Here is a 461,373-nt window from a genome sequence, read left to right on the forward strand (position 1 = left end):
CTAAACCGTAAGAAGGCTTCACTTGAATGGAAGCTTCAACTCCAGTGGACTTTTCCATTGCTGTGACACTTAACAAACCATCAGCATCAATTTTAAACGTAACTCTAATTACCGCGATTCCCGCAGTTAATGGCGGAATACCTTTCAAAACAAAGCGCGCCAGACTACGACAGTCATCAACCATTTCGCGCTCACCCTGAAGAACATGGATCGCCATCATAGTTTGACCATCTTTATAAGTGGTAAACTCTTGCGCTCTAGCAACCGGAATTGTGGTATTTCGAGGTATTACTTTTTCAACCAATCCGCCCATAGTTTCTAAGCCTAGAGACAATGGTGTTACGTCTAGTAATAGCATATCGGAGTCGGGTTTATTACCAACAAGCAAGTCAGCTTGTATTGCAGCACCAATAGCAACCACTTCGTCTGGATTAATCGATGTCAGTGGTGGCTTGTTAAAAAACGTTTCAACTTGTTCTCTAACTAGGGGAACGCGCGTTGAACCACCAACCATTACAACTTCTAAAATATCTTCAACATCAACTTCAGCGTCTTTTATAGCACGACGGCAGCTTCTCAAGGTTGATTTGACTAAGGTTGCAATTTCCGCTTCAAATTCAGACTTAGATATTTGCCCTTTAATTTCGCCTTCTGCTAGAGAAAGGTCAAACGATACTGAGTCTTCAGTGGTCAGTGACTCTTTTAACTCTCTACCAAGATCATACATCTTGCGAAGGCTTGTTGGACTCAATTTAACGTCTACGCTAGCGTTTTTAAGTAACAGCTTCACTATTGCGCGATCAAAATCATCGCCGCCTAGTGCTGAATCACCGCCAGTGGATAAGACTTCAAAAACACCTTTGTTTAAACGCAGAATGGAAATATCAAAAGTACCACCACCTAGGTCGTAAACTGCAATAACGCCTTCTTTTCCTGAGTCTAAACCGTAGGCGATTGCTGCTGCTGTTGGTTCGTTAATTAGACGCAGGACCTTAATACCAGCTATCTCAGCAGCATCTTTGGTACCATGTCGCTGTGCATCATCAAAATAAGCAGGAACAGTAATTACTGCACCTTGTAAAGCATCGCCCAATGTGGCTACAGCTTGTGTGTGAAGCTTGTTCAAAATCTCGGCTGAAACTTCAATGGGATTTTTTTCGCCCTGACGAGTTTGGATATTTACCGTATGCTCTTTTTCTACAAACTGATAGGGTAAGTCACCGTACAAACGGTTAATATCAGCTAATCCACGCCCTAAAAAGCGCTTTACCGATACCAGTGTATTCTCAGGATCACTGGCTGCATTCTTTTTAGCTTGGTGACCGACGATAATTGAGTCTTGTAAATACTGTACTGCTGACGGTAACGACTTGTTACCATCCTCATCAGCTAATACTTCTGGTAGACCGCTACGAACAGACGCAACAAGAGAGTTGGTTGTGCCTAAGTCTATGCCTACTGCTAGTTTATGCTCATGTGGGTTGGTGCTTTGACCAGGTTCTGCTATTTGAAGTAATGCCATAATTAAACGTTAACTTTCCTAAATTAGTAGTCTAGTAACTTGTCTTCTAACGATTGCGCTTCGTCTTTCAACTTATAAATAAATCTTAGCTTTTTAACGGACAGTGCAGCGGCTTTAAAGTCTGTTTTATCAAAATTTTTATTAAATTCTTCAGTGTACTGCGTGATCAGCTGTTTTACATCGTTGTAAAAAACATCAATAACGGCTTCTGGATCTGATGAAGATTCGATTTCTTCTAATTCCTCACGAAGCTCCATTTGCTGCATTAAAAACAAGCCATCACGAATTGTTTCCTGCTCATGTCGAACATCATGACCGTGCTGAGCAACCATATATTCTGCGCGGGATAGTGGGTGCTTCAACGTTTCGTAAGCATCATTAACTTCTGAAGCTTGTTGAACCGCCATTAGCTTTTGTTGGTCACTACCATTAGCAAATTTATCTGGGTGCACTTGTTTTTGAATCGCACGAAAACGATCTTGAAGTAACACAAGATCCACGTCAAATTGGACAGGCAAGTCAAACAATTCAAAATACCGCATGGTATACCTTTTATCGTCGTATTTAGAAACAAAGAAGGCCATACTTTACGATATGGCCTTAATAATTCAGAGCGGTTGGGGATCAGACAGTGAAGCTCTCACCACAACCACATTCATCTTTTTGGTTAGGATTAGTAAATTCAAAACCTTCGTTTAGGCCATTTTTTACGAAATCTAATTGTGTTCCGTCTAAATAAACTAAACTTTTTGCATCAACAATCACTTTAACGTCATTGTGTTCAAAGACTTCATCGCCTTCTTGCAACTCATCTACAAACTCAAGCACATAAGCTAAACCAGAGCAGCCTGTTGTTTTAACGCCTAAGCGCAAGCCTAAGCCTTTACCACGATTCGCTAAAAAGGTTCTTACTCGGTCTGCTGCTGCATCCGTTAAACTGATTGCCATTACTACTATCCCAACTCTTTTAAATCAAAAAATACAAACTACTACAATTATTGTGATGAAATTATTCGCCACGCTTTGACTTGTAGTCTTCGATTGCTGCTTTGATTGCATCTTCCGCTAAAATAGAACAGTGAATTTTCACTGGCGGTAATGCTAACTCTTCTGCAATCTCTGTATTGCTAAGTGCTTGAGCTTGTTCAATTGACTTACCTTTAACCCACTCAGTAACAAGTGAAGATGAAGCAATTGCAGAGCCACAGCCGTATGTTTTGAACTTAGCGTCTTCGATAATACCGTTGCTGTCGATTTTAAGTTGTAACTTCATTACGTCACCACATGCTGGTGCGCCAACCATACCTGTTGCTACGCTTGGATCATTCTTATCAAAAGAACCTACGTTACGTGGGTTTTCATAATGGTCGATTACTTTTTCGCTATAAGCCATTTTTAGCTCCTACACTGCAAGATGCAGTTTAATTTTGTTCAAGTTGGCGCTGAATTTAAAACCAACGCCATGTTGGTATTCTTAGTTCAATGAGCGACTAGTGCGCTGCCCATTCAATTTTTGATAAATCAACACCGTCTTTAAACATTTCCCAAAGCGGTGACATTTCGCGTAACTTATCAATTGAGTTATTTACCTGACCAATAACGTGGTCAATATCTTCTTCTGTTGTGAAACGTCCGATACTAAAACGAATTGAGCTATGCGCTAATTCATCAGATAAACCTAATGCTCTTAATACGTATGAAGGTTCTAAACTTGCCGATGTACATGCTGAACCTGAAGAAACGGCCATATCTTTAAGGGCCATGATCAAGCTTTCACCCTCAACAAAGTTAAAGCTCACGTTAAAGATACCTGGGTAACGCTGTTCCATGTCGCCGTTAATATAAGTCTCTTCAATATGCTTGATACCATTCCAAAGACGATCACGTAATTCGATAATGTGTTTCGTGTCTTTTTCCATGTCTTCTTTTGCAACACGAGCGGCTTCGCCCATGCCAACAATTTGGTGAACGGCTAGCGTACCTGAACGGAAACCACGTTCATGACCACCACCGTGCATTTGCGCCTCTAAACGAATACGAGGTTTACGACGCACATATAAGGCACCAATACCCTTAGGACCGTACATTTTGTGTGCTGAAAATGACATCAAGTCTACTTTCAATTCTGCTAAATCAATTGCAACTTTGCCTGCGCTCTGTGCTGCATCAACATGAAAGATGATTTTACGTTCGCGACACATTTCACCAATTTTTGCGATATCTTGCTTAACACCAATTTCATTATTGATGTGCATGATGCTAACTAATACTGTGTCATCACGCATTGTTTTTTCAAGAAGGTCTAAGTCGATAAGACCGTTTGGCAAAACGTCTAAGTAGGTAACTTCAAAACCTTGACGCTCTAGCTCACGACAGGTGTCTAATACGGCTTTATGCTCTGTCTTAGCAGTAATTACGTGCTTGCCTTTTTTAGAATAAAAGTTTGCGGCGCCTTTTATTGCTAGGTTATTTGATTCTGTTGCACCCGAAGTAAAAACGATTTCTCTTGGGTCTGCATTAACTAATTCAGCCACGTTGTTACGTGCGATATCAACCAATTCTTCTGCTTGCCAACCATAGCGGTGAGAACGAGATGCTGGATTTCCAAACGTACCATCCATTGTAAGACAGTTCATCATTTGCTCTGCAACACGCGGGTCTACTGGCGTTGTTGCTGCATAATCTAGATAAATAGGTAACTTCATTAATTTCTCCGCACTCTATTGTTTGCTTACAATAGTTAAAAAATTTATAGACTATCCGCGACAAAGCGAATTGAGGTGTTTTTCGAATCCTGACGCTCGGCAATGCGCTTAACATCTTTTTGATCAACTAACTCACCAAGGGTGATGTTACTTAAAAAACTTTCGATTCGATCACTTAGGTTTTCCCACAGCTTGTGAGTTAAGCAGCGAGAGCCACCTTGGCAATTTGCTTGGCCTGCACATTTAGTTGCATCCACGCTTTCATCAACAGCTGCTATTACTTCGTTAATAGAGATATCCGCGGCTTCTCTGCCTAAGAAATATCCACCACCTGGACCTCTAACACTATTTACAAGTTGGCTTTTACGAAGCTTGGCAAATAATTGTTCTAAGTACGACAGGGAAATCCCTTGGCGCTCAGAAATATCCATTAAAGGCACGGGACCATTAGACGCATGCAAAGCAACATCTAACATCGCGGTAACCGCATATCGACCTTTCGAAGATAGTTTCATTTAGAATCCTTAATTAGCCTGCTTAAAAACGCGCTACAGCCTGATTTACTTGGCTGCGCATTTTACAAACCTGAGTAAATTAGTCAAGTATTAATACCTGACTATTTTAGTAGGTTATTCACTAATTTCAATTTTAATATTGGAATAAAAGGCCTAAGTGTGTCCCGATATATTTCCAATAATATTTATCGTATTTAGTTCAGTGGTAGATTGTGTTGATATTAAATTGCTGGATCAAATCCTGCCATGCCAGCTTCGCGCTGTTTAGCTGCGGTTTGTTCCGCCTCTTTAAAATCGTCTTCAAGGTCAATTTCAGGCAAGGCTTTATCACACACATCGCCACCCATTTTGCATACTTCAGTACACAACGAAGCAATTTTTTCATCCATTATTGAAATATGATCGACCATCCGGCCAATGGCACTTGCAACAGGATCTGGATTGTCTGGAGAAACGGCATAGGCGTCAAATCCGTATTTTTCGGCTATTTTACTGCGCTTATCATGTTTCTCAGGCGCGGCTTTTGTAACAAGCCTGCCTGGAATGCCAACAACTGTTGCACCTTCTGGTACTTCTTTGACTACAACTGAATTTGAGCCAACTCGCGCATTTTTATTGATAACGATTGGACCTAATATTTTTGCGCCAGCACCAACAACAACACCGTCTTTTAAAGTAGGATGGCGTTTGCCACCATTCCAACTTGTCCCGCCTAAAGTGACACCATGATAAACCGTAACATCATCGCCAATTTCAGCGGTTTCTCCAATAACTACACCCATACCATGATCGATAAAAAAGCGTCGACCAATTGTAGCGCCCGGATGTATCTCAACACCGGTAATCCAACGAGCAATTGTGGAGATAAACCTTGCTAACCATTTCCAATCGGCGAGCCATAAGCGATGGCTAACTCTTTGCATCCAAATAGCGTGTAAGCCAGGATAATTGAAAAGAATCTCCATATTGCTACGCGCCGCTGGATCTCGGCTATACACACTTTTGATATCTTCTTTTATTCGCTCAAACATGGCTTTCTCTGTATGTTAGATTTTAGTCTTTGTTTTTTGTAATAGACGTCATGATGCCTCGAAGAATATTTAGCTCATGAGATTCAGGTCTTGCACGATTGAATAATCGACGCAGCTTTGTCATTACTTGGCCAGGATGCTGTTTCACTATAAACCCAGTTTTTGTTAACGCTTCCTCTAAATGAGAATAAAAGCCTTCTAACTGTTCACTGTTAGGATATTCAACATCGAGTGGTTCAAATTGACTTTGTTGTTCTTCAAGAAAGTTCATGCGAACTTCATAACTAATGGTCTGTACAGCCATGGCTAAGTTTAGTGAGCTGTAATCTGGATTAGCTGGAATATGCACATGGAACTGACATTGTTGAAGCTCTTCATTGGTTAAACCAGAGTTTTCGCGACCAAATACCAGTGCAACTTTATGTTGTTTTCCTTCGACTACGACTTTTTTGCCACACTCTCTTGGTTCAAGCATAGGCCAAGATAGTGTTCTTGAACGAGCGCTAGTCGCGATGGCTAAACCACAATCAGAAATAGCGTCTTTAAGTTCAGAAACAATTCTAGCGTTACCCAAAACATCGGTAGCACCGGCAGCAAGCGCCGAGGCATGACTGTCTGGCTCTTTTACAGGATCAACTAAGACTAAATCAGATAGCCCCATCGTTTTCATGGCTCGAGCCACAGAACCGATGTTGCCGGTGTGAGAGGTGTTTACTAGTACTATTCTAACGTTATCTAACATGATCTTTGATTCTACTTACAATTAGTCTCAGGGCTTGAATACGCGCGAGTTTAACACAAAGCATAGGAGAGATTAAAACACTGTCATTATATTTAAATGATAAAAGCCTGAAATTGAGTTATTTCAGGCTTGGATTGCGACTGTTGTACGGATTCAATACAACTAAAAACTATATTTGTTGTCGTTATTACACTATTTAATTGGTACTAGGATTTCATTTTTACGGTACATAGGTAGCGTCATTGGCCCATTGTAAGCTGCCGTGTAAGGCTTTCCTACAACGGTGTAGTCAGTTTTCTTCAACCAATCCAGTAATATTTTAGTATGTTTCTCTACGTTACTATCACTTAACGTCCAACTAAAAGTAATTGCGGCTACTTTATAGTTCTTAACTTCAGATACAATCACCTTGCTATTGTTAGGTGTAGGAGTAGTGGCATAAGTAAAGTCGGCTGGCATTACAAATGACATTGCGTTGCCTTGTAAGTTTTTAACCGCATCGTTGTTCATAAATACAGGGGCGGTCATCGCAATTTTTGTCCCCTGCTCTTTAATACCGGAAGCATTTTCTGATGCTTCATTACCCATGTAAACAGGTGCGGTCATCGCAATTTCTTTTTGTCCTTTATTGTCGCCAGCGATATAGTTAAATAAGCGTCGAAAGGCGCTATTTCTTCCACCATCATCCATACTTGTTGAGACCAAAACCATTGATTTATATTCACGGATTTCAAGCTGAGTTTCACTTTTGGAATCAATATCTGTTTTTATTAAATCATATGGCGCTGATTCAACTCCGGCTTCACCCACAATGGAACATCCTGCTAAAAATGCCATCGTTATTGCGGTAAGTAGTTTTTTCACTATATTTTCTGCCTCGATTATTCATTTATTTATAGACGGCTGTCGCTCATCGCGTTTGTAACAGGCGTTAGTACGAGGCAAGCTACTAAAAGTATCAACTTTTTATGATAAATCTGTTCTCATTTTTTGAAATCCAACCCATCCGGCCATCGCGCTAACACTAGTCAGAAATATTCCCCAAGCCCAATCAATCATCATGATAAATAAAGAAAAGCCTTCAATAATGCTATAGTTTGTTAAATTATATGCGCCGTAACTGGCCAAGCCTAATAGTGCGCCATCAATTCCTGCGTAATAAAAAGGCTTATCTCTATTGGCGACAACAGCTAATACGAAGGTCACACCGCCATATAAAAAATAAAACACTAACCATGGCCATACAATAAAGTCTGTTCTCATTAATTTCTGCATTTCTTGCTGATACCAATCCCCCGATATCGCACTAAACCAAATTAAGTCTAAAAGACCAAAACAAAGCAATATCGCAATCATAGATACAACAATACTTGATAAAAATCCGACGATATTGTCTCGCATTTACTTTTACTCCATGTTTAAAAGTGACACGTTTTCAATTACTGACTTCCCGTAAGGAGTAAGTCAGTTTATAGGATCAAAAAAGGCACAATATATGTGCCTTTTTATTCTTACTTAAATAAGTTAGCGAGCGCAATGCCTGAAGCTTCACTCGCTATTATATTCAAATATTAAACCGCTTTTTGAATAATAACTTTTTCAGCTTTATCCGTATATTGCGTCATCTTATGGAAGTTCAGGTAACGGTATGTATCCGCAGCCGTCGTATCGATATGCTTCGCGTATTCCATGTACTCTGCAACTGTTGGGATTTTACCCATGATTGCACCAGCCGCTGCTAGCTCAGCAGACGTTAGGTATACATTTGCACCTGTACCTAGACGGTTCGGGAAGTTACGAGTAGAAGTAGAAAGTACCGTAGCACCATCTGCAACACGCGCTTGGTTACCCATACATAGTGAACAACCAGGAGTTTCAATACGAACCCCAGCTTTACCATATGTGAAGTAGTAACCTTCTTCTGTTAACTGGTCACGGTCCATCTTAGTTGGTGGAGCAACCCAAGTACGAGTTGGCAATACACCGCCAAAGTTAGCCATTAATTTACCAGCAGCACGGAAGTGGCCAATGTTGGTCATACAAGAACCAATGAACACTTCATCAATGCTAGTACCAGCAACATCAGACAACAGTTTCGCATCATCTGGGTCATTTGGACAACAAACAATAGGCTCTTTAATATCGTTAAGATCGATTTCTAGCACGTGTGCGTATTCTGCATCAGCGTCCGCTTCCATCAATGACGGGTTGTCTAACCACTCTTGCATTGCGTTGATACGACGTTCGATAGTACGTACATCACCGTAACCTTCAGAGATCATCCACTTAAGCATAACAATGTTAGAGTTTAAGTACTCAGCAACCGCTTCTTCGTCCATCTTGATTGAACAACCAGCAGCAGAACGTTCAGCAGATGCGTCAGATAATTCAAATGCTTGCTCAACTGTTAAGCCTTTAAGGCCTTCAATTTCAAGTACACGGCCAGAGAATTCGTTTACTTTACCTGCTTTAGCAACAGTAAGTAGACCTTCTTTAATTCCGTAGTAAGGGATTGCATGAACTAGGTCACGTAACGTGATACCAGGTTGCATTTCACCTTTAAAACGAACCAATACTGACTCAGGCATATCAAGAGGCATAACACCTGTTGCTGCAGCAAATGCCACTAGACCAGAACCGGCAGGGAAAGAAATACCAAGAGGGAAACGAGTATGTGAATCACCACCAGTACCAACTGTATCTGGCAACAACATACGGTTTAACCATGAGTGAATAACACCGTCACCTGGACGAAGTGATACACCGCCACGGTTCATGATGAAGTCTGGTAATGTATGATGCGTGTTAACATCAACTGGCTTAGGATAAGCAGATGTGTGACAGAAAGACTGCATTGTTAAATCAGCTTGGAAACCAAGACATGCAAGATCTTTAAGTTCGTCACGAGTCATAGGACCTGTTGTGTCCTGTGAACCAACCGTAGTCATCTTAGGCTCACAGTATTGACCAGCGCGAACGCCTTCAACACCACAAGCTTTACCAACCATTTTTTGAGCTAGCGTGTAACCTTTTGTAGATTCCGCTGTATCAGTTGGTAATGCAAAAATATCTGTCGCTTCAAGACCTAATACTTCACGAGCACGTGTTGTTAAACCACGACCGATGATTAGAGGGATACGACCACCAGCACGAACTTCATCTAATAACACTTTTGATAATTCAAAAGTAGAGATTACTTCGTCAGTACCAGAGCGTTTTACAACGCCTTCATATGGGTAAATGTCGATTACATCGCCCATTTCCATTTTTTGAACGTCTAATTCAATCGGTAGTGCACCCGAGTCTTCCATTGTGTTGTAGAAGATTGGAGCGATTTTACCGCCTAAACAAACACCACCAGCACGTTTGTTTGGTACATGAGGGATATCATCACCCATGAACCATAACACTGAGTTAGTTGCTGACTTACGAGAAGAACCAGTACCAACAACGTCACCAACGTAAGCTAATGGAATACCGTCTTCTTGAAGTTGTTTAATTTGTTTAATTGGACCGATAGTGCCAGGCTGATCAGGATTAATACCTTCACGTTCCATTTTCAACATTGCTGTTGCGTGTAATGGAATGTCCGGACGAGACCATGCATCTGGTGCTGGAGATAGGTCATCAGTGTTTGTTTCGCCAGTTACTTTAAATACTTTAACTGTGATTTTTTCTGCAACTTTTGGCTTATTTAGGAACCATTCTGCATTTGCCCAAGACTCTAAAACGGCTTTTGCTGTTTCATTGCCAGCATCCGCTTTGTCTTTAACATCGAAGAAAGCGTCAAACATTAATAATGTTTTCTTAAGACCCGTCGCTGCTGTTTCTGCAAGTTCTGCATTATCTAGCAAGTCAATCATTGGCTGGATATTGTAACCACCTAGCATTGTTCCTAATAACTCAGTCGCTTTGTCAGCGCTAAGGATTGGAGAACTAGCTTCACCTTTTGCAACAGCGGCTAAAAAGCCCGCTTTAACATATGCTGCATCGTCAACACCTGGAGGCACGCGATTTGATAAAAGGTCTAAAATGAATTCTTCTTCGCCTGCAGGCGGGTTTTTAATTAGCTCAACTAAGTCAGCTACTTGAGCTGCATCTAGTGGCTTAGGAACGATACCTTCGGCGGCACGTTCTTCAACATGTTTACGATATTCTTGAAGCACAGTTATGTCCTCTTGTTATATATAGGTGTTACTTCGCACAAAGTAACTATAGACATGAATGTCAGAAAGCGGGTAATTATAGAGACTGGAACTGCTAAAAGGAATAACCTGAATGATATTTAACTATATTTTCAATATAAATATGCGTGATATAGCGACAAGTTAAATTGCCACTCTGCTTCAACTCCAAATTAGACAGGGCATAGCGACGTTTTTAATGTTTACTTTTGAATCATACACTTGCTGAAAAAACATACGAAAGTTTAATCAAATACTGAGTAAAAAGGCATTGTAAATACAAATACCCGAATAGATGTCGATAATGAACTCACTTTAGCTATGTTTGACTGTATTTTAGTGTGGTATAAAAGAACCAATTTTTGTTTATATCATGACTGAGGAATGTTTGTGTCTGAATGGATGACCATATTACCGCCACTATTAGCGGTTGTTGTAGTGCTTTGGAAAAAAGAAGTAATCTTAGCGCTTCTTGTTGCCATATTTTGTTCTGAGTTATTGCTAATACTTGGATCAGAAGGTTTGCAGCCAGCTTTGACTGAATTTTCAATCGCCAGCGTAGAGCGTGTAATTGGCGTCTTTGGCTCACCGGACAATACTCGAATATTAACTTTTTCAATGTTAGTGGGCGCTTTACTAGGTTTTATGCGTTATTCAGGTGGCGTGACGGCAACCGTTGAGTTCCTTATCAAAAAGGGCATTAGCGGTACAGCTCGTCGAGCTAGAATGTTACCGTTTTTAACCGGTGTAGTGATTTTTATAGAGTCCAATTTATCAGTATTAATGTCAGGCATTATCTCTCGAGGACTGTTTGACAAATTCAACATGAGTCGAGCTCGACTTGCATATATCATCGACAGTACAAGTGCACCTATTTGTATATTAATTTTGATGAATGGCTGGGGAGCCTATGTGCTTGGATTAGTAAGCAGTTACGAACTTGAACAATCAGCTGTATCCACTCTAATCCAAACAATCCCGCTTAATTTTTATGCGTTAATTACCATTGCTATTGTGCTGTACACCATTATTGCTGATAAAACTCACGGGCCAATGAAAGAAGCCGAAGCAAATCCTAAGCAAGCATTAGAAACCACAGACATAGAAATAAAAGCCTCAAAACCTCGCTTTATGTTAATTCCATTATTTACTATGTCTGTATCTATGGTTGGATTTATGTTTTGGACTGGCAATGGCAGTTTTACCGACGGTTCAGGCTCTCGTTCCGTACTTTATGCTACCGCACTAGCTGCTTTAGTAGCGTATGTGATGATGATCACAAGCGGTCGTTTTACCCACAAAAAAATGACAGAAATCAGCTTTAAAGGCATGAATGAATTACTACCTTTAGTGGTAATTGTTTTGTTCTCATTAGCGTTAGGTGCAAGTTTGAAAGAACTAGGTACTGGTAAGTTTATCGCTGGCATTGTTGCAGGTAATATCCCATTGTTTTTGATTCCTGCGCTTATTTTTGTCGCTGGGGGCTTGATGTCTTTCTCCACCGGCACATCTTGGGGGACGTTTGCGCTGTTAATTCCAATTGGAATGCCACTGGTTGTTGAGCTTGGTTTACCAGCGCCGTTGATTCTATCTGCAATATTAGGTGGCGGCATTTTTGGCGATCACTGCTCACCTATTTCTGATACAACTGCTGTATCGGCGGTTGCTTCAGGCTGTGATTTGCTAGAGCACGTAAAAACTCAATTGCCTTACGCTCTTACCGCAGGTGGCTTAACGGTTGTATTTTATATTATTGCCGGTCTGGTAATGTAACCATATGAGGCGCTAACTACCGTTAACAGTGGTTAGTGCCTAATTCATTCTCAATTAAACCTACGACTTTCCTGCCTTTTCGCCCGCACTAATTGTCCTGACGGGTAACCTACCGCTTGGCTTAATCAAGCCAAACAGCTGCTTAGCAATACTTTCATAGGCTTCACCTTTTATGCTGCTGTTGCTGTTTACGCTGTTACCTTTAGTGTCAGATTGATGTGAGTTAGATTGGAAATAAACATTGTAATTGTAGGTCGATATTACAGAATCAGCGTCTGATTGAAAGTTTTCCGTCTCGTACGGAGCTCTGAGACTAATAAAAATAGTTTGCATTCCATGTGCGTTAGCTAGGTTAAACAAAGCTTTATGTCGCTGAGCTAATTGAACGCTCGATTTAGTACGCAATTGTTGTCTTTCCATTTGATCAACCCCCACCATTTCATAAGGTGACTGTTTAGGTGCTATTGAACCAATCACTAACCCATCAAAGTTTACTGTGTGACTACTAAATTTAGCTTTACTGTTGGTGTTTTTTTTATAACTTTTAGTATGTTCCGTTTGACTTAATATGCCTTCTAAAGAGTCATTAGCACTTGATTCGATGTCTGTTAGGGAAGACTCAGACAAGCAGGTCAATTCAACTTGCTTTACTTGAGGGTTCTTTGACTTTTTCAGCACCATAGCTTCAGAAACAGCGTTTGAAAACGCCTGGCATTTTCCAGTATCCGGCATGATGGCCAAAAGCCTATAGAGCCTATTGTCGGTGTTTTTGTTAGTTTTATGACGATAGATAGCTAAATGCCCGTTACCTTTTAAAACGGTAAGACTTTTATCAGATAACGATTGATGAAGCGCTTTGTTTTTATCTTGAAATGCTATTTCAGCACTTTTAGAAACAGGACCGTCAAACTGATGTTTAATGGCAGATTTTAATTTTGCTTTTGTCTTCAAAATAGATTGATACGAAGACCATAACTCTTGTTTGTTAATATCGCCGGCCAATACTTTGTCTTTTAATTTGGCTAATAAACGAGTAAACGCTTTTATTTGCGATGGGCTATCAATCACCATTGGCATCAATGCAATATCAACCCCTGCGTTAAAGGTTTCAATTAAAGCCTGCTCCGCGGTAAAATGCTTGGCTATTGCCCCCATATCTAATGCATCAGAAACCACTAACCCTCTAAATTTATATTCTTTTTTAAGCAAGTCGGTAATGATTTTTCTGGAAAGTGTGGCTGGCCGAGTAATTTGCAAACCTGACTTCGAGGTTAACTGGCTGCTGTCTAATGCTGGAAATTGAATGTGGGCAGACATAATAAAATCCACCGCATTTGTTTCACTTAAAAAACGAAATGGCAATAACTCTACCTTTTCTAATTTTTGACGCGGAGATCTCACCGCTGACAATCCAGAATGACTGTCTATTGATGTATTTCCGTGACCTGGAAAGTGTTTCGCTGTTGTTAATATATTTGCACTTCGCATGCCTTCGGACATGGCCTGCCCTAACGTTCCCACCACTACTGAATCATCACCAAAAGAACGGACATTTATTACTGGGTTGTTGGGATTATTATTAACATCAACGTTGGGAGCAAAATTTAGATTAAAACCTAAATCATACAACTGTTGACCGATAGCTTGCCCAACAGCGTTGGCATAGTGTGTTTTGTATGAATGATATGTGGCGCCAATAGCCATGTTTCCGGAAAATGCGGCGTACTCAGCTCTAGGTAAACGGGCAACACGACCACCTTCTTGATCAATACCAATAAACAAAGGCAAACCCGAATTAGACGCCGCCAATTGCAACTGTTTGTTCAACTCGGTGACTTGTAGTGTATCTTGTATATTTTCTGAAAAGAGAATAACCCCGCCAATTTGTGACTCTTCAATAAAATGCTTTAGCTCTTGGTTTAATGCAGTTAAAGGGGCTTGGCAAATTTGTTTATCTGCAGCACTCTTTGCTCTTGTATCACGCTGAGTTTGGTCGCAATAAAACCGGAAATCCAACATCATCTTTTGAGCTAAAGCAATATCAATCCAATCGTTTGTCTTTGGCATAACAGGCAAAGTTTGAGGTAACTCTGTAGCATTAACCCTATAAATTGAGCCAAACAATAGAATAAGTATGATGAACAAAAAGTTATTTTTAATCTGCACTGTATTTACGTTTCCAGTCTCATGTTTTTTTAGTACATTGTTGTTGCACAACAGGATACCATTTTTATGAAATTTATCATCGGCATAGACGGCGGCGGCACAAAAACCGTCGGACAAATAGTTAATCTCTCTAATTTCCAAAGCTTTACTGCTACAACGGGTCCTAGCTCTCTTTCTCAAGGTGTTGATAAAGCATCAGAAACATTATCGCAACTGATCATCAATCTTATTCAGCAAGCTGATACCAATAGCAATAACGTTCGCATTGCAATTGGCGTAGCTGGCGCTGGTAATACAAGGTTAGTTGACAGGTGCCACGAGTACCTCGTTCGCCAAACCGGTATAAACTCTATTGTAATTGTAGAAGACTGTGAGACCGCTCTTTTGGGAGCAAAATGTGAGTCCCTCATCAACAGCAACGCTGGTTCTGACTTTAGTACGTTTGTGCTTAAGCTCAAACAGTTACAATCGGATAATGATAAAGCTCCGCAAGCTAATGACGTAGCGTTAATTACGTTAGGCACTGGCTCTTTTGTGGCACATTCAGACAATAATAAAAACATGTTTTCTGGCGGTTGGGGGTTTCCAATCGGCGATGAAGGAAGTGGCGCCAAACTGGGTTTCTACTTAGTTAATCACTTTTTAAAAATGTGGGATGTCAATCAAGTTCACGGTACTGAGTTAAATAAACTGAACCAAGATCCCTTATATACCAGACTAGCGATGCAACTAGGAGCTACGAAAGATCAACTTTTACAATGGTTGTCAGAGGCATCGCAATCAGACTTTGCTAGCCTCGCTCCTGCTGTTTTTGAATATGCCTCGTCATCTAAATTAGCAGCGCTCGCCATACGCCAGCATTTGAGTGATGTGGTTGACCTACTGAATAGTATTAAAAGTTCGAAAATATTCTTTACGGGTGGTCTGGCAAGCTCAACCCTTGAGCATTTATTAGCAAATGACTTAATTCCGAACATCGCCCAACGTATTAAGCTAATTGACAGCCCAAGTTTAATGGGCGCGCTCTCAATGGCAGACAGCTTAAGTGATGTAAATGTTGAATCGCCTCAAACGGTGGAAAAAGTTAATAGCAGTTTAACATCGCTAGACAAGCTTGTATCAGAACAACGAAATTCAGCTTCCACTCAACTAGATTTAATGAGTAGCCACCAAATTGTAGCCTTAATGAATGATCAAGATAGTATCGTGCCACGAGCAATACAGGCTGTTTCAGAACATATCGCAGAGGCTATTGATACAATCACCCATTCATTAAATAACGGTGGGCGATTAATTTATATGGGGGCAGGAACCAGTGGCCGTTTAGGCGTGCTTGATGCCGTAGAATGCCCGCCCACCTTTAGCACGGATCCCAATACTGTGATTGGTTTGTTAGCAGGAGGCCAAGGCGCGATGTTTAAAGCCGTCGAAGGTGCAGAAGATAGCGCAGAACTTGGCCAACAAGATCTTGTTGATTTAAATCTTACTAATATTGATGTTGTGGTTGGTATAGCGGCTAGCGGTCGCACGCCTTATGTTATAGGCGGATTAAATTATGCCAAATCACTAGGCTGCAAAACTGTCAGTGTTACTTGTAACCCAATCGCTGCTATTAATGACATTGCTGACATTCCCATTGCTGTTAATTTAGGACCTGAAATATTGTCAGGTTCAACTAGGTTAAAAGCAGGTAGCGCGCAAAAAATGATCCTAAATATGTTGAGCACTGGCGCTATGGTGCAGCTGGGTAAATGTTATGAAAACCTCATGGTCGACGTTAAGGCGAGTAACCACAAACTTGTGAAACGAGCCTGCCGTATCATTGAGCAGGCCTGTGATATCTCTTTTGAGCAAGCCGAACAGCTATTAGCTGACGCTCAGAACAATGTGAAACTGGCCATTTTGATGCAAAAATCAGGCTTAGGCGAAGCACAAGCAGCGCAATATCTTGCCAATCATAAGGGCTTTTTAAGACGCGCACTGAATAATTTATAACATGCAATTGTGCTTAATAGGCCCGGATACTTATGTGCTTGGATATTTATGCACTTAAATACTTATGTGCTTAACTACCTAAATTCTTTAAGAGTTTTAGTTTTTGAGACTTTGAGACTTTGAGACTTTGAGACTTAGGCACCTAGTACTTAGTTAATGAAAATAACAACAAAAAGGAGCGTGTTCGTGAAGCTATGGGGATTTGTTGTCTGTGCCATTTGGTTTTTCTTATACAGTTGGCCTGTTGAAAGTCGAGCTGAGCAAGCACATGCAATACAGGTTGGAGCAGAACAACTTGAGGCTTACTTACCATTACTGCAAGGAAAGCGCGTTGGGCTGGTTGCTAATCAAACGTCCGTTGCATTTGAAATAAATATTGAAGTTGATGCAAGTGATGACTTTAGTAATGGCGAGCCTCAGCATAAAAAACGTATTCAAGATAAAAACATTCATTTACTCGATTTACTGCTTAAAAATAATATTAACGTTACTCACGTTTTTGCTCCAGAACATGGCGTCAGGGGCGACCACAGCGACGGCGAAATTGTTAAATCCTCAGTTGATGCTAAAACCGGTATTCCCTTAGTTTCTATATACGGAAAAAACAAACGGCCACCTAACCAAATTATTGCAGAGCTTGATGTTATCGTTTACGACATTCAAGATGTTGGCGCTCGATTTTATACATATATCAATAGTATGTTTTACATGATGCAAGCAGCACAGCAACAGGGCATTGCTTTTGTTGTGCTCGACCGACCAAACCCTCACCTTCAAAAAGTGGATGGTCCAATGCTTGATCCTAAGTTTAGATCCTTTGTTGGATTATTACCGGTTCCTATGGTTTATGGCTTAACCTCTGGAGAACTGGCAAAAATGATAGTAGGAGAGAATTGGCTAAATACGATCCAACCAATCGCGGGTCAGGCCGCATCAACGCCACTAGAGCTCACCGTGATCCCAGTTAAACACTACCACCGTTCATCAAATTATCATCTACCCATTCCGCCAAGCCCTAACTTGCCTAATACGCAGGCGGTGACGTTATACCCATCGTTAGTCCTTTTTGAAGCAACCACCGTAAGCATAGGTAGAGGCACTCAAAAACCGTTTCAAGTCATTGGCCACCCTGAGCTATTCATCGGTGATTATTCTTTTACACCACGTTCGATTCCTGGCGTATCTAAATACCCGAAGTGGGAAAATACGACGCTAACCGGAACTGCCCTTTCATTGCAAAGTTTTGTTGAGAACAGCTACTACGATTCCATTCTTAATCTTAGTTTTTTATATCAATGGAACCAGTTGTTTATGGAAACGCTAGACACAAGCGACGGTCAATCAAAGCCCAAACACATCTTCATTGATAGGCCTGAGTTTTTTGATAAATTGGCAGGCACAGATCAACTGAGAAAGGATTTGCAGAGTAATAAAACTCTCAGCGACATTCGGAAAAAATGGCAGCCAGGACTAAATCAGTTTTTAAAAGACCGTCAGCCCTATTTAATTTATCAATAGTCTTTTGTTCAAATTAACGAAGCCAAGATTAGGTATTACTATGCTAAATATTGTTGTATTAACAAATATGGACGTTTCCGCACACTATGCCTTAAGCCTTTTGTTACCCGCTATTGATAGTCACGATGTGCACATTTTTAAATCCAGTAAAGTCGGGGGAACCAATAATTTACCGAGTGCACTGTTAGATCTCGCTCAGTTTGAAACAAAACTACTTCAATCACCCGAGTTCAAAGACAGCCCTCTTCACTCTGCAAAATTACTCGACCATATCAACTCGCCAGAGGGCCTAAAACAACTCTCAACACTAAAACCCGATGTGATTTTATCTATCCGATTTGGCAAAATATTGAGAGACCCAATAATAAAGCTGCCTAAGTTTGGTGTGTTAAATTTGCACTCAGGATTACTGCCTGAATTTAAGGGAGTAATGGCGACGTTTTGGGCAATGCTAGATACAGCAAAAGCAATTAGCGTAGACTCACCTCGTGAGCCCAAACAACCACTTATTGGGGCAACAATCCATAGTATTGACGATGCTTCAATTGATACCGGCCAAATCATTACTCGCATACCCATTGAACTCGTAAATTCAAAGTCATACTGGTGGAATGTTTTAAATGTATATAAGCAAAGTGTTCCAGAATTAGTAAAATCAATTCAAACTATTGAAATTGGAGGGCCACTTGTTGGTCAACCTCAAACTAACGCAGGGAATTACTTTAGCTACCCAACAGAAGAAAGCATCTTAGCCTTCCATAAAAAAGGGCTCAAACTTTTTGAACCCTCTGATCTTAGTGACTTTCTAACGAAACACTTGGCTGACAAAAATTAAACTTAATTCAATAATCAATGAAACATCAATCGCCACAACCAGCTGCTATTCAAGTAATCTTCGCAACCTCTTAATTGGGTGGCGTATCGTTTCGCTCGGTTATCAACCTTTTGAGCAACACGAACTAACCAAGCCTTTTTACGGTAGGTTTTGCGTTTATAGCCGCCCCAACCTTCGTGATAATTCAAATACTGGTTTTTTGCATCCCATTTCGACACTTTATTGAGTCTATTTGTTTTAGCCGTGTACCAGCCCATAAAGTCAATGGCATCGTCAAAATCAGAACGACTGCTCCATGAGTTGCCTGACTCTTTAACATACTCGTCCCAAGTGACCGTTTTGGCTTGTGAATATCCGTAAGCAGAGCTTGCTCGACCAATTGGTATAAAGCCTAAAAAATATTCCATTGGTGGCGCAGCGTCGGCTTTGAATGAGCTTTCTTGATACATCATTGCCATAACGACATGGATTGGCGTTCCCCATCGGTCATTCATATCATTTGCAGCGTCCCACCAATCTTCTCTTTCTTTAAATATTTCACAAACATTGGAGATATTTTTAGGCTGAGGCGTAACACAACCGCTAATTAACATTATCAAAATTAAAATAATGACACTTTTTTTCATTTTAATTGAACTTTCCTGCTAAAACCTGTCAAACCTTACAGTAACAGATTTTTCCCTGAATTTTGTTGTTAGTTTGACGAGTAAATAATTATTTGCTCGTTTTTTTTTGCCTGCGATTTAGTAAGGCTAAAATCGAAGTTGGTAAAAAATGTGAATTAAATACTAAGTTTAATAGTTCTTTAAATCATGAGGTTATGAAAATATTAAATTTAAATCGGAATTAATTGAAGATTCTGAGAACTTTTTTGTTTAAAGGAGTCTAACATAGTGAAAGCAGTTTTTTTCATTCCCTGGAAGTTGTTGTTATTTTAGCGAGCATATCCTTTTGCTCGCTTTTTTTTGTCTAAAATTTAAGTTTGGTAAGTAAAGTAGTTTTCTAAAAAGTCATCAAACGACAACTTATCACTTGCTTCAATATCTTGTTGCTTTTGCCATGACGTTTGAGTTTCTTGCACTAAGAACGACGGTTTAAATACGCTAGGAAGGTGCGCTATATTTTGCTGCTTATAACGGTCAGCCAAAGATAAAGCGTAATAGCCATTATCGATATCGTCTTTTAAAAGTGTATTGAGGAGTTGTCCTGACAAGGTCTTATTAGGATCCGTAATGGTGCCTGATATTTGATCTATAGCTAAGGTGTACTGATCGCCGCCAATGTGTTTGTCTAACCATAACGCCACCGATTTAAGCTCAGCAAAAATATCCGTAAGCCACTCTTGACGTGAAACTGTAGTACCATTTAAAACTAAATCTAAAGACTCTGCTCGTCCATTTAATACGATGCGGTCTTGGTTTTCCTCTGCCTCGGCTTGTTGATCAGCAGACAGCTGGTCCTGCTCTGTTAATAAGCAAAAAAGCATAAATACATCAATTACGCGCATTTGTTCTTTTGAAATACCTACCGGTGAGAATGGGTTCACATCCAGAGCTCTTAACTCAACGTACATGATGCCACGGTTTTCTAATGCGTCGGTTGGTTTTTCACCAGACTTAGCCACTTGTTTTGGGCGTACTGGCGCATATAATTCGTTTTCTATCTGTAAAATATTATGGTTTAGCTGTTGGTAGTCCGAACCAATTTTAACACCAATCTTTTTGTAGTCTAACGACTCAGTCCGAATCGCCTTTCGTAACTTAGCGATGTATTCCTTTAAACAACCATATTCAACGTTTAACGCAGACTGCTCGCTATTTGTGTAACCTAGGTCACTCATTCTTAACGACGTGGCGTGAGGTAAATAAACAGAGCCTTTACCAAAAGTTTCAAATGGTAACGCTCCACCTTTGCCTTCTAAAAATGAACGACACATTGCAGGCGAAGCACCAAAAAGATAAGTTACAACCCATACGTACCGTTTAATATTTCTTACCATTCGCATATATTGCTCAGATTGGAAATCCATTAGACTGCCGGTTAAGCCTTGTTGCTTTTGGTATGCTTGCCAAAACGTAGTAGGTAAAGAAAAGTTGTAATGGATGCCCGCGATGGCCTGCATCATAGAGCCGTATCTATTTTTTAATCCTTTACGATAGGTACGTTTCATTTTACCTATATTAGACTCACCGTAATACGCCAGTGGGATTTCATCTTGATGCTCAATAAAGCAAGGCATACTCATTGGCCACAAAACCTCATCGCCAATATGCTTTGTTACAAAATGATGGATGTCTTGAAGTTGCGCGTAGGTTTTATTTATATCATTCGATGGCGGAGTAATTAACTCCAATAAAGCTTCTGAATAGTCAGTAGTAATATAAGGGTGAGTTAAAGCCGCGCCTAATAACTTTGGGTGCTCTTTTTGAGAAATTTTACCATTAGGTGCTACGCGTAACGTTTCTCTTTCAATACCACGCTGGATATCTTTGATGGCGCCGGTGAAGTCACTTGTAGATAAGTCATCTAAACGTTGTTTAATGGTAGTCAAAATACTATCGTTCCTTAACACTGTCGGAATTCAGAATAAACGCTCTTTATGGCGTCTAAAGACCTGATTATAAAGGTCTAGATTTCATTTAATTAAATTATTTTTTATCTCAATGAAAAAAGCCATCTACATGATGGCTTTTTATACATTTATATTACAGTTTTTACACTATAGCGATAAATTGCCGGACTATCCAACCCACAAACGTGCGTTTCTAAACATTCGCATCCAAGGGCTGTCTTCTAACCACTCGTCTGGATGCCAAGAATTGCTCGTTGTTCTAAATACACGTTCAGGATGAGGCATCATAATAGTGACTCGACCGTCGGCTGTGGTTAGTGACGTTATACCTTCTGGAGACCCATTTGGATTAGCCGGATAAGAAATAGTTTTCTCACCACGGTTATTAACGTATTGCATGGCAACCGTCCCAGATTGAACGGCTTGTGAAATCGCGTCTTGATTAACAAACTCAGCGCGTCCCTCTCCATGAGAAACAGCAATAGGCATTCTAGAGCCAGCCATACCTTTAAACAAGATAGATGGCGATTCTTGTATTTCTACTAAGCTAAAGCGCGCTTCAAAACGTTCTGATTTGTTTTTCACAAATCGTGGCCAATGTTCAGAACCTGGAATAAGCGAACGTAGATTGGACATCATCTGACAACCATTACACACACCTAAACTGAAAGTATCATCGCGATGGAAGAAGTTTTTAAATTGCGTCGATAGCTCATCATTAAATAAAATCGACTTCGCCCAACCTTCACCTGCACCTAAAACATCACCATAGGAGAAGCCACCACATGCGACTAAACCTTTGAATGAGTCCAGTGATAGGCGTCCAGATTGCAAATCACTCATGTGTACGTCTATTGCTTCAAAACCTGCGCGATTAAATGCAGCAGCCATCTCAACATGTGAATTGACGCCTTGCTCTCTTAAAATAGCCACTCGAGGACTTTTTCCACCCGACTTAGCGATAACTGGCGCGGCAACGTCGTCATTTATGTCGAAGCTTAATTTTGCATTTAGACCCGGATCATCCACATCAAACTTCGCATCATGCTCTTGTTGAGCGCAATCTGGGTTGTCTCGCAGAGATTGCATATGATAAGTGGTTTCAGCCCATATTGTTCTAAAGTGCGTACGAGTTGTATTTAAAACAGTTTCATTATTTAAAACGAAACTCAGCTTATCTTCATGATTCACATCACCAATAACTTGGCTGAATTTTTCCATACCATGTGCCGCTAACGTCGACATTACAACATCTACATCAGTCGTTCGTACTTGTATCACTGCGCCTAGTTCTTCCGAGAAAAGGATTGATAGTGCATCTGTTCCTAACCCGTCTAGTGTTATTTCGACGCCCGCTTTACCAGCAAAAGCCATTTCCGCTACCGTAGCAAATAAACCACCATCTGAACGATCGTGATATGCCAACAATTTGTTATCTGCATTTAACGACTGAATAGCATCAAAAAAGCCTTTTAATAACTCAGGTGAGTCTAAGTCTGGAGCGACCGTACCTAACTGATTGTAAACTTGTGCCAAACAGCTTGCACCTAAACGATTTTGTTTTGCACCTAAATCAATCGCTATAAGCTTAGTCGCGCCTTTATCAGTTCTAAGTTGCGGCGTTAAGGTCTTACGAATATCTTCTACTCGTGCAAACGCAGTAATAACTAATGACAGTGGCGATGTAACCGCTTTATCTTGACCTGACTCATCTTGCCATTGTGTTTTCATAGACATTGAGTCTTTGCCAACAGGAATTGTTAAGTCTAAAGCTGGGCATAGTTCCTCACCAACGGCTTTAACAGCTTCATATAATCCTGCATCTTCACCAGGATGACCGGCAGCAGCCATCCAGTTCGCGGACATTTTAATTCGCTTTAACTCACCGATATCTGCAGCAGCAATGTTAGTAATAGACTCCGCCACCGCCATTCGAGCCGAGGCACCATAGTTTAAAAGCGCAATTGGCGTTCTTTCACCCATCGACATTGCTTCACCATGATAGCTATCTAACCCAGCCGCAGTTACACCTACATCTGCGACAGGTACTTGCCATGGCCCAACCATTTGATCACGAGAAACCATACCCGTAACTGATCTGTCACCAATTGTTATCAAGAAGGTTTTTTCTGCTACTGTCGGTAGACGCATAATTCGTTCGGCTGCGTCCAAAGGTGATACGCCACTTAGGTCTAATTCGCTGCCGGTAGTTGCTTTACTCTCTACGTCTCGATGCATTTTAGGCGCCTTGCCTAACAATACGTCTAAAGGTAAATCAACCGGCTTGTTGCCAAAGTGATCGTCGGTAAGTGTTAAATGACGTTCTTCAGTCGCCTCACCTATAACAGCATATTGCGCGCGTTCTCGCTGGCAAAGCTGTTCAAATAGCGCTAAGTTTTCCGGCGCAACAGCCAGTACATAACGTTCCTGAGATTCATTACACCATATTTCTAGTGGCGACATACCTGGCTCGTCATTTGGCACTTTGCGTAAATCAAAAATACCGCCTCGTTCACCATCGTTTACCAACTCAGGGAACGCATTAGAGAGTCCACCAGCACCAACATCATGTATAAATGCAATAGGGTTCTTGTCACCTAACTGCCAACATTTATCGATAACTTCTTGGCAACGTCTTTCCATTTCTGGGTTTTCTCGTTGCACCGAAGCAAAGTCTAAGTCTTCACTAGATTGACCTGAAGCCATTGAACTTGCCGCGCCGCCACCGAGGCCGATATTCATCGCCGGACCACCTAATGCAATCAGTTTTGCACCAACAGGAATTACACCTTTTTCAGTATGTTCACGACGAATGTTGCCTAATCCACCGGCAAGCATAATTGGTTTATGATAACCGCGCACTTCTTCGCCGTTGAAGCTATTTACTTTATCTTCATAGGTTCTGAAATAACCGAGGATATTTGGTCGACCAAATTCATTATTAAAAGCAGCGCCACCTAGCGGGCCTTCTTTCATAATTTCGAGTGCATTTACAATACGGCTAGGCTTGCCAAAGTCTTTTTCCCAAGGCTGTTCAAAACCAGGAATACGAAGGTTTGAAACGGTAAAGCCTACTAATCCAGCTTTCGGTTTTGAGCCTCTACCCGTCGCACCCTCATCTCGAATTTCGCCGCCAGAGCCTGTTGCTGCGCCCGGGTATGGAGATATAGCAGTTGGGTGGTTGTGAGTTTCTACCTTCATTAATATATCAATATTTTCATGATGGTATTGATAAGCACCAGTTTCTGGATTTGCAAAGAATCGCCCGGCCTCAGAGCCATGCATAACTGCAGCATTATCTTTGTAAGCTGATGTTACATATTCTGGGTTGTGCTCGAACGTGTTCTTAATCATTTTAAACAATGATTTTGGTTGCTCTACTCCGTCAATTGTCCAATCGGCATTAAAAATTTTATGGCGACAATGCTCAGAATTTGCTTGGGCAAACATGTAAAGCTCAATGTCATTTGGGTTACGCTCAAGTCGAGTAAAACTCTCTACTAAGTAGTCAATTTCATCCTCTGCCAACGCTAGGCCCATATCATGATTGGCTTTACTCAAAGCATCACGACCACCCGTTAAAATATCTACCGACTTAAGTGGTTTTGGCGACTCTTGATAAAACAATGCGCTCGCGGCATCCAAAGACTCAAAAACTGACTCTGTCATACGATCATGAAGCTCTGATCGAAGCATTTGTATTTGGTTGTCATTTAGAGGGCTGGAAGTTTCAATGTAGTACGCAAGGCCGCGTTCGATTCGTTTTACTTTTGAGAGACCGCAATTGTTTGCGATATTTGTTGCTTTGGTGGACCAAGGGGAAATGGTGCCTGGACGTGGTGTTACTAGAATTAATGAGCCGCTGGGTGGATGAGATTGAATTTTGGGTCCATATTCTAATAAAGCATTGAGCTTATCTAGTTCAGATTCGGACAATTCGGAATTAAGGTCCGTAAAGTGGACAAACTCCGCATAGATATCTTTAATACTGAGTCCATGCTGTTTAAACGCAGACAGTAACTTGTTGACTCTAAAGTCAGAAAGAGCTGGGGCACCACGAAGGATTAACATATGCCAATTCACCATTCATGTTGAAAGGAAAGAAATTAGGGCCGCATTATACCCGCAATTTTTACCAATAAACAGAATTGTGTGGTAGTTTAATACAATAAAAATTAACTATTTTTCATCCGCATAACCTGGTACTAAAAATACGCATGCCAAAAACTTTACACAAAACATCTACGTTATCGCCTAAAGCATTATTTATTATCGCAGCTTTGTTGTGTGTTTGGGTTCATCTTTCAGGGTGTGCAGATGTGTCTTCTACATCTAAATTACAAACAATTAAGCAAGACAGCGTAATCAAAGTAGGCATTTTATTCGATCCAACAAGTTATTATATAGACGCAAGTGGTGCTGCAGGCTTTGAATACGAATTGGTTAATAAATTTGCTGATTACTTAGATGTAAATGTCGAATTAGTTCCAAGCTACAACTTCAGCGAATTGCTTCCTAAATTGGCATCTGGGCAAGTAGACATTGTCGTTGGCGGGCTGGCTAATATAAGTGATACAGATAAACAGTATCGATTATCGCCACCGTACTCTTTTATCGACCAAAAATTAGTTTTTAAACAAGGTCGAGAACGACCAAAAAGTTTTGAGGAACTAAAAGAGCCGGTAACTGTAGGTTATGGCACAAATCACATAGATGTAATGAACGATGCCATCACATTAAACCCAGACGTTCAACTAAATGTAATCGATAATACGGATCCGACTGAATTGCTCGAGTCTCTTATGGCTGAAGAGTTTTCTTTTACTATTGCTGATAGTCACCGTTTGGCCTTAATGCGTCGATACTACCCAGATATCAGCGTGGCTTTTACTATAAAAAAAGACGTTCCTCTCAATTGGCTGTTACCTCAAGACAATGATGACTCGCTATTTGCGGCATTGATAGAGTTTTTCGGTGAGCTTCATCAGAATGGTGAATTAACCGCATTAGATGATAAATACTTTGGTCACGTGGAGTCATTTAACTATGTAGATACGCGTCTGTTTATTAAGGCGATTGAAAATGTATTACCAAAATATAAAAGTTGGTTTGAAGAGTATGCCGGTGATATTGATTGGCGCTTAATAGCAGCACAAAGTTACCAAGAGTCTCATTGGAACCCTAGAGCCAAGTCTCCGACAGGAGTGCGAGGCATTATGATGCTAACTCAACCAACTGCAAAACAAATGGGCGTTAAGTCACGTCTCGATGCAGAATCAAACATTCGTGGCGGTGCTAAATATATAAATCTATTAATGCAAAGAATTCCTAAACGAATAAACGAATCAGAACGGCCATGGTTTGCATTAGCAGCGTATAATATTGGATGGGGCCACGTTCAAGACGCAAGACGCTTGACCGAAAAATTTGGTGGGGATCCAGATAAATGGGTAGATGTGAAACAACACCTACCTAAACTACGCCAAAAAAAGTACTATAAGACGACACGATATGGTTTTGCGCGAGGCGATGAAGCCGTTACCTACGTATCAAATATAAGACGTTACTACGACACATTAAACTGGATTGAAGATCAAGCCATTCAACAACAGTTAATTGAACAAAAAATAGAACAACAAAAAGAACTTGTAGATAACGATGTACCAAATGAAATTTCACAGGGATTAAAATGATAAAGCGAAGACGTACATTTAAATTAACTAAAAGCAAAGCGCTAATGGACCGAACTCGACGAAGAGTAGCTAGAAAAGGAACAAAAAAAGCATTGGTGAATAGACGAATCAAACAGATTAATACGAGCTTTGAAGCCGCACATGAACTAGAGAACGACTAGCCATCATTCTCTAGCTGCTTGGTTTGTATAGCCTTAAGTTTCTTTTTTTCTTCTCGACGTCGCTTAAAAAAAGCAGATAACATTTCGCTACACTCTTGCTGCAAAACACCACCAACGTACTGTACTTTATGATTATGACTATCGTGTTCTAATAAGTGCATGACACTTTCAACAGCACCTGTTTTATAATCACTAGCACCGTAGACAAGTCGCTCGACACGAGCATGGACCATAGCTCCAGAGCACATAACACAAGGCTCAAGCGTGACGTAAAGTGTCGTGTTTACTAATCTGTAATTTGATTCACTCGTACCCGCAGCCCTTAGTGCCATGACTTCAGCGTGAGCGGTAGGATCACTTAAGGTAATAGCTTGGTTAAAACCCTCAGCAATAATTTGTCCATCCTTAACAAGAACCGCCCCAACAGGAATTTCTCCCATAGCTTCTGCCTGCGAGGCTAACGCTAGGGCTCTGCGCATGAATAGTTCATCCGTTAAAGCTAGTGATTCAGTTGTTGTCATTAAAAACCTTTGATATTAGAAAGATAAAGCTCAATGCCTGAAACTCAACTATTTGTATTGTGTTCCTAACTTAGCGTAATAACTTAAAACTTATAATAAACACCCAAATATTGGCTAAATTAACAACGAGGTTACTTCAAAAAAAAGTCATCTCTATAAAAAACAAAGAGTTAACAAATGGCACAATAGTTGTTTCTTGCTAAGTATAAGTTTATCAATTACAACTATATAATCATATTCAACAAGGAAATTAATTATGTCTTCTATGCCTTTTATCGTTGCTATTGTCGCAATTATTGGCGGTCTTTTATATTCAGCTTATGAGCAAAAAGTAAAACTGCAAATTGCCAAAGAAAAGAATCGTACTTCAACAGCCGATGAGAATGTAGCCAAAGAGTTAGCGCAACTCAAAGAGCGTGTCGCGGTTCTAGAAAAAATTGTTACTGATAAAAACTATTCACTTAAAGAAGAGATCGACTCACTAAACAGAGCAAGCTAGTCGTATAATTAAGTAGAATAACTAATTAAAAAATAAAAGGATTGTTAATATGAAGTTTCTCCATAGGGTCTTAGTACCCTTGTTATTATTAGTAGCAGCTATTGCCTGTTACCGAATGGGAATAGTGGCTGGAGCACTAACGTTCATCGTTATTGGTTTCTTTTTTGAGTTAGCATTTTGGTCAAAGTTATTTCCTCGTAAAAAGAAAAAAGGCGCATAAAGCGCCTTTCTCATATTTGTTCAATAACGAATCTAACCGTTTATTATTCCCATTCAATGGTTGCAGGCGGCTTGCCACTGATGTCATAAACAACTCGTGATATGCCATCAATTTCATTGATAATTCGATTTGAAACTTTACCTAGGAAGTCATAAGGCAAGTGCGCCCAATGTGCCGTCATAAAGTCTATTGTCTCTACAGCCCGAAGACTAACAACCCAATCATATTTGCGGCCATCACCCATAACGCCAACCGAACGAACCGGCAGGAATACCGTAAACGCCTGACTCACCTTGTTATATAAATCCGCGTTATGTAACTCTTCAATGAAAATAGCATCGGCACGTCTTAGTAAATCAGCGTACTCTTTCTTCACTTCACCTAAAATACGTACACCTAAACCTGGTCCAGGGAACGGATGACGGTAAAGCATGTTGTATGGTAAGCCGAGCTCTAAACCAATTTTACGTACTTCATCTTTAAATAACTCACGTAACGGTTCAACTAAGCCCATTTTCATATGTTCTGGCAGACCACCAACATTATGATGTGACTTAATTACATGTGCTTTACCTGTGGCAGAAGCCGCTGACTCAATGACATCAGGATAAATGGTCCCTTGAGCTAACCATTTTGCATTATCGAGTTTTGACGCTTCTTCATCAAACACCTCAACAAATACATTCCCAATGATCTTGCGCTTTGTCTCTGGATCATTTTCGCCTTTTAATCGGTCTAAAAAGCGTTGTTCAGCATTTACATGAATAATATTCAAACCAAAATGGTCGCCAAACATTTCCATGACCTGCTGGCCTTCATTTAAACGAAGCAGACCGTTATCAACAAATACGCAAGTAAGCTGTTTGCCGATTGCGCGATGTAGCAGCATAGCAACAACTGATGAATCAACACCACCAGACAAGCCAAGGATAACTTGGTCATCACCGACTTGCTCTTTCATCTTTTCGATAGCGTCTTCAATAATTGAAGCAGCTGTCCATAACTTTTCACAACCACATATAGTGCAAACAAAGTTTTCTAATAAACGAAGCCCTTGTTTAGTGTGTGTCACTTCTGGATGGAATTGCACACCATAAAAACGCTTTTCTTCATTCGACATAATCGCATAAGGGCAGCTATCTGTTTTCGCGACAGTTTTAAAATCGGCTGGAATTGCACTTACTTTGTCGCCGTGGCTCATCCACACATCTAACATAGAGTTGCCAGCAGAATTAATGGAATCTTCGATATTTTTTAACAAGGCAGATTCAGAAACAACCTCAACACTCGCATAACCAAACTCTCGTTCCATTGAGATTTCTACCGCACCGCCAAGTTGTTGCGACATAGTCTGCATGCCATAACAAATACCTAGTACCGGAACGCCCGCTTCAAATACATACTCTGGTGCTCGTGGAGAGTTATGCTCGGTAACCGATTCAGGACCGCCAGCTAAGATGATACCGTTTGGCGCAAATTCTTTTATTTGTTCTTCAGTAACATCCCACGCCCACAATTCGCAGTAAACGCCAATTTCTCGTACACGACGAGCGATAAGTTGAGTGTATTGGGAGCCAAAATCTAAAATTAAAATTTTATGCTGGTGAATGTCTTTCTCGATGGACATGTTTTAGCCTTTTAATTGTTGGTTAACATCAAGTTTTTTAACTATAGCTAACTGGGTGTAAAAAGACCGAGCTAGAATTAGCTCGGCCAGAATATTTTTAGAACAACTTAACCTAAACGGTAATTTGGTGCTTCTTTTGTGATTTGTACATCATGTACGTGTGACTCACCCATCCCTGCCGAAGTAACACGAACAAACTGCGGTTTAGTGTTCATTTCTTCAATAGTGTGGCAACCCGTTAATCCCATTGCAGAACGAATTCCACCTAGTTGTTGGTGAATAATATTTTCAATCGGGCCTTTGTAAGCAACACGACCTTCTATACCTTCAGGAACTAGCTTCTCGTTACTATCTGACTTTTGGAAATAACGGTCTGATGAGCCATGACTCTGATTCATAGCGCCTAAGCTGCCCATTCCGCGGTAAGACTTGTAATAACGTCCTTGATATAGTTCAACTTCGCCAGGAGCTTCTTCTGTACCCGCTAACATTGAGCCAACCATAACGCAACTTGCGCCTGCTACTAATGCTTTTGAAATATCCCCAGAGAAGCGAATACCGCCATCTGCTATAACCGGAATGTTTTTACCTGCGACCGCATCTACAGCATCTGCGATCGCTGTAATTTGAGGAACACCACAGCCGGTAACGATACGAGTTGTACAAATTGAACCAGGGCCAATACCTACTTTAACAGCATTAACGCCAGCTTCGACTAAAGCTAATGCTCCCTCAGCCGTTGCAACATTACCACCAACAATTTGTAACTCAGGGTATTTATCTCGAGTCCACTTAACGCGCTCTAAAACCCCTTGAGAGTGACCATGTGATGTATCAATTAATAAAACGTCTACACCTGCTTTAACTAACGCATCAATTCGCTCGTCAGTGCCAGGACCAACGCCTACCGCAGCACCTACGCGTAAACTTCCACGTTCATCTTTACAAGCATTGGGTTTACTGTCGGCTTTTTGGAAGTCTTTTACTGTGATTAAGCCTTTGAGTTTAAACTCATCGTCAACTACTAAGATTTTTTCAATTCGATGCTCGTGCATTAATGCCATAACATCACTGCGTTTAGCTGATTCGTGCACAGTTACCAGCTTATCTTTTGGTGTCATAACCGAGCTAACTTTGGCTTTTAAATTTGTTTCAAAACGAAGGTCTCGACCGGTCACAATACCTTCTAAATTATTGTGATCATCAACGACAGGAAAGCCAGAAAAACCGTGCTCATGAGCAAGCTTCATAACTTCACCTAAAGTAATTTCTGAAGACACTGTTACAGGATCAGAAACAACGCCACTTTCAAACTTCTTAACGCGACGAACTTCATTCGCTTGAGCCTGAATAGACATATTTTTATGAATAAATCCGATGCCGCCTTCTTGGGCTAACGCAATCGCTAGGCGACTTTCCGTTACAGTATCCATCGCTGAAGATACCATTGGAATATTTAACTCAATAGTTTGAGTTAAGCGTGTTTTTAAATTGGCTTCGTGAGGAAGAACGGTGGAGTGACCTGGAACTAATAAAACGTCGTCAAACGTTAGGGCTTCTTTGACTATCCGCAACATGGCAATTGGTACCTTACATGAAAAGTAGATGGAGTATGTTGCGGTAGCATTTTAATCGAAAAGTCTGCATCCGTAAACATAAAATTGATTATAAAGTAATATATTTAACCCGTAATACATGCGGTTGAAAGCAACAAGCAGTTGACTATCAATGTTCATTCATTAGACTTCTAGCCTTACTCCCAATTTAAAGTGATTATAGTGACCACACCCGAACCTACCCATCAAAAGATTTATCAAGTTTCCGAGCTAAACCAAAAAGCCAGAATGTTACTTGAGTCTGAATTTCTGAACGTTTGGATCAGTGGTGAAATATCTAATTTAGTCAAAGCAACAAGCGGCCATTGGTATTTTTCATTAAAAGACAATAAAGCTCAGATAAAAGGCGCTATGTTTCGGGGCAATAACCGAAACGTTCGTGCTCAAGTTGAAAATGGAACTCAGGTTTTAGTTAGAGGCCGACTTAGTTTGTATGAGCCTCGTGGTGATTATCAATTAATTGTCGAGTTGATGGAGCCTGCTGGCGAGGGACTACTAAAGCAAGAATTCGAAGCATTAAAAAACAACCTTCAACAAATGGGGCTGTTTGATCAAAGCTCAAAACAAGCCATACCAATAGAGCCTAAACGCGTCGGTTTAGTGACTAGCCCAACAGGAGCGGCAGTCCATGACATTTTAACAGTATTGCAACGCCGCTCACCACAAACTGAAGTCATTATTTATCCCACCATGGTGCAAGGTAAACAAGCGGCCGACAACATTATGTGGGCGATAAACACGGCCAATGTTCGACAGGAAGTTGATGTACTAATTGTAGGCCGAGGTGGTGGCTCACTTGAAGACTTATGGTGTTTTAATGATGAAGGCCTTGCTCATACAATCTTTAATAGTGCGATTCCAATTATAAGTGCTGTTGGCCATGAAATAGATGTCTCTATTTCTGATTTTGTTGCAGACTTAAGAGCGCCCACCCCTTCTGCTGCTGCGGAAATAGTTTCAACAGACAATAGTGAACTTGTGACAAAAGTACGCAACTTACATAGTCGGTTAATTAGGGCGTACGCCCATCAGCATCAAGCAAATAAGAATCAACAAAATCAGTTAAAGCGTTCACTGGCACTGTTGCACCCAAGCTATCAATTACAACTCGCTCAACAAAAGAATGATGAGCTTCAAATCGCTTTGCACCGGGCTATGACACAGACATTAAAAAATGCAAAACAAAGAGAGCACCTTTGTCGAGAGCGCTTAAACGGCTTATCGCCAAAGCATGAATTGACCGCAGCCAAACAACGAATGACCTATGCTAGCTCTGCATTGCCTAAATTAATGCAAAGCATAATCGCAAACAATAATCGCAAGTTTGTCTCTATGGCAGAAAAACTAAATATTGTTAGCCCATTAGCCACATTAACAAGGGGCTACAGCATTACCACGAACGAACAAGGCAACGTTATTTCAGATAGTAAACAAGTTAAAAAAGGCGAAGTCGTAAATATTCGCCTCGCCAACGGTGAATTAAACGCTAAAATAACAGACAGATAATAGCTTTAAGCAAAAGGAATGATGAAAAGGATGAAAAAATCGCTCAAATGGACTTTAGTTGTAGCCTTAGGTTTAGCGATAAGCTTATCGGCAGCTTGGTTATCTCTTGATAAAAGTGTACGTTATTTAGTCTTAAATCCACCAACTGACCTAAACGTCCTATTTTGGAGCCAAGCGCAGAGAGATGCAGGTTTTCAATCTATCGACACACTTCCTATTGTTCCTAAAAATACAATAAAAGCTAATTCAAGTATTCGCCCCACATTAAAACTTGGTCAATCGCTAATACTAAATCAAACTGATATCGACCAGTTTATGCGTGATAATCGAGTTGCAGGCTTAGTCGTGTTGCATGACGGTAAAATACGACTCGAACAATACGCCTTGGATTTTGACCAAAATAAGAAGTGGACTAGCTTTTCAGTAGCAAAATCATTTACATCAACCTTAATTGGCGCAGCAATAAAAGACGGCTATATAAAAAGTCTGCAGGATAATGTCAGTGACTATATTGTTTCAATGAAGGGCAGCGAGTATGACAACGTCACCATAGAACAACTGATTACGATGACTTCCGGCGTACAATGGAATGAAGACTATGAAGATATCCAATCTGATGTATCCAAATTTAATTTTCACACACCTGAACCTGGTGTTGACGCTATAGCAAGCTACATGCGACAACTGCCTCGCGCCTACCCCGCTGGCACTCAGTGGTCATACAGTACTGGCGAAACAAACTTAGTTGGCTTGTTATTACAAAAGGCCATCAACAAACCTTTAGCTGAATATTTATCCGAAAAAATTTGGTCAAAAATAGGCGTTGAGCAAGATGCTTCTTGGGTTCTTGGTCCTTCAGGGAATGAGATAGGTGGTTGCTGTATACAAGCGTCAACTCGTGATTTTGCTACTTTTGGACAGTTTTTCTTAGACGGCGCAAAAATTAATGGCGAGACTATCGTTCCTGATAACTGGATTACAAAGGCGACATCGAAACAAACAGCAACAAATGAAACACATGGATATGGATATCAGTGGTGGACAAGTACAGATGGTAGTTACCAAGCAAAAGGGATATTTGGACAGGGTATATTTATCGATCCTAAAAGAAACTTGGTTGTTGCGGTAAATGGCAATTGGCCGGTGGCTTATAACTCGGTATTCGCGTCTAGGAACGATTCCTTTTATAAAACAATTCAACAATCAATAGACAAAGAAAAAGGGCAATAACATTATTGCCCTTTGACAGTTTTAGCATTTCGATTTTCAAGCTTTAAGCGAAATTTACGTTTATTTCATTCTTGAAGCTTGAATACTCAAACCTTCAGAAATTGATTTAAATGCATCTGCAGTTACCGTAGGTAAGTCTGGTAGCATTGCTTTTATCTCTGCTTGAACTACAGGTGATAAGCTCATACCACCTGTAACAAATAGTATTTCTGGCTGCACATCGGTTTTATCCAAACACTCTTTTACTAACCCTTTAACTCGCGTCATCCAAGCTAACATAGAGCGTTTTAAGTCGGCTTCTGTTAGTTCAACATTGAAGTCTGATTGAATATACTTTAACGGTAAAACGATATGACTTTTTTCTGATAACATTTCTTTTGCCATTCTCGATGAGTTTACTAATCGTGCAGACAATTTCTCTTCTTGCACAATTAATAACTTATCGAGCTTTTCAGGCTCTTTGGCAACCGATATAGTTTGCGAAATTTCTAATCCCATTTCATCCGAGAAAAACTTATTCAAACGAGGAATGTCATCTACCGCTACCATGTCGTTAAAATATAATGGCGGAATTGGAATACCATTGGTCGTCTCAGTACCAAGTCCCATTTCTGGAGCTATCGACTTTAAGATTAAGTTTTTGTCACACTCCATGCCACCTAAACGCGTACCGGTTACAGATAACACGTCTTGTTGACGGTCATAATCTTGCTGTTTTTGCGTACCAAGGCGAATTACACAGATATCAGTTGTACCACCACCAATATCAACGACCAAGGCAACTTTTTCGCTATCGAGTTGTTGTTCGATTCGGTATGCTGCTGCAATTGGCTCTTCAAGAAAGTCAATTTTTTCAAAACCCGCTTGTTCTGCAGCTGCTGTCATAATAGTGATAGCTTGCTGATTGCCCTCTTCGCCACGTGTCCCATGGTATTTAACTGGGCGCCCGACAACTACACCACCTACTTTTTGGCCCAGTTGTTTTTCTGCAGCTTCTTTAAAAAACGCTAACTGTTTTGCAATTAATCCAACAAATGCGTCTTTTTGGCCTGATAGCAAGTTTGCACCCAAAAAGTTTTTAGGTGAATAAATTAGGCGACCTTTTTCAGGTGTTTTTAAATACTGTTTAAATCCTGCTTCACCGAACAAAAACGTGCCAGTTTCAACCATTTTATGTAACGGAAGGTCGTCTACTGATTGGTTTTTTAAAAGCTCATTAATGGCACGACGCTGCAACTTTGGAGTATTATGATATTCGCCTCGTAGCTGATCTATTTGTGTTAAATAACGACGCTGTTCCGCTGGCGTAGTGGCATCTTCATATTTATCTTTAGCTTTATCTAGCTGCATCGAAATAGACGCTTTAATGCGTTGCACTTTATCTTCGATAACTTCAACTGGAGGCAATGGCAAGTCATCTTCATAATAAATAAATACTGAAGATCGGATCTTAAAAGGCGTTTTTGAGTCCTTATCTAACTCGATATAGTGATGTTGACTTCCGTCAAACCAAACCACTTCTGAATTTGAAGTACCGTAGTCGATGCCAATGGTAACCATGAAAAGTGCGTCTCCTAAAAAAAATGAGTAGGCGATTCTATCCAAGTCGAAAAAAAACGCCAGTCGTTTTTTCCGATTAGCCCGTTTTGCTAAATCGATAATTTTGCTTTGTCAAAAAAACTCGCTGTAACGTTTACGATGAGTGGATGTCTTAAAGGGTTAAAACTGTGTTTTTTCTGTTTCTTTTTTGCTAGTCTAATCAGCTAATCTTGGCGACTAGAACGTTAGATTCTACGTCAAATTTAACCAGCAAAATGAATAGGATAACGTGGTAATATTATGAACAGTCGTAATTTTAGACGTTTGTTGACCCTAGCATTTGCCATCACTGTCAGTGCGACAGCGTCTGCAAGTGCCGTTAAGCAAACAAAAGGGGACTTCGAAGACAAGTTCCGTCAAATGGAAGAAATTCTTCCAACTCCGAATGTATATCGTGCTGCGACGGGTGAACCAGGTGAAAAATACTGGCAACAAAAAGTCGATTACAAAATTAAAGTAAAACTAAACGAAGAAAAACGTCGTTTAGATGCTACTCAAAACATTACCTACAAAAACAACTCGCCACATACATTAAAGTACTTGTGGATGCAGTTAGAACAAAACAAATATTACGAAGACTCAATTGCTGAAGCAGGCACTGCATTTGCTGGTATTGGTCGTCGTGGCCCTGCAACGTCAGCTGGCAATGGTGATTCACCAGCTAAATTAAGTCTAGGTGAGTTACGCCGTCAGCAGTTTCTTGCTGATAATGAACTTGGTTATGATGTACTTGCAGTTAGAAATAGCAAAAACCGTCCGTTAAAAATTACGGTTGTTGGTACTAACCTACGTATCGATTTAGATCGTCCGTTAAAGCCAGGTAAAACGGTTGAGTTTGAAATGGACTTTGGCTTTAATATTGTTGAAGAAGATGCCGTTTCAGCTCGTGCTGGTTACGAACACTTCCCTGATGACGCTCGTGAAGGTGGTAATGATATCTTCTTGCTAGCGCAGTGGTTCCCGCGTTTACACGCATTTACTGACTTTGAAGGTTGGCATAACAAAGAGTTCATCGGTCGTGGTGAATTTACTCTTGAGTTTGGTGACTATGAAGTAGAAATCACAGTTCCTGCTGACCACATCGTTTCTTCTACTGGTGTTTTAGATAACCCTAAAGATGTATTAACTAGTACTCAGCGTGACCGCTTAGAGCAAGCAAAAACGGCAAAACGCCCTGTTTTTGTTGTTACTGAGGAAGAAGCTTTAGAAAACGAAAAAGAAGGTACAACTAAACTAAAAACTTGGCGCTTTGAAGCTGAGAACGTTCGTGATTTCGCATGGGCTTCATCTCGTAAATTCATGTGGGATGCTAAAGGATACGACCAAGGCGGTAAGGATCAACCATTCGTAATGGCTATGTCTTTCTACCCGAAAGAAGGTGGCGATCTTTGGAAGAAATATTCGACTGAAGCTATCGTTCACACGATGGAAGTTTATTCTCGTTTCTCTTTTGATTACCCATACCCTACGGCTCAGTCAGTAAATGGCCCAGTTGGCGGCATGGAATACCCAATGATTACCTTCAATGGTCCGCGTACTAAATTACAAGACGATGGTTCTCGTACTTATACGCAAGCTGAAAAACGTTTCCTTATCGGTGTTGTTATCCACGAAATCGGTCATATTTACTTCCCAATGGTTGTAAACTCTGATGAGCGCCAATGGACTTGGATGGACGAAGGTCTTAACAGCTTCTTAGACGCTGTTGCATGTCGTGAATGGGATCCAACAATTCCTTGGGGTGTAGAGCCTCGTTACATTACTAGTTACATGAAGAGTAATGTTCAAGTTCCTATCATGACACAGTCTGATAGCGTTTTACGTTTAGGTCCAAATGCTTATTCTAAGCCTGCGGCAGCGTTGAATATTCTTCGTGAAGTAGTGTTAGGTCGTGAGTTGTTTGACTATGCGTTTAAAGAATACGCACAACGTTGGAAATTCAAACGCCCTACTCCATCTGACTTTTTCCGTACAATGGAAGAGGCGTCTGGTGTTGACCTAGATTGGTTCTGGACAGGTTGGTTCTACACGACAGATCATGTTGATATTTCAGTAGACGGTGTTTACAAACTGCGCATGGACACAAAAAATCCAGACATTGACATGGCTCGTATGCGTAACATCGAAAATGAAAAGCCTATGCCTCTATTTGAGAAAATGAACAAAGAAGCTGGCATGAAAACATGGGTTGAACTAAACCCTGACGTAACGGATTTTTATGACGAAAACGACCGTTTCACTGTCACAAACAAAGAGCGTAATAAGTACAACAGTTTCTTAAAGGGTCTTAAGCCTTGGGAAAAACGCGTATTTGAACGCGCTGTTGAAGAAGACAAAAACTATTACGTTATTGAGTTCAACAACCTTGGTGGCTTAGTGATGCCTATCTTACTTCAACTAGAGTATGCTGATGGTACTAAAGAAGACCGTTACATCCCTGCTGAAATTTGGAGACGTTCACCTAAGCACGTTAAGAAACTGGTTGTTACAGAAAAAGCGAAAGAGCTTGTAAGCGTTCACGTTGACCCTTCATGGGACACAGCTGATGTTAACAACGAAAACAATATGTATCCGCGTCGTATCATTCCATCACGTGTTGAAGCGTTTAAATCAAAACGCAGCACATCTGGTGCGAGCCGTGACATTATGCAAGATATTAAAACTAAGTTAAAAACTGACGAAGACAAAGACAAAAAGAAAAAAGAATCTGAGTCTGAGACAGAAGCTTAATTAATATTTGTTAACATAGCCTGCTTTACGTAGGCTAATTTAGCGATACAATAAATGCCCGAAGTTATCGGGCATTTTTTTTAGGAGAAAGGCGCTTGTTTAGATTAGTTACATTTATGTTTGTATTGTTGTGCGCTGCGATGCCAATCCAAGCTCACAAAATGAAGTCGGCATTTACTATTGTTTTATTTAATGAACGTACTAATCACATCGAAGTGATGCATCGCTTTATGTTGCATGATGCAGAAGAAGCAGCATGGCAATTATTTGATGCCAAGGCAGATATTATTGCGGATGAAACTACGCAAGCAAAGTTTGCGGCATATGTAGAGACTAAATTTGAAGTTCAAGATAACAACGGTAATGTTTTACCCTTTAGCTTGGTCGGGTATCAAAATGATGCTGGCTATTTTTGGGTTTATCAAGAGCTCAAAATGCCTCAAAGTATAGCCGGGTTAAGAATCCGTCAAGATGCACTACGAGAAGTCTGGGACGAGCAATTTAACATAGTGAACATTGAAGGGCGTGGGCCTGCAAAGAGCTTACAATTTGAAGGTTCTGAAGTATGGCGAACGGTGTCATTGCCGCCAGTTAATCAATAAGTTCTATTGGCTAATTTATAATGATTGGTTAGCCAATAACAGCTTGAACATGGCCACGTAGGGACTTTCTATTAATTAAGTGAGCGCTAATAACAAAAGCGCTCCCTATCACTGTTAGCAGTGTTTCAAAATGATGTCCGCCAATAACAGCCATCGTCAAAGTAACAACTCCCAGCACGGCTAAGTAAATAGGTAAAGCGTTACGATGCGCTGCATAAGCCTTTGGAAGGCTTATGCCAAGTATAAACACAATAGGCGTGATCAATGCAGCATGAAGCCACTCGTCATGAATAGACTCTAAGAACTCATGTAGCCCAAAACTAGCACCAAACGATAAGAGTAGGATCGGCAAAGAGCAGTGCAATACGCACAATACTGACAGCCACGCGCCCAAAATATCTCTCATTTGCAACACCTATAAAAAACAACTTTTGATATAATATAACATTACATTTTTTTGAGCCAGTTTTTATTTAGATAAATCCGCCCAAAATAGATTTTCGACTATAGTTATAAAATGAATTTATAAACCAAAAGTTAATTATGGCGCTTAGTAATTATTCCCAACAAAATTCTATTTTTAATCAAATTCTAACGACCGATAAGACATCGAACTCGGAGGTCCTTAGGCATAAAACCAGAATGTTGCAGGAAAAGCTGGAGCAAGCGGTTATCAACCCAAATGTACTCTCTAAAAAACTTACACTAGAGCAGTATTTTAATATTATTAGTCGGTTTTATATTTCGTATGTCCAAATAGAGAAGCGTCTAATTAGATTAGAGCGGCAAGTAAACGTTTTGCCAGCGTCTCCCTACAATTCAAGGTTGTCACAATTAGAAGCAGAGTTACTAAGTATTTCTAGCTTATTAGACTGCAACCTCCCCATTCCTGCGCCAAATTTTATAGCATTAGGACTAGGCTCAAAGGAACAACAGTATTGGGGAATTCGCTATGCGCTTGACAGTTTTTCACAAACCGCAAAAATGTTATTTCCAATGATGGAGTCAACTATCGGCAAAAAATATAGTGTCGAGTTGAGCTTTTGGAAAAAATTATGTCATGTGGAAAAGGATTGGTTAAAAACGCTCACTGCCATTGATACTTTATCTATTTTAGACATCGAAAGATCAGTTTTGATAACTTCCGCACAGGAAACCTATATTCTAATTTCAGAGAACATGGCCGGAATGAAACCCGGCCATTAATGAACGACTCATCTATGAGTACTCGATCGTTTCGCTATGAAGTCTTATTTGAAAGCATGCTATTTAACTTTTCACCACCTTTTATGCCAAAGTCTAATGTTCTGATTGGGAACGGAATTAAAATATCATTCTCTTTAAGCGTATTGTTTATTGTCACTACAAGTTCATGCCTTGCCTGCATAAAGCCGACATGTCCTGGATAATCAATCCAAGCCCACACCAATAGGTTAATTGAGCTGTCACCAAAACTTTCAGCATAAACAGCTGTCTCTTCTTGGTTTTTTATAAAGTCTTTTTGATTTATCGCTTCAACTAAAACTTGAGAAGCCAACTCTATATCATCGGCATAAGAGATCCCGACACCTATCTCTACACGACGTTCTCCTGTCGTATTGTAATTAGTTAGTGTATTTCTGAATAACACCTTGTTTGGCACTATATCTAATTGTCCGTAAAAATTTTCGACTAATGTATTTCTTAGGTTTATTGCCTTTACAGTGCCAAACACACCATCCGCTTTTATAACATCGCCAATTTGAAAAGGCTTACGAATGCCCATCGCAATACCGGCAATTAAGTTCTCAGTCATGTCCTGGAACGCAAAGCCAATTGCTAAACCAACGATTCCGGCACCAGCTAATAATGACTTAACGGTACCCGACAAACCCATGAAATCCAGCGCTACAAAAATACCAATGGTCATTACTATTATTTTAAAAATAGAAGCAAGTAAATCGGCAATCTGTCTAGACTCTAATGTCTTGTGTAACACCGTTCTAAAGGTTTTACTAAGAACCCGCGATAACAGTGAAAAAAACAAAACAATAAACAAAGACACGACAAAGTTTGGTAGGTGTTTTACTGATATTTCTAGCCAACCAACTAGCTTTTCTTCTATCAACCCATAATATGGGGCTAAATCTGGTAGTTTCATACTGAGAACTCCTTTTGTTCTTTAGCGTTAACTACGCAAACACTATGCCATCGTCTCAGGAGTGGAAACAAAGTTGTAAAATATTGAATTAGAAGGAAATAAATGAATCACCGTTAAAAAAAAGCCACTACATCTATTTCTGTAATGGCTTTTGGGATTAATGTGAGTAATTACTACTTTTTTTATGTAACTTTTTCAGACTTTAAATTCATTTAATACTTTACCGACTTGCGTACCCAACTCTTTTAACTTCGAAGCAGCCTCTTTGGCTTGCTCGGCTCTCTCGCTATTTCGAGTACTAGCGTCAAATACGTCACTAACATCCTCTGCAATTGTTTGCGACACTTGAGCTTGCTCATTAGCCGCTCGAGACACTTCATCGTTCAATTCGTGAATTTGTTGCATTGCATTTAAAACATTCATAAACGCTTGATTCGCCTGCTCAGTAAAGTCGACATTTTGTTCTGCTTCTTCACGGTTTTTAAACATGATTTCTGTTGCCCTGCTACTTTGTTTTTGCAACTTCTCAATCATAGTATTAATTTCTTCCGTCGATGACTGAGTCCGACTAGCCAAAGAGCGAACCTCATCAGCAACAACAGCGAACCCACGGCCCTGTTCACCTGCTCTTGCCGCCTCAATTGCAGCATTTAATGCAAGCAAGTTAGTTTGTTCTGCAATATTGCGAATTACATCTAGCACCGTAGAGATAGACTCACTGTCTTTAGCCAGCTCTTCGATGACAGACTCAGATTCAGCAATACTTTTTGATTGTAGCTTTATACGCTGCGTGGTGTCTTTTAGGGTAAGTGAACCCGACTTCGCTTCTTCATAAACATTTTGTGATACGGTATTTGCGTTATCAGTATTTGATGCAACCAAACCTGCAGTGGCTCTAAATTCCTCAATTGCAGATGCAAGCAAATCTGCTTTTTGATGTTGCTCTGCCTGATCTTTTGTCATGTTATTTGCTAACTTGGACACTTCTTCTACTGAGTTCAATAAGACACTTGTTTTATCTTTGACGTTTTTAACCGTGTAGTGCATCTTTTCAAGTAAGCCATCAAACGAGCGAGCCATTTCACCAATTTCGTCTTGCCGCTTAGAGCCAATACGAACCGTTAAGTCCCCTTCACCCTTTGTTAATTCCTGTATGGTTACCGTTTGTTGTAGGATTGGTTGTAGGATTAGCTTTCTGAGTAAAACAAAGACCAAAACTCCAAATAATGACATGGTAAATAACAGCTTAATTACGCCAACTAATATAGAGCTCATTACCAATCCTTGAACGTCTGAGTCCTTAACTCCTAGAATAACCTCATAACCCCAAGGCGTATAAGGTACTGTTGTTATTTCATAGCCATCACCGCTATTTATGATGTCGGTTATCTGTTTTGACGTTAAATGTGCCGAATACTGACTAAGTTGCTTTTTACCATCTCGCAGTGCGACAAAGCCGTTTTCTAACAACCTAGCTTTTGATATCTGCTCAGCCAATACATCCAGGTTTGCAGAATACCCGACATACCAAATACCGATTACATCACCTGTTGAATCAATAATTGGATCATAAGCTGTAAGGTAAGGCTTTCCTAAAATATCGACCTGACCAAAATACGCTTTTTTTTGTTTTATCGCTGCCATCGCCTTGCCTGAAGGGGACAATTTGGTGCCCGTTGCTCTTTTTCCTTCCTTCATCACATTCGTGCTTATACGGATGAAGTCATCTCCTTGTCGAGAAAAGATCGTTGCAGTCCCTCCCATAACTTCGGTTAAGCCGTCGACTAACGCATAGTTATTTGCAACTGAGTAGTCACCTATCATGATGTTTCTTGCTGAGGTGCCATTTACAGATAAGGACTCACCTAAACTAGGCGAACCTAAATTGGATGCTCGTTGTTTTAATAAAGTAAGGCTACTTACAACTCGCTCTGACATTATGTCGTTTGTGACATTTAACAGTGATGATACCTTATCGACTAACAAACTTTTTTGTTGCGCTACTTCGTTACTCACCGCTTGTTTTGTTTCATACCAAATAACGGAAGTTCGAAGAACTAAGAACACACAAATAAACGCAATCAACGCAATAAGAAACTTCTTTTGAATAGTCATTTTAATCCTACTTAACTGAACCGAATTAATGTGAATACTAGGAGAAAGTGAGCGACTTTCTATAATTTCAAATTCAGTATAGTAAAGATGTGAAAAAACAGGCTAATAAGCCTGCTTTTTTAAGGATAAATTTGCTACACCTAATGATGTTCAAATGCTAAGTGGTTAACCAAGCCTTAGCTTTAGCCATTAACAGATAGTTTACTGGTACTAGTAGCAAAGTAATAAACGTTGCGAATAAAATACCGAAACCAAGTGAGACCGCCATAGGGATCAAAAACTGTGCTTGAGTTGATTTTTCAAACAGCAATGGCATCAGACCAATAAAGGTCGTCAAACTTGTTAACATAACCGGACGAAAACGTGAACTGCCCGCAGTTAACACCGCCTCTTGTAAGTCAAGGCCTTCCGAACGACGTTTGTTTATGTAATCTACCAATACTAACGAGTCATTTACCACGACCCCAATTAACGCAAGCATGCCGAGTAGACTCATAATGGTTAACTCCATTCCCATCACCCAATGGCCCATGACGGCGCCAATCATACCAAAAGGAATAATGCTCATAACAATTAGCGGTTGCGAGTACGACTTGAATGGAATTGCCAGTAACGCATATATAATAAAGAATACAAATAGTAGCGCCCAGCCCAATGAACTAAAGGACTCGCGTTGCTCTTTCGCCTCACCTTCCAAAGAATGTGAAATACCTGGATATTGAGACACAAGTTCATCTAAATAAGATTTCAAATCGGCTTGTAGCACGGTCATATTGGTATTACTTTTATCAATATCGCCTGTTACGTTAACGGTTCTAAACCTATCAATACGATATATAGCGGATGGACTTTGCCCTGCATTTAAACTTGCAACATGCGCAAATGGTACGGTGCCGCCGTCCGGTGTCACTATTAAGATATCTTGTAGTTGAGCGACTGAGTTTCTCTCAGACAGAGGAAGTCTTACCATTACTCGGACATCGTCTCGACCTCTCTGAACACGCTGAACTTGTGCACCAAAAAAGGCGTTCCTAATTTGACGGGATACTTCCATTCTTGTCAATCCAAGTGCTACACCTTGTTGTGTTAACTCAATTTGCAGCTCTTGTTTACCATCTGACAGTGAATCGGCGATATCAAAAACGGTTGGATAAGTAGCAAGCCGTTGCTTAACTAAATCAGCCACTTCTTTTAACGTATCTAAAGACGTACCAGAAAGCTGAACATCAATTGGACTAGACGTGCGGCCAATTTCAGATCTAAACGTCACACTTTCGGCTCCAGGAATTGGCCCGATAAGTTTACGCCACTCTCTCGCTAAGTCATTTGCGGTTATTGTCGACGAACGTTGCTCCGGCGGAATGATTTCAAAACGGACACCACCTTGGTTTGAAACGCCACCACGACCACCTGTTGTCGCCAAAATATTCATAATGACGCTTTTACCTGTATCCTCATCAACATATTTGTCTTGCAGTATTTTTGCTTTATCTGACATTTTAATTATGTATTTGTTGGTTACTTCAAATGGTGTACCAGCTGGCATTGAGATATTTACTCGCACTGTTTCACTTGGAATGCGTGGGAAAAAGATAAACTTTGTCCAGCCACTCATGATCAGCGCCAATATAATTAAAAATACAGATAAAAATAAGCTTACTGTCGCGAATTTATTTCGAATCGCCACTCGCAAAACAGGTTGATAGTAACGAAGAATAAGGTGCTCAAAGCCGTCTGCAAATCTATGTTGAAACGCTTCCAACTTACTAATCTGATTTTTTTCACGACGTAGTTTTAAGTTTTTTAAATGTGATGGTAAAACAAATTTAGACTCCACCAGCGACATTAACAAAATGGGAATGACAATAACTGGGATCTGAGCGAATAACGCGCCTCTGGCACCTTCAATAAACGATAACGGTAAGAAGGCTGCAACGGTTGTTAAAATACCAAAAGTTACCGGTGTTGCCACCTCCTGAGTACCCTTAATTACCGCTTCTTCGCCTGACTCTGCATTTCGTAAGTGTGTATAAATATTTTCCCCAGTCACAATCGCATCATCGACAACGATACCCAGTACAAGGATAAAACCGAACAAACTCATTACGTTTAAAGAAATGCCAAACCAAGGCATAACAATAAAGGCACCCATAAACGAAACCGGAATACCGATAAACACCCAAAAAGCGATAGCAGGGCGTAAGAATAGCGTGAGTAATAATAGAACTAAGAAGCCACCTTGCAACGCACTGGTCGTTAACGTTGAGATACGGTTTTTAACGATTTGTGAATCGTCATCCCAATAGCTAAGCTCATAGCCGTAAGGTAGTGATAATTGCTTTTGTTCAATATAGGCTTTTACTTTATCAGCAACGTCGATAGCACTTTGTTGCCCAATTCGATAAACATCTAAAAACGCAGCCTGGTTACCGTTAAAACGAGTTCTAATTGGCGTTTCTTCAAAGTCGTCCAGAACATTTGCAATGTCAGACAATCGAATAATCGTGCCATCTGGATTAGTCTTTACTGGAATTTGAGCAAACTCGTCTTGTCGATATGCCTGCCCTTTTGAGCGAAGCAATACGTCTCCACCGGTTGTTTTCAGCGTACCGGCAGAAACATCCACACTTGAATTTGAAATAGCCGAAGAAACCTGCCCTAGGGTTAGACCGTACTGGCGTAATTTATCTGTTGAAATCTCCACTGCAATTTCATAATTACGAACACCGCTTAAATCTATTTGGGTGATGCCTTGAATTTTTAATAAGTCGTCTCTAATTTGCTCTGCATATTCATGTAATTCCTTTTCACCATATACGCTAGATAAAGCAACGGCAATTACCTCTCGTTTTCGCTGGGCTAATGCAATCACAGGCTTTTCGGCATCGCTAGGAAAAGTATTTATAGCATCAACCCGGCTTTTTATATCGGCCAACATTTCTCGCGCATCATAACCACTTTCAACTTCCACTGTTACAGAGGCAGAACCTTCGGTTGAACGGCTGGTAATTTGCTCTATACCTTCTAAGTCTTGAACTGCCTCTTCAATACGAATTGCAATACCTTGTTCTGTATCCTCAGGTGTAGCACCTCGAAGTGTTACGTTAATACTTATTCTATCTGTCTCAAATGATGGAAAGACTTCAAAAGGAATTTGTGTGCTTAAACTAAACAGTCCGGCAAATAACACCGAAAACATGAGTAAATTAGCAGCGACGCCGTTTCTCGCAAACCAAGCAATCATTGTTGTTCACCTCTTTGCACTTTACCTTTCCTTTCTGAGTTGCCTCTAGCAGCATCATCTTTACGTGCTTTTTTTCTTGTTTCTATTTGGCCATTCGGAGCAGCTTCATCGTCACCAATAATCGATACTCGAGTCCCAGAACTAACTTGACCAAGCGAGGTAACAACTAATAAATCGCCAGGAGATAAGCCTTTATCTATGATTGCGTCTTCGTCATTTTGCCAGCGCACTGATACTTCCGTTCTCCTTAATAGACCATCAACAACTATGTAGACGTAACTGCCTTGGTATATCGCCTTATTTGGAATTACGATAGCGTTTGATAATGTTTTTCCTTGAATATCCGCAGTCACGTATTGGCCAATTTTAATTGGAACAGAACGCTGGTTAGTTGTATGAGCGCCTTTTACAAATGGCTCATCTATTTGTCCAACGATATAAAGTTGTTGAGATTTTTCGTCAATTGCACCTTCCGTACGGACGGCTTTTCCTAGCCATTTTTGATCACCCACTAAATCAGACTTAAATAAAATCTGCTTGGCATCTACCACCGAACCAGCTTCATCTTGAAACTCTTCAGGTAATGTCATCAAAGCCAGGTCTTTATTCTTTATAGGTAAACGTATTTCTACGTAATCAGTGGCATAAATATCAGCTACTTTAGTGTTGCCAGATATAACCTGCCCATAATCCACCAGTTTCGTCAGTATTCTGCCATCATAAGGTGCGGTAATTTTGGTTCGTTCTAGTGATAGTTGTGCTTTTTGTAGCTGCGCTTCTGCCGACAATACTTTTGCTTTAGCCGCTTCTAATTGAGGCTTTCTTAACACCAAATCACTTGGCGTCTTGCTATTTCCTAGCCTTTTCCAGTCAGTAGCTGCTTGGTCAACGCGAGCCTGTTCTTCAACAAGGCCTTGCTGAGCTGACAACAAGCCTGATTTTGCAATATTAACTTCTGCTAAATAGTCCCTATCATCAACAATAACCAGAACATCTCCTTTGCTAATGAATCCACCTTCTCTAAATTGATCACTAACATAAGTAATTTGACCACCAACTTGCGAAACTAGACCGCTCTGGGTTCGTGGTTGAACCGTTCCATAACTCTCCAACACAATTGGATAGTCTTTGCTTTCTATCTTTTCTACTTGAACCGACATTTGTGAAGCTTTTGACGGACCGCGGCGCTGAGCCTCTGGAGGATTAGACATAATGAACGAGTACAGGAACACAGTCCCGGTTAGCACTGCTACTGGAAGAATTAGTTTTTTCACATTAATCATTGTTGATGTCGCCTGTCGATGTATTGTTATTTGGTTCAATAAATGCCGTGCCTAGCTGCAATTGCAGTTGAATGCGATTGGCCGCCCGTTGTTTTTTTATTTGAATAAGAGAGCTCTGTGCGTCAAAGGCTCTACTTTGTGCATCAAGCACTGTGGTATAAGTCACCAAGCCACTTTGATACTGTTCAAACGCTAGTTTTTCTGCCGCTACAGCATTTTCCATCGCTTGTTTTGTTGACTCGTATCGCACTATTAAACTGCGCTGCGCTGAAAGAGAGTTTTCAACATTTTCAAAGGCCGAATATATATCGTCTAAGTAATTTTTTTCTGCTTGTTGCAATTGAAACTCAGCGGAACGCTCATTAGCTTTTAGTCTTCCACCTTCGAATAGCGGCGCCGTTAAGTTGCCAACTAAATTCCAAGCCAATCCAGACCCACTAAATAGATCAGAAAAGCGCGAGGCACTGTCACCTGTTGATGCGGATAGTATAAAACTTGGAAAACGTTGCTTGTGTGCAAATGCAAGCCCGGCATCTTTTGCCATTAACTGATACCAGCTAGCTTTTAAGGATGGTTTTTTCTTAATAAGCTCCGAAGGAATACCAATATCTAACGATGACTCAAAGGTAGGAATATCAGCATTCACTTCTAATAAAGCGGCAGGATATTCACCCATTAGGCGTTCAAGAGCGCGAATTGCTGTTGACTGCGTAGTTTGTTGTAAGGCCAACCTTGACTCTTCACTGTGCAACTCGTTTCTGGCCAAATAAACATCCAGTGCGCCGTTTAAACCTTGTTGATAACCAGATTCGATAATTGACAAGTTTTGTTTCGCATTTTCAATTCGTTGTGAGTATAAAGCTAGCAGCTTGTTGGCTTCTATTACATCAAACCAGGCTAAAACTACATTTGCGATTAAGGACTGCTTGGCCTCCTCAAATGAAGCCTGTTCGGCTAAATATTCTAAGTTGTTTTTTTTGTCAGAATCCGCAAGCTTTTGCCATAAATCTAATTCGTATCGAAGGGTAATATCCGCATCAAAGTTATTACTTATTGAACTTGGATCAAGTGACTTGCTACGCCTAGTATTTAAACCAGCTTCTAGCGATGGCCATAAATTACTACCACTGGCTATAACGGCTTGTTCCTTGATCTTAAGAGCATAATTTTGCTGCTGTAATTGCAGATTATTAGAAAGCGCTCGGTTAACTAGTTGCCTAACTTGGTTGTTGTCTAATTCTTGAAAAGAGCCGTCTGAAATCAGCCCCCCGCTTTTCTGATCACCTATGCTCCACGATTTAGGTGTAGCATCTGAATTAAGCTCCTGCTGCTTCAATTCAGTTGGCATTTGATAGTAACTACTGCAGGCACTTAGCATTAAGCAGGTAACTGCCAAGGTGCTCATTTTAAATTGAGTGGGTAACGTTGTATTCAAGGTCAAACCCTTTTCCATAAAAATTTGTGTAAATAGAATGTTGTATGTCTATATACGGAAAACCTTCAATATGAATCAATTAAATTTACGTTAATTGACATTGTTTTCGATTAATCACCAAAAACCGTCGCTGAATTACTCAAGTTCGCGATAACGAACCATAACAAATAGCTTAATATGAAATTGCACCTTTGAGGCTTTAGGCTACGCTTAAATCTCTATATTATTATATTAATCACGGATTTAACTGTATGTCCCATAACGACAAAATAAACGAGCCTAAGCGCGATACAATTAAACTGCTAGGAAAAGTCGCCGGTTCGGCTTGGGTCATGGGTAAGGCTCCGTTAGTTTTTTCAAAAACGACCACCACAGTTCGTGTCTTAGGAACTCACGTCACGTTACAAGAAACGCTGCGACAGCAAGCAATGGCAGATTTAGGAATTAACTTAGTCTTCGAACCCAAAGGCAGCGCGGCTGTATTACAAAAAGCATCAATGGCACCACAATCCTTTGACTTATATGAACAATGGTCAAACAGCATACGTGTTCTTTGGTCCTCTAAGGCCATACAAGCTATTGATAAAAAAAGGATTCAAAACTGGGATGAAATTAATAACCTATCTAAGACCGGGCAGCTAAATACGAATTCGAACCTTGGTGCGGGTGATGCCCCTTACAGAATACTGCACGTCCAAAATAACGGCGAGCTTGGCACGGATCACACTGACCAGTTAAGTTTTTTACCTTATGTTCATAATGTCGACTCCTTTGGCTACAACACTAACCATATTAAACAGGGCATTCCCTATGAGACTGAGAGTTGGGGGTGGTTATTAGACCCCAAAAATAAAGGAAAAGTGGGTATTGTTAACGCGCCAACAATCGGTGTGTTTGATCTAGCCTTAGCGGCCCAAGGACAAGGTTTAATGACTTTTAACGATATCGGTGCTATTTCTAACAATGAATTAGATAAACTTTTTGATATTTTGATTGAATTAAAGCGACAAGATCACTTTAATGGATTTTGGACCTCAGTACCTGAATCTGTTCAGTTTATGAAGTCGGGCAGAGTTCATATTCAAAGTATGTTCTCTCCTGCTGCATCGCAGTTAAATGGAATGGGCATTCCAGTTACCTATGCAGCGCCTAAAGAAGGTTATCGAGGTTGGCATGGGGTAATGTGTCTATCATCCGCCACGCAGGGGCGAGTAAAAGATGCAGCTTATGATTATATGAATTGGTGGTTGTCTGGATGGCCAGGGGCTTTCATCGCTCGACAAGGTTATTACATCAGTAACCCTCAACGTTCTGCCAAATACCTAAGTGGCGCAGAGTGGGATTATTGGTATCAAGGAAAGCCAGCGTCTTCGAATCTTGTGGGTACTGACGGTAAAACCGTTGTTAAACAAGGAGAGATAAGACGCGGTGGCAGTTATGAAAAACGGTTTAGTAATGTTGCCGTATGGAATTCAGTTATGCAGTCTTATGATTACAGTTTGCAAAAATGGTATGAGTTTATTAACTCCTAAATTGGTAAATTGATGCTTACTTCTTTAAAAACACAGCTTCTTTTAGTGCTGTTTTCACTCACTTTTTTACTACTTTTAGAAGTGGTATTGTTTCGTGCTACGTTCAACACTTTCAAGACCCAACAGAGTGTTACTCAACAGACTATTACCAACGTTCAGATTGTGGCAAGTTTAGAAAAGGAACTATTGGACTTACAGCGCAACGTTCTTATTTTTAAAGAAACCAGCAGTGCCTCGGTCCTGACCCGCACAATAAGTCTAATTGAGTCGATAAATAATAATATTTCGGAATTTGAATCAAAAGAATACTCTGAAACAACAGAACAAGATATTGAAGGTTACATCTCGGCCCTACGTGGGCACTTAAATAACTATCAAGAGAACTTTCAACAAGTTGTTAAAGGCAAAAGAGATCGCACTCAGTTATACACAAACAATGTAGAAAAACCTTTAAAAGACATTCGAGCGTATTTAAAAAGCAGTGACTCCAACATGACCACTAAAAACTTGGAAATTGAGGTTACAGCGACTGAATTGGCTGCTGTTAAATATTTGAATGCCCCGACCTTTGAGCAGATAGAAAGTTTTAAGCGTCACCTTGTTAATTTATCCAATTTAGCGTCAAGCAGTACCCTTTCGCCACAAGAACTCCAAGAGGTTTCAAATAAAATAAAATTGATAGAGACCAGTTTTAATCAACTCACTCAAATCACTCGGGGTTATATATTTTTAGTTAATGTCGTGATGTCTGGCTCTGCCAATGAGTTTCTATATATTACCAACGTTTTATCAAAACTGGTCAATCAAGACGTAGCGCTTAATAGAGATAGTACAGAAAAAAGTCTTGCTTCTTTTTCCAGTTATACCAACGGCTTTTTAATTTTAGCGATATTTTTGTCTGTTTTGACCGCCATGTTTTTTGTACGCCGTGTGGTATCGCCAATTCACAGAATCACATCATTGTTCACCAAACTCAGCGAAGGTGAAACCGTCAAATCAATTCCTGAATTAGATAAAAAAGATGAAATTGGTCAATTAGCTCGGGCAGCTCAAGTATTTAGTGACAAAAATAAGCAAACAATAAAGCTGTTAGAACAGTCTGAAATACAAAATCAGCAACAAATCGAAACGAATAATGCGCTACAAATTGAAAAGCAAAAAGCAGAAGAGGCGACTAATTCAAAAAGTATGTTTTTAGCTAATATGAGCCATGAAATAAGAACGCCAATGAATGGTATTATTGGTTTTGTCGATCTGCTGAGAATGACAGAGTTAGATAAAACGCAAAAAAATTACTTAGAGAAAATTAATTACTCTAGCAACATTATGATGAGCGTCATCAACGATATTCTGGACTTCTCAAAAATAGAGGCTGGAAAATTGTCAATCGAAGAAATCGATTTTTCTATCTATGAATTACTAGATTCTCTAATACACAGTTTAACTGCAAAAACTTACGAGAAAAATTTAAATCTTAGAGCTTATATCGACTCGACAATGCCTCCCTTACTGAAGGGCGATCCAAGCCGTATTGGTCAGATAATTTTAAATATTTGTAATAACGCAATAAAGTTTACCGACCAAGGCCATGTTGATATTTCTGTTAGCTACATTAAAGGTGACTACCCTTGTTTAGCGATTTCCGTTTCCGATACTGGTGTGGGAATGACCACCGAACAACAAGCCAAGGTATTTGAGTCATTTACTCAAGCTGATGGTTCGACAAGTCGAAAATACGGTGGCACAGGCTTAGGCTTGTCAATCGTTAGTAATTTAGTTGAACTCATGGGTGGTGAAATAAGATGTGAATCTGAAGTTAACCACGGCAGTAAATTTACCGTCACCTTGCCTCTCGATAGTGTTACCGGCGATAACGATATGCTGTTCGATGACGCTCCTGTTAGCCACATTTACTATATTTGCGAAGAGGGTGACGCATTGATGCCTGCTCGCTTTTGGCAACAACATAATGTAGCTGTTACCTTTTTACCCGACACAGACGACATTCAAGGCCAATTGGATGTGGCGAATGATTCACTCGACAGTAACGTTGTTGTTTTACAACCCCAGACACGCAGCTTGACTGCTTTAAAAAGTCAGATTTTAATACTCAACGAAAAACGCATTCGGCTTGGGTTGATTGGTGACACGAACGAATACGCTAATCTCAAAGAGCTTAGTCGAGAGTTTGATGTGCCTTTGTTAAGTCACCCAATAACACCTAGTGATTTCCGACAGTTCCTGACTAAGCTAGCGCATTCACATCATAATGAAAAATCAACTACAACGAACGATAACTTTACGACCAAGCAGTTTAATGCACACGTTTTGTTAGTTGAAGATAATAAGATAAATCAAATGGTTGCTTCAAAAATGATTGAATTACTTGGAATGACCTACGACTTAGCAGAAAATGGATTAGAAGCAATAAAACTCGCTGAAAGCGCACGTTATGATTTAGTTCTAATGGATATGCAAATGCCTATAATGGATGGATATCAGGCAACTAAAACATTACGTAAAAAAGGCTTTAATGACCTTTTGATTTGCGGACTTTCGGCAAATGCAATGAAACAGGACTTTGATCGGGCTTTTGCCGCAGGCGTCGATCACTACTTAACAAAACCTCTTACTGTCGATGTTTTCAGCCAATTTTTATCGGAGCATTTACATTCGTAACTTGTTCTAGATCATCAAAGCTTCATATATTCACCCAGCACCACTGAAATTGAACTAGTCTAAAGGTAAGCGTTCTTTGGTGTCGTAGTTCTGTCACCTCATGCCCGGAGGCAAATAATGACAGGATTCCAAAACGACAATAGTCCAAACCCTATAGATGGAATTGATAAACTTTGGCGAGCTTGTAACTACATTGCTACCGCAATGATCTTTCTTCGCGATAATGTTTTGCTTCGTCGTCCGCTTCAACATTCAGATTTAAAAGAACGCTTAATTGGCCACTGGGGTTCAAGTCCCGGGCTATCCTTAATATACTGCCATTTAAATTGGCAAATTATTAAACGTTCTTGCCCGATGATATTTATTGCAGGGCCAGGGCACGGTGCTCCTGGGGTGATAGCTCCCGTTTTTCTTGAGAAGGGATTTGAGCACTATTATCCAAAGTTTAGCGCTGACGAGGCGGGTCTTAAACACTTATGTCAAAAATTCTCCTTCCCTGGTGGACTCGGTAGTCACTGCACTCCTGAATTGCCAGGTTCTATTCATGAAGGTGGAGAATTAGGTTATAGCTTATCTCATGCCTTTGGCGCAGCCTTCGATAACCCAAAGCTAGTTGTATCGGTCGTGGTTGGTGATGGCGAAGCTGAGACAGGTCCATTAGCAACGGCCTGGCACAGTAACAAGTTTCTTAATCCTATTAGAGATGGTGCGGTATTGCCGTTTCTGCATTTAAACGGATACAAAATAAATAACCCGACTCTATTATCAAGAATTGGAAACGATGAACTAACTAGTTTATTCCGTGGTTATGGCTGGACGCCGATTTTTGTGGAAGGTTACGAACCGGATAAAATGCATATCGAGATGGCGTCGGCGCTCTCTGCGGCATTAGATCAAATTGAGCACATCCAGTTAACCGCTCGCCAAAACAATCAGGCAACTCGAGCGCACTGGCCAATGATCATTCTTCGCTCGCCAAAAGGCTGGACAGGCCCCAAATACAGTCATAATCACAAGTTGGAAGGTTTTTGGCGTTCCCATCAAGTGCCACTAAAGTCCGTCCATACTGATACCGAACAATTTACTCAACTTGCGGAGTGGCTTTCAAGCTATAAACCAGACGAGTTATTTGATCAAGATGGTAAGTTATTGTCAGCAATAAAAGCATTTATACCGGACAACCATTTAAAAATGAGTTTGAACCCAGATGCAAATGCTGGGCGCATTAAGAAGCCTTTACATCTGCCTAATAGCAAAGACTTTTGTGTTTCAATTAGCGAACCAGGCCAAATTTTTCATTCTAACACTCAATCTCTTGGGGCATTTTGTAGCTCAATAATGGACAAAAACCCAACCAGTTTTCGAGTATTCAGTCCAGATGAAAACAGTTCAAATAAACTTGATGATATTTACAGCGTTAGCAAAAAACTTTGGCTAGCCAATTACTTGCCTGAGGATGCTGACGGTGGAGAACTTAGTCCAAGTGGCCGAGTGTTAGAAATGTTGTCAGAACATACCGTGGAGGGCTGGCTAGAAGGTTATCTGCTAACGGGGCGACATGGTTTAATTTCAACGTACGAAGCATTTGTTCATGTGATTGACTCTATGTTTAATCAACATGCCAAGTGGCTAGAGGTCGCTAAAGATATAAAGTGGCGCCCTCCTATTGCATCGTTAAACATGCTAATTACTTCAACAGTTTGGCGTCAGGATCACAATGGATTTACTCACCAAGATCCAGGGTTTATAAGTTTAGTGCTAAATAAAAGTCCAGAGGTTGTACGCGCTTATTTCCCACCTGATGCCAACTGCTTATTACATGTGATGGAAAAATGCTTTCGGTCCGAAAACCTGATTAATGTTGTTACTTGTGATAAACAAGCCCATCTTCAATACCTATCCTACGATCAAGCGAAACGACATGTGTTAGCCGGTATAGGTAAGTGGTCATGGGCAAGCACCGATGACAAAAACACCACTGATGTTGTTCTAGCCTGCTGTGGTGATGTGCCGACAAAGGAAGTGTTGGCTGCGACAAAAATATTAATAACCGCTTTCCCTGACTTAAAAATTAGAGTCATAAATGTTGTTGATTTATTCACTCTCGCATCTGAACACACTCACCCTAAGGGATTAAGCGATCTGCAATTTGATTCATTATTCCCTGCAAACATTCCCGTCATATTTAACTTCCATGGTTACCCTTGGATTATTCATCGTTTGACCTACAAGCGACACAATCACCAGCACTTTCATGTTCGGGGTTATCAGGAAAGAGGAAATATTAATACCCCTTTAGAGTTGGCCATTATTAACAAAATAGATCGTTTTAGTCTTGCTATAGAAACCATTAATCGCGTTCCGGCACTTCAATCAGCTGGCTTACAGTTAAAACAAGAGCTTAAGGAGCAACAGCAATCACATATTGATTATGCACATAAACATGGGGTAGACAGCCCTGAAATAAACCAGTGGCGTTGGTAAATAGAGGACAAAGCAATGGCTGAACTAATATTTTATGGTGCAGTAGAGGGAGTAACAGGTTCGATGTATCTGTTAAAAACAGAGAATAGCTCTGTATTATTAGACTCGGGTTTATTTCAAGGGCGGCGTGATGAAGAAAAGAAAAACCATCAAACCTTACCCTTTGATTTAACGTTTATCGATGCCGTAATTATTTCACACGCCCACCTTGATCATTCTGGACGTATTCCCTTATTAATTAATGAGGGATACGAGGGTCCTATTTTTATGACTCGCCCTACTCTTGATCTTGTTGATATTCTTCTTAAAGATGCTGGTTCGTTGCAAGAACGTGACGCAGAATGGGAAAATAAAAAACGTCGCCGCGCCGGTAAAAAAGAAATTGATCCTCTCTACACACAGGACGACGCTGAGCGAGCCATGAATTTTTGTGTGGGCGTTCCTTATTGCCACAGATTTCACGTAACTGATGATATTGAATTAAATTATCGAGATGCTGGTCATATTCTTGGCTCAGCAATTGTTGAAATCTGGGTTGATGATGGTGCTAAGAAAAAGAAATTAGTGTTTTCCGGCGATTTAGGAAACTCACAAGCTGCACTGTTAAATGACCCAGCCGTTGTATCAGAAGCTGATATTTTATTAATTGAGTCAACTTACGGTGATCGAGAACACAAGTCGATGGAAGAAACCCTCGACGAATTTAAAGATGTCATTCTGCAAGCTTCACGTGACGGTGGAAATATACTAATTCCTTCGTTTGCGGTAGGTCGAACCCAAGAGATTATTTTTAGACTCGGTGAGTTGTATCAAGAGGGTTTGCTTAAACACCAAGTAGCCTATTTAGATAGCCCTATGGCTATTGCGGTAACAGAGGTTTATCACAAATATCAAAATACTTATAACGACGAAGATCAAAAGCAAATTCAAGATGCAAAGGGTAATAGTCGTTCGAACTTGAGAAGCTTACATTCGTTTTTGCCCATATTGCGGTATTCTCAGAGCACAAAAGAATCGATGGCGATCAACAATATAATCAACGGTGCAATTATTATTGCCGGAAGCGGAATGTGCAACGGTGGCCGCATTCGACATCACTTCAAACACAACTTATGGCGACGTCAGTCTCATGTTGTCTTTGTTGGTTATCAAGCGGAAGGGACACCCGGCCGAGCGTTAGTTGATGGTGCTAAGACATTCAAACTAGCTGGCGAAACCATTGCTGTGAATGCACAAATTCATACATTAGGTGGTTTTTCAGCGCATGCCAGCCAATCGCAACTATTATCTTGGTTGAGTAATTTTTCTGATCCCAAACCTCACTTATATATTGTTCATGGTGAAACGCTTGCAAAAGAGGCATTAAAAAACGAAGCTAAAAAACACGGATGGCGCGCCAATATTCCCAAATTAAACGATGTGATTTATTTCTAATAATCCAAAGAGTGCTTTATGACTAAACCCAAAAAACCTCATTCGATATTTCCATCTGCAGCTGATGATGAATTATTAGCTCAACACAGTCATAAAATTTGTCCGTCATACGCCCTTGCTTATGCTGACAAATCATTCCTGCTTCGCGACGAACTCCGTTCAGTTCGATTGCAGCTTGAATGGTTAAAGCCCGATATTATTCAACAGGAGCTTGGCATTGAATCGACAGTGGTGTTTTTTGGAAGCGCCCGAATACCAGAGCCTGAAGTAGCAGAACAAAGACTACAAAAAGCCAAGCAGCAACTCAACGAACAACCTAAGTGCCATGAAGCGGCACAAAAGGTTAAAACGGCACAAGCTATTTTAGCAAACAGCCTGTTTTATAATGAAGCTCGTAAGCTATCAAGTAGAATTACTAAGCTGTCGATGGAACATGAGAACAAACAATACGTTATAGTTTCCGGTGGCGGGCCCGGCATCATGGAAGCGGCAAATCGAGGAGCACACGATGCTGGTGGGAAAAGCATCGGTCTTAATATTGTTTTGCCTTTTGAGCAAACCCCAAACCCCTATATAACCCCTGAATTAACTTTCCAATTCCACTATTTTGCTATTAGAAAAATGCACTTTTTAAAAAGAGCTTGTGCTTTAGTTGCCTTTCCGGGCGGCTTTGGAACGCTAGATGAACTGCTCGATGCCCTAACGTTAATGCAAACCAAAAAAATTGCACCTATGCCTATTATCTTAATGGGTAAGGGTTATTGGAACCAAGTAATCAATTTTAAATTTCTTGCCGAACAAGGCACAATTCAATACAAAGATTTGGAACTGTTTTTCACAGTCGATACTGAACAAGAGGCGTGGGAAATTTTAAATGAATATTGGCAGAGTGATGATCGCCCTCTAATTTAACCCGCATATTTACCCACAACTCCTAATTACTCAAGCAAATAATATCTGCACGATTTCATTAGAAGTGCAAAAGCACACCAGCTAACAACATGATTATTATAGGTTTTAGACATAAAAAAACCCCGACTGTTTAGGTCGAGGTTTCGTTATTGGTGGAGCTGGCGGGAGTCGAACCCGCGTCCAGAAAAGGTCACCCTTAGGTACTACACGCTTAGTCAGTCTTTAAATTCACCGAGGAGCTGCGGACAGACACGCCACTCAACGACTATCCTGATTTAAAATTCGTGGGTTGCCTCTCAGGCTGGAGTCGCGCCACTATTCCGTTTGGTTTTTGATCTTTTGTTGTTCCCCGTCTTACGGACGGAAGCTAGGGCAAAAGAGCTCTCAGCAGGGTATTAAGCTGCTAGTGCGTAGTTTTCGTCGTTTGCGACTATTTTTTTGCGGCTTTTAACGAGGCAAACCGCCCCTCGACGTGCACCGCCGGAATCATCAATCCTGTCGAATCCTGAATCAGCCCCGAAAACGGGTCACGGTATTGATTGTTTTGCGCTACTCAGCAAAGTTTTCAAAGCCATGTAAAAATTCTGGAACCAACGGTTAATACCGATAGTGTTCTGCAAGTCTACTCTCTTTTATTTACAATCAAAAGACTTTCTTACTTACTGATAGGTATATGATGACATTTTCAGCAAATTCAAGGGTAATACAATTCAATAATTACAATGTATTTTAGAGAACAGAGACTTGCCTAAGAGTTAACAACCGTTATTATGGGGTAATTAACTTTGACTGGTTTTATTTAAATGGAAGTTTCACTTCAAATACGCAAGTGGGTTGCCAGTACGCAACAAACTTTACAACATGTTCCTCGCGTGTCTCGTGACTATGCAACACGTCTTCTTAATGTTGTGTCAACGATAAACACTAAGCTAGTAGCTCGTTTCTCAAAATTGAAGTCATTTTGGTCAAGCTTAACGTTAGCTCAGCGTTGCTACTTGTCAGCCAGTCTATTGCTTGCTGTTTTTGTGTTAAACGATATGTCGAGCCTCGGTTACATGTGTATTCCTGCTGGAATTGCCGTTGTTGGTTTGGTTAATGAGTTTTGGCCACACTTTTTAAAAGTATGGGATAGCCTGCAAGGAAAAGCCTTCATTCTTGGCTTTTACGCCATTATGGCCAATACTGCGTTAGCTACGGCATCTGGCCTTGTTAATGAAGTCACTCATGTTAGCGCTGATAAGCTCACCTATAGCCATAATATGGCTCTTATCATTAACATCCCCACTTGGTTTATTTTATCAAGCTTTTTAATGCTTTTACTTATACAAGTTTTATTGCCAGTCTATTTATTACTGTTACTTGCATTAAAGCCATTTGGCGTGCACAAAATTTGGCATAAGCCTGATTATCGGTTCATATTTTCAACCGCACTTATTCGATATTTTTGGGCAACTTTTCTACTTATCTTTTTCTTATACGGTAGCATTAAGTCTGGTTTTCTGAATCAGAGCACTCCTATTTTAGGGGATGCTTATGCTGGTTTTGTTAGCGACCATGATGACGAATACTTTGAAAGCAGTAATCTAGGCGATCTGTTAGAAGAAAATAAAAGCGCCACTAATACAAGTGAACTAAAAAGTAATATTGATGAGGGTGCAATATTAAAGTTTGAAATAGACAAGATAGAACTTTCAACCTCCGAGGGAATTGAGCGACGAAAAGCGTTAGACGAACAACGAAAAGCTAATTTAGAAGTAATTTACAAAAGTAAAGCGGTGCACTTACTCCAAAAACAAATATTGGCGGCGTTTATTTATAACTACGAAGCTGACAGCTTCTCTCGTTGTGCTCACCCACAAAACACCAGAGTTATAGAGCTAAATGATTACGAGCTACTCACAGTTAAAAAGTCGGAAACTGCAGAAGTAGGCTACGAGTTTTCCGTCATAGCCTGTCATTCTCCGGGTATCAATTCAATCAAAACAAGTTCATCTAGTCCAAAGTAGAGTCTTTTTTCAATTTACCTGGTCTCTCCCAAGCATGCTCATCCACTTCATGCTCCCAATGTTGATCTTCTTCAAGGGTTTTTTCAATAAAGCTTCGAGTTTCTAATGAGTGGTTGATGAACATTTTTTCATCGCCTGTCATTGTCGCTAACTGTTCAACCATCTCGTCATCATGCTTTTTAAACAAACGACTCGCTCGCCATGCAGCATTTGGTCTCCAACCCAATTCAGTCATCACTTTTGAGCCTAATTCCAAACCACCAGCTAGCGTTTCACGTTCGACGGCGGTAACCCCAGCTTTTAATAAGTCCGTTGCATGTGGTCTGTTAATCGCACGCGCCAAAATCTTTACATGCGGAAAATGATGCTGGATAGATTTTATTATTCGTAAGCTACGTTCTGGTTCGTCCACCGCTACAACTATAACTTCGGCATCTTCCGCTCCCGCGGCATGAAGTAATTCATGACGCTCACCTTCGCCAAAATAAACTTTGTAACCATATCGCCTAACCATATCAATTTGACTGGCATCGTGATCAAGTATCGTTGTTGGTATTTTATTTGCTGCGAGAAGTCGCCCCACCGCTTGGCCAAAACGACCAAAACCAATAATAATGACTTTGTTGTCTTCAGAAATAGTATCTGAGGCCGGTGCCGTTCTCGTTTCGCGAAACATGGGTTGCACGTATTTATCATTTACAATCAGCATTAGCGGAGTAAGCAACATAGAGAGTGCAACCACGAGGGTAAGCTGTGAAACGAGATCTTGTGGTAGCAAGTTCACACCTAACGCAAATGCAAACAATACAAAGGCAAATTCACCGGCTTGAGCCAATACAAAAGAAAAAGTATACCTGTCTGGTTTAGCCATTGGCGTAAAACGACCTAATAATTGTAAAATTAGATACTTCAAAATTATTAATCCAATGGTTAAAAATATTATTAGTGCCGGATCTGCAGCAAAAATATTAAAGTCGATGCTAGCCCCAACCGAGATAAAAAATAAGCCTAACAGCAATCCTTTAAACGGCTCTATGTTACTCTCTAACTCGTGTCGGTAATCACTTTCTGCTAATACAACGCCAGCTAAAAAAGTGCCAAGCGCCGGCGACAAACCAATAGCTTGCATTGCCAACGCCACTGAAATTACAAGTAATAATGCGGTTGCAGTAAAAACTTCTCTTATTTGGCTTTTTGCAATAAAACTAAATATCGGGTTCATTAAAAAACGTCCACCGATAACTATCCCCGCGATTATTCCACCGGCAACCAGTCCTTTTTTCCAACCATGTAGGCCTTCAGTTTGAGCAATCACGCCCAACGAATCAGCAGTAACTAACAACGGGAGAATGGCTAACATTGGTATAACTGCGATATCTTGGAATAACAAAACAGCAAAGGCACTTTGCCCAGCTGTAGATTTCATTTGGCCTTTCTCTTGTAAACTTTGCAACGCAATAGCGGTGGAGCTTAGTGACAAAATCATGCCAATCGCTAAAGCTTGTTGCCAAGGCAAACCAAAAAACAATCCAATTGCAGTTACAAACAAAGTGGTTAGAAACACTTGTAATCCGCCACTGCCCAATATTGGTACTCGTAACTTCCACAATAAACTTGGTTTGAGCTCCAGACCAATTAAAAAAAGCATTAACACAACACCAAATTCAGCAAAATGCATCACGTCTTTTGGATTACTTAATAAACTCAAAGCAAAAGGTCCAATAATGACGCCCGCAACTAAATATCCTAATACCGAACCAAGCCCTAATCGCTTAGCGATAGGCACAGATACGACAGCTGCAAACAGGTAGGTAACCGCGTCAGCTAATAAATTATGTTCCATCTATAGTGCTCCAAACTCTTGGTTTGTTTTTGGCTGGGTTGTTTGAGAAGAGGAAGAATTGTCTTTTGTCATTTTCGACAATAAGGTCAATCGATCAATATAGTCCTGTTTAACGCTTGCTAAGCGTGGTTTGTCATCAAATAACTTTCTAGCACCATGAATTATAAAAGGTGTTAAGTATTGCATTTGGCATAAATGCGCCGTTTGTTCAAACGGTGTAAGCAGTTGCTCCATCGTAAAACGGTTATGACCTGTTTCACAATAAGCCATTTGACCGCCACCTGTAGTAATAATTGATAACCAATTTTTACCTTTTAGTTTGTCTCCAAATGGTCCATAGGCGTAGTTATATTGAAGAACCAAATCAAACCATTCTTTAAGCATTGACGGCGCGCTATACCAGTAAAAAGGATGCTGAAATACGATATGATCAAAATTAGCTAACAGCTTCTGCTCTGATTCTATATCTATCACACCGTCAGGATAAACTTCACTTAAATCATGAATGTGTAAAAACGGCAGTTCTTTAGCGTATTGCAACAAGTGATCATTTATTTTTGATTGCTGTAGATTGGGGTGTGCCAATATTAATAAAACCGTTTGCATAGGTATCCTTTTGTTTAACCTGAAATATGCGGACCACACTATTGTACTTTAGCTTTTTTTTGTTCTTTTTGCGGTAACTTTTTTAATTTCATTGATCGCCTAAGTTTGAATAGTCGTACAAACTCATGACAACTTTATTAAGAGAGACATATGAAACTAGCGCTGTTCCCACTACCTGTATTTTTGTTACCTGAAGGAGTAACCCGACTCAGAGTGTTTGAGCCTCGATACATTCGTTTGGTTCAAGAATCTGCGGGAGAAACAGGGTTTGTTGTATTACCAATAAACAACCTAAGCGCCGTAGAGAAAAATTCAACTGACAAAAACCTGAATTGGGGAAGTTTGGTAAAAATAATTGATTTTTCTCAGGGTAAAGACGGACTATTACACATAGATGTTAAATGTGAATCCATGGTTCGAGTGTCAAATGTCGAGATTGAATCAGATGGTTTAAAAAAAGCCTTTATAGAAGTGTTTAATCATTGGGAGCAACACCCATCTGCATCAAAAGAGATAAGCTGTGCTGAAAGCTTAACCGAAGAATTAAAAACTGTTTTTGTACAAAATCCGGATTTAGCAAAGATTTATTACGAAACAAAGTTTGACTGTCCGGTATGGGTGTGTCAAAGATGGCTAGAACTTTTACCTTTAAAACAATCTGAACAAAATTTGTTTGCGCAACCCACTTCTTTATCACGCGCAAATGAGTTTTTAACAGAAATTGTTTTTGAATAATATTAGTGATCTAGTTAATGGTCCTTGTCGTAATGCTTTCTAAGGACAGCGGATGAGGTATGTCATGAAACAAATAACGGTTGAATCAACTCGTTCTAACGCGATCGCTACATCGAAGAAAACGAGAAAAATGACAACAACAACTGAAGACTCAGCACCAGCAGAACTTAGCCAATATTTAATGGCCGTTGCTGCTGACAGAGACAAGCAAGCCTTTGCAAAGTTGTTTGCATGGTTTGGTCCAAAAATTAAACGCATTGCGGCGCAAAAATTAAATAACGACGCCGCAGGCTTTGACATAGTGCAAGAAACGATGACAAGAGTTTGGCGGAAGGCTCATTTGTTTGTTCCTGAAAAAGGAGCTGCAACAACTTGGGTTTACACCGTGATGAGAAATGTCATATTCGACGCTATGCGAAAAAACAAAAGCCAACAAGCTGAATCATTGAGTGACGACATTTGGCCTATCGAAGAGCAGATTTCTGAAGAATCTCCGTTCCAAGACCATTTAATGTCGAACCAATTAACAGAGCTTGTTAAAAAACTACCGCCAAATCAGCAAGAAGCGTTGACTGCGGTGTATTTTAAACAATTAACACATGAAGAACTTGCAAAGCAGTTGAATATACCCGTTGGCACAGTGAAGTCCCGAATTCGATTAGCGGTAACAAAGTTGAAACAGCAGTTGGGAGCACAAAATGATTAAACACCACCCAAGTAGCAAATTACTAGCAGGATATGCAGCCGGAGAATTGCCTGCATCTATAGCAATTGGCGTATCGATTCACAGCCACATGTGCCAGCAGTGCAGTGGTGAGATTGAAAAAATAACCAAACAAATGTCTGAACAATTGTTCAACGCGGAAATTACCACCAAATCGGTTTACGAAGACGAACAATTTGACACATCGTTATTTAACATCAGTGATAATCATGTAAACCATGAAGCCGTGATGGACATGGAGTTTGGTAACATGATTGCCGCTATTACTGCTGATGACGAGATCTCCGAGCAGTCTATGGTTAGAAATACATCCATATCAGTTCGAGGAAAGTGCTTTGAACTGCCTACTGCATTAAACAATGTACGGATGTCTAACTGGTTAAACATTGGAAAACTGTCTCGCTCAAGCCTGAATCTAGATGAAGGTGCTATTCACAGCCATTTGCTTCACATTGATGCGGATGGTGAAGTTCCAACTCACACTCATAAAGGTTTTGAAATTACCTTGCTCTTAGATGGCAGTTTTGAGGACGAAATGGGAACCTATCACCCAGGTGATTTTATAGAACTGAACGGCGAACATAACCATCAGCCTCGCACTAAAGAAGGGTGCTTATGTTATACCGTCGCAGACGACGCTTTACAATTTACAGAAGGCTTCCATAAGTTATTCAATCCTATTGGTAGTCTGTTGTACTAAACACACTTTTCCTGAGACCGGATTTAATCCTGGTATATTGCCACTACGCATTTTGCTAGTGGCTTTTTTTTTGCCAAAACGGCGGTTTTTAAAGCAAAAAAATAACCATTGTGATCAATTACAAATCGCGTATCGTAACCTAATATATATGTTACAAATTCATTCAATTTCAAAGGATAAGTATGACCATCACCATTGGATTAAGTGCTTGTTTAGCGGGTCAAGAAGTTCGCTTTGATAAAAGCCACAAAAAATCCAACTTTTGTATGAACGAACTTGCTCGTCACGTCAGCTTCAAAACCTATTGCCCCGAAGTAGCCATTGGTCTTCCAGTTCCCAGGCCGACTATTCGACAAATCAAATACAAAAATGTCATCACAGTAAGCCGCCCAGATAAATCCGGTGATGTAACCAAAGAACTAGCTGAATATGGACAAAGTGTTGCAAAAAAAATTGATGACCTAAGTGGTTTCATTTTTACCGCTAAAAGCCCAAGCTGTGGTATGGAAAGAGTAAAAATTTATCATTATAACGATGACGATAAAGCCATTGGTAGCGAACAGACTGGTATTGGTATGTTTGCTAAACAAATAATGGAGGTCAATCCTGCATTACCATGCGAGGAAAACGGCCGATTAAACGACTCGGCGATTAGAGAAAATTTTGTTCTTAGAGTGTTTGCCTATAACACCTGGCAAGAAATGATGAGCGATGGTTTTACCAAACATAAGCTTATTCAGTTTCATACCAAATACAAATACCTGCTAATGAGTCATAGCCAAAATGCCTACAGAGAACTAGGTCGCTTATTAGGGACTAGCGAAGCGCCAGTGGATGTATTAGCAAAAGAATATATTGTCCTGTTTATGACAGCCTTAAAAACGATTGCGAGTCGTAAATCCCACGCAAATACGTTAAATCATATTCAAGGCTACTTTAGTAAACACCTTACTAAAGAACAAAAAGCTGAACTAACAACACAAATCGCTGATTATCGTGCCGGCCTCATTCCGCTTATGGCGCCTTTAACGCTGCTAAAGCATTATTTAATGATGTATCCAGATGAATACATTGCGAATCAAAAATACCTAGACCCCTACCCTGCAGATTTAAAATTAAGGTACGGTTATTAATGATTTTATATTGGTTAAGAACTGATGTTCGAATAGATGATAACCCCGCTCTTGAAGCAGCAGCGCGATTAGCCGTGGACAAAGATGAACCACTTGTTGCTGCCTTTATCGAAACTCCTGAACAGTGGCAACAACATGATAGATCAGCCATCCAAATTGACTTTTTACAACGACATGTACAACTCATCGCAGACAAACTGAACGAGTTTAATATACCGTTAATATTTAAAACCGCTAAAGACTTTAAACACCAAATTGAGCTGTGTTTAGACATCTGCAAACAACACGATATCACTCATGTTTTTGTAAATAGCGAACTTGAAATTAATGAAGTTGATAGAGATAAAGCATTTGAAGCTCTGTTAAACCAGCAAGATATTGAATTCTCAAGTTACGAAGCCGATGTAGTGTTGCCAAAAGGTCAGGTGCTTAACAAACAGCACGAAATGTATCGCGTATTTACCCCCTTTAAACGAGAGTGGTTATCCGTTGCTATTAATCAAGGTTTTCAGCTTGCCGACTCTAAGCAAGCGCTAACTGACTATTATCAAAGTAAATTAAAGGCACAGTTCAACGAACCTACTAACATTGAGTTTACGGCACAAAAAGTGGACTCCTCACAGTGGCCACTAATTACCAATGTTAAAAATGAATTAATTCCCGATTTTTATGAACGTATTATTGTTCGTTATCCCGATGATAGAGATATTCCGTCAATTGAAGGCACATCAAAACTATCACCATACCTAGCCATTGGAGCACTGAGTGCACGAAGACTGGTATCGCAACTGATACATACAGTGCCAAATATATTAGACAATACGAGTATTCCTGAGTTTTCCTGGCTAAACCAATTAATTTGGCGAGATTTTTATCGTAACTTGCTATTTCATTATCCTAATTTGTGTAAACACAATAACTTTAACAGTAAATACGACGGTTTAGATTGGCCAAACAATGGCTTTTTATTTAAAGCCTGGAAAGAAGGTAAAACAGGATACCCAATTGTCGACGCAGCGATGCGACAACTAGTTCAAACTGGCTGGATGCATAACCGCCTTAGAATGATCGTTGCTAGTTTTTTAACAAAGCACCTTCTTATTGACTGGCGATTAGGCGAACAATTTTTTGCTCAACATTTGATTGATGTAGATTTAGCAAATAATAATGGTGGTTGGCAATGGGCTGCAGGAACCGGCTGTGATGCCCAGCCCTATTTTCGAATTTTTAACCCCATTACCCAAAGCCAACGATTTGATCCAGAGGGAGAATTTCTTCGTAGTTACTTACCAGAATTGAAGAATTTCTCTAACAAAGATATCCACTTTCCACACAAGGCCATAAAAACGGAAAAATTAAAGGTGTACTGGCCTGCGATTGTGGATCACAAAACTGCTAGAGAAAACGCACTAGACTTCTACAAACGCAGTGAGTGACCTATGACAAGCAATGCAGAAAGTATCGACGAGTATGATATGACCGAAAAAGCCCCTGCCCCGCAGTGGCTTACAGATTATGTTGCAACCTATAACATTCTAAACGCGGGCAATCTGCATTTGCTCAGAAATATATATTCAGACAACGCTGTGTTTATTGATCCGTTGAGCCGTGTTGAGGGACTTAAAGCGTTAACAGAATATTTTGAACATCTTTATGTCAACTTAACCTCTTGTCACTTCGAGTTAACAGACTATATCTGCAATGACAACGATGCAGCAATCTATTGGACCATGACAGTGAACCATAAAAAATTAAAATCAGGTAAATCGATTACCCTGGAGGGGCACAGTAAATTAGTTCAAATTGATGGTAAGGTGATATTTCAGCGAGACTATTTTGATGCCGGAGCAATGATTTATGAAAACATCCCCGTTGTTGGCGGTCTGGTTCGTTTTGTTAAATCCAAAGCAGGAGCTTAGTCTATGAACAAACGTATATTAGTAACCGGAGCTACATCGGGCATTGGTCACAGTCTTGTGCAGAGATATTTATCACAAGGTCACTTAGTTTATGCTTGTGGTAGAAATGCGGAAAAGCTAGCAAAGCTTGTGAATGAAACTAAAGAATTAAGCGGTACATTGGTACTTGTTCAATTTGATCAACTAGACGAACAACAAACTAAACTTGCTCTATCAGAAGTAAAGCACCTTGATATTGCCGTGTTAAATGCCGGTGATTGTGAGTATATCGATAATGCAATGGAATTTGATGCCGCGCTGTTTAAACGAGTCATTGACATTAACCTAACCTCCGTTGGTTTCCTTGTCTCACAGTTACTCGGAAAACTCGATACCGATAATAACACCCCACAGTTAGTGTTTGTCGGATCATCTGCCGCTATGGCGCCATTTACCAGAGCAGAAGCCTACGGCGCCTCAAAAGCTGGAATAGGTTACCTTGCTGACTCCCTTTATATTGATCTAAAGCCTCATAACATTGACGTCTCATTAGTCTTGCCAGGCTTCATAAAAACACCATTAACCGATAAAAATGACTTTTCTATGCCATTCCTTCTTACAAGTGAAGAAGCTGCGCAGCGAATCGATGCAGGTATCGAGAAAAGACAGCGACACATAGCGTTTCCAAAGCGTCTTATTTGGAGCTTAAAAATTGCGAATTGGTTACCAGCAACATGGTGGCGATCCATTATGTTAAAAAGCGACCAATAACCACAGGAAGTAGTAAAAAATGAAAAAAGTAGCGATCATAGGTTCAGGAATATCTGGACTGACTAGCGCGTATTTAATAAATCAAAAGCATGATATTAAAGTTTTTGAAGTGAACGATTATATTGGTGGTCATACCGCAACTATCGATTTTCAGTTAGACAACCAAGACTATAGTATAGATACAGGCTTTATCGTGTTTAATGATAAAACTTATCCTAATTTTTTAAAGCTGCTAAAACAAATCAATATCAATAAGCAAGCCACTGAAATGAGCTTTAGCGTGACCAATCCCGTATCTGGTCTGGAATATAATGGTAATAATTTAAATACCCTATTCGCGCAACGATCTAATATCTTTAAACCTAAGTTTTGGTCTCTTATCTCGCAAATACTCAAATTCAATAAGCTTTGTAAAAAGCTATATGACAATAATGACATACCAGAAAAACAAACGTTGGGTGAGTTTTTACAAATAAATTCATTTAACGAGTATTTTAACCAAAATTATATTTTGCCTATGGCTGCTGCTATTTGGTCATCTAGCCTAAATCAAGTTAAACAGTTTGAACTAAGCTTCTTTATTCGATTTTTCTACAACCATGGCTTACTAAACATTCAAGATCGTCCACAATGGTATGTGATTCCAGGTGGGTCACGTAGCTATATCGAGCCATTAATAGCTGAATTTAAAGATAAAATAGAGCTTAATACGCAAATTCTTTCTGTATCAAGAAAAGACAACGGTATAGAACTTGTTTTTGCCAAAGGACGCACTGAGCAATTTGATGAAGTAGTTTTTGCTTGTCATTCTGACCAGGCTCTTGCTCTGCTCTCAGACCCGACAGACGAAGAAAAACGCTTACTGAGCGCGATGCCTTATGTAAATAATGAAGTTGTTTTGCATACCGACATCAAGATGTTGCCGAAACGAGAATTAGCATGGGCGAGCTGGAATTACTTACTTTCCGGCGATGAGAATGCGTTAGCCTCGGTTACCTACAACATGAATATTCTGCAAGGCCTTGATGTTAAACCAACATTCTGTGTTACTTTAAATAAAACTGACGCCATTGAGCCGAGTAAAATTATTAGAAAGTTTAACTACATGCATCCTGTATTCAGTACTGAAAGTCAAAAGGCTCAACTAAAACGAGACACGATTTGTGGAAAAAACAATACCCATTTTGCTGGGGCTTATTGGTATAACGGTTTTCACGAAGACGGCGTGAGAAGTGGTGTTGACGTTGCTCGACGCTTTGATTGCAACTTGTAAGTCCTAACTAAATGTTTACGAAAAGCGGTATTTATCAAGGCACGGTTCGTCACCGTCGTTTTAGTCCAGTAGACCATAAATTTAGCTACAACTTGTATATGTTAGCGATCGATTTGGATGAGACTGATGATGTTTATAAGCAAAGCTGGGTATTAGGACAACGCTGGTTTAACCCGCTTAGAATAAAACAAGGTGACCATTTCAACAGTACCGATGCGTTCAAACAAAACGTGCTCGATAAAGTTAACGAATTACAAAATGTTTGCCCATTAGATATGAGTACGAGAGTCGTAATGGTGACTCAAGCACGTTGTTTTGGACTTTATTTTAGTCCGATCAACTTCTATTTTTGCTACCCGAAAAACAATAATGGCGACGAAACCTGTCGCTACATGTTAGCCGAGGTAAGTAATACACCCTGGAATCAAAAGCACTATTATTTGATCGATTTAGACACGTCTCAACGTAGTGATGGATTAATTAATAAAAAAGTTTTTCATGTGTCGCCTTTTATGCAAATGGATATGGAATATCGCTGGAAAATAACGCCACCTAATAACAATTTATTAGTTCATATAGAGAATTGGCCTTTGCAAAACAGCGCGTTGACAGGTCAAATTGCTAAAGTATTTGATGCAACCGTTGCATTAAAAAAAGTGCCCATGACACATAAGCATCTGATTAAGCTGATCATGACCACACCGGTTATGACAGCCAAGATATTTGCTGGTATTTATTGGCAAGCGATGAAACTGTTTATTAAAAAGGTGCCCTTTATTGGCCACCCTGAAACCAAATAAAGTTTAAGAATAAGAAGTTGAAGAGGAATCAGCAATGGAAAAGTTAGTCACACCAATCAGCGAACCAAGCACAAGCTGGTCTTCTGGTTTATATCAGAAGTTAGTATTCACTGTGCTCGAGCGTATCACTGGCGTTGGCCTTACCATACATGATCCACAACTTCCTGGTGATGGAAACCGTTTCTTTGGTGAAAGCGACGCGGAAATACAGGCTCAATTGAACATCCATGACCAAGGGGTTTATAAATCCTTAGTTTCCGGAGGCAGTATTGCCGCTGCAGAAGCTTTTATTAACAATCAATGGTCTAGCCCAAATTTAACTCGGCTTATCGAAGCGTTTGTGATTTGCCAACAACAACTGGATGAGTTAGAGAGTAATATGTCTTGGCTTACAAAGCTGAAAAATAAATTATTTCACCGTCGAAATAAAAACTCTCAAACAGGATCAAAAGAAAATATCCTCGCCCATTACGACCTAGGCAATGACTTATATACTCGTTTCTTAGATCCAGAAATGATGTATTCATCAGCCATTTACAGTAATGGTGCAACCGATTTAGATGCCGCTCAGTTGAATAAACTCAATTTAATATGCCAACGCTTAGAATTAACCGATAAAGATCACCTTGTTGAAATTGGTACTGGCTGGGGCGGACTGGCTATTTATGCTGCACAACATTATGGTTGTAAAGTCACCACCACGACCATATCGGATGCTCAACATGACTACGCCGAACAACGTATCAAAGCGCTTGGTCTGCAAGATAAAATCACTCTGTTAAAAAGGGACTATCGAGAGCTAACTGGTCAATTTGACAAATTAGTAAGTATTGAAATGATTGAAGCCGTCGGTTTTGAGTTTTACACCGAGTTTTTTAGTAAATGTAATTCACTGTTAAAGCCTGGTGGGAAAATGCTGATACAGGCGATTACCATAGCCGATCAACGATTTGATCATTACCGTACAAATGTAGACTTTATACAGCGCTACATTTTTCCAGGTGGCTGTTTACCAAGCATCGAGTTTATGACCAAGCACCTGCGACAAGACACTGATATGGTGTTGCACGAGCTTCACGATATAGGTCTAGATTACGCAAAAACGTTAAACGAGTGGCGGGTTAGATTTAATAAAAACTGGCAGGATTTGACAGAATTCGGTTTTGACGAACGCTTCAGAAGACTTTGGAATTATTACTTGAGCTATTGTGAAGGCGCGTTTTTACAACGAGCAACAAGCACAGTCCACTTTGTGGCTCGAAAATAGTAACTTCGGCTTATATAATTTCGAAAAGGGCGGCTCGTGGTTGCCCTTTTTTGTTTTGTGCTAAATATTTATCATATATAGCAATTTTTATTTAACCTCGATTCATCTCTCATGCTACGCTTGATATTATTAATATTCATTTACTTTGGGTAAGTTCATTGAGCCTCTTCAACAGCCAACTCTTCTTTAGTTTTTTACTATTCTTAGCCGCTTATTTAGCAAAAATTGGGTTAATAAAACTCATTAATCGAAATTCCTCTGGTCGTTCGGTTAATCGTCGCCTGCATATTAATACGGCCAAAAACGCCATTAATATGGTTTTTATTATCACGTTGTTAATGTTATGGAGTAATGAGCTTCAGAATTTCGCCTTATCAATCGCCGCATTTATCGTTGCTATCGTTTTAGCAACCAGAGAGTTAATTCAATGTTTCATTGGCTTTTTGTATATTAGCAGCACAAATCCATTTCGCGTTGGAGACTGGATTCAAACTAATACACAATTTGGTGAAGTCGCCGAAACCGACTGGGCAAAAGTAACTTTACTAGAGATAAACTCTGAGACTTACGCTTATACAGGTAAAACAATATTTTTACCTAATAACCAGTTGATGACGTTGCCTATTAAAAATATGAATTATATGAAGCGCTATACCAATCATACGTTTTCAATTGTAATTGATGGCATCAAAGCTAACCCGTACAACCTTATACCTAGTTTATTTTCAAAAGCGGAGAGTTACTGCCTTGAGTTTAATGATGTCGCAGAGCGCTACAGTAAATTAATAGAAAACCGACTTGGTGTGCAAATCGCAGGCCCTGCACCAGGACTTAGAGTGCAAACAACGGACATTGGTAAAACCGCTTTTGTATTTTCTATTTTTTGTCCAACTAGCAAAGCGAAAAAAATCGAACAAGCTCTCATCAGTGATTTTTATACCTTGTATTATCAGCAAATCGATAATGTTGAAATACCAACAAGTGAAGTCGCTATTAGTGAACCTGATAACACTTCGAAGGGAGGCTAATAATGCTTAACGTCGAGTCTCGTATAGCGGTGATGAACCAGATTCAAACCGCACTTAAAGCACTAACCGAAGAAGCCCAGCCTTTCGATTTACCAGAGTTATGTCACAGCTTTTCTGAGGACGATTGGGCGTGGATATTAGAAAGTTTAGTTAGTGAACAGCGGATCCTAATTTGGCCATATCTAAAAAATGTTGATACCAGCGCCGTTTTAGCCGCCATGCGAGAAGATGCACGTTTACAATTAGTGTCATCGCTACCCAATAAAAGCGTACATAAAGCACTTGCCAACAGTGATGCGAGTCAAGTCATTGAAGTTCTTGATGTGCTACCGACGAATGTCGCCAAAAAGTTTATTAAAAAACTTTCGCCTGAAACACAAAGCCAAATTCGCGAATCACTTAATTACACAGATGATCAAGTTGGCCGTTATGCCAATCACAATGTATTTACCGTAAATAAAGCGGCGAAGGTTGAAACAATTTTAATTGAGCTAAAAAGTGTTGATTTACCTGAATATACTGACTCATTTTTAGTGATTGATGAAAATAATATATTTATCGGTGAAATTACCGTTAATGAACTGTTTAGTGCAGAACCTAATGACTTAGTTGCAGATATCGCGAAAACAGCGGTCCACATTGTGGATGCTGACTTGCCCTTGCTCGATGCATCCAATTTGTTAAAAAGCACAAAAAAATCGATGTTGCCTGTTGTTACAGAGAATGGCGAACTTCTTGGTCGTTTTGATATTAATGATGCGTTAGAAATATTCCAAGAACATTATGAGGCTCAAATTGCTCACTTAGGCCAAGTAAGCGATGAGGATCTATTTGCTCCTGTCGCATTGAGTGCTCGTAGACGTGCAGTATGGTTAGGGATCAATCTTCTGACAGCATTTATGGCATCGTTTGTAATTGGTGTTTTTGATAAGGTCGTAGCCGAAGTAGTGGCGTTAGCCGTGCTAATGCCTATAGTAGCAAGTATGGGTGGTATAACTGGGAGCCAAACGCTTACATTAACCATAAGAGGCTTAGCAACTGGTCAACTTGGTATTAACAACGTATCGTCACTTAAACGAAAAGAGATTGCTGTCGCTGCGATAAATGGTGTTGCGTGGTCTTTACTGGTGGCTGTTATTACCGGCTACTGGTTTGAGAACATAGCATTATCAATGATCATTGCCGGTGCCTTGATAGTGAACATGTTGGTAGCAGCTCTGTTTGGTATCGTTATCCCAGTAACGCTCGATAAAATGAATATAGACCCAGCACTAGCCGGGTCTGTAATTCTAACAACGGTTACCGATATCGTTGGCTTTTTTGTCTTTTTAGGTGCGGCCTCATTAATATTAATATAACCGTTTGACACCTAACTTTTATAAGTCCCTTTATGGGACTTTTTTAAGCGACTTGTTTAAAACTAAATAACCGACAATACCACTTAAAATTGAGCCGACTATAATACCAAGTCGTTCATCAAATATTAAATCAACGCCGGTTTCTTCAAAGGCTAATGACCCAATAAATAAACTCATCGTAAAGCCTATCCCGCAAAGCGCGGCAGTGCCATATAGCGAAGCCCAACTCATACCTTTAGGTAATTGTGCTAAACCAGCTTTCACGGCTAACCAACATAACCCAAATATACCTATTTGCTTACCGATAAATAAACCCGCAGCGATACCAACGGGAACGGGATGAAGCAACTGTTCTACGCCGACTCCTGTTAAGTTTAATCCCGCATTAGCAAACGCGAACACTGGCAACACAAAAAAGGCCACTACAGAATGTAAGTCATGTTCTAGTTCTTTAACCGGTGAAAAACTTGGGTTTTCCTTACTTCGCATTGGAATAAACATAGCAAGTAGCACACCTGCAAGCGTTGCATGTACGCCCGACTTTAGTGTTGCAATCCACATGATGATACCAATGAAGATATAAGGGCTGTATGACACTACATTTTTTTTATTTAAATACGTTAAAACCGGTATACATAAGGCAACAACAATTAATGCAGTAATCGATATTTTAGAAGTGTAGAAAAACGCAATAATAAGTATTGCACCTATATCATCAAATATAGCGAGTGATGTTAAAAACACTTTTAACGCTACGGGTACTCTCGAACCTAGCAATGTTAGAACACCGAGAGCAAAGGCAATATCAGTTGCGGCGGGAATTGCCCAACCACTCATTGCGGCCTCGTTATCAGCATTAAAGTATATATAAACAAGTGCAGGCACAAGCATGCCACCAATAGCACCAACGCCTGGTAAAATAATATTTCGCTTATCGGATAGTTCACCTTCTATAAGTTCGCGTTTTAGCTCTAAGCCTACTAAGAAGAAAAACACCGCCATCAGGCCATCGTTTATCCAAAGCAATAAAGGCTTGGCTATTTGCAAAGCACCAATGCGGACTTCCACAGGCGTGGATAGCAACATTTCGTAGTAGCTTACTAATGCTGTGTTAGCACATACAATAGCGAGTATAGCCGCTAAAAAAAGCAGTATGCCGCCCGCTGATTCTGTCTTAAAAAATTGCACAATAAAGTTATTATCCACGTTGCTCATTATTTTTTTTATTCTCCCATAAAAAATTACTTCCTAGATAATATACGTAACTTCCTTATTTTTGTATTAATTCAGTAAATCGTTTAATGATATTGCAGTTTAGCTTTGCTAATATGACCTTCAACTTAAAATGCTTTAACTTAGTTTACAGAGAAAAAGATGACTAGAGTTGCAATCGTTATGGGATCCCAGTCTGATGGGCCAACAATGAAACATGCTGCCGACATGTTAGATAAATTTGGCATTAAGTATCATGCCCAAGTTGTTTCCGCCCACCGAACCCCTCACCTGTTACAAGAATTTTCCGAAACCGCTGCAGATAAAGGCATACAAGTTATTATAGCCGGTGCTGGCGGTGCTGCACATTTACCCGGAATGATTGCTGCGTTTACTCATATTCCTGTTTTAGGTGTACCTGTAAAATCCAGCAAACTAAGCGGAGTAGACTCGCTATACTCTATTGTTCAAATGCCAAAGGGCGTCGCAGTTGGTACTTTAGCCATTGGCGAGGCTGGAGCCGCAAATGCAGGTTTATTAGCAGCACAAATAATTGGTCTGAATGATCAAGACGTTACCGATAAAATAAAAGCATTTCGCGCTGAACAAACACAAGATGTATTAAATAATCATAAACTCGATTTCTAAATAATATCAACTATCCCAAATAAGTGAAAATTGATGGTTCCTTCATATTTTAGTAGTGCTACGCAACAAAATGAAAATAATCTAATCGTTATTTTAGGGCATGGTCAACTTGCCAGAATGATGTATTTAGAAGCCTCGCAACTTGGTTTGAATATCATTGCCGTAAATGCCAATACAAAAGAGTGTGTTAACCCGGTTGATAAAAGTATCTTAAACATCACGTTAGACGAAGCTTTTGAACATGCGGCCGTTATTACCTCGGAGTTTGAGCACTTGCCTTTGGATTTGCTAAAAAAGGCAGAGTTAAGCGGGAAATTTTTACCGAACGAAAAAGCCATCCAAGCCGGCGCTGATAGAATCGTAGAAAAAAGACTTTTAGACTCTGTAAATGTTCGACATTGCCAAAACGTCGTTATTTCTAACTTTGAAGATTTTGATAGAGCGCAAAATGAATTAGGCCCGCGAATTATATTAAAAACAAGTCGCGATGGTTATGATGGCTATGGCCAATGGCGTATTTTTTCAGAGCAAGACCTAGTAGACGTTAAAGCGCAGCTTAAAGAACATAATTTTGAAAAAATGCCACTAGTCGCTGAACGTTGTATAAACTTTGAACGAGAGTTATCGCTTATTGGCGTTACCGATAAAAATGGCAACCACAAGTTTTACCCGTTAACCGAAAACCATCATGCAGACGGTCAGTTAGTTTTATCTATCGCACCTGCGCCTAAGGTTACACTAGAGCTAGAGCAATTAGCTCAAAACATTTATAAAAAAATATCCGAGAAACTCGACTATTGTGGCGTGTTAGCGATTGAGTTTTTTCAAGTCCGCGACGAATTAATTGTCAATGAAATCGCTCCAAGAGTTCACAACTCAGGCCATTGGACCCAACAAGGCTCTGTAACGAGTCAGTTCGAAAATCATATTCGTGCTGTTGCTGGCTACCCTCTGGGGGAAACACAAGTCACGGCGTCAGTTGCCATGATAAATTACGTCGGCCATGGCAAACCGAAAGCAGACCTGTTTACAGTGCCAAATACTCACCTTCACTGGTACGATAAACAAGTAAGGCCAAAACGTAAGATGGGTCATATAAATGTTACCGGCGCAACGCCTGAGCAAATGTTAGCTCGAGTGAATACCGTCAAAAACTTTTTACCTGATGCGCTTGCGAAAAATTTGGCTCCGATTATCGATATTTAAGCTAAGGTATTTTTATTAATGGAAAAGTTGCTTGCTGGCCTGAAGAAGTTTCAAACAGAAGTATACCCGCAACATCAGAAGAAGTTTGAAGCGCTAGCACAAAGCCAAGACCCTGACGTTTTGTTTATTACTTGCTCAGACTCACGTATAGACCCAAATTTAATCACTCAGTCTGAGCCCGGCGAGCTTTTCATATGCCGAAATGCAGGAAATATAATTCCGCCTCATTCCCATGAAACTGGTGGCATGACAGCATCGATTGAATATGCAGTATCTGTACTTAAGGTCAAACACATCATTATATGCGGGCACAGCTCTTGTGGCGCCATGAAAGCTGCAATGAGACCATTAAGTGTTAAGCGACTGCCGCACGTAAAAGTTTGGTTAGACCATTGCAGAGCTGCGAAAGAGGCTGTTCAGCAACAATACGACCATTTAGGTGATGAGCATCTCGATGAAGTTACCAAACAAAATATTATATTGCAGATGAATCATCTGAAAACTCACCCTGCTGTATTTTCGAAATTACATACACAAGACATTCAAGTTCATGGTTGGATGTACGACATCAAAACCGGAAACGTAGAAATATATGATGAAAAACAAACTCGATTTATTACTGTTTAATATATGAACACTAAAACCACCCCGACTTTACACCCGCGAAATCGTCATCAAGCGATTGATGGCGTAGCTTACCAATTTGATGACTTAGTTCAGGCAAACCCAGATTTATCCAGTCATATCATCGAGCGAAATAATGGCCACAAAACGATAGACTTTGCCGATCAGACTGCAGTAAGAGAACTCAACCGCTCTTTACTTCTTGCTTATTATGGCGTGCATTTTTGGCAAATCCCTGAACAGGTTCTGTGCCCGCCAGTTCCAGGTCGAGCTGACTACGTTCATCATCTAGCTGATTTATTGGCGAGTAGTAATAATGGTGTGATCCCAAGCGGCAAAAAAGTTAAAGGCCTAGATGTAGGTACAGGCGCAAACTTAATCTATCCAATCATTGGTCGTCATGAATACCAATGGTCTTTTGTTGGTTCAGAGTTAAATCCCTTATCATTTGACTGCGCCACTACGTTAGTGAAAAGTAACCCGAGTTTAAAGTCCCACGTAAAAGTAAAAAGACAAACCAAGCCTGAATATATTTTTGAGGGCATAGTTCAACCAGAACAAACGTTTACATTTACTATGTGTAATCCGCCATTTCATCGTTCAGCTCAAGAAGCCTCGGCGGCCAATACGCAAAAAGTTGAGAATTTAGCTAAGTCTAAATCCCTACCAGCTCAAGCGACTCAGTCTCTCAACTTTGGTGGACAAAACAGTGAGTTATGGTGCGACGGTGGAGAAATTGAATTCGTATGTAAAATGATTAGGGAAAGTATTCAGATCCGTCAGCAAGTGTTATGGTTTTCAAGTTTAGTCTCTAAAAAAGACAGTCTCAAAGTGATCGAGTCAGAACTCAAAAAATCAAATGTTCAGGAATACAGAATTATAGACATGGGCCAAGGGCATAAAATTAGCCGTTTTGTCGCATGGACATTTATTCCTACTAAAGAGCATTCAATTTGGTTTGATCATAAAGCCCAATAGAGGTCCACATGTTTCAAAAGAATAAACTTGCCGCTGCTCTGCTAATCTCAAGTGCAGTTTTAGTAACCGCCTGCCAACCAAAAAATATTTTTGGCGATACTAATATTGTTGAAAACAGCGCAGCTCATTGGCTAACAAATGATACATTAGTCATTAAATTAGAAAACGAAGTTGATACGATTCGAATTGTTTCAACAAATCGATTAGGCCAAGATGAGACCATTGCTCTTGAGCAAACCGTATTATCTGACGACCTAAAAATAAAATTCCCACACTTGTCACAATTCGCTGCATTTAAGATCAACAAAAGTCTCGATTTAAACTCGATTGTTAAATCAAAAAACTTAGTAGAGTCATACAGAAATGGTGTACTTGTTGCTGAGTCTTACATTCAACAAGCGCCATTACTTGATTTTATATTTACTCGCCAGAGTAACGATGCAAATGAAGTTAAAGACTTTGGCGCCAGCGTGACAGCCAGCGGTATTCAATTTAAGCTGTGGGCACCTACCGCCGCCAATGTGTCGTTATTACTATTTGATAACAACAAACAACCACTATCTCAGCCAATTGAATTAAAAGAAGATTTAACTACCGGTGTGTGGAGCTCAACAACAAATGTAGCTTCCTCTGGTACGTACTATCAGTATCAAGTTGAAGTTTTTCATCCAAGCACAGGTAAGTTTGAGCGTCTAATCACAACTGACCCTTACTCATTAAGCCTATCTATAAACAGTGAGTACTCACAAGTCGTCGACTTGAATGCTTCTGAGACTATGCCTGCAGGTTGGAAGACGCAGACGGTTCCTACAGTAGAAGCTCCTGAGGATTTAATCCTTTATGAGACTCATATTCGAGACTTTAGTGCTTTTGATAGCAAACTAAGTTCGCCGTCCTATCGTGGCAAGTACAAAGCTTTTTCCGAAACTGACAGTTACGGCATGGCTCACTTGCTTAAACTTAAAGAAGCCGGATTAAACACGGTTCATTTGTTACCGACCTACGACCTTTCTACTATCAACGAAAACACCGCGGACGCCATTGATTTATACGACTCAATGAAAAAAGTATGTGCACTCGTTGAAGACTTAGATGTATGTAACGATGATAATGCTCAATCTTTAACGCTCAATGAACTGCTATCAAGCTATGAGCCAAGTTCTGATAAAGCACAATCAGTTATGGAGCAAATACGTGGCAGCGATAACTATAACTGGGGATATGACCCATATCACTACACAGTTCCTGAAGGTAGCTATGCGGTAAACCCAGAAGGCTTTTCTCGTATTATTGAGTTTAGAGAAATGGTTATGTCGCTTCATAGCAAAGGCTTCCGTGTAATAATGGACGTTGTTTATAACCATACATTTGCTTCTGGCCTTGCCGAAAAGTCGGTTCTAGACAAAATAGTTCCACACTACTACCACAGGTACGATCCGGTATCTGGCTCATTAGAAATGTCGACATGTTGCGATAATACGGCTACAGAAAATGCCATGATGGAAAAGCTAATGAGCGACTCTTTAGTGACTTGGGCAAAACAATATAAGATTGATGGTTTTCGATTCGACCTAATGGGTCATCAACCAAAAGATGCAATGTTGAGAGCTCGAAAAGCAGTAAAACAAGTTGATAACGATACTTATTTCTATGGTGAAGGCTGGAACTTCGGCGAGGTTGCAAATAACCGTCAGTTTGTTCAAGCAAGTCAGACGGAATTGGCCGGAACGGAAATAGGTACGTTTACAGACCGACTTCGTGATGCAATTCGAGGTGGTAACTTCCAAACGGCTAAAGAAGGCTTACGTAGAGATCAAGGCTTAGGTAACGGACTTACCGTGGTGCCTAATGACTTGCAAGATGACAACCTACAAGTCGATGAGTACTTACGTTCAATGGATCAGGTAAAATTAGGGCTTGTGGCAAATTTAGCTGAATACTCTATGATAAATTCATTTGGGGAAACGGTAATGGGATCTCAAGTTCCCTATGGTAACGGTCCAGCCGGATATGCCAAAGACCCTGCTGATACAATCAACTATGTTTCTAAGCACGATAACCAAACGTTATGGGATAACAACCAGTATCGTTTACCTTATAATCTCACAACAGACCAACGTGTTCGTTTTCAACTGTTATCCTTGTCGTATCCATTAATGGCTCAAGGCATTCCGTTTTTACATATGGGATCGGAACTGTTGCGCTCAAAATCGTTTTTACGCGATAGTTATGATTATGGAGATTGGTTTAACCGCGTCGATTTTTCCTATCAGACCAATAACTATAATGTTGGTTTACCACCAGCAGAAAAAGATTTTGATAATTGGCCGGTTATTTCGAAGTTATTAGAGAAAAACGAAGGCCGAGACCAAGTTCAATCAGAACATATAGAGTTTTCTTCTCGTGTTTTCCAAGACTTTATTAAGATACGAAGCAGCTCTAAGTTGTTTAGATTAAGGACCGCGGAGCAAGTTAAACATAATGTGACGTTTTTAAATAACGACGTGCTAAAGCAACGAGGACTTATAGTGATGTACCTCGGAGACAGTGGTTTAGTCGACATTGATCCGGCATTAGAGTCGATTGTTGTGATATTTAATAGTAGCGATAAGTCACAAACCTTTGCTACTGATGCAAGCGATTATAAACTGCATCCAGTTCAACTAGACGGTGCGGACGACGTTGTCAGAACCTCTGAGGCCAGTGAAGTTGGCTTTTCCGTTCCAGCTTTAACCACGGCTGTTTTTATTAAGCCACAATAACAACACTGAAATAACGCTAAATTATTAGCGGAGTTAAGATATAAAAGCCTGAGCTCTTATATCTGGATATGAAAAAGGGCTGATTGATCAGCCCTTTTTACATTCAGTTATTAATTGCCAAGTTTTACGACAATTTATGCTTTTGAAGCGATATATTCATCAACAAAATCAGCTAGTACGTTTAATGGTACCGGTCCGTTTTTGAGAACTACATCGTGGAATTCACGAATATCAAACTTATCACCAAGCTCATTTTTGGCTTTTTCTCTAAGCTCTAATATTTTTAACATGCCTATTTTGTAAGCTGTAGCTTGAGATGGCATTACGATATGACGCTCTACCATTTTAACCGCGTCAGAGACGGCATTTGGTGTGTTATTCACGTAGTAGTCGATACCTTGCTGACGAGTCCATTTTTGGCTATGAATGCCAGTATCTACGACTAATCGACACGCTCTCCATAACTCCATCGCCAAACGACCAAAGTCAGAATACGGGTCTTGATACAAACCTATTTCCTTTGGAATTAGCTCTGAGTAAAGTCCCCAACCTTCCGTATAAGCCGTGTAACCACCAAACTTACGAAACATAGGAATGCCTTCTAGCTCCTGCTTAATAGCAATTTGCATGTGGTGACCTGGAATGCCCTCATGATAAGCCAATGCCGCCATTTGATAAGTAGGCATCGCTTCCATGTCATACAGGTTGGCATAATAAATACCTGGACGAGATCCATCTGGTGCTGGTTGTTGATAAAACGCTTTGCCTGCAGACTTTTCACGGAACGCTTCAACTTGTTTGACTATCATGTCCGCTTTCGGTTTAGTTAAAAACAGCGAATCTAAACGTGACTTCATATCATCAATTAAGGCAACAGCTTCATCTAAGTATTGCTGTTTGCCCTCTGGCGTACCTGGATAATAAAACTGTTTATCACTTCGCATATATTCAAAAAAGGCATTTAAATCGCCGTCAAAGCCAACTTTATTTTTAATCTCGGTCATTTCTTGATGAATGCGAGCAACCTCGTCTAAGCCAATTTTATGAATTTCGTCTGCGGTTAAATCAGTGGTTGTAGTGCGCGCTAATGCGTTGTTAAAGAAGGCTTCGCCATCGGGAAATTTCCAAGCGCCGTCCTTGTCATCTGCCTTTTGCTCTAACTCTTTTAAGTAACTAACCAGTTTAATGTAACCTGGTTTTAAACTTGAAATTAATGCGGCTTTTGCCTCGGCAATTAACGTTGTTTTTGTTTTATCGTCAATTTCTAATGCTAAAACTTTACGGCTAAAATCAGCCAATATTGTACTGTCATCACCGCTATCAAAAGGAGCCCCAACTATAATATTTTGCGAGTCTCTTAACACATGTGGAAATACAAACTTAGGTGCAATGATGCCTTGCGCTTCACGGGCTTTTAAGTTCTCAACAACATCAAACAGCACTTTTTCAGCGCCTTTGATACGCGAAATATAATCTTGAGCTTCTTTTACATTCGCTATTGAGTGCTGGTTAATTAAGAACGCTGGGATCTGTGAGTGCGTACCAAACATTTGATTAACTGGGTAATTATGTAAACGCCATTTATGATCTGCTATCTCATTTTCTAATTGCTGTATGAATAGCTTACGGCTAATTTTAGTTTGAGAGTCTAATTTACTCTCATCAATGGCTTTGATTTTAACTAAGTCTTGTTTAACAATGGCAATTTCTTGTTCCGCATATTCAGCGGATAAATCAAACCATTTGTCATAATCATCTTTAATGCCGAGATAGGTTTGGTATACCGGGTTACGCATAACGCCAGCCATGTATATTTCATCAAATAATTTGTTTGCAGCTACTGATGCAGACGCGATTTCATCTGCAGAAACAGCCACTGAGGCTGCAACATCAGTTGAGTTTGATGAGTTTGTTGGTTTAGCGCCATTACAACCGGCAATAACAAAGCTGGAGGCGATAGCTATCGCAATTAACGTTTTATTCAAGTTCATAATAGGTTCTTATTATTTTAGTAAATTAATATTGCTCACCTTACTGTTTTACCTTGCTCAGTAAAAAGATCAAGTCTGTGTGTGGCAAAGGCTTGCGAAAGGTGTAAGCAATAGGCTTGATAACAAAAAACCGGTTTTTTAAGAACCGGTTTAGATAGCTGTTACATGTTCGGATAGTTTGGACCACCGCCACCTTCAGGTGTTACCCAAGTAATATTTTGGGCCGGATCTTTAATATCACAAGTCTTACAATGTACGCAGTTTTGTGAGTTGATTTGGAATTTTTGTCCCGCCTCTTCATCTTCTACGATTTCGTATACGCCTGCTGGGCAGTATCGCTGAGCTGGCTCATTATACATAGGTAGGTTTTGCGCTAGCGGAATTGACGCATCAGTCAGCTTCAAATGAACAGGCTGATTTTCTTCATGGTTGGTATTCGATAAAAAGACACTTGAAAGCTTATCAAAACTAAGCTGCCCATCCGGTTTAGGGTATTCAATGACCTTACATTCATTAGCTGGTTTTAATGCCGCATAGTCAGGCGTTTCATCTTTAAACGAGAACGGTAATTTGCCACCAAACCAATTTTGGTCAATGGTATTGTATGCGCCACCAATCACAGTGCCAAACTTATGAAGGGCTGGACCAAAGTTACGTGTCGAATACAATTCATCATATAACCAACTGCTGTCAAATGCGGCCTGGTATTGAGTTAAGTCTTTCTGACCCTCGTCACCTGCCTTAAGTGCATCTGCAATAACCTCGGCGGCTAACATACCGGATTTCATCGCTGCGTGATTACCTTTGATTTTGGCAAAGTTCAATGTACCCGCGTTACATCCAACTAAAAAGCCACCAGGCATTGTCATTTTAGGTAATGAATTCAAACCACCTTTAGTGATAGCTCTTGCACCATATGCGATGCGTTTTGCACCCTTTAAATGTTTTGCGTAAGTAGGGTGATGTTTTAATCGTTGGAATTCATCAAACGGACTTAGGTGTGGATTAGAATAATTTAAATCAACGATTAAACCACAGACTACTTGGTTGTCATCAGCATGATACAAATAACCACCACCTGTCGCACCGTCGTTTAACGGCCAGCCAGCAGTATGAACAACTAAACCTGGCTGATGTTGCTCTTCTGGTACTTGCCAAATTTCTTTAAAGCCTAAACCATAATGCTGAGGCGACTTACCTTCATCAAGCTTAAATTTAGAAATTAGTGTTTTGCCTAAGTGTCCGCGGCAACCTTCAGCGAAAATTGTGTATTTAGCACGAAGCTCCATACCCGGCATAAACGAATCTTTTGGCTGACCTTCCTCGTCTAAGCCCATATCGCCGGTTTGAATGCCAACAACGGCGCCACTTTCATCATAAAGTACGTCTGAGGCAGGAAAGCCTGGGAAAATTTCGACGCCCATCGCTTCCGCTTTTTCAGCTAACCAACGAGATATGTTGCCCATCGAGACAACGTAGTTACCTTCATTGTGCATCGTTTTTGGGAATAATAAGCTTGGAACGGCTGATGCTGATTCTTCACCACGTAAGAAGTAAACTTCGTCACTACTTACCGCTGTGTTTAATGGTGCGCCTTGCTCTTTCCAGTCAGGAATAAGTTCAGTAAGTGCTTTTGGATCTAGTACTGCACCCGATAAAATGTGTGCGCCTACTTCTGAGCCTTTTTCAACACAACACACCATCAATTCTTGTTCGTTTTCTTGTGCTTTTTGCATCAAACGAATGGCAGCCGATAACCCAGCTGGGCCTGCTCCGACAATGACTACGTCAAAGTCCATAGATTCTCTTTCAATCTCAGCCAAACCTTGTCCCCTTTTACTATTCTTATATTATTTTTATAGCGACCATTTTACTCATGAGCGCTGTTTGAGCCACTGTTATTTGCAAGTATTCAGTATTTTTGCGTAAAAATTTGTAAACATATTGCCAGTTCCTCGCACTATTCACTTACCTCATCCAACAAATAAACAATAGATTGATATAAAACTCCACTATGCGTCGTTAAACCCATTTCACAAGTACGACTTGTTGAGTACCCACTTTGGCAATGACTCACTTGCGACTTTAATGTTTTTAAAGCACTGGCATTTAATTCTGGCACGCTAAAGCCTTTATCACCAGCAAAGCCACAACAAGTAATATCAGAAGGAATAGTTACATTTTCAGCGCACGACTTTAAAATAGACAGTGCAAGTGAATCTTTTTGACCTCTTCGCGCCGCACAAGTAAGGTGGAATGTCACCGGCTGAGTCTTAGGTACAATTTTCAACTTCGGTAATACGTTATCGTGTAAAAATGACAATGGATCGCTAACGTCGAACTGAGACTTATTTGACGACAGAACCCTACCTGACAGCTGGTGCTCAGCTCTATTTAAGCCCTCTAGCAATTGTTCAAAACATTGACTGGTATCCATCACAATGGGCCAACGGCCTTGTTCACTTGCTTTGGTTAATTCATTGATTAACTGAGTTGCTTTTTCGTTAGCTTGATGAGGAAAACCTTTACTTTTAAAAGGCAAGCCACAACATTGTTGATCAACATTTTCTGGTAATACAACCTCGTAACCCGCTTTGTTTAAAATGCTCACAAACGCTTCGGTTTGAGATTGGTTTTGTTTTTCCGACTCTTTATCCAGCTGTTCGGGTTTAGTTGCTCCAAAAACCCGCGATATACAAGAAGGAAATAACACCACTTTTTTTGCAGTAGAGGTCGGTTGCGCATTCGCCACTTTCACACTGTTAGTGATATTCGATAGTCTTTCCACTGATGGCAAAGTTGGCAGTCTTAACCAACGACTCAATGTAGATGATTTTGTCAACAACGAGTTCATCACTACACCAAGTCGTACAAGGTTAGAAATTGCCCCAAAATGATTGGCAATTAGCTTTGCAGTCGCAGTTGTTGAGATGTTACGTATTCGCGAACTTTTATGTTGTAACTTTCGTTGTTGACGAATTAAATCTCCGGTATTAATACCTACCGGACAACTTGTTTCACACAATCCACAACCTGCACATGTATCTATACCTTGATATTCATATGTTTGTTTTGTTGATTTAAGCTTTTTGAACAGCGCGGTTTTATCATCCACGGACAATAAATTATGCTCTTGTGCCATAATTTCGCGATGACCCACAATGCGTTGCCTAGGTGTAAAAGTAATGTTTTTTGATGGACATTGTCGCTCGCAGAAACCACACTCAATGCACTTATCAATGAGTTCATTACCCGCTATTAAAGGTTTGATATTTTTAACAAACAAGCGTTGATCTTTTGTGATCATGACGTCAGGATTCAAGATTCCTCTCTCATCAAATAGAGATTTAATTCTCTTCATGACGTCATACAGCGACGGCCCCCACTCTTGCTCTACAAAGGGCGCCATATTCCGCCCGGTTCCATGCTCCGCTTTAAGTGAGCCTTGATACTTATCAATAACAAGATTTACGACATCACGCATAAAGGCTTCGTATCTATTTACCTGCTGCTGCGTTGAAAAGGCTTGTGAAAAAATAAAGTGCAAGTTGCCATCTAACGCGTGCCCATAAATGACGGCATCACTATATTCATAACGAGATAACAGCGAGTGTAAATCGACTAAAGCTTCTGGTAATCGATCAATAGGAAACGCTACGTCTTCGATCAAAGCTGTCGTTCCGGCAGGACGATTTGCGCCAACGGCAGGAAAAATAGCTTTGCGCATTTGCCAATAATGTTGAATTTGCAGCTTGTCCTGAGAAAACTGAATCGGTGACGCCAAATCTAAATTAGCTAGCTGGTCTGACACTAAACGAATGCTCTGCATCAATTGGTCAAGACAGTCTGCCTCTACTTGAACGAGCAAGGCAACATTATCACACGTCAGTGTTTGCAGGCTCTGAGGCATTCCGGGTTCGTGACAAATTGCCTTGAGTGCTAAATAATCAATGAGCTCTGCTGCTCCAATAAGCGCTTGCTGTTTCGTTTGAATAGCCTTTAAACGTTGCACCGCAATACCGGCATCGGTTAGCGAATTAAAAACAATAAGCGAAACAGATTTAAAAGGTGAAATCGCCACTGTTTTATGGGTTATGTGGGAAATAAAACCTAATGTACCTTCAGAACCTATCATCAAGTGGGAAATAACATCAACTATGTCATCAAATTCAACTAACGCTCTTAGGCTATAACCTGTGGTGTTTTTTATGCGGTATTTTTGTTTAATTGTATTAACTAAACTTTGATTAGACTTAACATAAGAAACCAACTCGGTTATGCCATTTACTAATGTTTTATTCTGTTGCAAAAAATCTAATCGAGATTGCTCATTCGATTTCACCAGCTTTGTATCAAGCTCGTTGCCGTTAGCAAAAATAAATTTTGCGTCTGTCATTTGCCCGTAAGTATCAAGGGAGTTCATGCCAGCTGCGTTATTAATGGCCATTCCACCCACACTGGCAGCATCAATTGACGCCGGCATAGGACCTAAAATTGAGGAGTATTTTGCTAATGCGACGTTGGCTTGACTTCCTAACACTCCACATTGCATTTTAATATACTGACCGTTATCCAGCACCTCTAGATGTTGCCAGTTATCAGATAGTTTAATTAATACTGAATCGGTTATGGCTTGTCCGGACAAACTCGTGCCTGCGGCTCGAAAACAAACAGGTACGTTAAGATCGTAGGCAATGCGCAACACGGATTGAATCTGCGCTTCGTCTTCAACAACAACAATGAATTTTGGCTGTAAACGATAAAAACTAGCGTCGGTAGAATAGACAAGTGTTTTAAAAGGGTCGGTAATTAACTGAGATTCCGGAACAACGTTTAACAGTTGCTGGTAAAAAGTTAAATGCGACCCTGATAATGTCATATTAGCTTCAGTTAGTTTCTTTTCTGGTAAAGCAAGGTGCGTCTGGTTTTGATAGCTCCGCGTTGTATTCATAACCGGCCATATCAAACTTTAATAAATCATCTAGCGTTTCTACTTTGTTTTTAATTAAGTATTGCACCATCATGCCTCTCGCTTTTTTGGCGTAAAAGCTGATCATTTTATATTGGCCATTTTTCCAGTCTTTAAACGTTGGTGTAATTAACTTGGCGTTTAATTGCTTTTTCTTTACTGACTTAAAATACTCTGTTGAAGCTAAGTTTACTAAATAAGGGGCGCTAACAGCCTCAATTTGTTCATTAATTTTGTTGGTAACTATATCACCCCAAAAATGGTAAAGGTTTTCACCACGAGGATTGGTCAGTTTTGTTCCCATCTCTAGTCGATAAGGTTGCATTAAGTCTAATGGTTTTAATACACCGTATAACCCAGATAAAATACGAAGGTGTTGCTGTGCGTACTCAAACTCATCATCACTGAACGACTCAGCTTCAAGGCCGGTATACACATCGCCATTAAATGCTAGTACGGCTTGTTTGGCATTTTTAGGAGTGAAGTCAGGTTGCCACTCTGCAAATCGGGCTACATTTAGTCCTGCTAGTTTGTCACTTATATGCATTAACGAACTCAGGTCTTGAGGCGTTAACTGCTTACAAACATCAGCTAACTCTTTTGCATCTGACATAAGTTCCGGCTGAGTATATTTGTTCGTCGCTGGGGCCGTCTCATAGTCTAAATTTTTTGCTGGAGAAATTACGTATAACATAGAAAGTCGCTTCTTATATTTAAATTTGAAAAGGTCATAATTGCTGGTTACGGCATGGCGCATTCAGCAAAGCGTTAGCTAATAGTTAACCAGATAATAATATGTAGGGCGCCCACTATCATGCTTAGCTTTGCTCTAAGTTCAGTATACCAAGCTGGATAACACTTTGTTAACTCAGTTTTTTGCTCTATTTGCCAAACCACTAAAAATAACATTCCTGCTACAAAAAGTGCGGCCTTACCGACGATAAATAGGTTTCCCCAAGCGATCACCGACAGAAATATAGCGGACCAAATTAAACTTCGGCTTCGCACTTCAACTTGCTGTTGATATTGCGTTGCAATTAATCCAAACACCCATAGTGTGCCAGCCAAGAAGCTGAGAATGACGGCACTATATGCCCTAAAAACAGTTAATGGCTCGGTTTCAAATAAATTTAACCCAGGAAACCAAGCACAAGTTGCAAAATATAAAAATGGTAACAACCCACCATAACTAAATAGAGTAACCGTACTTTGTAGTGATGAGTCAATTGTTGATTCGTTTGAAACTGTATTCATGTTTCTCTCATTAACTTAAGTTATATTTACGTCGCGTAATAATGTGATCATTAACAGGCGTAAAAATGAATTGTCGTAATTTTACGATCGTTTTGCTTAATTTCTGCTGATAGTCTACAAAAACCGTGGTTTAATTACGAATCATGCTTGAATAAATCTGTCTTTCTTTGTAGTTTTACCATCAAGTAATAATCATCATAATGCCGCAAAGCTAACTATACTGTTAGTGTCCAGAAAGTAATCAATTCTACGTCTATTCGGCACAAAAAGTTTTCAGGAAGATAAAATGTCTAGTGTATTAAAACAATTAAGAGAAATGACCACTGTTGTTGCTGACACCGGTGAAATTGAAGCAATTGCAAAGTTCCGTCCAGTTGACGCAACAACAAACCCTTCACTGTTATTAAAAGCAGCTCAAATCCCAGAATACTCAAAGTATATCGATCAAGCTGTCGCGTGGGCAAAACAACAATCAAATGACAAAGCTCAGCAATTAGAAGATACCTCGGATCAGCTAGCCGTGTTAATTGGTAAAGAAATTAACGCTCTAATTCCTGGTCGCATTTCTACCGAAGTAGATGCAAGGCTATCTTTTGATACGGACAAAACCGTTACTAAAGCGCTAAGATTAATCGAACTATATGAACAAGCGGGTATCGGCCGTGATCGCGTATTAATTAAAATGGCTTCAACGTGGGAAGGCATCAAAGCAGCAGAAATATTAGAGCAACAAGGCATACAGTGTAACCTAACCTTGTTATTTAGTTTTGCACAAGCAAGGGCGTGTGCCGAAGCTAACGTATTTCTAATTTCACCGTTTGTCGGACGAATCTTAGATTGGTATAAAGCGAACGGTGAACAGCAAGTATTTAGTGGCGAGGAAGATCCAGGTGTTATCTCAGTCCGCAACATTTACCAGTACTATAAGCAACACGGATATGAAACCGTAGTTATGGGTGCAAGCTTTAGAAACGTAGATGAAATAATGGCTCTAGCTGGATGTGATCGCTTAACAATAGCACCGGCTTTATTAGAAGAACTAGACGCAATTGAGCAGCCTTTACCAAAAGCGTTATCTTTTGCAGGCAACAAATCTGAACGCCCGAATAAAATGACTGAAGCAGAGTTTCGTTGGGAGCATAATGAAGATCCAATGGCGACGCAAAAACTAGCCGAGGGCATAAGTAACTTTGCGAAAGATCAGGTAAAACTAGAAGCATTGTTAACTGCAAAACTTTAAGGTCTATTAAATATGAGTCAGTCTGCTATGAATCGAGATATCTTAGATTCGTTGAAACCGCATTTTGAACGTTTACAAAATGTGCACATGAAAGATTTGTTTGCAAAAGATAAAGCGCGAGCAAAAACTTACACGCGTAAGGCCTGTGGTTTTACACTAGACTTTTCAAAAAATAACATTGATGAAAGTGCATTTAATGCACTTTTAGAACTTGCCAATAACTCAGGTTTATCTGAAAAAACCAAATCCATGTTTACTGGCGGCATTATTAATACCACCGAGCAACGAGCTGTATTGCATACTGCGTTACGTCAACCTAAACACAAGTCCGTGCTGGTCGACGGCGTTAATGTGGTTGATGAAGTGCATGAAACACTATTTAAAATAAAATCTTTTGTTGACCAAGTACATTCTGGTCAGCGCAAAGGCTATACCGGCAAAGTGTTTACCGATGTTGTTGCAATTGGCATTGGTGGTTCGTTTCTTGGGCCTAAAATCATCACGGAAGCGTTAAAGCCTTATAAAGTATCGTCGCTTAATGTTCACTTTGTTGCCAATGTCGACGCGCATCATATTACCGATGTACTTAAAAAACTTAATGCTGAAACGACTTTGGTTGTGATGAGTTCCAAGTCTTTTACCACTCAAGAAACGTTAAAAAATACAGAAACGGCGCGTGATTGGTTGTTAGGTCAAGGCGCTGAGTTCTCAGATATCAGCAAGCACTTTATGTGCGTATCTAGTAACATCAGCAAAGCAACAGAGTTTGGTATAGACCCTGACAATATCTTCCCAATGTGGGACTGGGTAGGCGGCCGTTACTCATTGTGGTCGGCTATCGGTTTACCTATCGCACTTGCCTTAGGTTACGACAATTTTGCGGAGATTTTAGCGGGCGGTCATGAGATGGATGTTCATTTTCAAACGGCTCCATTGCAAGATAACTTACCTGTAATTATGGGCGTACTCGGTGTTTGGTATAGAAATATGTTTGGTAGTCAAGCTCATGTTCTACTGCCTTACAGCCATTATTTACGTGGTTTTCCAGCTTATGTTCAGCAGTTAGATATGGAGTCAAACGGAAAGTCTACCGATATGGATAATAACCCGATTGATTACGCAACCGGTCCAATTATTTGGGGTGGTGAAGGAACAAATGGACAACATGCATTTCACCAATTAATGCATCAAGGAAATACAGTTATACCGGCTGACTTCATTATGCCTATCGTTCCTAACCATAGCGAAGTCGAACATCACCAAATGTTAGCTGCAAATTGCTTTGCTCAAACTCAAGCATTAATGCAAGGTGAAACGATTAATGAGGTGAATCAAAAGTTAATTGCAAAAGGTTTCTCAGTTGAAGAAGCTGCAACATTAGCTGTTCACAAAAGAATGCCAGGCAACAGGCCATCTAATACATTGTTAATGGAATCATTAACACCAAAACAAATCGGGGCGTTAGTTGCTCTTTACGAACACAAGGTCTTTGTTCAAGGCGTCATTTGGAATGTGAATAGTTTTGATCAATGGGGCGTTGAGTTAGGTAAAGTACTTGGCGACACAGTGCTAAGTGCTATCAAAGGGGAAACGGTCGATTCCCTTGATTCATCTACTCAGCAGCTTGTCGATTTATTTAAATCTCACGTCAATTAACCGAGCAGCCATCACAAGGATATGAAGTGAACCCTAAGTATTATCTAGAACTTGTTCTATTAGCGGCTATATGGGGCGCTTCATTTCTATTTATGCGAATAGCATCACCCGAGTTTGGTGCTATTAATATGGCGGCATTACGTGTTGTCATTGCTGGTATAACGCTACTTCCGGTGTTTATCATCGTTGCAACTAAGCATATCCCGCCTCTTCCACAACACGAAAAAAAGATCCTGTGGAAAAATTTAATCATAGTAAGTGTCGGTAATTCAGTTATTCCGTTTTTTCTGTTTGCTTATGCAGCACTGTCTTTAGAGGCAGGTCTAGCATCAATCGTAAACGCAACAACGCCGTTATGGGGCGCTTTTTTTGGGGTCGTGTTATTCAATGCGGTATTGCCTAAAAGTGGCTGGTTCGGTTTATTACTTGGGTTTATTGGTGTCATAGTATTAACTCTGCATAAATTGTCGCTTAGTTTTGACAATGATGTCTTAGCGATTTGTGCCGTAATTACCGCCACTTGCATGTACGGCATTTCATCTAATTATTCAAAACGACATTTAAACAACGTACCTGCCCTGCTTGTTGCCTCCGGAACTATGTTTGTTGGTGCATTTATCGTGTTGCCTGTCTTTTTTATCGGAGACACAATAACTCATTTAATGTCAGTTTCTCTGCATGCCTGGGCAGCTCTAATTATATTGGGCGCCTTATGCACTGGGTTTGCCTATATTCTGTTCTATCGACTAATAGAATTTACCAGCCCAACGATTGCTATGTCGGTCACCTACCTGATACCTATCTTTGGTGTCTTTTTTGGCAGTACATTTTTAAACGAGCCATTATTTATTAATATGTTTTTTGGCGGAATTTTAATCTTAACTGGCGTTATGCTAACGACAGGTCTACACCAAAGATTAAAAAAGTTTAAGCAACAATAACTTAAGTAAAAAGACATCGAAGCGAACAATAAACGAACCACTATTGTTCATATATCTTTCAAAAATTGTTCATATTTTTTTCACTTTTTATCTTTACATTATCCCCCGTTGTGATAAAACGAATTTGTGCATTTTAGGTGTGTGACGATTCACCACCTATCATCCTTATAACAATAATAATTAAACGTTAAGGGGGCCGATATGGAAGGGCTAGCTGAGTTGTTTGAAAACGCTTTAAACGATACTGGTAAACGCGCGAGTAAACGAGGAGCAAAACGCAAATGGCGCGAAATCGAGTCAATAAAAGACAAATACCGATTGCGCAACGAACTTAAGGATATAGACCCATCTGCAGACTACGATCTTGCAGATTTAGAGTTTTAAGGTAACAAAGTAATCAAGGTAAGTACCAATTCACCTTGGTCTTACCTTTACTTTCTAGTATTTGATTAGCCATTTTAAAGTGGTTACAACCAAAAAAACCTCTTCTTGCTGACAGTGGCGAGGGATGTACTGACTTCAAAACAGAATGTCTCGTTAAATCGATCAACACCTCTTTTTTTTGCGCAAACGCACCCCACAATATAAACACTACATCTTTTGTATTCTCACTTATGTACTTAATCGCATTGTCTGTGAACGTATGCCAGCCATAATCTTTATGCGAATTAGCATTACCCTCTTCAACAGTTAAAACTGCGTTTAGTAATAGCACGCCTTGCTCTGCCCATGAGCTCAAATCACCATGCTTTGGTGTTTCAAAGTCTTCATACTCTAACGCTAATTCTTTATAAATATTACGTAATGATGGAGGGATTTTTTGGCCTTTACTGACCGAAAAACTAAGACCGTTAGCCTGACCTAATCCGTGATATGGATCTTGACCTAAAATAACAACCTTAATTTCATTTATTGGTGTTAATTCAAAGGCCGTAAATACTTGATTCGAAGGCGGGAAAATAGTTGCATGACTGTTGCGGGCGTCCTCGACTTGTTTGGTCAGCTGCCCATAATATGGCTGACATTTTTGTTGTTTAAAAAACTGAGTCCAATTAGTATTTTCTGTCATAAATATTTCTTTTAGTGGGCAAGATTTTCACATTCTACTAGGATATAAGAGTTAGTTAAATTAACTTATTTTTGTTATAACATAGACATACTAGAGACATAGTTACTTTTATTACTTTTTAATTCTTTAATTTACCCATGCCATAACCTAGGACCGCAATATTAATGAAGCAAAAACAAAGCATTTCAAGACGATTACTAATGAGTGTATTGTCCGTATATTTTGTCTTAACTTTTGCCGTTACCTGCGTCCAATTGCTGGCTGAATATATTAATACTAAAGCTTATATTGCTAAAGAGTTACGTACTTTAGAAAATACTTTTAGCCGAAGTCTTACTCGAGCCATCTGGGAGTTAAACACACCACAAGTCATTTCTATATCTGAAGGGTTAGTGGCTATGCCCAAAATTGAGGGCGTATTAATTCGCAACGAATATGGTGAGTTACTAACTGAGTTAGGTAATTCTGAGTTTGACGTGATCGAAGAAGAGTCAGATCTCGCCCACGGTGGAAAAATGATCTCAGGGCCAAATGGCTTATTTGGTTACCGGTTCCCTTTGGTTTTTGAGTTTTCCGGTCGCAGCACGTTAGTTGGAGATGTTACTTTATTTTCATCTCGTGATGTCGTTGTTGATCGTATACTGCTAAGCGTTTATTTTATGCTAGGAAGCGCATTTACAAAAACGACCTTCCTAATTTTGCTATTCCTGATGGCATTTCGAAAACATCTTACAAACCCACTAGACGATCTCGTTGAGCAGCTAGAGTCTATTGATTTAAACAATCTATCTGGCGTAAAGCTAAATGTTAACCGCTTTAAAGGCAGTGAGCTCGGTGATATTCAAAGTTCTTTTAATGGTCTCATTGCCCAATTTTCAGAGTCACAAGAAAAGCTTAAACATACTCAAAAACAGCTTCTCAAAAGTAACGACATGCTTGACCAACAAAACTTGTTATTAGAACAAGAAGTAGCTAAAAAGACCGCGAATTTAAGTCAGGCGATGATGGATTTGCAGCGACAAAAATACCAACTTGAAAGCAATCAAAGTGTTCTAAGACAAGAAATAGAAACACGTAATAGCACTGAAAACCAACTTCTAGCAAAGACTCATGAACTAGAAAGTACGATAGAAACACTTAAGCTTGCACACGGAAAGCTAGTAGAGTCAGAAAAGTTTGCGGCACTTGGTGGCCTTGTTGCGGGTATTACGCATGATGTTAATACGCCAATTGGAGTCAGTGTCACGGCGACGAGTGTGCTAACTGAACGTATTAATGAAATCGAAGCAAAGCTTACTAACCAAACGCTTAGCGCTAATGATATGAAAACCTTTTTACTGGAAAGCAAACAAAGTACGGAGTTGTTGTCTAATAACCTGCAACGAGCCAGTGAACTAATTGCAAGCTTCAAGCAAATTGCAGTAGATCAAACTAGTGAAGTGAATCGTGTTATCAATATTAATTCTTACCTACACGAAATTGTTGCGTCCTTAAAACCCGAACTCAAACGCGGTCAACATAAGGTTGTTATTAATTGTCCTCTAGATTTAGAAGTCTCCGTTCCAGCTGGCGCTATTTCGCAGATATTTACGAACTTTATAATCAATAGCGTTATTCATGGATTTGAAGACATGAAAGAAGGCGAAATTGAAATTGACGTATCTGACAACATAGATCAAATCAATATCGTCTATAAAGACAATGGCCGCGGTATAGAATCTGACCAAATCAATCAACTATTTGACCCTTTTTATACCACTAAAAGAGATGAAGGTGGCTCTGGGTTAGGTACCAATATCGCATACAATATAGTTACGCAAACGCTTCACGGCGATATCACGGCTCAAAGCCAAACTGGTGAAGGCTTAACTTATAATATTAAGATCCCAAAGTCTTTTAGTTAGGTCTTTTATCAAAAAATTCAGGTGTTAAATACTGCTAGTTTGATATGATTCAGTCCCTGTTTATTATAGAGAATTAGCTGTATGTGGTTTAACAACGCCTTCATTTATAAATTTACCAAGCCTTTTGAATTATCCGCTGACGAAATTACTAATCACTTACAAGACCACCTTTTTAGACCTTGCGGTAGTCAAGATCAGCTTAAGCAAGGCTGGGTACCTGCAATACCAGGCACTGAAGGGCTATTACATGCAGCAGGTAATACATTTTTAATTTGCTTGAAGACTGAAGAAAAAATTCTGCCTTCATCTGTTATAAAAGAAGCTTTAGAAGAAAAAGTGCAACTTATACAGCAAGAACGAGGGCAGAAAGTTGGCAAAAAAGAACAGCAGTCAATAAAAGAAGAGATTGTTCAGACTTTGCTTCCAAAAGCATTTTCAAAGAGTAGTCGCTTATACGCGTACATAGATATAAAAAACCAGTGGGTTGTTGTAAATAGCAGCAGTGCCAATAAAGCAGAGAATCTGCTTGCGATGCTAAGACAATGTATTGGCTCATTACCTATTCTTCCACTAAAACCAGAGCAAGATTTGATGCTTGCCATGACAAACTGGGTTAAGAATGACGCCTTACCAAGTCCATTCCAATTCGCAAGCGATATTGAATTAAAGGCTTTGGATGAGGAAGCGGCAGTCGCGAAATTAAAAAATCATGATGTCACTGAAGAAGAAGTACAACTTCACATCACAAATGGCAAATTTGTTCACAAGCTAGGTCTAGTTTGGGATGAAAAAGCAAAATTTGTAATCAATGAAGAAGCGGCCATTAAACAAATCAAATTTTTAGACATAGTAAAAGAACAAACAGACGATGTACCATCAGATGATAAATTAGCGAAATTTGATGCAGACTTTGCATTAATGACAGGCGAGTTAAATAACTTAGTTAATGACTTAGTAGCTGTTTGGGATGTGTCAACCGTCGAAAATTAATTGGTGATAATGATTCGAGCTGCGCTTATTGTGTTCAGGGTCATGCTTATTAAAAGAAAAAAGCTAACCTAATGGTTAGCTTTTTTACTTAAGTTTTATCTGTCTTAAATAACCTTGGTACCGTAAGACAATATCAATTATGCAAAAACACTCTTTATGTCTAATAGTGCTTTGTTAAACTCGTCTGATTTGAAGTATTCAATATCTTCAACTACGCCTTTCTCTACATAAAATTCGTATTTATCTATATCCGCTTGCCCTTTACACAATACATCATGATACAAGGCTCCAACTCGAACAAAGTCTATATAACTTACGCTTTGCGTTTTATACTCTAGATCATTCCACTTTTCGGCAATTTCAATAAAGTCACCACTAAAGCCCCAAGAACGCATGATAGCGCCCCCAAGTTTACCGCCCATTCTCTTAATTGCCGCTTCCAAAAAGCTTGGATTAGCAAACACTTCTTCGTGTCGCTCGGCTTCTGTAAGTATTGGCAGTACGCCGATACTGTGGACTAATGCTGCTAGTGTTAATGTATCAATATTAATTGACGTATGTTTATGACCTTTTTCCCACTTCTGCATGGTAGCAATTGCGACACAAGCTACATTTACCGTTTTTTCCCAAGACTTTTGCATGTATTCGCGAACAAGTTCATTTTTAGAAACGAATAACTGCTCCATCGCTATCGCTGTCGCAATATTTTTTATTTGTCGAAGGCCTATTCTGGTAACGGCTTGATTTAGCGAGTCAACTTTTACTGAACGCCCCATAAAAGCGCTATTAGCCACTTTTACTAAACGGGCAGACAAAGCGGGATCCTGTGAGATAACGTTGGCCATCATATGAAGATTTACATCTGGATCGTCTGCCGCTTCTCTAATTTTAATCGCTATTTCTGGTAACGTAGGCAGTACTAAAGAGTCACTTTGAATCTTTTCAACCAAAATTGTTAATAGTGCATTTTCTGTAGACATAAAGGGTCCTTTAAAGTCTCGGAGTAAACTTAACGAATTTTTATTATTTACAACGATTTTAGTCGTAGTATTTTGTTTTAGCCAATTCAGATACAGAAAAAGTTAATATAATTTTGAATATTTTCATTTGCTACTCAATTGCTTAACAGACTTTGCATCATGTGCAGTTTTAAGCATTGCTCGGCTTTCCAATAAAAACTCTTTAGACGCGTCACCAAACCAATCAGCAACATCATCAAAGGATGCTTGGAATGCTTTTTTGTCATTTTCCGTCAGCTCAACCAGTGCCTCATTCAGCTCTTCAAAGAAACTTTTTGCTAGCGCCTGAATATTTTCCGCATTATAAATAATGTCAGCGTAGAGTTGGGAATTCTGAGCGAACAAACGGCCAGTCATTGCTAACTCTAGGCGATATATAGGAGAGCTCAGCCTTAACAGCTGTTGCAGATCTGGGTTCTGTTTCGCCAAAAAACGACCATATACATAAGTTGTAAAGTGACGCATTGCTTGAATGATTTCCATGCTACTGTCATGTTGCTGAGCGTCATCTACTTCTAATATTGCACCCCATAGTGTTAACTGTTCAATTAACCATTGGTAAGACTCCTGATGGCGCCCATTACATACCACAACAACTTGTTTCACAAAGTTTGGTACATCTGGTCCAAACATAGGATGTAAACCAACCACTGGACCTGAGTGCTTATTTAGCATGGCATTTAACGGTTGTTCTTTAAGTGACGTTAAGTCAGCAAGAATACAATCTTCAGGTAACTCAGGCAGTTGTGATATAACTTCAGCTGTCACTTGAATTGGCACTGATATAATAACCAGCTTGGCGTTAGAAAATACGGCGCTGTTATTTGCCCAATCATTTTGTTCAAATACTACAACCTCGTAACCAGAGCGTGAAAACATATCAACAAAACGACTCCCTAACGCACCCGCACCACCGACTACGACAATTTTTGCTTGCGGCATCAAGCAACGATAGGAATTATGCTGACTCTGATACGACTCGCGCATTATTCGCCTTAGAAGATCTTCAATTAAATCTGGGCTGACATTGAGCGATTCAGCAAGAGATCGACGCTCAGATATAAGCGCGGCCTCACGAACAGGGTCATATATGGCTTTACCTATTTGTTTTTTATATGCGCCAACCTTGCTTGTGATCTGCTGACGTTTAGCTAACAACTCAACTAGTTGGGTATCGATTGCATCGATATCCTGACGTAAATCTTCTAATAACACGACAACTCGCTTTTTAAGTGCTGGGATTTTCTTTATAGCATAAAAAAAGGAGCACTGTGTGCTCCTCTTTTAACATCGAGTAAACTAGTTTACTTTCTGAAAGATAACTTTTCTTTGATACGTGCTGACTTACCAGAACGTTCACGCATGTAGTATAGTTTAGCGCGACGTACGTCACCACGACGTTTCACTTCGATGCTCTCGATAACTGGGCTGTGCGTTTGGAATGTACGCTCAATACCTTCACCGTTAGAAATTTTACGTACTGTGAAAGCAGAGTGTAAACCGCGATTTCTCTTCGCTAATACAAATCCTTCAAACGCCTGAAGACGCTCTTTGTTGCCTTCTTTTACGCGTACTTTTACAACTACTGTGTCGCCAGGCATAAATGCTGGTACATCAGTCTTAAGCTGCTCTTCTTCTAGAGCCTTAATGATGTTTTGACTTACTTTGCTCATTATTTTCTCTCTTTTCTAGGATTCACTGATATCTAAACAACATCATTTGTTTCTTGTTCACTAAGGAACTCGTTCAACAAACGTTGCTGCTCGTCAGTCAGAGCTAGATTGTTAATTAAATCAGGTCTTCGCAACCAGGTTCTACCCAATGACTGTTTTAACCGCCATTGTCGGATTTTTTCATGATTACCGCTAAGTAATACATCTGGCACCCGTTGGTCTGCCAGTACTTCAGGTCTTGTGTAATGCGGACAGTCTAATAAACCATCTGCAAATGAATCCTGCTCTGCGGACAAATTATGCCCTAACACACCTGGAATCATTCTCGACACCGAATCAATCAATGTCATTGCCGGTAATTCACCACCGCTTAGAACAAAATCTCCAATCGACCATTCTTCATCGATTTCCGATTGAATCACTCGTTCATCTATTCCTTCATATCGACCCGCGACTAGCACTAACTTTTTGTTTTGCGCTAGTTGTTTAACACCTTCGTGATCTAATTTTTTGCCTTGCGGAGACAAGTAAATCACTTTAGCCCCTTCTCCAGCTGCTGTTTTCGCAGCGCGAATCGCATCTGTTAAAGGTTGCACCATCATTAACATTCCTGGGCCGCCGCCATAAGGTCTGTCATCAACTGTACTATGTCTATCATGCGTAAAATCACGAGGATTCCATGCGTTAAATTCTATAGTGCCGTTTTTGATGGCTCGACTAATCACACCTTGCTGTGTAATCGCGTCAAACATTTCTGGAAAGAGCGTAATAACGCCTAACCACAACTGACAATTCATACTTGTCAGAATCCTGGATCCCAGTCCACCGTAATGGTGTTTTCTTCCTTGTTGACTGATTTGATCACGTCATCCTGAATATACGGAATCAACCTTTCAGTTTTGCCGAATGCATCTTTAGCATTTGCATCGACTACTAAAACGTCATTTGAACCCGTTTCCATCAAGCCATTAACTGTACCTAAATCATAACCAGCGTCGTTTACTACTTTCATGCCTTTAAGGTCACGCCAATAGAATTCGTCTTCTGCCAATTCTGGCAACTGGCTGGCTTCAACAAAAATTTCAGCATGAAGCCAAGCTTCTGCATCATTAATTGAATCTACGCCATCTAACTTAGCAATTAGGCCTTTGTTGTGTCGGCGCCAATCGGCAACCTTCACTAGATGTTGCTGTCCATTGAGGCTTACGCGCCAAGGACTATAATCGAAGATTCCCTCAGGAACCTCAGTGTAGGCATTTACTTTGAACCAGCCTTTGATGCCATATGTTGCACCAACTTTACCGACTAGAATGAACTCGTCTGAATTTGTTAACTGACTCATTTATTTACCTTCACTCTTTTGCATAATCAATTAAGCCGCTTTCTTAGCGTCTTTAACGATTTTTGCAACACGATCAGAAAGTTGTGCACCTGTAGCTACCCAGTGTTCAACACGATCTAGGTCGATACGGATTTTTTCTTCTTGACCAGTCGCGATTGGGTTGAAGAAGCCGATTTTCTCAATGAAACGACCGTCACGTGAACGGCGGCTATCTGCAACAACGACTGAGTAGAATGGACGTTTTTTCGCGCCACCACGAGCTAAACGAATAGTTACCATAATTTCCTCAATTATTACTAATGGTTAAGGTGAAAATTCACCACCCTTTTTAGACACCCTAAAAAAGGTCGCGCAATTGTACGGATCTGGTGAAAAATTTCAAGTAGTAATGACAAAAACGGGCCATTCAATGATGACCCGTTTAATATTTTATCGAAAATGATGAGTATCACTCTCGGAATAGCAATAAAACCTTATTTAATGCGTGGAAATCCGCCTGGCATTTTTGGCATCCCGCCACCCATTCCGCGCATCATTTTCATTAGGCCTCCGCCTTTCATCTTCTTCATCATTTTTTGCATTTGAGTAAACTGCTTCAAAAGTCTATTCACGTCTTGTACTTGCGTGCCACTACCTGCAGCGATACGACGCTTTCTTGAACCTTTGATAACCTCAGGGAACTTACGTTCTTTTTTTGTCATTGAGTTAATGATGGCTTCCATTTGATTAAACTGCTTGTCATTAACTTGTCCTTTAACCGCATCCGGAATATTACCCATTCCTGGCATCTTATCCATCAAACTAGACATACCACCCATGCTTCGCATTTGGGTTAGTTGGTCTTTGAAGTCCTCTAAGTCAAAGCCTTGGCCTTTCATTACCTTCTTGGCAACTTTTTCAGCTTTATCTTTGTCGATTTTAGATTCAATTTGTTCTACTAAAGATAGAACATCACCCATGCCTAAAATTCGGCTGGCAATACGTTCTGGATGGAATGGGTCTAACGCATCTATTTTTTCGCCCATACCAATAAATTTAATTGGCTTGCCAGTAATGTGTCTAATCGATAGCGCTGCACCACCTCTTGCATCACCATCCGCTTTGGTAAGAATTACACCCGTAAGCGGTAAGGCTTCATTAAAGGCTTTTGCTGTATTTGCAGCGTCCTGACCTGTCATCGCATCAACAACAAATAAGGTTTCAACTGGTTTTACAGCTGCGTGTAGATCTTTAATTTCAGCCATCATTGCTTCATCTACCGCTAAACGACCCGCAGTATCAACAAGCAACACATCGAAGAACTTTTTCTTCGCATGGGCAATCGCACCGTTGACGATATCAATTGGCTTTTGTTCTACGGTGCTCGGGAAAAATTCAACATCAACTTCTGTCGCAAGGGTCTCTAGCTGTTTTATTGCAGCTGGTCGATAAACGTCGGCGCTCACCACTAAAACGGACTTTTTCTTTTTCTCTTTTAAGAACTTAGCAAGTTTACCGACCGAAGTTGTTTTACCAGCACCTTGCAAACCCGCCATCATTACTACGGCAGGAGGCTGTGCTGCTAAATTTAAATCTTCATTCTTGTCGCCCATGGCTTTTTCAAGCTCACTTTGGACAATTTTAACAAATACTTGACCTGGCGTTAGGCTCTTGCCAACTTCTTCACCTACTGCACGTTCTTTTACAGATTTAACGAAATCACGAACAACAGGAAGCGCAACGTCAGCTTCTAATAAGGCCATTCTGACTTCGCGTAGGGTATCTTTGATATTGTCTTCGGTAAGACGACCACGACCACTTATTTTCTTCAGTGATGCGGATAAACGATCGGATAAATTACTAAACATGAATTATCACTGCTCTTTAAGTTAACTTAGCAACGTAAAACGCCACAACTAGACTCTAAATTCTTTATATTGGGCCGATTATATACAGGTGCAAGATTAAAATATAGTTAAGCACTACGCAAAGTGTCACAACCTGCATTTCTTTTATAGTCTGCGTGCAACTTTCATGTTATTTTTCTGTCTGTTGATACTATTAAAAAGTTTAAAAGTAAGGATTCTGCGGTGACGTTTATCGAGTTAGGCTTAATAACTTGTTTCATTGGTTTTTTAACCAGTTCAGTGTTATGTGCAAAATCAATTTATTCTAAAACATCAGATAACTCTAAATTAATCCTCGTTCTGTCTGTTGTTACAACCGCTGTTCAGCTCATCATTGCCAGACAGGCGTTGTATATCGATAATGAACTACACTTATCTCTTGCGTCGATGTCCTTGCTTGTAGCCGGTTTAATCAATCTATCTATCGTTGCCCGTTCCATTAAGCAACTAAATCCAATGATGATTATCGTTACAAATGGCTTTTCTGCTTTATTGTCTATTTTATTATTAATAACACCGCTAAACTCCGCGCTGTATACAGGCGGGCTAACAGCATCATCGGCCGCTATGATAATTCATATTGCTTTATCCGTGAGTGCCTACTGCATTTTAGTAATTGCATCTTTATATGCCTTACAATTTCATTACATAGATTCCAAGCTAAAAGCGAAAACATTAGCCTTAAACTCATTTTTACCACCCCTTAATGTTGTAGAACGTCAGCATTTTAACTTAATGACACTCGGGCTTTTGTTGTTAACTGCGGCACTGCTCACTGGCTTTATGTTTTTAGACACTATGTGGTCAAAAGACTATGCCCACAAAACCGTATTATCGTTAGTTGCTTGGGGTATATTTTTAGTACTCACCATTGGCCATAAAATATACGGTTGGCGCGGCACAAACAGTGCTATTGGTACCGTTATCGCGGCAATTATTCTTTCATTAGCGTATTTTGGCAGTCGCTTTGTTAAAGAAATCCTTCTAAACTGATTGATTGGGCTTAACTAGCTAATTAGAACATGTTATTTATATACCTTAACTTTATATAGGAACCATCTGCTTGGACGACATATCAACGAGTACGCTGTTTATTGCGCTAGCTGTACTTATCTTTATATCTGCATACTTTTCGAGCTCTGAAACAGGCTTAATGGCGTTGAACAAATATCGCCTTAAGCATCTGGAAAACGAAGGCCACAAAGGCGCAATCCGCGTATCAAAATTGATGGCTCGACCTGATCAACTTATTGGTCTTATATTAATTGGTAACAACTTGGTTAACATTGGCGCTTCGTTCTTAGCTGCTGAAATAGGGCAACGCTTGTATGGCGATGTCGGTTTAGCCGTGGCGGCGTTCGTATTAACTTTTGTCATTCTGATCTTTGCTGAGGTAACGCCAAAAACATTAGCGGCCTTGCATCCAGAAAAAATTGCCTACCCTAGCTCTTGGGTGCTAAATATTTTATTAAAAGTACTTTATCCATTTGTCGTTATCGTAAATTATATTACGAATGGCATCTTAATTATGCTTCGTATTAGCGCAAAAGACCGACAAGAGCATAGTTTAAGTAGTGAAGAGCTTCGAACCGTCGTCAATGAATCTGGTGGCTTACTCGAAGATAAACATCAAAACATGTTGGTAAATTTACTTGATATTGAAAACATTAAAGTTGAAGACATCATGGTGCCACGAAATGAGATCTATGCACTTGATATCAATGATGATTGGAAAGATTTACAACGTGGTTTAACAAACGCGCAACATACTAGATTATTGCTTTATCGTGACAACATTGACGATGCAGTTGGATTTATTCACGTTCGTGATGCATTACGCTTGTTATCAAAAGACGACTTTACTAAAAATAATTTGCTACGTGCCGTACGTGAGATTTATTTCACACCTGAGGGCACTTCTATAATTACGTTAATGCAAAAGTTACAACAAAACAAAGAGAGAATTGGTCTTGTTGTTGATGAGTATGGCGATATTCAGGGCTTATTTACGCTTGAAGATATTCTTGAAGAAATTGTTGGTGACTTTACAACGGGTATTGCGGTTTATACTAGTGATGAAGTCGAAGAGCAAAAAGATGGCTCCTTTGTTATTGAAGGCAGCGCGAATATTCGAGAAATAAATAAAGAAATGTCTTGGGACTTACCCATTGACGGTCCAAAAACAATTAATGGCTTGATACTTGAGTTTTTGGAAGAAATACCTGAAGTAGGTGTTTGCCTAAACATTTCCGGCTACCCAATTGAAATTGTCGATGTTGATGACAATAAGGTCGCCAGAGCCAAAATCCATCCACCAGAGGTGGCTACGGAAGACTAATTAAAAAATAAAAGATGGCTCAACTGCCATCTTTTTTATTGATTTCAGCTTTGATGACGTCGGCCAATTGATCCACTTTACCCGGTTCAAAAAAATGGCTATGAGACGTTTCTATCTCAACTTCATCTCGACGTCCAATTAGAACTTTTCGCCAACCACCCAATAACAAATTATGGATTAACCGATAAGCGGAAGACTTTATGAGTATTGCATCCCCTTCATAATTCGACATAGTATGTTTACGCATTGCTTTTACTTGTAATAACAGACCGTTATCTTGAAGCACACTAAGAATCTTAGAGCCAGACGTTCTTTGTCGGGCGATATGCCACCGAGCAAGCAATTTGGCCAGCCACTGCCAGATTATGATGATCAGTTGAGGCATTTTCATTAATATCGTATCAACGATAAAAACGGTTTTGACATCCATCCCTCTTAGTCTGAGCTTTCGTGCTGTTTCTACCGCCACTAAGCCTCCAACTGAAAAACCAGCCAAATAAATAGCCTTATCGCCACGACCTGCAATTTTATCTGCATATAGCGATGCTAGTTCGTCAATACTCAATGTTCCCACAGAACCAGGAGGTTGCAGCATATGAAGGTCTGACACTCCTTTCATACATAAAGCAAGTGACTTAAACCTCAACAAATCGCCATTTCCAGATGCGGCAACAAACAAGCTTGCGCTTCTAGTTGTATCGCCAAGACTCACAAGAAGGCTTGGTTTATCCAATTGACTGTTAATACATTCAACTAAGCTAGCAACCGTTGGATTAGCAACCAATTGATGTAATGATAATTTTTGTTCGATTAGATGCTCAACATCATTCAACATAATAACGGCTGCTAACGAATCTCCACCACACTCAAAAAAGTGGCTGTTAACCGTCAATGAATCTCTGTTTAATACACGTTGCCATATCAACAACATTTGTTTTTCTAGCTTGCCTATTGGTTCTCGTGAAGCTGTTAAGTGCTCAGTTAAATTAATAGGGGGCAGCTCGTCGTAAGCTATTTTCTCATTTGATGTGACTGGCATTGACTCAATTAACATTAGTCGCTGCGGTAGCATATAATCGGGCAAGATCGCCACTAATTTTGCGCGAATGTCAGCGCCTGTTAATAACGACTTACTGCAATACCAAGCGTGTATCGCACTTGACGATTTGTCCGATACTAATTTGCACGCAGCCTGTTCAACACCACAAATAGACAAAATAGCATTCTCAATTTCATTTAGCTCAATTCGATAGCCACGAAGTTTAATTTGTCTGTCAACTCGACCTGAAAAATGTAAAACGCCATCACAATCAAGCCAGCCAAGATCTCCGGTTTTATAAAGTCGTTGATGACCTAATATAGGCGTCTCAAACATACGAAAACGATGCTGAGTTTCAGTCTCATTATTAACATAACCCTCTGCAAGACTTTCTCCTGCTATATAAATTTCGCCAACTACACCAAATGGTTGTAACTGATCCTGGTCGTTTAATATTATTATTTGAGTGTTTGAAATCGCTTTGCCAATAGGCATATGACGACTGCGGATCGTCTGAGGATGCATTTGCCAAGAGGTGCAAAATATCGTTGCTTCCGTTGGACCATAAACGTTAAATAGCTGCGCCCCTGTTGCTTCCGAAAAGCGTTTTGCCAGTTCATACGACAGCACTTCACCTCCGCAACAGCAAATTCTAAGCGGTAACTCTATTTGTGAATCTAAACCATCTAAAAATCGAGTTAGCGTTGACGGTACAAACGCCATCATAGTGGCGTTAAAATGTGTTATTAACTCAGGTAACCATTCAGGAAGCAGGCGTCCTGCTTTTGGGAAGGCAACACTTCCTCCCGCCATCAATGGCGCAAGCATTTCAATAAGCGATGGGTCAAAGTTTATCTGTGTCGCCTGAAGTGCTCTATCATCAGAGGTAATACCCCAATTATCAACTATCCAATTTAATCTATTTTTTAAGGCTTTATGGCTGATAATTACACCTTTAGGGTGGCCAGTAGTACCTGAAGTAAACAATGTATAAGCGTGCTTATGATTTACCTTGTTGTATTTAACTAGTTCGGAAAGTTGATAAGGCTTGCTACATAAATCAGTAATATCTACCGGCAAAGTCGTTCCTGAAAAAAGCCTAGTATTACTGCTATTAACAAAGTATGTGTTGCAGCGTGTTTGTTCGGCGATATTTTGAATTCTTGTGTCGGGCCACTCTAAGTCGATTGGTAAAAATACAGCGCCTATAAAACTACACGCTAACATAGCCACCACAACTTCAGGTCCACGGTGAAGGGCTAAAACAACCGTATTACCAGGTTCTACTCCCGCTACGTGTAACTGATCGGCTAAATGCGCAGCACAAATAACTAACTGTTGATAATTTAGTGTCACTTCATCTGATATGAGCGCGATGTTTTTCGGTGTTACTAACGATGTATTGATAATATTTTCAGAGAAGGACTCTGTATCTATTAAGGTTCTATTTCTATCGTATTGCTTTTGTTGTAATTCAACCTCTGCCTCGGTACACAGCTGCAAATTACGATTTACTTTTTGTTCACCTATCAACTGCGATGCTAATGAGATAATGCGAGGTCCGATCAATTGACTCTCAGCTTCAGAGAAAAATGTGCTCCCTGTCTCTAGCACCATTTCCGTGTCTTTAGCATCTAAAAAGTCACATAACGAAATAGCTAATGGATACCTGCTATAGGGGTTAAATGTTTGTTTGGTTTCGGAGAGAACTGCATCGCCAAATTGGCTAGAAAATTCAAACTCTTCATACGAGAAAATGATGTCGAATAATCGATCACGGCCACGGCGAACAACTTCTAAACGTTTAGCATGATCGCTGAGTGGGTACTTTGCATGACGATAACTTTTTTTTAGCGAGCGACCGATATCTGCTACTAACTCATTAAAACTTTGACCATCGTTATGATAAATAGTTAAGGGTAAAACCGCGACAAACATGCCTAGCGTATTTTTATACTTGTTTCCTCCCCTGTTCAGGCTTGGAACACCAATAACGACTTCAGATACATTTTGACTTTTAAATATATAGATAGATAAAACAGCAAGATAGACTTGAAACGCGGTGGCTTTGTTGTCTCTACAGAAGGTTGCTATTTTTACTCGTAGCGTTTCATCTATGTGATGTTTAGCGATGTAGGCTTTTGGTAACTCTGTCGCTTTTTTCTCAATGTTTCCATATCGCTCTGTAAAAAGTGGCTCGGGCAGTTTCGAGAAGGCATGGATCCAATATTCATGATCTTTTTTATAGGTATTGCTTTGTAAATATTCGTTCGACGCTTCTATAAAGTCTAGATAGTCCGCCTGTGGAACAAGACTATCAACCGTCTTGGTCATCAATCTATTATAACAGTCACCAAGTTTTTGCGTCGTTAAAGATAAACTCCACCCATCCATGATTGTATGCATTGCTTGGATGACTAAGTAATGGCGACGGTCATGCTCTTTTAATAATGCAAAACGTACCGGTGGTGCGTTTTTAAAGTCAAATTCGCTTACCATCCATTGCTCTTGCCAATTCATGATAGCCTGTTTTGGATCATCGCAATGACTTAAGTCCACAAACTCGTATATTGGGATTACATCATCCCGACTGGCTTGGCTTCCTTTTATGTTAGGTATTAACCTAAGTGCACTGTTTTCCTGAACTAACAACTGTAATGCTTTTATGAACAAGTCGGTGTCTAAAACACCTTTAATTTCAGTGTAGCCACCGATATTAAGGTGTGCGCTGTTAGACCAAGCCAACCATTCGGTCCAAATTTCCTTTTGTGGAACGGATAACGGCAGCAACTTCATTTTATAGCTCTGCCTGTTCTTTTAACTGGTCTAAATGATCTAGCGTAAATTGGTAACCTACTTCAATGATTTGCTCAGCTTTTTTGTAATCCATTATTTTAAAATCCGACAATGGTGGCTCTAAATAAATATCCGCGCCTCTTTTTGTATGAGGCCGTTGCGATAAACCGCCAATATGTGCCACTTGCAACATAATATCGACAATCCCTGGAAGAGTATCCTGGTTACTATTAAAGTGTGATTTTACCTTTTTCCAAGTACTCAGCTCTGTCGTTGATGAATCAACTGAAAAACGCCCCCTTACATCTACATCGATAGCGATAACCAAACCATTTCCTCGACGACGCTCTAGTGGCGTACTTAATCGTTGGCGCATGGCCTTAACCGGAACGTTTTCTAAAATAGCCCCATCGACTAATAAATTGCCATCACTAATAACTGGAGGAAATAATCCAGCAGGCGAGTTACTTGCCAATACTGCTTTCCAAAGCGGACCATGATCTAACACTGCAGTTTCAGCATCAGTAAGATTGCAAGCGGCAGCAAAAAATGGTGTCCACAAGTTTTCTATATTTATATCCCCTAAAGCGTCATGAAACGCATTCGCTAAATTACTATTCGACATTAGCGATACAACAGGGAACGTTAGCTTCATTCCACTTTTGGCGTGCTTTAGGATTTCTAGGTGAATCTTATCTCTTGGCATACCTGCGACATAGCTAGCACCAATGAGTGCACCCATACTGTTGCCACCAATTAAATCGATGGGAATTCCAGCTTCTTCAAACGCTTTGATAACACCTAAGTGAGCAAAACCTCTCGCTCCGCCCCCACCTAAAACAAGACCAACCGCCTTTTCTAGCAAAAACCGCGACAACCTCATAAAATCACTTTGCTGTGAATACTTTATCGGATAAACACGTTCTGCATCTCGCTCTTTATTCCATGCTAATCTGTCACCACAAAACTCCGCTGAATCAGGCAATATCAATGCAAGGTGGCGTCTCATCAAAATAAAATTGGGGTGCTGATTTAATTGCTGCTCAATTTCAGACAGCTCAATAGACTTGCTTCCATCACCCACTAATACTAGCTGATCGGCGTGTTCAAAATTAGTACGCTCTTTTGGGTTAAAATTAGACGAGCCTTTAAATATAATAAAATCATTCACGGCCTCGACTTGATCTAGCGCACGCCCGTGATTTTGTTCATTATCAAAGCTATTGCAATCTAAAGCCTGGCATTTGCCATACTCGGATAACGCGCTAAATAGCTGTTCACTAAACTTATCAATATCAATTGAGTTATGAATTGGTAATAGATAAAAACTTTGTGCTCGACGTCGTTTATCAACTTGTCGTTCGTGTCTAAGGTGGCGATAGATAGCATTCGAGAATGCCCGATTAAGTTCAATCGGAAATTTTGTTACTAATTCTTCGTATTTTTCGTAATCTAAAATTGCGACAACCGACTCTCGAGTAGCTGAAATATCTGCGGTTCGAGCTTGCCTTAAAATCATACTTGTTTCACCAATACAATCGCCTGGTAAAACTTCGTTATACATTAGCTTATTGCCACCGTGTATTGTTCGACTTACCCGCAAACGACCACTAACTAACAGAAAAAGTGAATCGGCACTGGAGCCTTCTTCAATAAATTTACTTCCACCTGAAATTGTTTCAAGTCGTAATGCAGCAGCAAGTGATTCTAAAACGTCATTAGATAGATCACTAAAATCATTACTGGCTTTTAATAGCTCAAACAATTCTTTTGTAGATACGGTCATATTTCTCTTTATAAGCAGTCGCTAATCTAAAATTTATCATGGCAGAATTATTTGGATTTGTCGCCTTTAAAAAAAGCGTAAAAACAAAAAAGCCTTGTTGAAAAACAAGGCTTTTTATATTCGAGAAATTGGTTCGTAAAGTGCGAACTAAGTTTACTACTGTTTTACTAAGTCTTGGTTGATTTGGCCGAAAATGGATTGACCTGATTTATCAAACATTTCAATCTTAATGTTATCACCAAACTCCATAAACGAAGTCTTAGGTGCACCATGATTAATAGTCTCTATCATTCTAATTTCTGCCAAACAGCTATATCCAACGCCGCCTTCAGCAACCGGTTTACCCGGACCACCATCCATTTTGTTTGATACTGTACCTGAACCTATAACTGTACCAGCACACAGAGGACGTGTTCGAGCAGCATGAGCAATCAGCTGACCAAAGTTAAATGTCATATCAACACCAGCTTCTGGCTTACCAAAAATTTCGCCATTTAAATGAGATACTAAAGGTAGAGACAACTTACCATCTTTCCACGCATCACCCAATTGATTTGGTGTCACGCACACTGGAGCAAACGCGCTTGATGGTTTTGATTGGAAAAAGCCAAAACCTTTGCCTAATTCATTTGGAATTAAGCCTCGTAATGACACATCATTAACAATCATGACTAATTGAATATACTCAAGTGCATCTTCTGCACTAACGCCCATTGGCACGTCACCAGTAATGATTGCAACTTCTGCTTCAAAATCAACACCAAAGCCTTCTGTTGTAGGCATAACAATTGGTGATTGTGGCGCTAAAAAGCTATCTGAACCGCCTTGATACATTAGAGGGTCAGTCCAGAAACTCGCTGGCATTTCAGCATTTCTTGCTTTACGCACTAGCTCAACATGATTCACATAAGCCGAGCCGTCTGCCCATTGATAAGCTCTTGGCAACGGAGAGTGACAGTCTGCTTGATTAAAGTCTTCACCTGCGATTTCGCCACTTTCTAATTTACTAAATATTGCCTCTAATTTAGGTGCTAATTCAGACCAATTATCAAGCGCAGCTTGTAAAGTTGGTGCAACGTCAGTTGCTGAAACCATTTTTGTTAATGCAGAATTAACCACGACTAGTTGGCCATCACGACCAGCTTTTAAACTTGCTAATTTCATTAAAATTATTCCTTAAGACTTTGCGTTAAAATCTTCGCCGCTATGTAACCACGCTGCGTGATTCGGCGCTTTTTTAGTTTTAGCCCACTCTTCAAGCATATCTGGAGCAACTCGTTTTAACTCGGTTAACATACCAGGCTTATCAGTATTAGCCGCCAGCTCAATACGATGTCCGTTTGGATCAAAGAAATAAATAGACTTAAAAATTGCGTGATCAGTTGGACCTAAAACATCCACACCTGCAGCTTCCAAACGATCTTTCGCTTCAATAAGCTCGTCTAACGATCCTACTTCAAATGCAATGTGCTGTACCCATGCTGGCGTATTTTCGTCACGTCCCATTTCAGGCGCGTTTGGGATTTCAAAGAATGCCAACACATTGCCTTGACCAGCATCTAAAAAAACATGCATATACGGGTCTGGCTCACCAGTTGAAGGCACTTTGTCTTCAGCGATAGCTAATTGAAACTCCATGTTTAACAAGTCACGATAGAACTCCACCGTTTCTTTTGCGTCTTTACAACGATATGCCACATGATGAATTCGATTAATTTTCATAAATTTACCTTTTTAAGGCTAATGCCCGGTTAATGTAAACAACGGCAAGTATTGAGAAATATAGTCGCCGCTGATTTATTATGTATAACGTTAAGAATTACTTATCGCCAATTACGCCACGGGCAACTTGGTCACGCTCAATCGACTCAAATAATGCCTTGAAGTTACCTTCACCAAAACCGTCATCTTCTTTACGTTGAATAAATTCGAAGAAAACCGGCCCTAACGCTGGCGCAGAGAATATCTGTAATAATAGTCTAGGTTGACCACCATCAGTTGTTCCATCTAGTAGAATACCGCGAGCTTTAAGTTCATCTACTGGCTCACCGTGTCCTGGTAAGCGTTCTTCTAGCATTTCATAATAAGTAGCTGGAGGCGCCGTCATAAATTCAATACCAGAAGCTTTTAGACGGTCCCAACAAGCAAGCAAATCATCACATGCAAATGCAATGTGCTGAATACCTTCACCATTGTATTGCATCAAGAACTCTTCAATTTGACCACCACCACCGGCAGCTTCTTCATTAAGAGGAATACGGATTTTGCCGTCTGGCGCAGTCATCGCTTTTGATAATAATCCAGTGTACTCACCTTTGATATCGAAATAGCGAATTTCACGGAAGTTAAACAGATTAGAATAGTAATCAGCCCAGTAACCCATACGACCGCGATAAACATTATGAGTCAAATGATCAAGCGTATGAAAACCACAACCTTCTGGACGACGGTCAACACCTTCAATCCAATTAAAGTCAATATCGTAAATGCTTTCACCATCTTTATAACGGTCAATTAAGTAGAGATTAGCGCCACCGATACCTTTTATAGCTGGTAGACGCAATTCCATAAGACCAGTATCAACTTCAACTGGTTGCGCGCCTTTACGAACTGCTTCGGTATGAGCAAATTGTGCATCTTTTACACGAAATGCTAGACCACAAGCTGAAGGACCATGTTCTTGGGCATAATAATCGGCGTGACTGCCTTTTTCATAGTTTGTAATGAAATTGATGTCACCTTGTCGCCAAAGTTCAACATCTTTAGAGCGATGACGCGCGACTTTTGTAAAACCCATCGACGCAAACATTGTTTCTAAAATGCCTTTTTTAGGTGCACAAAATTCTACAAACTCAAAGCCATTTAATCCCATTGGATTTTCGAATAAATCAGCCATTACCTTCCCCCTATACATCTAATATTCTGTAATTTTGTTATACGTTATTAATGAGTCATATAGCCCATTTTTGTTGGCGCTCAATATACCAAATGTTGTCGAATCCAAGAAAAGCTTTGTGTATTAGTAGTAGGAATTAAGGGAAAGATTTCTTTACGCATAAAAAAACGCAGCTAAAGCCGCGCTTTCATAATTGAATGTCATTTAGTAAAAGTAGAGCACTTTTATGTGCTCTTGAACATTACTAAGCAAGTTGAGGGATTGCTGCTGTTACGCCTTCTGGCGCTTCTTCGCCAAAAGTAACATATTCCCAACAATCTTGATGTTTCATCAGTTCAACTAATACTTTGTTATTTAAATCATGGCCCGATTTAAATGCAACAAACTCAGCTAATAAAGGTGTGCCGGTCATGTATAAATCACCAACCGCATCAAGTATTTTATGCTTTACAAATTCATCTTCATAACGAAGGCCATCTGGATTAAGAACACGATATTCATCTAGAACAATCGCGTTATCCATGTTACCACCGAGCGCTAGATTGTTATCGCGTAAGTACTCGATATCTCTCATGAATCCAAAGGTACGAGCACGACTGATTTGCTTAAGAAACGACTCAGCTGTTATGTCTAACTGGATGCGTTGTTTCGACTGGCTGATAGCTGGATGGTCAAACTCGATTCTAAAATCAATTTTGAAACCATCGTAAGGACGCAACTCTGCCCATTTATCACCTAAGTCAACACGAACTGGCTTAGTTACTTTGATGTAACGACGCAGACTATTTTGCTCTACGACTTCAGCTTGTTGCATCAAATATATGAACGGTAGCGAACTACCATCCATAATTGGAATCTCTGCCGCATCAACTTCAACAATCAGGTTATCGATTGCTAAACTTGCGATTGCAGCCATTAGGTGCTCAGTTGTAGACAAACGTTGACCCGCATCATTTATTAAACACGTACACATCTGAGTATCACCTACTAATTCAGGAGACGACTTAAACTCAGCAACCGGCGTAAGGTCGGTGCGCAGAAATACAATACCTGTATTTTCAGCAGCAGGACGGAGAGTTAATGTAACCTTCTCACCTTTATGTAATCCAATCCCTGTTGTTGTAACAGAAGATTTTATTGTACGTTGTTTAATCATATTTGCGTGATAAACCTCTTGTCTAATTCTTAACCTAAAAAGCGGCGCGTATTATACGACAGATCAGACCTCAGATCAATAGCTCAAAAATTAATCAGCTTGTTTTCTCAAGAAAGCCGGGATGTCGAAGATACTTTCTGCTTCATCTCTTTTTTCTTCAGGCTCTAACAATGCTTTTTGTTCTGGCATTGAGTGATGCTGTGGTTTCGCTGCTGTTACAGTTTGTGTATTACCAACTGCATGTGTCATTTGAGGCTGTTGAACTAAAGAAATGTCAGCACGCTTGTCACCGCCAATTCCCGTTGCAACTACTGTTACACGTAGTTCTTCAGCCATATCCATGTCAATTACTGCACCGACAACAACCGTCGCATTTTCAGATGCGAATGCTTTTACTGTATTACCAACTGTCTCGAACTCTTCGATGCTAATATCCATACCGGCTGTGATATTAACCAAAATACCTTTTGCACCAGCTAAATCGATATCTTCAAGTAATGGTGATGCAATCGCCGCTTCAGCAGCTTCTTGCGCACGGTCTGGACCAGAAGCTGTTCCTGTGCCCATCATCGCCGTACCCATCTCTGACATGACAGTCTTTACGTCTGCAAAGTCAACATTGATCAATCCCGGGCGAGTTATTAATTCTGCAATACCTTGAACCGCACCAAGTAAGACATTGTTTGCTTCTTTAAATGCGTCTAAAAGGCTGGTTTTTGGACCTAATACTTTTAACAACTTATCATTTGGGATAGTGATTAACGAGTCAACACTACGAGACAAGTCTTGAATACCGTGATCAGCAAATGCTAAACGCTTTTTACCTTCGAATGCGAAAGGCTTAGTGACTACAGCAACTGTTAAAATACCTAAGTCTTTTGCAACTTCAGCTACAACTGGAGCAGCACCTGTACCTGTACCACCGCCCATACCAGCAGCGATAAAGACCATATCTGCACCTTGCATTGCAGCTGCGATATTCTCACGATCTTCTAATGCAGATTGACGACCAACTTCTGGGTTCGCACCCGCACCTAGGCCTTTAGTTACTTCAGTACCAATTTGAAGCGTTGTGCCTGCCGCTGAATTACGTAATGCTTGGGCATCCGTATTCGCTGCAATAAAGTCAACACCTTCAATCGATTCTTTAACCATGTGATCGACAGCATTACCGCCACCACCGCCGACACCAAATACTTTGATGACTGCTTCTTCGTTATGATTATCCATTAACTCATACATTGTCATTCTCTCCGTCTATAAATTCTTTAAAATTCGCCTTTGAACCAACTTGCAATTCTCTGCCACCAATCTTGCGGTTTTTCATCCTCATTTGTTTGTTGCTTTTCCATTCCGTATAACAACAAACCAACCGCTGTAGCGTAGCTAGGGTCTTGCACGTACTCTGTTAGTCCTTTCACGCCAATAGGCGTACCAACTCGAACTGGCATCTGGAAGATTTGCTCTGCATAATCAACTGCTCCGGTCATTTTTGCCGTACCGCCTGTTAAAACTATGCCAGCTGCAATTTGATCTTCCAGCCCTGACTTTCGAATTTCATCCAAAATCAATTCATATATTTCTTGATAACGAGGTTCTATTACTTCCGCTAATGTGTGGCGCGACATAATTCTTGCTGGTCGTCCACCTACGCTAGGTACCTCAATATTATCTTCTGAGCTGGCTAAATTTTTATAAGCCACCCCATATTTAACTTTAATATCTTCAGCATGTCCGATTGGAGTGCGGAATATTTTTGCTATATCGTTAGTAACTTGATTACCCGCAACCGGTAAAACCGCAGAGTGGCGAATAGCGCCGTTGGCATAAATAGCAATATCTAACGTACCGCCACCCATATCGACAACACACACACCTAACTCACGTTCATCTTCGGTTAACACTGCGTAACTTGATGCAAGTGCACTAAAAATCAACTGGTCTTCTTTAAGCTCGCAACGCTCAACACACTTAACAATATTTTTTGCCATATCATTAGAACAAGTAACGATATGCACCTTTGCTTCCATACGTACGCCAGACATGCCGATAGGACTTTTAATGCCCTCTTGCATATCAACGGAAAACTCTTGTGGCATAACATGCAACATTTTACGTTCAGCAGCCATAGGCACTGCTTTTGCAGCATGAATTACATTTTCGACATCTTCCGCAGTCACCTCAGAGTCGTGAATAGGAACCATTCCGCTCTCATTCTGACACGATATATGCTTACCGCTGATTGCTAGGTAAACAGACGAAATGCGACAGTCTGCCATTAACTCGGCTTCATTGATGGCATTTTGTACAGAGCCAATGACTAAATTCAAGTCATTAACGCCGCCTTTATCCATACCATGACTAGCATGATGACCAACACCAACAATGCTGATTTGCTGATCTGGGGTTATCTCCCCAACAACTGCAGTTACTTTAGATGTACCAACATCTAAACCTACAATTAAATTTCTGTCATTGGCTTTCGCACTTGAACTCATATTTTTCGCTTATCGCACTTAGCTTTCGTTATTATTGTTATCGCGCCACGACACAGCTAAACCTATGTCATAACGTAAATCTACGCGAGCGATATCCTTACCGCTATAGTCAGACAAAAGCGGGTACAAATCAACAAATCGTTGCACTCGTTTCATCTTATCGGAGCGTCCTAAATTTAAATGTATGCTCCGCTCCAGCCAGATTTGCCAAGCATATCGCTCAGACAAAACTAACTCACTAATTTTGAAGTTGTGTAAATCCAACAAATGCTGCATTTGCACATACCCTTTTAATACATCTTTCTCGTTACCTTCGGGCCCATAAAGCCTTGGTAGAGTGTTTGGAACGTCGATACCGTCTGCATAAAATACATCGCCAAACTTATTTAACAATAAGTCATTGTTCCACACTGCATATACATCTTGCTCAACCACAAAAACATGAATTTTGCGTGGCCATTCTTTACGAATTGAAATCCCATAAATCCAAGGGTTTTCTTCTAGCTTATATTGCAGCTTTGCTACATCTAACGTGAAAAAGCTACCTTCGAGTTGTTGTACAATTTTACTCTTAAGGTCATCACGATTTAAATACGTTAACTCACCGTGTATCACTACTTCATTAATCGGCACATCATTTTTGTCTTGTGCCCATTTGAACAGGCTATTATAACCCCATACAAACAATAAAATAACCGTTAAAAAGAAAACAAATCCAACTAAAAAGCTAGATTTTTGCCACTTTTTAACTGTCGTCTTATTCACCGCTATTTTCCTGCACTCTTTGAGTCTACATCTGACTCTAATGTCTCAGACAAAATACTTAAAACTAGCTCTTTAAAACTTACGCCTTGTTGCGCTGCAGCCTTAGGAACTAAAGATGTTGTCGTCATACCCGGCACAGTATTTATTTCCAATATAAACGGGTTTTCATTCTCATCTAATAAAAAGTCAACACGGCCCCAACCCTTTGCGCCAACTAGCTCAAAAGCTTGAACCGCAATCGCTTGTATTTGCTTTGTTAACGATTCTGATAGCGGCGCTGGACACAAGTACTCAGTAGATGAGCTTTTATACTTTGCTTCATAGTCATAAAACTCGTTAGGCGTGCGCATCTCTATCAATGGCATGGCCTTACCTGCGACTATACTTACAGTAATTTCACGTCCTTCAACCCATTGCTCAACAAGCGCTTCTGCATCATATTCAAATGCCAACTTAACGGCCTTCTGCAATTCATCAGAACTACGAGCTTGTGACATTCCTATGCTTGAACCTTCATTTGCAGGCTTAACCATAACTCGGCCAGATAGCTGCGCCAATAACTCCTCAGCATCAAAGTCTTGACCTCGCTTTACGACTGCAAAAGGCGCAGAAGGAAGCTCGGCGCCCTTAAATAAAAACTTACTTCGAACTTTATCCATTGCCAGCGCTGAACCTTGTGGGCCAGAACCCGTGTAAGGCAAGCCCATTAATTGCAACGCGCCTTGCAAACTACCGTCTTCTCCACCGCGACCATGTAAAACAATAAATACACGATCAAAGTCTTTTTTCAGTAAGTCGTCTAAGTAGTCAAATTTTGGGTCAAAAGCATAGGCATCGACACCTTGATCTAATAGGGCGTCCAATACCGCTTTACCTGAATTTAACGAAACGTCGCGTTCAGCAGACGTACCACCAAACATTACTGCAACTTTACCAAACTTACTGGTGTCTAACGCGGTCATAGCTCAGTCACCTCCATGAGTTTGGCAATTTTCATTTCACATTCAATCAACGTTTTAATCACAGAATTAATGTTGCCAGCACCTTGAGTTATAACAACATCACCGTCTTGAAGGACATGTGCTAATTGATTTGGTAATTGCTCTGGCTTGGCAACAAAAATTGGGTCAATTACATTTCTTTGTCTAATAGACTGCGCAAGGCTGCGACCATCTGCGCCAACAATTGGCTTTTCACCAGCAGCGTAGACTTCAAGCAATAACAAACAGTCTACTTTCGATAACACATGGGTAAAGTCGTCATAAAGATCGCGAGTACGGCTATATCGATGCGGTTGGTAACACATGACAATGCGCTTTTCTGGCCAAGCAGCTCTTACGGCATCAATGGTTGCAGACACTTCTGTCGGGTGATGACCGTAATCATCCATTAACTTAACAATCCCTTTGCCTGTATCAAAATCACCATATTGTTGGAAACGACGGCCAATGCCCTCAAACTTTTCTAGTGCACTAATAATAAACTTGTCATCAATGCCTTCTTCATGCGATACCGCGACAGCAGCTGTTGCATTTAACGCATTGTGGCGACCTGGAAGGTTTAGCGCCAAATCAAGCTTTTTACCGTTGTGGTTTACTGTAAACGTGGTTCGAGTTTCAGATTGATTAAAATTCGTAATAACGTAATCGTTATGAGCTTCAAAACCATAAGTAACAACTCGTCTACCCAGATCTTTCACTATTTTCAAAACTACTTCATCATCACCGCACATGGTCGCCAATCCGTAAAACGGTAAGTTATGAAGGAAATCTACATAAGTCCGCTTCATCTGCTCAAAGTCACCACCATAAGTTTCCATATGATCGGCTTCTATATTGGTAACAACCGAAATAAGTGGTTGAAGGTGTAAAAATGAAGCATCACTTTCATCAGCTTCCGCAATTAAATATCGACTTTTGCCCAAACGAGCGTTGGTCCCAGCGCTATTTAACAACCCACCGATAATAAATGTTGGGTCAAGCTCCGCTTCTGCAAAAATACTGGCGATTAAACTTGTTGTTGTCGTTTTACCGTGCGTTCCAGCGATAGCGATACCAAAACGAAAACGCATTAATTCAGCTAACATTTCGGCTCGACGAACAATAGGTATACGTTTTTCTCGCGCTGAAATTATCTCAACGTTTGTCTCGTCAATTGCGCTAGATACAACAACAACACTGGCCTCTTCGACGTTTTCTTTAAGGTGACCAATAGTAATTGTCGCGCCTAAGCCTTTAAGGCGTTGTACAACGGCATTCTCATTAATATCTGAGCCGGTCACTTTGTAACCTTCATTCAACAACACTTCAGCAATACCGCCCATGCCAGCACCACCGATACCGATAAAGTGCAGCGTTTGTAAGCGTCGCATTGCTGGATTAACTATATTATCTTGAATACTCAATTACTTTCTTCCAATTGCTTGGCACAAACTTAACATGCGGTCAGTTGTGCCTAAATTTGCATTTTGCCTAGCTCGTTGCTGCATCTGTGTAATCAAAGATGGCGCATGTAATAACTCATGCAGCATTGTTGGCAATTCTTTTTCTAAGTTTGGCTGCGCAATTAACTGTGCAGCCCCAGCATTTACTAGCCAATTTGCATTCGCTGTTTGATGATCGTCAACGGCATAAGGTAAAGGAACAAATATTGCCATGTTACCCGAGGCAGCCACTTCAGAGACAGTTAACGCTCCAGCTCGACAAATAATAATATCGGCCCATGCGTATGCAGCTTGCATATCATCGACAAAATCAGAAACGACTACCTGAGTGTTTGTAAACCCAGCATCTTCGTAACGTTTTTGCACATCATTGCTGTTATTTTTACCCGCTTGATGACGCACTTTAAGCTTTGCTTCGCTTGGTAAAAGTGACGCCAATAAAGTAGGTAAAGTTTGATTAAAAACTTGGGCGCCTAGACTACCACCAATCACTAAAATATGTTTTGAACTTTGTTCATTAAGTAACCGTTTGGGTAATTTATTTAACTTTGAAATTTCGGCTCTAACTGGATTACCAACAACTTCAAATTTAACCCCTTGCTCTGGTCGACCAACAATAGGAAACGCCAATAATGTTTTAAGTGCGACTTTACTTAAGTAGCGATTAGTCATCCCCATCACCGCATTTTGTTCGTGCAATATCAATGGCACACCTAGGGACTTTGCTGCTAAACCACCAGGACCAGAAGCGTAACCGCCAAAACCGACAACAATGTCAGGCTTAATAGACGAAATTACTTTTCGAGCCTGAAAAAACGCTTTGATCAGCATCAGTGGCATTCCTAGCAAACGTTTTAGGCCATTACCACGCACTCCTTTTACGTCAATAAAATGAATGGGTAAATTATGCTTAGGAACTAATTCCGCTTCCATTCGGTCAGCCGTTCCGATCCAATCGACGGTCCAACCGTTTGCAATGAGTTGCTCAGCTAAGGCAATGCCTGGGAAAATATGGCCACCTGTGCCACCGGCCACAATTATCGCTTTAGGTGACGACTTCATAAGACACCTCCGGAGGCGGATTTAATTGCTCTTTCTGACGTAACTCAAAATCGATACGTAACACAATGGCAACTGCAACTGAAAACACAATTAAGCTACTGCCTCCATAAGAGATAAACGGCAAGGTTAACCCCTTTGTTGGCAATAAACCGGTACTAGCACCTATATTTACAAACACTTGAAATGCTATCCAAATGCCAATGGCGTAAGCGAAATAGCCATTAAAATGTTCCTCTTGCTCCATCGCCTTAGAACCTATTTTTAAAATTCGATGAACCAGCAAACCCATGACTAACACCAATAACGTTAGACCGACAAAACCAAGTTCTTCAGCTATTACCGCCGCAATAAAGTCGGTGTGAGCTTCGGGTAAGTAATCTAGTTTTTGAATTGAGTTGCCCAATCCTAAACCGCCCCAATCGCCACGACCATAAGCCATTAATGATTGTGTTAACTGATAACCGCTACCAAATGGATCCGCCCATGGATCTAAAAACGAAGTGACTCGGCGCATACGATAAGGCTCTAATAGAATCAAACTCACTACCGAAACCAGCCCACCAGCAATTAACGCGACAAACTGCCAAATCTTAGCGCCCGCTAAAAATAGTAAAGCGACGGTTGTGACAAACATGACAATTACTGTACCTAAGTCTGGCTGCTGTAGTAATAAAATCGCCAATACCGTGAATACTACTAGTGGTTTATAAAACCCTTTTGCGCGCTCTAACAGTTGTTCATGTTGCCTTACCAAATACCCAGCCAAAAAAGCGAAAAAGAATAGTTTAGCGACTTCAGCCGCCTGCAAATTAAAGATACCAAGGGATAACCAGCGTCGACTGCCGTTTACCGTATTACCAACCAGTAACACCAAAACTAAAAGTACCGTTGCCACTAGTAAAAGTTGCATGTTGTATTTACGCCACCACTCCATTTTAAATAACAACACAGTCGTCATGGATAATAACGAAATAACGAGAAAAACCGCATGTTTTATCGAGATATAATACTCGTTGTTATATAGTTTTTCAGCGACAGGCATCGAAGCAGACGTCACCATGATCCAGCCAAAACACATCAAGCATAAAGTGAGTAAAAACAAGCCTCTGTCATAATGCTGTGGGGGTTGCTCCAACTCTTCCGCTGTTTTTCGACTCGCAAGGTTTACCAAGCCAAATCCAATTCTACTCATGATTGGTCCCCTAACTGGGTCACCGCGTCTATAAATGCTGCGGCTCTTGCTTGGTAATTCCTAAACATATCAATGCTTGCGCATGCAGGAGATAACAAAACGATATCCTGTGACACTGCTAGACTATTGGCAACATCAACTGCATCTTTCATTGAGGTTACTAAATGTAACTTTTCTGAGGCAACAAAGTTAACAAACTGATGTTTATCTTTCCCTAACGCCACAACCGCTTTTACGTGATTTTCAATAACTTCGTTTAACTCACTAAGATCAGCACCTTTTGCATCACCACCGGCAATTAGAATTATATTTTTCTTGGTAGCAAGGCCGCCAATAGCGGCCTGGCACGAAGCGATGTTGGTTGCTTTCGAATCATCTACAAAAGCAACATTATTTAATGTTCTTACATGTTGGCAACGATGGGTTAAACCAGAAAACTCAGCTAAGTGTGCGATATCATTCTTTACATCAACACCAATGGTGTTAGCCAGCGCCATTACAGCCAAGGCGTTAAGTGCATTATGGTGTCCGCTCAATGCAAACGTTGAAAAGTCCGCAATGACATTATTGCCGTAGTACAAAAATTGATTTTTTGGGTCATATCGCCATAACAAACCTGATGTAACTTCAGACCCAATCCCAAATGCAACATGGGGCGCAGCCAAATCTGTGTCCACATCGTTAGATGGTTTTGAAACTCTTGGTATCGTTAGTTCATCATCGCCATTAAAAATAGCCGTTTTCGCGTTTTGATATATCTTTCTTTTCGATTTTGCATAATCGGCAAAACTATCATACCTGTCCAAATGATCAGGCGAGACGTTCAACACACAGCCAGCCTCACAAACCAAGCTTTCCGTTGTATCTAACTGAAAACTCGACAGCTCAATAACAAAAGCATCGACGTCTTCATTGATCACATCGAGCACCGGCACCCCGAAGTTACCGCAAACCACCGCCTTTTTACCTACTCGATTTAGAAAGTCAGTAAGCCAAGCAACCACGGTCGATTTACCGTTCGACCCTGTTACAGCCAATACGGGTTTTGTATTCACCTGAGCAAACAATTCAATATCACAAAAGACCTGAACACCATTCGCTTTGGCTTGAACAATGGCAGGGTGACGTAAACTTATGCCAGGGCTAATTAGCACATAATCGTATTGCTCAAATTGATCGTCTGTTATGGGGCCAAAAAAACTCGCAACTTGTCCAAGTAGCTCATGTTTTTGTGCATTCTCCGATGGCGCTTGTTGGGTATCAAAAACGTCAGGAGATATATTTTGAGATAGCAAAAAACGCAACATAGACATGCCAGTTATACCAAGGCCAAACAAAGCTACCTTGTGCTGTTCTAACTGTTCTAATATTTGCGCTTTATATAACATTTTTAATCCAATTTAATTAGTCTTAACGCAGCTTCAACGTTGCAATACCAACTAAAACCAAGACTAGCGATATAATCCAAAAACGGACGATAACTCTTGGCTCAGGCCAGCCACTTAACTCATAGTGATGATGAATTGGCGCCATTTTGAATACACGCTCACCACGTAGTTTGTATGAACCGACCTGTAAAATAACTGATAGCGTTTCCATCACAAACACGCCACCCATAATAATTAAAACCAACTCTTGACGAACTAAAACCGCAATAATGCCTAACGCACCACCTAAAGCTAACGAGCCTACATCACCCATAAAGACTTGTGCCGGATATGTGTTGAACCACAAAAAGCCAAGGCCAGCTCCCACTATCGCAGTACAAACTACCGTTAGTTCATCTGCTAGCGGAATATAAGGAATATTAAGATAGTCCGAGAAGTTTACGTTACTGGTAACATAAGCAAACAGCGCCAACGCCCCCGCAACCATTACCGTAGGCACAATAGCTAAACCGTCTAACCCATCGGTTAAATTCACCGCGTTACTTGTTCCCACTAGAGTGAAGTACACAACGAGTAAATACATCATGCCTAGCTGCGGCATTATGTCTTTGAAAAATGGTACCAATAGAGCCGTTTCTTCTGGACTTTGTGCAGTGGCATATAAATAACCGGCAACGCCAATCGCAATAACCGACTGCCAAAAATACTTCCAACGGGCAATCAAACCTTTACTGTCTTTTCGGATCACTTTGCGGTAGTCATCTACAAAACCAACAATGCCATAGCCAACAACAACCGTTAATACTACCCAAACGTACTTATTGCCAAGATCCGCCCATAAAAGGGTACTCACAACAATACTCGCTAATATTAAAATGCCACCCATTGTTGGCGTACCAGCTTTACTAAAGTGACTTTCAGGACCATCATCACGAACTGTTTGGCCAATTTGCATTAACTGTAAACGACGAATTAATTTTGGACCAAAGTACAAAGACAAGCCCATCGCCGTTAACACACTTAAAATTGCTCTAAACGTGAGATAAGAAAAGACATTAAAGCCGGAGTGAAATTGAGTTAAATATTCTGCTAACCAAACTAGCATGATGGTTCTGCCTTATTATTTTGTTGGTTATCGTTAATAACTTGCTCGACCACTAATTCCATTTTGGCGCTACGAGAGCCCTTTACTAAAACCGTTACATTACTACTGAGTTGAAGTTCTAATTGCTGCTTTATGTAAGTATTAATACTTTCCGTAAGTGCTTGCTTTGAAGAAAAATGCGCACCTTTACCTTCAGCTTGTAAAACACTTGATGCACTTTGACTCAACACGCCAAACGAACATAACAAATCGATTCCTTTGTTAAGTGCATACTCACCAACCTCAGTATGAAGCTTGGTAGACTCATGCCCAAGCTCAGCCATATCACCTAACACAAGTACTTGCTTGCCTTGGTAACTTGCTAACAGATCAATAGCGGCTTTTACCGATTGCACGTTGGCGTTATAAGTATCATCAATAACCATTAAGCGATCGTTAACCGGCTTTAAATTTACACGTCCTTGCACCATAACCATTTGAGTCAGACCTTGCTGCACATCTTCCAGCGTGGCTCCTAATTCAATACACGCAGCTGCGGCAGCCAATGCATTTTTTACATTGTGTTGACCTGGCAATGTTAATTCGATATCGATAGATTGACCCTGATACACCATAGTAAAGGTGGCACACCCTGCGCTATTTAACTGAATGTTATTGGCGGTGATACCGTTACTTGAATTTTGAACCTGTTCCCCAAACCCAAATTCAACAACTTTACCCGGCGTAGTATTAAACTGAGTCGCTAACTTGCTAAGCCAAAATGATTTGTGTTCAGAGTCACCGTTTACAATCGCTAACCCGTTTGCCTGTAAACCTGTAAATATTTCGCCTTTAGCTTGAACAACGCCAAATATGTCGCCAAAACCTTCTAAATGCGCTTCTGCAACATTATTTAAAATAGCGACGTGAGGCTGCGTTAATCCCGTTGTGTAAGCAATTTCACCAATGTGATTCGCGCCAAGCTCAACCACCGCATATTGATGTTGTTTCTCTAGGCGTAACAAGGTTAAAGGGACGCCAATCTGGTTATTAAAATTACCATTGGTTGCAAGCACTTTGCCTTTTCTGGACATAATGGCTGCGCACATTTCTTTGACCGACGTTTTTCCAACGCTACCGGTAATAGCAATAATTTTTGGGTCTACCGCTCTCGCCACAGCTTGGCCTAATTTACCAAGCGCGATAAGCGTATCCTCAACCACAAACTGAATAATATCTGTGTCTACTGGGCGCTCAACGATTACCGCAATTGCGCCTTTTTCCTTAACTTGCTCAACAAACTTAGTACCGTCAAAGTTTGGACCTTTTAATGCTAAAAACACTTGGCCACTTTTAATCGCACGGCTGTCAGTTGATATCTCACCTATTGCAGCGGTTAAATCAACATCTTTAACACCTGAAGGTGCCACACCAAGAACATTGCTTACCCATTTTAAGTCTGCGTTAATCATAATCTACCCTTGTACCTGGCTTACGCTTGCACGACTTGCCATTAAACCTGCTGTAAAAGCACGTTCGTCATAATTTATTTTTTGCGTACCAATAATTTGATAATCTTCGTGGCCTTTGCCCGCTATTAACACCGCATCGCCATGCCCTGCTAGAGACACAGCTAATTCAATCGCGCGTTTTCTATCGTACTCTATCGTTACCTGTTGTGGCGCTTTAAACCCAGCCATAATATCATTAACAATATGCTCTTGGCTTTCTGTTCTAGGGTTATCGTTAGTGACGATTATCTTGTTTGAATACTTTTCAGCCACTTCGGCCATCATTGGTCGTTTAGACGCGTCTCTGTCTCCACCGCACCCAAAAACGAGATATAACTGCCCCGACAAATGGCGGCTCACCGCTTTAAGTGATGCCTCAAGAGCATCTGGGGTGTGGGCATAATCTACAATTGCGATAGGTTGTTCTGGCTCTACATACAATTCTAATCGGCCAGGAACCGGTTTTAATTTTGAAAATGCGGCTGCGTCTAACGTCCAACCTGATAGCATTGCGGTGGCGAATACAGCGGCAATGTTTTGCGCATTAAACTCACCGTATAAAGGCAAGTTAAGTTCAGTAGACTCTTTAAGGCCACCAAGTTGCCATTCGATTTGAAGTTGTAAACCATAACTATGGCAATTAACCTGTTTGATAAATACATATTCGTTAAACGCCAATACATTTTCTGACTGGCCATAAGCAATAACACGTGTAGGCTCATTTAACATGTTGCTTAGTCGCAGCCCATAATTGTCATCCACATTAATCACTGCATTTTTTGGAAGATAATCAACAAACAATTTGGCTTTTTCAGCAAAATATTGCTCCATGTCACCGTGATAATCTAGATGTTCATGAGTCAAATTCGTAAAAACGGCTGTTTCAAACTCAAGTCCAGATACGCGTTCTTGAGCTAAAGCGTGTGACGAAACCTCCATTGCGACCGCGCCAAAGTCATAGCTTTTATCATTAGCAAACGCCGCCAATAATTTGTATACATCCGTTATACCGGGCGTTGTATTGGCACTAGGTGTTAAATTATTTATATGTCCAGACCCCATAGTGCCTATAACTGCACAGCTCTTTTTCGACGCGCGCGGGTTGGCAACTCCGTCTGAAGCTAGGTCTGCTAACTGAGCTAACAAATGGCTTATTGAAGTCTTACCATTTGTTCCGGTGATGCCGATAACCGGTAAAGGTTGTTGATCGCCAAAATAGAAATTTTTACACAATACCGCTAATTTTTGTCGAAGCTTAGGTACTGTAATAACCAAAGCTTGTGCGGCAACTTCATTGATTTGCGATGGTATCTGACACGCACTATCTACTAAAACAGCGCTAGCCCCTTGCGCAATTGCCTTATCAATAAAGTCAGCGCCGTTTAAGTCATGACCTGATAAAGCGACAAAAATGTCACCTTTGGTTACTTGTCGACTGTCTTGTGTTAAACGACGAGAAAGCATCGACTGATGCGATGCTTTATTAGGGTTTTGATTTTTATCAACATTATTTAAGAGATGCCGTTGCAACTCGTTAATGATGTCGTGCTCGTCAGTTAACGTCATCATTTTTTCGCCTAATGTCTGCTAATTGTATTTTTTTATCGCCGATTGCATCTGGTGCAACATTTAATATACGAAGTGTTTGTCGCATTATTTTACCAAAGGTAGGGGCGGCGGTTTCACCACCATAATAATAGTCGCCTTTAGGATCATTAAGCACGACAACAACGGCAATTTTTGGATCTGAGACAGGACCCACTCCTGCGAAAGTATTAACATAATCGTGTCCGTAACCACCCGCCGTTGCTTTTTGGCTAGTCCCTGTTTTACCTGCAACGCGATAACCTTTAACCATGGCATTTTTGCCTGAACCTTCCTCAGAAATGACACTTTCCATCATCCCCAATACATTATAAGCAACGTCTTCTGCAACAATTCGTTCTGATGGTTTTTCAATATCTGTTTTAATAATAGAGAGCGGGCGACTCAAGCCTCCAGCGCCAATGGTGGTATACATTCTTGCTAACTGAGCGGCCGTCACAGATATTCCGTAACCAAATGACAAGCTTGCAATTTCAGAGTCTGACCAACGACGTCTATCATTAAATAGACCAGTACTTTCACCCACTAAGTCAACACCGCTACTGTCAACCAAGCCCATTTTATAAAACAAGCCTAAAAATGATTCTTTTGGTGTTGATAACGCTAATTTAGTTGAGCCCATATTAGAAGAGTATTTTAAGACATCCGCCAAACTGAGCATGCCACGGTTACGCGGATCTGAAACACGGCGGCCACCAATGCGCATGTAGCCCGGTGACGTGTCAACTAAATCTAATGTTCCGTATGAACCATACTCCAGCGCGTTAAGCACCGAAATTGGCTTCATTGTTGATCCTGGCTCAAACGTATCGGTAATGGCACGGTTACGAAAACGGTGCATAGACACGTTCATGCGATTGTTTGGATTAAATGAAGGACTATTTACCATTGCTAACACTTCAGCAGTTTCAATATCTACAACAATGGCACTACCAGAAGCTGCTTCGTAAGTTTGAACTGCTTTTTTTAGTTCTTGATAAACCGCAGACTGAATACGTTGATCAATGGTTAAAGTGATATTTTGAGGTTCTGAGCCCTGCTCTTCCTCAATGACTTCAATTTCTCGACCTTTCGCATCTTTAATTATTTTTCGTTTACCAGGCGTGCCAACCATCCAATCATTATGGCGAAGTTCAATACCCTCAATCCCTTTACCATCTATATTCGTAAAGCCCACCACATGTGCTGTGATTTCACCCGCTGGATAATATCGTTTAGACTCTTCACGCAAACGTACTCCAGGAATTCTAAGCTGTTGGACATAATCAGCTACGACCGGGTTTGTTTTGCGTTTTAGGTAAATAAAACGTTTATCTTGGTTATTGGTGATCCTAGCTAACAATTCGTGCTCTTCCATTTGAAGCACTTTAGCCAGCGCTTTCCAACGCACGTCAGTTTCAAACTCTGGATACTCTAATACACGCTTAGGATCGGCCCAAATAGTTTGAACAGGAACACTTACCGCAAGTTCAACCCCATTACGATCGGTTATCATTCCGCGTTGAACCGATGACTCTTTTACTCGAACTGTGCGCTTGTCACCTTCTAGGATAAGTTTCTCAGGTTGAATTATTTGCAGGTAGGCGGCTCGTCCAATTACAGAGCTAAATACTAAAACTAAACACGAAATGACGAACTGAAAGCGCCAACGATTGACACTAGGTTTGGTTAATTGCTTGGCTTGTTTTGCTTGTTTTCCAAATTTTAGGCCTGACTTGGCTTGGGCCCCTTTTTTGGTGCTACGTTTGGTTGTTGTTTTTTTATTTTTATTATTCAACCAGTCCTTCATGGCAACGTAACTACCACCTCTTGATCTGATGTTGGGCGTTCCATCTCTAAGCGTTCACGAGCAATATTTTCAACTCGGCTATGTTCAGCCAGAGCTCTTTGCTCTAATAACAAATGGCGCCAACGAAGATCGATATCATCTCGTTGTTGCAACAATACATCTTGTTGAATGACCATTTGCCTATTTAACTGTGCCCAGTGCACCACTGCAACCGCAGCGGCAACATTGAGCAGCAGAAGCCCCACTGTAAGCTTGTGCTTACGTAAGTCGCTTAAAATATAACGGGCTAATTGAGTATCAACGACATTTGTTATTGTTATGTTCATGTTGATAATCTTTCAGCAATTCTAAGGACGGAGCTGCGCGCACGGCTATTGCTAGCTATTTCTTGTTCCGATGGCTTTATTGCTTTACCAATCGGCTTCATTTTTATTCCTTTGTTTAGCTCTTCTTCCGTCATAGGTAAACCTCTAGGTACTTGTTTACCTTGGCTTTGTTTACGGATGAATTGCTTCACAATTCTATCTTCTAAAGAATGAAAGCTAATCACTGACAGTCGACCGGCAGGCTTCAAGACTTCTAACGACGCATCTAACGCACGTTCAATCTCTACTAACTCGCTATTTATATAAATTCTTATTCCCTGGAAGGTGCGAGTAGCAGGGTGTTTCTTCTCTGCCTTGCTTTTCGGTACAGTTGTAGCCACTAAATTAGCTAAATCGGTTGTCGTAAGAATCGGCGATTCTTCTCGTGTTGCAATGATTTTACGTGCAACACGTTTGGCAAACTTTTCTTCACCGTATGTTTTTAATGCAAATACGATGTCGTCTTCTTCGGCCTTGGCTAACCAATCTGCCGCAGAAATTCCTTTGGTGTAATCCATGCGCATATCAAGAGGACCAGGCTTCATAAAGCTAAAGCCTCGGTCTGCTTCATCTAACTGAGGCGAAGACACACCTAAATCCATCAAAATACCATCTACTTTACCGACAACATCGTGTTTTTGGGCAACGGCCAATAGTTCTGAAAACGGCGTATGTTCTATGGTAAAGCTTGGGTTCTCAGCAAATCGCTTTGCTGCCTCAATCGCCGTTGGATCACGATCGATAGCAATTAAGCGTCCTGCTTCCGACAACTTAGCTAATACATGAGAAGAGTGACCACCTCGACCAAACGTACAATCGATATAAATCCCGTCTGGCTTAATATTCAAGCCATCAATAGATTCTGTTAATAATACCGATACGTGTTCTGTCATATTTGCTGCCGTTCTCTCGTGTTTTAGTTGTTGTTAAAATGAAAATTCTTTTAGTCGGTCAGAAAGCTCAAAGTCGCCTTCTAATTCAGTGGCAATATCTTCTGCCATTTGAGCAGTCCACTGTTCTTCAGACCACATTTCGAACTTATTAAGTTGGCCTGTTAATACGATGGATTTTTGAAGCTGGGCGTGTTGACGTAACTGTGATGGCACTAAAATTCGCCCAGATTTATCCATATCAACTTCATGTGCATTACCAAGTAAAACACGTTGAACACGACGTTCATGAGGGTTCATTGAAGAGAGTTGGCGTAATTTAAATTCGATATCTTCCCATTCAACCAATGGGTATAACAACAAACAAGGCTGGTGCAAATCAACTGTACAAACCATTTTACCTTCTGATTCAGATAGCAAAAGCTCACGATATCGAGTTGGAATCGATAACCGTCCTTTACTGTCTAAAGATAAAGTATTTGCACCGCGAAACATGATCGCTCCATTTTGTGGTTGTTATTTCCACTGTTCAAATTTGGGACTGCGTACCAATATATCCCACAATTTCCCACTAGTTCACAGTTTAGGCCTCAGATCAACGCATTGTCAAGCAAATATACGGCAAGTTTTTGCCGGGCAAAGCCAATAAAATAAGGCTTAAAAATAACACACTGAATAATGTGGGAAATTGTGGGTTAAATAATTTAAATAACGATCATTTTCTTCCTTGAGGAAATAGTCTTATGTTCTCAATCCCCTTATTCGAGCCAAATTAATAATTTCTGCTAGAGTTTTAATAAACGTTGGTTCAAAAAATTTTAGGGAAGGTATATGACTAAAAACATTCTGCACTCGTTGAGCATGAAAAGTCTGTTGCTTGGTGCTTTCGCAATTATCATTTTATTAGTCACTATAACCTTCGCTATATCTACTTTTAGTTCATTAACGACTATGTCGAATCAGGCGGAAAAAAGGGAACTATCGCAGTTATATAAAGCGGTACTTTCAGAGATTGAAGCCGAAGGTAGGCTCGCGACGTCACTTGCCTATTCAGTAGCCAACTTTGCTCCCATTCAACAAGCTTTTTCCAATAAAAACCGAGAGCAATTAGCCTCGTTAAACACGCCATTTTTTTCAATTGCAAAAAATCAGTATGGCGTTAAACAATTTCAATTCCACACGCCGCCTGCAACGTCATTTTTACGATTGCATAAAGTAGACAAGTTCGGTGATGACCTAAGTAGTTTTAGAAATACGGTGGTGGATGTTAACAATTCCAAAAATTCTGTTAGTGGTATTGAAGCTGGTAAAGCAGGATTAGGCATTCGAGGTGTTGTTCCGGTTAATTATCAAGGCCAACATATTGGAAGTGTTGAGTTTGGTATGGCGCTGGACAACAGTTTTGTTACTCGATTAAAAGATAAATATGGTGTCGACGTTAATATTTATGCCAAGCAGGACAACAAACTAAATATTATCGCAAGTAGCTCCACCTCGCGTTACCTTACAACCTCAGAGCTCAATAGCGCCTTAACTTTGCCAAACTCATCAAAAATAACAGATGGCGACAGTAACTTTGCTCTATACGCAGGTAAAGTCACTGACTACGCCGGCAGCTCAATTGGGGTAATTGAGTTGATAATGGATCGTTCAGATTATTTAACGCAAATTAACAGAGCCAAACGAGACAAACTCATCATAAGTTTGTTTGTCTTTGCCATTGGTTTAACGTTTGCTTATTGGATATCCACTATGATTTCCAAACCGCTTAATGACGCGGTAAGCGCTATGACTGAAATTGCCGATGGTGACGGTGACTTAACCAAGCGTCTAAATGTCGTGGGCGATAATGAGTTTACTCGGCTTGCAATGGCTTTTAATAATTTTGCTGAAAAAGTGCGAACCGCTATATCAAAGGTTAGTACTTCAAGTAGTGCCCTCAACCGTTCAGTCGACGAGGTAAACCAAATGATGGATAAAATCAATTTGGATACCGCTAATCAAAGAGATGAAATAACATCAGTGGCCACTGCAATTACAGAAATGACAAGTACCATACACGAAGTCTCTAACAGTGGTAATAGCGCAGCTAAGTCAGCTGATAAAGCGGAGCAAGAATCGACACATAGTTTGGAACTTTTGTCGGATACCGTTGATGCCATTGAAAAGCTCGTTGCCCAAATTGCCAACGCCACAGATGTCATTTCTCAGGTAAATACCGAAAGTAATAATATTGGAGCGGTTTTAGATGTGATTCGGGGTATTGCAGAGCAAACTAACCTACTTGCTTTAAATGCCGCAATTGAGGCAGCCCGGGCCGGCGAACAAGGACGAGGTTTTGCCGTTGTCGCAGATGAAGTTCGTACTCTTGCAAGTCGAACTCAAGCTTCAACAGAAGAAATTAATTCAATGATCTCTAGTTTACAAACTAGGGTAAAAGAGGCCGTTAGCGTGATTGACGATAGTCGCAAACAAGCGGAAAGTGGCGTTGCATTAACTAAATCTACAGAGTCCTCAATCCAAACTGTTAAAGGCTCCGTTACCGATATCCGTGATATGAATTATCAAATTGCCACCGCTGTAGAAGAGCAATCTTATGTATCTGATGAAATAAATAAAAACACCACCAAGATTGATGAACTGGCCAACTCTTCATTAGAAAATGCCGAACTCGCATTAGATGTCACAAAACAAGTTAGTAACATGTCTAAAGAACTAGACGCTATTGTGAAGACATTTAAAATTTAGGCTTTATTAATTTCACTTTCGTATAAAAAAAAGAAACTCCGAATAATCGAAGTTTCTTTTGTTCATTTAGCTTTATAAGACTTAAGTTAGCCTTATTTAGGCTTTGTCCGTAACTAAAACCAATATACGTTGACGTTTGGTTAGCGCTATTTTTTAACCGTCAGTTTTGGTTCTAAACCTTCGGTTAATCTAGCTGCAAGACCGGCGTAACGGTAACCGCGGAGTTCGCCGTCATACTTTCTCGCTGCAGTCGTTAGTTCAGATTTTAACTCAGTGGCGATGCCTCTCAACATTGCAACCAAAGTCGGAGAAGACTTAGTTGACGCAATGTCAGCTAACAATTTTGTCACAAAGTAATCTTGTAACATGATTGTATATTGGTCTGATTTAGCACGACGAGACTTGAAGTCACCGTATATAGCATCAACGAATTTGTTGACGGTTTTTACCGGATCCATCACATCTTCGCCAGCCGCTTGTAACTTTATTAGAGAATCAAGACGGTGCGCTGCCAATGGGCTGCCTACCGCTTGTCTAATAATAGCGCTAGCATATTGCTCAAACTTATCCTGACCAATGCGTTTCAAAATCTCTTTGTTATTCCAAAACTCAGGTAACTTCACGCCGTTGTCTATTAAAAACTCAACGGCACGTTCTTGTTTCTTCTTAGGGAAGATTTCAAAGACTTGTTTTTCTTTGTGATCTTGAGTTAATTCATTGCGATACATCACACCACCAACCGCTTTAGCAACGTGGCCTAGCTCACGAGCGTGTTGTTGGATCACCGTTTTGTAGGCGTTGTCTAACTCGTCATAACCCTTATTTGGTTCAAAACTAGTCGCGTTGATCAGGTTTTCTAAAATACGCTTTTTGTTTTTCTGTCCTAGTCTTGTTGCTTCAACAGGATCATCACCAATCGCTTCAGTTAAGATGCGTGGATCTAGGTAGCTTGGTTTAGAGTATGCATCCCAACGTAATCGGTCATCATTTAACTGACGGTCAGCAATTTTACTTAAAAGAACCGTTTCTTCTTTTGGCGTAAGGTCACCTTTAAACTCTTTGTAACCCCACTCAATTGCAAACTTGTCGTATGGACCTGGGTCATAGTCAATTGGCGATACACCATCTTCTGGTTGTATTACATAGTTAAATCGAGCGTAATCCATGATTGATGCTGACACACCAAATTCTTTTACAAATTCAGGGTCTCTTAACTGGTCAATCGTGTATGAATTATTGCCGATAAAGTTGTGGTGTAGACCTATTGAGTGCCCTACTTCATGAGCGACTACAAAACGTACTAGATCGCTCATAACATCGTTTGGTAAAGGAAGCTTTTTCGCTCTTGGGTCGGTTGCTCCCGCTTGAGCAAAGTACCAACCTTCAAGTAACTTGATTACGTTGTGGTACATACGTACGTCAGCTTCAATAATTTCGCCTGAACGAGGGTCTGCAACATGTGGCCCTTGTGCATTTGGAATGCCCGACGGAATCCAACGAATTACAGAAAAACGAGCGTCTTCTGGATCCCAGTCTGGGTTTTCTTCCATGCTAGGTGCCATTTTTGCAACAATACCGTTTTTAAAACCAGCTTGTTCGAACGCTGATTGCCAAAACTCGATACCTTCTCGAACCGCTTCAACATACTTCTCAGGTGTGCCACGGTCTATGTACCAAACGATTGGCTCTTTTGGCTCACTGACTTCTAGCTCTGGATTTTTCTTTTCTAAACGCCAGCGTTTGATGTAGCTGAACGAGTCTAATTTGTTTTTATCTGAACTATAGTCAGAATAGTTGGCCGTGAAGTAGCCAACTCGCTTATCATAAAAACGTGGCTTCATTGGCGTATCTGGCAACGCAAAAATAGAATGACGTAGCTCTTTAGTGTCATTAACCTTTGCACTTGTGAATTGAGCTAACACGGTTGCTTCAATGTTTTTTTCAAACGCTTTAACTTTAGTAATTAACGACGTTTTTGTATTCAGTTTGAAATTCGGTGCTTTTGGTGCTTTTGGATCTCTTGGCGCTCGTGGCGCTGGGAAAAGCTCTTTGTGCTGTCCCATGTATAAGCTAGTAATGTCTACAACAGGTGACTTAGCGTCATCTTTAGAAAAAGTTGTAATTGGAAGTTTGGCAATGATGCCATCGATAGAGGCCTTTTTAACGACAAAAGATTCTCGTGAGCCTTCTTCAGACACCACCGAATAATTACGACTACGTAATAATATGTTGTCATCATGGCGCTCAAAAACCACATATTGGCGACCTATATCAGCGCTAATTAAGCCTTTACCAGGCTGTGTACCAGATGTCTTAACTTGCCATACAAACTCACGACCTAACTCAGCAGCAGGGATTTCAAAGTAAACCTTATTATCTACTAGGTGAGTAGTAAAAACACCTTTAGATGTTATCGCCTTGTCAGTGACGATGTCGGTATACTCTTTAAATTTACTTTTTTTCTTGTCAGCCTTTGCGGGTTTTTCTGACTCTTCCACTTCGTCAGACTCGTCTGCTTTCGCTACTGCAGCGATCGAATACTCAGGTGCGAGGGTTGTGTTAGCCTTATTTAACGCATCAATCTCAGCTTGTGTCAGCACCGTTGCGGCGGCACTAAAGCTGGTGATGCTTAGCGCCAGCATAGTTTTGTTTAATAACTTCATATCGGTATATTTATTCCTATTCAAAATTTTTATTTTCTTACAGAACCGCGTTCTAATAGATGTCTTGTTATTGTTATTGTTATTGTTATTTTGTATAAATTAATCTCACCTATTAGTCTATCTATCTGAGACTAATCGTTTATTTGCTAAGGTTAATTGATTATTACTCTAATTAACGTCGCCCAATACATCAACATCGTTATAACAAAATTTCAATACGCGCCGAGATAAAGGTACTATCTCACTGTTCATTAGGTATACGTCTTTGGAGTAATTAAGTTTTGAACACCGTAAACATAATAGAAAATAAACAAGAGCTGTTAGAAGACTTTATTCGCTTAAACGAAGAGTGGATATCACATTACTTTGAAATCGAAGAGGTCGATCGTGAATTAGCGGCCGATCCTATGAAAGTTATTAATAAAGGCGGCTACATTTTTAGCCTTGTTGAAGATGGAGTTGTACAAGGTGTGTGCGCACTATTTAATAATGGAAATGGCATTTATGAATTAGCTCGAATGGCAGTATCACCTAATAGTCAAGGAAAGGGATATGGCAAAAAACTAATTGAGCATGCCTTAACAAAACTCACTGAAATTGAAGCTCAACAAGTTTTCCTTGTTTCTAATACTAAACTAACTACGGCAATTGAGCTCTACAAAAAGTACGGTTTCAAAACCACGTCCGAAGGGCAACATCCGGTTTACACTCGTGCCAATATTGTAATGAGTCGCGACTGCAAATAACTAAACATCGTTTTCTTGAAGCGTTGAGCGAGTTAATTTTGCGCGTCACTAGATAAAACATCCACGGCTTTATCCGGAAAATCTGTAAAAACACCGTCTACATCAATTTCAAAGTAAAAGAATCGTAACAATGTTGGGAAGTCTTTGGCATATTTTGGAACCTTCCCCTTATCTGCACGGAATGTGTATGGATGGACCAATAAACCAGCCTTATGTGCGGCTTCCGTTAACCCGTTTGACTTGGCAAACTTACCATTTTCACTTTGTGTAATTAGCATAGGTTTCCATGGACCAATACCATTTGCATACTGAGCAATTTTACTCATATTTTCAGGCTTGAGCATCCAATCATAACTATACGGCGCCTCAACACCATCTTTAATATTGACGGTTTCTTTCCAACTCGTCATCGCTATTAATTGCACAAGCTTAAGGTCGATACCCAACTCCGGCATCAATTCCATTTTAATTCTTATGAGCTCGTTCGCATCAAAGCTTTGTACAAAAACCTTGCTATCTTGATTAGAGTAGCCGTACTTTTTAAGTTCAAGCAATACGGCTTTACTAATATCTTTGCCATTTAATATGTGAAATCTAGGCGACTTTATTTCAGGGTATAAACCAACATTTTTACCGGTACTTTTATTTAAGCCTTGGATTAGCTCTATTTCATCGGCAAAAGTGTGCACTTTAAATTTAGACTGCCAAATAGGAAACCGGTCTGGATAATTTGCGGCTAGCACGCCCTCTTTAACCGAGAAGCCCTCTGTCATATCAAGGGTTTGAATTTCAGCCAAAGTGAAATCGATGACGTAATAGCGGCCGTCCTGTCGGCTCCGTTTTGGAAACTTTTCCGCCACATTTGTAACTCGGTCTAAGTAATGATCATGTAATACAACTAAATGATCATCTTTGGTCATCACTAAGTCTTGCTCTATATAGTCAACCTTCATCGCGTAAGCCATCGCCTTAGAGGCTATAGTGTGCTCAGGTAAGTAACCACTTGCACCGCGGTGTGCTATAACAACTTTTTGATTTGTAAGCTTAGTTTTCTTAAATTCACCATTCGCTGCACAGCCAAACAAAAATGGGAATAGTGACAGCAGTATAACCACAAGCAGCGTTTTCATTTATTTTCCTTTACCATGTTTTAAACTGACTTTTTCACCATCAACTATAGTGTAGGCTTACTGTCTGTTTTAACATATTTACATGGACTAAATTAATAACTAACTTAAAGAAAGCTAAAGCTTCGAAATTGCTCGGCTGAAGATACTTTTAGTGACTCAAGGTTTAAATTTACACCCGCGACATTTGCATCTATCCAGTTTTGGCGAGATATTCTAGGCCATGTAATGTCATAACCGATCGTATGTAACATCTCCTCAAAAAAGAATCTAAGCACTCTGCCATTTCCTTCTCGAAACGGGTGAAGCAAATTAAGGTCACAAAACAGATCTGCTACTTTTTCAATAAGATTATTATAATTTTTACATTGAGCTAAATCGGGAATAGTATTAAATAGTTTTTGCGCTTCTGGCTCAATTCGTGTCCAAGTACAAAAGCGAGTCTCACCTTTTGAGATATCTACATCTCTTGTTTGACCAGACCAGTCATATAAGTCTTGAAATAAATGGAAATGAAGGTGTTTAAGTGATCCAACGTAAAGTCGGATATTGTGTTTTGTGATGGGTTATAAGTTCTGTAACGCTCTGCTGTAAATTCAGCCTCAGCTTCACTGAGTATATCGGGGTCTCTAATGTTTAAAAGGTTAATTAAAACATCAGAATCAGAGTAGCAATATTTATCGCTTGCTACTCCGTATTTATCTCGCATATTTACGTTTCAGCTCATCCAATGATTTACCTTCACCATTCTTTTTTAGTGATAGGCCTTCATAGCTTAAGCTAACCTTAAAATTTTCCATTTTAGGTGTAAATTTTGATTTTTGGTTGTTGCTTGAAGTGGTCATTGTCGGTGCCATAATTCCTTCCAATTGTCCTTGGATTTTATCTTAGTAAAACTCAAATTGTCATTTTGCAGTCTATTTATTTATGCAAACAACAAAAAGCCCCCAGTAATTGGAATGTCCGTCTATTGGGGGTCACTTCAGAGTGCGGGGCTTAACTGTGAGACAGTTGTATCTTGACGTTACTTAGGCTTATATTTTTTAAAAGTAAAAAATAGTAGAACAGCTAAATAACATTTATATTTAAATGCCCTCATAGAAAAGAGCCCTGATTCGTCTCCTTCATAATGGGTATGCCCACGAATAACTACAAAGCCGTCAGAGTATAAACTATAGATTAGATAAAACATAACTAAGGATAGCGTAAAAGCTATTAATCTTAAGGGCAATTTGACTTTCAAATAATCTCTTAAATCCATAAAGAACTGTTTATTGGAATTCGTTATCACCTAATTTATCTCCTACCTCTTTACCAACAGTATCTCCTGCCACAGCACCAACAGTTTGGGCAGTTTTTTGCATGTCGCTAGCTAAAAAAGTTAGCCCTTTGACTTTCCCTTCAAATGCTTTTTCTACGGTTTTAACAATTACCTCTTTAACCGTAGTTGAACCCTTATCATCTGAATTTAGTGCAGCATCTAATGCAGCAGTAGTTAAACTTATCGCTTCTAAAGGAGCAGCTATAAGAGGAACCGCTGCAGTCAGAGCAGCCCCTGTTCCTGTTAGTTCAGACATGGCTGATAGATTCTCATGGCTACCAAGTTCCTGCAAATTACTTTTCATTTCTGAAATAGAGGTTTTTCCAGATGCTAGTTGTTTAAACTGCACATTTTGCATAATTTCAAAGCTGGTCGATGCTTTGCCATCAGGATCAGTATATTTATAGGGGTTATTATTGGCATATGCATAGCGATTAAAACCATGAATGCCGTTTGGTGTTGAAAGATGACCTATAGCATCTACTGGATCATTCGAATAAAAACGACCTATAACTGGATCATAGTATCGTGCCTGCATATAAAGTAATCGTAATTACGATCCACTGTAACTTACTTAAAAATTTAATATATACAGTAAGTTACTAGTATAGTCGAAATTTGTTCAGGCACAAAAAAAGCTCAGTGTGAAACTGAGCTTTAGGCATACTAAACAAGATACTAGCTATACTCTCGCCACTTTAAATATATAGCCCGTTAAGATCCATATTGGGGCATAAATAAATAGGCCTAACAAAATAATGCTGAACAAATAAACTAGTCCCCAACCTAAGCCTACTTCGGCAATTTTTGTGTTCATTGAGAAGCCAATCAGGGTTAGAACCTTTGAAACTGCCCAATTGAATATAACTGCAAATACAAATGCCATAACCACATGTATTGCAATTCGTATATTTTTGTTTCTTTGGTTCTTGGCTGAGTTTGGGTTAATGCTTATCATTGTTGCTCTCTAAGTTTATCTTCAGCTAGTTTTGTACCACCAACACTACCAGCTCCATATGCAGTTCCATGAACAGCCTCTGTCGCAGCTTTATTTGATGATGACGAACTCAAAGACTTAGAGCCTTCTAATATCCTTTGAGAAGAAGATTCTGTCATATTGTGGCCTGCTTGTGTCGCGGTATTGTTGCTTAAGCCCCTGCTTGGATTTAATAATTTAGAAGCACCTTTGGCATATGCGCCACCAATCAATCCAGTGCCCCCCGCCACAGCAAGTTTTGTTCCATCAAGCTCACCAGTGGCTAACTGATTGATGGCCTCACCGCCCATATTAGCAGCTCCTCCCATAGCCATTGTTCCCATCACTCCCATTCCTGGAATTGAAGTGGCAAAACCTACAGCCATTCCTACGCCAGTAGCTCTAGCTACGGAACCAAAATCAGCATTAGGGTTGTTGATCATTTCTGAAACGCCCCCAATGATACCTCCAGCTACGGTGGCAAATGCTTGGACTAAAAACTCTCCGTCAGGGTCTGTATATTTATATGGGTTATTATTTACATATAAGTATCGGTTAAACGACATTACAGGGTTATCAGGACTCCATCCAACAGGATCATTCGAGTAGAAACGACCTATGACTGGATCATAGTATCGTGCCTGCATATAAATTAACACTAGCCAACACTTTGATATGCATGACTAAATCATCTCGCAACCAACTGAGCTCTCCTTGCGCAAGAAGAAAAAACATCATGGTTTTGTTGATAAATTTTTGATTTCACTTTCACTAACCCTAACAGACTATCAAACAGTTCGTCATGGCTTAGTCGTTTATTTTCTAAAGCTTTTATGCACGTTTGTTCGGGTTGTTCGAGACCTTGAGAATTCCAATATATCATTGGAATATGTGTTTGGTCTTCCGGTGCTAGTGCGTAGGGAAAACCGTGTAAGTAAACACCATTTTCTCCCAAAGACTCACCATGGTCAGAAACATACAGTAGCTGTGTGTTCGTATCACTTTGATTTGAGATGCTATTTAGTCGGTTAATTAACAAAGAAAGTACATAGTCCGTATAACGGATTGTATTGTCGTAGGTGTTTAATAGCTCCTCTTTAGTACAGTTTTGAATATCGCTACGGTTACAATGTGGTAAAAAGACCGCATGGTTAGCTGGATAACGCTTATAATAAGTTGGCCCATGTGATCCAATCATATGAAGAACAATAAGCTTATTGTCAGAGTGCATCTGAGAAATGATCGAGTCTAAATAATCAATCATTATTTCATCGTAGCAATATTCGCCATCACATAAATCTGAGTTCTGAGTAGGATCGACCTTTATAGATGTAATGCGTTCACATACTCCTTTGCAACTACTGTTATTATCAAGCCAAGTTACCGATAGACCCGCGGCTTTTACTACATCCAAAACGTTCTGCTGATTTGCTGCAATGCGTTTGTCGTAATTATCATGATTTAATCGTGAAAACATGCAAGGTACCGAAATGGCAGTCGCGGTTCCACAAGAAGTAACCGCCTTAAATGATGTAACATTTAACTTGCTGGTAAAATCATTAGTTGGCTTTTTATAACCATTTAGCGAAAAGTTTTGAGCTCGCGCCGTTTCACCCACAACTAAAATAGTGAGTTGCTTTTCATTTGTTAATAGTTGTGGCGAATTATCTAGCAACTTATAAGGTTCAGCCGGATATATGTATGTGTCTCTAATATATTTATAGCTAGAATCGAGTAACTTAAAGGGGATCAAATAATTAATCGCATCGTGATTATTTCGCCCCACAGCAGAAAAGTCAGAGTATTGTGGATAAACAACTCCAAGCAAGACCACAAAGGAAATTAATATTAATCCCACTCGCGATTTTACAGATCGCCAAAAACAACGAGGCTCTACTTTTACCAAATATATGAATACAAGTGGTATTATTGACACCGCAAAAACCTCAATGACAGCGGCCATATTTAAATACGTAAAAGCCTCAGCACTGTCAGTTTCAAATACGTTTTGTACCATAGAATAGTCAAAGACGATGCCATAATTGACCTGGGCAAACCAAATTAGTGATGACAGCATGACCAATAGAGAAAGCATAGGTTTCATTATTTTTGTGGGTATAAATAAAGAAAACAGTAGCGAAATTAAAGCCATTAAAAAAACAGGTAACGATAGCAAAAACAATAAATTAGAATCACTAGACGATAAGCTACCGGTAAATAGGCGAGACAAAAAGGGATAGTTAAATACTAACGTGAAGTAGCACGATACAAGCAGTAAAACTTGGTTACTCGATAAGACGAGCTTTTTTTTAATTGTTAATTCGTTAGACATAAATTGCTCCATTAAAGACAGAGCAACTATATTGCGATTTCCTTAACGGTAACTTAAGGCGATTTAGATTCCAAAGCGAACAAGTGAAAAACTAGTTACTGCATAACTTAGCCAGTAACCAATGGTATATGCTGCTAATAAATAGCCCGCCATCGACAAATAGCTAATAAAGTTCAGCTCCTTTACCTTGCTCATTGCAATGATACCCGCAGCTGAACCGATCACTAACACCGAACCACCAACGCCTGTTGCATAAGTAAGTGCCAACCAATTAGCAGTATCCATTTGTATATCGGCTTTTAACAACGCGGCTGTAAGTGGCACGTTATCGAGCACTGCAGACAATAAGCCCAGTAAATAGTTCGCAACACTTATATCAAACACTTGATAAATAGTTGTTAACTGTGTCAATACACCAACTTCTTTTAACATGCCTACAATGAGTAAAACACCTAAGAAAAACAACAAGGTATCAAACTCAATTTCTCGGACATAATTAAGAATATTTTTGTTTGTTTTTCTAACCAAATATTGTCCTATTAAAAACATACAGCTTAAACCAAACAAAAACGTTAATACTGGTGGAATTTGATATGCAGCGTTTAAATATAATGTGCTAAATATAGTGACGATAAATACACCGGCAATTATCTTGTCTTTTCCTTCGATAGGTTCATGCTTTCCTTCAAAGGTTAGCTGACCTCCCATATTTCGTGATAATAATGCGGCTAAAATTAACACTGCTGTTAGCGACGGTAGAACAAGAAGTAGTAGGTTGGCAATGCTAACCTTGCCATCTAAAAAGATCATCAAGGTGGTGACATCGCCTGTTATTAAAGAAACACCGCCACTATTAACCGCAAATATGATTAGTGTTGCGTATTTTAGTCGTTGCCGCGCAGGTACTTGAAGAGAAGCAATGACGGCAACCGAAACCAAAGTAGCAGTCACGTTATCTGCAAAAGAACTAAACACGAATGCAAAAAAGCCAAGTAAGAACATGAACTTTCTTTCTGATAATTGTTTGGGTAATAAGCGCTGAACCAAGTTTGAAATAAATCCCTTGCTATTAAGATAAGCAACAAAGGTCATAGCTGACATAAGAAATAACCACAATGTCGCTATTTCTAGCAAATTCTCGTTGAGTTGTTCCGTAATGTTTGTAGCACTTGAGCCATGAAACGGAAACAAATAAACCAATATCCAACTCAATGTTCCAATAAACAATGTTGATTTAGCTTTATCAACATGAATAACCTCTTCAAAAATAACAAAAAGAAGTGCGATGATGGCAAGAAGAATAATAGCGGTAGTCATAGTTTCATCATTAAATATAGAGGCCGAATAATTGAGCGGCAGTTTAGGTTTATTGTCTTAGTTTTGCTAGCGCAAATAGTTGTTTCTACTAAATTTAAATACTATTTTTAAAATTCATATTCGAGCGAAAACCTTAGGCTATGATCTTTGATGTTATTGCTTAGCTCCGATATAAAGCCTACTTCCCATTTCAACTGCTTTTGACCATCAAGTCGGCGAACCCCCATCAAAGCAGGTCCAAGGCCAAAGTAGTTTTCGCCAACATATATTTCAATAGACGGCTGCACCTCTGGCAAATAACGATAACGATATTGTGCTCTAAATTCCGTTTCAAATTCGTCCTCTATGCCGTCGCCCCATTCGTAAATCAAAATAGCATTTAAGGTTAAACTGTTGCGGTCTATTTCCTTTTCAAAGAGTAATCCTGCGGCTAATTCTGACGATCCCACTAAGGTATTCCGTTCTATTTCAAATACCGCGCCCCAGTCAGCCCAATATTGACCTTGTTCAGTTAACATCCAGCGCACTTCAAGCTCATATGATTGAAATTGAAAGTTCCCAACCTCATCACGTTCCGCAATCAAATAAAGCTCGGCAGCTACTGTGTCACTTAGTGCTCGACCATAACCAAATCGTTGCGCTAATCGATTCTGTTCGTCTGTTTGACTAGACAAAAATCGCCACTCAAACTCTTGCTCATTGGCCAATACAAGCGGATGATAAACTTTATCTACCACTATGCCGTCAGCTATCACACTGCCCGAAGTTAAACTAACGAGCAGGATAAATATCGCTAGGCGTTTCATACCTTGTTCCTATAAAAATTAACAAAAACGACAATGGTAGTAACCACATATACAACAATAAAAAGTTGAGACGGCACCGATTCAAAACCCACTAATGCTTTTAAAATATGTCCCAATTCAGACTGTTCAGAAATAAGATGTTCAATGCTACCAAAACGATTAGAGCCGAAAGAAGTCGCGTCAATTTGATGTAAATGGTTTACTATTTTTGCAGCTTGACCTGCTACAAACATCGACATGAAGATACCAACCACGGTGGGATTAAAGCTATAAACTTCGTTTAATACAAAGCTCCACAATATGTAAAAACTAACACAAATTCCTAGCCCCATAACACTGCTTACAATAAGTGCGCTCAATGAATCGGTGGCGGACATTTCAACGGAAAAATACAACAAGAATGAGGACAATTTTAAGCCTGTAAAACAAATAATGGCTGTCCAAGTAAGTAATGACTTGTAATGTTTAGGCATTGCGGACAGCGATAACATGCTCACGACAACGATTATAATTAAAAGTATCGATATCCATTCTGGTCCAGTCCCGTCAAACCATTCAATACTTAATTCAAGTAAAGGCTTAACCGATATAGTCAATAATGTGGCAACAACCACTTTCCAAACAGAAGTTGCTTTCATTTTAAAAAAAGCTGGATAAAGGCTTTGCAAATAGGCAAAAAGAATAAAAACCGGGAGCAAGTCTCGAAGAAATATGATGACTGTTTTAATCATTTTTTATTTCTTCCTTTGATTTTGCAATGACAACGCCTTGAGCACTATCGGGATGAAATTCGCCAAAATACTCGTATCGCCCCGCTTTTAACGGCCCAATAAAGATCACTGCTTTTTTATTTGGAAATAGCACTTTTTCGCGATTTAAATCAAAGCTGTCAAACTCCTCTGCAGAATCATCTTGATTGTATATAACTAAACGAACTTTTTTCTCGGCTGGTATTATCAGCTCCGCAGGAACAAATACATGGTTTTTTAATACTAATCGGTAGTCCTCTGCGAACGTTTCAAATCCAACTAACGCGAAGCATGCAACGGCTACGCTCGTTATTTTCATAAGCAATGCTCGGCACGCTCGCTTAACAAGTGTTGGGTTGTTAATTATCAGGTTACTGTGAATACCAATCATCATGTTACTTGATACCTTGATGAGCTCTGAGTAACACGGTTACTTTTAATCCGCCAAGTGGCGAAATTGCAAACTGAAGGACTCCTTCGTGTAGCTCAACAATATGCTTCACAATCGACAGCCCCAAACCCGAGCCTTTTTGGGCTTCGGTTGGTTTTGCGCGATAAAATCTCTCCGTAAGTTTATTTAAATCTTGTTGGCTAACCCCAGCACCTGAATCCTCAAAAGAGATTGCAATAACCTTGCCCGACAAGCCTTTGATATCCGAATTAATATCCATGACCTCTGTATTTACAGAAACATAAATTGAACCATGATTTGGCGTATATTTAATTGCATTTTTTAATAAATTTTCAAACATAGTCGACAGTGCGAACGCATGCCCAACAACCATTTTTGAGTCACAATTGAGCTCTATTGTTTGATGTTTAACGCTTATTTCATTGTAGTTTTGTGCGATCACTTGTTGCAATATTTGCTCGACGTCGCAGGCAACTCTATGTTCATTAAAATTTTCTTCTGTATACCTATGTAGCGCAATAATTTGTTCGATTACATGAGCTAAACGATCCGTATTCTCTTGTAACTGCTCAATTGCTTGTTTCGACAAGGTGTTTTGATTAAAAGCCTGTAAGGCATTATGCAGATTAATGTTTAAGACACTCACTGGCGTTCTGAGCTCATGCGCGGTATTGGCCGATAGCTGACGCTCTCGAACAAAAGCTTGAGATAATCGACGTAGTAACTCATTAAGATGATTGATAACTGGGGCTAATTCTTTTGGTGCGTTGCTAATGTTAATCTGAGTTAAATCATTACTATTTTTAGAGTCTAAAGCATTTGATAACGCCACCAGCGGTTTAAGACTTTTTCTAATAAAGTAAAATATAAAAAAAGCGATAATAGGCAAAGCCACAACCAAAGGTGCAATTGCTTCAATTAAAACACTTTCAGCAGCAGCTAACCTAAGCTCATTGGCATGGGCGACAATTACAACAACCGACTTTCCGTTATCGCCAACGATATTATTTGCCGTTGAATCTATATAAATACGCCACCTTTTTCCAGCTGCGCTGACATCATCAAAGCCACTTTTCGAATTAGATAAACGTTGTTCAGGAGCATTCGCACTTTTTGCAATTAATTGGTCGCCACGCCATATTTGGAATTGTAAGGTTTGGTTTGCCGATGAAATAGAGTTAGCTTGATACGTAGATTGAGTTAACAGTAGTGAAGAATAAGCTTGCAGCTCTTTATCAAAAAAATTATCTAGCTGTTGAGCACTACTTTTGTAACCGTATAGGCCCGCAAAAAACGTCGCTAAGGTGACCGTTGCTAAAATTAATAATGTGAGTTGTCTTTGAATTGACATCTAACTTGGTCTCACAATATAACCAACCCCTCGAACCGTATTGATAAAACCATCGGGTAACTTTTTCCTTATGTTATGAACGTGAACTTCAATGGTATTACTACTCACCTCTTCACCCCATTCATACAGTTTTGTTTCTAGTTGAGATTTTGACAATATACGACCTGCATTTTCCATAAGCGCTTTGGCAATCATATATTCACGCCTAGACAAAGATACAACATTAGACTCAACCGTTACCTTATGATCATGAAGGTCTAATTCCACATTCGCAATTTCAATGGTATTACTCGACATAGAATTAATACGCCGGCCTAGTACTCTCACTCGGGCAAGTAACTCCTCCATCTCGAACGGTTTAGCTAAGTAATCATCGGCGCCTAAATCAAGGCCAGACACTTTATTCTCGATACCATCACGCGCCGTTAAAATTAGCACGGGTTTGTTGGAGTCTTTTCGCCTAATTTCTCTTAAAACCTGCAAGCCATCCATATCCGGAAGCCCCAAGTCTAAAATAACAAGATCACAGTCGGCAAATGCCAGCACAGCATGTTTACCAGACTCAACCCAATCAACTGCATAACCTTCATGTTGAAATGACTGCTTTAAGCCATTCCCCAACGGAACATCATCTTCTACTAGTAATAATCTCATTCGTATATCCAGTGAGTTAATGCGTTTTCTGTTAAAAACTCTTTTGCCTTTTCACCACAAGTCATTGCGATAGTACACATCATTCCTGCTTGAATACAGGTTGCAGCGGCTACTGTAATCGAGCGAGGTGCGTTTTCAATCGGCCAGCCCGTTTTTGGATTTAAAATATGAGTATAACGCTTACCGTTTTTAAGAAGGAACCTATTAGCATCACCACTCGTCGCTAATCCACCTTTTTCAATGGATAAGATTTTTTGCTCGGTATTGGATAGACCTTTTAAATCTATTGCTACTACCCAGGCTTTTCCATTTAATCTAGGACTTGAAGCAAATATATCGCCACCAAAGTTGACTAAAAACGGAACCTGACGCTGCTGCGCCGTTAGTCGCTGAATGAGACCTTGTGCAACACAATCAACAGCATATTCCTTTCCTATCCCACCGAAATCTAGCTCCATTCCAGCCGGCAAAACTATCTGGCCTTGCGTGAATTTTACTTCGGGCCAGCCAATAAAATGAAGCAACTCAGATACTTTTTCACTTGGAGGGATATGCGTGCCACCATCAAACTTCCAGACTTTTCGTAACACACCCGATGTTACATCAAACAAGCCCTCGCTCGCTTGGTAACATGCATCTGCAAACATTAACAGTCTCGCCGTTTCAAGGTCTATCGCAACTGCATTTCCATTACTAGTATTTATTTGGTGCATCACATTATTTGTTTGATAACGAGAGTATTTATCCTCTATTCGCCATGTTTCTTGAGTTAACCAACTGGCTAATTGCGATACAAGCTTTTCATCTTTACTATCAAACAAAACCTCACACGGACTTGCCATCGAAAAAAAGGACACCGCAATACAGTCTAAGCGATGCTCAATGTTAAGTGTCCTTTTATTCATAGTGTATTAACTGTCTTATTTAAAAAGAGTAATTGACTTGTAACACAACCGCTTGCACTTTTTCAAACATTGGGAGACTGTCCAACTCTGGAGGAAGCTCTACACCTGGATTATTTGGTGTTTGTTGAAAAAATTCTAACCGGAATGACATTTCATCGCCATTGTCTAAAGGAAAGCCATATTTTAATCCAACCGTTATTCCGTCTAAGTCACCAACCCTATAATCTGCGCTCACATAGTCAGGTAATGCTTGCGAGTCGTAGATAAATGGCTGATAAAAATCGGCGGCTTCTTGCTGATAATAACGAACATGCGGTTCTATATAGCCGGTGCTAACTGGCAGACGATAACGAACATCAAACGTGTTTGAGCTAATACCCCAGTCATCCCACATATATCGATATGAGAAGTCTAATATTGAGTCTTCAAAATGATACTTAGTTTGTGCAAATAAACTTTGTTTGGTGCGCTGATCCGGTCTCGACTCATATAAATTTTGCTGAACAATCCCGGTATCATCTACTTGGCTCACTAACTTGTATGGATCATTTTGATAGCCGTCAACCGCAGAATACGAATAGTTTAATTGCACTAACATTCTTCGATTAATTACCTGAGTGAGACCAAATAACAAATCTACGGTGTCTTTAGTTTCTTCATCACCTAGCGCATTTAAGCGATAACTCTGTTCTTCCATGTAACTTTGGGCAGATGGCAATATCGGAGTTAATGGATTTGACACGCCACCAACAGGGTTTAGCACATCGTGAGCAAAGGAAAAACCTGCCGACAGCGTCGTGTTTTTGTTATAAAAATCCCTAGCTAAACTGCCATTTACGCCTAACGATAGATAATCATATTCTTTCGAAAAATAACCGCCAACGCTGCCGGTATAATCGCTGCCTAATGGTTGAGTCCACTGACCATTAAATTGAACTCGAGTATCTCGGAATGTGTCATCTAGCGGAAGTTCACCCGGTTGCACTTGGTAACTACCTTTACCAGAAGGTCTGGTAAAACTTTGTACGTATGGTTGTGCTACCGCTCCGGTAGCTGACGCGCCCGTTAAGCTATCAACGGTTAGCTTTAAGTTAAGAAGCTTGGAGTCGCCATAGTCTTTAGTCGCTGACAAAATCCCCTCAACTGCCGACACTCGGTCAGTTTCGCTATACATCATTAATGCTGTATCAAACGACCAAGCTGACTCACTCACAATCGGCTCTTCCGAAGCTTGTGCGTTTGTCCCAAGCAATGCGCCAGCCGCAATAGCCAATAATTGGCTCGCGTTTTTTTTATTTAGTTGCATCCGCAACCTCCTCCCGCAAAACTGCGGCCACCACTAGAAGCTTCTTTACTAAAATAAATATGATCATCGAGCGCTGCGTCAACGGGCGCAGAATTTAATGACATTTCCTTTTTCGCGAGCAAGTCTCGCTCCCAAGGTTGCACCCCTAATGAAGCACAGCCTGTGGTAACACTAATCAGCATAATTATTGAAACGAGCTTCAGTTTATTTTTCATAAGAACTCCTCGCCTTTATTGGCGTATCGTAGTAATTAATTTAACGGTTTTGATCACCAAGTAATTGTTCAATCTCTGTTTCGTAAGTGGCTATTTTTTTCGAGAAAAAGCCTTTGTGACCTCGCACAAATTTACCGTCACGATTGATCAAAAAACTACTTGGCATACCTTGTAATTTATATTTGCTGGCCAACTCGCCGTTTGGGTCATAAATAACAGGAAATGAAGCTGGTATTTCAGTTAAAAAGCGTTGTGCCAATCCGAAGTCTTTATCAACATTTATGCTGATCACGGTAAAATTTTTATTGGCATAATCTGCTTGCACTTTATTCATCCAAGGAAATGACTTTCGACACGGAATACACCAAGACGCCCAGAAATCTAGATAAATAACCTTACCTTTATTTTCGCTCAGCATAGTTTCTAATTGCAGCTCTGCTTGTCCCGACTGTAAGTTTTTCTGAATACTTTTTTGAGTAATTTTTTGAGTAACTTTTTGAGTGTTGCTTTGAATGGTGCGCAGGCTTTCTGCTGAATCAAAAGCGCTGGAGTTTGCCGGACTCGCTAACGCTGCGTCTATTGTTAGAGTGCTAAGAACCATAATGCTTAAAGCAGTTATAGACGTCACTTTTATTGCTAAATATTTGGAAATACCAGTCATTAGGCTTTACCGTCCGTTTCATTTTAAGATGGAATATCTCTAAAGTATGGTTGAATATAGGCATGCAACCTTAACGTAACCTTAAGATAATTATTTTTGACGTGATTCTAAGAAATAGTTGACGGCTAGAATAAGGTGTCCATTTGCGAGAGGCTCGCGGCTATGGCTGGACACCTAGTTTTTTGTGAAGGTTGCTTTGATTGAACTTAGTTTTTATTGAACTTGGCTTTTATTGGACGTAGCTCACATTGAACTTAGCTATGATTGAGCCTAGCTTTGGATTAAAAGTGCTTATCAATGTATAAAATTCTTTTTTCAAATTGTTCACGGGCGGTTGCAGTAGGATAATCAAACTCGTACTTGTTATGAAAAAATAAAGTTAAGTTACACTGCACATCGCTTAAAACTACCGTGTATCCATCAAAATCAGACACTGCTTTAATTCCTTCTAGTTGATGGCCCTGATCAATTGCGTCGCCTTTCGTTCTTATTTTATCAAATACTCTCAACAACATATGAAGGTCTAAATCATTTTTCATGGTCAATCCTCGACGTAATTTTTAGTACATAACTACCATACTGTATATCGGCTATATTTGTTCAATTTTCTTAAAACTGTACTAAAAACCACAAAATATAGAATAATTTTTTATATAACTTTATTATTTAGATAATTGTTTTATTGTGTTTAACAGGTCACAATAGCGCCCGACCTTTTAATAAGACCAAACGGCTCGTTGTTGTGAACATTACTCAGTTAATTTTCAAACAATTTTATTTCAGCAAAACTTTTTTAATAAAGACCTTTGCTGACCGCCAAATTTGTTCTTTTAGGACCTCAAAGGTTAAATTCACTGAAAAGCCAGGTCTAAGTCGCTTTTGCACACGGAAAGCGGACCTGAACATATTAGACCGTCGAAGGTCTAATCCAAACGACTACACGGATGCTACCTCGGCCGCAGATATAATTATCATATCGACGCCGCCACTAGCTAGTAGTAATAAAGCACACTATTACTACGACACTAATTATTTATCAAACATCACTCTGCTTTTCCTCTCTTTTCCCCTTTCGTTTCATTGCCTTAATAATTTTGCCTTCAATGAAAAGTTAGTCATCGAGAGTTTAGTAGAGAACATCAAGAGTCAATATGCCCTGCATTTTGGCTCTTTTTTTTACCTAAAAATAAAAGAATAAAAATTATGTTTTTTAAAAAATTTAACAATAAGTCGGCATTTTTAGCCGCTTCATTGGTGGTCTCAAGTTCTGCAATCGCAGATGTTCCAACGGGTTATTACGACTCTGTAAATGTGAGTAACGCTTCTACTTTGCGTGCTTCGTTACATGAAATCATTGATGACCATACTCGCTTCCCTTATACCTCTTCGTCAACTGACACTTGGGATATATTAGAAGCAGCCGACCAAGATCCTAGTAACACGAACAATGTTATTGATATCTATAAAAATGCTAGCTACGCCAAAGCGGGTGGCGGGAATACTTTTTATAATCGTGAGCATAGTTGGCCAAAATCTTATGGTTTTCCAAAAGACGGCAGCACAAACTATGCTTATACCGACGCTCATCACCTATTTATTGCTGATAGTAGCTATAACTCAAGCCGAAGCAACAAGCCTTACGCAAACTGCGACTTAACCTGCATAGAAAAAACGACGTTAGTAAATAATGGCCGTGGTGGTGCTTCATCGGAATCGAACTGGACGGCAGGTTCAGGTAATACTGGTTCTTGGCAAACATGGGCAGGTCGTAAAGGCGACGTGGCTCGAGCGCTTATGTATTTAGCAGTAAGATATGAAGGTGGCACTCACGGTGTTACTGGTGTCAGCGAGCCTGATTTAATTTTAACCGACGACCGTACTTTAATTGGTAACTCTAACCAAGGCGTAAACTTGGACGTGGCGTACATGGGTCTTAAGTCAGTATTGCTACAGTGGCATTATGACGATCCTGTTGATGCATACGAGCAGCGTCATAACGACGCCGTTTATAGCTTTCAAGGCAACAGAAACCCATTTGTAGACCGTCCGGAATACGTAAAATGTGTGTTTGAAGCAATATGTTCTGGCATAGGTGGTGGTTCAGGTACTGGTGGCACCGGCGGTACTACTCCGGCGGTGAGCAGTGTGTGGATTAATGAATTTCATTATGACAACGTAAGTAGCGACATTAATGAGTTTGTCGAAGTTGCTGGTACAGCTGGAACAAACTTATCTGGTTGGCAAATTGTTGCTTATAACGGCAGCAATGGAACTTCATATATAACCAAAAACTTATCTGGTTCTATTCCAAATCAAACAAGTGGCTTTGGAACTGTATCGTTTGCAATCAGCGGATTACAAAACGGCGGACCTGACGGCCTTGCATTAGTAAACGATAAAGGTGAGCTTGTTCAGTTTTTAAGTTATGAAGGCACTTTCACAGCAACTAATGGACCAGCGGTAGGCGCAACGTCAACCGATATTAATGTGAGTGAAACAACTTCAACACCTGTTGGATACTCACTTCAGTTAACGGGCACTGGCTCAAGTTATAGCGATTTTACTTGGTCAAACGTAATGGCTGATACTTCTGGCAATACAAATACCAATCAGACCTTTATAGGCACAACACAAGCTCAGCCATGGATCAATGAGTTCCATTATGACAATGGCGGCACCGATAAAAATGAATTTATCGAAGTTGCAGGCGTTGCTGGCACCGACCTTTCTGGCTGGAAAATAGAAGCTGTCAACGGCGGCAATGGTCAAGTTTATAAAACCATTAGTTTATCAGGCACAATTGATAATGAGCGCAATGGATTTGGTGCGTTAGGCTTTACCGCATCTGGATTACAAAATGGTCCTGACGGTTTAGTATTAATTAACGACGCCGGTGAAGTGGTTCAATTTATTAGCTACGAAGGTACGATTCAGGCTTCTAATGGTGCCGCTGCTGGCACAAGTTCTGATGATACCGGTGTCTCTGAAAATTCAGGCACCGCAAGTAACTATTCAGTGCAATTAAAAGGTTCTGGTTCACAATATAGTGATTTTAACTGGAGCAGCCCAAGTCGAGCTAGCAGAGGCTCGTTAAACAGTGGCCAATCCTTTTAAATAGATAAATATAAGTTTATAACTTATTTTCGTTAACAATTATCTATTAAGGTACAATTGTTGGCATTAAGTCTCGTAAAGCCTACTGCTTACCTCAGTGGGCTTTTTTATTGCCAAATATTGCAACACAATAAGAATCAAGTATTGTTAATAACAATGATTTAAAACAAGGTTCTCTTATGACTACACAACGCAATCGCGGTTTGTATGCGTTCGCTTTCAGCTCTATTTTATTATCTTTTCCCGCACTTTCAGACACCGGCAGTAAACTCATTGCGACCGGCGGTATTACAAGCTTTGAAGGTTCAGCTGGAGGTGGTTTAACGCCATGGGCACTTATCTCTGGTTACGCAAGTCAAGATGAAGTCGCCGCTACGGCCAATTTACAAAACCTTTCAACCGGTGAGTACCAACTTAACAGTTTCGGTGTTTCTATTGGCGCGTTCGATACATTTGAAGTTAGTCTTCAAAAACAGAGTCTTGATGTATCATCTGGCGTAGTAACTAATGTTTTTAATGCATTAACTGGCGGACCTACACCAGCACTAATCGCACCTAGCACACAAATAGAACAAACTGTCGTTGGCCTAAAATATAAAGTTTTTGGTGATGCCGTGTTCTCCGAAAGCACCTATCTTCCGCAAGTCGCAATTGGGCTTCAATATAAAAAAAATAGCAGCTTTGATAACTCTCTGAGCTTATTTAATGCCGCAGTACCAGTGCCTAACACTGGTGTTCCTGCACTGCTGGGCGCAAAAGATGATAGTGGTACCGACATCTACGTTAGCGCCACTAAGGTTTGGTTGGGAGCTGCAAACGGCAATAATTTGCTGTTTAACGCGACGGCCCGTTATACCAAAGCAAATACCTTTGGCTTATTAGGATTTGGCTCAGCGACTGATGATGACTATGCGTTAGAGTGGGCGGCTAGTTTAGCTATGTTCACTGGCACAAATACGATTATTGGTGCTGAAGTCCGTCAGCAAACGGATCGATTAGGCGGCCTTGCAAAAGCGGACACGGCAACCGACTTTTTCATTACCTACCTTCCGTCAAAAACGTGGTCAGTTACCGGTGCGATAGTGGATTTAGGTAATCTGCCTTTTCAAACGAGCTCTACCGGTTTTTACTTAAGCATTACGGCGAATTTATAATATGAAATATTTAATTTTAGTTTTTTTCTGTCTATCCGTAACAGCATGTTCAAGTCCATCCAAGTCGCTTTATCAGGATATTGGAGGCAAAGAAACGCTTTCGAATATCTTTGGTTTAGCCATTACTCGTATCTACAACGATCCTAAAATAGGCCACTATTTTAAAGAGGTACCTAAAAGGCACTTGAGAATGCAACTCACTAATCAAGTTTGTGAACTTATTGGGGGTCCTTGTAAGTATGATGGTGAAAAAATGACTACCTCACACAAAGGCTTAAACATAACCGATGCTGAGTTTTTTCTGCTTGTAGAATATGTGCAGGGGGCGATGCGTGACATTGGCCTAACAGCGCAACAAGAGAACCTAATTTTACAAAAATTAGCACCTTTAAAGTCACAGATCGTTTACCGTTAGCAATCTCGGTTAACGACAGTGTATTAGTATCTGTCGTTAACCATTTATAAATATACTGGCAGCGTTGCTCGCTTAACTTCTATAAACTGTTTTGATGAGGTGATAGCCAAATTTGGTCTTTACAGGCCCATGCACTTCTAAAATCGGCTTTTTAAACACAACATCATCAAATTGTTTCACCATATCGCCTTGAGAAAACTCTCCCAAATCACCACCTTTTTTACGGCTCGGACATAGAGAGTTTTGTTTCGCTAACTGTTGAAAGTTTGCACCTTTTTTTAATTTTTCTTTTAGAGCAGAGGCTTCTTTTTCAGTTTTTACCAGAATGTGGTAGGCAGATGCTGTTTTTTTCGCCATTTGATAACGTCCTAATATTATTTAGAGTCTATTGTGTAAGGATAAATGACTTAAACTTAAAATACTAAATTTAACGTAGTGACAAATCGTTTTAGATTAGTTTAAAATTACCGATTATAGGTCATTATCATCTGGCGAATTATTCATATGGAGATAATACCTAAGGAATATCCTTAAAGAAGAACCACAAATATTTGTACTATAATTATGCAGTTTGTAATTAAGTTGAGGTCGGCCATTGAATAAACTCTACGTCACTGAAGATTGGACGTTTGATCCGTCAACATTAACGTTGAAGTATGCCACTTCATTGCCAGATGAAGCAATTGACCCTAAAACGTCGCTATTATTACAGTTTTTATTAAACAATCGAAATACCGTGGTTTCGAGAGAAGAGATTTATAACGAATTATACGGTATAGAAAATGCCCGCGCAGACGGCACGATCACTGCGTATGTTTCTAAATTAAGAAAACTCCTTGAAGCCAAAATAAATGCCAAAGGCAAATATATACGAACTATTCCAAAAGCTGGTTATCAGTTTGTCGGCAAAGTAAAAATCATCGACTGCCACAGTGCATCGCCTGAAAACCATATTGTGAGCGGTGATAAACAGGCAGATCCCACTCCTTACACTGATATTCCGCCGGGTCCGAAGTATGAAGGTGTAAACGCGGCTCGCTTTTCTATCAAACAAATGGCGTTCATATTTTTAATATTAGTCGTTTCTACTGCCTGGCTGTCCTCCAGATATATCGAAAGCTCGACACAAGGTACAGATCAACTAGGACCTCACGAATGGAGTCTTATTCATCAGGATGTTACTCAAAATAATAGTGTTGCTTTATCACCGGATGGCTTGTATCTAACATTCATTATTCAGAGCAACGATCGTTATTCTCTGGTAATAAAAGATACTTTCTCACCCAATCAACGTGTAGTTTACCGTTCAGAAAACGAAGCAATTACGGCTCCTGTTTTCGCACCGTCAGGGGCAGAGGTCGCGTTTATGTTGAACAAGGATGGACAATGCCAAATAAAGACACTTGTTTTGGATGAAGGTGGTTTCCAGGTTACTGATAAATCGAAAAACATAGAAGGTTGTGGCGTTTGGAACACTCGATTAAAAATGGCTTATTTAGACAATAATACGCTTATTTATTCGCAACAAGATGATAGTGCAAAAACCCATTCCATTATGGCATTAGACTTAACTACCAATAAAAAAACACAGTTGGTAGACACACCCAGAGACGGGCGTGGTGACTACACATTCTCTGTAAATAACGATACTCAACAAGTGGCGTTATTACGCGAACAAGACAATGAAAAAACCGGAGTGTTTATTTTTAATATTAACGAAAATACCCTTTCACACATCATTACTGTTAATGCCCAGCTTCAGTCACTAGAGTGGTTAAACAGTAATAAGTTGATAGTGATGAATGGAAGAAAGTTGGAGCTAGTTGATATTTTGCAGAAAGATATTCGTCCAACTAGCCTTGTTAAATTAAAAGATGAACTCAAAAGCGAATTGTACCGCTCTTTATGAGATCTCTTCTAATAACTGCTCGCACCAAGCGTTAATACGAATATCTGACAATTCGTATTGGCCTTCGTCATCTAATGCTAGACCAACAAAGTGAGACTTATCTGCCGTTAACGCTTTTGAAGCGATAAAGTCATATTCTTCAGAGTTTGGCCAGTAACCAATAGGAGCTGCGCCACAAGCAACCACAACATCATGTAACATGCCTACTGCATCTTGAAACCATTCTGCATATCCCACTTGGTCGCCCAAACCAAATATACTTACTTGTTTGCCAGATAAATTGAGCGCTTCAACATCATCCCAATGACCTTCCCAGTCTTCTTGAAGTTCACCAAAGTCCCATGTGGATATGCCTAAGATTAACCAGTCAAAGTTTAACATGTCGGTTACAGGAACATCTTTTATATTAAATAGCTCAACAATGGGCGCATCAAACAAAGTATTTAATCGAGCTTGAATTTTTTCCGCTGCCATTTCTGTATAACAAGTTGTCGAACCATAAAATAAACCGATTTTCATTGACGCTCCCATTCGGTAAAGTAAAACTACTAGCGAAGATAATTGCCGAGGAGTTTAGCAAACTGCTTAGACTGAAAGAAGACTCACAAACGACTATATGAATGATTTATGACTGAAAACCCTAACCTTAAGCTATTCAATCAATTTTTAGATCACCTTTGGCTAGAAAAAGGGCTAAGTGACAATACCTTGTCAGCTTATCGAACCGACCTAAATCATTTTGCCGCTTTTTTAACATCGATAGATAGTAATGTTGTTGAGTGCACTGACTTAGACATTGAAGCCTTTTTAGCAAAACGTATTGAATCGGGATATAAACATCGAACAAATGCGCGTGCCCTAAGTGCAATAAAGCGTTTTTTCAAATACCTGATCGCAATACAAGCAAGAAAAAACAACCCAACGGCCTTGACGCAGGCTCCAAAGATTCAGGCATCTCTGCCTAAAGTACTATCGGAGCAAGATGTAGAAAGACTGCTTAATTGCCAAAACCTAAAAGACCCAATTGAAGTAAGAGATAGAGTTATGCTTGAACTTTTATACGCAACAGGTTTAAGGGTAACAGAGTTAGTAAGTCTTCGCTTAAGTAATATAAGTTTGCAACAAAACTTAGTGCGAGTAACTGGTAAAGGCAATAAGGAACGCTTGGTACCTATGGGAGAAACTGCCTCGGAGCTGATTTATAATTATTTAAAAACCGAACGGAATGAGTTATTAAAAGGTGTTTCGGACGTGGTTTTTCCGTCAAGGCGGGGTAATGAAATGACTCGGCAAACCTTTTGGCATAGAGTAAAGTATTACGCCAATATCTGTGGCATTAATACTCATTTATCGCCACATACATTGCGCCATGCTTTTGCAACTCATCTACTTAACCACGGTGCTGACTTGCGGGTTGTACAAATGTTACTGGGACATAGTGATTTATCAACCACACAAATATATACTCACGTTGCGAAAGCACGATTGAAATCGTTACATCAAGAACATCACCCTCGCGGATAGTGGTATTTGTGTAAAAGCGGTGAATAAACAAAAATCTCGGCTGTAGTAGGAAACTTTTGTTGGTACTATGCGGTCTTGTTAATGTAGTCATCAACAGGAATGAAAATGAAAATAATGAAACTTTCCGCAGTAGTATTAACTGCATTTAGCTTATTTGTCGGCAGTTTTGCAAGTCACGCGGAAGATGCGAAGATTAATGCGGCAATAAAATCGAAATTATTACGAATTGGCTTACAAGCAAATAAAATCGAACCTTCTCCAGTGCCGGGTTTACTGCAAATTCAAACCAACCGCGGTTTATTTTATACATCGGAAGACGGCAAGTTCTTCGTAGCTGGTCGTGTCTTTGACTTAGATGCCGGTATGGTAAATTTAACCGAAGCGGCATTAGCAGATTTAAGAATAAGTGGTGTGAATGAGTTTAAAGACTCAATGATTGTTTTTCCTGCCAAGAACGAAAAGTATAGAGTTACGGTTTTTACAGATACGACATGTGGCTACTGTAAAAAAATGCACTCGCAAATGGATCAATATAATGACTTAGGTATTACGGTTCAGTACTTAGCGTTTCCTCGTTCAGGTGCTAATAGCCAAGGGTTTAACGAAATAAAATCGGTTTGGTGCTCTGCTGATCAACAAAAAGCCATGACGTTAGCCAAAGGCGGCAGTAACGTAAGTGCCGAGAGCTGTGATGCTCCTATTATGGCTCATTACAACTTAGGCCAAGCAGCGGGTGTGACTGGTACTCCTGCAATTGTATTTGAAGATGGGTCTATGATCCCAGGTTACAAGCCACCACAAGCGCTATTACAAGACTTAGCGCGTTAACCTTTATGAGTTTAAATATTAAAAGGCGTGTTAGTGATAACGCGCCATTTTTTTCATCGTCACTTCACCCTGTTATTCAAAGCATTTATAGCGGCCGTGGTATCACATCTGCAGACCAAATCAAACGCAAAGCCGGCGAATTATTACCTGTTAATTCATTAAAAGGTATTTCCGACGCAACGCCCATTTTATTTGATGCTTTAAAACAACAATCGCATATTACAATCGTTGGTGACTTTGATGCTGATGGCGCCACCAGCACAGCTCTTATGATGCTAGGTCTTCGTAAATTAGGGTTTCAAAATGTTGCGTATAAAGTACCCAACCGTTTTGATTATGGTTACGGGTTAAGCCCAGAGCTTGCCGCGGATGTAATTTCACAAGGCACTGATATTGTTATTACTGTTGATAATGGTATTTCCTGTCTTGCCGGTGTAGACCTAGTAAAAAAAGCTGGCATTAAGGTGATTGTTACCGATCATCATTTAGCGGGTCGGGAACTTCCGAATGCTGATGCGATAATTAATCCTAATCAACCTGGTTGTGAATTTGAAAGTAAAAATTTAGCCGGTGTGGGCGTCGCTTTTTATCTGCTATTAGGCCTAAGAGCCTACATGCGCGACCAAGGTTGGTACGAAAACCACCAAATAGCAGCCCCAAACCTTGCTGAGTTTATCGATTTAGTCGCATTAGGTACTGTTGCCGATGTTGTTAAGCTTGATGAGAATAACCGCATCTTGGTTCACCAAGGTCTTGCTCGAATAAAAAGTGGTTTATGTCGCCCGGGCATTCGTGCCATGTTGGCAATGAGTAACAAAGATCTGCATAAAGTAAAATCATCAGATTTCGGTTTTGTTATCGGTCCTAGGCTTAACGCTGCCGGAAGACTTGATGATATGTCGTTTGGTATTCGATGTTTACTAACTGATGATTACGGCCAAGCCTTAAAAATGGCTGAAGATTTAAATGATCTTAACAACGAGCGAAAAGATATTGAGCAAGGCATGAGACTCGAGGCAGAAAGCGTTGTTAGTAAATTAAAAGTACTCGATGGAGCTCTGCCGAACGGTATTTCCGTTTATAAGCCTGACTGGCATCAGGGTGTAATTGGTATTGTGGCTGGACGCTTAAAAGAAAAGTATTACCGGCCCACCATTGCGTTTGCTAAAGGTGAGACTAAAACGGATAGTAGCGGCCAGATGATTACCGAATTAAAAGGCTCCGCACGGTCTATTCCAGGTATACACATTCGAGATGTGCTCGACGAAGTAAACACTCGCTACCCAAACATCATAATTAAATTTGGTGGTCACGCGATGGCTGCAGGGTTGAGCATTCGTGAAGATAATTATGACAAGTTTAATAGTGCTTTGGATGCCGTTTTACTTAATCACCTTTCTGAAGATGTACTTACACAAGTGACGTTAACAGATGGTGAGCTTCCAGCCGAGTGCTTTACAACGGATTTTAGTCAACAACTGGATTTAGCAGGCCCCTGGGGTCAAGGGTTTCCTGAGCCAACGTTTGATGGTCAGTTTGAAGTAATTAATCAGCGTTTAGTTGGCGCTAAGCATTTGAAACTTGTTTTGTGCAATGCGGCAGGGCAACTGTTTGATGCGATCCACTTTAACGCAGATCTTGAACTTTGGCCTAACCCCAATGCTCGACAAGTTCATATCGTATATCAACTTGATATCAATGAATTTAGAGGCAATACCAATCTGCAGCTATTGGTTAGGGAAATTGTTGCTGCAGATTAGCCATTACTCGATTTTAGTTATTAGTTAAATTTGCCTGCAACGAATGTCTATACGCATTTATTGCAGGTATTAGTCCCATTATTAAACTGCCTATTACTACTAACCCAAGAGCTATTAAAGCATTTTCCGATACCGGATTTGTATCAACAAACAACCCGAGTTTGGACGCTAGCAAAGGCTCCGATACCAATAAGCCAATCCACAGCATTGCAACGCCCAACAGGCTACCCAATATCGTAATGACTAAGACCTCTAGCTCAATAAGAGTGAATAAAAATAATGGCGAAGCACCCAAAACTCTCAGTATTGCAATTTCTCGTGTTCGTTCGCGCATCGTTGCTAACAACATAGTGCTTAGCCCAATCAGCGTTGTTAACAAAACAAGTACTGCAATCACTTGTAAAATAACTTCAATTGACCCAACCAAACGCCATAATTGCGTTAAGGCAACACCTGGCATAATGGCCGTAAGTGCTTCTTTTTTGTAATCAGACGCCCATTTCTGCATGACCAAACTGGCAAAGCGAGCTTTTAGCCCAACAAAAACTGCACTAACTTTATGGTCGTGATCATGCGCATATTGTTGACTGTCTTCACTCTGGTGTTCGTGTTCGTGTTCGTGTTCGTGGTTATGGTCATGTTCGTTTTCATGTTCGTCATGCTGCTCATGATGCTCATGATGCTCATGATGCTCATTAGTAATTACATTTGAAGACTCGGCTTCATGCATGTGATGCAACCCTTCAAAGCTAACGTGCAACGTTTGATCTACAGGTGTTCCGGTGCGGCTCAAAATGCCAACCACTGTGAATGGGGTTTGTTCATGATGGCTAAAACTCGTTACGCCAGTACCGTGCGATAAGACAATACTTTGACCAATGCTGTAGTTGAATTTTGCAGCTATATCGGCACCTAATACTAAATCATATGTCGCAGAGAATGCTCGTCCTTCACTAAAAGTTAATGCTTGTTTTGCACCATATTTATAATGAACAAAATAGTCAGTTGTTGTTCCCATGACACGATGCCCCTTGTGCGAATCACCAAGTGCAATTGGAATAACCCAGCTAACCATAGGGTGCTTTTCTAACTCTTGAACTGTACTAAATTCTATTGAATTACTAGCATCTCCAATTCGAAATACCGAACTGAGTAACAAGTTTAGCTGTCCTGTCCGAGGCCCAACGATTAAATCCACGCCTGACACGGTCCGGTTAAAACTTTGTTTTGCTTGGTGGCGGATATGCTCAACCGACAGTAAAACAAAAACACTAATCGTTATTGCTAATATTGTTAGCAGTACACTTGATTTACGGCTCAATAAGCTCTGTTTTGCTACTTTAAAAAACATCTTTGTAGCTCCTAGATACTTGGTTAATCGATTGAATGTCTATCACCCTATCAAAGTCCTTTGCTAAGGTTTGGTCATGACTTACAAAAACCAGCGTTGTTTTTGCTTTTTTAGCCAACTTAAATAACAGCGTCATAAATGCATTTCGGCTTGCTTCATCTAGCGCAGAAGTAGGCTCATCGGCAATTAATACTTCCGGCTTTTTAATTAACGCTCTTGCAATAGCTACTCGTTGCTGCTGACCAACACTTAAGTTTTTGGCTAGCTTATTTAATAACTCTACTGATACCTGTAAATCAGAAAGTAATTCTTTAATTTCAGGCAATAGCTTTTCGTACGAGTTAGACTTTTTAGAGAAGGTGCAACCTAATAGAATATTTTCTAACACAGTTAAATAAGGAATAAGATTTAATTGCTGAAATACAAACCCTACATGCTCCGCTCTGAACGAGTCTCTGTGGCGCCCTTTCATTGCCTTCCAGTCTTGATTTAACACTCGCACTTCACCGGAGTCAGGTAATAATAAGCCGGTGAGAAGATTTAATAGTGTCGATTTACCAGAGCCTGAAGGACCAAATAAAAAGACATGCTGTTCCGCCTCAATAGACAAGCTAGGTATGTCCAGCACACAGGTGTCGCGGTCTGTTGGGTAGGCAAACTTTAAATCATTAATTGTTATGACGGGTGGCATTTACTTTTCCTAATTAAACCAGCAACAAAACGTTTAAACAGAATAATAACTAATTAACATAAAAAAAGCAGTGCGCTTGGCACTGCTTTTAGCAAATGTATCAGGGTGTCACTAAGTGACGTGCATTATTTAACAATCGTCATTTCATCGATAATGTTATCAGCGCCATCAACATTTTCCATTACCCATAACATAAATGGAACGCTAGTATGGATTGAACGGTTATATGTTGGATCATAGTCCCAATCACCAATGATTGACTCGTAAACACCATCAAATACTAATCCAACAAATTCGCCGTTAGCATTTAATGTTGCTGAGCCTGAGTTACCACCAGTGATATCAAGCGTAGAAAGGTAGTTTACCGGAACTGAACCTAATGACTCTTTTTTATAAGGTCCGTATTGCTTTGTAGAAATAGCCGTACGAATGTTTTCAAATAAATCAAATTCATCGTCGCCCGGTTGATATTTAGCAAGCATACCTTCAAGCGTAGTAAATGGAGTTGCTACTAAACCATCTTGTGGTGAGTAACCTTTTACATTGCCGTAAGTAATACGCAGTGAACTGTTTGCATCGGCATAAACAGCTTCGTTTCTGCTTTTCTTAAAGGCAATCATAGCTTCCATGTAAGCAGGACGAGCTTGCTGTAGCTTTCCGCCAAGTGCTTTGCTCTTCTCTTCTTCTTTCATGTCATTTTCGTATTGCGATACAGCAAACTGAATGAACGGGTCGTCACTTGCCTTAAACTCTGCAACAGATTTGTCCATCCATGCTAAGCGAGTGTCAGCTTCATCTAATTGAGTCTTAGCGTACATTGCATTTATTTGAGATTCTACTTTTGCTAAATCTAAGCCATTTTGTAGGCCAAAGAATTTATCAAATGTAGCGTTACGCTGGTCTGCTGGCAATTGCGCGTACTCTTTAACAAAGTGCATAAACAAAGCTTTTTCTACTTTTTCGTCATAACTCTTGTTAACTACCGCCATGTATTGACCAAAACGCTTCATATCACGTTCTTGGAAACCACGACGACGCTCTACATTAGGTTTCTGCTTTTCGTGTGCTAGGCGATATAAGCCTTTTGCAACTCGCATCATTGTACTGCGACCTAAGTAGCCCATTACAATATCACCATCTTGCGTTTTATTAGACTCAATGATCAGTGCGGCTAAGTCATTAACTGCATCACCGTACTTAGCTTTGCGTTTTTTGTCAGCGTTAATCCACTTTGTAAGATCTGCCGTTAACTGCTTTCTGCGCTCTAGCATGTCGCCTTTGTTAAAGCTCTCAATCATAGAACCATAGTTTTTAGCGTAGTTTGCTAGCCCAGCAATTGTGCTCTCGTATTTAATACGCGCTTCACTGCCGTCTTCAGAGTTTGCTTTAATTACATCAATAAACTCTTCACGAAGGCGCTTTGACGCCGGATAAACGTTGGTAAAGGTTGATTCTACTTCAACGTCTGTGCGGTAGCGGTTTGTGCGTCCCGGATAACCAAGCACCATCACATAGTCACCATTTTCAACACCATTAGCATTTACTTTTAAGAAAGCTTTTGGCTTAAATGGTACGTTGTCTTTTGAATAGTCAGCTGGCTTACCATCTTTATTTACATAGGCACGGTAGAAAGACCAATCACCGGTGTGACGTGGCCACATCCAGTTGTCAGTGTCGCCACCAAACTTACCAATACTTGAAGGTGGTGCGTAAACTAAACGCACGTCACGAATAGCTAACTGCTTGATTAGGAAGTACTCTGCGCCGCCATGGAAGCTATAAACATTACAACGGTAATCTTGTGACGCTTCACAATCGGCTACTAACTCTTTCTCGCGCTTTTCAATCGCATTAAAATAGTCAACGCCTTCTGCACCTTTAGGTATTGAACCTTTAATGTCGCTAGTTACATTAGTTAACGACTCAGTAACATATACTCGTGCATTTGGAGAAGCTTGTGGTTCATCGCTCATGGTTTTTGCAACAAAACCATTCACTAGAAGGTTGTTTTCTTCTGTTGAATTGTACTGAATTGACCCGTAAGCACAGTGATGGTTTGTGATCACTAGGCCTTGCTCAGATAAGAATGATGCTGAGCAGCCACCAAGGCTAACAATTGCATTCATTGGGAACTGGTTTAAGTCCGCCATTTTTTCTGGATCTAGCTTTAAGCCTGCGGCTTTTAGCTTATCTTTAATTTCAGACAACTGGTGTGGTTGCCACATGCCTTCGTCTGCAATCGCAGCACCAAATAGCATTGAAGACGCAATAACGCCTGTCGATAAAAGTTTTTTAAACATTGATTTCCCTTAGAGTTCCGTCTTTTACAGTTCTTTTTACCATAAGTGGCGTTAAAATAATGCCAGATAAGATAAATTGCACGTTGTTCACGATTACAAATTGTCACTAAATGTAAACACTTTGGTATGATGTTCTTTTTATTTAGCAAGGAGTGAGTGTGCTTGATATCTATGCGGGTCCTGTCGCAAAACAAAAACTTCAAGAACAAGGATTTAACCCAGAGCTATTCTCAACCTTTTTAGGTGCTAGCGGCGGTCCAAAATGGTTTACTTTATTTGGTTTGGACAAATACCTTTTTGGCGAATTTTTCAAGAATAAACAATCATCTTTAGATTTAGTTGGGTCATCTGCCGGTGCCTTTAGAGCATCCTGTTTGGCGCAAGATGATCCAGTGGCTGCAATTACAGAGCTTGCTTATCGATATTCTGAAACTGACTTTACGCTTGATGCCTCACCTCAAGGCGTAACTCGAGCTGCAGAGCAACTGTTAACGCAAATATTGCCTCAAGATCATATGCAGCAAGTACTAAACAATGAACGCTTTAAGGTTCATTTCATAACCGCGTTATGTTCAGGTGCTGTAGCTAAAGAAAGTAAATTGCACCAAGCTGCTGGCTTGACAAAAAGTTTATTTAATAACGCACTAGGTCGTCAGCGGCTAACGCAACAGTACCAAAGAGTGGTATTTTCTACCGCCCCAAAAGCATTAAAATATCAAGAGGCCTCCGTGTTCGCAACGGAGTACGTAGGGTTAACAGAGCAAAACTTTCATCAAGCCCTACTAGCAAGCGGCGCCATTCCCATGGTGATGTTAGGGATTAAAGATATCCCTGGTGCGCCTGCAGGTATGTATCGAGATGGTGGCATAATTGACTATCACTTTGATTTTAAAATAGAGTCTGAAGGTTTAACGCTCTACCCGCATTTTAATTCAAAACCTAAAGCCGGCTGGTTTGATAAAAACTTAAAACGCACTGCTAATCCGCACAATTACGACTCAACGGTAATGTTAGTGCCTTCACAAGAGTTTGTGAGTGGCTTGCCGTTCAGCAAAATACCAGACAGAACCGATTTTGAAAAAATAGATACTTCTACGCGAATTAGATATTGGCACAAAGTTTTCGAAGAGACAGAGCGATTAGCAGAAAGTTTTTCAAACGCTGTGAACAAACCAGAAACGGCAATCATAAAAGATTTACCGTTTTAGTTTGCCAAACACTATGCACTTAATACTACGGTAGCAAGAGCATAGTGTTGCTCATCACTTATCGAAATTAACGCTGCGTTCACGCCTTTTTGATTGGCAGCCTCTTTGGCAGCGTCTAATAGCAGGATACTTGGCGCACCTAGATCGTCGTTGCTAATTTGAAAGTGATGAAAGGAAATACCTCTACCAATACCAGTGCCTAGTGCCTTTGCAGCAGCCTCTTTGGCGGCCCAACGCTTCGCTAAAAACCGATCTGGTTGGCTATGATTTAAAAACTGAGTCATTTCGGTTTCTGTTAGCACTCGCTCAGCCAATCGGTTTGACTTGACCAACGCATTGCTTACGCGAACTATCTCGACGATATCGGTTCCTAAACCCAGTACAGACATAACTATACGCCCTGACGTGCTTCGTTCATTAGCGTTTTCATATCTCGTACCGCTTTATCAAGGCCGTCTATCGATGCTCTCGCTATGATAGCGTGGCCAATGTTTAGCTCGTATATATCCTTTATAGCAGCAATAGGCTTAACATTATGATAATGCAGACCATGACCTGCGTTTACAACAAGACCTATACTCGCTGCAAACTCTACTCCCTCCGCTATCCTTACCAGTTCGGCAGCCTGCTCTTCATCGGTTTCTGCATCAGCGTAGTGACCAGTGTGAATTTCGATAAATGGCGCACCACAATCTGCAGCCGCTTGAATTTGCGATTTGTCGGCGTCAATAAATAACGAAACCTTTGAGCCGATTGCAGCCAATCTATCGCAAGCGTCTTTTACTTTATCGAACTGACCTTTAACGTCTAGGCCACCTTCCGTTGTTAATTCTTCACGTTTTTCTGGCACCAAACAAACAAACGGTGGTTTAACGTCTGTGGCAATTTGAATCATTTCTTCCGTCACAGCCATTTCAAGATTCATTCGAGTTTGTAACGTTTTTGCTAACGTATAAACATCTCGGTCTTTTATGTGACGACGATCTTCTCTTAAATGAATAGTTATGCCGCTTGCACCTGCATGTTCTGCAACTGCAGCAGCATGAACCGGATCTGGATAACTTGTACCACGGGCGTTCCGAAGAGTTGCGATATGATCAATATTAACGCCTAAATGAATTTCACTCATGGTTACTCCAATTAATTTTAAATACAGTCTTGTGCTAAATTTTATTTTACGTAAATAAAGTCTAGCTACGGTTAGTCTTATTTAAATAAAAGCTAACGTCTAAATAATTCTCTGGATTTTAAAGGTTTGTCGCCTAAATGCCTATGTAAACATACGCGTAAAATTGACTTTGCGATTGTTAATTCACGTTTAAATGCGAGGAACGCTTCGTTGTCTAATAAAACAAAGTCCTCTAAAGACACTTGAGTATTTAAGTGTGCTGATACTGCCAATAGATCTTTGCCATGAAGCGAACTTGGTTTAGCTGCATCAATAACAAAACCTTGATCGCCCAACAATTGATAATGAAGATCCTCACAAATCGATTGTTGCATCGTGAGTTCTTGTTCAAAGCTAATCCCATAACCTAACATTTGTAATAAACGATGTTCAAACTGTCGCAAAATCCACTCTAAATACAAGTTAGTGTGTGCATCGTCTAAATGAGAGTTAGCGCTTAATGATAAATCAGATAAGTTTCTTAACGAATAAACATATAGCGGATAAAGTGTTTCGTATTCAGCATCGGCGGTACATAGACGACAAATCACTTCATTTAAGTAAAACCCGCAAAAAAGGCTTTTGCTTTTTAAGGCCGATAATTGCTTTGATAGCAGTTGATTTTCATCGAGTGTTTTGAGGGTTCTAAGTCCAGCATTTTTCTTAAACTGCACAACTAATGCTCGAAATGGCTGCATTAATGCGGTTTTTGCGGTGTTTTTTTTACTGCCTTTGTAGCCAATAATTGAAATACGACCTTCACCAGCCACCAGCATTTCCATTAGTAGCTGGTTTTCTTTAAACGGTCGAGTGTGGAGTATAAAAGCAGGTAAGTATTCCAATTCCTTTGACATAAACTGAACCTGCTCTTAATAATCTAACTATATAATACCTAATGAAACGTACAGTGTGATTAGTCTTCTGAGTAACCTAGTGAACGTAATGCTCGTTCATCATCGGCCCAACCACTTTTCACTTTAACCCAGAGTTCTAGGTATACTTTTTCATCTAATAGCTTTTCTAAATCCTGACGGGCGTCACGACCAATGACTTTTAATTTCTCACCTTTAGAACCGATAACCATTTTCTTTTGGCCTTCACGCTCAACTAGAATTAAAGCATTAATGCGCCAAATCTTTTCATCCCACTTAAACTGTTCAATTTCAACCGTAACTGAATAAGGCAATTCCTCACCTAAAAATCGCATCAGTTTTTCACGAACAATTTCCGCAGCCATAAATCTTGAAGAACGATCGGTTACGTCATTCTCTGAGAAAAAGAATGGGTTTTCCGGTAAATAATCTCGAACTTTATCTTTAATTGCCGCTACGTTGGTGCCTTTTTCCGCTGAGATAGGAATAATTTCAGCAAAGTCATGTAACGCCGCTAATTTTTGTAAGAACGGCATTAATGTTTCTTTATCTTTTATCTCATCAACTTTGTTAACCAACAACATGACTGGTTTTTTTGAACGCTTAATTTTAGACAATACCATTTCATCGTCTTCGTACCACTTCAGAGCTTCTACAACAAACAATACAACTTCTACATCCCCTAACGCACTTGACGCGGCTCGGTTCATTAACTTGTTGATTGCACGCTTTTCTTCTTTATGAAGCCCAGGAGTATCAACATAAACAACTTGTTCATTGTCTTCTGTATGAATGCCTAAAATACGGTGACGAGTAGTTTGTGGTTTTTTCGATGTAATGCTAATTTTTTGCTCTAAGATGTGATTCATCAACGTAGATTTACCTACATTAGGACGACCAACGATAGCTACTAAACCACACTTTTTAGTCTGTGATAAATCAGCACGGTTATTTAAATTACTTAATAATGCGTCTAATTCCGCTTGGCTTTGTTCTGACTTACTCACTTTTTTATTACCTCTAATGCTTTACGTGCGGCAGATTGTTCTGCCTTGCGACGACTAGTGCCTGTCGCTTCGAGTTGCTGACCGTCATCTAATGTGCAACTAACGGTGAATGTTTGATTATGTGCTTGCCCTGTTGTCTCTATGACATCATATACCGGCAATGGTCGCTTTCTTGATTGCAACCACTCTTGAAGCTGTGTTTTAGGATCTTTTAGTGCATTGCTTGGATCCACATCGGCTAATCGTTCTTTTACTAATTTTAGAACAAATTCTTTACATTGCTCGATACCTGAATCGAGATATACCGCACCTATAATAGCTTCGATTACATCTTCTAAAATGGAGTCACGACGACAGCCGCCACTTTTCATTTCGCCAGGTCCAAGTCTGATCCATTGGCTCAGTTCAAATTCTTTAGCAATGGAAGTTAGAGTTTGACCTTTTACAATTTGCGAACGCATTCGGGTTAATTCACCCTCAGTTGCTTTAGGGAACTCAAAATAAAGCGCCTCTGCGACAAACATTCCAAGTAACGAGTCACCCACAAACTCTAGACGCTCATTGTGCGCCCCTTTAAAACTACGATGAGTCAGTGCCTGTATTAGCAATGACTCATCTTGGAATTGATAACCTAATTTTTTTTGTAGCTGTTTATAATCTTTTTTTATCAAGTTTTACTCTTCTTAAACTGTTACTGCACGCCACCTAAGCGTGAGAAGCGAATATCGACTGGTATAAAATCTGGTAGCCAACTAATTTTTCCATCATTAAAGACAAAACTCATCCAAATGAATACCGCTTTGCCAACCATTTGATCTTCACTAACAAAGCCCCAGTATCTACTGTCCGTACTATTGTCGCGGTTATCACCCATCATGAAGTAATAACCTTCTGGCACAATCCATTCACCTTGTCGAGTGCCTGGCTGAGCATAAAAGCTCTGAGCCATATCTGGGTATGCAGGGTTAATTAATATGTTGTGTTCAACATCACCTAACTTTTCTTTTGCCGTTATCAACGGGATCCCCATTGATTCAAATTCACCTTCTGCTTCTTTACTAAGCTCAATTCTAGTCAACTTGTCACAATTTGCTGGACTCGATTCACAGCTTGCTTGTATGAACAATTGCTTGTTCTTGTAAATAACTCTATCGCCAGGAGTGCCAACAACTCGTTTTATATAATCTAAACGCTCATCCAAAGGATATTTAAAGACCGCAATATCACCACGTTCAGGTTGCCCCGTTGCAATTAGCTCTTTACGCCATACAGGGTCATGAACTCCGTAAGCGTATTTTTGAACTAGAATAAAGTCGCCAACCAGCATGGTTGGCATCATAGAACCTGATGGTATTTGAAAAGGTTCAAACAGGAATGAGCGAAAAATTGTAATAAGCGCCAGTATTGGGAATATTGATTGTGCAGTTTCAACAATAACTGGCTGCTCGGTTAGTGTTGCTAAGTCGTCCTCTGAAAGACTCCCTCCAGCAGAAGCTTGTGCCTGTAGCGCTTTCGCATTTCTAGCGGGTGCCCACAACTTTGCGTCTAACAACCAAATCACACCACAAAGTAATGTAACTATTACTAAAAATATCGCGAATTGCCCTGCCATACTGACTTATTCCTTAATTTAACGACTAATCTTTATATGATGCACATTCATTATTTGCAAACCTACTACTTGCCAACTTTAAGAATCGCTAAAAACGCATCTTGTGGTAATTCAACATTACCCACTTGTTTCATACGTTTTTTACCGTCTTTCTGCTTTTGAAGTAGCTTTTTCTTACGTGAAATATCACCGCCATAACACTTGGCTATTACGTTTTTACGTAACTGTTTTACCGTGGTACGAGCGATAACGTGCACGCCAATAACAGCCTGAATAGCGATATCAAACATTTGACGTGGAATTAACTCTTTTAGCTTCTCCGCTAATTGGCGACCACGGGTTTGAGCGAAATCACGGTGACAAATCATCGCTAATGCGTCAACACGCTCACCGTTCAGTAATATATCAACTCGAACCATATCGGCTTCTTGGAAACGAGTGAAGTTATAATCCAACGATGCAAAACCACGACTTGTCGATTTTAATCTATCGAAAAAGTCCATCACTACTTCGGCCATTGGCAAGTCATAGCTCACCGATACCTGTTTGCCGTGATAGCTCATTGCGGTTTGTGTTCCGCGCTTTTCAATACACAAGGTGATCACGTTTCCAAGATACTCTTGTGGTACTAAGATGTCCGCTTTACAAATTGGTTCCCTAATTTCTGCAATGTCATTAAGTGCAGGCAATTCTGAAGGGCTATCAATTGAAATCACTTCATTATTCTTTTTAAGAATTTCGTAGTTTACCGTTGGCGCTGTTGTGATTAGATCTAAGTCATATTCACGCTCTAAACGTTCTTGAATAATTTCCATGTGCAACATACCAAGGAAACCACAGCGGAAGCCTAAACCTAGGGCTGTTGAACTCTCTGGCTCATAAAATAATGACGCATCATTTAGGCTTAATTTACCTAATGCATCACGGAATGATTCATAGTCGTCTGAGCTAACAGGGAAAACACCGGCATAAACCTGAGGTTTAATTTTTTGGAAACCAGGTAACGGCGCTGAAGCCGGATTAACGGTTGTCGTTAATGTATCACCTACTGGTGCACCTAAAATGTCTTTGATTCCAGCAATAATAAAACCAACTTCACCTGTACCTAAAGAACCGGTATCTGTTTGTTTTGGCGTAAAGATACCAATTTTGTCAATTTGGTGAGATTCACCCGTCGACATCACTTTAATCTTATCGCCTTTTTTCAATTTACCGTGTTTGATACGAACTAAAGACACAACACCTTGGTATGGGTCAAACCATGAATCAATAATCAAAGCTTGAACTGGCTGGTCAGGCTCTCCAACCGGTGGTGGAATATTTGTAACTATGTCTTCTAGAACATCTTCAATACCGAGTCCTGTTTTAGCCGAACACTGCACTGCATCAACAGCGTCTATGCCAACGATGTCTTCAATCTCTTCAGCAACACGCAATGGATCAGCTTGAGGTAAGTCAATTTTATTTAGGATTGCACGAACTTCTAAGTCCATTTCGATCGCTGTGTAACAGTTCGCAACCGTTTGAGCTTCAACACCTTGACCAGCATCAACAACAAGCAACGCGCCTTCACAAGCGGCCAATGAACGAGAGACTTCATAAGTAAAGTCTACGTGTCCTGGCGTATCAATGAAGTTTAGCTGATAAATTTCGCCATCTTTGGCTTTGTAATTAAGCGTTACACTTTGTGCTTTTATCGTAATGCCGCGCTCGCGTTCGATGTCCATCGAGTCAAGTACTTGGGCTTTCATCTCACGAGTGGTCAAGCCTTCACAATGCTGAATAAGGCGATCTGATAACGTTGATTTACCGTGATCGATGTGGGCGATGATACTAAAGTTGCGAATATGCTTCATAAATTACTGTATTTTACCTGTTGCCGTTAGGGACTAATCAAATTGTTAGTCTCTGAATATAAGCGAATTAATGCTGACGCTGATTAGCTTTAGCGACGATCTTTGATAAATCTCAGACTCGCTTCTAATTTAAAGCTGCGTAAAAAGGGCGCAATTTTACACGTTTATCTACTGCCACTCCACTTTTTTAATCGATATTTAGCTATCAATAGATTTAATCGCAATACTCTGCGGTTTAATTGATAACAATTGCGGAAGGTATTTGTCTTCTGGCATCGCCGCTAACTTTTGCTTTGCCCAATAGAATCCGATAAAGCCACCAAAGAATGTCGATAAAATCACCAAGCCTTCATTAACTTCAATGAATCTAGGTAACCAATACTGAGTTGTTAAACAAAATAGTAATGCGACAAAAATTGGCATTAAATAAATCCAAAAAGCACCTTGAATCAAACTTTCTTCAGGGATGCCAATTTCAACTTCATCGCCTAATTTAGCGTCTAACGTGTTGGCGACTTCGTTAATCACAGATTTGCCTGCAAAGGCCTCGGCAATGCTACTCGTTCCGCAGTTACTTTTGGCTGCACATGACTTGCAAGTAGATTTTATTGCGGTCTCTACCCAAATGGTCTCGTTGTTCTGCTGAATAACAATTCCTAACTCTTTAATCATGTTATTTGCTTTTCACACCCATCGCTATGTTAAATGCAGTTTCTGCTGGCATCATTCCCACTACAGTCACGTCGTAGCCGTCAGCATGAACCATAACAAAAGAAGTCGCGCCATCTTGCAAAACAAGCGGACTGTTAAAGCTTTCTATTGGTCGTTGAACATATACCGAATACTCGACAAGACCATCGCTATATAAATAGTAATCGGCCACTTCTCTATTGATTGAAACATGATGACGGTCACTTTTAAGTAACTCAAAACCTTTAGGGACGTAACCCATTTGCCAATTATTGGTTTGCTGATTCATCGCAACCGCCGCATTTGGTACCTTTGGCAAATCTAACGATGCTAACTTTCTAATTTCATCATTTGGTTCGGTTAAATAAGACAGATGTGTCATTAACACTTGTTCAACTACGTCGCCCTTCTCGTCGATATAAGCTAATCTCAAAGGCAAACCACTAATAACATCAATCCACACCCAAAAGTTATAAGTTTCTTTGGCCACGGACTCAATTCGAATCAGCTGTGCTGAACGTCCTGCTATTTGACTTTTACTCACCAAAACAAACTGATAACTGTCGGCCAATGAGCTAAAATCCTTATAAAATATTGCTGGAATAAAGTTACGAATGCTGGTGCCTTTTACTGAATAAGGTTCTTTATTCGCTTCAAAATAAGATAGGGTGTCATTTTTTCTAATAATAGCGATCCCGTTGCCGATGAGTGGCGAGACCCTTTCAATTTCAACAGATTTACCGGACTCTTCCGAAAAGAAGCCATGTGTCCATTGATAGGACTCGGTCTTACTGCCTTTAATGGTCACTATACCTGCTTCAAAATTACTTTCGGTTAAGGCGGTTTGTAATCGTTTTAGCCAGTAGGCTGCATTAATCTTTTCACCATTTGCAGACTCAAGTGTTGTTGGACTGGCGTTAGGTAAACCAGCATTCAACACATCTAGCTTAGGCGTCGCTGCCAATGATAGTTGACTAAAACAAACAAAAAACACTAAAAATAAAGTACGCACTAAATACAATTCCCTAACCAATTATGAATACGGTAGATACAAAAAAGCCTGTCGATGACATCACAACTAAATGATAACACCACAGGCTCCTAGAGTTTAAAACATTTGTTAGATGTTTACTGCTCGATGTCTTGCTCTTCTTTCTCTGGCTTAACTTGATCATCTGTCGATCTTAATTGCTGATGATGATCCGCCATTAACGCATTAATACGAGACTGAGTCACTTGATTCGCCGTCGGCTTTTGTTTGAAACTATCACTTGATAATGACACCGGTGACAATCCTTGAACTAATGGCACAGGGCTGAGTACTGGCGATGTCAACTTATCTTGCCCAGGCTCCATATTGCTTACCCCAACAACTGCTACTAACGCAACAGATGCTGCAATGGCAAATTGTGCCCCACCTTTTAACGCCTTGTGTTGACTTAACTGCACTACTTTGTGGCTCACACGTTGATACCACTTCGGATGTTTAGCTATCGACGCTACATTACCTTCATCCAACTGATCCACCATAGGTAGCTCTATGTCCGCAATTGCTGCTTGAATGCTATTTGCAAAAGTATCGTCTATAACTAACTCTTGCTCTTTTCTAAGCACATCACCGATCAAGGCGTAACGGCCAAATGCTTGGACTGAGTCTTGATCATCTTTTATGTTATTAAACGCTTTATCTAATTCAGAATTAGTTAACTCGTTATCTAACATAGCTGATATAGGTTCTTGGTGTTTATTCGTCATAATTACGAACGGCTCCATTTAACGGTTTTCAAGTAGCGGCTCCAATTTAGCATCGATGGCATCACGAGCACGAAATATTCGTGAACGAACGGTACCAATCGGGCATCCCATTGCAGTTGCTATTTCCTCATAACTCATACCATCGATTTCTCTTAGCTGAATAGCTACTTTAAGCTCTTCAGGTAACTCTTCAATGGTATTGAAAATTACATGTTTTATTTCGTCAGTAAGCGCTAAGCTCTCTGGCGACGCATTTTCACGTAGCGCTTCATTTGTTTCATAATACTCCGCGCCTTCTGCATCCACATCTACATTGGCAGGTCTTCGACCTCTTGCCATTAAATAGTTTTTTGCACTATTTACCGCAATTCTATAAAGCCAAGTATAAAATGCTGCTTCACCTCTAAATCCAGGTAAAGCAGTGTATGCTTTGATAAAAGCATCTTGAGCAACATCTTGAACATCGCCATTGTTACCCAAGTAACGGGATACCAAACTAATAATTTTATTTTGATATTTACGTACTAATAAATCAAATGCCGCTTTTTCGCCTGCTTGCGCTCTTCTGACTAATCCTAAATCTTTACTCTGCTCGCTCATTTCGAGCACTACTCCCAGTTTTAGCTAGCGACTTAAGTCTGCTAATATCGCGTTTTGCTGTCTCTATGACTGCGTAATAATTAAAAAGTTCTATTTTTTTTGATTTTTTTTATAAAATAGACGTACATGAGCTTAACACAATGACTAAATTGGTAAATTTTTAATGTCGAATGAAACGCAACACTTCACAGATTGTTTGGTAATTGGCAGCGGTGCCGCCGGCTTAACCTTAGCGTTAAGCATTGCCGATAAAGCCAAAGTAATAATTTTAAGTAAGTCGGCATTAAAAGAGGGATCTACGTTATATGCTCAAGGTGGCATAGCTGCAGTGTTCGATGAAAATGACAGCATTGAGTCTCATGTTCAAGATACGTTAATTGCGGGTGGCATGCTGTGTGACGAGCAAGCTGTTATTCATACAGCAAGTCATGCAAAAGAATCGATGCAGTGGTTAATTGATCAAGGAGTTCCATTTGATCAAGTAACCGGTCCAGACGGCGCGAGCAAATATCATCTAACTCGAGAAGGCGGCCATAGCCATAGAAGAATATTACACGCTGCTGACGCCACTGGTAAAGCAGTTCAAACCACGTTATTAGATCGTGTAAAAGCTCACCCCAACATTCGTTTATTTGAGCGTTTTAACGCACTAGATTTAGTTACTACTCCAAAACTAGATAAGTCATCGGCAAGCGCAAATAACAAAGTTCATGGTGCGTACGTATGGAACAGGAATGAAGAGCGAGTTGAAGTTGTTCATGCCAAGTTCATCACACTGGCAACAGGCGGCGCAAGCAAGGTGTACCAGTATACCTCTAATCCAGATATCGCCAGTGGTGATGGCATTGCGATGGCGTGGCGTGCGGGTTGTCGAGTGGCAAACATGGAGTTTAATCAATTCCACCCAACTAGCCTTTATCACGAGAAGGCACAGAACTTCCTAATTTCCGAGGCCATGCGAGGTGAAGGTGCAAAGTTACGACGACCTGACGGTAGCCGATTTATGCCGGACTTTGACGATCGAGCAGAACTCGCGCCAAGAGATATTGTAGCTAGAGCTATCGATTTTGAAATGAAACGTTTAGGTGCAGATTGTATGTATTTAGACATTACTCACAAAGATGAAGAGTTCATTTTGGATCACTTCCCTACTATTTATGCTGCATGTTTAAAAGTAGGCATTGATATCACTAAAGAACAAATTCCCGTTGTTCCCGCAGCTCATTACACTTGTGGTGGTGTAATGACGGATTTAACAGGAAAAACCGACATCGATAATTTATTTGCCATCGGTGAGGTAGCTTACACGGGTTTACATGGTGCAAACAGAATGGCGAGTAATAGCTTATTAGAGTGTATTGTCTTTGCTCAAGGTGCCGCCGAACAAATATTGGCTAATTTAGACGAGCCGTTAAATGATATGTGCATTCCAAATTGGGATGAAAGCTTAGTTACTACATCTGCTGAAGATATTTTAATTAGTCACAACTGGCATGAGCTAAGACTATTAATGTGGGATTACGTTGGTATTGTTCGTTCTAATCGCCGCTTGAATAAGGCATTAAAGCGTATTGAACTAATAAAACAAGAAACTGATGAGTTTTACGCTTCCTTCAGAGTGAGTAACAATTTACTCGAATTGCGAAACCTAGTTCAAGTTGCCCAGTTGATTGTAATAAGCGCGCTATCAAGGAAAGAAAGCCGAGGATTGCACTACAATATTGACTACCCTGAGACCTTGCCCAGTTCAAGCCCAACCGTCTTAGAACCAAACTAGTTTTGCATATGACTTTCATTAAAGGCATTTAACGGTGCCTTTAATAATAAATTTAATAGTCGCCACTGCTTGATCGACACTTGATCGCTAAAAAGCCATAACAACTCAGAGTCCTCCAGTCGTTCCCCTTTCATGCAAATTAACGCAACTGGGCCAACTGAACCACCAAACATTTTTGATAGCCGATGGGCGTAAATGTTTTTCCGTATTTTAGGTTTGCTGCGCATCATTCGATTTAGCAATGCAATAAAGAGCGCTATAAGTGTCAGTTCGAAACCAAATAATAAAGCGAGTGTCAGACAGTACAGGAAGTGCCATTTTGAAACGGCTGTTATTTCTAATTCAATAGAGTAGTTTGGTGATGGGAAATATGAGCGACTATTGTTCATACGAACAGTTTAGTCGCTAATTGGTATTAAGATACTTTTACACGGTTCAGGATTATTTTTAATACTCGATTTAACGCTTCGTCTTCACAGGGTTTGTGACCCATAAACCAAGCAAATAAATCAGGATCTTCACAAGCTAATAGTCGTTGGAACGACGCTTTGTCATCATTTGATAATGCGTCATAGGCTTCATCAACAAAAGGTTCAAGCAAAACATCTAATTCAAGCATTCCACGTCGGCATGCCCACTTTAATTTAGGTTTAGAGTCCAATTGAAACTTTTTACCACTTTTATCTACGTAAACTACTTGTGCTTTTGCTTCTGTCATATTTACATTTCACTATCTTTAACGATGATTTGTTGATTATACCGAGCATTTTCAAAAAGGTGTCAATGTTTTTTGATGTTCGCTAAAATAGCCTTGTTCTAACACAATTCATCCCCATTAATAGAGATTATTAATTTTTAAGCCGAAGCTCATGACTAATATTGTTTCACTATCAAAATTTGCGGTAATAAAACTCAGCGGTGAACAAAGCCACTCTTTTTTACAAGGGCAAGTAACTTGTAATGTCGATGATATCAGCAAGCATGATTGGCAAGCCGGTGCGCATTGCAATGCTAAAGGCAAGGCTTGGTCCACCTTTGTTGCGTTTGAGCAAGATAATGATATTTATCTTATTATGACTAAAGAAAGTGCCGAGCCGTCATTGGCAGAACTAAAAAAATACGGCGTTTTCTCAAAAACTGAGATTTCAGATGATAGCAGCAATTGGCACCTATATGGCACAACAGAGGCTCACTCTGAACTAAAAAGCATCGAATTAGCACCGAATCATTTTTTAATTTTAAGTAGACAAATGATTGATGGTTGCGAGCAGGATGACGGTTCTTGGTGGTATAACGAAGTAATGTCTGGACGTGCACACTTATTTGCCAATACTTCGGGTGAATATGTGCCACAGATGATAAACCTGCAAGCGCTAAACTATATCTCGTTTAATAAAGGCTGTTACATGGGCCAAGAGATGGTTGCTAGAATGCGTTATCTAGGTAAAAACAAACGAGCACTATATATCGCTGAAATTGATGGCGAATATGAGCTAACGCCTGGTCATGACGTATATAAAGCTATGAACGGCAATCGTCGTTCAGCGGGTAAAGTTATTAACAGTGCCTTTTTTAATGGCAAAACAGTATTTCAACTGGTGTTGCCAAACGATACAGATTTAACCGACACAATTTATTTAGACTATGAGAATGATGAACAACTGCGTTTATTACCTCTCCCATACTCACTTGAACAAGACTAAGGATCCTTATGAAGATCGCACAAAACACAGTTGTCACTATGCATTATGCAGTTAAAGACAAAGAAGATAACCTAATTGATAGCTCATATGACAACGATCCATTGGTGTTTATCCAAGGCTCTAAGTTTTTAATTGAAGGGTTAGAAAACGCATTAAATGATCACGAGAAAGGCGATACTTTTGAAGTAGCCGTAGATGCAGAAAATGCTTACGGTCCTCGAATGGACGGTTTAGTGCAGCGTGTAGGCAGCGAGATGTTTGCCGATTTTGAGGTTGAAATTGGCATGCAGTTACGCGCGAGCACTGATAATGGCGAGCAAACAGTCATTGTTGTCGACAAAGATGATGAGTCGGTTACCGTTGATGGCAACCATCCATTAGCCGGTGTTGACCTTAAGTTTGATGTTGAAATTTTAGAAGTTCGTGCGGCTACTGCAGATGAAATCGCACACGGTCACGTGCACGGTGCCGGCGGTTGTGGCCACGCTCACTAAGCGTAAGCCTATTTAACAATTTTTTATGAATTGTATGCCCCAACGAGGTTATTTGTTGGGGCTTTTTATTTTCTTACAGCCTATCATTTACTTTGCTTTTTAACAGCCAACTAAAGTAATCTGTTTTTTGGTCGACATTTATACTAGCCCTCTCAAAAATAAAAATAATAAGAATTAAACGGCATGAAATCTTTTTGGTTAAATCTAAGCCTAAGGTGGAAGTTGCAACTTGGCTTTATGGCCATTGCAATGATCACGACTATTTATAATCGCATTATTGCGTCCAATGAATTAAAACGTCTAATCAGCTTAGTTGAATCATCAACGTCAAACCCAGATCTACATAGTCAAATGCAAAGACAATTAGAGTCTTTTTACGTTAATTCAATTTGGGATTCGTTACTGCAATTTAGTTTACAATTTTTTATTATTATGGTGGTGGCAAAGATCTTTGTTGCGCCTATTTTAACTTTGCTAAAGTCGCTTGAGGCAATAGAACGTGGTGATCTTACCAAAACCGTAATTATTCATTCCAAAGATGAAATTGGCGCGCTTGAAGCTCACTTTAATTTAGTTTTAAAAAAGCTAAATTCTATTCTTACAAATGTAGAATCCTCTACGGTTCACATGGGCCAATCAGCATTTCAAATTGCTGCAATATCCAATGAAATAGAGTCTATGAGTGAGGCTGAAAAAGCCAAAGAACAAGAAATTAATCTTGCTACAAGCAAGGTGCATAAAGTGGCAACGCAAGTTCAAAACATTGCACACCAAGCCAATAGTAAATCAGAAACTGCCGAACATCAGGCGAATAAGAGCCTAATTTCATTAAATCAATCTGTTCAACAACTAACGGCTGTATCTACAAACATTGGTGATACGTCAACTCAAGTCGAAGAGATTGTCGAGTTTAGCCGAAATATAAATTCTATTTTAAGTACGATCAAAGATATCGCATCACAAACAAATTTATTAGCACTGAATGCTGCTATTGAAGCGGCGAGAGCCGGTGAACAAGGCAGAGGGTTTGCCGTTGTAGCAGATGAAGTTCGTAGTTTAGCGGTTCGATCGCAGAATTCAGCGGAGCAAATTACTGAAATATTAGATGAGTTGCTGTCCAAAGTGACCAATGCACAATCTTCAATGAAGTTCTTAGTGGATAACATTAGCAAAAGCCAAACTCAAATCACCGAAACAGCAAACGCCGTTCAAATTATGCAAGCAGATATCATTACCACTTCCGAATTAAATAAAAGCATCGAAGAAGTTGTAAACGAGCAAATAGACAGTTTCAACGAGTTAAATACTCAGTTACATTCACTGTTTTTAACCATTTCTATGAATAGTTTAAAGATTAGTAACTCGGCAAATATATCCACTACATTAAATAATCTGACCTCTAATCTTCAAAGCCAACTGTCTGGACTAATTATAGATAAAGAGGAAGCAACAGAGTCATCGTCCACGACACGAGCTAACAATGAACGAAGACGTAGCCTACGCGTTCAGGCACACAGTCTAATTCGAATTAAAGGTAAGTTCGGTCAGTTAGATGGTGTATCAAATTACATTAGTGAAAATGGCGTTGGCGCGCTGCTAACAAGAGCTATTCCAGATTTAACTGATAACGAGCCAATCACTTTGGAATTGAGACTACCTCAGAAGACTCTAGCTGAATATCAGCAAACTAAACCGCTAGAGCTCGCTGCGCATATTGTTTGGCAAAAAAACAATAATGGTCAGATAACTGTCGGTATTAACTACGATAGTACAGGTAATTCTGAGCGCTCAGCGGTCCAAAAAAATATCCAATTTTATAAAAACTGATAGATACCTGTCGCACTATGTAGTCTCAATAAAATCGACCCAATTTATGAGTAGCTCCGTTAGATCTGTGGTGCTACAACTAGACTTTAGCTCCCAATCCATAATACTAGTATCTTCGGTGCGTTCGGTATCTTGATCAAAGCAACTGTTGTGTTGTATGGTTACGTCATCTCCATCAATGCTTAGAGTCCACTCCTTGTATAGTATCGATGGAAGTTGTTGCTCTATTTGCGTTATGAGTAGTTCAATATCTCTTGTCTCTTTTCTTGCAGGTGAGAAAACAGAATTTAAAAAGTTTGCGACGGCTACATGTTCTCCGGAAATATCAACAAGGTGTACTCGTTTATGTGTGTCGTAAACAAAATCTACATCCATTTTAGGTCCTAGTTGGTAAAGTAGTAAGGTTATACCTGAGGTTTAAGTATAACAATAAACTACAGATCGCCCGAAAGTTTGTAAGACATATCTCACAAGTATTACAGACTTAACGGAAAATACCGCTTAATTGATCACCCGCAAGGCCATAACCCTTTGTTTTAAAAATATTTTTTGTTTAACTTAAATATTAAAATTTTAACAAATAATTATTTTATCTTTTTCATTATTCTTAGATTTAAATTTCTCGATAATATAGACAGCACTTAACGACGAGAGTGCAACAGGATTTGTCACACAGGGAATGGAACCGCTGGATGCGATTAAGGAATTTGTTAGGAGTGCAGGAGCATAATTCTAACGGAAAGGAATAAGGAAGGCAGGATGCCAGGAAGAAAAGGATTGGATACGTAGGATGCGTTAAGGATAGAAAGGGGAAAGCAAGGAGCTTTAATAGGGATATTAAGGATTACAAGGAGCTGGACTTCAATGGAATTGATAGCATGGAGCCTATAAGGAAGACGGACTGAAGGATTCAGTTTTAGGATGCCGGAAAGTATATAAAAGAAGCAGCTCAGGCTGCTTTTTTTATACCTAAAAATTACATGATGACATTTACACTTTTAGCGCATTTACACTTCTACAATCATTTCATTTAAGATTGTTTACTTTCATAGTTTCATACCGCGGACAAATCTCAGTCAGCATGATTACACTATTTAAAAACAAAAAAACGCCCGTTAAGGCGTTTTATAAATTTAGAAATGTTTAGATTAAATGATTAAGGCATCATTTGATCTTGGTCTTCGCCTTCTTTTTCTACCACTGTCGGCATTAAGTCTTCTTTACTAATACCTAAGCTTAAAGCGATTGAACTAGCGACATATACCGATGAATACGTACCTATTACTACACCGAATAATAATGCTGTTGCGAATCCCTTGATAAGTTCACCACCTACAACAAGCAAGGCCACTAAAACTAATGCAGTTGTAATGGACGTTACCATAGTACGATTAAGTGTCTGTGTTAAAGAAACGTTGATGATCTCTTCTGGCGAACCTTCGCGTAACTTTCTGAAGTTTTCACGTATCCTGTCTGATACAACTATGGTGTCGTTAAGTGAATAACCAATAACGGCCAGAATTGCAGCTAATACCGTTAAGTCAAATTCAATCTCTAAGGCACTGAATAATCCAAGAGTAATAATTACATCGTGTGCAAGAGCTGATACTGAACCTAATGCAAAACGCCATTCAAAGCGCAGTGCAACATATATAAGTATACAAATTAGCGCTGTAAGCATTGCTAATCCGCCTTGATCACGAAGTTCATCACCAACACTTGGTCCAACAAACTCTATGCGACGCTTTACCGCTGTTGAGTCCATTTCTTGAAGCGCCGACATAATCACATCACCAATCATAGCGGCTGTGATCTTTTCGCCGTTCGCTTCACCTTGAGATTTCTTTTGAGGAGCTAAACGAATTAATACGTCTTTACTTGACCCAAAATTTTGGACCGTCGCATCACCAAAGCCAATGTCATCCATAACTTTGCGTATTTTCGTTAAATCAGCACTTTTTTCAAATGAAACTTCTATCAAACTGCCACCGGTGAAGTCTAAGCCCCAATTCATGCCTTTAGTTACAAACGAGCCTAAAGCAGCAATGATAAGAAGTATTGACAACGCACCCGAGTAACGGCGAATTGACATGAAGTTAATAACTTTTGAGTCTAAATTCAATAATTGCATTTTTTATTCGCCTTATCAGATAGATAACTTATCAATTTTCTTGCCGCCCCATACTGCATTTACAATGGCACGAGTACCAACAATTGCAGTAAACATAGAGGTTGCAATACCGATTGCTAAAGTAATAGCAAAACCTTTAATAGGACCCGTACCAACTGCAAACAGTATTATTGCTGCAATAAAGGTAGTGATATTGGCATCAGCAATTGTTGAAAATGCACTATCATAACCGTGGTGAATCGCTTGTTGAGGGCTACGCTTTTCTTTTATCTCTTCTCTAATTCGTTCGAATATTAGAACGTTTGCATCGACCGCCATACCTACGGTTAGAACAATACCTGCAATACCAGGAAGTGTTAAAGTGGCACCAGGTATCATCGACATAACGCCAATGATAAGTACTAAGTTTGCTGCCAACGCTACGTTTGCAACTAAGCCAAACTTTTTATAGTAGAACAACATAAATACAAGAACTAAACCAAATCCTAGTAATACGGCACTCATACCCGCGTTTATATTTTCTTGTCCTAAGCTTGGCCCAACTGTGCGTTCTTCAACAATCTGAATAGGTGCGATAAGTGCACCCGCACGAAGCATTAATGCTAAGTTATGCGCCTCTGCTGAAGTGTCGATACCAGTAATAGAAAAGCGTCGGCCTAAACGGCTTTGAATCGTCGCAACCTGGATAACTTCTTCAACTTTTTTAAGTTTTGAAACTCCATTCGCGTCTTTTTGCTCCGTCGGCTTATATTCGATAAACACAACCGCCATTGGGTTACCAACGTTGTCTTTGGTCATAGCCGACATTTTGTTACCACCTTTAGTATCTAAATTAATAGTTACTTGTGGCATGCCGTACTCATCAAATGAACTTTGCGCATCAACAATATGATCACCCGTTAAACGAACTCGTTTTTCTAATAAAATTGGACCGCGTTTAGAGTTTTCATAAAGCTTAGCGTTTGGCGGCACTCTTCCGTTTAATGCCGAACTAATATCACCATTTGGATAAACCATTTTAAATTCTAGTGTTGCTGTTGCACCTAGGATTTCTTTAGCTCGCGCTGTATCTTGAACCCCTGGTAATTGAACAACAATACGATCTTGGCCTTGGCGCTGAACTAACGGCTCGGCGACGCCTAATTCGTTTACTCGATTACGAATAATGGTAATATTTTGGTCCACAGCGTATTGACGAGTCTCTTTTATTTTTTGTTCGCTCATGCGGATCAATAAGTCAGCTTCGTCGGTGTTACTGTCTTCAGAAACTACTAGATCAGGGTAACGTTTGCTAAGAAAACTCTCCGCCAAATCTAGATCTTCTTCACTGCGCATTTCAACTCTAACAGCGTCAAGCTTGGCTTCTCTTCTCACTGAACGATAGCGCAACTTTTCTTCACGTAAGTCAGCTCGAAAGTCTTGGACCATTTGTGTGTAAGACTTATTCATGGCTTCGTTCATATCAACTTCCATTAAGAAGTGAACACCGCCACGTAAATCTAAACCAAGTTTTAATGGACTAGCGCCGAAAGCTTGCAGCCATTCAGGAGTTGCTGGCGCTAAGTTAAGTGCAACAATGTACTTTTCACCTAACGAGTCACCAATCGCTTCTTTTGCTTTTAATTGATCTTCTTCATTTTTTAAACGCACTAAAATGCGATCACCAGCAATCTCGCTGGTTTTATAAGGAATATTAGCCGCATCTAATTTATTAATAACGTCATCTAAAATAACTTCACTAACTTCGGCACCACGAAGACCTGACACCTGGATAGCAGGATCTTCACCATATAAGTTGGGAGCAGAATATAAAGCGCCGATGAGTAAAACCATCACCACCATTATATATTTCCACATTGGATATTTGTTTAACACGAACTAACCCTTTTCGATTTTCAAATATAAAAAAACCAGCCGATATCCGGCTGGTTGCAAATTAGATTGACTTGATGGTGCCTTTTGGCAGTACAGTATTGATTGAAGCTTTTTGAACCATCACTTCTGTACCTTCAGCTAATTCCACTTTTACAAAGTCTTTATCTTCAGAGACTTTAGTGATTTTACCAATTAAACCACCTGCTGTTAGAACTTCATCACCTTTGCCTAATGAATTGACTAGGTTTTTGTGTTCTTTAACACGCTTCGCCTGTGGGCGATAAATCATGAAGTAAAAGATCAGCGCGAAAATAACTAACATAATAATCATGTCTGGACCCGCAGCAGCACCCGGTGCACCAGCAGCAGCATGTGCGTTAGAAATAAATAAACTCATTAAAATCCCCTAAAGTAGTTTCTTATAATTTTTAATTTATGAAGTTTGATATAAGGACTTGCTATTGCAGTTACAATAGCAAGCCAAATAATTAGTTAAATAATTTTACGATTATTTTGACGCCTGAGGCGCACCCTCGTCCGATAATGGAGGAACAGGTAAGTCACGACGAGCATAAAACTCAGCAACATATTCCTCTAGTCGGTTTTGCTCAATTGCATCACGTAAGCTTTGCATTACACGTTGGTAATATCTCAAGTTATGAATTGTATTTAATCGAGCACCTAAGATCTCATTACACTTATCTAAGTGATGTAAGTACGCACGCGAGTAATTTTCACAGGTATAACAGTCACAGTTGTCATCTAAACGAGACGTGTCATCTTTATGTCTTGCATTACGGATCTTTATAACACCACCGGTTATAAATAAATGACCATTTCTTGCATTACGTGTTGGCATAACGCAGTCAAACATATCTATGCCACGACGAACTGATTCTACTAAATCCTCTGGCTTACCAACACCCATTAAGTAACGAGGTTTGTTCTCTGGAAGCTTATAAGCAGTGGTATCTAAGATATTAATCATATCTTCTTTTGGCTCGCCTACTGACAGGCCACCTATGGCATAACCATCAAAGCCAATAGACTCCAAACCTGCTAATGAAATTTCACGTAAATCTGGATACATACCGCCTTGAACTATGCCGAATAACGCCGAGTCACTGTCGCCGTGCTCTTGTTTTGAACGTTCAGCCCAACGTAAAGACAGTTCCATTGATGATTTAGCTTCTTCACGTGTCGCCGGATAAGGCGTACATTCGTCAAAAATCATCACAATGTCAGAACCTAAATCACGTTGCACAGCAATTGAACGCTCGGGTGTAAGCATGATTTTTTCACCGTTGATCGGCGAACGAAACTCAACACCTTTTTCAGAAATTTTACGTAAGTCGCCAAGACTAAAAACTTGAAAACCACCTGAGTCAGTTAATATAGGTTTATCCCAGTTCATGAAGTCGTGCAAATCACCGTGTTTTTTGATGATTTCAGTACCCGGCCTTAACATTAAGTGAAAAGTATTGCCTAAGCATATATGAGCGCCAGTCTCTTTAACTTCGTCTGGCGTCATACCTTTCACAGTACCGTAGGTTCCCACTGGCATAAATGCTGGAGTCTCAACTGTGCCGCGTTCAAAATGCAGTTTTCCTCGACGGGCCTTGCCGTCGGTATTTATTAATTCAAACTTCATGTGTGTCTCTTAAATTCTGTTTAATTTAACCGGCTAACCAGTTTAAAAATGGCCGTTATTATATCTAATACGGCTTTAAAAATCGCCTACTTTGACGACTTTACTCTGTATTTGTTTGTTTATTTGTTCAGTTGCTGCTTAGTAAGGAACATAGCGTCACCATAACTAAAAAAGCGATATTCATTGCTTACTGCCTCATTGTAACCGCGTAAGATGTTTTCTTTTCCAGAAAAGGCCGATACTAGCATTATCAATGTTGACTCAGGCAAATGGAAATTAGTCACCATGGCGTCTACCAACTTAAATTCATAACCCGGATAAATAAAAATATCTGTTTCGCCAGTAAACGGTAACAAGGAGTCATACTCAGATGATGCCATATTGCACTTCCACGCGGCTGACTCTAACGAGCGAACCGAAGTAGTACCGATTGCAATAACACGCTTACCATTTAGTTTGGTATCTTTAATTGCGTTAACCACTGACTCAGGTACTTCCGCATACTCGGAGTGCATTTTGTGCTCGGTAACTTCATCAACACGTATAGATTGAAATGTCCCCGCTCCTACATGAAGTGTAATGAACGCTATGTTGGCGCCTTTTTGTTTAATTGCCTCTAATAAACCTTCTGTAAAATGTAATCCAGCTGTCGGTGCGGCTACTGCGCCCGGCTTTTCATTATAAACGGTTTGATAACGCTCTTTATCATCCTCGGTGTCTGGACGGTCAATATAAGGCGGTAGAGGCATGTGTCCATGCTCTTCTAAAATAGCTAATACTGGCGAATCACCTGAAAAACGTAATTCAAATAAGTCATCATGGCGAGCAATCATTTCAGCTTGAGCACCGCCGTCAAATTCAATAACATTGCCAGGCTTAGGCGCTTTGTTTGCACGTACATGAGCTAATACACCGTGTTCATCAAGCATACGTTCAACTAAAATTTCAACTTTACCGCCCGTCAATTTTTGGCCGAACATACGAGCTGGAATTACTCGGGTATTATTGAATACCAACAAATCGCCAGGCTCTACCAAATCAATAATTTCTGCAAAGTTACGATGGGTAATGTCACCACTGTTGCCATCAAGTTGCATTAAACGGCTGGCACTACGCTCGGCTTTTGGCGCCTTCGCAATTAGGTGTTCTGGTAAATCAAAATGAAAATCAGCGACTTGCACTACAGACCTCAACAATTAAAAAATTTGCGCTGTATTATACCAGTGTTTTTTGTGTGACCCCACTAAAACAGAATGACTAAACAAATATCATTACTTGTTTAATCTCCATTTAATTTATAAAGTAAGGTAAGTTATTTTTTATATGGTTTAGTCAATGTCGCAGTTGTTGCCGTTATTACTTATTACCTCTAACTTCCATATTAAACGACTACTGATGCAAAAGATCAGTAATCTGCAACTCTTTGAAATTGATGCTGTTCCTGATAGTGAAACTGCGATACAGCATTTAAAGTCGACTAAATACCAATTTATTATTTCTGAGATCTCCATAGGAAAAGTGGATGGATGGAGCCTTTCCAGTTTAATTCGCTCCGATATCTATCTGTGTGATAAAAAAATACCTATCGTTTTAATAACTGATACTCACTGCGAACGGATTGCGGAGGCAACCGCAAAATCATTCGGTATTAATGCAGTGGTTACAACTGAAGAAATATCACAACTAAACCAAATACTTGCAGACGCCTTTTCGAGTCAAATCCCGGTCAATACGCGACTTACTACTCTCACAGTGGTTAGTGAACCGGCTTTGAGTGACCAGCTTAATAATTTATTTTCTAGTAAATTCCTAACTCTCGAAGCAGAAAGTGCTAAGCATGGTTTAGCCATTATTCGCCAACAAGCTGTCGACTTAGTTGTTTTAGACAGTGATTTAGAAAATGATACAGCGCTGGCCCTACTCAATACTATTCGGCAAGAAAAGCCTGAAGTTTCCGTTGTTGTCATTATCCCCAAAAACGACACAAGCCGCGCCGAATTTTTCATGACGCAAGGTGCGAGTGATTTTATTTATAACCCTATTAATGTGTCCAGAATAATAAATGTTTGCGAACGAGCTGCACAACGTAATGACTTTATTATCAGTAACAAACAATTCGCTGAAAAAGTGACATTGCTTGAGTTGAGTAAACAGAAATTTCAAAACCTGTCAGATGCGCACACAAAGCTATTAGAAAATTTAAGTTCTGTCGTTTTAGAGCTTGATACCACGGGACGAATTAAGTTTGTAAATAAAGCTTGGGAATTATTAACTGGTTATCCAATAGAAGACTCATTAAATTTGCCACTTATAGAGTTTATCGAATTTGACGAGCTAGGAGGTCAACGCTTTAACCATCAATTAAACGATATATTAATGCAATCGGTCACTAGCACCACCACCGAGCTCAAAATCAAAACCGTTAAAAATCAATCACTCTGGGTCGAAGTTAGACTGCATCAACTTGTAAAAGACGGATTTGTACAAGGATTAACGGCTACGTTGGATAACATTAACGATCGCAAACAAGCGGAAGAAAAACTTCAACATCTTGCGCTGCACGATACGTTAACTGGACTATATAACAGATATTATTTTGATAACGAGCTAAGTCGCCTTACATTGCTTGCATCAAGAGGTAAAGAAACTCATAGCCTTTTGTATATCGATCTTGACCACTTTAAAATCATTAATGATACCGAAGGTCACCAAATGGGTGACTTAGTACTAAAAGAAGTCGCGTTAATACTGACGCAGCGCTTACGTCAATCAGATATTTTATGCCGAGTCGGTGGTGACGAGTTCATTATTCTGTTGTCTGAGACAAAGTTGAAAAATGCCATCGATATTGGAGAAAGTATCTGCCAACAAATTGCAGCGGCTCATTTCACATTTGGTAATACGACATACAAAATTAGTGCATCTATTGGTGTATCTGAAATTGATGGCCAATCAACGCCAGCGGAATATCTGCGCCAAGCTGACATAGCGCTGTATGTTGCTAAGAAAAAGGGTCGAAATCGAGCACATAGTTATGAAGCTGATGACGTAGATTCGAACAAGCAACTAGACAATATGAAGTGGGTTCAACGACTACAACAAGCTGTCATTGATGATAATCTTGTTATGCATTTTCAACCGGTTTGGGATTACGCCGATGAATGTGTTGGTTACTTTGAAGCTTTAGTTCGGTTAGAAATAGAAAATAAAATTACTTACCCTAACGAGTTCATTCCAGCACTAGAACGAGCTGAAGACATCAGTTTTTTAGATCATCAAGTAATAAATAAAACAATCAAATTAATAAGTGAAAATCCAGGGCTGCACAAAGTTGCAATTAATCTGTCTGGCCAAGCCTTTTCCGATGAACGTTTATTACCTTTAATTAAAGAGAAGTTAGCAATTTACAAAGTCCCTGGCGAACGCATTATCTTCGAGTTAACAGAGTCAGCCAGTTTAACCAATGTTAGTGGTACTCGACGCATGATAGAGCAATTAAGCCTAATAGGCTGTCAGTTTTCAATTGATGACTTTGGGACTGGCTTTAGTACTTTCTCTTATTTAAAAGAACTGCCTGCCCACTCGGTAAAAATAGACGGTAGCTTTGTTAAGGATATGAATGTGAACGACGTAGACAAAACATTGGTGACCGCTATTGCAAATGTAGCTCTTGTACTAAAAAAACATAGTGTGGCAGAGTTTGTAGAGAATAAAGAAATTTTTCATAACCTAAAAGAGATTGGCGTCACATACGCCCAAGGTTATTACATTAGTAAGCCATTACCGCTATTAGAAGCCTTATCCTTCAAATTTAAACCAGAGTGAATCTTCTGATAATAAAAAACCGCTATATAAGCGGTTTTTTATTACATCGATAGCAAATAATTATCGACTAGCAATTGCTTTAGTTATTTTAGAGTCAGCAAAACCATTTGATTTGGCCCACTCTAGATCACCAGAAGCTGAAAAGTGAGATGACGGCATACGTTTTACCATAAATACGCCTACTTCATTTGCATTTTTTTGGATTGCATAACGAATTAATGGTTCACCACCACAAGTTACACCATCATAGATATTTCTTAATTTAACACCGGCATTTTTAAGTTTTTTACGAAAACGCCCTTTGTTGTCGTCAGCTACGTTGTCACAAACACCGGCTAAGAATGATGCTACATCATCCGCTTTGGCTGGTGTGCTCAAAGACATAACGCTTAAAACTACAACCGTTGATAAAAAAGCTACAATTGACTTCATATTAACTCTCATTATTAATTTTTTTGAACACTACCACAAAAATGGAGTATATCAACTCCAACCAATTCATGGAAGTTTATCAATCAATCTTCTGCAAAGTAACAAACTGATAATCATTTGCGTTTTTTTCATCCTTCAAATGCTTAACAGTCTCTATCTCTTGCCATTCACCTACTGTTTGCCAGTCTGGGAACTGGGTGTCACCTTCTACTTGTAAATCTATAAACGTGAGATAAAGAAAGTTAGCCATAGGTAAAAACTGCTGATAAATATTACCACCACCAATAACCATAACTTCAGGTTCATTCGCTAATAAAGCCAAAGCATCAGATGGGCTGTTTACTACTTCTACGCCTGTATGCTGCCAATCTTGATTGCGAGTGATAACAACATTTTTGCGTCCTGGTAAAGGCCTTCCGATAGACTCAAACGTTCTGCGCCCCATTACAACAGGCTTACCTAGTGTAACTTGTTTAAAGTGCTTTAGATCTGCTGGCATATGCCAAGGCATATCGTTATCTTTGCCGATAACTCGGTTGTTAGCCATTGCTGCTATTAGTGATATTTTTGTCATATTTACAACTACTTTATATAAAAAAGCCTTCCAAATGGAAGGCTATCATAATTAGGTTCTGACGTTTTATAAACCCTTAAGGCTTATAAATTACTTCAACGTCATAGTCATCTTCATTCCAATCATCGTCATCTTCATCAATGTCGTCCATGGCGTTGTTATGATATGAGTCCCACTGGAAGTCGACTTTTTCTTCTTCGGCAGTCATAACTTCGCGAGGCATATCTTCAAGTGCATCAGATAAATCATTACATAGCTCTTTTGTATTCAAACTTTGTGATGCTGATATTTGATAAATTGGACCTTCCCAACCGATTTGCTCTGCAATTTCCTTACATCGCTCATTCGCTTCATCTTCCGGCATTAAATCAATTTTATTGAATACTAACCAACGAGGTTTAGCTGCTAGCTTTTCACTGTATTGCTCTAACTCGCTAACAATTACTTTAGCATTTTCTACAGGATCTGAGCCGTCTACAGGAAGGATATCGATTAAATGTAGCAATACACGACAGCGCTCTAGGTGACGTAAGAAACGAATACCTAATCCAGCTCCGTCAGCAGCCCCTTCAATAAGACCAGGAATGTCCGCGACAACGAATGAATTACCCGCACGAACAACACCTAAGTTAGGAACTAATGTTGTAAACGGATAGTCAGCCACTTTAGGTTTTGCGGCTGAAACAGAACGAATGAATGTTGACTTACCAGCATTCGGTAGACCCAACATGCCAACATCGGCTAGCAACAACAACTCTAATTGAAGATTGCGGACTTCACCTTGAGTACCATTGGTTTTTTGGCGAGGCGCTCGGTTAACACTGCTTTTAAAACGAGTATTGCCTAAACCATGGAAACCGCCTTTAGCAACAAGCAACTTTTGGTCAGCTCGTGTTAAATCACCGATAATTTCGCCTGTGTCTAAGTCTCTGGCACGAGTACCTACTGGTACTCTTAATACACAGTCTTCACCGCGTGAGCCTGTACATTGGCGACCTTTACCATTTTCTCCGCGCTGAGCCTTGTGAAAGCGCTCAAAACGGTAATCAATCAAGGTATTTAAACCTTCGTCAGCTAGTAAATAAACGTCGCCACCGTCTCCACCATCACCACCGTCGGGGCCACCCATGGGAACATATTTTTCACGACGGAAAGAAACGGCACCATTGCCACCATCTCCGGCGTCGACTTTTATTTCAACTTCATCAACAAATTTCATTTTAGCCAACTAACTTTAAGGATTAAATCACTTGTAACTATAAGACTGAACTGCAAAGTCTGCCAGTCTGCTACTACTATGTTTGTTACAAACAAAAAACCCCGCAATAGCGGGGTTTCAAATTTGTAACTATCGTATGCTTATTCAGCTACGATGCTTACGTATTTACGGTTAAGAGGACCTTTAACGTCGAATTTTACTTTACCGTCTGAAGTAGCGAACAACGTGTGATCACGACCCATGCTTACGTTTGTGCCAGCGTGGAACTTAGTACCACGTTGACGAACGATAATGTTACCAGACAATACAGATTCGCCACCAAAACGCTTAACACCTAAACGTTTGCTTTCTGAATCACGACCGTTACGAGTACTACCACCAGCCTTTTTATGTGCCATTTTTAAGTACCTTCTTAATTAAGCGTTAATGCCTGTAATCTTCACTTCAGTGAACCATTGACGATGGCCCGCTTGTTTACGTGAATGCTTACGACGTTTAAATTTAACGATTTTAATCTTCTCACCACGACCGTGAGAAACAACTTCAGCTGAAACCTTTCCACCAGCTACTACTGGGGTACCGACTTTAACATCGTCACCGTTAGCAACTAATAACACCTGATCAAACTCAACTGTAGAACCAGTTTCTACGTCAAGTTTTTCTAGACGAATGGTTTGGCCTTCAGCAACACGGTGTTGTTTACCACCACTTTGGAATACCGCGTACATATTACTCCGTCTCCTGTGCGCTTTTCGCACAAATTAATTCTGTAAAACAGGGCGCGAATTCTAAATGACTAACAGGCATTAGGCAAGTGTAATTTGTCTTTAATTTAATAAATTTTGTATTAAAAAATTTTTAACGCCATATAACGTCAATAATTAGGGCTTAAACGATAAAATTTTGGGAATTTTTTGATTGTCAGGTAAACTTCCTTCTCAAAATTTAAGGCAACCTATAAAACTGCAGTAGATGAATATAAAAAACATCCTAGAGCTGGCTGAACAAGACATGCAAAAAGTGAATGCATGCATCGGATCGCAATTAAAATCAGACGTCGCATTGATCAACCAATTAGGGATGTATATCGTTAATAGTGGTGGTAAGCGCATTCGTCCAATGCTGACTGTGCTTGCAGCAAAAGCCCTTGGTTATCAAGGTGATAAGCATCACACCTTAGCGGCCATAATCGAATTCATTCACACTGCAACACTACTGCATGACGACGTTGTTGATGAGTCAACTATGCGCCGTGGCAAGGAAACAGCTAATGCAGTATTTGGAAATCAGGCCAGTGTACTAGTTGGTGACTTTTTATATACGCGTTCATTCCAGATGATGGTAACGCTAGAATCGATGCGCGTAATGAACATTCTTGCCGATGCTACTAACACTATTTCTGAAGGTGAAGTATTGCAGTTAATGAACTGTAATGATCCTGATACCACAGAACAAAGCTACTTTGATGTCATTTATGGTAAAACCGCCCGTTTGTTTGAAGCTGCAACTCAACTCGCCGCAATTATTGCGGGTGCCGATGAGCAAATCGAAAAAGCAATGCAACTTTACGGTATGCATTTAGGAACGGCTTTTCAGCTAATTGATGATGTAATGGACTACAGTTCTGACGCCGACGATATGGGTAAAAACGTAGGTGATGATCTTGCTGAAGGTAAGCCGACACTGCCATTATTGTATGCTATGTGGAACGGTAATGAAGAACAGGCTGCCTTAATTAAAGACGCCATTGAAAATACCAACGGCATGGAACATTTTGATAACATTATGAATGCTCTGCATGAAACCAAAGCGCTTGAGTATGTTACAAAGAAAGCCGAGTCCGAAGCTGATAAAGCAATAATGGCTTTAGAAGCCATTCAAGACAATGAATTTAAACAGGCGCTCATTGGGCTTGCTCACACTGCTGTTAATAGAACTGCCTAAACCTTATTATACGGTCGACAGTTTTACTTGGAATTCATCTGTAAAGTCATATTTTCTCGTTTACATGATGTACCTTTACTAAATCATTCCTATAATATCGATTACATTAAACTGTTTTCGACCCAAGGTCCGGCATGCTATTGAAAATAATAAAAGCCGCTATTGTTTTTTATTTGTTTTTTTCATCTGTTGTATTTGCAGATCGCACAACATCATCAAAGAGCAGTGTAAACACATTATTTTACGACTTAGGACTAGAAGGTGGATGGATTCCCTATCAGCGAGGAGCGAACGCAGGAAGTACTGGAGTATTTGAAGAAATAATATATAGCATTTCCGCTGAATCAGATATTTCATTTAAAGCTGTCTATTTCCCGCCCAAACGAGCCGAGATGGCATTAAAATCAGGTTTAGTCGACTTTGATTTTATTTGTTTAGAATGGTTTACCCATGGAATTGATAAAGACAAATATATAATTACCGAACCTATATTTGAGATATCAGAAATGTTTGTGGTTAAAACTGGTACCGATTTAGACCTTTCTACTCCCCACTCTTACTTCAATTTAGACGTTGGAACAATTGCCGGTTACTTTTATTTGAATGACAAAAAGTTTAACCGAATTGACTTTTTGAATGAACAACAAGTTATCTTAGGTTTAAAGCAAGACCGATTTAAAACAGCTATTTTAGAACGGGAAGTTGCAAAGCACTGGGCAAAAGTTCACGACGTAGATATAGAGTTTCCTTTAACACATACACAAGGTTATATTCGTTTAAGGTTAAGAAACGAGCATAAACACTTATTACTGCGAATTAACGAAGCGATAGCGAAAATTCGTTCTAATGGGCAACTCCAAAAAATACTGAATAAACATAACGTATCAGCTAGATTACCTTAAGCACCTTTCTACAACGTTTTTATAACAATAAAAATCATATAGTTACACAACAAAAACCCATTATTTCGGAAAAAAGCGAATTAACACTTGTCTAAATACTTTTATTTCGGTAATTTACGAAATAACTACTTAACATGGTGAAAATTATGGCAGATATCTTTCAAGCACTATCTAGCCCCGTAAGGCGCGAGATCCTCTCTATGTTAAAGAAAAAAGATCTCACCGCTGGTGAAATTGCAGAGCAAATTGATGTGGCTAAGTCCACCCTTTCGGGACATTTCAATGTCCTAAAATCTGCGGGTTTAGTCATTACAGTAAAAAACGGAACCACCATAACCTACTCTCTTAATGCCAGTGTGGTAGAAGAATTAATGAGTGGCTTATTTTCTATATTTGGACAAAAAGACGAAAGTAAAAAGGAGTCTTTATGAACTTAGTTAAATTCAGCATCTTTATCACTGTTATAACGAGTGTAGTAGCAGCTATTGCCATCAATTTGGTACCTGAAGGATTACAGCTCCCAATTCATTGGAACGCTAGCGGTGAAGTAGATCGATTGACTAACGCTGCCACAGCGCTAATAATGCCTCCTGTTTTGATGGTAGCGTCTCTTTTGATTCTAACTGTATTAAAGCACTTAGAGCCGAGAAAAGAGAACCTTACTCATTCATTAACCGCCGCGCGAGCAATCATAGCGTCGGTGGTTGTTCTACTTGCAATTATAGAAGCCGGTTACGTTGCAATAATATTAGGTGTCGAATTTGAAATGCATAAAGTCATCCTTGCGTCTGTAGGATTAGTGTTAATGGTCGCAGGTAATTTTATGAGTAAAACTAGAAGTAACTTTTTTATCGGCATTAGAACGCCTTGGACATTAAGTAGTGACGAGGTTTGGCGGAAAACACATAGGCTAGGTGGTAAATTGTTTATGTTAGCCGGTGTTATTACAATGCTTGTTGCTCCTTTTGCTAACAACGAGCTACTAAAATTAGTGATCCCTGTTGTTGTTGTTCCTGCTGCACTAATACCCGTCGGCTATTCATGGTGGTTATGGCGAGAAGAACAAAAAAAGCACCCTTAGGTGCTTTTTTTTAATAAAAACTAACGTTGTTTTTATTATTTACCGTTTACGAACTCTTCACCTAGTGTGATGTCGCCACGTAAACCTTCGATCATTTCAGCTTTACATTTAGCTTCAAAGTCACTTAGGTCGCCGTAATGGAAAATTTCTTTTACGCCATCTTTACCAATCAAGACTGGCTGAGCAAAGAAACGAGCATCTTCACTATTTACTTCTACATATGTGTATTCGTAAACATCATCTTCGCCGTTAATAGCATCTACTAGGCTTAAGCAAAAACGTGCAGCTGCAAGGCCCATAGATAAAGTAGCAGAACCGCCACCGGCTTTAGCTTCAACAACTTCTGTACCAGCATTTTGGATACGGTTAGTTAGTTTCTCAATTTCTTCTTGTGAGAACTCAACGCCTTCTACTTGAGAAAGAAGAGGAAGGATAGTTGTGCCACTGTGACCACCGATAACTGGAACAACGATGTCTTCACAGTTTAATCCTTTTGCTTCAGCTACAAAAGCTTCTGCACGGATTACGTCAAGCGTCGTTACACCAAATAATTTAGCAGGGTTGTATTTGCCTTTAGCTTTTAACGTTTCTGCAGCAATTGCTACTGTTGTGTTAACTGGGTTTGTAATAATACCAGTAAGTGCTTCAGGGCAGTTGTCAGCAATACCTTCAACTAATGTTTTTACGATGCCCGCATTGATGTTAAATAAATCTGAACGGTCCATGCCTGGCTTACGAGGTACGCCCGCAGGAATAAGAACAATGTCTGCACCTGTTAACGCTTTTGCAAGATCGTCAGCGCCAAAACCTTCAACTTTAACTTGAGTTGGGATGTGGCTTAAGTCAACTGCAACACCTGGAACAACCGGTGCAACGTCATATAAGGCTAATTCAGAACCAGCAGGTAACTGAGTTTTAAGTAGTAATGATAAAGCCTGTCCGATACCACCAGCGGCACCTAATACTGCAACTTTCATATTAATCTCCAATTTTAATCAATGATCGAGAAGTAAATTTTGCCGCAACCATACTGAAAGTTCGGCGAAAACTCAATTCGCAATTAGTATTATATGATGAAATGCATTAAAATTCCGCCTGAGTAGCTGGCAAGGAAAAAATACAATGACGCAAAACAAGCAAGAAGCACTAATTAAAGCATTTAAAGAGCTTTTAAACGAAGAACGTTTCGGATCGCAAATAGATATCGTCGATGCGCTTAAAAGCCAAGGCTTCGATAATATTAGTCAATCTAAGGTATCTCGGCTACTTACTCGCTTCGGTGCTGTAAGAACCCGTAATGCAAAACAAGAAATGGTGTATTGTTTGCCTGCCGAACTTGGCATGCCTACCGCAAAGAGTCCATTACGCCAGTTAGTTTTAGATATTAATCACAATGAAGCTATGGTTATTATCAAAACTAGTCCAGGAGCTGCTCAGCTTATTGCTCGATTATTAGATTCAGTCGGTAAAGCGGAAGGTGTATTGGGAACTATTGCTGGTGATGACACTATTTTTATCGCACCGTTAAAAGTAAGTGAGATTGAGCACACTCTCAATAATGTAAAAACACTATTTGAAACCGTATAACTCAACCTCTAGTTTAATTACTAATTATTAGAAACTGATTTGACCGTCATAAGACCTACTTGTATGTCGGTTACTTCAACCTTATCTCCCGCTAATAGCGACTCATCACTTTCTATTTTCCACGTAATGCCTGAATATTGATAACTTCCTGGCTGAGTTGGCGACACTGGCGTCTCTAACCTAAACTGGTGTCCAAACAAATCGGAGTGCACATTATGCTTAGGCTCGGTCTTCTGTAAATTAGATAGCGGCTTCCATAAAATAGCACTATAAACCGCTGACAAAACCGCAATGCATAACGAAATAACCGTCCATGTATCACTGATAATACCGAACTGTAATAACAATCCTGTTGTTAGCGTTGCCAATCCAATTAGAGTTAGAAAAAAGGTCGCAAAACCTAAAAAAACAATATCGATAACAGCGAGTAAAACGCCCGCTGCCATTAACATTTGAGCTGTATTTTCAAAAAATGACATCACAGTCTCCTTTAGCTTTTATTCATGGTGCCAATAATACTCATAGCCTGCGCAACCATGCTACTCGCGTCAGTGGCGTTATCTGGAAGCAGAACAACCGACGATTCCTTCGCTATAGCCTGTTTTGCACTTATTGCTTTTGTTGCTAGGTCTAGCTGAATCGCTTTCTGACCCTGCTCGGTCTTGGCTACGTTACCTATTGTTTCTAAGGCTTCCGCTTTTGCTACCGCAACTTGCATAATCGCTTTCGCTTCACCTTCTGCCTTTAATATTTGCTCTAATTTTTCAGCTTCTGCAGCAAGTACTTGCGCTTGCTTTTGACCTTCCGCAACATTAATTGCGGCTTGACGATCACCTTCGGACTCTAGGACTTGAGCTCGCTTTTCACGCTCTGCTTTCATTTGGCGCTCCATCGCTTCCATTACAGATTGCGGTGGAATAATATCTTTAATTTCATAACGTAAAACCTGAACGCCCCACGGACCGGCCGCTTCATTAATAGCTGCGACTATATTAGTATTTAACGAATCACGCTCTTCAAACGTTTTATCTAGTTCCATTTTACCTATTTCACTACGCATAGTAGTTTGAGATAGTTGAATAACGGCAAATACATAATCGTCAACACCATAAGACGCTTTGTAAGGGTCTAAAACTCGGAAGTACAATACACCATCAACAATTAATGAAATGTTATCTCGAGTAATCGCAGATTGACCTGGTACGTCAACTGCTTGCTCTTTTAAAGAACGGTCGTAAGCAACTACATCAACAAAAGGCACAATAAAGTTTAAGCCAGCCTCGATAGATTTATTAAATTTACCAAATCGCTCTATAACATATGCTCGATTTTGAGGAACAAACTTAATAGATGATTTGAGTAACACGATAACTAAAATTAGAAGTGCGAACTCAAACGATATGATTGAGCTGAGTATTTCATTCATAATAAATTCCTTTTACAGCGGTTAAAAAAGACAGAATGGATAATGATTAGTTTACATTACCCTGATTTAGTAAGTAATCAATAGATGGTGCAAAAAAGGCTGCGCCTGTTTCTGCGGTTGTGTAATTCAGTAGGTGATCATAGTTTCCGGCATCGCTACCAAACACCATGTTTGCTAATATTTTTTCAAAGCTATCAGCATTAGCGCAGTATGAAACAAATAAAAGCCCCTGTGTGGTAAGGTTGCCATAAGGCATACTTTGTCTTAGGAGCTGAACAGGCTCGCCATTGGCATCAAAACATCGAGCACGAAACGCATGTGCGGTCTCAGGTAGTTCGTCTTGGCTTACTCTTGAATTATCCTTTTTATAACGACCAATTATGAGCTCCTGCTCTTCAGTAGGGATACCTTGCCATCTATTAATATTATGCCTATAACGCTGAATATGCACATAGCTACCGTTATTAAATGGACCTGGCTCTTCTATTAAAGCAATTTTACGCCTTAAGCGCCCTTTAGGATTTGCAGTGCCCTTTATAAAACCCGTTAAATCTCTACCATCCAAATATCTAAAGCATGGAACCTGTTCTATTAATTCAACCATTTCACCAAACAGGTTAAGTAGTCGTCGGCTAGCAATATAATTAACGTCATGCCTGTCGGAGCGAAGTTGAAAAAACAAATCGACTGGAACGGCGGGCATATGTCGATCTTCATGGTGCATAGAAGGAAATGGTTTTAAATTGGCAGGTTTACTGTCTGGGTATAGTTCCGACCAAAAGTTGGCACCTATAGCAACCACACCGCTAAACATAGCTTCGGAAAACTGCTCATTGATCTCTTCGAATAACGCAGGCAGTTGGCTCAGTGCTTCTCTTATTGCCGGCTCATATCCTTCATGGGTATTAAAAAACAAGTGCAAACCATGCAAATTTGCTTCACTGCATATGCCCCACTGTTCTCTCGACATTTTACTACCCACTAGTACAATTTTTTCTTATTTTAAATAGATTTATTCAAAAGTGAACTAAATTATAATAACTATCATTCATGCGTTTGTTCTTAACACTTTTAATAGAATTTTAGGTTTTTATTACTACAATTAACAAAATTGTTAAAAAATTGTCATAATTGAACGGGTTTGAAATATTTCTGTAACATTTCTGTTGTTTAATGACGCTTATTCGAGCCAATCCTTTTTGGTTTATATTTAATCTTAATTTCGTTTATGGGTATTCATATGAAAATGTTTAAGACGTTAGTTGCCACTTCCATTTTAGCTTCAATGCCAGCAGCGGTTTTAGCGGATCCTGTCATTTACGGCAAAGCTAACCTAACTGTGCAATCGTCAGATGACGGAACAGATTCAACAACTGAAATCAAAAGCAATGCATCACGAATTGGCATTAAAGGCTCGCAAAAACTCGATGGCGGGTTGGAAATGGTTTACCAGTATGAAGTACAAGTAGACGTTTCTGATGAGTCAAAAGAATTAAACCTAACCTCTCGTAGCCAATATATTGGTATACGAGGTGCATTTGGTGAGTTATTAGTCGGCCGTAACGATACCGTATTAAAACAGTCACAAGGTAAATTCGATATCTTTTCTGACCTTGAAGGCGATATAAAAAGCTTGTGGAAAGGCGAGAATCGTATGAACGATTCAATCACTTATAAATCACCAAAGTTTAACAACTTTCAAGTTGGTGTAAGTTATATCCTAGACGAAGCTAACGATGATTCTTCGACATCATTATCTCTAGCTTACGGTGACTCAGCTTTAAAGAAAGGCAAGTTTTATGCGGCCGTTGCTATGGACAACGAAGTGAAAGGGTATGACGCTACTCGTATTACATTCGCAACTAAAGTAAGCGACGTTATTGTCGGAGCAATGTTTCAAACACAAGAAAATGTGGCAACCGGTGAAGATAAGTCTGGTTACTTAGTAAATGCACAATACAAGCTTGGAAAATATAATTTAAAAGGTCAGTTTCAAACGTTGGAAGATGACAATGGCTTTACCTTTGGTGTAGACAGAAAGCTTGCAAAAAACTCAAAAGTTTTTGCATTTTACACCACGTTTAACTTTGATATGGCTGAAGACGAAACTTATTTAGGCCTTGGTTTAGAACAAAAATTCTAAGATTTACCATCTAAATTAAATATAAAAAGGCTGCATTATTTTGCAGCTTTTTTTTGTTTAAAATTTAGTTAAATTAAATAATCCATGTCATATATCTGTCATATAAATTTACTAACATGACCATAGTTTAATAAAGATCTAATTCAATTCTCTATGGAGCAAGACATGAAATTAAAAGCACTCGTTAGCGCATTAGGTTTCACTTTAGTCACACTATTAAGTTCAACTGCGAACGCTGTTGATAAAGAAATTCCTAAGTACGAAAAAGTAAGCGGTATATCTGGTAACCTATCATCTGTTGGTTCAGATACACTGGCTAATATGATGACATTTTGGGCAGAAGAATTTAAACGTTACTATCCAAATGTTAATATTCAAGTTCAAGCTGCAGGTTCATCCACCGCCCCTCCAGCTCTTACCGAAGGAACTTCTAGCTTTGGCCCAATGAGCCGAAAAATGAAATCAAAAGAAGTTGAGTCTTTTGAAAAACGTCATGGCTATAAACCAACTGCAATTCCAGTTGCAATAGATGCGTTAGCCGTATTCGTCCATAAAGACAATCCAATTAAAGGACTTAGCATTTCAGAAGTAGATGCTATATTTTCTTCAAATCGTAAGTGCGGCAGTGATGCAGATATCGACCGCTGGGGTGACCTCGGTTTAACCGGTGAATGGACAGCAAAGGACATTCAACTATTCGGTCGAAATTCAGTATCTGGAACCTATGGTTATTTTAAGAAAAAAGCCCTGTGTAAAGGCGATTTTAAAAATAACGTGAACGAACAGCCTGGATCTGCATCTGTTGTACAATCTGTATCATCATCTTTAAACGGTATTGGTTATTCTGGTATAGGCTACAAGACCTCTGGTGTTCGCGCCGTTCCTCTAGCAAAGCGTGGTGACAATTATATTACTGCCTCTATGGAAAATGCGGTAACGGGTAAATACCCTCTATCACGCTTTTTATATGTATATGTAAACAAGCACCCGAACAAACCGCTTGCGCCAATGGAAGCAGAATTTGTGAAAATGATACTATCGCAAGCTGGACAACAAATTGTTGAAAAAGACGGTTACGTGCCGGTACCAGCTAACGTTGTAGAGAAACAGTTAAAATTACTTGGATTAAAATAATAGCTCTACACTCTTTACTTAAGCGAGGCTAGTCCTCGCTTTTGTTTGTGGAGGCAAAAAAAAGATAGTTATCTGGATCGGTATGTTTAACTTCTTTCGCTTTGTACATGGCTCTATCGGCATACTTCATTAAAGTGTCTATGCTACTTGCTGTGCCAGGGTAAAATGCTACTCCAGCGCTCATTCCTATTGTTACCGATAACCCGCTATCTGCTAATTCTATTGGTTTTTTTATTAAATTCCTTACCTTATCCATAGCATTTCGAACCATGTCCTCTCTGCCATTTTCTGTTTTCAGTAACAGAACAAACTCATCGCCACCCCAGCGTATCACGACATCATCGTGTCGAATGGTATCGGTTAACCTATTTGCAACACTCATTAGCACTTCATCCCCGGCGTCATGACCATGGGTGTCATTCACTTGTTTAAAACCGTTTAAATCAATCAAGACTAATGCAAACTCAACCTTTTGTTGTACTTTTGTTTGTATTGCTTTCTCCCCACCATTTCTATTTAACACTTTAGTGAGTACGTCAAAATCCGCTTGTTTTGCTAATACTTCTAACTCCAATTTACGTTTAGATATATCGTTTAACATCACTTGGTAGTATCGTTCGCCGTCATCGGTGTCAATTTGCGTTGCAAATAGCTGAACCCACATATTAGCGGCTTGATTAAAGCTACGTAATTGATATTCACCCATGGCTATCTCTCCATGAGTAAACGCATCTCTAACCGACGTAAGCACAAGCTCGGGCTCCAAAAACAACTCCATTAAAAGTTCGCCGAATTCAGTATTCTGCTTATTAATATACAGTCCTGTCGACTCTATCAATGACACAAAGGCTTCATTAAATAGAACGAGTTTTCCTTCCGTATCCAATAGTACGATTGACGATTTCGCATTTTCGAAAAGCATTCGAAATCGTCGTTCCAATGCTTCAATTTCAGCCCTTAATTTACGTTCCTGTTTTATTTTTTGTTCAACGTTATTCAAAATAGCATTAGTGTCGCTTACCAAGACGCCTATTTCGGTTCCTTCATGATAACGTGGAGTAATAATGCGATCTTTTGTACCAGGCTCTAAAATATGAAGTAAATTGCTAACCCGTTTTAATGGCTGCGTTACTAAAAAATAACAAATAATAATAGATACCAGGGTTACGATTACCGCTAATAGATATAAAGCATAGGTATTACCTGTGCTAATACGCGCAGCTTGACGTTCTATATAGCTAAAATCAGGCATAACCATTATTTCAGCTATTTTTTCATCAGTTAAGAATGGGTGGTAAATAGCAAAAATTTGTACGTTTTTTTGCTGCAGGTACTTAACATTTATTTCATATTTAATGTTATCACTTGTAAATGCTGCCGCTTTTACGTTTTTGCTTCGCATCAAGCCGTTAATAACCTCTTTAGCTAATTCTTCGTCAGACACAAATGCTGCGATAGAGGCAGTAGGAGAGACTATTTGTAATAACTCTTCGATAGATGAATTGGCATTAGAGATTTCAGCGTTGTAAGTCAAATTGTAAAAATATTGAGAAAAGGTAAACGCAATAGCAAATGCCGAAAGTATTATCAGCGATGCTAACCTACTGGCAATACCCATTGTTTTAATCAAATTCATACACCACTTTCATTGAGTCGTTGAGCTGATAACGATACACATAGCAAACTACATTTTTTTCATTTTTTAAAATAGTTTCAATATCTTCCAACGTAGTAAGTTCCAACGGTGGCCGCACACGCCCTGTAAATTTCAACCTTGACCAATAGGCATTTACTCTTGCCAGCGATAATCCCACTAACGCGTTATAAAAGTCAGATTTGATATTGTTGTCACCAGTAAAGTCTATTGGTTTTGCCGTGTTTCCATTAGAAAAAGCCGAATACTTGCCCATATATAGATCGATCAGCTCTTTTCTATTTATTGAATCAACTGGATTATCTTTGCTCGTAACCACTAAGATTTGTGAATTATTGGCGCTGGCAATTGGCCCCCATGAGCATAACAACATGAAGGTTAATAAGGTTATTGATAAAAATCGAGTTATTGTCATCAAAAGCTGAAACTCACTGCCGCAAACACGTTATTAAAGGACTCTTCGGTTCCCTCCACACGGAATTTATCTGACTTTTGCAAACCGCCACCGCGCTCATCAACATTTACTTTTTGCCATTGTAGTTTAACTGCAAGTGATTCAGATACATCCCATCTCCAGCCAATAGAAAATGTTTCTTGATTGTGTCTAAATATTGCTACTACTTCTTCGATTACAAAGGCGATGTCTCTACTAATAGGAGAGTCCAAAGGGATCTCATCAAAATAATACTCTTCAGATTCTGCCATTGAATAGGTAGCGTAAAAGGTATGTCCATTCAATAGATAGCTTAAATTTATAAAGCCATTTTCAATATGTTCTATCGGCAAGGTTTCCGAATCGATATGCACCCACTCTGCAGACACTTCATAATTACCGAATGTTTTCATCGCATATATTGAGCCGTAAGATATTTTTTTATTTGTAAAATCTATCTGATTTGCTAGCTCAGGCGCAGCTGGGAAGACAGCAGAAAATGTTGGAATAAGTTGCACGAAGGAATCGAGGCTATCTGAGCTATTAGTTGCAGTAGCTTCTGTATATCGAGCTGCAAGCAACCAAGAATAAGAAGAAAGCTCTAACTTGATGCCAGTTAAGTCGTCAAAAAAAACAGGATCGTATGTCGAAGATGAAAAATCACTTTCGGTTTTCCCGTAAAAGCCTTTCACGGAATAATTAAATGAATCCGCTCTTCCGGAATACGTCGCGTCCATGCCATCCGAGCTTCGATTAGGTACAAAACCGTATACTTCGTTTGGAACTACGACCCAGGGATAAGCTATACCCACTTCGCGTACATCACTAAGTTGAAAAACATCAATAGCCGTTCTACCTGCACGCAGACTCCATTGCGGCGAGACTTTGTAACGCACAAACGCCAATTGAGCTAAATTGTCTAAACCATATTTATCCTGCTTTTTATAAACAAGTTGCGCCACCGCGTCCCAATGTTCGTTGATAGAGTAGTCTATTTGAACGCCTAAATTGCTAACAGGGGTAAATCTAAACTCGTTAGATTTCGCTCCTACATTTTGCGACATGTCTGCACGATAGCCGTATTGTGATGAGTTAGTTTGAACGCCACCAATAGTAGCGAATCCACTAACATTAAATTCATTTGCTATTACCTGTTTAATAAACAAAGCGTTTACTACAGCTAAAAATGCGACAATAAAAATGTGTTTAGATTTAATCATGAGTTATCAGTTGCTACTGTAAATCCTAATTTGAAGAATTACCTTAAATGATAGTCGTAAATCTCGATTTCTGAAACACGATGGTGATTAATTTCAGCTAGTTATGGTGATTTTTTAGCACCAGCGAAAGTTGATGACGCGTTATGTTTGGCAAAAACAGCCGGAAACATTTGAGACAATGAGATTTGGGTTAAACCCTTGTGAATAGTTATTCATCGCCACTTCAACAAAACTGTTATTTGATGAACAGCTATAGCCTGCAGAGTAAGGGCCAAAATAAACCAACTCGCCTTTATCTAAAACAGCAAGTGACGGTGTTGCTGGAATCAGAGATGAAATAGATTCAGAAACTTCAACGTTATCAATGTTAAAACCTTGGCCTTCAAATACCTTATCAAGGTTTTTTTTATGCTCGGATGGCACTTGATTACACCCACAGTTTGGGTCGATAAAATGAATAACCCGCTTTTGTGATAACTCAGTTACCGGGTAAATAGACGCTAATTGTTTAACTACATCCTCGGATCTTACATTTACTAAAATACCATTTGGATCAAAGGGCTTTATGCGTTTTGAAACAAAATAATAAGCGCTAACGGCAGTTAAAGTCAGCCAAACTGCCGTTAATAAATAGTATCCCCAGTGTAGTTTATTATTTGAAGTTTGAGACATGATTTTCTAACGATGAAATAGATGCCTCAATCCGTTTGGCCTCAGTTGAAAGGTCGTTAATTCTATTAACATCATCACCACTTGAGTTTCTAATATTATCTGTAATCTCAGAAATCGCGTTAATTGACTGTGATTGTTCTTCAACGGAATTAGCAACAGCTATTGCAATGTCATTAGATTTCGCAACAAGGTAGGTAGCCTCTTTAATTTTATTACCGGCATCACTAGCCACTTCATTCACATTGCTAACTATTTCGATACAATGACTCATTGACTCTGTAGAGCGGTTTGAGTATTCCATTAACTGTGCAATCGTTTCGGTAATTTTTGCCGTGCTTTCTTTTGTTCTATTGGCAAGCGCTCTGACCTCATCGGCCACGACAGCAAAACCTCTTCCTTGCTCACCCGCTCTGGCAGCCTCAATTGCCGCATTCAGTGCCAACAAGTTTGTTTGTTCAGCAATACCTGAAATCTCAGCCAATACAGCGGAAATTGCTTCGCTAGATTTGGATAGCTCGGTAATTTCAGAACTCGTCAGGTTTAATGCATTCGTTAACGTCTCGTTGTTCGCATTGATATCTGAAATACACGTTTTTGTCACTTCCGTTAAATTAAGTGCTTCGCCCATTTGTGTACTAAGTTGTGATGCGTTGTCAGAAATTAGATTTACCGTATGAACCATTTCTGCAATTGAGGACGCAATGCTATTGATTTCTTCGGATCGATATTTAGTTGACGTTTCAAGGCCACTTTTAACCGATGACAATTTTTTGTTGTTTTCGATCAGCTCAATAGATTGGGTTTTCACATCATCTATCGTATTATTCAGAAGCGATAATAAGTTATTAAAACCATTAAGAATTTGATTGTCTGGTATTTCACTACGAACTTTTAAATCAATTTCTTTTGGATTAGAAACTAGGTAACCCGTTAAATTTGCCAGCTCATTTCCTACTATGCTGTCATCGTATAATTGTTTAGCAATATAACCTGCAACACAGGCCTCAACAATTGCATAAGCGGCATGAATAAGTACTGTTGTGAAATGTAGTCTGTCTTCATCAAAGATATACACTCCTGCGCCATTGACTTGCATAAAATAAAAAGAAAAATGATGAACGGCAATCAGACCAATGGCAGTAATAAATACTCGCCAGTCGCTGTAAATAATGAGGAATGCCATCAGTATAAATATCTCAAAATGTACTTCAATTAGACCATTTAACTGGTGAATGTGGAGGCAGGCAAACACCATAGATACAAGAGCTGCAACATGTCTTGTTAACGCTGATTCAGGCGCTGTTTTTATCATAAACAAGCCAATAGCCATTGCTGGGCCACCAATCACGATGGCTTCTAATAACGTATTGTTCACAAACGAGATAAGAATTGACTCAATAAACAGAGCAATAAATAAGAAAGTAAATAATTTAGATTGTTTGTTCATAAAAGTCCTCGTTAAACCTAAATACCGCCAGATAAACTAATCGTCTTCGAATATTGTTACCCTAAGTGTAGTAGCTCTTTATATTTTGAAGATATTTTTTGTATATTGTATTGATGTAGCTACGTAACGTAAGTAGTACTCTTATAATCAACACTTAGTTTATAAACGTAAGTAATTAATAAAATTAAATATGGGGCAATAAATTTAACGCAAAAGCCAGCTAACAAGTTTTCGCTAGCTGACTTTATCAAATAGACCATCACTCATAATCCGCGAGCAATGTTGGTGATACAAAGAGTATGCTTAGAACTTTGCTAGCTCATCTGCACTTAGTTGACCATCTTTATTTGAGTCAAGAGAGTCAAAGCTAGAAATAAGTTTGCTGTTATTACTCGCTGAAACTTCAGATTTACTCAACTTGCCATCACCATTAGTGTCGTACTTACTAATCAGATCTTCTTGGCTGAGTTTTAAAGCAGTATCAAGTTCACCTGCTGTTACTGTTGAGGCCACTATCGAAGTTAATACAGAAAAAAATGCTACTAGAGTTACTTTATTTAATTTTAACATTGTAAATTCCTTATTTCTTAAAGTTTGATGTAGTAGTAGTTCTACTTACGATATGTGTATTGCACCTGTCGTGCCAAATCGTAAACCATTGATATAATTGCAAATTTGCAGATTAGTGTTATTTTTAACTGTCGTCGTCTGGAGACATATGATTTTTATTTGAAATATTATTCGGACATAAACTCTGTATAAAAATAAAAATATTTAATAAAAACAAAATGTTGGAAACCCCATTGCACCAACCGAGCTAATGTCGCTATTTGAAGACATGATTGTTTAAACCGATAAAACAGGGTTAAATTATTAAATATTCTATGAAAAACGTAAGCTCAACGAAGAAATGGATAAACTACTTCACCTTCTGAAAAGGCTATCTAAACTAAATACATCAATAAAAACACTAACAGTGCTTGGTTTTGGTTTAGTCGCGTTCCCTCTTGTATTTGCATTTCTATATAGTGCAAAGCAAGTGAACAACTTATCTCAACAGGGTACTGAAGCTATTTTTAACGTAGCTGAATTAGTAGAGAGCAATCGAGAAGTTAGTCAAATCCAATCAAGGCTGGAGCGATACGCCGGGCAATTTGTCGTATTAAAAGAGGTTGAGTTGTTAACAAATTTTAAACAACAAAGCCAATCACTAGAGTCTTTGATCACTACGATCTTTCAGACTAATAAAGATGAGCAGTTAGTACATCTTATCCAGTCATATGTAAAACAACTAAATGCCATAACGATACTAATAATCCAGTCAGATCCTTTACCATCTCTGGATATGGTGCAATCTGAATTTAGGAACTTAGCACTAATTAATCAAAAAATTAATTTACGCTCCAATGAGCTGATTAACAACAAAGCGCACGAAATGAAGCGTTCTGCCAAAAGTATCGAACAAACTATGTTAATAAGTTTATATACGATTCCAATCACGCTCATCGTCGCAGTAATTTTTGTTACTCTTATTATTCGACCTTTAAAGGCACTACAACCTCAAATACAGCGATTAGAAAGCGGCGACTTTAACCAACCAATTACACTTCGAGGATCAACCGAAATGGTTGAAATTGCAGATGCGTTAGAGTTAATGCGAAGCCGCCTACATGAATTAGAAATACAAAAGTCTAGTTTCATTCGTCATATCTCTCATGAACTAAAAACTCCGCTTGCAGCGATAAGAGAGGGTACTGAGCTAATATACGACAATAGTGTTGGAGAACTAAATCAAGCCCAACAAGAAATCACAAATATAATTAGGGCAAGCGTTGCTCGTTTACAAACCTTAATAGAAGATTTGCTAGACTTTAATATCGTGCTTGATTCGACCAGTTTACAAGAGTCACAGATCGTTGATATTAACAATCTAGTCATGGAATGTATTGATCAACGTCGTTTAGACATAAATCGAAAAAACTTAAACATACAGACCAACATCCAAAGCGCAGGCCTGCTATGCAATAACAAACAACTTAATGTGGTAGTTGATAACCTATTATCTAACGCAATTAAGTTTTCTCCTAACAATGGCGAGATTAAAATTAATGCCCGAGATGAAGGCTCAAAGCTCATTTTTAGTATGATTGACGAAGGCCCTGGCATACCAAAATCAGCTATTAAGGACATATTCAACGCCTTTTATCAAGGTTCGACAAAGCATAATAGCCCAATAAAAAGTAGTGGTTTAGGGTTAACCATAGTGAAAGAGCTATTAATGAGATTAAATGGCAATATCACTGTAAATAGTAGTACTAGCGCGCCAAGTTTTAGTGAGTTTGTTATTCAACTGCCATTAACCAAAAGTTACAGCCAATTGCATACGGAAGAAAAAATGAAGGAAGGAAGTAATGACTAAACCAAACGTAAAACGATCAATGCGAATTATCGCTTTTTTGGCAGTTAGTCAGTTAATTATGGCATGCCAGTTGTTAAGCCCAAATGATAGTGAGCATTCACATACCTTAAATACGAATCTAAGCCTAATTAACTATTACCTTTGGATAAATAAATTAAACAACGAAGAGCTTAATGTGGAATATAAGCTGTTATCAAAACAAACCAAACAATTACCATACGTATTGCCAAAACTTATGCTATTTCACAGCTTACCTGACTCACCTTTTTATAACCCTAAACAAGCCTTATCGGACTATGAGCATTCAACCAATAATCTCCTCGAACAAGAGCAGCTCCTATTAGATTTATTGTGCAGACAAATTAAACTTCAAATGTTGTTTGATCAAAAGCTAGCACTTGAATCTGAAAAAAAGATCAAAATGCGCAATTTATTAAAACAGCAAAATGCCACCATTGACTCGTTAAAGGAGCAAAACATTTTATTGCAACACCAGATTTCACAGTTAAAGCTAATCGAAAACTCAATTAACAATAACGGGCAATAAATCATGAATGATATTACTGATTCGATTGCAAAAGATAGAATTCTAGTTGTTGATGATGATCCAAGCTTATTGCGACTCATAACAATACGCTTAACTGCGGCTGGATATTTGGTGAAATCAGCAACGTCGGCAAAAGAGGCTCTCGGCACGTTAGGAAGTTTTAATCCGCAACTTGTTATAAGTGATTTACGAATGGAAGGAATGGATGGTATGGCGTTGTTCGAAAGAATTCGACAACGTAATCCTAACTTACCTGTAATTATTATGACTGCTCATGGCACTATTCCAGACGCTATAAATGCAACAAAAAAAGGGGTCTTTAGCTTTTTAACCAAGCCCTTTGAAAGTAAAGAGTTACTCGATGCAGTGCAACAAGCTCTTCGCCTACAACCAAGCATTTCTAACCCAGACCTAGGAGAAAAAGGCCTGCTATGGCGAAAAAATATTATTTCACGTAGTGCCAGCATGGAAGCGTTAATGCAACAAACTTATCAAGTAGCGCAGAGTGATTTCAGTATTTTAATTCAGGGGCAAAGTGGTACAGGTAAAGAACTGTTAGCTCAAGCCATTCATAAAGCGAGCGAACGTAGTGACAAGCCATTTACTGCAATTAACTGTGCAGCTGTGCCTGAAAACTTATTGGAATCTGAGCTCTTTGGCCATAAAAAAGGTGCGTTTACAGGTGCGGACAAACATCATATTGGTCTATTTGAATCAAGTAATGGCGGGACTTTATTTTTAGATGAAGTTGGCGATATGCCTCTAAATTTCCAAGCCAAGCTGCTGCGCGCAATACAAGAAAAAGAGATTCGTCCAGTGGGAAGTACCAGCACGGTAAAAGTAGACGTCAGACTCATTTCAGCTACGCATAAGAATTTGCAACAAGAGATAAGAGACCAAAACTTCCGCGAAGATTTATATTATCGTCTTAATGTCGTAGAGCTAACCTTACCGGCTTTGTGCGATCGTAGAGAAGATATTCCGCTACTTGCAAACTACTTTTTAAGTCGCACCTCAAATAAAGCAAAAATAAATGTAAACGGCTTTAGCCAAGAAGCATTAGAACTTTTAATTTGTGCGCCCTGGCCAGGCAATATTCGTCAGTTACAAAATGTTATAGAGCAATGTGTTGCACTATCAACCGAGACAATGATAAACGAAACTTTGGTAAGGAATGCATTGCGTGAAGCAACAATCAGTCACCCGTCATTTCAAGAAGCTAGGGAGCAATTCGAACGCGACTACTTAACTTCAGTATTAAAGGCTACATCAGGGAATGTTTCACAGGCGGCTAAGCTGTCTAAGCGCAATCGTACGGAGTTTTATAAACTACTTAATAAGCATCACTTGAACCCTGAAGAGTTTAGAGATGAATAATTTATTTAGGATTCTGATTTATTGATAGTGAATATTCGTCAACGGCCACGCATTCCTTCAACGAAACACGCAGATAAAAAGGTGCGAGATGACCGATAAGCCGGGTTTTGTCTTGGACAATCATTCGTCTAGGCCAATAATTGCTTATTGGCTCAAGCTTTCTACCCGGTTCCGACGTGGGCCACGCCTGTACTTCAAGAGTACTGGAACCCTATTTGAAATTGCTCCGAGTGGAGTTTACCGTGCCACGAACTATTACTAGCCGCGCGGTGCGCTCTTACCGCACCCTTTCACCCTTACCTGTGCTAATAAATTAGCCATCGGCGGTATACTCTCTGCTGCACTGGTCGTAGGCTCACGCCCCCCAGAAGTTATCTGGCACTCTGCCCTATGGAGCCCGGACTTTCCTCCCCTCTGTCCGTCTGCTTATGAGTAAACTCATAAACACAACGACAAAGCAGCGATTGTCTGGTCATCTCGCGGGCTGGATTATAGCCGAGTATAAACAAGAATGCATCTAACGATTAGTAAGAAACGCTAGTCTTGCCAAGTCAGCGCTAACTTATACAAATCGTTTTTCTTTAAATCATGAATTTTAGCTGTAATTGCCGCTGCTTTTTTGGTCGGCAATTCTTCCATTAACGATTTTAATAGCATTTCTGCCTCAGGAGACAGAGCGGATTCCTCTTTGTTTGGCGCTAACATTATTACCATTTCTCCCTGCTGACGATCTTTATCTTCACCGAACCAGTCGATGACTTCCTGTGCAGTACCTGATTTAAATGCTTCGTAATGTTTAGTCAGTTCTTTTGCAACGACAACTTGTTTATCGTCACCTAGTGCCTCGGCCACATGTTTTAATGTATCAATAATTCGACGTGGGCTTTCATAAAAGACCGTTGTGAAGTCGGCGTTTTTATAGGATGTCAAAATGGCTAATTTGGCTTGTTGTTTAACTGGTAAAAAACCAGCAAATAAAAACTTATCGGTCGGCAATCCTGCAGCACACAGGGCTGTGATTACGGCACTTGGCCCCGGAATCGGAGTCACTTGAACGTCTTGCTCACGAGCCAAGTTAACTAAATTATAACCAGGGTCAGAAATAAGTGGTGTACCGGCGTCACTTATTAACGCAATGCTTTTACCTTGGGCTATTTGATCAAGTAGCGATTGTGCTTTTTGTTTTTCATTATGGTCATGCAGTGGAAACATTTTAGTTTTAATACCAAAGTGACTAAGTAATTTTCCACTATGACGGGTATCTTCTGCTGCTATCAAGTCAACTTCATTTAAAGTATCGAGCGCGCGCTGAGTTATGTCGGATAAATTTCCAATTGGTGTTGCTACAATATATAAAGTTCCTGGATTCGACATCATGACCTCTTTAAGCCGTTGTTTATAGCAGTATTCGCTTGTATGATACCTTCTTAAGTATGCCACTTATATTGTTTTTTGCGCCAACTAAGGTAAATGACTGTGATTCGTTCGATTGTAATAATAATAATAGTTTCTCTCTTAGCTGCGTGTGGCAGTGCTCCAAAACAGCAAATCGCTGTCAAAAAAAATATCGATACTAATGAAGCTGTAATAAGCACATTCAAGGACAGCCAGTTTTATATTAAACAAGCGCAAACGACAAACCTTAACAGTGAGCAACAAAGCTTTTACATCCTAGCCGCCAAAGCTGCGATTGCCGAAAAAAAACCGGTAATATTTATCCAATCAATCTTGTCAAAAGTGGACTCGTCTAAGCTAAATTCAGTTATGTTAGATATCGAATTAGCAAAAGCATTATTGTATGCCCAACAAATTGATGAAGCACAAGGTGTAGTGGATAGATTGCAACAAGGGACTTTAGCTAATCGCTTTGCTATTCCAATGCGTGTGCTAGATGCACAATTGAAGTCTCAACAAAACAAACATATTGAGGTTATTCAAGCAAGTTTTCAATTACAGTCATTATATGATCAGCAGCTATCTTCTTCAGATCAAGTGCTTATTAACAACTTGATCTGGAAACATATTCTTAGTGTCCCTGCTGAAACTTTAAGCCGATTTAACACTGACTTTGGTCAATCTTCTGATGCTTGGATTCAATTGGCCAATATCGTTAGAGAATACCTTGCCGACCCCAATGAACTTCCCTCTCAATTAGCTAGATGGAAACGAATATATCCTGATACAGTTGTGCCGTCGAAGTTGCCTCTGCAGGTTCAGCAGCTCCTTAGTGTCGAACCTTATCAACCAACAAGTATTGCTCTTTTACTGCCTTTGTCAGGTAAATTAGCGAAACAAGCAATGACGATTCGCGATGGATTTTTATCGGCTAAGCCGTTTGACTCCTTAACTACAGTTCACGTACTGGACACAGGATTACTTGAGCTCAAAGAAATTGAAAACATAATTGTTGAGCGAGGCGTTGATTTTATTGTTGGACCGCTAGAAAAAGAGACGGTAATTAGTTTCCAACAAAGCGACATAATTAGATCTGTACCTCGGTTAAACCTAAACATACCTGAAATTTTACCTACGCAATTGCAGAATCTAGCCCGAAGTTACTACTTTTCGTTATCGCCGGAAGATGAAATAGACCAAGCTATTGAGTTATTTTTAGAAAAAGAAGTAAAAACGCCGGCAGTTATATACGCTGATAACTCCTTAGGCCGACGATTACATGAACGCTTTAATGCTGCTTGGTATGCCGCTACTGAAAAACAAGCAGAATCTATAGCCTTTAGAAATCGCTCTAAACTCGGAGACGCTGTACAGCAATTGCTTGATGTTGATGCTAGCCAAGCGAGAATTGCAGAAATGAAACGATTATTTGGCGCGGCACTTGAAACCGAGACAAGAAGCAGGTCTGACATTGATGCCGTTTATGTTATTGCAAACTCTCAACAAACTCGTCTTATAAAACCGTTTTTCGATGTCAATATCAGTGCGTTTGGCAAACGTCTGCCAATATACGCTTCCAGCCGAAGTTATGTTGTTGATGAGTCAACTCAACAAAAACGTGACCTAAATGGTATGTTTTTTACTGAGATGCCATGGTTAATTAAAAATACTGAACCACAGCTTCACAAATTATATGAGACGATAGGCGAACAACAAACACAATTGAAAAAGCTATTCGCGTTTGGCCATGATGCTTACGAGCTAATCTTTGCTCTGAAACAACTTACTATTTTACCTTCAGAGTCTTTATACGGGTTGACGGGAAAACTAAGTGTTAAAGATAACCTAGCCATAAAACGCCAACTTAGCTGGTCTCGATATTTGCAAGGAAAAGTCATTGTCCAATCAGAAGGTAGCAACTAAAACGCATAAACAACTCGTTGGAGATGCAAGAGAATTAGAAGCAAAAAATTATTTGCTGAAGCAAGGATTAAACCTTGTGGACACTAACTTTAGATGTAAAGTAGGTGAAATTGACTTAATATTTTACTGTTCAAATACCAATACGTATATTTTTGTAGAGGTGAGGTTTAGATCAAGTAATCAATTTGGCGGCGCAGCAGCGTCAGTAACGTATCAAAAACAACAAAAAATTAAAAAAGCCGCGATTTTTTACCTACAGAAACGTAAACTAACACCAAATATACGGTTTGACGTAATCGCGTTCGAAAACAACCAGCTAAACTGGATTGAAAGTGCATTTTCATGAATGACAATAAAATTAAACAACTTTACACCTCAAATATACAAAACTTTATCGCTTCGGGTGATCAAAATGCAGACAACATTGCGCTTTCCGCAGCTGTTATCGCTCAAACACTGCTATCTGGTAATAAAGTTCTAACTTGTGCCGACTCAATGGCAAAAATGATGGCAGAACACTTCGCTGGTATTTTAGTAAATTATTATGAGATCGAACGTCCTTGCCTGCCAGCAATAGCGTTAAATGATCATGTGCAAAACTGTGGTCTAGATGAAATTAATTTGACCAACTTTCAAGAACGTTTTGCCAGACAAATTAGGGCCATTGGCAATGAGCAAGATGTTTTAGTAGTTTTTTCTTTGAATAACAAGGAACCATCTATTAAAGCTGCACTCGAAACAGCATTAACTCGTGACATTCAAGTTATAGCTTTCACATCGGATGATGGCGGTGAAATAGCAGGACTGTTAGGCGACAATGATATTGAGATTCGTTTGCCGACTAATAAGCCAAGTAGGACCTTAGAGATTCAGTTGTTCACAGTGCACGTATTAAGTGAATTAATTGATGAAGTTATTTTCTCTATGTAATCGTTTAGATTTAGGAATTAGTTATATGAAAAAGCACCTTATATTATTGTTGAGTATCCTTTTAGTTCAAGGTTGCGTTGAAACAGCAATCGTTGCTAGCGCAGTTACAGCAGTTTCAGCTGCTAATGATCCACGTTCAGTTGGTAGCCAAATAGACGATAATGGTATTGAAGTTCGAGCTACTGTTAAGCTAATGAAAGATCAAGAAGTGAGTGACAATGCTAATGTAACTTTAGTGAGCTATAACGGTCAGTTATTAGCAGTAGGGCAAGCGCCTACCCAAGCTTTAATCAATAAAATTGACGGCATTTTGAAAAGCGTCGATCATGTTATAAAAGTTCATAACCAGGTAAAAGTAGGCCCTTTAGCTTCTGTTGGGAGCAAAGCTAAGGATGTCTGGATAACTACTAAAGTGAAGTCGGCTTTTTTAGCAAATGACAAAATCGAAGGTAATAAAATAAAAGTGATAACCGAAGCTCAAGAAGTATATTTACTTGGCATAGTATCGCCAGAGCAAGCGAATGAAGCAGCAACCGTTGCCTCAAAAATATCTGGAGTTGAACGAGTTATAAAGGTATTTGAATAATTCTCCGAATCCTAATGAAAACTTAAAATATAAAAAAACCAGCAAATGCTGGTTTTTTTATATTTACAAGCAAGCTACTTAACAATTGATAAGTGGCTACGCTTTTTATCAGTTGAATCGACCTTTTTTGAATCTTTTTCTGACGAGCTTACCACTTCAAATGAAGCGCCAGGCTCTTCGACTTCAGAAGTATCACCTTCTACAGGCGCTAATTCGTAACCGTCAATGTCATAGTCCTCTGGCGGAAACATTGTCCCAGCACCATTCTCACGCGCATAAATAGCGGATACGGCGTACATTGGAACATACACTTCAAATGGAACACCGCCAAATCGTGCTGAAAATGTTAATTGCTCATTGCTTATTTGTAAGCTTTGAACTGCACTTGGGCTAATGTTTAATACCACTTGTCCGTCTTTTACACTTTGCGGTGGAACCTGAACATGTGGCAAGTCCGCCTCGACAACTAAGTAAGGCGTGTGCTCATTATCCAAAATCCAATCATAAAACGCCCTCAATAAATAAGGGCGATTTGGAGTCATATTTTCCATAATTACTTAGTAAGTACTACGGATGTCTTTTTCAACATCTGTTAACGAGGCTTGGAAAGACTCACGCTCAAATACACGTAGCATATAAGTCTTAATATCTTTTGCTGCAGGGCCTGACAACTCGATACCCCACGAAGGCAAGCGCCATAATAACGGAGCTAAGTAACAATCAACTAAGCTAAACTCTTCGCTCATAAAATATGGGTCTTCAGCAAAAATAGGTGCAATAGCTAAGATGCCTTCCTTTAACTCTTGACGTGCAGCTTCATCACCTTGCTCAATTTTACGAGTTAGTGAATACCAGTCATTTTCAATTCTATCCATCATCAAACGACAACGACCACGAGCTACCGGATATACTGGCATTAATGGTGGATGTGGAAAACGCTCGTCTAAATATTCATTAATAATGTTTGCACGATATAACCCTAATTCACGGTCAATCAACGTTGGAACGTTTCCATACGGATTAACTTCATAAAGGTCTTCAGGCATGTTATCTGGAGTTACATAGTGAATATCCACGTTAACCCCTTTTTCCGCTAATACGATGCGAACCTGATGACTATACATGTCATTTGCACCAGAAAATAAAGTCATTACCGCTCGTTTGTTTGCAGACACAGCCATTTATTTCTCCAAAATCTTTCAAATTGCATTATCAAAAAAGGGGCGAAACACCCCTTTTAAAGTAAAATAGTTGTTAAGGTTTTAATTTACTTAACAATTATTTTTTGATGTCTCTCCAGTATTCTTTCTTAAGCAAAACTGCGAATATCCAGAATATGAAACAGTAAAGTAGTGCTTTATAGCCAATGCTTTCACGCTCTAAAATCATAGGTTCACCAATGTAAACCATGAAGTTAGTGATATCTAACATTGCACGATCGTATTCATCTTCACTAAGCTCACCAGAGCCGTCAGATTTAATACCAACGAATTCTTTAACCATTTCACCGTCGATCATACGTTCTTCGTATACTTTTTCAGGTACACCTTGAAGTTCTTGTAATACGTGCGGCATACCAACGTCTTTAAATACAGTATTGTTCACGCCAAATGGACGTGACGGGTCTACGTAAAAAGACTTTAAGTAGCTATAAATCCAATCTGGACCACGTAAACGAGCTTCAAGTGTCAAGTCTGGAGGAGCTGCACCAAACCATTTTGCACCATCAGCTTTAGGCATTGCATTTTTAATATGCTCACCTACTTTTGTATCTTTTGTAAAAACTAAGTTTTCCATACCTACATCTAGAGGAATACCTAAGTCGTTAAAAGTACGCTCGTATCGTTGAAACTGCATTTGGTGACAACCAACACAGTAGTTCATAAACAACTTAGCACCACGTTGTAACGAGGCTTTATCAGTTTGGTCGATTTCTGCTTTGTAAGGCAACGCACCGCCACCTGCAGCAAGTACCGAAGCAGAAACTAAACCAGCGAATAAACCAAGAGTAAGAATAAGTTTTTTCATTATTTCGTAATCCTTTCTGGCAGTGGCTTAGTCTTTTCGTTTTTGCTGTATAACCAAAGTAATACAAAGAAACCAAAATACATAACGGTAAAGACTTTAGAAATCATCTCTTTAAATGGAGTACCCGGTGTGCCACCTAAGTAACCTAGGATAATAAATACAATCGCAAATATGATCAGGTTCCACTTATGTAGGCCACAACGGTAACGCCATGAGCGAACCTTACCACGGTCAATCCAAGGCAATAACGCTAGTACAATGATTGCACCAAACATAGCTACAACACCACCAAACGGATTTGGTACCGCTTTAAGAATTGCGTAGAACGGAGTGAAGTACCAAACAGGGAATACATGCTCTGGCGTTTTAAGGTTATTCGCCATTTCAAAGTTTGGATGCTCAATAAACTTGCCATACATATCAGGGTTAAAGAACATGACATAGCAGAATAGGAATATAAAAATACCAAACGCCATTAAGTCTTTAAGAACCATGTGCGGGAAGAATGGTACTACATCATCCAATAAATCTTTTTTAGACGTATAGTATTCATGGAACTCAAATTTTGTTTTCTCATCATCTGACAATGAACCTTTAGGACGCTTAACATCAACGCCATCAGGGTTGTTAGAGCCAACTTCATGAAGCGCAACAATGTGAAGGAATACTAAGATAACGATAATTAGAGGCAGTGCGATTACGTGCAATGCAAAGAATCGGTTTAGTGTTGCACCAGATACTACGTAGTCACCACGTATCCACAACGCCAAGTCTTCACCTATAACAGGAATCGTACCGAATAAACCTATGATTACCTGAGCACCCCAGTAAGACATTTGTCCCCACGGTAATAAGTAACCCATAAAGGCTTCAGCCATTAGTGCAAGGTAAATAAACATACCGAATAACCACAACAACTCACGAGGTTTCTGATAGGAGCCGTACATCATACCGCGGAACATATGAAGGTATACAACAACAAAGAACGCAGAGGCACCGGTTGAGTGCATGTAGCGAATAATCCAGCCGTATTCAACATCTCGCATGATGTATTCAACAGAAGCAAATGCGCCTGCAGCAGAAGGTTCATAACTCATCGTTAACCATATACCGGTTACGATTTGGTTAACTAGTACGATTGTGGCTAAAAAGCCAAACACGTACCAAAAGTTCATATTTTTTGGTGCTGGGTATTGCGCCATGTGCATGTTGTAAACACGCGACATAGGAATACGAGCATCAATCCAATCTACAAGGTTTTTGAACATTACGCTGCTCCTTCCTGATCTTCGCCGATCAAGATGTTGTTATCATCGATAAAGTAGTGAGGAGGAACTTGTAAGTTTGCACCAGCGGGAACACCACTAAATACACGACCAGCCATATCAAATTTAGAACCATGACAAGGACAGTAGAATCCTGATTTAACACCTTCTACTACTTCCTCATAGCCTTCAGACATATAAGTTGGTGAACAACCTAAGTGCGTACAAATACCTACAGCTACAAATATTTCAGGACGCTGAGAACGATGAAGATTTTTAGCATATGCTGGTTGCTGCTCTACTTCAGAGTTTGCATCTTTTAAGTCATCTGCAGAAATGTCTTCAATTGTTTTAAGCATCTCTGGAGTACGATAGATAACCCAAACAGGTTTACTTCGCCACTCAACTCGGATCAATTGACCCGGTTCAATTTTTGTAATGTCAACTTCAACTGGGGCACCGGCTGATTTAGCTCGGGCACTAGGATTCCAGGAAGCAATAAATGGCACAGCCGCTGCCACTGCCCCAGCACCACCAATAACTGATGTTGCTACAGTGAGGAAACGACGACGACTATTGTCTACAGGCGCATTGCTCATCCAATATTCTCCGCGATTAGGATTAATAAGCGTATTATGAAGTGTTCTAAAAAGACCCACTTCTTAAAAATTTGGTAATTTAAGAGATTCTACCGAAAAAGCCCCATGTAAAACAAGGCAATATAAGAATATAGAAGATTATTTTCATTTTGAAATAAAAAAGCCCGCAATATGCGGGCTTTTTGAGCAAATAATTGCAAAGCAAATATTAACGTTTTGAGAACTGCGTTTTCTTACGAGCTTTCTTAAGACCAACTTTCTTACGTTCAACGCGACGAGCGTCACGAGTAACGAAGCCAGCTTGACGAAGAGATGGACGAAGTGATTCGTCATAAGCCATAAGAGCACGTGTGATACCGTGACGGATCGCACCAGCTTGACCAGTAGTACCACCACCTGTAACAGTGATGTAAAGGTCAAATTTCTCTAGAAGTTCAACTAACTCTAACGGTTGACGAACAACCATACGAGCCGTTTCACGACTGAAGAAATCTTCAATTGAACGTTTGTTAATAACAATATTGCCTGTACCTGGACGTAAGAAAACACGAGCAGTAGAGCTCTTACGACGACCAGTTCCGTAGTATTGAGTATCAGCCATTTTAATAATGCTCCTTAAATATCTAATGCTTGAGGTTGCTGAGCTGCATGATTATGCTCGGCACCTGCGTACACTTTAAGTTTACGGAACATTGCACGACCTAATGGACCACGTGGCAACATGCCTTTAACTGCTTTTTCAATGATCATTTCAGGCTTTTTAGCTTGAAGATCATCAAAGTTAATTTCTTTAATACCACCTGGGTAACCAGAGTGTGAGTAGTACATTTTGCCCTGGCCTTTGTTACCAGTAACTTGTACTTTCTCTGCATTAACAACGATGATGTAATCACCAGTGTCCATGTGCGGAGTATACTCAGGTTTATGCTTGCCGCGTAAACGCAGAGCAATCTCAGTTGCGATACGACCAAGGGTTTTGCCCTCGGCGTCAACAACGTACCAATCACGAGTGATTGTTGAAGGTGTTGCAGTAAAGGTTTTCATTTTATCTTGAACCTAACATTAATAGTTTTAAGCCAGTAGTTTGATTATCAAACTACACCATTTCATTCGCACCCCTTCGAGTGCACAACCAGTTGTAGGCTAATACAAAAGGTTAGTAACGGTGGGTAGGGGCGGGATTATACAGAAACCGTAGAAAAGATCACCATCTGATAGCGATTATTTTCATCTATTTTAATTGTCTTTAAATATTTACGGTAAATGAGGCTCAGCCAAGTACTCGTGACTTTGCATTTCTTGTAATCGACTAACGCAGCGCTTAAATTCAAATTCAAGTCCACCCACGTCATACAAACTATCCAACGCAACTGCTGCAGAGATAATCAACTTTACTTTGCGTTCGTAAAACTCATCGACCATTGAGATAAATCGTCTCGCGGCATCGTCGTTTTCTTTACTCATTTGTTCAACATTGGACAATAAAACCGTGTGATAGATTTTGCTAATTTCAATAAAATCTAATTGAGATCGAGCAGTTTTGCATATTGCATCAAAGTTAAACCAAACCACGCCATCAGCCACCATGCGAGTGTCGATCATTCTATTTTCTACTTCAATCTGTTGATCTTTTTTACCTTCTTCAGGCGCCAATTGACAAAAGTAGTGCTCTAGATTTTTTTCTGCTTGAGGATCAAGTGGGAAGTGATAAATCTCAGCCTGTTCAAGTGTACGCAGGCGATAATCTACGCCTGAGTCAACATTTACAACATCACAATGATCATTTAGTAATTTAATAGCTGGTAAGAATCGAGCGCGTTGTAATCCATTTTTGTATAAATCATCGGGAACAATATTTGAAGTGGTGACAAAAACCACATCCAATTTAAAAAGCTCTTCTAATAGCGTCCCTAAAATCATTGCATCCGTAATGTCAGAAACAAAAAATTCGTCAAAGCATATGACTCGCGCTTCATTCGCTAAATTTTTGGCCACAATTTTTAAAGGGTCTGACTGACCTTGCAATGACTTCATTTGGTCATGCACTTTATGCATAAAGCGATGGAAATGAATTCTTAGTTTTTTCTCAAACGGTAAGCTGTGGTAAAAAGTATCCACTAAATATGTTTTACCTCGCCCTACTCCACCCCAAAAATAAAGACCTTGCGCACTTTTTTCTGGTTTTGATGCAAATAATTTTGAAAAAAACGAACGGGCTTTAGGTTCGGCCGTTAAGTCATCATATAAACGTTGCAAATGCTTTACCGCATTCTCTTGAGAAGCATCATGGTGAAAGTCTTCACGTTCTAAATCTATTTTATATTGTTGCCAAGGCGTAAATTGTGTTTGCATGTTCGACATATGACTTATAATTGTATTAACAAAATTTAATTGGAAAATAAAATACTAACACGGTAAGAGCAATGTGAGACATAATGATTGCTCAAATCCCTGCTAATTTATTAAGGCTTTTATCATGGAATTTATTAACGGCGTTATATTCTTCTTAATTGGTGTACTTGCAGGCATCGCGTTTATGCTAATTCGCAACAAGCTATCTCCTGGTAGTAATGAAATCAAAACGCAACTCGAGCTATACAAACAGGACAATGCACAGCTCAAACAAGAGTGGCAAGATCAACTTGTAACTTATAAAACCATTTCATCACAGTTAAACGAATTGTCATCGCAAATAGATCAACAAGTCAGTGATGCCAATCAAGTGCTTCATAAGGCACCTACGAGTAACGCATTTCCATTTTTTTCAAAAGAAGCCACTGAGTTTCTAAAAACAACTCAATCAGAAAAGCGTCAAAAATCTAACCTTTCAAACCAACCACTCGATTACTCAAATGCGGGCTCTGGTGTATTTAAAGGCGTTCCACAAAAAAATAATATTGAAAACAAAACCCAATAACCCTATTTAGCGTTTATCAGTAAATAAAGAATATAAAAGTATTTTATTTCTGAACTTAGACGCTTTATGTCTGTCTGTATGAGTAATTCGTTAAAAGGAGTACACCATTTATGGCAGTTTTGGTTAAATCTAAAGTTTTTAAAGTAACAGCGCTGGCGGCAATATTGATGTCATCGCTTCAGTTTGTTCAGCCGGCACAAGCGGCAATTCCTTTTACTAGCTTAAAAGGAGAGGTCCCGTCTCTCGCTCCCATGGTTGAAAAAGTTACCCCCGCAGTAGTAAACATCTCCGTTGCCGGTAGTAAAGAAGTTAAATCCGGCATGGACCCATTTCAATACTTTTTTGGTAATCGAAGAGGACCCCAAACTCAAGAAAGGCCATTTAAAGGGTTGGGTTCAGGCGTCATAATCGATAAAGATAAAGGATATATTGTTACCAACAATCACGTAATCGACGATGCTGACGAAATCTTAGTAACGTTAAAAGATGGTCGCCAATTTGAAGCAAAAAAAATTGGTAGCGATGCTCAAAGTGATGTTGCGCTGCTAAAAATAGACCCAGACAACTTATCTGAAATTAAAATCGCCGATTCAGATAAATTACGTGTCGGCGATTTCGTTGTGGCAATTGGTAACCCATTTGGACTTGGCCAAACGGTAACCTCTGGTATTGTAAGTGCAAAGGGGCGTCATGGTTTATCAGCGCCTAGCCAACAAGGCTTAGAGGATTTTATTCAGACTGATGCCGCTATAAACAGTGGTAACTCTGGTGGCGCTTTAGTGAACCTTAAAGGTGAACTTGTTGGTATTAATACGGCTATTATTGCGCCTGGCGGCGGTAACGTTGGTATAGGTTTCGCCATTCCATCTATCATGATGAACAACCTAGTTAATCAACTTATCGAATTTGGTGAAGTAAAACGTGGTGTTCTTGGCATTACTGGTTACGACTTTAATGCTGACTTAGCAAAAACATTTGAGTTAGATATTGCTCAAGGTGCGTTTGTTCAGCAAGTAATTCCAGACTCATCGGCTGATAAAGGTGGTCTAAAATATGGTGACGTAGTCACTCACGTTGATGGTATAAAAATCAGTTCTTTTAACGAGCTACGTAGTAAAGTTTCGACAAAAGGCGCTGGTAGCGAGATTGAACTTACCGTTAACCGCAGTGGCGATGTTAAAAAAGTCGTCGTTGTCCTTGGCGCGGCTGACAAACCAGCAATTACTGCTGGCAATATCCACCCAGCCTTAAAAGGTGCGACTTTCTCTAGTGGCAAAGCTGAAAATGGTGTGACTGGAGTTCAAGTTACTGAATTAGTAGAACGCTCGCCAGCTTCTATGCTTGGACTTGAACAAAATGACATTATTATTGGTGTTAACCGAACGCGTATACAGAGTGTATCTGATTTACGCGATGCGCTTGAAGAAGCGAAAGGTGTGATGGCACTTAATGTCGTAAGAGGAAATAGCTCTCTATACATACTAATTCGTTAGTAACACAATAATTAAAGTCTGTAACAAATGAGCCTGCTTTGATGGTATGAAGTGGGCTCTTTTTGTTCTAGAATGAAAAAAACATCCCTAAAAACGCAGGATTAACGTGATTAAGAAGATTAAGTTTGTATTAAATAGTGTGGCCTACGGATTGGCTGCTGCTTTAATTGTCGTTATTCTCAATCCTGAATTGCGTAACAATCTTGGTATCAACAAACTCACCACTAACGTCATGCGCCCGGCTGCAATGTCATTTGCCTCTGCGGTTCAACAAGCGGCACCTTCCGTGGTAAACGTATATTCAGTGACAGGAAGTAGCCAAGCTATAGGTCGTAGAGAAAAAATTAATGACTTAGGCTCTGGCGTTATCATGACGAGTAATGGCCACATTCTTACCAACTACCATGTTGTTGATAATGCAGAATCAATATTAGTGCACCTTCAAGATGGCAGACAATTTAATGCCGAAGTTATTGGTTTAGATAAAGTTACCGATTTGGCACTTTTGAAGATCAACGCAAATAACCTCCCTACTATCCCACAGCAATCAGACTTAGAGCCGCAAGTGGGTGATATCGTTTTAGCAATCGGTAATCCGCTTAATTTTGGCCAAACAATAACCCAAGGAATTGTAAGTGCTACGGGTAAAAAAGGTCTTACCCCTGGCGCGAGTTATAGTGATTTTATACAAATGGACGCAGCGATTAATCTTGGTAATTCAGGTGGAGCGCTTGTAAATTCCCAAGGCATGCTTGTGGGTATTAATACCGCAGCTTCTCCTGGTACTAAAAATGGTGTTCAAGGCATCTTTTTTGCGATTCCTTATCAACTCGCAAAACGTATCATGAACAAGCTTATGGAAGATGGCGAAGTAAAACGCGGATACTTAGGTCTTGAAGGTGAAGCCATTAATCAAGTGGGTCAACCGGTTAGGAGTAGTATTGAATCAATTGCAGGTATTCGACTCACTTACATCGACCCACTTGGTCCCGCATGGAAATCTGGTTTGAAGTTTGGTGATGTATTATTGGCGGTAAATGACAAGCAATTAGTTAGCTTTTCAGAACTGTTAGGGATCGTTGAACACGTCGAACCCGGTGAAACAATTTCCCTAACAGTATCAAGAAGTAATAAAGTGATTAAAATTAATGTTGAGGTTGGTAAGCTAGAAATAGACTAGCTTACAGACCCTCTCGTATTAAATAGTCAAAAGCACTTAGTGACGCTTTGGCACCCTCGCCCATCGATATAACAATTTGCTTATACGGAACAGTGGTAACGTCACCGCATGCAAATATTCCTTGCTCTGAAGTTTGACCTTTTTCATCAATAATAATCTCTCCAAACTTAGTACGCTCCACAGTGCCATTTAAGAATTCACTGTTTGGTAACAAACCAATTTGAACAAATACACCTGATAGCTCAACTTCGTGATTAGTTTCCGTCTCCCTATCTATATATTTAATACTCGAAACTTTACCGTTAGTTGCAACAATTTCAGAGGTAGCGGCATTAGTTATAACATTGACGTTTTTGCGTTCGTATAACTTCTCCACTAGTATTTTATCTGCTTTTAATTCAGGTAAAAATTCAAATACAGTTACACTTCTAACCATGCCGGCCAAGTCTAGTGCAGCTTCAACGCCTGAGTTACCACCGCCAATCACGGCGACGTCTTTGCCTTTGAAGAAAGGACCGTCACAGTGCGGACAATAGGCCACACCATTACCAATATTCTCTACTTCACCCGGTACACCAAGTTGTCTCCATTTAGCACCAGTGGCAATAATTAAAGACTTAGTTTCGATTACTTCACCTGAACTTAGATAAACTTTCTTAATTTTACCTTTTTCTACTTTATCTACACGCAAATGCTCCTTGCGAGTGATTTCGTAATCGTTCATGTGAGCTAACATGTTATTTGTTAACTCTGTGCCAGTTGTTTTGCTAACAGAAATTAGGTTTTCAATATCAACTGTATCTTTAACTTGCCCACCAATTCGATCGGCAACCATAGTCACAGCTAAACCCTTACGAGCACTGTATATTGCTGCGGCTACGCCAGCTGGACCGCCACCTATGATAGTAACGTCTTGTAATGGCAGTGCATCGGCTTGATCAGCAGACAGGTCTACCGGAGCTACTTTTAAAAGCTTATCAACTAACTGCGCAGTATCAATTTTACCGTTAGCAAAGACTTCACCATTTAGATAAACGCTCGGAACACCTTGAATATTGCGTTGTTCGATTAACTCAGGATATAGTCCGCCATCAATCATCTCGGTAGATATATTTTCATTCAACAGAGCAAATTGGTTTAACGCCTGAACTACATCAGGGCAGTTATGGCAACTCAAACTAATAAAAACTTCAAAGTTTAGTTTTTTATCTACGTTTTGAATTAGACGCATTAATTGCTTATCTAATTTTAAATCGGTACCCGCTGACTGCAATATCGCTAAAATCAACGAATTAAATTCATGACCTGAAGGTATTCCAGAAAAGAAAATACCATTAAACGTCCCATCCACTTCTAAACCAAAACTGATAGGACTTCTTAATACCTCAGAGACATCTCTTTCTTCGATGTGCAATTGTGAAGACACTGAACAAACTTGAGTTAAAAATTCTTTTAATTCCTGACGTTTTGGGTGCTCGCCTGTTTGCAGCACTAAAGTTACATCATTCGTCATGTCTTCTGTGTAGGCTTTAAGGGCCTTTAAAATATCGTTACTTAACATTTTTAACTCTCCTTTAGCGAAGGTGCTCAAAAGAGCACCTTACTACTTTGCTATCTATTAAATTTTGCCAACTAAATCTAGGCTTGGAGTCAATGTCGCTTCACCTTGCTCCCATGCCGCTGGACATACTTCACCGTCATTGTCGCGAACGTATTGCGCAGCTTTAACTTTGCGTAGCATGTCTTTTGCTGAACGGCCGATACCACCTGCATGAATCTCTGCAACTTGGATGATTCCATCTGGATCCGCTAAGAATGTGCCGCGATCTGCCATGTGATCTTCTTCGATCATCACATCAAAACCACGAGTAATGTGGCCAGTTTGGTCACCTAGCATTGGGAATTTGATTTTGCCAATCGCTTCACTTGAGTCATGCCATGCTTTGTGAGAGAAGTGAGTGTCAGTTGACACTGAGTATACTTCTACACCTAAGCCTTGTAGTTCTTCGTACTGGTTAGCCATATCTTCTAATTCAGTTGGACAAACAAATGTGAAGTCAGCTGGGTAAAATAAGAAAATAGCCCACTTACCTTTTACATCTTCCGATGTAACTGTTGTAAATTCACCATTGTGAAAAGCTTGAGCCGTAAACTCTGGGATTGATTTTCCGATTAAAGACATATTGATTTCCTCATTTCTTTTTTATGTTTAAGTAACACCCACTGTATTGTGAGGTGCTTTATTTCGATGAAGTGAGAATAGAGGACTTGAGTAATTTAGAAAAATTGATTAATTTGAATTATATATTCAATAAAACAGAACCACGTAACATGATCTCTTTAAAACAACTATCGTATGCCCTTGCTGTTCAGGACGAAATGCACTTTAAAAAGGCTGCAGACGCTTGTAACGTATCGCAGTCAGCCCTGAGTACTGCAATTACAGAATTGGAGAAACAACTTGGCATACAAATATTTGAGCGCAACAATAAGCAAGTGCTTATCACTCCAGCAGGGCAAGTATTATTAAAAACAGCACAAAATATAAAATTACAAGTTGATGATTTATATAAATTATCCCAAATGAATAAATTACCGCTTAGTACGCCAATGAACATTGGTGTGATTCCAACTATCGGACCTTATTTACTGCCTAAAGTATTACCAGACGTTAGAAAACAATACCCTAACTTTAAGCTTCATCTAGTAGAAGATCAGTCTCATGTTCTTGTTGATAAAGTAAGAAAAGGTGACTTAGATTGCGCTATTTTAGCGTTACCATATGATATTGAAGGCTTAATGGCGTTTGAGTTCTGGCAAGAGGATTTTTATTGGGTATCTCACAAAGATGAATGCCCAAGTAATCTGCAAGAGATATCAAGCAAAGATATGAAAATTGAACGACTGATGTTATTGAAGGATGGTCATTGCTTAAAAGATCATGCTTTAGCTGCTTGCAGTTTTGATCAACACAACAATAATGCTGATTTTAACTCAACCAGTTTAAACACCCTGATTCAAATGGTGGTTGGTAAACTTGGCACAACATTAGTACCCGAGATGGCGCTAGATCAACTTATACATACCGAATCTGAATTACGTGCAGTACATCTCAATGAGCCAGGCCCACATAGACGCTTAGCTTTTATTATTAGACCGAACTATGGTGGTACGAAAAACATAGAGATACTTATGGATATTTTTAAGGCTCAATTGTCTCTAATTAAAACTAAATAAATTTGCTTTAGCTTTAGCCTTAGCAAAATACTAGTGCAATAAAAAAGGGCCATTGGCCCTTTTTTATCATTTAAGACTAAAACAAAACCGTCTGATTAGTTGTCGACACGAGTTATGTCTGCGCCTAAACCAACAAACTTTTGTTCTATGTTTTCATAACCACGATCTATGTGGAACACTTCATCTAACTGAGTTGTGCCTGTTGCTATTAAACCTGCAATAACAAGACTAGCAGAGGCTCGCAAGTCGGTAGAAACAACCTGAGCACCCATCAAATCTGATTTTTCAGGACAGATAGCTGTATTACCCTCTAATTGAATGTTCGCGCCCATGCGTCGTAATTCTGGTACGTGCATAAAACGGTTTTCAAAAATAGTTTCGGTTATTGTGCCAACCCCATTTGCAACTACATTTAGTATGGTGAATTGAGCTTGCATATCCGTTGGAAAACCAGGGTGAGGAAGGGTTTTGATATTTACTGCTTTTAACTCACGACCCGTCATATCAATTGTGATACTCGTATCGTCCCAAGTGACCATTGCATTTGCATCTAACAGTTTTTCAATAACTGGTTCAACTAAGCGATAATCTGTATTTTTACAAACTACTTTCCCGCCAGTTACAGCTGCTGCAACTAAAAAGGTTCCTGTTTCAATGCGGTCTGGTAAAATCGTGTGTTTACAACCGTGAAGCTGCTCTACACCTTCGATAGTAATATTATTGCTTCCTGCTCCAGATATTTTTGCACCCATCTTGTTTAGGCATACAGCCAAATCAACGATTTCAGGCTCACGCGCGGCATTTTCAAGAACAGTCGTTCCCTCAGCTAACGTCGCAGCCATCATTAGATTTTCAGTCGCGCCGACACTTATTGTGCTCATATAAATACGAGCACCTTTCAGTCGGCCATCAACTTTGGCGTTTACATAGCCTGCTTCAACAGATATTTCTGCACCTAGCTTTTTAAGTCCTTCAATATGCAAGTCAACCGGTCTGGCGCCTATTGCGCAACCACCAGGAAGCGATACTTCAGCATGCCCAAAACGAGCAAGTAATGGACCTAAAACTAAAATCGATGCTCGCATTTTGTTTACAAGTTCATAAGGCGCTACGGTTGAGTTAATACTACCCGCATCAATTTCGATTTCATGACCGTTGTTAATGACTTTGGTACCAAACTGCTCTAGAAGCTGACAGGTAAAAGTAATATCTCTTAAGTTCGGAACGTTATCATAATGACACACTTCCGTTGTCAAAATAGAACTAATAAGAATAGGTAATGCGGCGTTTTTGGCACCTGATATTGTGACTTCGCCATTTAGCGAGTTGCCACCTTTTATAAGCAATTTTTCCATAAGAAGTTCTATCTAAAGCAGTGATTGAAGTTTTTTGTCTTTTTGCCAAGCGGCAGGGGTATAAGTTTTGATACTTACGGCGTGCATACTGCCATCGGCAATATTCGCTAACAAAGGTTTGTATACCAATTGTTGTTGTTTAACTCGTGATAACGATTCGAAAACCTCACCTACAGCGGTGATTTGATAGTGTGAACCGTCTGATTTTACAATAACTTCGTCAAGCGTTAAGTTCTCTAAAAGAACTTCTTTTACCTTTTCAATATCCATCACAAATCCAAATATCTAACTACAATTGTCATTTTTCAATGGTAGTAACTCTAACACGTTGCTAATACTGGCTAAAGCTAATAATTGTTGTGGTGCATTTATTATTGATACCGTTTGGTGTGATTGGTAGTGAGAAATCAGTTTAAGCAACCATGCAAGGCCAGCTGTATCAGTGCTTTCAACTTTACATAAGTCTAATATTGTCGGTCCAGTGATAGCAGGAAATTTGTAGCAACTAGGATGCCCTAGCGCAAAGCGATCTAATGCACCAGTTATCAATAAATGATTATCGTTTAACGTGAATGACACTGACATAATATTTTAGTTACCTAAATCTTTTTTAACGATCGGTTTTTCTGCTTTCTCGAGCAATAAATGAGTAACAGACTCGATACCTTGCTGGCGGATAAGGTTTTGCAACTCAGCTCGCTTGCTATCCAACACAGATACGCCTTCAGCAATCATGTCATAAGCGCTCCATTCGCCTGTCTTGGAATTCTTTCGCAACTTAAAATCAATGCGAATATCTGGCTTACCCTCGTCTAATACTCGAGTCTTAACTACCACTATTTTCTGACCGTCGATTGGATAAGCAGGTTCAAAAACCACTTGCTGATCATCATATAACGTCAGAATACCCGCATAAGTTGCCACCAAATACTTTTGGAATGCATCATAAAAAGCTTCGCGCTGCTCTTCCGTACTTACTCGGTAATATGGGCCTAGTACCATCGCTGCTGCGTATTTATGGTTAATGGAAGGAGCTAATTGCTCGGTAACCACCACTCGTAGAACTTCCGGATTCTCAACAATTTGTTTTTGCTCGGCAGTAATACGCTTAAACAACGCATCCGCTACACCTCTAACCAACTCAAAAGGGTTGTCATTAGAGTTAGCTGCTGGAGCTACAAAACTTACCAATAAAAAACTTAATAAAATTACATACAGTTTTTTCATATCTTAATTATCACTTCCTTGGTTAAATAAGAATTGGCCTATCAACTCTTCTAATACCAGAGCTGACTTAGTGTCTTCAATATAATCACCATCTTTTAAAATAGCGACTGTCTCATCAATAAAACCAGGCTCCAAGCCTAGGTACTGCTCACCTAACAAGCCTGACGTTAAAATTGCAATAGAGCTGGTATCCGGAAAGTTATCGTATTGAGCATCAATAGCGAGTGTTGCCACTGGAGCATAATCAACAGGATCTAATTGAATAGACTCAACTCGACCAACAACCACACCACCAACCTTAACCGCTGAACGAACTTTTAAACCACCAATATTGCTAAACTTAGCTTTTAATTGGTAAGTCTCTCCTGAGCCGGACATACCTTGGCTAGCGACGTTTAGCGCCAAAAATATAACCGCGGCAATACCAAGTGCCACAAAAAAACCAACTAATACTTCTATTTTTCTTGATGTCATCATCTTTCCCTTAAATTAGCTGCCAAACATGACGGCAGTTAATACAAAATCTAAACCTAAAACCGCTAACGAAGCTTGTACTACTGTTTGTGTGGTTGCTTGGCTAATACCCTCAGACGTTGGTATTGCATCATATCCTCGATATAGAGCAATCCAGGTAACAACAAAAGCAAACACTACACTTTTAATTACGCCATTTAAAACATCATCTCGAAAATCAACACTTGCCTGCATTATTGACCAAAAGCTACCGTGATCTACGCCTAACCATTCAACGCCTACTAAGTGCCCACCAAGTATACCAACAGATGAGAATAGCAACGCCAGTATTGGCATGCTAAATACCCCAGCCCAAAATCGTGGTGCGACAACACGCTTAATTGGATCAACAGCCATCATCTCTAGTGACGTTAATTGTTCTGTTGCTTTCATTAAGCCTATCTCAGCGGTTAATGCAGAACCTGCACGACCAGCAAACAACAAGGCGGTAACGACCGGGCCCAGCTCTCTGAGCAACGCTAACGATACCATTGGCCCTAAACTTTCTTCGGCTCCATAATCAATAAGAACAGTATAGCCTTGTAATGCTAGTACCATGCCGATAAACAAACCCGAAACTAATATAATAATCAGTGATTGCACACCTACTACATAAACTTGTTTTAAAAATAACGGGAACGCTTTAAAAACATTAAATCGACCTACAATTGCGCCAAATAGCATACTAGATGCTCGTCCAATTGAAGCCATTTTCTCGATGGTATTTTTACCTAACGTTTGTAACGTCTTCATTTAGACCCCGTCATTAAATCTTGTTGCAGTGTTTCGGCAGCAAAGTGGAAAGGAACAGGTCCATCGGCTTCGCCTCGCAAGAATTGCTGCACTAACTCAGACTCACTTTCTAATAGTTGCTCTTTAGTCCCATGTCCGATAACTCTCTTATCAGCCATGATGTACAAATAGTCCGCGATTTCCATCACTTCCTTAACATCATGTGACACTACGATACTTGTTAAGTTTAATGATGAATTTAAATCTCTTATCAAACGAACTAAAACACCCATCGAGATTGGATCTTGACCAACAAAAGGTTCATCAAACATTATTAATTCTGGGTCAAGCGCTATCGAACGTGCTAATGCAGCCCGGCGAGCCATACCACCTGATAACTCAGCAGGCATTAAATCTCTCGCGCCTCTTAGACCTACTGCTTCAAGTTTTAATAACACCATGGTGCGAATAATATCTTCAGGTAATGAAGTGTGTTCTCTAATTGGAAATGCAACATTATCGAATACGGTCATGTCGGTAAATAAGGCGCCACTTTGAAACAGCATGCTCATTTTTTCGCGAACTTTGTACAGGGCAGAACGAGACAATTTAGGAATGTTATTACCAGCTACTAAAATATCGCCGGTATCAGGCATAAGTTGACCACCAATAAGCCTTAACATTGTCGTTTTGCCTATACCGCTTGGTCCCATAATCGCTGTTATCTTTCCTTTTGGAAACTTTAGCGATATATCATCGTAGATAACGCGGTCGCCTCTAGAAAACGTAACATTCTTTAACTCTACCAAAGCCTCAGGCTGGTGATCAGAATCTGAAGAATTTTTATTCACCTTGTCTCCGCTTAATTAGTGGTATGCCCATTGATCGGACATTGTATTGATTAATGCGCCAATTAGCTATGTTTGAAATGTTAAAAATTATGAATTTCAAATAACTTTTTAGTCTAATTATAAATTTGTCTAAGAATTAACTAACTATAAGTGAAAACAGCAATATATTTTGCTTTCTGGCGCGACTAACGCCACAATAACGGTACTATTTTATCAATATTTTTAAGTTTCTTTATCATGTTAATCGCTTCAATTATTCTGATTATCTCTTTTGCTGTTTTAGTGTGGGGCGCAGACAAGTTTGTGTACGGTGCATCAGGTTTAGCTAAAAACCTTGGAATATCACCAATGATCATTGGTCTAACGATAGTTGCAATGGGTTCATCTGCACCCGAAATTATGGTTTCGGCTAACGCTGCGTTAAAGGGTGCGACAGACACGTCCGTTGGTAATGCCATTGGTTCGAATATTACTAATATTCTTTTAGTCTTGGGTATCACTACTTTAGTTCGCCCGTTATTAGTTTCATCCTCAACGCTGTATCGAGAAATGCCAGTTTTATTAGGGTTTACTCTATTGGCTTGGTGGGTATTAGCCGACAACTATTTGTCTTTTAATGAAGGAATATTACTTCTCGTCTTGTTTTTCGTATTTATCGGCTACCTCATTTACCTAGCAAAACGTCCTAATTCGGCTGCAACTGATTTACTCCTTGCAGAAGTTGAAGGTGACATTCCTGATAACCTCCCAACTCTTAATGCCGTGTTTTGGGTTATTGCGGGTTTAGTTTTATTGCCATTAAGTTCTCACTTTTTAGTAGACTCTGCTGTCATAATTGCTCAGCACTTTGGAATAAGCGAGCTCGTTATTGGCTTAACTATCATAGCAATCGGTACAAGCTTACCTGAGCTCGCCGCCAGTGTTGCCGGCGTTTTAAAAGGTGAAGATGACATGGCCATAGGTAATGTTATCGGCTCTAACATTTTTAATATTCTTGCGGTATTGTCAGTAGGGGCGTTAATTAACCCTAGCGAAATTGACCCATCGGCTGCATCGCGTGATATTTTTGTGATGATAGGTGCAACTGTATTATTGTTAATTATGGCAATGAGTTTTGCGCAACGCACTCGACGTATAAATCGCGTTGAAGGTTTTATTTTACTGTCTGCGTTTGTTGGTTATCAATTCTTGCTATTTGCCTAAGTTTAAGGTTTTAACTATGAATCCTTTAGTTTTATCTGCATTAAAAGTTATCGAAATTGAAAAAAATGCGATAGAGAATTTAGTCCAATCTTGTGACGAAAATTTTGTTGCCGCGTGTAATATTATTATGGGTTGTAAAGGCCGAGTGATAGTAACGGGCATGGGCAAGTCGGGACACATAGCTAATAAAATTGCAGCTACGTTAGCAAGCACAGGCACTCCTGCATTTTATGTTCATCCAGGCGAAGCAAGCCATGGCGATTTAGGAATGTTCACTAAACAAGACGTTGTCCTTGCGCTTTCGAACAGTGGCGAAACGTCTGAAATTGTTACTCTACTGCCAGTTTTAAAACGATTTGGTTGTCATATCATTGCTATGACAGGTAATAAACAATCAACTTTAGCGCAAAACAGCGATGTTCATCTATTTTCAGGTGTAGAAGAAGAAGCCTGCCCGCTAGGCTTAGCACCGACCGCTTCAACGACGGCAAGCCTTGTACTTGGCGATGCCCTCGCCGTTTCACTATTGGAAGCAAAAGGTTTTACAGCAGAAGACTTTGCACTAAGCCACCCCGGAGGTGCTTTAGGTCGTAAGTTATTACTAACAAACAAAGATATAATGCATACAGAAGATCGCATCCCTGTTGTTAGCGATCAAGCAACCTTAAAAGAAGCGATAATCGAAATGTCCGCCAAAGGTCTTGGCATGACTGGTATCACCGACAAGGACAACACCTTGATTGGTATTTTTACCGACGGTGATTTACGCCGCTGGTTAGATCATGACTCATTTAAAACGGATCTTAAAATTACCAATATAATGACGACAAACGCTACCTCTTCAAAAGCCAACGTATTAGCAGCTGAAACGTTAACTTTAATGGAAGCCAAAAAAATTAGTTGTTTATTTGTCATTGACGAGCACAACAAACCCATCGGTGCGCTTAATATGCATGATTTACTGAAGGCTGGAGTTATTTAATGAAACGATTTGAAACCTGGTATCAAAAAGTCTCAACTGACGTCAGTGCTCGCGCTAAGAATATTAAATTGCTTATTTGTGATATTGATGGCGTGTTTTCAGATGGTTCTGTATACATGGCTAATAACGGTGAAGAACTCAAAGCATTTAATACAAAAGATGGCTTCGGGCTTAAGTCTTTAATGAATATAGGATGTGAAGTTGCAGTCATTACCGGGCGACGCTCTAAAATTGTTGAAGACCGAATGACAAGCCTAGGCGTGAAATACATATATCAAGGTATGGAAACAAAACTAATCGGTTTTGATCAACTGTGTGCAGACTTATCCGTCACCCCATCACAAGTTGCTTTTATTGGTGATGATTTCCCTGATGTACCAGTGATGCAAAAAGTCGGGTTGGCTATTTCAGTTGCCGACGGCCATCCTTATGTAAAAGAGATTGCACACTACTGTACCGTTACTCATGGCGGAAAAGGTGCCGTGCGCGAGTTAACCGATCTGCTAATCATGGCACAAAAAGGTGAAGCGTTTATTACCAGTAATTTTGAAGGTTCAAGTACCTAATGAGACTTAGATTACTTGTTCTCCTTATTTTTGTTGGCATCAGCCTTTACCTTTGGTTTCCAGCTTTTACCAATCAAAGTAATGCTGATGACTCAGAAGAGCCTGTGTTAACGCCTGACTTCACTGCAACATTACTGCATCAAGAAATGTTCGACAAAAACGGTACTTTAAAGCAAGAGGTGTTCTCACAAAAAATGGAACACTACGCCCAGTTAGCTTTGACTTACTTCGAGCAGCCCGAATTTATTATTTATCAAAACAATGCTCCGTTTTGGCGATTAGCCGCAGATCTTGGCAGTGTTCAAGATGGCCGACTAACCTTAGACAGTAACGTTAAAATGTACCAGTTAACCAATAACGAACTCGTAACCAGTATTGAAACCCAATACTTAGAAATAGATCTCGACACTCAAGTCGTTGAGACCGACAAGCCAATTATAATTCGCGGTGAAAAAACAACTATTGAAGGGCAAGGTCTAACTGCCGATCTTAAAGCTCAAACAGTGAAACTTAAACATCACGTAAGAACAATTTTAAAAGGGACGAAAAATGACTAAATTCATCAAGATGACGCTTGTTATGCTTGCGTTTGTTGGCGTTAACGCTTTTGCTAACGACGATCTGATTATTGATTCTAAAAACCAAGATCTTGATTACAAAAATAACACTATGTATTTCAGCGGTAACGTAAAAATACAACAAGGGACGCTCACGATCACTGCTGATGAATTATATGTAATTACAAAAGACGGCGTAGGCGAAAAACTAATAGCAAAAGGCAAACCTGCTCGCTTTTTGCAAAATGATCCTAATAACGAAGCATTAGAGGCCACAGCATTAGAAGTCGTTTATATGATTAATGAGCGTATTTTAGAATTGAATGGCCAAGCTAAATATAAGCAAGGTAGCTCGATTGTTGAAAGTGGTAATATCGTATTTGATTTAAATGCACAAAGAGTCAAAGCTGATGGCGACAAGTCCACAGGTGGTCGTGTAACTACTACGATAAAAACGAAAAAAACACAGCCAAATAATTAAGTAGAGAAATTAAATATGACCAAGTTGGTGGCAAAGCACTTAGCCAAATCCTATAAAAGTCGTCAAGTTGTTAAAGATGTGAGCTTGTCGGTAGAAGCTGGTCAAGTAGTTGGCTTGTTAGGACCAAATGGCGCCGGTAAAACAACAACTTTTTACATGATTGTTGGTTTAGTGCCTAACGATAAAGGCTTAATTCAGCTTGATGATATCGATTTGAGTCACGAACCGATGCATGTAAGAGCTCGCAAAGGCATTGGTTATTTACCACAAGAATCGTCTATCTTTAAAAAGCTGACAGTTTCACAAAACATAATGTCGGTACTAGAGATGCGAAAAGATATCGATGCAAACCAACAAGCTGATTTGCTTGATGACTTAATTGCTGAATTCCATATTGATCATATTCGCGATAGTCTTGGCATGGCATTGTCTGGTGGTGAGCGACGCCGCGTAGAAATTGCAAGGGCATTGGCTGCCGATCCAAAAATTATTCTATTAGATGAGCCTTTTGCGGGTGTTGATCCTATATCTGTCATAGATATAAAGAAAATAATTCAACAATTAACAGCAAAGGGAATTGGTGTACTTATTACCGATCATAATGTCCGTGAAACACTTGATGTCTGCGAAAAAGCCTATATCGTTAGTCATGGAGAGCTTATTGCTGAGGGAACTCCGGCTCAAGTGCTAGAAAGTGACATAGTTAAGAAAGTTTATCTTGGTGACCAGTTCAAACTTTGATATTTTGGTAGCACGAATAAGTTTATTTTAGTCAGTACTTTACTGGGATCAAATGAGACCAACATTACAACTTAAAATGGGTCAGCAGTTAACAATGACCCCGCAATTACAGCAGGCTATTCGTCTGTTGCAGTTGTCGTCATTAGAATTGCAACAAGAGATCCAAGAAGCCTTGGATAGTAATCCTTTGTTGGAAGCTGATGAAGAGCATGGCTCAGTTGAACAAATCGATTTACCACAGGACAACCATGATCGTCATGAAAATGAAGCCTCTGTTTCATCTAACGACGACGATATCGAGTGGACGCGAGAAGAACGCGATACAAACGAAAATATACAAGATCAGACCATAAGTGATGACTTGCCCACAGATTCCAGTTGGGATGACTACATGAGCGCAGCTCCTGCAAGCTCAGGCCCTGCTTACGACGGTGAAGACACCGTTTATCAAGGTGAAACAACTGTTGATATTCAAGACCATCTAAAATGGCAATTAAATCTATCCCCTTTTTCCGAACATGACTTAGCTATTGCAACAGCCATTATTGATGCTATTGATGACAAAGGCTTTTTGACGGTATCTGTTGAGGATATCGTTGAGTCTGTAGACATAGAAGATGTTGAGATAGAGGAAGTTGAAGCGGTTTTAAAACGCATCCAACACTTTGATCCCATTGGTGTTGCAACGCGAGGGTTACAAGAGTGCTTGTTGGTTCAGTTAAAGCAATATAGTCCTGACACACCTTGGCGTGAAGAGGCTATTGAACTTATTGCTGAAAATATCGACCTCTTAGCGAACCGTGATTATCGCACTATAATTCGCAAAACAAGATTAAAAGAATCAGAATTAAAAGAAGCACTAGACTTGATTCAACAACTGAATCCAAATCCCGCAAGCCTAGTTATAAAAGACGAAATTGACTATGTAATTCCAGATGTTACCGTCGTAAAGAAAAAAGGTCGTTGGTTAGTAGAGCTAAATCCTAATTCTATGCCTAAAATTAAAGTGAACGAACAATATGCTTCACTGTCTAAAACTTCAACCAATAGCTCTGATGCGCAATTTGTTCGTTCACACTTACAAGAAGCAAAATGGTTTATTAAAAGTTTAGAAAGCAGAAACGACACTTTATTGAAGGTATCTAATTGTATCGTGCAACAACAACAAGCATTTTTTGAATACGGACCAGAGGCGATGAAACCAATGGTTCTAAATGATGTAGCAGAAATGGTCGATATGCATGAGTCCACGATATCGCGTGTGACAACACAAAAGTTCATGCACACTCCCAGAGGAATCTTTGAGTTAAAGTATTTCTTTTCTAGCCACGTTAGCACCGAAAATGGTGGTGAATGTTCATCCACTGCAATACGGGCTTTAATAAGAAAGTTAGTTGCTGCAGAAAACCAAGCAAAACCGTTAAGTGACAGTAAGATTGCTGATATTCTGGCCGAACAGGGCATCCAAGTAGCCAGAAGAACTATCGCAAAATACCGGGAATCGTTAAACATTCCCCCTTCAAACCAGAGAAAACGATTGGTTTAACAATCCATTTTATCAATTCAGAAGGAAGTGCATATGCAAATTAATTTAACTTGTCGTCATGTCGATGCAACAGAGTCTTTAAAAGAGTATGTTGATACGAAATTTGCAAAGTTAGAACGTCATTTTGACCATATTAATAACGTCCACGTGATTTTAGACGTTGAGAAACTCAACCAAAAAGCAGAAGCAACCATGCACGTAAATGGTGGTGAACTATTTGCGGCATCCGAGCATACTGATATGTATGCTGCAATTGATTCCTTAATTGATAAACTTGACCGTCAAGTAATTAAACATAAAGAAAAGTTAACTAGACATTAACTCTTTTTATTAATTTTAAAGCGCCATGGACGGTGCTTTTAACCAATCTTTTGAGATTTAAATCAAAAGAGTAAAGCAGTAAAAGATAACCATGAATGTAAAGCTACTCCTGCGACCTGAGTGCACAAAAGTGCTGACAGATTGCCAAAGCAAGAAAAAGATCCTCGAACACATCGCAGAGATCGCGAGTACAAAATTACCAGATCTCACTTGCACAGATATACTCTCGAGTTTGATGAATCGAGAAAAGTTGGGAAGCACAGGAATAGGAAATGGCGTTGCTATTCCTCATGGAAAAATAAAACCAAATGAAAGCCCAGTGGCGGTATTAATTGTTATCCACCCTGGCATTGATTACGATGCAATAGACAATAGACCAGTTGACGTATTTTTTGCGTTACTCGTTCCCGAAGATCAGTGTGATGTGCATTTAAATACGTTAGCATCAATCGCAGAGATTTTTGATAATAAAGAAATGCTTCGTAAAATAAGAAGCGCCGAAACTGATAATGATCTTTACCAAATAATTGAAGCTGCTTAATCATGCATATATTTATCGTTAGTGGCCGTTCAGGCTCAGGGAAGACTGTCGTATTAAGAGTACTAGAGGATCTAGGCTACTATTGCGTAGATAATTTACCGGTTAATCTATTACCTGCATTATCACACTCCTTATCTAAAAATTATCCTCAAGTTGCCGTCAGTATTGACGTTAGAAACTTACCCAGCTCTGAACAAGAGTTAATGGATAATTTAGATTTCTTACCTAAAGGCGTAAAGACGACCGTTCTATATATAGATGCTAAAGATGACGTATTAATTCGTCGCTATAGTGAAACAAGACGCCTACACCCTTTAACCAAAGGTGATGCGTCATTACCTGATGCAATCGCACAGGAGAGTAAGCTTTTAGATGGGTTATCGTCTAGAGCAGATTTATATATTGATACCTCGGATTTAAATGTTCATCAACTAACCGAGATGGTGAGAGAAAAGATATTAGGGAAGTCTGATAAAGAACTTATTATTACGTTCGAGTCCTTCGGTTTTAAATATGGTGTACCAAATGATATCGATTTTGTATTTGACGCTCGATTTCTACCAAACCCTCATTGGGAACCAGAGCTTAGAGCATTAACCGGTTTAGACTTACCTGTGAAAGATTTTTTCTCTAGTCAACCACTTGTGAATAAATTCATATTTCAAATCAATAACTTTATGTCCACCTGGCTACCTCACTTAGAGCGTAATAATCGTAGTTATTTAACGATCGCAATAGGCTGCACCGGAGGAAAGCATAGGTCTGTATATATTGCTGAAACGCTAGCTGAGCAATTCCGTTCTCGTGGAAAAAATGTAAAAACTCGCCATCGAGAGATGAGCCGTTATTTAGAGCAACTGTAAGGTCACAACCCCAGTGTTATCACGAACAATTACAATCCAGAATAAGCTTGGGTTACATGCAAGGGCTGCGACGAAATTGGCGCAACTCGCCTTACAATTTGATGCAAAAGTTCAAATACAACAAGGTGATAAAACCGCCAGTGCGGATAGCGTCATGGGCTTACTAATGCTTGCAAGTAATCAAGGTAAAGAGATACACGTTACCGCAACTGGGAGCGATGAAAAGCAAGCTCTCGAAGCTATTTGTGAACTTATTTCTAATCGTTTTGATGAATCTGAATAACTAATTATCTCGCTACAAAAACAACCAGTTACTATCATAAAACGCTAATCTAAGTTAGACTTGTGCACAAGGTAAACAACAGAAACCTACGCTCAAGAAATGCCAGAACTACTAGAACAAGAATATACAATTCCTATTAATGAACTTAATACTGCCATCAGTGACGGTATGTTTGTTCGTGTGCGGAATATGCTTGATTCTATGGCCGCAAATGACATTGCACTGTTGTTACATTCTTCTCCTCCAAAAAGTCGTGCCGTTATTTGGCAACTCATTGACAGTAGTATTCAAGGCGACGTTTTAGAAGAGCTTTCCGATGAAGTTCGTAATCCAATATTACGAGCAATGGAACCGGAAAGAGTTGCTGAGGCTGCTACTAATCTTGACGACGATGACTTTTCAGAAGTACTAAGAAGTATGCCCGATGCTGTTTATCGTCGAGTGCTGAAGAGCATGGATAAACAAGATCAAGCGCGCGCAGAGAGAGTGATGTCATATGAAGAAGACTCTGCAGCGGCACTAATGAATACCGATACAGTAACGGTTCGTCCCGATGTGACCGTTGACGTAATATTGCGATATTTGCGATTAAAAGAGTCTTTACCTGAAAATACCGATTACCTTTATGTAGTCGATAAGCAAGATCATTTTATTGGTGAAGTATCTTTGTCGGCACTTGTTACCTCTAATCCTAGTAAACTGATATCAGAAGTAATGGAAACCGACTTCGAAGTGATTCCTGCATCTATGCACGAGTCCGAAGTGGCAACCTTATTCGAACGTTATGATTGGATGACGGCCCCCGTAATTGACGAGCATGGTTTGTTGTTGGGCCGAATTACTATTGATGATGTTGTAGATATTATTCGTGAAGACGCTGAGCACTCCATGTTAAGCATGGCGGGTCTTGACGATGAAGCCGACACTTTTGCTCCAGTATTAGACAGTACCCGAAAGCGTTCATTGTGGCTTGGCGTAAACCTATTCACAGCATTACTCGCCGCTTTTGTATCAAGCTTATTTGAAACAACACTTGATGAATTGGCGTTTTTAGCAGTATTAAACACCATAGTCCCCAGTATGGGCGGTGTAGCGGGTAGCCAAACCCTAACCTTGGTTATTCGTGGTATGGCGGTAGGTCACGTTACAGATTCAAACTCTAGATGGTTGCTCGGTAAAGAGCTTGCTATCGGTTTCCTAAATGGTCTTATTTGGGCTGTATTGATTGCAGGTGTTGTTGCCATATGGAAGCAGGACTTAATGCTTGGTGGCGTACTCGCATTTGCTATGCTCATGAACCTAGTTGCAGCTGGCTTATCTGGCGTATTAATTCCACTTGCATTAAAACGCATGAACATAGACCCAGCTTTAGCAGGTAGTGTTATACTTACCACAGTGACCGACATAGTCGGCATATTTGCATTCTTAGGCACGGCGACTTGGTTGTTATTGTAACCTCGTTTAATTAGTAATTAGTCGCGATGCCTTCTCAGTAAAATTGGAAAAATTAAATGATTGAAGTTGGAAAAACCAACACCTTCCCTATCTCAAAAATCGTCGACTTTGGTGTTTTTGTGGATGCTGGAAATGGCGACGAGCTACTAATACCCCGTAAGCACGCTCCTAAAGACGCAAATGAAGGCGATGAAGTAACAGTTTTTGTTTATCTTGACTCGGAAGATAGACCTATCGCCACGACACAAAAGCCTAAAGTTGAAGTAGGCCAATTTGCTTATTTAAAAGTAACTGATGTAACCCGCGTTGGGGCATTTGTTGATTGGGGATTAGATAAAGAACTACTCGTTCCTTATGGTGAACAGCACAGGCCGATGGAAGTGGGTGAACGTTATTTAGTCTATGTATATTTAGATGACTTAGATCAGCGCCCTACTGCCTCATCAAAAATTGATAAATTTGTAAAAGACGAAAACGAAGGTACGTTTAAACCTGAACAGCAAGTCGACTTAATTATCGCCAATAGCACAGATTTAGGCTACAAAGCTATTATCAACCATAGTCATTGGGGTTTGTTATTTAAACAAGATGTTTTTCAACGACTTAGTTTTGGTCAAACTAAAAAAGGATTTGTAAAACAAATTCGCCCAGATGGTCGTATCAACTTAAGCCTACAAGGTGGACAAGTTACTCGAGATAAATACTCAAAGATCATCATGGAGTTTTTGAAAAAAGAAGGCGGTTTCGCGGCCGTTCACGACAAATCTAAGCCTGAAGTTATCTCCAAGTTATTTGGTATGAGTAAAGCGGCCTTTAAAAAGGCAATTGGCGGTCTCTACAAGTCTGGCGATATAGTTATTGAAAAAACTGGTATTCGTTTAGTAGAAAAAGAGTCTGGTGAATAGCAAAACTAATCGAACTTAATAAAAAAAAGGAAGCCTAGGCTTCCTTTTTTATTCGCTATATTACTGCGTTAGTTAATGTATAAATAACAGTCAATTTAGCTTAGCTCTCTCAAAACTATTAGCCTAAAAAACCGTATTTAGTTACCCGCAATTTTCATGTTCTCAATTAATACTGAACCAGTTTGAACAGCACCACGACGCTCAACGTCGCCGCCTATAGCAACAATTTGTTTAAACATAGTTGCTAAATTGCCGGCAATTGTCACTTCGGATACTGGATACTGAATTTCACCGTTCTCAACCCAAAAACCCGCTGCGCCACGACTGTAATCGCCGGTAACTGTATTAACACCCTGACCCATAAGCTCAGTCACTAATAAACCTTTATCCATTTTTTTGAGCATTGATGCTAAATCTGGATCGGTTTGACTGATAAACCAATTGTGGATACCACCAGCATGACCTGTCGTTTGCATCCCCATCTTCCGAGCAGAGTATCCAGTTAACAGATAAGTAGTAAGTACACCAGCCTCAATGATATTTCTATCCTTTGTTGCTACCCCTTCTGAATCGAATGGACTGCTTGCCAGGCCTCTAAGCACATGAGGCCGCTCTTCAATGGTTAAAAAGTCAGGCAAGATTTTTGTATCTATGCTGTCCATTAAAAACGATGAATTCCGATACAAGCTACCACCACTAATTGCAGAGACTAAGTGGCCAAATAGTGTAGACGCAACTTCAGCATGAAATAATACTGGTACTTGGCAAGTATCTAGCTTTCTGGCATTAAGCCTTTCAATTGCAGCTTTTGCAGCTTTGTTGCCAACAACTGAAGCCGCATCCATTTCTTCAAATACACGATCAACTGTGTAGGCATAATCACGCTGCATTTCATCGCCAGACTCAGCAATTACAGAGCAACTTAAACTATGGCGACTGCTTGGGTAACCTTCAATAAAACCATGCGAATTACCATAAACTTTAAAACCTTGGTATGACGATAATGACGCCCCGTCTGAATTTGTGATTCTAGGATCCGTCTCAAAAGCTGTTTTTTCAGCTTCTAAACAAAAAGTTATGGCTTCTTCTGGTGAAATTTCATAAGGATGACATAGGTCTAAATCTGGGATGTCAGTCGCCATTAATTCAGACTCAACAAGCCCTGAATATGGATCTTCGTTGGTATATTTAGCAATATCAATAGCCGCTTTAACCGTTCTTTCTAATGCTTCGTGACTTAAATCGGCGGTTGAGGCTGATCCTTTATGTTGACCAACATAAACGGTAATGCCTAATGCGCCCTCTTGGTTAAACTCAATATTTTCTAATTCTTGGCAACGGCTAGAAACCGAAATACCCTTCGATTTACTGATCACAGCTTCTGTTGAAGTTGCACCATGTTGCTTGCTCAAGTCTATCAAATCGGCAATTGCAGTTTTCACTTCACTGATTTGTTGAAAAATGTCGCTATTATTCGTCATAAAGGCTCAAAAATACTGGTTAAATTTGTCACTTGAGCATACCATAAATCTATATATTCGTTTATCAAATTCTAATGATCCTATTGTTATGACAAAACCATACTATTTAATGCCTGATGATGAAAATTACATCAGTAAATCAGAAATAAAACAAGAAGCAAAAGACTTACGCATTTTCGCTGAAAAGCTCGTTAAGTTATCGAAGTCTCAGCGTCAAAAGCTAACCGCAAGCGACGAATTACTTGATGCATTTAAGCTTGCCGATAAAATTTCTACCAAACCGGATGCTTTACGCAGACATATGCAATTTATGGCAAAGTTGCTTAGAGACGAAGCTCTTGATACTTTAAAGCTTGAGTATCAGAAGCTTACTACTCCTGGACAAGCAAATGATGCTCAAATGCAAAAGATCGAACGTCTAAGAGAAGCCCTAATTAACAAAGGTGACGACGCCATTAATGATCTTTTAGAGCAGGCTCCAACGTTAGAACGTCAAAGAGTTAGACAGTTGACACGTCAGGCTAAAAAAGAAGTAGAAAAAGAAAAACCAGGAAAAAATTATAAAGAGTTATTTCAGTATATAAAAGACGGACTTAGCAGTTAGGAGCTTTGCAGTGAACTACTTAAATCAACAAGGATCATTCTTTAAAAAGGTTTGGTTTTCTATCGCATTATTGGCAACACTTTTTTTAAGTGGCTGTAACGGTCACAAAGAAGAGGTTGTAAGTGAACAGACGGTAACTGGAACTGAAGCGACGTTGAGCATTGCGGTAAGAGATGCACTGAACAACGAAACCAATAGTTTTACTACCGGAAATATCGCCTCCATTGTTGTATCGTTAAATGATTTAAGTGGCGCGGCAATTAGTGGTCAACAAATTAGTTTCTCTACTAGTTCTGGTAATTTATCGTCAAACTCTAGGCTAACTTCAACAGACGGTACAACCACTGTTTCGTTAAATACTTCTGACCTAACTTCTGGTGTTGTGGTGGTAACAGCAAGTACGGTCGTAAACGATGAAACTTTAACTATCGATACAGCATTTGAAGTGCTTTCCGCTACAACGGGAAATGTTCAGTCGCCATCACTTTCTGTTACCCTAAAACGCAATGGTGAATCAGTAAATCGCTTTAAAGTTAATGAAGCTGCCCAACTAGGTGTAATTCTTACCGATGAAAACGGCGCTCCAATTGCAGATACTATTGTTAGTTTTACGGCTGAGCTAGGTTCATTAAATGCTAATACAGCATTAACAACAGCAAGTGGCCTAGCCGAAGTAGAATTAACTGGAACTGAAAGTGATTTAGGTGCTGCACTTGCAACAATCTCAGCAACAATCAACGATATTACGTATGCAGATACAATAGCTTACGAAATAGTCTCTGCCGACGCATTAGAAGAATCTAGCACCGTTTTCTTTGGCTCATTTGACGATGCAGGCAACTTTGTAGAAGGTGAAATTAAATCATCGCTATCCGATGCTAACGGCGTTACCAGTATAAGTGCTGGCGGCACCTTGGGCTTATCAGTATCTTTGGTCGATGAAAACTTTAATCCAATCACAACGGCAACATCTGTGTCGTTTACATCTACGTGTGCTAGCAATAGTGATGCTACATTAGATGCAAATGCAACAACAATAAATGGCGCTGCAACTTCAACATATCAAGATATTAGCTGTGCCGGTGCACAAGGTAATGTAGATACAATTGTCGCGACAGTTAGAGTAAACTCTGCTGACCTTACCGCAACTAAACAGATCACTCTATTGCCAGAAAGCTTAGGTTCAGTAGAGTTTGTTTCTGCTTCACCATCATCTATTGTACTTAAGGGTACTGGCGGTCAAGGTAAGCAGGAAACTTCAACGCTGACTTTTTTAGTGAAAGGCCAATTAGGCAATCCTTTAAGCCAACAACCGGTGGCGTTTTCATTAAATACTGAAGTAGGTGGGTTAGCTTTAGCTTCAAATTCAGGTGTTACTAACAATGATGGATTAGTAAGTGCTAAGGTTATAGCAGGTTCAGTACCAACCGTAGTTCGAGTCACTGCTTCAACTACAAACTCTAGTGGTGAAACTATTGCGACTCAGTCTGATCTCCTGTCTGTTAACACTGGCCTTCCGGATCAAAACTCATTAACTCTGTCACTATCGACAATAAACCCAGAAGCACGAAATATTACTGGAACCGAAGTAACTGTAAGAGCTTACTTAGCCGATAGCTTTAATAACCCAGTTCCAGATGGCACAACAGTTAACTTTACAACTGAAGGTGGCGCTATTGAGCCATCTTGTACAACCGTTGAAGGAAACTGTGCGGTCACTTGGACTTCTCAAGAACCTTACCCAGATAATCACCGCGTTACAATTCTAGCCACTGCAGAAGGCCATGAGTACTTTGTGGATGTAAACGGTAATAACATCTACGACACCGCTGACGGTTTGAGTGCGAATAGCTCCATCTTAAGTATTAATGAAATCAAGTCTGGCCTTGTCCGTATTAGTCCGCTATCAGGTGGATTTATTGATATGCCAGAAGCATGGCGTGATGATAATGAGAACTACGTTCGTGACACAGGTGAATTATTTATTGATTCAAACAATAGTGGCGATTACACAATTGAAGACAGCTTATTTAATGGCCCTCAGTGCCAAAGCGGCTGTGCAACCGGTAAGTTTTCCACGATTCGTAAAGCACGTGTTTTGATTACATCAAGTTCTGCTGCGTTTTACCGAGTACTTGATAGTACTGATACCGTCTTGTCTAGTAATTATGACAACACTGCGACAAACGCTGAGATTAGTATTCTTCGAGGCGCATCAAATCAGTTTACACTCGAGATGTCCGATTCACAGCTACAAGTGCTACCGCAAAATACTAACATCACTATCGCGTCTTCAGTTGGAGAGCTTGTTGGTGGCGGCAATGTTGTAATTGCAAACACAGTTGGATCATCAAACCCATCAGTTCCGGGTACAACGTTTATAACGTTTTCTGTTATTAACAATTTAGTATCTGATGATGATCCTGTTACTGGTGCACTGACATTCAGCGCAACGACACCATCAGGCCGAGTTACATCAGGCACTATAATAGTAAACCTGCTGTAACTTTTACCACATTGCTATTTCCATATAAAAAGCCAGCAGTTAAGCTGGCTTTTTTATTTAGATAATTTACGTCTAATCGCAGGCAGTAAAGCTGAACTTAGTTAGTACCACCTACCGTCATCGCATCTAGCTTTAACGTTGGCTGGCCAACACCTACAGGGATGCTTTGACCATCTTTACCACAAACTCCAACGCCTTTATCTAAGGCTAAGTCATTGCCTACCATTGATACTTGCGACATTGCATCTGGGCCATTACCAATTAAGGTAGCACCTTTTACCGGCTTAGTAATTTTTCCGTTTTCAATTAAATAAGCTTCTGACGCTGAAAATACAAACTTACCCGACGTGATATCAACTTGGCCACCGGCAAAGTTGTTTGCGTAAATACCATAATCAACGCTAGCAATAATGTCTTCAGGTGTGCTTTGTCCTGGCAACATATAAGTATTTGTCATACGAGGCATCGGCATATGCGCAAAAGATTCACGACGTCCATTACCAGTCGCTGGCACACCCATCAAACGAGCGTTAAGCTTGTCCTGCATATACGATTTCAACACGCCGTTTTCAATAAGAACATTGTATTGAGCCGGTACACCTTCATCGTCAATATTTAACGAGCCACGTAATCCATTTAATGTGCCATCATCAACGATAGTACAAAGCTCTGACGCGACTGATTCACCAATCTTACCGCTGTAATTACTTGAACCTTTGCGGTTAAAGTCACCTTCTAAACCATGACCTACCGCTTCATGTAATAACACTCCAGGCCAACCATTGCCCAGCACCACAGGCATTGTACCTGCTGGCGCTTCAATAGCTTCTAAGTTGACCGTTGCCATATGAATCGCTTCGTCAGCGATAGCTTGATAGCGAATTTTTCCGTCAATTAACTCCAAGAAAAAACCATAGTCTGTTCGAGCACCTGCACCGGCACCGCCTCGTTCTTTTCGACCGTCTTTTTCTAATACAACCGAGCAGTTTAAACGAATTAAAGGTCGAATATCCGTACCCCAAGTTCCATCACTGGCAGCAACAAGTACTTGTTCATATACACCACTCATACTCACTACGATATTTTTTGCTAATGGCGATTGTTGGCGAATATAACTGTCAACACTCTTAAGAAGTTCCACCTTATCTTGGTTTGACATTTTTTCTAATGGCTGACAAGGCATGATGATTTCTTTAGCTTGCGCTGTGGTAAATACCTGCTGTTTGGCATTCGCACCGGCCCCTGCAATACTTCTCGCTGTTTTAGCAGCTTCAGTAATTGCATCAAAGTTAACTTGGTCTGAATATGATAATCCAGTTTTTTCACCGCTTACTGCTCGAATGCCAACACCTTGTTCGATGTTATAACTGCCGTCTTTGATAATGCCATCTTCCATTACCCAAGATTCATGAAAACTTCCTTGAAAATATAAATCTGCGTAGTCTAGTTGATGCTCCAACAACATAGATAGACCGTCATAAACACTTTGCTGTGTTAGGCCATTCGCTGCTAATAATTGTTCTTCAACTTGATTCAAAATAGATCCTATTGTCGTGATAATGTCGTTTGATTATTTCAAACGAGCTTGAAATTTATTATGGTTAAATACTGGCATGTTTTTTCTAATTTCATGCATTTTATTCGCGTCGAGCTCTGCGCCAAATAAACCATTATTGCGCGCAGCATTTACTAACACCTCACCCCAAGGTGAAACCACCATACTATGTCCATACGTTTCCCGGCCGTTTTGGTGCACACCGTTTTGATTTGCAGCGACCATATAAACTTGATTTTCAATTGCGCGAGCCTGTAAAAGAGGCAACCAGTGCGCACTTCCGGTACGTTCAGTGAAAGCGCTTGGTAAAACTATGGTATCTGCACCTAAACGCCTTAATGCTTGAAACAAGCCCGGAAAGCGCAAATCATAACAAATAGCTAATCCAACCTTGCCCCACGGCGTATCAAACACAGCGAGCTTATTACCAGGTACTGTTGAATCTGATTCTCGGTAACTGCCAGTGCGGTCTGCTACAACCACATCAAACAGGTGTATTTTTTGGTAATCACTAATGAGTTGGCCATCAGGTGCGAAAACTAAAGAAGACGCCATAAATTTATCTGGGTTAGCTGAGTTTGTCGGAAATGAGCCTGCAACCAAATAAATTTGAAATTCTTTTGCAATTTCGCTCAACTTAATTTGAACTTTTCCGTTACCAATTTTTTCAGCGAATCGTAAGTTTAAATTATCTTTTCCACCAAAGCAGGCAAAGCACTCAGGCAATACAACAAGGCTATTGGCAGGCGGGCGACTCTCTCTAAGCGAGTTAATAACAAAGTTAATATTGTCATCAATATCTGGTGTCGAGGTCATTTGTAATACAAACGCATTCATATCTATTGTCCCTCACCTGCTTTTTCGTCCGGCTTTTCAACAGGCTGTTGGTTAGGTTCAATCGGCTGTTGGTTAGGTTCAATCGGCTGTATCGGTCTTTGTGGCGGTCGCGGTATTGAAATAGTTTTAGTAAATCGTTTCACTTCTTGAACTTGCGGATCGGACAGGTTACCCGTTACTTTTAAACGCACCTCAGATACTACGTCAGCTTTTTCTATAATTTTATCAATCGCGATACCGGCTAATAGTGATAAACCTGCAGAACCAGGTGCCAACCACGCGGCTATTACCGGAATACTTGAACTAATTTTTGGTTTAAAGGTAACGTCATAATCTAATATACTTTGGTTTAGATTAGTAAACCCGCGCATGTTCATGTTACCTGCAACGCCATCCATACGAATATCTTCGGTGTATACAACGCCACTTTCTACTAGCAGTGACCCTTTGATATCGTTGTAAAACAAGCCTTTTTGGAATACATCGTTAAAGTCGAACTTAAGCTTTCGATATAACGAATTTAAACTAAACAGGGAAAAAATCCGTGCACCTTTATCACTAATTTCAGATAAGTAACCCTCACCTAACTCAAACGATAACTCACCGTTTAACGACGAAAACTCAAAGTCTTGTGGTGCACCATTCCAACTTAAAGCAAGTTTAGATTTTAAGTCACTTTGTTTAATACCTGAGTTAAAGCCCCAATCTAACATCCAAGGACCAAAATAACGTGAATATATATCTCCCGTTACTGTTGTTTTGCCTGGACCTTCGTTTCCGGCCCATATTCCCGTTAACGACACCTTATTTCGTTCATATTCCATTTCGGCTCTTTCTATAAATAGAGAACCATCTCGCGTGAATGTGTTTAGGCTTATCTTGCCAAGAGGCTTATCGTTGTAAGTACATTTTTGGCAGACTACATTTAATGCTGGTATTCCATTAATCAATTTTTTGGAGTTAACAGTTGGTGTTGAAACTTTTTCACCCTCTACAGGCGTATTTTTAATGTGTAAATAGTCTGCATTGATTGTCAAACCGTCTAGGTCAATTTGATTTGGCACTAACACTTTTGCGTCTACATCTTTTCCAACCGCATGAAATAGCCAATCGTCATTATTTGGCTGAGCGGTCAGTGCAATGTTCTGCCATCGCTGACCAAAGATAGAGACATTATCGAATTGACCTTTAATTAACTGAGGTGGATCCATAAAAGATCCTGATTCTTCGCCACCAGAAGGCAATGAATCAAGTAAATCCATTACAAAAGATAAAGTTGGATCAAACTCAATATTTGGTAGTTTTATATCTATGTTAAATCCTGCTTCAGGCAACAATAAACTTGCGACTTGATCGTGCTCACCTATCGCTAAAATAGCTTGCTCCATTCGTCCTGAAATAGCTGGAATAACACCCATAAACTTAAGATCATTGGCTAAGTCGATATAAACATCGTTGCTGTTTGCGTCACCTAGAACCGAAATATTAATTGTTGCTGGCTCACCTTTCGATTTATTAAGTGGACCCGTTAGACGGTAACTTGCGTTACTGAGATCAACATTAGCATCAACAAAATACTGATAATCGTCGCCCTCTTCAATGTTAACTGCGAGCGCTAAACTAGAATTAAGTTCACCATCAAAATAGTTAGCGATAGGCCCGTTAATCTGCGCGGCCAATTGCTGGTGCTGCCATGTTGCATCAACTTGTCCGTCAATCTTGTAACCACCATTACCATCGCTACCTGTAACATTAAAAGCAATAGGTAAATCAAACCATAGGCCCGTGGCATCGGAAATTGAGAATGCATCATTTTCAAAAGAAACCACTGAAGTAAGATTTTTTATATCTAGGTTAATACTTGGTAAAGCTAATCCAGCATCCTTCGTGATGACATTACCTTTTGCAACAAACTCAGGTATTACACCCAACTCATTTGGTGTATCACTTAACGGAATAGACAAGTGAACCTTTGCGTCACCGCTGCCGTCTAGCTGAACAAAGTCAAAAACATCGCCTAAGATCTCTGCTAATGGTGTTGTTTTTACCAGGGTATGAAATTTTGAAAAAGCCAAATTATTTGGGTTAATATCGAGTTCAAGAACGGTACTTTGAGCGGCTAAGTCAATTTTAGCGTGGACATTATTATTTACTGTCAAAGGGCCTATTTCGCCATCCTTTGCATCAATAAACATATCCATTTTATCAACTGTTAAAATTGCATTTAAATCAACAAGCGCTGGCCATTCCTCGTCAAACTCAAATAATGTATCTGCCAATTCGGCTCTAACAACAAACGTACCGGTCGAATTAGTATCTGAAAATGGAATATCCGCAGGGTCACCATCAATAATAACTTGTGTTAGTTTTCCTTGGCCTGCCTGAATTGATCTTATTAAATAATCGTATGTATCTTTGCCGATCAGATATTTAGGCAGATAGTTTGGTATTTGCCCTGTTTTTGGCCCTTCAACCTCTGCATAAACTTTTAAATGACTCTCATCAAACATTAAAAATTCAGCCGTCGCGCGAATAAGAATATCGTCGTTTACTAATTTAATTTTAGGAAGCCAAACTTCAACGCCAGTATCTAACACTCTAATATCAGTGACCATTTCTAGAGTTTCGTAGCCGAATGGTTTTGCAAAAGTATCCTTTGTCTCTAATTGGCCAAAAGCACCGGTTAACGAAAAGCGACCAACGTTGCCTTTCCATGCACCTTTTAAGTCTAAATCATTAAGACCTAAGTAGGCTGAGTTTGGTGAGGACTCTGGTAAAAAAGAAAAGTCTTTAACATCAATCGATGCCATCATTGGCGCATCGTCGGGCCAGGCAATGTGCAACGAGCGAACATCGCCATTTACATTTGTATCTGCTAACAAACTTGTTTCTTTAGTGGCGGAAAAAAGCGAGAACAGCTGTGTAATGGTATTTAAGTCGACGTTATTTGCAATTAGCTCTGTCTGGTTCTTTTTACGCAGTAAATTTAAATCAAACGGATCCGGTTCTTGCTGTTCGGTTTTTAACTTTATTTCATTTGCCACTAACGCCCAATCACTTGTACGTTGTTGCCACTTTAATGTTGCTTCATCGATAAATAGTTTTTTAGGTTGCTTTTGTTTTTGCCAGCGAACGCCGGTGTTTTTGACATCCACCAAAACTTGTTTTACTAACCCATCACTTACATCGCCCCAAAGTTGGAAATTACCCTCTGTCGAAGTCACAGAAATATGCTCACCGATGAACTGTGTAAGCCAAGGTGTAATATCAACCTGTTGCGCTTCTAGATATATCATGCCAAAAATTTCGCTTCGGCGTTGGCCGTACAAATCCATTCTTATTGACAAAGAGTTATCAGAAAATCCATCTATATAGACATCGCCCTGACCACGGTGTCGATTGCCTTCATTAAGCCATGATAAATAATCGATTTGAAAAGTTTGATTTTGACCGCTTTGATGACGAACAATAATAGTACTGTCGGTGACTTGGAATTGTTGAATTTGCGCTAGAAATAAATGACTTAAGCCTTCAAAAAGTTGCGAGCCTTGCGACTGCGGACGAACTTTAAAAAATACGTCACTGTTGATATAGGTGTTTATACCGTTAAGTTGGAAAGTACCGGTGACTAGACGCTGCTCTTGCAAAGAGCGCCAAAAGTCGATGCTCACTTTGGTTTCCATGATAGTAATGTCAAGTGGGGCATCTTCAGTCGCGGATAAGGACAACTCGTTAAGAACAATAGCTGGGCCTAATTGTTGCCAGCTAGCACCAATACTACCAATGGTTACATTCGCGTTAAAGTTGGTAAATAAATACGTTTCGATGTTGTTTTTGTAGTTATCGGCGTAGGGTAAAAACACCTTTAACAAACTGATTATAACAGCGAGCACAAGCACCGCAGTGGCAAATAATACCCACACGGTTTTTATACTTCTTAATAATAGTTTTTTTAACAACGCCATTCTCACAATTAGTCTGACAATCCATTTCTCAATAAGTTTCAGTAAGACTTATTGGCACGCTTTAATTGCGATAGGTAAAGACTCTAAAACATCTGTGGCTATCATACCTATTTCACCATCTTTTGCAGTAAAATCTCCAGCAAAACCATGCAAAAAAACCGCATAATCTACATTTTTTTTGATGTCACTTGAGTCACTAAACTGATTCGTTATTGCACCCGCTAATACCCCTGTTAAAACATCGCCCATTCCCGCAGTTGCCATACCGGCATTACCGCTTGTATTGATGCTAAAGTCATCATTATGAGCGACGACTGTGCCACAACCTTTGAGTACACAGCAAACACCATATTGTTTGCCAATTTGACTAGCGGAAACAAGTCGATTGGCGTTAATTTGTAGCGTGTTCTGGTCCAACAGACGAGCTGCCTCTAGCGGATGAGGCGTGAATACCCAAGGCTTGTATTTATTTGAATTAAGTTGCGCTATTCGTGCGCTATCGTTATTTACATTATCACGAATTAAATTTAACGCGTCTGCATCAACAATAACCACTTTATTCTCGATATCGTCTATTTCTAAAAAAGCGTTAAAAACGCTGCGACTCCACTCGCTTAAACCAAGACCAGGTCCTACTATAATAATGCTGGCTCGAGCCACCTCTTCGCTAAGCTCACTTCTAAAACTGGCACTAGTATTATCAATACTTTTAACCATTAATTCAGGACTAAGCTGCGCAATAATATTTGCATTACCCGGTGCACAAATGACTTTTACTTTACCGGCACCACTTCGTAACGCGGCTTTTCCGGCTAAGTAAGCGGCCCCACTCATTCCCACATCACCACCCAATACCAAGACGCTACCAAACCTACCCTTATGGCTATTGAATTTGCGTTTTTTAATGGTGCCTACACTATGTTTATGTAGCAGTGAGATCTTGCTCTTACCAAGCCTTTCAAACACTTGACCTACCTCTAAATCTGCAAACACCAACTCTCCACGTAGATCAGGTCCATCTGCGGTAAAAAGGCCCGGTTTTAAGCCAATAAAAGTCACCGTAGCATCTGCTTTAAAAGCATCTTGATCGGCGCGACCGGTATCAGATTCGAGGCCTGAAGGTATATCAATGGCAAGCTTACCCGCCTGTAAACTATTTACAGCTTGTAACGCGGCCCTTTCAGTGTCTCGCAACGAGTTGCAAAATCCAGTTCCAAGTAAGCCATCGATCACCATGTCGACATTTAATTTTGATACATGACTTGGTAACGATTCAAGGTCATAGATATCGCCACCGGAAGACATAAAGCCTTGTTTAGCGATCAGTGCGTCGCCCGATAACGTTAATCCCTGCTCACTAGCGTACAACAAAACTTTTATCCCTGATTGTTGCGCCAACCGCGCGACTACAAAAGCATCGCCACCATTATTGCCAGCGCCTGCTAATATCAAACAGCTATGTGCTTTAGGAAAATGTGCAATGAACGACTCAAAAACAGCATGGCCTGCTCGCTCCATTAATTGGTACATATCAATGGCTAATTTTTTTGCTGCCTCGCGCTCTAATTCTTTTATCTGTTCCGCAACAAACAGTTTAGATGGTAAAGTAGCGTTATCTTTAATGATTGGCATAACAAACCTTATCTTATGACCTCAGCTACCTCTAACTATTACCAACTTGCAGATAAAATCAAGCAATGGGGTGAACAACTTGGTTTTGAAAAAGTCGGTATAACAAATATCGATTTAAGCGATCAAGAACCGCGCTTTTTAAAGTGGTTAGAAAATGGCTATCACGGCGATATGGAGTTTATGGCCCGTCATGGATTAAAACGATGTAGACCTAATGAACTTTTGCCAGGTACGGTCAGCGTTGTTAGCGCTAGAATGGATTACTTGCCTAAAGGTGCAGCATTTGCCAATACTCTAGATAACCCAAATACCGCTTATATTTCCAGATATGCGTTGGGCCGTGACTACCACAAGGTTTTGCGAAATCAACTTAAAAAGCTAGGAAATTTAATAGCTAACGAGATTGACGACAAAGATATGGTATTTCGACCTTTTGTAGATTCAGCGCCGGTTCTAGAGCGGCCTCTTGCTGAGAAAGCTGGACTTGGATGGGTAGGAAAACACTCACTTTTGTTAGACGAAAGTGCAGGTAGTTGGTTCTTTCTAGGCGAACTATTTTTACCAATAGAATTGCCCAATGATAAGCCTGTAGAAGAAAAATGTGGCTCTTGTATCGCTTGTATCACAATTTGTCCAACCCAAGCAATTGTTGAACCTTATGTAGTAGATAGTAACAAATGCATCTCATACTTAACGATAGAGCTTAAAGCTGCAATCCCAGAGCAATTTAGAAAGGCGATGGGCAACAGAATTTATGGTTGTGATGATTGCCAACTTATTTGTCCTTGGAATCGCCACGCACAAATAGCCAAGCAACCTGACTTTTTACCTAGAAATGAATTAAATCAGCCAGATCTATTAGCAATATGGCAGTGGACAGAAGATTACTTTTTAAAAGTGACTGAAGGATCACCAATTCGACGAATTGGATTCGAGTCTTGGATGCGGAATATTGCTGTGGCACTTGGCAACGCGCCACTTTCGATCACTGTAATAAATGAGCTTGAGAGCAAATTAGGCGAAATAAGCGAGCTAGTTGATGAGCATATAATTTGGGCTTTAGAACAACAAAAACAAAAAGCAGAAACAGCGGGTATTGAAAATAGAAAATTAAAACGCTTAATTAAAGCGGTAAGAATTGGATTACCTCGAGACGCTTAATACCATTTAAGTTTTGAAGTTTTGAAGTTTTGAAGTTTGTTAACACTTCGCTTTAATGCTTTATCAAATAACAGGCATAAAAAAAGAGCGTTCTAGACGCTCTTCTTGTCAAACATTAAAGGCTAAATTAGTTAGCTTCAACGTTTGCAGCTTGTAAACCTTTTTGACCTTCTTCAACGTCAAAAGTTACCGCTTGACCTTCTTTAAGGCTTTTGAAACCTTCGCCAACGATAGCACGGAAATGTACGAATACGTCTTTGCCGCCGTTGTCTTGAGTTAGGAATCCGTAACCTTTTTCTTCGTTAAACCATTTTACTGTACCAGTCGATTTAGACATAATAACCTCTATATATTTTCAATGTTTTTTTGATACACATGTATCAGCTGTATCTTTGCGGAGTTTAATCAATTGCAATGTCACTTATGTAAAGATTACGTCTCTCAAAATCGACTAAAATTTGAGTACATAGGTATATATATATCATGAAGCTTTCAAACAATTTAATAAGTCTCGTTAAAGACGGGACGTATCATAACACAATAAAAACAGAAAGCTCATTAAATGAACGTCAAAATTCAATTTAATTTTAATTTTCTTTCAATTCCCTTTGTTTACAATGTTTAAGAGTCTCTTGCTTTTCACTATTCGACATACTCGACCAAGCCATTATTTCTTTAATGTCCCGAAAACAGCCAATGCAGACGTCCTGTTCGTTTAAACAACAGTTTCTTACACATGGCGACGGCACGGTATTTTGATCCAATTTTAATTCTCTTTTATTAATGCACTATGTAACTTTGGTAGTTTAAGTTAACGCAATTCAGTCCGTTCTGCACCCCCAACTGTTCGGCATTTATTAAGTGCCTATTCTCAGATTTTATATAACTTAAATAGCTATTAAAAAGTTGTTGTTCGCGATGATCAAAGCAGCGTTGTTCATTTCTATCTATATCAAGTGCTAATACCGTTAGTGTTTTGCGATTTAGTGGCAAACTATCAAATAACAAATTGATATCTAGTAATGACATTTCACCAACTAAAATGGGTAAGATTTGGAATTCCGCTAAACAAGTTTGAAGATAAGGCAACTGCGTCTCAATTGCTGATGTTTTAAAATGCTCCTTATCGCTTTTATGAACAAAAGGAAACAACGCTAAGCTCTCCATATACCTTTGCGCCACTTTTACTCGACCTAAAGGCGTTGAATATTCGTCACATATCGGTAATGACGCGCCTATTGAACCGACTGACGCACACCCAATAATTATCACATTGTTTATATAAGGGTAGTATTTAGAGAGATGACGAAATGCAGCTGCACTAGACAATCCACAACGTGTCATATCGCCATGAGGTACAACTAGCGCATATGGAAAGGTATTTCCAACGGGAAAATACAATAAGTTTTGTGATATATCGGTAATTAAGTCATCCGCATCAGCAGGATAGAGTTTCCCAGCGACCTGGGCTGGTCTAACAATCATGTTTTTCTCCTAATAGCATCACTAACTATTATAGAAGGTTTATATACAGGCACACTCGCCAAAGCCTTTAAAAATAGGCCATAACCAATAATTGATAGGTACACATTTAGTTTTCTATAAGAAACCAATGGCTTGGCGTTCATAAAATTTTGGAATAAAAAGTTAAATTTATACATCAATAGTTTCTATCAAACTCATCGATTAAATTGAATTTACGCTGATTTAGATTTTGCTAAACTGTATGTAATTCATTTAGGAGATATTTTATGTTTACTGTTATTTTTGGTCGTCCAGGTTGTCCGTATTGTGTTCGCGCAAAAGAAGTAGCTGAGCAGCTAACAGAGTCGAGAGACGATTTTAAATTTAGATATGTAGATATCCAAGCCGAGGGTATCTCAAAAGCTGATTTAGAAAAGTCTGCAGGCAAACCAGTCGAAACTGTGCCACAAATCTTTCTTGATCAAACACATATAGGTGGATTTACAGAATTTGAAGCATACGCAAAAGCGAATTTAGGCTTATATCAATAGATCTATTACAAAATAGAATAAACTATTGGTTAATAATGTAACCAAAATGTCATACAATGCGCGCCAATTTTTTATTCGCGTAAATTGAGCTATGAGATTTCCTGGTAGACGAAAACACCGACATTATTTCCCGGTAGAAAAAAAGGATCCTGTAACCAACAAAATCAAAGTGGATGGCAAGTTAAAGCATCCTTATGTGGTTGGTATGGATCAAACCATCGTTGATATCGAGGCCCACGTGTCTCGTGAGCTCTTAGATCAATTTAATTTAAAAATTGGTTTATCGCAGCTAGTCAGCAGTGAGCTTGCAGAAGAATTATATCGTTATATTTTTGAGAACGACTTAATTGTAGACCAACATGCTGGCGGTACTATCGGCAATACAATGCACAACTATTCTGTGCTTGCCGATGATCGTTCAGTATTGTACGGCGTGATGAGTGAAAACATAAAAGTTGGTAACTACGCATACCGCTATCTATGCAACACGTCATCACGAGTTGATTTACAACACCTTCAGCCAGTAGATGGACCTATCGGTCGAGCTTTCACGCTAATCACAGAAGATGGTGAACGTACCTTTGCCATTGATTCTGGTGTCATGAATAAACTGACACCTGAGTTTATCGATGAAGATCTAATTAAAAATGCATCATCATTTGTTGTGAGTGCTTACTTCACTCGTTGTTCAGAAGGTGACACGCTAGATCAAGCAGCAATGCAAGCCATTGAATATGCGAATAAGCATCAAGTGCCTGTTGTGCTTACTCTAGGCACCCGCTTTATGATTGATGAAAAACCAGAGTGGTGGCGAGACTTCATTAAAAAGCATGTGCAAGTGTTAGCAATGAATGAGGAAGAAGCAGAAGCCTTAGTTGGCACCAAAGATCCTCTACTTGCTGCTGAAAAAGCATTAGAACTTGCCGATTTAGTATTATGTACTGCTGGTCCACAAGGCTTATACATGGCTGGTTATACGGACAAAGAGTTCAGACGTAAAACTCAATATCCTCTATTACCTGGCAGCATTTCAGAGTTTAACAAGTACGAATTTTCTCGTCCTTTGCTAAAACAAAACTGTAAGGCCCCAATAAAAATATATTCGCATATTGCGCCGTATATGGGTGGTCCAGACGAGATTAAGAATACAAATGGTGCAGGCGATGGCGCATTAGCCGCTGTGATCCATGACATTACCGCTAATGTTTTCCATAAGCTGAATGTACCTGAGTCTAGTAAACACGCAATACCTGCCATTTCTTACTCTTCTCTTGCACAGATTTGTAAATACGCAAACCGAGTAAGTTTTGAAGTCTTATCACAAAGTTCACCAAGGCTTTCTAAAGGTTTGCCGGATCGTGAAGATAGCTTAGAGTCTGCATACTGGCACTAGTCAATTATGCAGTACGCTATCCGTGCTATAAGGTTACAAGCTATTTTGTAATAAGCCTTTTTTAAGACAACTTAGGCGACTCTTGTGAGTCGCCTTTTTTATTGGCAGCACGTACCACTAAATGAGTTACCGCCATTGTAAGTAAAACCGAAATGCCAAATACATACAAACCTTTGTGAGTTTGAATGTTAACAAAAGCCCCTAACTTAACCGTCACAATCAAAATAGCAACCACCATCACATCAAGCATGGCCCAGCGTCCATAATCGTGCATAAGGTTTAATAGTCGTTTGGTTTTATTTAAATATTCTAACTTCTCAAAACTAAGCAAAAGATAAAACAGCACACCTAGCTTTAACAATGGTAGTAGCACACTCAAACTCAGGATCACAACAAATAAAAAATATCGCCCCTCGGTAAACAAGTCGTAGATACCTGACGCAATAGAAAAAGTATTATCCAAAAAGATAAACTTACTCACCGTCATGATTGGCATAGACAACCCTAATAAAAACAAGCCTGTTGTTAATATTAATAACGTTAAAAGGCTATAGCGATATCGCTTTGATGATAAACCTTGCACGCGTGCTCCTAATTAAACTTATGAATATGATGCTAGTAGAAAGAAGTAACAAACCGGCATAAAAAAAGCCAGTCTTTCGACCGGCTTTAATTATCAATTTACTAATATAGCTTAACAAATAATTTGAAAAGCTTGTTGCGACAGACACCCATCAAGCAACTCTGTTCCGCTTATAATTGTGGACCTGCTGCTACTAGTTCAGCACCGTCTTCTAAATCAGTATATTGATCAAAGTACTTAATGAAACGACCAGCAAGGTCTTCCGCTTTTTCAGTCCACTCGGCTTCATTCGCGTATGTATCACGAGGGTCTAAAATTGCAGGGTTAACACCTTCAAGTTCAGTTGGTACTTCTAAGTTGAAAATTGGTACGTTTTTAGTTGGCGCTTTTTCAATTGAACCATCTAAAATACGGTCAATGATTGCACGAGTATCTTTTATAGAAATACGTTTACCAGAACCATTCCAACCTGTGTTTACTAGATAAGCTTCTGCACCAGCATCGTTCATACGCTTAACTAAAACTTCAGCGTATTGTAATGGGTGTAAAGTTAAAAACGCTTTACCAAAACACGCAGAGAACGTTGGTTGAGGTTCAGTAATACCACGCTCAGTACCTGCTAATTTAGCGGTAAAGCCTGATAGGAAGTGATATTTAGTTTGCGCATCTGTTAATTTAGACACTGGCGGTAACACACCAAACGCATCAGCAGATAAGAAGATAACTTTCTTAGCATGGCCTGCTTTTGATACCGGCTTAACAATATTGTCAATGTGGTGCAAAGGGTAAGATACACGTGTGTTTTGAGTAACCGAACCATCTGTGAAATCTATAACGCCATTTTCATCTACCGCAACGTTTTCTAATAACGCATCACGACGAATTGCTTTATAAATATCAGGTTCGCTTTCTTTATCTAAGTCGATAGTTTTAGCATAACAACCACCTTCGAAGTTAAAGATGCCATCGTCATCCCAGCCATGCTCATCATCACCAATTAGCTCACGCTTAGGGTCTGTTGATAAGGTTGTTTTACCTGTACCAGATAAACCGAAGAAAATAGCGGTATCGCCATCTTTACCAACGTTTGCAGAACAGTGCATTGATGCCATGCCTTGCAGAGGAAGGTAGTAGTTCATCATCGCGAACATACCTTTCTTCATTTCACCGCCGTACCAAGTACCGCCAATGATCTGCATTTTTTCCGTCATGTTAAATACAGTGAATACTTCTGAGTTCATGCCGTGCTTTTCAAAATCTGGGTTAGACGTTTTTGAGCCGTTCATAACCACAAAGTCTGGATCGCCGTATGTCGCTAATTCTTCTTCAGTAGGACGGATAAACATGTTTTTAACAAAGTGAGCCTGCCAAGCAACTTCTGTAATAAAGCGTACTTTTAAGCGAACTTTTGCATTTGCACCACAAAATGTATCAACAACAAACAAACGCTTACCAGAAAGTTGCTTTGAAACTAAACCTTTAAGGTCAGTCCAAACTGCTGGGTCTAATGGCTTGTTATCATTTGGTGCTTGTTCTGAATTCCACCAAACGGTATCTCGTGAAACATCATCCAATACAATGTATTTATCTTTAGGTGAACGACCTGTAAATACACCTGTGTTTACGTTAACTGCGCCTAGCTCAGTTACCGTTCCCTTTTCATAACCTGATAATTCAGATTTCGTTTCTTCTGCAAACAAAGTCTCGTAAGACGGATTATGCAAGATTTCAGTCGGCTCATTAATGCCATAACGAGATAAGTCGATAGTTGTTGTCATATTTACATCACCAAAGTTTTGTTCGCATTTACGCCATAATTAAACGACGACGAGTTAAAGTAATTCGTTATAAAAAGCAGGTTTGCCCGCGAATCCACATTCGCGTTAACGGGTTTATCCCGAATGTATAGCTAAGTTCTGCAGGGTGTTTTATATCCCATAAACAAAAATCAGCTCTGTAGCCTACTTTTAATGCTCCAACTTTGTCTAAACCCAACGCTTTTGCAGCATTACAAGTAACACCGAGTAAAGACTCTTCTGGTGTTAATTTAAAATGAGTACAGGCCAAACTAAGCATTAGCTTTAATGAACATAGTGGCGAAGACCCCGGGTTGTAATCACTACCTATCGCCATTGGGACGTTTAATTCCCTTAATATTTTGATTGGTGGCAGCTGCGTTTCAGACAAAGAATGAAAGGCACCTGGTAATAATACAGGAATGGTTACAGAATGGGATAGTTTTATACAATCTTTTTCAGATAAATACTCTACATGGTCCGCAGACAAGCCCCCCATGTCGACGACCAAACCCGTACCACCACTGTCGCTTAGCTGTTCTGCGTGCAATTTAACCGGCAAATTATATTTTTTTGCAGCGTCAAAAAGTTTTTTGATCTGTTCTGTACTAAAACCTATATTTTCACAAAAACCATCGACTGCATCGACCAAGTCTTGTTCAACAAGTGCTGGTAAAGTATCCGTAATGAGATAATCAATATAACCATCTGGATCATTTTTAAATTCTGGAGGAACCGCATGTGCGCCCAAAAACGTGCGTCGGATTTCTACAGGAAAAGACTGCTCAAGCGCTTGTGCAACTTTTAACATCTTAACCTCTGTTTCTGTATTTAAACCATAACCAGACTTTATTTCGATACAAGTTACGCCTTCTTTCATCAACGTCTTCACTCTGGTTTCGGCTAACGCCAATAATTCATCAAAAGAAGCTTCACGTGTTGCGTTAACCGTACTTAAGATACCACCGCCCTGCTCAGCAATTTCTTTATAACTCATTCCGTTTAACCGTTTTTCAAACTCATCAGCTCGGCTACCTGCAAACACTAAGTGCGTGTGACAATCAATAAGCCCTGGCGATAAGAATTGGCCTTGGCCATCAACCACGTTTTTACACGGTATATCTGGCAAATCCGCTGCTTGACCTAGCCAGCTAATTTCCCCGTTTAATACAGCAATCGCTGCATCATTAATATGCCCATAGGCCTGTTGATGAGTTTCTTTGTCCATTGTTAACAGCTGAACATTTTTAATAACTAGGTCAAACGTTTGCGGTAGCGCTTCAGAATTATTCATTAAACAACCTTGACGATCTAAGTGGTTATGGATTACTTTAAGTTGTATATACAGGTTTAGTGTGTCACCTTTTATTTAAGGTTTCAATTGATTAAAGGTTTCAATTAGCCAACAACAAAACTAGATGGTAGCCCAAGATGACAGCAAAGTTTGAACAAATTAAAAAGTACATTCTGGAAAAAATTGAATCTGGCGAGTGGCAAGAAAATGCACTGGTTCCTTCAGAGAATAAGTTAGCTGATGATTTTTCGGTTAGCCGCATGACGGCTAGGCGAGCGGTAGAGGACTTGAGCCAACAAGGCATATTGAACCGCACGAAAGGCTCAGGCACCTACGTTGCGTCGCTCAAAGGCCAAGGCTCTATGTTTGAAATTAAAGACATTGCCGATGAAATCACAGCTCGTGGCCACCAGCACAAAGCCACCGTTATTGAATTAGAAACTATTCAGGCTATTGCTCCTATTGCTATTGCGCTCGATGTAGATGTGGACTCTGAAGTTTTTCGTTCTGTCATCGTGCATTTTGACAATGATAAGGCTGTGCAAGTTGAAGAACGCTTTATTAATCCTAAAAGTGCGCCAGATTACTTATCTCAAGACTTTACCGAAACCACACCTCACGAATACTTGTCTCAAGTTGCACCTCTAACTGAGGCGCGTCATACCATTGAAGCCGTAGCGCCAACTGAACAAGTGTGTGAATGGTTACAACTTTTTAATCAAGAACCTTGTTTGCAATTGATCCGCCGCACGTCGAGCAAAAATGACGTGGTTTGTTTCGCTCGAATCATATATCCAGGTTCAAGCTACCGCCTTGGTGGCCAGCTCACCTTTGGCAAGCACTAAAACTAAAACTAAAACTAAAACTAAAACTAAAAAATCCTATTCAAAGGAAACATCATGTCAAATCAACGTTTCGATTCTTCACGCGTCATTCGCGCGCCTCGTGGCAATAAAATCACCGCTAAATCTTGGTTAACGGAAGCGGCCAAACGGATGCTAATGAACAACCTCGACGAAGAAGTTGCAGAGCACCCGCAAAATTTAGTGGTTTATGGTGGTATTGGACGCGCAGCGAGAGACTGGCCATCATTCGACAAAATCGTAGAAGTTTTAGATCAATTGGAAGATCATCAAACCTTATTAGTACAGTCAGGCAAACCAGTTGGCGTATTTAATACGCACAGCAACGCCCCTAGAGTATTAATTGCGAACTCAAATTTAGTACCGCATTGGGCAAACTGGGAACACTTTAACGAGCTCGATAAACAAGGCCTTATGATGTACGGCCAAATGACTGCTGGCTCTTGGATTTATATTGGCTCGCAGGGCATTGTTCAAGGTACCTATGAAACCTTTGTTGCCATGGCAAAACAACATTTTAATGGTGACGCGTCTGGCCGTTGGGTTTTAACTGGTGGTCTTGGTGGAATGGGTGGCGCACAGCCACTTGCGGCAACGATGGCAGGATACGCAGCACTAGTTGTTGAATGTGACGAATCACGAATCGACTTCCGTTTACGTACAGGTTACGTTGACAAAAAAGCCACTACATTAGATGAAGCTTTGTCGATGATTGATGAAGCGGTTGCAAATAAACAAGCGGTGTCAGTAGGTTTACTTGGCAACGCAGCAGAAATATTCCCTGAATTGGTCAAGCGCGGCATCACACCTGATGTAGTTACCGACCAAACATCTGCTCACGACCCATTAAATGGTTACCTGCCTCTAGGCTGGAGCATGGAACATGCGGCAGAAATGCGTAAAAAAGATGAAGCCGCTGTTGTTAAAGCCGCTAAGCAATCTATGGCAAAACAAGTTCAAGCTATGCTAGAACTTCAAGCCGCAGGTGCCGCAACAACAGACTATGGTAATAACATCCGCCAAATGGCTTTGGAAGAAGGCGTTACCAATGCTTTTGACTTCCCTGGTTTTGTACCTGCTTATGTTCGCCCATTATTTTGTGAGGGTATTGGCCCATTCCGTTGGGTTGCCTTATCTGGCGATCCTGAAGACATCTATAAAACTGACGCCAAAGTAAAAGAGCTTATCCCTGATAACCCACATTTACACAACTGGTTAGATATGGCCAGAGAGCGTATTCAATTCCAAGGTTTGCCAGCACGTATTTGTTGGATTGGCTTAAAGGATCGCGCACGAATCGCTAAAGCCTTTAATGACATGGTGAAAAGCGGCGAGTTATCGGCTCCCGTTGTTATTGGCCGTGACCACCTGGACTCAGGTTCCGTGGCGAGCCCAAATAGAGAAACCGAAGCCATGTTAGACGGATCAGATGCGGTTTCAGACTGGCCTTTATTAAACGCATTATTAAATACCGCAGGGGGTGCAACTTGGGTTTCCTTGCATCATGGTGGTGGTGTTGGCATGGGCTTTAGCCAGCACTCAGGCGTTGTTATTGTTGCCGACGGTACTGCAGAAGCAGAGCAACGTTTAGCTAATGTACTTTGGAATGATCCAGCAACAGGCGTAATGCGACATGCAGACGCTGGTTACGACATCGCAATTAATTGTGCAAAAGAGCAAGGTTTAAACTTACCGTCGCTGGAAAATGACGCGGTAGCTAAGGAAGTAAAATAATGAACAAATTAGTACTTACACCAGGGACATTAGACCTTGATACACTTCGCAAAATTTACGATGCGCCAGTTCAACTTAGTCTTGATGAGTCTTGCAAAGACGCCATTAATAGAAGCCAACAAGCGGTGCAACAAGTTATCGATGAAGACAGAGTCGTTTATGGAATTAATACTGGCTTTGGTTTATTGGCCAATACAAGAATCTCGAAAGAAGAATTGCAAATTCTGCAGCGTAAAATAGTGCTGTCCCATGCGGCTGGTACCGGCGAATACTTAAGTGACAATGTCATTCGATTAATGCTAGTACTTAAAATCAACTCACTGGCTCGCGGTTTTTCTGGCATTAGATTATCGGTTATCGAAGCATTAATTAGCTTAGTCAATAATGAAGTGTACCCTTGCGTACCAGCTAAAGGCTCAGTAGGCGCATCCGGGGATTTAGCGCCATTGGCTCACTTAGTATTACCGTTATTGGGTGAAGGCGTAGTTAGAATCAATGGCGATATTGTTCATTCAGAACAAGGTATAAAACAAGCTGGTTTATCGGCAATAGAACTGGCGCCTAAAGAAGGCTTGGCATTATTAAATGGCACCCAAACTTCTACCGCGTTAGCATTAAAAGGTTACTTTTTAGCACAAGACTTATTGGCATCATCTATTATGATTGGCGCGACAACGGTAGAAGCAGCGCTTGGCTCTCGTTCTCCTTTTGACGAACGAATCCATTTAGCTCGCGGTCAGCAAGGTCAAATCGACATTGCCGCAGCGTTTAGAAATGTATTAAGCGATTCATCAGAGGTGGGCAATAGTCATATTCAATGTGACAAAGTCCAAGACCCTTATTCATTAAGATGTCAGCCTCAAGTATTAGGCGCATGTTTACAGCAAATTCGTCACGCTGGCGATATTTTAAAAACTGAAGCAAACGGTGTAACGGACAATCCATTAGTCTTTTTACATGATGATGGCGCCGACATTATTTCAGGTGGCAACTTCCACGCCGAACCCGTAGCCATGGTGGCGGATAACTTAGCCATTGCGATATCAGAAATTGGCGCACTTTCAGAGCGTCGAATGGCCATGTTAATCGACTCGAACTTAAGTAAATTACCTCCGTTTTTAGTGGATAACGGCGGCGTAAACTCAGGTTTCATGATTGCCCAAGTTACCTCTGCGGCCTTAGCTTCTGAAAACAAGAGCTACGCTCATCCAGCTTCAGTTGATAGCTTACCAACCAGTGCAAACCAAGAAGATCACGTTTCTATGGCTACCTTTGCAGCCCGCAGACTGCAAGACATGGCTGACAATACGTTTGCCATTTTAGCCGTTGAATGGTTAGCTGCGTGCCAAGGTCTGGACTTCCGAGCACCACACAAATCTTCAGCAATGGTGGAAGAAGGCAAAGCTAGATTGCGTGCTGTAGTGCCTTTTTATGATGAAGACCGTTATTTTGCGCCTGATATCGAACATGCCAAGCAATTACTGGAACAACGTGTACTCGCTGAGTTGCTTCATTAAAATTATGCTAAATTAACAAGGCAATACACATCTTGTTAAGAAACTTTATGAGTCTTGCATTGACTAACTTTGTAAGACTCATTAATTTGGCAGAATTATATTAATACAGGCGGTATTTTATGCACAAAACTCTATGGATGGTCTTTAGTCTAATTTTAATAACCGCCTGCTCCTCAACATCTCCTGATTGGTCAACTTCACCACCACAGGATACTTCAAATTTGTTCATCACTTCGGGTAGTGGCGACAACATAGAGTCTGCAAAATCTAATGCCTTAGAGCAACTAAGCAACCGGCTTATTGTTAATGTTTCAAATACTACACTTACTAACAATATCAAAAACGCACAAAATCAAGTGACCCAAAGTATTGAAAGTTATGGTGTGCTTAGCTCAGAACAGTTTAGTTTTATTAACGCGACAGTGTTAAAAAGCCAGCAAGTTAACGGCGTTGTTCACGTGTTGATGCAAGTTGATAAAAAAAGTGTCTTTGACTCAATTCATAATTATTTAGACATTCAAGTTGTGCCATTAATAATGAGCAACCAAGACTCAGCTCAGATAATTAGTAACGGTGTCTTGTTGTGGCCACAACTTACTAAAGCAGAAAAGTATGTGTCTTTGCTTACACAGCACAACCAAGACAAGCGTTTTATAAAAAGTCAGTTAAGCAACTTTAAAGAACACTTTATAAACATACTTTCAGAAACAGATATATCCCTTGTTGTCGGCGCAACTCAAGCTCAACATACGTCTCGTCCACAGTCGTCACAACTCATTTATATTAATGAACGACTACATCTTCAATATCAATCGCTATTAACGAAAAAGCCAAATGCCAGCAACAAGGTAGAAATAATTATTTTAGGCCCGACGATATCGTATTTTGACCAAGCACCCATTCATGCAGTAAAAATAGAGGCACAACAAGTTGTTACTTTTAATAAAAAAATTATCGTGCAACGACCTATTACCGCTTTTGAATTAGGTGATAATAAAGACAGCGTTATGGTTGCTGCACAAAACAACTTTGTTAATCAGTTATCATTAGGCGGTAAATAAGTACGATGTGGCAGACACACCAAAACCTTTTTCAAATAGTCGTGGTTACAGTCGCGCTTTTTGGGTTGTCTGGGTGTGCAATGCAGACACAAGTCAACCAATTTGGCGAATCGTTTGTCGCGTTTGGTGAGTACCAGCTGCTAACTAAAGAGCAAGCTCGAAAATTAGACCGTGACCAGCGGGTAACTAGAATAGACAGCGACATGAAAAAAGTCGGGTTTCGCCATCATGCTGTTTCACCGATTTTCGACAGCGTTAGTCAGGCTATCCTGAGTGTGTTTAGAAATCAGCGTAGCCTTTTAAAAAAATACAAAATACTGGTAGATAATCATCGTGACGTCATGTCATTTGTAATGGCTAACAAAGACAAAACACCACAAGAGCTTATAACTGAAGCAGCAAGGTTTGATCGTCTACATTCGAATAACAAAGAGAAAATCGCTACAAAACTTAAAGACTATCAAGCAGCGAGTATTGGCATTCAAGCGGAAAATGCACGCTTAGCTGCAGAGTTACTTCTGCAAGGCGCTCGTCTATCTCTTATATTGAGAGATAATTTTGAGGAAATGCTAAAGCTAGAGGGCATCGCCATGTTATTAAATGCACACCGGACAAATCAGGGTTTTGAACTGGCTCAAGCTCGCATTCACTTGACTCGAATTGCAAACGAATTTATTGAAGAAGAAAAGTCTGTAATTGAAATAACAAAAGAAATTCAGAAAATATTAGACACCAAACTATGATTGTCACAACAGATAGTATTAGGGAATGAACATGAAATTACTTGTATTAACAGCCGCATTAACACTAACAGGCTGCGCGAACCAAACAATACAATATCCGGCGGAGCAAACTAAAACCTCGGCACCAACATCAAAGCTATCACTAATGCGTATTGCCAAAAGCGCCTATGATTTTGAAGATAAAGACATTCAAGTTCCTGCCAACTTTGATACTCAAGGCTTACAATTTTGTGATGATGATTTTCAACTTGAAAAGAGTGCTTGTCCGTTAGATAAAAAAGCAATTCGAATTTATTTTGGCGATAACCAAATAAACAGCAAGTTTGCTTCTGAGTCTGCCGCGTTGACAAAGCTAAACAACCAAACATTAGGACTCATGTTAGAGAATCAATTAGCGGGTGTTAATCGTTTTAAAATCGTCACAAACGATGACGATGTGATCAATGCAGAAAAGCAAAAACAATTTACTGAACAAGATATAAAAACCGTCGCTGAGCTTAACAAAAACAGCAAAGTATTGCGTCCAGACTATGCAGTAAAAATAGATACGATTAAAACTGCGGATCGATTTTATGGTGAGCATAACGGGTTGGCACAATACCAGATAGAAATGACAACCAGTGTGATTGACCCTTATACCAAACAAAAACTAGCATATCCGAACCTTGGTAAAATTAGAGTAAAAGGTACTGACGTTCGTAGTAAAGAGTCTCTTGTATACACAGAAGTGAACAACCGCTATTACACGGGGTTTGACTACTCTAATCAAGATAACGTTCAGGCTGTTTTTAATTCCATGGCGTCAAAAGCGTTTGATGTGTTGTTATCACGATTATTAATCGAAATGCCATCAAGCGCTCAAGTCGTGGCCTTTAAAAATAACCAAGTTACTCTAGATAGAGGCCGCAACGCAGGCATATTGAACAACGAAACAATGATTTTATTTCAATACCAACAAGGATTTGTTGAGCCTATTGCCGTCGCAACGGTAAAACCTTCTAGCAATAGTGCTATTGCACAAATCGTTAAATGGAAAAATACCGATATTGCCGAAAAAATTAAAGACAACGCTGATGGTAAAATTTACCAAACACCAATGAATCAGCGCGTGTTTGCAGTCTCGGTTGGCTTGCCGCAAGATTATGTCGATAACCGACTGTAAGTTACAAAAGGAAAGCGCGTAGTGTTAATTTACCCACTTAATCATAAAGTTAGAAATTATCTAGGGCTGGCCGGATTAGCTTTGATGGCTGGGGCTGCATCGGCGAACACTGTAGATATCAAAGTGCAAGAATCACCACGCGCATTTTCAATAACAACCAACATTTGTATGTATGGTGCGTCAAATGCTTCGGCTTTAAAAGCATACAGCTTACAACTTGTTAAAAAGCAGTTCTTTGTCGATAAAAGCGATATTGAACAACAGCTGCAAAAAAAATATGGCGTTACCCAATCTCAAGCTGAGCAACTGGTAATTGGTTCCGCGTTTAAATCTGACACCATAAATTTACAACAAAATATCAAAAAAATAGGCAACGAGTTATGTGGCACTGCTAACACAGAACTCACAATCAAACTTGATGAAGATATCAGTGCCTTAATTCCGTTTTCGACGCCACATAAATACCACTGGATTGCAACAGAAGCGAAACACAATCGGAACGTTAAAAACATACTATCCCAATATAAATGGCCAACAAATGACGTCTGGATAAACGCTGCAACAACATTGGTAACAACATTAATCGACGACAATATTACAAAAAACTATTACCTGTTTGATACAGACAAGTACTTAGCTTTTATTAATGAACGGAATAAAACCGTGTATGTCCAAGTTGCTGATAAGCATCGAAATGCAATCAACCAGTATTTAAGTGACTATGGCTTCGAAGTGCAAATGGATCCTGAATCTGCTTATTGGCAATTAAATTTAACTGTTTTGCCAAATCTAGAAAACGTCCTTGTTAATCTAGAAATAAAAAGTGAATCTGAGACCATTAACCTTGAAAGTGATGCTATACCTTTTAGCCTCAGTACATCTAATGCTAACTCGTCAAATGACGCCCAACTAAACAAGCTAATTAAAGTGCATTTGACCATGATGGATCTTTCGGGCCGACTTAGTTTTCAAGCAAAGTAATCGTGCTCTAAAATCAGGGGACGGATGCATTCTTTAACACCTTAACCTTCTAGCAAAACCTAATAAAGACAGTGACATAATGAGTAACGTGCCCGGCTCACTCACACTAGTGACTGGGCTATCGGGCAAGTCAGGTGTTGAAGTTAAAAGCCCAGTGCCATTGATTCGAATATTACTAAAGCCAAACCCTTCTGTGCCACCATCGGCATTTGCTTGCATTCGCAATCTTAAAGTACTGCCTTCACCAGCGATATATGAGGAATATTGACTAAAATTATTTGTTAAATTAAACGAGAATGGGCTGTTTGCGCTGCGGATACTTATGGGATCGTTAAGCATCCGCTGATTACCGTTTACCATAGTGTAATTTAGTGCTTGAGAGGTTTCCGCATTAAACGCAAATAGTGTAGAAAAGGGCCCATCATCAATAGCATAAGTTAAAGAGTAAGTATCACTCGCTTCAAAGTCACCCATTGCCGCAAAGTCTATATCTACCGATAGATTGCTATAATTAGCAATATTGAATCCCCACTCAGCCTCCGCATCACCAGATGGATTACTTGAATTTAGGGTGTCGGTTATACCAAAAAAAGCATAGTCTGGAGCCGGCATCACTAAACCAAAGTTATCGAGCAAACCTTGACCACTTAAGTCTATTAAACCATCAGGTACATTATTAGTTGAGCCAAACGAGCTTTGGTATTTAGCAAATGCATCTTGAGCACTTGAGAATTGACCAGCCACGCTATTTTGATAATAAGCGAGTCCAAGTGAGGCGTTTAGGTCGCCGTTTAATAAGTCGTATCCAATAAGCTCAGCTTGAGCTGTTGATATGCTGCCACACAATGAGCAAAATAATAGTACAGGTAATTCTTTTTTAAGAAGTTTTTTCATTTTAGTTCCCTATTCGTTATTGAATAAAGAACTTAGTAAGTTAGCACTAAGAATGCAAAAAAACGGCGTAATTCTGTACCTGAACCCTATAAAAATCAAACACTTAAAAATTCACCTTTGCCTCTCTACAGCTTCAATTCTCGTATTTTTCGACTTATTGTGTTTCGTCCCCAACCAATTTTTTTTGCCGCCATTTGACGATGACCATTACAGAAATTTAAAGTCGTATTTATCAGCGACCGTTCAAAGTCCGCTTGGGCTTGCAAAATAATGTCATTATCACCGCTATCCAAACGCTCCTTTAACCAACTCTCAAACACATTTGTCCACGCCTGTTCGTCTTCACTTTTATCTGATGAAGTCGTTGCCTCGTTTTTGTTGGCCGTTATCATTTCTGGTGGCAGATCTTCAAATAGAATTTCTTTACCGCTGGCCATAACGGTTAACCATCGACAGGTATTTTCTAGCTGACGGACATTGCCTGGCCAATTGTAATTTTCTAAAAATTCTAACGCTGGCTTACTAATGCTTTTCACCTCAACGGCCAATTCTTCTGCTGCTTTATATAAGAAATGACGGCACAATTTGGCGATGTCTTGTTGGCGATCTTTTAACGCGGGAATATGAATTCGTATAACGTTTAGACGGTGAAACAAGTCTTCTCTAAACTTATTGTCTAATACAAGTTGCTCTAAGTTTTGATGTGTTGCCGCAACAATTCTTACATCTACAGACACGGGTTCATGTCCGCCAACTCGGTAAAATTGTCCTTCGGCTAATACTCTTAATAGCCTAGTTTGCACGTCAAGAGGCATATCACCAATTTCGTCTAAAAATAAAGTACCACCGTCTGCTTGTTCAAATCGTCCTTTTTTTGTTGCTGTTGCACCAGTAAAAGCACCTTTTTCGTGACCAAATAACTCCGACTCTATTAACTCTTTTGGTATCGCCGCCATATTAAGCGCAACAAAAGTTTCTGAAGATCGCGGACTGTGTTTATGCAACGCATGGGCTACAAGTTCTTTACCTGTTCCTGATTGACCATTAATAAGTACGCTAACGCTCGAACGAGATAAGCGACCGATCGCCCTAAATACTTCTTGCATTGCCGGCGCTTCACCAATAATTTCCGAGCCAGGTTTGCTCTCTTCTGGCTTATTTTTTTTAGCCAGGTTTTTACTATGTTCTACTGCTTTTTTTGCTAACGAAACAGCATCATCAATATCAAATGGTTTTGGTAAATATTCAAAAGCACCGTGTTGAAATGCATTAACCGCACTGTCTAAATCTGAATGTGCCGTCATAATCACAACGGGTAAGTCTGGGTATTGGAGCTGAATATTTTGCAACAACTGCATTCCGTCCATGTTAGGCATGCGAATATCGGAAAATATCGCTTCGGGTTGCTCGTGTTCAAGGCGTTGTAATATTAGTTCGCCCGTCGCAAAAGACTCCACATTAAAGCCACCTTGACTCAAGGCTTTCTCCAATACCCAACGAATGGAGTTATCATCATCAACTACCCAAACTTTAACCATTATGATTTTGCTCCGCTTCTTGTATTGGCAAATAAATTGAGAATTCAGTGTGTCCCGGCCAGCTATCAACCTCTATAACGCCTTTGTGTTGATCTATAAGTCGTTGGGAAATAGACAAGCCTAATCCATTGCCATCAGGTTTATCTGTGATCATTGGATAAAACAGCGTTGACTTAATTTGTTCTGATATGCCTGGTCCATTATCAATAATGGATATTTTGATCACTTTTTTAAATGTATTGCCATGTAAGATTTTACTGGCCTCAAAACGAGTTTTTATAGTTACAGCGCCTAACTCCTGGGCATTCCTATGCGAGTCTTGTGATGCTGCATATAAAGCGTTTTGAACGATATTTAGTAAGGCTTGCTCTATCTGATTTGAATCAACTAGTATTTCGGGCAAGCTTGGATCGTAATCTTTTTTAATATTAATATGGTGGGTCAATTCAATTTGTACTAAGTTGCAAACCCGCTCCAAAATACTGTGAATATTGGTCGCACTTCGTTTCGGTGGTGTGTTTGGGCCTAACAGTCTGTCCACTAACTCTTTTAACCGATCAGACTGATCAATGATCATTTGCGTATACTCTCGAAGTTCATCTGAATCTAAACTACGAGATAATAGCTGTGCAGCTCCGCGTATCCCACCTAATGGATTTTTAATTTCATGTGCCAGTCCACGAATCAAATGCCGGGATGCACTAATATGGTGCTTATGAGCATTTTCATTATTAATTCGGCGAAGGTTGTCATTATCACGTATCTGCAATAAACACGCAGGTGCTCCATCAACCATCACGAGGTCAGCATTGACCTCTGAAATGACATGGCGTCCATCAATAAAAAACCACTCTACTTCATGGTCAGAAAAAGACTGTTGAGAACTCCATAATTGTTCAAACAGCCCTTCAGGAAAACTATGTTTGATAGGCAATCTAAGTAACTGCTGAGAAATCAGCTTTTTACGTGTTTGGCCAAAAATAGTGGCGGCTTGCTGGTTTGCAAATATCACGCGTAAATCGCGATCCACTAAAACCACGGCGAGAGTAAGTTGCTCTAATATTTGTTCACTAATTGAAGATTGAATAGGATATTTGCTCACCGTTAACACTCCGCACCATTATGGTGCATAGGACATTTAGTCTAAGTCATAATTCCTTTTGACTCAAAGCTAAATGCACTAATTTGGTGAATTAACTGACGCTCTGTGAAGAAAAAAGGTAACTGGCTTACTAACTGCAATAACCTTGCCTGATTCGTTCCAAACTTCTAATTGAACTCGGTGTTCCCCACGATCAACATTTCGAAGAATAAAAACGGCAGATTTTTGAGGGCCTTTTACTTTTTTATCGTCTAGCTTCAGGACAACTGACAAACCGCGTTTAAAGGAGGGTTTAATTGCACCTGATATATATACTGAACCTGTATTATCTCTTATTGTTTCTTCCGCTGTTGGCTTAAGGATTTCAATAGATATCTTATTTTCGGCAGGATCTTTTTTGCCTTCCAAAATATTTGTATCAACGGATTTAATAATATTAGGTGTTGCATTCACATCCACTGTATCTGCATTTACGTCTGCAATTGGCGAATCAGAAAAAACCAATACACCCTCTGCGTTACGCCAAACGTAAATCTTTTTGTTGGCTGCTGCAAAGGTTTGAGTTGCAATTAGGCAAACCAAAAGCAGCAATACGAACTTCCTCATGTCCTCTCAACCTTATTAAGTATAGATAGTTAGAATTTAACCAATTTTGGGAAAATACACCAGAAAAAAAGCCCACTGATTAAAGTGGGCTCATTTTTAGCTTTTAAAATTAAAAGTTAATTATAGCTTATAAGCTGTAATACATTTCAAACTCAACCGGGTGAGTCGTCATGTTTAGCTTTTCAACTTCTTTACGCTTAAGTTCAATATAAGCATCAATCATGTCGTCTGTCATTACACCACCAGCCGTTAAGAAATCACGGTCTGCATCTAGTGCATTTAACGCTTCGTCTAGTGATGATGCAACTTGTGGGATTGCTGCAGCTTCTTCAGCTGGTAGATCATACAAGTCTTTATCCATTGCATCGCCAGGGTGTATCTTATTTTTGATACCGTCCAGGCCAGCCATTAGCATAGACGTAAATGCTAAGTACGGGTTACCTGTTGGGTCAGGGAAACGTACTTCGATACGACGTGCTTTTGGCGAAGGTACTACTGGAATACGAATTGAAGCTGAACGGTTACGTGCAGAGTAAGCAAGCATTACTGGCGCTTCAAATCCTGGAACTAAACGCTTGTAAGAGTTTGTTGAAGCATTTGTAAACGCATTGATGGCTTTAGCATGCTTAATGATACCGCCAATGTAATAAAGTGCAGTTTCAGATAAACCACCGTACTTATCACCAGCAAATAGGTTTTCGCCGCCTTTTTGTAATGATTGATGCACGTGCATACCAGAACCATTGTCACCAACGATTGGCTTAGGCATGAAAGTCGCTGTCTTGCCGTATGCATGCGCCATGTTGTGCACAACATACTTGTAAATTTGTACTTCGTCGGCTTTTAATACTAGCGTATTGAACAAAGTCGCGATTTCGTTTTGACCTGCTGTTGCTACTTCATGGTGATGCGCTTCAACCGTTAAGCCCATTTCTTCCATTACTAAACAAGTAGATGAACGCCAGTCATGTGATGAGTCAACTGGTGGTACTGGGAAATAACCGCCTTTAACCATCGGACGGTGACCCATGTTACCGTCTTCATAATGCTTATCAGAGTTCCATGCTGATTCGGCCGCATCAATTTTGTAAGACGAACCTGACATGTCTGTTTTAAATTTTACATCATCAAATACAAAAAACTCTGGTTCTGGACCAATGAAAACTTCATCTGCAATGCCTTCAGCACGCATGTAATCTTCTGCACGACGAGCAACAGAGCGAGGGTCACGCTCATAACCTTGCATTGTAGTAGGCTCTACAATGTCACAACGAACGTTTAAAGTTGTTTCTTCTGTGAATGGGTCTAAAACTGCTGAATCAGCATCTGGCATTAGAATCATGTCTGACTCATTAATTCCTTTCCAACCTGCAATTGAAGAGCCGTCGAACATTTTTCCGTCTTCAAAAAAGTCTTCATCGATTTGATGCGCCGGAATAGTCACATGCTGCTCTTTACCGATTGTGTCGGTAAAGCGTAAATCAATAAACTTAACTTCATTTTCTTTAATAAGGTTTAAAACCGAATCAGACATTTTTTTCTCCAGATGATAAATATTGTCTTTTCATAAACAACTCTTGTTGTCCTGTGCCGAAGCTTGAGCGAAATTCATGCCACAATAAAATACGTTTAAATTCATGAACTTAAAACAGCCAAGCGTCAAATAAAAATAAGCTTGCACCAAAATAGCACAACCAACGCACCAAATTGATCCAAACATAGTTTTTATTCGTCAACAAAAGTGTAGTGTGTAGATAAGTTTTGTCAGTTATTTTTTATTGTCTATCCAGTCTAATTGACCAATGAGTTTACGACGCTTTTCTATTAGATTTTCGATTAATGGGGTCATAATAAGTTCGAGTGCTAATCCCATTTTGCCACCGGGCACAACAAAAGTATTGATTCGTGACATAAAAGAGCCATCGATCATTTGTAATAAGTAGGGAAAATCAACACCTTGAAGATTTCTAAAGCGTATAACTACAAAGCTTTCGTCTAATGTTGGGATGTCTTTTGCGCTAAAAGGGTTAGAAGTATCAACGGTCGGTACACGTTGGAAGTTAATGTGAGTCCGAGAAAACTGCGGCGTAATATGCGTAAAATAATCTTCCATACTGCGCACAATGGAGCTCATTACGGCTTCACGGCTATGTCCGCGTTGATTCGTATCGCGAATTATTTTTTGAATCCACTCAAGGTTTACAATTGGTACCATACCGATAAGAAGATCCACATGTTTGGCGACGTTGTGTTCGTCCGTTACCGCTCCGCCATGCAGGCCTTCGTAAAACAAACAATCAGTATTAGGTCGTAATTCCTGCCAAGGAGTAAATGTGCCAGGCATCTGGTTATAAGGCACCGCCTCATCAAATGAATGCAGATATTTACGTACGTTTCCTGTGCCAGTTTCTGAATAACTCTTAAATAACGACTCAAGTGCACCAAAGTCGTTAGCCTCCGAGCCAAAATATGAAATATGTTTGCCTTGCTCTTGGGCTTTGCGGATTTCAACATCCATCTCTGCTCTCGCATAACGATGAAAGCTGTCGCCCTCTAACAACGCTGCGTCCACATTTAAATTTCTAAAAATATGGGTAATCGCATTAGTCGTTGTTGTTGTACCAGCACCTGATGAACCAGTAACGGCAATAATTGGATGTTTAACCGACATAGAATTTTTTCTTAGTTATGAGTAAGCTTTGTTATAAAGTGATAAAGCGACACCGTCAAGTTTTGCCCCGACTGGAAAAATCTAAAAATAACAAAAAGGAACACCTGATGCGCAAATTAATCTTCTCTGTTGGAATCGCCTTAAGCCTTTCTAGCCATGCACAAACCGATATTTGGTTAATCGAAATCAATACTGACAAAACCGTAAAAATAGAAAGTGCAAAAAATATTACCAACCGAGCAGGTTATGACAATCAACCATCTTTTAGCAAAGATCATCAAGGCTTGTACTACACCAAAATGCTAAACAATAATTTAGGTGAGCAGCAAGCCGATATATTTTATTATCACTTTGCCAGTAACAAGCACTCAAATCTAACCAGAACAATACAAAGCAGCGAATACTCGCCATTGGAAACGCCACTCAAAGAGCAACAGCTTTCAATCATCAAAGTTGAGCCTGACGGTGTGCAACGTCTTTGGACCGTCGATACCAAAACCGGTCAGCAACAAATGCTCAATCGCGATATCAAGCCGGTTGGTTATCACGCTTGGGGAAAACAGTCAGACTTAACCACTTTTGTTTTGGGTGAGCCAATGACATTGCAGTATTTTGATAAATATCCAACTAAGAATGCACTTAAAGTAGATAAAAACATTGGCCGTAGTATTCGCTATAACTCAACTAAAGACTTCTTTTCGTACTCAAAGGGCAATGAGCAACAACAAACCATATGGGCCTTTAATGCAAATACTAAAAAAACCACTGAACTGATTGCTATGCCTGCTCGTAGTCAATATTACACTTGGTTTGACGACAGCACCTTACTCACAGCCAGCAAAAGTAAGCTGTTTACTTGGAAGTTAGGTACAGATAAAACCTGGTCCTTATTCCAAGATGTAGGCGCTATTTGCCCTGAAGGTGTTTCTCGAATTGCAGTAAACTCAATCCAGACAAAAATTGCATTAGTCTGTAATGAAAGTGCAATCAATAAATAGGAATAATTATGAACGAACTTACATGGATGATTTATAGCTTAATTGTCGCTTGCTTGTTGCCATACGTAGCAAAAGCTCCTTTAGCGATTGCTATGCACAAACAAGGTACAAGCCACCGCTCAGGTTATGATAATCAGCACCCTCGTGAGCAACAACGAGCATTAAAAGGTTTCGGAGCTCGGTGTTTAGCGGCGCATGAAAACTCTTTCGAAGCGCTTATTTTGTTTGCGCCAGCCATACTACTAGCTATTGCTACCGGTAATGTGACCCGCAATATAGCAATATTGTCCGTTACTTTTGTTGTCTGTCGTTTACTCTATTTAGCCTGTTACTGGCTGAATTGGGACAAGCTTCGCAGTACTGTTTGGATGCTTGGCATTGTAAGTTCAGTAGCAATAATGATAAATTGCCTGCCCTAATTTAGCAGGCTAAGGAAGTTATGAAGTTTAATAACACTCTAATCGCGTCAACGATACTCTCCTCTTTACTCATGTCCGCAGGTGCTGCGGCGATAGACGAAACAGAATCATTACGTCAGCGCTCACAAGACAAACCAAGCTTCACCAGTTTATCTCTGGACTTATCAGGTAAAAGCGGTAACTCAGACAAAGAAGATTTCTCGTTTGGTATATATCACTCAGAACGAAGCAATGAACACTTCGGTTTTGTAATGGCTAGTCGCGACTACGCAAAAAGTAACGATGTAAAAAGTGAAGACAGTTCATTTTTGCATGCTAGATATAACTATTACTTTTCAGCAAACGAAGCTTTTGAAGTGTTCGCACAAAGTAATACAGATGACTTTAAGTCACTTGAATCTAGGAACCTTGTTGGTGTTGCATATAGAAAAGAGTTTTCAGATAAAAACACAGCAGGCTTAGGTATTTTTCAAGAAAAAGAAAGGTACGACGTAAATGACCAAACACTAAAGTTTGATCAGACTCGCTTGAGCCTATATTGGGTAACAACAATTCCATTAAAAAATGGCGCTGAGTTATCTAACACACTTTACTATCAACCAGATATAAGTAAGTTCAGTGACTTTAGGGCCTATAACCGTTTATCGATTAAGTCTAAATTAACCGAAAGCTTATCGCTTAAGTTTGGATTGTTAGTTGAGCATGACAGCCAACCAGTACTAGATGTTAAGAAAACTGACATCAAATACCAAGCTGGCTTTTCATACGAGTTCTAAACGAACTTACGACTCTCGTTGGATAGCTCGGTATGCGATATCAGTACGATACTCAACACCTTGCCATTTGATCTGCTCAACAAGTTGGTACGCCGCTTGTTGTGCAGAAGTCACCGAATCTCCCATCGCCGTAGCACACAATACACGCCCGCCGTTTGTGACTACATTGCCATCTTGGTCTTTTGTGCCTGCATGAAAGGTTTTTGTAGCGTCTGTTGCCGCTGGAATACCAGAGATAATATCTCCTTTTGGATAACTACCAGGGTATCCTGCTGCCGCTAATACAACTCCAACAGCTGGACGAGGGTCAAATTCAATTATGGCCTTATCTAATTCACCAGCTAATGCTGTAAAACAAAGATCAACCAAGTCCGACTGCATTCGCATCATAATAGGTTGCGTTTCTGGGTCGCCAAAACGGCAGTTGTATTCGATTACTTTTGGTGTGCCTGACTCATCAATCATCAAACCCGCATACAAAAAACCAGTATAAGGGTGACCTTCATCCGCCATACCTTTCACCGTTGGATAAATCACCTCGTCCATTATACGATTATGGATTTCAGGTGTAACAACAGGCGCTGGAGAATAGGCACCCATGCCACCAGTATTTGGACCTTTATCACCGTTGTAGGCGCGTTTGTGATCTTGACTAGTTGCCATTGGTAACACGTTTTTACCATCAACCATGACGATAAAACTTGCTTCTTCGCCTGTTAAGAATTCTTCTATAACAACGCGAGAACCAGCTTCGCCAAAAGCATTACCAGCTAACATGTCTTTAATTGCGTCTTCTGCTTCTTGTAACGTCATCGCAACAATAACGCCTTTGCCGGCAGCCAGACCATCGGCTTTAATAACAATTGGTGCGCCTTGTTCGTGCACATAATTAATTGCCGGTTCTATTTCAGTGAAATTTTGATATGCCGCCGTTGGAATCGCTTGGCGGGCTAAAAAGTCTTTTGTAAATGCTTTTGAACCTTCAAGTTGCGCCGCTCCTTTGGAAGGGCCAAATACTTTTAATCCAGCTTGCTCAAATTGATCAACCACTCCCATTACTAACGGAGCTTCTGGTCCAACAATCGTTAAGGCAATGTGCTCTTGTTTAGCAAATTTTAATAAGCCATCAATGTCTTCAGCACCAATATCTACATTTTTAAGTTTCTTCTCTAGGCTAGTGCCTGCATTACCTGGTGCAACAAATACCGTTTCAACCAAATCATTTTGAGCTGCTTTCCACGCTAATGCATGTTCACGGCCACCACCACCAATCACCAATATTTTCATATCTTTATCCACTGAATAGAAGGTCATTAAAAATTTGCGCGGGAGTATAACACGTCAAAATGTAAATTTATTGATGATTAATTAATCTATTTTGAAAAAGTCAGCGTAAATCTATTAACGGCAACAATGCTTACTCTAAACACCTATAATTAAAGCCCGTAACTAGACTTCTCTGGAGCGACCAATGAAACATAGATTGTCCCATTTAAACTTTAATGACATTGAAATTCCTGAAATAAACATCCACTCTTTTGAAATGGGCGATTACCTTCTTGAAGTCGACTATAACGATCACAAAGGTTATGTATTTGACGATCAAGATAATATCGTCAAATTTAAAAACGTTACGCAAGTGAAAGAAGCACTTAATGAATGTCGCGTTAAAAGCGCATACTTAGTCCATCAATCTGCTTACGATGAAATGTGTGGTGGTGCGGACGGTGGAAACAACGAGTTGAAAATAGAACTTAATTTTAAACACTGATACTTTCGGGGGAGCAAAACTGGCGGGTTCGTTAAGTTAACCGCCAGTTTTGATTCTTCTTTTTACTTACTTCTTAACGAATTTTAACGTCATACGATCACTCTCGCCAATCAAAACATATTTTTCTCTATCTACATCACCATTCGCTAATCGTGGCGGTAAAGTCCACACACCTTTAGGGTGATCGGCGGTATCTTTTGCGTTTGCGTTTACTTCGCTAGACGCCTCTAATACAAAGCCCGCTTTCTCCGCTGCAGCAATGACGTAAGATTGTTTCATATAGCCAGAGTTTTTATTCGCAACTTGATCTTGGCTTTCTGGCATACGATGCTCAACAACACCTAAGACGCCGCCTTTCTTAAGTGCTTTATAAAACGCCGCAAATGCTTGCTCAACACCTTCATCACCGTCGCCCATATACCAGTTATGAACGTTACGGAAAGTTAGCACCATGTCAGCACTACCTTCCGGCGCTATATCATGTGCTTTAATATGATGAAATTCAGTTACTTCAATTCCTTTATATAGCGGATCGTTGGCCACTTTTTCTTTAAAGCCGGCTAGCGAACGCGCGTAATAACCTGGCGCACCTTCATATGGGTGGAAATGCGCAGCGTATAGCTGACCTTTGGTGCTTAAAATAGGATTTAAAATAGACGTATACCAACCGCCGCCTGGCAAAATTTCAACTACTGTCATATTTGGCTGCAACCCAAAAAACGATAACGTTTCTGCCGGGTGACGATACATATCTCTTTTCGATGCTTCTCCACGTAGTGGATTTTTCACCGCAGCTTTAATCGCTTCCTTAGATGCTGAAACAACAACATTTCCAGTTTTTTCATTTAATGCACTTTCGGCTTTAGAAGCAGAGTTACTGTCGCCATTTCCAGAGCACGCTGCCAAACCTGCTGTTAACGCAAGTACAGAAACTGTTTTTAATAAGTTACTTTTTATCATTCTTTTATCCTTTGAGTAAAAAACATTCAATTACAGCGAGTCTAGTCAATTAACTCTTACTCTTCAACAAGTTGCTCACATCGCCATGAGCTACCTTGCTCACCAAGTTGTTCATCTAAGTAAGGTAATACTTCTAGCATTTGTTGCTTTAGAGTATACGGCGCATTGATAACAATCATGCCACTCCCTGTCATACCTCTCTCGTCTGTATCAGGAAGTACGTTTAATTCAAAAACTTGGATGTCTCTGATGCCTGACTTTTTCAAAGCGTGTTCCATTCCATCAATGCGGTATCTGTCTACAACTGGATACCAAATCATATAAACACCAGATTCAAACCGCGCCTTCATTGCTGTTACGTATTCAACAACGCGATGATAGTCTTCTTTTAATTCATAGGGAGGGTCGATAATCGCAACACCGCGACGACTTGGTGGTGGAAATAAACCAACACTTTCTTTAAAACCATCGCCTTTAATTACTTTTCGATAGCGGTTTGTGCGAACAAAGCTGCGTAACAATTCAAAATCGCTTGGATGTAACTCGTGAAAAAAGCCCTTTCCTTCCAAAGGTAGTTCATCTAAAGCAAACCAAGGTGAGCCTGGATAAACGTTTAAATCAGCTTGCTCTGACTCAGTATTAAAACGACGAACCGCCGATACATAATCTTGAATCGCCTCTGGCATATTCGCCGTTGGTGCGTTCCATAATTTTCCAATACCTGTTTCATATTCTTTGTTTTTCTGACCAAACTCATCCATTAGTTGATAAGCGCCTGCGCCGGCATGCGTATCAACAATGCTATATGGCTTATCCTTTTTGCCTAAATACTTTAAAACTAATTGGTAAACCGTATGTTTTAATACATCGGCATGGTTGCCAGCGTGAAAGCCGTGGCGATAACTAAGCATAAATAAAGCCTTTAAATGGGTGCTATTCAATAAATTGTCTTTATTTTAACAGCTGAAAGAATAAAGCGGGAACAAAAGCGCAGGTTTATTCCAATGGGCAATTCCTTCTAAGCTCAAATTAAACTAAAATTGCCACTTTAGAATTACAGTTTGGAAATAATTATGGCTTGGGTGCAAATCCGATTTGCAGTATTAGCGGATCATGTTGATTCGATTAGTGACTTTTTAATGGATATTGGGTGTCAATCCGTCACCTTCACTGCGAGTAATGAGCAACAGGCCATTTATGAGCTGAAACCTGGTGACGTGACTTACTGGGCAACATCTACCTGTGTTGGCCTATTTGATGCCGCTGATGATATGGACTTTGTCGTTCGATCAATAGCGAACCACCCAAATATGGACAACGACTTCAGTTATAAAATTGAACAAGTTGAAGACAAAGACTGGGAACGTGAGTGGATGGATAACTTTCACCCAATTAAGTTTGGTGAACGTTTATGGATTTGCCCAAGCTGGCGCGACATTCCAGATCCAGAAGCGATCAACGTTATTTTAGACCCTGGACTAGCATTTGGTACCGGAACTCATGCCACCACGGCATTGTGTTTAAAGTGGTTAGAAGCAATGGACTTGAGCGATAAAACGGTCTTGGACTTTGGTTGTGGTAGTGGCATTTTAGCTATTGCGGCGCTTAAGCTAGGTGCCAAACGAGCAATTGGTATCGACATCGACCCTAAAGCAATTATCGCCAGCCAAGAAAATGCAGAAAGAAATGGCGTTGCAGATCAAATTGAATTGTACTTGCCAGAAGATGCCCCTCAGTTTGAAACTGAAGTTATCGTTGCAAATATTCTTGCTGGCCCATTAAAAGAACTTAAAGAAGTGATTTGTGGTTATGGACAACCAGGAACCTTAGTAGCTTTATCAGGCATTTTAGCAGAGCAAGCCGATGATGTAGCAGACGCTTACAAAAGCCTAACTGAACTATTACCACCTGAACAAGAAGACGAGTGGGTAAGAATTAACGGAAAAATAAAATAATCTAAATTTTTTTTCAAAATAATTGCATCTTAAAGCTTGTACCTCTACTCAATAACTAGGCCGTTTGTCAACCTACACACGGCCTTTTTACTGCTTTTTTCACTAACTAATTAGCAATTCTAGACATTTTTTTTAGTGTTAATACTCAAATTTAAATGTCAATAGTAAAGACCGAAAAAAACACAAAATTTGTTTAAAAAACAACCTTTGATTTTGTCGAAAAAAACAGTAAACTTGCCGCCCTTTTTTGGGACAGCCAAGAAACATAGTCGTTAAGAGAAGGTAAGTATTAACATGCAAATTGGTCCGTACACGTTAGACAACAACTTGATTGTTGCGCCAATGGCGGGTGTGACCGATCGACCTTTTCGACAGTTATGTAGAAAAATGGGCGCTGGTTTAGCCGTTTCGGAAATGTTGTCTTCAAACCCAAAGGTTTGGAAAACTGATAAGTCTTTAAATCGAATGGACCACATGGGTGAAACAGGCATACGTTCTGTTCAAATTGCCGGTGCGGATCCTGACTTAATGGCGGAAGCGGCAGCATTTAACGAAAAAAACGGTGCTCAGATAATCGATATTAATATGGGTTGTCCGGCTAAAAAAGTTAATAAAAAAATGGCAGGTTCTGCCTTGATGCAATACCCAGAGTTAGTCGAGAAAATCGTTAAGGCTGTGGTAGGTGCAGTTAAGGTTCCAGTCACGCTTAAAACCCGTACTGGTTGGGATCCTGACAACAGAAATGGTTTGGAAATCGCGAAAATTGCTGAACGGAATGGAATTCAATGTTTAGCAGTACACGGTCGAACCCGCGCTTGCATGTACAAAGGCAATGCGGAATACCACACCATTAAAGAAATTAAAGAAGCAATAAAGATTCCCGTGATTGCTAACGGTGACATTCGTACACCACAGCAAGCTAAGGAAGTTTTAGAGTTTACTAACGCGGACGGTCTTATGATTGGACGCGGCGCGCAGGGTCGACCTTGGATATTTCGAGAAGTCGATCACTTTTTACGAACCGGTCACATTCTGGCGCCACCAGAAAAGGAAGAGGTTCGTAACATATTGTTGGAGCATGTCGCGAATTTGCACCAACTATATGGCGATGTGATGGGGCCCCGAATTGCGCGAAAGCATGTTGGGTGGTACCTGGAAGATCAAGACACGGATAGGTCTTTTCGAAAACTATTTAATGGAATTGAATCTGGTGAGGTTCAAATCGAAACATTAAATGGGTATTTCGACCAAATTTAAATAAATAGAAAGTTACTGCCCACAACACAGTAACTTTAGTCTTAACAATTTTAGAGAGAAGAAGTAAACCATGTTTGATCAAAACGTACAGACTCCGTTCATTACAAATGCGCACATCCAAACAGCTGACAAGCCTCAGCCGTTACGTAACGAAGTTAAAAAAGCAGTTCGTAACTACTTACAAACGTTAAATGGTCAAGATTCTACTGAAGTCTACGACTTGGTTTTATCTGAGCTAGAAAAACCACTTCTAGAAGAGATTATGACTTATACTCGTGGCAACCAAACAAGAGCTGCGAATATGCTAGGCATTAACCGTGGCACACTTCGCAAGAAGTTGAAAAAGTACGGCATGAACTAATTCAGCCGCGGAAGAACCGCAAAAAAGCACCCCACCGGGTGCTTTTTTGTTTCTAAACTAAAATTATTTAATAACGATATACTCACTAAGCAATTAACTCACTATTAACTCAAAATAAAGGTTAACTACTCAATGGATACATTACGACCTGTTCGCCGCGCCCTTCTAAGCGTGTCAGACAAAACTGGTATAGTAGAATTCGCACGTACTTTGGTAACTCACGGTGTTGAGATATTATCAACTGGCGGCACATTCAAACTACTTACAGAAAACGGCGTAAACGCAATTGAAGTTTCAGATCATACTGGTCACCCAGAAATCATGGACGGTCGCGTTAAAACTCTTCATCCTAAAATTCATGGCGGCATTCTAGCTCGTCGTGGTCAAGATGAAGGTGTGATGTCAGAGAATAATATTTCTGCTATCGACATGGTCGTGGTTAACTTATACCCATTTGCAAATACCGTTGCAAACCCAGATTGTACGTTGCAAGACGCTGTAGAGAATATCGATATTGGTGGGCCAACAATGGTTCGCGCAGCAGCAAAAAACCACAAAGATGTCGTGATTGTTGTGAATGCCAAAGACTACGATCGAATCACCAACGAATTAAATGCAAACCAAGGCGCTACTACCTTTGAAACTCGCTTTGATTTAGCCATAGCAGCTTTTGAACACACAGCACAATACGATGGCATGATTGCTAACTATTTTGGCACTATGGTTCCTGATTATTCAGACAACAAAGACGAAGTTGAGAATTCTAAGTTCTCGCGCACCGTTAATATGCAATTTACCAAAAAGCTGGAAATGCGTTACGGTGAAAATAGCCACCAGCAAGCCGCTTTTTATACTGAAAACGGTAGCCAAGGCCAAATGGAAGCTTCAATTTCAACGGCTAAGCAACTGCAAGGTAAAGCATTGTCGTATAACAACATTGCCGATACTGATGCCGCGCTTGAATGTGTAAAAGAATTTGATCGTCCTGCTTGTGTTATCGTTAAACACGCTAACCCTTGTGGTGTAGCGGTAGATAATTCAATTTTAGAGGCTTACGACCGCGCCTTTAAAACAGACCCAACTTCAGCGTTTGGTGGCATCATCGCGTTCAACCGAGAGCTAGATGCAAATACAGCAGAAGCCATTGTTTCTCGACAGTTTGTAGAAGTGATTATTGCACCAAAAATTAGCGCCGAAGCGATTCAGATTGTTTCTGCAAAGAAAAACGTTCGTTTATTAGAATGCGGCGAGTGGGACTTAACCGGTGCAGATAAAACGTCTGCGCCAGACATTAAACGAGTGAATGGTGGTTTGTTAGTTCAAGACCGTGACCAAGGTATGATCACTCTTGATGACTTAAAAATCGTTTCTAAAGTACAACCTACCGAAGCTCAGTTAAAAGACATGTTGTTTTGCTGGAAAGTGGCTAAATTTGTTAAGTCCAACGCCATTGTTTACGCAAAAAATGAAATGACCATTGGTGTAGGTGCCGGCCAGATGAGCCGCGTTTATTCAGCAAAAATTGCTGGTATAAAAGCAGCTGACGAAGGTCTAGAAGTTCCAGGCTCAGTTATGGCTTCCGATGCATTCTTCCCATTCCGTGACGGTATTGACGCGGCCGCAGAAGCGGGTATTAAAGCCATCATTCAACCTGGCGGTTCGATGCGTGACGAAGAAGTTATTGCAGCTGCCGATGAGCATGGTATTGCAATGGTATTTACAGGCATGCGTCACTTTAGACACTAATAAAAAAGGCTCAATCACTTGAACGCAGTGATTGAGCCTTTTATCTTTTAAGAAAGACTATAGTTTCGGATAAGTTTTCATCATACGAGTTTGGTCTGTCAGTTCTACATTCATCAAGAACAACTCACCCTTAGGTGCTGTTGCCACATCAAATGGTAAAGATAACTGTTCAAACGAGTCGATTTGCGCAGCAACCTCTACAGTCGCAAGCTGAGTAACAACATCACCACTTCTTGACGCTAACGTAGCTTTTACCGCAAACCTTCCTGGCATTTCAGCTTCAATTGGCAAGTTAACAACCACTTTATTCGCATTAGTTTGATACTTAGGCGCACCTAACAAAGCCGTAGTAGTAACATTGGTGAACGGTACTTTTACCGAACGCATTACTTTCTTGCCTTTAATTTCAGTCATTACGCGAGCTTCAATCTCATAAAAGCCATTTATTGCACCTATTTGCTCAAGAGGTTGAGAAAACTCTGCCGTTCCTGCGTTGTATTGTACGTTCACCTGCTCAGAAACTGGACTAATTAGTGACAAGGTTATTTCGTCTTTTAACAAAGCTTGATTACCGACGCTAAGTTCAACCGGTAGGCGTTGAGCTTGATTAGACTTCTCAAATCCACTTTTTATTGTTAATAAATGTGGTGAATTTTTTTCCTTTACATGAATTAAATACACATCATCGTCAGACAGCGCTTGGCGCGTTTTTAAAATAGCATTGTCGCCATTTGTAAGTCCTTTTAAAGCAACGCTACCATCATCAAAACCAGCCTGTTGCATGACACTTTGTGAGGCTGTTGCGGTTAAGTCATATTTAGTTTTAGCATTGCTATTTAAAAGCTCAAGCTGATCAATATCAATGCCTTTCGCTTTAAAAACCTGACCATGATCATAGCTTGCCTTAGGTGCAACGCGAATAAGGTTGTCGTCTGTCGTTAGATAAACTGCAACGCCCTTCTTTAATTCACGTCCAGTAACCGTTTGCCAATACTCATCGCTCGTCTTTACAACGTTACGTTGCGGAGTACCGCCTTTTTGAACACTTGCCCACTGATATACCGTTTGTTCAATTTGGCTACCCTCGTTAACCTGACTGTTATCATCGTCTTGAGCGTTACAACCAAGTAATAAAACCGGTACAAAAATTAATAATAAGTTTTTCATCACAATGTTCCTAAATACGGTTGCTGATCAATGACGGAAGATTAAAACAATCACGTCGACTTTGCTGATGACTAAGTGGCTCGCGTCCACGCGTTTTACTCTTATCGGTAAACCATACCGAGCCAGCTAACGACTGAGATGAGCAATTTAGGAAACCATCTGAACATGAGTCTAACCAATTTTGTGTAACTTCTAACGCCACTTGATTTTGATATCCACCACAATAGCTATCGCCATCCCAAATAGCAGAATCAACGTCGCTACCGACCACAGATTCAAAAGGAGCACTTAACGCAGGGCGACCAGGTGTTCCGTTTAACCAATTGGCGTTATACGACGCCATCCAAGACACCTGTTGCTGTTTTACCGCGTCACTACCAAAACCAAGCAACCAGCCCAATGACTGTTCAAATGAATTACCTGCAACAACGGCATCTGCCAATGGCGTTCCACCACTAGATGGCGCTAAAGCTATTACTTTGACTGTTTTGTTAATGATATTTGGATATCTGCTGTCCCACGTTGGGTTCGACATAATCCAGCGAACTATGTTTCCGCCATTGGAGTGTGTAATAAGTGTTAACTTACTAATATTTTTAGAATTGATAAATGTTGTAAGTTGATCCGCTAAACAACCTGATGCACCCGCATTCCACATAAACTGATCAAAATCACAATTAATAACAGTGTAGTTATTTGAGTTTGGCAATCCACTCGCCACTTTAGTTACAAATGAGCCTGTCCAATAGTCATTATAAGCGTCGGTTTGTTTTCCGGTACCGTGGATTAATGCCACACCCTCGTTCGCAAACGCGTTACAGCACAACATGCTGAACGCAAAAGCGTATAGTTTTAGTAGTTTCATGTTTTATCCTGTTGATATTATTTTTTATTATTGGGATCTACGCCCCACAGGAAAGATAGATAAAACTGCGAATTTTGCAATATAATTCTAAAATAACAGCAAATTAGTCTAGAATTATTACTCTAATTACAGTTGTATAGAAAATTTTACCAATTGCGTATTGAGCTATCAAAATGCTCTTCAACTGTTCTTTTTTTATAAACAATTGGTAATGCTGGTTTTGGATTATATACTTGGGATAGATACCAAGGACTGGCAACTTTTTAATTAAAAACATTGGGGTAACTATGCAATACAATACATCAGAATTATGCGATACCTTCGCTGAACAAGTTGATGTGCTAGATCCACTTTTTGAACATTACGGCGGTATCACTTCTTTTGGTGGCCAAGTTCAAACCGTTAAGTGTTTCGAAGACAACGCCTTAATTGTTACCTTACTTGGTCAAGATGGTCGTGGTCGTGTATTAGTCATTGATGGTGGTGGTTCAACTCGCCGCGGACTAATTGATGCCGAAATAGCTGAATTAGCGGCTGAAAACAACTGGGAAGGCATAGTTTGTAACGGCAGTGTTCGCGAAGTTGATGCATTGGAAGATATTAATATTGGTATACTTGCTCTTAACTCAATCCCAGTAAGTGCCGATGACGTTGGTACCGGCGAGGAAGATGTTGCGGTAAATTTTGCAGGTGTAACCTTCTTACCAGACGATCATTTATATGCTGACAGCACTGGTACTATTCTTTCAGCCGATCCGTTAGATATCGAATAATGTCTGATTATCTTCTTTATACCGAACTTAACGACATTGAGTCATTTCAAAACCGTCGAAATAACGAAACCCATGTGGCCGATGTTATTTTAATTCCTAAGCATGAATTGTCACTCGTTGATAATCTTAAGCATGCAAAAGAGCAAGGCGTTGAATTTGTTATATTAGGTATACCAGAAGATATTGGACCAAGAGCAAATTGTGGCAAAGGCGGTGCTAAAAACGCGTGGCATCAATATTTACCAATGATGTTAAGCCAGCAAGCAAATCAATTCTTTAATTGGAATTCAGTTTTATTACTTGGTGAGCTCGACGTCAGCGATTTACAGAAACAAAGTAACGTTGCCACGATTTCCGATCATAAACTCAGTTCGCTTAGAGATTTATGCAGCCAATTAGATCAAAGAGTTGAAGAGTTACTCTCACCTATTTTTTTACTTGGTTTAAAACCAATAATTATTGGTGGCGGGCATAATAATGCATATCCCATCATAGAAGCACTTAGTTCGGCCAATGAAACTTCTGTAGCGTGCGTTAACCTTGATCCGCATGCAGACTTTAGAGCAATGGAAGGTAGACATTCAGGCAATCCATTTAGGTATGCCCACCACAATGGAAACTTGAGTCACTACTGTGTATTAGGCTTGCATGAACAAAAGAACAACTCGGATACCATTAAAGGCTTACTTGACGCAGATTTTTCCTTTATTACCTATCAACAAATGTTTGTAGAAAACAGTGTGAGCTTTGAAGAAGCGGTTGCTACATCAAAATCGTATGTAAATAACAATAAAAATGCCGTGGGTATAGAGCTAGACTTAGACAGTATTATGCACATGCCAGCTAGTGCCTATAGCTCAACAGGCTTTAGTTCTGAACAAGCTATGTATTATGTAAACCAGTTAGCAAGACTGCCTCAAAATAAGTATTTGCACCTTTGCGAAGGAGCTCCAGATGGCAACGAACCGCCTAATCACAAAAGTTTAGAAGTTGCGCAGGTACTGACCCAACTCACTTATAGTTATTTAATTGGCAATAATAAACTTTAGTCTAAGCGTTGTTGAGAACGACGCCATTGCTCTAACCAAATAGAAAAACCAACCAGGTCAAAAGGTTTACTGTAAAAAAAGCCTTGGCCCATTTCACACTCTAAATCCATAAGTTGTTGCTCCGTTTCCGCAGATTCAATACCTTGGGCAACAACCGGTATTTTTAGGGACTTAGCAACGCCGATAATTGCATTAGTATAGGTATTTAGCTGACTACCTTTATTACTGTTGGATATGTGTCGACAGTCTATTTTTAAGTAGTATGGGTTGAAGTGATTAAATGTTTCTATCGCCGTAAAGTCTTTACCAAAATCATCAATCGCCACGTTAATCCCTGATTGTTGGAGCAATCTAGCCACTTTTAACGCTTTTGATTTGTTTTCCGCAAAAGCAGACTCTTTTATTTCAATTATTAACTGCTCTGGTGGCACCATATACTCGTCTAACAAACTTAAAATAGACTCCACCATATGAGATTGTAACAATTCTCGGTTTGAAACATTTACCGACAAGGTCTGCTTCAAACCATCGGCTTTCATAGACGCCAGCGTCTGTATTGCTTTTTCTATAGTCCACATATTGAGTTGATATATAATCCCCGACTGCTCGGCTAAACTAATAAACTCTTTCGCTGAAACAATGCCCTCTCCTTCTCGATTCCAGCGCACCAAAAGCTCCCCACCAATTATTTCTTTAGTCTTGATATTAACTTGTGGTTGCACATAAACACTAAATCGTCCTAAATCGAAGTCTTCTTTTAACTGAACTATGATAGTTTTTTTATTGAGAAGCTTGGTATGCTGAGAATTATCAAAATAAATAGAAGTATTCGTTTCATGTGCCTGATTCATGGCTAAAAATGCATTTTCTATCAAACTACTTACCGCATTACCTTGCTCCGGATAACTTGAAACACCAAACTCTATACCAACATCAACGGCCGTAGAGTCAACAACGATGGGTTCGTTAACACTCCCGTCTAACAAGCTAATAATATTTTCGGTTGCGTAATTATTTAAATCTTCACGTATTGCAAGCACAAAGTCGACACCGCCAGCACTTGCGAAATACGCCTCACCATTATCATCATTTAGAAGAATAATCTCTGCGACTCTTTCTAACTTTTTACGAATTCGGCTTACCAACTGAAGCTTGACCAAATCAGCATTGTTATGACCAATTAATCGGTTCAACTCCGCAAAGCGAGTTAGCTTAAATGCAACAATATTTACTTTAACTTTGGGATTTACATATATCCACTTATCGATGCGTTCTTCAAATCCGTTTTTATTAGGTAAGCCAGTAGAAAGATCAAACCCTACTTTAAATGACGCTCTCTCCAACTCATTACTCACGATATTTAACCGTCGAATCAGCGCTCCATGCTGATAGATACTTCTAAATAATATAATCGCAGACACTAAAATGGATGCACCTAAAAAGAGGACGATTTGATTTAGTAGCAGCTGATTAATCGTTAAAATGCCGACCACTATTAATAAAAACGTCCACTGATAAGCATGGTCTACAATGTTAAACAACATATCTTTCCAAATCAGGGGAATAGAAAACAGTGCGGCTGCAACAGAAGCTAACAGTAAAATAGGAAGGTAGTCGGGCGAAAGAACCCCTTGTGTGGCACAAAAACAATAACTAGCTGCTAAAATGTTGGATAAAAAGCCTAACCAATACTCATGTTTTTTTAAACATAAAATAAGCGCGAGTATCATACAGGCAATAACAAGATTAACGCCAAACAGAGTATTCAATAAACCCAAAAGCTCCATGTAAATTCCTAACTCACTTTTATTCGTTTTGACAAGCCCATAACATTTTTTTCTTCACTTTTTAAAAATTCTATCAACTTAGGCTCCGTAAGCGGGCGACTAAATAAATACCCTTGCATACGGTGACATCCCATAACATGCAACAAATAAGCTTGTTGCTCGTTCTCTATACCCTCTGCAACCACATCAAGTCGCAAATGGTGCGCCAGCTGTATAATTACCGATGCTATATTTCGGTCTTGCTCATTAAACTCTATTTCGTGAATAAAAGAGCGATCTATTTTAACTTTATCAATATCAAATTGTTTTAAGTGGCCAAGTGAGCTAAACCCGGTACCAAAGTCATCTAACGCAATGGTGAACCCCATGCTTTTTAAAATTGAAATGTTTTTTGCAACGGTATCCGCATCTATCATCATAGCGGTTTCAGTCAGCTCTAATTCGATATTCTTACAGTTACCGTTTACATCAGCGACTAGCTTTTTGATGTGACTGACAAATTCAGCTTGCTGAAAGTTTACTGACGAAATGTTCACCGCGATTCGGCCTCGCATCAAACCCAACTCATCCCACCGTTCAGCGGCGGCAAACGCCTCTTTTAATACTAAAAAGTCAACCTGTCTTATTAGTCCATTTTGCTCTGCAATGTGGATAAACTGACCGGGAGGTACTACACCTCGAGTTTTGCTATTCCAACGGACTAAGGCTTCAAATCCATATATTTGATCTTCTTTTGAATGAAATAAAGGCTGGTAGTGCACTGATAACTCATTTCCGTTGATGGCCGCTACTAACTCACTTTCAACGTTTAAATTATCCGAGGAAATATCATCCATCACATGGTCAAAGATTAACGCATCGTTTCTACCGCTAATCTTTACTCGGTTTAGAGCGGTATCGGCACAGCGCATTAACTCATCACACTGCGCGCCATGGGTAGGGTAAATAGCCACACCTATGCTCGTAGTAAGGTTAACTTCATGATCATCTAATCTAAAAGTTTCGACAAAACATGATTGAATGTCATGAATAACTTTTTCTATATAATTAATTGGCTGACTTGCACACAATTGACTTGGCAATAGCAACGCAAACTCATCACCTCCTAATCGAGCGAGCGTAACACTTGCATCTAACTGCTTTTGTAAACGCTCTGCTACTAGTCCAATAATAGTATCGCCTTGCAGTAACCCTACGTTTGCATTCACTTTTTTAAAATTATCAATATCAATAAACACCACAGCAAAGTGTGGTAACGCCGGCTGAATTGTGGCGATAGAATGTTTAATATATTCGACAAATAGTGTTCGGTTCGGCAACTCAGTTAATTGATCTCGTGTTGCAAGTTGATGTAAAGCCCGTTCGTTATATTTACGATCAGTCACATCAAACATCATACCTACGTATTTTACGTCTACTTGACCAGTAAACTTTTGTTCTGTGGCCACTCGTGTCACTGACATATCTACGGATATTCGATGTCCGTCTTTAGTTACAGTCCAGATTTCACCGTGCCAAAAACCCGTTTTTACCACTTCTTGCCAAATAATATTTTCAACTTCGTAATTTCGACCTTCGTCCTTAAAAACCTTAAAGCATTTACCCGTTGTTTCAGATTCATCAAAACCCATAATATCTGTGTAAGCAACGTTTACCTTTTCAATTTCTCGATCTTTGTTGGCAATCCAAATACCCTCTTTTGTATTTGATAGTAGTGAATCGATAAAAGACTGTTTGCTTGTTGCCTGAAAAGCCAACTTTACTTTGAGCCAACGACCGTACATTACAATTAAAAAGATCACTGCGAAAAATAAGGTAATTACGATCATGAATGTATCGTGAGTGATGAGTAAATTAATAGACTCCTCTACTTGTGGAGGTTCATCAGACTTTAGAAGTGCAGGCGCGACAAGGTCACTGCTGAAATGTAGTAGCTTGTAAAACAAGTTAAAAATTTGGTGGGGATTGATCAACAGCAAGGCACTCTTCCCGTACTATAAGCCAAATATACCGTCAATTAAGCATAGATGTAGTACAGTAAAGTGCCAAGTAAATAGCAATTAAATCAGTTTTTTAGCTTACTTTGCCCCTTCGTAGCCTAATTGGCGCCATGATTCATAGACAAATACCGATACCGCGTTTGATAAGTTCATGCTTCGGCTATCGGGTTGCATTGGAATTTTCACCCAATTTTGTTGACCAATTAAGGCCAACACATCGTCCGGTAGGCCTCTAGTTTCTGGTCCAAACACCAAACTATCGCCAGGCTTGTAAGCAACGTCACTATGATAACCTTGCCCTTTGGTTGTGCAGGCATATAAATGGCTACCAGGGTTTGCGTCAACATAAGCTTGAAAGTTTGGATAGCGCTTTACTTTAGTAAATTCATGATAATCAAGTCCTGCTCGACGTACTTTTTTCTCATCAAGATCAAAACCCAGCGGCTCAATTAAATGAAGTTGAAAACCGCTATTGGCGCACAAGCGCACGATATTACCTGTGTTTGGTGGGATTTCTGGTTGAAATAAAACAATGTTAAGCATACTGCTCTCTTCACTAAATTTATAAGATTAACTAGCCTGTTGGCTCGAATTTTTGACATTATATGTTAGAACATGACACATTGCGTGCATTACTCAGTTAAAAGCAATAAAGGCATGCAGTATGAGTCAGTTTATTTTAGAGTTTAAAAATGCATTATCACCCGATTTCTGTCAGCAAATTATTAATCAATTTGAAAATGATGCCAATAAACACCCTGGCAGAACCGGCAACGGCGTTGATATATCTAAAAAGAACAGTCTTGATCTGACCATCAACCATCACCAAAGTTGGCAGCCTATCCAAAACGCCTTATCTCAAACTTTACTCAAGGCTCTAGTGCAATACGTACGCATGCATCCTATGTTATTAACTGGCGCGCTATCCACGTCATTTCAAGATCCACATACCGGTGAAGTTAAAACCTTATCCCACGAGCACGTTAACACTTTGTCAGACGAACAAATAAGCCAAATTGCTTCTAGAATTTACGAACTCGATATTCTGAATATTCAAAAATACCAAAAACAACAAGGTGGATACCCACATTGGCATTCCGAACACTTTCCGCATCCAACCGACACAACTCAGCGTTCACTTAGACGTAGCCTGCTCATTTTATTCTATTTAAATGACATTGCAGATGGTGGGGAAACGGAATTTTTTTATCAACAAGCCAAAGTTAAGCCCGCGACTGGCAGCCTAATATTAGCGCCTTGTGACTTTACACACACCCACAGAGGACTGACGCCAATATCAAACGACAAGTATGTTATTGCATCTTGGGTTATGTTCAGAGAAGCCAAGTTTTTGTACGAGTAAAGCCGTGTTATTCTCTGATAAACTTAAGCACCTTGCTCAGCGCTTTGTTGCGTATAGTATCTTGTTCTATAAATATTTCGTGACGAGCACCTTTCATAACGATAGGCACACCTGTTTCACACTCGTTCCCGACTTCTTTTAAGCGTTCACAAAATTTATCTTGCGCACTGTTATCAACCACATTGTCATCGCCGGCTTGAAATACCATCACAGGAATATTCACCCGGTCTAATTGCTCATACGCTTTGTCTAAAGCGTTAATAGACGCTAATACCCAGCTGTAGGTAATACCGCCGAGCTTCAAGTCTGGATTTTTCTCGTAGGTATCTCGAAAATACTGATAGCGCACTTTGCAGTGAGTAAGAGGATTACTATCAAACGGTAAAGCTTCATAATCCATGCTTCCCACAAAGTAAGGGCTTTGTGGCTTAACCTGCTCAACCAGCCATGCCGCTGATTTTACCATAGGCTTTAACACCGTCGCAGGAATGGGTCCAGTCGGCAACCCCCACATTGGCGATGAAAAAATAGCTTTATTGATCTTGTGTTGATGTGTTTGCAAATATCGCAGTGCAATTGCAGATCCCATAGAATGAGCTACTAAAGACAAACTACCCACCACTTTCGGCTCAACAATCTCAGTTAAAAACTGATTAAAATCACTAGAATAATCGTCAAAGTGTTGTACATGGCCTTTTTCGCGATTTACTAATAGGCGAGATGATAAGCCCTGCCCTTGATGATCAATAATAAAGACTCTAAAGCCTTGCGAAACAAAATCAAAAGCGAGCTCTTTATATTTTAGATAACCTTCAACTCGACCCGGGGAAATCACAATTGTGTGTGACGCGTCATCGTTACCAACTTCAACAAAATGAATGGTTAAACCTTGACGGTTAATGAACTGACCTGGCGTTGCGTAACGCTCCCAAAAGGGCTCTATCGTCTCAGAGATAAACTTACTAAACTGTGGTTCACGCTTAAAATCGAGCATAAAATCCTTCATGTCATTTGATAAATTAGACAACGCTTGGCAATTATATGAGCTAAGCAGGGCAAATAGCCATAGAGATTGCAGAATGATTTTGATTAATTTCATATCATTGCCTTTTAACGCGATATCTTACAAAAGATTGTTATTTTTTGGTGGCATTTCTGTTTTGCAAGCTTCTAACGAATAACATACACTGCAGCCATAATTAGCAAGAGACCATACCATGACTATTTGGGTAGATGCAGACGCTTGTCCAGTGCCTGTAAAAGAAATATTGTTTAAAGCTGCCGAGCGCACTAAAACACCACTTATTTTAGTGGCAAATCAATACATCGCCACTCCTCCATCGTTAGTAATAAAAAGCATGCAAGTAAGTTCAGGTTTTGATGTCGCCGATAACTATATAGTTGAGCAAGCTCAGGAAGGCGATTTAGTGATCACCGCTGATATACCGTTAGCATCAGAAGTCATTGATAAAAAAGCCATTGCGTTAAACCCAAGGGGCGAACTTTACACTACTGAAAACATAAAACAGCGACTGAACATTAGAGACTTTATGGACACCATGAGAGCAAGTGGCGTGCAATCAGGTGGCCAAGCTAAATATGGCGACAAAGACAAGCAACAGTTTGCCAACCAACTCGATAAATATTTAGCTAAACATCGTTAAGTCGTAACCAAGACAATTAAAAAGCGGTAAAAAAGCTGTCTACCTGATACGTAAAAGCAAACACCTTGGTAATTTGATCACCCTGCACCACACGCCCAATTGGGCCACTATTATTCTGAGTTTCATCTGCTGGTTGGTAGTCGTTAATAATAGGCATTCCATCTAGCGTATTTAACTTTTGCCTAGCATAACGATAGAAGCTTTGCTTATTTGGATGGTGCGGTGCAACAACGTTTAAAATTGCCTGTGGCGATACTTCGTTATTCTTTATATCTTCAATGACAGTTTCAATTGAACCAACCACATCTTGTAACATCACCATGTTTACCGCTTCATTAGCATTCGTTTGGGTAATAGGTACTTTAAATCGTCCTGGATGACGACTACCGCCAATGAGTCCACCTAATCTTAACACCTGTTTATATTGTAACCTACTTTGTAAAACCGTCTGTTCCGCGCTGTGTAAGACTCTCACCTTATTTACAGACAAGTCGAGGTCAGTATTTTCATCATTAATACCGTCTTTAGAATAAATTCCAATTGAACTTGTAAAAATAACCTGTTTGACATTACTACTTTCGGCCTTTTCGACTAAGGATTTTATCTTGGCTGTATAAGAATCACCCATATCCTGACGAAACCCTGGGGGAATACAAATAACGAGTGAATCGACTTCAAATAAAGGATCCTCAGCTTTTATCGTGGACTCTTGAACATCACAATAATAATATTCAACCCCTAAAATCAATGATTCTGGCTTATTTGACCTAAAAGACAGCTTAACCTTGTATTTTGACTTGTTTAATGACTCTGCTAATGCTCGGCCAACAAAACCACCACCAATAATGCCTACTCTTTGATTCATTCTAGTTCGTCTTCTTTGTTGGAATAACCACATACTGGCCACTAAACTCTGCGACTTTCACTTGATCGTCCATCACATCAACTTGCACGTGAATACGCGCTTTTTTATTCTCTTTTAGTGGTTCAAAGTCTCCTTTAACATGCTCAAAATGAGCAATACAACGAGGTAGTTCAGTAACCGGCTTATGGTAATGAATGTTGGCATCGGCTAATACAATATCGCCGTCAACCTCATTTTCTTTCATGGTTAAGTGCACTAATCCCCAACCGGTTAAAGTAGCAAGTGAGTAAATACTTCCCGCAAACATAGTGCCATGAAGATTCATATTTGGATTGAGAGCGGCACGCGTTTCAAAAGTATCCCCAGTATATTGATACACTCTAATTCCCATTAGTTGCGTAATTGGAATTTGTTGATGCCATATGTTTTGTAAATCTACGCACCATTGCGGATGACGAATGATGACTTCGACCTTATCAAGAGGCTTGCACATTTGAACATGGGGAATAGAGCCGAAGATTTCTGGCGCATCACCCGTTACTTGATAACCTAAATTCTCGTAAAAATTAGTTGCTGAAGTGCGTGCATTTAAAATGACTCTCTCAACACCTTCTTGTCGACCTATGGCTTCAAGTGATTCAAGCATCATAGTGGCTAAACCTCGTCGACGGTGATCTTCAACCACCGCCATATAGCGTATTTGCCCTTCTTCATTGCTAACTAAATGTAATCTAGCGACACCGACGACTTTACCGTTATCATCTTTAACCATTCGGTGCCAAGCATGTTGCTCATACTCGTCTTTTTCTGAACCTCTCGGTTGTTGCAACGGAGCTCTGAGTATTTGCCAGCGAATTTCATAATACTGTTCCCATTCTTCTTCAGTTTGGGGGGCGACAACTTGATACATATTTTATCCTCTAAATTTTCTCTGTTGCGCACTGGCAACTTATTGTTATGCTTAGAAGTATTAAAAATAGCTTACGGTATTTAAAACTATCTATGGATGCGACGCAAATCACCTACAGTTTCGCCGCTGAACAACAACTCTATTTTTATCAGTGTACTGACTTCAGATTAGAAGTCTTGCAAAATCAACACCATATTTGGTTAGAAATAAACGGCGTGGTTCAGAGCGCCTGCCAATTACACGCACCATATAGACCGGTTCTAGCCCATACCCTGACCATGATGTTGCCGCAAGTCCACCATAAAATCCCAACTTCAATACTAGAGCTTGGTGGTGGCGGTCAGTCTATGCAACGGTATCTGGCACTCACTCAGCCGCAAATAAATTTTACGAGTATTGAATATAGCCAAGAAGTTATCAACGCGGTAGTACAGTATATGCCTGAGTCTGCTGATCTAAATATTATTGCTGCCGACGCCTTTGTTTATATTGATGCTGCTCTCGCCAATGAGCAGAGCTTTGACTGGTTAGTGGTAGACTTATTTCTTGGTTCAAGCGAACCAGAACAAGTATTTGATGATTGTTTTTTTAAACGTTGCTATCAGTTAATAAATGAAGATGGATGGCTTATTTTTAATTGTTTAAAATCAGAAGGCGAGGTGTTACGAACCATAGCGCACAATATTGAACATGCGTTTAATGGCCCTGTTAAACTTTTTGCCGTGCCCGGGATGCTGAATCATATTTACCTTGCGCATAAAGCGCCTGCTGACAACACTGATTCAAAATTAACAGCATATGTATTCCCCAAAGAGATTGAGCAACATAACATTGCTGAACAAATCAAAAATAAATAAGGCCGACATAAGCCGGCCTTTATAGAAAATACAGTTATCTAGTTATCTAGTTATCTAGTAAGTCTTCAGCCTTCTTCATTAAGTCTTCAGCGCTATTTTCTAATTTTTCCATAAACTCTGATTGCTCAACAATTGTGCCGTTAAAATTAAGCCCAACAAACATGCCCTCGCTGCCTACTGCTACAATAAGCAAGCCCACTATTAATAATGGCGGAAGTAGCTTCAAAAACAAACTTATCACTAACCACACAATTACAATCGCAGCGACTAAGTGATACATCCAAATCTGATCGGCTGGAATTTCTATTGATTGGTTAAAAAAGTTAGTTTGATCTATTAATTGATACAAATAACCGCTCATAGCCAAAGCTACTCCAGCGACTAATACTGTAATTAATTTTAAAAATCCCACCGCGCACACTCCTGTTTTATTATTATTTTTTGTTTTGTTTTGTTTTGTTGAGGATTAGTCTTTATACCGATAATGAAAATGTCACAGGTCCGTCATTAACTAGTGATACTTGCATATCCGCTCCAAACTGCCCGGTCTCGACTGGCAGACCAAGTGTTTTGCAGTACTCGACAAAATACTCGTAAATCGCCTTGCCATGTTCAGGTGTTGCCCCTCGAGAGAAACCTGGACGATTACCTGATTTGGTATCGGCGACTAGGGTAAATTGCGAAACTACTAATAACGAGCCTTTAACTTGTTGAACGTTTAAATTCATTTTGCCGTTTTCGTCATTAAATATTCGATATTTGCTTATACGTTCTGCTAGCTTTTTTGCTTTTGCTTCATCGTCATCTTGTTCAACCCCAAGCAACACTAATAAACCACCGTCAATCTGCCCCGATATATCACCGGCTATTTCAACTTTTGCCTGACTTACTCGCTGAATTAATCCAATCACGTTACTACCACTACTTTTACTTTTTCTCGTTAATAAACCGAGCAACTTTTTGACTCGCTCTAATCAAACCATCCACAATACCAGGCTCAACTGAAGCATGTCCGGCTGCTGGAACCATTTCTAGCACACTTGCAGTCCATGCACTATTTAGCACAAACGCACCCTCGGGTTTGCATATCACATCGTTTCGACCATGCACAATATATCCGGGAATATGTTGAATCGCGGCTATTTCACTCAGTATTTCAGACTCATAAATAAAACAATGGTTTGTAAAATAATGGCAGTACAAAATAGCCATTGTTAACAACTCTTTATGAGGTGAATCATGGTGAGACAAATGATAATTTAACTCCATCATATTTGCCTCCCATGCGCCAAACTTTTTAGCGGCAGCAAGCTGTTCAAAATCATTATCACCCATCAACTTGTCTTTGTAGTACTCGAGCGTTTCTTCTACTGAATCGGACGGAACGTCTTTGATAAATTTTGCGTAGTACTCAGGGAATATTTGGCTCGCTCCTTCCGTTGCACCAAACAACCAATTTAGATCTTGCTGTCGACCCAAGAATACACCACGCAAAATAATAGCCTGTACCACAGCAGGATTTCGAATTGCATACAACAAGGCAACCGTAGTGCCCCAAGAGCCTCCAGTCACCACCCAACGAGTAATAGATAAGTGGTCTCTTATCGTTTCCATATCACGAATAATATGACTTATTGTATTGTTCCAAGTCGCGGTAATGTCCGTCGCAGCAAGAGGAGTTGACTGCCCACAACCACGTTGATCAAATAATATAATGCGATACTTTTCTGGATCGTAAAAACGCCTTTGTGTTGGCGAACTGCCACCGCCGGGTCCACCATGACAATGAATAACTGGAATACCCTCTGGATTTCCAGACTCTTCAACATAAAGGGTATGACCGTCACCTACATCAAGCATATAAGTTTGGTTAACTTTAATTTCTGGGTATAACGTTCTCATGACCTATCCTTTGAAATTAGTAGCGGTGATACGATAGCTTCTCGGCTTGTCCGAAGCTCAGATACCGTACTGAGCTCGATACGCTTCTACGCTTGGTAAAAACTCGGCAAAATCTGGGCTTTCTTTTAAGAAACTGACTACATCGCTTAAGGTAACAATTGAAATTACTTTTGTGCCAAAGTCGCGCTCAACTTCTTGAATGGCAGACAGCTCACCTTTACCTTTTTCTTGACGATCAAGCGCAATTAGAACACCCGATAAGGCCGCGCCAGCTTGTTCAATAATAGTCATAGATTCACGAATTGCAGTGCCAGCAGTAATTACATCGTCAACCAGCATGATATTACCCTTAAGCTCTGCACCCACTAAACTGCCGCCTTCACCATGAGTTTTTGCTTCTTTGCGATTAAAGCAATATGGCGTGTCGTGATCGTGATGATCGGCTAATGCAACCGCAGTAGTCGTGGCAATAGGAATGCCTTTATAAGCAGGACCAAATAGAACATCGTATGAAATACCAGAGTCTACCAACGCAGCGGCATAAAATCGGCCTAAGCGCGCTAAGTCGCGTCCTGTATTAAAAAGTCCAGCATTAAAAAAGTACGGGCTAGTGCGGCCAGATTTGAGGGTGAATTCACCAAACTTTAACACTTGTTTTTCTAACGCAAACTCAATAAACGCCTTCTGATAATCTTTCACTTCATTCTCCTACTTCGAACTCTACTTTATCGTTTAATAAATCATAATCCAGATACACAAAAGTCGCGCATTTTATTCAAACGGCGACTTCTTAAAATAGCTGAAAAATTAAATTTTACAGTAAATTACGCCAACGCTTTTTTCTGCTCATCAACTAACTCGCCGATAGCATTTTTAGCTAGGCTCATCATTTCATTCATTTCGTCAAAGGTAAAAGGCTCTTCTTCCGCCGTACCTTGCACTTCAATTAAACGACCATCTTCAGTCATGATTACATTCATATCTGTTTCTGCTTCAGAGTCTTCTAAATACTCCAGGTCAGCAATTGGTGTGCCTTTGTAAACACCAACAGAAATAGCTGCAATCATATGCTTAAGTGGGTTTGTTTTAATGATGTTTTCTTTGCGCATGTAATTAATCGCATCAACAAGTGCAACACACGCACCTGTGATAGACGCAGTACGAGTGCCTCCATCCGCTTGAATCACATCACAGTCAACGGTAATAGTATTTTCACCCAATGCTGATAAATCGATTGCTGCACGTAATGAACGAGCAATTAAACGTGATATCTCTAGTGTACGACCCGACTGTTTGCCTTTTGCCGCTTCACGCTGATTACGCGTATGAGTTGAACGAGGTAACATGCCATATTCAGCAGTAACCCAGCCTTTACCTTGGCCTTTCATAAAACGAGGAACACCCGTTTCAACAGTGGCATTACATAAAACTTTAGTGTCGCCAATTTCAATTAACACAGACCCTTCAGCGTATGCTGTGAAGTTACGAGTAATAGTAACAGGACGAATTTGGGCTGTTGTTCTTCCGCTTGGACGCATATTAAAAACCTTTCTAAGAATCTGATTAAGTTGAATTTATTCAGTGTATTCTATTTGAGAAAACTAAAATAGAAACATCTATAAGTAATTACTACAAAGCAGCCCGAAAGCTGCTTTGATAGTTATTGTTTACACGCTGTGATTAGTCGCGAGGTTTGTTCTCTGAACGACGACCACGATGACCTTCGCCACCACGACCTCGGCCTTCAGCACCACGTCCACGACCTTCGCCGCCACGTCCACGACCTTCACCGCCACGTCCACCACGATCATCACGTCCACGACCGCCACTGCGTTCGCCACGACCTTCACCGCCGCGACCACCAACACCTTCGCCACCACGTGGGTCAACTTTGATGTCTAATACTTGGTTACGAACTTTAGTTTGCTTTAACTTCTGTTGAGTTTCAGCAGGCATATCAGCAGGTAGCTCAACAACTGAGAAGCCAGGCATTAACTTGATGTTACCAATGAACTTCGAGTTAAGGTTAGCTTCGTTTGCAATTGCACCAACGATATCACGAGGCGTAGCACCGTGTTCACGACCAACTTCGATACGGTAAGCTTGCATTTTAACGCCAGGATCACGATCTCCGCGTCCGCCACGCTCACGACCTTCACCACGGCCACCACGTTCTCTGTCACGACCACGGCCTTCACCACGATCTCTGTCACGTCCGCCACGGCTGTCGTCGAACTTGTTGTTGCCCGGCATGCCACGGCCAGTAACAATTAATGGAGCTTCTGATTGAGCCATAAGGGCTAAGGCAGCTGCAACTGTTGCTACGTCTTGGCTAGACTCTGCAGCAAATTCACTAATTAAGTTGTTGAAGAAATCTAAATCCTGACCACCAATAACATCAGCGATCTTCTCTTTAAATGCAGCAACGCGTAATGCAGTTACTTCTTCATTTGAAGGTGGCTCATAAGGTAAAATTGTTTGTTTAGTTTCACGTTCAATTGTCTTAAGAAGACGGCGCTCGCGTGGTGTTGCAAATAAGATTGCATTACCTTTACGACCCGCACGACCTGTACGACCAACACGGTGAACATAAGACTCAACATCATATGGTAAGTCATAGTTGATTACGTGGCTTACACGCTCAACGTCGATACCACGTGCCGCAACGTCTGTTGCAATAATGATATCTAAACGACCTGATTTAAGTGATTCGATACACTGTTCACGGTGCGACTGATTCATGTCACCGTTAAGCGCCGCTGCTGCGTGACCGCGTGCAGATAATTTATCCGCTAGCTCAGATGTGCTTTGACGTGTCTTGGTAAAGATGATCATGCCATCAAATTCAGTTAGCTCTAATAAACGAGTCAACACGTCTAGTTTTTGGTTGTTGTTCACAATCCAGTACTGTTGTGTAATGTTAGAGTGACTTGCTGATTTAGGCTTAATACGAACTTCTTTAGGATCTTTAAGATACTTCTGCGTCACTTTTAAGATTGGCGCAGGCATAGTTGCTGAGAATAACGCGATTTGCGCTGCATCAGGAACGTGTTCCATGATCCACTCAACATCATCGATGAAACCCATGCGTAACATTTCGTCAGCTTCATCAAGAACAATTGTTTTAAGGTTAGATAAGTCTAACGTTTCACGACGCATATGGTCCATAACACGACCAGGAGTACCAACAACAACGTGAACACCACGTTTAAGGGCACGAAGCTGCGTACGGAAATCTTGACCACCGTAAATTGGTAATACGTGGAAACCATCTAGCTTTTCAGCATATGTAGTAAAGGCTTCTGCTACCTGAATCGCTAATTCACGAGTCGGTGCTAATACTAAAATTTGCGGCGAATTAATCTTTGGGTCTAAGTGGCACAACGTTGGTAATGCAAAAGCGGCTGTTTTACCAGTACCTGTTTGTGCGATACCTAAAATATCATGGCCATTTAAAATATGCGGTATACATTCGGCTTGGATTGGTGAAGGGGTCTCATAACCTACGTGTTGAACGGCTTCTAAAACTGCTGGGGATAAACCTAAGTCAACAAACTTTGGGGTTACATTTTCTGTCATTTTATTACTCACATCTCTACCCCAACTTCACGCGTAGTCCATCATCACTCAATTACCATTTACGCCTGCAACCGTGTTGCAACGTGTTCAATTGAGCTTAGCCTGTCTGTGGGGGAATTCAAAAGGGCGCGAATCATACGCTTTTTTTACAACAATAGCGACCTTTAATGTCTAAAAAAGCGACAAATTAAAGTAATTACTTAAATTTGTTTAATTCTTCACGCAGTGCGAACTCTATTTTAGGCAATAGACAGGAAATTTGCTGACTAATTACATGAAAAGTTTGTAAGTCATATAAAATAGAATAATTTACGCTACTTGGGATTTCTCTTAACCCACCTTTGGTTTTATCTGAAATAGGATAAACGCCATAATTTACCCGTCCTTCTCTGAGATATTTTAATACGTTTTTTACTTCATTGGTGATGGTTACACGATCAAATCTAATCTGGGGATAATGTTCCTTTAGGCCTTTTGACATCGCAGTAGACACCACAATCGCCTCTGGATTATCGCTATTGTTAAAAATGCTACTGTCACATACCAAGCCTTTGCGACAAAGTAGAACATACGACATCGCCGTTAAAGGCGGATTTACTGGCACAAGGTTAGGTACCTTGTCGATTATATCCTCAGCAAAGGCCGCACTTCCCATTAACCTATTCTCAGAAACTAATAATAGGTCTCGATAGGAACTGGTCACAATAAAATTAACCTCTATGCCAAGTTGCCTATAAGCTCGTTGCAATAACGGTTGAATGTCTTTTTGAATTTTGGGATGTCTAAGAGAAGAGAAAACCAGTTGCTTAGGAACAGGACAAGACACACCAATGTCATCGTCAGCGTTTTTTGTAATTGTGTTGCCGGTGTTATTTAAGGTTAGAGGGCATGAATTGGCAGAGGCTAAATAAAAACCCATAACTACAACAATGATTAATGTTTTATAAATATTAATTAACCTCGTTACTGCAACGTTCTCAAAAATTTCTAAATTAACCTGTGAGAACCCATAAGTCATGTTTATACTATTCGTAAATTGATTTCAAATTAAAAGTTAGGGATTTGTTGTGATTCAAAGCATGACGGCATACGCAAGACAAGAGATTAAAGGCGATTGGGGCACAGCAGTGTGGGAGATCCGATCTGTTAACCAACGTTATTTAGAAACCTATATTCGTCTTCCTGAGCAATTTCGTTCATTAGAAGCGGTGCTGCGTGAACGCCTTCGAAAAAAATTACAACGTGGTAAAGTTGAGGTATTCCTAAAGTACACGGCAAATCCATCAGCTGTTAGTCAACTCACTGTAAACAAAAAGTTAGCTAAACAACTTATTGATAGTGCAAATTGGATTTTAACTGAAGCGTCAAATGGCGAATTAAACCCAGTTGATATTCTAAAGTGGCCCGGCGTTATGGAAGCTGAAGAAACCGACATGAACGAAGTTCAAAAGCAAATACTTGCTGGTTTTGACGGCCTAGTAAAAGACTTCATCGAAGCACGAGGTAGCGAAGGCGCTAACCTTAAAGTCATGATTGATACACGCCTTGAAAATATTCTTGAGCAAGCCGCGATAGTCGAACAACACATGCCTGCGATTATGGAATGGCAAAAAGAACGTCTTCAAAACAAGCTAGCCGATGCCAAAGTAGATATTGACGAAGCTCGCCTAGAACAAGAACTGATTTATCTGGCCCAAAAGACCGACGTAGCGGAAGAACTTGATCGCTTAAAATCACACGTTAGCGAAACACAAAAGATCATGAAAAAAGGCGGCGCCTGTGGCCGACGTCTCGACTTTATGATGCAAGAGTTTAATCGCGAAGCAAACACCCTCGCCTCAAAATCCATCAATGCCGATGTCACCAATGCCGCGGTTGAATTGAAAGTATTGATTGAGCAAATGCGTGAGCAGATCCAAAACATCGAATAATATCCACCAAACTCCATAATTACCTTTTACTTATTGATTTTAAAGGGATAAATTAAAAACCTCGTTCGTAGTCGTTCACAGTTACCCACCGAAATCTATATCTAAGTGGTGGGTTAATTGGTGGGTAGGTGGGTTGTATTTTGTTGTTCCAAAGTCTGGCTCAGCTTATTGGATGGTTCGCTACACTTCCAATTAAAATCGTAAAGAAATGACGCTGGGTAAGTACTCTGATCTTTCGTTAAAAGATGCGCGATTTGAAGCAGCTTCTAAAATGAAGCAACTCAGGAAGGGCCTTGATCCGCTGTTAGCAAAAAAACGTGCCGAGCAAGAAAGCATTAAAACAGTGGATGACCTATTCGAAGACTGGTATCCAACACTCGAAGCTAGACTAAAACACCCAAAAATCCCCAAACGCATTTATACCAAAGATATTGCCCCACATATTGGTGAATTTAAAATTGACCAGGTAACCGCCAGAGATATCCGCACCACAATAGAAGATATAAAAGCTTCAGGTAGATTGGCTATTGCTAATGATGCACTAGGCTATTGTAAACAAATATTCAATCACGGCATAAAACTCGATTTACTCGCCTATAACCCTGCTGCCGCCTTTACTTTTAAGGATGCTGGCGGTGTAGAAAAAAGCAGAGAACGAGCATTGAATGAAGATGAACTCAAACAATTTTTTGCTGCAGCCAAAAAACATAACGACAGTTTTAGTCGAGAGAACTACCTAGCCTGTTTATTGTTGGTTTGCTTAGGCGTTCGTAAATCAGAGTTGTGCGAAGCTAAGTGGGATGAATTTGATTTAGAAAGCGAGGTATGGAACCTACCGGCAGAAAGAAGTAAGACCAATGTTGGTTTTACCGTTCCTTTAGCACCTGAAGTGCTTACCTGGCTTGAAGAGTTAAAAGTACGAGCCTTTGGGTCTGAATATGTGTTTCCTAGTCGCAGAACCAGCAAAAAACCTCATATGGGCGCTGACACACTAAACAGGGCCATAACAAAGCTGAAGGGTGTTGAGGGTATTTACAATAAGCATGATTATTTGGATGAACGAAGAGAAGCGCTCGATGAGCTCTCGGTTAGTATCGCAAGAATGGTTTGAAGAGTTCGTCCTCGGGAGTTGTTGATCTTCGTTCAGGTAGCAGACTAGAAAACTGTTTAAACGTTGAGTCCATTATCGCGATTCTGCCATCCCCATGGTCAATAGCTGCCAATAGCAGATTCCTAATCTCATTATTAAATGAACCCGATACACTGAATGGGTCTTTCGTTGCAACCATCAGCATAAACTCAGGATTAGTCCTAAGCGCCATAGTCAGCGCATTATTTATATGCTTATGATTAAAACCAAAACCTAGGCACAATACAGCCGTTTTTGGTTGTTTAACTACTTCCAAAAAAGAAGTCATCATATCTAAATAAGGAGAATCATAAGATGTCTGATATTTGCTACTGCTTGGATAGATGAAAACAGGTTCACCAATTTTGCTATCAGCACCTAGCTTTCTAACTCTGCCGTTAAATTTTCTCCAGTCCACAGAGCCATGCATCTTGTATAGCTGAACCACATTGGATATGTATGCGCCTTCACTGCTCTTGGAGTGCCCACGGTTCACTATGTCATACTTGAACCACATAGGATTAAAAAAGAGGGGTTAGAAAACTCAAAACCATCAATAACAACAAAGCCAGTATTTGATGCAGCATGCTCAAAAGCCAAGTCATAATTAGTCGTGAAAAGCTAAATCAATTCTATATTCTCAGAAATACACAGTTTAAAAACTCAGTCTAAGTCGCAAAGAAAAGGCGGTCAGCGTATTTTCTCAGAGGTTAGAACAGAACCGTTAATCACTGAATACAGTTCAAAGTTCAACGCCATTTTTGAACAACTTGCTTATGGTATTGTTTTACACCAAGTGGTATATATAAACATGGAAAATCAGAAGCAACGGATTGATCCTCTTGGTTTTTCAATTTCGAACAACAAGCTATTCGTCATAATCAGGGTTTCAACAAACAATTATCGTCATGTTGAAATAGAAAAGATTTTAGACGCCAGCTTATCTACGTTCAATTTTGAATACCCCAAAAACTTCAGTCTATCGTCGAATCAAAAGCAGCGAGGGTTAAAGCCTTCGCTCAATGGTTTTGATTCCTCATCAAGTAACTTCTGTTCGGTGGATACATTCCGTAGAATTAATTAAGCCATTCTTAAATTTATACAGTAACAAGGAGCCCTGTATGAAAAATATAACAAAAACAACTCTAGCAATAGTTGTCGCTTCAACACTAACAGCCTGTGGCGGCGGTGGCTCTGAGCCAGAAAAAGCAGAGCCACCAACAACTATTACACCACCACCTGAGGTTATGACAATTCAAGGCATGGCTATTGATGGATATATCGTTGGTGCAACCGTCTTTATGGACTTGAACTTCAACGGCGTATTGGATGATGGTGAACCCAATGCGGTAACAGTTGAGCCGGATGAAGAAAATCCAAGTTTTATCATTGAAGTACCTGACGCTCATGAAGACTGTGGTCAATATGTACCATTGATTACTCATGTACCTGTAGGTGCGATTGATTTAGACGATCCAGATAACCCAATCGAAGAAGCCTATGACCTAGTCGTTCCTCCCAGCTTTGCGTTGCAAACAGATGATGATTTACGAAACGTAACTCCATTAACATCGGTTATTTGGAATACCGTAGAGCAAGAGCTACGTACAGGAAGTGAAACACTTTCTTGCGAATCGATCATTGAAGATCAACGCCTACGAAAAGTTATTGAGCAACGCTTGCGTGACCAAGAAATCCGCGTGGCCCAGCGATATAACATCACCGTTGATAACTTGTATGGTGACTATATTGCCAATGGTAATTCAGACTTACATGGTCTGGCACGTTCGTTAGTTCCAGGTTTAGCAAAATCGTATTCCGAAACTGTTGAGCTTGAGCAAGCGAATCCAAGTGCCAACTACGTCTTCGTTGAGTATTTCTTTAACGGTAATGGAGCAGGACTTTCTTCGAAGTCTTGGTTTCGCCGAGAGTATATTCAACGGAGCAAAGGCAACTGGGATGAAAGTGTCCATGCTATGAGCGGCGGTTTAAGTCGTTTAGGTGATTTGCTGGAACGTAGACAACAACGCACTAGCACTACTAACGGGATAGAAGCTGAAGTGGCAGCAAACCTTGAAGATGGAAATTGCTCAGTGACTGAGTACTTTACAGAGAAATCAGATGGTATCGGCTACGGGTTAGCTAATTCAGCCTATGCAACGAACGTAGGTTGGAGCAACTGCCTGACGATGGATCGTGTTGCCCTAAATGTCTCACAAATTTTCATTACCAAAACTTACTACAGTGATGGCGATACCGTGAAAACTGAATCGAGTCACGTATATGGTCAGGATAACGAACATAAGTTTGTGTCATTGATTGGTGCCGATGCCAACGACTTCACCAATGGCTGGTTATCAAGTGCTATATCTCATATTTCATTGAGCTTTGAAGATGATTATGGATATGACGCTGACGGCTGGACACGTATATATAACGAATACGCTTCAGAAAACTTCTGGGAAGAAGATCAAATTGTTCATATGCACAACTCTGAAGACGAGTACACGGTAACGACTTACCACACAGATGGTACGCATGAGAAGCAGTGCGGTACATGGTCAGGTGGCACTGCTAGCTTAACTGACTGTACAGAGTAAATTCATAACAAATTGAAGGGAGCAGCAGCTCCCTTTGCACTACAATTCAACGGAAACAAATATGGATGTAAAAATGCAATCAAAAATTTTAGCGTTAGTAATTGCTGCGGCTTTTCTCCAAGGCTGCTCTTCTGACGAAGTGGAGTTGGTAAAAAATGGCCGACTTGAATATGACTCCTCTTACAATATTGGGGATGCTTTCGACAATCGAGATCTCTGTGAGTCAACATCATGGGCTTATACTGAGGACAACAAAGGACGAAAAGTTGTTGAATATCAATGCTTCTTAGCGGGAGGCAACGATCTGATCGAGGCTCTATATAAACGTAACGAAAAATCTTTAGCTGACACATTAAATTCAAAGGTTAATGCCAAACAAAAACAAATTGATAACCTGCTGACCAAAATTGACAACAATAAGGCAGCAGTTACTAAATATGAATCAGGTATAAAGTCTATTGAAGATAATATCAATCAACAGATGTCGGAAAAGTCACCAGCTATTAAAAAAGCACAAGCGGACGTTGATTGGCTAAAGCAAGGCGGTATCGATGAGCGATTCAGGCCTTACTGGCAAAATATCAAAACTCAAGAAGCTTTTATTAAGAAAGGAGATTCAGTTGAGCACAGAAAAAAGCTAATTGACGACTACAAAGCTGAGGCTGAAGAAATGCGAGGCTGGATAATTGAATTAGCCGAAACTGAACTTATCGCGCTAACTAGACAAGAGGAAGCAAAGCTAACCTCTTTAAAAAGTGAGTTGAAGCAGTTGTCCAATGCAAAAGATTGGGCAACTTCTGAAATAAATGAAAATACAGCGACACTAAGTAAAATAAGGCCTCAGCTAGAAGAAGAAATCAAAGCATTAAAATCTGAAATTCCAGAGCATCTAGACGAATTTAAAGCAAAATTTTACTCCGACGAACCGTCAATTACTGAGTTTTTTCAATGGACTGTTGATGATAGTTCATTCTATTTTGCATCCGCAGGTATCCGCCTAATAAGAGACGACAAAATTGAGAATACTATTGAATACGGTGACAGAGGCATTAGTGAGGTCTTGCCCATCGTTTATCAGAAGCCAATTTCATTTAGCTCTGTTGTTAATTCGAAATTCTATTTTTACAAAGTCGATTGGCTATTTGAAAAATATAAGCAATGAAATAAGAAGTGATTTAATCATTTTAAATAAATTACAACCTCTATCTCGGGAACACTCTGTTCCCGAGAACTTTAAGATGCCAAGTCTTTTTAGACGCATATTATTATATAAAAACGCTTTTTACGGTTTATTTTTTGTATAAATACCACAATGCGGCATTATTGCATTAAGCCTTACAGATAGATCAACGCCGCTATAAAATTCAAAATCTTCAGGATAAACCTCCAACAAAAGTTCAATGGCAAGCTCATGAAGTTTTTGTATTAATACCTGTAAAACCGGAGGGTTGTTTTGATAGTTCTCTAGCATTGCTGGAGAAAATAAGGATTTTGCAAGTACATTTTTGTTGTTATCCGATATTTGAAAAAGTCTTTGTTCGATGTGAGAAGCTAAGGGCTGTGTCTTTTTACTGATAACTAATTCGATAATCGAGAATGCATGTTGCCAAAACCAGTAAAGGAAATAACCCTGAACATCAGATCTGTGTATGTCATTGACAATTTTGTCTAAAATTTCAGTGTTCTCACTATAGTCTTCCTGTAGGGATGAAAGCATCTTTAAAACAGAAATGATTATGTAATTACTTTTTTTTCAATGCGCGGTAAATTTAAGATTAGATAAGGCGATATTTCCGGAGGAGATAATAAATAAACAGAATCCTTCAATCCAAATAGTGCCTCTGCCGTAAAGCCTGGCGAAATCAGCTTAAGTAACCCTTTGTCGAATAGACTCTTAAGGTGTCTGCGGACACTGTCTTTTGACTTTACTGAGAGGCGTTTCCATATTCAGTTGGTATTTGAAATTAGGCTCCCCTTTCATCCTAGCTACTCTAGCACGAGTCATCAGTCTCTGAGATATCATTTCCTTAAAGGCTTTGGTCACTAGTTTAGGTGACATCGCAAATCCGCAGCTTACCTCTTCAATGCTTATGACTTTCTCTTCATGATTAAAATTTTTAACCCAAAGCAATAAAAAGTATTTCGTGGTGGGCGATAAACCTAGCAGCTCTTTCGATATGAAATCTGTATACATTGGGCGTAAAATTCATTGAGCAATAAGATCGCAACTGGCTTGCTGAACAGCTAAGGAAAAAAGGAATCATCATTTCAGGAAACAACTATTCTTGGGATGACGCACTTTTGTTTCAAGCACTTCAACAGCGCACCGCGCAAGAGTCAGATTTGTTGCTCAAGCTTCTCAACAACTGGCGTCAGCACAAGTTCAAAGTGAATAAGAAAAAGGCTGGCACTGTAACGTTTCAGGTATCAATAAGTAAGGAAGCTAATCTGGATTTATTGTCTCTTCAAAAGCAATGGCGCTAAAATTGTCGATGAATTAACCTCTGCTTTATCACAAGTAAATGAGCTAGAGATTGATAGAAATAGACTAATTCAAAAATTAAATGAGCTGGAAACTTCATTTAACAACCAAACTGAAGAGCTTAAAAAATTAAAATCAAGCCTATCGGCTGAAAAGCGACTCAGCTCGAAGTTAATGAAAGAATTAAAAGAAGCTAGGGATTGAAGACTATATCAATTAATAATCTGCGGTAATATTGACACACCAAGCTGCTCTTTAAACTTAGGACTTAAATGCTCAATGCGGTTATACACCCAGTCTATTAAGTCCTCACCAGTCATAACTTTAATATTATGGTCAGAGGCAAGGCTGACAGTTGAATCATCAACACTTCCAGTAGTGATCACCCATTTGTCGTGGTGTTCATCTTCATCAATATCTATCAGTTGTTTTACAGCCCAATCGCTTGTGTTTCCTTTATGGTGTTTAACTTGGATGAATACCCGATTTGATGAAACAGGGTCATTGCGGGTTGCGGTTATATCTATGTCAGAAATATCTGAGGATTGGTTTTTAGCTTCAATATGAGCAGTGTACCCTTCAATTTCCAGCAGCTCCTTTACTAGCTGTTCTAGGCCGTACCCACCACCTTTCAACGTTGTATTTCCATTCACTAAATTTGAAAGCAAGCTCTGTTTAAATGATTCAATGGCTGCATCTTTCTTTTGCTGAAAAATACTGTCAAAGCAAACTTTGTTATCTGTTTCTAACTGGCTGACATACTCTGTAATTTCATCACGAAAATCATTTAGTGATGCGATGGACATCCTGATTTTTAATCTGCTCTCCAGTCCTTGAGATAGCTTTGAACGTGGGATCCTAATAACAGAACCTTGCTCATTTTTGAAGTAATTGACGCTGACTCTGTTTTCTCCATACTGGATGCCTTGTCCGTAACTTTTAGTGCCCTCAACCTTGCCAAGTACTATTGCTCTGTACACCGGAATAACGACTACATCACCTTTTTTCAGTTCATAGAATCGCTTCATTTGGTTTCTGTGTCGGCCAACCGCTATTCCATTATTTGTAAGGTAATCACAAATAGCGCTTATTGAGTCAAACGCTGAAAAATTTGCCTGCCCCCAGCCATATCCCGCTAAATTATCGGTTATTAATTCTGATGGACTCCTAACAAGTACAATGTTTTTATCGGTTAGCATGACCTACTTCTCTTTCTAAAAAGCTGTACAATTCCGGCGAGTGCTTTTGTAATTTCATCAGTGCGGACTTATCTGAAGCCATCGTAAAAAATACGTAGAAAAAGCCCCAGGTCACAATGCTCGTACAAAAAAGGACACCAAAGAATGTATTCGGGAGAAAAGTTAACTCGATAGACAGGGTAGTAGTAACGAAATTACTTAACTCGATCATTTCTTGTTTAAAGTTCTCTAAACAGATAACAATTGAGCCTGCAAAAGCAAACATAGACACAAGGGCTGTAGCTTTAATTCTATATTCATCAAGAAAGCCAGCAATAGTATCAAGTGCTTTTTCTTTCCTGTTGTTGAGTGACGCATGCAAGCGGTGAATTAGTTGTTGTTCTTCTTGCTGCAATGCTCTTAACATACTGTGTTGTTCTGAAATCTGCTGTTCAATAGATGCAACTTGTCTTAAGTATGGCTTTTGCCTTAACTCTAAAATGTTTAAACACTCGTCCGCTTTTTCATGCAAAGAGTTAATCTGAGCATTTAAATCTGATTTCAAATTATCGATATTTTTTTTCGTTTCTTTCCCTTTATTACTTTTTAAGCTGATACTGCCATTTTTATTAAAGCTCCCATTGCTAGACCTATAGTTTTCTATGGTCGCTTCAATGTTAGTTTGGGTTTGAGTAATCAGATTCAAAGAAGTGAATAGTGAGTCTAGATGAGTTCTGTCTTCTGAGGAAAATTTAAGCTGCTCTACGACTAAATCTTTATCTGTCAGGTTTATGGAACTAGAACTGCTTATCTCCTTAAACTGAGTCACAAAATTAATTTGTTGCCTAAAAGTATTAACCACATTTGCAGGCTCAATTAAAGTCTTCTTTAATCGCTCTATTTCAACCTGCACTTTCTTCTCTTCTTCTTTAACTCTTTTTTGGGTTGCATCAATTTCAGCTTTTTCTTGTTCCGTTAGCTTTAATGTATCAAGTTCAATTGACGGTGCTTTAACCCACTTAAATAAGTAAAATAAAAACACAGAAATATAAAGCACGACTCCCACTATGCCTATCAATAGTATTAGAAATGCGACTATGAATAGGATGATAAAAATAATAGAGTTATTTTGTTTATTATTATTTCTAGCCATTTTCTTATCCTCTTAATGCACTGCTAACTCTATCCACCCCTCTTACACCTGAAATACTCAGAACGTTCGGGTTGAATATTTTCCCTTCTTTACGGGCTATTAATCTTGAAATGATGGGGGTTGCCACAGCTAAAAAGAACAGAGCTAATGTACGCTTAGTTCTTCTAGCTTGTCTTGTTTTCCCAGAAGGATTCATAGCAATTAAAATCGCACTGACTAGCATAAGCGCCCAAACGACTTTTGTTACGACGATAATAGGCAGTAAAGCTCGTGGCCCGACATTCCATGTAGCGGTAATGACTTTATATGTTAGAAAAACAGTTGGTCCCCAAAGGATTAAATTTGCCAAGATGGCCGGTATAGGTACGGAGAAAATAAAAAGGCTAATTGCTACAGGCCAAGCGAATATGCCCGCTGAATACATTAGATCATCAAAATCGTAATATACTGGAGCCTTGCGAGCTAAACCAACTATAGTGCCAATACACGTAAAAATGGTTATTATCGACATAGTGATTAGCACTATTAGCTGGTTTCCACCTTTAGATGCGTGAGCTAAAGCGGGTTTTCCTATAGATTCTTTCGCTTTTTGACTTTTAATGTCACTAAGTAGATTGTTAATTTCTTTTTTTATTTCCTCTTGGCGGGCAAGGTTTTCTATAGAGGTTAAATCGTTATTTTTAACGTACTCTGATAATTGTGTTTCTAGTTTTGCTTGTTCTTTAAAATGCAAAGCTAAATTATCAATTTTCGTCAATTTACCTTTTATAGTGTTTCGGCTATTTGCATAGCGTTTTCGAATTTCTTGGTTGGGGTGCTCTTTATAGCTAACTATCTTGTTAAAGAGCTCCATAAACCATTTTGAGGACGAATACTCTGATTGAAGCTGTTTATTTAGCTCTGTATAGGTATAGCTATCACTATTTACGGCATACCGGGAGTATTTATCGAGTAAGCTGTCCAAATAATCATTTAATTTATCAAAGTCTTTTTGATATTGGTTAATATCACCAATGATGCTTTGTTTAATATATTTAACAATAAGTTCAGCGCTGTTAGTAAATTTATTTTTTAATGTATCGCCACTGGTCATTTCATTTTCAGAATAAATGACATTATTTCCGTCAGAGTAGCAATTTTGCAAGGCTCTTTCGTAAGCTGATTGCTCGACAGGGAGACTATACGGTGCGGTTTTAGGCGAGGGGATTTTATGGCCATATAAACTTGCTGGTATCCTAACATTGCTTTTTTTGCCTTGTTCGATATATCTCAAAAAGTCTTGGGGACTATAGCTCAACCATCCTAATTGATTGCAATCAAGCGCGGGGGTCCCTATATTTGTATTTGCTGAAAGGCTACCTGAAAATAGCAGGGTCAATGCAAATATTGATTTTAATGGGGTCCAATAATTACACCTTTCCATATAATCCACATCCTACTGATTTTTATTGTTTTAGTTGCTGATTCTGCCACAAATAGACAATCGAGTCATCAGCCTCCTAATTGCATTGAGACTGCATGGTATTCTTTCTTATTCTTTACCTGACGACTTGTCGATTTGCTCGCTACCTTTAATCATATTGAATATACACTGTTACGGCTGTACTTCGTTCGAGTTAATAACCTCAATACTTGCGTAACTTGCTTGGTTATTTTTATGCACACCGCCAGGATTCGAAATAATTACAGAGCCTAAGCGGATTGCATGCTTCATAGGCCTGTGAACATGCCCACACAAAAGGTATTTTGCCTTGGATAAGCTGGTTTTAAGTGCGGCTTTTATAACACTGCAACCGAAGTCTTCGCCTGATGATTTGGCACAGGAAGAGCTGATTGGCGGCACATGGTACAAAACGACATCACAATCCACATAGGCTTCGAAGTTATCCGCTTCATAACCGATGCAGCCAAACATCACACCATCAATTAAGGTTCTTGTTCCGTCACCATACAGACCCGAACCATTGGACAGCCAAGACAAAGAGTCCTTGAAGTAGTCGTGATTACCTGAGCAAACAAATAACGGCTGTTTAAATTTATTGAACCAGTTCGTAAAGAACATGACTTGTTCCGCCAATGAGCTTCTCGCTTCTTCTCTGTCATCGAGAAAATCACCTGTCAGGCAGACTACATCATAGCTCGCCCGATTTGCCTCTATCCAGTTGATAGCGTCTCGGGAAAAGTGCAAATCGGCGCAATGCAAGATCTTCATATAGGCTGCTTAAACCGTTATTTGCAAAATATCCGCAACCGTTTTTGTGTTGCCGGAAGCACTCAATCGGCCTTTTGAATTAAGCGGGAGATCCAAAGCGGAGTCTTCTAAAAACACCTGCTCAATAGATCTACTGATATTGACCGTCTTATCTCCTTTTGGCGTAACATGGTATGGATTGGTCGTTAGCCATAACGAGATTTCACTTTCACCGTCTGCCACTGACGTCATGGATATCAATGCTTCCATTTTCCCCTGTAGTTGGCCTTTATTCGAAACAGTGGACACCCAGTTTTTACCCGGTGTATCGATGCCGTTTAGCTTTTTAAGCAACAGGTTCAAGTTGTCATCCAAATTGTCACTGTGCCACGAAATCCAAGTCTTTCCTTTTTTATGCTCACGAAACCAACGCTCTTTAAGAGAATTAGTGTATTCACCAACATACAGGATGCTTTCTTCTGTTGGCTCAGTTCCTATGGTCACCAAGTACGTTGAGCATTCCGCATTAAGAATTTCCTCTGTCACCAAGTGAATTGCAGTTGGATTCTCCCAGTTCCGTGTTTTACCGTTTGATGTAATTTCAAAAGGCGTATCTGATAAGTAAAACTGGCCGATTTTGGCAAACTCAAAACCCTTAAATGATTTTCTTGTGATCACTACGTTATCCTCTTGTGTTTCCGGGTTCCATTATGCAACACTGAGCCGACAAATTATGTCGCTAAGGTAAATTAGTCAAGATAAGCGTATGAATGTAAGTGATAAAAAGGTGTTTGAACGGATTTTGGCGATGGCTGCATGTATTCCTGTGGAGCCAAGATCTAAAACGGCTAAGGAAATATTAGGGGCGTTAGTTGCTGAGTATGGAGGGCATTTTAATGTCAGTCTAAGAACAATAGAGCGCGATCTGCAAACTTACTCGACTATTCTCGGTTTACTCAGTACAGAAGGGCGACCGAGTAAATGGTACTTTGCAAGCGATTCAAAGTTCAGGTACTTAAATAAGCTCCCGCTAGAGCAAGCCTTGTCTCTCAGCCTAGTTGAACAACATCTGGCTAATTATCTTCCGCATTCGATTTTCGAAGGCCTAGCTCCGGTTTTTAAACAGGCAAATGATACCTTACTCTCTGCTGATAATTTAAATGCATGGAAACACAAAGTAGCCTCAATTCCCGACGGCTTTGTCGTTCAACCTGATGAAATTGATGAAGTTGTGCTGAGAGTCTTACATGATGCTTTGCTGACTAATAAAGTCGTCAAAATAAAATATGATGACCAAGATAAATTTCACCCAATTAAGCCATTAGGCTTGATTGTCAGAGGAAAAAAATTGGTATTGGCCTGTCGTTACTACGATTATAAGGACGTAAGAACGATTCTGGTTCATCGAATCAAAGCGATTGAAACGACCAATGAGCATTTTGACAGTGACTTCAATTTGGCTGCATTTATAAAAAGTGACGAAGCGTTTGTATTGATTTCTGATACCCCTTTGTATCTGACAATGCATGTCACCGGGCATGTTAAGAAATTACTTTCAGAGCAACAGCTACTGCCCAACCAAGAGGTCTCAAATATTGATGGAAGCTGGGCGTCTGTTGAAGTGATCATAGGTCATACTCTGGAATTGGAGAACTGGATACTCAGCCACAGCGACCAAATCAAAGTCATCGAGCCTGAACACTTTAGGGATAAAATCAAAAAGCGATTAAACGTTGCATTATCACATTACACTTAAGTGAATCGCCAAATTCTGTCGTTTTTGTACCTAGACTTTGCCTTACTTTAAATAACTAGCCAAAAGGTAGTCTGAAATTGGCAGTGTTTCTAAGGTTTTTAAAAAGCAAAAAGAAGATAGAAGATTAATTGATGGTAGGTCAACTTTTTGTGGTGGGTAATTTGGTGGGCTTTATTCTGTATTACGGCCAAGGATAACGTTTAACTTGTTGATTTAAAGCAATTATATATAAAATTAAAATATTCAGATCCAAAACATCGAATAACAAAAAAAGGTCCCACTAAGTACTAATCTTGATGGGACCTTTCGTTTATCAGGACTTAGGGCTATTCAGTCCTGTGCTATCTATTTAGCACATTGTTATCTAGTTCTTTTCTGCTTCTGCCGCTAATCCTTAGACTTCCCGTTATTCGAAGAAGTGTCAGCATCAGACATAGAAACATTGTTAAGCGACACAACGTTTGTTTTGCCAATACGATGGCGATAGATTTTACGCAAGTAGTAGATTGCCTGTTTGACACTTGTGATGCTGAGTCGAATATCGTTTATTGAAGTGAACTTACTTTCGTCATGAATGAGCTCACGATACTTTTTCTCGTACATAGGTTTAATAGCAAACCAGTTGGTGTCTAGGATTTTAGCTGGGTTCTCAAATTGCTCAAGCATGCTTTCCAGCTTCGCTTCGTCAAATTCTGGCGCTGTTATAAACTCTATAATTGCCTTGTCTAAGGTTTCATCGAAGGCAAAGTCTTCTTTGGCAAAACAGCGTTTAATGTACGAAACAATCAAGGTTAAAAAGTCATCGCTTAAACACGGGCTTTTGGCGACTAACGTAGTTAACGATAAATTAGCCGATGCGCCAATAACCAAGGCAAAACGCTTAAGTGTGGTATTTGGGAACAGGCTATTAAGGTGTAGCTTGAGCTTATTCAAGTCCATATACGACAATTTATAGTCTTTAGGTAAAGACACGATGGACACTACCGATGAACAATTTTTAAAGAAGTGTAAGTCTTTTAGATGTTTTGCATCATAGCCGCTTTCACGATACTTTTTGAGCGAACTTTTATAACGCTCTGACTCCACGGGTAACAGGCTAATACCTTCAATTGCCGTGGTTTGTTTATTAAAGTGCGGCAAATCAATTGAGCGATAAAACAAGTCATCAATATCAAGCTCTTCACTCGACTTATCAAAAAAGCCTACCCTTCCTTCATGTGGATCGCGCACTCGTACTACCGACTCTGCATAAGCCACAGCAATCGGCCCCGCCAAACTCATAAATAAATCATTGGCATCTAATCGTATAGTCTCGCCTATGTCGATTCCGGCACGTCTAAAGTAGTTTTCATCGTAGTCCGTAGTCACAGCTTGTGCCGTTAAAATGTTAAATATCTGCTGACTAATATATTGGTTAGCGTGTTTCTCCATGGCGTTCACATCAATAAACTGGCCATTGTCATTTTCGCCAATATTTGAATCGTCGGTTTCTTCGGCGTAACGCATAATATCATTGGAGATCAGCATCATGGCATTCCAAGGGCGAATGCGCTTTTTAATGCTTTCCGAGTCACTGCCGTCATTGTCCATGCTGTAGGAAAAATTCCACTCTTCCGACAAATATTTACACAACAATCGTCCTGCATTTATGTGTAAGGCTTCCGACATTTCAACCGTACGGTGAGTAATGTTAGGCAATATGCAAATACCGCTGGTAAATATTGGTTCAAATACAAACGACTGGTTGTGCGCCTGCATTTCTTGTTCGGTACGAATATCAAAGGTTTTACTCATGTAAGAGTATTGCTGCGCAAGTCCAAACTCAGACGCCATGCCCGAGCCGGTACCACCGCCCGCACTAAAGATATAAAAATACAAACGTGATTGGTTGGCTTTGATGCCACACGAGTCTATAAGGTAAGAATGAATGAACTTCCAATCTTCGTTACTAAATTTTTCCGTTTCTTTATTTAAAATTACTTTAGCCAAGTACTGGCCTAAAATAGGCGCGTTACCAGCACCGCCTGCATGAACTTCCGACAAGTCCATGATCTTTAATTTGGTATATTCGTTTAAAAAGTTAATGCCACCGTTTTTAGCCGAAAACTGAATTCGGCCACGAATGTCTTTGTCTAAGTCACCCAACATCACCAAAGGTTCAATTAAAAATACCGGCTGCAAATCTTCTTCTGGTTGTATTTTTAAACTGCGCTGTATCCAGTTAAGTGCTTTGCGGTTTTTTTCTTTGTGCTTGTCTTCTGCATCGTGAAAGTCATTAAGATAAAATACCCGAGCGTTATGCACTAAGGTCGCCACGTCTAAGGCGATATTAGACCCACAGCGGCCAAGTCCTATTAAACATACAGAAGGGAAATTAGTCTCAACGGGCTCGGCATTTTCAGCCACAACAGGTTTAGGTAAAACGTCGCCACGCAATACATCTAAATTTTGGAGAATTTTGTTTAAGTCATCTTCCGTAAAATACTTATAGTCGCCTGGCGATTTTGCAACAACGTTATTGCTTTCAGTTTGCGTTTTTACATCCACCTCAATGGCGTCCTCTCTATCTAAAACAGCATCCTCCGACAGGTTAGTGCTTGAATTAGTTTGATCTAGAGTAGGTTCTATTTTTGGCGACTTGCCGCCCGACTTTGTTGTTTTTGCCATGACTTCATTCCCTAATGATTTTTTTCACGATTGTGTACAAAAATAAACCGATTAATAAAACCTAGTTTATAAATTAAAGAAATACTAATTTGGGGTGAGGTTTTTTTGTACAGGGCAATAAAATAAATGGCTAATATATATATTGTTTTTTAAGCGTTGCTTATGACAAAAGTCACTGCATTTTGCATAAAAAAGCCGACACCCATAAATCATCAGATGTCGGCGCTTTTCAGAACACGGATTTAGTCCAATGTTTTAAACTTAATCGCACTTGGGTATTTTTTCGTGTGATAAATTTTATGGAAGGCGCGCGTGAAATCACTTTCTTTCGCTTCAAAAATATTATCTACGTATTTCTGAGGATTGATATCGATAAACGGGAACATGCTGCTTTGTATTTGAATTTGCAGTTTGTGACCGCGCTTAAAGGTATGTAGCACGTCGTACAACTCAAACTTAACTTGGGTTGGCGTATTTGGTTTAAATGGCTTTGGTTCGCTCATGCTGTCTCTAAAACGCCCGCGAATAACGCCCCATCTCACCAACTCGTGACGATTGCCTGTTGCGCGATCTACTTTGTCATTGTTCATATCTCGGCCCGGCGATACATCCACCAGCTTAACTACAATATCAGCAGCCGATTGTGTAGTTGAGAACCATAAGTCTAGGTCGATGGCACCACTTAACGTTAGATCGTCATCCAGTACTTCTGTCTCAAAGACTAAAACATCAGGGCGACGCGCTGCAAAACGCTGATCTTCAACCATGTAAGGACGATCCCAGCCACGGCTTATTTTGGCAGAGTGAGGAACTGGCTTATTCGGATCGCTAATATATTCACTCGCACCGGTATCACCTTTTGTTGGAGTTAATGACTCATTGTTACCTAAAAATAATGTTTGAGCTTTAGCTTCTTTTGGTGGCCAAACATCAAACTTTCTCCAGCGATTGCTACCCGTTTCAAAAATCGTCGCCGTGGCGATATTCGATGCCTTGTCTTGTTTACTATTTGTCGAGTTCGATGAGTTGCCTTTTAAGTGTTCTTTAAAAAATGGCAACTGGATTTCTTCTTGGAACCATTTGCTAGTATCAAAACCAAAATTAGCTTCGCCTAATTTAGAACCACCCTGAGTACTGTTCCACTGACCATGATACCAAGGTCCCATCACCAGTTTGATGTGGTCTTTTTTGTTTTTATCCGACATGGTTTGGTAAGTATACAAAGGACCATATAAGTCTTCTGTATCGTACCAACCGCCAACAACTAAGGTTGCCGGTTTTGTATCGTTTAAGTGTTGCAGGACATTCCTCGCTTGCCAATAATCATCGTAATTTGGATGCTCAGTCAACTCATTCCAAAATGGACGCGTACCGTTAAAGTACTTTTTATTAACGTTCGTTAATGGCCCTAAATCTTTGAAAAACTGATACCCATCTGGCGTTTCAGAGTCCATGCCTTTTGGCCAGTGAGCCTGTGGGTTTTCACGCTTTTTATCAAACGTATCAAAGAAGATAAAAGCCATCGGAGTGACGAATGCACCATTGCGATGAAAATCATCAAAAAACCAATCTGCAATTGGTGCCTGAGGCGAAATTGCTTTTAGTGCTGGGTGGCTATTGATTGAAGCCACCGAGGTATAATAACCAGGATAAGACGTGCCCCACATACCAACGTTACCGTTATTATTTGGAATATTTTTTACTAACCAATCAATACTGTCATAGGTATCAGTAGCATCATCGGTCGCGCCTTTTCCTCGTTTGTAGGCGTCTTGCGGTCGCATATTAACAAACTCACCTTCAGACATAAATTTACCGCGCACGTCTTGAAATACAAAAATGAATTTATCTTTTTCAAACGACTCACTTGGTCCTAATGAGGTTTTGTATTTATCAGCGCCGTATGGTGCAACACGATAAGGCGTACGTTGAAACATCATTGGGTAAGTCCGAGAGTCATCGTTTGGTACATACACCGAGGTAAATAACTTAATGCCGTCACGCATTGGAATTTGATATTCATACTTAGTGTAGTTAGCACGGATAAAGTCCGCGCGAGGATTGGCTTTATCTGCAGCATAGGCCACAGAGGTTGTAACCATGGCACTTGAGACTAATAGACAAAAAATGACTAGTCGAGTGGTGAACGCTCGCATATTGATTCCCTTTTATTTTGTTTGCTGCAAAGTTTGTATTATTTTTAATCAAACAACACAATAAAGATGAGACAACTGCGGGCAATATTACGATGGGTTCTTTTGGTAATCCAAAAATGCGCTTTCTAGTCGCTTCATAATTTCATGTGCGTTAGGAACATTGGCGTCTAAAATAAAATACAAATCCACTTCCGCAATCACTAAGCTTTTATAGCCGGACTCGGCCATTGCCGACATGCTGTATTCGCTTGCCGTTTTATACACTAAGGCATAATCACCACGACCAAGTTTAAGCGCGGCTAAGGCTCGACTGTGCGTTTCGACGTCAATAATGCTTTGCGCTAACGACTCTACTTTATCGCGAACACCATTGTAGGTATAACCGTTTAGAAGCACGACTCGCTTGCCAGACAAATCATCGATAGTATTTAAGTAGGCCGCGCTATTATCCCATAAAATTTGCAACTGCATTTTCGCAACTGGCATACGACTCAAAATAAAATCATCAACTTGATTAACTAATGTTTTAACGCCTATAGAAAAGTTTAATTGATGACGATTTAAATTTGATATTGCTCTTATATTTGGGAACTCATAAGCTTCATAAGGCACGCCACTTAGTTTGCTTATCGTATTCATAAGATCGGCTAACTCGCCTTGTGCTTGACCATCTTTGTCTAAATAGGCAATAGGAGGTAAATGTACAAACGCCCACTGCAATGTGAATGGTTGCGACTTGGTGTCTAACTTTTGAGTTGAAGAAAAAACAGGTTCAGAAAAAAACAACATCATGATGAAAAAAGGTGTCAACAACAATGCCCTAATTCCTGTTGGAGTTAAGCTCAATTTATAAATAAACACCTGCATGTTTTACTCTCCCTGAATGTAAACTTAACATTGTCATAAATTGTCGAATTATTCTATTAAGTTTTTAGGATTAAGCAGTTCAATTAATTGTTGCTCACTTATGTTGGTACGTTGTTTAGCCACGTCTAGCACACTTCTGTTTTCAAAATAGGCTTGTTTTGCAATCTCAGCGCTTTTTTCATACCCAATATGATTATTTAATGCGGTAGCTAATATTGGATTCCGCGCCACATTTTGATTAATGCGAGTCTGATTAATTTGCATATCCCTGATCACTTTATTTGCTAATGAATCACTGCAAGCTGAAAGAATTTCGATACTTTGGATCAGCGAGTGACCAATCAGAGGCAACATAGTATTTAACTGAAAATTGCCAGACGCGCCCGCAATTGAAATTGTATGATCATTGCCAAAGACCTGTGTGCAGCCCATCAACACAGCTTCTAAAATTACCGGATTAACTTTGCCCGGCATGATACTACTGCCCTTTTGTATCTCAGGAAGTATTATTTCGTTCAGACCATACAAAGGTCCGCTGCTTAACCACCTTAGGTCATTGCTTATTTTTGTTAAGCTCACCGCGGCAGTTTTTAAAATACCGCTCACATAAACGGCCGTGTCTTGACTGCTAATTGCCCTAAAATAATTGTTTGCAGGAACAAAGGCTAACCCGGTTTGTCCTGATAGTAATTCGGTCACCAAGTTTGCAAATTTAGGATGGGTATTTACACCTGTGCCAACAGCTGTTCCGCCAATGGCTAAACTGAGTAGGCTGAATCGGCTCTGCTCATTTGTCTTATTTATGTCCGATAACTGAGAAACAATAAAATCAATTTGAGCGCGCCAACCGCTTATTTCTTGGGCGACACTCAATGGCATTGCGTCCATCAAATGCGTTCGACCAGTTTTGATCACAGAGTGTAAATCAGCCTCTTTTATCGCTAAGCTTTCTGACAACTTTATTAATGACGGCAGCAAGGTGCTATGAATTAATAAAGCCGCACTGACATGAATACACGAGGGAATAATATCGTTAGAACTTTGGCCTTTATTTACATCATCATTAGGATGAACTGAAATCTCACCATGAGAGTCAAGGTCAACAATCGACGCTATAACCTCATTAATATTCATGTTAGTGCTAGTGCCGGACCCAGTTTGGAATACACCCACAGGAAATTGATCGTCATAGTGACCATCAGCAACGGCCATTGCAGCATTAGAAATTGCCATCGCTTTCTTTTTATCTAACAAGCCGAGCGTAGCGTTCGCAATGGCACTCGCCGATTTTAATCGCCCTAAAGCATCTAAAAAAGCACGCGGCATTGGCGTAGGGCTTATCGTAAAGTTACTTTTAGCTTTGAGTGTTTCAGCGCCATACAAAACGTTCGTTGTTTTCATTGTTATATCCGTAATTATTAATCCTTATAAGACAGTGTAGAACTATAGTTAAAGTACAACTTACCTGATTGGTGTTTTTATTGGCTTTATTGAATTTATAAGTCGAGTAAATAGCCCCTGTCTATAACAGTGGGACAGATCATGAGCTACAAGTTAAATGACTCCAGTCGCGAACACGCGCCACTTGAGCGCTTCTTTTTAAAACTGTCGACCCCTGCAGAAGCTTTTATCAATAATCAATCCGTAACTGGCATCGCACTACTAGTATTTGCATTGGCAGCGTTGTTGATGGTGAATTTAGGGTGGCAAGAGCATTACGAGGCTATTAACAATTTAATTTTTGCGATTTCACTAGGCGAATGGACCATAAGTCATACCGTTCATTACTGGATCAATGATGGCTTGATGGTATTGTTTTTTTTCGTACTAGGTTTGGAAATTAAATTCGAGTGTTTAGTTGGCGCATTAAGTGACTTTCGTGACGCCGGACTCGTGATCCTGATGGCGCTCGGAGGAATGGTTGTTCCAGCTGCTATTTATATTGTGATTATTAGCTATGGCAATGGTGAAGCATACCAAGGCTGGGGAATTCCAATGGCCACCGACACGGCCTTTGCTTTGGCTATCTTAACGTTACTTGGTAAAAGAGCACCCCGAGCAGCAGCCATTATGCTTACAGGTTTAGCTATTGTTGACGATGTTGGCGCCGTCGCTGTCATTGGCATATTTTATACCGAACAAATCGATTGGACCTCACTTGTTTGGGCTAGTTTTACATTGTTAGGTTTATTCTTGATGAACATGGTTGGAATACGACGGGCAATATTTTATTTAACTGGCGGCATTATATTGTGGTGGTTTATTTTACAGTCTGGTGTGCATGCGACAACAGCTGGTATTTTAGCAGCAATGATGATCCCAACTCGTCCCTATGCCAAAAAGGTCTGGTCACAACGCCATATGCGCAGTGCCATGAAAACCTCTCATAAGAGTAACCGCTCATACATTCCTATTTTAGAAGATGACGCGCAGCACGTTTTGGCCGAGCAAACCGAAGAAATTGCCAGTAACACTTCAATTCCTATTATTCGCTGGGGTAACTTACTTGATAAACCCGTGACTTTGATTATCTTGCCACTCTTTGCATTTTTGAACGCGGGAGTATTAATGCCCTCTGAAATACCCGAACTCAATAATATGCTTGTGACTCTTGCAGTCATGGTCAGTTTAGTTTTAGGTAAAGGCATCGGAATTAGCTTTTTTGCCTGGATTGGCATTAAAAGCGGATTGGTCAGACTGCCACCAAATATGAGTTTTTATCACGTTGTCGGCATTGCATTTTTAGCTGGAATTGGTTTTACCATGTCATTATTTATTACAGCCCTTGCGTTTACAGGACATCCAGAGTTAATTGCACAAGCAAAACTTGGAATTATATTTGGATCGCTTATCGCGGGTACTGTGGGCGTCTTTATTTTTTCAATTGCTAATATGAAAAAGCCACCGTAATGGTGGCTTTTGATAATAACTAAAAAACTAACTAACAATCATGTTTAATAAAAATATTGCTTGATTAGAACAATACTTTTGCACCCAGGTAGAACTGTCGTGGTGCAACCCAGTTTTTAGCTTCGCCGAACTCATATGTGCTACTACCCGCAAATAACTGTTCTTCTTCAACTACCGCTTGGTTATCTAAGATATTAAAGATATCTAAGAAAAACTCTGTTTGGTAATTACCAAAGTCATGCGTGTATTTAACGCGAACATCTAGCACACCATATGCTGGTGTCGTTTGGCTTGCTAAGTTGCCAGGAGCAATCCAACGTCCGTTATAACCACCAAAGTCATAGTTGGTCTCTTCACGTAGTGGTAATAAGCGACCATACACGTTAGTTGCTCGGTTATAGGCCGTACCTGAGTTCCAGTTATAAACTGCACCTAATTCAAAACCATTATCAAAGAAGTATGTTCCTAAGATTTTGAACTGATGATCAATATTACCAGGCTGCTTGCCGTACATATTTGGAGCGCGAGGATCTAGGTAGTAGAAATCGCCCTGTAAGTCAGCATTACCGTCTGAGTTAGTATTACCTTCGGCGTCATTGAATGTATATGATGCAAGAAGGTTCCAATTATCCGTACGTAGTTTTTTGAATGTGATTTCTACGCCTTGGTAGTCACGTTTACCACCTTCAAGCGTTGCTAATACGTAGTTTGAACCTGGGTTTTCTGTATAACCAAAGTATGACAATGGTAGCGCAAGCGATGAACCGTCTAACTGACCACCTTCTGCGTATACACCTAAGTCGTAATCTTCAAGAATATCTCTTGTTTTACGATTGGTATAAGTAACAGAGATATTGGTGTCTTCCGTTAAGTTAGTTGAATAACCTACTAAGAATTCATCGGTATAAGGTGTTTTGGTTGTAGGTGAGAAGAACGCATCTTGCGTAGAAACACCACCACGAGTACGGAACGTTTCCCAAGCGCCATTGTAGAAGATTTGCTCTTCACGCACAGAACCCGTTAAATTACCCGCAAACGATGTCATATCAGTACGAACCGGATCATAATAACGTCCGTGGAATGCCCATACTTTTGAATCACCATCACCGTTAATGTCATATACCGCACTTAAACGATGAGCAATATCCCAATCAAATGTGAATATTTTTTCACCCGTAGAAGCAAAGTGAGACCACTGCTCAGCACGTAAACCAACGTTTAATGTTAAGTCATCAAGATTAATACTATCTTGAATATAAACACTCTTGCCTTTTGTCTCTAACTTAGACTCAGCTTGCTCAGTTTGAATAATACGGTAAACGTTAACATCACCCGTTGGGTTGCCAGCTGTACTATTGAAAACAATATTAGCGACGTCCGCTTCAGAAATACCTAACGCTTCACCAATGCGTTGCTTATCATCGTCAGAAAAGTCGATATTGCCACGCCATCCGTTGTCATTTGCATAAGTATCAAAGGTCACACCAGCATCACTCGCACCAATTGATGTGTATTGAGCCGAATCACCTGTATAAATAGAGTTTGTAATGTTTTCGTTCGTTTCCGACTCATAACCAAACTCAATAGTGTGATAACCAAAATCACTAGTATCTAAATAGTATTCACCATTTATATAAAAGCTCTCTTTGTTACGATTACGAATCGTATCAGCGCCTAAACCACCGGCATCTGTATCATCACGACCAACTGTTGCTGCGTTCGCTAAAAATGCAACGTCATTACGAGTTGATTTATCTTTTGCAAGCGTTGAAAGTTCAGCTTCGTGACGCATGAAACCTGCACCTAAAACTAAATCATCCCAAGAGTGAGAATAATCAAACTTATAGTTATCGCCACCGCTCGTCGTTATACTGTCGCGGTTTGACGCTAAGTTAATATTATTACTACCTGAAACGTCAGTAGGGTCATTGAAATAAGTAAATACAAATCTATCGTTGTTCGTCGCCTGCCACGTTAGCTTACCAAAACCCAACGTGCTCTCACGCTCTGGTTGACGCTCAACTTGGCCCGTGGCTGGGTTCGTTACATCGTCTTTACGGTTTTTAAGCTGATAAGAGGCGAAAAACCATAATTCGTCTTGGATAATAGGGCCGCCTAACGTTACAGCTGTGTCAAACGTAGAAAAACCCGCGTCTTTTGTTGCGCTGTTTTTACTATCCGCAACTAAGCTGTCATTTTGCAAGTAGTAGTTCACTGACCCGCTAAATTCATTACCACCAGACTTAGTAATTACTCGAGAAACCAAACCTGAGCCGCCTGCGTATTTAGCTGGAATCGCACCCGTAATAACTTGCTGTTCTTGAATGATCTCTGAGTTGATGTTGCCACCAAAAGTACCGGTCACGTTATCTGTTACATTAACGCCATCTATGTAATAAACGTTATCTGACGAAGTACCAACCGCACCGCCGGCGTCTGAATAGTTAACACCTGATTTTGAAGATGGGTTGCCACCTACACTAGGCTTAACACCCGGAGTAAGTTGCAAGTAACTTTGATATGAACGACCGGTAGGTAACGACTCGGTCATATCTAAAGTAATGTCCATACCCGTTGTTGCCGAGGTAGTATCAATCGCAGATACTGCTCGACCAGAAACAACAATTGTTTCCATGCTGCCAGAGGCATTATTTACTTGATAGCTTAAATTTAAGCTCTTACCCGTGATAACACGTACGTCATTTGCTTCAAAAGATTGGATATTTGAACCGTTGATACTAACTGTATATTGGTTTGATGCATCTAAGCCACGTAGTGAAACGTAACCATCGGCATCTGAAACTGCATTTTTACTTACCAAGCTATCAGGAGCTTTGACCAGAACCGTCGCACCTGCAATTGGACTTCCGTTTTTGTCTGTAACACGGATTTTTAGCCCGCCCGTGTCTGCCGCCAAAACCGAACCGGACAAACCAAGTGCTGCGGCAACCGCAAATGCGGTTAAACTATTTCTAAAATTTTTCATGAAACTTTCCCTAGAAAAATAATTACTATTTTTATTAATGAAAAAGAAATAACAGCAATAAAACACACCTGTGAATTATAATATTCCCTATCTGCTCAGAGACTTATAGCCTGCTCTGAGTTAATTAGTAATGGCACGTAAATAGTTGAATAACCATCCGCAAAACCACCAAAACCATGAAATTCAGGTCGAGATCACAATAAGTCCAGATAGTTCGAATATTTACTTTTTAAGCAAAAAAGACAGTCATACGGAATTGTTCGACCAATTGCGTCGAACCAAACACATGTTACGTCTTGATTTTACGATGAACTTATTGTTCACTACCGAACAAAGTCAATCAGAGTGATTGGTCTACTTATAAGGAAATAAAATGAAGTATTTTGTTATTTTAGCGTTAGTTTTATTTAGTGCTTTTGCTGTTGCAGGTAAAAAAGCAGTAACTGAAAATGGCGACGTGGTTATTCTTAACGACGATGGCACATGGGTTTATGAAAGTGCCATACCTCAATCTGAGGCTGAGCTAAAAATGAATCCGGGCACATTTAGCAAACCTGACAATGCTAGCTTTAAAATCAAAAGTGGCAAAACCGATGCAAACTTTTGGATAAACCCTAAAAAGTGGAAGTTTGAAAAAAACCTAGATGGTAACGCGCCTTCTGAGTATACGTTTCAGCTAAAAGGTGAAGACTTATACGCAATGGCCATTACTGAACGTCTTGCAATGAACTTAGACTCATTGGCTGATCAAGCGTTAGAAAATGCCAAAGATGCTGCACCAGATACGCGTATTTTAAAGAAAGAATACCGTATGGTTAACGGCAATAAAGTGATCTATTTAGAGATGGAAGGCACTATCCAAGGCGTTAAGTTTAGATACCTTGGTTATTACCACTCAAATGATGCTGGCGTAACGCAATACCTAACCTACACAGGTGCAAACTTAGTTAAAGACTACCAAGAAGACATCGATAACTTCTTAAATGGTTTTATGGTTGCTAAATAAAACGCATAAAAAAAGCTAGCTAATTTCTTAGCTAGCTTCTTCTTTTCAAACCAACGCGCTTAGCTATTTTTTAATGCTTCAATTCGCTTTTCAAGTGGCGGGTGACTTGAAAATAAAGCATGAACTCGCCCAGCATTAATCGCAAACGCCGCCATTTCATCTGGAACCGCTGGTTCACCTTTATGACTTTGTAAACGCTGTAAGGCTGCAATCATTTTTTGTTTGCCAACTATCGACGCGGCACCTGCGTCTGCTCTGAACTCTCGGTATCGAGAAAACCACATGGTAATGATCATCGCCAACACACCTAAAATAAGCTCAGCAACAATAGACACGATCCAAAACGCCGGTCCATGTCCGCGTTCCACTTTAAACACGACGCGGTCGACAACATGACCAATCACTCGTGACAAAAATACCACAAAGGTATTCATCACGCCTTGCAATAAAGTCATCGTTACCATATCACCGTTGGCAATGTGGCTCACCTCATGAGCAAGCACAGCTTCAACTTCGTCTTGAGTCATTTGTTCTAATAAACCTTGGCTTACCGCAACTAAGGCATTATTGCGATTCCAACCGGTTGCAAACGCATTTGGATCACGACTTGGAAAAATGCCTACTTCTGGCATACCAATTTTCATTTGTTTTGCTTGGCGCTCAACCGTACTAACCAACCAGCGCTCTTGCTGTGTTTGAGGGCTCGTTATCAGCTCTACCCGCATTGAACGCTTTGCCAGCATTTTGGACAACAACAAAGAAATAATGGAACCAGAAAAACCAAGAACGGCTGCATATACAAGCAAGGCTTGTAGATTTAAATCAACGCCATTTTGTGCCAGCAAGCCTTCTAAACCAAACAGGCGGAACGTTAAGCCCAGCAACGCCATGATTGCTATATTAGAGATGATAAACAAACCAATGCGAAACATTTTTCTTTCCTACTAAAAGTCGTTGTTTTAGGTTACATACCTAGGATGAGTGGAACATATTATGTGTTGCTTGAATATTCAACAGAATCTTTACTTACCAACTTAATTTCACTATCTTTTATTAAATATAATAAAAATAGAGAGTAGCAAATGTATAAAAAAATTATTTGTGCCATAGAAGCCAGCGATGAAGGTAAAATTGTTTTAGAGAAAGCCCACACGCTAGCCAAACTCTGCGGCGCAAAATTATATGTAATCAATGTCATCCCTTACACCATTCTTCCAAAAGACTATCAAAAGACACTGCAAGAAGAAGCACAGCCACTCGTTAATGAAATAGCCACAGCCTTCGAAATTCCGCCGAAAAAAGTCTTTGTAAAAGTAGGCAAACCTTACGAGCAAGTTTGCACCTTAGCCGAAAAGAAAGACGCCGACTTAATTGTAATCGGTACTCATTCTAAAAAAGGCATTCAGGCCCTGATCGGCTCAACAGCAAACGGTGTTGTTAACTACGCCAAATGTGATGTATCGCTAGTTAAGATCTAATTTACCAAGTTGGCGAGTTATTAAATTCACATTTAGGACTCGCCCGCCCTCGCTCCTATCAACTCTCACGCACTACCTATTGCCTATTATCTTTTAACTGTTAACTATTGATTAAAACCAAATTCGCCTTTGCCCTTTGTTTATTCAATTTCATCCCCATTTAACTGCAACTTGTTTTTATCCTTCGTGGATTTTTATTTCCTTACAGACTGGAGTCTTCATGCTTAATTTTACGTTCAAAAACCAGACCGAGATTTTATTTGGTAAAGGTCAGATTTCAGAAGTGTCTTCAAGGCTTCCTAACAATGCCAAGGTATTGTTTTTATACGGTGGCGGGTCGATCAAAAAGAATGGTATTTACGACCAAGTTTTAACGACTCTAAAAGATGCTGAAGTATTCGAATTTGCCGGTGTTGAGCCAAACCCGTCTTACGAAACATTAATGAAAGCTGTAGACGTAGCACGCACTGAAAACGTTAACTTTATTTTAGCGGTTGGCGGCGGGAGCGTTATTGATGGCGCTAAATTTATTGCCGCTGCAAAAGACTTTGCTGGTGATCCGTGGGACATCTTAATAAAAGGCGCTAGCTTTGAAAATCCATTGCCAATTGGTGCGGTATTAACACTTCCGGCAACCGGCTCGGAAAGTAATGGCAATTCAGTGGTAACTAAAAAAGAGACTGCCCAAAAGCGCGGCTTTTCATCGGAGTCGGTGCAACCGGTATTTGCGGTACTTGACCCAGAATACACTTTTTCACTTCCTGCACGTCAAGTAAGCAACGGCGCGGTTGATGCCTTTGTACATGTTATTGAGCAGTACTTAACGTATCCAGTTAATGCGCCACTGCAAGACCGCTTTGCTGAAGGCATTTTACAAACTTTAATTACTGAAGGTCCTAAAGCGTTAGCAACACCAAAAGACTACGACGTGCGCGCAAATGTTATGTGGTCGGCAACGATGGCGCTAAATGGCCTAATCGGCAAGGGCGTACCACAAGATTGGGCAACGCACATGATAGGCCATGAGTTAACAGCGTTATACAACTTAGATCACGCACAAACACTAGCGATTGTATTACCGGCTTTAATGCAGGTTCAGCAAGAAACTAAAAAAGAAAAAATTCTACAAATGGGCGAACGTGTATTTGGTGTTACCGGTGTTGACGAAACAATTGCTGCCGTTGTTGCCTTTTTTGAAGAAATGGGCGTTAAAACTAAAATGTCGGATTATGACTTACAAGGCGACAACACCGAAGTGGCTATCAACAAGTTAATCGACAGCCTAGAAAAAAATGGCATGACAAAGTTAGGTGAACATGGCGATATCGACTTAGCCAAAGCTCGCACAATTTTGGCGTTAGCCGCTTAATTTCGCGGCTATAATCTATCAGTTATTACTTATCAATTATTAGCTATGTGTTAGAACTCGTAACCCAAGTATTGAACTCATAACCTAAGTATTAAACTCATATTAAGACGCTTATATAGCGTCTTTTTTTTGCGGAACGTCTTTGTTAATTAGGCATATTTTTATTTGAACAATGCGGTCAAATGCGATATTTTGACGATGAAAACACAACCTCTGTGTAATCAAACGGAAAATTAAAAGTTGAAGCCATTCAACACAAGGACCAACATGAATACAAAAATTATACCTTTATCCGTGCTATCGGCTGCCCTATTTTTAGCCGGTTGCCAATCAACTCCTGCACCAACAGTTAAGGCGCCAAGCGTTGAGACTACTAGCCCGACTTTAGTACAAGATGAAAAAGTATTAAAACGCGTTGTTGCAATTTCTCGATTTACCAACGAAACCAAACAAGGTAAAAATTTCTTTTTTACTGACAAAGATGGTGACGTTATTGGTAAACAAGCTTCTGATATTTTATCTAGCCGACTTGCCTCTACTGGCAAATTCATTCTATTAGAGCGTCAAGAGCTAAGTAAATTAACTGAAGAAGCTGCCTTCTCTTCAGAAGCGATGGAAAAAGTAAAAGCTGATTATTTAATTGTTGGTTCGGTATCTGAATTTGGCCGTAAAAATGTCAGTGATGTTGGTGTTTTTAGTCGCACTAACAAACAAATCGCAACGGCAACCGTGAACGTCCGCTTAATCGACACAAGCAATGGCCAAATTATCTATTCACAAGAAGGTACTGGTGAGGCTGAAGTTGAAGCGAGTACAACTCTAGGTGTTGGTGGTCGTGCAGGTTATGACTCAAGCATTAATGATAAGGCGATCTCAGCGGCCATTTCTAAAATGATCAGCGACGTTGTTGAAAACTTGATGGACAAGCCTTGGAGAGCTTATATTCTTGATAAACAAGACGATATGCTCGTAATATCAGGTGGCGCGTCACAAGGTATAAAAGCGGGTAGTGACTTTGGTATCTTTAAACGTGGTAAAAAAATCAAAAACCCTCAAAACGGCTTAATGATTGAATTACCAGGTAAAAAAGTAGGTCAACTTACGGTTGTTCAAACTGTAGGCACTGGCGATAACGAAGTGTCGTTGGCTTCTTTCACTAGTGAAAATCTGAACACTAACAACCTTAACGACTATTACATCATGGAAGAGAGTGAATAATGAATTTATTAAAGTCGATCATTTTAGGCATCTCGCTAACGTTCGTTACTGCATGCGGAACAGTTACACATACAACATCACAAGCCGAAGAAGCAGCTTACATAGTGGTAAAAGGTGATGTAGCTAATAAGACATACAGTGTAAACAACAGCGCACCAGCGGCGTTTCCTGAATCAAAAATGGATATGGTGAGAGTACAAGTGCCATTAGGTACAGTACTTTTTCAAGTTTTCCAGGAAGATAAACTTATTTTAAACAGAAAGTTATTCTTATCGAATAACGACAACAGGGAAGTAACATTACCATGAAAAAAATATTAATCGCAGGTATGGCTTTGGTTCTTGCGGCTTGTGTTGCAAAACCAACTATGTATTACTGGGGTGACTATTCTGCAACCTTATATCAGTATAAAGCTGAGCCTAGTGACGAGACGCTTGCTCAACACTATGTGAGTATTCAAGACGTATTCAATAAGTCACAAGAATATGGCTTACGAGTGCCTCCTGGCGTAAATGCAGAATATGCAACACTGTTGTTAAAGCAAGGCAAAAAAGCCGATGCGTTAGTGTATTTCGAAAAAGAAAAAGCAACGTACCCCGAATCAGCATTACTTATGGATAGAATGATTCAAATGGTAGGAGCCAAATAATGAAATCAATCAAACTAATCGGCATGCTAACACTAGCTTTGTTTTTAACAGGCTGTCAGTCAACTTATGTCACTAAATCGGAAGCTTTTCCGAAGATGTATAGCGAACAACCGGCTTCTATTTTAGTCGTACCCGCGATTAATAACACAACGGCACCTGAGTCTACTGACTTCATAACAACAACATTAGCAGAGCCGCTGTCTTATCACGGTTTTTATGTTGCACCAATTGAGTTAGTTCAGAGTATCTTTCAACAAGAAGGCATTCTAGATGGCGCGCAATTAGCAAATGTTGACCCAAGCGTATTTGGCGAGCAATTTGGCGTTGATGCAGTACTGTTTGTATCAATTAACAAATGGCAAACCAACTACTACGTAGTGTCTGGTAATGTTGAAGTTGCGTTGCAATATGAATTATTTTCAACTAAAACTGGCGAAAAGTTATGGTTTTATAACGACAGCCTAGTTGTTGATACATCTAGTAATGATAATAGTGGCGGTGTTGCTGGATTATTGGTAAATGCTATTGCTACGGCTATAAAAACGGCCACAACTGACTATGTGCCAATTGCTAAGCGCGTGAATTATATGGCGCTGAGCTCTGCACCAGTTGGTCAATACCATTTACAACATAACAAAGATCAGCAAACTCCTAGTGTGAACCGCTTTAAAGCGAAATAAAACGTTAGGAAGAGCCAGTCTCTTTGATGTAAATTTTTAAGGCGCTTAATGCGCCTTTTTACTGCCTAATTGTCGGCTCTGTTTTTTTTTACTTTCATTGCCGAGCTTTATTTTAATTTACTGCCGCCCAGTCACTCGAATTTGCTCGTTGCCAGTCTTGCTGAACAAGCTCTGGAATGGTGTTGATGTCCAACAAGCAGTTTTGTGTAAATAATGGGTATATTTCATGATAAGTTTTTACTTCGGTTGCACTTACACGTCTATTTACATGACTTCGCGTGATCTGACTAAGATCATTAATCCCACAAGCACCAACCAAATCTAATAAGTTAGTTATCGTGGCCTTATGAAAGTTAAATACTCGGGTGCCTTTTAAGTCGATATCTAACAATTTATAGCGATTAGGGTTTTGTGTTGTGATCCCTGTGGGGCATTTGTCGTTATTGCAGTTTCTAGCGTGAATACAACCAAGCGCTAACATCATGCCACGAGCCGAGTTAACTGTATCAGCACCAAGCGCTATTACTTTTGCGATATGAAATGCTGAAAAAATTTTAGCAGCTGCAATAATTCGAATTTTATCGCGAACACCAATACCAATTAGCGCGTTATTCACAAATACAACGGCTTCGGTCAGTGGCATACCAACAGAGTTAGTAAATTCGATTGGCGCCGCTCCAGTGCCACCTTCTGAGCCATCAACCGTGATAAAGTCAGGTGTAATACCTGTATCTAGCATGGCCTTACAAATCGCCAAGAATTCATGTCGCTGACCAATACACAGTTTAAACCCAACAGGTTTGCCACCGGATAATTCACGTAACTGTTTAACAAACATAAGTAACCCAATAGGTGAATCAAATGCCGAATGCGCAGCGGGTGATATAACATCCTTACCAAGAGGTACATGCCTAATCTCCGCAATTTCTTTTGTCAGCTTAGCCGCCGGCAAGATCCCACCGTGACCGGGTTTTGCTCCTTGTGAAAGCTTTATTTCAATCATTTTAACAACATCAAGCGTCGCTTTTTCGGTGAACTTACTGGCATCAAAACCACCACTTTCGGTACGACAACCAAAGTAACCTGTACCTATTTGCCAAATCACATCAGCGCCATACTCTAAATGGTATGGACTTAACCCTCCCTCACCTGTGTTGTGAGCAAAACCGCCTTCTTTCGCCCCTTTGTTCAATGCCAAAACCGCATTTTTACTTAATGCGCCATAACTCATCGCCGAAATATTTAATGGCGACGCCATATATGGCAAGGTGCAATCTGGCCCACCAAACTTTACTCGAGGGTTTTTATTTTCTATATGTATTGGGTGCAATGAGTGAGACATCCATTCGTAACCAGTTCGGTAAACATCAAATTGTGTCCCAAAGGGTCTTGTATCCGACTCTTGTTTAGAACGCTGATAAACCAGTTCGCGATATTCTCGGTTAATCGGTCGGCCACTTAGATTAGACTCCACAAAATATTGCTGAATCTCAGGCCGAATAAACTCCATGAAGTACCGAATATGACCTAACAGAGGGTAATTGCGTAAAATCGTATGCTTGCGCTGGGTAATATCAATCAAAGCCATGATTAATAGTGCGACAAACACGGCACTGAGCCAATAAAATTGAATAAGCGCCGAACCTAAAATTAATGCTGCTAAAATCAAAACCACCGTAACTCTAACGTTCATATACGCTCCTTCAATTTGAATAAATCTATGTTTCCGTTAATCGATCCGAGCCTTTTTGTAAGGCTTTGGCACCTGCCACACCACTTGCTATACCAGAAATAGCAACGCTAAATATTTCCAACCACGAAGCGTCATCATCTAACAAAGCCGTCCCTACACCACCTACTAAACCCGCAGTCACTCCGGCATAAACCTGACTGGATTTTAATCCCAACCCTGTGACCAAATTAATAAAATGCTGACAGTTTCGTTCGGTGACCGAATAGTCCCATTTACCAATATGACTGCGCGCTAAATTAAGCGTTTTAGGAACGGGTAACAGAGACTTATGCAAAGCTTTGTAGGTATTTGCGCATTGAATAACTTCATGGGCGGGCTCTTCACATACAGTGCCAGTGCGCTCTGTAGCGGAAATTAGCATGTAAATGCCCTGCTCACATCGCCTATCGGATACTAACGACCAATGCTGATAGTCTATCGGCCCAAAACTAAAGTCACTCACTAGAATGTCTCCTGGAGCCAACGTGGTATAGTCAAATACGGCGCATTTTTCGGCTTCTGTTAACGTAAATAGTCCCATGCCTAGTTGTCCTTAAGTAAGTCCGGTTAAATCCTTTTCATTTACAACGACCACCAATAGCACAATTTTTAAACAGGAGCTAACTAATTGCTTATCAACTAATTTACTTGGCCACGCCGGTATTTTGATTGTCACGATGGATTTTAGCCCACGTGTTTGTCATTAAACCGGTGCTGTCGGTTTGAATAGCAAACACTTTGCCTGTGGCGCCAGACGACGATAAGTCAGCTTCAGACAAACCTCCAATATACAAAATACCAGAGCTGTCGATAACCGGAGATGACCATGTGACATTCACTTTTAGGTCATATTGCCACGCTAATGTTCCGGTTGGAGTGTAGGCATAAAGTAAGTCCGTTTCTGATGCGAAGTAGATATTGCCGTTGTCGCCAATAGTTGGTGAAACGTATACATCACCAGGGATAGACACTTTCCACTTTACACTTTGGTCGTTTATGTCTAGCGCATAAAATTCACTGTTTTCGTTGCTCTTTGTACCAAAGTATAGTGTTTCTCTTGATTCATCAATTGCTACCGACGAGCGAATATGAGGTGCTTCAATAACGTTAGGCGATGTTAATTTAAAGTCCCATAACAATTCTAGGTTGTCATTAAACGCATATAAAATGCCAGCTTCAGAGCCTAAATAAACATTATTGTTGGAATCAACGGCAGGCGAAGACAATACTAAATCGCCCTGAAAAGTAGCAATATCATCAAACTCACCAGAGACTTCATAGGTGGTTAAATTTAACTTAAGTAATCTACCTTCGTCGTAATAAACCAGCTCACCATTGTTATTCAGCGCACCGTTGACAAAACGATCTTGACGGCCACTGCAGTTACATAAACGTTCGAACAGTTTATCGCCCGAATCCGCGTTAAAAACTAGAACGTCCAAACCTGTATAAATAATTTGATCGCCCGTGGCCACCACTTTTGTTAATCCTGAACCAGTTTGGCTTCCGTATTCCGATACGCGTTTTCGCCAAATTTCATTACCCGTGCTGCTCAGTGCCACTAAGTCACGATAGCTTTTATTGAATTCTGAAGTCCGCTTATCAACGGTAAAATAGATATTGCCATTATGCACAACTGGGCTCGAACGAACCTCTTCAGCATTTGGTAAAGTGTATTGCCATTTAACATTGCCATTTCGATCGTATGCGGCCATAACATCGTTACCGGCTGATGCATTTCTAACATTTTTAGCCGTGCCTACATAAATCGTTTGCTCGTCTGCACTTAACGCAGGAGAAGAGTAATACGCAAAACTAGCAGTAGGTAACGCTGCATCCCAAACCAGTCGAGAACTTGAACCGCCAGAGCCTCCGCCTGAACCACCACTGCTGGAGCCGCCTGAACTATTACCTGAACTACCACCAGACTCACTGTCAGAACTTGATGAATCACCCCCACCACCACAGGCCGCAATCACAGTACTAAAAAATAGAACTTGCGCTAATTTGAGATAATTATTCATTGGGGTGTATCCTTACGTTAGTATTCTTAGGTTTATGTTCTTAGGTTTGTATTTATTTACAGCTACTTGTATTTATCAAGCGCCACTTTAGTTTATTATTTACACAAAGCATTGTATTCATTTAAATTTAAATCGCTACAAAAACTTAGTTTTATAAAAAGGAACCCCATGAAGAGTTTGTTTGTTAGTTTGATGTGTATGGCACTTTTGTCATCCATGGCCGTTGCAGAAACAAAACCAATTAAACTAGAGGCTGGTTTATGGGAAGGGGTTAGCGACCAAGCTGGAATGAATTATAATATCTTAGATGTGAATGAAGATGGCCAGCACGCCTTTTATATTGCGAATATGGCAAGTGCGATGCGTTATATAAAACGAATACCTTTTACTGATAACGATATTACTTGTACATCAGCAGAGTGCACCTTAAGCCTTAAAGACCCTCGTGTAGCTAATGAAAAATACAAAATCATAATATCCCCTCACCTTACTAATTCATTTAAAGTACTGAGCATTATTAGCGTAGATGAAAAGCCGACGCTTACCAAAACGTATCAATTAGATAAGGCACAAGGAAGCTCCACCTCTCGTGAGTTTATAAAGCGTTATGGGGCAACCATTGAGTCTTTAGACAAATACAAAAATGAGGGTTTATACGGTTTTTGGGTTGGCACTTACAACGACGGAACTCAAAAGCAAATGGTGGTATTAAACGCCCAACCGGGCCAACGCTCAGAATTTGTTGTTATGCTAAACGGCTATTCTGGTGTCACCAACGAAACCTATTTTAAAGACAGTGACATTATCACCTCGGATACCATCACCCGTATTTCAACAAGCCACATAACCTTTGCAAACCAAATTATATTGCACCAACAAAACAAGAATATGATAACTGGCCACATGTATTCTTATCATAAAGGACAAGTACTACAAACAGCCACGTTTCAGTTATATCGGGTGAGGGTTAGGTATAATGTGTAGGCGAGAGTCTGATTAAGGACAAAAATGTTTGAGAATCTTTCATCTAAAGAAGCAAAGAAGTTATTACGTACAAAATAAAAAATTCAAAACAAAGCTACCATTCAATCAATTCATTTAAAATAAAAGTCAAACAAATACAAATAGTTAAAAAATAACTATTAACGTAACTTTAAAAACAAAAAGTACGTGATATTATCACGTACAGAATAAATTGATTTGGAATATATAGATGGCTAATTTTGATAGTAACTACTGTTATTCATTCCCTGCAATTAGAGCAATCCAAGCTGGTAAGCCTTTTTATATCGCAACCTGTCCCCTCCGTATTATACCTAAAATCTTTATTTACGATGAAGAGGAAGTTCCTGTTGAATTGAGAGCCCAACGTACGTTGAATAAAAGTAGAATTCCTGAAATGGCCAAATATTTAACTGACTCTCCAAAAGACTACGTATTCTCAGCGTTAACAGCCTCCGTAGGCTCAGATGTAGACTTTGAAGAAGCTGAGGGAACCCATAATCTTGGTACATTACGAGTTTCCATGGACGCACAAATATTGATAAATGATGGCCAACATCGAAGAGCTGCTATTGAAGAGGCAATCAAAGAAAACCCGGAACTAGGCCAGGACAATATTGCAGTGTTATTTTTTGTTGATGAAGGATTAAAGCGGAGTCAGCAAATGTTCGCTGATTTAAACAAATACGCTGTTCGCCCTAGTTCCTCATTAGGAACTTTGTACGACCACAGGGACCAAGCTTCAGAGTTAGCCCGTTATTTATCACTAAACGCGAGACCGTTTGTAGGATTTACAGAGTTTGAACGTTCTACAATCTCAGCAAGAAGCAGTAAACTATTTACATTATCAGGTATAAAACAAGCAACTAGAGCTTTGTTTGGAAAGGGCCCGAAAGATGGTTTTTCCGATGCAGAGCAAAAATTAGCAGTAGAGTTCTGGAATCGTTTGAATAAACACATGGTTGAATGGCAGCAAGTACAGGCTAAAACCCTTTCTTCCGCAGAGTTTAGACAGGAATTTATAACTGCACATGGCATAGGGTTACAAGCTTTAGCAATTGTTGGCAAAGAAATATGCGCGTTAAATGAAGAAGACCAAATTGTTAAGTTTAACGCTTTAAAACAAATTAATTGGTTAAAATCAAATCCAGATTGGAGCAATCGAGCTATGCAACATGGTCGGCTATCAAAAGCAGTGTCTAATATATTTTTAACCTCCGTAGAAATTAAAAGAAAAATTAACCTACCTATTTCTGAACAAGACTTAATTAAAGAAAAAGAATTACTTAACGCATGAACTTATTAAACAAACATGATTTAGATGAAGAATATGTCGACTTCATCGAAAACGAAGTATTTTCGGGACGATTCCTAAGTGAGTATATTGCTGACACTCAACGAATTTACTTATCTGACAAACGACCTTGGGTAATTGGATATAGCGGTGGTAAAGACTCTTCGGCCGTTATGGCACTCATTTACATGTCACTATTAGGCTTAAAGCCTGAGCAACGCCACAAGCCAGTTTTTGTAGTTGCTTCTGATACTCTGGTAGAGACTCCTATCGTAGTTAATCATGTAAACAACTCTCTTGAAGCAATAGAGAGAGGCGCAAAAAGAGACAACCTACCTATTACTTCTCACAAAGTCGTACCAAAGACGACTGAAACTTTTTGGGTTAATCTTTTAGGCAAGGGCTATCCGGCGCCAACAAGAAGTTTTAGATGGTGTACAGAGCGAATGAAAATTGACCCTGTTAGTACTTTTATTACTGACAAGGTTAGTCAATATGATGAAGTCATTGTCGTATTAGGTTCTCGCTCGCAAGAAAGCGCATCTCGTGCGCAAGTCATTGCCAAACATAAAATAGACGGCTCTTCACTAGCAAAACATACTACTTTATCAAATGCATTTATCTACACGCCTATAGATACTTGGCATGTTGACGATGTTTGGAAAATTCTTCGTTTATGCCACTTAGTCAGTGAAGAAACCCCACATGGAACTAAAAACAAATGGTTTGATAAATATGATTTAGAGTGGGAAAACCCTTGGGGTGGCAAAAACTTAATCCTTTGGAACTTATATAAAGACTCTTCTGGCCAAGGTGAATGTCCAATGGTAATAGATGAAACGACACCTTCATGTGGTAATTCACGTTTTGGTTGTTGGACTTGTACTGTCGTCACGAAAGATAGAGCAATGGAAAGCTTAGTTCAAAATGGTGAAGAGTGGATGAAGCCATTATTGGACTTACGTAACAAATTAGCGGAAACCACTGTAATAGAAGACAAAGGCAAATATCGTAGCCACATTCGTCGAGATGGCCGAATGGCCTTTAAAACCCTTACCGTAGACGGTAAAAAAGAGATGACTGAAGGCTACACTTATGGCCCCTACTTATTATCTTTTAGGCAGCAGTTTTTAAAAGAGCTTTTGGAAACACAAAAACAATTAAATAAGGTGAGTAAAGACCTAGAGCTAATCACGGTACCAGAACTTCATGCTGTTCGTCACCAATGGTTAAATGACCCGAACGAGCCTGACTGGGAAGATACTTTACCTAGAATATTCAAGGACGTTTTCGGTTTTGATCTTGACTGGACGGTGGACGATACAAATCAGTTTAGTCATGCAGAAGCTAGATTGATAAACGAGCTAGCTCCAAAATATGATGTAGCTCCTCAAATGATAAAAAAGCTTATTGATCTTGAAACTTCAATGAGTGGCTTATCTCGCCGTACTGGAATTTTCAGCAAAATTGGTAAGATTGTTCAACAAGATTGGGAATCTGCTGAAGAGATTATCGAAAAGAATCTCGAAAGTAGAAAAAACCAAATGCGACAATCGAAAGAAGTTATATCTATTTCAGAAGAGCTAGAGCAGTTAAATAAGTTAATCGAAAAGGAAGGTTTGTAATGATTTTTAAAACACTTTCATTAGAGAACTTTCGTGTTTTTAATGGCCAGCATAATATCGAGCTCGCACCAAGACGTGTCGGATTACAGTCAAAGCCTATTGTTTTGTTTGGTGGCTTAAATGGAGCTGGCAAAACGTCAATATTAACTGCGATTCGATTAGCATTATTAGGTAGAAAGGCCATAGGTAGCGCGGTTTCGAAAAAAGAATTTAATGAATACCTCGCTGAGCAAGTTAATAAAAAAGCGGTTAAGGATAATTCTGATTCCATTGCAAAAGTAAGTTTAGAGTTTACTCATACTCACCAAGGCGAACACAGTACATACCGTGTTGATCGTGAATGGTCATTAAATAACGATGAAAAGCTAGTTTTATATATAAATGATAATTGTGAAGAGTCCTTAACTACAGAACAAGTGCAGAGCTTTCTGCATGAATTAGTACCGCCGGGTATCGGTGATCTCTTCTTTTTTGATGGTGAAAAAATTGCTGAACTTGCAGAAGACGATACAGGTTCTTACTTAAAAGAAGCCGTACAAAAATTGTTAGGCATTGATGTAATAAACCGTCTATCCGATGACTTAGACATCTACATAAAACAAATAAGTCAAAAAGCTGCTGATGCTAAGACAGTTAAAGTTATCAACGAACTTGAGTTAGAAAAAAATCAGCTACTTTTACAAGCAAATAAAGAGCGTGAAAGTGAAGATCAAGTTAAAAGACAATTAGCTGATTTGGAATTACAAGTTCGTGAAGCTGAACAAAAAATACAAGACCGCGGCGGAGCTTGGGCTAAAACCAAAAATGATGAAAAAAATAAAGCGGATGAATTAATAAAACGTAAAGCCATACTTGAAACAAAAATAATCGGTAACTTAGATGATTCTTTTCCTTTGGCATTAGCACCCAAAGCAATGGCTGAATTAGTCACAACGTTATCTGAAGAACAGGAAATAAAAGAATCCCAAGCATTTGCTAATAAGCTTAATGAAAACCTTTCAGACTTAGAGACGATACTTCAATCAAAATTTAGTCACGAATCAGAAGAGTTATTTGCGACCATTAGCGATTACTTTAATTCAGTTAGTGGGTCTTCAAACGGTAGCGTAGAGCTTGATATTTCTAATACTGACTTCAACATATTGCAAGCTCAGATAAGTGATGCTTCTATTGCCAAAACCCAGTGTGCCGAATTAACCCAAGAGTTATTGGAAACAGAACAAGCTTTAGAGTCAGTCTCTATAAACATTCAACGAGCGCCAGATGAAGAAGAGCTGACAAAGCTTTATGACAACTTACGATCGTTAGACGCTGAAAAACATAAACTTAAGACACAATATGGCCACCATCTAATAAAAGCTAAAGCTTATATTTCAAAAGCTTTAGAACTAGCTAAAAGGTTAGAGAAGCTTTATACCGGTCAAAAGACAGAAGCTTCAATTTCAAAAGCTGTTAGCCGGGTTGATGCAAGTACAAAAGTTTTACAGGAATTTTCAGCGCAACTTACTGCAATGCGCGTCGGTCAACTAGAAGAGCTATTCGCACAATCGTACCGGAAGCTAGCACGAAAAGAAGATCTTAAACTTTCTGCGAAGATTGACCCGAACACGTTTGATGTAACACTCGTTGATGCAGAAGACATTGCTATAAACCGAAAATCTATGTCTGCGGGTGAGAAACAAATCTTTGCGTTTGCCATACTGGAAGCGCTTGGAAAACTATCAGGAAAAGTATTGCCTGTTGTAGTAGATACTCCATTAGGAAGATTAGATTCAAAACACAGAGATAAACTGGTTAAACACTATTTTCCTGAAGCGGGAGAACAAGTCATTTTGTTATCAACGGATACAGAGGTTGACGAAGACTTCTTTAGCGCGATGGCACATGAAGTGTCGCATGCTTTTGAAATAGAATTTGATGAGCAAACTAAGTGCTCGACATTAAATGAAGGCTATTTCTGGAAAAACAGTTCTGAAACAGTTCAAAAGGAGGCTGTGTAATGTTGCCGAATCGAATGCAGTTGAACCGCACCACAGAAGAACAGCTTAAAAAGCTAAAATCTTATACCGGCATTACACCGAATGTATCAGCACGTATCGCCTTTTTTAGATCAATTGAATCTGGCTATTCATATCAGTCGAATATCGCATATAAGCTCGATGGTAGCCTTATGTTGGATAAATTTACTTGGCTTGGTAAGACTCAATTAGTTACTGAGCTATTACTAAAGAAAAAGTATCCAACTCTTGATGGAAAAGAGTTACAAGTTGCTTGGGCGAGCCATGTAGAGCATGGAATTAGTGCTATTAGAAATCATAAAAATGTAGCTGAGCTCGTCAACAACCTTTACTAGCTCATACTTTATATTTTAAGACGACCACCGGAACATATAATAACTTTTAGAAGTTAAATAACACTAACACGTGTTAGTGTTATTTAACTGGTTGGCCTAGTTTAATTAAAATCGAGAGACCAAACCTTCAAAGCTAATTCTGCCAAATAAAGTTGCCTTCGCTCTATAGCACTTTTATCCCATGAAGTTTCATTTGCAATATATCCTGTAGTTTTAATTTCATTGGCTTGCTGTAATAGAATATCTTTTTTATCAATAAATTTTTTACGAGCGGCTTCTTTATTTAACTGATTACATGAAAGCACCATGTTTCCAATTCTCATTGCCCATGTGTCGTACTCTTGATTTGAGATACCAGTGACTTCAGACGACCAATCAGGACAACTTTCTTGAGGAAGTATATGCTCCACATTCACTTTCATTCCATCATTATTAATAACTTTTAATTCTCCCGAAACGTACTCTTCAATTGCAGATAAAATATATTTTGCTTTTTTAGTAGAGCATGATAGAACCTTAAATGAGTCAATGAATTCCTGGTCATTTATATATACATCTTCATTTTTTAACGCTCTAGCAACTTTAATGGCTTTAGTTATCTTTTTAGACTTAATTAGGGCAGGAATGCTAGAAGCCGCATTAGAATATTTGCCGGTATGATTTTCTCCAATTAAAACATATCTAACCTGGAAAATTATTAAATATCGTAGGAGTTTGTTAAATTCAATTTTATCAAAAGTAACAAGTGCAGACATAATTATAGGGTGAATAACTTTCGCGGAAAGCTCTTTCAATACCATTAAATTTTTTCTAGTTTCTATACTGAAGTCTTCCCAGTAGCTATCTGACGGATTGTTAATCGCACTATATATTCTGGCTGACTCTGTAATATCATTCGAAAAATCGATTGCTGAATGCTTAGGGCTTTTTATAAGTTCCCTAATCTGCGTAAATAAATTTTGTTTAGAAGCTCTACCTTTGTATGAAGTCCAAAAGTTATATAAAAAATCATTAGCGGAACTCATACTAGAAAGTTGTTCTTGCATCCTAATCCAGTTATTTTTTACTTTTTCAAATGTAGCACCTTTAACTCTTGAAAAAAGTAGGTTTTTCACCAAGTCCATCGTGTCTAACTCTCTACCACGGTCATTTATAGTTTCAAAGATTAAATAAGCATCTGATTCATCTGACACACTAATATTTAAAACCTGTAATTTTTCTAAAATATATACAGCGATACTTTTCAGTAAGCTTAAGTCTAGATCTGTACCTGCATATTTTTCGACGAATTCCCAAAGCATTAAAATACCGTCTAGGAGCTTGTAATTTGAATCTGCTTTTTTGTGTTTTTTCCTTTCTGCTAGAATCTCGTCTTTAGTAGCATCAGCCACGATAAAAGTTGAATATATATAATCATTTTCTTCATTCATTTGATAACGGTTATTTCCGTTTTCAGAAAGTAAGCTTCCAGTAACTTTAAATCTAGAGCTCAAGATTCCATAAAAGTCATAATAACTTCTGTTTCCACTCTCATTCTCTTCATATTTGTATAAACATATTCTTCGAACAATACTTATTAGAATCAGACTAGTTGTTAACCTTTGCTGTCCATCAATAATTTCAACTTCTTTTTCCCCGACAGACTTAGAAACTATAGGACCAATAAAATATCTGTCGCGGTCTTCTTCGATTGATTCTCTAATATCTTGCCAAAATGTTTGTATATTACTATCGTCCCAGGCATAACTACGTTGGTATTGTGGAATTAGAATCTTATCGTATTTACTAAATTGTCTATCTAAGCTTTCAAGTTCTGTTACTATATTTGACATTTCATTCCTTAAATTTACTACTTCTTATTAGATATGCACACTAAAGCACAAAGAGGAGCCGCCATATTAAGCACCCCTCTTTGATAAGTTGCTTCAACTAACGTTCTAACACTATCACCAAACCTTTCCGTTACTCTTTTTACCCCTCGATTATGTAGCTCTTTACCTAAACGCCCTAGTTGCTTAAAAGCCAACATATATTCAACAACTTCTTGCGTATGGTTTGGCGTAGAGTCATACCACTCCCTTAAAGTAACAACTTCAGCATCACGTTTTGCCTGTTCAACCATTTGTATATATGCGATAACCTCTGGAGATTTTTTGCTGAGCATATGTTTATTAGTTTTAATGTGGCTGTTAGTCATAGTTTAGCTCCCAAAACGCTTTATCTTTCATCTTAGTTATTTGCTTGTCGCCATTTACATAAAGACTATGATGCTTTTCAAGTTCTCTAATCGAAGCCATTAGGTAATCTTGACTGGTTTTATCATCTTTATTGAAAATAGATTTAATATCTTGGTTTTTGATTTGCGAAACACGGTGAACAATCCAACTTAATATGTAGGCTGAGTAGTCATTCTCGCTAGTTTTAAAGTGGGTAATGTCTTGTGTAGAGAGAATAACGCCAACACCATATTCGCGTCCCTCTTTAAGGATTCGTCGTAAGCTTGGGAAGTTTTGAGACATAAAGTTATCAGCTTCATCCACCAGCAGTAATTTAGAAACTTGTCTAAAGTCACCTTTAACTTCTGGCTTACCTTGCTTCTGCATTTGCGAATAAAAGAGGTCTAAGGTTAGCGCCACAACTAGATTTTGAATCTCCCCCGGATAGCCAGCAAGCTCGATGACTGTAATACAATCTACAAGCTCGTAAAGCGATGTACATTTAGTAACATCAGTCTCAAATATCTCTAGTTCATATAAACTTTCTAACGCCGCATACAAAGAATCTTCAGTTGGCTCACTTTCTTCAAACAGCGCCCATACATCAGCAATTGTCGGAGCAGGTTTGTGCCAGGTACTTGGGTCTGCTTTTTTGATACCAGCCAAGTCATATGCTTCACTGACTAGTTTTCGAAGTTTTAATTGCTGTTTTTGTCCTAACCCAAATGCTTTGCCCATTGTTTCTGAAAAACCACGAGCAGTATGCACTGGTAACATCGGCGTGTCGCCAAACAAGCTAAGTGGATTATAAGGTAATTTATGTAGGTTATATTTTTTACCTTGAGTAGCTGATATAAACTTCTCATCAACATAATCAGACTTGTAGTCAAAAATAAGTACGCCTATCGGCTTTCCATCAACATTATTATGTTGATTACGATATAACTGCGTTATGACTGATTTAGTACATTGGGTTTTACCTGTACCCATGGTCCCTATAATTCCTGAATTGGTGTTCATGAATTTTGCGGTGTTTGTAGGTTCCCAAAAAACAGCCTCTTCATCTTGTAAAGAGTGACCAAGCAAAACCTTAAGTGATTCGTTTGATTCCACGTAGCTTTTTTCAGGCTCGGCGGCATTCACTAATTCAAGCGTATCTTCTATTGCATTTAATTGTTGTTCTGGCGCTTTTTCCTTAGGAGAAATATCTACTACCGCCGTATCATTAGTTGAACCAATTAACGTTTCACCCTGCAAAATATACTTCTTATCTACGTGACATAACTTTTCTGGTTGGGTTTCACTAAAGAGTTCCGATAACGGTGTTTTAATAAACTTATTTAAGTAACTAATTGGCAACTGAATTTTAAGAATATTATCGACTAGCTCGTAGGTCGGCTCAAAGAATGAGTCGTTCTCTACATGAGAAATCACAAATCCATCTGGATAATCAATGATGTCTTGGACGTTGTAGTTTCCTTGAAGCCAATATTCTCGTTTACTCAAGAGCGCATCAAAATAATTATCATCGTACAAATGATAAAGCTTATATTTATCAACCTGCATTAAAATTTGTCTAATAAACAAACCTCGATATAGATGACTTGCGAATGAGTTAGCGCCAAGAATATCTTCTGTCAGATATCGTTTTAGTTCTTTTGCTTGCTCCACTGCTTTCGAATGCTTTTGTTTCTTTCCTGTTTTAACTTCGACAGGCAACAAGATAATGCTGTCGCCTTTAAATCCGACAAACAAAACATCATCCGAAATCCAGCCTTTTTTGTACCCGTGAACATTTCTTGAAAAGTCACTGTCAGACATTTTCAGACCAATATTGCCAGCAACTCTGATCATTTCTGCGACAGATAGTGGTACCCAAGTAATATCGGATTCTTTAATTAAACAATTAACAAATTTATAAGCGCCAATTATGCCTTTTTTCTCTTTTCGGTCATTGTCATTTGACGTGATCATCTTAAGAAGCCACTCACCATTAAAGGCGTTGAACTCCTCAATAATTCCACCTTGATCTTGCTCTAAAACCTTTTTATAAAGTTCAGATTCTTCTGTTACGGTTATCGCATCATAGTTTGCTGAGTTGGTGTAATTATCTGAATAATGGATTAGTACAACATTTTGTTCATTGTCAAAAAAGTCTAAGGTTACTTTAGGATCAATTATCGTTGTCCAAATTGAACTTTTGTAGGAGCAAGACAACAGCTGTTTAAATTTATCACTAACAGCTAACGCCATTGATTTTGAACGACTATATTGTTCATTGCTTTTTCTAGCTGGCTTTATTAATCCGTTTAGCTGTTGAGCAATTTGAAGATGCGCTTTACCCTCAGTATCAATCCCTTTTAATCCAAAGGCAGTAAAATAACTATCTTCTTTGCTCGTTGAAGCCTCTCCTGCTAATAATCCGTCAGAAACGACTCCACTCAGTTCTTCATTAACATTTACGTCTGTTGATTGAACTTTATTGTTGTTTTTAAAGAAAGATAAATGAGCATACTCTTGAGCTTTATATGAGCCGTCATCTAACTTTATATTTTTAAATTTGCTGTACGTTAGTCTCGTTCTTATTAAATCAACTATCGTGTCAGCTATATCTTTAGTAGCGCCTTTATCGAGACCGTATCGTTCTTTTAAATCATCATAGCTGTGAGTATCTGAGAATTTATCAAATTCACAAAAGCTAATTTCATCATCATATAAATTAACGTGAATTTGGCAGACTTTTTCTTTATGAGCTTTAATGAAATCAATTAAGCCTAAAAACAGCTCTTTGTTTTCGCCATTATTTATTGAATTAACTATTATTTTCGATCTAGAGCCATTTTCAAATAGGCTGTTAAAGGCATCGTGAAACTCGGCTACTTTGTCTTTAACTAGCTTTCGAATAAAGTCATAGCTTGTATTTTGCTGTGGGACTAACTTCAGCCACATCGGGTTTTCAGCTTCTGCATGAGAATAAGAAAAGTCACTTAAAGGATTATAAACAAACGGTAATAACCCTTGTGCAGTTAACCTGCTAAGTGTAACTCTTGGTAACGATTTAAAGCTGCTTGATTCATCCGAAATTAGTTCTTGAACCAAGTTTAAATGATAGGCAAGTACAAGTGGGTGATATGGGCTTAGGTATTCGTCTCCATTATAATTAACAAAGCCAACATTAATTAAAGACTTCTGCGCCTTTGTAAGTAAAGCATCGTAGCCAATTTCTTTTAAAGCACTATTGTATTCATCAATGACATGTTTAACTAATGAGCAAAATTTAGGCCCCCACCCCGAGAGACTTGGTAAGGTGCCAGTATTCTTAAATTCATCAAAGAGGTTTATATATGCTTTACCTAAATTGGGGTAGTGCTCTATTAAGTCTTGAATAAAGATGTTGTTGTCAGCTATCTCATTTAAATATAAACAATCGTCTAAAAGTAGCTCTCGCTCCCACTGCAATAATGTTAACCGCTTGCCTTTTGGCGCAACTTCCTGATTTTCTAACTGTACCTTTGTTTTTGCTCGGTTAAGCACAGCGTTGTATTCGTTTTCGTATAACTTTGAATACTTTTCTTGGTCTAACATTAGTGGCAGGTATAACGAGTCCGATGCAACTGCACCTTCAATATTAAACTTAAGTTCTGTGGAGTGGCCCTTAATAGTAAACTCAACGAATTCCGATTCGGCAGCTAGATCTTCAAATACAACTTTTCCAACCTCGCGATTGTCGATTACAGAACCGTTTTCGTTTAACACAAGATCAGTAGTCATATCTGAAATTATGAGTTCATTCTCTTCGAGTTGAAGAGTTAACCTTTGCTTTTTGGGATCAACCAAATAACAATACTTAAACCCTTCCTCAAAGAACTCATCTTTTCTCAAGATGGCGACTTTAAAGTTATGAGTTTCAGAAGTTTTATCTCGCTTCACCTTAAAATTAAAATAACCAACCTGTTCTGCATATTGACCAGAAACACTGACTCGGCTCCGTTTTCCACCAGTATTATCAGGCGAAGAAATTTCTAAGTCCTGTAAATTTTCATTTGAAATAGAGCACTGTTTTTTCTCAATTTTCCCACCAAGAAAGCTAAACTCAATCTCAAATGAAGACTCCATGTCTTCAATTAAGTAAATTAGGTGTTTTTCACGTTTTCCTGCTTTGGTATCTGCTTTAGGGCGAGAATATAATATTCCTTTGGAGGCAATCTCTTTTTCAAGCTCTAATTGATTATCTTTATTCTTGTCTTGTTCGCTTCTAATTGCTCCAAATTCTAGGTTTTGCTTCCATGATTCTATGTCCCCCCCTTTAAAATACTTCTGAACAAAGTTAGGGCCTAAATCAATTTCACCAAGCTTTTCTTCTAGGTTTGTTGGAAAGTTATGAGTTATATAATCAATTTTTTCAAATAATTGCTTATTCTTTTCAAGTCGAGAATTGATCTGACCTTCTGTCCAACCGAATTCCAATATCTGAGGATCATTAAGCAGCCCAATTTCATCAAACCTTAAATCTCCGTCATCAACCATCGCTTTGAATAGCTCTTCAAAACCAAACATGGTTGCACCGTCTTCAATAATTTGAACAAACCTATGTTTTAAAAGACACCTTGATACCTTTTCACTTGTATCCTTAGGCTCGATAAGTGACTTTAGTGACTCCATAATTTCATTTGGATGCCACACCCAGCCTGACTGAGCTATGTTCTCAGCAGAGTTTATTAATGTGTCAAGTAGTGAGTTGTGAATAACTAAAAGAGAACAGCCTTTAATTTCATTTTGTTGTGCAGCAACGACATCCCTTATATGGGAAATAAAATTTTCACTGAAACCTTTGCCGTCGTTTTCATCATGTAAAGTGATTAAAAGCTTACAGTCACCAGAGACCACATAAGGTATCTGTATATTCTGAATAGAAACATAACCAGGACTTAGAGATTGTAGGGCACTAAAAAGCTTGGTGCTATTGTCTGAATCAGGAGATTGAAACTGATATCTATAACCTTGTTGCAGGTTATCCTTTCCCCATTCAATTAACTGTTTAGCTAGAAAATTTTCAAACTGTTTTTCTGACATATACTGCATCTCCACTGTCACTCATTCTGTCCACGTTCCCTATGCGTTCATAGAAGTCGACCAACACTTTTTGGCTTTGCTTATCGAAATAGACACCTCTTTTTTCAAATTCGAGTACTAATTCATGAAAACGTAACTGCTCTCTGTCACCGCCAATTGCTAAGTTTGTTAGCAATAAAATATAGTCTTGATTAAATACTAGTACCCTGCCGGCACGACCTCTATTCTGTACAAAGTGTCCACTCAATTCGTTTTCTATCGCTTTGGCGTAGTCTGTATTAACCCCATGCCTACTTTCACCTTTATCAAATTGTTTGACTGATAAATTCAAAAGATTTTCTAATGCACTATGTGCATCTGATGCGATTGGCACTTCCATATCAAACTTACGGTTCTCTGCAAAACTCTGAGCATAGTTATTTAAACTGTCGACATGACTTTCGTTTAACTGTTGAGCTAGCTCCCAAAGAGGCCACCGAATTTCATTGGACTCCTGAAGACTTTCCGACATTGACAAGTAAGGGAATATCTTCTGAATAGAGCGTTCAAACTGCTTATATCCAAAATCTTTAACCCACGTCCTTTCTTCTGAGGCTCTTTCATTATCAACAATGAAAAAGCATTTCATTGATTTTGGCTGTCCCTGTTTCCAAGCCCCAAGGTTTATCGCCAGTTGCGTTGTGTACAAAAACGTATATAACCTGAGAAAGTCGGTAATTGAATTAAGAAAGTACTTAGGCTTAGAATTTAAGAACGCTAAGTCTTTGGCAAATACTTCACTTAAAAATGGAAGAAATGGACGCTCTGAAACCTGGTCAGTTACTGAACCAGAGACAGTCCCTTGCACTACAAATTTATTAAATGTCGCTACAATTTCTCTTTCCAAAAAATTTAGTTTTGTTTTTGGTTTTTCTGCGATGTAAAAATCTTGTAATAAGTTTAAGAAGAATTTCCCCAATCTAGAGGCAGGTGATTTAGATTTTTCTTCTTTTAGTTTAAATAACAGTAGTTCTGGAGATATCTCATACAGGTCATCTTCTTGAAAATACATAGCCTGAATTTCATTCCAAAACTCTGGCTCATCAAGTTTGAGCTTAAAAGATTTTTCGCATTCGTTTTGGAATTTTTGTAATGAATTGCCCGTTACATTGATTCTGTAGCTGTACTTAACAAAATGACCAAGAACATTATTCCAATCAAAAGAGTTTGCTCCTTGTTGCTTATTCGCAATAAGTGGGTACCCTTTTGCAACTGCATTTCCAGGTTTTAAATCCGTTTTTAATTTAAACATCCATTAAACTCCACTTACTTCTATATATTCATCGTTACTGTTGGAAAGTTTATAACGGTTAGCATTTTTAAATATCAAAAGTGAGTTTGAATCTGCTGCAATGTCTTTAACTTGATCAACTAGTTCATCTAACAAAACGACCGTGTTTTTATCGTGTTTATTTGGTCTATAACCCTTAACAATATCTTCCATAAGATTGAGTAAATTAATGTTCACTGGTATTTCGACTGATTTTTCATTTAACTTAAGAAAAACTGAAAAGCTTGACGGTGACAACTCAATAGTGGATTTAATTCTATCAAGATCCGGTTTAAGTTCTACTTCCGCGACGACCTGAAAACCATTGTGGACGGATATTAGAAATTGACCTTTGTCTAAATTGTTTGCATTTCGATTGTTGTATTTTCGTATCGAGTCCACGACTGTATTTCGATAAAACGCTATAAGTAATGTTCTATCTTTAGGATCGCCAGAGTAGTTATTATGAAGGTTCCACACCGATGAATACCTATCCAGCAAGCTTTCAGAAAAGTCCTCATAGAATTTTGAGTGGTACTGATTGCTAAAGTCTGTGTTTTTTAGCAAGTAAAAAAGTCTCAAATATGAATATGGCTTTGGTTTATTCGGTTTTCGAAGACCAAAAACCGATTTTAAGTCCCCAATATACTGTTGGAAATTCGAATCAGGGAGTCCTAGGCTATGAGCCAAAACAAACTTATCAATATTATTTGTTCTGTGATTAGCAGGATCAAACTCAATAATTTTTGAAGACAGTTCGTTGTCGGATTCTTCAAATAGATTGTCATACAAGTAACCTGGCGTATTCGGGTTTCCATTGCCTAGTAGTAAAGTGTGAAGAAAATCTAATAACGTCCTGGCTGTTAAAAACTGATCTTTCATTAAGCGGGCTTTGAACAGCACGTCAATAATTCGCTCTTGCACTTCAGGTATACATAGTAATCTGTAGTTTGCGCAAAGTCTTTTGTTTGGTGATAGAGATTGCACTTCTTTATCAAAATATTGTCTGATTAAATTGTTTTCAGGGGAAGTAATCTTCTTTAATATTTCTCGAACAAATGCAGATGCATGACCATTTTGACTTAACTGAAATTTAGGATAGCTTTCAAAATTTAAAAAGGTGTGGTCTTTCGGCGTCTCTTGCCCATCTAAGAAACATTTTATGGACTCTACAATTTTTGTGTTATTACCTTCTTGAGCATAGTTACCTAACATCCCAATATTTATTCCAATGACTAATGGGCGTTTGGATAATTCGAAGTTTTGAAAAAGGTTATCTAGCGTTTGTATGGCATTAGAATTTGGTTCGAAGCTATGAGTAGCGTCTAAATGGAAGTCTGCTCTATTCGAGTATTCTTGACTATACCTAGTCAATATTTCTGACTTTCCATCACCACTACTACCACAAAGAAATATAATTTTTTTATCACTAGAGGACAACGAAATGAGGCTTTTCTTAAAGTCTGACTCGATGTCTGTTTCTATATATAAATACTCTTTTACTTCATCAAGAGAGTTAGAAATGGCTTTTTCGCGCTCTGTTGAGACTGCATATGGCGAGGACTTTGATAGTACGCTCAAAACTTCCTGTAATCTCATAAAAAACTCCCTTTTTTAATTTAAGTCTAAAAGTGTACTACTTATGCAATTGGCACTGAATCTAAATAGATAACTATCGGATTAGAAAACACTTTTTAGAATAACATCATTGGGTTCCAAAGTTCGAGATAAATCAGTTTCTAATTGAGGAAATTTTAGTTTCCAACATTTGAACTTTCAGCAGGCACTCATTCAATCAACTCGTAACCTGCCATATGAATATATAATTTACAATAAGGCTGAAATATAATCGCAAATAAATTACTTTCCATTTATAAAACTTTTCCTTTGAATTTCGTCGCAACAATCATTTAGTTTTTTTTAATATAGCGTTGAGCCATTTTTCGTTCTCTCGGCCAGGCCTATTGTCGCCAGTAATCCAAAGCTCTTCTATTTCTAAAGCCGGAAGTTCTAGAAGTAATTGCTGAAGAGAAGCTTCATTCATATCAGTAAATTCACGCCCATTTTGAGTTCGTTCGCTGTCTCCATATTTAAAACTCACGTACATATAGCCGCTATCTACTAAATGCTTTTCTAGGTTTTTGATAGATGATTGTAAGTTGGCTTTGGGAACGTGCAGAAGCGACGCACAGCACCAAATGCCATGCGCTTGAATTGGGTTACGGTAAGTATCAAATGTGGATATTTTTACTTGCTGTTGAATTAACTCACTTGCTTTTTTTGCTAACTCTTCCGAAGCATCAAAAGCATCTACCGTGTAACCATTCCTTTTAAAATAAAGTGAATCTCTGCCACTTCCGCAACCTGCATCAATAATCAATGTTCCGGGTACTATACGAGGTAAAAAGCGCTTGTAGATATTTTCCATGTCTACTTCTACAGTAGAGTCAAAAAATGCCTGTGCATTCAAATTATAAAACTCGTTACTCACGTGCGTTCCTTTTATGCAATCACCAAATACAACCTAGGTTACAGTTGAGTTGGTGCAGAGTCTTGCTCAATATTTGGTTCAGGATTGTCTTCTGGCATTTGACTAGTCACCCATTCAAACGACTTTGACAATATGCATAATTCAATAACGGCACCCACGATAGACAGAAATGACATTGCTAGTTGTAAACCCAGATCCTGTTCAACTGTGTCGCTCATCAAAAGAGACAATCTATTTACTGTGGTGGCTACGATAATTGGCACAAAGGAGATAACAAAAAACAACCGAAGGGCGTAAGGCTTTGTTGCTGCCCAAGAAGTATTAAAATTGAAATAACGCCCAACGGCTGCACCCGGTAGGATAAAACTGATGCGTGAGAACACAAATCCAAATAGCAGCATGCCTGCCCATTCTAATACGTTATAGCCAAAATATTCTGTCACGGGTACAACTTTTATATCAGCAATGTTAACAACCAATGAGCCGAAACCAACGGTTACCAGTAACCCAACAATAAGTGCAAAAGTTAGTTTTAAGCCGGCCACAAAAAAGTCCGCTTCAGACTTTCCCCAACGAAACGGGGATAATTGTTGTACTTGTTCTTTAGGACACAAAAATATTTGATGGCAAGCTACGCCGGCGAGTACGCTAGTCGCAATTATAAATGGCAGTAACACTAAGTTGAAGGCAACGTTTACATATTGGGCAGCTAATACAGGAAGTATTAATGCGACTAACAAATACGGCCAGCCCAAACGTAAAATTGTTGCGGCGTGTTGAAAAGGTAAGCGTAAACTACCAGTTAAAATTTGTAATACAGGCAGTGACTTTACTGCGTTGTCATTGGTATGAGTATTCATAACGTCCTTGTTTATATTGCTGTTAAATGCTGCCGTTAGATTAAAAAACGGCAAATACTCACTGGACTATAAACAAGTTTTTATGCTTTTTCACCTAACAAATGAACAAATTCAATACCCTGAGGCAAGCTAGTTAACACGTTTTTGGTGGCTCCAAGTTGATTAGCCTGGCCTTCAACTTCCGCCAGCGTAATTCGTTTAATTGGGTGTTTGTTTGAGTTTAAACCGTGCAGCGCCATCAAACTTAATGCACTTTGCAGTGGCGACAAGCTTGGATTGTAAGCACAATTTTCAGCGTACCGGCCAATAAATTTTGTTCCACCAGCACATTCAATCATTACTGCACTTGGGTTTTGTGTGTAAGGCGCATAAGACGAATTTACAGCGTGCAGTAGGTCTTTATCAATAGCATCAAAAACAATACCGTTGTTGATAGCATCGAACAGCATGACATTGCTGCCTAATACTTCTGGCGAAAACGGGTCTGGCAATAGGTCATCTAAGCTAACGTGTTTACCGGCAATATTCATTGGCATTAAACGCGCGTCTCTTACTTCATTAATAAACTGTCGGCAAAATCCACAAGGTGCAGCGTTGATAACCATCGCGGTAATTTTTGATTCACCGTGGTGCCAAGCGTTGTTTATTGCGGCTTGTTCGGCGTGAACGGTTAAATTTAGTGCCTGCCCTGCAAATTCTAAATTCGCCCCAAAATAAAGGTTAGCTACAACTTCTTGGTTACTTTGGTCTTGGCTATGCTGGTTAGAAGTAGAATCGCTTTGTTTAAGTTCGCCTTGGGCAATAGCCCCTGCGTGAAATTTGGAAATAGGCGCGATAGCAAAAAATTCACAAACAGGTAAAAGTAGCTCTTTGATTTTTTCAAATGAAACAGCATGTTGTTTCATTAATGACAAAACTTGATGGGATTTTAACACACCGCCTTGAATGGCGATCATTTCATGAAGGTCTTGTAACTCGCATTGGCTTAGCGAGTTTTTTGAGTCTGTTACGTGGCAATGGCTCATAAATAAAATGACGTTGCTTAAGGCACAGTACTATAAATAAAAATACCAACGGAGTGAAGTGAAAGTTCACCCATCATCACTAGATTAAGCGTGTTAGCGGGTTTTCTCGGCTATTTTTAATCAAACTTGATGCTAGCGAGATTACAGAAGGTTAAGGCAATAGATGGCAAACACCCTTTATATTACTATTGGTTTTGAAAATAACTTCCCTTAGTTAATGGTAGCGCGTTACTTGCTGTGTTGAACGTAAGGCTACACAAGTTTAAAACTCAGTGTTTTCACTTCCTATACATAAAATAAAGGTTACAATTTATTAACTTTAGCTTAACAAACCTTTTTACCAGCTTTATCAAAAAGCTAGATATTAACTTTGGAGTCGGTGTGAATTTTATTAAACGTTCGGTTATGTTATCAGTTTCACTTGTTTTAAGTGCTACAGCAATGAGTTCGGCAGCCAATTCACCAAAGAGTACTGCAGAAAGCTCGGCTTGGTCTGAGTTTGTCAAAGTCGCCGATTACATTGAAATCAAAGCCGACCGCGTTGGTGGCTCTGAACAAGAAAAGCAAACCGCTGAATGGATAGCGTCGGAATGGAAAAAAGCGGGTTACAAAGTCACTATGCAACCTTTTAGTTACACTCGCCGCACTACAACCTACAACTCACAAAACCTGTCTATTGATATTAAAGGCCAATCGGACAAGTTATTAGTAGTTGGCGCGCATTATGACTCTGTTGGTATAAAGTCTGGCTCACAAGGATTAATTGACAATGGATCAGGTGTGGCGGCGTTATTGTCATTAGCAAACTTGTTAAGTGATGGCACAACCTTACCTTACACAGTTCGCCTAATTGCTTTTGGGGCGGAAGAACGTGGTTTGCAAGGTTCAGTAGCTTATGTAAACAGCAACGATACTAGCAACATGATAGGTATGATTAACTTAGATACGATTATTGGCGGCGATAAGTTGTACGTGCACAGCGCACATTCAAAACCTTATCGTTGTGACTACATAAAAGAAACAAACTACGTAAGCGGCACTGAGCTACGAGAAGGCATTAGAGCCGTTTCAAAACAGCTTTACCCAAACACTCCACATTTATTACATCAAGAATACAAAGGTTATCCTGAAGGGGAAACAGGCTCTTGGTCTGATCATTCTCCGTTTGCATGCAGCGGCGTAACTACGGCCTACATTGAAGCTACTAACTTTGCCTTAAACGGTAAACGCGGTAACGACGGTTATTCACAAGTGGCTGATAAGGCTTATTGGGATTGTTTTGACGAGAAAAACCTAACCAGCTGTAACCGTGGTGATGAAAAGGCGTGGGGCGAAATTTGGCACACTAAATTTGATAAAAAGACCGCGTTGTTTCCGGTGATGAAAGATCACTTAAAAAACCAGCAGCAACAAAATGTGAAGGTGCTACTGGAATTTGTGAAACAAGCAAATAAGTGGGTTAAGTAAACGTTTGCTTAAAAGCGTCTTTATAACGGCGAGACAACATCAGTGTTTTGCCGTTTTTTAGTTTTACTTCGCTATCACCACTTGCCTGTGGCGTAATGGATTCCACCATATCAAGCCGAATAGCATGAGAACGATGTATGCGACAAAAACCACGTTCGCTCAATTGTTTAGACAAGGCGCTAAGCGTACTTCGAATTGGATAAATACGCTGACTAATGTGTAAATTAACGTAATTTCCCGATGACTCTAACCATTCTACGTCATCAATTTTTATTATAAATTCTTTGCCTAGCTTTTTAACGAGCAGTCGGTCCAAGTTCATGGCTGGCTTAGTGGTGTTGTCTTCACCTTGTGCTATTGGGTTTGCTTCGCCCTGAAGCTGGCCCACTATAAACTGGTAACCTTTGATAACAATCACAAAAAAGATAAAGCTCCATAGGTCTTTTCGATACTCATAAATAAGCTCAAAACCCACTTGTCCAAAGTCATAATCACGACTGACCAGCGCATAAGCAATCTCGCGCATGCCCACCATAAGGCCAACATGGCTTAGTGAAAAAAGCACAGATACTGCCAAGTAAAATAGTAACGAGCGCTTGATGTGCTGCCATTGAAACGGATATTTTTTTAGCACATAAACAATGGCAGGAAACAATAACAACGAGCTAAAGCCACTAGAGTATTCCCAAACAAAGGGCTCCCAAATGCTAAACGGCAACACGTCATAAACGCGGCTTTTTTCCATGATCACGGAGGTTGCCAAAACGGTGGCATTTATTAAAAAATAGGCAATTAATGCGCTAACTTCATACCTTAATTTATAACGCTGAAAGTGGGATAAGTAGTTCATTTATTATGTTCACAAGTGATTGACCTTATTACGATATATGATTCCGCCGTATTATTCCCTATATTCTGCAAGTAATTCGTCACACTCAGCCACCGCTTATCCCTGTAGCCCGTCACAAAAGACCTTAGGACATTTTAAAGGCTCAAGCTATGACACACTGTTCTTATCAATTTAGCACAGGGATCTCTACATTATGACAAGTAACATCCACAATATTTCATCGTTTATCCAGCATTACTTTGTGCCGAGCTCCACTGATTTACCTGGTCGGCGATCTGACCTCGATTGGTTAAGAGTGGGCGTGTTTGGGTTACTGATCTTTTTTCACATAGGCATGCTTTACGTTGAAAATTGGGGTTACCACTTTAAGAGCCAATATCAATGGCAAGGTTTAGAAATGGCGATGCTGATGATTTCACCCTGGCGCATGGCTATTTTGTGGTTGATATCGGGCATCGCGATTCGTTTTTTATTGGTGAAAGTGTCTATTGAGCGTTTTATTTTTCTGCGCTCAATACGTCTGTTGTTACCTTTGTTGTTTGGGATATTGGTGGTTGTGCCGCCACAACTGTACGTTGAGATGACTCAAAAAGCCGGACTTGATATGTCGTACTGGCAATTCATGCTAGAGTTTTTCTCTGCTGACACCACTTTATTTAACGACTTTCAGGCCGGAATTTGGCCTCATATTGATGTTAATCACTTGTGGTATTTACGCTCGTTATGGCAATACTCTCTGGCGTTAGTTTGTTTATTGCCTATTCTCAATGCGCGTTGGATTGAACATGTTTTTCACTGGATATTACGTCAACACAGCCTTATCGCCATTGCGGTTATGACTCTGCCTATTTTTTTATTGCAAACATTGTGGGACCCCGACACGGTTCGTTACCCACTTGGGTTTACCTTTATGCTTTACGGCTACCTTATTGGCTGGTCACCATTATTTTGGCAACGTATTAAAACCGGCTTGCCTTGGCTACTTACAATCACGCCTATTGTTTTGATCAGCTTTGTTTGTTTTTACCAATTTATGTGGCTGCCTTTTGGCGAAGATTCGCATCCAGTGTTGCAAGTTTTAGGCCTTGTTAGCTATAGCCTTTGTAGAGTGCTCGGCGCACTAACCTTATTGTCGCTGGCCTATACCTATTTGAATGTTAAGTCGGACAAGCTCAATTATTGGTCTGAAGGTGTTTATACGTTTTATATCTTGCACCAAAGTATTTTGATTGTTGCTGCGTATTGGTTGTCGAGTTTTGATTTGGGCACTTTTGGCGCAGTGTTAGAACCTATTGCCGTGATAGTCATGACGATTGCGGGATGTTTAGCGGGTTACGAGGTAATTAGAAGAAGCAGCCTTCTTCGTCCCTTGTTTGGCATGAAACAAGCGGTGACTTATTCTTATAAAGCCCAGCGGCTTGGATATGTTTGCGCCAGTATTTTAATTATGCCACTGGCGCTAACGTTATTGCTGTAGTTACTCACTAATTACTTTTAGGTAACTCAAAGGTTAACTTAAACGTTACCGGAACGGATGTCGCGATGGACGGCAGACCCGCAATTTTTTGCAATGCGGCGATGCCTTCCACTAATCCAAACTGCGACGCATCTACAACAGCAGGTTTTGTGCTGTAAATCACTACTTTATTGGCTGCTAGCTTTACAACGTCTGAATGCGCAGTCAACTTTTGACTTTTGCCGTGCAGAGTTAACGTAACAGGCACGTGGCGATGAAACGACTCACCAACTTTTAGCGCTTTAAGCGCGTCTAAAGAAACCTCAGTTTGTACTTTGGCTGTGTTAAATTCGTTTGTATTAAAAAGCATAGACTTCATACGTTCATTTCGAATTTCGATGCCCGTTTCAACGCTCGTTAAGTCTATTGTTACTGTCACTAAACCATCTTTATCGACGTTGCCATTTAATGACTTAAACTCGTGAACCTCACCAATGCTGCCACTTTTAATTGAGAAAAAAGTAAGTTGTGATTGATTAGCCTGCAGTTCGTAGGCACTGCCTTTATGATGACCGGCTAATGCTTGAAAGGATGTTCCAAATACTGACATAGCCAATACAGATGTGACTAGTAGAGGTTTGATTGATAATAGGTTTTCGAGTTTCATTATGGATCCTTTGAACAATTGAATACCTGAGCAGGCACTAAAATAATACTAATAGGAATACTAAACGTTAGCGACAAAAGATCAAACGTGATAGCCGTTAAACAGCACATAAAAATCAAATCGTGCATTATTTAACCAGAGGAGTATGCTAATAATTCTACCTGGCCATTAAGGAAAATATTATGCGCCTATTTAAGCTTAAATCAGGGTTGATACAGCTTTATATTGCCGTACTGCTTTTATCACTCTTTTCAAACTCAATTCACGCCAATACTTCTATTGCTCAACAAAACCAAAATCATAGTGCGCGCATTAATGGCGTAGCCGACTTTTTATTAGAGCGAGCACAGGACACTGCGTTGTATTTATACGAGCAAAGTATCCGTGATAACAAAAACTTACAGTGTTATTTCCCAACAACTTACGTCACGCTCAATAGTTATCAACAAGGGACTTTAAAGATTTTTATCAGCTCTAAAGCGCAATGGCAAAATGCGATTCGAAATGACATGGAAACACTGCTGGTTCGTAGTTTCGCAAAAGAAATCGAAGCTAATGTGAACTTCGGCAATAAACAGGTGCCAATTGCCAATACCGTCATCGGTATTATGCAGCAACTAGATATTCGGTACACGACAACGACAGGTGCAACAGCCTATTCACCATTAACAGTGACTATGTTTGACGCTGATCCTGAGTCACGCAAAAAAATGCAGGCTTTTTATCAACCTTTTGAGGAGTTGCTGGCCAGTTTAGCCGTATTTAAAGCCTACACACCTAGCGAGACTGGCAGTATTTGTAACTTACCTCGCTTTAACTATCATCAATTTACCCAAGAAATTAATGGCTTAACCGCCTTACCTGACACCTTAAAAACCTGGCTTGAGCACGTTAAAAAGCACCAAGCAGATTTACGTCCCTCAACCCAATTGTTAACTAAGTTTCCAACTGAGTCTGAAGCTTGGCAAGCCGTTTGTGAAAAAGCCAAGACTCAAAGCCCTCAAGCTTGTAACAGCCGTGAAAGTTTTATTCAGCAACTAATCACAAAGTTTAGTTTACAGTCTGGTTTTGATGCTCAAGCTTATTTGGTGAATGACATGGCGGTGTTGCCAGACTCTGGTGATATTGAAACCTTGTTGGCTGATTACAAAGCTCTGATCAGCCCAATTAAAAAACTTTATGACAGTGTAAAGGCTGTGCAATCAAATACTCAAAATAATCAACAGTCTACGTCTGAGTTAGCACAACAAGCCCTAGCTTTGATAAAAAAATGGTGGAAGGTGCAACATCCTAATGACACTGAAAACCAAGAATTGTGGAAACTATCCAAACATATTCAATTTTTTGCTTTGTTAAGTGATGCGAACACGGCTGATGAAGTTAAAGGGATTTTATCGACCTTTGCTCTTCCAGCCACTGGTTTTTGGCAAAAACGAACACCGGATCCACACTTGATGGTCACCTCATATTTTGGTGCTGCATACAATATGAAATCGAACGTTTTACCCGGCTCAGAGAGTAACAATCATAACAACGGCTTTTATGTGCCTATTGGTTTGGAGTATACATTTGACCGGGATTTACTGGGGTTAAGCGAAGGTGCTCTTAGTATTATGCTGGCGCCATTTGACTTCGGTTATCCGATCAATTTAAAACTAAATGGCATTGAGCAAGGCTTTGAAGTGGATGAGATTTTTGCACCGTCGATTTCCATTAGTTATGGATTGCAAAAGTGGCCATTAGTATTAGGTGTGGCTTACCAAAAAGGCGCTAAATTTAGCGCCGATTCAGAAAGTGAAAATAGAACTTTGTTGTTTGTGGCATTTGATATGCCGTTGTTTAACTTAATGTAGGCAATCGGCAACAAAAAAGAGAAGCCTTTGCTTCTCTTTTTATGTTTAATGACCTGCATGATTAAGCATGCATGATTACACTGCTTGCATAATTACAAGTTGTACTTAGCACTGAATTGCACGTATGTTGATTCGGCGTTTTGATCTGCCATTTCAAAGCTACCTACTTCAACTCCAAGTGCTAATTTAGGCGTGTAGTTTTTAAATACATTTACACCCCAATGACTGCGATCAGCATCTGACTCTTCAGTGGTAATGTTGCCGTAAAATGCTGAACTACGAGTGTCGTCGTTCCAGAAATGACGGTAAGCCACCATGTAACTTGTGGACTCTTCAACTTCTTCACCTACTAGGTCTTTAGCAGCCGTTACACCTACATAACGCCCTACATTACCCGTGTGAATTTGGAAGCGGAAATCGTCTTTGCCTGTGGTTTTAATTTTACCGGCTACTGATACACCAAAGGCGCTTTCACTGTTGTTCATTTCCGTATTTAGCTGTCTAAATAAACCCGCTACTGACACATTACCCCAGTCGCCTTTGAAGTTATATTTAGCCACCACATCTGGCATTGCATCTTCGTTTGGATTACCGCCGTAGCTTTCTGGGTTTTCTAATGCAAATTGCCAGTTGCCATTGGTATAACGAACCTGGTTATTTCGCACGAAGGCTTCACCCACCATTGGACCTGCAAAGTCTGCTGTTTCAGCAAGTGCAGAGGTATTCATAAAAGTGGTCCACGTTTGGCCAATCAATACGTCTTTGTATTTAATAAACGCATGGCGTAAACGAGGGTGAGATGAATTAGATATGATTTCATTACCGCCGCCACCGTAAAAGTCCATTTCAATAAAACCGGTTACGTCGCCGTTGGTGTAAGTGGTATTAATTCTTGATTCGTTGGCAAACATTTTAAACTGTGAAGCGTCTTCTGGTAAAACAGAACCCGAACCAATCCAAAAGTCTCGGTAACCTACATCGCCGTCTACATATCGGCCGTCGATTTTTATAAAGCCGCCAAACTTAATTTTTTGATCGTCGCCTAAGTCAACTTCAAAGGCTGCGTTTGCTGCTGTACTGCAACCAAGCCCTAACCCTAACATTGACACCAAAAGTAGTTTGTTTGTGTTTTTCATCTTCCTTCCCCAAGTTTATTTATTATTTTGAGGAGCAAGACCCAACACTCACTTGCCACCTCTATACTGCGTCACAGTATGTTATGGCTATATAAAGACACAATTAGTCTTTAGTCTATTCGACTATGGTCTAATACCTTTTTTAGACCTAAAGCTTTAAAACAGTTACGATGAATTTAGGTGATAGTTTAAACAAAGGTAATTGACATGACTGCTAGCTTGTATCCCGTTGCGGATTTCGAATATAAACACGACAACGCACTTTCAATGGAAGAGTACAAAGTGCTTTATCAATCTTCTATCAATCACCCAAATGAGTTTTGGGGCGAACAAGGTTTGCGCCTTGATTGGATGAAGCCATATACCAAAGTGAAAAACACCTCATTTAAAAAAGATAACGTTTCCGTTAAATGGTTTGAAGACGGCACATTAAATGTCAGTGCGAACTGTATTGACCGTCACCTGCCAACCCGCGCTAAAGACACCGCCATTATTTGGGAAGGCGACTCTCCTGGTGTTGATAAACGTGTCAGCTATCAAGAATTACATGACGAGGTTTGTAAGCTGGCCAATGGCTTGAAAAAGCTTGGCGTTAAAAAAGGCGACCGCGTCATTATTTATATGCCAATGGTGCCACAAGCTGCGTATGCCATGTTAGCGTGTGCTCGAATTGGCGCTGTGCATTCAGTTGTTTTTGCAGGTTTTTCTCCAAATGCTATTGCCGACAGAATTATAGATTGTGGTGCTAGCGTTGTTATCACCGCCGATGTAAACAAACGTGGTGGAAAGCCATTACCACTTAAGGAAAACGTTGAAGAAGCGCTTGAGCGTGAAGACGTAAATTGCATTACGCACACTGTGGTATTTAACAACGGTGCGCCAATAAATCCGCTAGCGAACACACAAGTCTGGTGGCATGACCTAGTTTCAAACTGCGCCATGACTTGTGAACCAGAAGAAATGAACGCCGAAGATCCTCTTTTTGTGCTTTATACCTCGGGCTCTACCGGTAAACCAAAAGGCTTAGTTCATACCTCTGGCGGTTATTTAGTTTGGGCGTCTATGACTCATGAAAAAATATTTAACTACAAGCCTGGCGAAGTGTATTGGTGTGCGGCCGATGTAGGCTGGATTACAGGCCATACTTATATTGTTTACGGTCCACTAGCAAATGGCGCCACGACGGTTATGTTTGAAGGCGTTCCTACTTATCCAGACGAGCGTAGAATTGGTCAAATTATTGATAAGCATCAAATTAGTATTTTATATACCGCGCCTACCGCGATTAGAGCGTTAATGTGTAAAGGCGATTTAGCGGCGCAAGATTCAACTCGCGATTCGTTAAGACTACTTGGCACTGTTGGCGAGCCTATCAACCCTGAAGCATGGCAATGGTATTACGAAAAAGTAGGCGAGAAGAAGTGTCAGATTGTTGATACTTGGTGGCAAACAGAAACGGGTGGCGCGATGATCACGCCGCTTGCTGGTACTACTGATTTAAAACCGGGCTCAGCGACGTTACCGTTTTTTGGTGTGCAACCTGCACTCGTCGATAGCGACGGCAATGAATTGGAAGGCGAAGCAGAAGGTAATCTTATCATTAAAGATTCGTGGCCTGGACAAGCGCGTTCTATTCATGGCGATCACGAACGTTTTGGGCAAACTTACTTTTCAGCCTACGACAATGTGTATTTCACCGGCGACGGCTGTAAGCGTGATGCCGACGGGTATTACTGGATTACTGGCCGCGTAGATGACGTGTTAAATGTATCTGGTCACCGTTTAGGTACTGCTGAAATTGAAAGCTCGTTAGTGGCGCATGAAAAAGTAGCTGAAGCAGCAGTGGTAGGTTACCCGCATGATATTAAAGGCCAAGGCATTTACGTTTATTTAACGCCAATATCAGGTACTGAAATAACACCTGAACTGACTAAGTCGGTGCGTGATTGGGTTCGACATGACTTAAGCCCTATTGCCACGCCAGACATGATTCAGTGGTCACCTGGCTTACCTAAAACGCGTTCTGGTAAAATTATGCGTCGTATTTTGCGCAAAGTGGCTGCCAATGAGCATGATCAATTAGGTGATATTTCCACCTTGGCAGATCCGAGTGTTGTTGATAACATCATTGAGAATAGACTAAATAAATAGCAGTTTTTGCTTAGAGACGACTCAATTACGGCGCACTTATGGCTCACTTTTTAATTGCAGATGATCACCCTTTATTCCGTGAGGCCCTTATTGGTGCCTTGCGTTTGCAATTTGCTGACTTAGAAGTGGCCGAGTCGGATTCGTTAGAATCTACTATTCAACAAATTGATCAAAATCCAGATCTTGATTTGGTGCTATTAGACTTACACATGCCGGGCAGTGGTGATCTGTACGGCATTATTCGTATTCGCGAAGACTTCCCTGACATTCCTGTAGCCGTTATTTCTGGCTCTGAACAAGTTGATGTTATTTCAAAAGTAATGGGCTTTGGTGCTATGGGATTTATTCCTAAATCATCGCCGTCGGCGCAAATTGCTAATGCTATAAACTGCATTTTAGAGGGCGATAGCTGGTTACCTGAAGGCATGGCTGGAAAAATTAAAGCATTGAGCAAGGACGATCTTGATTTAGCCAATCGGGTTGCTGAGCTCACACCGCAACAATACAAAGTGCTCTACTTATTGCACGAAGGTTTGCTTAACAAACAAATTGCCTATGAGTTGCAGGTAACGGAAGCGACCATCAAAGCACACATTACCGCAATATTCCGCAAGCTCGGCATTAACAGCCGTACTCAGGCCGTATTGCTCGCAGAGAAACTCCAACTAACTCCTGCTGAGCCAGCATAGCTTGCTACACAGTTATTCTACGTCCCGTTGCGCTTTTTGAATAAGACTTTTTAACCAAGACTTTAACGGCGCTGGTTTTAACGGCTTTAACATGTACCTTACGCCAAATGCATCGCACTGTGCTTTTAACTCTTCGTCTTTCATCGCCGTAACTAACGCAGCTGGAATGGCATCTTGAAAGTGAGAACGAATTGACTGAATAAGCTCTAAACCGGTTATGTTAGATGGCACTAGCTGATAGTCCACCAGCAATACATCGGGCTTAGTACAGCTTGGGTTTGTGCTATCTGGTGCGCAACTGGCTAAAAAGTCACTTACTTGCTCAACACTAGAAAAACACAAACACTGACATTGCCATTTCTCGAGTAAGGTTTTAGTGGCGTCTAGATTTTGAATTTCATCGTCAATACAAATAACGTTAAGTTGATTAAACTGGCTCGACTCCAATTGTTCAAACTGATTATTTTGTATCGTTAGGCTTTCTGATCCTAACGGCACGGTCACACCAAAACACGAGCCTTTACCTAACTTTGATTTCATTTTTATTGGGCATTTTAATTGCGAACTCATGCGTTCAACAACACTAAGCCCTAACCCGAGTCCTTTGGCGCTGCCACTATGAGTTCGATAAAAGGCGTCAAATACGCGGTCGTGCTCGGCTTTTGAAATTCCTTCGCCTGTATCCCATACTTCAATTCGAATACCTTCACCGGCCTTACGCAGCCCAACTAATACCTTACCTGTTTCTGTGTACTTAACAGCATTTGATAAGAAGTTTTGTAAAATACGACGCAAGTAGGTTGCATCGCAATGAACGGTAACATCTTGCCAATGCTGAACAAACTCTAGGTTTTTTGCTTTACATTGGGCGGAAATTTCATCACACAATTGTGCCAATATAGTACTTAGCTTAAAGTGGCTCAGGCTTGGTTTAAGCGCACCTTGTTCTAATTTTGAAATCTCCAATAGAGTGGATAACAAGTCTTCCATTGCCGATAGTGACTGATCAACTTTATTTAATGTGCCCTCCTGTTCTGCATTTAGTGCATCTTCACTTAATGACGACAAGTACAAACGAGCTGCATTGAGGGGTTGCAAAACATCGTGGCTAGCCAGTGCTAAAAACCTCGATTTAGACGCATTAGCATCGTCCGCTTCTTGTTTGGCTTTTTTTAGCTCTTCGGCAATTTCACTAATTTCGTTAACGCGTCGTTGAACGGTATCCGTTAAATTAATGTTGGCATCTTTTAGAGCCTTTTCGGTTTCAACAAAACTAGTAATATCGTTAAAACTCGTAACAAATCCGCCCGTTGGTAAAGGGTTACCGACCATCTCAATCACTTTACCGTCGGTTCTTCTGCGAATAAAGGTGTGACTCTTGCCACTTTTAAGGTGCGATAGACGTTTATTGACTAAGTCTTCAAGTTCGCCATGTCCACATTCGCCTCGCTCGGCATTAAAACGAATCAACTCTTTAATTGGTAAGCCAACTTGCACCATATGATCAGGATACTCAAACAGCTCTAAATATCTTTTATTCCATGCCACCAAGTTCAAATTAGCGTCTACCACACTGACGCCTTGGCTAAGATTCTCAAGAGAGCTAAATAAGATTGCTTGGTTGTTTTTTAACGCTTGGGTAGTGTCATCAAAGAAGTTAACCACATCTTCCACATCAAGTTGTTTGCCGGACAGTACAATATTTACCAGTGACTGGGCCGATGACGCACCTAGAACACCTCCGAGCATACGCTCACAATAGTTCACAAATTGATGTGTTAAGTCGTCATCTTCGTTCAAGTTAAGTCGATGCTCTTGCTCGTACTCAACAAAAAGTTGCGCACTGCGTTCGCTACCTAAAAACGTCATAAGTAAGTCTTGTAGGTCTTTTACTCTGGCTTGAGTGTGACGTAATTTTTGGCCTGACAAATCAGCACGCGTATTTGGATAAACAAATGCAGTGGCTTGAATTTTATCAATAAGTCGTTCGTTCGCGAGCAACGAAAAGATGTAATAACCTACGCTATTGGCAATAAGTGAGATGATGACACCTTGGCTAATCACCGAGCTGTGACTACCAGGATCTGTGGAAGATGCTAGTGGCATTAACAAGAACATAAGCCAAGTTAAAAAGCCCATCAGCAAACCTGCGTATACACCATTGGCATGGCCTTTTCGCCAATATAAACCGCCTATTATTGGTGGCAGTAATTGAATGACTAATGAAAAAGCAATCAGCCCAATACTATGCAATGACGTTTGTTTTGCCCAAACAAAGTAATAAGCAAATGATAAAAACAATATTGCGCCAATGGTCACCTGACGAAGTTGGACGATACGATGCTGATATTTTCCTTCAGCTAGTATTTTTTGCTGTTCACGCTTTAATACCAACGGCATAAATACATCGTTGGTGATCATGGTACTCAGGGTGAGCGTAGCAACGATGATCATTGCGCTTGCTGCAGATATACCGCCAATAAATACCAACAACGTTGCCCATTGGTTGTTTACAAACATTGGCATCTGCATGGTAAATATGTCTTTGCTAACGCCACTATCCGCTAGAAAGTGATGCCCCGCTATTGCAATAGGAACAATCGCAACAATGGTTAACAGCAGATATAGCGGAAACAACCAACGTGCGGTACTAAGGTTTCTTTTGTCTGAGTTATCCACCACCATGACATGAAATTGTCTGGGCAAGCAGAGAATGGCTGCAGCTGCCATAAAGGTTTGCACAATAAAATCCGTTGACGTCATGGTTGACCATTGCCACTGGCTCGTTGAAACGGTAATGCCTTCAGACACCGAATCACTGAGCAATGTCACAGCAATTGAAGCAGAAATAATTAAGCCCAGTAGTTTAAACATAGACTCAAAGGCAATCGCAAAAATAAGTCCCGAGCGATATTCGGTGACATCGGCTTTTCGCGCACCATATAAAATGGCAAACAATGCGATAACAAAGGTCGCCACGAGTGCGGAAGTCGCTTGCTCGGATTCGATATTGGAAATAACTGAAAAGGCACTAAAACTAGCGTTAATGGCTTTAAGTTGCAGTGCTATGTAGGGAATGATCGCTAATGTGGCGATAATTGTCACAATGAGCGCCGTTTGTTGGCGCTTGCCGTAACGTGATGATATGAAGTCGGCAACTGAGGTTACATTTTGCTTTTTACTTACAGTAACCAGCTTAGCGAGTATTGGATAACCAAAGGTAAATAATAAAATGGGGCCGAGTAAAATAGGCAGGAATTGCCAACCATCTGTAGACGCGGTCCCAACAGCACCAAAATACGTCCAACTGGTGCAATAAATACCTAACGCCAAACTATAGATAACCGGATGGTGCGTCACTTTTTGAGATAACGCGCCACCTTTATCGCCCCAACGTGCAAGCATGAACATAATGCCGACATAAATAATTGAGACGGCAAAAATAGCAAAGGTCATACTGTTTCCTTGATGATTGTTATTGTCCTACTCACGTTTATACCACCACATCTTTAAGGGTAAGCGACGCTAAGTCCCGCTCTGACATCATGGCTAAATAAAGCTCGGCTGTTGCCACCGCATCACCTAATGCATTATGCGCATTGTGATTTGGCAAATAATAACGCTGTCGTAAGTTACTTAGCGTAAGGTCACGAGGTTCAATAATAAAGCCTTTTTTACGCAGCGACTCGTTGGCCAATAACAAGGTGTCTATCATTGGGAATTGCGGTTTTATGCCATAAAGCACCCAACAGGCTTGAGTTAAAAAAGCTCGTTCAATTTTATTAAAATGCACCAACATCACTTTCCCTGCAATTGCCAATAGCAGTTCATTAACAACAACGTCTAGCGACTTGCCGGCTTGGCTTTCTTGTTCTGTAATTTGATGCACACAAACATTATCATTTTCCAGCTGTTGCTCAACATCAATAACTTGGTGATAGTGTTTTGCTAACAATATCTGCTTACCTATAACATCAACACAGCCGACGCTAAGTAGTTTGTCCCTTTGAGGGTGCAGACCCGTTGTTTCAAAATCCACCGACACGATAGGTAAAGTGCCAAGTGGCGTTGATAAGTCAGGCAACGGTGTTGATAAATAGGCTCGAATCCCAGCGTATAAGTCAGGCTCAAAATCTATTAAATCCTGATGTGGCTTAGATTCATCTAAGACAGTTTGAAACTGATTTTTCATTGCAATCCTATGATTTTCATACTGATACTTTTTTGGTGAAAACCACTTGGATAATATGCTCATTAATAAACTACCTGTCTTGCATCTTGCAGATCTTTTATTACTTTAAACGCGTCTTTTAAGTAACTACGTTGCAGTCTGGAAATGTCTTTAGGTGATAAAAAGTTGCTTGGTTTTTTGTTGTCTTGTATTTGTTGAGCGTTCAACTCTAAACGCAATTGAATTAAAAACTCATAAGCCGCAATTAAGCTTCGGCCTGCAGGTTTTGACAAAATACTAGTTCCAGAAGCTAACTTTAATCGCTCTAATGTTGAGTTATTTGGTAAACCTAATGCTAAAGCGTAAATTCTAGCTAAATCGACAATTGGCGCAATTGCATTGTGTTTTAAGTCCATAGTGGACTTGTTTTCACCCGAAGAGATCAAAACAAAGTCTCTAAAAAAACCAAGAGGCGGTTTATTTGCTACGGCGTTACGACTTAGATGCGCAATGAATAGCGTATTTTGTTTAGTTGCTGATAAAACTTTATTTTTGATATTTTTCAGTAAGTGCTTTTCACCATAAATAGCCTCCAAATCAAAGAACACACTACTGTTCAATAAGGCTTGTGGACTAGGTGTCGAAACCCATTGATTAAAATAGCTTTGCCACTTTGACTCACTCTGACACCATTTGGCATTGCTCGCCATAATATCACCGGGACAATAAACAAAACCGCAGTCGTTTAAGCCATCACAGACCCAGTTGGCTAATGTTGCAAAATAGTGTTTGTCTGAATCCGTTGCTCCGTCACCGTATATTAAGGCATTGTCTTGATCGGAAAACGCCAGCTGCTCTCCCCTAGCTTGCGAACCAGCGCATAACCAGGCAAACGGAACCGTTGGCTTGTCGAGGTTAGACAATTCCAGTTCGCCAAGCTGTATTAATCTAACCGTAATGGCTTTTGAAAGCGCCGTTATACTTTTTGCGATAGGAGCCGCGGAAATGCCTAATTTTGTTAAGTTAATTTGTAACTGTGGTAGCAACTGCGCAATTTGCGCAAGTTCGTTTGTTGATCCCGCTTTACGTATTGCACTTGTTAAATGCGCGGCATTTTGCCCTTCTTTATGCATTAAGTCGGTGAGTGTTAACATACCGTATAAATCATTATTTTTAGTGACCGGCAAATGATGAATACCCTTATCTATCATGACCAGTAAAGCATCAAAGGCGATTTGATCCGCTTCTATCGTTGCCATTTTTTGGGTCATGATATTGCTGATGGGCAATTGAGGATCTAAGGCTAAGGCCACACAGCGTGCTCTAATATCTTTATCGGTGACTATACCTAGATGCATGGCGCCATTGACCACTACTAAACTAGAGTACCCAAGTTCTGTCATCTTAATTGCTGCGTTCTGAATGGACTCATTTTGCTCGATTGTCGCCACTGGACATTTGGCAAAGTCTTGTACCGTCATGTTATTGAGTGGAGAGCGCTCCACTTCGCTCAATTGCTGAGAAATAAGTGAGTCGTGTATGCGCTGTTCTGGGGCTTTTAACCAATGCGCTAAAATTTCTGGATAGTCCTTTAACTGCAGCTGCAATTTTTGAATATTGGCAAGATAAACAAGAGCGTCTTCTTCGACTTCAAGCTCACTCGCTGAAGCCATGCTATCTATAACAATAACGTCGCCATCACTATATTTGGCTATTACTTGGTTATTGTTGTGCTGTGCAATAACGCCTTTTTTAATAATTAACATGACCGGCTGCTCTTGCACTAAGGTCGTTTCACACGTTTCTTGATGTCGAAGATAACTAATAGAAAAACAAGCAACCAGGTCACCCAGTACGGATTTCGGCAAAGGTTCGAATGCAGGAATGGCAGCGATAAACGCGATTTGCTCGGTCAATTCTGTATTCATGGCATCCTTTTTCACTTATTTTATTTTTTTCACCCTACTGTTTTAGGCGCTTTCAAGCCGAAATGCAACGAATAACCGAGGGTCTTAGACTAAAGTTTAATACCTTTGTTGAACCCCTTCTTGCTAAGTTAGGCTCAGTCATTTGTATATCGATTAGATGTCAAACAGCAATTGGGTGGACGACGGTTGATGTACAAATTCTAACTTTGTTTAACAAAGATTAATTTGGAGCATGTCGTGGAACATAAAACAACATATTGGCAGGAAAATCTGCGCTTAATATTTATATGCCTCATCATATGGTTTGTTGTCTCATATGGATTTGGCATTTTGCTGGTTGAACAACTCAACGAATTTAGACTTGGTGGTTACAAACTTGGATTTTGGTTTGCTCAGCAAGGGTCTATTTACACATTTGTTGGTTTGATTTTTTGGTATACAAGACAAATGAATAAGCTTGATGCCAAGTACAAGGTGGAGGACGAATAATGGAAGAATTAAAACTCTATACCTACATTGCGGTTTTTGGGTCTTTTGCCCTTTATTTCGCAATTGCATGGTGGGCTCGTGCGGGTTCAACTAGTGACTTTTATGTAGCTGGCGGCGGCGTAACTCCACTTCAAAACGGCATGGCAATTGGTGCTGACTGGATGAGTGCTGCGTCATTTATATCTATGGCTGGCTTAATTGCCTTTTTAGGATACGGCGGCTCAGTATTTTTAATGGGTTGGACCGGTGGTTATGTATTGTTAGCCATGCTTCTTGCTCCATACATGAGAAAACACGGTAAGTTTACCGTACCAGAGTTTATTGCTGACCGTTACTATTCAAGAACCGCACGCATTGTTGCTGTTGTTTGTTTAATTGTAGCGTCGCTTACTTATATCATTGGTCAAATGAAAGGCGTTGGCGTTGCTTTCTCTCGCTTCTTAGAAGTTGATTACGACCTCGGCTTATACATTGGTATGGGTGTTGTTTGGGTTTATGCCGTGCTTGGTGGCATGAAAGGCATTACCTACACGCAAATTGCACAATACTGTGTGCTGATTTTTGCTTACACTATTCCTGCCGTGTTTATTTCATTGCAACTGACTGGTAATCCAATTCCGCAGCTTGGTTTAGGTAGTACCTTGGCCGATGGCAGTGGCATGTATTTATTAGACAAACTTGATTTAGTGGTCACTGATTTAGGCTTTAAAGAATACACCACGGATAATATGGGCGGTACATTAAACATGTTCGCTTACACCTTATCGTTAATGATTGGTACAGCCGGTTTACCGCACGTAATTATGCGATTCTTTACGGTGCCTTCTGTGAAAGCAGCACGTTCATCTGCAGGTTACGCGTTAGTATTTATCGCTCTGTTATACACAGTAGCGCCTGCTGTTGGTGCAATGGCTCGCCTTAACCTTATGAATACTGTAGAGCCCGTTGCTGGTCAAAACCTAGAGTATGCTGAGCGTCCTCAGTGGTTTAAAGATTGGGAAAAAACAGGTCTATTACAGTTCGAAGATAAGAACGGCGACGGTAAAATCCAATACACAGCAAATGCTGAAACTAATGAAATGACTAAAGTTGATCGTGACATTATGGTATTGGCGAACCCTGCTATAGCAAACCTACCTAACTGGGTGATTGCCCTGGTGGCCGCAGGTGGTATTGCAGCGGCACTATCAACCGCCGCTGGTTTATTGTTGGCAATATCCTCCTCTGTTTCCCATGACTTAATGAAAGGGGTGTTAACTCCTAATATTTCTGAAAAAGACGAACTCATGGCCGGACGAGTAGTAATGACCATTTCCATTATTGTTGCAGGTTACCTTGGTTTAAATCCGCCTGGCTTTGCCGCAGGTACCGTTGCGTTGGCCTTTGGTTTAGCTGCATCAAGTTTATTCCCGGCATTAATGATGGGTATATTCTCTAAAAAAATGAGTGGCACCGCTGCAGTAGCAGGTATGTGTGCAGGTTTAGGCGTGACTATGTTGTATGTATTCCAACATAAAGGATTCATGTTTATACCGGGCACTTCATTCTTAGGTGGCATGGAAGAAAACTGGTTCTTAGGTATTTCGCCTAATGCCTTTGGTGCTGTAGGCGCTATTGTGAACTTCGCAGTTGCATTTATCATGCTTAAGTTTACCGGACCTGCACCACAAGAAATCCAAGACATGGTAGATAACTTCCGTGTCCCTCATGGAGCTGGACAAGCGCACGCACATTAAACATGTGTTTTACCCTTTGGCTTCCCATTTGGATTTACACTTGGGAAGCCTTTTTTCTGGTAAATTGAGTTATTTAGTTATTTAGTTATTTAGTTATTTAGTTATTTAGTTATTTAGTTATTGAGTAAACGACTCAAACAAAGCAACCGAGGTTTAACATGAATAAACACACAAAAATGGCTTTATACGTAGCGCCTTTTTTAATATTGGGTGGTTATATTTTGTCTGATATGTGGGTAGAAAGTCAGGCTGCCAAAGACAAAGTTGTGATCATGCAGCAGCAAGGTATATGCGATGTTCTAGAGCAAATCTGTGTTTTAGAAGCGGGTGATTTACAATTAAACATTTACGATAAAAATGGCGAAACCTACGTAAACTCTACTTTTGCATTAGATGCAGCCACTTTATTTATTGTTAATGATAACGGTGACGCCATTGAATATTCATTAGCACAAGTGGACAACGCTTTTTATTGGAAGCTTTCCACACCTATTCGAGCGCAATTAACTAATCCTGGTGATTCAAGAACTATGCGTGTAATCGCTCAAATAAAAGGTGGAAAATATATTAGCGAATTTGTGACTAAACGAACGTAATGCAGCCTAAGTCTTAGCTTACAGCTGCATTGTTAGTTCAGGCCTCTTTAATTCCAGCTATTACTGCTGTTCATTTACTAACAGCACTTTGTATAAATCTTCACGGCGATCTTTTAAGTTTCGTACCGTACCCTCACTGTGCAATACCTTTAATTTGTCCATATCTAAGTCACTAAACAGCAGCATTTCTGTATTCGGCGTTGCTTCATTTAATGTTGCATCATGTGGAAACGAAAAGTCCGACGGTGTTAGTACCGCAGATTGTGAATATTGCACATCAAGGCTTTCAACCTCTGGTAAATTACCCACTGAGCCTGCGATTACAACATAACATTCATTTTCAATGGCTCGAGCTTGCGCGCAATGACGTACTCTTAAGTAACTGTTTTTTGTATCTGTCCAAAATGGCACAAATAAAATATCCAAGCCTTGTTTGGCTAGGATTCTTGACAGCTCAGGGAACTCAACGTCATAACAAATTTGTATTCCTACACGTCCTGCATCAGTATCAAATACGGCAATTTTATCACCGCCTTGAATAACCCAATCGTTTTGTTCATGAGGCGTTATATGAATTTTTCTTTGCTCGTCTATTTTTCCGCTTCGATGACACAAATAACTAACGTTATAAATCTTGTCACCTTCAGCCAGAGGCATTGAGCCGGTAATAATATTGGCGTTGTACTCGATTGCCATACGCGACATGGCGTTTTTAAATGTTTCTGTATATTCAGCTAAATAACGAATAGCTTCTGTTTGATTACTTTGTTCGGTTAAGCCCATTAGTGGCGCATTAAAAAATTCTGGAAATAGAATAAAGTCACTTTGGTAATCTGATACCGTATCAACAAAATATTCCACCTGTTTCAACAATTCTTCAACTGACTCAACACAACGCATTTGCCATTGAACAGCTCCAACACGAACAATAGATTTAGTGGACTCAAGCACAGTATCGGTCGGCTCAAACATTATGTTGTTCCACTCTAATAAAGTGGCATAACCGACTGAGCCCTGATCTTCAGGCAAGTACTTTTTAAGTAAACGTTTTACTTGGAAATCATTGGATAGCTGAAAGCTCAAAATAGGGTCGTATAATTCTTTGTGATCTACTTTTTCAATGTATTCCGTTGGTGACATTTCATCACTGTAGTTATGATAAAGCGGAATTCGACCGCCTGCTAAAATCGCTCTTAAATTGTATTGTCTGCACAGCTCTTTCCTTGCATCGTATAATCGTCGGCCTAGTCGCATGCCTCGGTGTGTAGGTGATATAACAACATCAAGGCCGTATAACGCATCACCTTCCTCATCGGAGTAAACGCGGTCATGACCATCAACAATATCCTCATAGGTATGTGGGTTTGAAAAACGTGAGTAATCAACTTGCACGCTCAATGCAATCCCAACTAACACACCATCATCAACAATTCCGATTTGCCCTTCTGGGAACTGATCTATTAATCTAAAAATAGTGTGAGACGGCCATGCTCCGCCAAGGTCTGGGTAAGCTCGATCCATTAAGGTCTTAATTTCCGGGTATTGCCCTTTAGTAAGGTTACAGATCTCTAAATGCGTTTTTTCCACAGACATACCTACTCCAATTATTAAAATATCTTTGCATTAACACGTTCAAATACTTAAACGCATTTATTTTAGTTCAATAACAACCGTTGTTATTCATAAAACCATTGTACCCAATTAAAATACAACCTGTTGAAAACCCTAGGTTTATTGTCGGCTATTTTTACACCAATGAAAACAAATCAAATAAAAAACATTTAAATCAACAACTTAACGGTTGGCTTTATTTTTGCTTTGTCGCAACTAGATACATCATATTTTAAAACTCTAATAAGGACATCTTTTGAATGAAGTTTATTAAAACGTTATTTTGCGCTGTGGTGGTATTTCTTGCACTATCGCAAGAATCCAAGGCTGACGTAATATTAACCGGCATGGGCGGTGAATTAGGGCTTGGCGTGCAAGCGTTACCTCTTGTTGATGACGGCTCTAGCAATGAATTAAACCTACCTTTTAATGTTAATTTTTTTAACAATTCGTATAACACATTTTTTGTGAACTCTAACGGTAACCTAACTTTTGGTAATGGTTATAGAGACTACACTCCAGAAAGTTTTGAAACCGTTTCTGCTCCTATGATTGCACCTTATTGGGGTGATGTGGATGTATCTTGTGGTTCGGAAGAAAACCCTAGTTGCGGAAATATTTATGTTGGATCGCCAGAAGAAGGCGTTACAGCGGTAACTTGGTATGACGTTGCTGAGTTCGGGAATTCAGGATCTGGTGAACGTAATACGTTCCAAGCAGTACTCATTGATCGTTCTGGTGACACCGGTGTAGACGGCGACTTTGATATTGAATTTCGTTACCAGCAATTAGAGTGGGCCGATAGTGCGCAAGCCGGTTTTGCGGCGGGCAACGGTTTTAATGGCGGTGGCCCAGGCGATGGTTGTGAAATCGACTGTGAATGTCCGGGTGGAGACTGTGAGTGTCCAAATGGCGATTGTGAATGCCCTATTGAAGAATGTGGCCCTGTAAATTTTCCACAAAGCATCCCGACTCCTCAAGTGGCAGAATTAGCGTCTAGCGAACTTGCTGTTGAAGATATTGAGTCGGTAAATTACTACTCACTTCCAGGTGCATTAACGCAAGACGTTGTTGAGTTGGCTAACACTTCAAATACTGGTCAAGACGGTATTTGGACGTTTTCATTCCGTGATGGAACGTTTTTAGAACCTGGCCAAACTCCGTCAAACCCAATTATGCCAATTTCTGAGGGTGAAAATGGTTGGGGATTTGATTTCGACGTAGACTTTGGTGAAATCGTATTTATCGACCCTGATGTTGCTGTTGGTTATGACTACTTTGTTGATAACGGTTCTAGCTTTGCTTCTGTCATTTTACCTAGCGGTTTTAATGCAAACTACGAATTATGGCTATTGGTTAATGGCGTGTGGGAATTCTCTGCTTTCCTAAACGCAGACGAGCAGTATTTCTTTGGTGGAACAGGTGTTACTGAATTCCGTATTTTAGGTATTGATATCTCAAATATGGTTGACCCAACAGACTCAAATGCATTTGTTACCGGCCTTACATTTACTGGTTCGGGTAATCAACAAATCCGCCAAGTTCCTATCACTGAGTTTGTGGCAGATGCCACCGATGTAAGTGAGCCTAGCCCGTTACTACTGTTACTTCTTGGCTGTGGTTTTCTTGCACTACAACGTAAGAAAAAGGTAAAAGCGGCGTAAACGCTAAATATCTTTTAAACAAATACTTTTTTAAAGGGACTTCGGTCCCTTTTTTGTTGCCAATTTTTCTACAATTTCATGATCAACTTGCTTTAAAGAATGCAAGTTAGTGTTAGAAATGATAAAAACGACAGATACTCTACGCTGCTATTATTCTTTTTAAAAAATTTGTTGGCGTACTATAAATTTTAATAACAACAAAATATTATTCTCCTGAGGTTCAATATGAAAACCCAACTTAAGCAAATAGCGTTAACTGCCATCGCTGCTAGTTTGTTAGTGGCCTGCTCTAAAACACCATCTGACTCTGACGTTAACTCGAACGGCCAGCAAACTGTTGAATATATTGGTGAGCAGTCACGACTCGATATATACCACCCCGTTGAGCTAACTGCTGATTTAAGCCACTTAAGTCAAAAACAACAAGAGATGCTGGGAGTTCTTATTGATGCATCTGAAATTATGGACGATTTATTTTGGTTACAAGCCTTTGGTGAAGACAAAACTGAGTTTTTAGACAAGATTAAAGATCCTAAAGTACGTGCATTCGCAGAAATTAACTACGGCCCATGGGATCGATTAAACGGCGACAAATTATTTTTATCTGGCTACCAAGAAAAGTCTCCTGGCGCAGAGTTTTATCCTGCGGATATGACCAAATCTGAGTTTGAGAAGCTAGAGCTTGATAATAAAGATGGTTTGTATTCAGTGATTAAACGCAACAAAAAAGGCAAATTAGAAATCGCACCTTATCATCAAGAATATCAAGGTGAAATGCGCCGTGCGGCTTCTTTGTTAATTACCGCAGCATCTTATGCAGAAGACGAGGAGTTTAAAAACTACCTTACTATGCGTGCTGAAGCATTAGTAACCGACGAATATCAAGCATCAGACTTTGCTTGGATGGACATGAAGAACAACCCAATTGATGTTGTTATTGGACCTATTGAAACTTATGAAGACCAGCTGTTTGGTTATCGCGCGGCATTTGAGTCTTATGTATTGGTAAAAGACATGAGCTGGAGCGAGCGATTAGCGAAATACGCAGCCTACTTACCAGAATTACAACAAGGCTTGCCAGTTCCTGCAAAATATAAAGCAGAAACGCCGGGATCAGATGCCGACTTAAACGCCTATGACGTTATTTATTACGCGGGCCATTCGAACGCCGGTAGCAAAACCATTGCGATTAATTTACCAAACGATGAAGAAGTACAACTTCAAAAAGGCACGCGACGCTTACAGCTTAAAAATGCCATGCAAGCTAAGTTTGATCACATATTAGTACCAATTGCAGAGCAATTAATTGTGCCTGAGCAACGTAAAAATGTCACTTTTACTGCGTTTTTTGCCAATACTATGTTCCACGAAGTAGCTCATGGTTTAGGCATCAAACAGGTCGTTGGTTCTGATCAAACTGTACGTGGCGCGTTAAAAGAACACGCTTCAGCACTTGAAGAAGGCAAAGCGGATATTTTAGGTCTGTATATGATCCGTCAGCTACTTGAAAAAGGTGCGATTGACGAGGGTACGCTTGAAGACTATTACACGACATTCATGGCCGGTATATTCCGCTCTGTTCGTTTTGGCGCATCAAGTGCCCATGGTAAAGCCAACATGGTTCGCTTTAACTACTTTAAAGAGCAAGGTGCTTTTAGCCGTGATGAGCAAGGCTTTTATAGCGTTGATATCGACAAAATGAAAGCAGCCATTGATGGATTATCTAACATCATCTTAAAACTTCAAGGTGATGGTGATTATGACGGCGTTGCTAAATTAGTAGCCGAAAAAGGACTAATTAACGCAGACCTAAAAGCTGATTTAGCAAAACTGACTAAGGCAAACATACCTGTGGATATTACCTTTAAACAAGGTAAGCAAGTGTTAGGCTTATAAACACACCGTTTAGTGTCAGTTATTTTTACAATAGCTGACACTTTATAAATTTTATCAAACACTTATGTGTGGTCATTTAAAATTAAAAACACTCTCTATGGTAATAATATAGGGCGATTGGCCATAGCAGTGTAATTAGTTCTACTGCACCCCATATATATGGCGTAAAGCTTGCTTGTTGAAAGTAGAACTCAAATTTCATTTAAAAGGACTTTTTCCATATGAAAAATAAATCCCTTTCTTTAATCGCAGGTTTAATGATTGGCTTATCGCCATTCGTTTCAAATGCAGACCCTATTCTTACCGGTTTCAACGACGTAGGTATTGATGCTAATTCAACTACATACGGCAGTGAAATAATTAATCAATATCATGACATTAGCGGCTTATTTTTTGGTACTAAAACCTTTAAATATCAAGACACATTAATCAATACGGCCTCAGTATCAAAAGATGGTTATGTAAGTGCTGTTCAAAGTGAAATTCCAGTCCTTCTGGATAGCCCGCTTGACTTTGCAATTGGTGGCCCTAGTGACTTTGGTATATTAGCGCCATTCACTAGTTCTGTGGATCTTAGTTGCGATGACTGCGGTTCTGTTTATTTTGGAATAAGCGACGACTATTCTACTATTGCCTATACTTGGGATGGTGTTGCTGAAGCAGGCAGTGAGAGCCAAGCACGAAATACTTTCCAGTTAGTTATTATCGACCGTACAGATCCAAGTAACGTTACAGAATGGTTCAATGATAGACCCGTTGCGACGGACTATGATATTGAGTTCAGATACGGACAATTAGAATGGGACGGTTCACTAGGTAGTGCTGAAGACATCGGCGTTGCTGGCATTATTACTGAAATAGACGGCGTTGAGCAGAGCACTTTGTTGCCTAAATCAGGCACTGTAGGTGTGACAGAAGAGTTAACCACTGGCTCAAACATTGGCGAAGCGGGTGTTTGGCGTTTTAGCTATACAAATGGACAACTTACAAACTCTTTAGATAACGTACTTGCTGAAGAACCGCCGGTTCCTCAAGATCCAACAAGCACAGGAACTGGTTCTGGTACAAGCGATGACCCGTTTATGCCTGTGGAAGGCGTGTCTGATTTACCAGGCTGGTTCTTCGATTTAGTGGTAGTGCCTGAACAAGTGGTGTTTATTGATCCGGATGTTGCTGTTGGTTATGACTACTATTCGGATTCTGGTATTAATTTCTATTCTGTAGTTCTACCTACTGGATTTGACGACAACTTGTTTGAATTGTGGTTAATGACTGCCAATGGCTGGGTTTTCGATCAAATACTTACCGGTGGTGTTGAGCACGTTTTTGCACAAGGTGGCGTGTCTTCATTCCGTATTTTAGGTATTGATGTTGACGCGATGCTAGACCCGAATGATCCAGTCGCATTTGTTACTGGTGTTTCTTTTGTTGGTGATCCAACTGGTGCTCCTGTAAATACACAAGTTAGACAGGTAGCAATTACTGAATTTGTTGATGATTCTGTCACCTCAGTAAATGAACCAAACGGTTTAGCTTTAATGTTAATTGCAATGGGTGGCTTAGTTTTAGTTGCTCGTCGTAAGAAAAAGCTTCTGTAACACCAGCGCATTTCTATAAGTATTATGTTTAACTAAGGGGATTCGTCCCCTTTTTTAATGGAGTAAAAATGAAATTTCATACCTTATTATTTGGCTTTTTGTTTCTTTCTAGTTCGGCATCAGCATTTTCTAATTCAGCACAAGCCACATCGGAAAAATTGGGTGAATGGACTTTAAGTTGTAAATCTAGCTTATGTTACATCCACCAATCCCTCGTTGCTGATAATGGTAAAAAAGCCGGTATAGTTGCATCTATTAATGTTGCTTTAATGCCAAAAAACATGGATGTCCTTTCCGTTAGACTTGGAAGTAATGCGTTAAAAGAAGCTGGTATCGGAATAAAAATTGATAACAACAAAGATATTAAAGCTAAGATACTTGAGTGTAATGCTCAGTTATGCCAAACGAATATTGCAATTGATGAGCAAATGCAAAAAGAGTTAACTAATGGGACGCTGATGCAATTGGTTTATTTGGATAAGAACTCTAAAAAACAAATTACTTTACCCTTTGGTTTAAAAAACTACTCTAAAGCGTACCAAGCCCTAAAAAATCGTTAAAAACACTGTAAATTTAACCCTTTTTGTCGTAGGTTATTTCGTCGATATAATAATTACAAAAAGGGCTAAAAATGGGTAATCCATCGTCTTCTGTTATGCAGAGAATTTTAAATAAAGTAGAAGTGTGGGGTAATAAATTACCCGACCCTGCCGCTCTATTTATCTCACTTATGGTTTTTGTTTGGGTTTTATCCTGGGCACTGTCTGGTATTGATTTTAATGTTATTGATCCTCGCTCTGGCGAAGAGTTAATCATAAACAATCAGCTTGCCGGTAGTGCAATGACCCAGTTCTTCTCGGTTATGGTTACGAATTTCTCTCACTTTCACCCAGTGGGCGTTGTTTTAGTTGCTATGCTTGGTATAGGTGTTGCGGAGTACTCAGGCTTTATTAATGCTGGCCTTAGAGCGTTACTTTCTGTAACAGCTAAGTGGCTGTTGACCCCAATGATTATTTTAATTGGTATTGTTAGTCACTCTGCTGTTGATGCCGGTTATGTACTCGTAATCCCATTAGGTGGTGTTATCTTTTATGCGGCTGGCCGTCATCCTTTAGCCGGTATTGCGGCTGCGTTTGCTGGCGTATCTGGCGGGTTTTCTGCCAACTTTGTTCCATCTGCTCTTGACCCAATGCTTCAAGGTATTTCCCAGGCCGGCGCTCAGTTACTAGACCCTTCGGTAACTTTAAACCCGCTTAATAACTACTATTTCACAACAGCATCTTCAATTTTAATTACCGGTTTAGGTTGGTTCATTACTGATAAAATCGTAGAGCCTAAACTACAGAATAATAAATTAGATGGTGACTTGTCAGACTTACCGACAATGGACCCGTTATCAGATAATGAGCGTAAAGCTTTGCGTTTAGCCCTAGGCTCAATTGCTGTCAGCTTAGCGTTACTATTTATCACTGCGTCTTTTGAATCATCACCATGGCGTGCACCAGATGGCAGCCTGACTGCCTTTGCAGCACCTTTGATGAAATCCATAGTACCTTTAATATTTTTACTGTTTTTAATCCCTGGCGTTGTTTACGGCATTGCCATAGGCACGATTACTAACAGTAAGCAGTTTATTGAAGGCATGAGTAAAGCGATGTCTGGCATGGGGTACTATTTGGTAATCATGTTCTTTATCGCCCAATTCATTTACGCTTTTGGCCAATCTAATTTGGGTATTTTACTCGCTGTTAAAGGCGCTGAGTTTTTGAAAGCGATGGCTCTACCAGGTGGCGTAACTATAGCTGGAATAATATTCTTAACAGGTTTTATAAACCTATTTGTCGGCTCTGCTTCTGCAAAATGGGCATTGCTAGCACCAATATTCATTCCTATGCTTATGCAGCTTGGTATATCGCCAGATTTAGCTCAAGCCGCTTATAGAATTGGTGATTCAAGTACGAATATCATCACACCACTAATGCCGTACTTCCCGCTTGTTGTTGTATTTTGTCAACGATACGTGAAAGGAGCTGGCATAGGAACATTGACGGCAATGATGTTGCCATTCTCAATAAGTTTCTTAATTGCTTGGACAATATTTTTACTGGCTTACTGGGGACTAGATTTACCGCTAGGACTGCAAGCTAGTTACGATTACGTACCTGCTAAATAATATATTTAAAAACGATACTTCATTGTTAACGACAGGTTTCTTGGCTCTAACGCTGGCGTACCTGGAGTATCGTTTCCATTCCCTCTTGCTCTAACTGGGTATAACCCATTTTCATTCCATATATTATTTACCAACAACATCAAGTTTAATGATTGGTTATATTTCCATTGAACCGATACGTTACCCCAACCTAAACCTGGCTCTGCTGTATTCGTCCAAGGCGCCCACCAGCGCTCTAATAAAATATGTTGATAAGATAAACTAAATTCATTGTTTAGTTTTACAAATCCTTGATACCGCCAAATGCCTTCTGGCATACCGTTGGCGTTCATGTCGTCTTGGTTACCGGCCACTGGTGACTTCATTCCAAAATCGAAACCTTCTGCACTGACAACATCATGGGTACTGTAAGATAATTTATGACGCCAATTGTTTTTTTTCCAAACTGACGACAGTTCTATACCTCGAATTTTTAATTCGCCTGGTTGATTTGCGTAATAAAAAACGCCACCCCAGTCTCCAACTCGGTCCGTTCCGATGGATTCACCCGGTATTCCATTTCTAGTCGATAAGGTCAAAATATAATTATTGATTCGGTTAGAAAATGTCGCAATTTCGTAACTCCAATACTTATCTGCCACACCCTTCACCGAGAACTCGTAACTGGTCATTGACTCCGGTTTTGGGGCAACAACATTATGCATCGGCTCGCCTGTTGTTGAGGATGTCATCCCTGAACCTTCCAGCTGATTAAAGTTCTGTTCGGATAACAAACCGTCGCCTAAAAAACCTCCGGAATAATGAACACCTGGTGGCCCTTTAAAACCGCGTTGATAAGTAAGTCGATATACATTCGCTTCTGGATCACCTTGGTAAGTGAGACTCATCCGTGGCGTAAAATGTTCACCCCAGTGACCATGATCATCATATCTAAAACCAATGTTGGCTTTCCATGCATTTTGCCATTCCTTGTTTAGCTCGCCTAATATGGCTTTATTGGTGTAACTATCATCAAACAACCAAGTATTCGTTTCATTTGCATTACTCGTCAAATTTTCTGTTTTGTTTACTATAAAATTATCACCCTGCCAATTAGTATCACCTGTTTTAATGTGCTCTAGTTCAGCACCGAGTAACCAACTTAGACCGTTATCGTTTTTTCTCGTATATAGCCTAACTTGCCCAAATGCTCTTTGTTCGTTTGCGCCTGCTGTTGTTAAGCCTGAGTAATGGTCGTAAAGCGCGTAATCATCATTTTGCCAGTTGCCTATTAACTTGACTGTAAGCTCATCATTTATTGGATAATAATATTCACCGGCAATAATAGATATACGCTGTTCAACTTGATCTCTATCTTTAGTCCAGTTATATAAATCTCGGGTTTGTTGATGGTGTTGAAACCAAATTTGCCAATCAAAGTCGGATACTTTAGTGAGAAGTCTGGTAGATTCGATACGATTTAATTTATTACCTCGTTCTGCTGGAAAAGCGGGGTGCGATGAGTCGCTCTCTTTGACTTCTCCTGCCCAACCAATACTCGGTAAATAAAAGCCGTCGAAGTTTTGAGTTGATGCTATGAATTGATATTTTAAGCCATTATGTTCCAAGCTTGCTGCTGTACTAACTGAGCGCCAACCAAACTCACCTGCAGATAAGTTTAACTCCGCACCTTCCACTTCCTTCGTAACTATATTTATTACGCCCAGTTGTGCACCTTGCCCTAAAACAACACTTCCGGCCCCTCTGATCACCTCAATACGCTCAATAAAGTCTAACCCTATGCCGTTTAATACACTGTCTGCTGGTCCCCAAAACCATTCCGCATTAACTTTAACACCGTCTATTAGAAGCAGTACTTTCGTATTATTGTCCGGCGCGAGCCCCCGAAAAGAAGAAATAGTGTCGTCTTTATCTTCCGCTTTAAAGTAACCGGGAACATGCAAATTTAATACGTCGTTTAAAGTTCGACCGCCAGACTCAGCGATGTCATTGCTGGTAATGATAGTCACAGCTGAAGGAATAAACTGTTGCCTAGATTCGGTACCCGCACTTATATCTACTTTAATATTTAACAGCTGCTCTAAACTTAAATCGAAGTAGTCGACATGAGGTTTTTTATTTTTCACAGGGGCATCTGCTACTGCACTGATTGAATACAGAAGGATCGATATTAGAAGAGTAAATATTAAAAGTATTACCTTAAGAGGCAGGCGCAACTGTTTTACCATAAATCATCACTGGTTATTGAGGTTACTTTAATACTAGGAAACGATGCTAGTTTTACAATGTAAGTAATAGGTACAAACTTGGATGACAGAGCTAAACAACTAATAATTAATGTATTTATTATAAATTTAATTGCTCTTTTTTTAACCTCACTAGTCTGCTAGATTAAGTTCACAATTTCACGCTATCGTTTTACAGGTAGCTCATTAGGGAAAACTAGATGAAACGTATTTCTAACTTATCAATAGTGGGGCTAGCTTTATTAAGCCAAACCGTGTTCGCGGACACACTTATTCATGCTGGGCGTGTTATTAAAGCAAACAATAATGACGTTAAAAACAACATGACCATTGTTATTGACGGAAATAAAATCAAAGCTATTGAATCAGGTTTTAAAACACCTACAAGCAAAGACACGGTTATTAATTTAAAAGACTACACAGTTATGCCAGGGTTGATGGACATGCATACGCACATTAGCTCTCAGCATAATGGACTAGCGAGTTACTTAGACGGCTTTAAATTAAATGAGGCGGATTATGCGTTAAAGGGAGTTGTTTACGCCAAAAAAACGTTAGATGCCGGATTTACTACGGTTCGTAATTTAGGCGACAGTTATAACGTATCAGTGGCGTTAAAAAAGGCTATCAATAATGGCATGATCGATGGTCCAAGGGTATACACTGCAGCCAAATCCATAGCGACCACTGGAGGTCATGCCGACCCAACAAATGGTCGTGCTATGGCGATAACTGGCGACCCAGGTCCTAAAGAGGGTGTGATCAATGGCGTTGCAGAAGCGCGAAAAGCGGTTCGTCAGCGTTATAAAGATGGTGCAGATTTAATTAAAATAACAGCAACTGGTGGTGTATTAAGTGTTGCGAAAAGCGGCCAAAACCCACAGTTTATGACCGATGAATTACAAGCTATTGTAGATACTGCTAAGGATTATGGTATGACAGTAGCTGTGCATGCTCATGGTAAAGAAGGCATGAAGCGGGCAATTGAAGCTGGCGTAGACTCAATAGAGCACGGCACTTTCATGGATGAAGATATTTTTAAGTTAATGAAAAAATATGACACCTATTATGTGCCAACGGTTATGGCCGGTAATTGGGTAGCGGAAAAAGCTAAGATTGATGGCTTTTTTCCAGAATTAGTTCGTCCTAAGGCAGCATCTATCGGTCCATTAATTGAAAAGACATTTGCGAAAGCATATTTTTCGGGCGTAAACATTGCGTTTGGAACAGATTCGGGGGTTTCTGCGCATGGTGATAATGGCTTAGAATTTGAATTAATGGTTCGTGCAGGTATGAAACCTATCGATGCGATTCGAAGTGCCACTTTCCATGGAGCTAAACTTTTAAAAATATCAAATGAACTTGGCACCCTTGAAAAGGGTAAGCTGGCAGATATTGTGGCAGTGAAAGGTAACCCGTTAGTAGATATTAGTTTAATGAAAAACATTAACTTTGTTATGAAAGATGGCAAAGTTTACAAGTTTATTAAGTAGTTAAATTTTTAATTAATTAGCTTTAAAGGCGGCCGCTCAAAGTGTGCCGTCTTTTTATAAGCTGCGCTTAACGTTTAGGTAATTTCCAATCGATAATTGGTTTTACTAAAGGCGTTTCACACATCCACACAATCACTTTTATTGAATCTTTTAATACGAAGCTTTCGTTTTCAATTTCCGCCCAGTTATTTTCATTGAATGGTAATCCGTTTATACGGAAATTTGTTGCAAGTATGTCTTTTGAGTCAAACTGCAGTTTTAATGATTCTTCCGTACCATAGCTAGTGTTAATAGTCATCGCCAAATGTCCGTTATCTCGCTGATATTGTATAGGAACTCCATGCCACGACGTAAGCTGATTTCTATCACACGTTACAAAGTCTGGTACTTTTAACCTCTTATCTCCAGCATGCACATTGTTAACAGCAAAAGTACTTATAGTAATTAAAACTAAAGGGACGATTAATTTTGTTACGTACATATCCAATACCACCCTATTGTCGAGCAATAACGTATTAAAGCTCATATTGTTACATTTTAGTGATTTAAAAACTAAAAAAGGCACCTAAGTGCCTTTTTAATGCGTTAACAAATATTAACGATTATAAACCACGGTATGTGATTGACTGTTGGTCAGCACGTAACGCTTGGCCAAACGAAAACTCATACATACATGCGTCGTCTGTATAATCCATAAAGTTATTTATTGGATCTGAGCCTGCAGCGTTTTTACCTTTCGTACAACTATCACGACCTGTTGGACAACCATATGCTGGACTTTTTTCTGCTGGTGTGTCACTTACGTAATCGCCACTGCCGCTACAACCGCCTTGGAACGTGTGATAAAGACCTAACCAGTGACCTACCTCATGCGTACCAGTATCACCTTGGTTGTAAGGTGCGGCGTTTCCACCTGGTAATGTTTCAAATAACACGACAACACCATCGTTCATTGGTCGAGACGCGTAGTCAGACGGGAACGTTGCCCAACCTAACAAGCCATCGCCCATGTTGTTGGTGTAGAAGTTAAGATCTCCGGCGTCACCTTGACGAAGTGTCGACTTCATAGAAGTTTCTGCTTGAGTGCCATAACCCGCTGTGAACCAAGCATCATTTGATACTGTTTGAGAACTTACTAAGTTAAAAGTAAATGGCGTGTTGGCATACGCATTGTTTAATACATTCATTTGTGAAGCAATATCACCGGCAGACAGAGCACCATTACCGCTAGAGTCAGTAATAATATGGAAGTAGACATCTATAACCACTGAGCCTGCTGCTCTAGGTTGATCGGCAGAACCACCATCACCGCCACCGCCGCCAGGCTTACCTTTACCTGCTGCATTTGAACGTAAATTTTTAAAATGCTTTTCTTTTAATTCCGCTTCTTTTAACGACGGATGTTTAGTACCACACCTAAGAAATGATGCATTTTCATTTGCATGAGAAAAAGCCACTTCGTTCGCACTCGCAGCATGTAATTGTGATGTTGATACAGCAGCTAGACCTAATGTCACAGATGCGAACAACTTTGCATATTTTAGATTCATGTTTACCCCTATTATTATTTTTGAAAGCGGATTCAAGATATTGATTTTATTGAGACCTGAATTGCTTAAATTGCATACTAGCCATTCGCGTCAATAAGGCAAACTTTCTAACAAAGGTTTTTAAGGGGGTTATATTTTTCATTAGATATTCTAATCTTGGCTAAAACTTTCAACCTTGATGTAAGATGATGTTGCTGACTTAGGCGTAATAATTACATCCACATTTTCATTAAAATAATTCGCACCGCCCAATATCAATCCTTTCGCTAATGCTTCCATATTATTTGGTGACGTGTATAAAAGTTTGATATGCCTTTCCGACTCTTCGATGGTTTCAAAAGTTGGTAGCTGAGCGTCTGGATAAAGTTTTTGAACTTCGACATGAACATTTGAGTCCAAAATAGATAAAACTTCTATTATTGATGTTTTGTTTTGGACTGCGGGAGGATGATATTCGGCGAGTCGTTGAAATAGAAAATAGCCAAAGCTTTCAACTAATTCAGGTCCCGGTATGCCGGTGTGCTTTGATAATGTTGCTACGATAGAAAGGATCTCTTCTGGCGGGTAAAACCCAACACTGGTATAGCTACCATTAGATGCTAAGTCAGCCTCATCCAAGACTTTACCTGTTAGTTCCAAGCCAACCTCTTGTTCCATCATCTCGATTAAATTAGTAAAAATAACTCCCAGCATTAACGACCTCTTAACTTTATTTTTATATTAAGTGTAGACAAAAAAGTATTCGTCATGGCGATATTTATTGGGCGTCTATTATTGGTGATGTGTTAAACTACCCAATAATTTATAAACCTCACTTCATTAACGTTAAAGTATTTATAACTATGCAAGGTAATTTATTTGTTGTTTCCTCACCGAGTGGTGCGGGTAAATCCAGTTTAATCTCTGCACTTTTGCAAAGACATAATGATATGAAAGTTTCGGTGTCGCACACGACCCGCGCGCCAAGACCTGGCGAAGAAGACGCAGTTCACTATCACTTTACCGATGTTAACGCTTTTAAAAGCCTAATTGCAGATAATGGTTTTTATGAATGGGCAGAAGTATTTGGCAACTATTACGGTACCTCTAAGCAAGCCATACAGGATCAACTAGACCAAGGCATAGACGTGTTTTTGGATATTGATTGGCAAGGCGCTCAACAAATGCGCAAAATAGTGCCTGAAATTATTACTTTATTTATATTACCGCCGTCACGCGAAGAGTTAGAAAGCCGTTTAAATAAACGCGGTCAAGATAGCGCCGAAGTGATTGAAAAAAGAATGGCACAAGCACAAAGCGAGATGTCGCACTATAATGAATATGACTTTTTGTTAATTAACGATAATTTTGAAGAAACGCTCAATAATTTTGAACAAATTGTATTAGCGCATCGATTAAAAACAAAAAATCAGCAAAGTAAAAACAGTCAACTGCTTACTCAGCTATTGGCTAAAAGCTAACCTTGGTGTAATATTACGCCCCTTAATATTTTTTTGCCTCATTGGAGATACTGAATGGCTCGCGTAACTGTTGAAGACGCTGTTGAAAAAGTAGGAAATCGTTTCGATTTAATTTTGGTTGCTGCTCGTCGTGCACGTCAATTAGCAACTCAAGGTAAAGAGCCTCTTGTTGACGCTGGTAATGATAAGCCAACTGTAACTGCACTTCGCGAAATTGAAGCTGGTTTAATCACCAACGAGATCATGGATCGTCAAGATAACGAAGCTGAGACAGTTCGTGAAGCGGAAGAAATGGCAGCAGTAGCTGCAATCGTTGGCAACGAATAACTCGCTGACGTATAATTTCTATATAGCCAGCATGTTTTTTTAACGTGTTGGCTTTCCTTCCTATTTTCCTTTAGTTTATACTCAATTCATATCTAATCGTTTTTTCTACTGAGTCGTTCGGTGTATCTATTTGAAGGTTTAAAACAACAAATTTCGGCCTATTTGCCACCAGAGTTAGTTGCCATAGTGCAAAAAGCTTATGTGGTCGCGCGTGACGCTCACGAGGGGCAAATGCGATCAAGTGGTGATCCTTATATAACGCACCCGGTGGCAGTTACTGTGCTGCTTGCCAATATGAAGTTAGATCACGAAACGTTGTCGGCTGCCCTAATGCACGACGTTATTGAAGATACGCCAGTTTCCAAACAAGACCTAGCTGACGAATTTGGCGATACCATTGCTGATTTAGTAGAGGGTGTGTCTAAATTAGACAAACTTCATTTCAAAGATAAAAAAGAGTTCCAAGCGGAAAACTTCCGTAAAATGGTTATGGCGATGACGCAAGATATTCGTGTCATTCTGATAAAGCTTGCTGACCGTACCCACAATATGCGAACGCTTGGTGCCCTAAGGCCAGATAAAAAGCGTCGTATAGCTAAAGAAACGTTAGAGATATATGCTCCAATCGCCAATCGCCTTGGTATTCACGAATTTAAAAACGAACTAGAAAATCTCGGCTTTCAAGCGCTTTACCCAATGCGCTCTCGAGCTCTGGAAAATGCCGTAAAACAGGCTCGCGGTAACCGTAAAGAAATTATCCATAACATCCAGTCTGAAATAGAAACTCGATTAGAAGAAGTTGGGATCCCTGGCGATGTAAGAGGTCGAGAGAAACATTTATTTAGTATCTATCGAAAGATGTTAAACAAAGAGTTAATGTTTAACGAAGTAATGGATATTTATGCGTTTCGAATCATGGTTGATGACATCGATACCTGCTATCGAGTGTTTGGCGCTATGCACGGCTTATATAAGCCAATTGAAACTCGTTTCAAAGACTACATTGCAATTCCGAAATCAAATGGTTATCAATCGTTACATACGTCATTGATTGGCCCACACGGTATTCCTATTGAGATTCAGATTCGTACTAAAGAAATGGATCAACTCGCTGATAAAGGTATTGCGGCACATTGGGCTTACAAAGGCGCTGGCGATACAGCTGGAAATACAGCACAGCAACGAGCTCGCCAATGGATGCAAACTTTATTAGAGCTACAACAAAGTGCTGGCTCATCGTTTGAATTTATTGAAAACGTTAAAACCGAAATGTTCCCTGAAGAAATTTATGTTTTTACTCCAGATGGTAAAATTCATGAATTGCCAATGGGTGCTACACCGGTAGACTTTGCTTATTCTGTTCATACCGACGTTGGTAACACTTGCGTTGGCGCGAAAGTCGATCGTAAACCTCATCCTCTCAGTCGCGCTTTAGACACTGGACAAACAGTAGAAATTATTACTTCACCAAATGTTAAACCAAATGCAAATTGGCTTAACTTTGTTGTAACCGCCAAAGCACGTTTAGGGATCCGTAATTACCTTAAACATCAACGAGCAAATGAAGCCATAAACTTAGGTCGACGTTTGTTAAAATCGGCGCTTGGTGAAGTAGAGATTGAACAAATATCACCTGAAGATATCATTAAGTTATTAACTGACTTTAATTTAAGTACCATAGAAGATCTGTATCGAGAAATCGGCTTAGGTAATCTAATGGGCCTTACTATCAGTAATCGCTTACTAAATTCAGATTCCGAGCAAACCAACAAAGAAAGAATCGATAAAACCCCTATCGTCGGCGCAAAAGGTATGTTGGTAACGTATAGCAAATGTTGCCACCCTATTCCTGGCGATGAAATTGTTGCTCATGTATCGCAAGGAAAAGGCTTAACTATTCACAGAGAAGACTGTCCTAACTGCCGGAATTGGGAAAAAGAAGCCGCTAAGTTTTTCAAAGTAAAATGGGATGACACGTCTGATAGAGATTATGTCACCACACTAAAAATTGAACTTATCAACCATCAAGGCGCGCTTGCTAAAGTAACGCATCTAATCTCAAAGAGTAATTCAAACGTAGAACATATATTTACCGAAGAAAAAGAATCAAATATATATGTAATCACTGCTGATGTTACCGTCAAAGATCGTATTCACTTGGCTCGCGTCATCAAAAAATTAAGAACTATGCCGGACGTGCAACGCATTAGCCGCAAATAGTTTATTCAACAGGAATTCAACATGACTCGTATTGTTATTAACACAGATGCGGCACCTGCCGCTATTGGCACTTATAATCAAGCTATTAAAGTAGGCACTACTGTTTATTTGTCTGGCCAAATCCCGCTAATTCCAGAAACAATGGAAATTATTTCTGAAGACTTTGAAGCACAAGCAGAACAAGTATTTAAAAATCTGACAGCCGTTTGTGAAGCGGCCGGTGGCTCTCTAGAAAATGCGGTTAAATTAAATATATTTCTAACGGATCTAGGCCAGTTTGCAAAAGTTAATGAAATAATGGCTAAGTATGTGGTTGAACCTTATCCTGCTCGCGCCGCGGTGCAAGTATCAGCTTTGCCAAAGGGTGTACAAATTGAAATTGATGGTGTGTTAGAGCTTTCTGACGTTTAGATTGCACTTTATTCATATAATCATTTAGTAAAACTAGGTTTTTAAATATGACACCCGAACGTTTTAAACGTATCAGTGAGATCCTTGATAAGCGCCAGCCAGACCTGACAGTATGTATGGAGCAAGTGCATAAAACGCACAACTTGTCCGCTATCATTCGTACTGCAGATGCAATAGGGATTCACAACATACATGCGATATATACGACAGAAAGTCGATGGTTATCAGGTGGTAGAGCGTCAGGTAGTCAAAAGTGGGTAAAGGTAACCGAACAACCTGACACCGCAACAGCTATAAAACAGTTTAAAGCACAAGGCATGCAGGTTTTAGCGACTAACTTATCTGAACGTGCGAAAGACTTTAGAGAGATTGACTACACAAAACCAACGGCATTAATTTTAGGCCAAGAACGTGATGGTATTTCCGATGAAGCGCTAGAGCTAGCCGACCATCATGTCGTTGTGCCAATGTTTGGTATGGTGGAGTCGCTAAATGTGAGTGTTGCAGGCGCGCTAATAATGTATGAAGCGCAACGCCAACGCTTAGTTGCTGGTATGTATGATAAACCTGTGATTAGCGATGCTATCCGTCACCAAATGCTATTTGAAGGTGGTCACCCTATTTATGCCGAGCTTTGTGTAAGAACTGGCACCGCATATCCTCCTTTAGATGAGGAAGGTCAAATTGATGCGCCTAAGTCTTGGTATACTGAGTTAAAAGATAAGTATAATCTTTTGCCAGCCGATAAAAAATCTCGACGAGTCGACTTTACCCATACCGACCAAACATTTGAGTTTGAGCCGGGCTCTGTAACTGATAAATGTAATTAATGGATTATTATGGCGCTAACCTCTCTTTCTTCAGTGCCAATTACAACGCTTAAAGGCGTTGGCCCAAAAGTCGCAGAAAAATTAAAAAAGCTAAGCATCTTCTCTATTGAGGATGCTTTGTTTCATCTGCCGTTACGTTATGAAGACCGAAGTCGTGTCTATCCTATCGCCCACACTGTGGTGGGCACTCACGTTGCCGTTGTTGGCCAAGTCACGTCTTGCAATATTCAGTTTGGTCGAAAGAGAATGCTCGTTGTGAAAATCGGTGATGCCACCGGTGGTATGACACTGAGGTTTTTCAACTTTTCGGCGGCACAAAAAAACGCATTAGAAGATGGAACTTGGATAAAATGTTTTGGTGAAATCCGAGGCGGTAAATTTGGCCCAGAAATACTTCATCCAGATTATGTAAAAATTAACGGTCCACATGACATTGTAGTGGAGGAGTCGTTAACACCAATATATCCAACTACGGAAGGTGTTAAACAAGCGACTTTACGAACTATTACCGAACAAGCCCTTTCGCGACTTGAAAAATATCGAGTCGATGAACTTATACCATTCGAGTCATTACCTAATCAGTATTCGCTAGTTAAAGCCTTACAGATATGTCATCGTCCCCCCGTCGATACTGATACTTCATTGCTAGAGTTGGGTATCCATCCTGCTCAGCAACGACTGGCATTTGAAGAGTTGTGTGCATACCAAGCGAGTATGCTAAATATTAAGAAAGATTCTCAGCAAGTTTCCGCCATTGCTTTTCCTACTAAAAATGACTACGTCGATACTTTTCTTAACTCGTTGCCGTTTTCTCCTACAGGTGCGCAATCACGAGTAGTGGCAGATATTACCAAAGACTTAAACCGTCCATTACCTATGATGCGTCTAGTTCAAGGGGATGTTGGATCTGGTAAAACCCTTGTTGCGGCTTTGTCAGCGCTAACGGTTATCGCTCAAGGTTATCAAGTGGCATTAATGGCACCAACGGAGATTCTTGCTGAGCAACATGCGAATAATTTTAGAGCCTGGTTTGAACCGTTAGGCATTAACGTAGCCTGGTTAGCCGGTAAAGCTAAAGTAGCTGAAAAACGTCAAGCTCTTGAAATGATTGGAAATGCTGAAGCTCAAATGATAGTGGGTACTCACGCTATTTTTCAGGACCAAGTTGAATTTGCAAAACTGGCGCTCATTATTATTGATGAACAACATAGATTTGGCGTACATCAACGACTGTCGCTTAGAAATAAAGGCGCTATTCATTTTGATGACACAATTTTATATCCGCATCAACTTGTCATGACGGCAACTCCAATCCCACGTACGCTTGCAATGACCGCCTACGCAGACTTAGATTGCTCTATTATCGACGAGTTACCGCCAGGGCGAACACCAATTACCACTGTTGTGATCCCGGACACCAAACGGGACCAAGTAATTGAACGAGTGAAACATGTTTGTATTACAACGGGACAACAGGCTTATTGGGTGTGTACATTAGTTGAAGAGAGTGAAGCTTTGCAGTGTCAGGCTGCTGAAGACGCAGCGATTGAACTACAGAGCCTGTTACCGGAGCTTAAGATTGGCCTTGTTCATGGTCGAATGAAAGCCGATGAAAAACAACACGTAATGCAAGCATTCAAAAATGGAGAGCTTAATTTACTTGTTGCTACTACGGTCATTGAAGTAGGTGTTGACGTGCCAAACGCAAGCTTAATGATCATTGAAAACCCCGAACGCTTGGGACTTGCTCAGTTACATCAACTTCGCGGCCGTGTTGGCCGTGGCGCTTTACAATCTCACTGTGTATTACTTTACCATGCCCCTTTGTCACAAACTGCACAACAACGTTTAGCGGTTTTACGAGATTCCAACGACGGCTTCGTTATCTCCGAAAAAGATTTAGAAATACGCGGAGCAGGTGAAATATTAGGTACTCGTCAAACCGGCATTGCTGATTTTAAAATTGCAGATTTAGAAAGAGATGCCACACTATGTGAGCAAGCTATTGTCGTAGCAAATGATCTTCTTATTTCACAACCAGAGCATATACCTATTTTAATTAGTCGCTGGTTAGGAGAGAAACAGCTATACGGCAACGCTTAACATTGCAATTTTTAAACATATAAACAATACTTTACAGCTAGATTATAGAAATGATTCTATTGTTAAAATGACTAGAAGCGGAGTGCATGAGTAAAATTCTAATTGTTGAGGATAGTCTGCCAATTATTGCATTGCATAAGAGCATTGCCATTAAGGCCGGATTAGACCCCGTAGTAGCAACAACTTTTGCGGAAGTAAAACAGCTTTTCTCTGAGTTTGATGAGTTCTTTTGCGCTGTAATCGACTACAGTCTGCCAGACGCTCAAAACGGTGAAGCTATCGATTATATTTTATCTAAAAATGTGCCTGGCATTGTTATGACTGGTATGCTCGACGATAAAATACGTGAACATATTCTTAAACTACCAGTAATCGATTACATCACCAAAGAAAGTAAACAAGCGTTTCAATATTTACTCGCTCTACTTATTAAACTACAAACTAATCATCATATTAAAATACTTGTAGTTGATGACTCTGGCAGCACTAGAAACTACCTAAAACAATTGTTAACTCGCCATAACTTTACGGTTTTGCTTGCTGATTCTGGCTTATCTGCACTGGCTATACTTAAGGAAAATCCAGATATTAAACTGGTTGTTACCGACAAAGAAATGCCTAATATGGACGGCATAGAGTTATGCAACGAAATAAGAGCAAACTTTACCAAAGAAGAAGTGGGCATCATTGGCATATCGGGGAATGCGTCACAGTCACTTACTGCAAAATTTATTAAAAATGGCGCTAACGACTTTTTACGCAAGCCATTTTGTTTAGAAGAATTTTACTGTCGAGTCGTACAGAATATTGAATACGTGCAAAGTATCGATATTATAAGAAAACAAGCCAATACCGACTATTTAACGGGGTTAGCAAATCGTCGTTATTTCTTTGATACCGTTCAGCCAATAATCCAATCACAAAACTCTGCGACCATCGCTATGATGGACATCGATAATTTCAAAGTTATTAATGACACTTATGGTCATGATGCTGGTGACATTGTATTAAAAACGATCTCTGAGCTTTTAAAACAACACTTTAGCAACGAATACATTGTTGCACGGTTAGGGGGCGAAGAATTCAGTGTCTTTTTAAATGAAATTGACTTAATGGATGCTGCAGAAAAATTAGAGCGCTTTAGAGCGGAGCTTGCTAATACAAATATTGATGTTGGTGAGCGAACAATAAATTGCACTGTCAGTATTGGCGTTTGCAAAGATAAGCGTGAGAGATTAGACGCCTTATTAATTCACGCTGACCAACTTTTGTATAAAGCTAAGGAAACTGGAAAAAATAAAGTGGTATTCGATTAATACCACCCTTTATTTGCGGGCCTATTAGCGCCTATATTTAGCAAGTAAGTGTTACGCTTTATCAGATGAATCGCTTGCAAGTGATCCTTTAATCTCAGCAACTTCCTTTTCTAACGCTTCTAATTTGGCACGCGTTCTAGCTAAAACTTGAGTTTGTACGTCAAACTCTTCTCGACTAACGACATCAAGTTGTGACAGCTTATTCTGCAATACCGTTTTAACTTTATCTTCAACATTATCTGCCATCGTTTTAACACCAGCAGGCAGTGCATCGGCAACTTGAGCGGCAAATTGCTCAATCTTTTTTGCATCTATCATTTTAGTACCTTAATCATTTTTGCTGTGCTCATTGTAATTGTTGCAATAAAAAAGGCCAGCATTGCTGACCTTTAATTATTGAAATACTGTAAGCCTAGGTCAATCTCTTAACTTAATCTTACGGTTGAGTCTTACCAAGTGATCATTGCTTGCAAGCCACCACCTACATCATCTAACTCAGGTGACGCTTGTAAACCTAAATCAAACTGTATACCAGCTAAGTACAAACCTGCACCGACTGTAATTAAGCCATCGCTTTCGTCAGAAGTTGAGTTACCAACCTTATCCGCTAAGTTATGGCGATAACCCGCTCGCAACTCTAAAAAGTCGTATGCATTTAACACCGCACCAAAACTAGCATACTGACTGCCTCTAAAGAACTGATCGCCATTAGCAAACTCAGGTCCTTTAGATTCAGTTAAGTCAATATCAGCGGCTAGACGAATCCAACCTGCGTTATAACTAGTTCCGACACGAATTTGTGGTTCAACTTTGTAGATTAATGACTCTTGTCCTGGTTTTAATGTTTCTTGGCGAGACTCAATCTCTTCGCCAATAATATTCTTAACCGTTACGCCAATGCGCCATTTGTCCATGTTATCCATAGCCAAAATAGCGCCTAAGTCAGCCGTAACAAAGTCTTTTGTGCTGCGGTAATCGTCACCATCGATATCGTCTTCGTCAAAGTCAGAGGACGCTGATTGATAATCAAAAAACTCTAAGCGCACCGCTTTTACCGTCGCACCAACGCTTAACGTTTTTTCCGACTCTAACTTCCAGTTCGACGCCAGTGTTACGCCACCTTCTGCCCAGCCAATCGCTGCAAAGCGCGCAGTGGAGTCAAGCTCATCTTCATTAAATACTATGCTTTGACTGTTTTGATCAAAAATGTCGCCGTAGTCATTCTGTAGGGTAGTTTGCTCTAGCTTACGTGCTTCAGCTAATTGTTCAGCTTGCGTGAAAAGCACTTCAGCTTCATCGGCAAGTTCTTGTGCTCTATTTATTTCATCTTGCGTTGCAGTACCGCTATTTTGTAAGGCTTCTAATTCAGCTTGTAGCGCTTCAAACTCTGACTCATAAGCTAAAGCTGTATCATATAACGGACGAACATTCGTTAACAAAGTTTGGCCAAGCCCTGTGTAACGTCGTAATAAATCGATATCGCTCTGTGAGATGTCACCCGTACCGCCAACATCAAACTTAACCATCGCGTTAAATGAAATAGCAACACGTTCAAACGCCATACCAAAACCCGCGTTAAAGCCTAGTGTGCTCTGCAGGCCAGCACCATCTAGGTCTTCAAAGTTAGATACTATTCGATTGGCTGTATCTATAGTGTTTTGAAGACTTTGTACGTCGCCTTCAAGTAGGTCTAAGTTATCGAGGTCTTCAAAGTTAGATACTTCTTCCTCTAAACTTTCAAATAAATCTATGCTATCGCCGTCATCTTTTGTATCTGCAACACGTCCCGTTGCATTCAAAACAAAGAAAAAGTCGTTGTCAGTACCTGCGGCTGTGCCTAATAAGGCTGGATTATAATTTGCAGCAGATGACCAATGGGCATAAGTAAGACCAGCTCCACCGCTACCTAAGTTTCTTGCTGACTGAACAAAACTATCGACAGCGAATGCTGAAGTACTAAATAAGCCAAGGGTGATGGCCAAAGATACTGCTGATTTTTTCATGATAAATCCTCTTTTCATAGATAACAGCGAATAAGCCCATACATTGTAGTCGAATAAATGAACACTTCAAAAGCAAAAATTATTATTCGTTTGGGTACATTCTCTAATGCGAAACTCGCTGCTATTTTGTTATCATGTCGCGCTAATTTATAAGGTGCTCAAATTTAATGCGTTTAAACCCTGAACAAGAATCTGCTGTTAATTATGTAAGTGGCCCATGCCTCGTTTTAGCCGGCGCAGGTTCAGGTAAAACACGAGTAATTATTAATAAAATTACTCACCTTATAGAAAATCATGGCTACAACGCCAAAAATATAGCGGCGGTAACTTTCACTAATAAAGCCGCTAAAGAAATGCGTGAACGTATTGCCGCATCTATGGATAAAAGTAAGATCAAAGGCTTACGGATCTCAACCTTCCATACACTTGGCTTGGATGTCATAAAAAAAGAAATAAAAATACTAGGATTTAAGAAAAACTTTTCTTTGTTTGACGATCAAGACTGCTTTTCGCTATTAAAAGAATTGACCGAACCAGAGTTACAAGAAGACAAAGAAAGCATTTATCAGCTAATTAACCGCATTTCGAGCTGGAAAAACGATCTTATTTTACCTAAGCAAGCCGTCGCTGAAGCGACTGATTCTGAGTCTGCATTATATGCCGAACTTTACGCTCGCTATCAAAATCAACTAAGAGCTTATAATGCGTTAGATTTTGATGATCTTATTTTGATACCCACTTTATTATTCAAAACAAACGACGAAGTTCGAGCGCGTTGGCAAGACAAAATTCGGTATTTATTGGTTGATGAGTATCAAGATACCAATACGAGTCAGTACGAATTAGTAAAATCGTTGGTAGGAAAGCGTGCACACTTTACTGTTGTTGGTGACGATGACCAGTCTATATATTCTTGGCGCGGCGCTAAGCCACAAAACTTAGTTTTATTAAGCAAAGACTTTCCTAATCTAAATTTAATTAAATTAGAACAAAACTATCGTTCCGTTGGTTGTGTGTTGCACGCGGCTAACGTCTTAATTGATAAAAATCCGCACGTATTTGATAAAAAGCTCAAAACAAATATGGAATACGGCGAGCCGATTCGAGTTATTCAAACTAAAAACGAAGACAATGAAGCAGAGCGTGTTATCGCTGAAATCATCGGCCATCGTTTCACCAATAAAACCAATTATGGCGATTACGCTATCTTGTATCGCGGTAATCACCAGAGCCGCATTTTTGAAAAGTTATTAACATCAAACCGCATCCCATACAAGATAAGTGGCGGGACCAGCTTCTTTTCCCGTGCAGAAATAAAAGACATCATGGCCTATTTACGCTTGTTAGTTAACCAAGATGACGACAATGCGTTTTTACGAATTATCAATACGCCAAGACGGCAAATAGGGCCAGCTACGCTAGAAAAGTTGGGCATATTATCAAACGATCGACACTGCAGTTTATTTGAAGCAGCATTTGATAACGCCTTCTTGGGTATGATCAACGGACCTGCAAAAAATGCGATTCAATATTTTACTCGCTGGTTTGTAGAGTTAAGCGATCAAGTGGTTCGTAGTGATCCAAAAGAAGCGGTAAAAGATCTAATGAAAGGCATTCACTACGAAGACTGGCTATTTGAAACAAGCTCGTCTCCTAAAGCCGCAGAAATGCGTATGAAAAACGTAAGTGAACTTTATAGCTGGATTACGCAAATGTTAGATGGCGATGATGAGCATGAACCATTAACACTTGCTGAAGTGGTTAGTAAATTAACATTACGCGACATGATGGAACGTAATGAAGAAGAAGAAGCAAATAACCAAGTACAGCTAATGACCATGCATGCTTCAAAAGGCTTGGAGTATCCCTATGTATTTATGGTTGGTATGGAAGAAGGTTTGCTACCTCACCAATCAAGCATTGATGAAGATAATGTCGAAGAAGAACGCAGACTTGCCTACGTAGGTGTTACTCGTGCGCAACAACGCCTATTCTTAACCTATGCAAAAGAACGACGTCAATATGGTGAAACTATTACGACAGAACCATCAAGGTTTTTAGAAGAGCTTGATCAAAAGGATCTTCGTTGGGAGAAGTTAGGGCAAGCTATCCCTGAAGCCGAACGTAAAGAAAAGAACAAAGCAAATATCGCCAATTTAAGGTCACTACTTAAAAAGTAGCGCTATAAAAAAAGCTCCTATCGAAGGAGCTTTTTTGTTTTGATTCGTTAACGTTAGCTTATAACTAGCAATCGCTACCTATTTAGAACCATCAACCATATAGACGATCGCAGCTTTGATTTCATCATCAGAACAAGCAACACAACCGCCTTTTGCTGGCATAGCGTTAAAGCCGTTAATAGCGTGATTTGCTAATACGTCCATGCCCTGCGCAACACGAGGAGACCAAGCACCTGCATCACCCATTTTAGGTGCACCCATGATGCCCGCTCCGTGACATGCGGCACATGCACTTTGATAAACTTGATCACCTGAACGAGGTCCAGTTGCAACCGCTGCGACTGGCTCAGCACCGGCAATATAAACTTGGCCGACAGGCTTAATGCGTTTTTCAATTTCAGTTTTTTTATCAGTTGATGCATTTGCTGTCATAACTGCAAACACTGTCACTATGGTCAAAAGCATTTTGATCATTTTGAATTCACCTTATGGGATAGAATTTTATACTTTGTACATTCTACCTATTGGATAAACCCTTGCAATATATAACCTTAGTTATTACTGATAAATTTTAGGTAGAAATTATTTTTCTCAAATAAAATATAGCATTGATCTTATTATTTGTACCACAAATGATCCACGCTATTTCTTTACAAACCTTTAAAAACGGGCGTTTAGTAAGCACTGAAATAAGATCCTAAAAAAAGATCAGTTTTTTTCGTTAAAAAACTGGATCAATTTAATATTCGAGTGTAAATTATCAATCCGCTCGAAATTAATCGATTTTGAGCTTTCTGAATGCCTCCAAATTTTCACTGGTATTCGCTGTAGAACAACAATAATAAAAGCGGAACTCTGAGTAGTTTTTCAAGATAATGTTCCTATTGGCCAGCTAAGGATTAACCGACTGATTGCCAAGGTTTATTGTACTTATCAACTAAGTTATCCACAGGAAGTGATATTTATTAACACTTGCTGACTTTCTGCACACCTCATATATATGGCGACTTTGCAATCTTTATGGCATTCTTATTCACCAATTTATCCAACGCGACTCGGAAACAATCCACATGACAAAACAAGACTTATCATCAGCTTATAAGCCACTGGTTTTAGTTGACGGCTCCTCCTATTTATTTCGTGCTTATCATTCACCTCCACACCTTACCAATTCTAAAGGTGAAGCTACTGGTGCTATATACGGCGTGGTGAACATGCTGAAAAGTCTTGTGAAACAATATTCCCCTGAACGTATGATTGTGATCTTTGATGCCAAAGGGCCAACGTTTAGAAACGAAATGTACAGCGAGTACAAAGCAAATCGGCCGCCAATGCCGGATGACTTGCGTTATCAAATAGAACCTTTACACAAAATCATTAAAGCGATGGGCTTACCTTTAATCGCTATTGAAGGCGTTGAGGCCGATGATGTGATTGGCACTATTGCCGATGAGCAATCTAAAAAAGGTAACGACGTATTAATCAGCACCGGCGATAAAGATATGGCGCAGTTGGTTAATCCTCACGTCACGTTAATTAATACCATGACAAATACCGTTATGGATCCGGATGGTGTCGTTGATAAATTTGGCATTCCACCAGAGCTAATCATTGATTACTTAGCTTTAATGGGCGACAAAGTAGATAACATTCCTGGCGTACCTGGTGTTGGTGAAAAAACGGCTGTTGCTTTAATTCAAGGCCTTGGCAGTATTCAGTCTATCTACGAGAATTTAGATAAGGTTGCAGAGCTTGGTTTCCGTGGTTCCAAAACCATGGCTAAAAAATTAGAAGAGCATAAAGAGCAGCTATTACTTTCATATGAACTCGCTACTATTAAACTAGACGTTGAACACGGTATTACCGATGAATTAATGCATTTAGAGCAACCAAATAAAGACGAACTTGCTGAGTTATTTAAAGAGTGTGAGTTCAAACGCTGGTTAAAAGAAATCTTATCGGGACAAGAGTCTCAAGCAACAGCACCAACAAAAGGTAAACCTTCTAGCAAGGCTGACGATACAAGCTCCAGTACCAACGATGAACCTGCGGTACAGGCTATAACGCTTGATCGTAGTCAATATCAAACCTTACTTACTATTGAAGATTGGCAAGCTTGTCTAAAAGAAATTAACGAGGCCGGTTTAATCGCCTTTGATACTGAAACGACTTCTTTAGATTATATGGAAGCTGAGTTGGTTGGTTTTTCTGTTGCTTATGAATATAAGGGAAAAATTAAAGCGGCTTACATCCCATTAGCTCATGATTACGACGATGCGCCTCAGCAAATATCGATTGAAGATATTAAACCTAGTTTAAAGCAGTTATTAGAAGACAAAACCATAAGCAAAGTGGGACAAAACTTAAAATACGATATTAATGTTTTGGCTAAATACTCGTTAATCATTGCGGGCATCGTCGGCGATACCATGTTGCAATCATATGTATTTAATAGCACGTCTACCCGCCATGATATGGACAGTTTAGCGCTTAAGTATTTAGGACATAACTGTATTTCGTTTGAAGATATCGCAGGAAAAGGTGCAAAACAAATCACCTTTAACAAGATACCATTAGATCAAGCAGCACCTTATGCGGCTGAAGATGCTGACGTTACTTTACGACTGTATAAGTATTTTTCAGAAAAACTGCGCCATGAGCCTAAATTAAATGCTGTATTTAGTGATATAGAATTACCGTTAATGCCAATTCTCTCAAAAGTAGAGCAAAACGGCGTGTTGATAAACTCAGATGTATTGCATGAATTAAGCAGTGAGTTTGAAGGTAAACTTCAAACACTTGAACAACAAGCACATGATGTGGCTGGAGAAGTTTTTAATTTGGGCTCACCAAAACAACTACAAGAAATTTTATTTAATAAACTTGAGTTGCCGGTAATCAAAAAAACGCCCAAAGGAGCACCTTCTACAGCTGAAGATGTATTACAAGAGCTTGCCCATAAATACGAATTACCAAAGTTAATTATCGAATATCGAGGTTTGAGTAAGCTTAAATCTACTTACACCGATAAGTTACCGACCATGGTTAAGTCTGCTACTGGTCGTTTACATACTTCTTATCATCAAGCAATTGCTGCTACGGGAAGGTTAAGCTCTACCGATCCTAATCTGCAAAATATTCCAATTAGAAACGAGAATGGTCGACGAATTCGAAAAGCATTTATTGCGCCTCAAGGAAAAAAAGTTGTCGCAATCGATTATTCACAAATCGAATTAAGAATTATGGCGCATTTAAGTGGTGATAAAGCCTTACTTGATGCCTTTGCAAATAACTTGGATATTCATAAAACAACAGCATCTGAGGTTTTTGCGACACCATTTGATGAAGTAACAACAGAACAACGTCGTGCAGCAAAAGCGGTAAACTTCGGGTTAATTTATGGCATGTCGGCATTTGGCTTAGCTAACCAGCTAGATATTGCACGAGGCCAAGCACAAGACTATATCAATAAATATTTTGAACGTTTTCCGGGTGTATTAACTTACATGGAAACAACACGACAAAACGCATTGGCAAATGGTTATGTTGAAACGGTATTTGGTCGTCGACTTTATTTACCTGATATCAACGCAAGAAATAATATGCGTAAAAAAGCAGCTGAACGTGCTGCGATAAATGCACCTATGCAAGGAACCGCTGCAGATATTATCAAAAGAGCCATGCTAACTGTCGATCAATGGATTATTGATAATGCACAGGATGATGTGAAAATGGTGATGCAAGTTCACGATGAATTGGTATTTGAAATTACTACCGAAAAAGTTGATGAGCTGGTACCAATGCTAATCGAGCAAATGGAACAAGCCGCGAAACTAGATGTACCTTTAACAGCAGAAGCTGGGCAGGGTGACAACTGGGATGAAGCTCACTAAGCAAATATAATTTCACGCCGAATACGATGGAAGCGCAAATAGCTCCAGAACTATTCGGCACCTAATGTGAAATCCAATTACAGAAATGTAACTTTACCGAACAACTTAATTGGTGAATGGCATTACAATTAAATTATCTTAAATTTACCTCATTTTTTAAACTCAAAACTGCACCCATCACACAAACTAACTGATTGTTTGTAAAAACATTTGTTCAAATAAACAACAAGAATCTCGCAAGGCCTTATTATATATAACTAAAAAACTTTAAAAAAAATTAGAGTATATACTTTACTTTCGTTTCTGATTGGTTATTATAGTTATGTCTCTCGAATGAGTTGACCCTGTTGATATTTGACATTTAATAGCCTCTCCCCTTTCGCTATGACCGGTGCTCTTTGAGCGTCGGTTTTTTTTTGCCTGTAATTTAATAATAAACACCAACTTCCTGTAAATTAGTTACAAAAAAAGAGCGTTTCCGCTCTTTCTCAATTTCTATATTCTTTCTGTTAGTTACTCAGAAGGCTTCTCGTTACTTTTGTCTTCGACATTTTCCAGTTGCTCGTTAACCTCTGCCTTAACATCAAATTCAGGATTAGGCTCAACAAGCTCGGCTGCGTTAAGCCACTTATCTAACATTCTAGATAATTGCACAATGCCTTGCTTTTTAAGTGAAGAAAATAGCTCAACAGTGACATCACCTTGGAACGCCAATGCGGCTTCACGTATTTTTAATAACTCAGCTTTTTGTCTACCTGATTTAAATTTATCAGCTTTAGTTAATAGCACTAATACCGGTAGATTCACTTCTACGGCCCAATAAATTAGATTTTGGTCGAGATCTTTCATCGGATGACGAATGTCCATAAGAACGACTAAGCCTTTAAGACACTCGCGTTTCTCTAAATATTCGTTTAATGACTTTTGCCATTTCAACTTCATTTGCAAAGGTACTTTAGCAAAGCCGTAACCTGGCAAATCTATTAGGCGGCGATCTTCTTCTTCAAGATTAAATACGTTAATAAGCTGAGTACGACCTGGAGTTTTACTCGTTCTTGCTAAACCTGTTTGTTGCGTTAATGTATTTAACGAACTAGATTTACCTGCATTGGATCTTCCAGCAAACGCAACTTCATAACCAGTATCTGGTGGAAGGCGACGAATGTCTGGAGCAGACGTAAAAAATGAAGCTTTTCTATAATTAATAATCGATTTTGACACGGATAATCCTCTCGCTGTGAAACTGAACGTTAGAAATTCAACAACTTGTATCAAATATAACGTCGAAGAATCTTTCACATTGTGGCATTTGGTGTAGAATATGGCTAATTATACTCTTTGCGTGAACTGCTTCATAGCCAAAGGATTTAGAATAACTTAAATAATAGAGATACTAATATGAGAAATATTGCATTATCACTTACTATGCTATTCGGACTCATCGGTTCAGCTCAAGCTACAGGCGGCGATGTTGAAGCAGGTAAAACTAAATCAGCAACCTGTGCTGCTTGTCATGGCCCTGATGGAAACAGCACTATTGGCATGTACCCAAAAATTGCAGGTCAGCATGAAGGCTACATCTATAAGCAATTAAAAGAGTTTAAACTTGCTATGGAAACAGGCGGCAAAGACGGCCGTATGAATGCTGTAATGGGTGGTATGGTAATGCCACTATCTGATCAAGATATGAAAGACTTATCGGCTTATTTTGCTTCGCAAACGATGACAGCAGGTTCAACACCAGAAGACGTAATTCCAGCAGGTCAAGCCTTATACCGTGGTGGTGATATGGAACGTGGAATTCCTTCATGCCAAGCATGTCATGGCCCTAGAGGCGTAGGCCACAGCTTAGCCGGTTTCCCTAAAATTTCATTCCAGAACCCTGAGTATATTAAGTCGCAACTAGAACTATTCCGTTCTGGTGAACGAGCTAATGACATGAATGGTATGATGCGTGATATCGCCATGAAGCTTACCGATAAAGATATCGAAGCAATATCTAAATATGTTTCTGGCTTACACTAGGCCTTATATTTGAATGCCAAAAAGCACCTACGGGTGCTTTTTTTGTATCTAATATTTTTGTTAGGCAAGTACTTTTTCGAATATCTACGGTCTACTTTAAAAAAGTGTTTTACTATTTTGAGGCGTTAAATCAAATTTTTATTACGAAAAAGATGTGATCAAAAAAAAATAATTACCGTATTGTCTTAGTTAAAATAAATTTCCATTAAGAATATCCCCCACTATTTGTGAGACATTGACCATTCCAACTATAAGCAATTTCGTAAAAATACAAGTGTATATTTACTAAGTTGTTGTTTAATAAAGAGTTCAATTTTTAACCAACGTTAGAATGTAAAAAAATGTTAATTAATGCTTGAGTAATAGATCAGGTCGGGTAAATTATACCCCGTTGCCACGTAATGGATAACAAAAAGGATTTAACCCAAGGAAGTGGGGTGGTAAATAATTTTATAGTTTTGCTAAGTTGGCAAACATGGATGAACCAAAAAAGTACCATTGATGGTCAATAATTATATAAATACATACATGGAATGTTAAACAAAAACAAAATGGACAATTAGCAGTTGTGGCAAGACAAGGTGTCGTGCGTTCGGAAGGATTTCGAAATTAAAATAGGAGAAGTGTCAGATTTTTATTTGAACACTTGCTAGAATTAGAGGCGATAGCGGTCACACTGTCGCCTTTTTTATTGCCTAAAATTTGGCAAATCAGTAGAATCCGCAATCCAAACTTCTTTCATCTATTTATCCATAACGTGGGGACTCCATGACTCGTCAAAAAAAGAGCAGAAAAATCGGTAGCATTGGCACCAGGAAACAAGAAACTCGTCCAGCTGACACTAAGCAACCACGTCGCAATAAAAAGCCTAAAGGACAGCCTTCAGGTAATAGAAATAGTCTTATCGAGGAAAACGTAGTTAGTACACCTCAAAATCAAGACAAAAAAACAAATCCAAAGCTAGGAAGCAAAAAACCTATTAGCTTGCTTCCGGCTGATAAACCACAAGTGAAAGAAGTTAAACAGGTCGATCATTCTAAAACTAAACCTTCTGCTAAATTAACAAAAGCCGGGCCTGCAGTGCTAACACCAGAACAAGAGTTAGCAAATATAGAATCAGATGAGCGTTTAATTGAGCTAGTCGAACGCGTCCAGGAAGGCGAACTATTATCTGGCAAAGAAGCTAAATACTTCAATAAACAGATGGAAAGATTAGATCAGCTACTTGAAAAGTTAGGTATTGACCCAGACTCAGATAATGACGAAGATGAAGACGAACTTGATGCGCTGAGTAAGCTTGGTGGATCTGAGTGGGATGACTTATTAGATGACGAGAAATAATTAGATATGTGGTATGCACTTATAACAATTGCTGTTTTAGTGGTAGCTGGCTTAGCATTTTACGCTGGCCAGTTGTTGTGGAAAGTGAAGGCACAAGAAGAAGCGCAAAAACAGGAAAAAAGTAAGAAGCTTACTTATATAACTGAGAGTGTTTCACATATAGCAAAAGCAATGCATGCGAAGCAATGTGAGTACTCTGAAGGCGTTTTACGTATTTGGGTTTTACTAGACCATTATAACGCTGCTCAAACTGCCCCTAAAGATTACAAGGCATTGTACCCTGGCTTCGCTAACTTATACGAAGTCGTTAAAGACATGCCTACCCACGAAGCGCGTAAGAAATTCAGTAAAAAAGAAATTTTTGAAATGGATACCAAACGTTGGGACGCAGAAAAAGAGTTTGAACAACAAATAGAAACAGACTTAGAAGTTCTGTTAAAAGAGTTTTAAAATAAAGGGCATTCAATGCCCTTTTTTAGTCTCATAGCCTAAAGCCCTTTTGCCTTTGCGCTTTACGCCCTTTTCCTTGCCAACTTAGTCAGTTTCACAAGCTCAACTCGAATGTCATCCATTGCCCTACATTCTCTTCTAAACGTCACAAAAACCAGTCGCTCATCAGCTTTGATATAACAACCTTCCGTATGCACCGACAACATTTGAATGTGATTATTTACACTTACACCCATAGCATTAAGAATATCAATCATCGCCACTTGATGATCTTCGTTCATGTGCTCAACAACTTGCAATTCTTGCTCTTCGGTCCAAGGTTTAGAACTGCCTGTCCATTCGTTTTGTTCTAACCAAAAAATCTTACCAAAACCTCCAATATAACGAACACGCTTTACTTCTAATTTCCAAATAGCAAAGTCATGTGCCTTTTCATAACTTTTAGATTCAGGGAAATGAGTAACAAACTGTTTAATCATTTCTTTCTGTTTGGTATTAGCTACTTTATAACAATCACCTACAAGCGTTGCTCGAGCATTTTCGTTTTGGTCACCTTCGGCTGCGGCTACAAATACCGTTAAACTCACTTTTGAGTCTTGAGCCATATTTTTTGAATGCTGGGCAATATCGCTAATGTAAAAATAGGCGTTACCTTCGTTATCTAACATAAATGGCGTTACCGAGCCAAAAGGGTAGCCGGCCATATTCTTTGATATTGTAGATAACACACCAGACGTTGCATGTCTGACTAATTGTTTTGCTTCGCTTAAAGCTTGTTCTCTCATTGTTAGTGCTCCGTAAATTCAGAAAAAATAATTGGGGTAAGTGAATCAGGATGCTGAATAACACGCATTGATGTTTTATATGCCTTGGTCAATCGCTCTTCAGTAAGTACCGATTCCGGTGTTCCGGTGTGTTGCAGTGTTTGTTGGTCTAATAACCAGACTTGATCAGCGTAAGTACTTACCAAGTTCAAATCATGTAAAACCACAATTGCGGTATTGCCCGCAGAGGTAAACTTTTTAACGAGTTTTAGTAGCCGATGCTGATGCCGTACGTCTAATGCTGACGTTGGTTCATCAAGTAACATCAACTTCTTAGTGGATTGCCCTTCAAGTGCATCAAGTTGTGATAAGCACCTAGCAAACTGTAAACGTTGTAACTCTCCACCAGAAAGCTGGCTAGTATTTCGGTCTAAATGAGTGTCTAGTTCTACATACGACAGATATTCAGAAACTTTACTCAGTTGCCGACTTTTCGGCTCCACCTTATGAAACCGTCCCATCGCAACAATATCCACTAAACCAAAAGCAAAAGGGATTTGGTGTTTTTGAGTCATCACCGCTCGGTGTTGAGCCAACCATTCCAAACTGGCGTTTTTGATATTTACTTTTTTAGCGTTAAGAGGCTCGAAGTGCACATCTCCGTTATATTTTATTTGCCCCGCCAGACTGTTCAATAATGTTGATTTACCGGCGCCATTTTCTCCAATAATTGCAATGAGATGCCCCGCTTCAGCTTCAGCGGAAATATTTTTGATAAGTGTACGCTTGCCAATATCCACAGAAAGATCACTAATCTTAAGCATGTTTGCTCCTTTGCTGAATAAGTAGATATAGAAAGAATGGTGCACCGATGAGGGCGGTTATAATCCCAATAGGTAACTCCGCAGGTGATACGACGTTTCGAGCAGCCCAATCCGCTAACAATAACCCTGCTGCGCCAATAGCCATACTTAACGGCATTACATAGGTAATTTTAGGGCCGACAATCATGCGACTAATATGAGGAACAATTAAGCCTATAAATCCAATCATGCCCGTCATTGATACTGTCGCGCCTACTCCAATAGCAGTAAATATGACGGCTTTATGCTTTAACTTGGATACATCCAAGCCCAAATATTTAGCTTCTGATTCTCCAAGCAATAACACATTCAACTTTTTGTTTAATGAATACAGTCCAACGATACTAATTAACATAAGCGGCAGAGCGTTAAACAACGTAGACCAAGTAGCGCCAGCTAAAGAGCCCATGGTCCAATAATTGATAAGCCTTAACGCGCTATCATCTGCATAAAAACTAACGAGGCCAATAACCGCAAAAGCCAATGCATTTAGAGCAACACCCACCAGAATTAAGTTGGTGACATTAATCGCGCCGCCTCTTGTTGAAAGCATAGCCACCAAAGCTGTTACAGAAAGTGCGCCAATAAAGGAAGCTATAGGCAACCAAAACGCCACATCAATATTGTACTGATAGCCAACACCAATCATTAACACGGCAGCCACAGCAGCTCCTGCCGTAACTCCTATAATTGAAGGATCGGCTAGTGGATTTCTACATAAGGCTTGTGTTGCCGTACCGGTTTGCGCCAATACCAAACCAACAAGCATGGCTAAACAAAATCTAGGGAGTCTAATTTCAGTAACAATATTAATTTGTAAGTTAGTAAACTGCTCAAATGAACTAGGATGAAGCCAAGCTATCGCCAGTTGCCAGTCCCAACCTGCAGGCCCAAAGCCTAAAGATAACAATGCGCCTAGTAAAATAAGTGCGCCACTACTTAACATTGCTGTTACAAACAACCTCTGTTGGGCATTGTAAAATTGAGCTACGTTTTCCATTACAACTCTCGAGTAAAGTTTTCAATGGCAGTTAATGATTCAGCTATTCGCGGAGTAATGGCCATGCTTAATAAGCTATCAAGAACTAAAACATGACACGATTGCGAAACTGTCAAAAGTGACAAACTTGGATGCTTACAAATCTCACTTTTGCCGCCCATTGACGCCGCTACATGGCTTGGCACTAATAGAAAATCGGGTTTCATCAACACCAATGACTCTAAACCTACCGGTTTAAAACCTTTATGACTGTCAACTGGGTTAGTAATCCCTAATGAATTAAACAGAAAAGTAGGGACTGTTTCTAAGCCAGCAACTACGGCACCTCGGTCACTTAAGGATAACAATGACACTGCGGTTAATGACTTGTTGGTTGAATTTAGGCTTTTACCCTGGGTCATATTTAAAACGTCTAATGAGGCCTGAATATCACTGATCAATTGTTCTGCAGGAAGTGGCTTACCTAAACGTTTTCCCAGTTCTTTTATGAGGTTAAAAAGCGACTCAATATCAACGGGCTTTTTAAATTGGGTCACAGTAACACCCGCTTGCTTAATGAGTGTTAACGCCTCTTTTCTGCCCGCGCCTTCCAAAACTAACATTTCCGTTGGTTGTAAAGACAATACCCCTTCGGCGGCTAAATCACGGTAATAGCCAACAATAGGTTTTGTTAATGCATCTGCTGGATAATTACTTGATGAGTCAATAGCCACCACTTCGTCGCCGCTATTTAATGCAAAAACTATTTCAGTAATAGTTCCGCCAGCGGTAATAATCCTTTTTGATTCAGTACCCTGTGCATTCAAAGCTGATAGTGCCCAAATACTCATTACTATTGTTTTTACAAATGCCGCTTTCATTTCATTCCTCCGTTATTTTCGAAAAGAATAAAACTTAAATTACACAAATGCAAATCATTCTCATTTGCATTTAAACTTGCTTTTGAATTGGAAGTGGTTTAGCCTTGTATCAATTGCAAATGATAATCATTCTCAACAAGGAAAATAATGAACAAAATAACTTCCCACGTTTCTGCAGTCTCATTGGCTGTTGTTGCATCGCTCTCTAGTGCAGTAAGTGCAAATGCTAACGCATCTACCGCAGAGTTTGAGGGTGACACTATTGTTGTTTCAGCAACAAGGAGTGAGCAGTCTTTAGGTGATGTTCCAGCGAGCGTATCAGTGGTTGATGCAAGTGATATTGAAAAGTTTGTATTCACCGACTTAGGAAATCTATTCAAATATGACCCATCGATCACGGCTACTGGCCAATCAGGCGAAGCACAAACCTTAAATGTTCGAGGCATGGGCGGTAACCGACTTGTTTATGTAAAAGACGGCCGTCGTGTAAATGATGGTTATGCGGGCGGCGGCGGTTTTCTAGTTGGTCGTGGTTATTTTGATACGGACTCTGTTGCACAAGTTGAAGTTGCAAAAGGCGCAGCCTCTTCTTTATATGGTTCAGATGCGTTGGCAGGAATTGTTGTGATCACCACAAAAGATCCTAGCACTTTACTTGCTTCAAACGACTTTTATGCAGACTTAAATATTGGTTATGACTCAAGTAACAAACAACTTAAGTTAGGAACAACCGTCGCTGCCGATTTAAATGATTGGAAAACAAGTGCCTCCCTTACTTCAAGAAAAGGCGAAGAGACTCAAAACTTTGCAGAGACAATTCCCGGTTTTGACAGTGATTCTTTGTCAATCTTACTTAAAACCGAAAATGAATTAACGTCAGATTCAAATATAAAATTCGTTTTTGACCGCTATGAACAAACTTATGAACAAACTAATTCTGTAAATCTTGATACAACGACAGACAAAAATACCTCTACAGCCATATCAGCTGAGTACTTTTCTTCTTTAGCAACCTCGTTCTATGATCAAGTCAGACTTTTAGGTTACGTAAGCCAATACGAACAAGGCAGCGACCAAAGCAGAGCAAGCACTCGTGGTTACACTGATTTTAACGACTATCGCTTTGAACAAGATATATGGGGCCTACAAGCACAGTTCGACAAAAATATTAAAACTTCAGGATCAAGTCATAGTTTGACTTACGGTATCGAGTTTGATCGATACGACACAGAACGACCTAGGTTTAAAACGCGAGTATTAGCCGATGGTACCGTGGACTTTACCGATCAACAGCAAAAAGCCTTCCCTGGCGCAGACACCGACCTTCTAGGCGTTTATGTACAAGATCAAATTAACTTTTCAGATAGCCCTATTTCTTTAATTGCCGCACTGCGTTTTGACAGCTATCAAATGTCGGCAAAAGATAATGCCATATATGATGGTTCTGAATTTAAAGACGTAGATGAACAGGCGATTTCACCTAAATTAGTCGCAACCTTTAAACTAAACAAAGCCGTTAATTTATACGCTCAGTACATGCAAGGCTTTAAGATCCCACCGCATGATCAAGCGTATCAAAGCCATGGCGTTGAACCTTTTTATCAAATATTGCCAAACGCAGACTTAGAAGCAGAGGAAAGTGAGTCTATAGAAGTAGGCATGAAAATTAATACTGATGATGTAAAAGTTAGCCTAGCCTTCTTTGATTCTAGTTTTGAAAACTTTATTAACACTCAAATAGTGAAAACTGAACCAACCTTTATTCCTGGGGTTAATAAAGCGTTTTATCAGTACCAAAATATTGATTCTGTTTCCATTGACGGATGGGAGCTTTCGGCATCCTATTGGATGAATGATCAATGGTCGGCCAAGCTAAACGTAGCGGATACCAGTGGTAAAAATGATGAAACAGGTAATGCATTAACCTCTATTTCACCACTATCTGGAAGCCTTTTAGTCACTCACTACCAAGATAGCTGGCAGCACACTTTGGCATTAAGAGCCGCAAAGGCAATGACCGACGTGGAAACAAACGGTGAAGGTGAAAAAACAGCACAAAGTAGCGGTTACGGCGTACTTGATTGGTACAGCCAAGTTGAACTAAACCAATGGCGAGTGTCTATGGGTATTAGTAATTTACTAGACAAAGAATATGTTGATTATCAGAGCATTGCAGGCCAGTCAGAGCAAGCAACCTACGAACAATACACGCAACCAGGGAGGAGCCTATCGATTAACGTTAACTATGCATTTTAATTCGCACGATTAATAAGCACATGATAGATTTGGTATTTTAAGCCACTTATACGAGTAAGTGGCTTTCTTCTTTTAGGGCAAAAAACATAACCTGTTTTTAATATGAGACACTCAACTAAAAAAGGATTTACCGTGAAACTTGTTGCTGTACTTATTATCTCTACTCTACTTTTAGCCTGTACAACACCAACCACTGTCCACTTAAATGTGAAGTATCTTGAAAAAGAGGCACAGCAAAAAATAGTCACTGAACTGAGCTCTGCTGGGTTTAAAGTTGTTACTAATAAAGTGGATTTTCCTGGCGATAACTTACAATCCACGATTATTTACTCGCCCTTTCTTAAAAATTCAGACTCTGTAAATAACGTAATATCCACCATTAAAAAGCATGACTATAACGTGGTTCAGGTTGATATGTTGGCCAACTCAAATCACTGGTATACCAAAGACTCAATTGGTCTTTACTTACTTCCTAAGGACTTTAAACCCGCTACACAATCTATCAGCGATAAAATAATTGGTGACTACGTTGCCCATAACTGTGAGCACGACGCTTCACTTTCCATTAAACAGTCTGGCGAATGGACGTATCAATATTCAGGCGGTGACGATGCAACTGGAAACTGGTCCATATTAGAGTCTACCTACTTATTTATCAAAAGAGACGAGCCTTGGATCAACTTGTATTTTGAGTTTAGCTTTAGTCAACAGGCTGACATGCTAGGACCTGTCAACATTACCAAGCTAGCTCCTCTTAATGACTCTAGTTATATAGTTAAATGTGGTTTTATTAAGGGCATTAGACAATAAAAAAACCCCAACGCCTTTTCAGAGTTGAGGTTTTAGAGTTGAAGCTTAACAGTAAACTTCAAAAGCTGAGCTTTAAAAGTGAACTTTCAAGACAAGCAGAAAGCAGAAAGCCAAAGTTCTAAGTTCTAAGTTCTAAGTTCTAAGTTCTAAGTAAATAATTAATTATTGATTATTGATTATTTAACTTGGCAATAAGCTTGTCTTTCTTTACCCAAACATCATTTAACCAGCCTTGGAAACGAGCTTTAAATGCATCGTCATTAAAGTAGTCGCCAACAATCTCGTCGCTCACTTCGTGTACTTCAATTTTAACCTGAACACGCTTTAATTTACCCAATAGCATATCTTGCCCTGGTACTGCATTGTCTGGGTAGTTTAATGTTACGTTTAGAACACCAGAGAATAAGTGACCCATCGCCGCTAACGTAAATGCAATTCCACCAGCTTTAGGCGGCAACAAGTTGTCAAAATCGCTACCACTGCTGACATGTTTACTTTTAGAAAAACGAGTGCCTTCTACAAAGTTAATGATGGTTGTTGGAATATACTTAAACTTAGCGCAAGAAACTTTTGTACTTTCAATGTCTTGGCCTTTTTTCTCAGGATGCTTTTTCAGATAACTACTGCTAAAGCGTTTCATAAACGGCATGTCCATTGCCCAACAAGCCATACCTATAAACGGCACCCATTTAAGTTCATTTTTTAAGAAAAAACGAGGTGTTGGTAACTGATGTAATGCAACTTGAGCTAAAACTAAAATATCTACCCAACTTACGTGATTGCAAATGAGTAAGTACCAACTTTTCTTATTGAAGTTGTCGTCTGACTCTATTTCCCATTTGATAGGATTTGTTAAATTCATCGCAAGCAAGTTACACAACGCCCAGCCGCGAAATAAGAAGTTATTGATAAAGCCCACAGCTAGAGAGACTGGCTTTAATGGTATAAAAAACTTCACCAAACCAAACAAAAATATTGAACCACCTAACACCATTGTAATGGTAAAAAATAGAGGTATTGTGATGAAAATTAAGATCCATCCTGGCAAAAATGACAACATATTAAATCCTTACTGCGTAACTTCTGATTGTTGTTTTAATTTCAACAATGTTTTTTCTTTTTCTACCCACAAAGTGTTAACCCACTGGTGCAGCTTCTTTTTATACTCGGCATCATTTGCATAATCACCTAATAAGTCTTTGGTAATGTCGTGCAAATTAACATGTAAATAGACATCTTTAATACGGCCAGATAAAAAGTGATAAAACGTTGGGATCTGCTTACCCGGATAATAGATAGTTACATCTATTACTTTATGAAGTTGCTCACCCATTACCGTTAAAACAAATCCAACCCCACCAGCTTTAGGTCTAAGTAAACCGTGATATGGGCTGTCTTGAATTTTGTGTTTTGCTGGCGTGAACCGAGTGCCTTCAATAAAGTTCATAACCGACACAGGCTTATATTTAAAACGCTCACATGCCTTTTTTGTAGTTTCTAAATCCTTTCCTTTAAGGTGAGGATACTTTGCTAAGAAACTTTTTTTGTATCGACGCATAAATGGAAAGTCTAGTGCCCACCAAGCTAACCCTAATACAGGAACATACAACAATTCTTGTTTCAAGAAAAACTTTAAAAATGGCACCTTGCCATTGAACATTCTCTGTAATATTAAAATATCAGTCCAAGACTGGTGATTCGCCAAAACTAGATACCATTCTTTTTCAGACAGCTCCGTTTGACCGCTAACATGTAACTTGTAATCACCAAATAGCTTTTGGATACCGGTATTGACCGTAACCCAACTACTCGCACAAAAATCCAAACCAATAGTAATGAGTCTTCTAACTGCATATATCGGAATAAGCTTAAATACCGCCAAAATAATAATCGGCGTGAACCAAAAAATGGTATTTACGGAATATAGTAAAAATGACAATAGCGCTCTTATCATTGTTCCCTCAACTAGTCTTCAAAATATGTGTAGCCGGTAAGGCCTGCTTGTAATTCGGTAATAAATTGCTCTGCTTTTGTTACGTCAATTTGTGCATTTTCGATTTGTTGCTCATAACTGCGCATTAGCTTCTCACTATCAAATTGAACGTGTTGTAATACATCAGCAACGTTCTCACCTTTTAGTGACATAGAGAACTCATACCCTTTTTCGCTATCAGGATTCAGTTCGACGTGCACCGAGTCGGTGTCACCAAACAGGTTATGTAAATCACCCAGAATTTCCTGATACGCTCCCACCATAAACATACCAATTAAATAATCATTATTGTCGGTGTAAGGTGGTAACGGTAAGGTGCTTTCAATACCAGCACCATCTACATATTGGCGGATTTGGCCATCTGAGTCACAAGTAATATCTTGGATAATCGCTCTATTTACTAGCGGTTTATCTAAGTATTTTATCGGCATAACAGGGAATAATTGCTCAATACCCCACACGTCTGGCAATGATTGGAACAACGAAAAATTAACAAACAGCTTGTCCGCCAACTTCTCATTGATCTCATCGAGAACTTCACGGTGAGAACGAGAACGTGGGTCTAATTCTTCACGAACTAAACTCAAAATTTTGAAATACAACTGCTCTACTTTTGCCCAATGTGTAAGACTTATTAAGCCAACTACATATTGTTGATGCGCATCGGCGAATAAGTGTACGGCATCATGAAAAGACTCGAGCGCATGACGTCTATCTATCATTTGATAAGAACGCCAAAGTTCGGAGATTATTGTTGGGCAGTCTTCTGTTGGCTCACTAATGACGTCAGGTACTGGCGCTTTTTCAACATCGATAACATCGGTGATCAACATAGCATGATGTGCAGTCATGGCGCGGCCAGATTCTGTAATAATATCTGGGTGCGGTAAGTCAAACAGCTCACACGCTTCTGCAATTGGGTTGATTACATTTTTTGCATATTCCGCCATGGTGTAATTCATCGAACACGCGCTACGAGAACCTGTTCCTTCATAGTCCACACCTAAGCCACCACCAACATCAATAATAGTGATTGGCACGCCTAATTGCCTTAATTCAACATAATGACGGGCGCACTCACGAATCGCATTGTGAATGTCGCGAATATTGGCAATTTGAGAGCCAATATGAAAATGAACTAACTTAAGGTGCTCAATTTTGTCTGCTTGTCTCAGGCTATCAACCACTTGCAATACTTGATTGGCTGAAAGCCCAAACTTACCTTTTTCACCACCGGTATTCTGCCACTTGCCCTTACCGATAGAGTTCAAACGAATTCGAATGCCTATAGTTGGCATACTGCCAATTTCTTGCGCAGCCTGTACTAATGCTTCTACTTCCGTCATCTTTTCAATAACAACGTGAACATTGTGCCCTAATGCTTGGCCAATACAGGCAAGACGCAAGAACTCACTGTCTTTGTAGCCGTTACAAACAATGGTTAATGGTTTTTCAGAAACACCAAGAATTGCCATTAGCTCCGGCTTACTGCCCGCTTCTAAGCCCACTTTATTTGAGGGATGTGAAACCAGTTTTTTAACCACTGAAAACTGCTGGTTCACTTTAATTGGGTATACGGCTGTATATTTACCTTTATATTCGCGCTCTTTTTTCGCTTTAGTAAATGCGCTAACCAATGAGCTTGCTCGGTGCGTTAAAATATCAGTAAAGCGAACAAGAATAGGTAAGGTTAAGCCTTCGTCTTTTAATTGCTCTGCTAAGGTGGCCAAGTTGATGGTCGTGCCGCCCGCTTTACTCATTGGATTAACACATAGCTCACCGCTGTCATTAATATCAACGTAGCCTTCACTCCAACGCTTAACGTTGTATGTTTTTTTTGCAAACTGCACTGCTGGATTAGCCATTAATTATCCTCGAAAAACAGAGCTCACGGTCGAATCAATAAAGCTAGAGTCCGACGTAAAATAGATTGGCCATTTTAGCCTATATTTAGCTGCAAACAAAAAGTAAAAATTGCGCTAACGGCAATTATCAACGAAAATACCACCATAAATAACGCTTTTAATTGTTTTGGAGACTTGAGTGACTACTCAACACACATCTACACCTTCGTTAATGAATGACGAATGGTGCAACGAAATTAATAATGGCGCCGCGATTGGCTTAAAAATCAAACGTAAATTGGCCAGCAAACAATCTGACTTTCAGCTAGTTGAAATTTTTGAAACGGAAGAGTTTGGCAATCTAATGATGTTAGATGGCTGTACTATGGTATCTAGTCGCGAAAACTTTCTTTATCACGAAATGATGAGCCACCCGGCCATGTTTTCGCACCCAAATCCCAAAAATGTTGTGATTATTGGTGGTGGTGATTGTGGTACTTTACGTGAAGTGTTACGCCACAAGGGTGTTGAATCTGTTCATCAAATCGACATTGATAAAGTGGTTACTGACATGGCTGAAGAGTTTTTCCCTGAGTTGTGTGAATCTAATAATGACCCTCGAGCTCACATCATGTTTGATGACGGCATTAAGTACATGGCCGAAGCCGCTGACGATTCAATTGACGTAATCATTGTTGATAGTACGGATCCTGTTGGTCCTGGCGAAGGTTTATTTAACCACGCCTTTTACAAAAACTGTCTACGTGCGTTGCGTTCTGACGGTATTTTTGTTCAACAAAGTGAGTCACCACTATTGCACTTACCGCTGCTATTAGACATGCGCCAAGCTATGTTAGATGTGGGCTTTAGTTCGTTACAACATGTGAACTTCCCACAAATGATTTACCCATCAGGTTGGTGGAGTGGCACATTAGCTAAAAAATCTGGTGAGTTTACTGATTTTAGACGTGACGATGCCAAGGCACTCGCGGCAGACAGCGTCCTGCAGTACTACAACGAAGATATGCATGTTGCGTCACAAGCTTTACCAAATTTTGTTAAACGCGCGTTTGCCGAACAAAAATAAATACCACACCTGGTAACTGGTAACTGGTAACCGGTAACTGGTAACTGGTAACTGGTAACTGGTAACTGGTAAGAAAGATAATCAAGCGGCTAATTAAACTGGCCGCTTTTTTTGTGCCTATTGATGACCAAATTTGGGGTTGATAAGGCTATTAAGGTTAATGAGATTCCTGGGGTTACTGAGGCTCAATCCAAACTGACTGTGAATAGTGCTCATAGTGAAGTAAATATCGCTCGCCGTTTAGCTCGTAATCAACTTGGTGCCGGTCCATTCCATAGTCTTCAGCGCGCACATCGGCCCCTACATCGGCAACAAACTGAGCAGCAAATTCTTTAAAGTCATCCCAGTCAGGCTCTGGCGAGATACTAATATGCGTAATGTTTGTCTCATCAGCGTTTTCCAATGAGTAGGTAAATTTAGCCACCTGTATGGTTGTCCTCTTTGTCGAATATAGTGAATAAAACGGTTTAGCTACGTATACTGAAGTTAGTTTATCATTTTAATATTAAGCCACCAGCATGGACTTACAAAAACTCACTCAACAACTTGACGATCTTAGTCAGTCACCTCCTTTTGAAAAATGGCACCCGCCGTTTTGTGGTGATATCGACATGGAAATAAAAAAAGATGGCCGTTGGTTTTATATGGGCTCGCCTATTGGTCGCATTAAATTAGTGAAGTTATTTGCGTCAGTTTTATTAAAAGAGAACAACGAATACTTTTTAAAAACCCCAGCGGAAAAAATTCGAATTCAAGTAGAAGATGCGCCCTTTGTTATTACCGAGTGGGAAATAAAAAATACTAACGAAGGCGATGCCATATTGGTGACTACCAACATTGGACAGCAAGTTGTACTTGGCGAGCTGCACCCATTGATTAATGAAACAGGCGATGATGAAAACGCCGAACCTAAACTCTATGTAGAGCTAAATAGAGGTTTGCGAGCAAGAGTTCATAGAAACGTTTTTTATCAGTGGGTATCGGATCAGGACAGTCCAGTTTATGAACAAGAAGGACAGGTGTTTTTGTGCAGTGGAGAGCAAAATTTTCTACTCGGATAGCCTATTTTTCGGGAATACCTGTACTTAAAATGGTAACCATTCCCTAATCAGCGAAATATTTTTTCACTTTTTTCTGTACCTATTTTGGTTTACTTCTGACTCTCACTTAGTAATATTATTTTTAATTAAACGGAATTAATGACCTTTTAAACGCTATTCAATGAGCAACAAGGGCCGTTATTAAGGATGAGTCATGACGTTGTTTCGGCAGCAGGCGCTTGCACAAAAGCACAAACAAATTTGGGGTGAGGTAGTAATATCTCGCAGTGTAAAAAATAACACTATATTCTTATTATTTTCTCTATTGTTTGCCTGTGCAATTGTATTTTTGTTTATTGGTCAATACAGCCAAAAAGAAACTGTCATGGGGTTACTCGAACCAGCATCTGGTGTCATAGAAGCTCGGTCTCCAAAAAGCGGGATTCTACATTCAGTTTTTGTTCAAGAGGGTGAATATGTCCATAAAGGAACCCCCTTATTCAAAATAAACTCCGAAACCTTTTTAACATCTGGCATTAGCAATAACCAGATTCGACTTGCGCAGTTAAATCGACGTAGAGACATATTAGTCGACTTGAAAAAAGCTAAACACATTGAAATCGCACAAAATAAAGATGCACTGAGCCACAGACTTAATGTCATTGATAGCCAACAAGCCTTGTTAACAGAAGAGTCACAAATTCTAGATCAAGAACTGGCTCTGGCAGCACAAGAACGATCACAGCAATTAGCCTTAGGCAAACATTCACTTACATCAAAATCATTGCAAAATAGAGCCGAAGAAAAGTGGCTTGCTGTCAAAAGAAAGGTCGCTGATAACAAGATAAAATCCCTGAACCTATTAAGTAATTTATCCAACTTAAAAGACTCCCATCGCATTCAAACAACTAACTTAGAAAATTACTTAAAAGAATTAGATATTAAACTCATAAGCCTTGATCATGACATTACTAGTTTGCGGTCAAACCATACTACGGTCGTGACGGCACCAGCAGATGGTTTAGTCTCTAGTCTTAGCCTTGAAGTAGGCATGCCTATTAATACCAATGAATATCTAGTCAGCATTATTCCAGAGCACAAACCATTGGTAGCAAAATTATTTATTCCCACTAGAGCGATAGGATTCATTGAAAACGGAAAACCGGTCATCATAAAACTCGATGCTTTTCCGTATCAAAAATACGGTCCTGTAAAAGGAGCCATCAGTTCAATTTCAAAAAACATCATGCACGGTCAACGTAGCCACAATGTTTTGAGTTTTTCTGAGCCCGTTTATAAATCTCTAGCCCAATTAGATAATCAATTTATAACCATTAATGGTAAGCCGATTGACCTACAAGCAGGCATGATTTTTTCAGCGGACATCGTCGTGTCGCAAAGAACAATCGCCGAGTGGTTGTTCGCTCCAATTCTAGGAGCACTCGGTTAAGATGATGAAGTCCATTTTACAGTCCGAAAGTGCAGAGTGTGGCCTTGTCTCTATCGCTATGATTGCATCTCACTATGGTCAAACTTTATCAATTCATAGTCTGCGAGAACAGTTCCCACAAAGTTTAAAAGGTCTTAGTCTAAATCAATTAATTGATATTGCTGCGACCTTGGGAATGAGTTCTCGACCGCTAAAACTAGAGATGGATGAATTAACTCAATTATCTCTGCCCTGCATTTTGCATTGGGAGCTTAACCACTTTGTGGTACTTGAAAAGGTAACTAAAACTCAGGTCACTATATATGATCCGGCCAAAGGGGTTTATAAACTGTCGCTAGCTGAGTTTGCAAAGTATTTTACCGGTATAGCGTTAGAGTTGTCGCCAAACAAAGACTTTCATTCGATAAAACCATTGCCATCAATAAAGCTCACTGAGCTTAATGTCTCGTTTAAGGGCCTATTTGCTAGTCTTTCTCAGCTTTTTGTTTTATCTCTAATGCTTCAAATGTTAGTTCTACTAATGCCTTACTACATGCAAACCATTATCGATGATGTGCTTGTAAGCTACGATACAAATCTACTGACCGTGTTAGCTATTGCATTTGCCTTTGTTGTTCTTTTTAAACAGGCATTTTCGTTGCTCAGAGGGTACCTAATAATTCATTTAGGTACCGAGGTTGGTCGTCAAATTACCGAACTCCTATTTAATCATTTAATACGATTACCTCTGGCGTACTTTGAAGCTAGGCACGTTGCGGACATCGTCTCTCGTTTTCAGTCCATTGAGCAAATTAAACGTATGTTGGCTCATAAATTTATTGAAGCTTGTATCGATGGGCTTATGGCCAGTCTTACTTTAATCATACTTTTTATCTACCAACCAACGCTGGCTTTAGTCACATTAACGACGATTGTTATTTATCTTATTCTCAGACTTATTTGGTATCGGCCTTTTAAGCGAGTTTCCGAACAGGTCATTAAGACCAGTGCCGATGAACAAGCATTCTTCATGGAATCAATACGAGCGATTCAAAGTATAAAATTAATGGCGTTAGAGCCGAAGCGAGTCGGTTTGTGGCTTAACAAATTTATTAGTTCACTTAATCAACGGATTAAAATCGAAAGGTTACAACTTCACTTTGGACTCACTAATGGTTTTATCTTTGGACTAGAAAACATATTAGTAATTTATTTAGGCGCAACGTATGTATTAGAAAGTAATGAACAGTCCATTTTTACACTAGGCATGTTAATGGCGTTTATTTCATATAAAACTCAGGTGACCAGTCGATTTTCTGCACTAATAGATACCTATATCGACTTTAAAATGCTTAGTCTTCATTTTACTAGAATCTCAGATATCGCATTGTCAAAGGTTGAAATAGCAAACTATTCAAATACTGAAGTCTCGTTAGATAAACAAGCTAAAACGGTTTTATATGGTCCCAGCCGTTCCGGTACGTACGACAATAATATCGACCATATAAATATTAAAGACCTAAGTTTTACTTACCCTCAAGAGTCTCAACCGCTATTTAAAAACCTTTCAATGTCTATTGTAGAGGGCGAGTCTATCGCAATCGTTGGCAAATCGGGTTTGGGTAAATCGACGTTACTAAAAGTGCTAATTGGGCTACTTAAGCCGACCTCTGGTGAAATTCTCTTTTATGGGCGTACTAGCTCAGATATCGACATTAAATCCTTTAGACAAAATACCGCTGCCGTCATGCAAAATGATCAGCTTTTAACCGGCAGTATTGCTGAAAACATTGCCAACTTTGACTCTCCTATCAATATTCAAAAGGTTAAAGAGTGTGCGCACGTCGCGTGCATAGATCAGGACATCGCTGAAATGCCAATGCAGTATGACTCATATATAGGTGAAATGGGTAGCGCACTCTCTGGTGGCCAGACACAACGAATATTACTAGCGCGGGCGCTTTATCATGAGCCTTCAATTCTATTTTTAGATGAAGCGACGTCCAATTTAGATATCAAGACAGAAAAATTGATTAACCAACGGCTTATTTGTCTTGGTATCACAACCATTTTTATTGCTCATCGACTTGAAACAATAAAACACGCCAATCGCGTATTTGAATTGACTAAAACGTCTCTTCAAGATGTTTCGCGAGACTACTATTAACAAAATCCAACACCCAAACATAAATAAGGAATATTAAAATGTTAACGATTAACCCAGATGAACTCTCAAAGAGAGAACGAGAAGTGTATTCACATATTATTCAAGGCAAAAGCCAAAAAGAAATCGCTGATCGCTTATATATCTGTATTCGAACCGTCAAATTTCATTGCGGTAACATTTATCAAAAATTAAAAGTCAAAAATAAAGTTGATTTAATCAAGCAATTAAACGGACTTGAGGCTAATGAAATTAAGCAAATAAGAATTGCAGAATCTGGACCTAAGTTCAGGTGATTATTAAAGATTCTCTTCTATTCTTAAATATATCCGATGTACACAACATATGAAAATTGTACATCTAACCAACCCAGGAGCAGCTACTACAGTGCTCCAGGTAATTAAAATTTTTTAATGTATTTATGAGTAGGTAAGGACATGGAACAACACTTATTTGAACAAAGCCCAATGACAACTTTGAACCCAGCGTCACTGCCGTATCACAAGGTGTTGAACTATCAGCTGAATGGCATAGGTGACTTGCCTAACGTAAAAGTTAAAGGTTCGTTACTCGATGCTGTTGTTGATTCTGTCTATTCTTCAATTTTAAATTATGTCTTACCTATTGGCTGTGTTCACATAGACTCTATCAATCACTTAGATGAGCCATACAGTGTGTCTGATACCACTGAAAAAAATGGATATGCGACACATCAAGCGTTAAAAATAAAATCGACAGCTTTAAGTGTTCAGCGATTTTTAAAGCACAATGATCAATCATCAATGTCAGCAGCACATCGCCGCTTAGAAGCCTTTCAAATAAAACAAGCTTTTACGGAATTAACGGAGTACTTCAAGTCTCACGAACGTTTTGTTCTTTTTATTAATCGGTCTTTAGCCAATTGCGCACAACAATTCGCGTTTTGTTTTATTCATAGAATATCTCATGGCAACATCAGTAGTGACGCCCTTAGCATTGACGGGAAATGGCAAAACAATGAGCTTTGCAGCTTTCATTCAAACTTTGATAAAACCACTTTTAGTGCTGAAAACTCATCTAAAGAGGCGCATGACGCTGCCGCTATTTTTATTAAATGGGTGTGTTATTACAATTCTTTTAACGGCACAGACATAGAAGCAAATGAACTGTCGGAATACTTCTCTTCGTTGTACAGAAAGTATATTGAGTATTATGCAGTGACACTTATTGGCTTAACGCCGGATGAATTGCCGCTTAACACAAATACCCGAAGTAATTTCACCGACTCTATTATACGACTATACGAACAGAATCCATCTGAATCCCAATTGATCGCATTTATTACAAAAACATTCATCAATTGGCAACTCAGTAACTCAAACTCCGCAGCATCTTGTTTAGAGTTTGTCGGTCCAGACAGTGCGTCAAAATTGATTCTTGATAGCATTTTGCATTCAGACCAACAGCATTACACAGAGCAAAGCGTATTAACACGTTGCGCAATCCTAGCGCTTAGAAAGCTACTTTTTGGCCATTTGTTCAAAAACCAGCACATACGACAAAGTTTACTTGTCCAATTAAATAATCGTCGCTTAGACACGATAGTAGGACTATCAGAGCAATATGAAAACTGTGCAAAGTGGATGTATGGAAGTGAAGATAGCTTGGTTCATTCAGTGATTTTTAGTAACACTAAACTGTTGGTTTATTTTGTACCTATAACCCAGTCGTATGTAGTTGAGCACTTTAACAAAGGGCATAAATACTCATTTTTAAACGCAAGGGAGCTATCGATATATATTCAAGGGCAATCAAAACTAGATTTTAATTTGCCAGGAGCGTTAGTTTGGAAAAATTTAATAAAATTAATCAACATGTTAATAGAAATAGAAAATTGCCAACTTGCATAGACTTGAACGGAACACACAAGTTGGCCATTAACCGCAATCTTCATTGCACTTAACTCTCCAACAAAGTTGGATAAGTCCAGTATACATAATAATTACAATTTTGAAGGATCAGTTTATGGAAAATATCGCTAGGTTAAAACCTATAATTCAATGGGATTATATAACCCTAACAACACTGCTTGCGTTTATTAGCTTTATTGCAGCACTTGTATCAATGATGATATTTGATACTACTGTGCCTGAATACTTTGCAGAGCCCATCGCTGGAATAGAAAAGTTTGGAAGCGTCGGTTTTGTATTTTGCTTCATATTGTTATTCCCATTTATTGAAGAGTTTCTTGGTCGAACCGTCGCAGTCAGTATTGGTGAACAAATGTCTTCGCCAGTTTGGTTAACCGGCCTTTTTTCAGCAATATCCACGATGTCACTAAAAGTCTTTATGTTTGGCTCACCTGTGTTGCACTTTGCTATCGGGCTAATTCTATATGGTCTTTATTTAAAACATAGGTCTTTATCTACCAACATTTTTTATTCCGGTTTATTAAATGGACTAATCTTATTAACTTTATTTACTTTTACACAAATACCTAGCCCTGCAGTTTAGCGCAGGTAAATCTCGACAACTTGCTTTGACTTGAACGGAACAACAAGTTGTTTAACAACCGTGCCAATAATGGCAAAAACTTAACTCTCGACAAATGTCGAATAAGGAAACATCATGAAAACATTAACAAAAAATGAAACAAAACAAGTAAGTGGTGGTATTTGGGTAGGTGCTATAGTCTTTCTCTATGAAGAACTGTTAGCAGCAGCAATTAAAGACATTGTAGATGGTAATATGGGCCCATTAGGCGAAATTGAAAATCGCCCAACAGGTACTCGCCCATAAAAGGCATTTAAATCGTGTAACTAAAAATATGATTTAGTTGCTGATCTATTATTATAAACAAGCAGAATTTTGTAGTTGCTTGTTTAAATAATTTACCGCCCTGAACACTGCTCCTTACTTGTCCCTCTATTTAAAATAACCCGTTATTTTTTAAAATCTTAAAACTCCTCATAACAATTTAGCTATCGCCTCATAAATTTCAGCAGCTCTTGCTGGTGATAAATTGCCTCTAATATCCCCTTTGCCTAATGTACTTGTGACTCGTATTTGCTCTTTGGCTATATGGATGGGCGGTTGTGTTGCAGCGGCTTGTTGGCCGGATGAAATGCTTTGTTGATTATCTAAGTTGGCGGCGGTTGGTATTTGTGTGGCACGATCTATCACATTGGCGGAATCAGTGCGTCCGACATTGTTTGACCTTTGAACGCGGGATTGTTCTATGCCCGCTGTGACGGGTGTGGTTAACCCGAACTCTGCCATTTGTACATCTCCAACTTTCGCTAGTGATGGTTTAATTATAGTTAAAATTAAATTAAAGAAATAAAAAAACCGAGCAAATGCCCGGCTTTTACAAGTGATTTTTTTAGACTTTGTGTTTTAAAACTGACTTTTTAAAACAACTACAATCAGTTACAAGCCTTAGCTCATCCCTAATTTCTTTTCTAAATAGTGGATATTAGTTCCACCATTTTGGAAGTGCTCATCGGCCATGATGTCTTGCTGCAGAGGTACGTTTGTTTTAATACCGTCAATTAGCAATTCATTAAGTGCATGCTCCATGCGTTTGATAGCAATACCACGGTTTTCACCGTAAGTAATTAGCTTACCAATCATTGAGTCATAGTTTGGTGGCACTTTATAATTTGTATAAATGTGAGAGTCCCAACGAACGCCTAAACCACCTGGTGAGTGGAATCGTTTGATTTCACCGGCACAAGGAATGAAGGTTTCAGGATCTTCTGCATTAATACGACACTCAATGGCATGACCACGAATTTGAATATCGTCTTGCGTAAATGACAAGGGTTGACCCGCTGCAATGCGTAATTGCTCTTTAATTAAGTCTACGCCCGTTACCATTTCTGTTACTGGATGCTCTACCTGAATACGAGTATTCATTTCAATAAAGTAGAATTCACCGTTTTCATACAAGAATTCAAACGTGCCCGCGCCGCGATAACCAATTTCAATACAAGCTCTAACACAGCGACCACCAATAAACTTACGAAGTTCAGGTGTAATACCTGGTGCTGGCGCTTCTTCTACAACCTTCTGGTGACGACGCTGCATTGAACAGTCTCGCTCACCTAAGTGGATTGCATTACCTTGACCATCAGCCAAAACTTGGACTTCAATATGACGTGGGTTTTCTAGGAATTTTTCCATGTAAACAACGTCATTGTTAAAGGCTGCACCCGCTTCCGCTTTAGTCATCTTAATAGATTCAACTAAGTCTTCTTCTTTGCGAACTACGCGCATACCACGACCGCCGCCGCCGCCTGCTGCTTTAACAATTAGTGGGTAACCAATTCTGCGAGCAATGGCTCTGTTGGTATCAGCATCGTCGCCTAATTCACCGTCAGAACCTGGAACACAAGGTACGCCTGCTTTTTTCATTGCTTCAATGGCAGAAACTTTATCGCCCATAAGACGAATGGTATCGCCCGTTGGCCCAATGAAGATCAATCCACTTTGTTCAACTTGGTCAGCAAAATCAGCGTTTTCTGCTAAAAAGCCATAACCAGGGTGAATAGCCACGGCATCTGTTACTTCAGCCGCCGCAATAATTCGAGGAATATTAAGGTAACTATCCATCGCCGATGGCTTACCAATACAAATGGTTTCGTCGGCAAGAAGAACGTGCTTTAGGTTTCTGTCCGCTGTTGAGTGTACCGCAACGGTTTTGATGCCTAACTCTTTACAGGCACGCAAAATACGTAGGGCAATCTCACCGCGATTCGCGATGACAACTTTATCAATCATGATCAGCCCTTATTATTCAATGATGAATAGTGGTTGTTCAAATTCTACTGGGTCTTCGTTATCAACAAGGATTGCTTTAACAACACCCGCTTTGTCTGATTCAATTTGGTTCATCATTTTCATTGCTTCAATAATACAAAGCGTATCGCCAACTTGAACTGACTGGCCTACTTCAACAAATGAAGGAGAAGACGGTGATGATGCACGGTAGAAAGTACCTACCATTGGCGAAACAACTTGATGACCTGATGCAGCTGGCGCAGCTTCAGGTGCCGCTGCCGCCGGAGCAGCTGCTGGTGCTGGTGCAGCCTGAGGAGCTTGTGCTGGCGCAGGAGCATAATGCACTGGCGCAGCCATTTGAACTGGAGTACCAGAAATACGGATTGACTCATCACCTTGAGTGATTTCAATCTCGCCAACGCCAGACTCTTTCACCATATCAATCAATGTTCTTATTTTACGAATATCCATTTTTTCACCTATTAATCTTTAAAATTTATTTATTATTAGTAATCGCTTTGACCGCATGGTCTAACGCATATTGATATCCTTGCGGGCCTAAGCCGCAAATCACACCAACTGCAATATCTGATAGGTAAGAATGTTGTCTAAAAGGCTCACGCGCGTGAACGTTCGATAAATGTACTTCTACAAATGGGATAGCTACTGCCAATAACGCGTCTCTTATGGCTACACTAGTATGGGTATAAGCAGCCGGATTTATAATAATAAAATCGACTTTACCCTGAGCCTGTTGTATCGCGTCCACCAGCGTTCCTTCATGGTTTGACTGAACGTGAGAAACCGCTACCATTTGTTTAGAGGCACTTTGCGTTAATGACGTCACAATGTCATTTAAGGTGGTATCACCATAAATGTTAGTTTCACGGCTACCCAGCATGTTTAAATTTGGGCCATTGATCACTAAAACTGTTCCAACTGTTGACATCTTGTCGCCTTCTATACTCATTTATACCTCTTCTCGAAAACTAATTAATTTTTACGGTGAAAACCATATAAAACTATAGTTTCGGAAGAATTAAAAGCCATTATAAAGAAATAAACGCAATTAACAGCAAAATACTGGTCTAATGACCGACGTTAGCATAGTCGACTTGTATAAAAGCCTTTGTTTGAAGCGTTTTACAACGCAAGGTAGGAAAATCCAAGTAACGAATTAGTCGCCTATTAAGCGAAATAGTTCTATTTGGAGTGCTATGTGGCTAGAAAAAAGCCCTACTTTAATCATCAAAAGCAGGGCTTCATGGTTTTAGACTAGCTCGTTTAAACTGAGCTTTGTTTAGCGAACCAGTTAAATACTTTTTAAGTGAGCCAAAAATGTTGTTGCATTCATATAGCCTGTGACGCGTTGAGTTGTTAACTCCCCACCACTCGTGTTGAAAAACAGGATAGTTGGCAAACCTAAGATATCGTATTCAGTAAGCACTTCTATATCTGCGTCATTGTTGGCTGTCATGTCGATTTGTAAAAGAACAAAGTCAGCCATCTTGTCTTGCACTGCACTGTCTGAAAACGTAAACGCTTCAAACTCTTTACACGCTACACACCAGTCCGCGTAAAGATCTAACATCACTGGCTTGCCGGCTGCATTTGCTTGAGCAATTTGCTGTTTTATTTCAGTCATGTTCGACACTTTTATAAACTCAACTTCATGTGACTCCGAAGAGGCTGATGCCACTGGAGTAGGCAACATTGGCTTAATGATTAAAACAAAGCCTAATAAGAAGCTGAATAATGAGACTACCCAAAAGCCACTTTTTGCCGTGTTCGACGCTTGACCTAAGTACTGACTATGGAAGTAGCCGGCCATCACGATAAGTAAAATACCCGCGAGCAATAATACCCATTCTAAATCAACAAATCGCTCTAATAGAATGAGAGGGATAGCTAATAAAATAAAGCCAAACAGGTTCTTCACGACATTCATCCAGTTACCCGCTTTAGGAAGTAACTTACCACCTGATGCGCCTATTAATAGTAAAGGTAAACCCATGCCTAAACTAAGCACGTACAAGGTGACAAAACCAATGAGCAAGTCGCCTGTTTGCGCAACGTATAGCAATGCGCCTGTTAACGGAGCTGTAGTACATGGCGAAGCAATAAGACCGCTTAATAAGCCCATTACAAACACGCCCACTAAATTGCCTGATTTTTGTTTGTTACTCACTTGAGTTAATTTGTTGGTCCAGGACTGAGGTAGCTGAAGGTTATACCAGCCGAACATTGCACCTGCGAGTAACACAAAAATGATCGACACTGCAATTAATACAGCGGGATGTTGCAGGGCTGCTTGGAACTGCACACCCATGCTGGCAACAACTAACCCTAATAATGAGTAGGTAATCGCCATACCTTGCACATAAATGAAAGCAAGCCATAAACCTTTTTTAACGGTCATATTACTTTGCCCAGCAATGATGCTAGATAAAATTGGGAACATTGGGAATACACAAGGCGTGAAGGCCAAACCAACCCCTAAACCAAAGAAAATTAACAGCGTCCACAGTAAGCTTTCGTTTGCTAACGAATCTGCTAATGAATTTTGTTGAGACGTGACACTCGGTGATGCTGCTGAAGGACTATTTCCAGTTGATTGTGTGGTTGCAGTGTTCTTAGTGTTTTCCGTCGCCAACAAACTAGTAATTTGTTCAGCAGAAATTGCATCTAGCGGAATTCTTTTAACGGTTGGATTGTAGCAAAAACCGGCTTTTGCACAGCCTTGGTATCGAATATTTAAATACGCACCGTCTGATATATCACTAAAGCTAACTTCAATTTGCGACTCGAAAAAATAAACATTAACAACACCAAAAAACTCATCTTCTATTTGAGTGCCATCTTGCTTGACTGTATCCAAAACGATTGCGTTTTCTGCTTGGAATTGAAACTTGTCTTTATATAGGTAATATCCATCAGCAATAGTCCAGTCTAACACCACCTTGTTGTCGACTTGTTTAAAATCAAAAATAAAGGCTTCATCAACGGGCAGGTATTCCGTTTGGCTCGCAAACAAATCTTTTAACGGATCGACACTAGGCGTCGCATGACTCATTGTGGAGAATAACGACAAATTGGCTAATATAATCGAAAAGATCCAATTTGTTATTTTACTGCGTGTTTTGAACATTTATTTGCTACCTTGTGATGTCATTTCTTGTACCCAATTTAAATAGCCCTCGCTTCCGTGATCAATATTAATCACCAGAAACTCCGGAACGTCATAGGGGTGCTGGTCGTGTATATAGGACTCGATATCTGCAACATTTCTTTCAATTGTTTTTAAAAACATTTGTACTTCAACATTTTGTTCTAGTTTCCCTTGCCATTTATACAGTGACACAATAGAAGGAATTAAATTTACACAAGCAACTAAGTTTCGCTCTAATAAACCTTCCGCTAAATGATGTGCCGTGGGTAAATCAGGAGTAGTTACTAAAATTAATTTAGCCGTCATTTTCTCACCTTACTCAATGTATTAGCCTAACCTTAAGGAAAAATTAACAAATGCTTACATACAATTAGTCAACTTTACTTGAATACCAACGTATTGTCCCATACTTAACTAAGGTTATAATTGAATTAATATTAGGATTTTTATGCCGCTGTTTTTTATTTTTATTGTGGTTCCATTATTGGAGCTAATGTTGTTACTTGAAGTAGGCGCCATCATAGGCAGCGGATGGACATTTCTAATAATTATTGTCACTGCGATTATTGGTACCAAATTAGTAAAACAACAAGGTCTTCAAACTTGGAGTAAGATACAGCAAGAATTGGCAGCTGGTTCACTTCCAGCACAAGCAATGTTTGACGGCATTTGCATTCTTATTTCTGGCGTGTTGTTAATCACACCCGGTTTTATGACTGACATCCTAGGTATGTTGTTACTTACTCCTCCGTTTAGAAAGATTGTATATTCTCAGGTCGGCCACCGAATTCAAGTCCGCAGCGCCGGATTTAATGCTTCTGGTTTTTCTCAGCACTCATCGTCTTCGGGCCAAACCTTCGAACATGACCTAAACCGCGATAACAATCCATACTCAAGTCATGATTTGAACGGGAGCGAAAATAAAAGTTTAAATAACGACCCTACGATAATAGATGGTGAGTACAAGAGAAAAGAGTAAACGTTTGCGCCACATTAGCGCTATTTATGAGGAAAAAGGGCCTAAAAAGGCCCTTTTTTGTTGCATCACGTCAAAGTTCCAACACCCAAACAGAAACAACATCACCACTTTATTCCACCTGTTTTAGTTACGCAATAAAAAATTATCCCGAAATGGGATATACACACTTCACATTTACTGTTCTGCGATGAACAAAACTTGGTGTGAAAAACAAGTTCGTTTTCGTCACTATTTAAAAAGCCTACGGCGTACGTCTGGCTATACTCAAAAAGAGTTGGCAGAATTATTAAACAAACCGCAAAGCTACGTCTCTAAATACGAAAACGGCGAGAGAAAGCTAGACTTCCTGGAAACAGTTGAGGTCTTTGAGGCATGCGGAAAATATGATGTATCTGAGCTTGTTGACGCAATAAAACAACCAAAAAGCAAATAATTGCTCGGAATAGATATTTCTCGTTAATTTGATCACAATTTTTTTACTTTTTCACTTGGATTTTCTAAACCTACCCTCATATATCTGCCACTAACGAATTTTTAGTTTGTTTCGTGTAAGACTCAGTTAAAAAACAAGCCTCGCGAAACTAATTACAACCATAAAACTTGGAGATAATGACCAATGAGCATTCGTCCTCTACATGATCGTTTAATTGTTAAACGCAGTGAACAAGAAACAAAATCAGCAGGCGGTATTGTACTTACAGGCTCTGCAGCTGAGAAATCAACTCGCGGTGAAGTTATCGCTGTTGGTAACGGTCGTATTTTAGAAAACGGTGACGTTCGTCCTTTAGATGTGAAAGTTGGCGACACAGTTATCTTTAATGACGGCTACGGCGTTAAAACTGAAAAGCTTGATGGCGAAGAAGTACTGATTATGTCTGAGTCAGACATCTTGGCAATCGTAGAATAATCTCATCTTTCGATTATTTATTTTCGAACACTTATTATCAAAACACTGATTAAAGAATAGGAATTTAAGATTATGGCAGCAAAAGACGTAAAATTTGGTAACGACGCTCGCAAAAAAATGTTAGTGGGCGTTAACGTATTAGCCGACGCAGTAAAAGTAACATTGGGCCCTAAAGGTCGTAATGTTGTTTTAGACAAGTCATTTGGTGGTCCTTCAATCACTAAAGACGGTGTTTCTGTAGCCAAAGAAATTGAACTTGAAGACAAGTTTGAAAACATGGGCGCACAGATGGTTAAAGAAGTAGCCTCTAAAGCAAATGACGAAGCGGGTGACGGTACAACAACAGCAACAGTATTAGCTCAAGCAATTATCAATGAAGGCATTAAAGCCGTTGCCGCCGACATGAACCCGATGGATCTTAAACGTGGTATCGACAAAGCGGTAAAAGCAGCAATTGAAGAGCTAAAAGAATTATCTGTTCCTTGTTCAGATTCAAAAGCGATTGCCCAAGTAGGTACTATCTCTGCAAACTCTGACAGCGAAATTGGCGACATCATTGCTAAAGCAATGGAACGTGTTGGCCAAGAAGGTGTAATTACAGTTGAAGAAGGTCAAGCTTTAGAAACTGAATTAGATGTTGTTGAAGGTATGCAGTTTGACCGTGGTTACTTATCACCTTACTTCATTACAAACCAAGAAAACGGAACGGTTGAATTAGACAATCCATTTATTTTATTGGTTGATAAGAAAATCTCTAATATTCGTGAACTATTACCGACACTTGAAGGTGTAGCAAAATCTGGCAAACCTCTTCTAATTATTGCAGAAGATTTAGAAGGCGAAGCATTAGCAACGTTAGTTGTGAACAACATGCGTGGCATTGTAAAAGTGTCAGCGGTTAAAGCACCAGGTTTTGGTGACCGTCGTAAAGCAATGTTACAAGACATTGCTGTGTTAACAGGTGCAACGGTTATTTCTGAAGAAATCGGCATGGAGCTTGAAAAAGCTCAACTTGAAGATTTAGGTACAGCAAAGCGCGTTGTTATTACAAAAGACGATACAACTGTTATTGATGGTGCTGGCGAACAAGAAAATATCGATGGTCGCGTAGCACAAATCAAAGCGCAAATTGAAGAGTCTTCATCTGACTACGATAAAGAAAAACTTCTTGAGCGTTTAGCGAAACTTTCAGGTGGTGTTGCCGTAATTAAAGTCGGTGCAGCAACTGAAATCGAAATGAAAGAGAAAAAAGATCGTGTCGATGATGCGCTTCACGCAACTCGCGCTGCGGTTCAAGAAGGTATTGTTGCCGGTGGTGGTACCGCATTAGTTCGTGTAGCTGCTAAAATTGCAGGCCTACAAGGTGACAACGAAGACCAAACTCACGGAATTAAAATTGCGTTGCGCGCAATGGAAGCACCGCTACGTCAAATCGCTTTTAACTCTGGTGACGAAGCTTCTGTTGTTGTTAACAAAGTTAAAGAAGGGACTGGCAACTACGGTTACAATGCCGCAAACAGCACATACGGCGACTTAGTTGAAGAAGGTATTCTTGACCCAACTAAAGTAACGCGTAGCGCATTGCAGTTTGCAGCCTCTGTTGCAGGTCTAATGATCACTACAGAAGCGATGGTAACAGATGCACCTGTTAAAGATGCTCCAGCAATGCCTGATATGGGCGGCATGGGCGGCATGGGTGGTATGGGCGGCATGATGTAATCTGCCCCAAATAATATCCCGATAATAAAGAAGCACTGAGACTAAACTCTCGGTGCTTTTTTTTGCAAAAAAATAATCAATTACTCCAATCTTATAGCATTAAAAAAACGAGTATGTGATACTCCAAAAATATCAATATAAACAATGAAAGGATGCTTTTTTATGGCGTATGATTTTGGTGCACAAACGTTAGGGATAAAAAACCCCTTTAAAATTGAAGGTCGGTTTAAATCTATTACAGGCCTATTAATTACTCTTTTAGGTGTATATGTTTTATTGCAAGTACCTGAAAATTTAAAACAAGACATCGTTTTTGGTTGGACTTACGCTGTTTTAGGTTTTGTTATTGCAGCTTCAGGCCTAAGGACAATCGGTGCGGGCTTATTTCAACTTTTTAAATACTTTGTTGGCCGTTCGGTTCCAATCTCACTCTCTCAAAATTACAGTAGAACCGAGCAAGATGCAGCTTCTGCAGAAAAAGATGCGGTGTTTTACACAAGTAACGAATTGAACTCAATGTTATTAGGGCGCAAGAACTCAACATTCGTTGAGCCCAAAGGTTGGTTGTCGCGCTTTATTCATTCCGTATTTCCAAAATTAACCTTCTTGCCTTTTCCACTTAGGAATATGGCTGAAGAAATCTTTTCTGTTGTAATTAATACGCTTACCGCCATATTCGCATATGCAATTGCGTCCTTTGTTGTGATTTCAGGTCTTGCCGGCGAAAAAGCTGAATATGTAATGCTTCCGCTATTTTCGTTGATACTATTAATCTACTTAATTGGAACTTGGCGCTCATCTGCTAGAGCATTAGAAAGTAGTAAAAATTATCACGCACGACACATTGGCGGAAGCTCAGTAATTGGTTTAATTGGCCTCTCCTTCTTGGTTCCTATTATTACCGGCTTTTATTTAGATAAGTTAATTACTGCTGAATACCAGGATACCTTTAATCAATTTACCGAAATAAATATTTTTGGCGCTTGGGGGAATTTATCCATATTTTTGATCACCATTGTGATTGTATTGAGTTTAATTTTGCCTTTGTTGTTGCAAAGAATGAAAGAAGCAACGCCAACTACCGCGGTGTCAGAATACCGAGACAACATACAAGAGAATGTTCATCCAAAAGAAATTTTCATCAATATTGAAAATATCATTTTGGCGAATCGCCGTGTAAAAGAAATTCCTAACCGTGTTTACAAGGAATTTAACCCAGAACTTATAAAGGAAAGTGATAAAAAAGGTACGTTTAATGGCGAGTTGCTTATCGAAACACAGCCTGAACTATCACAATCCGACGTTAAAAATAAAACAGCAAAGTCATTGCTTACTCTAACGTCTCAAATAGCAATGCTTATTTCAGCCGTTCTTCTCTATGTTCTCGTTAATAACGGTTTATCTATTTATGAGTACATTAGTAGCGAAATTGTTGAGCCTAGAGCGAAGTTTACTCTAGCGTTATTTACGCCTGTTATAAGTGAAATAAATAATATTCTTTTTGTGTTGTTTGCTTGGCTTGGAACAAAAGCGGTCGGCCGAATTATGCAAATGTGTTCACATACATTTTGGGGCGAGATTCACTTTAGTTCATTATTAATGCACTTAAAAGTAGAGGGCACTTATACCGAGAGTAAAATGGCAACAGGCATGGCTATTAATGATTCTACTCGCAGTGAGAACTTCGTGGTTCGCTCTTCGATTACACCTTGGTTAATTACATCTCGAATCGACAGTTGCATATTTGCTACGTCGGGGGCGAATAATTTAGAAACCCCTCGTTATGTCATGAATATGAATAAAAATGATTTGGAAATGGAAGAAATCGTTGGTGAAATTAAATCGTTCTTAATTAACCGTGAAGTCATTGCTTCGGTAAGAAACTCAAAAGACTTAGACAATACAATGCAAATCTTAGACGTTAATAAAAAGTCCAGAGACTACATCGCATCTTCTCAAATTAGTATTGAGGAGCAAGCTGGATTTGCAAAGCGCGAAGAAAATGAAACGGAAGCTATTACAAATGGTGCTGAGGAAGTAACCGACCGAGAGGAAGGTACTAAGCCATAAACAAGCGACGTTAAACTTTGACTTAGCTATTTCTTTATGATTAATTCTAGATAGTTAAAAGCCCGCAAAGTTATGCTTCGCGGGCTTTTATTTGACACATGATACCTACTATACGACTTCTATATCTTGTTACCTTCAATATCAAGAATTACCGGCTCTCCGTAACCAAACTCTTTCATTCTAGCTAACTGAGTTTCTGCATCTCCAGCTACAACATAAATCATTTGTTGCTCATTAAAGTGTTTGTCTATTACGTTATGAACGGCTTTTAACTCAAGTGATTTAACGTAATCTTGCTGTTGCTCAACAAAATTAGCTTCACGGTCAAAACGACTCATTTCAGTTAACATACCTAAAAGCTGATCTAAGGTTTCAAACTTACGTGAGTTACCTTTAATGATCATATTTTGAGTAACGGCTAAATCTTCCTCTTTGTAAGTATCTTTGTAGTTACTAATAAGATCTTTAAATATCTCTAAAGACTCCAACGTAACATTGGTACGAACCTGCGAAGATGCAATAAATGGAGATTGATAGCCTGCGCCACGAATATAAGAGTAGGCGCCGTACGTGTAACCTTTTTGTATACGAAGCGTTTGTGCCAGTCTTGCACTCATTCCGCCACCTAAGCGGTTGTTCGCCACCTGAATAGGATAGAACTCCGCGCTGTTACCACTTACTACAGGTTTACCTGCCATAATGACCGACTGTTTGGCTCCCGGTACGTCAATAAAGTACAAGGTTGGCTTTTTACGCTGAGATACCATTGGTTGCTGAGGTAGCTCAACCGCTTCACCTTGCCACTTGTTTAATCTCGCTAACGCTTTAGTCACTTGTTTTTCGGTCACGTTACCCACCACATTAAACGTCGCCATTTTTGGTGTGATGTTTCGTTGGTAATACTGCTTCACATCTTCTAATGAAATATTAGTGACGGTTTTTTCAGTGCCGCCAACTGGGTTGCCCGCAACATGAAATTCTGTATAAAGCGTTTTATAAAAAGCATTTCTAGCGATGGTACTTGCATCACCCTTACCTTGGTTTATGCGAGTTAAGCGTGTTGATTTTAAACGGTCAAACTCACTTTCTTGCCAACGTGGCGACATTAACATTTCAGATAACAAAGCGATGGTTGCATCAAAGTTTTTCGCTAATGAACTGCCAGAAATAGTCACTTCTTCTAGGTTGCTTGATACTTTTAGGCTAGCACCTAACAGACCAATAGCTTCTTCTAATTCTTGCGGCGTTTTATTTTGCGTGCCTTCATTCATTAGCTCGGCCATGAGTGATGCAGTGCCAAGTTTACTGCCCGAGTCTAGTTGCTGGCCGCCTTCAATAACTAAGTTAAAGTTAACAATTGGCAGTTCATTTTGCTCAATGCCATAAACTTTTAGGCCATTACTTTGAGTTGTTTGCCACACATCTGGCGTGGTTAAGGTAGGCAATTCAGTAAGTGCTGGTTCACTGCGATCAAATTTAGTTGGCGTTTTCTCAAACGTAATAGCGTCATTTTCTACAAACTGTTGCTCTTTGCCTTGCTCAATCACCTCTTCAACAACGTTGGCTTTTACTGAGCCCGATACAATTAACTCTTTTTGATCTTTTGGAACGAAACTCGTAATGATGCTTGGTTTGTTTTTAATGTATTTTTTGAATACACGTTTCACATCATCAACGGTAACTGACGTTATGTTTTTAATGTCTTGTTTAATAAATTCAGGCGAACCTGCAAATTCATTATACTGACCAAGCTTTTGCGCTTTATCCAACACACTCTCAATTTCATAGAAAAACGAGGTTTCTTGCTCGGCTTTTATTTTCGTTAACTGCGCTTCGCTAAAGCCATTTTTCTCAAAGTTATCTAGTGCTTCTTCAATCGCTTGATAAACCGTATCCAGCTTAGTGCCTGCATTACCGCGAACCAACAGCGTAAACGTACCGGCAATTTCTTCCGAGCTATTCCACGCATAAACACCTGGCGCTAACTTTTTCTCTTCAACAATAGTTTTATATAAAGGTGCTTGTTTACCTGAAGATAAAATTTCGCCCAAAGCATCAAGTGCGTACGCGTCTTTGTGGTAGCTCTCTACCGTCGGGAACGTTAAGCGAATTTCTGGGATTTTCGCAAAGTTATCTAAATGATAGAGTTTCTTAGTTTCCGTTAAGGTAACCGGTTGCGGCATCATTTTCCCAACAGGTTTACCTGCTTTTATTTCACCAAACCATTGCTTTACCTTTGCTTTAGTTTCTTCAATTTCAATATCACCAGCAATAACCATAGTGGCATTCGACGGTACATAAAATTGGTCATAAAATTCACGCACGTCCGCTAAGGTTGCAGCTTGTAAGTCTTCTAAGTCACCAATTACCGTCCAGTTGTATGGATGATCTTTTGGATAGAGTGCTTTTTTAACAACATGACCAACGTGACCATAAGGACGATTATCGACGCGCTGACGTTTTTCGTTTTTAACAACCTGCTTTTCACGCTCTAATGTGCCTTTATCAACGGTATTAATCATATAACCAAGGCGATCTGAATCTATCCAAAGCAACTTATCAAAGGCATCTTTTGGCACAACTTCGTAATAGATAGTGCCGTCGCTCCAAGTACCGCCATTTCGAGAGCCACCTAATTCTGGGATCATTTTACGGTTAGCACCTTTTGGCACATTCTCAGAGTCATTAAATGACATATGCTCAAAAAAGTGAGCAAAACCCGTTCGCCCAGGCTTTTCACGACTAGAACCAACATGAACGATAGTGGAAATGGCAACGATAGGATCTGACTTGTCTTGATGCAGAATGACTTTTAACCCGTTATCTAAAGTAAACGACTCATAAGGCAGTTCAAAACTATTTGGCGCTTCAGCTTGGCTTATCTCTTGTTGTGCATCCTGTTTCATTTTTTTAACTACGGCATCGGCATTTTTACTGTCGGTTACGGCAAAGTCTACTTTTCCGCAAGCGACTAAAACCATTGCAGAGGCTAAGGTAAGTGCAAGTTTAGTTTTCATAATCTATCCATTTGGTTTTTGTTATTTCCAGCTTGTTCGGTTAATTTGTGTATCTGTTTGCGTCGCTGTTGTTATTGCTATCTGTGTATCGTCTTTATTTACGGCAAAACCTACTATTTTTTGCGGCATGTCTATGTACGACGTTTCACCTGTTGTTAATTCGGTTCGCACCAACTGAGCGTTTTTTCTATCGTAAACATAGAAGTAGCGATTGCTTAAGCTCATTAGCGAGTGATAAATATTAATGTCTGCTTCTATTTCTAAGTCTACCGAAGTATTCAGCCCAACAAGTCTTGTCCCAGTTGTGTAATAAACGTTACCACTAGGATCGTTTAGCATATGAATTGCATTTGCAGGTATGAGCATCTTGATATTATTTGAGATTAAATCATATTCCCATACCTGGGTTTTTTCATTTACTGAAATTACCGTATAGATTTTCCTTTTATCAGGGCCAATAGCTGCGCTATTAATGAAATGTTCATCTTTATATTCAATTTTTCTTTTTACGCCAGTGTCTGCTTCAACAAGGTAAAGCTCATACTCTGCTTGCAGTAAGTAAAAGCTTCCGTCATTAGCTATTCGAGGAGGATATATGATCCTGCTATATTCTTTATCATATGTGGTTATTTGCGATAGCTCTTCACCCGCTAGCCAATACTGATAGGATCCACTTCGATTAGAGACAAACATTAGCTGATCATTAAAAAAGCGTGGGAAAAAGCTTTGTCCATCAGCTTGAAACTTCCTGTCTTCAATAAGATTAAGTGCCATATCATAAATAGAAATACTACTTTTTGATTCGGGCCTACTAACGGTAAGCGCTTGTGTTTTATTAATGGGTGATAAATTATTAATTGGCTCACCATTAGTGATGTTTAAGTGTGTTGTTAATGCGGTATCTAACTCTAACGTTGTTAACCCTGAATCCGAAGGCCAGATTAAAGAGTTGCTATCGGTATACCAATTCACGTTTTTGAGTATTGTAAATTTTGGAAACTCGAAGACTTTTTTGCTTTCTTTTGATTGAAAGTCATAGATATAAACATTGGTTGGTTTAGTGTGCTCTTCTTTGAGGTAAAACATCTTGTTGCCGTCTGGCGATATTCCAAATTGGCGTATGCCTTTGTACAAGTCATTCGAAGATAAAAACATGCGAGATTGCTGAGCCTCTATATCCCAAACAAGTAGGTCAGTGGCATTATCGCCTTTGCTAGAATAATATAAATTCTGCCCCTGTTTATCTAACTCCATTTTATAAAAAGGTTTTAATGGACAGGGCATTAGGTTTTTTACAAATTCGACAGTAGGAAAACCACCAGCATCAAAAAGCCCAATGTGGCAGGTCGAAGCTTTTCCATCGCGTACATAAGCGATTAAGTTAGACGATTCTACTTGCCAAGAAATAACATATAGATCGAAGTTTTTATATTCTAACTGCGTATTCGTATTATCAACTAAGCTGCCAACCACACTTTTTGTACCTTCGTCAGACTTGTTTATATACGAAAACATTGAGCCGTCAGGAGACACAATTGGCCTAGATTCGGCGCCAATTAACCAACTCGCAGGTAGAGAATTGATCTCTATATCTCTTTCTATACTGTTATTCTGATTGATGTCAGTAATGGTGTTGCTTTGTTCATTAATACCTTTATCACTAGAACTGACCGACAAAAACGACTCATACGCTAAATAACTTACAGCTAGCAATATAAAGACCGCGACAGCCATGAGGGCTTTGCTATTTTGTTTCGTGGGTACACCTTTATTCGTATCAGGTTTGTCTTGAGGGTCTTTAGACAAACCATCACTCTGTCTATCTGCTTCTTCGATGATGTTTGATGAGCCGTTTTCGTTTAAGGCACTATTGTTGGTATTTACGCTAGTAGGATTACCATTAGTAGTATTTGAACTATTAGTATGAAAAGAATTGGTATGAATGGAATTGGTACTAGCCTGAATCTCAACAGGCGCGTACGTTAAACTGTAGCCTTTTCGATAATGTGTTTTTATATATATATGATTAGAGTCTGGTAGCTTTAGTTGTTTTCTCAGTTCTGAAATTGCTCGATTGATTGAGTTGTCATCTACGTATGCATGCTGCCAAACATTGTCAATTAACTCTTGGCGAGAAACAATTTTATTACTATTCGAGATGAAGTAGTTTAATAGCTTTTCGATAAGCGGCTCTAATTCCCTAACGATACCCCCACTCTGAATTTCACTTTTTTCAGCATTGTATCGCCACGCGCCAATTTCAAACACCATTACTAACTTCCATTTCTATTATTTTTACACCGACAGGTTACAAACTCACAAACTAGATAGCAAGAACATTATTTACACAACAACGTATAGATTTGAAACCTTATGAAATCTAGCACAAACCATAATATTTAATAACTATATTATTATTTATCAATAACATAACAAATAAACAAAATGGAATTCCTTATGAATTTATTGTTAAGACTTCCATAAGCGACATATTCACTTTTCACCTCTAATCTTGTCACCACTGCAAACGAACACTCATCTCAGTTGATTCGAAATGCAGATATCTTTTAGCTGTATTTTAATTAACAAAATAGATTGGTTTAGCCAATAAGGATTTAAAAATGAAAAGCTTAAACAAAAATCAACTCGCTCTACTTACTTGTGTAATTGCTTTATCTCTTTCTGAAACGGCACAAGCATCTGCTACTGCATTTGCTCCAAGTAACCAACAGACTTCATATAGCCAACTATCTAATAAGGTGATGGCTAACTCAAATGAGCGTATCGAAAAGCACTTTAACCAAAAGGTCAATAAAGTGAATGATGTGACGGCGACAAAAGTTTTGGCTCAACTAGAGCTCTTTTCTAGCTACTAATAGCTAGCTACTAATAGCTAGTTACTAAAAAGTTAAATAACTGAATTGAATAACTAAAAATTTTAAAATTTAAAAGGCAAAAAAAATGAAAAATATAATTAAACAAACGCTTAAAGTATCGGTTTTAGCTGGTGTATTAGCCACATCATTTTCTTCTCTTTCTAATTCAGTGTGGGAGGTTAAAAAAGGCGAAGATGTTGTCCATATTGGTGGCACCATACACCTACTTCCTATCACAGAATATCCGCTGCCAAGTGTATTTACTGATACTTATCAAGCGGCAGATAGCATAGTGTTAGAAACAAAACTTCCTACACCCGATGATCAAGCGGGCCAAATGGCTTTACTTAAAGCCATGGCTTATGTAGAAGGGGAAACATTAAGTCAGCACTTATCTGAGCAAACAAAAGAAGATCTTAACAAGTACTTTTCCACTGTTGGAATTGAGTTTGAAAAATTGAATAAATTCAAACCTGGGTTTATTTCTTCAATGATTTTAAACATTGAAACCCAAAAAGCGGGCATGGCTGGAGCAGGTGTTGATAGTTACTTCTCACAGCTCGCCAATAAAGACAACAAATCAATCGAATACCTTGAGACCTTGGACTTTCAACTCAATATGCTAGCTAATATGGGTGTTGGTAACGAGGAGCACGTTGTAAAACACAATTTAGAGGAAGCAGATAAAATCGTTCCACTGTTGAAAAAGCTCATTGTAGCGTGGAGAACTGGTGATGAAAATACCATCAATGAGTTGGCTTTAGTACAAATGAAAGAGCAATTTCCTAGCAGTTTTAAAACGATGATGACAGATAGAAACCTAGATTGGGTACCAAAGATTGAAGCTCTTTTTAATGACGACGACAAGGAGTTTGTTTTGGTTGGTGCAGCCCATCTAGTAGGCGAAAATAGTGTAATCGAACAACTGAAAGACAAAGGCTATAAAGTAACAAAACTATAAGCTAAATATTGCTAAAATAAGTTTATTAAAGACGGTCTATTTTCATCTAAAGAAGATACAGAATGATTATAGACCGTTTCTGTTTTCACCCAATGAATTCATAACATCGACTTATTTTCGAAGTTTTATCCACCAGAGAACAGCCAACTAAAGACGATCTAATCAACTGCTGTATTTTCGAACAAAGGAGAGAAGTTTTTATTGATCAGTGCTAGAATGCGCTAGTAAATCCTTCCATTATTTTGAGAATCCATTTTGAGTCAATCTTCATTTTCCACTCTTGGGCTAAAGCCTGAGTTATTAAACACTTTAGAATCGTTAAATTATACAGAAATGACGCCTATTCAGGCTGAGTCTTTACCTCTTATTGTTGAGGGTAAAGACGTTATGGCACAAGCTAAGACTGGCTCAGGTAAAACTGCGGCTTTTTCGCTTGGTTTACTGCAAGCCTTAGACGTGAAACGTTTTAGAATTCAAGCTATGGTATTGTGCCCTACTCGCGAGTTAGCGGACCAAGTAGCAAAAGAAATTCGTACACTAGCCCGTGGCATTCATAACATTAAGGTTCTAACTTTATGTGGCGGCTCTCCTATGGGTCCTCAAATTGGTTCACTAGAACATGGCGCACATATTATTGTTGGTACGCCAGGGCGCATCGAAGATCATCTTTCTAAAAACCGTTTAGATTTGTCTGAATTAAAAACCTTGGTATTAGATGAAGCCGACAGAATGTTAGAGATGGGTTTCCAGTCTTCTATGGACGCGGTTATTGATGCAGCTCCTAAACAACGCCAAACATTACTATTCAGTGCTACATATGGCGACGAAGTTGCAGGCATTGCTAATAAAATCATGATTGATCCTACGTCAATTAAAGTTGAGTCTAATCATAATAAAGAAACGATTAAACAAAGCTTTTATGAAATTGATGACAATGAGCATCGTTTGTTGGCAACTCAATTACTAGTCATGGAGTTTCAACCAGAATCATGCGTCATTTTCTGTAATACCAAACGTGAAACACAAGATGTTGCTGATGAATTATGGGATATGGGATTCGATGTTTTAGCACTTCACGGTGATTTAGAGCAACGCGAACGTGACCAGGTATTGGTGCAGTTCTCTAATAAAAGTGGTTCTATATTAGTAGCAACAGACGTAGCAGCTCGTGGTTTAGACATTGAAGACTTAGACTTGGTTATCAACTATCAATTAGCTCATGATACTGAAACTCACATTCACCGCATTGGTCGTACAGGACGTGCTGGTCAAAACGGTCGCGCGTGTAGCTTAGTAGGTAAAAAAGACGGTTATAAAATGGGGCTAATTGAAGACTATTTAAGCCGTACCATTACACCTGAAGCGTTACCAAGTGAGGCGGTATTAGGTAAAACAGTACCCGTTGCTGCGATGAAAACGATTCGTATTGATGGCGGAAAAAAACAAAAAGTACGTGCAGGTGACATTCTTGGTTGTCTTACTGGTGAAGGCGGCAT

At 39.8% G+C, this 461,373-nt stretch carries 406 protein-coding genes, 2 other RNA genes and 1 pseudogene (2 of these 409 cut by a window edge); 178 read left to right on the plus strand and 231 right to left on the minus strand.

Annotation, left to right across the window (positions count from 1 at the left end; genetic code table 11):
• The 11 genes from hscA to acnB form a co-directional block, all read right to left on the minus strand.
• Positions 1-1,522 carry the 5' portion of a Fe-S protein assembly chaperone HscA gene (hscA, locus tag ACZ1GV_RS09730; RefSeq protein ID WP_472673994.1) on the minus strand. Its footprint begins 338 nt before the window's first position, so 1,522 of the gene's 1,860 nt are visible here — the first part of the coding sequence; the start codon lies at positions 1,520-1,522; the stop codon falls past the left edge of the window.
• Positions 1,523-1,545: 23 nt separating this feature from the next.
• Entirely contained in the window at positions 1,546-2,064 is a 519-nt protein-coding gene (hscB, locus tag ACZ1GV_RS09735) for a co-chaperone HscB (RefSeq protein ID WP_472673995.1), read from the minus strand.
• An 82-nt stretch (positions 2,065-2,146) separates the two neighbouring features.
• On the minus strand, positions 2,147-2,470 hold the full coding sequence (gene iscA, locus ACZ1GV_RS09740; protein WP_210561826.1) for an iron-sulfur cluster assembly protein IscA: 324 nt from the start codon (positions 2,468-2,470) through the stop codon (positions 2,147-2,149).
• Between the two features lie 61 nt (positions 2,471-2,531).
• On the minus strand, positions 2,532-2,915 hold the full coding sequence (gene iscU / locus ACZ1GV_RS09745) for a Fe-S cluster assembly scaffold IscU (protein WP_472673996.1): 384 nt from the start codon (positions 2,913-2,915) through the stop codon (positions 2,532-2,534).
• A 97-nt stretch (positions 2,916-3,012) separates the two neighbouring features.
• A complete protein-coding gene (locus ACZ1GV_RS09750; protein WP_472673997.1) occupies positions 3,013-4,227 on the minus strand; it encodes an IscS subfamily cysteine desulfurase in 1,215 nt (404 codons plus the stop codon).
• Between the two features lie 44 nt (positions 4,228-4,271).
• Positions 4,272-4,742 (minus strand): Fe-S cluster assembly transcriptional regulator IscR, encoded by a 471-nt coding sequence (gene iscR / locus ACZ1GV_RS09755; protein ID WP_210561814.1) that lies wholly within the window; start codon positions 4,740-4,742, stop codon positions 4,272-4,274.
• A 221-nt stretch (positions 4,743-4,963) separates the two neighbouring features.
• Positions 4,964-5,773: a serine O-acetyltransferase gene (cysE, locus tag ACZ1GV_RS09760; RefSeq protein ID WP_472673998.1), complete on the minus strand. Its 810-nt coding sequence runs from the start codon at positions 5,771-5,773 to the stop codon at positions 4,964-4,966.
• 22 nt (positions 5,774-5,795) lie between these two features.
• Positions 5,796-6,518: a tRNA (cytosine(32)/uridine(32)-2'-O)-methyltransferase TrmJ gene (gene trmJ / locus ACZ1GV_RS09765; RefSeq protein WP_210562374.1), complete on the minus strand. Its 723-nt coding sequence runs from the start codon at positions 6,516-6,518 to the stop codon at positions 5,796-5,798.
• A gap of 189 nt (positions 6,519-6,707) precedes the next feature.
• Positions 6,708-7,379: an SOUL family heme-binding protein gene (locus tag ACZ1GV_RS09770; RefSeq protein WP_472673999.1), complete on the minus strand. Its 672-nt coding sequence runs from the start codon at positions 7,377-7,379 to the stop codon at positions 6,708-6,710.
• Positions 7,380-7,481: 102 nt separating this feature from the next.
• The gene (locus ACZ1GV_RS09775) at positions 7,482-7,916 is read right to left on the minus strand and encodes a DUF2177 family protein (protein WP_472674000.1); all 435 of its coding nucleotides are present in this window, start codon (positions 7,914-7,916) and stop codon (positions 7,482-7,484) included.
• Positions 7,917-8,086: 170 nt separating this feature from the next.
• Positions 8,087-10,681: a bifunctional aconitate hydratase 2/2-methylisocitrate dehydratase gene (gene acnB, locus ACZ1GV_RS09780; protein WP_472674001.1), complete on the minus strand. Its 2,595-nt coding sequence runs from the start codon at positions 10,679-10,681 to the stop codon at positions 8,087-8,089.
• Positions 10,682-11,101: 420 nt separating this feature from the next.
• Here acnB and ACZ1GV_RS09785 point away from each other — a divergent pair, with 420 nt between their 5' ends.
• The gene (locus tag ACZ1GV_RS09785) at positions 11,102-12,472 is read left to right on the plus strand and encodes a Na+/H+ antiporter NhaC family protein (protein WP_472675884.1); all 1,371 of its coding nucleotides are present in this window, start codon (positions 11,102-11,104) and stop codon (positions 12,470-12,472) included.
• Positions 12,473-12,532: 60 nt separating this feature from the next.
• Here the strand turns inward: ACZ1GV_RS09785 and ACZ1GV_RS09790 are convergent, their stop codons facing one another.
• Positions 12,533-14,638, minus strand: a complete 2,106-nt coding sequence (locus ACZ1GV_RS09790; protein ID WP_472674002.1) for a glycoside hydrolase family 3 N-terminal domain-containing protein — start codon at positions 14,636-14,638, stop codon at positions 12,533-12,535.
• Between the two features lie 66 nt (positions 14,639-14,704).
• Here ACZ1GV_RS09790 and murQ point away from each other — a divergent pair, with 66 nt between their 5' ends.
• The 3 genes from murQ (at position 14,705) to ACZ1GV_RS09805 (ending at position 18,986) form a co-directional block, all read left to right on the plus strand.
• The gene (gene murQ, locus ACZ1GV_RS09795; protein WP_472674003.1) at positions 14,705-16,633 is read left to right on the plus strand and encodes an N-acetylmuramic acid 6-phosphate etherase; all 1,929 of its coding nucleotides are present in this window, start codon (positions 14,705-14,707) and stop codon (positions 16,631-16,633) included.
• Positions 16,634-16,819: 186 nt separating this feature from the next.
• Positions 16,820-18,151, plus strand: a complete 1,332-nt coding sequence (locus ACZ1GV_RS09800) for an exo-beta-N-acetylmuramidase NamZ family protein (RefSeq protein ID WP_472674004.1) — start codon at positions 16,820-16,822, stop codon at positions 18,149-18,151.
• A 40-nt stretch (positions 18,152-18,191) separates the two neighbouring features.
• On the plus strand, positions 18,192-18,986 hold the full coding sequence (locus tag ACZ1GV_RS09805; protein ID WP_472674005.1) for a formyl transferase: 795 nt from the start codon (positions 18,192-18,194) through the stop codon (positions 18,984-18,986).
• A gap of 14 nt (positions 18,987-19,000) precedes the next feature.
• On the opposite strand, the gene ACZ1GV_RS09810 is transcribed toward ACZ1GV_RS09805, so the two are convergent.
• From ACZ1GV_RS09810 to purL, 3 genes are all read right to left on the minus strand, one after another.
• Positions 19,001-19,612: a transglycosylase SLT domain-containing protein gene (locus ACZ1GV_RS09810; protein WP_472674006.1), complete on the minus strand. Its 612-nt coding sequence runs from the start codon at positions 19,610-19,612 to the stop codon at positions 19,001-19,003.
• A 350-nt stretch (positions 19,613-19,962) separates the two neighbouring features.
• Positions 19,963-21,537 (minus strand): glutamate--cysteine ligase, encoded by a 1,575-nt coding sequence (gene gshA / locus ACZ1GV_RS09815; protein WP_472674007.1) that lies wholly within the window; start codon positions 21,535-21,537, stop codon positions 19,963-19,965.
• A 189-nt stretch (positions 21,538-21,726) separates the two neighbouring features.
• Positions 21,727-25,629: a phosphoribosylformylglycinamidine synthase gene (purL, locus tag ACZ1GV_RS09820; protein WP_472674008.1), complete on the minus strand. Its 3,903-nt coding sequence runs from the start codon at positions 25,627-25,629 to the stop codon at positions 21,727-21,729.
• 146 nt (positions 25,630-25,775) lie between these two features.
• Between purL and mltF the strand changes: the two genes are divergently transcribed.
• Both mltF and ACZ1GV_RS09830 read left to right on the plus strand, forming a co-directional pair.
• Positions 25,776-27,251, plus strand: coding sequence for a membrane-bound lytic murein transglycosylase MltF (gene mltF, locus ACZ1GV_RS09825; protein WP_472674009.1), 1,476 nt, complete (start codon positions 25,776-25,778; stop codon positions 27,249-27,251).
• Positions 27,248-27,412, plus strand: coding sequence for a hypothetical protein (locus ACZ1GV_RS09830; protein ID WP_210561781.1), 165 nt, complete (start codon positions 27,248-27,250; stop codon positions 27,410-27,412). The genes mltF and ACZ1GV_RS09830 overlap by 4 nt, the downstream gene beginning before the upstream one ends.
• Here ACZ1GV_RS09830 and tadA read toward each other — a convergent pair.
• Positions 27,409-27,933, minus strand: coding sequence for a tRNA adenosine(34) deaminase TadA (tadA, locus tag ACZ1GV_RS09835; RefSeq protein ID WP_472674010.1), 525 nt, complete (start codon positions 27,931-27,933; stop codon positions 27,409-27,411). The two genes, ACZ1GV_RS09830 and tadA, sit on opposite strands and share 4 nt — an antisense overlap.
• 256 nt (positions 27,934-28,189) lie before the next feature.
• Here tadA and ACZ1GV_RS09840 point away from each other — a divergent pair, with 256 nt between their 5' ends.
• Both ACZ1GV_RS09840 and ACZ1GV_RS09845 read left to right on the plus strand, forming a co-directional pair.
• Positions 28,190-28,432 (plus strand): hypothetical protein, encoded by a 243-nt coding sequence (locus tag ACZ1GV_RS09840; RefSeq protein WP_472674011.1) that lies wholly within the window; start codon positions 28,190-28,192, stop codon positions 28,430-28,432.
• 49 nt (positions 28,433-28,481) lie between these two features.
• Positions 28,482-28,652: a hypothetical protein gene (locus ACZ1GV_RS09845; RefSeq protein ID WP_472674012.1), complete on the plus strand. Its 171-nt coding sequence runs from the start codon at positions 28,482-28,484 to the stop codon at positions 28,650-28,652.
• A 43-nt stretch (positions 28,653-28,695) separates the two neighbouring features.
• On the opposite strand, the gene guaA is transcribed toward ACZ1GV_RS09845, so the two are convergent.
• Entirely contained in the window at positions 28,696-30,279 is a 1,584-nt protein-coding gene (gene guaA / locus ACZ1GV_RS09850; RefSeq protein WP_472674013.1) for a glutamine-hydrolyzing GMP synthase, read from the minus strand.
• 107 nt (positions 30,280-30,386) lie between these two features.
• On the minus strand, positions 30,387-31,856 hold the full coding sequence (gene guaB, locus ACZ1GV_RS09855) for an IMP dehydrogenase (RefSeq protein ID WP_472674014.1): 1,470 nt from the start codon (positions 31,854-31,856) through the stop codon (positions 30,387-30,389).
• A 201-nt stretch (positions 31,857-32,057) separates the two neighbouring features.
• Between guaB and xseA the strand changes: the two genes are divergently transcribed.
• Both xseA and ACZ1GV_RS09865 read left to right on the plus strand, forming a co-directional pair.
• The gene (xseA, locus tag ACZ1GV_RS09860) at positions 32,058-33,401 is read left to right on the plus strand and encodes an exodeoxyribonuclease VII large subunit (protein ID WP_472674015.1); all 1,344 of its coding nucleotides are present in this window, start codon (positions 32,058-32,060) and stop codon (positions 33,399-33,401) included.
• Between the two features lie 30 nt (positions 33,402-33,431).
• The gene (locus ACZ1GV_RS09865) at positions 33,432-34,631 is read left to right on the plus strand and encodes a serine hydrolase domain-containing protein (RefSeq protein ID WP_472674016.1); all 1,200 of its coding nucleotides are present in this window, start codon (positions 33,432-33,434) and stop codon (positions 34,629-34,631) included.
• 60 nt (positions 34,632-34,691) lie between these two features.
• Here ACZ1GV_RS09865 and ACZ1GV_RS09870 read toward each other — a convergent pair whose 3' ends face one another.
• Positions 34,692-36,191: an Hsp70 family protein gene (locus tag ACZ1GV_RS09870; RefSeq protein WP_472674017.1), complete on the minus strand. Its 1,500-nt coding sequence runs from the start codon at positions 36,189-36,191 to the stop codon at positions 34,692-34,694.
• Between the two features lie 279 nt (positions 36,192-36,470).
• Between ACZ1GV_RS09870 and ACZ1GV_RS09875 the strand changes: the two genes are divergently transcribed.
• Positions 36,471-38,960 (plus strand): M1 family metallopeptidase, encoded by a 2,490-nt coding sequence (locus ACZ1GV_RS09875; protein WP_472674018.1) that lies wholly within the window; start codon positions 36,471-36,473, stop codon positions 38,958-38,960.
• A 95-nt stretch (positions 38,961-39,055) separates the two neighbouring features.
• On the plus strand, positions 39,056-39,562 hold the full coding sequence (locus ACZ1GV_RS09880) for a DUF6702 family protein (RefSeq protein ID WP_472674019.1): 507 nt from the start codon (positions 39,056-39,058) through the stop codon (positions 39,560-39,562).
• Between the two features lie 28 nt (positions 39,563-39,590).
• Here the strand turns inward: ACZ1GV_RS09880 and ACZ1GV_RS09885 are convergent, their stop codons facing one another.
• Positions 39,591-39,968 (minus strand): MerC domain-containing protein, encoded by a 378-nt coding sequence (locus tag ACZ1GV_RS09885; protein ID WP_472674020.1) that lies wholly within the window; start codon positions 39,966-39,968, stop codon positions 39,591-39,593.
• A gap of 236 nt (positions 39,969-40,204) precedes the next feature.
• On the opposite strand from ACZ1GV_RS09885, the gene ACZ1GV_RS09890 reads away from it, so the two are divergent.
• Positions 40,205-40,768: a hypothetical protein gene (locus ACZ1GV_RS09890; RefSeq protein WP_472674021.1), complete on the plus strand. Its 564-nt coding sequence runs from the start codon at positions 40,205-40,207 to the stop codon at positions 40,766-40,768.
• Between the two features lie 34 nt (positions 40,769-40,802).
• On the opposite strand, the gene ACZ1GV_RS09895 is transcribed toward ACZ1GV_RS09890, so the two are convergent.
• From ACZ1GV_RS09895 to ACZ1GV_RS09915, 5 genes are all read right to left on the minus strand, one after another.
• On the minus strand, positions 40,803-41,702 hold the full coding sequence (locus ACZ1GV_RS09895; protein ID WP_472674022.1) for a mechanosensitive ion channel family protein: 900 nt from the start codon (positions 41,700-41,702) through the stop codon (positions 40,803-40,805).
• A gap of 195 nt (positions 41,703-41,897) precedes the next feature.
• On the minus strand, positions 41,898-43,817 hold the full coding sequence (locus tag ACZ1GV_RS09900) for a methyl-accepting chemotaxis protein (protein WP_472674023.1): 1,920 nt from the start codon (positions 43,815-43,817) through the stop codon (positions 41,898-41,900).
• A 157-nt stretch (positions 43,818-43,974) separates the two neighbouring features.
• Complete coding sequence (locus ACZ1GV_RS09905; protein ID WP_472674024.1) at positions 43,975-47,061, minus strand: efflux RND transporter permease subunit; 3,087 nt, start codon at positions 47,059-47,061, stop codon at positions 43,975-43,977.
• Positions 47,058-48,344 (minus strand): efflux RND transporter periplasmic adaptor subunit, encoded by a 1,287-nt coding sequence (locus ACZ1GV_RS09910; protein WP_472674025.1) that lies wholly within the window; start codon positions 48,342-48,344, stop codon positions 47,058-47,060. Before ACZ1GV_RS09910 ends, ACZ1GV_RS09905 begins: the two co-directional genes overlap by 4 nt.
• Complete coding sequence (locus tag ACZ1GV_RS09915) at positions 48,337-49,749, minus strand: TolC family protein (protein WP_472675885.1); 1,413 nt, start codon at positions 49,747-49,749, stop codon at positions 48,337-48,339. Before ACZ1GV_RS09915 ends, ACZ1GV_RS09910 begins: the two co-directional genes overlap by 8 nt.
• Positions 49,750-50,030: 281 nt before the next feature.
• Here ACZ1GV_RS09915 and ACZ1GV_RS09920 point away from each other — a divergent pair, with 281 nt between their 5' ends.
• From ACZ1GV_RS09920 to ACZ1GV_RS09940, 5 genes are all read left to right on the plus strand, one after another.
• On the plus strand, positions 50,031-51,311 hold the full coding sequence (locus ACZ1GV_RS09920) for an ABC transporter substrate-binding protein (protein ID WP_472674026.1): 1,281 nt from the start codon (positions 50,031-50,033) through the stop codon (positions 51,309-51,311).
• Between the two features lie 12 nt (positions 51,312-51,323).
• Complete coding sequence (locus ACZ1GV_RS09925; protein ID WP_472674027.1) at positions 51,324-53,990, plus strand: ATP-binding protein; 2,667 nt, start codon at positions 51,324-51,326, stop codon at positions 53,988-53,990.
• A 117-nt stretch (positions 53,991-54,107) separates the two neighbouring features.
• Positions 54,108-56,474, plus strand: coding sequence for a phosphoketolase family protein (locus ACZ1GV_RS09930; protein WP_472674028.1), 2,367 nt, complete (start codon positions 54,108-54,110; stop codon positions 56,472-56,474).
• 15 nt (positions 56,475-56,489) lie between these two features.
• Positions 56,490-57,908, plus strand: a complete 1,419-nt coding sequence (locus ACZ1GV_RS09935) for an MBL fold metallo-hydrolase RNA specificity domain-containing protein (RefSeq protein WP_472674029.1) — start codon at positions 56,490-56,492, stop codon at positions 57,906-57,908.
• Between the two features lie 18 nt (positions 57,909-57,926).
• Positions 57,927-58,820 (plus strand): LOG family protein, encoded by an 894-nt coding sequence (locus tag ACZ1GV_RS09940; protein WP_472674030.1) that lies wholly within the window; start codon positions 57,927-57,929, stop codon positions 58,818-58,820.
• Positions 58,821-58,970: 150 nt separating this feature from the next.
• Here ACZ1GV_RS09940 and ssrA read toward each other — a convergent pair.
• Positions 58,971-59,338: a transfer-messenger RNA gene (gene ssrA / locus ACZ1GV_RS09945) on the minus strand.
• 285 nt (positions 59,339-59,623) lie between these two features.
• Here ssrA and ACZ1GV_RS09950 point away from each other — a divergent pair.
• Positions 59,624-60,826 carry a hypothetical protein gene (locus tag ACZ1GV_RS09950; protein WP_472674031.1) on the plus strand — a complete coding sequence of 401 codons (1,203 nt, stop codon included), beginning with the start codon at positions 59,624-59,626 and terminating at the stop codon, positions 60,824-60,826.
• Here the strand turns inward: ACZ1GV_RS09950 and ACZ1GV_RS09955 are convergent.
• Both ACZ1GV_RS09955 and ACZ1GV_RS09960 read right to left on the minus strand, forming a co-directional pair.
• Positions 60,813-62,669, minus strand: coding sequence for a monovalent cation:proton antiporter-2 (CPA2) family protein (locus ACZ1GV_RS09955; RefSeq protein WP_472674032.1), 1,857 nt, complete (start codon positions 62,667-62,669; stop codon positions 60,813-60,815). The genes ACZ1GV_RS09950 and ACZ1GV_RS09955 overlap by 14 nt on opposite strands.
• Entirely contained in the window at positions 62,670-63,275 is a 606-nt protein-coding gene (locus ACZ1GV_RS09960; RefSeq protein WP_472674033.1) for an NAD(P)H-dependent oxidoreductase, read from the minus strand.
• Positions 63,276-63,425: 150 nt separating this feature from the next.
• On the opposite strand from ACZ1GV_RS09960, the gene ACZ1GV_RS09965 reads away from it, so the two are divergent.
• The 12 genes from ACZ1GV_RS09965 to ACZ1GV_RS10020 all read left to right on the plus strand — a co-directional run bounded on the left by ACZ1GV_RS09965 (position 63,426) and on the right by ACZ1GV_RS10020 (position 74,962).
• On the plus strand, positions 63,426-64,010 hold the full coding sequence (locus tag ACZ1GV_RS09965) for an LON peptidase substrate-binding domain-containing protein (protein ID WP_472674034.1): 585 nt from the start codon (positions 63,426-63,428) through the stop codon (positions 64,008-64,010).
• A gap of 130 nt (positions 64,011-64,140) precedes the next feature.
• Positions 64,141-64,716, plus strand: a complete 576-nt coding sequence (locus ACZ1GV_RS09970; RefSeq protein WP_472675886.1) for a sigma-70 family RNA polymerase sigma factor — start codon at positions 64,141-64,143, stop codon at positions 64,714-64,716.
• Positions 64,709-65,434 (plus strand): ChrR family anti-sigma-E factor, encoded by a 726-nt coding sequence (locus ACZ1GV_RS09975; RefSeq protein WP_472674035.1) that lies wholly within the window; start codon positions 64,709-64,711, stop codon positions 65,432-65,434. Before ACZ1GV_RS09970 ends, ACZ1GV_RS09975 begins: the two co-directional genes overlap by 8 nt.
• A gap of 182 nt (positions 65,435-65,616) precedes the next feature.
• The gene (locus ACZ1GV_RS09980; protein ID WP_472674036.1) at positions 65,617-66,567 is read left to right on the plus strand and encodes a YbgA family protein; all 951 of its coding nucleotides are present in this window, start codon (positions 65,617-65,619) and stop codon (positions 66,565-66,567) included.
• Complete coding sequence (gene phrB, locus ACZ1GV_RS09985) at positions 66,567-68,003, plus strand: deoxyribodipyrimidine photo-lyase (RefSeq protein WP_472674037.1); 1,437 nt, start codon at positions 66,567-66,569, stop codon at positions 68,001-68,003. Before ACZ1GV_RS09980 ends, phrB begins: the two co-directional genes overlap by 1 nt.
• 3 nt (positions 68,004-68,006) lie before the next feature.
• Positions 68,007-68,486 carry a nuclear transport factor 2 family protein gene (locus ACZ1GV_RS09990; RefSeq protein WP_472674038.1) on the plus strand — a complete coding sequence of 160 codons (480 nt, stop codon included), beginning with the start codon at positions 68,007-68,009 and terminating at the stop codon, positions 68,484-68,486.
• A gap of 3 nt (positions 68,487-68,489) precedes the next feature.
• Entirely contained in the window at positions 68,490-69,236 is a 747-nt protein-coding gene (locus ACZ1GV_RS09995) for an SDR family NAD(P)-dependent oxidoreductase (protein WP_472674039.1), read from the plus strand.
• A gap of 19 nt (positions 69,237-69,255) precedes the next feature.
• Positions 69,256-70,509: an NAD(P)/FAD-dependent oxidoreductase gene (locus tag ACZ1GV_RS10000; RefSeq protein WP_472674040.1), complete on the plus strand. Its 1,254-nt coding sequence runs from the start codon at positions 69,256-69,258 to the stop codon at positions 70,507-70,509.
• A gap of 11 nt (positions 70,510-70,520) precedes the next feature.
• On the plus strand, positions 70,521-71,309 hold the full coding sequence (locus tag ACZ1GV_RS10005; protein WP_472674041.1) for a DUF1365 domain-containing protein: 789 nt from the start codon (positions 70,521-70,523) through the stop codon (positions 71,307-71,309).
• Positions 71,310-71,343: 34 nt separating this feature from the next.
• Entirely contained in the window at positions 71,344-72,576 is a 1,233-nt protein-coding gene (locus ACZ1GV_RS10010; protein ID WP_472674042.1) for a class I SAM-dependent methyltransferase, read from the plus strand.
• 158 nt (positions 72,577-72,734) lie between these two features.
• Positions 72,735-73,604, plus strand: a complete 870-nt coding sequence (locus tag ACZ1GV_RS10015) for a mechanosensitive ion channel family protein (protein WP_472674043.1) — start codon at positions 72,735-72,737, stop codon at positions 73,602-73,604.
• Between the two features lie 2 nt (positions 73,605-73,606).
• Positions 73,607-74,962 carry a magnesium transporter gene (locus ACZ1GV_RS10020; RefSeq protein ID WP_472674044.1) on the plus strand — a complete coding sequence of 452 codons (1,356 nt, stop codon included), beginning with the start codon at positions 73,607-73,609 and terminating at the stop codon, positions 74,960-74,962.
• Between the two features lie 30 nt (positions 74,963-74,992).
• Here the strand turns inward: ACZ1GV_RS10020 and nhaA (ACZ1GV_RS10025) are convergent, their stop codons facing one another.
• On the minus strand, positions 74,993-76,177 hold the full coding sequence (gene nhaA / locus ACZ1GV_RS10025; protein WP_472674045.1) for a Na+/H+ antiporter NhaA: 1,185 nt from the start codon (positions 76,175-76,177) through the stop codon (positions 74,993-74,995).
• Positions 76,178-76,336: 159 nt separating this feature from the next.
• On the opposite strand from nhaA (ACZ1GV_RS10025), the gene purE reads away from it, so the two are divergent.
• From purE to pulA, 5 genes are read left to right on the plus strand one after another with little or no spacing between them, the layout of a single operon-like run.
• Positions 76,337-76,822, plus strand: a complete 486-nt coding sequence (gene purE, locus ACZ1GV_RS10030) for a 5-(carboxyamino)imidazole ribonucleotide mutase (RefSeq protein ID WP_472674046.1) — start codon at positions 76,337-76,339, stop codon at positions 76,820-76,822.
• A gap of 33 nt (positions 76,823-76,855) precedes the next feature.
• Positions 76,856-78,028 carry a 5-(carboxyamino)imidazole ribonucleotide synthase gene (locus ACZ1GV_RS10035; RefSeq protein WP_472674047.1) on the plus strand — a complete coding sequence of 391 codons (1,173 nt, stop codon included), beginning with the start codon at positions 76,856-76,858 and terminating at the stop codon, positions 78,026-78,028.
• A gap of 18 nt (positions 78,029-78,046) precedes the next feature.
• Positions 78,047-78,655, plus strand: a complete 609-nt coding sequence (locus ACZ1GV_RS10040) for a carbonic anhydrase (RefSeq protein ID WP_472674048.1) — start codon at positions 78,047-78,049, stop codon at positions 78,653-78,655.
• A 3-nt stretch (positions 78,656-78,658) separates the two neighbouring features.
• On the plus strand, positions 78,659-79,630 hold the full coding sequence (gene rlmF / locus ACZ1GV_RS10045; protein ID WP_472674049.1) for a 23S rRNA (adenine(1618)-N(6))-methyltransferase RlmF: 972 nt from the start codon (positions 78,659-78,661) through the stop codon (positions 79,628-79,630).
• A gap of 8 nt (positions 79,631-79,638) precedes the next feature.
• The gene (pulA, locus tag ACZ1GV_RS10050) at positions 79,639-82,392 is read left to right on the plus strand and encodes a pullulanase-type alpha-1,6-glucosidase (RefSeq protein ID WP_472674050.1); all 2,754 of its coding nucleotides are present in this window, start codon (positions 79,639-79,641) and stop codon (positions 82,390-82,392) included.
• Positions 82,393-82,526: 134 nt separating this feature from the next.
• Here pulA and ACZ1GV_RS10055 read toward each other — a convergent pair whose 3' ends face one another.
• The 5 genes from ACZ1GV_RS10055 to ACZ1GV_RS10075 all read right to left on the minus strand — a co-directional run bounded on the left by ACZ1GV_RS10055 (position 82,527) and on the right by ACZ1GV_RS10075 (position 90,606).
• Complete coding sequence (locus ACZ1GV_RS10055; protein WP_472675888.1) at positions 82,527-84,377, minus strand: DUF885 domain-containing protein; 1,851 nt, start codon at positions 84,375-84,377, stop codon at positions 82,527-82,529.
• 167 nt (positions 84,378-84,544) lie between these two features.
• Entirely contained in the window at positions 84,545-86,197 is a 1,653-nt protein-coding gene (locus tag ACZ1GV_RS10060) for an electron transfer flavoprotein-ubiquinone oxidoreductase (RefSeq protein ID WP_472675889.1), read from the minus strand.
• Between the two features lie 146 nt (positions 86,198-86,343).
• A complete protein-coding gene (locus ACZ1GV_RS10065; RefSeq protein ID WP_472674051.1) occupies positions 86,344-89,334 on the minus strand; it encodes an FAD-binding and (Fe-S)-binding domain-containing protein in 2,991 nt (996 codons plus the stop codon).
• Positions 89,270-90,046 carry a peroxide stress protein YaaA gene (gene yaaA, locus ACZ1GV_RS10070; RefSeq protein ID WP_472674052.1) on the minus strand — a complete coding sequence of 259 codons (777 nt, stop codon included), beginning with the start codon at positions 90,044-90,046 and terminating at the stop codon, positions 89,270-89,272. The genes ACZ1GV_RS10065 and yaaA overlap by 65 nt, the downstream gene beginning before the upstream one ends.
• A 74-nt stretch (positions 90,047-90,120) precedes the next feature.
• Positions 90,121-90,606 (minus strand): DUF3429 domain-containing protein, encoded by a 486-nt coding sequence (locus tag ACZ1GV_RS10075; protein WP_472674053.1) that lies wholly within the window; start codon positions 90,604-90,606, stop codon positions 90,121-90,123.
• Between the two features lie 286 nt (positions 90,607-90,892).
• Here ACZ1GV_RS10075 and tal point away from each other — a divergent pair, with 286 nt between their 5' ends.
• From tal to ACZ1GV_RS10095, 4 genes are all read left to right on the plus strand, one after another.
• Positions 90,893-91,846 carry a transaldolase gene (gene tal, locus ACZ1GV_RS10080; protein WP_472674054.1) on the plus strand — a complete coding sequence of 318 codons (954 nt, stop codon included), beginning with the start codon at positions 90,893-90,895 and terminating at the stop codon, positions 91,844-91,846.
• 12 nt (positions 91,847-91,858) lie between these two features.
• Positions 91,859-93,502 carry a glucose-6-phosphate isomerase gene (gene pgi, locus ACZ1GV_RS10085; protein WP_472674055.1) on the plus strand — a complete coding sequence of 548 codons (1,644 nt, stop codon included), beginning with the start codon at positions 91,859-91,861 and terminating at the stop codon, positions 93,500-93,502.
• Positions 93,503-93,528: 26 nt separating this feature from the next.
• On the plus strand, positions 93,529-94,443 hold the full coding sequence (locus ACZ1GV_RS10090) for a DMT family transporter (protein ID WP_472674056.1): 915 nt from the start codon (positions 93,529-93,531) through the stop codon (positions 94,441-94,443).
• 201 nt (positions 94,444-94,644) lie between these two features.
• Positions 94,645-94,827: a DUF3545 family protein gene (locus ACZ1GV_RS10095; protein WP_210561640.1), complete on the plus strand. Its 183-nt coding sequence runs from the start codon at positions 94,645-94,647 to the stop codon at positions 94,825-94,827.
• 13 nt (positions 94,828-94,840) lie between these two features.
• Here ACZ1GV_RS10095 and ung read toward each other — a convergent pair whose 3' ends face one another.
• Positions 94,841-95,512 (minus strand): uracil-DNA glycosylase, encoded by a 672-nt coding sequence (gene ung / locus ACZ1GV_RS10100; RefSeq protein ID WP_472674057.1) that lies wholly within the window; start codon positions 95,510-95,512, stop codon positions 94,841-94,843.
• Positions 95,513-95,676: 164 nt separating this feature from the next.
• On the opposite strand from ung, the gene ACZ1GV_RS10105 reads away from it, so the two are divergent.
• Together ACZ1GV_RS10105 and rdgC are read left to right on the plus strand one after the other, a co-directional pair.
• Positions 95,677-97,416 (plus strand): sensor histidine kinase, encoded by a 1,740-nt coding sequence (locus ACZ1GV_RS10105; protein WP_472674058.1) that lies wholly within the window; start codon positions 95,677-95,679, stop codon positions 97,414-97,416.
• Between the two features lie 81 nt (positions 97,417-97,497).
• Positions 97,498-98,406 carry a recombination-associated protein RdgC gene (gene rdgC, locus ACZ1GV_RS10110; protein WP_472674059.1) on the plus strand — a complete coding sequence of 303 codons (909 nt, stop codon included), beginning with the start codon at positions 97,498-97,500 and terminating at the stop codon, positions 98,404-98,406.
• Between the two features lie 137 nt (positions 98,407-98,543).
• Here the strand turns inward: rdgC and ACZ1GV_RS10115 are convergent, their stop codons facing one another.
• The 7 genes from ACZ1GV_RS10115 to ffh all read right to left on the minus strand — a co-directional run bounded on the left by ACZ1GV_RS10115 (position 98,544) and on the right by ffh (position 104,287).
• Entirely contained in the window at positions 98,544-99,386 is an 843-nt protein-coding gene (locus tag ACZ1GV_RS10115; RefSeq protein ID WP_472674060.1) for an HDOD domain-containing protein, read from the minus strand.
• Between the two features lie 123 nt (positions 99,387-99,509).
• Complete coding sequence (tyrA, locus tag ACZ1GV_RS10120) at positions 99,510-100,640, minus strand: bifunctional chorismate mutase/prephenate dehydrogenase (RefSeq protein WP_472674061.1); 1,131 nt, start codon at positions 100,638-100,640, stop codon at positions 99,510-99,512.
• Positions 100,641-100,729: 89 nt separating this feature from the next.
• On the minus strand, positions 100,730-101,098 hold the full coding sequence (gene rplS / locus ACZ1GV_RS10125; RefSeq protein ID WP_210561630.1) for a 50S ribosomal protein L19: 369 nt from the start codon (positions 101,096-101,098) through the stop codon (positions 100,730-100,732).
• 32 nt (positions 101,099-101,130) lie between these two features.
• The gene (trmD, locus tag ACZ1GV_RS10130; RefSeq protein WP_472675890.1) at positions 101,131-101,883 is read right to left on the minus strand and encodes a tRNA (guanosine(37)-N1)-methyltransferase TrmD; all 753 of its coding nucleotides are present in this window, start codon (positions 101,881-101,883) and stop codon (positions 101,131-101,133) included.
• 17 nt (positions 101,884-101,900) lie between these two features.
• On the minus strand, positions 101,901-102,440 hold the full coding sequence (gene rimM / locus ACZ1GV_RS10135) for a ribosome maturation factor RimM (RefSeq protein ID WP_472674062.1): 540 nt from the start codon (positions 102,438-102,440) through the stop codon (positions 101,901-101,903).
• A 30-nt stretch (positions 102,441-102,470) separates the two neighbouring features.
• A complete protein-coding gene (rpsP, locus tag ACZ1GV_RS10140; protein WP_472674063.1) occupies positions 102,471-102,719 on the minus strand; it encodes a 30S ribosomal protein S16 in 249 nt (82 codons plus the stop codon).
• Between the two features lie 194 nt (positions 102,720-102,913).
• Entirely contained in the window at positions 102,914-104,287 is a 1,374-nt protein-coding gene (gene ffh / locus ACZ1GV_RS10145; RefSeq protein WP_210561622.1) for a signal recognition particle protein, read from the minus strand.
• A 222-nt stretch (positions 104,288-104,509) separates the two neighbouring features.
• Between ffh and ACZ1GV_RS10150 the strand changes: the two genes are divergently transcribed.
• Positions 104,510-105,319 (plus strand): cytochrome C assembly family protein, encoded by an 810-nt coding sequence (locus tag ACZ1GV_RS10150; protein ID WP_472674064.1) that lies wholly within the window; start codon positions 104,510-104,512, stop codon positions 105,317-105,319.
• A 70-nt stretch (positions 105,320-105,389) separates the two neighbouring features.
• Complete coding sequence (locus ACZ1GV_RS10155) at positions 105,390-106,664, plus strand: HlyC/CorC family transporter (RefSeq protein WP_472674065.1); 1,275 nt, start codon at positions 105,390-105,392, stop codon at positions 106,662-106,664.
• Positions 106,665-106,683: 19 nt separating this feature from the next.
• Here ACZ1GV_RS10155 and ACZ1GV_RS10160 read toward each other — a convergent pair whose 3' ends face one another.
• From ACZ1GV_RS10160 to mraZ, 21 genes are all read right to left on the minus strand, one after another.
• A complete protein-coding gene (locus ACZ1GV_RS10160; protein ID WP_472674066.1) occupies positions 106,684-110,499 on the minus strand; it encodes a non-ribosomal peptide synthetase in 3,816 nt (1,271 codons plus the stop codon).
• Position 110,500: 1 nt separating this feature from the next.
• Positions 110,501-112,285: a patatin-like phospholipase family protein gene (locus ACZ1GV_RS10165; RefSeq protein WP_472674067.1), complete on the minus strand. Its 1,785-nt coding sequence runs from the start codon at positions 112,283-112,285 to the stop codon at positions 110,501-110,503.
• A gap of 156 nt (positions 112,286-112,441) precedes the next feature.
• Positions 112,442-113,449 carry a fumarylacetoacetate hydrolase family protein gene (locus ACZ1GV_RS10170; RefSeq protein WP_472674068.1) on the minus strand — a complete coding sequence of 336 codons (1,008 nt, stop codon included), beginning with the start codon at positions 113,447-113,449 and terminating at the stop codon, positions 112,442-112,444.
• 12 nt (positions 113,450-113,461) lie between these two features.
• Positions 113,462-114,007: a VOC family protein gene (locus ACZ1GV_RS10175; RefSeq protein WP_210561593.1), complete on the minus strand. Its 546-nt coding sequence runs from the start codon at positions 114,005-114,007 to the stop codon at positions 113,462-113,464.
• Positions 114,008-114,104: 97 nt separating this feature from the next.
• Positions 114,105-115,181, minus strand: coding sequence for a 4-hydroxyphenylpyruvate dioxygenase (gene hppD, locus ACZ1GV_RS10180; protein WP_210561591.1), 1,077 nt, complete (start codon positions 115,179-115,181; stop codon positions 114,105-114,107).
• A 244-nt stretch (positions 115,182-115,425) separates the two neighbouring features.
• Positions 115,426-116,337 carry a UDP-3-O-acyl-N-acetylglucosamine deacetylase gene (gene lpxC / locus ACZ1GV_RS10185; RefSeq protein ID WP_472674069.1) on the minus strand — a complete coding sequence of 304 codons (912 nt, stop codon included), beginning with the start codon at positions 116,335-116,337 and terminating at the stop codon, positions 115,426-115,428.
• A gap of 90 nt (positions 116,338-116,427) precedes the next feature.
• On the minus strand, positions 116,428-117,579 hold the full coding sequence (gene ftsZ, locus ACZ1GV_RS10190; protein ID WP_472675891.1) for a cell division protein FtsZ: 1,152 nt from the start codon (positions 117,577-117,579) through the stop codon (positions 116,428-116,430).
• A gap of 26 nt (positions 117,580-117,605) precedes the next feature.
• Complete coding sequence (gene ftsA / locus ACZ1GV_RS10195) at positions 117,606-118,835, minus strand: cell division protein FtsA (protein ID WP_472674070.1); 1,230 nt, start codon at positions 118,833-118,835, stop codon at positions 117,606-117,608.
• Positions 118,836-118,853: 18 nt separating this feature from the next.
• Positions 118,854-119,600, minus strand: coding sequence for a cell division protein FtsQ/DivIB (locus tag ACZ1GV_RS10200; RefSeq protein ID WP_472674071.1), 747 nt, complete (start codon positions 119,598-119,600; stop codon positions 118,854-118,856).
• A gap of 2 nt (positions 119,601-119,602) precedes the next feature.
• Complete coding sequence (locus ACZ1GV_RS10205; RefSeq protein WP_472674072.1) at positions 119,603-120,562, minus strand: D-alanine--D-alanine ligase; 960 nt, start codon at positions 120,560-120,562, stop codon at positions 119,603-119,605.
• Positions 120,559-121,971: a UDP-N-acetylmuramate--L-alanine ligase gene (gene murC / locus ACZ1GV_RS10210; RefSeq protein ID WP_472675892.1), complete on the minus strand. Its 1,413-nt coding sequence runs from the start codon at positions 121,969-121,971 to the stop codon at positions 120,559-120,561. The genes ACZ1GV_RS10205 and murC overlap by 4 nt, the downstream gene beginning before the upstream one ends.
• Before the next feature lie 33 nt (positions 121,972-122,004).
• Positions 122,005-123,105: an undecaprenyldiphospho-muramoylpentapeptide beta-N-acetylglucosaminyltransferase gene (gene murG, locus ACZ1GV_RS10215; RefSeq protein WP_472674073.1), complete on the minus strand. Its 1,101-nt coding sequence runs from the start codon at positions 123,103-123,105 to the stop codon at positions 122,005-122,007.
• The gene (ftsW, locus tag ACZ1GV_RS10220) at positions 123,089-124,297 is read right to left on the minus strand and encodes a cell division protein FtsW (RefSeq protein ID WP_472674074.1); all 1,209 of its coding nucleotides are present in this window, start codon (positions 124,295-124,297) and stop codon (positions 123,089-123,091) included. Before ftsW ends, murG begins: the two co-directional genes overlap by 17 nt.
• Positions 124,294-125,685 (minus strand): UDP-N-acetylmuramoyl-L-alanine--D-glutamate ligase, encoded by a 1,392-nt coding sequence (gene murD, locus ACZ1GV_RS10225; protein WP_472674075.1) that lies wholly within the window; start codon positions 125,683-125,685, stop codon positions 124,294-124,296. Before murD ends, ftsW begins: the two co-directional genes overlap by 4 nt.
• Before the next feature lie 22 nt (positions 125,686-125,707).
• The gene (gene mraY / locus ACZ1GV_RS10230; RefSeq protein WP_210561563.1) at positions 125,708-126,790 is read right to left on the minus strand and encodes a phospho-N-acetylmuramoyl-pentapeptide-transferase; all 1,083 of its coding nucleotides are present in this window, start codon (positions 126,788-126,790) and stop codon (positions 125,708-125,710) included.
• A complete protein-coding gene (locus tag ACZ1GV_RS10235) occupies positions 126,784-128,241 on the minus strand; it encodes a UDP-N-acetylmuramoyl-tripeptide--D-alanyl-D-alanine ligase (RefSeq protein WP_472674076.1) in 1,458 nt (485 codons plus the stop codon). The genes mraY and ACZ1GV_RS10235 overlap by 7 nt, the downstream gene beginning before the upstream one ends.
• Before the next feature lie 3 nt (positions 128,242-128,244).
• Positions 128,245-129,849, minus strand: coding sequence for a UDP-N-acetylmuramoyl-L-alanyl-D-glutamate--2,6-diaminopimelate ligase (locus tag ACZ1GV_RS10240; protein ID WP_472674077.1), 1,605 nt, complete (start codon positions 129,847-129,849; stop codon positions 128,245-128,247).
• A complete protein-coding gene (locus tag ACZ1GV_RS10245) occupies positions 129,833-131,674 on the minus strand; it encodes a penicillin-binding transpeptidase domain-containing protein (RefSeq protein WP_472674078.1) in 1,842 nt (613 codons plus the stop codon). Before ACZ1GV_RS10245 ends, ACZ1GV_RS10240 begins: the two co-directional genes overlap by 17 nt.
• Positions 131,671-132,000: a cell division protein FtsL gene (gene ftsL / locus ACZ1GV_RS10250; RefSeq protein ID WP_472674079.1), complete on the minus strand. Its 330-nt coding sequence runs from the start codon at positions 131,998-132,000 to the stop codon at positions 131,671-131,673. Before ftsL ends, ACZ1GV_RS10245 begins: the two co-directional genes overlap by 4 nt.
• Positions 131,997-132,932, minus strand: a complete 936-nt coding sequence (rsmH, locus tag ACZ1GV_RS10255) for a 16S rRNA (cytosine(1402)-N(4))-methyltransferase RsmH (protein ID WP_472674080.1) — start codon at positions 132,930-132,932, stop codon at positions 131,997-131,999. The genes ftsL and rsmH overlap by 4 nt, the downstream gene beginning before the upstream one ends.
• A gap of 33 nt (positions 132,933-132,965) precedes the next feature.
• Positions 132,966-133,424 carry a division/cell wall cluster transcriptional repressor MraZ gene (mraZ, locus tag ACZ1GV_RS10260; RefSeq protein ID WP_210561551.1) on the minus strand — a complete coding sequence of 153 codons (459 nt, stop codon included), beginning with the start codon at positions 133,422-133,424 and terminating at the stop codon, positions 132,966-132,968.
• 336 nt (positions 133,425-133,760) lie between these two features.
• On the opposite strand from mraZ, the gene ACZ1GV_RS10265 reads away from it, so the two are divergent.
• Positions 133,761-135,677, plus strand: coding sequence for a methyl-accepting chemotaxis protein (locus tag ACZ1GV_RS10265; RefSeq protein ID WP_472674081.1), 1,917 nt, complete (start codon positions 133,761-133,763; stop codon positions 135,675-135,677).
• Positions 135,678-135,823: 146 nt separating this feature from the next.
• On the opposite strand, the gene ACZ1GV_RS10270 is transcribed toward ACZ1GV_RS10265, so the two are convergent.
• Positions 135,824-138,340 (minus strand): zinc-dependent metalloprotease, encoded by a 2,517-nt coding sequence (locus ACZ1GV_RS10270; RefSeq protein WP_472674082.1) that lies wholly within the window; start codon positions 138,338-138,340, stop codon positions 135,824-135,826.
• 281 nt (positions 138,341-138,621) lie between these two features.
• Here ACZ1GV_RS10270 and ACZ1GV_RS10275 point away from each other — a divergent pair, with 281 nt between their 5' ends.
• Positions 138,622-139,086, plus strand: coding sequence for a GNAT family N-acetyltransferase (locus ACZ1GV_RS10275; protein ID WP_472674083.1), 465 nt, complete (start codon positions 138,622-138,624; stop codon positions 139,084-139,086).
• Between the two features lie 32 nt (positions 139,087-139,118).
• On the opposite strand, the gene glpQ is transcribed toward ACZ1GV_RS10275, so the two are convergent.
• The 19 genes and pseudogenes from glpQ to ACZ1GV_RS10370 form a co-directional block, all read right to left on the minus strand.
• Positions 139,119-140,216, minus strand: coding sequence for a glycerophosphodiester phosphodiesterase (gene glpQ, locus ACZ1GV_RS10280; protein ID WP_472674084.1), 1,098 nt, complete (start codon positions 140,214-140,216; stop codon positions 139,119-139,121).
• A gap of 104 nt (positions 140,217-140,320) precedes the next feature.
• The gene (locus tag ACZ1GV_RS10285) at positions 140,321-140,491 is read right to left on the minus strand and encodes a hypothetical protein (RefSeq protein ID WP_472674085.1); all 171 of its coding nucleotides are present in this window, start codon (positions 140,489-140,491) and stop codon (positions 140,321-140,323) included.
• A 30-nt stretch (positions 140,492-140,521) separates the two neighbouring features.
• A pseudogene (locus ACZ1GV_RS10290) lies at positions 140,522-140,776 on the minus strand (Fic family protein); the annotation flags it as partial.
• A gap of 135 nt (positions 140,777-140,911) precedes the next feature.
• The gene (locus ACZ1GV_RS10295; protein WP_472674086.1) at positions 140,912-141,070 is read right to left on the minus strand and encodes a hypothetical protein; all 159 of its coding nucleotides are present in this window, start codon (positions 141,068-141,070) and stop codon (positions 140,912-140,914) included.
• Between the two features lie 414 nt (positions 141,071-141,484).
• Positions 141,485-142,072, minus strand: coding sequence for an RHS repeat-associated core domain-containing protein (locus ACZ1GV_RS10300; protein ID WP_472674087.1), 588 nt, complete (start codon positions 142,070-142,072; stop codon positions 141,485-141,487).
• A gap of 144 nt (positions 142,073-142,216) precedes the next feature.
• Positions 142,217-142,492 (minus strand): hypothetical protein, encoded by a 276-nt coding sequence (locus ACZ1GV_RS10305; protein WP_472674088.1) that lies wholly within the window; start codon positions 142,490-142,492, stop codon positions 142,217-142,219.
• Positions 142,489-143,169, minus strand: coding sequence for an RHS repeat-associated core domain-containing protein (locus ACZ1GV_RS10310; RefSeq protein WP_472674089.1), 681 nt, complete (start codon positions 143,167-143,169; stop codon positions 142,489-142,491). The genes ACZ1GV_RS10305 and ACZ1GV_RS10310 overlap by 4 nt, the downstream gene beginning before the upstream one ends.
• Before the next feature lie 29 nt (positions 143,170-143,198).
• On the minus strand, positions 143,199-144,842 hold the full coding sequence (locus ACZ1GV_RS10315; RefSeq protein ID WP_472674090.1) for a phosphoethanolamine transferase: 1,644 nt from the start codon (positions 144,840-144,842) through the stop codon (positions 143,199-143,201).
• Between the two features lie 63 nt (positions 144,843-144,905).
• Positions 144,906-146,159, minus strand: a complete 1,254-nt coding sequence (nhaD, locus tag ACZ1GV_RS10320) for a sodium:proton antiporter NhaD (RefSeq protein WP_472674091.1) — start codon at positions 146,157-146,159, stop codon at positions 144,906-144,908.
• Between the two features lie 107 nt (positions 146,160-146,266).
• Positions 146,267-146,965: a hypothetical protein gene (locus ACZ1GV_RS10325; protein ID WP_472674092.1), complete on the minus strand. Its 699-nt coding sequence runs from the start codon at positions 146,963-146,965 to the stop codon at positions 146,267-146,269.
• Entirely contained in the window at positions 146,962-147,696 is a 735-nt protein-coding gene (locus ACZ1GV_RS10330; RefSeq protein ID WP_472674093.1) for a hypothetical protein, read from the minus strand. The genes ACZ1GV_RS10325 and ACZ1GV_RS10330 overlap by 4 nt, the downstream gene beginning before the upstream one ends.
• A complete protein-coding gene (locus ACZ1GV_RS10335; protein ID WP_472674094.1) occupies positions 147,689-148,108 on the minus strand; it encodes a cupredoxin domain-containing protein in 420 nt (139 codons plus the stop codon). The genes ACZ1GV_RS10330 and ACZ1GV_RS10335 overlap by 8 nt, the downstream gene beginning before the upstream one ends.
• 1 nt (position 148,109) lies before the next feature.
• Positions 148,110-149,477 carry an ATP-binding protein gene (locus ACZ1GV_RS10340; protein ID WP_472674096.1) on the minus strand — a complete coding sequence of 456 codons (1,368 nt, stop codon included), beginning with the start codon at positions 149,475-149,477 and terminating at the stop codon, positions 148,110-148,112.
• Complete coding sequence (locus ACZ1GV_RS10345) at positions 149,478-150,131, minus strand: response regulator (protein WP_472674097.1); 654 nt, start codon at positions 150,129-150,131, stop codon at positions 149,478-149,480. It lies immediately after the preceding gene.
• Positions 150,128-151,036 (minus strand): FAD:protein FMN transferase, encoded by a 909-nt coding sequence (locus tag ACZ1GV_RS10350; protein ID WP_472674098.1) that lies wholly within the window; start codon positions 151,034-151,036, stop codon positions 150,128-150,130. The genes ACZ1GV_RS10345 and ACZ1GV_RS10350 overlap by 4 nt, the downstream gene beginning before the upstream one ends.
• A 19-nt stretch (positions 151,037-151,055) precedes the next feature.
• Positions 151,056-152,342: a DUF3570 domain-containing protein gene (locus ACZ1GV_RS10355; protein ID WP_472674099.1), complete on the minus strand. Its 1,287-nt coding sequence runs from the start codon at positions 152,340-152,342 to the stop codon at positions 151,056-151,058.
• Positions 152,333-152,557, minus strand: coding sequence for a DUF4266 domain-containing protein (locus tag ACZ1GV_RS10360; RefSeq protein ID WP_472674100.1), 225 nt, complete (start codon positions 152,555-152,557; stop codon positions 152,333-152,335). The genes ACZ1GV_RS10355 and ACZ1GV_RS10360 overlap by 10 nt, the downstream gene beginning before the upstream one ends.
• Before the next feature lie 40 nt (positions 152,558-152,597).
• Positions 152,598-153,218 carry a TlpA family protein disulfide reductase gene (locus ACZ1GV_RS10365; RefSeq protein ID WP_472674101.1) on the minus strand — a complete coding sequence of 207 codons (621 nt, stop codon included), beginning with the start codon at positions 153,216-153,218 and terminating at the stop codon, positions 152,598-152,600.
• A 281-nt stretch (positions 153,219-153,499) separates the two neighbouring features.
• On the minus strand, positions 153,500-153,757 hold the full coding sequence (locus ACZ1GV_RS10370; RefSeq protein WP_210561521.1) for a DUF3081 family protein: 258 nt from the start codon (positions 153,755-153,757) through the stop codon (positions 153,500-153,502).
• A 664-nt stretch (positions 153,758-154,421) separates the two neighbouring features.
• Between ACZ1GV_RS10370 and ACZ1GV_RS10375 the strand changes: the two genes are divergently transcribed.
• The 3 genes from ACZ1GV_RS10375 (at position 154,422) to ACZ1GV_RS10385 (ending at position 157,901) form a co-directional block, all read left to right on the plus strand.
• Complete coding sequence (locus tag ACZ1GV_RS10375; protein WP_472674102.1) at positions 154,422-156,332, plus strand: endonuclease; 1,911 nt, start codon at positions 154,422-154,424, stop codon at positions 156,330-156,332.
• A 179-nt stretch (positions 156,333-156,511) separates the two neighbouring features.
• Entirely contained in the window at positions 156,512-157,486 is a 975-nt protein-coding gene (locus tag ACZ1GV_RS10380; protein ID WP_472674103.1) for a DUF3034 family protein, read from the plus strand.
• A 1-nt stretch (position 157,487) separates the two neighbouring features.
• Complete coding sequence (locus tag ACZ1GV_RS10385; protein ID WP_472674104.1) at positions 157,488-157,901, plus strand: group I truncated hemoglobin; 414 nt, start codon at positions 157,488-157,490, stop codon at positions 157,899-157,901.
• A gap of 72 nt (positions 157,902-157,973) precedes the next feature.
• On the opposite strand, the gene ACZ1GV_RS10390 is transcribed toward ACZ1GV_RS10385, so the two are convergent.
• The gene (locus ACZ1GV_RS10390; RefSeq protein WP_472674105.1) at positions 157,974-158,258 is read right to left on the minus strand and encodes a peptidylprolyl isomerase; all 285 of its coding nucleotides are present in this window, start codon (positions 158,256-158,258) and stop codon (positions 157,974-157,976) included.
• A gap of 238 nt (positions 158,259-158,496) precedes the next feature.
• Here ACZ1GV_RS10390 and ACZ1GV_RS10395 point away from each other — a divergent pair, with 238 nt between their 5' ends.
• Positions 158,497-159,810 (plus strand): winged helix-turn-helix domain-containing protein, encoded by a 1,314-nt coding sequence (locus tag ACZ1GV_RS10395; protein ID WP_472674106.1) that lies wholly within the window; start codon positions 158,497-158,499, stop codon positions 159,808-159,810.
• Here the strand turns inward: ACZ1GV_RS10395 and fldB are convergent.
• A complete protein-coding gene (fldB, locus tag ACZ1GV_RS10400; protein ID WP_472674107.1) occupies positions 159,805-160,329 on the minus strand; it encodes a flavodoxin FldB in 525 nt (174 codons plus the stop codon). The two genes, ACZ1GV_RS10395 and fldB, sit on opposite strands and share 6 nt — an antisense overlap.
• A gap of 108 nt (positions 160,330-160,437) precedes the next feature.
• Between fldB and xerD the strand changes: the two genes are divergently transcribed.
• The 3 genes from xerD to recJ all read left to right on the plus strand — a co-directional run bounded on the left by xerD (position 160,438) and on the right by recJ (position 163,922).
• Complete coding sequence (xerD, locus tag ACZ1GV_RS10405) at positions 160,438-161,334, plus strand: site-specific tyrosine recombinase XerD (protein ID WP_472674108.1); 897 nt, start codon at positions 160,438-160,440, stop codon at positions 161,332-161,334.
• A 105-nt stretch (positions 161,335-161,439) separates the two neighbouring features.
• Entirely contained in the window at positions 161,440-162,162 is a 723-nt protein-coding gene (gene dsbC / locus ACZ1GV_RS10410) for a bifunctional protein-disulfide isomerase/oxidoreductase DsbC (RefSeq protein WP_472674109.1), read from the plus strand.
• A 5-nt stretch (positions 162,163-162,167) separates the two neighbouring features.
• Positions 162,168-163,922, plus strand: coding sequence for a single-stranded-DNA-specific exonuclease RecJ (gene recJ, locus ACZ1GV_RS10415; RefSeq protein WP_472674110.1), 1,755 nt, complete (start codon positions 162,168-162,170; stop codon positions 163,920-163,922).
• A 13-nt stretch (positions 163,923-163,935) separates the two neighbouring features.
• Here recJ and ACZ1GV_RS10420 read toward each other — a convergent pair whose 3' ends face one another.
• The 3 genes from ACZ1GV_RS10420 to ACZ1GV_RS10430 form a co-directional block, all read right to left on the minus strand.
• Positions 163,936-165,273 (minus strand): ABC transporter permease, encoded by a 1,338-nt coding sequence (locus ACZ1GV_RS10420; RefSeq protein WP_472674111.1) that lies wholly within the window; start codon positions 165,271-165,273, stop codon positions 163,936-163,938.
• Positions 165,263-165,964 carry an ABC transporter ATP-binding protein gene (locus ACZ1GV_RS10425; RefSeq protein WP_472674112.1) on the minus strand — a complete coding sequence of 234 codons (702 nt, stop codon included), beginning with the start codon at positions 165,962-165,964 and terminating at the stop codon, positions 165,263-165,265. Before ACZ1GV_RS10425 ends, ACZ1GV_RS10420 begins: the two co-directional genes overlap by 11 nt.
• 125 nt (positions 165,965-166,089) lie before the next feature.
• Positions 166,090-168,264, minus strand: coding sequence for a S46 family peptidase (locus ACZ1GV_RS10430; RefSeq protein WP_472674113.1), 2,175 nt, complete (start codon positions 168,262-168,264; stop codon positions 166,090-166,092).
• A 158-nt stretch (positions 168,265-168,422) separates the two neighbouring features.
• Here ACZ1GV_RS10430 and ACZ1GV_RS10435 point away from each other — a divergent pair, with 158 nt between their 5' ends.
• Entirely contained in the window at positions 168,423-169,472 is a 1,050-nt protein-coding gene (locus tag ACZ1GV_RS10435; protein WP_472674114.1) for a patatin-like phospholipase family protein, read from the plus strand.
• An 11-nt stretch (positions 169,473-169,483) separates the two neighbouring features.
• Here the strand turns inward: ACZ1GV_RS10435 and acpS are convergent, their stop codons facing one another.
• The 11 genes from acpS to rpoE form a co-directional block, all read right to left on the minus strand.
• Positions 169,484-169,861: a holo-ACP synthase gene (gene acpS / locus ACZ1GV_RS10440; protein WP_472674115.1), complete on the minus strand. Its 378-nt coding sequence runs from the start codon at positions 169,859-169,861 to the stop codon at positions 169,484-169,486.
• Between the two features lie 2 nt (positions 169,862-169,863).
• The gene (gene pdxJ / locus ACZ1GV_RS10445) at positions 169,864-170,601 is read right to left on the minus strand and encodes a pyridoxine 5'-phosphate synthase (RefSeq protein ID WP_472674116.1); all 738 of its coding nucleotides are present in this window, start codon (positions 170,599-170,601) and stop codon (positions 169,864-169,866) included.
• A 92-nt stretch (positions 170,602-170,693) separates the two neighbouring features.
• The gene (gene recO / locus ACZ1GV_RS10450) at positions 170,694-171,494 is read right to left on the minus strand and encodes a DNA repair protein RecO (protein WP_472674117.1); all 801 of its coding nucleotides are present in this window, start codon (positions 171,492-171,494) and stop codon (positions 170,694-170,696) included.
• A 59-nt stretch (positions 171,495-171,553) separates the two neighbouring features.
• Entirely contained in the window at positions 171,554-172,519 is a 966-nt protein-coding gene (era, locus tag ACZ1GV_RS10455) for a GTPase Era (protein ID WP_460850987.1), read from the minus strand.
• Positions 172,516-173,187 (minus strand): ribonuclease III, encoded by a 672-nt coding sequence (gene rnc, locus ACZ1GV_RS10460; protein ID WP_472675893.1) that lies wholly within the window; start codon positions 173,185-173,187, stop codon positions 172,516-172,518. Before rnc ends, era begins: the two co-directional genes overlap by 4 nt.
• Positions 173,188-173,210: 23 nt before the next feature.
• Positions 173,211-174,131: a signal peptidase I gene (gene lepB, locus ACZ1GV_RS10465; RefSeq protein ID WP_472674118.1), complete on the minus strand. Its 921-nt coding sequence runs from the start codon at positions 174,129-174,131 to the stop codon at positions 173,211-173,213.
• Between the two features lie 65 nt (positions 174,132-174,196).
• On the minus strand, positions 174,197-175,987 hold the full coding sequence (lepA, locus tag ACZ1GV_RS10470; RefSeq protein ID WP_472674119.1) for a translation elongation factor 4: 1,791 nt from the start codon (positions 175,985-175,987) through the stop codon (positions 174,197-174,199).
• Positions 175,988-176,185: 198 nt separating this feature from the next.
• On the minus strand, positions 176,186-176,659 hold the full coding sequence (locus ACZ1GV_RS10475; RefSeq protein ID WP_472674120.1) for a SoxR reducing system RseC family protein: 474 nt from the start codon (positions 176,657-176,659) through the stop codon (positions 176,186-176,188).
• Position 176,660: 1 nt separating this feature from the next.
• Positions 176,661-177,689 carry a MucB/RseB C-terminal domain-containing protein gene (locus tag ACZ1GV_RS10480; RefSeq protein ID WP_472674121.1) on the minus strand — a complete coding sequence of 343 codons (1,029 nt, stop codon included), beginning with the start codon at positions 177,687-177,689 and terminating at the stop codon, positions 176,661-176,663.
• Positions 177,690-177,805: 116 nt separating this feature from the next.
• Entirely contained in the window at positions 177,806-178,432 is a 627-nt protein-coding gene (locus ACZ1GV_RS10485) for a sigma-E factor negative regulatory protein (RefSeq protein ID WP_472674122.1), read from the minus strand.
• Positions 178,433-178,450: 18 nt separating this feature from the next.
• The gene (gene rpoE, locus ACZ1GV_RS10490) at positions 178,451-179,032 is read right to left on the minus strand and encodes an RNA polymerase sigma factor RpoE (protein WP_210561445.1); all 582 of its coding nucleotides are present in this window, start codon (positions 179,030-179,032) and stop codon (positions 178,451-178,453) included.
• A gap of 163 nt (positions 179,033-179,195) precedes the next feature.
• On the opposite strand from rpoE, the gene nadB reads away from it, so the two are divergent.
• Positions 179,196-180,809, plus strand: a complete 1,614-nt coding sequence (nadB, locus tag ACZ1GV_RS10495) for an L-aspartate oxidase (protein WP_472674123.1) — start codon at positions 179,196-179,198, stop codon at positions 180,807-180,809.
• Here the strand turns inward: nadB and ACZ1GV_RS10500 are convergent.
• Both ACZ1GV_RS10500 and ACZ1GV_RS10505 read right to left on the minus strand, forming a co-directional pair.
• Positions 180,806-181,198 carry a hypothetical protein gene (locus ACZ1GV_RS10500; RefSeq protein WP_472674124.1) on the minus strand — a complete coding sequence of 131 codons (393 nt, stop codon included), beginning with the start codon at positions 181,196-181,198 and terminating at the stop codon, positions 180,806-180,808. The genes nadB and ACZ1GV_RS10500 overlap by 4 nt on opposite strands.
• A gap of 26 nt (positions 181,199-181,224) precedes the next feature.
• A complete protein-coding gene (locus ACZ1GV_RS10505; protein ID WP_472674125.1) occupies positions 181,225-181,527 on the minus strand; it encodes an FAD assembly factor SdhE in 303 nt (100 codons plus the stop codon).
• A gap of 151 nt (positions 181,528-181,678) precedes the next feature.
• Here ACZ1GV_RS10505 and ygfZ point away from each other — a divergent pair, with 151 nt between their 5' ends.
• The 3 genes from ygfZ (at position 181,679) to ACZ1GV_RS10520 (ending at position 184,833) form a co-directional block, all read left to right on the plus strand.
• The gene (gene ygfZ, locus ACZ1GV_RS10510) at positions 181,679-182,512 is read left to right on the plus strand and encodes a CAF17-like 4Fe-4S cluster assembly/insertion protein YgfZ (protein WP_472674127.1); all 834 of its coding nucleotides are present in this window, start codon (positions 181,679-181,681) and stop codon (positions 182,510-182,512) included.
• An 8-nt stretch (positions 182,513-182,520) separates the two neighbouring features.
• Entirely contained in the window at positions 182,521-183,006 is a 486-nt protein-coding gene (locus tag ACZ1GV_RS10515; protein ID WP_472674128.1) for an FKBP-type peptidyl-prolyl cis-trans isomerase, read from the plus strand.
• 183 nt (positions 183,007-183,189) lie between these two features.
• Positions 183,190-184,833: a methyl-accepting chemotaxis protein gene (locus ACZ1GV_RS10520; RefSeq protein ID WP_472674129.1), complete on the plus strand. Its 1,644-nt coding sequence runs from the start codon at positions 183,190-183,192 to the stop codon at positions 184,831-184,833.
• 15 nt (positions 184,834-184,848) lie between these two features.
• Here the strand turns inward: ACZ1GV_RS10520 and ACZ1GV_RS10525 are convergent, their stop codons facing one another.
• The 6 genes from ACZ1GV_RS10525 to queA form a co-directional block, all read right to left on the minus strand.
• On the minus strand, positions 184,849-185,208 hold the full coding sequence (locus ACZ1GV_RS10525; protein ID WP_472674130.1) for a YacL family protein: 360 nt from the start codon (positions 185,206-185,208) through the stop codon (positions 184,849-184,851).
• 781 nt (positions 185,209-185,989) lie between these two features.
• Positions 185,990-186,964 (minus strand): protein translocase subunit SecF, encoded by a 975-nt coding sequence (secF, locus tag ACZ1GV_RS10530; RefSeq protein WP_210561425.1) that lies wholly within the window; start codon positions 186,962-186,964, stop codon positions 185,990-185,992.
• Positions 186,965-186,979: 15 nt separating this feature from the next.
• Positions 186,980-188,839: a protein translocase subunit SecD gene (secD, locus tag ACZ1GV_RS10535; protein WP_472674131.1), complete on the minus strand. Its 1,860-nt coding sequence runs from the start codon at positions 188,837-188,839 to the stop codon at positions 186,980-186,982.
• 61 nt (positions 188,840-188,900) lie between these two features.
• On the minus strand, positions 188,901-189,236 hold the full coding sequence (gene yajC / locus ACZ1GV_RS10540; protein ID WP_472674132.1) for a preprotein translocase subunit YajC: 336 nt from the start codon (positions 189,234-189,236) through the stop codon (positions 188,901-188,903).
• 111 nt (positions 189,237-189,347) lie between these two features.
• Positions 189,348-190,490 (minus strand): tRNA guanosine(34) transglycosylase Tgt, encoded by a 1,143-nt coding sequence (tgt, locus tag ACZ1GV_RS10545; RefSeq protein ID WP_472674133.1) that lies wholly within the window; start codon positions 190,488-190,490, stop codon positions 189,348-189,350.
• 119 nt (positions 190,491-190,609) lie between these two features.
• Positions 190,610-191,671, minus strand: a complete 1,062-nt coding sequence (gene queA, locus ACZ1GV_RS10550) for a tRNA preQ1(34) S-adenosylmethionine ribosyltransferase-isomerase QueA (protein WP_472674134.1) — start codon at positions 191,669-191,671, stop codon at positions 190,610-190,612.
• A 154-nt stretch (positions 191,672-191,825) separates the two neighbouring features.
• On the opposite strand from queA, the gene ACZ1GV_RS10555 reads away from it, so the two are divergent.
• Entirely contained in the window at positions 191,826-194,315 is a 2,490-nt protein-coding gene (locus ACZ1GV_RS10555) for an EAL domain-containing protein (protein WP_472674135.1), read from the plus strand.
• Positions 194,316-194,375: 60 nt separating this feature from the next.
• On the opposite strand, the gene ACZ1GV_RS10560 is transcribed toward ACZ1GV_RS10555, so the two are convergent.
• The 5 genes from ACZ1GV_RS10560 to rplU form a co-directional block, all read right to left on the minus strand.
• Positions 194,376-194,747 (minus strand): DUF3718 domain-containing protein, encoded by a 372-nt coding sequence (locus ACZ1GV_RS10560; protein ID WP_472674136.1) that lies wholly within the window; start codon positions 194,745-194,747, stop codon positions 194,376-194,378.
• A gap of 79 nt (positions 194,748-194,826) precedes the next feature.
• Positions 194,827-195,321, minus strand: coding sequence for a type 3 dihydrofolate reductase (folA, locus tag ACZ1GV_RS10565; protein ID WP_472674137.1), 495 nt, complete (start codon positions 195,319-195,321; stop codon positions 194,827-194,829).
• 76 nt (positions 195,322-195,397) lie between these two features.
• A complete protein-coding gene (gene cgtA, locus ACZ1GV_RS10570) occupies positions 195,398-196,540 on the minus strand; it encodes an Obg family GTPase CgtA (RefSeq protein ID WP_472674138.1) in 1,143 nt (380 codons plus the stop codon).
• 140 nt (positions 196,541-196,680) lie between these two features.
• Positions 196,681-196,938 (minus strand): 50S ribosomal protein L27, encoded by a 258-nt coding sequence (gene rpmA / locus ACZ1GV_RS10575; RefSeq protein ID WP_155695740.1) that lies wholly within the window; start codon positions 196,936-196,938, stop codon positions 196,681-196,683.
• Positions 196,939-196,956: 18 nt separating this feature from the next.
• A complete protein-coding gene (gene rplU / locus ACZ1GV_RS10580; protein ID WP_210561407.1) occupies positions 196,957-197,268 on the minus strand; it encodes a 50S ribosomal protein L21 in 312 nt (103 codons plus the stop codon).
• A gap of 244 nt (positions 197,269-197,512) precedes the next feature.
• Between rplU and ispB the strand changes: the two genes are divergently transcribed.
• The 4 genes from ispB to ACZ1GV_RS10600 all read left to right on the plus strand — a co-directional run bounded on the left by ispB (position 197,513) and on the right by ACZ1GV_RS10600 (position 200,467).
• Entirely contained in the window at positions 197,513-198,484 is a 972-nt protein-coding gene (gene ispB, locus ACZ1GV_RS10585; protein WP_472674139.1) for an octaprenyl diphosphate synthase, read from the plus strand.
• A gap of 134 nt (positions 198,485-198,618) precedes the next feature.
• A complete protein-coding gene (locus ACZ1GV_RS10590; protein ID WP_472674140.1) occupies positions 198,619-199,386 on the plus strand; it encodes a substrate-binding periplasmic protein in 768 nt (255 codons plus the stop codon).
• Between the two features lie 146 nt (positions 199,387-199,532).
• Positions 199,533-199,817, plus strand: coding sequence for an autorepressor SdpR family transcription factor (locus ACZ1GV_RS10595; protein ID WP_472674141.1), 285 nt, complete (start codon positions 199,533-199,535; stop codon positions 199,815-199,817).
• Positions 199,814-200,467, plus strand: a complete 654-nt coding sequence (locus tag ACZ1GV_RS10600) for an SdpI family protein (protein ID WP_472674142.1) — start codon at positions 199,814-199,816, stop codon at positions 200,465-200,467. Before ACZ1GV_RS10595 ends, ACZ1GV_RS10600 begins: the two co-directional genes overlap by 4 nt.
• A gap of 35 nt (positions 200,468-200,502) precedes the next feature.
• Here ACZ1GV_RS10600 and mdh read toward each other — a convergent pair whose 3' ends face one another.
• Positions 200,503-201,444 (minus strand): malate dehydrogenase, encoded by a 942-nt coding sequence (gene mdh / locus ACZ1GV_RS10605; RefSeq protein WP_472674143.1) that lies wholly within the window; start codon positions 201,442-201,444, stop codon positions 200,503-200,505.
• 145 nt (positions 201,445-201,589) lie between these two features.
• Between mdh and argR the strand changes: the two genes are divergently transcribed.
• Complete coding sequence (argR, locus tag ACZ1GV_RS10610) at positions 201,590-202,054, plus strand: transcriptional regulator ArgR (RefSeq protein WP_472674144.1); 465 nt, start codon at positions 201,590-201,592, stop codon at positions 202,052-202,054.
• A 20-nt stretch (positions 202,055-202,074) separates the two neighbouring features.
• On the opposite strand, the gene ACZ1GV_RS10615 is transcribed toward argR, so the two are convergent.
• From ACZ1GV_RS10615 to ACZ1GV_RS10625, 3 genes are read right to left on the minus strand one after another with little or no spacing between them, the layout of a single operon-like run.
• Positions 202,075-202,533, minus strand: a complete 459-nt coding sequence (locus tag ACZ1GV_RS10615) for an NfeD family protein (RefSeq protein WP_472674145.1) — start codon at positions 202,531-202,533, stop codon at positions 202,075-202,077.
• Between the two features lie 11 nt (positions 202,534-202,544).
• Positions 202,545-203,480: an SPFH domain-containing protein gene (locus tag ACZ1GV_RS10620; RefSeq protein ID WP_472674146.1), complete on the minus strand. Its 936-nt coding sequence runs from the start codon at positions 203,478-203,480 to the stop codon at positions 202,545-202,547.
• A 46-nt stretch (positions 203,481-203,526) separates the two neighbouring features.
• The gene (locus ACZ1GV_RS10625; RefSeq protein ID WP_472674147.1) at positions 203,527-204,450 is read right to left on the minus strand and encodes a Dyp-type peroxidase; all 924 of its coding nucleotides are present in this window, start codon (positions 204,448-204,450) and stop codon (positions 203,527-203,529) included.
• Between the two features lie 270 nt (positions 204,451-204,720).
• On the opposite strand from ACZ1GV_RS10625, the gene ACZ1GV_RS10630 reads away from it, so the two are divergent.
• Both ACZ1GV_RS10630 and ACZ1GV_RS10635 read left to right on the plus strand, forming a co-directional pair.
• The gene (locus tag ACZ1GV_RS10630) at positions 204,721-205,623 is read left to right on the plus strand and encodes a porin (protein WP_472674148.1); all 903 of its coding nucleotides are present in this window, start codon (positions 204,721-204,723) and stop codon (positions 205,621-205,623) included.
• 165 nt (positions 205,624-205,788) lie between these two features.
• The gene (locus ACZ1GV_RS10635; RefSeq protein ID WP_472674149.1) at positions 205,789-206,757 is read left to right on the plus strand and encodes a PstS family phosphate ABC transporter substrate-binding protein; all 969 of its coding nucleotides are present in this window, start codon (positions 205,789-205,791) and stop codon (positions 206,755-206,757) included.
• 28 nt (positions 206,758-206,785) lie between these two features.
• Here the strand turns inward: ACZ1GV_RS10635 and ACZ1GV_RS10640 are convergent, their stop codons facing one another.
• The 6 genes from ACZ1GV_RS10640 to ACZ1GV_RS10665 all read right to left on the minus strand — a co-directional run bounded on the left by ACZ1GV_RS10640 (position 206,786) and on the right by ACZ1GV_RS10665 (position 212,753).
• A complete protein-coding gene (locus ACZ1GV_RS10640; protein WP_472674150.1) occupies positions 206,786-208,393 on the minus strand; it encodes a diguanylate cyclase domain-containing protein in 1,608 nt (535 codons plus the stop codon).
• On the minus strand, positions 208,380-208,784 hold the full coding sequence (locus ACZ1GV_RS10645; protein WP_472674151.1) for a hypothetical protein: 405 nt from the start codon (positions 208,782-208,784) through the stop codon (positions 208,380-208,382). The genes ACZ1GV_RS10640 and ACZ1GV_RS10645 overlap by 14 nt, the downstream gene beginning before the upstream one ends.
• Before the next feature lie 41 nt (positions 208,785-208,825).
• A complete protein-coding gene (locus ACZ1GV_RS10650; protein WP_472674152.1) occupies positions 208,826-210,064 on the minus strand; it encodes a hypothetical protein in 1,239 nt (412 codons plus the stop codon).
• 141 nt (positions 210,065-210,205) lie between these two features.
• Positions 210,206-210,736, minus strand: a complete 531-nt coding sequence (locus tag ACZ1GV_RS10655; RefSeq protein WP_472674153.1) for a DUF6436 domain-containing protein — start codon at positions 210,734-210,736, stop codon at positions 210,206-210,208.
• Entirely contained in the window at positions 210,717-212,183 is a 1,467-nt protein-coding gene (locus tag ACZ1GV_RS10660) for a methyl-accepting chemotaxis protein (RefSeq protein ID WP_472674154.1), read from the minus strand. The genes ACZ1GV_RS10655 and ACZ1GV_RS10660 overlap by 20 nt, the downstream gene beginning before the upstream one ends.
• Positions 212,184-212,486: 303 nt before the next feature.
• Positions 212,487-212,753 carry an EF-hand domain-containing protein gene (locus ACZ1GV_RS10665; protein WP_472674155.1) on the minus strand — a complete coding sequence of 89 codons (267 nt, stop codon included), beginning with the start codon at positions 212,751-212,753 and terminating at the stop codon, positions 212,487-212,489.
• Positions 212,754-213,093: 340 nt separating this feature from the next.
• Here ACZ1GV_RS10665 and ACZ1GV_RS10670 point away from each other — a divergent pair, with 340 nt between their 5' ends.
• The 3 genes from ACZ1GV_RS10670 to ACZ1GV_RS10680 are packed head-to-tail and all read left to right on the plus strand — an operon-like array spanning position 213,094 to position 216,526.
• A complete protein-coding gene (locus ACZ1GV_RS10670) occupies positions 213,094-214,602 on the plus strand; it encodes a HAMP domain-containing sensor histidine kinase (protein ID WP_472674156.1) in 1,509 nt (502 codons plus the stop codon).
• A complete protein-coding gene (locus tag ACZ1GV_RS10675) occupies positions 214,595-215,149 on the plus strand; it encodes a hypothetical protein (RefSeq protein ID WP_472674157.1) in 555 nt (184 codons plus the stop codon). The genes ACZ1GV_RS10670 and ACZ1GV_RS10675 overlap by 8 nt, the downstream gene beginning before the upstream one ends.
• A 3-nt stretch (positions 215,150-215,152) precedes the next feature.
• Positions 215,153-216,526 (plus strand): sigma 54-interacting transcriptional regulator, encoded by a 1,374-nt coding sequence (locus ACZ1GV_RS10680; protein ID WP_472674158.1) that lies wholly within the window; start codon positions 215,153-215,155, stop codon positions 216,524-216,526.
• An 80-nt stretch (positions 216,527-216,606) separates the two neighbouring features.
• Here the strand turns inward: ACZ1GV_RS10680 and rnpB are convergent.
• Positions 216,607-217,006, minus strand: an RNA gene (rnpB, locus tag ACZ1GV_RS10685) — RNase P RNA component class A.
• A gap of 57 nt (positions 217,007-217,063) precedes the next feature.
• On the minus strand, positions 217,064-217,900 hold the full coding sequence (gene rsmI / locus ACZ1GV_RS10690; RefSeq protein ID WP_472675894.1) for a 16S rRNA (cytidine(1402)-2'-O)-methyltransferase: 837 nt from the start codon (positions 217,898-217,900) through the stop codon (positions 217,064-217,066).
• A gap of 102 nt (positions 217,901-218,002) precedes the next feature.
• On the opposite strand from rsmI, the gene ACZ1GV_RS10695 reads away from it, so the two are divergent.
• Genes ACZ1GV_RS10695 through dolP form a run of 4 tightly spaced genes read left to right on the plus strand, consistent with a single transcriptional unit; the run spans position 218,003 to position 221,360 of the window.
• Positions 218,003-219,844: a penicillin-binding protein activator gene (locus ACZ1GV_RS10695; protein WP_472674159.1), complete on the plus strand. Its 1,842-nt coding sequence runs from the start codon at positions 218,003-218,005 to the stop codon at positions 219,842-219,844.
• Positions 219,819-220,190, plus strand: coding sequence for a YraN family protein (locus tag ACZ1GV_RS10700; RefSeq protein WP_472674160.1), 372 nt, complete (start codon positions 219,819-219,821; stop codon positions 220,188-220,190). Before ACZ1GV_RS10695 ends, ACZ1GV_RS10700 begins: the two co-directional genes overlap by 26 nt.
• Positions 220,187-220,774 (plus strand): D-sedoheptulose-7-phosphate isomerase, encoded by a 588-nt coding sequence (locus ACZ1GV_RS10705; protein WP_472674161.1) that lies wholly within the window; start codon positions 220,187-220,189, stop codon positions 220,772-220,774. Before ACZ1GV_RS10700 ends, ACZ1GV_RS10705 begins: the two co-directional genes overlap by 4 nt.
• Before the next feature lie 25 nt (positions 220,775-220,799).
• Complete coding sequence (dolP, locus tag ACZ1GV_RS10710; RefSeq protein ID WP_472674162.1) at positions 220,800-221,360, plus strand: division/outer membrane stress-associated lipid-binding lipoprotein; 561 nt, start codon at positions 220,800-220,802, stop codon at positions 221,358-221,360.
• Positions 221,361-221,434: 74 nt separating this feature from the next.
• Here dolP and ACZ1GV_RS10715 read toward each other — a convergent pair whose 3' ends face one another.
• The 8 genes from ACZ1GV_RS10715 to zapE all read right to left on the minus strand — a co-directional run bounded on the left by ACZ1GV_RS10715 (position 221,435) and on the right by zapE (position 227,604).
• Positions 221,435-221,911, minus strand: coding sequence for a ClpXP protease specificity-enhancing factor (locus ACZ1GV_RS10715; RefSeq protein WP_210561355.1), 477 nt, complete (start codon positions 221,909-221,911; stop codon positions 221,435-221,437).
• A 6-nt stretch (positions 221,912-221,917) separates the two neighbouring features.
• On the minus strand, positions 221,918-222,541 hold the full coding sequence (sspA, locus tag ACZ1GV_RS10720; protein ID WP_210561353.1) for a stringent starvation protein SspA: 624 nt from the start codon (positions 222,539-222,541) through the stop codon (positions 221,918-221,920).
• A 97-nt stretch (positions 222,542-222,638) separates the two neighbouring features.
• Positions 222,639-223,388 (minus strand): cytochrome c1, encoded by a 750-nt coding sequence (locus ACZ1GV_RS10725; protein ID WP_210561351.1) that lies wholly within the window; start codon positions 223,386-223,388, stop codon positions 222,639-222,641.
• On the minus strand, positions 223,388-224,656 hold the full coding sequence (locus tag ACZ1GV_RS10730; protein WP_210561349.1) for a cytochrome b: 1,269 nt from the start codon (positions 224,654-224,656) through the stop codon (positions 223,388-223,390). Before ACZ1GV_RS10730 ends, ACZ1GV_RS10725 begins: the two co-directional genes overlap by 1 nt.
• Positions 224,656-225,252, minus strand: coding sequence for a ubiquinol-cytochrome c reductase iron-sulfur subunit (gene petA / locus ACZ1GV_RS10735; protein WP_210561347.1), 597 nt, complete (start codon positions 225,250-225,252; stop codon positions 224,656-224,658). Before petA ends, ACZ1GV_RS10730 begins: the two co-directional genes overlap by 1 nt.
• A 208-nt stretch (positions 225,253-225,460) precedes the next feature.
• A complete protein-coding gene (rpsI, locus tag ACZ1GV_RS10740) occupies positions 225,461-225,853 on the minus strand; it encodes a 30S ribosomal protein S9 (protein WP_210561345.1) in 393 nt (130 codons plus the stop codon).
• A gap of 14 nt (positions 225,854-225,867) precedes the next feature.
• On the minus strand, positions 225,868-226,296 hold the full coding sequence (rplM, locus tag ACZ1GV_RS10745; RefSeq protein ID WP_210561343.1) for a 50S ribosomal protein L13: 429 nt from the start codon (positions 226,294-226,296) through the stop codon (positions 225,868-225,870).
• 210 nt (positions 226,297-226,506) lie between these two features.
• Positions 226,507-227,604 carry a cell division protein ZapE gene (gene zapE, locus ACZ1GV_RS10750; protein ID WP_472674163.1) on the minus strand — a complete coding sequence of 366 codons (1,098 nt, stop codon included), beginning with the start codon at positions 227,602-227,604 and terminating at the stop codon, positions 226,507-226,509.
• Between the two features lie 124 nt (positions 227,605-227,728).
• Here zapE and ACZ1GV_RS10755 point away from each other — a divergent pair, with 124 nt between their 5' ends.
• The 3 genes from ACZ1GV_RS10755 to ACZ1GV_RS10765 all read left to right on the plus strand — a co-directional run bounded on the left by ACZ1GV_RS10755 (position 227,729) and on the right by ACZ1GV_RS10765 (position 230,842).
• The gene (locus ACZ1GV_RS10755) at positions 227,729-228,169 is read left to right on the plus strand and encodes a ZapG family protein (protein WP_472674164.1); all 441 of its coding nucleotides are present in this window, start codon (positions 227,729-227,731) and stop codon (positions 228,167-228,169) included.
• A 110-nt stretch (positions 228,170-228,279) separates the two neighbouring features.
• Positions 228,280-229,662 (plus strand): DegQ family serine endoprotease, encoded by a 1,383-nt coding sequence (locus ACZ1GV_RS10760; protein ID WP_472674165.1) that lies wholly within the window; start codon positions 228,280-228,282, stop codon positions 229,660-229,662.
• A gap of 106 nt (positions 229,663-229,768) precedes the next feature.
• Positions 229,769-230,842 (plus strand): trypsin-like peptidase domain-containing protein, encoded by a 1,074-nt coding sequence (locus ACZ1GV_RS10765; RefSeq protein WP_472674166.1) that lies wholly within the window; start codon positions 229,769-229,771, stop codon positions 230,840-230,842.
• A 1-nt stretch (position 230,843) separates the two neighbouring features.
• On the opposite strand, the gene ahpF is transcribed toward ACZ1GV_RS10765, so the two are convergent.
• Complete coding sequence (gene ahpF, locus ACZ1GV_RS10770) at positions 230,844-232,403, minus strand: alkyl hydroperoxide reductase subunit F (protein WP_472674167.1); 1,560 nt, start codon at positions 232,401-232,403, stop codon at positions 230,844-230,846.
• A gap of 57 nt (positions 232,404-232,460) precedes the next feature.
• Positions 232,461-233,024 carry an alkyl hydroperoxide reductase subunit C gene (gene ahpC / locus ACZ1GV_RS10775; RefSeq protein WP_210561331.1) on the minus strand — a complete coding sequence of 188 codons (564 nt, stop codon included), beginning with the start codon at positions 233,022-233,024 and terminating at the stop codon, positions 232,461-232,463.
• A 149-nt stretch (positions 233,025-233,173) separates the two neighbouring features.
• Here ahpC and ACZ1GV_RS10780 point away from each other — a divergent pair, with 149 nt between their 5' ends.
• Entirely contained in the window at positions 233,174-234,079 is a 906-nt protein-coding gene (locus tag ACZ1GV_RS10780) for a LysR substrate-binding domain-containing protein (protein WP_472674168.1), read from the plus strand.
• Between the two features lie 95 nt (positions 234,080-234,174).
• On the opposite strand, the gene murA is transcribed toward ACZ1GV_RS10780, so the two are convergent.
• Genes murA through mlaF form a run of 7 tightly spaced genes read right to left on the minus strand, consistent with a single transcriptional unit; the run spans position 234,175 to position 238,757 of the window.
• Entirely contained in the window at positions 234,175-235,434 is a 1,260-nt protein-coding gene (gene murA, locus ACZ1GV_RS10785) for a UDP-N-acetylglucosamine 1-carboxyvinyltransferase (protein WP_472674169.1), read from the minus strand.
• Between the two features lie 12 nt (positions 235,435-235,446).
• Positions 235,447-235,704: a BolA family protein gene (locus tag ACZ1GV_RS10790; RefSeq protein WP_210561325.1), complete on the minus strand. Its 258-nt coding sequence runs from the start codon at positions 235,702-235,704 to the stop codon at positions 235,447-235,449.
• Positions 235,705-235,719: 15 nt separating this feature from the next.
• Positions 235,720-236,019 carry an STAS domain-containing protein gene (locus ACZ1GV_RS10795; RefSeq protein ID WP_210561323.1) on the minus strand — a complete coding sequence of 100 codons (300 nt, stop codon included), beginning with the start codon at positions 236,017-236,019 and terminating at the stop codon, positions 235,720-235,722.
• A gap of 6 nt (positions 236,020-236,025) precedes the next feature.
• Complete coding sequence (locus tag ACZ1GV_RS10800; protein WP_472674170.1) at positions 236,026-236,661, minus strand: ABC transporter substrate-binding protein; 636 nt, start codon at positions 236,659-236,661, stop codon at positions 236,026-236,028.
• A gap of 3 nt (positions 236,662-236,664) precedes the next feature.
• Positions 236,665-237,135: an outer membrane lipid asymmetry maintenance protein MlaD gene (mlaD, locus tag ACZ1GV_RS10805; protein ID WP_210561319.1), complete on the minus strand. Its 471-nt coding sequence runs from the start codon at positions 237,133-237,135 to the stop codon at positions 236,665-236,667.
• Between the two features lie 15 nt (positions 237,136-237,150).
• On the minus strand, positions 237,151-237,927 hold the full coding sequence (gene mlaE / locus ACZ1GV_RS10810) for a lipid asymmetry maintenance ABC transporter permease subunit MlaE (protein ID WP_210561317.1): 777 nt from the start codon (positions 237,925-237,927) through the stop codon (positions 237,151-237,153).
• Positions 237,924-238,757 (minus strand): phospholipid ABC transporter ATP-binding protein MlaF, encoded by an 834-nt coding sequence (gene mlaF, locus ACZ1GV_RS10815; RefSeq protein ID WP_472674171.1) that lies wholly within the window; start codon positions 238,755-238,757, stop codon positions 237,924-237,926. The genes mlaE and mlaF overlap by 4 nt, the downstream gene beginning before the upstream one ends.
• A gap of 237 nt (positions 238,758-238,994) precedes the next feature.
• Here mlaF and ACZ1GV_RS10820 point away from each other — a divergent pair, with 237 nt between their 5' ends.
• The 13 genes from ACZ1GV_RS10820 (at position 238,995) to ACZ1GV_RS10880 (ending at position 249,201) form a co-directional block, all read left to right on the plus strand.
• A complete protein-coding gene (locus ACZ1GV_RS10820) occupies positions 238,995-239,960 on the plus strand; it encodes a calcium/sodium antiporter (protein WP_472674172.1) in 966 nt (321 codons plus the stop codon).
• Positions 239,961-239,976: 16 nt separating this feature from the next.
• Positions 239,977-240,942, plus strand: a complete 966-nt coding sequence (locus ACZ1GV_RS10825; RefSeq protein WP_472674173.1) for a KpsF/GutQ family sugar-phosphate isomerase — start codon at positions 239,977-239,979, stop codon at positions 240,940-240,942.
• On the plus strand, positions 240,942-241,508 hold the full coding sequence (kdsC, locus tag ACZ1GV_RS10830; protein WP_472674174.1) for a 3-deoxy-manno-octulosonate-8-phosphatase KdsC: 567 nt from the start codon (positions 240,942-240,944) through the stop codon (positions 241,506-241,508). The genes ACZ1GV_RS10825 and kdsC overlap by 1 nt, the downstream gene beginning before the upstream one ends.
• Positions 241,508-242,065 (plus strand): LPS export ABC transporter periplasmic protein LptC, encoded by a 558-nt coding sequence (lptC, locus tag ACZ1GV_RS10835; protein ID WP_472674175.1) that lies wholly within the window; start codon positions 241,508-241,510, stop codon positions 242,063-242,065. The genes kdsC and lptC overlap by 1 nt, the downstream gene beginning before the upstream one ends.
• Positions 242,058-242,546 carry a lipopolysaccharide transport periplasmic protein LptA gene (lptA, locus tag ACZ1GV_RS10840; RefSeq protein ID WP_472674176.1) on the plus strand — a complete coding sequence of 163 codons (489 nt, stop codon included), beginning with the start codon at positions 242,058-242,060 and terminating at the stop codon, positions 242,544-242,546. The genes lptC and lptA overlap by 8 nt, the downstream gene beginning before the upstream one ends.
• A gap of 15 nt (positions 242,547-242,561) precedes the next feature.
• Entirely contained in the window at positions 242,562-243,287 is a 726-nt protein-coding gene (gene lptB / locus ACZ1GV_RS10845) for an LPS export ABC transporter ATP-binding protein (RefSeq protein WP_210561299.1), read from the plus strand.
• 52 nt (positions 243,288-243,339) lie between these two features.
• Positions 243,340-244,833, plus strand: coding sequence for an RNA polymerase factor sigma-54 (locus tag ACZ1GV_RS10850; protein WP_472674177.1), 1,494 nt, complete (start codon positions 243,340-243,342; stop codon positions 244,831-244,833).
• 33 nt (positions 244,834-244,866) lie between these two features.
• Positions 244,867-245,154, plus strand: coding sequence for a ribosome hibernation promoting factor (hpf, locus tag ACZ1GV_RS10855; RefSeq protein ID WP_210561295.1), 288 nt, complete (start codon positions 244,867-244,869; stop codon positions 245,152-245,154).
• Between the two features lie 91 nt (positions 245,155-245,245).
• On the plus strand, positions 245,246-245,695 hold the full coding sequence (gene ptsN / locus ACZ1GV_RS10860; RefSeq protein ID WP_472674178.1) for a PTS IIA-like nitrogen regulatory protein PtsN: 450 nt from the start codon (positions 245,246-245,248) through the stop codon (positions 245,693-245,695).
• A gap of 2 nt (positions 245,696-245,697) precedes the next feature.
• Positions 245,698-246,558 (plus strand): RNase adapter RapZ, encoded by an 861-nt coding sequence (rapZ, locus tag ACZ1GV_RS10865; RefSeq protein WP_210561288.1) that lies wholly within the window; start codon positions 245,698-245,700, stop codon positions 246,556-246,558.
• A gap of 13 nt (positions 246,559-246,571) precedes the next feature.
• Positions 246,572-246,841: an HPr family phosphocarrier protein gene (locus tag ACZ1GV_RS10870; protein ID WP_472674179.1), complete on the plus strand. Its 270-nt coding sequence runs from the start codon at positions 246,572-246,574 to the stop codon at positions 246,839-246,841.
• Positions 246,842-246,940: 99 nt separating this feature from the next.
• Positions 246,941-248,296: a magnesium transporter gene (gene mgtE / locus ACZ1GV_RS10875; RefSeq protein WP_210561284.1), complete on the plus strand. Its 1,356-nt coding sequence runs from the start codon at positions 246,941-246,943 to the stop codon at positions 248,294-248,296.
• A 56-nt stretch (positions 248,297-248,352) separates the two neighbouring features.
• The gene (locus tag ACZ1GV_RS10880; RefSeq protein WP_472674180.1) at positions 248,353-249,201 is read left to right on the plus strand and encodes a CvfB family protein; all 849 of its coding nucleotides are present in this window, start codon (positions 248,353-248,355) and stop codon (positions 249,199-249,201) included.
• Between the two features lie 137 nt (positions 249,202-249,338).
• On the opposite strand, the gene pmbA is transcribed toward ACZ1GV_RS10880, so the two are convergent.
• Positions 249,339-250,682, minus strand: coding sequence for a metalloprotease PmbA (pmbA, locus tag ACZ1GV_RS10885; RefSeq protein ID WP_472674181.1), 1,344 nt, complete (start codon positions 250,680-250,682; stop codon positions 249,339-249,341).
• Positions 250,683-250,770: 88 nt separating this feature from the next.
• On the opposite strand from pmbA, the gene yjgA reads away from it, so the two are divergent.
• Positions 250,771-251,286 carry a ribosome biogenesis factor YjgA gene (gene yjgA / locus ACZ1GV_RS10890; protein WP_472674182.1) on the plus strand — a complete coding sequence of 172 codons (516 nt, stop codon included), beginning with the start codon at positions 250,771-250,773 and terminating at the stop codon, positions 251,284-251,286.
• 10 nt (positions 251,287-251,296) lie between these two features.
• A complete protein-coding gene (locus tag ACZ1GV_RS10895) occupies positions 251,297-253,792 on the plus strand; it encodes an Ig-like protein, group 1 (protein ID WP_472674183.1) in 2,496 nt (831 codons plus the stop codon).
• 97 nt (positions 253,793-253,889) lie between these two features.
• Here the strand turns inward: ACZ1GV_RS10895 and tldD are convergent, their stop codons facing one another.
• Genes tldD through ACZ1GV_RS10915 form a run of 4 tightly spaced genes read right to left on the minus strand, consistent with a single transcriptional unit; the run spans position 253,890 to position 261,781 of the window.
• Positions 253,890-255,329 carry a metalloprotease TldD gene (gene tldD, locus ACZ1GV_RS10900; protein WP_472674184.1) on the minus strand — a complete coding sequence of 480 codons (1,440 nt, stop codon included), beginning with the start codon at positions 255,327-255,329 and terminating at the stop codon, positions 253,890-253,892.
• 33 nt (positions 255,330-255,362) lie between these two features.
• On the minus strand, positions 255,363-256,184 hold the full coding sequence (locus ACZ1GV_RS10905; protein WP_472674185.1) for a carbon-nitrogen hydrolase family protein: 822 nt from the start codon (positions 256,182-256,184) through the stop codon (positions 255,363-255,365).
• A gap of 2 nt (positions 256,185-256,186) precedes the next feature.
• Positions 256,187-260,149 (minus strand): YhdP family protein, encoded by a 3,963-nt coding sequence (locus ACZ1GV_RS10910; RefSeq protein WP_472674186.1) that lies wholly within the window; start codon positions 260,147-260,149, stop codon positions 256,187-256,189.
• Between the two features lie 48 nt (positions 260,150-260,197).
• Positions 260,198-261,781: an NAD(P)H-hydrate dehydratase gene (locus ACZ1GV_RS10915; RefSeq protein ID WP_472674187.1), complete on the minus strand. Its 1,584-nt coding sequence runs from the start codon at positions 261,779-261,781 to the stop codon at positions 260,198-260,200.
• Between the two features lie 15 nt (positions 261,782-261,796).
• On the opposite strand from ACZ1GV_RS10915, the gene queG reads away from it, so the two are divergent.
• Positions 261,797-262,942 (plus strand): tRNA epoxyqueuosine(34) reductase QueG, encoded by a 1,146-nt coding sequence (queG, locus tag ACZ1GV_RS10920; protein WP_472674188.1) that lies wholly within the window; start codon positions 261,797-261,799, stop codon positions 262,940-262,942.
• A gap of 127 nt (positions 262,943-263,069) precedes the next feature.
• On the opposite strand, the gene cspE is transcribed toward queG, so the two are convergent.
• The 3 genes from cspE to amrB all read right to left on the minus strand — a co-directional run bounded on the left by cspE (position 263,070) and on the right by amrB (position 264,427).
• Positions 263,070-263,279 (minus strand): transcription antiterminator/RNA stability regulator CspE, encoded by a 210-nt coding sequence (gene cspE, locus ACZ1GV_RS10925; RefSeq protein ID WP_155695803.1) that lies wholly within the window; start codon positions 263,277-263,279, stop codon positions 263,070-263,072.
• A gap of 250 nt (positions 263,280-263,529) precedes the next feature.
• The gene (locus ACZ1GV_RS10930) at positions 263,530-263,691 is read right to left on the minus strand and encodes a DUF1289 domain-containing protein (protein ID WP_472675895.1); all 162 of its coding nucleotides are present in this window, start codon (positions 263,689-263,691) and stop codon (positions 263,530-263,532) included.
• Positions 263,692-263,722: 31 nt separating this feature from the next.
• On the minus strand, positions 263,723-264,427 hold the full coding sequence (gene amrB / locus ACZ1GV_RS10935; RefSeq protein WP_472674189.1) for an AmmeMemoRadiSam system protein B: 705 nt from the start codon (positions 264,425-264,427) through the stop codon (positions 263,723-263,725).
• A 266-nt stretch (positions 264,428-264,693) separates the two neighbouring features.
• Between amrB and ACZ1GV_RS10940 the strand changes: the two genes are divergently transcribed.
• Both ACZ1GV_RS10940 and ACZ1GV_RS10945 read left to right on the plus strand, forming a co-directional pair.
• Complete coding sequence (locus tag ACZ1GV_RS10940) at positions 264,694-264,957, plus strand: GrxA family glutaredoxin (protein WP_210561249.1); 264 nt, start codon at positions 264,694-264,696, stop codon at positions 264,955-264,957.
• Between the two features lie 91 nt (positions 264,958-265,048).
• Positions 265,049-266,350: an inosine/guanosine kinase gene (locus ACZ1GV_RS10945; protein WP_210561247.1), complete on the plus strand. Its 1,302-nt coding sequence runs from the start codon at positions 265,049-265,051 to the stop codon at positions 266,348-266,350.
• Positions 266,351-266,411: 61 nt separating this feature from the next.
• Here the strand turns inward: ACZ1GV_RS10945 and ACZ1GV_RS10950 are convergent, their stop codons facing one another.
• The 3 genes from ACZ1GV_RS10950 to hutI all read right to left on the minus strand — a co-directional run bounded on the left by ACZ1GV_RS10950 (position 266,412) and on the right by hutI (position 270,023).
• A complete protein-coding gene (locus ACZ1GV_RS10950; protein WP_472674190.1) occupies positions 266,412-266,933 on the minus strand; it encodes a paraquat-inducible protein A in 522 nt (173 codons plus the stop codon).
• 170 nt (positions 266,934-267,103) lie between these two features.
• The gene (gene pckA, locus ACZ1GV_RS10955) at positions 267,104-268,711 is read right to left on the minus strand and encodes a phosphoenolpyruvate carboxykinase (ATP) (protein ID WP_472674191.1); all 1,608 of its coding nucleotides are present in this window, start codon (positions 268,709-268,711) and stop codon (positions 267,104-267,106) included.
• Between the two features lie 67 nt (positions 268,712-268,778).
• Complete coding sequence (gene hutI / locus ACZ1GV_RS10960) at positions 268,779-270,023, minus strand: imidazolonepropionase (protein ID WP_472674192.1); 1,245 nt, start codon at positions 270,021-270,023, stop codon at positions 268,779-268,781.
• Between the two features lie 137 nt (positions 270,024-270,160).
• On the opposite strand from hutI, the gene hutC reads away from it, so the two are divergent.
• From hutC to ACZ1GV_RS10995, 7 genes are all read left to right on the plus strand, one after another.
• Positions 270,161-270,868: a histidine utilization repressor gene (hutC, locus tag ACZ1GV_RS10965; protein ID WP_472674193.1), complete on the plus strand. Its 708-nt coding sequence runs from the start codon at positions 270,161-270,163 to the stop codon at positions 270,866-270,868.
• 54 nt (positions 270,869-270,922) lie between these two features.
• Complete coding sequence (gene hutU, locus ACZ1GV_RS10970) at positions 270,923-272,620, plus strand: urocanate hydratase (protein WP_472674194.1); 1,698 nt, start codon at positions 270,923-270,925, stop codon at positions 272,618-272,620.
• Positions 272,620-274,137: a histidine ammonia-lyase gene (hutH, locus tag ACZ1GV_RS10975; RefSeq protein WP_472674195.1), complete on the plus strand. Its 1,518-nt coding sequence runs from the start codon at positions 272,620-272,622 to the stop codon at positions 274,135-274,137. The genes hutU and hutH overlap by 1 nt, the downstream gene beginning before the upstream one ends.
• A 119-nt stretch (positions 274,138-274,256) precedes the next feature.
• Positions 274,257-275,198 carry a hypothetical protein gene (locus ACZ1GV_RS10980; RefSeq protein ID WP_472674196.1) on the plus strand — a complete coding sequence of 314 codons (942 nt, stop codon included), beginning with the start codon at positions 274,257-274,259 and terminating at the stop codon, positions 275,196-275,198.
• Between the two features lie 80 nt (positions 275,199-275,278).
• A complete protein-coding gene (locus tag ACZ1GV_RS10985) occupies positions 275,279-275,941 on the plus strand; it encodes a hypothetical protein (protein ID WP_472674197.1) in 663 nt (220 codons plus the stop codon).
• A gap of 31 nt (positions 275,942-275,972) precedes the next feature.
• A complete protein-coding gene (locus tag ACZ1GV_RS10990; protein ID WP_472674198.1) occupies positions 275,973-277,103 on the plus strand; it encodes a hypothetical protein in 1,131 nt (376 codons plus the stop codon).
• A 21-nt stretch (positions 277,104-277,124) separates the two neighbouring features.
• Positions 277,125-278,084, plus strand: a complete 960-nt coding sequence (locus ACZ1GV_RS10995; RefSeq protein ID WP_472674199.1) for a hypothetical protein — start codon at positions 277,125-277,127, stop codon at positions 278,082-278,084.
• A 33-nt stretch (positions 278,085-278,117) separates the two neighbouring features.
• Here ACZ1GV_RS10995 and ACZ1GV_RS11000 read toward each other — a convergent pair whose 3' ends face one another.
• The 6 genes from ACZ1GV_RS11000 to ACZ1GV_RS11025 all read right to left on the minus strand — a co-directional run bounded on the left by ACZ1GV_RS11000 (position 278,118) and on the right by ACZ1GV_RS11025 (position 284,895).
• The gene (locus ACZ1GV_RS11000; protein ID WP_472674200.1) at positions 278,118-278,978 is read right to left on the minus strand and encodes a PEP-CTERM sorting domain-containing protein; all 861 of its coding nucleotides are present in this window, start codon (positions 278,976-278,978) and stop codon (positions 278,118-278,120) included.
• A 125-nt stretch (positions 278,979-279,103) separates the two neighbouring features.
• The gene (gene ntrC / locus ACZ1GV_RS11005; RefSeq protein WP_472674201.1) at positions 279,104-280,516 is read right to left on the minus strand and encodes a nitrogen regulation protein NR(I); all 1,413 of its coding nucleotides are present in this window, start codon (positions 280,514-280,516) and stop codon (positions 279,104-279,106) included.
• Positions 280,509-281,618, minus strand: a complete 1,110-nt coding sequence (gene glnL / locus ACZ1GV_RS11010; protein ID WP_472674202.1) for a nitrogen regulation protein NR(II) — start codon at positions 281,616-281,618, stop codon at positions 280,509-280,511. The genes ntrC and glnL overlap by 8 nt, the downstream gene beginning before the upstream one ends.
• 78 nt (positions 281,619-281,696) lie before the next feature.
• Positions 281,697-282,224 carry a DUF4124 domain-containing protein gene (locus ACZ1GV_RS11015; protein ID WP_210561203.1) on the minus strand — a complete coding sequence of 176 codons (528 nt, stop codon included), beginning with the start codon at positions 282,222-282,224 and terminating at the stop codon, positions 281,697-281,699.
• Positions 282,225-282,351: 127 nt separating this feature from the next.
• Positions 282,352-283,758, minus strand: a complete 1,407-nt coding sequence (gene glnA, locus ACZ1GV_RS11020; RefSeq protein WP_472674203.1) for a glutamate--ammonia ligase — start codon at positions 283,756-283,758, stop codon at positions 282,352-282,354.
• A gap of 234 nt (positions 283,759-283,992) precedes the next feature.
• The gene (locus ACZ1GV_RS11025) at positions 283,993-284,895 is read right to left on the minus strand and encodes a phosphoribulokinase (protein WP_210561196.1); all 903 of its coding nucleotides are present in this window, start codon (positions 284,893-284,895) and stop codon (positions 283,993-283,995) included.
• Positions 284,896-285,002: 107 nt separating this feature from the next.
• Here ACZ1GV_RS11025 and ACZ1GV_RS11030 point away from each other — a divergent pair, with 107 nt between their 5' ends.
• From ACZ1GV_RS11030 to ACZ1GV_RS11040, 3 genes are read left to right on the plus strand one after another with little or no spacing between them, the layout of a single operon-like run.
• Positions 285,003-285,893 (plus strand): TolB-like translocation protein, encoded by an 891-nt coding sequence (locus ACZ1GV_RS11030; protein WP_472674204.1) that lies wholly within the window; start codon positions 285,003-285,005, stop codon positions 285,891-285,893.
• Between the two features lie 8 nt (positions 285,894-285,901).
• Positions 285,902-286,312 (plus strand): MAPEG family protein, encoded by a 411-nt coding sequence (locus tag ACZ1GV_RS11035; protein WP_472674205.1) that lies wholly within the window; start codon positions 285,902-285,904, stop codon positions 286,310-286,312.
• A gap of 20 nt (positions 286,313-286,332) precedes the next feature.
• The gene (locus tag ACZ1GV_RS11040) at positions 286,333-287,088 is read left to right on the plus strand and encodes a DUF481 domain-containing protein (protein ID WP_472674206.1); all 756 of its coding nucleotides are present in this window, start codon (positions 286,333-286,335) and stop codon (positions 287,086-287,088) included.
• A gap of 6 nt (positions 287,089-287,094) precedes the next feature.
• On the opposite strand, the gene purD is transcribed toward ACZ1GV_RS11040, so the two are convergent.
• Complete coding sequence (gene purD, locus ACZ1GV_RS11045) at positions 287,095-288,375, minus strand: phosphoribosylamine--glycine ligase (protein ID WP_472674207.1); 1,281 nt, start codon at positions 288,373-288,375, stop codon at positions 287,095-287,097.
• Between the two features lie 184 nt (positions 288,376-288,559).
• On the opposite strand from purD, the gene ACZ1GV_RS11050 reads away from it, so the two are divergent.
• Positions 288,560-288,859: a DUF6482 family protein gene (locus tag ACZ1GV_RS11050; RefSeq protein WP_472674208.1), complete on the plus strand. Its 300-nt coding sequence runs from the start codon at positions 288,560-288,562 to the stop codon at positions 288,857-288,859.
• Positions 288,860-288,925: 66 nt separating this feature from the next.
• Here ACZ1GV_RS11050 and ACZ1GV_RS11055 read toward each other — a convergent pair whose 3' ends face one another.
• Complete coding sequence (locus ACZ1GV_RS11055; protein ID WP_472674209.1) at positions 288,926-289,819, minus strand: class I SAM-dependent methyltransferase; 894 nt, start codon at positions 289,817-289,819, stop codon at positions 288,926-288,928.
• Between the two features lie 56 nt (positions 289,820-289,875).
• Positions 289,876-290,730: a 23S rRNA (adenine(2030)-N(6))-methyltransferase RlmJ gene (locus ACZ1GV_RS11060; RefSeq protein WP_472674210.1), complete on the minus strand. Its 855-nt coding sequence runs from the start codon at positions 290,728-290,730 to the stop codon at positions 289,876-289,878.
• Between the two features lie 162 nt (positions 290,731-290,892).
• Between ACZ1GV_RS11060 and prmA the strand changes: the two genes are divergently transcribed.
• The 4 genes from prmA (at position 290,893) to purH (ending at position 295,138) form a co-directional block, all read left to right on the plus strand.
• Entirely contained in the window at positions 290,893-291,774 is an 882-nt protein-coding gene (gene prmA, locus ACZ1GV_RS11065) for a 50S ribosomal protein L11 methyltransferase (RefSeq protein WP_472674211.1), read from the plus strand.
• A 294-nt stretch (positions 291,775-292,068) separates the two neighbouring features.
• Complete coding sequence (dusB, locus tag ACZ1GV_RS11070; protein WP_472674212.1) at positions 292,069-293,031, plus strand: tRNA dihydrouridine synthase DusB; 963 nt, start codon at positions 292,069-292,071, stop codon at positions 293,029-293,031.
• A gap of 70 nt (positions 293,032-293,101) precedes the next feature.
• Entirely contained in the window at positions 293,102-293,392 is a 291-nt protein-coding gene (gene fis, locus ACZ1GV_RS11075; RefSeq protein WP_155695828.1) for a DNA-binding transcriptional regulator Fis, read from the plus strand.
• Positions 293,393-293,524: 132 nt separating this feature from the next.
• Positions 293,525-295,138, plus strand: a complete 1,614-nt coding sequence (gene purH, locus ACZ1GV_RS11080; RefSeq protein WP_472674213.1) for a bifunctional phosphoribosylaminoimidazolecarboxamide formyltransferase/IMP cyclohydrolase — start codon at positions 293,525-293,527, stop codon at positions 295,136-295,138.
• Positions 295,139-295,195: 57 nt separating this feature from the next.
• On the opposite strand, the gene ACZ1GV_RS11085 is transcribed toward purH, so the two are convergent.
• Together ACZ1GV_RS11085 and ACZ1GV_RS11090 are read right to left on the minus strand one after the other, a co-directional pair.
• Positions 295,196-296,305, minus strand: a complete 1,110-nt coding sequence (locus tag ACZ1GV_RS11085; RefSeq protein WP_472674214.1) for a DUF4785 domain-containing protein — start codon at positions 296,303-296,305, stop codon at positions 295,196-295,198.
• A 10-nt stretch (positions 296,306-296,315) separates the two neighbouring features.
• Positions 296,316-297,170, minus strand: a complete 855-nt coding sequence (locus ACZ1GV_RS11090; protein ID WP_472674215.1) for a lipase family protein — start codon at positions 297,168-297,170, stop codon at positions 296,316-296,318.
• 287 nt (positions 297,171-297,457) lie between these two features.
• Here ACZ1GV_RS11090 and rraA point away from each other — a divergent pair, with 287 nt between their 5' ends.
• Together rraA and ACZ1GV_RS11100 are read left to right on the plus strand one after the other, a co-directional pair.
• Positions 297,458-297,943 (plus strand): ribonuclease E activity regulator RraA, encoded by a 486-nt coding sequence (rraA, locus tag ACZ1GV_RS11095; RefSeq protein ID WP_472674216.1) that lies wholly within the window; start codon positions 297,458-297,460, stop codon positions 297,941-297,943.
• Entirely contained in the window at positions 297,943-298,992 is a 1,050-nt protein-coding gene (locus ACZ1GV_RS11100; protein ID WP_472674217.1) for a formimidoylglutamase, read from the plus strand. Before rraA ends, ACZ1GV_RS11100 begins: the two co-directional genes overlap by 1 nt.
• Here ACZ1GV_RS11100 and ACZ1GV_RS11105 read toward each other — a convergent pair.
• The 3 genes from ACZ1GV_RS11105 to trmL all read right to left on the minus strand — a co-directional run bounded on the left by ACZ1GV_RS11105 (position 298,989) and on the right by trmL (position 303,322).
• A complete protein-coding gene (locus tag ACZ1GV_RS11105) occupies positions 298,989-300,779 on the minus strand; it encodes an EAL domain-containing protein (protein ID WP_472674218.1) in 1,791 nt (596 codons plus the stop codon). The genes ACZ1GV_RS11100 and ACZ1GV_RS11105 overlap by 4 nt on opposite strands.
• Positions 300,780-300,787: 8 nt before the next feature.
• Positions 300,788-302,752 carry a putative bifunctional diguanylate cyclase/phosphodiesterase gene (locus ACZ1GV_RS11110; protein WP_472674219.1) on the minus strand — a complete coding sequence of 655 codons (1,965 nt, stop codon included), beginning with the start codon at positions 302,750-302,752 and terminating at the stop codon, positions 300,788-300,790.
• 105 nt (positions 302,753-302,857) lie between these two features.
• Entirely contained in the window at positions 302,858-303,322 is a 465-nt protein-coding gene (gene trmL, locus ACZ1GV_RS11115; RefSeq protein WP_210561154.1) for a tRNA (uridine(34)/cytosine(34)/5-carboxymethylaminomethyluridine(34)-2'-O)-methyltransferase TrmL, read from the minus strand.
• A 121-nt stretch (positions 303,323-303,443) separates the two neighbouring features.
• Here trmL and ACZ1GV_RS11120 point away from each other — a divergent pair, with 121 nt between their 5' ends.
• A complete protein-coding gene (locus tag ACZ1GV_RS11120) occupies positions 303,444-304,142 on the plus strand; it encodes a 2OG-Fe(II) oxygenase family protein (RefSeq protein ID WP_210561144.1) in 699 nt (232 codons plus the stop codon).
• Between the two features lie 7 nt (positions 304,143-304,149).
• On the opposite strand, the gene ACZ1GV_RS11125 is transcribed toward ACZ1GV_RS11120, so the two are convergent.
• Positions 304,150-305,241 carry an alpha/beta fold hydrolase gene (locus tag ACZ1GV_RS11125; RefSeq protein WP_210561142.1) on the minus strand — a complete coding sequence of 364 codons (1,092 nt, stop codon included), beginning with the start codon at positions 305,239-305,241 and terminating at the stop codon, positions 304,150-304,152.
• Positions 305,242-305,359: 118 nt separating this feature from the next.
• Here ACZ1GV_RS11125 and ACZ1GV_RS11130 point away from each other — a divergent pair, with 118 nt between their 5' ends.
• Positions 305,360-305,806 (plus strand): YaiI/YqxD family protein, encoded by a 447-nt coding sequence (locus ACZ1GV_RS11130; RefSeq protein ID WP_210561140.1) that lies wholly within the window; start codon positions 305,360-305,362, stop codon positions 305,804-305,806.
• Positions 305,807-305,822: 16 nt separating this feature from the next.
• Here ACZ1GV_RS11130 and ACZ1GV_RS11135 read toward each other — a convergent pair whose 3' ends face one another.
• Together ACZ1GV_RS11135 and ACZ1GV_RS11140 are read right to left on the minus strand one after the other, a co-directional pair.
• Complete coding sequence (locus ACZ1GV_RS11135) at positions 305,823-306,671, minus strand: NAD(P)H-binding protein (protein WP_210561138.1); 849 nt, start codon at positions 306,669-306,671, stop codon at positions 305,823-305,825.
• Between the two features lies 1 nt (position 306,672).
• Positions 306,673-307,581 carry a bifunctional GNAT family N-acetyltransferase/hotdog fold thioesterase gene (locus ACZ1GV_RS11140; protein ID WP_210561135.1) on the minus strand — a complete coding sequence of 303 codons (909 nt, stop codon included), beginning with the start codon at positions 307,579-307,581 and terminating at the stop codon, positions 306,673-306,675.
• A 47-nt stretch (positions 307,582-307,628) separates the two neighbouring features.
• Here ACZ1GV_RS11140 and ACZ1GV_RS11145 point away from each other — a divergent pair, with 47 nt between their 5' ends.
• Complete coding sequence (locus ACZ1GV_RS11145; RefSeq protein WP_210561133.1) at positions 307,629-308,438, plus strand: spermidine synthase; 810 nt, start codon at positions 307,629-307,631, stop codon at positions 308,436-308,438.
• A gap of 46 nt (positions 308,439-308,484) precedes the next feature.
• Here ACZ1GV_RS11145 and ACZ1GV_RS11150 read toward each other — a convergent pair whose 3' ends face one another.
• The 7 genes from ACZ1GV_RS11150 to ACZ1GV_RS11180 all read right to left on the minus strand — a co-directional run bounded on the left by ACZ1GV_RS11150 (position 308,485) and on the right by ACZ1GV_RS11180 (position 314,937).
• The gene (locus tag ACZ1GV_RS11150) at positions 308,485-308,850 is read right to left on the minus strand and encodes a hypothetical protein (RefSeq protein ID WP_210561132.1); all 366 of its coding nucleotides are present in this window, start codon (positions 308,848-308,850) and stop codon (positions 308,485-308,487) included.
• Between the two features lie 61 nt (positions 308,851-308,911).
• Positions 308,912-309,349, minus strand: coding sequence for a D-aminoacyl-tRNA deacylase (dtd, locus tag ACZ1GV_RS11155; RefSeq protein ID WP_210561131.1), 438 nt, complete (start codon positions 309,347-309,349; stop codon positions 308,912-308,914).
• 16 nt (positions 309,350-309,365) lie between these two features.
• Positions 309,366-310,340: a prolyl aminopeptidase gene (pip, locus tag ACZ1GV_RS11160; protein WP_210561130.1), complete on the minus strand. Its 975-nt coding sequence runs from the start codon at positions 310,338-310,340 to the stop codon at positions 309,366-309,368.
• 57 nt (positions 310,341-310,397) lie between these two features.
• A complete protein-coding gene (pyrE, locus tag ACZ1GV_RS11165) occupies positions 310,398-311,039 on the minus strand; it encodes an orotate phosphoribosyltransferase (protein WP_472674220.1) in 642 nt (213 codons plus the stop codon).
• Positions 311,040-311,164: 125 nt separating this feature from the next.
• Complete coding sequence (rph, locus tag ACZ1GV_RS11170) at positions 311,165-311,878, minus strand: ribonuclease PH (RefSeq protein WP_210561128.1); 714 nt, start codon at positions 311,876-311,878, stop codon at positions 311,165-311,167.
• A 142-nt stretch (positions 311,879-312,020) separates the two neighbouring features.
• A complete protein-coding gene (locus ACZ1GV_RS11175; protein ID WP_472674221.1) occupies positions 312,021-313,919 on the minus strand; it encodes a DEAD/DEAH box helicase in 1,899 nt (632 codons plus the stop codon).
• A gap of 196 nt (positions 313,920-314,115) precedes the next feature.
• Complete coding sequence (locus ACZ1GV_RS11180) at positions 314,116-314,937, minus strand: hypothetical protein (RefSeq protein WP_472674222.1); 822 nt, start codon at positions 314,935-314,937, stop codon at positions 314,116-314,118.
• Positions 314,938-314,986: 49 nt separating this feature from the next.
• On the opposite strand from ACZ1GV_RS11180, the gene ACZ1GV_RS11185 reads away from it, so the two are divergent.
• Both ACZ1GV_RS11185 and ACZ1GV_RS11190 read left to right on the plus strand, forming a co-directional pair.
• The gene (locus tag ACZ1GV_RS11185) at positions 314,987-315,850 is read left to right on the plus strand and encodes a YicC/YloC family endoribonuclease (protein ID WP_472674223.1); all 864 of its coding nucleotides are present in this window, start codon (positions 314,987-314,989) and stop codon (positions 315,848-315,850) included.
• Positions 315,851-316,058: 208 nt separating this feature from the next.
• Positions 316,059-316,961: a tyrosine-type recombinase/integrase gene (locus ACZ1GV_RS11190; protein WP_472674224.1), complete on the plus strand. Its 903-nt coding sequence runs from the start codon at positions 316,059-316,061 to the stop codon at positions 316,959-316,961.
• On the opposite strand, the gene ACZ1GV_RS11195 is transcribed toward ACZ1GV_RS11190, so the two are convergent.
• Positions 316,939-317,475 (minus strand): SIR2 family protein, encoded by a 537-nt coding sequence (locus ACZ1GV_RS11195; RefSeq protein ID WP_472674225.1) that lies wholly within the window; start codon positions 317,473-317,475, stop codon positions 316,939-316,941. The two genes, ACZ1GV_RS11190 and ACZ1GV_RS11195, sit on opposite strands and share 23 nt — an antisense overlap.
• A gap of 315 nt (positions 317,476-317,790) precedes the next feature.
• On the opposite strand from ACZ1GV_RS11195, the gene ACZ1GV_RS11200 reads away from it, so the two are divergent.
• From ACZ1GV_RS11200 to ACZ1GV_RS11210, 3 genes are all read left to right on the plus strand, one after another.
• The gene (locus tag ACZ1GV_RS11200; RefSeq protein ID WP_472674226.1) at positions 317,791-318,063 is read left to right on the plus strand and encodes a hypothetical protein; all 273 of its coding nucleotides are present in this window, start codon (positions 317,791-317,793) and stop codon (positions 318,061-318,063) included.
• A gap of 37 nt (positions 318,064-318,100) precedes the next feature.
• On the plus strand, positions 318,101-319,579 hold the full coding sequence (locus ACZ1GV_RS11205) for a hypothetical protein (protein WP_472674227.1): 1,479 nt from the start codon (positions 318,101-318,103) through the stop codon (positions 319,577-319,579).
• A 73-nt stretch (positions 319,580-319,652) separates the two neighbouring features.
• Complete coding sequence (locus tag ACZ1GV_RS11210; RefSeq protein WP_472674228.1) at positions 319,653-320,741, plus strand: hypothetical protein; 1,089 nt, start codon at positions 319,653-319,655, stop codon at positions 320,739-320,741.
• Positions 320,742-320,861: 120 nt separating this feature from the next.
• On the opposite strand, the gene ACZ1GV_RS11215 is transcribed toward ACZ1GV_RS11210, so the two are convergent.
• From ACZ1GV_RS11215 to ACZ1GV_RS11240, 6 genes are all read right to left on the minus strand, one after another.
• The gene (locus tag ACZ1GV_RS11215; RefSeq protein WP_472674229.1) at positions 320,862-321,296 is read right to left on the minus strand and encodes a hypothetical protein; all 435 of its coding nucleotides are present in this window, start codon (positions 321,294-321,296) and stop codon (positions 320,862-320,864) included.
• A 977-nt stretch (positions 321,297-322,273) separates the two neighbouring features.
• Positions 322,274-323,260 carry a restriction endonuclease gene (locus tag ACZ1GV_RS11220; RefSeq protein WP_472674230.1) on the minus strand — a complete coding sequence of 329 codons (987 nt, stop codon included), beginning with the start codon at positions 323,258-323,260 and terminating at the stop codon, positions 322,274-322,276.
• Positions 323,247-324,296: a hypothetical protein gene (locus tag ACZ1GV_RS11225; RefSeq protein ID WP_472674231.1), complete on the minus strand. Its 1,050-nt coding sequence runs from the start codon at positions 324,294-324,296 to the stop codon at positions 323,247-323,249. Before ACZ1GV_RS11225 ends, ACZ1GV_RS11220 begins: the two co-directional genes overlap by 14 nt.
• A gap of 100 nt (positions 324,297-324,396) precedes the next feature.
• Positions 324,397-325,824, minus strand: coding sequence for a hypothetical protein (locus ACZ1GV_RS11230; RefSeq protein ID WP_472674232.1), 1,428 nt, complete (start codon positions 325,822-325,824; stop codon positions 324,397-324,399).
• Positions 325,825-325,986: 162 nt separating this feature from the next.
• Complete coding sequence (locus ACZ1GV_RS11235; RefSeq protein WP_472674233.1) at positions 325,987-326,604, minus strand: metallophosphoesterase family protein; 618 nt, start codon at positions 326,602-326,604, stop codon at positions 325,987-325,989.
• A gap of 9 nt (positions 326,605-326,613) precedes the next feature.
• Positions 326,614-327,261, minus strand: a complete 648-nt coding sequence (locus ACZ1GV_RS11240) for a hypothetical protein (protein ID WP_472674234.1) — start codon at positions 327,259-327,261, stop codon at positions 326,614-326,616.
• A gap of 88 nt (positions 327,262-327,349) precedes the next feature.
• On the opposite strand from ACZ1GV_RS11240, the gene ACZ1GV_RS11245 reads away from it, so the two are divergent.
• Complete coding sequence (locus ACZ1GV_RS11245; RefSeq protein ID WP_472674235.1) at positions 327,350-328,339, plus strand: helix-turn-helix transcriptional regulator; 990 nt, start codon at positions 327,350-327,352, stop codon at positions 328,337-328,339.
• Between the two features lie 387 nt (positions 328,340-328,726).
• Here the strand turns inward: ACZ1GV_RS11245 and ACZ1GV_RS11250 are convergent, their stop codons facing one another.
• The 4 genes from ACZ1GV_RS11250 to ACZ1GV_RS11265 all read right to left on the minus strand — a co-directional run bounded on the left by ACZ1GV_RS11250 (position 328,727) and on the right by ACZ1GV_RS11265 (position 335,430).
• Positions 328,727-331,006 carry a hypothetical protein gene (locus ACZ1GV_RS11250; RefSeq protein WP_472674236.1) on the minus strand — a complete coding sequence of 760 codons (2,280 nt, stop codon included), beginning with the start codon at positions 331,004-331,006 and terminating at the stop codon, positions 328,727-328,729.
• Between the two features lie 242 nt (positions 331,007-331,248).
• A complete protein-coding gene (locus ACZ1GV_RS11255) occupies positions 331,249-333,162 on the minus strand; it encodes a CocE/NonD family hydrolase (RefSeq protein ID WP_472674237.1) in 1,914 nt (637 codons plus the stop codon).
• Between the two features lie 87 nt (positions 333,163-333,249).
• A complete protein-coding gene (locus ACZ1GV_RS11260) occupies positions 333,250-334,029 on the minus strand; it encodes a substrate-binding periplasmic protein (RefSeq protein ID WP_472674238.1) in 780 nt (259 codons plus the stop codon).
• 48 nt (positions 334,030-334,077) lie between these two features.
• Entirely contained in the window at positions 334,078-335,430 is a 1,353-nt protein-coding gene (locus ACZ1GV_RS11265; protein WP_472674239.1) for a class II fumarate hydratase, read from the minus strand.
• Positions 335,431-335,571: 141 nt separating this feature from the next.
• On the opposite strand from ACZ1GV_RS11265, the gene nhaA (ACZ1GV_RS11270) reads away from it, so the two are divergent.
• Positions 335,572-336,939: a Na+/H+ antiporter NhaA gene (gene nhaA, locus ACZ1GV_RS11270; protein WP_472674240.1), complete on the plus strand. Its 1,368-nt coding sequence runs from the start codon at positions 335,572-335,574 to the stop codon at positions 336,937-336,939.
• Positions 336,940-337,003: 64 nt separating this feature from the next.
• Here nhaA (ACZ1GV_RS11270) and ACZ1GV_RS11275 read toward each other — a convergent pair whose 3' ends face one another.
• Positions 337,004-339,925 (minus strand): TonB-dependent receptor, encoded by a 2,922-nt coding sequence (locus ACZ1GV_RS11275; RefSeq protein ID WP_472674241.1) that lies wholly within the window; start codon positions 339,923-339,925, stop codon positions 337,004-337,006.
• Between the two features lie 373 nt (positions 339,926-340,298).
• Here ACZ1GV_RS11275 and ACZ1GV_RS11280 point away from each other — a divergent pair, with 373 nt between their 5' ends.
• Entirely contained in the window at positions 340,299-340,931 is a 633-nt protein-coding gene (locus ACZ1GV_RS11280) for a hypothetical protein (RefSeq protein WP_472674242.1), read from the plus strand.
• A 59-nt stretch (positions 340,932-340,990) separates the two neighbouring features.
• Here the strand turns inward: ACZ1GV_RS11280 and htpX are convergent, their stop codons facing one another.
• A complete protein-coding gene (htpX, locus tag ACZ1GV_RS11285) occupies positions 340,991-341,863 on the minus strand; it encodes a protease HtpX (RefSeq protein WP_472674243.1) in 873 nt (290 codons plus the stop codon).
• A 150-nt stretch (positions 341,864-342,013) separates the two neighbouring features.
• Between htpX and ACZ1GV_RS11290 the strand changes: the two genes are divergently transcribed.
• The 6 genes from ACZ1GV_RS11290 to ACZ1GV_RS11315 all read left to right on the plus strand — a co-directional run bounded on the left by ACZ1GV_RS11290 (position 342,014) and on the right by ACZ1GV_RS11315 (position 346,325).
• Positions 342,014-342,409 carry a universal stress protein gene (locus ACZ1GV_RS11290; RefSeq protein WP_472674244.1) on the plus strand — a complete coding sequence of 132 codons (396 nt, stop codon included), beginning with the start codon at positions 342,014-342,016 and terminating at the stop codon, positions 342,407-342,409.
• Between the two features lie 220 nt (positions 342,410-342,629).
• The gene (locus ACZ1GV_RS11295; RefSeq protein WP_472674245.1) at positions 342,630-343,778 is read left to right on the plus strand and encodes an iron-containing alcohol dehydrogenase; all 1,149 of its coding nucleotides are present in this window, start codon (positions 342,630-342,632) and stop codon (positions 343,776-343,778) included.
• Between the two features lie 267 nt (positions 343,779-344,045).
• Positions 344,046-344,996, plus strand: a complete 951-nt coding sequence (locus ACZ1GV_RS11300; protein ID WP_472674246.1) for a CsgG/HfaB family protein — start codon at positions 344,046-344,048, stop codon at positions 344,994-344,996.
• Positions 344,996-345,304, plus strand: a complete 309-nt coding sequence (locus tag ACZ1GV_RS11305) for a hypothetical protein (protein ID WP_472674247.1) — start codon at positions 344,996-344,998, stop codon at positions 345,302-345,304. Before ACZ1GV_RS11300 ends, ACZ1GV_RS11305 begins: the two co-directional genes overlap by 1 nt.
• The gene (locus ACZ1GV_RS11310; protein WP_472674248.1) at positions 345,301-345,645 is read left to right on the plus strand and encodes a DUF4810 domain-containing protein; all 345 of its coding nucleotides are present in this window, start codon (positions 345,301-345,303) and stop codon (positions 345,643-345,645) included. The genes ACZ1GV_RS11305 and ACZ1GV_RS11310 overlap by 4 nt, the downstream gene beginning before the upstream one ends.
• Positions 345,645-346,325 (plus strand): GNA1162 family protein, encoded by a 681-nt coding sequence (locus ACZ1GV_RS11315; RefSeq protein ID WP_472674249.1) that lies wholly within the window; start codon positions 345,645-345,647, stop codon positions 346,323-346,325. Before ACZ1GV_RS11310 ends, ACZ1GV_RS11315 begins: the two co-directional genes overlap by 1 nt.
• 112 nt (positions 346,326-346,437) lie before the next feature.
• Here the strand turns inward: ACZ1GV_RS11315 and ACZ1GV_RS11320 are convergent, their stop codons facing one another.
• The 3 genes from ACZ1GV_RS11320 to ACZ1GV_RS11330 form a co-directional block, all read right to left on the minus strand.
• Positions 346,438-348,018, minus strand: a complete 1,581-nt coding sequence (locus ACZ1GV_RS11320) for an FMN-binding glutamate synthase family protein (protein ID WP_472674250.1) — start codon at positions 348,016-348,018, stop codon at positions 346,438-346,440.
• A gap of 25 nt (positions 348,019-348,043) precedes the next feature.
• Positions 348,044-348,598 carry a C40 family peptidase gene (locus ACZ1GV_RS11325; RefSeq protein WP_472674251.1) on the minus strand — a complete coding sequence of 185 codons (555 nt, stop codon included), beginning with the start codon at positions 348,596-348,598 and terminating at the stop codon, positions 348,044-348,046.
• A 103-nt stretch (positions 348,599-348,701) separates the two neighbouring features.
• Positions 348,702-350,081 carry an outer membrane protein assembly factor BamB family protein gene (locus ACZ1GV_RS11330; protein ID WP_472674252.1) on the minus strand — a complete coding sequence of 460 codons (1,380 nt, stop codon included), beginning with the start codon at positions 350,079-350,081 and terminating at the stop codon, positions 348,702-348,704.
• Positions 350,082-350,249: 168 nt separating this feature from the next.
• Between ACZ1GV_RS11330 and ACZ1GV_RS11335 the strand changes: the two genes are divergently transcribed.
• From ACZ1GV_RS11335 to dndE, 5 genes are all read left to right on the plus strand, one after another.
• Positions 350,250-351,065, plus strand: coding sequence for a hypothetical protein (locus ACZ1GV_RS11335; RefSeq protein ID WP_472674253.1), 816 nt, complete (start codon positions 350,250-350,252; stop codon positions 351,063-351,065).
• Between the two features lie 229 nt (positions 351,066-351,294).
• Entirely contained in the window at positions 351,295-352,380 is a 1,086-nt protein-coding gene (gene dndB / locus ACZ1GV_RS11340; protein WP_472674254.1) for a DNA sulfur modification protein DndB, read from the plus strand.
• Positions 352,377-354,002, plus strand: coding sequence for a DNA phosphorothioation system sulfurtransferase DndC (gene dndC, locus ACZ1GV_RS11345; RefSeq protein WP_472674255.1), 1,626 nt, complete (start codon positions 352,377-352,379; stop codon positions 354,000-354,002). The genes dndB and dndC overlap by 4 nt, the downstream gene beginning before the upstream one ends.
• Positions 354,002-356,002 (plus strand): DNA sulfur modification protein DndD, encoded by a 2,001-nt coding sequence (gene dndD / locus ACZ1GV_RS11350; protein ID WP_472674256.1) that lies wholly within the window; start codon positions 354,002-354,004, stop codon positions 356,000-356,002. Before dndC ends, dndD begins: the two co-directional genes overlap by 1 nt.
• Entirely contained in the window at positions 356,002-356,355 is a 354-nt protein-coding gene (dndE, locus tag ACZ1GV_RS11355; RefSeq protein ID WP_472674257.1) for a DNA sulfur modification protein DndE, read from the plus strand. Before dndD ends, dndE begins: the two co-directional genes overlap by 1 nt.
• Before the next feature lie 101 nt (positions 356,356-356,456).
• Here the strand turns inward: dndE and ACZ1GV_RS11360 are convergent, their stop codons facing one another.
• The 8 genes from ACZ1GV_RS11360 to cdd all read right to left on the minus strand — a co-directional run bounded on the left by ACZ1GV_RS11360 (position 356,457) and on the right by cdd (position 369,329).
• The gene (locus ACZ1GV_RS11360) at positions 356,457-358,187 is read right to left on the minus strand and encodes a DUF262 domain-containing protein (RefSeq protein WP_472674258.1); all 1,731 of its coding nucleotides are present in this window, start codon (positions 358,185-358,187) and stop codon (positions 356,457-356,459) included.
• A 17-nt stretch (positions 358,188-358,204) separates the two neighbouring features.
• Positions 358,205-358,552: a hypothetical protein gene (locus tag ACZ1GV_RS11365; RefSeq protein WP_472674259.1), complete on the minus strand. Its 348-nt coding sequence runs from the start codon at positions 358,550-358,552 to the stop codon at positions 358,205-358,207.
• Positions 358,545-363,644: a DNA phosphorothioation-dependent restriction protein DptH gene (gene dptH / locus ACZ1GV_RS11370; RefSeq protein ID WP_472674260.1), complete on the minus strand. Its 5,100-nt coding sequence runs from the start codon at positions 363,642-363,644 to the stop codon at positions 358,545-358,547. The genes ACZ1GV_RS11365 and dptH overlap by 8 nt, the downstream gene beginning before the upstream one ends.
• Positions 363,625-364,935: a DNA phosphorothioation-dependent restriction protein DptG gene (gene dptG, locus ACZ1GV_RS11375; protein ID WP_472674261.1), complete on the minus strand. Its 1,311-nt coding sequence runs from the start codon at positions 364,933-364,935 to the stop codon at positions 363,625-363,627. The genes dptH and dptG overlap by 20 nt, the downstream gene beginning before the upstream one ends.
• Before the next feature lie 3 nt (positions 364,936-364,938).
• Positions 364,939-366,552 carry a DNA phosphorothioation-dependent restriction protein DptF gene (gene dptF / locus ACZ1GV_RS11380; RefSeq protein WP_472674262.1) on the minus strand — a complete coding sequence of 538 codons (1,614 nt, stop codon included), beginning with the start codon at positions 366,550-366,552 and terminating at the stop codon, positions 364,939-364,941.
• 307 nt (positions 366,553-366,859) lie between these two features.
• A complete protein-coding gene (locus tag ACZ1GV_RS11385; protein ID WP_472674263.1) occupies positions 366,860-367,444 on the minus strand; it encodes a class I SAM-dependent methyltransferase in 585 nt (194 codons plus the stop codon).
• Between the two features lie 38 nt (positions 367,445-367,482).
• A complete protein-coding gene (locus tag ACZ1GV_RS11390) occupies positions 367,483-368,304 on the minus strand; it encodes a hypothetical protein (protein ID WP_472674264.1) in 822 nt (273 codons plus the stop codon).
• Between the two features lie 80 nt (positions 368,305-368,384).
• Complete coding sequence (gene cdd / locus ACZ1GV_RS11395) at positions 368,385-369,329, minus strand: cytidine deaminase (protein WP_472674265.1); 945 nt, start codon at positions 369,327-369,329, stop codon at positions 368,385-368,387.
• 381 nt (positions 369,330-369,710) lie between these two features.
• Here cdd and ACZ1GV_RS11400 point away from each other — a divergent pair, with 381 nt between their 5' ends.
• Entirely contained in the window at positions 369,711-370,796 is a 1,086-nt protein-coding gene (locus tag ACZ1GV_RS11400; RefSeq protein ID WP_472674266.1) for a M28 family metallopeptidase, read from the plus strand.
• Here the strand turns inward: ACZ1GV_RS11400 and ACZ1GV_RS11405 are convergent.
• A complete protein-coding gene (locus tag ACZ1GV_RS11405; RefSeq protein WP_472674267.1) occupies positions 370,789-371,646 on the minus strand; it encodes a LytR/AlgR family response regulator transcription factor in 858 nt (285 codons plus the stop codon). The two genes, ACZ1GV_RS11400 and ACZ1GV_RS11405, sit on opposite strands and share 8 nt — an antisense overlap.
• Before the next feature lie 193 nt (positions 371,647-371,839).
• Between ACZ1GV_RS11405 and ACZ1GV_RS11410 the strand changes: the two genes are divergently transcribed.
• Positions 371,840-373,123 carry an acyltransferase family protein gene (locus ACZ1GV_RS11410; protein ID WP_472674268.1) on the plus strand — a complete coding sequence of 428 codons (1,284 nt, stop codon included), beginning with the start codon at positions 371,840-371,842 and terminating at the stop codon, positions 373,121-373,123.
• A 7-nt stretch (positions 373,124-373,130) separates the two neighbouring features.
• Here ACZ1GV_RS11410 and ACZ1GV_RS11415 read toward each other — a convergent pair whose 3' ends face one another.
• Positions 373,131-373,769, minus strand: coding sequence for a YceI family protein (locus ACZ1GV_RS11415; protein ID WP_472674269.1), 639 nt, complete (start codon positions 373,767-373,769; stop codon positions 373,131-373,133).
• 182 nt (positions 373,770-373,951) lie between these two features.
• On the opposite strand from ACZ1GV_RS11415, the gene ACZ1GV_RS11420 reads away from it, so the two are divergent.
• Positions 373,952-375,622, plus strand: a complete 1,671-nt coding sequence (locus tag ACZ1GV_RS11420) for a hypothetical protein (protein WP_472674270.1) — start codon at positions 373,952-373,954, stop codon at positions 375,620-375,622.
• Between the two features lie 92 nt (positions 375,623-375,714).
• On the opposite strand, the gene ACZ1GV_RS11425 is transcribed toward ACZ1GV_RS11420, so the two are convergent.
• Positions 375,715-376,758, minus strand: coding sequence for a DcaP family trimeric outer membrane transporter (locus ACZ1GV_RS11425; RefSeq protein WP_472674271.1), 1,044 nt, complete (start codon positions 376,756-376,758; stop codon positions 375,715-375,717).
• 207 nt (positions 376,759-376,965) lie between these two features.
• Between ACZ1GV_RS11425 and acs the strand changes: the two genes are divergently transcribed.
• Positions 376,966-378,909 (plus strand): acetate--CoA ligase, encoded by a 1,944-nt coding sequence (gene acs / locus ACZ1GV_RS11430; protein ID WP_472674272.1) that lies wholly within the window; start codon positions 376,966-376,968, stop codon positions 378,907-378,909.
• A gap of 38 nt (positions 378,910-378,947) precedes the next feature.
• Positions 378,948-379,598: a response regulator transcription factor gene (locus ACZ1GV_RS11435; protein ID WP_472674273.1), complete on the plus strand. Its 651-nt coding sequence runs from the start codon at positions 378,948-378,950 to the stop codon at positions 379,596-379,598.
• 12 nt (positions 379,599-379,610) lie between these two features.
• Here the strand turns inward: ACZ1GV_RS11435 and ACZ1GV_RS11440 are convergent, their stop codons facing one another.
• The 3 genes from ACZ1GV_RS11440 to ACZ1GV_RS11450 all read right to left on the minus strand — a co-directional run bounded on the left by ACZ1GV_RS11440 (position 379,611) and on the right by ACZ1GV_RS11450 (position 385,697).
• Positions 379,611-383,054 carry a PAS domain-containing hybrid sensor histidine kinase/response regulator gene (locus ACZ1GV_RS11440; protein WP_472674274.1) on the minus strand — a complete coding sequence of 1,148 codons (3,444 nt, stop codon included), beginning with the start codon at positions 383,052-383,054 and terminating at the stop codon, positions 379,611-379,613.
• A gap of 37 nt (positions 383,055-383,091) precedes the next feature.
• Positions 383,092-383,790 (minus strand): exonuclease domain-containing protein, encoded by a 699-nt coding sequence (locus tag ACZ1GV_RS11445; RefSeq protein WP_472674275.1) that lies wholly within the window; start codon positions 383,788-383,790, stop codon positions 383,092-383,094.
• 62 nt (positions 383,791-383,852) lie between these two features.
• A complete protein-coding gene (locus ACZ1GV_RS11450) occupies positions 383,853-385,697 on the minus strand; it encodes a putative nucleotidyltransferase substrate binding domain-containing protein (protein ID WP_472674276.1) in 1,845 nt (614 codons plus the stop codon).
• A 237-nt stretch (positions 385,698-385,934) separates the two neighbouring features.
• On the opposite strand from ACZ1GV_RS11450, the gene ACZ1GV_RS11455 reads away from it, so the two are divergent.
• From ACZ1GV_RS11455 to ACZ1GV_RS11465, 3 genes are all read left to right on the plus strand, one after another.
• The gene (locus ACZ1GV_RS11455) at positions 385,935-386,186 is read left to right on the plus strand and encodes a DUF4212 domain-containing protein (RefSeq protein WP_472674277.1); all 252 of its coding nucleotides are present in this window, start codon (positions 385,935-385,937) and stop codon (positions 386,184-386,186) included.
• Positions 386,186-387,922: a sodium:solute symporter family protein gene (locus ACZ1GV_RS11460; RefSeq protein ID WP_472674278.1), complete on the plus strand. Its 1,737-nt coding sequence runs from the start codon at positions 386,186-386,188 to the stop codon at positions 387,920-387,922. Before ACZ1GV_RS11455 ends, ACZ1GV_RS11460 begins: the two co-directional genes overlap by 1 nt.
• A 158-nt stretch (positions 387,923-388,080) precedes the next feature.
• Positions 388,081-388,518 (plus strand): hypothetical protein, encoded by a 438-nt coding sequence (locus ACZ1GV_RS11465; protein WP_472674279.1) that lies wholly within the window; start codon positions 388,081-388,083, stop codon positions 388,516-388,518.
• A gap of 60 nt (positions 388,519-388,578) precedes the next feature.
• Here ACZ1GV_RS11465 and ACZ1GV_RS11470 read toward each other — a convergent pair whose 3' ends face one another.
• Entirely contained in the window at positions 388,579-390,111 is a 1,533-nt protein-coding gene (locus tag ACZ1GV_RS11470; protein WP_472674280.1) for a GNAT family N-acetyltransferase, read from the minus strand.
• A 278-nt stretch (positions 390,112-390,389) separates the two neighbouring features.
• Between ACZ1GV_RS11470 and ACZ1GV_RS11475 the strand changes: the two genes are divergently transcribed.
• From ACZ1GV_RS11475 to ACZ1GV_RS11495, 5 genes are all read left to right on the plus strand, one after another.
• Positions 390,390-391,793, plus strand: coding sequence for a nidogen-like domain-containing protein (locus ACZ1GV_RS11475; RefSeq protein ID WP_472674281.1), 1,404 nt, complete (start codon positions 390,390-390,392; stop codon positions 391,791-391,793).
• Between the two features lie 225 nt (positions 391,794-392,018).
• The gene (locus ACZ1GV_RS11480) at positions 392,019-393,689 is read left to right on the plus strand and encodes a dipeptidyl-peptidase 3 family protein (protein WP_472674282.1); all 1,671 of its coding nucleotides are present in this window, start codon (positions 392,019-392,021) and stop codon (positions 393,687-393,689) included.
• Positions 393,690-393,910: 221 nt separating this feature from the next.
• A complete protein-coding gene (locus tag ACZ1GV_RS11485) occupies positions 393,911-395,287 on the plus strand; it encodes a nidogen-like domain-containing protein (protein ID WP_472674283.1) in 1,377 nt (458 codons plus the stop codon).
• Between the two features lie 68 nt (positions 395,288-395,355).
• On the plus strand, positions 395,356-395,847 hold the full coding sequence (locus ACZ1GV_RS11490; protein ID WP_472674284.1) for an invasion associated locus B family protein: 492 nt from the start codon (positions 395,356-395,358) through the stop codon (positions 395,845-395,847).
• 71 nt (positions 395,848-395,918) lie between these two features.
• Positions 395,919-397,460, plus strand: a complete 1,542-nt coding sequence (locus ACZ1GV_RS11495) for an AbgT family transporter (protein WP_472674285.1) — start codon at positions 395,919-395,921, stop codon at positions 397,458-397,460.
• A 5-nt stretch (positions 397,461-397,465) separates the two neighbouring features.
• On the opposite strand, the gene ACZ1GV_RS11500 is transcribed toward ACZ1GV_RS11495, so the two are convergent.
• Complete coding sequence (locus ACZ1GV_RS11500; RefSeq protein ID WP_472674286.1) at positions 397,466-399,586, minus strand: TonB-dependent receptor; 2,121 nt, start codon at positions 399,584-399,586, stop codon at positions 397,466-397,468.
• Between the two features lie 320 nt (positions 399,587-399,906).
• Between ACZ1GV_RS11500 and ACZ1GV_RS11505 the strand changes: the two genes are divergently transcribed.
• Positions 399,907-401,199 carry a metal-dependent hydrolase family protein gene (locus ACZ1GV_RS11505; protein WP_472674287.1) on the plus strand — a complete coding sequence of 431 codons (1,293 nt, stop codon included), beginning with the start codon at positions 399,907-399,909 and terminating at the stop codon, positions 401,197-401,199.
• A gap of 67 nt (positions 401,200-401,266) precedes the next feature.
• Here the strand turns inward: ACZ1GV_RS11505 and ACZ1GV_RS11510 are convergent, their stop codons facing one another.
• The 3 genes from ACZ1GV_RS11510 to ACZ1GV_RS11520 all read right to left on the minus strand — a co-directional run bounded on the left by ACZ1GV_RS11510 (position 401,267) and on the right by ACZ1GV_RS11520 (position 403,442).
• The gene (locus ACZ1GV_RS11510) at positions 401,267-401,680 is read right to left on the minus strand and encodes a hypothetical protein (RefSeq protein WP_472674288.1); all 414 of its coding nucleotides are present in this window, start codon (positions 401,678-401,680) and stop codon (positions 401,267-401,269) included.
• Positions 401,681-401,801: 121 nt separating this feature from the next.
• Entirely contained in the window at positions 401,802-402,749 is a 948-nt protein-coding gene (locus tag ACZ1GV_RS11515; protein WP_472674289.1) for a zinc metalloprotease, read from the minus strand.
• A gap of 150 nt (positions 402,750-402,899) precedes the next feature.
• A complete protein-coding gene (locus ACZ1GV_RS11520) occupies positions 402,900-403,442 on the minus strand; it encodes a heme NO-binding domain-containing protein (protein ID WP_472674290.1) in 543 nt (180 codons plus the stop codon).
• 149 nt (positions 403,443-403,591) lie between these two features.
• Here ACZ1GV_RS11520 and gmk point away from each other — a divergent pair, with 149 nt between their 5' ends.
• The 7 genes from gmk (at position 403,592) to ACZ1GV_RS11555 (ending at position 411,416) form a co-directional block, all read left to right on the plus strand.
• A complete protein-coding gene (gene gmk, locus ACZ1GV_RS11525; protein ID WP_210561078.1) occupies positions 403,592-404,209 on the plus strand; it encodes a guanylate kinase in 618 nt (205 codons plus the stop codon).
• Positions 404,210-404,263: 54 nt separating this feature from the next.
• Positions 404,264-404,536 (plus strand): DNA-directed RNA polymerase subunit omega, encoded by a 273-nt coding sequence (gene rpoZ / locus ACZ1GV_RS11530; RefSeq protein ID WP_210561077.1) that lies wholly within the window; start codon positions 404,264-404,266, stop codon positions 404,534-404,536.
• Positions 404,537-404,656: 120 nt separating this feature from the next.
• Positions 404,657-406,756, plus strand: coding sequence for a bifunctional GTP diphosphokinase/guanosine-3',5'-bis pyrophosphate 3'-pyrophosphohydrolase (spoT, locus tag ACZ1GV_RS11535; RefSeq protein WP_472674291.1), 2,100 nt, complete (start codon positions 404,657-404,659; stop codon positions 406,754-406,756).
• Positions 406,757-406,777: 21 nt separating this feature from the next.
• On the plus strand, positions 406,778-407,167 hold the full coding sequence (locus ACZ1GV_RS11540) for a RidA family protein (RefSeq protein WP_472674292.1): 390 nt from the start codon (positions 406,778-406,780) through the stop codon (positions 407,165-407,167).
• A 47-nt stretch (positions 407,168-407,214) separates the two neighbouring features.
• Positions 407,215-407,997 (plus strand): tRNA (guanosine(18)-2'-O)-methyltransferase TrmH, encoded by a 783-nt coding sequence (gene trmH, locus ACZ1GV_RS11545; RefSeq protein WP_472674293.1) that lies wholly within the window; start codon positions 407,215-407,217, stop codon positions 407,995-407,997.
• A gap of 9 nt (positions 407,998-408,006) precedes the next feature.
• Positions 408,007-410,100 (plus strand): ATP-dependent DNA helicase RecG, encoded by a 2,094-nt coding sequence (recG, locus tag ACZ1GV_RS11550; protein WP_472674294.1) that lies wholly within the window; start codon positions 408,007-408,009, stop codon positions 410,098-410,100.
• 86 nt (positions 410,101-410,186) lie between these two features.
• Positions 410,187-411,416: a diguanylate cyclase gene (locus tag ACZ1GV_RS11555; protein WP_472674295.1), complete on the plus strand. Its 1,230-nt coding sequence runs from the start codon at positions 410,187-410,189 to the stop codon at positions 411,414-411,416.
• Between the two features lie 51 nt (positions 411,417-411,467).
• Here ACZ1GV_RS11555 and ubiK read toward each other — a convergent pair whose 3' ends face one another.
• Positions 411,468-411,734 (minus strand): ubiquinone biosynthesis accessory factor UbiK, encoded by a 267-nt coding sequence (ubiK, locus tag ACZ1GV_RS11560; protein ID WP_472674296.1) that lies wholly within the window; start codon positions 411,732-411,734, stop codon positions 411,468-411,470.
• Between the two features lie 131 nt (positions 411,735-411,865).
• Positions 411,866-413,419, minus strand: a complete 1,554-nt coding sequence (gene traF, locus ACZ1GV_RS11565) for a conjugal transfer protein TraF (protein WP_472674297.1) — start codon at positions 413,417-413,419, stop codon at positions 411,866-411,868.
• A 167-nt stretch (positions 413,420-413,586) separates the two neighbouring features.
• Here traF and rep point away from each other — a divergent pair, with 167 nt between their 5' ends.
• Positions 413,587-415,599, plus strand: coding sequence for a DNA helicase Rep (gene rep, locus ACZ1GV_RS11570; protein WP_472674298.1), 2,013 nt, complete (start codon positions 413,587-413,589; stop codon positions 415,597-415,599).
• A gap of 78 nt (positions 415,600-415,677) precedes the next feature.
• Here the strand turns inward: rep and ACZ1GV_RS11575 are convergent, their stop codons facing one another.
• On the minus strand, positions 415,678-416,073 hold the full coding sequence (locus tag ACZ1GV_RS11575) for a c-type cytochrome (protein ID WP_472674299.1): 396 nt from the start codon (positions 416,071-416,073) through the stop codon (positions 415,678-415,680).
• 596 nt (positions 416,074-416,669) lie between these two features.
• Between ACZ1GV_RS11575 and polA the strand changes: the two genes are divergently transcribed.
• A complete protein-coding gene (gene polA, locus ACZ1GV_RS11580; protein WP_472674300.1) occupies positions 416,670-419,492 on the plus strand; it encodes a DNA polymerase I in 2,823 nt (940 codons plus the stop codon).
• A 513-nt stretch (positions 419,493-420,005) separates the two neighbouring features.
• Here polA and yihA read toward each other — a convergent pair.
• Positions 420,006-420,701, minus strand: a complete 696-nt coding sequence (yihA, locus tag ACZ1GV_RS11585) for a ribosome biogenesis GTP-binding protein YihA/YsxC (protein WP_472675896.1) — start codon at positions 420,699-420,701, stop codon at positions 420,006-420,008.
• Between the two features lie 189 nt (positions 420,702-420,890).
• Here yihA and ACZ1GV_RS11590 point away from each other — a divergent pair, with 189 nt between their 5' ends.
• From ACZ1GV_RS11590 to ACZ1GV_RS11600, 3 genes are all read left to right on the plus strand, one after another.
• Positions 420,891-421,517 (plus strand): c-type cytochrome, encoded by a 627-nt coding sequence (locus tag ACZ1GV_RS11590; protein WP_472674301.1) that lies wholly within the window; start codon positions 420,891-420,893, stop codon positions 421,515-421,517.
• 768 nt (positions 421,518-422,285) lie between these two features.
• The gene (gene yihI, locus ACZ1GV_RS11595; protein WP_472674302.1) at positions 422,286-422,858 is read left to right on the plus strand and encodes a Der GTPase-activating protein YihI; all 573 of its coding nucleotides are present in this window, start codon (positions 422,286-422,288) and stop codon (positions 422,856-422,858) included.
• 6 nt (positions 422,859-422,864) lie between these two features.
• A complete protein-coding gene (locus ACZ1GV_RS11600) occupies positions 422,865-423,308 on the plus strand; it encodes a DUF2489 domain-containing protein (protein WP_472674303.1) in 444 nt (147 codons plus the stop codon).
• Between the two features lie 62 nt (positions 423,309-423,370).
• Here the strand turns inward: ACZ1GV_RS11600 and ACZ1GV_RS11605 are convergent, their stop codons facing one another.
• From ACZ1GV_RS11605 to ACZ1GV_RS11620, 4 genes are read right to left on the minus strand one after another with little or no spacing between them, the layout of a single operon-like run.
• Complete coding sequence (locus tag ACZ1GV_RS11605) at positions 423,371-424,093, minus strand: HugZ family pyridoxamine 5'-phosphate oxidase (RefSeq protein WP_472674304.1); 723 nt, start codon at positions 424,091-424,093, stop codon at positions 423,371-423,373.
• A gap of 2 nt (positions 424,094-424,095) precedes the next feature.
• The gene (locus ACZ1GV_RS11610; RefSeq protein WP_472674305.1) at positions 424,096-424,896 is read right to left on the minus strand and encodes a heme ABC transporter ATP-binding protein; all 801 of its coding nucleotides are present in this window, start codon (positions 424,894-424,896) and stop codon (positions 424,096-424,098) included.
• Positions 424,889-425,935, minus strand: coding sequence for a FecCD family ABC transporter permease (locus tag ACZ1GV_RS11615; protein ID WP_472674306.1), 1,047 nt, complete (start codon positions 425,933-425,935; stop codon positions 424,889-424,891). The genes ACZ1GV_RS11610 and ACZ1GV_RS11615 overlap by 8 nt, the downstream gene beginning before the upstream one ends.
• Complete coding sequence (locus ACZ1GV_RS11620; RefSeq protein ID WP_472674307.1) at positions 425,935-426,795, minus strand: heme/hemin ABC transporter substrate-binding protein; 861 nt, start codon at positions 426,793-426,795, stop codon at positions 425,935-425,937. Before ACZ1GV_RS11620 ends, ACZ1GV_RS11615 begins: the two co-directional genes overlap by 1 nt.
• A gap of 147 nt (positions 426,796-426,942) precedes the next feature.
• Between ACZ1GV_RS11620 and ACZ1GV_RS11625 the strand changes: the two genes are divergently transcribed.
• Positions 426,943-429,051, plus strand: a complete 2,109-nt coding sequence (locus ACZ1GV_RS11625) for a TonB-dependent hemoglobin/transferrin/lactoferrin family receptor (RefSeq protein ID WP_472674308.1) — start codon at positions 426,943-426,945, stop codon at positions 429,049-429,051.
• A 132-nt stretch (positions 429,052-429,183) separates the two neighbouring features.
• A complete protein-coding gene (locus tag ACZ1GV_RS11630) occupies positions 429,184-429,861 on the plus strand; it encodes a hypothetical protein (RefSeq protein WP_472674309.1) in 678 nt (225 codons plus the stop codon).
• Positions 429,862-430,030: 169 nt separating this feature from the next.
• Here ACZ1GV_RS11630 and ACZ1GV_RS11635 read toward each other — a convergent pair whose 3' ends face one another.
• From ACZ1GV_RS11635 to speA, 3 genes are read right to left on the minus strand one after another with little or no spacing between them, the layout of a single operon-like run.
• Positions 430,031-430,921 (minus strand): acyltransferase, encoded by an 891-nt coding sequence (locus ACZ1GV_RS11635; RefSeq protein WP_472674310.1) that lies wholly within the window; start codon positions 430,919-430,921, stop codon positions 430,031-430,033.
• Between the two features lie 9 nt (positions 430,922-430,930).
• Complete coding sequence (locus tag ACZ1GV_RS11640; protein ID WP_472674311.1) at positions 430,931-431,815, minus strand: acyltransferase; 885 nt, start codon at positions 431,813-431,815, stop codon at positions 430,931-430,933.
• An 11-nt stretch (positions 431,816-431,826) separates the two neighbouring features.
• Positions 431,827-433,719 carry a biosynthetic arginine decarboxylase gene (gene speA / locus ACZ1GV_RS11645; protein WP_472674312.1) on the minus strand — a complete coding sequence of 631 codons (1,893 nt, stop codon included), beginning with the start codon at positions 433,717-433,719 and terminating at the stop codon, positions 431,827-431,829.
• A gap of 211 nt (positions 433,720-433,930) precedes the next feature.
• On the opposite strand from speA, the gene speE reads away from it, so the two are divergent.
• Positions 433,931-434,785, plus strand: coding sequence for a polyamine aminopropyltransferase (speE, locus tag ACZ1GV_RS11650; RefSeq protein WP_472675897.1), 855 nt, complete (start codon positions 433,931-433,933; stop codon positions 434,783-434,785).
• Positions 434,786-434,960: 175 nt separating this feature from the next.
• On the opposite strand, the gene ACZ1GV_RS11655 is transcribed toward speE, so the two are convergent.
• A complete protein-coding gene (locus tag ACZ1GV_RS11655) occupies positions 434,961-435,209 on the minus strand; it encodes a DUF3630 family protein (protein ID WP_472674313.1) in 249 nt (82 codons plus the stop codon).
• A 94-nt stretch (positions 435,210-435,303) separates the two neighbouring features.
• On the opposite strand from ACZ1GV_RS11655, the gene ACZ1GV_RS11660 reads away from it, so the two are divergent.
• The 7 genes from ACZ1GV_RS11660 to ACZ1GV_RS11690 all read left to right on the plus strand — a co-directional run bounded on the left by ACZ1GV_RS11660 (position 435,304) and on the right by ACZ1GV_RS11690 (position 442,196).
• Positions 435,304-435,846, plus strand: coding sequence for a DUF1285 domain-containing protein (locus ACZ1GV_RS11660; protein WP_472674314.1), 543 nt, complete (start codon positions 435,304-435,306; stop codon positions 435,844-435,846).
• A gap of 193 nt (positions 435,847-436,039) precedes the next feature.
• Positions 436,040-437,275: a beta-barrel domain-containing protein gene (locus ACZ1GV_RS11665; protein ID WP_472674315.1), complete on the plus strand. Its 1,236-nt coding sequence runs from the start codon at positions 436,040-436,042 to the stop codon at positions 437,273-437,275.
• A 1-nt stretch (position 437,276) separates the two neighbouring features.
• Positions 437,277-439,421, plus strand: coding sequence for a peptidase domain-containing ABC transporter (locus ACZ1GV_RS11670; RefSeq protein ID WP_472674316.1), 2,145 nt, complete (start codon positions 437,277-437,279; stop codon positions 439,419-439,421).
• Between the two features lie 38 nt (positions 439,422-439,459).
• Positions 439,460-439,714: a helix-turn-helix domain-containing protein gene (locus ACZ1GV_RS11675; protein WP_210561055.1), complete on the plus strand. Its 255-nt coding sequence runs from the start codon at positions 439,460-439,462 to the stop codon at positions 439,712-439,714.
• A gap of 141 nt (positions 439,715-439,855) precedes the next feature.
• Positions 439,856-441,307, plus strand: coding sequence for a hypothetical protein (locus ACZ1GV_RS11680; RefSeq protein WP_472674317.1), 1,452 nt, complete (start codon positions 439,856-439,858; stop codon positions 441,305-441,307).
• 115 nt (positions 441,308-441,422) lie between these two features.
• On the plus strand, positions 441,423-441,911 hold the full coding sequence (locus ACZ1GV_RS11685; RefSeq protein ID WP_472674318.1) for a hypothetical protein: 489 nt from the start codon (positions 441,423-441,425) through the stop codon (positions 441,909-441,911).
• Positions 441,912-442,025: 114 nt separating this feature from the next.
• Positions 442,026-442,196: a bacteriocin gene (locus ACZ1GV_RS11690; protein ID WP_472674319.1), complete on the plus strand. Its 171-nt coding sequence runs from the start codon at positions 442,026-442,028 to the stop codon at positions 442,194-442,196.
• 168 nt (positions 442,197-442,364) lie between these two features.
• On the opposite strand, the gene ACZ1GV_RS11695 is transcribed toward ACZ1GV_RS11690, so the two are convergent.
• The 6 genes from ACZ1GV_RS11695 to cutA form a co-directional block, all read right to left on the minus strand.
• On the minus strand, positions 442,365-442,676 hold the full coding sequence (locus ACZ1GV_RS11695) for a hypothetical protein (protein WP_472674320.1): 312 nt from the start codon (positions 442,674-442,676) through the stop codon (positions 442,365-442,367).
• Positions 442,677-442,835: 159 nt separating this feature from the next.
• Positions 442,836-444,179, minus strand: a complete 1,344-nt coding sequence (gene accC / locus ACZ1GV_RS11700) for an acetyl-CoA carboxylase biotin carboxylase subunit (RefSeq protein ID WP_155695935.1) — start codon at positions 444,177-444,179, stop codon at positions 442,836-442,838.
• A gap of 12 nt (positions 444,180-444,191) precedes the next feature.
• Positions 444,192-444,650, minus strand: a complete 459-nt coding sequence (accB, locus tag ACZ1GV_RS11705; RefSeq protein WP_472674321.1) for an acetyl-CoA carboxylase biotin carboxyl carrier protein — start codon at positions 444,648-444,650, stop codon at positions 444,192-444,194.
• 25 nt (positions 444,651-444,675) lie between these two features.
• The gene (aroQ, locus tag ACZ1GV_RS11710) at positions 444,676-445,128 is read right to left on the minus strand and encodes a type II 3-dehydroquinate dehydratase (protein WP_210561048.1); all 453 of its coding nucleotides are present in this window, start codon (positions 445,126-445,128) and stop codon (positions 444,676-444,678) included.
• Between the two features lie 363 nt (positions 445,129-445,491).
• Positions 445,492-447,327 (minus strand): protein-disulfide reductase DsbD, encoded by a 1,836-nt coding sequence (locus ACZ1GV_RS11715; protein ID WP_472674322.1) that lies wholly within the window; start codon positions 447,325-447,327, stop codon positions 445,492-445,494.
• A complete protein-coding gene (cutA, locus tag ACZ1GV_RS11720; RefSeq protein ID WP_472674323.1) occupies positions 447,328-447,654 on the minus strand; it encodes a divalent-cation tolerance protein CutA in 327 nt (108 codons plus the stop codon).
• A 142-nt stretch (positions 447,655-447,796) separates the two neighbouring features.
• On the opposite strand from cutA, the gene ACZ1GV_RS11725 reads away from it, so the two are divergent.
• From ACZ1GV_RS11725 to ACZ1GV_RS11745, 5 genes are all read left to right on the plus strand, one after another.
• The gene (locus ACZ1GV_RS11725) at positions 447,797-448,327 is read left to right on the plus strand and encodes an FxsA family protein (RefSeq protein ID WP_472674324.1); all 531 of its coding nucleotides are present in this window, start codon (positions 447,797-447,799) and stop codon (positions 448,325-448,327) included.
• 187 nt (positions 448,328-448,514) lie between these two features.
• Positions 448,515-448,760 carry a helix-turn-helix domain-containing protein gene (locus ACZ1GV_RS11730; protein ID WP_472674325.1) on the plus strand — a complete coding sequence of 82 codons (246 nt, stop codon included), beginning with the start codon at positions 448,515-448,517 and terminating at the stop codon, positions 448,758-448,760.
• Positions 448,761-448,943: 183 nt separating this feature from the next.
• Positions 448,944-449,234 carry a co-chaperone GroES gene (locus tag ACZ1GV_RS11735; protein WP_210561043.1) on the plus strand — a complete coding sequence of 97 codons (291 nt, stop codon included), beginning with the start codon at positions 448,944-448,946 and terminating at the stop codon, positions 449,232-449,234.
• A 72-nt stretch (positions 449,235-449,306) separates the two neighbouring features.
• Positions 449,307-450,953, plus strand: a complete 1,647-nt coding sequence (groL, locus tag ACZ1GV_RS11740) for a chaperonin GroEL (RefSeq protein WP_472674326.1) — start codon at positions 449,307-449,309, stop codon at positions 450,951-450,953.
• Positions 450,954-451,115: 162 nt separating this feature from the next.
• Positions 451,116-453,023: a hypothetical protein gene (locus tag ACZ1GV_RS11745; RefSeq protein WP_472674327.1), complete on the plus strand. Its 1,908-nt coding sequence runs from the start codon at positions 451,116-451,118 to the stop codon at positions 453,021-453,023.
• 119 nt (positions 453,024-453,142) lie between these two features.
• On the opposite strand, the gene ACZ1GV_RS11750 is transcribed toward ACZ1GV_RS11745, so the two are convergent.
• Complete coding sequence (locus ACZ1GV_RS11750; protein ID WP_472674328.1) at positions 453,143-456,040, minus strand: M16 family metallopeptidase; 2,898 nt, start codon at positions 456,038-456,040, stop codon at positions 453,143-453,145.
• Between the two features lie 21 nt (positions 456,041-456,061).
• Positions 456,062-458,311 carry a winged helix-turn-helix domain-containing protein gene (locus ACZ1GV_RS11755; protein ID WP_472674329.1) on the minus strand — a complete coding sequence of 750 codons (2,250 nt, stop codon included), beginning with the start codon at positions 458,309-458,311 and terminating at the stop codon, positions 456,062-456,064.
• A 350-nt stretch (positions 458,312-458,661) separates the two neighbouring features.
• Here ACZ1GV_RS11755 and ACZ1GV_RS11760 point away from each other — a divergent pair, with 350 nt between their 5' ends.
• The 3 genes from ACZ1GV_RS11760 to dbpA all read left to right on the plus strand — a co-directional run.
• Entirely contained in the window at positions 458,662-458,916 is a 255-nt protein-coding gene (locus tag ACZ1GV_RS11760) for a hypothetical protein (protein WP_472674330.1), read from the plus strand.
• Between the two features lie 85 nt (positions 458,917-459,001).
• Complete coding sequence (locus tag ACZ1GV_RS11765) at positions 459,002-459,877, plus strand: TraB/GumN family protein (RefSeq protein WP_472674331.1); 876 nt, start codon at positions 459,002-459,004, stop codon at positions 459,875-459,877.
• Positions 459,878-460,132: 255 nt separating this feature from the next.
• On the plus strand, positions 460,133-461,373 hold the 5' portion of the coding sequence (gene dbpA / locus ACZ1GV_RS11770; RefSeq protein WP_472674332.1) for an ATP-dependent RNA helicase DbpA. Its footprint extends 145 nt past the window's final position; 1,241 of the gene's 1,386 nt are visible here — the first part of the coding sequence; it begins with the start codon at positions 460,133-460,135; the stop codon falls past the right edge of the window.

The sequence above is a fragment of the Psychrosphaera sp. HA2-10 genome (genome assembly GCF_055693745.1).

Excerpts from the sequence above, each read along its gene's own strand:
- hscB (WP_472673995.1), bottom strand. The coding sequence starts at position 2,064 with ATGCGGTATTTTGAATTGTTTGACTTGCCTGTCCAATTTGACGTGGAT.
- iscA (WP_210561826.1), bottom strand. The coding sequence starts at position 2,470 with ATGGCAATCAGTTTAACGGATGCAGCAGCAGACCGAGTAAGAACCTTT.
- iscU (WP_472673996.1), bottom strand. The coding sequence starts at position 2,915 with ATGGCTTATAGCGAAAAAGTAATCGACCATTATGAAAACCCACGTAAC.
- ACZ1GV_RS09750 (WP_472673997.1), bottom strand. The coding sequence starts at position 4,227 with ATGAAGTTACCTATTTATCTAGATTATGCAGCAACAACGCCAGTAGAC.
- iscR (WP_210561814.1), bottom strand. The coding sequence starts at position 4,742 with ATGAAACTATCTTCGAAAGGTCGATATGCGGTTACCGCGATGTTAGAT.
- cysE (WP_472673998.1), bottom strand. The coding sequence starts at position 5,773 with ATGTTTGAGCGAATAAAAGAAGATATCAAAAGTGTGTATAGCCGAGAT.
- ACZ1GV_RS09775 (WP_472674000.1), bottom strand. The coding sequence starts at position 7,916 with ATGCGAGACAATATCGTCGGATTTTTATCAAGTATTGTTGTATCTATG.
- ACZ1GV_RS09785 (WP_472675884.1), top strand. The coding sequence starts at position 11,102 with ATGACCATATTACCGCCACTATTAGCGGTTGTTGTAGTGCTTTGGAAA.
- murQ (WP_472674003.1), top strand. The coding sequence starts at position 14,705 with ATGAAATTTATCATCGGCATAGACGGCGGCGGCACAAAAACCGTCGGA.
- ACZ1GV_RS09805 (WP_472674005.1), top strand. The coding sequence starts at position 18,192 with ATGCTAAATATTGTTGTATTAACAAATATGGACGTTTCCGCACACTAT.
- ACZ1GV_RS09810 (WP_472674006.1), bottom strand. The coding sequence starts at position 19,612 with ATGAAAAAAAGTGTCATTATTTTAATTTTGATAATGTTAATTAGCGGT.
- purL (WP_472674008.1), bottom strand. The coding sequence starts at position 25,629 with ATGTTAATCCTTCGTGGTGCCCCAGCTCTTTCTGACTTTAGAGTCAAC.
- mltF (WP_472674009.1), top strand. The coding sequence starts at position 25,776 with ATGCCAAAAACTTTACACAAAACATCTACGTTATCGCCTAAAGCATTA.
- ACZ1GV_RS09830 (WP_210561781.1), top strand. The coding sequence starts at position 27,248 with ATGATAAAGCGAAGACGTACATTTAAATTAACTAAAAGCAAAGCGCTA.
- tadA (WP_472674010.1), bottom strand. The coding sequence starts at position 27,933 with ATGACAACAACTGAATCACTAGCTTTAACGGATGAACTATTCATGCGC.
- ACZ1GV_RS09840 (WP_472674011.1), top strand. The coding sequence starts at position 28,190 with ATGTCTTCTATGCCTTTTATCGTTGCTATTGTCGCAATTATTGGCGGT.
- ACZ1GV_RS09845 (WP_472674012.1), top strand. The coding sequence starts at position 28,482 with ATGAAGTTTCTCCATAGGGTCTTAGTACCCTTGTTATTATTAGTAGCA.
- guaA (WP_472674013.1), bottom strand. The coding sequence starts at position 30,279 with ATGTCCATCGAGAAAGACATTCACCAGCATAAAATTTTAATTTTAGAT.
- guaB (WP_472674014.1), bottom strand. The coding sequence starts at position 31,856 with ATGTTGCGGATAGTCAAAGAAGCCCTAACGTTTGACGACGTTTTATTA.
- ACZ1GV_RS09865 (WP_472674016.1), top strand. The coding sequence starts at position 33,432 with ATGAAAAAATCGCTCAAATGGACTTTAGTTGTAGCCTTAGGTTTAGCG.
- ACZ1GV_RS09870 (WP_472674017.1), bottom strand. The coding sequence starts at position 36,191 with ATGGTTACCATTGGCATCGACTACGGTACTTCAAATTCAGAAGTGGTT.
- ACZ1GV_RS09875 (WP_472674018.1), top strand. The coding sequence starts at position 36,471 with ATGAACAGTCGTAATTTTAGACGTTTGTTGACCCTAGCATTTGCCATC.
- ACZ1GV_RS09885 (WP_472674020.1), bottom strand. The coding sequence starts at position 39,968 with ATGAGAGATATTTTGGGCGCGTGGCTGTCAGTATTGTGCGTATTGCAC.
- ACZ1GV_RS09890 (WP_472674021.1), top strand. The coding sequence starts at position 40,205 with ATGTTGCAGGAAAAGCTGGAGCAAGCGGTTATCAACCCAAATGTACTC.
- ACZ1GV_RS09895 (WP_472674022.1), bottom strand. The coding sequence starts at position 41,702 with ATGAAACTACCAGATTTAGCCCCATATTATGGGTTGATAGAAGAAAAG.
- ACZ1GV_RS09900 (WP_472674023.1), bottom strand. The coding sequence starts at position 43,817 with ATGACTATTCAAAAGAAGTTTCTTATTGCGTTGATTGCGTTTATTTGT.
- ACZ1GV_RS09905 (WP_472674024.1), bottom strand. The coding sequence starts at position 47,061 with ATGATTGCTTGGTTTGCGAGAAACGGCGTCGCTGCTAATTTACTCATG.
- ACZ1GV_RS09910 (WP_472674025.1), bottom strand. The coding sequence starts at position 48,344 with ATGATTAATGTGAAAAAACTAATTCTTCCAGTAGCAGTGCTAACCGGG.
- ACZ1GV_RS09915 (WP_472675885.1), bottom strand. The coding sequence starts at position 49,749 with ATGAGCACCTTGGCAGTTACCTGCTTAATGCTAAGTGCCTGCAGTAGT.
- ACZ1GV_RS09920 (WP_472674026.1), top strand. The coding sequence starts at position 50,031 with ATGTCCCATAACGACAAAATAAACGAGCCTAAGCGCGATACAATTAAA.
- ACZ1GV_RS09925 (WP_472674027.1), top strand. The coding sequence starts at position 51,324 with ATGCTTACTTCTTTAAAAACACAGCTTCTTTTAGTGCTGTTTTCACTC.
- ACZ1GV_RS09930 (WP_472674028.1), top strand. The coding sequence starts at position 54,108 with ATGACAGGATTCCAAAACGACAATAGTCCAAACCCTATAGATGGAATT.
- ACZ1GV_RS09935 (WP_472674029.1), top strand. The coding sequence starts at position 56,490 with ATGGCTGAACTAATATTTTATGGTGCAGTAGAGGGAGTAACAGGTTCG.
- ACZ1GV_RS09940 (WP_472674030.1), top strand. The coding sequence starts at position 57,927 with ATGACTAAACCCAAAAAACCTCATTCGATATTTCCATCTGCAGCTGAT.
- ACZ1GV_RS09950 (WP_472674031.1), top strand. The coding sequence starts at position 59,624 with ATGGAAGTTTCACTTCAAATACGCAAGTGGGTTGCCAGTACGCAACAA.
- ACZ1GV_RS09955 (WP_472674032.1), bottom strand. The coding sequence starts at position 62,669 with ATGGAACATAATTTATTAGCTGACGCGGTTACCTACCTGTTTGCAGCT.
- ACZ1GV_RS09960 (WP_472674033.1), bottom strand. The coding sequence starts at position 63,275 with ATGCAAACGGTTTTATTAATATTGGCACACCCCAATCTACAGCAATCA.
- ACZ1GV_RS09965 (WP_472674034.1), top strand. The coding sequence starts at position 63,426 with ATGAAACTAGCGCTGTTCCCACTACCTGTATTTTTGTTACCTGAAGGA.
- ACZ1GV_RS09970 (WP_472675886.1), top strand. The coding sequence starts at position 64,141 with ATGACAACAACAACTGAAGACTCAGCACCAGCAGAACTTAGCCAATAT.
- ACZ1GV_RS09975 (WP_472674035.1), top strand. The coding sequence starts at position 64,709 with ATGATTAAACACCACCCAAGTAGCAAATTACTAGCAGGATATGCAGCC.
- ACZ1GV_RS09980 (WP_472674036.1), top strand. The coding sequence starts at position 65,617 with ATGACCATCACCATTGGATTAAGTGCTTGTTTAGCGGGTCAAGAAGTT.
- phrB (WP_472674037.1), top strand. The coding sequence starts at position 66,567 with ATGATTTTATATTGGTTAAGAACTGATGTTCGAATAGATGATAACCCC.
- ACZ1GV_RS09990 (WP_472674038.1), top strand. The coding sequence starts at position 68,007 with ATGACAAGCAATGCAGAAAGTATCGACGAGTATGATATGACCGAAAAA.
- ACZ1GV_RS09995 (WP_472674039.1), top strand. The coding sequence starts at position 68,490 with ATGAACAAACGTATATTAGTAACCGGAGCTACATCGGGCATTGGTCAC.
- ACZ1GV_RS10000 (WP_472674040.1), top strand. The coding sequence starts at position 69,256 with ATGAAAAAAGTAGCGATCATAGGTTCAGGAATATCTGGACTGACTAGC.
- ACZ1GV_RS10005 (WP_472674041.1), top strand. The coding sequence starts at position 70,521 with ATGTTTACGAAAAGCGGTATTTATCAAGGCACGGTTCGTCACCGTCGT.
- ACZ1GV_RS10010 (WP_472674042.1), top strand. The coding sequence starts at position 71,344 with ATGGAAAAGTTAGTCACACCAATCAGCGAACCAAGCACAAGCTGGTCT.
- ACZ1GV_RS10020 (WP_472674044.1), top strand. The coding sequence starts at position 73,607 with ATGCTTAACGTCGAGTCTCGTATAGCGGTGATGAACCAGATTCAAACC.
- nhaA (WP_472674045.1), bottom strand. The coding sequence starts at position 76,177 with ATGAGCAACGTGGATAATAACTTTATTGTGCAATTTTTTAAGACAGAA.
- purE (WP_472674046.1), top strand. The coding sequence starts at position 76,337 with ATGACTAGAGTTGCAATCGTTATGGGATCCCAGTCTGATGGGCCAACA.
- ACZ1GV_RS10035 (WP_472674047.1), top strand. The coding sequence starts at position 76,856 with ATGGTTCCTTCATATTTTAGTAGTGCTACGCAACAAAATGAAAATAAT.
- ACZ1GV_RS10040 (WP_472674048.1), top strand. The coding sequence starts at position 78,047 with ATGGAAAAGTTGCTTGCTGGCCTGAAGAAGTTTCAAACAGAAGTATAC.
- rlmF (WP_472674049.1), top strand. The coding sequence starts at position 78,659 with ATGAACACTAAAACCACCCCGACTTTACACCCGCGAAATCGTCATCAA.
- pulA (WP_472674050.1), top strand. The coding sequence starts at position 79,639 with ATGTTTCAAAAGAATAAACTTGCCGCTGCTCTGCTAATCTCAAGTGCA.
- ACZ1GV_RS10065 (WP_472674051.1), bottom strand. The coding sequence starts at position 89,334 with ATGAATACAACGCGGAGCTATCAAAACCAGACGCACCTTGCTTTACCA.
- yaaA (WP_472674052.1), bottom strand. The coding sequence starts at position 90,046 with ATGTTATACGTAATTTCTCCAGCAAAAAATTTAGACTATGAGACGGCC.
- ACZ1GV_RS10075 (WP_472674053.1), bottom strand. The coding sequence starts at position 90,606 with ATGAATACAGTTTCAAACGAATCAACAATTGACTCATCACTACAAAGT.
- tal (WP_472674054.1), top strand. The coding sequence starts at position 90,893 with ATGTCTAGTGTATTAAAACAATTAAGAGAAATGACCACTGTTGTTGCT.
- pgi (WP_472674055.1), top strand. The coding sequence starts at position 91,859 with ATGAGTCAGTCTGCTATGAATCGAGATATCTTAGATTCGTTGAAACCG.
- ACZ1GV_RS10095 (WP_210561640.1), top strand. The coding sequence starts at position 94,645 with ATGGAAGGGCTAGCTGAGTTGTTTGAAAACGCTTTAAACGATACTGGT.
- ung (WP_472674057.1), bottom strand. The coding sequence starts at position 95,512 with ATGACAGAAAATACTAATTGGACTCAGTTTTTTAAACAACAAAAATGT.
- ACZ1GV_RS10105 (WP_472674058.1), top strand. The coding sequence starts at position 95,677 with ATGAAGCAAAAACAAAGCATTTCAAGACGATTACTAATGAGTGTATTG.
- rdgC (WP_472674059.1), top strand. The coding sequence starts at position 97,498 with ATGTGGTTTAACAACGCCTTCATTTATAAATTTACCAAGCCTTTTGAA.
- ACZ1GV_RS10115 (WP_472674060.1), bottom strand. The coding sequence starts at position 99,386 with ATGTCTACAGAAAATGCACTATTAACAATTTTGGTTGAAAAGATTCAA.
- rplS (WP_210561630.1), bottom strand. The coding sequence starts at position 101,098 with ATGAGCAAAGTAAGTCAAAACATCATTAAGGCTCTAGAAGAAGAGCAG.
- rimM (WP_472674062.1), bottom strand. The coding sequence starts at position 102,440 with ATGAGTCAGTTAACAAATTCAGACGAGTTCATTCTAGTCGGTAAAGTT.
- rpsP (WP_472674063.1), bottom strand. The coding sequence starts at position 102,719 with ATGGTAACTATTCGTTTAGCTCGTGGTGGCGCGAAAAAACGTCCATTC.
- ffh (WP_210561622.1), bottom strand. The coding sequence starts at position 104,287 with ATGTTTAGTAATTTATCCGATCGTTTATCCGCATCACTGAAGAAAATA.
- ACZ1GV_RS10160 (WP_472674066.1), bottom strand. The coding sequence starts at position 110,499 with ATGAAGTTGCTGCCGTTATCCGTTCCACAAAAGGAAATTTGGACCGAA.
- ACZ1GV_RS10165 (WP_472674067.1), bottom strand. The coding sequence starts at position 112,285 with ATGACCGTATCTACAAAAGAATTGTTTGAGCTATTAAAAGCCAGTAAT.
- ACZ1GV_RS10170 (WP_472674068.1), bottom strand. The coding sequence starts at position 113,449 with ATGAAATTAGCAAGTTTAAAAGCTGGTCGTGATGGCCAACTAGTCGTG.
- ACZ1GV_RS10175 (WP_210561593.1), bottom strand. The coding sequence starts at position 114,007 with ATGAAAATTAATCGAATTCATCATGTGGCATATCGTTGTAAAGACGCA.
- hppD (WP_210561591.1), bottom strand. The coding sequence starts at position 115,181 with ATGGCTGATTTATTCGAAAATCCAATGGGATTAAATGGCTTTGAGTTT.
- lpxC (WP_472674069.1), bottom strand. The coding sequence starts at position 116,337 with ATGATTAAACAACGTACAATAAAATCTTCTGTTACAACAACAGGGATT.
- ftsZ (WP_472675891.1), bottom strand. The coding sequence starts at position 117,579 with ATGTATGAGTTAATGGATAATCATAACGAAGAAGCAGTCATCAAAGTA.
- ftsA (WP_472674070.1), bottom strand. The coding sequence starts at position 118,835 with ATGAGTTCAAGTGCGAAAGCCAATGACAGAAATTTAATTGTAGGTTTA.
- ACZ1GV_RS10205 (WP_472674072.1), bottom strand. The coding sequence starts at position 120,562 with ATGACCGCGTTAGACACCAGTAAGTTTGGTAAAGTTGCAGTAATGTTT.
- murC (WP_472675892.1), bottom strand. The coding sequence starts at position 121,971 with ATGCGACGCTTACAAACGCTGCACTTTATCGGTATCGGTGGTGCTGGC.
- murG (WP_472674073.1), bottom strand. The coding sequence starts at position 123,105 with ATGAAGTCGTCACCTAAAGCGATAATTGTGGCCGGTGGCACAGGTGGC.
- ftsW (WP_472674074.1), bottom strand. The coding sequence starts at position 124,297 with ATGAGTAGAATTGGATTTGGCTTGGTAAACCTTGCGAGTCGAAAAACA.
- murD (WP_472674075.1), bottom strand. The coding sequence starts at position 125,685 with ATGTTATATAAAGCGCAAATATTAGAACAGTTAGAACAGCACAAGGTA.
- mraY (WP_210561563.1), bottom strand. The coding sequence starts at position 126,790 with ATGCTAGTTTGGTTAGCAGAATATTTAACTCAATTTCACTCCGGCTTT.
- ACZ1GV_RS10235 (WP_472674076.1), bottom strand. The coding sequence starts at position 128,241 with ATGATTAACGCAGACTTAAAATGGGTAAGCAATGTTCTTGGTGTGGCA.
- ACZ1GV_RS10240 (WP_472674077.1), bottom strand. The coding sequence starts at position 129,849 with ATGATGACGTTAACTGACGAGCACGACATCATTAACGAGTTGCAACGG.
- ACZ1GV_RS10245 (WP_472674078.1), bottom strand. The coding sequence starts at position 131,674 with ATGAAGGACTGGTTGAATAATAAAAATAAAAAAACAACAACCAAACGT.
- ftsL (WP_472674079.1), bottom strand. The coding sequence starts at position 132,000 with ATGAACATAACAATAACAAATGTCGTTGATACTCAATTAGCCCGTTAT.
- rsmH (WP_472674080.1), bottom strand. The coding sequence starts at position 132,932 with ATGACAGAACACGTATCGGTATTATTAACAGAATCTATTGATGGCTTG.
- mraZ (WP_210561551.1), bottom strand. The coding sequence starts at position 133,424 with ATGTTTCGCGGTGCAAATACTTTATCTTTAGACAGTAAAGGACGGTTA.
- ACZ1GV_RS10265 (WP_472674081.1), top strand. The coding sequence starts at position 133,761 with ATGACTAAAAACATTCTGCACTCGTTGAGCATGAAAAGTCTGTTGCTT.
- ACZ1GV_RS10270 (WP_472674082.1), bottom strand. The coding sequence starts at position 138,340 with ATGAAGTTATTAAACAAAACTATGCTGGCGCTAAGCATCACCAGCTTT.
- glpQ (WP_472674084.1), bottom strand. The coding sequence starts at position 140,216 with ATGAAAACGCTGCTTGTGGTTATACTGCTGTCACTATTCCCATTTTTG.
- ACZ1GV_RS10295 (WP_472674086.1), bottom strand. The coding sequence starts at position 141,070 with ATGGCACCGACAATGACCACTTCAAGCAACAACCAAAAATCAAAATTT.
- ACZ1GV_RS10300 (WP_472674087.1), bottom strand. The coding sequence starts at position 142,072 with ATGCAGGCACGATACTATGATCCAGTTATAGGTCGTTTTTATTCGAAT.
- ACZ1GV_RS10305 (WP_472674088.1), bottom strand. The coding sequence starts at position 142,492 with ATGATAAGCATTAACCCAAACTCAGCCAAGAACCAAAGAAACAAAAAT.
- ACZ1GV_RS10315 (WP_472674090.1), bottom strand. The coding sequence starts at position 144,842 with ATGTCTAACGAATTAACAATTAAAAAAAAGCTCGTCTTATCGAGTAAC.
- nhaD (WP_472674091.1), bottom strand. The coding sequence starts at position 146,159 with ATGACTACCGCTATTATTCTTCTTGCCATCATCGCACTTCTTTTTGTT.
- ACZ1GV_RS10325 (WP_472674092.1), bottom strand. The coding sequence starts at position 146,965 with ATGAAACGCCTAGCGATATTTATCCTGCTCGTTAGTTTAACTTCGGGC.
- ACZ1GV_RS10330 (WP_472674093.1), bottom strand. The coding sequence starts at position 147,696 with ATGATTAAAACAGTCATCATATTTCTTCGAGACTTGCTCCCGGTTTTT.
- ACZ1GV_RS10335 (WP_472674094.1), bottom strand. The coding sequence starts at position 148,108 with ATGATGATTGGTATTCACAGTAACCTGATAATTAACAACCCAACACTT.
- ACZ1GV_RS10340 (WP_472674096.1), bottom strand. The coding sequence starts at position 149,477 with ATGTCAATTCAAAGACAACTCACATTATTAATTTTAGCAACGGTCACC.
- ACZ1GV_RS10345 (WP_472674097.1), bottom strand. The coding sequence starts at position 150,131 with ATGAGATTATTACTAGTAGAAGATGATGTTCCGTTGGGGAATGGCTTA.
- ACZ1GV_RS10350 (WP_472674098.1), bottom strand. The coding sequence starts at position 151,036 with ATGAATAAAAGGACACTTAACATTGAGCATCGCTTAGACTGTATTGCG.
- ACZ1GV_RS10355 (WP_472674099.1), bottom strand. The coding sequence starts at position 152,342 with ATGCAACTAAATAAAAAAAACGCGAGCCAATTATTGGCTATTGCGGCT.
- ACZ1GV_RS10360 (WP_472674100.1), bottom strand. The coding sequence starts at position 152,557 with ATGAAAAATAAACTGAAGCTCGTTTCAATAATTATGCTGATTAGTGTT.
- ACZ1GV_RS10365 (WP_472674101.1), bottom strand. The coding sequence starts at position 153,218 with ATGACTGGTATTTCCAAATATTTAGCAATAAAAGTGACGTCTATAACT.
- ACZ1GV_RS10370 (WP_210561521.1), bottom strand. The coding sequence starts at position 153,757 with ATGAAAAATGATTTAGACCTTCATATGTTGTTGAGAGTATTTGATAAA.
- ACZ1GV_RS10375 (WP_472674102.1), top strand. The coding sequence starts at position 154,422 with ATGTTTTTTAAAAAATTTAACAATAAGTCGGCATTTTTAGCCGCTTCA.
- ACZ1GV_RS10380 (WP_472674103.1), top strand. The coding sequence starts at position 156,512 with ATGACTACACAACGCAATCGCGGTTTGTATGCGTTCGCTTTCAGCTCT.
- ACZ1GV_RS10385 (WP_472674104.1), top strand. The coding sequence starts at position 157,488 with ATGAAATATTTAATTTTAGTTTTTTTCTGTCTATCCGTAACAGCATGT.
- ACZ1GV_RS10390 (WP_472674105.1), bottom strand. The coding sequence starts at position 158,258 with ATGGCGAAAAAAACAGCATCTGCCTACCACATTCTGGTAAAAACTGAA.
- fldB (WP_472674107.1), bottom strand. The coding sequence starts at position 160,329 with ATGAAAATCGGTTTATTTTATGGTTCGACAACTTGTTATACAGAAATG.
- xerD (WP_472674108.1), top strand. The coding sequence starts at position 160,438 with ATGACTGAAAACCCTAACCTTAAGCTATTCAATCAATTTTTAGATCAC.
- dsbC (WP_472674109.1), top strand. The coding sequence starts at position 161,440 with ATGAAAATAATGAAACTTTCCGCAGTAGTATTAACTGCATTTAGCTTA.
- recJ (WP_472674110.1), top strand. The coding sequence starts at position 162,168 with ATGAGTTTAAATATTAAAAGGCGTGTTAGTGATAACGCGCCATTTTTT.
- ACZ1GV_RS10420 (WP_472674111.1), bottom strand. The coding sequence starts at position 165,273 with ATGTTTTTTAAAGTAGCAAAACAGAGCTTATTGAGCCGTAAATCAAGT.
- ACZ1GV_RS10425 (WP_472674112.1), bottom strand. The coding sequence starts at position 165,964 with ATGCCACCCGTCATAACAATTAATGATTTAAAGTTTGCCTACCCAACA.
- ACZ1GV_RS10430 (WP_472674113.1), bottom strand. The coding sequence starts at position 168,264 with ATGTTTAAAAAACTTTTATCGACAGGCGTTATTGCGTCTTCAATGCTA.
- acpS (WP_472674115.1), bottom strand. The coding sequence starts at position 169,861 with ATGTCTGTACTGGGTTTAGGAACCGATATCGTCGAGATAGTTCGCGTA.
- pdxJ (WP_472674116.1), bottom strand. The coding sequence starts at position 170,601 with ATGAGTGAAATTCATTTAGGCGTTAATATTGATCATATCGCAACTCTT.
- recO (WP_472674117.1), bottom strand. The coding sequence starts at position 171,494 with ATGTCAAAGGAATTGGAATACTTACCTGCTTTTATACTCCACACTCGA.
- lepB (WP_472674118.1), bottom strand. The coding sequence starts at position 174,131 with ATGGCAGGGCAATTCGCGATATTTTTAGTAATAGTTACATTACTTTGT.
- lepA (WP_472674119.1), bottom strand. The coding sequence starts at position 175,987 with ATGAAGCATATTCGCAACTTTAGTATCATCGCCCACATCGATCACGGT.
- ACZ1GV_RS10475 (WP_472674120.1), bottom strand. The coding sequence starts at position 176,659 with ATGATTAAAGAGTTAGGAATTGTTATTCAGCAGAACAACGAGACCATT.
- ACZ1GV_RS10485 (WP_472674122.1), bottom strand. The coding sequence starts at position 178,432 with ATGACGAATAAACACCAAGAACCTATATCAGCTATGTTAGATAACGAG.
- rpoE (WP_210561445.1), bottom strand. The coding sequence starts at position 179,032 with ATGAGCGAGCAGAGTAAAGATTTAGGATTAGTCAGAAGAGCGCAAGCA.
- nadB (WP_472674123.1), top strand. The coding sequence starts at position 179,196 with ATGTCGAATGAAACGCAACACTTCACAGATTGTTTGGTAATTGGCAGC.
- ACZ1GV_RS10500 (WP_472674124.1), bottom strand. The coding sequence starts at position 181,198 with ATGAACAATAGTCGCTCATATTTCCCATCACCAAACTACTCTATTGAA.
- ACZ1GV_RS10505 (WP_472674125.1), bottom strand. The coding sequence starts at position 181,527 with ATGACAGAAGCAAAAGCACAAGTAGTTTACGTAGATAAAAGTGGTAAA.
- ygfZ (WP_472674127.1), top strand. The coding sequence starts at position 181,679 with ATGACTAATATTGTTTCACTATCAAAATTTGCGGTAATAAAACTCAGC.
- ACZ1GV_RS10515 (WP_472674128.1), top strand. The coding sequence starts at position 182,521 with ATGAAGATCGCACAAAACACAGTTGTCACTATGCATTATGCAGTTAAA.
- ACZ1GV_RS10520 (WP_472674129.1), top strand. The coding sequence starts at position 183,190 with ATGAAATCTTTTTGGTTAAATCTAAGCCTAAGGTGGAAGTTGCAACTT.
- ACZ1GV_RS10525 (WP_472674130.1), bottom strand. The coding sequence starts at position 185,208 with ATGGATGTAGATTTTGTTTACGACACACATAAACGAGTACACCTTGTT.
- secF (WP_210561425.1), bottom strand. The coding sequence starts at position 186,964 with ATGCAATTATTGAATTTAGACTCAAAAGTTATTAACTTCATGTCAATT.
- yajC (WP_472674132.1), bottom strand. The coding sequence starts at position 189,236 with ATGAGTTTATTTATTTCTAACGCACATGCTGCTGCTGGTGCACCGGGT.
- tgt (WP_472674133.1), bottom strand. The coding sequence starts at position 190,490 with ATGAAGTTTGAATTAATAAATACCGACGGCAAGGCCCGTCGAGGAAAA.
- ACZ1GV_RS10555 (WP_472674135.1), top strand. The coding sequence starts at position 191,826 with ATGTCGCAGTTGTTGCCGTTATTACTTATTACCTCTAACTTCCATATT.
- ACZ1GV_RS10560 (WP_472674136.1), bottom strand. The coding sequence starts at position 194,747 with ATGAAGTCAATTGTAGCTTTTTTATCAACGGTTGTAGTTTTAAGCGTT.
- folA (WP_472674137.1), bottom strand. The coding sequence starts at position 195,321 with ATGACAAAAATATCACTAATAGCAGCAATGGCTAACAACCGAGTTATC.
- cgtA (WP_472674138.1), bottom strand. The coding sequence starts at position 196,540 with ATGAAATTTGTTGATGAAGTTGAAATAAAAGTCGACGCCGGAGATGGT.
- rpmA (WP_155695740.1), bottom strand. The coding sequence starts at position 196,938 with ATGGCACATAAAAAGGCTGGTGGTAGTACTCGTAACGGTCGTGATTCA.
- rplU (WP_210561407.1), bottom strand. The coding sequence starts at position 197,268 with ATGTACGCGGTATTCCAAAGTGGTGGTAAACAACACCGTGTTGCTGAA.
- ispB (WP_472674139.1), top strand. The coding sequence starts at position 197,513 with ATGAATATAAAAAACATCCTAGAGCTGGCTGAACAAGACATGCAAAAA.
- ACZ1GV_RS10590 (WP_472674140.1), top strand. The coding sequence starts at position 198,619 with ATGCTATTGAAAATAATAAAAGCCGCTATTGTTTTTTATTTGTTTTTT.
- ACZ1GV_RS10595 (WP_472674141.1), top strand. The coding sequence starts at position 199,533 with ATGGCAGATATCTTTCAAGCACTATCTAGCCCCGTAAGGCGCGAGATC.
- ACZ1GV_RS10600 (WP_472674142.1), top strand. The coding sequence starts at position 199,814 with ATGAACTTAGTTAAATTCAGCATCTTTATCACTGTTATAACGAGTGTA.
- mdh (WP_472674143.1), bottom strand. The coding sequence starts at position 201,444 with ATGAAAGTTGCAGTATTAGGTGCCGCTGGTGGTATCGGACAGGCTTTA.
- argR (WP_472674144.1), top strand. The coding sequence starts at position 201,590 with ATGACGCAAAACAAGCAAGAAGCACTAATTAAAGCATTTAAAGAGCTT.
- ACZ1GV_RS10615 (WP_472674145.1), bottom strand. The coding sequence starts at position 202,533 with ATGTCATTTTTTGAAAATACAGCTCAAATGTTAATGGCAGCGGGCGTT.
- ACZ1GV_RS10620 (WP_472674146.1), bottom strand. The coding sequence starts at position 203,480 with ATGAATGAAATACTCAGCTCAATCATATCGTTTGAGTTCGCACTTCTA.
- ACZ1GV_RS10625 (WP_472674147.1), bottom strand. The coding sequence starts at position 204,450 with ATGTCGAGAGAACAGTGGGGCATATGCAGTGAAGCAAATTTGCATGGT.
- ACZ1GV_RS10630 (WP_472674148.1), top strand. The coding sequence starts at position 204,721 with ATGAAAATGTTTAAGACGTTAGTTGCCACTTCCATTTTAGCTTCAATG.
- ACZ1GV_RS10635 (WP_472674149.1), top strand. The coding sequence starts at position 205,789 with ATGAAATTAAAAGCACTCGTTAGCGCATTAGGTTTCACTTTAGTCACA.
- ACZ1GV_RS10640 (WP_472674150.1), bottom strand. The coding sequence starts at position 208,393 with ATGAATTTGATTAAAACAATGGGTATTGCCAGTAGGTTAGCATCGCTG.
- ACZ1GV_RS10645 (WP_472674151.1), bottom strand. The coding sequence starts at position 208,784 with ATGTTGTTATGCTCATGGGGGCCAATTGCCAGCGCCAATAATTCACAA.
- ACZ1GV_RS10650 (WP_472674152.1), bottom strand. The coding sequence starts at position 210,064 with ATGATTAAATCTAAACACATTTTTATTGTCGCATTTTTAGCTGTAGTA.
- ACZ1GV_RS10655 (WP_472674153.1), bottom strand. The coding sequence starts at position 210,736 with ATGTCTCAAACTTCAAATAATAAACTACACTGGGGATACTATTTATTA.
- ACZ1GV_RS10660 (WP_472674154.1), bottom strand. The coding sequence starts at position 212,183 with ATGAACAAACAATCTAAATTATTTACTTTCTTATTTATTGCTCTGTTT.
- ACZ1GV_RS10665 (WP_472674155.1), bottom strand. The coding sequence starts at position 212,753 with ATGTTAAAATTAAATAAAGTAACTCTAGTAGCATTTTTTTCTGTATTA.
- ACZ1GV_RS10670 (WP_472674156.1), top strand. The coding sequence starts at position 213,094 with ATGGATAAACTACTTCACCTTCTGAAAAGGCTATCTAAACTAAATACA.
- ACZ1GV_RS10675 (WP_472674157.1), top strand. The coding sequence starts at position 214,595 with ATGACTAAACCAAACGTAAAACGATCAATGCGAATTATCGCTTTTTTG.
- ACZ1GV_RS10680 (WP_472674158.1), top strand. The coding sequence starts at position 215,153 with ATGAATGATATTACTGATTCGATTGCAAAAGATAGAATTCTAGTTGTT.
- rsmI (WP_472675894.1), bottom strand. The coding sequence starts at position 217,900 with ATGTCGAATCCAGGAACTTTATATATTGTAGCAACACCAATTGGAAAT.
- ACZ1GV_RS10705 (WP_472674161.1), top strand. The coding sequence starts at position 220,187 with ATGAATGACAATAAAATTAAACAACTTTACACCTCAAATATACAAAAC.
- dolP (WP_472674162.1), top strand. The coding sequence starts at position 220,800 with ATGAAAAAGCACCTTATATTATTGTTGAGTATCCTTTTAGTTCAAGGT.
- ACZ1GV_RS10715 (WP_210561355.1), bottom strand. The coding sequence starts at position 221,911 with ATGGAAAATATGACTCCAAATCGCCCTTATTTATTGAGGGCGTTTTAT.
- sspA (WP_210561353.1), bottom strand. The coding sequence starts at position 222,541 with ATGGCTGTGTCTGCAAACAAACGAGCGGTAATGACTTTATTTTCTGGT.
- ACZ1GV_RS10725 (WP_210561351.1), bottom strand. The coding sequence starts at position 223,388 with ATGAAAAAACTTATTCTTACTCTTGGTTTATTCGCTGGTTTAGTTTCT.
- ACZ1GV_RS10730 (WP_210561349.1), bottom strand. The coding sequence starts at position 224,656 with ATGTTCAAAAACCTTGTAGATTGGATTGATGCTCGTATTCCTATGTCG.
- petA (WP_210561347.1), bottom strand. The coding sequence starts at position 225,252 with ATGAGCAATGCGCCTGTAGACAATAGTCGTCGTCGTTTCCTCACTGTA.
- rpsI (WP_210561345.1), bottom strand. The coding sequence starts at position 225,853 with ATGGCTGATACTCAATACTACGGAACTGGTCGTCGTAAGAGCTCTACT.
- rplM (WP_210561343.1), bottom strand. The coding sequence starts at position 226,296 with ATGAAAACCTTTACTGCAACACCTTCAACAATCACTCGTGATTGGTAC.
- zapE (WP_472674163.1), bottom strand. The coding sequence starts at position 227,604 with ATGCAAACACAATTTACGCCTTGGCAACAATATAAAATAGATTTAGAA.
- ACZ1GV_RS10755 (WP_472674164.1), top strand. The coding sequence starts at position 227,729 with ATGGAATTTATTAACGGCGTTATATTCTTCTTAATTGGTGTACTTGCA.
- ACZ1GV_RS10760 (WP_472674165.1), top strand. The coding sequence starts at position 228,280 with ATGGCAGTTTTGGTTAAATCTAAAGTTTTTAAAGTAACAGCGCTGGCG.
- ahpF (WP_472674167.1), bottom strand. The coding sequence starts at position 232,403 with ATGTTAAGTAACGATATTTTAAAGGCCCTTAAAGCCTACACAGAAGAC.
- ahpC (WP_210561331.1), bottom strand. The coding sequence starts at position 233,024 with ATGTCTTTAATCGGAAAATCAATCCCAGAGTTTACGGCTCAAGCTTTT.
- ACZ1GV_RS10780 (WP_472674168.1), top strand. The coding sequence starts at position 233,174 with ATGATCTCTTTAAAACAACTATCGTATGCCCTTGCTGTTCAGGACGAA.
- murA (WP_472674169.1), bottom strand. The coding sequence starts at position 235,434 with ATGGAAAAATTGCTTATAAAAGGTGGCAACTCGCTAAATGGCGAAGTC.
- ACZ1GV_RS10790 (WP_210561325.1), bottom strand. The coding sequence starts at position 235,704 with ATGGATATTGAAAAGGTAAAAGAAGTTCTTTTAGAGAACTTAACGCTT.
- ACZ1GV_RS10795 (WP_210561323.1), bottom strand. The coding sequence starts at position 236,019 with ATGTCAGTGTCATTCACGTTAAACGATAATCATTTATTGATAACTGGT.
- ACZ1GV_RS10800 (WP_472674170.1), bottom strand. The coding sequence starts at position 236,661 with ATGAAAAAACTGTATGTAATTTTATTAAGTTTTTTATTGGTAAGTTTT.
- mlaD (WP_210561319.1), bottom strand. The coding sequence starts at position 237,135 with ATGACATCAAGAAAAATAGAAGTATTAGTTGGTTTTTTTGTGGCACTT.
- mlaE (WP_210561317.1), bottom strand. The coding sequence starts at position 237,927 with ATGAAGACGTTACAAACGTTAGGTAAAAATACCATCGAGAAAATGGCT.
- ACZ1GV_RS10820 (WP_472674172.1), top strand. The coding sequence starts at position 238,995 with ATGTTAATCGCTTCAATTATTCTGATTATCTCTTTTGCTGTTTTAGTG.
- ACZ1GV_RS10825 (WP_472674173.1), top strand. The coding sequence starts at position 239,977 with ATGAATCCTTTAGTTTTATCTGCATTAAAAGTTATCGAAATTGAAAAA.
- kdsC (WP_472674174.1), top strand. The coding sequence starts at position 240,942 with ATGAAACGATTTGAAACCTGGTATCAAAAAGTCTCAACTGACGTCAGT.
- lptC (WP_472674175.1), top strand. The coding sequence starts at position 241,508 with ATGAGACTTAGATTACTTGTTCTCCTTATTTTTGTTGGCATCAGCCTT.
- lptA (WP_472674176.1), top strand. The coding sequence starts at position 242,058 with ATGACTAAATTCATCAAGATGACGCTTGTTATGCTTGCGTTTGTTGGC.
- lptB (WP_210561299.1), top strand. The coding sequence starts at position 242,562 with ATGACCAAGTTGGTGGCAAAGCACTTAGCCAAATCCTATAAAAGTCGT.
- ACZ1GV_RS10850 (WP_472674177.1), top strand. The coding sequence starts at position 243,340 with ATGAGACCAACATTACAACTTAAAATGGGTCAGCAGTTAACAATGACC.
- hpf (WP_210561295.1), top strand. The coding sequence starts at position 244,867 with ATGCAAATTAATTTAACTTGTCGTCATGTCGATGCAACAGAGTCTTTA.
- ptsN (WP_472674178.1), top strand. The coding sequence starts at position 245,246 with ATGAATGTAAAGCTACTCCTGCGACCTGAGTGCACAAAAGTGCTGACA.
- rapZ (WP_210561288.1), top strand. The coding sequence starts at position 245,698 with ATGCATATATTTATCGTTAGTGGCCGTTCAGGCTCAGGGAAGACTGTC.
- mgtE (WP_210561284.1), top strand. The coding sequence starts at position 246,941 with ATGCCAGAACTACTAGAACAAGAATATACAATTCCTATTAATGAACTT.
- ACZ1GV_RS10880 (WP_472674180.1), top strand. The coding sequence starts at position 248,353 with ATGATTGAAGTTGGAAAAACCAACACCTTCCCTATCTCAAAAATCGTC.
- pmbA (WP_472674181.1), bottom strand. The coding sequence starts at position 250,682 with ATGACGAATAATAGCGACATTTTTCAACAAATCAGTGAAGTGAAAACT.
- yjgA (WP_472674182.1), top strand. The coding sequence starts at position 250,771 with ATGACAAAACCATACTATTTAATGCCTGATGATGAAAATTACATCAGT.
- ACZ1GV_RS10905 (WP_472674185.1), bottom strand. The coding sequence starts at position 256,184 with ATGAATGCGTTTGTATTACAAATGACCTCGACACCAGATATTGATGAC.
- ACZ1GV_RS10910 (WP_472674186.1), bottom strand. The coding sequence starts at position 260,149 with ATGGCGTTGTTAAAAAAACTATTATTAAGAAGTATAAAAACCGTGTGG.
- ACZ1GV_RS10915 (WP_472674187.1), bottom strand. The coding sequence starts at position 261,781 with ATGCCAATCATTAAAGATAACGCTACTTTACCATCTAAACTGTTTGTT.
- queG (WP_472674188.1), top strand. The coding sequence starts at position 261,797 with ATGACCTCAGCTACCTCTAACTATTACCAACTTGCAGATAAAATCAAG.
- cspE (WP_155695803.1), bottom strand. The coding sequence starts at position 263,279 with ATGTCTAAATCGACTGGTACAGTAAAATGGTTTAACGAAGAAAAAGGT.
- amrB (WP_472674189.1), bottom strand. The coding sequence starts at position 264,427 with ATGATTGTTAGACCAGCCCAGGTCGCTGGGAAACTCTATCCTGCTGAT.
- ACZ1GV_RS10940 (WP_210561249.1), top strand. The coding sequence starts at position 264,694 with ATGTTTACTGTTATTTTTGGTCGTCCAGGTTGTCCGTATTGTGTTCGC.
- ACZ1GV_RS10945 (WP_210561247.1), top strand. The coding sequence starts at position 265,049 with ATGAGATTTCCTGGTAGACGAAAACACCGACATTATTTCCCGGTAGAA.
- pckA (WP_472674191.1), bottom strand. The coding sequence starts at position 268,711 with ATGACAACAACTATCGACTTATCTCGTTATGGCATTAATGAGCCGACT.
- hutI (WP_472674192.1), bottom strand. The coding sequence starts at position 270,023 with ATGAATAATTCTGAAGCGCTACCGCAAACGTTTGACCTAGTTATTAAA.
- hutC (WP_472674193.1), top strand. The coding sequence starts at position 270,161 with ATGACAGCAAAGTTTGAACAAATTAAAAAGTACATTCTGGAAAAAATT.
- hutU (WP_472674194.1), top strand. The coding sequence starts at position 270,923 with ATGTCAAATCAACGTTTCGATTCTTCACGCGTCATTCGCGCGCCTCGT.
- hutH (WP_472674195.1), top strand. The coding sequence starts at position 272,620 with ATGAACAAATTAGTACTTACACCAGGGACATTAGACCTTGATACACTT.
- ACZ1GV_RS10980 (WP_472674196.1), top strand. The coding sequence starts at position 274,257 with ATGCACAAAACTCTATGGATGGTCTTTAGTCTAATTTTAATAACCGCC.
- ACZ1GV_RS10985 (WP_472674197.1), top strand. The coding sequence starts at position 275,279 with ATGCAGACACAAGTCAACCAATTTGGCGAATCGTTTGTCGCGTTTGGT.
- ACZ1GV_RS10990 (WP_472674198.1), top strand. The coding sequence starts at position 275,973 with ATGAAATTACTTGTATTAACAGCCGCATTAACACTAACAGGCTGCGCG.
- ACZ1GV_RS11000 (WP_472674200.1), bottom strand. The coding sequence starts at position 278,978 with ATGAAAAAACTTCTTAAAAAAGAATTACCTGTACTATTATTTTGCTCA.
- ntrC (WP_472674201.1), bottom strand. The coding sequence starts at position 280,516 with ATGGTTAAAGTTTGGGTAGTTGATGATGATAACTCCATTCGTTGGGTA.
- ACZ1GV_RS11015 (WP_210561203.1), bottom strand. The coding sequence starts at position 282,224 with ATGAGGAAGTTCGTATTGCTGCTTTTGGTTTGCCTAATTGCAACTCAA.
- glnA (WP_472674203.1), bottom strand. The coding sequence starts at position 283,758 with ATGTCTGATTCGGTTTTAAACCTTATTAAAGAAAATGAAGTTAAGTTT.
- ACZ1GV_RS11025 (WP_210561196.1), bottom strand. The coding sequence starts at position 284,895 with ATGTCGGTTAAACATCCAATTATTGCCGTTACTGGTTCATCAGGTGCT.
- ACZ1GV_RS11030 (WP_472674204.1), top strand. The coding sequence starts at position 285,003 with ATGCGCAAATTAATCTTCTCTGTTGGAATCGCCTTAAGCCTTTCTAGC.
- ACZ1GV_RS11035 (WP_472674205.1), top strand. The coding sequence starts at position 285,902 with ATGAACGAACTTACATGGATGATTTATAGCTTAATTGTCGCTTGCTTG.
- ACZ1GV_RS11040 (WP_472674206.1), top strand. The coding sequence starts at position 286,333 with ATGAAGTTTAATAACACTCTAATCGCGTCAACGATACTCTCCTCTTTA.
- purD (WP_472674207.1), bottom strand. The coding sequence starts at position 288,375 with ATGAAAATATTGGTGATTGGTGGTGGTGGCCGTGAACATGCATTAGCG.
- ACZ1GV_RS11050 (WP_472674208.1), top strand. The coding sequence starts at position 288,560 with ATGAAACATAGATTGTCCCATTTAAACTTTAATGACATTGAAATTCCT.
- ACZ1GV_RS11055 (WP_472674209.1), bottom strand. The coding sequence starts at position 289,819 with ATGATAAAAAGTAACTTATTAAAAACAGTTTCTGTACTTGCGTTAACA.
- ACZ1GV_RS11060 (WP_472674210.1), bottom strand. The coding sequence starts at position 290,730 with ATGCTTAGTTATCGCCACGGCTTTCACGCTGGCAACCATGCCGATGTA.
- prmA (WP_472674211.1), top strand. The coding sequence starts at position 290,893 with ATGGCTTGGGTGCAAATCCGATTTGCAGTATTAGCGGATCATGTTGAT.
- dusB (WP_472674212.1), top strand. The coding sequence starts at position 292,069 with ATGCAAATTGGTCCGTACACGTTAGACAACAACTTGATTGTTGCGCCA.
- fis (WP_155695828.1), top strand. The coding sequence starts at position 293,102 with ATGTTTGATCAAAACGTACAGACTCCGTTCATTACAAATGCGCACATC.
- purH (WP_472674213.1), top strand. The coding sequence starts at position 293,525 with ATGGATACATTACGACCTGTTCGCCGCGCCCTTCTAAGCGTGTCAGAC.
- ACZ1GV_RS11085 (WP_472674214.1), bottom strand. The coding sequence starts at position 296,305 with ATGAAAAACTTATTATTAATTTTTGTACCGGTTTTATTACTTGGTTGT.
- ACZ1GV_RS11090 (WP_472674215.1), bottom strand. The coding sequence starts at position 297,170 with ATGAAACTACTAAAACTATACGCTTTTGCGTTCAGCATGTTGTGCTGT.
- rraA (WP_472674216.1), top strand. The coding sequence starts at position 297,458 with ATGCAATACAATACATCAGAATTATGCGATACCTTCGCTGAACAAGTT.
- ACZ1GV_RS11100 (WP_472674217.1), top strand. The coding sequence starts at position 297,943 with ATGTCTGATTATCTTCTTTATACCGAACTTAACGACATTGAGTCATTT.
- ACZ1GV_RS11105 (WP_472674218.1), bottom strand. The coding sequence starts at position 300,779 with ATGGAGCTTTTGGGTTTATTGAATACTCTGTTTGGCGTTAATCTTGTT.
- trmL (WP_210561154.1), bottom strand. The coding sequence starts at position 303,322 with ATGCTTAACATTGTTTTATTTCAACCAGAAATCCCACCAAACACAGGT.
- ACZ1GV_RS11120 (WP_210561144.1), top strand. The coding sequence starts at position 303,444 with ATGAGTCAGTTTATTTTAGAGTTTAAAAATGCATTATCACCCGATTTC.
- ACZ1GV_RS11125 (WP_210561142.1), bottom strand. The coding sequence starts at position 305,241 with ATGAAATTAATCAAAATCATTCTGCAATCTCTATGGCTATTTGCCCTG.
- ACZ1GV_RS11130 (WP_210561140.1), top strand. The coding sequence starts at position 305,360 with ATGACTATTTGGGTAGATGCAGACGCTTGTCCAGTGCCTGTAAAAGAA.
- ACZ1GV_RS11135 (WP_210561138.1), bottom strand. The coding sequence starts at position 306,671 with ATGAATCAAAGAGTAGGCATTATTGGTGGTGGTTTTGTTGGCCGAGCA.
- ACZ1GV_RS11140 (WP_210561135.1), bottom strand. The coding sequence starts at position 307,581 with ATGTATCAAGTTGTCGCCCCCCAAACTGAAGAAGAATGGGAACAGTAT.
- ACZ1GV_RS11145 (WP_210561133.1), top strand. The coding sequence starts at position 307,629 with ATGCTTAGAAGTATTAAAAATAGCTTACGGTATTTAAAACTATCTATG.
- pip (WP_210561130.1), bottom strand. The coding sequence starts at position 310,340 with ATGAGAACGTTATACCCAGAAATTAAAGTTAACCAAACTTATATGCTT.
- rph (WP_210561128.1), bottom strand. The coding sequence starts at position 311,878 with ATGCGTCCAAGCGGAAGAACAACAGCCCAAATTCGTCCTGTTACTATT.
- ACZ1GV_RS11175 (WP_472674221.1), bottom strand. The coding sequence starts at position 313,919 with ATGACAGAAAATGTAACCCCAAAGTTTGTTGACTTAGGTTTATCCCCA.
- ACZ1GV_RS11180 (WP_472674222.1), bottom strand. The coding sequence starts at position 314,937 with ATGACTTATGGGTTCTCACAGGTTAATTTAGAAATTTTTGAGAACGTT.
- ACZ1GV_RS11190 (WP_472674224.1), top strand. The coding sequence starts at position 316,059 with ATGACGCTGGGTAAGTACTCTGATCTTTCGTTAAAAGATGCGCGATTT.
- ACZ1GV_RS11200 (WP_472674226.1), top strand. The coding sequence starts at position 317,791 with ATGGAAAATCAGAAGCAACGGATTGATCCTCTTGGTTTTTCAATTTCG.
- ACZ1GV_RS11205 (WP_472674227.1), top strand. The coding sequence starts at position 318,101 with ATGAAAAATATAACAAAAACAACTCTAGCAATAGTTGTCGCTTCAACA.
- ACZ1GV_RS11210 (WP_472674228.1), top strand. The coding sequence starts at position 319,653 with ATGCAATCAAAAATTTTAGCGTTAGTAATTGCTGCGGCTTTTCTCCAA.
- ACZ1GV_RS11215 (WP_472674229.1), bottom strand. The coding sequence starts at position 321,296 with ATGCTTTCATCCCTACAGGAAGACTATAGTGAGAACACTGAAATTTTA.
- ACZ1GV_RS11220 (WP_472674230.1), bottom strand. The coding sequence starts at position 323,260 with ATGCTAACCGATAAAAACATTGTACTTGTTAGGAGTCCATCAGAATTA.
- ACZ1GV_RS11235 (WP_472674233.1), bottom strand. The coding sequence starts at position 326,604 with ATGAAGATCTTGCATTGCGCCGATTTGCACTTTTCCCGAGACGCTATC.
- ACZ1GV_RS11245 (WP_472674235.1), top strand. The coding sequence starts at position 327,350 with ATGAATGTAAGTGATAAAAAGGTGTTTGAACGGATTTTGGCGATGGCT.
- ACZ1GV_RS11250 (WP_472674236.1), bottom strand. The coding sequence starts at position 331,006 with ATGGCAAAAACAACAAAGTCGGGCGGCAAGTCGCCAAAAATAGAACCT.
- ACZ1GV_RS11255 (WP_472674237.1), bottom strand. The coding sequence starts at position 333,162 with ATGCGAGCGTTCACCACTCGACTAGTCATTTTTTGTCTATTAGTCTCA.
- ACZ1GV_RS11260 (WP_472674238.1), bottom strand. The coding sequence starts at position 334,029 with ATGCAGGTGTTTATTTATAAATTGAGCTTAACTCCAACAGGAATTAGG.
- ACZ1GV_RS11265 (WP_472674239.1), bottom strand. The coding sequence starts at position 335,430 with ATGAAAACAACGAACGTTTTGTATGGCGCTGAAACACTCAAAGCTAAA.
- nhaA (WP_472674240.1), top strand. The coding sequence starts at position 335,572 with ATGAGCTACAAGTTAAATGACTCCAGTCGCGAACACGCGCCACTTGAG.
- ACZ1GV_RS11275 (WP_472674241.1), bottom strand. The coding sequence starts at position 339,925 with ATGAAAAATTTTAGAAATAGTTTAACCGCATTTGCGGTTGCCGCAGCA.
- ACZ1GV_RS11280 (WP_472674242.1), top strand. The coding sequence starts at position 340,299 with ATGAAGTATTTTGTTATTTTAGCGTTAGTTTTATTTAGTGCTTTTGCT.
- htpX (WP_472674243.1), bottom strand. The coding sequence starts at position 341,863 with ATGTTTCGCATTGGTTTGTTTATCATCTCTAATATAGCAATCATGGCG.
- ACZ1GV_RS11290 (WP_472674244.1), top strand. The coding sequence starts at position 342,014 with ATGTATAAAAAAATTATTTGTGCCATAGAAGCCAGCGATGAAGGTAAA.
- ACZ1GV_RS11295 (WP_472674245.1), top strand. The coding sequence starts at position 342,630 with ATGCTTAATTTTACGTTCAAAAACCAGACCGAGATTTTATTTGGTAAA.
- ACZ1GV_RS11300 (WP_472674246.1), top strand. The coding sequence starts at position 344,046 with ATGAATACAAAAATTATACCTTTATCCGTGCTATCGGCTGCCCTATTT.
- ACZ1GV_RS11305 (WP_472674247.1), top strand. The coding sequence starts at position 344,996 with ATGAATTTATTAAAGTCGATCATTTTAGGCATCTCGCTAACGTTCGTT.
- ACZ1GV_RS11310 (WP_472674248.1), top strand. The coding sequence starts at position 345,301 with ATGAAAAAAATATTAATCGCAGGTATGGCTTTGGTTCTTGCGGCTTGT.
- ACZ1GV_RS11315 (WP_472674249.1), top strand. The coding sequence starts at position 345,645 with ATGAAATCAATCAAACTAATCGGCATGCTAACACTAGCTTTGTTTTTA.
- ACZ1GV_RS11320 (WP_472674250.1), bottom strand. The coding sequence starts at position 348,018 with ATGAACGTTAGAGTTACGGTGGTTTTGATTTTAGCAGCATTAATTTTA.
- ACZ1GV_RS11325 (WP_472674251.1), bottom strand. The coding sequence starts at position 348,598 with ATGGGACTATTTACGTTAACAGAAGCCGAAAAATGCGCCGTATTTGAC.
- ACZ1GV_RS11330 (WP_472674252.1), bottom strand. The coding sequence starts at position 350,081 with ATGAATAATTATCTCAAATTAGCGCAAGTTCTATTTTTTAGTACTGTG.
- ACZ1GV_RS11335 (WP_472674253.1), top strand. The coding sequence starts at position 350,250 with ATGAAGAGTTTGTTTGTTAGTTTGATGTGTATGGCACTTTTGTCATCC.
- dndB (WP_472674254.1), top strand. The coding sequence starts at position 351,295 with ATGGCTAATTTTGATAGTAACTACTGTTATTCATTCCCTGCAATTAGA.
- dndC (WP_472674255.1), top strand. The coding sequence starts at position 352,377 with ATGAACTTATTAAACAAACATGATTTAGATGAAGAATATGTCGACTTC.
- dndD (WP_472674256.1), top strand. The coding sequence starts at position 354,002 with ATGATTTTTAAAACACTTTCATTAGAGAACTTTCGTGTTTTTAATGGC.
- dndE (WP_472674257.1), top strand. The coding sequence starts at position 356,002 with ATGTTGCCGAATCGAATGCAGTTGAACCGCACCACAGAAGAACAGCTT.
- ACZ1GV_RS11360 (WP_472674258.1), bottom strand. The coding sequence starts at position 358,187 with ATGTCAAATATAGTAACAGAACTTGAAAGCTTAGATAGACAATTTAGT.
- ACZ1GV_RS11365 (WP_472674259.1), bottom strand. The coding sequence starts at position 358,552 with ATGACTAACAGCCACATTAAAACTAATAAACATATGCTCAGCAAAAAA.
- dptH (WP_472674260.1), bottom strand. The coding sequence starts at position 363,644 with ATGTCAGAAAAACAGTTTGAAAATTTTCTAGCTAAACAGTTAATTGAA.
- dptG (WP_472674261.1), bottom strand. The coding sequence starts at position 364,935 with ATGTTTAAATTAAAAACGGATTTAAAACCTGGAAATGCAGTTGCAAAA.
- dptF (WP_472674262.1), bottom strand. The coding sequence starts at position 366,552 with ATGAGATTACAGGAAGTTTTGAGCGTACTATCAAAGTCCTCGCCATAT.
- ACZ1GV_RS11390 (WP_472674264.1), bottom strand. The coding sequence starts at position 368,304 with ATGAATACTCATACCAATGACAACGCAGTAAAGTCACTGCCTGTATTA.
- cdd (WP_472674265.1), bottom strand. The coding sequence starts at position 369,329 with ATGAGCCATTGCCACGTAACAGACTCAAAAAACTCGCTAAGCCAATGC.
- ACZ1GV_RS11405 (WP_472674267.1), bottom strand. The coding sequence starts at position 371,646 with ATGAACTACTTATCCCACTTTCAGCGTTATAAATTAAGGTATGAAGTT.
- ACZ1GV_RS11410 (WP_472674268.1), top strand. The coding sequence starts at position 371,840 with ATGACAAGTAACATCCACAATATTTCATCGTTTATCCAGCATTACTTT.
- ACZ1GV_RS11415 (WP_472674269.1), bottom strand. The coding sequence starts at position 373,769 with ATGAAACTCGAAAACCTATTATCAATCAAACCTCTACTAGTCACATCT.
- ACZ1GV_RS11420 (WP_472674270.1), top strand. The coding sequence starts at position 373,952 with ATGCGCCTATTTAAGCTTAAATCAGGGTTGATACAGCTTTATATTGCC.
- ACZ1GV_RS11425 (WP_472674271.1), bottom strand. The coding sequence starts at position 376,758 with ATGAAAAACACAAACAAACTACTTTTGGTGTCAATGTTAGGGTTAGGG.
- acs (WP_472674272.1), top strand. The coding sequence starts at position 376,966 with ATGACTGCTAGCTTGTATCCCGTTGCGGATTTCGAATATAAACACGAC.
- ACZ1GV_RS11435 (WP_472674273.1), top strand. The coding sequence starts at position 378,948 with ATGGCTCACTTTTTAATTGCAGATGATCACCCTTTATTCCGTGAGGCC.
- ACZ1GV_RS11440 (WP_472674274.1), bottom strand. The coding sequence starts at position 383,054 with ATGACCTTTGCTATTTTTGCCGTCTCAATTATTTATGTCGGCATTATG.
- ACZ1GV_RS11445 (WP_472674275.1), bottom strand. The coding sequence starts at position 383,790 with ATGAAAAATCAGTTTCAAACTGTCTTAGATGAATCTAAGCCACATCAG.
- ACZ1GV_RS11450 (WP_472674276.1), bottom strand. The coding sequence starts at position 385,697 with ATGAATACAGAATTGACCGAGCAAATCGCGTTTATCGCTGCCATTCCT.
- ACZ1GV_RS11460 (WP_472674278.1), top strand. The coding sequence starts at position 386,186 with ATGGAAGAATTAAAACTCTATACCTACATTGCGGTTTTTGGGTCTTTT.
- ACZ1GV_RS11465 (WP_472674279.1), top strand. The coding sequence starts at position 388,081 with ATGAATAAACACACAAAAATGGCTTTATACGTAGCGCCTTTTTTAATA.
- ACZ1GV_RS11470 (WP_472674280.1), bottom strand. The coding sequence starts at position 390,111 with ATGTCTGTGGAAAAAACGCATTTAGAGATCTGTAACCTTACTAAAGGG.
- ACZ1GV_RS11475 (WP_472674281.1), top strand. The coding sequence starts at position 390,390 with ATGAAGTTTATTAAAACGTTATTTTGCGCTGTGGTGGTATTTCTTGCA.
- ACZ1GV_RS11480 (WP_472674282.1), top strand. The coding sequence starts at position 392,019 with ATGAAAACCCAACTTAAGCAAATAGCGTTAACTGCCATCGCTGCTAGT.
- ACZ1GV_RS11485 (WP_472674283.1), top strand. The coding sequence starts at position 393,911 with ATGAAAAATAAATCCCTTTCTTTAATCGCAGGTTTAATGATTGGCTTA.
- ACZ1GV_RS11490 (WP_472674284.1), top strand. The coding sequence starts at position 395,356 with ATGAAATTTCATACCTTATTATTTGGCTTTTTGTTTCTTTCTAGTTCG.
- ACZ1GV_RS11495 (WP_472674285.1), top strand. The coding sequence starts at position 395,919 with ATGGGTAATCCATCGTCTTCTGTTATGCAGAGAATTTTAAATAAAGTA.
- ACZ1GV_RS11505 (WP_472674287.1), top strand. The coding sequence starts at position 399,907 with ATGAAACGTATTTCTAACTTATCAATAGTGGGGCTAGCTTTATTAAGC.
- ACZ1GV_RS11510 (WP_472674288.1), bottom strand. The coding sequence starts at position 401,680 with ATGTACGTAACAAAATTAATCGTCCCTTTAGTTTTAATTACTATAAGT.
- ACZ1GV_RS11515 (WP_472674289.1), bottom strand. The coding sequence starts at position 402,749 with ATGAATCTAAAATATGCAAAGTTGTTCGCATCTGTGACATTAGGTCTA.
- ACZ1GV_RS11520 (WP_472674290.1), bottom strand. The coding sequence starts at position 403,442 with ATGCTGGGAGTTATTTTTACTAATTTAATCGAGATGATGGAACAAGAG.
- gmk (WP_210561078.1), top strand. The coding sequence starts at position 403,592 with ATGCAAGGTAATTTATTTGTTGTTTCCTCACCGAGTGGTGCGGGTAAA.
- rpoZ (WP_210561077.1), top strand. The coding sequence starts at position 404,264 with ATGGCTCGCGTAACTGTTGAAGACGCTGTTGAAAAAGTAGGAAATCGT.
- ACZ1GV_RS11540 (WP_472674292.1), top strand. The coding sequence starts at position 406,778 with ATGACTCGTATTGTTATTAACACAGATGCGGCACCTGCCGCTATTGGC.
- trmH (WP_472674293.1), top strand. The coding sequence starts at position 407,215 with ATGACACCCGAACGTTTTAAACGTATCAGTGAGATCCTTGATAAGCGC.
- recG (WP_472674294.1), top strand. The coding sequence starts at position 408,007 with ATGGCGCTAACCTCTCTTTCTTCAGTGCCAATTACAACGCTTAAAGGC.
- ACZ1GV_RS11555 (WP_472674295.1), top strand. The coding sequence starts at position 410,187 with ATGAGTAAAATTCTAATTGTTGAGGATAGTCTGCCAATTATTGCATTG.
- ubiK (WP_472674296.1), bottom strand. The coding sequence starts at position 411,734 with ATGATAGATGCAAAAAAGATTGAGCAATTTGCCGCTCAAGTTGCCGAT.
- traF (WP_472674297.1), bottom strand. The coding sequence starts at position 413,419 with ATGAAAAAATCAGCAGTATCTTTGGCCATCACCCTTGGCTTATTTAGT.
- rep (WP_472674298.1), top strand. The coding sequence starts at position 413,587 with ATGCGTTTAAACCCTGAACAAGAATCTGCTGTTAATTATGTAAGTGGC.
- ACZ1GV_RS11575 (WP_472674299.1), bottom strand. The coding sequence starts at position 416,073 with ATGATCAAAATGCTTTTGACCATAGTGACAGTGTTTGCAGTTATGACA.
- polA (WP_472674300.1), top strand. The coding sequence starts at position 416,670 with ATGACAAAACAAGACTTATCATCAGCTTATAAGCCACTGGTTTTAGTT.
- ACZ1GV_RS11590 (WP_472674301.1), top strand. The coding sequence starts at position 420,891 with ATGAGAAATATTGCATTATCACTTACTATGCTATTCGGACTCATCGGT.
- yihI (WP_472674302.1), top strand. The coding sequence starts at position 422,286 with ATGACTCGTCAAAAAAAGAGCAGAAAAATCGGTAGCATTGGCACCAGG.
- ACZ1GV_RS11600 (WP_472674303.1), top strand. The coding sequence starts at position 422,865 with ATGTGGTATGCACTTATAACAATTGCTGTTTTAGTGGTAGCTGGCTTA.
- ACZ1GV_RS11605 (WP_472674304.1), bottom strand. The coding sequence starts at position 424,093 with ATGAGAGAACAAGCTTTAAGCGAAGCAAAACAATTAGTCAGACATGCA.
- ACZ1GV_RS11610 (WP_472674305.1), bottom strand. The coding sequence starts at position 424,896 with ATGCTTAAGATTAGTGATCTTTCTGTGGATATTGGCAAGCGTACACTT.
- ACZ1GV_RS11615 (WP_472674306.1), bottom strand. The coding sequence starts at position 425,935 with ATGGAAAACGTAGCTCAATTTTACAATGCCCAACAGAGGTTGTTTGTA.
- ACZ1GV_RS11620 (WP_472674307.1), bottom strand. The coding sequence starts at position 426,795 with ATGAAAGCGGCATTTGTAAAAACAATAGTAATGAGTATTTGGGCACTA.
- ACZ1GV_RS11625 (WP_472674308.1), top strand. The coding sequence starts at position 426,943 with ATGAACAAAATAACTTCCCACGTTTCTGCAGTCTCATTGGCTGTTGTT.
- ACZ1GV_RS11635 (WP_472674310.1), bottom strand. The coding sequence starts at position 430,921 with ATGTTGTCATTTTTGCCAGGATGGATCTTAATTTTCATCACAATACCT.
- ACZ1GV_RS11640 (WP_472674311.1), bottom strand. The coding sequence starts at position 431,815 with ATGATAAGAGCGCTATTGTCATTTTTACTATATTCCGTAAATACCATT.
- speA (WP_472674312.1), bottom strand. The coding sequence starts at position 433,719 with ATGGCTAATCCAGCAGTGCAGTTTGCAAAAAAAACATACAACGTTAAG.
- speE (WP_472675897.1), top strand. The coding sequence starts at position 433,931 with ATGAATGACGAATGGTGCAACGAAATTAATAATGGCGCCGCGATTGGC.
- ACZ1GV_RS11660 (WP_472674314.1), top strand. The coding sequence starts at position 435,304 with ATGGACTTACAAAAACTCACTCAACAACTTGACGATCTTAGTCAGTCA.
- ACZ1GV_RS11665 (WP_472674315.1), top strand. The coding sequence starts at position 436,040 with ATGACGTTGTTTCGGCAGCAGGCGCTTGCACAAAAGCACAAACAAATT.
- ACZ1GV_RS11670 (WP_472674316.1), top strand. The coding sequence starts at position 437,277 with ATGATGAAGTCCATTTTACAGTCCGAAAGTGCAGAGTGTGGCCTTGTC.
- ACZ1GV_RS11675 (WP_210561055.1), top strand. The coding sequence starts at position 439,460 with ATGTTAACGATTAACCCAGATGAACTCTCAAAGAGAGAACGAGAAGTG.
- ACZ1GV_RS11680 (WP_472674317.1), top strand. The coding sequence starts at position 439,856 with ATGGAACAACACTTATTTGAACAAAGCCCAATGACAACTTTGAACCCA.
- ACZ1GV_RS11685 (WP_472674318.1), top strand. The coding sequence starts at position 441,423 with ATGGAAAATATCGCTAGGTTAAAACCTATAATTCAATGGGATTATATA.
- ACZ1GV_RS11690 (WP_472674319.1), top strand. The coding sequence starts at position 442,026 with ATGAAAACATTAACAAAAAATGAAACAAAACAAGTAAGTGGTGGTATT.
- ACZ1GV_RS11695 (WP_472674320.1), bottom strand. The coding sequence starts at position 442,676 with ATGGCAGAGTTCGGGTTAACCACACCCGTCACAGCGGGCATAGAACAA.
- accC (WP_155695935.1), bottom strand. The coding sequence starts at position 444,179 with ATGATTGATAAAGTTGTCATCGCGAATCGCGGTGAGATTGCCCTACGT.
- accB (WP_472674321.1), bottom strand. The coding sequence starts at position 444,650 with ATGGATATTCGTAAAATAAGAACATTGATTGATATGGTGAAAGAGTCT.
- aroQ (WP_210561048.1), bottom strand. The coding sequence starts at position 445,128 with ATGTCAACAGTTGGAACAGTTTTAGTGATCAATGGCCCAAATTTAAAC.
- ACZ1GV_RS11715 (WP_472674322.1), bottom strand. The coding sequence starts at position 447,327 with ATGTTCAAAACACGCAGTAAAATAACAAATTGGATCTTTTCGATTATA.
- cutA (WP_472674323.1), bottom strand. The coding sequence starts at position 447,654 with ATGACGGCTAAATTAATTTTAGTAACTACTCCTGATTTACCCACGGCA.
- ACZ1GV_RS11725 (WP_472674324.1), top strand. The coding sequence starts at position 447,797 with ATGCCGCTGTTTTTTATTTTTATTGTGGTTCCATTATTGGAGCTAATG.
- ACZ1GV_RS11730 (WP_472674325.1), top strand. The coding sequence starts at position 448,515 with ATGAACAAAACTTGGTGTGAAAAACAAGTTCGTTTTCGTCACTATTTA.
- ACZ1GV_RS11735 (WP_210561043.1), top strand. The coding sequence starts at position 448,944 with ATGAGCATTCGTCCTCTACATGATCGTTTAATTGTTAAACGCAGTGAA.
- groL (WP_472674326.1), top strand. The coding sequence starts at position 449,307 with ATGGCAGCAAAAGACGTAAAATTTGGTAACGACGCTCGCAAAAAAATG.
- ACZ1GV_RS11745 (WP_472674327.1), top strand. The coding sequence starts at position 451,116 with ATGGCGTATGATTTTGGTGCACAAACGTTAGGGATAAAAAACCCCTTT.
- ACZ1GV_RS11750 (WP_472674328.1), bottom strand. The coding sequence starts at position 456,040 with ATGAAAACTAAACTTGCACTTACCTTAGCCTCTGCAATGGTTTTAGTC.
- ACZ1GV_RS11755 (WP_472674329.1), bottom strand. The coding sequence starts at position 458,311 with ATGGTGTTTGAAATTGGCGCGTGGCGATACAATGCTGAAAAAAGTGAA.
- ACZ1GV_RS11760 (WP_472674330.1), top strand. The coding sequence starts at position 458,662 with ATGAAAAGCTTAAACAAAAATCAACTCGCTCTACTTACTTGTGTAATT.
- ACZ1GV_RS11765 (WP_472674331.1), top strand. The coding sequence starts at position 459,002 with ATGAAAAATATAATTAAACAAACGCTTAAAGTATCGGTTTTAGCTGGT.